This is a genomic window from Sphingobium sp. B2D3C (genome assembly GCF_025961835.1).
Lineage (GTDB): Bacteria > Pseudomonadota > Alphaproteobacteria > Sphingomonadales > Sphingomonadaceae > Sphingobium.
This window is the reverse complement of sequence record NZ_JAOQOK010000001.1, coordinates 453,991-913,788: the sequence shown is the minus strand read 5'-3', so window position 1 is coordinate 913,788 and position 459,798 is coordinate 453,991. Positions and strand designations below refer to the sequence as shown.

Annotated in this window: 414 protein-coding genes, 7 tRNA genes, 2 other RNA genes, 2 pseudogenes and 1 riboswitch (2 of these 426 cut by a window edge); of the genes and pseudogenes, 208 read left to right on the top strand and 217 right to left on the bottom strand. The window is 64.4% G+C overall.

Going from position 1 to position 459,798, the window contains the following annotated elements; all coding sequences use genetic code 11:
- Both M2339_RS04190 and M2339_RS04185 read left to right on the top strand, forming a co-directional pair.
- On the top strand, nt 1-3,080 hold the 3' portion of the coding sequence (locus M2339_RS04190) for an efflux RND transporter permease subunit (protein WP_264587395.1). Its footprint begins 70 nt before the window's first position; 3,080 of the gene's 3,150 nt are visible here — the last part of the coding sequence; its start codon lies off the left edge, out of view; it ends in the stop codon at nt 3,078-3,080.
- 1 nt (nt 3,081) lies between these two features.
- Nucleotides 3,082-4,509, top strand: a complete 1,428-nt coding sequence (locus M2339_RS04185; protein WP_264606162.1) for an efflux transporter outer membrane subunit — start codon at nt 3,082-3,084, stop codon at nt 4,507-4,509.
- On the opposite strand, the gene M2339_RS04180 is transcribed toward M2339_RS04185, so the two are convergent.
- Nucleotides 4,482-6,962 carry a putative bifunctional diguanylate cyclase/phosphodiesterase gene (locus M2339_RS04180; RefSeq protein ID WP_264606475.1) on the bottom strand — a complete coding sequence of 827 codons (2,481 nt, stop codon included), beginning with the start codon at nt 6,960-6,962 and terminating at the stop codon, nt 4,482-4,484. The two genes, M2339_RS04185 and M2339_RS04180, sit on opposite strands and share 28 nt — an antisense overlap.
- A gap of 188 nt (nt 6,963-7,150) precedes the next feature.
- Nucleotides 7,151-7,924 carry an enoyl-CoA hydratase-related protein gene (locus M2339_RS04175; RefSeq protein ID WP_264587398.1) on the bottom strand — a complete coding sequence of 258 codons (774 nt, stop codon included), beginning with the start codon at nt 7,922-7,924 and terminating at the stop codon, nt 7,151-7,153.
- Between the two features lie 327 nt (nt 7,925-8,251).
- Here M2339_RS04175 and M2339_RS04170 point away from each other — a divergent pair, with 327 nt between their 5' ends.
- On the top strand, nt 8,252-9,625 hold the full coding sequence (locus M2339_RS04170) for a helix-turn-helix domain-containing protein (RefSeq protein WP_264606161.1): 1,374 nt from the start codon (nt 8,252-8,254) through the stop codon (nt 9,623-9,625).
- Nucleotides 9,626-9,646: 21 nt separating this feature from the next.
- Here the strand turns inward: M2339_RS04170 and gor are convergent, their stop codons facing one another.
- Nucleotides 9,647-10,990 (bottom strand): glutathione-disulfide reductase, encoded by a 1,344-nt coding sequence (gor, locus tag M2339_RS04165; RefSeq protein WP_264587400.1) that lies wholly within the window; start codon nt 10,988-10,990, stop codon nt 9,647-9,649.
- A 249-nt stretch (nt 10,991-11,239) separates the two neighbouring features.
- On the opposite strand from gor, the gene M2339_RS04160 reads away from it, so the two are divergent.
- The 3 genes from M2339_RS04160 to mltG all read left to right on the top strand — a co-directional run bounded on the left by M2339_RS04160 (nt 11,240) and on the right by mltG (nt 13,883).
- Complete coding sequence (locus M2339_RS04160) at nt 11,240-11,473, top strand: acyl carrier protein (protein ID WP_181559973.1); 234 nt, start codon at nt 11,240-11,242, stop codon at nt 11,471-11,473.
- A gap of 170 nt (nt 11,474-11,643) precedes the next feature.
- Nucleotides 11,644-12,903 carry a beta-ketoacyl-ACP synthase II gene (gene fabF / locus M2339_RS04155; protein ID WP_264573090.1) on the top strand — a complete coding sequence of 420 codons (1,260 nt, stop codon included), beginning with the start codon at nt 11,644-11,646 and terminating at the stop codon, nt 12,901-12,903.
- A gap of 8 nt (nt 12,904-12,911) precedes the next feature.
- Nucleotides 12,912-13,883 (top strand): endolytic transglycosylase MltG, encoded by a 972-nt coding sequence (gene mltG, locus M2339_RS04150; protein WP_264587401.1) that lies wholly within the window; start codon nt 12,912-12,914, stop codon nt 13,881-13,883.
- A 7-nt stretch (nt 13,884-13,890) separates the two neighbouring features.
- Here mltG and M2339_RS04145 read toward each other — a convergent pair whose 3' ends face one another.
- On the bottom strand, nt 13,891-14,328 hold the full coding sequence (locus M2339_RS04145; RefSeq protein ID WP_264587402.1) for a sugar transporter: 438 nt from the start codon (nt 14,326-14,328) through the stop codon (nt 13,891-13,893).
- Between the two features lie 53 nt (nt 14,329-14,381).
- Between M2339_RS04145 and M2339_RS04140 the strand changes: the two genes are divergently transcribed.
- The gene (locus M2339_RS04140) at nt 14,382-14,909 is read left to right on the top strand and encodes a 2'-5' RNA ligase family protein (protein WP_264587403.1); all 528 of its coding nucleotides are present in this window, start codon (nt 14,382-14,384) and stop codon (nt 14,907-14,909) included.
- An 82-nt stretch (nt 14,910-14,991) separates the two neighbouring features.
- Here M2339_RS04140 and M2339_RS04135 read toward each other — a convergent pair whose 3' ends face one another.
- Nucleotides 14,992-17,373, bottom strand: coding sequence for a TonB-dependent receptor (locus M2339_RS04135; RefSeq protein WP_264575581.1), 2,382 nt, complete (start codon nt 17,371-17,373; stop codon nt 14,992-14,994).
- 205 nt (nt 17,374-17,578) lie between these two features.
- Between M2339_RS04135 and M2339_RS04130 the strand changes: the two genes are divergently transcribed.
- The gene (locus M2339_RS04130) at nt 17,579-18,091 is read left to right on the top strand and encodes a MarR family winged helix-turn-helix transcriptional regulator (RefSeq protein ID WP_264587404.1); all 513 of its coding nucleotides are present in this window, start codon (nt 17,579-17,581) and stop codon (nt 18,089-18,091) included.
- Here the strand turns inward: M2339_RS04130 and M2339_RS04125 are convergent.
- Entirely contained in the window at nt 18,088-19,320 is a 1,233-nt protein-coding gene (locus M2339_RS04125; RefSeq protein WP_264587405.1) for an NAD(P)/FAD-dependent oxidoreductase, read from the bottom strand. The genes M2339_RS04130 and M2339_RS04125 overlap by 4 nt on opposite strands.
- A gap of 141 nt (nt 19,321-19,461) precedes the next feature.
- Here M2339_RS04125 and M2339_RS04120 point away from each other — a divergent pair.
- Nucleotides 19,462-19,538 (top strand) — tRNA-Met (locus M2339_RS04120).
- A 72-nt stretch (nt 19,539-19,610) separates the two neighbouring features.
- Here M2339_RS04120 and M2339_RS04115 read toward each other — a convergent pair.
- Nucleotides 19,611-20,726, bottom strand: a complete 1,116-nt coding sequence (locus tag M2339_RS04115) for an NADH:flavin oxidoreductase (RefSeq protein WP_264587412.1) — start codon at nt 20,724-20,726, stop codon at nt 19,611-19,613.
- Nucleotides 20,727-21,018: 292 nt separating this feature from the next.
- Between M2339_RS04115 and M2339_RS04110 the strand changes: the two genes are divergently transcribed.
- The 7 genes from M2339_RS04110 to M2339_RS04080 all read left to right on the top strand — a co-directional run bounded on the left by M2339_RS04110 (nt 21,019) and on the right by M2339_RS04080 (nt 27,775).
- Complete coding sequence (locus M2339_RS04110) at nt 21,019-23,973, top strand: M16 family metallopeptidase (protein ID WP_264587413.1); 2,955 nt, start codon at nt 21,019-21,021, stop codon at nt 23,971-23,973.
- 110 nt (nt 23,974-24,083) lie between these two features.
- The gene (locus tag M2339_RS04105) at nt 24,084-24,671 is read left to right on the top strand and encodes a NifU family protein (protein WP_181559983.1); all 588 of its coding nucleotides are present in this window, start codon (nt 24,084-24,086) and stop codon (nt 24,669-24,671) included.
- 37 nt (nt 24,672-24,708) lie between these two features.
- Nucleotides 24,709-25,383 (top strand): tRNA (adenosine(37)-N6)-threonylcarbamoyltransferase complex dimerization subunit type 1 TsaB, encoded by a 675-nt coding sequence (gene tsaB / locus M2339_RS04100; protein ID WP_264606160.1) that lies wholly within the window; start codon nt 24,709-24,711, stop codon nt 25,381-25,383.
- The gene (locus M2339_RS04095) at nt 25,383-25,877 is read left to right on the top strand and encodes a GNAT family N-acetyltransferase (RefSeq protein ID WP_264587415.1); all 495 of its coding nucleotides are present in this window, start codon (nt 25,383-25,385) and stop codon (nt 25,875-25,877) included. Before tsaB ends, M2339_RS04095 begins: the two co-directional genes overlap by 1 nt.
- Nucleotides 25,878-25,987: 110 nt before the next feature.
- Nucleotides 25,988-26,407, top strand: a complete 420-nt coding sequence (locus tag M2339_RS04090) for a MucR family transcriptional regulator (RefSeq protein ID WP_264570670.1) — start codon at nt 25,988-25,990, stop codon at nt 26,405-26,407.
- A 135-nt stretch (nt 26,408-26,542) separates the two neighbouring features.
- Complete coding sequence (locus M2339_RS04085) at nt 26,543-26,974, top strand: Fur family transcriptional regulator (protein WP_181559986.1); 432 nt, start codon at nt 26,543-26,545, stop codon at nt 26,972-26,974.
- A complete protein-coding gene (locus M2339_RS04080; RefSeq protein WP_264587416.1) occupies nt 26,975-27,775 on the top strand; it encodes a lysophospholipid acyltransferase family protein in 801 nt (266 codons plus the stop codon).
- A gap of 13 nt (nt 27,776-27,788) precedes the next feature.
- Here M2339_RS04080 and M2339_RS04075 read toward each other — a convergent pair whose 3' ends face one another.
- Nucleotides 27,789-28,718, bottom strand: a complete 930-nt coding sequence (locus tag M2339_RS04075) for a transferrin-binding protein-like solute binding protein (RefSeq protein ID WP_264587417.1) — start codon at nt 28,716-28,718, stop codon at nt 27,789-27,791.
- A gap of 267 nt (nt 28,719-28,985) precedes the next feature.
- Here M2339_RS04075 and miaB point away from each other — a divergent pair, with 267 nt between their 5' ends.
- The 6 genes from miaB to M2339_RS04045 all read left to right on the top strand — a co-directional run bounded on the left by miaB (nt 28,986) and on the right by M2339_RS04045 (nt 34,841).
- On the top strand, nt 28,986-30,335 hold the full coding sequence (miaB, locus tag M2339_RS04070) for a tRNA (N6-isopentenyl adenosine(37)-C2)-methylthiotransferase MiaB (protein ID WP_264588368.1): 1,350 nt from the start codon (nt 28,986-28,988) through the stop codon (nt 30,333-30,335).
- Between the two features lie 114 nt (nt 30,336-30,449).
- On the top strand, nt 30,450-31,484 hold the full coding sequence (locus M2339_RS04065) for a rod shape-determining protein (RefSeq protein ID WP_181559988.1): 1,035 nt from the start codon (nt 30,450-30,452) through the stop codon (nt 31,482-31,484).
- 99 nt (nt 31,485-31,583) lie between these two features.
- Nucleotides 31,584-31,979, top strand: coding sequence for a nuclear transport factor 2 family protein (locus tag M2339_RS04060; protein WP_181559989.1), 396 nt, complete (start codon nt 31,584-31,586; stop codon nt 31,977-31,979).
- Between the two features lie 387 nt (nt 31,980-32,366).
- A complete protein-coding gene (locus M2339_RS04055) occupies nt 32,367-33,362 on the top strand; it encodes a PhoH family protein (protein ID WP_264587418.1) in 996 nt (331 codons plus the stop codon).
- The gene (gene ybeY / locus M2339_RS04050; RefSeq protein WP_264587419.1) at nt 33,355-33,897 is read left to right on the top strand and encodes an rRNA maturation RNase YbeY; all 543 of its coding nucleotides are present in this window, start codon (nt 33,355-33,357) and stop codon (nt 33,895-33,897) included. The genes M2339_RS04055 and ybeY overlap by 8 nt, the downstream gene beginning before the upstream one ends.
- Nucleotides 33,898-33,905: 8 nt before the next feature.
- Nucleotides 33,906-34,841, top strand: coding sequence for a hemolysin family protein (locus M2339_RS04045; RefSeq protein WP_264570674.1), 936 nt, complete (start codon nt 33,906-33,908; stop codon nt 34,839-34,841).
- Between the two features lie 46 nt (nt 34,842-34,887).
- Here the strand turns inward: M2339_RS04045 and M2339_RS04040 are convergent, their stop codons facing one another.
- The 5 genes from M2339_RS04040 to yajC all read right to left on the bottom strand — a co-directional run bounded on the left by M2339_RS04040 (nt 34,888) and on the right by yajC (nt 38,924).
- Nucleotides 34,888-35,415, bottom strand: a complete 528-nt coding sequence (locus M2339_RS04040) for a hypothetical protein (RefSeq protein WP_264587420.1) — start codon at nt 35,413-35,415, stop codon at nt 34,888-34,890.
- A 169-nt stretch (nt 35,416-35,584) separates the two neighbouring features.
- A complete protein-coding gene (locus M2339_RS04035; protein WP_264587421.1) occupies nt 35,585-35,965 on the bottom strand; it encodes an Mth938-like domain-containing protein in 381 nt (126 codons plus the stop codon).
- Nucleotides 35,966-35,999: 34 nt separating this feature from the next.
- Nucleotides 36,000-36,974: a protein translocase subunit SecF gene (secF, locus tag M2339_RS04030; RefSeq protein WP_264587422.1), complete on the bottom strand. Its 975-nt coding sequence runs from the start codon at nt 36,972-36,974 to the stop codon at nt 36,000-36,002.
- A gap of 12 nt (nt 36,975-36,986) precedes the next feature.
- On the bottom strand, nt 36,987-38,585 hold the full coding sequence (secD, locus tag M2339_RS04025; protein ID WP_264579153.1) for a protein translocase subunit SecD: 1,599 nt from the start codon (nt 38,583-38,585) through the stop codon (nt 36,987-36,989).
- A gap of 6 nt (nt 38,586-38,591) precedes the next feature.
- The gene (gene yajC, locus M2339_RS04020) at nt 38,592-38,924 is read right to left on the bottom strand and encodes a preprotein translocase subunit YajC (protein ID WP_181559997.1); all 333 of its coding nucleotides are present in this window, start codon (nt 38,922-38,924) and stop codon (nt 38,592-38,594) included.
- 303 nt (nt 38,925-39,227) lie between these two features.
- On the opposite strand from yajC, the gene M2339_RS04015 reads away from it, so the two are divergent.
- Nucleotides 39,228-39,304: transfer RNA gene (locus tag M2339_RS04015), tRNA-Pro, on the top strand.
- A 116-nt stretch (nt 39,305-39,420) separates the two neighbouring features.
- On the opposite strand, the gene M2339_RS04010 is transcribed toward M2339_RS04015, so the two are convergent.
- On the bottom strand, nt 39,421-40,320 hold the full coding sequence (locus M2339_RS04010) for an isopenicillin N synthase family dioxygenase (protein WP_264587423.1): 900 nt from the start codon (nt 40,318-40,320) through the stop codon (nt 39,421-39,423).
- Nucleotides 40,321-40,511: 191 nt separating this feature from the next.
- On the opposite strand from M2339_RS04010, the gene pcaD reads away from it, so the two are divergent.
- Both pcaD and M2339_RS04000 read left to right on the top strand, forming a co-directional pair.
- Nucleotides 40,512-41,279: a 3-oxoadipate enol-lactonase gene (pcaD, locus tag M2339_RS04005; RefSeq protein ID WP_264587424.1), complete on the top strand. Its 768-nt coding sequence runs from the start codon at nt 40,512-40,514 to the stop codon at nt 41,277-41,279.
- Nucleotides 41,280-41,439: 160 nt separating this feature from the next.
- The gene (locus M2339_RS04000) at nt 41,440-42,441 is read left to right on the top strand and encodes an isopenicillin N synthase family dioxygenase (protein WP_264587425.1); all 1,002 of its coding nucleotides are present in this window, start codon (nt 41,440-41,442) and stop codon (nt 42,439-42,441) included.
- 142 nt (nt 42,442-42,583) lie between these two features.
- Here the strand turns inward: M2339_RS04000 and M2339_RS03995 are convergent, their stop codons facing one another.
- The 3 genes from M2339_RS03995 to M2339_RS03985 form a co-directional block, all read right to left on the bottom strand.
- Nucleotides 42,584-44,998 carry a TonB-dependent receptor gene (locus tag M2339_RS03995; protein WP_264587426.1) on the bottom strand — a complete coding sequence of 805 codons (2,415 nt, stop codon included), beginning with the start codon at nt 44,996-44,998 and terminating at the stop codon, nt 42,584-42,586.
- Nucleotides 44,999-45,367: 369 nt separating this feature from the next.
- A complete protein-coding gene (locus M2339_RS03990; protein ID WP_264573113.1) occupies nt 45,368-45,667 on the bottom strand; it encodes a hypothetical protein in 300 nt (99 codons plus the stop codon).
- 34 nt (nt 45,668-45,701) lie between these two features.
- Nucleotides 45,702-46,652, bottom strand: a complete 951-nt coding sequence (locus tag M2339_RS03985) for a mechanosensitive ion channel family protein (RefSeq protein WP_264606159.1) — start codon at nt 46,650-46,652, stop codon at nt 45,702-45,704.
- Nucleotides 46,653-46,820: 168 nt separating this feature from the next.
- On the opposite strand from M2339_RS03985, the gene M2339_RS03980 reads away from it, so the two are divergent.
- Nucleotides 46,821-46,997 (top strand): hypothetical protein, encoded by a 177-nt coding sequence (locus M2339_RS03980; RefSeq protein ID WP_264587428.1) that lies wholly within the window; start codon nt 46,821-46,823, stop codon nt 46,995-46,997.
- An 80-nt stretch (nt 46,998-47,077) separates the two neighbouring features.
- The gene (locus tag M2339_RS03975; protein WP_264587429.1) at nt 47,078-49,885 is read left to right on the top strand and encodes a DUF3857 domain-containing protein; all 2,808 of its coding nucleotides are present in this window, start codon (nt 47,078-47,080) and stop codon (nt 49,883-49,885) included.
- Between the two features lie 190 nt (nt 49,886-50,075).
- Here the strand turns inward: M2339_RS03975 and purQ are convergent, their stop codons facing one another.
- From purQ to M2339_RS03955, 4 genes are all read right to left on the bottom strand, one after another.
- Nucleotides 50,076-50,750, bottom strand: a complete 675-nt coding sequence (purQ, locus tag M2339_RS03970) for a phosphoribosylformylglycinamidine synthase subunit PurQ (protein ID WP_181560005.1) — start codon at nt 50,748-50,750, stop codon at nt 50,076-50,078.
- A gap of 25 nt (nt 50,751-50,775) precedes the next feature.
- Entirely contained in the window at nt 50,776-51,009 is a 234-nt protein-coding gene (gene purS, locus M2339_RS03965) for a phosphoribosylformylglycinamidine synthase subunit PurS (protein ID WP_264570683.1), read from the bottom strand.
- Nucleotides 51,010-51,060: 51 nt separating this feature from the next.
- Entirely contained in the window at nt 51,061-51,834 is a 774-nt protein-coding gene (locus M2339_RS03960; protein ID WP_264587430.1) for a nucleotidyltransferase domain-containing protein, read from the bottom strand.
- A gap of 283 nt (nt 51,835-52,117) precedes the next feature.
- Nucleotides 52,118-52,588: a DUF6456 domain-containing protein gene (locus tag M2339_RS03955; RefSeq protein WP_264587431.1), complete on the bottom strand. Its 471-nt coding sequence runs from the start codon at nt 52,586-52,588 to the stop codon at nt 52,118-52,120.
- Nucleotides 52,589-52,685: 97 nt separating this feature from the next.
- On the opposite strand from M2339_RS03955, the gene M2339_RS03950 reads away from it, so the two are divergent.
- Genes M2339_RS03950 through M2339_RS03940 form a run of 3 tightly spaced genes read left to right on the top strand, consistent with a single transcriptional unit; the run spans nt 52,686 to nt 54,007 of the window.
- Complete coding sequence (locus M2339_RS03950) at nt 52,686-53,249, top strand: helix-turn-helix domain-containing protein (protein WP_181560009.1); 564 nt, start codon at nt 52,686-52,688, stop codon at nt 53,247-53,249.
- A gap of 60 nt (nt 53,250-53,309) precedes the next feature.
- Nucleotides 53,310-53,540 carry a type II toxin-antitoxin system Phd/YefM family antitoxin gene (locus tag M2339_RS03945; RefSeq protein WP_264570686.1) on the top strand — a complete coding sequence of 77 codons (231 nt, stop codon included), beginning with the start codon at nt 53,310-53,312 and terminating at the stop codon, nt 53,538-53,540.
- Complete coding sequence (locus M2339_RS03940; protein ID WP_264587432.1) at nt 53,537-54,007, top strand: PIN domain-containing protein; 471 nt, start codon at nt 53,537-53,539, stop codon at nt 54,005-54,007. The genes M2339_RS03945 and M2339_RS03940 overlap by 4 nt, the downstream gene beginning before the upstream one ends.
- Nucleotides 54,008-54,018: 11 nt before the next feature.
- On the opposite strand, the gene M2339_RS03935 is transcribed toward M2339_RS03940, so the two are convergent.
- Nucleotides 54,019-54,222, bottom strand: a complete 204-nt coding sequence (locus M2339_RS03935; RefSeq protein ID WP_264587433.1) for a hypothetical protein — start codon at nt 54,220-54,222, stop codon at nt 54,019-54,021.
- A 124-nt stretch (nt 54,223-54,346) separates the two neighbouring features.
- Here M2339_RS03935 and rpiB point away from each other — a divergent pair, with 124 nt between their 5' ends.
- The 13 genes from rpiB (at nt 54,347) to M2339_RS03870 (ending at nt 67,819) form a co-directional block, all read left to right on the top strand.
- The gene (gene rpiB, locus M2339_RS03930) at nt 54,347-54,799 is read left to right on the top strand and encodes a ribose 5-phosphate isomerase B (protein ID WP_264587434.1); all 453 of its coding nucleotides are present in this window, start codon (nt 54,347-54,349) and stop codon (nt 54,797-54,799) included.
- A 53-nt stretch (nt 54,800-54,852) separates the two neighbouring features.
- The gene (gene glyA, locus M2339_RS03925) at nt 54,853-56,172 is read left to right on the top strand and encodes a serine hydroxymethyltransferase (RefSeq protein WP_264587435.1); all 1,320 of its coding nucleotides are present in this window, start codon (nt 54,853-54,855) and stop codon (nt 56,170-56,172) included.
- Nucleotides 56,173-56,188: 16 nt separating this feature from the next.
- Complete coding sequence (locus tag M2339_RS03920) at nt 56,189-56,395, top strand: hypothetical protein (protein ID WP_264585297.1); 207 nt, start codon at nt 56,189-56,191, stop codon at nt 56,393-56,395.
- On the top strand, nt 56,396-56,857 hold the full coding sequence (gene nrdR / locus M2339_RS03915) for a transcriptional regulator NrdR (RefSeq protein WP_181560014.1): 462 nt from the start codon (nt 56,396-56,398) through the stop codon (nt 56,855-56,857).
- Nucleotides 56,858-56,934: 77 nt separating this feature from the next.
- Nucleotides 56,935-58,086 carry a TrmJ/YjtD family RNA methyltransferase gene (locus tag M2339_RS03910; protein ID WP_264587436.1) on the top strand — a complete coding sequence of 384 codons (1,152 nt, stop codon included), beginning with the start codon at nt 56,935-56,937 and terminating at the stop codon, nt 58,084-58,086.
- A 149-nt stretch (nt 58,087-58,235) separates the two neighbouring features.
- Nucleotides 58,236-59,414, top strand: coding sequence for an acyltransferase family protein (locus M2339_RS03905; protein ID WP_264606158.1), 1,179 nt, complete (start codon nt 58,236-58,238; stop codon nt 59,412-59,414).
- A 164-nt stretch (nt 59,415-59,578) separates the two neighbouring features.
- The gene (gene rpsD, locus M2339_RS03900) at nt 59,579-60,193 is read left to right on the top strand and encodes a 30S ribosomal protein S4 (RefSeq protein ID WP_181560017.1); all 615 of its coding nucleotides are present in this window, start codon (nt 59,579-59,581) and stop codon (nt 60,191-60,193) included.
- A 143-nt stretch (nt 60,194-60,336) separates the two neighbouring features.
- Nucleotides 60,337-62,070, top strand: coding sequence for a M28 family metallopeptidase (locus tag M2339_RS03895; RefSeq protein ID WP_264587438.1), 1,734 nt, complete (start codon nt 60,337-60,339; stop codon nt 62,068-62,070).
- Between the two features lie 270 nt (nt 62,071-62,340).
- A complete protein-coding gene (locus M2339_RS03890; protein WP_319801013.1) occupies nt 62,341-63,225 on the top strand; it encodes a KpsF/GutQ family sugar-phosphate isomerase in 885 nt (294 codons plus the stop codon).
- A gap of 102 nt (nt 63,226-63,327) precedes the next feature.
- The gene (locus tag M2339_RS03885; RefSeq protein ID WP_264587439.1) at nt 63,328-64,152 is read left to right on the top strand and encodes a 3-deoxy-manno-octulosonate cytidylyltransferase; all 825 of its coding nucleotides are present in this window, start codon (nt 63,328-63,330) and stop codon (nt 64,150-64,152) included.
- Nucleotides 64,153-64,161: 9 nt separating this feature from the next.
- Nucleotides 64,162-65,052, top strand: coding sequence for an alpha/beta hydrolase (locus tag M2339_RS03880; RefSeq protein ID WP_264587440.1), 891 nt, complete (start codon nt 64,162-64,164; stop codon nt 65,050-65,052).
- Nucleotides 65,049-66,572 (top strand): hypothetical protein, encoded by a 1,524-nt coding sequence (locus M2339_RS03875; protein WP_264587441.1) that lies wholly within the window; start codon nt 65,049-65,051, stop codon nt 66,570-66,572. Before M2339_RS03880 ends, M2339_RS03875 begins: the two co-directional genes overlap by 4 nt.
- Nucleotides 66,569-67,819 carry a capsule biosynthesis protein gene (locus tag M2339_RS03870; RefSeq protein WP_264587442.1) on the top strand — a complete coding sequence of 417 codons (1,251 nt, stop codon included), beginning with the start codon at nt 66,569-66,571 and terminating at the stop codon, nt 67,817-67,819. Before M2339_RS03875 ends, M2339_RS03870 begins: the two co-directional genes overlap by 4 nt.
- Here M2339_RS03870 and M2339_RS03865 read toward each other — a convergent pair.
- Nucleotides 67,810-69,036, bottom strand: a complete 1,227-nt coding sequence (locus tag M2339_RS03865) for a glycosyltransferase family 4 protein (protein ID WP_264606157.1) — start codon at nt 69,034-69,036, stop codon at nt 67,810-67,812. The two genes, M2339_RS03870 and M2339_RS03865, sit on opposite strands and share 10 nt — an antisense overlap.
- Before the next feature lie 470 nt (nt 69,037-69,506).
- On the opposite strand from M2339_RS03865, the gene M2339_RS03860 reads away from it, so the two are divergent.
- From M2339_RS03860 to M2339_RS03850, 3 genes are read left to right on the top strand one after another with little or no spacing between them, the layout of a single operon-like run.
- A complete protein-coding gene (locus M2339_RS03860; protein ID WP_264587444.1) occupies nt 69,507-70,490 on the top strand; it encodes an agmatine deiminase family protein in 984 nt (327 codons plus the stop codon).
- 24 nt (nt 70,491-70,514) lie between these two features.
- A complete protein-coding gene (gene aguB, locus M2339_RS03855) occupies nt 70,515-71,381 on the top strand; it encodes an N-carbamoylputrescine amidase (protein WP_264587445.1) in 867 nt (288 codons plus the stop codon).
- 24 nt (nt 71,382-71,405) lie between these two features.
- Entirely contained in the window at nt 71,406-71,696 is a 291-nt protein-coding gene (locus tag M2339_RS03850) for a putative quinol monooxygenase (protein WP_264573133.1), read from the top strand.
- A gap of 244 nt (nt 71,697-71,940) precedes the next feature.
- Here the strand turns inward: M2339_RS03850 and M2339_RS03845 are convergent, their stop codons facing one another.
- Nucleotides 71,941-72,612, bottom strand: a complete 672-nt coding sequence (locus M2339_RS03845) for a uracil-DNA glycosylase (RefSeq protein ID WP_264587446.1) — start codon at nt 72,610-72,612, stop codon at nt 71,941-71,943.
- Nucleotides 72,613-72,635: 23 nt separating this feature from the next.
- Here M2339_RS03845 and folK point away from each other — a divergent pair, with 23 nt between their 5' ends.
- The 3 genes from folK (at nt 72,636) to M2339_RS03830 (ending at nt 80,415) form a co-directional block, all read left to right on the top strand.
- Nucleotides 72,636-73,175: a 2-amino-4-hydroxy-6-hydroxymethyldihydropteridine diphosphokinase gene (gene folK, locus M2339_RS03840; protein ID WP_264587447.1), complete on the top strand. Its 540-nt coding sequence runs from the start codon at nt 72,636-72,638 to the stop codon at nt 73,173-73,175.
- Nucleotides 73,176-73,249: 74 nt separating this feature from the next.
- Nucleotides 73,250-73,325 (top strand) — tRNA-Lys (locus M2339_RS03835).
- 739 nt (nt 73,326-74,064) lie between these two features.
- The gene (locus tag M2339_RS03830; RefSeq protein ID WP_264587448.1) at nt 74,065-80,415 is read left to right on the top strand and encodes an autotransporter domain-containing protein; all 6,351 of its coding nucleotides are present in this window, start codon (nt 74,065-74,067) and stop codon (nt 80,413-80,415) included.
- A 366-nt stretch (nt 80,416-80,781) separates the two neighbouring features.
- Here M2339_RS03830 and fabG read toward each other — a convergent pair whose 3' ends face one another.
- Nucleotides 80,782-81,522, bottom strand: coding sequence for a 3-oxoacyl-[acyl-carrier-protein] reductase (fabG, locus tag M2339_RS03825; RefSeq protein WP_264587449.1), 741 nt, complete (start codon nt 81,520-81,522; stop codon nt 80,782-80,784).
- Nucleotides 81,523-81,542: 20 nt separating this feature from the next.
- On the bottom strand, nt 81,543-82,478 hold the full coding sequence (gene fabD / locus M2339_RS03820; RefSeq protein WP_264587450.1) for an ACP S-malonyltransferase: 936 nt from the start codon (nt 82,476-82,478) through the stop codon (nt 81,543-81,545).
- Between the two features lie 150 nt (nt 82,479-82,628).
- Between fabD and M2339_RS03815 the strand changes: the two genes are divergently transcribed.
- From M2339_RS03815 to rplI, 4 genes are all read left to right on the top strand, one after another.
- A complete protein-coding gene (locus M2339_RS03815; RefSeq protein WP_264587451.1) occupies nt 82,629-83,903 on the top strand; it encodes a chloride channel protein in 1,275 nt (424 codons plus the stop codon).
- A 183-nt stretch (nt 83,904-84,086) separates the two neighbouring features.
- On the top strand, nt 84,087-84,515 hold the full coding sequence (gene rpsF / locus M2339_RS03810; protein WP_181560055.1) for a 30S ribosomal protein S6: 429 nt from the start codon (nt 84,087-84,089) through the stop codon (nt 84,513-84,515).
- Nucleotides 84,516-84,528: 13 nt separating this feature from the next.
- Nucleotides 84,529-84,753, top strand: coding sequence for a 30S ribosomal protein S18 (rpsR, locus tag M2339_RS03805; RefSeq protein WP_181560056.1), 225 nt, complete (start codon nt 84,529-84,531; stop codon nt 84,751-84,753).
- A 13-nt stretch (nt 84,754-84,766) separates the two neighbouring features.
- Nucleotides 84,767-85,375: a 50S ribosomal protein L9 gene (gene rplI / locus M2339_RS03800; protein WP_264587452.1), complete on the top strand. Its 609-nt coding sequence runs from the start codon at nt 84,767-84,769 to the stop codon at nt 85,373-85,375.
- Nucleotides 85,376-85,480: 105 nt separating this feature from the next.
- Here rplI and M2339_RS03795 read toward each other — a convergent pair whose 3' ends face one another.
- Together M2339_RS03795 and folE are read right to left on the bottom strand one after the other, a co-directional pair.
- The gene (locus tag M2339_RS03795; protein ID WP_264587453.1) at nt 85,481-86,251 is read right to left on the bottom strand and encodes an SDR family oxidoreductase; all 771 of its coding nucleotides are present in this window, start codon (nt 86,249-86,251) and stop codon (nt 85,481-85,483) included.
- Complete coding sequence (gene folE, locus M2339_RS03790) at nt 86,248-86,853, bottom strand: GTP cyclohydrolase I FolE (RefSeq protein ID WP_264573139.1); 606 nt, start codon at nt 86,851-86,853, stop codon at nt 86,248-86,250. Before folE ends, M2339_RS03795 begins: the two co-directional genes overlap by 4 nt.
- Nucleotides 86,854-87,212: 359 nt before the next feature.
- Here folE and M2339_RS03785 point away from each other — a divergent pair, with 359 nt between their 5' ends.
- The 3 genes from M2339_RS03785 to M2339_RS03775 all read left to right on the top strand — a co-directional run bounded on the left by M2339_RS03785 (nt 87,213) and on the right by M2339_RS03775 (nt 91,609).
- On the top strand, nt 87,213-88,421 hold the full coding sequence (locus tag M2339_RS03785) for an acetyl-CoA C-acetyltransferase (RefSeq protein WP_264587454.1): 1,209 nt from the start codon (nt 87,213-87,215) through the stop codon (nt 88,419-88,421).
- Nucleotides 88,422-88,580: 159 nt separating this feature from the next.
- The gene (locus M2339_RS03780) at nt 88,581-90,749 is read left to right on the top strand and encodes a 3-hydroxyacyl-CoA dehydrogenase NAD-binding domain-containing protein (protein ID WP_264587455.1); all 2,169 of its coding nucleotides are present in this window, start codon (nt 88,581-88,583) and stop codon (nt 90,747-90,749) included.
- A gap of 266 nt (nt 90,750-91,015) precedes the next feature.
- A complete protein-coding gene (locus M2339_RS03775; protein WP_264587456.1) occupies nt 91,016-91,609 on the top strand; it encodes a glutathione S-transferase family protein in 594 nt (197 codons plus the stop codon).
- A 15-nt stretch (nt 91,610-91,624) separates the two neighbouring features.
- Here M2339_RS03775 and M2339_RS03770 read toward each other — a convergent pair whose 3' ends face one another.
- From M2339_RS03770 to M2339_RS03755, 4 genes are all read right to left on the bottom strand, one after another.
- A complete protein-coding gene (locus M2339_RS03770) occupies nt 91,625-93,049 on the bottom strand; it encodes an ATP-binding protein (protein ID WP_264587457.1) in 1,425 nt (474 codons plus the stop codon).
- Nucleotides 93,046-94,128 (bottom strand): hypothetical protein, encoded by a 1,083-nt coding sequence (locus M2339_RS03765; RefSeq protein WP_264587458.1) that lies wholly within the window; start codon nt 94,126-94,128, stop codon nt 93,046-93,048. The genes M2339_RS03770 and M2339_RS03765 overlap by 4 nt, the downstream gene beginning before the upstream one ends.
- 33 nt (nt 94,129-94,161) lie before the next feature.
- On the bottom strand, nt 94,162-95,391 hold the full coding sequence (locus tag M2339_RS03760) for a hypothetical protein (protein WP_264587459.1): 1,230 nt from the start codon (nt 95,389-95,391) through the stop codon (nt 94,162-94,164).
- A 130-nt stretch (nt 95,392-95,521) separates the two neighbouring features.
- Complete coding sequence (locus M2339_RS03755; RefSeq protein WP_264570741.1) at nt 95,522-95,833, bottom strand: Hpt domain-containing protein; 312 nt, start codon at nt 95,831-95,833, stop codon at nt 95,522-95,524.
- Between the two features lie 268 nt (nt 95,834-96,101).
- Between M2339_RS03755 and M2339_RS03750 the strand changes: the two genes are divergently transcribed.
- On the top strand, nt 96,102-98,288 hold the full coding sequence (locus M2339_RS03750; protein WP_264587460.1) for a hypothetical protein: 2,187 nt from the start codon (nt 96,102-96,104) through the stop codon (nt 98,286-98,288).
- 71 nt (nt 98,289-98,359) lie between these two features.
- Here M2339_RS03750 and M2339_RS03745 read toward each other — a convergent pair whose 3' ends face one another.
- From M2339_RS03745 to M2339_RS03650, 20 genes are all read right to left on the bottom strand, one after another.
- Nucleotides 98,360-98,644 (bottom strand): DUF1467 family protein, encoded by a 285-nt coding sequence (locus M2339_RS03745; RefSeq protein ID WP_264587461.1) that lies wholly within the window; start codon nt 98,642-98,644, stop codon nt 98,360-98,362.
- Nucleotides 98,645-98,655: 11 nt separating this feature from the next.
- A complete protein-coding gene (locus tag M2339_RS03740; RefSeq protein WP_264587462.1) occupies nt 98,656-100,302 on the bottom strand; it encodes a ribonuclease J in 1,647 nt (548 codons plus the stop codon).
- Nucleotides 100,299-101,087: a type III pantothenate kinase gene (locus tag M2339_RS03735; protein ID WP_264587463.1), complete on the bottom strand. Its 789-nt coding sequence runs from the start codon at nt 101,085-101,087 to the stop codon at nt 100,299-100,301. Before M2339_RS03735 ends, M2339_RS03740 begins: the two co-directional genes overlap by 4 nt.
- 44 nt (nt 101,088-101,131) lie before the next feature.
- The gene (locus M2339_RS03730) at nt 101,132-101,851 is read right to left on the bottom strand and encodes a biotin--[acetyl-CoA-carboxylase] ligase (protein ID WP_264587464.1); all 720 of its coding nucleotides are present in this window, start codon (nt 101,849-101,851) and stop codon (nt 101,132-101,134) included.
- Nucleotides 101,852-101,951: 100 nt separating this feature from the next.
- A complete protein-coding gene (nuoN, locus tag M2339_RS03725) occupies nt 101,952-103,391 on the bottom strand; it encodes an NADH-quinone oxidoreductase subunit NuoN (RefSeq protein ID WP_264587465.1) in 1,440 nt (479 codons plus the stop codon).
- Nucleotides 103,391-104,938, bottom strand: coding sequence for an NADH-quinone oxidoreductase subunit M (locus M2339_RS03720; protein ID WP_264587466.1), 1,548 nt, complete (start codon nt 104,936-104,938; stop codon nt 103,391-103,393). The genes nuoN and M2339_RS03720 overlap by 1 nt, the downstream gene beginning before the upstream one ends.
- Nucleotides 104,935-107,061 carry an NADH-quinone oxidoreductase subunit L gene (nuoL, locus tag M2339_RS03715; RefSeq protein ID WP_264570749.1) on the bottom strand — a complete coding sequence of 709 codons (2,127 nt, stop codon included), beginning with the start codon at nt 107,059-107,061 and terminating at the stop codon, nt 104,935-104,937. Before nuoL ends, M2339_RS03720 begins: the two co-directional genes overlap by 4 nt.
- A gap of 4 nt (nt 107,062-107,065) precedes the next feature.
- Complete coding sequence (nuoK, locus tag M2339_RS03710; RefSeq protein ID WP_181560075.1) at nt 107,066-107,371, bottom strand: NADH-quinone oxidoreductase subunit NuoK; 306 nt, start codon at nt 107,369-107,371, stop codon at nt 107,066-107,068.
- A gap of 145 nt (nt 107,372-107,516) precedes the next feature.
- Nucleotides 107,517-108,131, bottom strand: a complete 615-nt coding sequence (locus M2339_RS03705) for an NADH-quinone oxidoreductase subunit J (RefSeq protein WP_181560076.1) — start codon at nt 108,129-108,131, stop codon at nt 107,517-107,519.
- Between the two features lie 30 nt (nt 108,132-108,161).
- Nucleotides 108,162-108,644, bottom strand: coding sequence for an NADH-quinone oxidoreductase subunit NuoI (nuoI, locus tag M2339_RS03700; protein WP_264570750.1), 483 nt, complete (start codon nt 108,642-108,644; stop codon nt 108,162-108,164).
- Nucleotides 108,641-109,687 carry an NADH-quinone oxidoreductase subunit NuoH gene (gene nuoH, locus M2339_RS03695; protein WP_264573153.1) on the bottom strand — a complete coding sequence of 349 codons (1,047 nt, stop codon included), beginning with the start codon at nt 109,685-109,687 and terminating at the stop codon, nt 108,641-108,643. The genes nuoI and nuoH overlap by 4 nt, the downstream gene beginning before the upstream one ends.
- Nucleotides 109,684-111,696 (bottom strand): NADH-quinone oxidoreductase subunit NuoG, encoded by a 2,013-nt coding sequence (gene nuoG / locus M2339_RS03690; protein WP_264587467.1) that lies wholly within the window; start codon nt 111,694-111,696, stop codon nt 109,684-109,686. The genes nuoH and nuoG overlap by 4 nt, the downstream gene beginning before the upstream one ends.
- Before the next feature lie 709 nt (nt 111,697-112,405).
- Nucleotides 112,406-113,746, bottom strand: a complete 1,341-nt coding sequence (nuoF, locus tag M2339_RS03685; protein ID WP_264587468.1) for an NADH-quinone oxidoreductase subunit NuoF — start codon at nt 113,744-113,746, stop codon at nt 112,406-112,408.
- Nucleotides 113,746-114,411 carry a complex I 24 kDa subunit family protein gene (locus M2339_RS03680; RefSeq protein WP_264587469.1) on the bottom strand — a complete coding sequence of 222 codons (666 nt, stop codon included), beginning with the start codon at nt 114,409-114,411 and terminating at the stop codon, nt 113,746-113,748. The genes nuoF and M2339_RS03680 overlap by 1 nt, the downstream gene beginning before the upstream one ends.
- Nucleotides 114,404-114,595: a hypothetical protein gene (locus tag M2339_RS03675; protein ID WP_181560082.1), complete on the bottom strand. Its 192-nt coding sequence runs from the start codon at nt 114,593-114,595 to the stop codon at nt 114,404-114,406. Before M2339_RS03675 ends, M2339_RS03680 begins: the two co-directional genes overlap by 8 nt.
- On the bottom strand, nt 114,592-114,954 hold the full coding sequence (locus tag M2339_RS03670; RefSeq protein ID WP_264574893.1) for a nuclear transport factor 2 family protein: 363 nt from the start codon (nt 114,952-114,954) through the stop codon (nt 114,592-114,594). The genes M2339_RS03675 and M2339_RS03670 overlap by 4 nt, the downstream gene beginning before the upstream one ends.
- Before the next feature lie 11 nt (nt 114,955-114,965).
- Nucleotides 114,966-116,201, bottom strand: coding sequence for an NADH-quinone oxidoreductase subunit D (locus M2339_RS03665; RefSeq protein ID WP_264585343.1), 1,236 nt, complete (start codon nt 116,199-116,201; stop codon nt 114,966-114,968).
- On the bottom strand, nt 116,201-117,088 hold the full coding sequence (locus M2339_RS03660; RefSeq protein ID WP_264587470.1) for an NADH-quinone oxidoreductase subunit C: 888 nt from the start codon (nt 117,086-117,088) through the stop codon (nt 116,201-116,203). The genes M2339_RS03665 and M2339_RS03660 overlap by 1 nt, the downstream gene beginning before the upstream one ends.
- Nucleotides 117,089-117,098: 10 nt before the next feature.
- Nucleotides 117,099-117,665, bottom strand: a complete 567-nt coding sequence (locus M2339_RS03655; RefSeq protein ID WP_181560084.1) for a NuoB/complex I 20 kDa subunit family protein — start codon at nt 117,663-117,665, stop codon at nt 117,099-117,101.
- Nucleotides 117,656-118,030: an NADH-quinone oxidoreductase subunit A gene (locus M2339_RS03650; RefSeq protein WP_181560085.1), complete on the bottom strand. Its 375-nt coding sequence runs from the start codon at nt 118,028-118,030 to the stop codon at nt 117,656-117,658. Before M2339_RS03650 ends, M2339_RS03655 begins: the two co-directional genes overlap by 10 nt.
- A gap of 214 nt (nt 118,031-118,244) precedes the next feature.
- Here M2339_RS03650 and M2339_RS03645 point away from each other — a divergent pair, with 214 nt between their 5' ends.
- Both M2339_RS03645 and bfr read left to right on the top strand, forming a co-directional pair.
- On the top strand, nt 118,245-118,475 hold the full coding sequence (locus tag M2339_RS03645; protein ID WP_264587471.1) for a bacterioferritin-associated ferredoxin: 231 nt from the start codon (nt 118,245-118,247) through the stop codon (nt 118,473-118,475).
- 163 nt (nt 118,476-118,638) lie between these two features.
- Nucleotides 118,639-119,118 carry a bacterioferritin gene (gene bfr / locus M2339_RS03640; protein WP_181560086.1) on the top strand — a complete coding sequence of 160 codons (480 nt, stop codon included), beginning with the start codon at nt 118,639-118,641 and terminating at the stop codon, nt 119,116-119,118.
- Between the two features lie 117 nt (nt 119,119-119,235).
- On the opposite strand, the gene M2339_RS03635 is transcribed toward bfr, so the two are convergent.
- Genes M2339_RS03635 through efp form a run of 3 tightly spaced genes read right to left on the bottom strand, consistent with a single transcriptional unit; the run spans nt 119,236 to nt 121,035 of the window.
- The gene (locus M2339_RS03635) at nt 119,236-120,060 is read right to left on the bottom strand and encodes an inositol monophosphatase family protein (RefSeq protein WP_181560087.1); all 825 of its coding nucleotides are present in this window, start codon (nt 120,058-120,060) and stop codon (nt 119,236-119,238) included.
- A 49-nt stretch (nt 120,061-120,109) separates the two neighbouring features.
- On the bottom strand, nt 120,110-120,472 hold the full coding sequence (locus tag M2339_RS03630; protein WP_264587472.1) for a hypothetical protein: 363 nt from the start codon (nt 120,470-120,472) through the stop codon (nt 120,110-120,112).
- Complete coding sequence (efp, locus tag M2339_RS03625) at nt 120,472-121,035, bottom strand: elongation factor P (protein ID WP_181560089.1); 564 nt, start codon at nt 121,033-121,035, stop codon at nt 120,472-120,474. Before efp ends, M2339_RS03630 begins: the two co-directional genes overlap by 1 nt.
- Nucleotides 121,036-121,234: 199 nt before the next feature.
- Between efp and M2339_RS03620 the strand changes: the two genes are divergently transcribed.
- A complete protein-coding gene (locus M2339_RS03620) occupies nt 121,235-121,483 on the top strand; it encodes a YdcH family protein (RefSeq protein WP_264578577.1) in 249 nt (82 codons plus the stop codon).
- Between the two features lie 18 nt (nt 121,484-121,501).
- Here M2339_RS03620 and xrtV read toward each other — a convergent pair whose 3' ends face one another.
- From xrtV to M2339_RS03605, 3 genes are all read right to left on the bottom strand, one after another.
- Nucleotides 121,502-122,434 (bottom strand): exosortase V, encoded by a 933-nt coding sequence (xrtV, locus tag M2339_RS03615; RefSeq protein WP_264587473.1) that lies wholly within the window; start codon nt 122,432-122,434, stop codon nt 121,502-121,504.
- 87 nt (nt 122,435-122,521) lie between these two features.
- On the bottom strand, nt 122,522-123,361 hold the full coding sequence (locus M2339_RS03610; protein ID WP_264587474.1) for a CmcJ/NvfI family oxidoreductase: 840 nt from the start codon (nt 123,359-123,361) through the stop codon (nt 122,522-122,524).
- Between the two features lie 150 nt (nt 123,362-123,511).
- Nucleotides 123,512-124,519: an acyl-CoA thioesterase gene (locus tag M2339_RS03605; RefSeq protein ID WP_264587475.1), complete on the bottom strand. Its 1,008-nt coding sequence runs from the start codon at nt 124,517-124,519 to the stop codon at nt 123,512-123,514.
- Here M2339_RS03605 and M2339_RS03600 point away from each other — a divergent pair.
- The 4 genes from M2339_RS03600 to M2339_RS03585 all read left to right on the top strand — a co-directional run bounded on the left by M2339_RS03600 (nt 124,518) and on the right by M2339_RS03585 (nt 128,919).
- Nucleotides 124,518-124,874 carry a DUF952 domain-containing protein gene (locus M2339_RS03600; RefSeq protein WP_264587476.1) on the top strand — a complete coding sequence of 119 codons (357 nt, stop codon included), beginning with the start codon at nt 124,518-124,520 and terminating at the stop codon, nt 124,872-124,874. The two genes, M2339_RS03605 and M2339_RS03600, sit on opposite strands and share 2 nt — an antisense overlap.
- Nucleotides 124,871-126,229 (top strand): methylenetetrahydrofolate--tRNA-(uracil(54)-C(5))-methyltransferase (FADH(2)-oxidizing) TrmFO, encoded by a 1,359-nt coding sequence (trmFO, locus tag M2339_RS03595; protein WP_264587477.1) that lies wholly within the window; start codon nt 124,871-124,873, stop codon nt 126,227-126,229. Before M2339_RS03600 ends, trmFO begins: the two co-directional genes overlap by 4 nt.
- A gap of 95 nt (nt 126,230-126,324) precedes the next feature.
- Entirely contained in the window at nt 126,325-128,301 is a 1,977-nt protein-coding gene (locus M2339_RS03590) for an alpha/beta hydrolase family protein (protein ID WP_264587478.1), read from the top strand.
- A 27-nt stretch (nt 128,302-128,328) separates the two neighbouring features.
- Nucleotides 128,329-128,919 (top strand): MarR family winged helix-turn-helix transcriptional regulator, encoded by a 591-nt coding sequence (locus M2339_RS03585; RefSeq protein WP_264587479.1) that lies wholly within the window; start codon nt 128,329-128,331, stop codon nt 128,917-128,919.
- Between the two features lie 21 nt (nt 128,920-128,940).
- On the opposite strand, the gene M2339_RS03580 is transcribed toward M2339_RS03585, so the two are convergent.
- On the bottom strand, nt 128,941-130,527 hold the full coding sequence (locus tag M2339_RS03580) for an FAD-binding protein (protein WP_264606156.1): 1,587 nt from the start codon (nt 130,525-130,527) through the stop codon (nt 128,941-128,943).
- Nucleotides 130,528-130,692: 165 nt separating this feature from the next.
- On the opposite strand from M2339_RS03580, the gene M2339_RS03575 reads away from it, so the two are divergent.
- The 6 genes from M2339_RS03575 (at nt 130,693) to M2339_RS03550 (ending at nt 137,228) form a co-directional block, all read left to right on the top strand.
- Entirely contained in the window at nt 130,693-130,986 is a 294-nt protein-coding gene (locus tag M2339_RS03575) for a 2Fe-2S iron-sulfur cluster binding domain-containing protein (protein WP_264570766.1), read from the top strand.
- Between the two features lie 157 nt (nt 130,987-131,143).
- Nucleotides 131,144-132,247 (top strand): aromatic ring-hydroxylating dioxygenase subunit alpha, encoded by a 1,104-nt coding sequence (locus M2339_RS03570; RefSeq protein WP_264587481.1) that lies wholly within the window; start codon nt 131,144-131,146, stop codon nt 132,245-132,247.
- A gap of 209 nt (nt 132,248-132,456) precedes the next feature.
- Nucleotides 132,457-133,536: a TAXI family TRAP transporter solute-binding subunit gene (locus M2339_RS03565; protein WP_181560099.1), complete on the top strand. Its 1,080-nt coding sequence runs from the start codon at nt 132,457-132,459 to the stop codon at nt 133,534-133,536.
- Between the two features lie 97 nt (nt 133,537-133,633).
- Nucleotides 133,634-134,263, top strand: coding sequence for a dipeptidyl peptidase 3 (locus M2339_RS03560; protein ID WP_264587482.1), 630 nt, complete (start codon nt 133,634-133,636; stop codon nt 134,261-134,263).
- 76 nt (nt 134,264-134,339) lie between these two features.
- Entirely contained in the window at nt 134,340-135,728 is a 1,389-nt protein-coding gene (locus M2339_RS03555; protein ID WP_264570770.1) for an MFS transporter, read from the top strand.
- Between the two features lie 12 nt (nt 135,729-135,740).
- Nucleotides 135,741-137,228, top strand: coding sequence for a carboxylesterase/lipase family protein (locus M2339_RS03550; protein WP_264587483.1), 1,488 nt, complete (start codon nt 135,741-135,743; stop codon nt 137,226-137,228).
- 33 nt (nt 137,229-137,261) lie between these two features.
- Here the strand turns inward: M2339_RS03550 and M2339_RS03545 are convergent, their stop codons facing one another.
- The 6 genes from M2339_RS03545 to M2339_RS03520 form a co-directional block, all read right to left on the bottom strand.
- Complete coding sequence (locus tag M2339_RS03545) at nt 137,262-140,051, bottom strand: M10 family metallopeptidase C-terminal domain-containing protein (protein ID WP_264587484.1); 2,790 nt, start codon at nt 140,049-140,051, stop codon at nt 137,262-137,264.
- A gap of 341 nt (nt 140,052-140,392) precedes the next feature.
- Nucleotides 140,393-141,556, bottom strand: coding sequence for a hypothetical protein (locus tag M2339_RS03540; RefSeq protein WP_181560104.1), 1,164 nt, complete (start codon nt 141,554-141,556; stop codon nt 140,393-140,395).
- A gap of 6 nt (nt 141,557-141,562) precedes the next feature.
- Entirely contained in the window at nt 141,563-142,111 is a 549-nt protein-coding gene (locus tag M2339_RS03535) for a hypothetical protein (protein WP_264587485.1), read from the bottom strand.
- A gap of 73 nt (nt 142,112-142,184) precedes the next feature.
- Nucleotides 142,185-145,058, bottom strand: a complete 2,874-nt coding sequence (locus M2339_RS03530) for a TonB-dependent receptor domain-containing protein (protein ID WP_264587486.1) — start codon at nt 145,056-145,058, stop codon at nt 142,185-142,187.
- 84 nt (nt 145,059-145,142) lie between these two features.
- On the bottom strand, nt 145,143-145,772 hold the full coding sequence (locus M2339_RS03525) for a hypothetical protein (RefSeq protein WP_264587487.1): 630 nt from the start codon (nt 145,770-145,772) through the stop codon (nt 145,143-145,145).
- 131 nt (nt 145,773-145,903) lie between these two features.
- Nucleotides 145,904-147,337, bottom strand: a complete 1,434-nt coding sequence (locus M2339_RS03520) for a sialidase family protein (protein ID WP_264606155.1) — start codon at nt 147,335-147,337, stop codon at nt 145,904-145,906.
- A gap of 134 nt (nt 147,338-147,471) precedes the next feature.
- Between M2339_RS03520 and M2339_RS03515 the strand changes: the two genes are divergently transcribed.
- Nucleotides 147,472-148,614 carry an alpha/beta hydrolase gene (locus tag M2339_RS03515; RefSeq protein WP_264587489.1) on the top strand — a complete coding sequence of 381 codons (1,143 nt, stop codon included), beginning with the start codon at nt 147,472-147,474 and terminating at the stop codon, nt 148,612-148,614.
- 42 nt (nt 148,615-148,656) lie between these two features.
- On the opposite strand, the gene M2339_RS03510 is transcribed toward M2339_RS03515, so the two are convergent.
- From M2339_RS03510 to M2339_RS03500, 3 genes are read right to left on the bottom strand one after another with little or no spacing between them, the layout of a single operon-like run.
- Nucleotides 148,657-150,330, bottom strand: coding sequence for a tannase/feruloyl esterase family alpha/beta hydrolase (locus M2339_RS03510; protein WP_264587490.1), 1,674 nt, complete (start codon nt 150,328-150,330; stop codon nt 148,657-148,659).
- Nucleotides 150,331-150,358: 28 nt separating this feature from the next.
- Nucleotides 150,359-151,882 carry a carboxylesterase/lipase family protein gene (locus M2339_RS03505; protein ID WP_264606154.1) on the bottom strand — a complete coding sequence of 508 codons (1,524 nt, stop codon included), beginning with the start codon at nt 151,880-151,882 and terminating at the stop codon, nt 150,359-150,361.
- 49 nt (nt 151,883-151,931) lie between these two features.
- Nucleotides 151,932-152,837 carry a dienelactone hydrolase family protein gene (locus M2339_RS03500; RefSeq protein WP_264587492.1) on the bottom strand — a complete coding sequence of 302 codons (906 nt, stop codon included), beginning with the start codon at nt 152,835-152,837 and terminating at the stop codon, nt 151,932-151,934.
- A gap of 133 nt (nt 152,838-152,970) precedes the next feature.
- Here M2339_RS03500 and M2339_RS03495 point away from each other — a divergent pair, with 133 nt between their 5' ends.
- Entirely contained in the window at nt 152,971-154,296 is a 1,326-nt protein-coding gene (locus M2339_RS03495; RefSeq protein ID WP_264587493.1) for a sugar porter family MFS transporter, read from the top strand.
- Between the two features lie 8 nt (nt 154,297-154,304).
- Here M2339_RS03495 and M2339_RS03490 read toward each other — a convergent pair whose 3' ends face one another.
- Together M2339_RS03490 and M2339_RS03485 are read right to left on the bottom strand one after the other, a co-directional pair.
- Nucleotides 154,305-154,448, bottom strand: a complete 144-nt coding sequence (locus M2339_RS03490; RefSeq protein WP_264575467.1) for a hypothetical protein — start codon at nt 154,446-154,448, stop codon at nt 154,305-154,307.
- Nucleotides 154,445-154,924, bottom strand: coding sequence for a hypothetical protein (locus M2339_RS03485; RefSeq protein ID WP_264575466.1), 480 nt, complete (start codon nt 154,922-154,924; stop codon nt 154,445-154,447). Before M2339_RS03485 ends, M2339_RS03490 begins: the two co-directional genes overlap by 4 nt.
- A gap of 106 nt (nt 154,925-155,030) precedes the next feature.
- Here M2339_RS03485 and M2339_RS03480 point away from each other — a divergent pair, with 106 nt between their 5' ends.
- Nucleotides 155,031-155,918, top strand: a complete 888-nt coding sequence (locus tag M2339_RS03480; RefSeq protein ID WP_264587494.1) for an MBL fold metallo-hydrolase — start codon at nt 155,031-155,033, stop codon at nt 155,916-155,918.
- 14 nt (nt 155,919-155,932) lie between these two features.
- On the opposite strand, the gene M2339_RS03475 is transcribed toward M2339_RS03480, so the two are convergent.
- Nucleotides 155,933-156,223, bottom strand: coding sequence for a YciI family protein (locus tag M2339_RS03475; RefSeq protein WP_264587495.1), 291 nt, complete (start codon nt 156,221-156,223; stop codon nt 155,933-155,935).
- Nucleotides 156,223-157,485 (bottom strand): aromatic ring-hydroxylating dioxygenase subunit alpha, encoded by a 1,263-nt coding sequence (locus M2339_RS03470; RefSeq protein ID WP_264587496.1) that lies wholly within the window; start codon nt 157,483-157,485, stop codon nt 156,223-156,225. Before M2339_RS03470 ends, M2339_RS03475 begins: the two co-directional genes overlap by 1 nt.
- A gap of 135 nt (nt 157,486-157,620) precedes the next feature.
- On the opposite strand from M2339_RS03470, the gene M2339_RS03465 reads away from it, so the two are divergent.
- Nucleotides 157,621-157,914: a hypothetical protein gene (locus M2339_RS03465; protein ID WP_181560119.1), complete on the top strand. Its 294-nt coding sequence runs from the start codon at nt 157,621-157,623 to the stop codon at nt 157,912-157,914.
- 54 nt (nt 157,915-157,968) lie between these two features.
- Nucleotides 157,969-158,562 (top strand): hypothetical protein, encoded by a 594-nt coding sequence (locus M2339_RS03460; protein WP_264587497.1) that lies wholly within the window; start codon nt 157,969-157,971, stop codon nt 158,560-158,562.
- A gap of 36 nt (nt 158,563-158,598) precedes the next feature.
- Here M2339_RS03460 and M2339_RS03455 read toward each other — a convergent pair whose 3' ends face one another.
- Complete coding sequence (locus M2339_RS03455) at nt 158,599-159,591, bottom strand: protocatechuate 3,4-dioxygenase (protein ID WP_264587498.1); 993 nt, start codon at nt 159,589-159,591, stop codon at nt 158,599-158,601.
- 198 nt (nt 159,592-159,789) lie between these two features.
- Between M2339_RS03455 and M2339_RS03450 the strand changes: the two genes are divergently transcribed.
- From M2339_RS03450 to M2339_RS03410, 9 genes are all read left to right on the top strand, one after another.
- On the top strand, nt 159,790-161,025 hold the full coding sequence (locus tag M2339_RS03450) for an acyl-CoA dehydrogenase family protein (RefSeq protein WP_264587499.1): 1,236 nt from the start codon (nt 159,790-159,792) through the stop codon (nt 161,023-161,025).
- Between the two features lie 38 nt (nt 161,026-161,063).
- Nucleotides 161,064-161,513 (top strand): hypothetical protein, encoded by a 450-nt coding sequence (locus M2339_RS03445; RefSeq protein WP_264585375.1) that lies wholly within the window; start codon nt 161,064-161,066, stop codon nt 161,511-161,513.
- Nucleotides 161,514-161,531: 18 nt separating this feature from the next.
- The gene (locus M2339_RS03440) at nt 161,532-161,735 is read left to right on the top strand and encodes a hypothetical protein (RefSeq protein WP_181560124.1); all 204 of its coding nucleotides are present in this window, start codon (nt 161,532-161,534) and stop codon (nt 161,733-161,735) included.
- A 30-nt stretch (nt 161,736-161,765) separates the two neighbouring features.
- Nucleotides 161,766-163,172 carry an MFS transporter gene (locus tag M2339_RS03435; RefSeq protein WP_264587500.1) on the top strand — a complete coding sequence of 469 codons (1,407 nt, stop codon included), beginning with the start codon at nt 161,766-161,768 and terminating at the stop codon, nt 163,170-163,172.
- A gap of 80 nt (nt 163,173-163,252) precedes the next feature.
- Nucleotides 163,253-164,059 carry an amidohydrolase family protein gene (locus tag M2339_RS03430; RefSeq protein ID WP_264587501.1) on the top strand — a complete coding sequence of 269 codons (807 nt, stop codon included), beginning with the start codon at nt 163,253-163,255 and terminating at the stop codon, nt 164,057-164,059.
- Nucleotides 164,060-164,114: 55 nt separating this feature from the next.
- Complete coding sequence (locus tag M2339_RS03425) at nt 164,115-165,284, top strand: WD40/YVTN/BNR-like repeat-containing protein (protein WP_264587502.1); 1,170 nt, start codon at nt 164,115-164,117, stop codon at nt 165,282-165,284.
- Nucleotides 165,285-165,469: 185 nt separating this feature from the next.
- A complete protein-coding gene (locus M2339_RS03420) occupies nt 165,470-166,330 on the top strand; it encodes an amidohydrolase family protein (RefSeq protein WP_264587503.1) in 861 nt (286 codons plus the stop codon).
- 38 nt (nt 166,331-166,368) lie between these two features.
- The gene (locus tag M2339_RS03415) at nt 166,369-167,475 is read left to right on the top strand and encodes a zinc-dependent alcohol dehydrogenase (RefSeq protein WP_264587504.1); all 1,107 of its coding nucleotides are present in this window, start codon (nt 166,369-166,371) and stop codon (nt 167,473-167,475) included.
- A gap of 94 nt (nt 167,476-167,569) precedes the next feature.
- Nucleotides 167,570-168,214: a GntR family transcriptional regulator gene (locus tag M2339_RS03410; protein ID WP_220128545.1), complete on the top strand. Its 645-nt coding sequence runs from the start codon at nt 167,570-167,572 to the stop codon at nt 168,212-168,214.
- 13 nt (nt 168,215-168,227) lie between these two features.
- Here the strand turns inward: M2339_RS03410 and M2339_RS03405 are convergent, their stop codons facing one another.
- From M2339_RS03405 to M2339_RS03395, 3 genes are read right to left on the bottom strand one after another with little or no spacing between them, the layout of a single operon-like run.
- Entirely contained in the window at nt 168,228-168,887 is a 660-nt protein-coding gene (locus M2339_RS03405) for an RraA family protein (RefSeq protein ID WP_264578543.1), read from the bottom strand.
- The gene (locus M2339_RS03400; RefSeq protein WP_264587505.1) at nt 168,884-169,558 is read right to left on the bottom strand and encodes an RraA family protein; all 675 of its coding nucleotides are present in this window, start codon (nt 169,556-169,558) and stop codon (nt 168,884-168,886) included. The genes M2339_RS03405 and M2339_RS03400 overlap by 4 nt, the downstream gene beginning before the upstream one ends.
- A complete protein-coding gene (locus M2339_RS03395; RefSeq protein WP_264587506.1) occupies nt 169,555-170,565 on the bottom strand; it encodes an amidohydrolase family protein in 1,011 nt (336 codons plus the stop codon). Before M2339_RS03395 ends, M2339_RS03400 begins: the two co-directional genes overlap by 4 nt.
- A gap of 234 nt (nt 170,566-170,799) precedes the next feature.
- Between M2339_RS03395 and M2339_RS03390 the strand changes: the two genes are divergently transcribed.
- Entirely contained in the window at nt 170,800-171,468 is a 669-nt protein-coding gene (locus tag M2339_RS03390) for a GntR family transcriptional regulator (protein ID WP_264587507.1), read from the top strand.
- A gap of 39 nt (nt 171,469-171,507) precedes the next feature.
- Here the strand turns inward: M2339_RS03390 and M2339_RS03385 are convergent, their stop codons facing one another.
- Genes M2339_RS03385 through M2339_RS03375 form a run of 3 tightly spaced genes read right to left on the bottom strand, consistent with a single transcriptional unit; the run spans nt 171,508 to nt 175,321 of the window.
- Entirely contained in the window at nt 171,508-172,407 is a 900-nt protein-coding gene (locus M2339_RS03385; protein ID WP_264588369.1) for a formylglycine-generating enzyme family protein, read from the bottom strand.
- A 50-nt stretch (nt 172,408-172,457) separates the two neighbouring features.
- Nucleotides 172,458-174,566, bottom strand: coding sequence for a PQQ-dependent dehydrogenase, methanol/ethanol family (locus M2339_RS03380; RefSeq protein ID WP_264588370.1), 2,109 nt, complete (start codon nt 174,564-174,566; stop codon nt 172,458-172,460).
- A 53-nt stretch (nt 174,567-174,619) separates the two neighbouring features.
- Nucleotides 174,620-175,321 carry a nuclear transport factor 2 family protein gene (locus tag M2339_RS03375; RefSeq protein WP_181560132.1) on the bottom strand — a complete coding sequence of 234 codons (702 nt, stop codon included), beginning with the start codon at nt 175,319-175,321 and terminating at the stop codon, nt 174,620-174,622.
- 141 nt (nt 175,322-175,462) lie between these two features.
- On the opposite strand from M2339_RS03375, the gene M2339_RS03370 reads away from it, so the two are divergent.
- Nucleotides 175,463-176,365 carry a LysR family transcriptional regulator gene (locus M2339_RS03370; protein ID WP_264587508.1) on the top strand — a complete coding sequence of 301 codons (903 nt, stop codon included), beginning with the start codon at nt 175,463-175,465 and terminating at the stop codon, nt 176,363-176,365.
- A 105-nt stretch (nt 176,366-176,470) separates the two neighbouring features.
- A complete protein-coding gene (locus M2339_RS03365; RefSeq protein WP_181560134.1) occupies nt 176,471-176,656 on the top strand; it encodes a hypothetical protein in 186 nt (61 codons plus the stop codon).
- Between the two features lie 108 nt (nt 176,657-176,764).
- Here M2339_RS03365 and M2339_RS03360 read toward each other — a convergent pair whose 3' ends face one another.
- The 5 genes from M2339_RS03360 to M2339_RS03340 all read right to left on the bottom strand — a co-directional run bounded on the left by M2339_RS03360 (nt 176,765) and on the right by M2339_RS03340 (nt 194,670).
- On the bottom strand, nt 176,765-182,173 hold the full coding sequence (locus M2339_RS03360; protein ID WP_264587509.1) for an autotransporter domain-containing protein: 5,409 nt from the start codon (nt 182,171-182,173) through the stop codon (nt 176,765-176,767).
- A gap of 267 nt (nt 182,174-182,440) precedes the next feature.
- The gene (locus tag M2339_RS03355; protein ID WP_264587510.1) at nt 182,441-188,497 is read right to left on the bottom strand and encodes an autotransporter domain-containing protein; all 6,057 of its coding nucleotides are present in this window, start codon (nt 188,495-188,497) and stop codon (nt 182,441-182,443) included.
- 190 nt (nt 188,498-188,687) lie between these two features.
- Nucleotides 188,688-188,762: riboswitch (cyclic di-GMP riboswitch) on the bottom strand.
- Nucleotides 188,763-189,061: 299 nt separating this feature from the next.
- Entirely contained in the window at nt 189,062-190,204 is a 1,143-nt protein-coding gene (locus M2339_RS03350) for a pyridoxal phosphate-dependent aminotransferase (protein ID WP_264588371.1), read from the bottom strand.
- Between the two features lie 261 nt (nt 190,205-190,465).
- On the bottom strand, nt 190,466-191,854 hold the full coding sequence (locus M2339_RS03345; RefSeq protein WP_264587511.1) for an MFS transporter: 1,389 nt from the start codon (nt 191,852-191,854) through the stop codon (nt 190,466-190,468).
- The gene (locus M2339_RS03340; RefSeq protein WP_264606153.1) at nt 191,851-194,670 is read right to left on the bottom strand and encodes a TonB-dependent receptor plug domain-containing protein; all 2,820 of its coding nucleotides are present in this window, start codon (nt 194,668-194,670) and stop codon (nt 191,851-191,853) included. Before M2339_RS03340 ends, M2339_RS03345 begins: the two co-directional genes overlap by 4 nt.
- Nucleotides 194,671-195,025: 355 nt before the next feature.
- On the opposite strand from M2339_RS03340, the gene M2339_RS03335 reads away from it, so the two are divergent.
- Together M2339_RS03335 and M2339_RS03330 are read left to right on the top strand one after the other, a co-directional pair.
- Complete coding sequence (locus tag M2339_RS03335; protein WP_264606152.1) at nt 195,026-195,448, top strand: MarR family winged helix-turn-helix transcriptional regulator; 423 nt, start codon at nt 195,026-195,028, stop codon at nt 195,446-195,448.
- A gap of 263 nt (nt 195,449-195,711) precedes the next feature.
- A complete protein-coding gene (locus M2339_RS03330) occupies nt 195,712-195,993 on the top strand; it encodes a hypothetical protein (protein WP_264606151.1) in 282 nt (93 codons plus the stop codon).
- On the opposite strand, the gene M2339_RS03325 is transcribed toward M2339_RS03330, so the two are convergent.
- The 11 genes from M2339_RS03325 to M2339_RS03275 are packed head-to-tail and all read right to left on the bottom strand — an operon-like array spanning nt 195,968 to nt 210,689.
- Nucleotides 195,968-197,131 carry a CaiB/BaiF CoA transferase family protein gene (locus M2339_RS03325; protein WP_264587514.1) on the bottom strand — a complete coding sequence of 388 codons (1,164 nt, stop codon included), beginning with the start codon at nt 197,129-197,131 and terminating at the stop codon, nt 195,968-195,970. The genes M2339_RS03330 and M2339_RS03325 overlap by 26 nt on opposite strands.
- Complete coding sequence (locus tag M2339_RS03320; RefSeq protein ID WP_264587515.1) at nt 197,128-198,051, bottom strand: alpha/beta hydrolase family protein; 924 nt, start codon at nt 198,049-198,051, stop codon at nt 197,128-197,130. Before M2339_RS03320 ends, M2339_RS03325 begins: the two co-directional genes overlap by 4 nt.
- Nucleotides 198,048-199,085, bottom strand: a complete 1,038-nt coding sequence (gene dctP, locus M2339_RS03315) for a TRAP transporter substrate-binding protein DctP (RefSeq protein ID WP_264587516.1) — start codon at nt 199,083-199,085, stop codon at nt 198,048-198,050. The genes M2339_RS03320 and dctP overlap by 4 nt, the downstream gene beginning before the upstream one ends.
- Nucleotides 199,082-200,383 (bottom strand): 2-hydroxyacyl-CoA dehydratase subunit D, encoded by a 1,302-nt coding sequence (locus M2339_RS03310; protein WP_264587517.1) that lies wholly within the window; start codon nt 200,381-200,383, stop codon nt 199,082-199,084. Before M2339_RS03310 ends, dctP begins: the two co-directional genes overlap by 4 nt.
- On the bottom strand, nt 200,380-202,464 hold the full coding sequence (locus M2339_RS03305; RefSeq protein WP_264587518.1) for a CaiB/BaiF CoA-transferase family protein: 2,085 nt from the start codon (nt 202,462-202,464) through the stop codon (nt 200,380-200,382). Before M2339_RS03305 ends, M2339_RS03310 begins: the two co-directional genes overlap by 4 nt.
- Entirely contained in the window at nt 202,461-203,351 is an 891-nt protein-coding gene (locus tag M2339_RS03300) for a 2-hydroxyacyl-CoA dehydratase family protein (RefSeq protein WP_264606150.1), read from the bottom strand. The genes M2339_RS03305 and M2339_RS03300 overlap by 4 nt, the downstream gene beginning before the upstream one ends.
- The gene (locus M2339_RS03295; protein WP_264587520.1) at nt 203,348-204,658 is read right to left on the bottom strand and encodes a TRAP transporter large permease; all 1,311 of its coding nucleotides are present in this window, start codon (nt 204,656-204,658) and stop codon (nt 203,348-203,350) included. Before M2339_RS03295 ends, M2339_RS03300 begins: the two co-directional genes overlap by 4 nt.
- Nucleotides 204,655-205,107 carry a TRAP transporter small permease subunit gene (locus M2339_RS03290; protein WP_264587521.1) on the bottom strand — a complete coding sequence of 151 codons (453 nt, stop codon included), beginning with the start codon at nt 205,105-205,107 and terminating at the stop codon, nt 204,655-204,657. The genes M2339_RS03295 and M2339_RS03290 overlap by 4 nt, the downstream gene beginning before the upstream one ends.
- Nucleotides 205,104-206,219: a CapA family protein gene (locus M2339_RS03285; protein WP_264587522.1), complete on the bottom strand. Its 1,116-nt coding sequence runs from the start codon at nt 206,217-206,219 to the stop codon at nt 205,104-205,106. The genes M2339_RS03290 and M2339_RS03285 overlap by 4 nt, the downstream gene beginning before the upstream one ends.
- 13 nt (nt 206,220-206,232) lie before the next feature.
- Nucleotides 206,233-208,917 (bottom strand): TonB-dependent receptor domain-containing protein, encoded by a 2,685-nt coding sequence (locus M2339_RS03280; protein WP_264587523.1) that lies wholly within the window; start codon nt 208,915-208,917, stop codon nt 206,233-206,235.
- Nucleotides 208,918-208,964: 47 nt separating this feature from the next.
- Nucleotides 208,965-210,689: a CocE/NonD family hydrolase gene (locus tag M2339_RS03275; protein WP_264587524.1), complete on the bottom strand. Its 1,725-nt coding sequence runs from the start codon at nt 210,687-210,689 to the stop codon at nt 208,965-208,967.
- A 111-nt stretch (nt 210,690-210,800) separates the two neighbouring features.
- Between M2339_RS03275 and M2339_RS03270 the strand changes: the two genes are divergently transcribed.
- Entirely contained in the window at nt 210,801-211,466 is a 666-nt protein-coding gene (locus M2339_RS03270) for a GntR family transcriptional regulator (protein WP_264587525.1), read from the top strand.
- Between the two features lie 87 nt (nt 211,467-211,553).
- Here M2339_RS03270 and M2339_RS03265 read toward each other — a convergent pair whose 3' ends face one another.
- The 7 genes from M2339_RS03265 to glmU all read right to left on the bottom strand — a co-directional run bounded on the left by M2339_RS03265 (nt 211,554) and on the right by glmU (nt 218,442).
- Nucleotides 211,554-212,591 carry a tetratricopeptide repeat protein gene (locus M2339_RS03265; RefSeq protein ID WP_264606149.1) on the bottom strand — a complete coding sequence of 346 codons (1,038 nt, stop codon included), beginning with the start codon at nt 212,589-212,591 and terminating at the stop codon, nt 211,554-211,556.
- The gene (locus M2339_RS03260; protein WP_264587527.1) at nt 212,588-213,481 is read right to left on the bottom strand and encodes a hypothetical protein; all 894 of its coding nucleotides are present in this window, start codon (nt 213,479-213,481) and stop codon (nt 212,588-212,590) included. The genes M2339_RS03265 and M2339_RS03260 overlap by 4 nt, the downstream gene beginning before the upstream one ends.
- A gap of 20 nt (nt 213,482-213,501) precedes the next feature.
- Complete coding sequence (locus tag M2339_RS03255) at nt 213,502-213,843, bottom strand: hypothetical protein (protein ID WP_264587528.1); 342 nt, start codon at nt 213,841-213,843, stop codon at nt 213,502-213,504.
- A gap of 470 nt (nt 213,844-214,313) precedes the next feature.
- A complete protein-coding gene (gene glmS / locus M2339_RS03250; protein WP_264587529.1) occupies nt 214,314-216,137 on the bottom strand; it encodes a glutamine--fructose-6-phosphate transaminase (isomerizing) in 1,824 nt (607 codons plus the stop codon).
- Nucleotides 216,138-216,156: 19 nt separating this feature from the next.
- Nucleotides 216,157-216,525, bottom strand: coding sequence for a type II toxin-antitoxin system VapC family toxin (locus M2339_RS03245; RefSeq protein WP_264570817.1), 369 nt, complete (start codon nt 216,523-216,525; stop codon nt 216,157-216,159).
- Complete coding sequence (locus tag M2339_RS03240; RefSeq protein WP_264573219.1) at nt 216,522-216,782, bottom strand: ribbon-helix-helix protein, CopG family; 261 nt, start codon at nt 216,780-216,782, stop codon at nt 216,522-216,524. The genes M2339_RS03245 and M2339_RS03240 overlap by 4 nt, the downstream gene beginning before the upstream one ends.
- A gap of 343 nt (nt 216,783-217,125) precedes the next feature.
- Nucleotides 217,126-218,442, bottom strand: a complete 1,317-nt coding sequence (glmU, locus tag M2339_RS03235; RefSeq protein ID WP_264588372.1) for a bifunctional UDP-N-acetylglucosamine diphosphorylase/glucosamine-1-phosphate N-acetyltransferase GlmU — start codon at nt 218,440-218,442, stop codon at nt 217,126-217,128.
- A gap of 167 nt (nt 218,443-218,609) precedes the next feature.
- Between glmU and M2339_RS03230 the strand changes: the two genes are divergently transcribed.
- From M2339_RS03230 to phoB, 8 genes are all read left to right on the top strand, one after another.
- The gene (locus tag M2339_RS03230; protein WP_264587530.1) at nt 218,610-219,284 is read left to right on the top strand and encodes an HAD hydrolase-like protein; all 675 of its coding nucleotides are present in this window, start codon (nt 218,610-218,612) and stop codon (nt 219,282-219,284) included.
- Nucleotides 219,285-219,355: 71 nt separating this feature from the next.
- Nucleotides 219,356-220,645, top strand: coding sequence for a sensor histidine kinase (locus tag M2339_RS03225; protein ID WP_264606148.1), 1,290 nt, complete (start codon nt 219,356-219,358; stop codon nt 220,643-220,645).
- 80 nt (nt 220,646-220,725) lie between these two features.
- Entirely contained in the window at nt 220,726-221,760 is a 1,035-nt protein-coding gene (locus M2339_RS03220) for a substrate-binding domain-containing protein (RefSeq protein WP_264587532.1), read from the top strand.
- Nucleotides 221,761-221,837: 77 nt separating this feature from the next.
- Nucleotides 221,838-223,220: a phosphate ABC transporter permease subunit PstC gene (gene pstC / locus M2339_RS03215; RefSeq protein WP_264578501.1), complete on the top strand. Its 1,383-nt coding sequence runs from the start codon at nt 221,838-221,840 to the stop codon at nt 223,218-223,220.
- Nucleotides 223,217-224,509: a phosphate ABC transporter permease PstA gene (gene pstA / locus M2339_RS03210; RefSeq protein ID WP_264578500.1), complete on the top strand. Its 1,293-nt coding sequence runs from the start codon at nt 223,217-223,219 to the stop codon at nt 224,507-224,509. Before pstC ends, pstA begins: the two co-directional genes overlap by 4 nt.
- A complete protein-coding gene (gene pstB / locus M2339_RS03205; RefSeq protein WP_264587533.1) occupies nt 224,503-225,285 on the top strand; it encodes a phosphate ABC transporter ATP-binding protein PstB in 783 nt (260 codons plus the stop codon). The genes pstA and pstB overlap by 7 nt, the downstream gene beginning before the upstream one ends.
- Nucleotides 225,286-225,316: 31 nt before the next feature.
- A complete protein-coding gene (gene phoU / locus M2339_RS03200; RefSeq protein WP_181560146.1) occupies nt 225,317-226,015 on the top strand; it encodes a phosphate signaling complex protein PhoU in 699 nt (232 codons plus the stop codon).
- A 3-nt stretch (nt 226,016-226,018) separates the two neighbouring features.
- Entirely contained in the window at nt 226,019-226,714 is a 696-nt protein-coding gene (gene phoB, locus M2339_RS03195; RefSeq protein ID WP_181560147.1) for a phosphate regulon transcriptional regulator PhoB, read from the top strand.
- A gap of 36 nt (nt 226,715-226,750) precedes the next feature.
- Here phoB and M2339_RS03190 read toward each other — a convergent pair whose 3' ends face one another.
- The 3 genes from M2339_RS03190 to epsC all read right to left on the bottom strand — a co-directional run bounded on the left by M2339_RS03190 (nt 226,751) and on the right by epsC (nt 229,314).
- Entirely contained in the window at nt 226,751-228,145 is a 1,395-nt protein-coding gene (locus M2339_RS03190; RefSeq protein WP_264587534.1) for an OprO/OprP family phosphate-selective porin, read from the bottom strand.
- 111 nt (nt 228,146-228,256) lie between these two features.
- Nucleotides 228,257-228,613, bottom strand: a complete 357-nt coding sequence (locus M2339_RS03185; protein WP_181560149.1) for a DUF2794 domain-containing protein — start codon at nt 228,611-228,613, stop codon at nt 228,257-228,259.
- Entirely contained in the window at nt 228,613-229,314 is a 702-nt protein-coding gene (gene epsC, locus M2339_RS03180; protein WP_181560150.1) for a serine O-acetyltransferase EpsC, read from the bottom strand. The genes M2339_RS03185 and epsC overlap by 1 nt, the downstream gene beginning before the upstream one ends.
- Before the next feature lie 172 nt (nt 229,315-229,486).
- Between epsC and M2339_RS03175 the strand changes: the two genes are divergently transcribed.
- Both M2339_RS03175 and M2339_RS03170 read left to right on the top strand, forming a co-directional pair.
- Entirely contained in the window at nt 229,487-230,248 is a 762-nt protein-coding gene (locus M2339_RS03175; RefSeq protein ID WP_181561460.1) for a sulfite exporter TauE/SafE family protein, read from the top strand.
- Between the two features lie 39 nt (nt 230,249-230,287).
- Entirely contained in the window at nt 230,288-231,217 is a 930-nt protein-coding gene (locus tag M2339_RS03170; RefSeq protein WP_264573228.1) for a hydrogen peroxide-inducible genes activator, read from the top strand.
- Nucleotides 231,218-231,229: 12 nt separating this feature from the next.
- Here the strand turns inward: M2339_RS03170 and M2339_RS03165 are convergent, their stop codons facing one another.
- Genes M2339_RS03165 through pgsA form a run of 3 tightly spaced genes read right to left on the bottom strand, consistent with a single transcriptional unit; the run spans nt 231,230 to nt 232,567 of the window.
- Complete coding sequence (locus M2339_RS03165; RefSeq protein WP_264570828.1) at nt 231,230-231,709, bottom strand: molybdenum cofactor biosynthesis protein MoaE; 480 nt, start codon at nt 231,707-231,709, stop codon at nt 231,230-231,232.
- A complete protein-coding gene (gene moaD / locus M2339_RS03160) occupies nt 231,702-231,962 on the bottom strand; it encodes a molybdopterin converting factor subunit 1 (protein ID WP_181560152.1) in 261 nt (86 codons plus the stop codon). Before moaD ends, M2339_RS03165 begins: the two co-directional genes overlap by 8 nt.
- Nucleotides 231,963-231,964: 2 nt before the next feature.
- On the bottom strand, nt 231,965-232,567 hold the full coding sequence (pgsA, locus tag M2339_RS03155) for a CDP-diacylglycerol--glycerol-3-phosphate 3-phosphatidyltransferase (RefSeq protein ID WP_413714712.1): 603 nt from the start codon (nt 232,565-232,567) through the stop codon (nt 231,965-231,967).
- 104 nt (nt 232,568-232,671) lie between these two features.
- Between pgsA and M2339_RS03150 the strand changes: the two genes are divergently transcribed.
- Nucleotides 232,672-233,994, top strand: a complete 1,323-nt coding sequence (locus M2339_RS03150) for an MFS transporter (RefSeq protein ID WP_181560154.1) — start codon at nt 232,672-232,674, stop codon at nt 233,992-233,994.
- Nucleotides 233,995-233,998: 4 nt separating this feature from the next.
- Here the strand turns inward: M2339_RS03150 and M2339_RS03145 are convergent, their stop codons facing one another.
- Nucleotides 233,999-234,193 carry a hypothetical protein gene (locus M2339_RS03145; protein ID WP_181560155.1) on the bottom strand — a complete coding sequence of 65 codons (195 nt, stop codon included), beginning with the start codon at nt 234,191-234,193 and terminating at the stop codon, nt 233,999-234,001.
- Nucleotides 234,194-234,680: 487 nt separating this feature from the next.
- Between M2339_RS03145 and M2339_RS03140 the strand changes: the two genes are divergently transcribed.
- From M2339_RS03140 to M2339_RS03115, 6 genes are all read left to right on the top strand, one after another.
- On the top strand, nt 234,681-236,300 hold the full coding sequence (locus tag M2339_RS03140) for a transferrin-binding protein-like solute binding protein (RefSeq protein ID WP_264587535.1): 1,620 nt from the start codon (nt 234,681-234,683) through the stop codon (nt 236,298-236,300).
- Nucleotides 236,301-236,331: 31 nt separating this feature from the next.
- A complete protein-coding gene (locus M2339_RS03135) occupies nt 236,332-237,693 on the top strand; it encodes a surface lipoprotein assembly modifier (protein ID WP_264587536.1) in 1,362 nt (453 codons plus the stop codon).
- A 57-nt stretch (nt 237,694-237,750) separates the two neighbouring features.
- On the top strand, nt 237,751-238,473 hold the full coding sequence (locus M2339_RS03130; protein ID WP_264575400.1) for a DUF2334 domain-containing protein: 723 nt from the start codon (nt 237,751-237,753) through the stop codon (nt 238,471-238,473).
- On the top strand, nt 238,473-239,597 hold the full coding sequence (locus M2339_RS03125; RefSeq protein ID WP_264587537.1) for a glycosyltransferase: 1,125 nt from the start codon (nt 238,473-238,475) through the stop codon (nt 239,595-239,597). Before M2339_RS03130 ends, M2339_RS03125 begins: the two co-directional genes overlap by 1 nt.
- Before the next feature lie 73 nt (nt 239,598-239,670).
- Complete coding sequence (locus tag M2339_RS03120) at nt 239,671-240,609, top strand: hypothetical protein (RefSeq protein ID WP_264570835.1); 939 nt, start codon at nt 239,671-239,673, stop codon at nt 240,607-240,609.
- Nucleotides 240,610-240,664: 55 nt separating this feature from the next.
- The gene (locus tag M2339_RS03115; RefSeq protein ID WP_264587538.1) at nt 240,665-241,858 is read left to right on the top strand and encodes a glycosyltransferase; all 1,194 of its coding nucleotides are present in this window, start codon (nt 240,665-240,667) and stop codon (nt 241,856-241,858) included.
- Between the two features lie 36 nt (nt 241,859-241,894).
- Here M2339_RS03115 and M2339_RS03110 read toward each other — a convergent pair whose 3' ends face one another.
- Entirely contained in the window at nt 241,895-242,419 is a 525-nt protein-coding gene (locus M2339_RS03110) for a DUF2141 domain-containing protein (RefSeq protein ID WP_181560162.1), read from the bottom strand.
- Nucleotides 242,420-242,458: 39 nt separating this feature from the next.
- Here M2339_RS03110 and M2339_RS03105 point away from each other — a divergent pair, with 39 nt between their 5' ends.
- A complete protein-coding gene (locus M2339_RS03105; protein WP_264573236.1) occupies nt 242,459-242,590 on the top strand; it encodes a hypothetical protein in 132 nt (43 codons plus the stop codon).
- 128 nt (nt 242,591-242,718) lie between these two features.
- Here M2339_RS03105 and M2339_RS03100 read toward each other — a convergent pair whose 3' ends face one another.
- The 10 genes from M2339_RS03100 to M2339_RS03055 form a co-directional block, all read right to left on the bottom strand.
- Complete coding sequence (locus M2339_RS03100; protein WP_264606147.1) at nt 242,719-244,623, bottom strand: TonB-dependent receptor; 1,905 nt, start codon at nt 244,621-244,623, stop codon at nt 242,719-242,721.
- Between the two features lie 335 nt (nt 244,624-244,958).
- On the bottom strand, nt 244,959-245,750 hold the full coding sequence (locus tag M2339_RS03095; protein ID WP_264587540.1) for a glutathione S-transferase family protein: 792 nt from the start codon (nt 245,748-245,750) through the stop codon (nt 244,959-244,961).
- A 45-nt stretch (nt 245,751-245,795) separates the two neighbouring features.
- Nucleotides 245,796-246,569 carry a glutathione S-transferase family protein gene (locus tag M2339_RS03090; RefSeq protein ID WP_264573239.1) on the bottom strand — a complete coding sequence of 258 codons (774 nt, stop codon included), beginning with the start codon at nt 246,567-246,569 and terminating at the stop codon, nt 245,796-245,798.
- Nucleotides 246,570-246,645: 76 nt separating this feature from the next.
- Nucleotides 246,646-247,560, bottom strand: coding sequence for an SDR family NAD(P)-dependent oxidoreductase (locus M2339_RS03085; protein ID WP_181560166.1), 915 nt, complete (start codon nt 247,558-247,560; stop codon nt 246,646-246,648).
- A gap of 136 nt (nt 247,561-247,696) precedes the next feature.
- A complete protein-coding gene (gene glgX, locus M2339_RS03080) occupies nt 247,697-249,496 on the bottom strand; it encodes a glycogen debranching protein GlgX (RefSeq protein WP_264587541.1) in 1,800 nt (599 codons plus the stop codon).
- Nucleotides 249,497-249,534: 38 nt separating this feature from the next.
- Complete coding sequence (locus tag M2339_RS03075) at nt 249,535-251,166, bottom strand: alpha-D-glucose phosphate-specific phosphoglucomutase (RefSeq protein ID WP_264587542.1); 1,632 nt, start codon at nt 251,164-251,166, stop codon at nt 249,535-249,537.
- Nucleotides 251,163-252,617 carry a glycogen synthase GlgA gene (gene glgA / locus M2339_RS03070; RefSeq protein ID WP_264587543.1) on the bottom strand — a complete coding sequence of 485 codons (1,455 nt, stop codon included), beginning with the start codon at nt 252,615-252,617 and terminating at the stop codon, nt 251,163-251,165. The genes M2339_RS03075 and glgA overlap by 4 nt, the downstream gene beginning before the upstream one ends.
- Before the next feature lie 93 nt (nt 252,618-252,710).
- Nucleotides 252,711-253,976 carry a glucose-1-phosphate adenylyltransferase gene (gene glgC / locus M2339_RS03065; protein ID WP_264570843.1) on the bottom strand — a complete coding sequence of 422 codons (1,266 nt, stop codon included), beginning with the start codon at nt 253,974-253,976 and terminating at the stop codon, nt 252,711-252,713.
- Between the two features lie 46 nt (nt 253,977-254,022).
- Nucleotides 254,023-256,176 carry a 1,4-alpha-glucan branching protein GlgB gene (glgB, locus tag M2339_RS03060; RefSeq protein WP_264587545.1) on the bottom strand — a complete coding sequence of 718 codons (2,154 nt, stop codon included), beginning with the start codon at nt 256,174-256,176 and terminating at the stop codon, nt 254,023-254,025.
- On the bottom strand, nt 256,173-258,593 hold the full coding sequence (locus M2339_RS03055) for a glycogen/starch/alpha-glucan phosphorylase (RefSeq protein ID WP_264587546.1): 2,421 nt from the start codon (nt 258,591-258,593) through the stop codon (nt 256,173-256,175). The genes glgB and M2339_RS03055 overlap by 4 nt, the downstream gene beginning before the upstream one ends.
- A gap of 368 nt (nt 258,594-258,961) precedes the next feature.
- Here M2339_RS03055 and M2339_RS03050 point away from each other — a divergent pair, with 368 nt between their 5' ends.
- Nucleotides 258,962-262,183 (top strand): TonB-dependent receptor plug domain-containing protein, encoded by a 3,222-nt coding sequence (locus M2339_RS03050; protein WP_264587547.1) that lies wholly within the window; start codon nt 258,962-258,964, stop codon nt 262,181-262,183.
- A 183-nt stretch (nt 262,184-262,366) separates the two neighbouring features.
- On the top strand, nt 262,367-262,942 hold the full coding sequence (locus M2339_RS03045; RefSeq protein ID WP_264578482.1) for a MarR family winged helix-turn-helix transcriptional regulator: 576 nt from the start codon (nt 262,367-262,369) through the stop codon (nt 262,940-262,942).
- 121 nt (nt 262,943-263,063) lie between these two features.
- On the opposite strand, the gene M2339_RS03040 is transcribed toward M2339_RS03045, so the two are convergent.
- Nucleotides 263,064-263,149: transfer RNA gene (locus M2339_RS03040), tRNA-Tyr, on the bottom strand.
- A 103-nt stretch (nt 263,150-263,252) separates the two neighbouring features.
- Between M2339_RS03040 and rlmB the strand changes: the two genes are divergently transcribed.
- The 3 genes from rlmB to M2339_RS03025 are packed head-to-tail and all read left to right on the top strand — an operon-like array spanning nt 263,253 to nt 265,215.
- The gene (gene rlmB / locus M2339_RS03035) at nt 263,253-264,005 is read left to right on the top strand and encodes a 23S rRNA (guanosine(2251)-2'-O)-methyltransferase RlmB (RefSeq protein ID WP_264587548.1); all 753 of its coding nucleotides are present in this window, start codon (nt 263,253-263,255) and stop codon (nt 264,003-264,005) included.
- Nucleotides 264,006-264,058: 53 nt separating this feature from the next.
- Complete coding sequence (locus M2339_RS03030; RefSeq protein ID WP_264588373.1) at nt 264,059-264,805, top strand: hypothetical protein; 747 nt, start codon at nt 264,059-264,061, stop codon at nt 264,803-264,805.
- A complete protein-coding gene (locus tag M2339_RS03025; protein ID WP_264587549.1) occupies nt 264,802-265,215 on the top strand; it encodes a DUF2147 domain-containing protein in 414 nt (137 codons plus the stop codon). The genes M2339_RS03030 and M2339_RS03025 overlap by 4 nt, the downstream gene beginning before the upstream one ends.
- A 40-nt stretch (nt 265,216-265,255) precedes the next feature.
- On the opposite strand, the gene M2339_RS03020 is transcribed toward M2339_RS03025, so the two are convergent.
- Entirely contained in the window at nt 265,256-265,573 is a 318-nt protein-coding gene (locus M2339_RS03020; protein ID WP_264570850.1) for a 2Fe-2S iron-sulfur cluster-binding protein, read from the bottom strand.
- Nucleotides 265,574-265,667: 94 nt separating this feature from the next.
- On the opposite strand from M2339_RS03020, the gene M2339_RS03015 reads away from it, so the two are divergent.
- On the top strand, nt 265,668-266,282 hold the full coding sequence (locus M2339_RS03015; RefSeq protein WP_181560178.1) for a DNA-3-methyladenine glycosylase family protein: 615 nt from the start codon (nt 265,668-265,670) through the stop codon (nt 266,280-266,282).
- Nucleotides 266,283-266,309: 27 nt separating this feature from the next.
- Here the strand turns inward: M2339_RS03015 and M2339_RS03010 are convergent, their stop codons facing one another.
- Nucleotides 266,310-266,603: a 4a-hydroxytetrahydrobiopterin dehydratase gene (locus M2339_RS03010; protein WP_264570852.1), complete on the bottom strand. Its 294-nt coding sequence runs from the start codon at nt 266,601-266,603 to the stop codon at nt 266,310-266,312.
- A gap of 57 nt (nt 266,604-266,660) precedes the next feature.
- On the opposite strand from M2339_RS03010, the gene ccmA reads away from it, so the two are divergent.
- Together ccmA and M2339_RS03000 are read left to right on the top strand one after the other, a co-directional pair.
- Nucleotides 266,661-267,275 (top strand): heme ABC exporter ATP-binding protein CcmA, encoded by a 615-nt coding sequence (gene ccmA / locus M2339_RS03005; protein ID WP_264588374.1) that lies wholly within the window; start codon nt 266,661-266,663, stop codon nt 267,273-267,275.
- Nucleotides 267,272-267,913, top strand: coding sequence for a heme exporter protein CcmB (locus M2339_RS03000; RefSeq protein WP_264575383.1), 642 nt, complete (start codon nt 267,272-267,274; stop codon nt 267,911-267,913). The genes ccmA and M2339_RS03000 overlap by 4 nt, the downstream gene beginning before the upstream one ends.
- A 200-nt stretch (nt 267,914-268,113) precedes the next feature.
- Here the strand turns inward: M2339_RS03000 and M2339_RS02995 are convergent, their stop codons facing one another.
- The 10 genes from M2339_RS02995 to coxB form a co-directional block, all read right to left on the bottom strand.
- Nucleotides 268,114-269,010, bottom strand: a complete 897-nt coding sequence (locus M2339_RS02995) for a class I SAM-dependent methyltransferase (RefSeq protein WP_264587550.1) — start codon at nt 269,008-269,010, stop codon at nt 268,114-268,116.
- Between the two features lie 136 nt (nt 269,011-269,146).
- On the bottom strand, nt 269,147-270,550 hold the full coding sequence (gene thrC, locus M2339_RS02990) for a threonine synthase (RefSeq protein ID WP_264606146.1): 1,404 nt from the start codon (nt 270,548-270,550) through the stop codon (nt 269,147-269,149).
- Between the two features lie 44 nt (nt 270,551-270,594).
- On the bottom strand, nt 270,595-271,233 hold the full coding sequence (locus tag M2339_RS02985; protein ID WP_264587552.1) for an SURF1 family protein: 639 nt from the start codon (nt 271,231-271,233) through the stop codon (nt 270,595-270,597).
- Nucleotides 271,230-271,658 carry a DUF983 domain-containing protein gene (locus tag M2339_RS02980; RefSeq protein ID WP_264587553.1) on the bottom strand — a complete coding sequence of 143 codons (429 nt, stop codon included), beginning with the start codon at nt 271,656-271,658 and terminating at the stop codon, nt 271,230-271,232. The genes M2339_RS02985 and M2339_RS02980 overlap by 4 nt, the downstream gene beginning before the upstream one ends.
- A gap of 137 nt (nt 271,659-271,795) precedes the next feature.
- Nucleotides 271,796-272,626 carry a cytochrome c oxidase subunit 3 gene (locus tag M2339_RS02975; protein ID WP_181560186.1) on the bottom strand — a complete coding sequence of 277 codons (831 nt, stop codon included), beginning with the start codon at nt 272,624-272,626 and terminating at the stop codon, nt 271,796-271,798.
- A 53-nt stretch (nt 272,627-272,679) separates the two neighbouring features.
- Entirely contained in the window at nt 272,680-273,255 is a 576-nt protein-coding gene (locus M2339_RS02970; protein WP_264587554.1) for a cytochrome c oxidase assembly protein, read from the bottom strand.
- Between the two features lie 11 nt (nt 273,256-273,266).
- Nucleotides 273,267-273,389 carry a hypothetical protein gene (locus tag M2339_RS02965; RefSeq protein ID WP_264570860.1) on the bottom strand — a complete coding sequence of 41 codons (123 nt, stop codon included), beginning with the start codon at nt 273,387-273,389 and terminating at the stop codon, nt 273,267-273,269.
- Nucleotides 273,386-274,315 (bottom strand): heme o synthase, encoded by a 930-nt coding sequence (locus tag M2339_RS02960; protein WP_264588375.1) that lies wholly within the window; start codon nt 274,313-274,315, stop codon nt 273,386-273,388. The genes M2339_RS02965 and M2339_RS02960 overlap by 4 nt, the downstream gene beginning before the upstream one ends.
- A gap of 157 nt (nt 274,316-274,472) precedes the next feature.
- Complete coding sequence (gene ctaD / locus M2339_RS02955; protein ID WP_181560188.1) at nt 274,473-276,143, bottom strand: cytochrome c oxidase subunit I; 1,671 nt, start codon at nt 276,141-276,143, stop codon at nt 274,473-274,475.
- 11 nt (nt 276,144-276,154) lie between these two features.
- On the bottom strand, nt 276,155-277,174 hold the full coding sequence (coxB, locus tag M2339_RS02950; RefSeq protein ID WP_181560189.1) for a cytochrome c oxidase subunit II: 1,020 nt from the start codon (nt 277,172-277,174) through the stop codon (nt 276,155-276,157).
- 189 nt (nt 277,175-277,363) lie between these two features.
- On the opposite strand from coxB, the gene pyrE reads away from it, so the two are divergent.
- Genes pyrE through lepB form a run of 4 tightly spaced genes read left to right on the top strand, consistent with a single transcriptional unit; the run spans nt 277,364 to nt 280,027 of the window.
- The gene (pyrE, locus tag M2339_RS02945) at nt 277,364-277,942 is read left to right on the top strand and encodes an orotate phosphoribosyltransferase (RefSeq protein WP_264573260.1); all 579 of its coding nucleotides are present in this window, start codon (nt 277,364-277,366) and stop codon (nt 277,940-277,942) included.
- Between the two features lie 5 nt (nt 277,943-277,947).
- Complete coding sequence (locus tag M2339_RS02940) at nt 277,948-278,697, top strand: pyridoxine 5'-phosphate synthase (RefSeq protein WP_264588376.1); 750 nt, start codon at nt 277,948-277,950, stop codon at nt 278,695-278,697.
- The gene (acpS, locus tag M2339_RS02935) at nt 278,694-279,095 is read left to right on the top strand and encodes a holo-ACP synthase (RefSeq protein WP_264587555.1); all 402 of its coding nucleotides are present in this window, start codon (nt 278,694-278,696) and stop codon (nt 279,093-279,095) included. Before M2339_RS02940 ends, acpS begins: the two co-directional genes overlap by 4 nt.
- A gap of 14 nt (nt 279,096-279,109) precedes the next feature.
- Nucleotides 279,110-280,027 carry a signal peptidase I gene (gene lepB, locus M2339_RS02930; RefSeq protein WP_264588377.1) on the top strand — a complete coding sequence of 306 codons (918 nt, stop codon included), beginning with the start codon at nt 279,110-279,112 and terminating at the stop codon, nt 280,025-280,027.
- 25 nt (nt 280,028-280,052) lie between these two features.
- Here the strand turns inward: lepB and M2339_RS02925 are convergent, their stop codons facing one another.
- A complete protein-coding gene (locus M2339_RS02925) occupies nt 280,053-280,664 on the bottom strand; it encodes a TetR/AcrR family transcriptional regulator (protein ID WP_264587556.1) in 612 nt (203 codons plus the stop codon).
- Between the two features lie 77 nt (nt 280,665-280,741).
- Here M2339_RS02925 and M2339_RS02920 point away from each other — a divergent pair, with 77 nt between their 5' ends.
- Nucleotides 280,742-281,104 (top strand): darcynin family protein, encoded by a 363-nt coding sequence (locus M2339_RS02920; RefSeq protein WP_264573264.1) that lies wholly within the window; start codon nt 280,742-280,744, stop codon nt 281,102-281,104.
- 82 nt (nt 281,105-281,186) lie between these two features.
- On the opposite strand, the gene M2339_RS02915 is transcribed toward M2339_RS02920, so the two are convergent.
- The 3 genes from M2339_RS02915 to M2339_RS02905 all read right to left on the bottom strand — a co-directional run bounded on the left by M2339_RS02915 (nt 281,187) and on the right by M2339_RS02905 (nt 283,937).
- Nucleotides 281,187-281,753, bottom strand: coding sequence for an FKBP-type peptidyl-prolyl cis-trans isomerase (locus M2339_RS02915; RefSeq protein ID WP_264585446.1), 567 nt, complete (start codon nt 281,751-281,753; stop codon nt 281,187-281,189).
- A 67-nt stretch (nt 281,754-281,820) separates the two neighbouring features.
- On the bottom strand, nt 281,821-282,027 hold the full coding sequence (gene rpsU, locus M2339_RS02910) for a 30S ribosomal protein S21 (RefSeq protein ID WP_181560196.1): 207 nt from the start codon (nt 282,025-282,027) through the stop codon (nt 281,821-281,823).
- A 176-nt stretch (nt 282,028-282,203) separates the two neighbouring features.
- The gene (locus tag M2339_RS02905) at nt 282,204-283,937 is read right to left on the bottom strand and encodes a bifunctional metallophosphatase/5'-nucleotidase (protein WP_264587557.1); all 1,734 of its coding nucleotides are present in this window, start codon (nt 283,935-283,937) and stop codon (nt 282,204-282,206) included.
- Nucleotides 283,938-284,111: 174 nt separating this feature from the next.
- On the opposite strand from M2339_RS02905, the gene M2339_RS02900 reads away from it, so the two are divergent.
- The 8 genes from M2339_RS02900 to M2339_RS02865 all read left to right on the top strand — a co-directional run bounded on the left by M2339_RS02900 (nt 284,112) and on the right by M2339_RS02865 (nt 292,699).
- A complete protein-coding gene (locus M2339_RS02900; RefSeq protein WP_264573267.1) occupies nt 284,112-284,870 on the top strand; it encodes a class II aldolase/adducin family protein in 759 nt (252 codons plus the stop codon).
- A 58-nt stretch (nt 284,871-284,928) separates the two neighbouring features.
- Nucleotides 284,929-287,031: a prolyl oligopeptidase family serine peptidase gene (locus M2339_RS02895; protein WP_264587558.1), complete on the top strand. Its 2,103-nt coding sequence runs from the start codon at nt 284,929-284,931 to the stop codon at nt 287,029-287,031.
- A gap of 10 nt (nt 287,032-287,041) precedes the next feature.
- The gene (locus tag M2339_RS02890) at nt 287,042-287,602 is read left to right on the top strand and encodes a (2Fe-2S)-binding protein (protein ID WP_181560199.1); all 561 of its coding nucleotides are present in this window, start codon (nt 287,042-287,044) and stop codon (nt 287,600-287,602) included.
- 121 nt (nt 287,603-287,723) lie between these two features.
- Nucleotides 287,724-288,665 carry an RcnB family protein gene (locus M2339_RS02885; protein ID WP_264585451.1) on the top strand — a complete coding sequence of 314 codons (942 nt, stop codon included), beginning with the start codon at nt 287,724-287,726 and terminating at the stop codon, nt 288,663-288,665.
- A 148-nt stretch (nt 288,666-288,813) separates the two neighbouring features.
- Complete coding sequence (locus M2339_RS02880; RefSeq protein WP_264587559.1) at nt 288,814-289,503, top strand: 2OG-Fe(II) oxygenase; 690 nt, start codon at nt 288,814-288,816, stop codon at nt 289,501-289,503.
- Between the two features lie 161 nt (nt 289,504-289,664).
- Nucleotides 289,665-290,105, top strand: a complete 441-nt coding sequence (locus M2339_RS02875) for an RcnB family protein (protein WP_181560201.1) — start codon at nt 289,665-289,667, stop codon at nt 290,103-290,105.
- Nucleotides 290,106-290,290: 185 nt separating this feature from the next.
- On the top strand, nt 290,291-292,123 hold the full coding sequence (locus tag M2339_RS02870) for a DUF885 domain-containing protein (RefSeq protein WP_264587560.1): 1,833 nt from the start codon (nt 290,291-290,293) through the stop codon (nt 292,121-292,123).
- A 141-nt stretch (nt 292,124-292,264) separates the two neighbouring features.
- Nucleotides 292,265-292,699, top strand: a complete 435-nt coding sequence (locus M2339_RS02865; protein WP_264587561.1) for a hypothetical protein — start codon at nt 292,265-292,267, stop codon at nt 292,697-292,699.
- A 54-nt stretch (nt 292,700-292,753) separates the two neighbouring features.
- On the opposite strand, the gene M2339_RS02860 is transcribed toward M2339_RS02865, so the two are convergent.
- Nucleotides 292,754-294,355 (bottom strand): lysine--tRNA ligase, encoded by a 1,602-nt coding sequence (locus M2339_RS02860; protein WP_264587562.1) that lies wholly within the window; start codon nt 294,353-294,355, stop codon nt 292,754-292,756.
- A 179-nt stretch (nt 294,356-294,534) separates the two neighbouring features.
- Here M2339_RS02860 and M2339_RS02855 point away from each other — a divergent pair, with 179 nt between their 5' ends.
- Nucleotides 294,535-294,894, top strand: a complete 360-nt coding sequence (locus tag M2339_RS02855; protein WP_264570877.1) for a PilZ domain-containing protein — start codon at nt 294,535-294,537, stop codon at nt 294,892-294,894.
- Nucleotides 294,895-294,906: 12 nt separating this feature from the next.
- On the opposite strand, the gene M2339_RS02850 is transcribed toward M2339_RS02855, so the two are convergent.
- Both M2339_RS02850 and M2339_RS02845 read right to left on the bottom strand, forming a co-directional pair.
- Nucleotides 294,907-295,119, bottom strand: a complete 213-nt coding sequence (locus M2339_RS02850) for a hypothetical protein (RefSeq protein WP_264587564.1) — start codon at nt 295,117-295,119, stop codon at nt 294,907-294,909.
- Entirely contained in the window at nt 295,116-295,565 is a 450-nt protein-coding gene (locus M2339_RS02845) for a DUF983 domain-containing protein (protein WP_264585458.1), read from the bottom strand. Before M2339_RS02845 ends, M2339_RS02850 begins: the two co-directional genes overlap by 4 nt.
- 80 nt (nt 295,566-295,645) lie before the next feature.
- Between M2339_RS02845 and M2339_RS02840 the strand changes: the two genes are divergently transcribed.
- From M2339_RS02840 to M2339_RS02830, 3 genes are all read left to right on the top strand, one after another.
- A complete protein-coding gene (locus tag M2339_RS02840; RefSeq protein WP_264587565.1) occupies nt 295,646-297,019 on the top strand; it encodes a PLP-dependent aminotransferase family protein in 1,374 nt (457 codons plus the stop codon).
- Between the two features lie 83 nt (nt 297,020-297,102).
- Complete coding sequence (locus M2339_RS02835; RefSeq protein WP_264587566.1) at nt 297,103-299,874, top strand: ATP-dependent DNA helicase; 2,772 nt, start codon at nt 297,103-297,105, stop codon at nt 299,872-299,874.
- Nucleotides 299,871-300,422 (top strand): SixA phosphatase family protein, encoded by a 552-nt coding sequence (locus M2339_RS02830; protein WP_264587567.1) that lies wholly within the window; start codon nt 299,871-299,873, stop codon nt 300,420-300,422. Before M2339_RS02835 ends, M2339_RS02830 begins: the two co-directional genes overlap by 4 nt.
- 241 nt (nt 300,423-300,663) lie before the next feature.
- On the opposite strand, the pseudogene M2339_RS02825 reads toward M2339_RS02830, so the two are convergent.
- The 7 genes and pseudogenes from M2339_RS02825 to M2339_RS02795 form a co-directional block, all read right to left on the bottom strand.
- Nucleotides 300,664-300,939: pseudogene (locus M2339_RS02825) on the bottom strand (MerR family transcriptional regulator); the annotation flags it as partial.
- A gap of 85 nt (nt 300,940-301,024) precedes the next feature.
- A complete protein-coding gene (locus tag M2339_RS02820; RefSeq protein ID WP_264570883.1) occupies nt 301,025-301,321 on the bottom strand; it encodes an integration host factor subunit alpha in 297 nt (98 codons plus the stop codon).
- 156 nt (nt 301,322-301,477) lie between these two features.
- Nucleotides 301,478-302,449 carry a beta-ketoacyl-ACP synthase III gene (locus M2339_RS02815; RefSeq protein ID WP_319801016.1) on the bottom strand — a complete coding sequence of 324 codons (972 nt, stop codon included), beginning with the start codon at nt 302,447-302,449 and terminating at the stop codon, nt 301,478-301,480.
- Entirely contained in the window at nt 302,446-303,492 is a 1,047-nt protein-coding gene (gene plsX, locus M2339_RS02810) for a phosphate acyltransferase PlsX (protein ID WP_264587568.1), read from the bottom strand. The genes M2339_RS02815 and plsX overlap by 4 nt, the downstream gene beginning before the upstream one ends.
- 22 nt (nt 303,493-303,514) lie before the next feature.
- The gene (rpmF, locus tag M2339_RS02805) at nt 303,515-303,694 is read right to left on the bottom strand and encodes a 50S ribosomal protein L32 (protein WP_264570885.1); all 180 of its coding nucleotides are present in this window, start codon (nt 303,692-303,694) and stop codon (nt 303,515-303,517) included.
- Between the two features lie 229 nt (nt 303,695-303,923).
- Nucleotides 303,924-304,601 carry an MBL fold metallo-hydrolase gene (locus tag M2339_RS02800; protein ID WP_319799380.1) on the bottom strand — a complete coding sequence of 226 codons (678 nt, stop codon included), beginning with the start codon at nt 304,599-304,601 and terminating at the stop codon, nt 303,924-303,926.
- 58 nt (nt 304,602-304,659) lie between these two features.
- Nucleotides 304,660-305,361 (bottom strand): NAD-dependent deacylase, encoded by a 702-nt coding sequence (locus M2339_RS02795; RefSeq protein WP_264587569.1) that lies wholly within the window; start codon nt 305,359-305,361, stop codon nt 304,660-304,662.
- Nucleotides 305,362-305,402: 41 nt separating this feature from the next.
- Between M2339_RS02795 and dapB the strand changes: the two genes are divergently transcribed.
- The 8 genes from dapB (at nt 305,403) to M2339_RS02755 (ending at nt 311,057) form a co-directional block, all read left to right on the top strand.
- Complete coding sequence (gene dapB, locus M2339_RS02790; protein ID WP_264587570.1) at nt 305,403-306,170, top strand: 4-hydroxy-tetrahydrodipicolinate reductase; 768 nt, start codon at nt 305,403-305,405, stop codon at nt 306,168-306,170.
- A gap of 3 nt (nt 306,171-306,173) precedes the next feature.
- Complete coding sequence (gene nth / locus M2339_RS02785; RefSeq protein WP_264587571.1) at nt 306,174-306,830, top strand: endonuclease III; 657 nt, start codon at nt 306,174-306,176, stop codon at nt 306,828-306,830.
- A gap of 104 nt (nt 306,831-306,934) precedes the next feature.
- The gene (locus tag M2339_RS02780; protein ID WP_264575351.1) at nt 306,935-307,201 is read left to right on the top strand and encodes a spike base protein, RCAP_Rcc01079 family; all 267 of its coding nucleotides are present in this window, start codon (nt 306,935-306,937) and stop codon (nt 307,199-307,201) included.
- A gap of 122 nt (nt 307,202-307,323) precedes the next feature.
- A complete protein-coding gene (locus M2339_RS02775; protein ID WP_264606145.1) occupies nt 307,324-309,717 on the top strand; it encodes a sialate O-acetylesterase in 2,394 nt (797 codons plus the stop codon).
- Complete coding sequence (locus M2339_RS02770; RefSeq protein ID WP_181560218.1) at nt 309,714-309,977, top strand: hypothetical protein; 264 nt, start codon at nt 309,714-309,716, stop codon at nt 309,975-309,977. The genes M2339_RS02775 and M2339_RS02770 overlap by 4 nt, the downstream gene beginning before the upstream one ends.
- Entirely contained in the window at nt 309,974-310,456 is a 483-nt protein-coding gene (locus M2339_RS02765) for a lysozyme (RefSeq protein WP_264570891.1), read from the top strand. Before M2339_RS02770 ends, M2339_RS02765 begins: the two co-directional genes overlap by 4 nt.
- A gap of 68 nt (nt 310,457-310,524) precedes the next feature.
- Entirely contained in the window at nt 310,525-310,917 is a 393-nt protein-coding gene (locus tag M2339_RS02760) for a hypothetical protein (RefSeq protein ID WP_264606144.1), read from the top strand.
- Nucleotides 310,918-310,982: 65 nt separating this feature from the next.
- Nucleotides 310,983-311,057 (top strand) — tRNA-Thr (locus tag M2339_RS02755).
- A gap of 46 nt (nt 311,058-311,103) precedes the next feature.
- Here the strand turns inward: M2339_RS02755 and M2339_RS02750 are convergent.
- Entirely contained in the window at nt 311,104-311,436 is a 333-nt protein-coding gene (locus M2339_RS02750) for a hypothetical protein (RefSeq protein WP_264606143.1), read from the bottom strand.
- Nucleotides 311,437-311,904: 468 nt separating this feature from the next.
- On the opposite strand from M2339_RS02750, the gene M2339_RS02745 reads away from it, so the two are divergent.
- On the top strand, nt 311,905-314,520 hold the full coding sequence (locus M2339_RS02745) for a glycosyl hydrolase 115 family protein (protein WP_264606142.1): 2,616 nt from the start codon (nt 311,905-311,907) through the stop codon (nt 314,518-314,520).
- Nucleotides 314,521-314,578: 58 nt separating this feature from the next.
- Here the strand turns inward: M2339_RS02745 and M2339_RS16215 are convergent.
- Nucleotides 314,579-314,674: pseudogene (locus tag M2339_RS16215) on the bottom strand (PEPxxWA-CTERM sorting domain-containing protein); the annotation flags it as partial.
- A gap of 692 nt (nt 314,675-315,366) precedes the next feature.
- Here M2339_RS16215 and M2339_RS02735 point away from each other — a divergent pair.
- Genes M2339_RS02735 through M2339_RS02720 form a run of 4 tightly spaced genes read left to right on the top strand, consistent with a single transcriptional unit; the run spans nt 315,367 to nt 320,081 of the window.
- A complete protein-coding gene (locus tag M2339_RS02735) occupies nt 315,367-316,809 on the top strand; it encodes an efflux transporter outer membrane subunit (protein ID WP_264587578.1) in 1,443 nt (480 codons plus the stop codon).
- A gap of 14 nt (nt 316,810-316,823) precedes the next feature.
- The gene (locus M2339_RS02730; RefSeq protein ID WP_264587579.1) at nt 316,824-318,170 is read left to right on the top strand and encodes an efflux RND transporter periplasmic adaptor subunit; all 1,347 of its coding nucleotides are present in this window, start codon (nt 316,824-316,826) and stop codon (nt 318,168-318,170) included.
- Entirely contained in the window at nt 318,160-318,873 is a 714-nt protein-coding gene (locus M2339_RS02725; protein ID WP_264570898.1) for an ABC transporter ATP-binding protein, read from the top strand. The genes M2339_RS02730 and M2339_RS02725 overlap by 11 nt, the downstream gene beginning before the upstream one ends.
- Nucleotides 318,873-320,081, top strand: coding sequence for an ABC transporter permease (locus M2339_RS02720; protein ID WP_264573295.1), 1,209 nt, complete (start codon nt 318,873-318,875; stop codon nt 320,079-320,081). The genes M2339_RS02725 and M2339_RS02720 overlap by 1 nt, the downstream gene beginning before the upstream one ends.
- A 102-nt stretch (nt 320,082-320,183) precedes the next feature.
- On the opposite strand, the gene ligD is transcribed toward M2339_RS02720, so the two are convergent.
- From ligD to M2339_RS02640, 16 genes are all read right to left on the bottom strand, one after another.
- Complete coding sequence (gene ligD / locus M2339_RS02715; RefSeq protein WP_264587580.1) at nt 320,184-322,709, bottom strand: DNA ligase D; 2,526 nt, start codon at nt 322,707-322,709, stop codon at nt 320,184-320,186.
- On the bottom strand, nt 322,709-323,212 hold the full coding sequence (locus M2339_RS02710) for an MgtC/SapB family protein (protein WP_181560228.1): 504 nt from the start codon (nt 323,210-323,212) through the stop codon (nt 322,709-322,711). Before M2339_RS02710 ends, ligD begins: the two co-directional genes overlap by 1 nt.
- A 1-nt stretch (nt 323,213) precedes the next feature.
- Nucleotides 323,214-324,149 (bottom strand): Ku protein, encoded by a 936-nt coding sequence (locus tag M2339_RS02705; RefSeq protein WP_264587581.1) that lies wholly within the window; start codon nt 324,147-324,149, stop codon nt 323,214-323,216.
- Nucleotides 324,150-324,465: 316 nt separating this feature from the next.
- Complete coding sequence (locus M2339_RS02700; RefSeq protein ID WP_264587582.1) at nt 324,466-325,224, bottom strand: prepilin peptidase; 759 nt, start codon at nt 325,222-325,224, stop codon at nt 324,466-324,468.
- Between the two features lie 7 nt (nt 325,225-325,231).
- Nucleotides 325,232-325,954 (bottom strand): type II secretion system protein N, encoded by a 723-nt coding sequence (gene gspN, locus M2339_RS02695; protein WP_181560233.1) that lies wholly within the window; start codon nt 325,952-325,954, stop codon nt 325,232-325,234.
- On the bottom strand, nt 325,951-326,430 hold the full coding sequence (locus M2339_RS02690; RefSeq protein ID WP_264587583.1) for a type II secretion system protein M: 480 nt from the start codon (nt 326,428-326,430) through the stop codon (nt 325,951-325,953). The genes gspN and M2339_RS02690 overlap by 4 nt, the downstream gene beginning before the upstream one ends.
- Entirely contained in the window at nt 326,430-327,545 is a 1,116-nt protein-coding gene (gspL, locus tag M2339_RS02685) for a type II secretion system protein GspL (protein ID WP_264587584.1), read from the bottom strand. Before gspL ends, M2339_RS02690 begins: the two co-directional genes overlap by 1 nt.
- A complete protein-coding gene (gspK, locus tag M2339_RS02680) occupies nt 327,542-328,582 on the bottom strand; it encodes a type II secretion system minor pseudopilin GspK (protein ID WP_264587585.1) in 1,041 nt (346 codons plus the stop codon). Before gspK ends, gspL begins: the two co-directional genes overlap by 4 nt.
- On the bottom strand, nt 328,572-329,237 hold the full coding sequence (gene gspJ, locus M2339_RS02675; protein WP_264587586.1) for a type II secretion system minor pseudopilin GspJ: 666 nt from the start codon (nt 329,235-329,237) through the stop codon (nt 328,572-328,574). The genes gspK and gspJ overlap by 11 nt, the downstream gene beginning before the upstream one ends.
- Nucleotides 329,230-329,691, bottom strand: a complete 462-nt coding sequence (locus tag M2339_RS02670) for a GspH/FimT family pseudopilin (protein ID WP_264587587.1) — start codon at nt 329,689-329,691, stop codon at nt 329,230-329,232. The genes gspJ and M2339_RS02670 overlap by 8 nt, the downstream gene beginning before the upstream one ends.
- Nucleotides 329,692-329,699: 8 nt before the next feature.
- Nucleotides 329,700-330,110: a type II secretion system minor pseudopilin GspI gene (gene gspI, locus M2339_RS02665; protein WP_264587588.1), complete on the bottom strand. Its 411-nt coding sequence runs from the start codon at nt 330,108-330,110 to the stop codon at nt 329,700-329,702.
- Between the two features lie 40 nt (nt 330,111-330,150).
- Complete coding sequence (gspG, locus tag M2339_RS02660) at nt 330,151-330,660, bottom strand: type II secretion system major pseudopilin GspG (RefSeq protein ID WP_264587589.1); 510 nt, start codon at nt 330,658-330,660, stop codon at nt 330,151-330,153.
- A gap of 3 nt (nt 330,661-330,663) precedes the next feature.
- A complete protein-coding gene (gene gspF, locus M2339_RS02655) occupies nt 330,664-331,911 on the bottom strand; it encodes a type II secretion system inner membrane protein GspF (protein ID WP_264587590.1) in 1,248 nt (415 codons plus the stop codon).
- Nucleotides 331,912-331,934: 23 nt separating this feature from the next.
- Nucleotides 331,935-333,548 carry a type II secretion system ATPase GspE gene (gene gspE, locus M2339_RS02650; RefSeq protein ID WP_264587591.1) on the bottom strand — a complete coding sequence of 538 codons (1,614 nt, stop codon included), beginning with the start codon at nt 333,546-333,548 and terminating at the stop codon, nt 331,935-331,937.
- On the bottom strand, nt 333,545-335,722 hold the full coding sequence (gene gspD, locus M2339_RS02645; RefSeq protein WP_264587592.1) for a type II secretion system secretin GspD: 2,178 nt from the start codon (nt 335,720-335,722) through the stop codon (nt 333,545-333,547). The genes gspE and gspD overlap by 4 nt, the downstream gene beginning before the upstream one ends.
- The gene (locus tag M2339_RS02640; protein WP_264587593.1) at nt 335,719-336,585 is read right to left on the bottom strand and encodes a type II secretion system protein N; all 867 of its coding nucleotides are present in this window, start codon (nt 336,583-336,585) and stop codon (nt 335,719-335,721) included. The genes gspD and M2339_RS02640 overlap by 4 nt, the downstream gene beginning before the upstream one ends.
- A gap of 200 nt (nt 336,586-336,785) precedes the next feature.
- Here M2339_RS02640 and M2339_RS02635 point away from each other — a divergent pair, with 200 nt between their 5' ends.
- Nucleotides 336,786-337,412, top strand: coding sequence for a prolyl hydroxylase family protein (locus tag M2339_RS02635; protein ID WP_181560242.1), 627 nt, complete (start codon nt 336,786-336,788; stop codon nt 337,410-337,412).
- A gap of 96 nt (nt 337,413-337,508) precedes the next feature.
- Here M2339_RS02635 and M2339_RS02630 read toward each other — a convergent pair whose 3' ends face one another.
- The 6 genes from M2339_RS02630 to mscL all read right to left on the bottom strand — a co-directional run bounded on the left by M2339_RS02630 (nt 337,509) and on the right by mscL (nt 344,122).
- Complete coding sequence (locus tag M2339_RS02630; protein WP_264587594.1) at nt 337,509-340,154, bottom strand: TonB-dependent receptor domain-containing protein; 2,646 nt, start codon at nt 340,152-340,154, stop codon at nt 337,509-337,511.
- A gap of 80 nt (nt 340,155-340,234) precedes the next feature.
- Nucleotides 340,235-341,842 carry a hypothetical protein gene (locus M2339_RS02625; RefSeq protein WP_264587595.1) on the bottom strand — a complete coding sequence of 536 codons (1,608 nt, stop codon included), beginning with the start codon at nt 341,840-341,842 and terminating at the stop codon, nt 340,235-340,237.
- A gap of 359 nt (nt 341,843-342,201) precedes the next feature.
- Nucleotides 342,202-342,558: a tetratricopeptide repeat protein gene (locus M2339_RS02620; protein WP_264587596.1), complete on the bottom strand. Its 357-nt coding sequence runs from the start codon at nt 342,556-342,558 to the stop codon at nt 342,202-342,204.
- Between the two features lie 271 nt (nt 342,559-342,829).
- Nucleotides 342,830-343,220: a transfer-messenger RNA gene (gene ssrA / locus M2339_RS02615) on the bottom strand.
- 89 nt (nt 343,221-343,309) lie between these two features.
- A complete protein-coding gene (locus tag M2339_RS02610; RefSeq protein ID WP_264572283.1) occupies nt 343,310-343,570 on the bottom strand; it encodes a hypothetical protein in 261 nt (86 codons plus the stop codon).
- A gap of 123 nt (nt 343,571-343,693) precedes the next feature.
- Complete coding sequence (gene mscL / locus M2339_RS02605) at nt 343,694-344,122, bottom strand: large conductance mechanosensitive channel protein MscL (RefSeq protein ID WP_264587597.1); 429 nt, start codon at nt 344,120-344,122, stop codon at nt 343,694-343,696.
- Between the two features lie 143 nt (nt 344,123-344,265).
- Here mscL and M2339_RS02600 point away from each other — a divergent pair, with 143 nt between their 5' ends.
- From M2339_RS02600 to M2339_RS02555, 10 genes are all read left to right on the top strand, one after another.
- The gene (locus M2339_RS02600; protein WP_181560247.1) at nt 344,266-344,883 is read left to right on the top strand and encodes a LemA family protein; all 618 of its coding nucleotides are present in this window, start codon (nt 344,266-344,268) and stop codon (nt 344,881-344,883) included.
- A 44-nt stretch (nt 344,884-344,927) separates the two neighbouring features.
- Nucleotides 344,928-345,731 (top strand): TPM domain-containing protein, encoded by an 804-nt coding sequence (locus M2339_RS02595; RefSeq protein ID WP_264574903.1) that lies wholly within the window; start codon nt 344,928-344,930, stop codon nt 345,729-345,731.
- 17 nt (nt 345,732-345,748) lie between these two features.
- Nucleotides 345,749-346,414 (top strand): TPM domain-containing protein, encoded by a 666-nt coding sequence (locus M2339_RS02590; protein WP_264587598.1) that lies wholly within the window; start codon nt 345,749-345,751, stop codon nt 346,412-346,414.
- A 44-nt stretch (nt 346,415-346,458) separates the two neighbouring features.
- On the top strand, nt 346,459-346,965 hold the full coding sequence (locus tag M2339_RS02585; protein ID WP_264588379.1) for an NUDIX hydrolase: 507 nt from the start codon (nt 346,459-346,461) through the stop codon (nt 346,963-346,965).
- A 96-nt stretch (nt 346,966-347,061) separates the two neighbouring features.
- Complete coding sequence (locus tag M2339_RS02580) at nt 347,062-347,706, top strand: phosphoribosylanthranilate isomerase (RefSeq protein ID WP_264587599.1); 645 nt, start codon at nt 347,062-347,064, stop codon at nt 347,704-347,706.
- Nucleotides 347,707-347,778: 72 nt separating this feature from the next.
- Complete coding sequence (locus tag M2339_RS02575) at nt 347,779-348,384, top strand: TIGR02281 family clan AA aspartic protease (RefSeq protein ID WP_264606141.1); 606 nt, start codon at nt 347,779-347,781, stop codon at nt 348,382-348,384.
- A 216-nt stretch (nt 348,385-348,600) separates the two neighbouring features.
- Nucleotides 348,601-349,857, top strand: coding sequence for a tryptophan synthase subunit beta (gene trpB, locus M2339_RS02570; RefSeq protein WP_264587601.1), 1,257 nt, complete (start codon nt 348,601-348,603; stop codon nt 349,855-349,857).
- On the top strand, nt 349,854-350,663 hold the full coding sequence (trpA, locus tag M2339_RS02565; RefSeq protein ID WP_264587602.1) for a tryptophan synthase subunit alpha: 810 nt from the start codon (nt 349,854-349,856) through the stop codon (nt 350,661-350,663). The genes trpB and trpA overlap by 4 nt, the downstream gene beginning before the upstream one ends.
- Nucleotides 350,660-351,514, top strand: coding sequence for an acetyl-CoA carboxylase, carboxyltransferase subunit beta (accD, locus tag M2339_RS02560; protein ID WP_264587603.1), 855 nt, complete (start codon nt 350,660-350,662; stop codon nt 351,512-351,514). The genes trpA and accD overlap by 4 nt, the downstream gene beginning before the upstream one ends.
- A gap of 110 nt (nt 351,515-351,624) precedes the next feature.
- Nucleotides 351,625-352,962 carry a bifunctional folylpolyglutamate synthase/dihydrofolate synthase gene (locus M2339_RS02555; protein WP_264587604.1) on the top strand — a complete coding sequence of 446 codons (1,338 nt, stop codon included), beginning with the start codon at nt 351,625-351,627 and terminating at the stop codon, nt 352,960-352,962.
- Nucleotides 352,963-352,971: 9 nt separating this feature from the next.
- Here the strand turns inward: M2339_RS02555 and M2339_RS02550 are convergent, their stop codons facing one another.
- The gene (locus M2339_RS02550) at nt 352,972-354,330 is read right to left on the bottom strand and encodes an AmpG family muropeptide MFS transporter (RefSeq protein WP_264570926.1); all 1,359 of its coding nucleotides are present in this window, start codon (nt 354,328-354,330) and stop codon (nt 352,972-352,974) included.
- Between the two features lie 92 nt (nt 354,331-354,422).
- Nucleotides 354,423-354,860: a response regulator gene (locus M2339_RS02545; protein WP_181560256.1), complete on the bottom strand. Its 438-nt coding sequence runs from the start codon at nt 354,858-354,860 to the stop codon at nt 354,423-354,425.
- Nucleotides 354,861-354,960: 100 nt separating this feature from the next.
- Between M2339_RS02545 and M2339_RS02540 the strand changes: the two genes are divergently transcribed.
- Together M2339_RS02540 and rsmD are read left to right on the top strand one after the other, a co-directional pair.
- Entirely contained in the window at nt 354,961-355,863 is a 903-nt protein-coding gene (locus tag M2339_RS02540) for a pseudouridine synthase (RefSeq protein ID WP_264587605.1), read from the top strand.
- Nucleotides 355,860-356,402, top strand: coding sequence for a 16S rRNA (guanine(966)-N(2))-methyltransferase RsmD (gene rsmD / locus M2339_RS02535; protein WP_264587606.1), 543 nt, complete (start codon nt 355,860-355,862; stop codon nt 356,400-356,402). The genes M2339_RS02540 and rsmD overlap by 4 nt, the downstream gene beginning before the upstream one ends.
- Nucleotides 356,403-356,434: 32 nt before the next feature.
- Here the strand turns inward: rsmD and M2339_RS02530 are convergent, their stop codons facing one another.
- The gene (locus M2339_RS02530; protein ID WP_264587607.1) at nt 356,435-356,845 is read right to left on the bottom strand and encodes a hypothetical protein; all 411 of its coding nucleotides are present in this window, start codon (nt 356,843-356,845) and stop codon (nt 356,435-356,437) included.
- A gap of 106 nt (nt 356,846-356,951) precedes the next feature.
- Between M2339_RS02530 and M2339_RS02525 the strand changes: the two genes are divergently transcribed.
- The 4 genes from M2339_RS02525 to M2339_RS02510 all read left to right on the top strand — a co-directional run bounded on the left by M2339_RS02525 (nt 356,952) and on the right by M2339_RS02510 (nt 363,513).
- Nucleotides 356,952-359,294 carry an ATP-dependent helicase gene (locus M2339_RS02525; RefSeq protein ID WP_264587608.1) on the top strand — a complete coding sequence of 781 codons (2,343 nt, stop codon included), beginning with the start codon at nt 356,952-356,954 and terminating at the stop codon, nt 359,292-359,294.
- Between the two features lie 289 nt (nt 359,295-359,583).
- Nucleotides 359,584-360,933, top strand: coding sequence for an MFS transporter (locus tag M2339_RS02520; protein ID WP_264578414.1), 1,350 nt, complete (start codon nt 359,584-359,586; stop codon nt 360,931-360,933).
- A 67-nt stretch (nt 360,934-361,000) separates the two neighbouring features.
- Nucleotides 361,001-361,924 (top strand): cysteine synthase A, encoded by a 924-nt coding sequence (gene cysK / locus M2339_RS02515; protein ID WP_264587609.1) that lies wholly within the window; start codon nt 361,001-361,003, stop codon nt 361,922-361,924.
- A gap of 176 nt (nt 361,925-362,100) precedes the next feature.
- A complete protein-coding gene (locus tag M2339_RS02510; RefSeq protein WP_264587610.1) occupies nt 362,101-363,513 on the top strand; it encodes a cell wall hydrolase in 1,413 nt (470 codons plus the stop codon).
- Between the two features lie 77 nt (nt 363,514-363,590).
- Here the strand turns inward: M2339_RS02510 and M2339_RS02505 are convergent, their stop codons facing one another.
- The 13 genes from M2339_RS02505 to M2339_RS02445 all read right to left on the bottom strand — a co-directional run bounded on the left by M2339_RS02505 (nt 363,591) and on the right by M2339_RS02445 (nt 375,843).
- Complete coding sequence (locus M2339_RS02505; RefSeq protein WP_264573325.1) at nt 363,591-365,396, bottom strand: acyl-CoA dehydrogenase C-terminal domain-containing protein; 1,806 nt, start codon at nt 365,394-365,396, stop codon at nt 363,591-363,593.
- A gap of 23 nt (nt 365,397-365,419) precedes the next feature.
- Nucleotides 365,420-365,854, bottom strand: coding sequence for a MerR family transcriptional regulator (locus tag M2339_RS02500; protein ID WP_181560264.1), 435 nt, complete (start codon nt 365,852-365,854; stop codon nt 365,420-365,422).
- 111 nt (nt 365,855-365,965) lie between these two features.
- Entirely contained in the window at nt 365,966-366,355 is a 390-nt protein-coding gene (gene hisI, locus M2339_RS02495; protein WP_264578410.1) for a phosphoribosyl-AMP cyclohydrolase, read from the bottom strand.
- A gap of 85 nt (nt 366,356-366,440) precedes the next feature.
- Nucleotides 366,441-366,517, bottom strand: a tRNA-His gene (locus M2339_RS02490).
- 256 nt (nt 366,518-366,773) lie between these two features.
- Nucleotides 366,774-367,046: an HU family DNA-binding protein gene (locus M2339_RS02485; protein WP_181560266.1), complete on the bottom strand. Its 273-nt coding sequence runs from the start codon at nt 367,044-367,046 to the stop codon at nt 366,774-366,776.
- Between the two features lie 253 nt (nt 367,047-367,299).
- Nucleotides 367,300-369,696: an endopeptidase La gene (gene lon, locus M2339_RS02480; RefSeq protein ID WP_264587611.1), complete on the bottom strand. Its 2,397-nt coding sequence runs from the start codon at nt 369,694-369,696 to the stop codon at nt 367,300-367,302.
- Between the two features lie 216 nt (nt 369,697-369,912).
- Nucleotides 369,913-370,236 (bottom strand): YbaB/EbfC family nucleoid-associated protein, encoded by a 324-nt coding sequence (locus tag M2339_RS02475; RefSeq protein ID WP_264570937.1) that lies wholly within the window; start codon nt 370,234-370,236, stop codon nt 369,913-369,915.
- Nucleotides 370,236-371,990, bottom strand: a complete 1,755-nt coding sequence (locus M2339_RS02470; protein WP_264587612.1) for a DNA polymerase III subunit gamma/tau — start codon at nt 371,988-371,990, stop codon at nt 370,236-370,238. Before M2339_RS02470 ends, M2339_RS02475 begins: the two co-directional genes overlap by 1 nt.
- 32 nt (nt 371,991-372,022) lie before the next feature.
- On the bottom strand, nt 372,023-372,931 hold the full coding sequence (locus M2339_RS02465) for a DMT family transporter (RefSeq protein ID WP_264575311.1): 909 nt from the start codon (nt 372,929-372,931) through the stop codon (nt 372,023-372,025).
- 150 nt (nt 372,932-373,081) lie between these two features.
- An RNA gene (gene ffs, locus M2339_RS02460) (signal recognition particle sRNA small type) lies at nt 373,082-373,179 on the bottom strand.
- A 176-nt stretch (nt 373,180-373,355) separates the two neighbouring features.
- Nucleotides 373,356-373,691, bottom strand: a complete 336-nt coding sequence (locus M2339_RS02455; protein ID WP_264587613.1) for a 2Fe-2S iron-sulfur cluster-binding protein — start codon at nt 373,689-373,691, stop codon at nt 373,356-373,358.
- Entirely contained in the window at nt 373,688-374,794 is a 1,107-nt protein-coding gene (locus tag M2339_RS02450) for a cysteine desulfurase family protein (protein ID WP_264587614.1), read from the bottom strand. The genes M2339_RS02455 and M2339_RS02450 overlap by 4 nt, the downstream gene beginning before the upstream one ends.
- A complete protein-coding gene (locus M2339_RS02445; protein ID WP_264587615.1) occupies nt 374,791-375,843 on the bottom strand; it encodes a cysteine desulfurase family protein in 1,053 nt (350 codons plus the stop codon). The genes M2339_RS02450 and M2339_RS02445 overlap by 4 nt, the downstream gene beginning before the upstream one ends.
- Before the next feature lie 99 nt (nt 375,844-375,942).
- Between M2339_RS02445 and M2339_RS02440 the strand changes: the two genes are divergently transcribed.
- The 3 genes from M2339_RS02440 to M2339_RS02430 all read left to right on the top strand — a co-directional run bounded on the left by M2339_RS02440 (nt 375,943) and on the right by M2339_RS02430 (nt 377,805).
- Nucleotides 375,943-376,734 carry a TSUP family transporter gene (locus M2339_RS02440; protein WP_264587616.1) on the top strand — a complete coding sequence of 264 codons (792 nt, stop codon included), beginning with the start codon at nt 375,943-375,945 and terminating at the stop codon, nt 376,732-376,734.
- 115 nt (nt 376,735-376,849) lie between these two features.
- Nucleotides 376,850-377,506: an alpha/beta hydrolase gene (locus M2339_RS02435; RefSeq protein WP_181560275.1), complete on the top strand. Its 657-nt coding sequence runs from the start codon at nt 376,850-376,852 to the stop codon at nt 377,504-377,506.
- A complete protein-coding gene (locus M2339_RS02430; protein ID WP_264570944.1) occupies nt 377,506-377,805 on the top strand; it encodes a putative quinol monooxygenase in 300 nt (99 codons plus the stop codon). Before M2339_RS02435 ends, M2339_RS02430 begins: the two co-directional genes overlap by 1 nt.
- A gap of 14 nt (nt 377,806-377,819) precedes the next feature.
- Here M2339_RS02430 and M2339_RS02425 read toward each other — a convergent pair whose 3' ends face one another.
- Together M2339_RS02425 and M2339_RS02420 are read right to left on the bottom strand one after the other, a co-directional pair.
- Nucleotides 377,820-378,701: a DMT family transporter gene (locus tag M2339_RS02425; protein ID WP_264570945.1), complete on the bottom strand. Its 882-nt coding sequence runs from the start codon at nt 378,699-378,701 to the stop codon at nt 377,820-377,822.
- A 112-nt stretch (nt 378,702-378,813) separates the two neighbouring features.
- Entirely contained in the window at nt 378,814-380,601 is a 1,788-nt protein-coding gene (locus M2339_RS02420) for an ABC-F family ATP-binding cassette domain-containing protein (protein WP_264606140.1), read from the bottom strand.
- A 139-nt stretch (nt 380,602-380,740) separates the two neighbouring features.
- Between M2339_RS02420 and M2339_RS02415 the strand changes: the two genes are divergently transcribed.
- From M2339_RS02415 to M2339_RS02400, 4 genes are all read left to right on the top strand, one after another.
- A complete protein-coding gene (locus M2339_RS02415) occupies nt 380,741-381,475 on the top strand; it encodes an SIMPL domain-containing protein (protein WP_264606139.1) in 735 nt (244 codons plus the stop codon).
- 58 nt (nt 381,476-381,533) lie between these two features.
- Nucleotides 381,534-381,851, top strand: a complete 318-nt coding sequence (locus M2339_RS02410) for a hypothetical protein (RefSeq protein WP_181560280.1) — start codon at nt 381,534-381,536, stop codon at nt 381,849-381,851.
- 48 nt (nt 381,852-381,899) lie between these two features.
- A complete protein-coding gene (locus M2339_RS02405; RefSeq protein ID WP_181560281.1) occupies nt 381,900-382,565 on the top strand; it encodes a response regulator transcription factor in 666 nt (221 codons plus the stop codon).
- A gap of 73 nt (nt 382,566-382,638) precedes the next feature.
- Nucleotides 382,639-383,943, top strand: a complete 1,305-nt coding sequence (locus M2339_RS02400) for a sensor histidine kinase (RefSeq protein WP_264588380.1) — start codon at nt 382,639-382,641, stop codon at nt 383,941-383,943.
- 4 nt (nt 383,944-383,947) lie between these two features.
- On the opposite strand, the gene M2339_RS02395 is transcribed toward M2339_RS02400, so the two are convergent.
- Nucleotides 383,948-384,352 (bottom strand): MerR family transcriptional regulator, encoded by a 405-nt coding sequence (locus tag M2339_RS02395; protein WP_264587617.1) that lies wholly within the window; start codon nt 384,350-384,352, stop codon nt 383,948-383,950.
- A gap of 68 nt (nt 384,353-384,420) precedes the next feature.
- Here M2339_RS02395 and M2339_RS02390 point away from each other — a divergent pair, with 68 nt between their 5' ends.
- Nucleotides 384,421-385,200 (top strand): glutaredoxin family protein, encoded by a 780-nt coding sequence (locus tag M2339_RS02390; RefSeq protein ID WP_264587618.1) that lies wholly within the window; start codon nt 384,421-384,423, stop codon nt 385,198-385,200.
- A 49-nt stretch (nt 385,201-385,249) separates the two neighbouring features.
- Here M2339_RS02390 and purC read toward each other — a convergent pair whose 3' ends face one another.
- A complete protein-coding gene (gene purC / locus M2339_RS02385; protein WP_181560284.1) occupies nt 385,250-386,029 on the bottom strand; it encodes a phosphoribosylaminoimidazolesuccinocarboxamide synthase in 780 nt (259 codons plus the stop codon).
- Nucleotides 386,030-386,218: 189 nt separating this feature from the next.
- Here purC and M2339_RS02380 point away from each other — a divergent pair, with 189 nt between their 5' ends.
- The 3 genes from M2339_RS02380 to M2339_RS02370 all read left to right on the top strand — a co-directional run bounded on the left by M2339_RS02380 (nt 386,219) and on the right by M2339_RS02370 (nt 391,040).
- Entirely contained in the window at nt 386,219-387,460 is a 1,242-nt protein-coding gene (locus M2339_RS02380) for a putative DNA modification/repair radical SAM protein (RefSeq protein WP_264587619.1), read from the top strand.
- Complete coding sequence (locus M2339_RS02375; protein WP_264587620.1) at nt 387,457-388,881, top strand: UdgX family uracil-DNA binding protein; 1,425 nt, start codon at nt 387,457-387,459, stop codon at nt 388,879-388,881. The genes M2339_RS02380 and M2339_RS02375 overlap by 4 nt, the downstream gene beginning before the upstream one ends.
- A 1,067-nt stretch (nt 388,882-389,948) precedes the next feature.
- A complete protein-coding gene (locus tag M2339_RS02370) occupies nt 389,949-391,040 on the top strand; it encodes an ATP-dependent DNA ligase (RefSeq protein WP_264587621.1) in 1,092 nt (363 codons plus the stop codon).
- Between the two features lie 60 nt (nt 391,041-391,100).
- Here the strand turns inward: M2339_RS02370 and M2339_RS02365 are convergent, their stop codons facing one another.
- Complete coding sequence (locus M2339_RS02365; protein WP_264606138.1) at nt 391,101-391,592, bottom strand: cupin; 492 nt, start codon at nt 391,590-391,592, stop codon at nt 391,101-391,103.
- Nucleotides 391,592-392,401 (bottom strand): exodeoxyribonuclease III, encoded by an 810-nt coding sequence (gene xth, locus M2339_RS02360; protein ID WP_181560299.1) that lies wholly within the window; start codon nt 392,399-392,401, stop codon nt 391,592-391,594. The genes M2339_RS02365 and xth overlap by 1 nt, the downstream gene beginning before the upstream one ends.
- A gap of 571 nt (nt 392,402-392,972) precedes the next feature.
- On the opposite strand from xth, the gene M2339_RS02355 reads away from it, so the two are divergent.
- Nucleotides 392,973-396,086 carry a TRCF domain-containing protein gene (locus tag M2339_RS02355; RefSeq protein ID WP_264587623.1) on the top strand — a complete coding sequence of 1,038 codons (3,114 nt, stop codon included), beginning with the start codon at nt 392,973-392,975 and terminating at the stop codon, nt 396,084-396,086.
- Between the two features lie 430 nt (nt 396,087-396,516).
- Complete coding sequence (locus M2339_RS02350) at nt 396,517-398,898, top strand: arylsulfatase (RefSeq protein WP_264606137.1); 2,382 nt, start codon at nt 396,517-396,519, stop codon at nt 398,896-398,898.
- Between the two features lie 540 nt (nt 398,899-399,438).
- On the opposite strand, the gene M2339_RS02345 is transcribed toward M2339_RS02350, so the two are convergent.
- A tRNA-Ser gene (locus tag M2339_RS02345) sits at nt 399,439-399,528 on the bottom strand.
- 143 nt (nt 399,529-399,671) lie between these two features.
- Here M2339_RS02345 and hspQ point away from each other — a divergent pair.
- Nucleotides 399,672-400,067 (top strand): heat shock protein HspQ, encoded by a 396-nt coding sequence (gene hspQ / locus M2339_RS02340; RefSeq protein WP_264571004.1) that lies wholly within the window; start codon nt 399,672-399,674, stop codon nt 400,065-400,067.
- A 47-nt stretch (nt 400,068-400,114) separates the two neighbouring features.
- Here hspQ and M2339_RS02335 read toward each other — a convergent pair whose 3' ends face one another.
- Nucleotides 400,115-400,954, bottom strand: a complete 840-nt coding sequence (locus M2339_RS02335; RefSeq protein ID WP_181560303.1) for an ABC transporter permease — start codon at nt 400,952-400,954, stop codon at nt 400,115-400,117.
- Between the two features lie 134 nt (nt 400,955-401,088).
- Between M2339_RS02335 and M2339_RS02330 the strand changes: the two genes are divergently transcribed.
- Nucleotides 401,089-401,790, top strand: a complete 702-nt coding sequence (locus M2339_RS02330) for a GcrA family cell cycle regulator (protein WP_264587626.1) — start codon at nt 401,089-401,091, stop codon at nt 401,788-401,790.
- A 112-nt stretch (nt 401,791-401,902) separates the two neighbouring features.
- Here M2339_RS02330 and M2339_RS02325 read toward each other — a convergent pair whose 3' ends face one another.
- Nucleotides 401,903-402,754 carry an outer membrane protein gene (locus M2339_RS02325; RefSeq protein ID WP_264571006.1) on the bottom strand — a complete coding sequence of 284 codons (852 nt, stop codon included), beginning with the start codon at nt 402,752-402,754 and terminating at the stop codon, nt 401,903-401,905.
- Nucleotides 402,755-403,106: 352 nt separating this feature from the next.
- Here M2339_RS02325 and parE point away from each other — a divergent pair, with 352 nt between their 5' ends.
- Both parE and M2339_RS02315 read left to right on the top strand, forming a co-directional pair.
- Nucleotides 403,107-405,086: a DNA topoisomerase IV subunit B gene (gene parE, locus M2339_RS02320; RefSeq protein WP_264587627.1), complete on the top strand. Its 1,980-nt coding sequence runs from the start codon at nt 403,107-403,109 to the stop codon at nt 405,084-405,086.
- Between the two features lie 96 nt (nt 405,087-405,182).
- Complete coding sequence (locus tag M2339_RS02315) at nt 405,183-406,622, top strand: L,D-transpeptidase family protein (protein WP_264587628.1); 1,440 nt, start codon at nt 405,183-405,185, stop codon at nt 406,620-406,622.
- A gap of 25 nt (nt 406,623-406,647) precedes the next feature.
- On the opposite strand, the gene M2339_RS02310 is transcribed toward M2339_RS02315, so the two are convergent.
- The 10 genes from M2339_RS02310 to uvrB form a co-directional block, all read right to left on the bottom strand.
- Nucleotides 406,648-406,917 (bottom strand): hypothetical protein, encoded by a 270-nt coding sequence (locus tag M2339_RS02310; protein WP_264579518.1) that lies wholly within the window; start codon nt 406,915-406,917, stop codon nt 406,648-406,650.
- Nucleotides 406,918-406,922: 5 nt separating this feature from the next.
- Nucleotides 406,923-407,483: a type 1 glutamine amidotransferase domain-containing protein gene (locus M2339_RS02305; RefSeq protein WP_264571009.1), complete on the bottom strand. Its 561-nt coding sequence runs from the start codon at nt 407,481-407,483 to the stop codon at nt 406,923-406,925.
- 151 nt (nt 407,484-407,634) lie between these two features.
- A complete protein-coding gene (locus M2339_RS02300; protein WP_264587629.1) occupies nt 407,635-409,638 on the bottom strand; it encodes a TonB-dependent receptor family protein in 2,004 nt (667 codons plus the stop codon).
- A 40-nt stretch (nt 409,639-409,678) separates the two neighbouring features.
- Nucleotides 409,679-410,302 (bottom strand): SCO family protein, encoded by a 624-nt coding sequence (locus M2339_RS02295; protein ID WP_264587630.1) that lies wholly within the window; start codon nt 410,300-410,302, stop codon nt 409,679-409,681.
- Complete coding sequence (locus M2339_RS02290; RefSeq protein WP_264587631.1) at nt 410,289-410,759, bottom strand: copper chaperone PCu(A)C; 471 nt, start codon at nt 410,757-410,759, stop codon at nt 410,289-410,291. The genes M2339_RS02295 and M2339_RS02290 overlap by 14 nt, the downstream gene beginning before the upstream one ends.
- A 67-nt stretch (nt 410,760-410,826) precedes the next feature.
- The gene (locus M2339_RS02285; protein WP_413714887.1) at nt 410,827-411,213 is read right to left on the bottom strand and encodes a DUF2946 family protein; all 387 of its coding nucleotides are present in this window, start codon (nt 411,211-411,213) and stop codon (nt 410,827-410,829) included.
- 91 nt (nt 411,214-411,304) lie between these two features.
- Nucleotides 411,305-412,546 (bottom strand): DUF445 domain-containing protein, encoded by a 1,242-nt coding sequence (locus tag M2339_RS02280; protein ID WP_264571014.1) that lies wholly within the window; start codon nt 412,544-412,546, stop codon nt 411,305-411,307.
- Nucleotides 412,547-412,677: 131 nt separating this feature from the next.
- Nucleotides 412,678-415,818 carry an efflux RND transporter permease subunit gene (locus tag M2339_RS02275; protein WP_264573348.1) on the bottom strand — a complete coding sequence of 1,047 codons (3,141 nt, stop codon included), beginning with the start codon at nt 415,816-415,818 and terminating at the stop codon, nt 412,678-412,680.
- Between the two features lie 98 nt (nt 415,819-415,916).
- A complete protein-coding gene (locus tag M2339_RS02270; RefSeq protein WP_264587633.1) occupies nt 415,917-417,110 on the bottom strand; it encodes an efflux RND transporter periplasmic adaptor subunit in 1,194 nt (397 codons plus the stop codon).
- 288 nt (nt 417,111-417,398) lie between these two features.
- Nucleotides 417,399-419,594: an excinuclease ABC subunit UvrB gene (gene uvrB, locus M2339_RS02265; protein ID WP_264588381.1), complete on the bottom strand. Its 2,196-nt coding sequence runs from the start codon at nt 419,592-419,594 to the stop codon at nt 417,399-417,401.
- A gap of 229 nt (nt 419,595-419,823) precedes the next feature.
- Here uvrB and M2339_RS02260 point away from each other — a divergent pair, with 229 nt between their 5' ends.
- The 4 genes from M2339_RS02260 to M2339_RS02245 all read left to right on the top strand — a co-directional run bounded on the left by M2339_RS02260 (nt 419,824) and on the right by M2339_RS02245 (nt 423,820).
- Nucleotides 419,824-420,378, top strand: a complete 555-nt coding sequence (locus M2339_RS02260) for a DUF3617 domain-containing protein (RefSeq protein ID WP_264587634.1) — start codon at nt 419,824-419,826, stop codon at nt 420,376-420,378.
- 177 nt (nt 420,379-420,555) lie between these two features.
- Entirely contained in the window at nt 420,556-420,975 is a 420-nt protein-coding gene (locus M2339_RS02255; protein ID WP_264587635.1) for a VOC family protein, read from the top strand.
- 69 nt (nt 420,976-421,044) lie between these two features.
- Entirely contained in the window at nt 421,045-422,922 is a 1,878-nt protein-coding gene (locus tag M2339_RS02250) for an ABC-F family ATP-binding cassette domain-containing protein (protein ID WP_264587636.1), read from the top strand.
- Nucleotides 422,923-422,938: 16 nt separating this feature from the next.
- Nucleotides 422,939-423,820, top strand: a complete 882-nt coding sequence (locus M2339_RS02245) for an arylamine N-acetyltransferase family protein (RefSeq protein ID WP_264587637.1) — start codon at nt 422,939-422,941, stop codon at nt 423,818-423,820.
- Between the two features lie 131 nt (nt 423,821-423,951).
- Here the strand turns inward: M2339_RS02245 and M2339_RS02240 are convergent, their stop codons facing one another.
- Nucleotides 423,952-424,197, bottom strand: a complete 246-nt coding sequence (locus M2339_RS02240) for a GlsB/YeaQ/YmgE family stress response membrane protein (protein WP_264587638.1) — start codon at nt 424,195-424,197, stop codon at nt 423,952-423,954.
- Between the two features lie 170 nt (nt 424,198-424,367).
- Here M2339_RS02240 and M2339_RS02235 point away from each other — a divergent pair, with 170 nt between their 5' ends.
- The 3 genes from M2339_RS02235 to M2339_RS02225 all read left to right on the top strand — a co-directional run bounded on the left by M2339_RS02235 (nt 424,368) and on the right by M2339_RS02225 (nt 428,344).
- A complete protein-coding gene (locus tag M2339_RS02235; protein WP_264587639.1) occupies nt 424,368-425,891 on the top strand; it encodes a fumarate hydratase in 1,524 nt (507 codons plus the stop codon).
- A gap of 25 nt (nt 425,892-425,916) precedes the next feature.
- Nucleotides 425,917-426,840, top strand: coding sequence for an EamA family transporter (locus tag M2339_RS02230; protein ID WP_264587640.1), 924 nt, complete (start codon nt 425,917-425,919; stop codon nt 426,838-426,840).
- A 91-nt stretch (nt 426,841-426,931) separates the two neighbouring features.
- A complete protein-coding gene (locus M2339_RS02225; protein WP_319801030.1) occupies nt 426,932-428,344 on the top strand; it encodes a methyl-accepting chemotaxis protein in 1,413 nt (470 codons plus the stop codon).
- A gap of 4 nt (nt 428,345-428,348) precedes the next feature.
- Here the strand turns inward: M2339_RS02225 and M2339_RS02220 are convergent, their stop codons facing one another.
- Nucleotides 428,349-429,500 (bottom strand): Bcr/CflA family efflux MFS transporter, encoded by a 1,152-nt coding sequence (locus M2339_RS02220; RefSeq protein WP_264606474.1) that lies wholly within the window; start codon nt 429,498-429,500, stop codon nt 428,349-428,351.
- Between the two features lie 103 nt (nt 429,501-429,603).
- Entirely contained in the window at nt 429,604-430,155 is a 552-nt protein-coding gene (locus tag M2339_RS02215; RefSeq protein ID WP_264587641.1) for a hypothetical protein, read from the bottom strand.
- Nucleotides 430,156-430,689: 534 nt separating this feature from the next.
- On the opposite strand from M2339_RS02215, the gene M2339_RS02210 reads away from it, so the two are divergent.
- The 4 genes from M2339_RS02210 (at nt 430,690) to M2339_RS02195 (ending at nt 434,053) form a co-directional block, all read left to right on the top strand.
- Nucleotides 430,690-432,558 carry a ribonucleoside-diphosphate reductase subunit alpha gene (locus tag M2339_RS02210; RefSeq protein WP_181561483.1) on the top strand — a complete coding sequence of 623 codons (1,869 nt, stop codon included), beginning with the start codon at nt 430,690-430,692 and terminating at the stop codon, nt 432,556-432,558.
- A gap of 261 nt (nt 432,559-432,819) precedes the next feature.
- Nucleotides 432,820-433,245 carry an OsmC family protein gene (locus tag M2339_RS02205; RefSeq protein ID WP_264571026.1) on the top strand — a complete coding sequence of 142 codons (426 nt, stop codon included), beginning with the start codon at nt 432,820-432,822 and terminating at the stop codon, nt 433,243-433,245.
- 109 nt (nt 433,246-433,354) lie between these two features.
- The gene (locus M2339_RS02200) at nt 433,355-433,699 is read left to right on the top strand and encodes a glycine zipper 2TM domain-containing protein (RefSeq protein WP_181560327.1); all 345 of its coding nucleotides are present in this window, start codon (nt 433,355-433,357) and stop codon (nt 433,697-433,699) included.
- Between the two features lie 57 nt (nt 433,700-433,756).
- The gene (locus M2339_RS02195; protein WP_264587642.1) at nt 433,757-434,053 is read left to right on the top strand and encodes a hypothetical protein; all 297 of its coding nucleotides are present in this window, start codon (nt 433,757-433,759) and stop codon (nt 434,051-434,053) included.
- 53 nt (nt 434,054-434,106) lie between these two features.
- On the opposite strand, the gene M2339_RS02190 is transcribed toward M2339_RS02195, so the two are convergent.
- Nucleotides 434,107-434,517, bottom strand: a complete 411-nt coding sequence (locus tag M2339_RS02190) for a low affinity iron permease family protein (protein ID WP_181561484.1) — start codon at nt 434,515-434,517, stop codon at nt 434,107-434,109.
- A gap of 172 nt (nt 434,518-434,689) precedes the next feature.
- Between M2339_RS02190 and M2339_RS02185 the strand changes: the two genes are divergently transcribed.
- The 6 genes from M2339_RS02185 to M2339_RS02160 all read left to right on the top strand — a co-directional run bounded on the left by M2339_RS02185 (nt 434,690) and on the right by M2339_RS02160 (nt 439,574).
- Nucleotides 434,690-435,013, top strand: coding sequence for a hypothetical protein (locus M2339_RS02185; protein ID WP_264571028.1), 324 nt, complete (start codon nt 434,690-434,692; stop codon nt 435,011-435,013).
- A gap of 177 nt (nt 435,014-435,190) precedes the next feature.
- On the top strand, nt 435,191-436,387 hold the full coding sequence (sucC, locus tag M2339_RS02180; protein ID WP_181560330.1) for an ADP-forming succinate--CoA ligase subunit beta: 1,197 nt from the start codon (nt 435,191-435,193) through the stop codon (nt 436,385-436,387).
- A complete protein-coding gene (locus M2339_RS02175; RefSeq protein ID WP_264587643.1) occupies nt 436,387-436,836 on the top strand; it encodes a GFA family protein in 450 nt (149 codons plus the stop codon). Before sucC ends, M2339_RS02175 begins: the two co-directional genes overlap by 1 nt.
- A gap of 49 nt (nt 436,837-436,885) precedes the next feature.
- Nucleotides 436,886-437,632, top strand: a complete 747-nt coding sequence (locus tag M2339_RS02170; RefSeq protein ID WP_264587644.1) for an electron transfer flavoprotein subunit beta/FixA family protein — start codon at nt 436,886-436,888, stop codon at nt 437,630-437,632.
- 107 nt (nt 437,633-437,739) lie between these two features.
- Nucleotides 437,740-438,669 (top strand): electron transfer flavoprotein subunit alpha/FixB family protein, encoded by a 930-nt coding sequence (locus tag M2339_RS02165; protein ID WP_264587645.1) that lies wholly within the window; start codon nt 437,740-437,742, stop codon nt 438,667-438,669.
- A gap of 239 nt (nt 438,670-438,908) precedes the next feature.
- Nucleotides 438,909-439,574 carry a DUF1345 domain-containing protein gene (locus tag M2339_RS02160; protein ID WP_264587646.1) on the top strand — a complete coding sequence of 222 codons (666 nt, stop codon included), beginning with the start codon at nt 438,909-438,911 and terminating at the stop codon, nt 439,572-439,574.
- A gap of 249 nt (nt 439,575-439,823) precedes the next feature.
- Here the strand turns inward: M2339_RS02160 and M2339_RS02155 are convergent, their stop codons facing one another.
- The gene (locus M2339_RS02155) at nt 439,824-440,609 is read right to left on the bottom strand and encodes a 3-hydroxybutyrate dehydrogenase (RefSeq protein ID WP_264587647.1); all 786 of its coding nucleotides are present in this window, start codon (nt 440,607-440,609) and stop codon (nt 439,824-439,826) included.
- The gene (locus M2339_RS02150) at nt 440,606-441,784 is read right to left on the bottom strand and encodes a patatin-like phospholipase family protein (RefSeq protein ID WP_264587648.1); all 1,179 of its coding nucleotides are present in this window, start codon (nt 441,782-441,784) and stop codon (nt 440,606-440,608) included. The genes M2339_RS02155 and M2339_RS02150 overlap by 4 nt, the downstream gene beginning before the upstream one ends.
- A gap of 194 nt (nt 441,785-441,978) precedes the next feature.
- Between M2339_RS02150 and M2339_RS02145 the strand changes: the two genes are divergently transcribed.
- The gene (locus M2339_RS02145; RefSeq protein ID WP_264587649.1) at nt 441,979-442,863 is read left to right on the top strand and encodes a neutral zinc metallopeptidase; all 885 of its coding nucleotides are present in this window, start codon (nt 441,979-441,981) and stop codon (nt 442,861-442,863) included.
- 840 nt (nt 442,864-443,703) lie between these two features.
- On the opposite strand, the gene dksA is transcribed toward M2339_RS02145, so the two are convergent.
- Nucleotides 443,704-444,165 (bottom strand): RNA polymerase-binding protein DksA, encoded by a 462-nt coding sequence (dksA, locus tag M2339_RS02140; RefSeq protein WP_181560338.1) that lies wholly within the window; start codon nt 444,163-444,165, stop codon nt 443,704-443,706.
- Nucleotides 444,166-444,427: 262 nt separating this feature from the next.
- On the opposite strand from dksA, the gene serS reads away from it, so the two are divergent.
- The 4 genes from serS (at nt 444,428) to rimO (ending at nt 449,087) form a co-directional block, all read left to right on the top strand.
- Nucleotides 444,428-445,705: a serine--tRNA ligase gene (serS, locus tag M2339_RS02135; protein WP_264587650.1), complete on the top strand. Its 1,278-nt coding sequence runs from the start codon at nt 444,428-444,430 to the stop codon at nt 445,703-445,705.
- Nucleotides 445,705-446,478, top strand: coding sequence for a 5'/3'-nucleotidase SurE (surE, locus tag M2339_RS02130; protein ID WP_264587651.1), 774 nt, complete (start codon nt 445,705-445,707; stop codon nt 446,476-446,478). The genes serS and surE overlap by 1 nt, the downstream gene beginning before the upstream one ends.
- Before the next feature lie 112 nt (nt 446,479-446,590).
- The gene (locus tag M2339_RS02125; RefSeq protein WP_264587652.1) at nt 446,591-447,649 is read left to right on the top strand and encodes a potassium channel family protein; all 1,059 of its coding nucleotides are present in this window, start codon (nt 446,591-446,593) and stop codon (nt 447,647-447,649) included.
- A 67-nt stretch (nt 447,650-447,716) separates the two neighbouring features.
- A complete protein-coding gene (gene rimO, locus M2339_RS02120; RefSeq protein WP_264587653.1) occupies nt 447,717-449,087 on the top strand; it encodes a 30S ribosomal protein S12 methylthiotransferase RimO in 1,371 nt (456 codons plus the stop codon).
- 106 nt (nt 449,088-449,193) lie between these two features.
- Here the strand turns inward: rimO and M2339_RS02115 are convergent, their stop codons facing one another.
- Nucleotides 449,194-450,021, bottom strand: coding sequence for a DUF3298 and DUF4163 domain-containing protein (locus M2339_RS02115; protein ID WP_264587654.1), 828 nt, complete (start codon nt 450,019-450,021; stop codon nt 449,194-449,196).
- An 83-nt stretch (nt 450,022-450,104) separates the two neighbouring features.
- Between M2339_RS02115 and M2339_RS02110 the strand changes: the two genes are divergently transcribed.
- The 5 genes from M2339_RS02110 to M2339_RS02090 all read left to right on the top strand — a co-directional run bounded on the left by M2339_RS02110 (nt 450,105) and on the right by M2339_RS02090 (nt 454,510).
- Nucleotides 450,105-451,505, top strand: coding sequence for a leucyl aminopeptidase family protein (locus tag M2339_RS02110; protein ID WP_264587655.1), 1,401 nt, complete (start codon nt 450,105-450,107; stop codon nt 451,503-451,505).
- Nucleotides 451,506-451,596: 91 nt separating this feature from the next.
- Nucleotides 451,597-452,502 (top strand): C40 family peptidase, encoded by a 906-nt coding sequence (locus tag M2339_RS02105; RefSeq protein ID WP_264587656.1) that lies wholly within the window; start codon nt 451,597-451,599, stop codon nt 452,500-452,502.
- Nucleotides 452,499-453,425 (top strand): N-acetyl-gamma-glutamyl-phosphate reductase, encoded by a 927-nt coding sequence (gene argC, locus M2339_RS02100; protein ID WP_264587657.1) that lies wholly within the window; start codon nt 452,499-452,501, stop codon nt 453,423-453,425. The genes M2339_RS02105 and argC overlap by 4 nt, the downstream gene beginning before the upstream one ends.
- A gap of 235 nt (nt 453,426-453,660) precedes the next feature.
- A complete protein-coding gene (msrA, locus tag M2339_RS02095; RefSeq protein WP_264587658.1) occupies nt 453,661-454,191 on the top strand; it encodes a peptide-methionine (S)-S-oxide reductase MsrA in 531 nt (176 codons plus the stop codon).
- A 97-nt stretch (nt 454,192-454,288) separates the two neighbouring features.
- The gene (locus M2339_RS02090; protein ID WP_264571045.1) at nt 454,289-454,510 is read left to right on the top strand and encodes a hypothetical protein; all 222 of its coding nucleotides are present in this window, start codon (nt 454,289-454,291) and stop codon (nt 454,508-454,510) included.
- 54 nt (nt 454,511-454,564) lie between these two features.
- Here the strand turns inward: M2339_RS02090 and M2339_RS02085 are convergent, their stop codons facing one another.
- Nucleotides 454,565-456,355 carry a glycosyltransferase gene (locus M2339_RS02085; protein WP_264587659.1) on the bottom strand — a complete coding sequence of 597 codons (1,791 nt, stop codon included), beginning with the start codon at nt 456,353-456,355 and terminating at the stop codon, nt 454,565-454,567.
- A gap of 369 nt (nt 456,356-456,724) precedes the next feature.
- The gene (locus M2339_RS02080; protein ID WP_181560350.1) at nt 456,725-457,681 is read right to left on the bottom strand and encodes an L-threonylcarbamoyladenylate synthase; all 957 of its coding nucleotides are present in this window, start codon (nt 457,679-457,681) and stop codon (nt 456,725-456,727) included.
- A gap of 164 nt (nt 457,682-457,845) precedes the next feature.
- On the opposite strand from M2339_RS02080, the gene M2339_RS02075 reads away from it, so the two are divergent.
- The gene (locus M2339_RS02075; protein WP_181561485.1) at nt 457,846-458,667 is read left to right on the top strand and encodes an ATP-binding protein; all 822 of its coding nucleotides are present in this window, start codon (nt 457,846-457,848) and stop codon (nt 458,665-458,667) included.
- Nucleotides 458,668-458,799: 132 nt separating this feature from the next.
- Here M2339_RS02075 and M2339_RS02070 read toward each other — a convergent pair whose 3' ends face one another.
- On the bottom strand, nt 458,800-459,798 hold the 3' portion of the coding sequence (locus M2339_RS02070) for a PQQ-dependent sugar dehydrogenase (protein WP_264606136.1). It continues 369 nt past the right edge of the window; the window shows 999 of its 1,368 coding nt (coding positions 370-1,368); its start codon lies off the right edge, out of view — the gene reads right to left on this strand; its stop codon occupies nt 458,800-458,802.

Here is a 459,798-nt window from a genome sequence, read left to right as displayed (position 1 = left end):
TCATCGCCATCCCGCGCCTGTCGCTGGAGCGCTACCCGAGCATCGCGCCGCCAAGCGTCGAGATCACCGCGACCTACCCCGGTGCCACGCCGCAGACGCTGAATGACAGCGTCGTCAGCCTGATCGAGCGCGAACTCTCAAGCGTGCGCAATCTGCTGTACTTCGAGAGCTCGACGGATACGTCCGGTCAGGCCACGATCACCGCGACCTTCCAGCCGGGGACCAACCCGGAGCTGGCGCAGGTCGACGTGCAGAACCGGCTCAAGGCCGCAGAGCCGCGCCTGCCGCAGATCGTCCGCCAACTCGGCATCCAGGTCGATTCCGCCAATCGCAACTTCCTCAATCTGGTGAGCCTGGAATCGTCTAACGGCCAGCAGAACCTCGAGGAACTGTCGGACTATGCGGCGCGCTATGTTGTCGAGGAGCTCAAGCGTCTCCCCGGCGTCGGCCGTGTCCAGCTGTTCGGCGCCGAGCGCGCGATGCGCATCTGGGTCGATCCGGCAAAACTGGCATCCTACGACATTTCGATGAGCGATATCACGGCCGCGATTGCTGCGCAGAACACGCCGGTTTCGCCCGGCGTGCTGGGCGGCGAGCCGATTGCCGAAGGCCAGCGCGTCAAGGTTCCGATCACCGTCGAGGGCCAGCTGAAGACCCCCGAGCAGTTCCGCGAGATCGTGCTGCGCGCCGGAACGGATGGCTCCGCCCTGAAGCTGGGCGATGTCGCCCGCGTCGATCTTGGTTCCGCGTCCTACTGGTTCCAGACGCGCCTCAACGGCAAGCCCGTGGCGTTGATGGCCGTGCAGCTCGCGCCCGGCGCCAATGCGGTCTCCACCTCCGCCCGCGTGCATGAGCGCATGGTCGAGCTGGCCAGGGCCATGCCCAACGGCATGTCATACCGCATTCCGTTCGACACCGCGCCTTATGTGAAGATCTCGATCGAGAAGGTCATCGAGACACTGGTCGAGGCCATGGTGCTCGTCTTCCTGGTGATGTTCGTCTTCCTCCAGAAGTTCCGCTACACCATCATTCCCGCCGTCGTCGCGCCGATCGCCCTGCTCGGTACCTGCGCGGTGATGATGCTGGCCGGCTATTCCGTGAACGTGCTGACCATGTTCGGCATGGTCCTCGCCATCGGCATCATCGTCGACGATGCCATCGTCGTGGTCGAGAATGTCGAGCGCATCATGGCCGAGGAAGGGCTGCCGCCCAAGGAAGCGACGCGCAAGGCCATGGGCGAGATTACGGGTGCCATCATCGGCATCAGCCTCGTCCTCACCGCCGTGTTCGTGCCAATGGCATTCTACAGCGGCTCGGTGGGCGCGATCTACCGGCAGTTCACCATCTCCATGGCGGTCTCCATCCTGTTCTCGGCCTTCCTTGCCCTGAGCCTGACGCCGGCACTCTGTGCGACATTGCTCAAGCCGGTCACTGGCCATGAGACCAAGAAGGGCTTCTTCGGCTGGTTCGACCGCAAGTTCGACACGATGACGCACAGCTACCACAATTGGGTGACGCGCGCCTTGAAGCGCAGCGCGCGGATGATGGCGAGCTTCGCGGTCATCGTGGTGCTGATGATCGTCGGCTATACAAACCTGCCTTCCTCGTTCCTGCCCGATGAAGATCAGGGCTATTTCATGACCGTCTTCCAACTCCCCTCGGACGCGACGTCCGGCCGGACGCTGGAGGCACTGGAAGTCTTCGAAAAGCACACCGCGCAGCGCGCGGGCATCGCCGATACCATCTCGGTGCTGGGCTGGGGCTTCTCCGGCGCGGGCGCCAATGTCGGCCTCGGCTTCACAATGCTCAAGGACTGGAGCGAGCGTGACGGAGCGACCGCATTTGGCGAGGCCGGTGCAGCCAATCAGGCCACTGGCGCCGGCGTGCGGGAAGGGCTCGTGATGAGCCTCATCCCGCCTTCCATCGATGGCCTTGGCACCACCGGCGGCTTCTCCGCGCGCCTTGAGGACCGCTCGGGCCGTGGGTTCGATGCCCTGATGGCCGCGCAGTTCCAACTGCTCGGCATGGCCGCGAAAAACCCGGCCCTTGCCGGCGTCTATCCGGAAGGCTTGATGCCCGGCACCAGCGTCGAGATGGTGATCGACCGCCAGAAGGCGCAGGCCATGGGCGTGCCCTTCGAGTCCATCACCTCCACGCTGAGCGGGGCCATGGGCTCGGCCTATGTCAACGACTTCCCCAATAATGGTCGTATGCAGCAGGTCATCGTGCAGGCGGATGCCCCCTTCCGCATGAACCTTGAGGATGTGCTCAAGCTGTATGTCCGCAACGCGGCCGGAAACACGGTCCCGCTCTCGGAGCTGGTCACGCCGCGCTGGGAGACCATGCCGCTGCAGCTGGTGCGCTATAATGGCTATCCCGCCATGCGCATTGCCGGCCAGCCCGCGCCCGGCCACTCCAGCGGCGAGGCCATGGCGGAGATGGAGCGCCTTGCGAGCCAGCTGCCGCCCGGCTTCGCCATCGAATGGACCGGTCAGTCGCTTCAGGAAAGGCTCGCGGGCAATCAGGCGATCCTTCTGCTGGGCCTCTCGATGCTGGTCGTCTTCCTGGTGCTGGCCGCGCTGTACGAAAGCTGGGCAATCCCGGCGGCAGTGATGCTGGTCGTGCCGCTCGGCGTGCTCGGCGCCGTGCTGGCGGTCACGCTGCGCAGCATGCCCAACGACGTGTTCTTCAACGTGGGCCTGATCACGATCATCGGCCTCAGCGCCAAGAACGCGATCCTGATCGTGGAGTTTGCCAAGCATGCTTATGATAACGGCATGTCTGCGGTCGACGCCGCGTTGCACGCCGCGCGCCTGCGCTTGCGGCCGATCCTGATGACCAGCTTCGCCTTCACGCTTGGCGTCGTTCCGCTGATGCTGGCGGGCGGTGCGAGCAAGGAGACCCAGCGGGCGATCGGCACGGGCGTCTTCGGCGGCATGATCAGTGCCACCATTCTCGCGATCTTCTTCGTCCCGGTCTTCTTCGTGGTGGTGATGAAGCTGGTCGAGCGGCAAAAGCGCAAAAAGCATGTCGATGGTTCATCGCAGACGCCCGCCGCCTACCCCGCATCGGAGAATTGAGATGCGTAAATTTGCCCTCGCGGCGCTGCTGCTGACCAGCGCCTGCTCGATGAACCCACGGCTGGAGACACCGCCTGCCCCGGTTGCGCCGGTCTACCCGCTCGCCTCTCCCGAAGAGGCAGCCAGTGCCGCGGCGCTGGACTGGCACGAGATGTTTGGCGACCCGCGCCTGCAGCGGCTCATCGAGCTGGCGCTGGAGAATAATCGCGACCTGCGCGTCGCCACGCTCAACGTCGAGGCTGCCCGCGCTCAGTTCCGTGTCGCCAGGGGCGCACAATTGCCGACGCTGGATGCCAACGCGGCTTATTCCCGGCAGCGCGTCTCGGCGGCCGCCTCACAAACCGGCGCTGGGGCGGAGTTCAGCCAGTTCTCCGCCAATGCCGCGCTGACCAGCTTTGAGATCGATCTGTTCGGTCGCCTCCGCTCGCAGAGCGAGGCCGCCTTCGAGCGCTATCTCGCCACCGACGAAGGCCGCCGTGCCGCGCGCATCGCGCTGATCGGATCGATCGTCGATGCCTATCTGGCCGAACGGCTCGCCGAGGAGCAGTTGGCCCTCACCGACCGCACGCTGGGCGATTGGCAGGCTTCGCTCGCGATCACTCGCCGTCTCCAGCAGGCGCGGCAGGTCAGCGGGCTGGATGTTGCGCAGGCAGAGGGACAGGTCAGCCAGGCCCAGGCCGATCAGGCGATGCGCACGCGGATGCTGGCCGAGGCGCGCAACGCGCTGCAATTGCTGGTCGGGGCGCCACTTCCCGCCGACCTGCCCGCACCCATCGCGCTCATGGACCAGCCGATCCGCACCCAGCTGCCGGTCGGCCTGCCCTCCGCCCTGCTCGCCAGTCGGCCGGACATCCGTCAGGGCGAGCATGAACTGGTCGCCTCCAATGCCGATGTCGGCGCCGCGCGTGCTGCCTTCTTCCCGCGCATTTCGCTCACAGGTCTGTTCGGCTTCACCAGCATGGCGCTGGACAGCCTGTTCGATAGCGCAAACCGCAACTGGTCGTTCACGCCGCAGATCACCCAATCGATCTTCAACGGCGGCAGTTTGCAGGGCCAGCTCGATCTGGCGAAGGTTCGCAAGTCGATTGCCATCGCAAACTACGAAAAGGCCATTCAGTCTGCATTCCGCGAGGTCGCAGACGGGTTGGCCGGGCGGGAGACCTATACCCGCGAGATCGAAGCCCAGCGGGGCGTGGCCCAGTCGGCGACGCGGCGTGCCGAGCTTTCCCGCCTGCGCTATCAGGCCGGGGTCGATGCCCGGCTGGAACTGCTCGATGCGCAGCGCAGCGACTATGCTGCGCGGCTCGCGCTGCTGGAATTGCGGCGTCAGGAGCTCTCCAGTGCCGCCGGACTCTACCGTGCACTGGGCGGGGGCGATGAGCCGACCGCGCCGACTGCTGGTCAGCCGACGCCGCCGAACTCCCAGTGACCATAGGCTTTCCCTCGCAGCAGTGAGGGCACCTGTGACGCCGGAACCGGCTTACTGAACAAGAAGCCCTGCCCCAGCGTGCAGCCCCGCGCGCGGAGATAGCGGGCCTGCGCGATGGTTTCGACGCCTTCCGCGACCGTCTGCATCCCCAGGCGCCGGGCCATCTGCAACACGGCGTCGATGACGGCCGTCGCGCCGGGGGTGCTGTCCTCGATCCGGTCGATGAACGACTTGTCGATCTTGATCACATCGACCGGAAATTGCTGGAGATGGCTGAGCGAAGCATAGCCCGTGCCAAAATCATCCAGCGCGACCATCACGCCAAGGCCGCGCAATTCCTCGAGCATCCGCGCGACTTCTGGCCCCAATTGCCCGATGAGCACAGTCTCCGTCACTTCGATGTCGATCTGGGCAAGACCCTGCCGATGTGTCCGGGCGGCATCCTCAAGACGGGCCGGCAAACTCGGCGCGCGAAAGTCGCCCGCAGACACGTTGACTGCGATCCGCCCCGGCTCCAGTCCATCGGCCCGCCAGCGCGCAATGTCCGCAAAGATGCCGCATATCATCCGGTCGGTCAGCCGCACCGACATTTCGGCATCCGAGAACGCCGCCTCGATGGCCGCAGGCGGCAGAACCTGGCCGTTCTCGGCCACCCGCAGCAGCGCTTCCCAGCCGTCGATCTGCCCGGTCTGGAGGTTCACCTTGGGTTGGTAGAACGGCACGATGCGGTCCTCGTCCAACCCTGCGCGCGCCATGACCAGCATGCGGGTTCGCCTCTCGGATGCGACCTTGAGTGACGGCGAGAACTCACGAACGGAGCCGGGCATGTCGGCCTTGGCTGCGTAGAGAGCGAGGTCAGCCGCGATCAGCAGGTCCCCGGGCTCAAAGCCATCGCGCGGCCAGACAGCGACACCTACGCAAAAGCTCACCGGAATGCGCAGTTCTTCGATCTGCACCGGCACTTCAAAGCAGCGCTTTAAGGCGTCCGCCACCGGGCGATATTTGTCCGCCGCAGACAGGCCAGGCAAGATGATCGCAAATTCATCGCCGCCCAGCCGAGCCGCTGTCGCCCCTTCCGGGATACAGGAGGAAAGGCGCCGAGCGACCTCTACCAACACCCGGTCGCCTGCGGCATGGCCAAGCGAATCGTTCATTTCCTTGAACCCATTGAGATCCAGGATCATGAGCGCCACCGGATCACCGGAATCACATGCCGCGTCGATCGCGGCCTGGATGCGAACGCCGAAAAGAGCCCGGTTCGGGAGCCTCGTAAGGTGGTCGTGATACGCAGCCCAGTTCAGCTCGGCCTGCGCCTGCTTCTGCTTGGTGATATCCAGTATCGATCCGACAAGCCGGACTGCTACGCCTTTGTCGCCACGCACGATGACACTTCGCGCCTTGGTATCGATGAACGTCCCTTTTGCCGTGCGAAACCGGAACTCCTCGAGCCAGAATTTCTGGCCACTCTCCAGGGCCCGCCTCTGGTTCGCGAGGACCCGCTCCCGGTCATCGGGGTGAATACGCTCGATCCACCAATCGAAATGCGTGGCCTTATCCAGTTCTGGATAACCCAAGACTTTTTTGTACGCCCCGCTCCAGGTCGTAATGCCGGTTGGCAGGGAGCAGTCCCATATGACGTCGTTCCCAGCTTCCGCCGCCAGGCGGTAGCGCTCCTCGCTCTGCCTGAGCGCGGTTTCGGCGATCACATGGTCGTGAATGTCTTCCAGCGTGCCATACCAAGCGAGGACTTTGCCATCTTCACCCCGGTGAGGCCGTGCGCGCGCCCGGTACCAGCGGTACATCCCGTTCGCCATGCGGATGCGATAGCGGACATCGGCGGCATCCGACTGATTTTTGACAACGTCCGCCCACAAGGCCTGAACGGTCGGAAGGTCATCAGGATGAACGGCCTGCGTCCATCCATATCCCAGCCCAGCCTCCAGATCGAGACCTACCTGTTCAGCCCAAAGCGGGCCAATTTCGGTGATGCGTCCCTCCGCATCGGCCATCCAGGCGATCTGGGGATTGAGCTCGACATAGGCGCGATGATGCGCTTGCACATGGGCAAGCTCGTCGAGTGCCTCGGCAAGCAGGCCGTCATCAGCCGATGCCGCACTGCCACCCATCAATCCACGCCAGGCCAGAACAAGGGCAGTCATAAAGAGCAGGCTGGCCACGCCTTCGACGATGATACGGTCCATGTCAGGCCCGGTAGTCGTTCCGGCACGCGCACCCAAGGCCGCAACCCCTGTCAGCAGGATCGCCGAAAACGAAACGCCTGTCACCAGCCCGGCCATCACAAGCCAGGTCCGACGTACGCTCTGCGATTTCATGTTGAACGTATGACTGAGAATGGCCGTGGCCGTTAAAATGCCAGACCCGCAAATCGCCACAATGATCAGCATGCCCCGAATCTGCTGATCAACCACGACCAGATGGTAAAAGCTCTCCACGCCGTCCAATCGTCTCTGAGTTTAGGAGAGTGCTAAGCGTTCAAAGGTTAGTAAAACGTTGCCACAGGACGAAACGAACGGGCTATCGTCAGATCGATCAAATGGTGCCCTCAAAGCTGGAAAGATGACACAAAGAAAAATCGCAGCCTTCGGTCTTCTAACGAGCCGAATTCCGTAGCGTTTCTCGCTCACCCCCCCTGAAAGCGCGGCACCCGCTTCTCCAGAAAGGCCGCGACGCCCTCCTGAAAATCCGCGCTGTGGCCGGCCGCTGCCTGATTGGCGGCTTCGATGCCCATCGTCTCCGACAGGCTGTGATTGAGCGCGGCAGCGACCTGCTTGCGGATCATGCCGATGGCACGGGTCGGCCCCTGCGCCAGCTTGAGGGCAAGACCGCGCGCGGTTTCGTCAAGCCTGTCATCGTCGGTCACGCGGGCGACCAGCCCGGCATCCTGCGCCTCCTGAGCGCTCATGGCCTCGCCCAGTAACGCCAGTTCGAGCGCCTTGGCGCGCCCGGCGCTCTTCGCGACCAGCCATGTCGCGCCAGCATCGGGCACCAGCCCGATATTGACGAAGCCAAGCTGCAAATAGGCAGAGCGCGCCATCACCACGATGTCGGCGGCCAGCGCCAAGGCGACGCCAGCGCCAACAGCCGGTCCGTTGATCGCGCTCACCACCGGGATATCGAGCCCGGCCAGCCGCAGGAACAGAGGATGATAATAGGTCGCCAGGGTCTTCCCGAGATCGGCGCCGATGCCTTCGCTATCGGCCAGATCCGCGCCGGAGCAGAACGCCCGGCCCGTCCCGGTGATCAACACGGATCGCGCGCCTGCACGCACGCCTTCATCGAGCTTGCGGGTCAGGTCTGCCAGCAGGCCGGCGGACAAGGCATTAAGCCGCTCGGGGCGGTTAAGGGCAAGGGTCAGCACCCCATCGTCCAGCGTGGACAGCACGATCTCGCTCAACCCATCCTCCCTCGCAGCACGGTTGCCAGCCGCTGTTCTGACGGAGCGTAGGCTAGCATCGTACCGGCGCGCCGCAAGCGTCGCGCCAGAGCGAGTTTGGATCGGCAAGCACCGGCAGCAATTTGCGGAATTGCGAAATGAACCGGTTCCGCTACGGTGTGGGCGCCTTGAAGGATCGTCCTTGTTGATCGGCACAGCAGCTAACCCGCCTATGAAAAATTTGCGGATCGTGCCCGCCGTTCCGGCCAGTGCGGCGATCCCTCACCCCGACTCGCAACCCGGAGACAGTCCTTGCCACGCGGAAACAGATTGTTCGTTGGCCAGAAAGTGCGCGACCTGCGTCTGCAGAGCCGGCTCGATCAGGCGGGCATGGCGCGGCTGCTGGGCATCTCCGTCTCCTATCTCTCGCAACTGGAGAATAACGACCGTCCCCTGACCGCACGGGTAAAGGCCGCGCTGGCGGCGGCCTTTCCTCTCGACTGGTCCGATTTCGATGCCCGGCCTGAGGAGCAGTTGCTCGGCGCCTTCAACTGGGCGCTCGCCAAGCCCGGCCATCGCTCACCGCCTCCCGATCCCGAGCGGACCGAGCGGCTGCATGTTCAATACCCCGAATTTGCAGCGCGCTATGTCGAGTTGCATCACGCGCTCCGACAGACCGAAGGTCGGCTGGCCATGGCCGAACAGGCGCTTGGTAACGGCCTGCTGCCGGGCGCACGCGCGACTTTCGATCAGGTGAGCGATCGGCTGCGGCTGTTCGACAATTATTTCCATGATCTGGACACCGCCGCCGAGGATCTCGCCACGCAGCTCAGCATCGGCGCGCGCTCCGATGCGGAAGGCACCTTAGCGGCGCTCAGCGCGGCACTGCGCGACGAGCATGATTGCACCGTCAGTCGCGAACCACTCAAGACCACGCTGTTGCGCGCGCCCTCCCCCGATGGCCGGACCTTGCACGTCAATGATCGCCTGCCCGCCACGAGCATCGCCTTCCAGCTCGCCAGCCATATCGTGCATTTGCGCGGGCTGGCCGATTCCACGATGCGCGCCATCATTGCCCAGCACCCGGTGGGGGCGCCTGCCGATGCCCTGCTGCATCACGCGCTCATCAATTATGGCGCTGCCGCCTTGCTCATGCCTTATGGTCTCTTCCGCGAGATGGCCCGGACGCTCCGCCATGATGTCGATGCGCTGGCGGCGCGGTTTGGCGTAAGCATCGAGCAGGTCGCGCATCGGCTCGCCACGCTACAGCGACCGGGACAGCGCGGCATTCCCTTCTTCTTCTGTCGCATTGATCCGGCCGGCAACATAACCAAGCGGCATAGCGCCACGCGGCTGGACTTTAGCAGCTATGGCCCGCTCTGCCCCCGCCTGAGGCTGCACGAGGCCCCGACCCGTGCTGATTATAGCGGTGCGGAGCGCGCGGAAATGCCCGATGGCGTGCACTATATCCTGCTCGCCCGCGCCATCGCACGGCCGGACCGCCGCCACGCCATCGTGCTCGCCTGCGAACCCGATTATGCTGCCCATCTCGCCTGGGCGGACGGGCTGGACCTCGCCGATGATGCCGCAGTCACGCCCATCGGCCCGGGCTGTCGCCTGTGCCCGCGCGAGGGCTGCTCACAGCGCGCCTTCCCGCCCATCGACCGCCCAATCCATGTCGAGCGGGATGGCCGGCACGTCATTCCCTACAGCATCGGCTGACGGGCGTGCCGGCCTGATCCTTCAGCGCATCAGCACCAGCTCTTCGGCCATGCTGGGGTGCAGCGCGACGGTGGCGTCGAAATCGTCCTTGGTCAGCCCTGCCTTCACCGCGATAGCCGCCGCCTGCAGGATTTCGGGCGCGTCCGGGCCGATCATGTGGATGCCGACCACCCGCCCCGTCGTTTCCTCGCACACCAGCTTGTAGAGGCTGCGCTCGTTGCGATTGGCGAGCGTGTTCTTCATCGGCCGGAAATCGGAGGTGTAGACCTTGACCGCTCCCAACGTGTTGCGCGCCTCGCCCTCGGTCATGCCGACCGCGCCGATTGGCGGGTGGCTGAACACCGCCGAAGGAATGCAGCCATAATCCACCGTCCGCGGATTGCCGCCGAACACGGTGTCGGCAAAGGCATGGCCCTCGCGGATAGCCACCGGCGTCAGTTGCACCCGGTCGGTCACGTCGCCCACCGCATAGATGCTCTCGACATTGGTGCGGCTATACTCGTCGACCTTGATCGCGCCCTTCACCGTCTCCACGCCAACCTTGTCCAGGCCGAGCCCGTCGATCTTGGGATTGCGGCCGGTGGCGAACAGCACCAGATCGGTCTCGATCGGATCGCCCCCCTCGATAAAGACCTTGAGGGAGCCGTCCTCCTGCTTCTCGATCTTTTCGAGCGGCGCGTTGAAGCGGAAGTTGATGCCCTTGGCCATGCTGATCTGCAGCAGCCGGTCGCGAATCTGCTCGTCATAGCCGCGCAGGATCTGGTCGCCGCGCAGCAACACCGTCACCTGACAGGCGAACTCGTGGAAAATGCCGGCGAACTCATTGGCGATATAGCCGCCGCCAAAGATCGCGACGCGCTTGGGCATCTTTTCCAGATGGAAGACCTCGTTGGAGGTGATCCCCAGTTCCGCGCCGGGCACGTCAGGCACATTCGGCCAGGCGCCGACCGCGATGAGGATGACCTCGGCGGTCACCAGCTTGCCGCTGGCCAGACGCACCTCATGAGGCCCCTCCACCGTCGCGCGCTCGTGGAAGGTCGTCACTTTGTTATTGTCGAGCGTCTGCTGATAGAGCCCTTCGAGCCGGGAGACCTCGCCGATTACATTGTCGCGCAGGGTCGGCCAGTCGAAGCTGCAGTCGGAAATATCCCAGCCGAACCGGCGGGCATCCTTGATGTCCTCGGCGAAATGCGCGCCGTAGACGAGCAGCTTCTTGGGAACGCAGCCCCGGATCACGCATGTCCCGCCGACCTTGTGCTCCTCCGCCACGGCGACCTTGGCACCGTGCGCCGCTGCAATGCGCGAAGCCCGCACGCCGCCCGACCCGGCACCGATTACGAACAGGTCGAAGTCATAGTCGCTCATCAGGGGAGATCCTCGGATTGTCTTGATCGTGTCCGCGCATATGGGCGCGAGTGCATCGCGCGCAAAGCAATTTTGCGAGGGGCGCCACCAGATTCGCTACGTCTTCCGGCGCCGCGCAACGCTGTGAGTGGACGGAAAGGCGCCGCGCACCGGGCAATTGCGCCCGCTATCGCTAGCCTCTTGTCACGCCCGGCCCTAGGCTCTAGGGCATCTCCAGATTGAAGACCAAAGTAAAGCAAAGGACCTCTCATGAGTGAGACCGCGGATCGCGTGAAGAAGATCGTCGTCGAGCACCTCGGCGTCGAGGCGGACAAGGTGACCGAAGACGCGAGCTTCATCGACGATCTGGGCGCTGACAGCCTCGACATCGTCGAGCTCGTCATGGCTTTTGAGGAAGAGTTCGGCGTCGAAATCCCCGACGATGCTGCCGAGAAGATCGCCACCGTCAAGGACGCGATCGATTTCATCGACGGCAAGCAGTAAGATAGCGGGAGCCCGGTTCGCGGCCTCGTCGCGGACATGCACCGGCCAGTGAATACACATGGATACGGCTCTCCGGTTGCGGGTTTGACTCGCCATGGGAGGGCCGTTCGTGTTTGATCAGCGCCCGGCGTTCCGGGCAACTGGCCGGGTGACTGGATCAGGAGAGTGAAATGCGTCGTGTCGTCGTAACAGGTCTCGGCATGGTTTCGCCCCTTGGCGGCGACGTGGAGACAAGCTGGAAAAACATCATCGCCGGCCGGTCGGGCGCGGAAACGATCACCCGTTTCGACGCGACCGATTTCCACACCAATTACGCCTGCGAAGTGAAGGCCCCGGATCATGAATTTGGCTTCGACCCGAACAAGCGCGTGGATCACAAGGTCCAGCGTCAGGTCGATCCGTTCATCGTCTACGGCATCGACGCGGCCGGCCAGGCCATAGAAGATGCGGGCCTGACCGAGATGAGCGAAGCCGAGCGTCTGCGCACCGGCTGTTCGATCGGCTCGGGCATTGGCGGTCTGCCGGGCATCGAGAGCGAATCGCTGGTGCTGGAGCATAAGGGGCCCAAGCGGGTCTCGCCCCACTTCGTTCACGGTCGCCTGATCAACCTGATCTCCGGTCAGGTCTCCATCAAATACGGCCTGATGGGCCCTAATCACGCCGTCGTTACGGCCTGCGCGACGGGCGTTCACTCGATCGGCGACGCGGCGCGGATGATCGCGCTCGACGATGCCGATGTGATGCTCGCCGGCGGCGCGGAAAGCGCCATCTGCCCGATCGGCATTGCCGGTTTCGGTCAGGCGCGCGCGCTTTCGACCGAATTTCGCGACGAACCCTGGCGCGCCAGCCGTCCGTGGGATCAGGCTCGCGATGGCTTCGTCATGGGCGAAGGGGCCGGCGTGGTTGTGCTGGAAGAATATGAGCACGCCAAGGCGCGCGGTGCGAAGATCTACGCAGAGATCCTCGGCTACGGTCTCTCGGGCGATGCCTATCATGTCACGGCACCCCATCCGGAAGGCTCGGGCGCCTATCGGGCGATGGAAATGGCCATGCGCAGGTCCGGGCTTTCGCTTGCCGATATCGACTATGTGAACGCCCACGGCACCTCCACCCCGCTCGGCGACGAGCTGGAGCTGGGTGCAGTGCGGCGGCTGTTCGGCCCGGCCCTGGAGACCATGTCGATGTCGTCCACCAAGTCGGCCATCGGGCATCTGCTCGGCGGTGCCGGTGCAGTCGAGACGATCTTCTGCATCCTTGCGATGCGTGACCAGATCGTGCCGCCCACGCTCAACCTGGATGATCCCAGCGACAGCTGCCAGGGTGTCGACCTCGTTCCGCACACGGCAAAGCAGCGGAAGGTCAAGGCCGTGCTCAACAACAGCTTCGGCTTTGGCGGCACCAACGCCAGCCTTGTGCTCAAGGCTCTCTGACGGCCGCAATGCGCCGCATCGTCCTCACGGTCGCTGCTCTGCTGCTGGCCGGACTGGCCGTTGCGGCGCTTCTCTTCGTCCATGGCTGGTCGAGGCCCGGCCCGCTTGAGTCCGATGCGACGATCATCGTTCCCGAGGGCGCGACACTGCGCAAGGCGGCCGATGAGCTGGAGGCACAAGGCGCCATCGGCTCCGCCACCGCCTTCCTTGCCCGCGCGCGGGTGCTGGGCCCCGATGGGTCGATCAAAGCGGGCGAATATCGCATTCCCCGGCGGGCGAGCAGCGCTGACATTCTGGGCATTCTCCAGAGTGGCAAAACCCTCGTCCACCTCGTCACCATCCCAGAGGGCATGCCCTCCATCCTCGTGCATGAGCGGCTGATGGCCAATGACGAGCTGACCGGAAACATTCCCGTGCCCGAGGAGGGCTCGGTGATGCCCGACAGCTATGGCTACCAGAAGGGCGAGACCCGCGCGGCAGTGCTTGGACGGATGCAGGCCGCGATGACGAGCTTCATTGCCGCGCAGTGGCCCAAGCGCTCAGCTGCAACGCCAGTCAAGACGCCTGAGCAGGCCGTCACCCTGGCCAGCATCGTGGAGAAGGAAACATCCATCCCCGCCGAGCGGCCGACGGTGGCCGGCGTCTACGCCAATCGACTGCACGAGGGCATGATGCTGCAGGCCGACCCCACGATCATCTACCCGATCACCAAGGGCAAGCCGCTCGGACGCCGCATCCTCCAGTCGGAGATCCGCGCGGTGAACGACTATAATACCTATGCGATGACCGGCCTGCCCAAGGGGCCGATCGCCAACCCCGGACGCAGTTCCATCGAGGCCGTGCTGCGGCCGGCGGCAACGAAAGCGCGCTACTTCGTCGCGGATGGCAAGGGGGGGCATATCTTCGCGGAAACGCTGGCAGAGCATAATGCGAACGTGCGCAAATGGTATGACATCCGCCGGCAACGCGGCGAAATGTGAGCTTTGCTCAGCGGAGCAAACCCCTGCTCCGCAATCGCAGCGCATAGCCCAGTTGCAGCAGCGCAATCAGCACGATGAAGGCCGGGAACAGCGCCGCACTCGCCCCCTTGACCGCCAGCAGATCGGTGCCGAGGAAGGAATAGCCGAACTGGACCAATATGGCGATCAGCGCGATGAGCGAGAACCAGACGGCGGCGGCGCGCCGTGCCAGAAGGGCAGCGGCGCCGGCAAACGCGGCGGCAACGGCCACGCCGTAGCTCACCAAGGCCCAGCGCGGCATGTTGGCCCAGATTTCCGCCTGATAGGGATCGGCCATCGCCAGCTCTTCGAGATTGGCGGTCGATTGGACAAGGAAGGCGGCGATGCCGATCAGGGTCCATATCAGAAACAGAATAGCCGGAATCCGCGACCTGCTCCGACTGCGATGGTCCCCCACACCTGTCATCACACACCCCCTCCCCATGGCTTGTTGCACGGCCATTTTAGCCCTGTTCTGACATGACGCAAACTGTCCTCGAACCGCCCCGCGGCCCCCTCATCGTCACCGCCCAGTTGAGGAGCGCGGACCAAGCCTGGGCCGATCGGCTGCGGCAGACCTATTATCCCGCCGCTCGCAATCAGGTGCCCGCCCACATCACCTTGTTCCACCATCTCCCGCCGTCCCTGCATGCCGAACTGCGGACGATGTTGAAGGGACTGGTCGATCGTCCCGCGCCCCCGGCCAGTCTGGGCGAACCGTTCGAGTCAGGCGGCCTTGTCGCGCTGGCGGTGGAGAGTGGCGAACTTCTCGACATACGCGCCATGATCGCCGAGCGGTTTGAGCGACACCTCATCCCGCAGGACCGCGCGCTTAAGCGCCTTCACATCACGGTCCAGAACAAGGTCGCTCCCTCTGTCGCGAAGGAGACGCTGGCGCTGTTGCGCACACAGATCCGCCCTGCCCCTCTTGGCATCGCCGGCCTTGCGGTATGGGTTTATGAAGGCGGCCCCTGGTCTGCCCTGAGCCAGCACCGCTTTCGTCGCTGATCGTCGTCACAAACGAAACGGCCCGCTTCATCACGAAGCGGGCCGCTGCATCAGCCGGGCCTTGCCCGCCGTTTCGTCACAATCAGAACGAGATCGACGCCTGCACATACCAGCTGCGCGGACGTGCGTAGATCTTCTCGGCATAGCCGAGCGTGCCGAGCGACGCATTGCCCTGCACCAGATACAGCTCGTCGAACAGGTTCTGCACGCCGCCGGTCAGCTTCCACCCGGTCGCCTTGTTGGCGAGCGTGACGGATGCATTGCCGACGAAATAGCCGTCCTGCTCGATCTCCGGCACGCTGCCGGTGATGAACTTGAGGCTGGCGCTGTAATTGCCATCGAAGCGCGGCGTCAGCGTCACGTCATCGTTGAGCGGGATCTCATAGCCGATACCGAAATTGCCCTGGAAGGAGGGCGTGAACGGCAGGTCATCGCCCGGCTGAACCGTCGCCGTCGCGCCCGGAACAGGCGTGATGCTCAGGATCTCATCGTTGAGTGTGCTCGCCGCGATATCGATCCGCAGGCCATAAGCGCGGGGATGATAGCTCAGCTCGCCTTCAAGCCCGCGAATACGCGCCTTGCCGCCGTTGAACAGCAGCGGCACGACGCCCTGACGGAAGATCAGCTGAATATTGCTGTAGTCCGCCTGGAAAGCCGCCGCGTTGAAGCGGAAATCGCCGAAGTCGAACTTCGCGCCGATCTCGTAGCTATCCACCTTCTCCTCGTCGAACGGCGTCGGCACATTGCCCGGAGGCGCCGCATTGTAGCGGGTGTTGAAGCCGCCCGATTTGAAGCTGCGCGAGTAGGAAATGTAGGTGCTGACATTGCGCGTCCACGAATAGCGCACGCTCGCCGAGCCGGTCAGCGCAGAGAAGCTCTGCGAATAGGGGCCCGGATAGATGAACAGCGGGCCACCCTGCGGGATCGCCAGCGTCGGCAGCGGATCCGGGTCCGGCAGCGTGGCTGGGAACAGGTTGAACACGATGCCGTGATATTTCTTCTTGTCCCGCGTGTAGCGCAAACCGCCAGAAATCTCGAGATTCTGGATCGGCTTGACCGAAAGCTCGCCGAATACCGCGATGGAATCCGTTTCCAGATCAGAAACCTGCAGGTCGCGCGAGCCGGGGCCGCCTGCCAGCAGGGACCCGATGACCGGCGGCGACGGCGGGAAGGCCAGCGGCACGGTCGCCCGCTCGTTGGTCTTCTCATTGAAGTAATAGCCACCGATGATGCCGTTGAGCACCGGCGATTCATACTGCAGCTGGAGTTCCTGGCTATACTGGTCGGACTGCGAGCCCACATCCGTGGTGATCAGCAGCAGCGGGGTATTGTCCGCATCGCGCACGCCGCGCGACTGGGTGGAGCGATAGGCGCTGATCGACTTCAGCAGGACATTAGAGGTCACATTCGCGGTGACCGTGCCCGAGACGCCCCAGACTTCCGAAGTACTCAGCACCGGGGCCGTGCCGCCATTGACGAACGGGCCCTTGTCCTGGAAATTGTTGGCGCAGCGAGCATCGTTGATCTGCGGCACGTTCGGCGCACCGAAGCGCGGATCGCCCGGCGTGAGCGGCGCGAACGGGATGGTCGCGCCGGGGCAGCCGGCCGCCACGCTTGCGATCGCCGCGACCGGTGCGTTCCGGTTCACGCCGGCGAAGACGAACGGCGCACCGTTCTCGTCCCGCTTGGTGTAGTCACCGCGGATGTTCACCTTGATGTCCGGGCTGGCTTCCCAATAGAGCGCGCCATTCAGCGTCGCGCTATCGTCATTGCCGAGATCAATGCCATCATATTCGCGGATCACATAGCCATCGCGCTTGCGGAAACCGCCCGAGACGCGCGCCGCCAACGTGTCGCCCAGCGGAATGTTGAGGGCGGCAAAGCCTTCCATCAGACTGTCCGAGCCAAGGCGCAGACGCACATCCGCGCCGAACCGGCCCAGCTCCGGCTGCTTGGTGCGCACGAGAATGGCGCCGCCAATCGTGTTGCGACCAAAGAGCGTGCCCTGCGGGCCGCGCAGCACTTCAACGCCGGCGATATCGCCGAAGTCGATGGCGCCACCGACAGCGCGGCCGACATAGACTTCATCCAGATAGATGCCCACGCCCGGATCGACCGCCGCTGTGGGATCCAGCTGGCCGATGCCGCGGATGAACACCACCGTCGCGGCGGAGTTGCCGGAGAGCTGGCCGGCTGTCTTGAACTGGAGGTTGGGTGTGATCGTCTCGAGATCGGACGTCTGGTTGATCTGGCGATCTTCGAGCACCTGCGCATCGAAGGCGGAGATCGCGACAGGCGTATCTTGCAGGGATTCGGCCCGGCGACGCGCGGTCACGATGATCGTGCCGGCTTCCGATTCCGTATCCATCGCCTGGGGCGTCTGGGTCGCGGCCGTATCCTGGGCCAAGAGCGGCGTGGAGATCAGCGCGCCGAGCGCTGCGCCAATGAGAAATGGGGCTTTCATGATATCCTCCCTGTGGTTTCTTGGCCGGCGCAGCGATGCCGCGCGTGCCCCGCAGGGCATTGACCTGGCCGGGAAAATAAGCCCACCATGCGCAACTAGCAATGCGACATAACAATCAGTGCGGGGCTGTGATATACGCGCAACACACCGTTAGCTGGGAAATGATTTTCGGGCGGCAACCCTCAGCCATGAGGGGACCGCAAGCATGAGGAGGGGAGCCATAGACCAATCTGCCGAACCATCCGATGCTCTCTCGCTCGGTCTTCTGGGCGATCTGGCCGGCTATCATCTTCGCCGCGCCTTCGCGGTAATGTCTGCCGACTTCTCCCGCACCTTTGCCGATAGCGACATGCGGCAAGTGCTCTTTGCTGTGTTGTCGGTCGTCTCCGCCAATCCCGGCATCAGCCAGGGCCGGGTGGGCACAGCGCTCGGCATCAAGCGCACCAATATGGTGACGCTGGTCAATCAGCTCGTCGCGCTCGATTTCGTGACGCGTCGGCCTTCGACCTCGGACCGCAGGGCGTTTTCCCTCACGCTGACGGACAAGGGCGCCGCCGCCTTCACCCAGGCCGCCGCACGCATCCACCGCCACGAAACCCAGCTTCTGGCGCATCTCGATACACAGGAGCAACAGCTGCTGATCGATCTGCTGCGCAAGATCAGGCCGGTGGGCACCGTGGGCTTGTCCCCCTCGGACGCGCCCGACCTCAGCCGCTAGGCGACGCCGACCTCTTTCAACGGAATTTCGCCATCCGCGAGTTGCGCCCGGTCGAGGCGGCTCCCGGCGACAACATGGGCGCGGCCCTGCACATAATCCTTGGTGCGGTTGACGCAGTCGAGCGCGATGACATGCCCCTGCCGCAGATAGACGACCGAGAAGCTGCGCGAAGCCGGATCGCCGCGCACGATGCACTCGTCGAAATCCACCGACAGGCCGATGGTCTGCAAGCGCAGATCATATTGGTTGGACCAGAACCACGGCACCGCCTCATAAGGAGCGGGGTTGCCCATGATATGCTGCACGGCCGTGCGCGCCTGATCATTGGCATTCTGCACCGATTCGAGCCGCATCCGGCGCCCCGCCGCAAAGCGGTTCTCATGCGCGGCGCAATCGCCGATCGCGTAGACGTCGGGCAGCGAGGTCTCGCAATATTGATCGACATCCACGCCATTGCCGCCGCTCGCCCCCGCGAGAATCAGCGGGCCGGTCTCCGGCACGATGCCGATGCCAACGATCACCGCGTCCGCCGGAATCACCTCGCCATCGGCCAGCCGAACGCCGGTGGCCTGGCCCTGATCGCCAGTCTCGATGGCATCCACCGAGGCCGAGAGGCGCACGTCCACGCCATGGGCGCGATGCTCCTGCGCGAAGAAGTCGGACAGTTCCGGCCCGGCAACGCGCGCCAGCAGCCGCTCCTGCGCCTCCAGCAGCGTCACCTGCTTGCCGAGCTTGCTCAGCACCGCCGCCGCTTCAAGGCCGATATAGCCGCCGCCGACGATGGCGAACCGCTCCGCCGTGGGCAGGATGGCCATCAACCCATCGACATCGGCGCGCGATCGCACGGTGAACAGCCCACTCGCCGTCGAGCCCGGACAGGACAGCCGCCGGGCCGAGCCACCACCCGCCCAGATCAGCTTGCCATAGGAAATTTCCGTCCCCTTGGCCGTGACCACCTGATGCGCGACCGGATCGATCGTCTTGACCCGCTCCCCGAGGAACAGCGAAATCGCCTGATCCGTCCAGAAATTGGCCGGGCGCAGCAGGATGCGCTCGAAGGTCTTTTCGCCGGCCAGATAGTCCTTGGACAGCGGCGGACGTTCATAAGGAAATTCCGGCTCATCGCCGATCAGGCCCACGGACCCCTCATATTTGAGCTGGCGAAGCAGGATCGCCGCCTGTGCACCGGCATGGCCTCCCCCCACGATCAAGCAGTCGAAATGCTGCACGTCATCTCCCCAATGCAAATTACCCTGCGGCCTTGCCAGAGAAACGAAGGTGCCGCAATCGAACGGTCAACCATTGACCATCCGATTTCGCCTGCGTATAGCGCGCCGGCCTGACGCCGCAAGGCGGCAGCAAGCCCTTGGGGCGGAGTAGCTCAGCCGGTTAGAGCAGCGGAATCATAATCCGCGTGTCGGGGGTTCGAGTCCCTCCTCCGCTACCATCATTCCGACAACGTAGATCGCAAAGCCGAGGCTGGAAGAGCGCGCCGTAGACGTGGCGCGCCCTCCCCTGCTCAGACGAGTTCCTGCAGGTCCGCCGGACTGAATCCCTTGAGGTCGCTCCACGCCTGCTGCTGCACCTTGCGGGGCCATTGCGGATCGCTGATCAGCGCGCGGCCCACGGCGATGAGGTCGAACTCGTCGCGCTCCATCCGCTCGATCAGACGATTAAGCTCCACGCTGGTCGAGCTTTCGCCGCCGAAGGCCGCCAGAAACTCGCCGGAGAGGCCCACGGACCCGACGCTGATCGTCGGGACGCCGGTCAACTTCTTGGCCCAGCCGGCAAAATTGAGGCCGGCCTCGCCGTCGATCTCCGGGAATTCAGGCTCCCAGAAGCGGCGCTGCGAGCAGTGGAGGATATCGACGCCGGCATCCACCAGCGGCTGCAGCCAATCCTCCATCTCGGCAGGTGTTGCGGCCAGACGGGCGGAATAATCCTGCTGCTTCCACTGGCTGACGCGCAGGATCACCGGGAAATCTGGCCCGACGGCCGCGCGAATGGCGGCGACCACTTCGCCGGCAAAGCGCGCCCGCTCGCGGATGGTAGACCCGTCATAGCGATCCTCGCGAACATTGGTGCCGGACCAGAAGAACTGATCGATCAGATAGCCATGGGCGCCGTGGATCTCGATGGTGTCGAAGCCGAGGCGCTTGGCGTCGGCGGCTGCCTTGGCGAAGGCCGCCACGGTATCGGCGATATCCTCTTCGGTCATCGCGACGCCGCGCGGTTCGCCGGGTGCGAGCAGGCCGGAGGGGCTTTCCACCGGCGCGTCCGGCTCCCAGCCGCTACCGGTGCGAGTCGAGCCGGTGTGCCAGAGCTGCGGCCCCATTCGCCCGCCGGCGGCATGGACTGCCTCGATCACTCCCGCCCAGCCGGCCAGCGCCGCCTCGCCATGGAAGAAAGGAATGCCCGGATCGTTGCGCGAGGCTGGCCGGTCGATCACCGTGCCTTCGGAGAGAATGAGCCCTGCCCCGCCCTCGGCCCGCCGCCGGTAATAGTCCGCATTAGGCTGGCCAGGGATGCCGCCGGGGGCCTTCGCCCGCGTCATCGGCGCCATCACGATACGATTGGGGAGGGAAAGCGATTTGAACTGAAAAGGCCGAAAAAGTGCGTCGCCAATGCCAGGCATAGCCGGTAACTCCAGGGTTCAGAGTGGGTCGTCGGCTTGGTAGATAGGCGCGCGACGCCAAATGCCAAATGTCGGAGAGGATTTGCGGGCAGCGACCTTTCCGGCTGTTCGCCGCAAGCGCGGTCATCTGGCGTTCAGGCTGGGATGCGATACCTGCGGCGTGCCGACCGACCGCCTGTACGCGCAACCAACCCGCGCGCTCATCTTCCGCGAAGGCCGGCATTCCTCCCCCGACCATCATTGCCCTGAGTTTCAGGGTGACCCCGCACGCAATGGGCAATAGACTGGCATCATGACCTTTTCCGATATCTTCCGGCCCATCGTTTCCGCGACCGTTGTCCTCGGCCTGATCGCTTCGGCGCCACTGGCCGCACAGGGCGAGGTGCCCGGCCTTCTCCAGCCGCAATCCAAGGCGGGCGAGCCGACGCTCAAGCCCACCGTTCCGGCCGAGCGCCCGTGGCTCTACGAGAAGAGCGACGTGCCCATCGACCCGGCATGGCAGTTCGGCGTGCTGGACAACGGCCTGCGCTATGCGGTGCGCCGCAACGATGTGCCGGCCGGACAGGTATCTATCCGCGTGCGGGTGGATGTGGGCTCGCTGATGGAAGAGCCTGCCGAAGCCGGCTTTGCGCATTTCATCGAGCATCTCTCCTTCCGTGGATCGCGGGATGTACCCGATGGCGAATCGAAGCGGATCTGGCAGCGGCTGGGCGCCGAGTTCGGCAGCGACAGCAACGCGCAGACCACGCCCACCGGCACCACCTATGCGCTCGATCTGCCGCGCGCGACCTACGAAGGCATTGACGAGAGCCTGCGCATTCTCGCCGGGATGATGCAGCAGCCCAACATCAGCAAGGCGCCGGTGGAGGCCGAGCGCGCCGTGATCCTCGCCGAGCGGCGCGAGAGCCTTGGCCCCGGCGCCCGGCTGGGAGACGAAATCCGCGCCTTCTATTTCGCCGGCCAGCGCCTCGCCAGCCACAGCCCCATCGGCACCGAGCAGACGTTGCTCAAGGCGACGCCACAAGCCCTGCGCGCCTTCCACGACCGCTGGTATCGCCCCGACCGCACCGTCATCGCCATTTCCGGGTCCATGGAGCCGGCCGCGCTCGAAGCGATGGTCCGCGCGCATTTCTCCGGCTGGAAGGCCAAGGGCCGCGCGACGCCGCTGCCGGACTTCGGCAAGCCCGATCCCTCCGCCCCGGCCACCAAGGTGATCGTCGAGCCGAGCGTACCCTATAGCGTGGGCCTCGCTTATCTGCGGCCATGGGTGTTCAACGAGGATACGATCGTCTTCAACCAGATGCGGCTGGCCGACATGGTCGCGCTGGAACTGATCAATCGGCGCCTCGAAGCCGTGGCCAGCGACGGTGCGTCGTTCGTGCAGGCCAATGTGTCGCTGGATAACAGCATGCGCTCGGCCAATGCGACCTATGTGACCATCGTGCCCAATGGGAGTGATTGGGAGAAGGCGCTGCAGGAAGTGCGCGCGATCATCGAGGATGCCCGCCGGGTCGCCCCCAGCCAGGTCGATATCGACCGCGAGTTTCAGGGCATGGAAGCCGGCTTTGCCGCGCTGGTGGCCAGTGCAGCCATTGAGGGTAGTCCCCAGCAGGTCGAGAGCATCGTGCAGGCTGTGGATATTCGCGAGACGGTCGTGTCCCCGCAGGACCAGCTCGCCATCTACCAGTCTTCCAAGAAATATATGACGCCCGAGCAACTGCTCGCGGCGACCAACCGGCTGTTCTCCGCCACGGTGGAACGCGCCCTGCTCAGCCTGCGCGCGCCGCAGGACAATGCCGAACGGCGCCTGCAGACTGCCTTCAGCGCGCAGGTCGAGCCCAATTCCCGCGCGCGCCTGAGCGATTCGCGGGTGACCATGGCCGCGCTGCCCAAGCTGCCCGCGCCGGGCAAGGTCGCCTCGCGCACTGACCTCGGCGTGCTGGGCATCCAGAACGTGACGTTCGAGAATGGTGTTCGCTTGCTGGTCGCCGGCAATCAGGCCGAACCGGGCAAGGTGCACATCAACGTGCGCTGGGGCCATGGCCGCCAGAGCTTCGCGCCGGACGAGCGCGCCGCCTTGTGGGCGGTGCCCTATGCGCTGACTGCCAGCGGCATCGGCGACCTCGGCCAGCGGGAACTGAACGATCTGATGAGCGGCCGCCGCCTGTCTCTGAACTTCGGCATCGATGACGATGCGTTCACGCTCAGCGGCACGAGCAGCCCGCAGGATTATCCCGATCAGCTGCGCCTGTTCGCTTCCAAGCTGGCCTTCCCCCGCTGGGACGAGGCACCGCTGCGCCGCTCCATGGCGATGCTTGAGGCTAGCTATGATCCGGTGCCGGCCTCCGCTGCGGAAGCCATTGGCCGCGATCTCGAGTGGATGCTGCGGGACAAGGATGCCCGCTTCAGCCCGGCCTCACCGGATGATCGCACGGCGTTGACGCTGGATGCCTTCCGCAAGGTCTGGGCACCCCGCCTCGCCAACGGCCCCATTGAAATCCAGGTGTTCGGCGATCTCGATGCGGAGCAGGCGATTGCCGCCGTGGCCGCCAGCTTCGGCGCTCTGCCCACGCGCGCCGATGCGCCGCCGCCGACCCGCAACCTCGCGCTCAATTTCCCCGCTCATGTCGCGACCCCGGTTCGCATCGTTCATGACGGGCCGGACGAACAGGCTGCCGCGATCATCGCATGGCCGACCGGCAGCGGCGTCGCCGACATTCGCGAGAGCCGCCAGTTTGAGATGCTGGCCCGCATCATCACCGACCGGCTGTTCGAGCGGCTGCGCTCCATTGACGGCGCGGCCTACACGCCCAGCGCATCGAGCAACTGGCCCGAACGGATGAACGGCGGCGGCTTCCTGGTCGTGCAGACCCAGCTCAAGCCCGAGCGCATCCCGTATTTCTATCAGCTGGTGGATGAACTGGTGCGCGATCTGACCACCAATCCGGTGACGGAGGATGAACTCAACCGCCAGATCGCGCCGGTGCGTCAATTGTTGACGCGCGCGGCCTACAGCAATGCCTTCTGGATGGACCAGTTGCAGGGCTTCTCCCGGGACGAGAACCAGCTCGGATATGCGCGCGCGCTTGGGCGTGACCTCACCAGCATCACGCCGGCCGACCTGCAGGCGCTCGCTTCCCGCTATCTCGTGCCGGAGAAAAGCTGGTCCGCGGTGGTTCTGCCCGAGAGCGCGCCGGCCCCGGCGCTCGGCACATCGGCCAGATTGGGATCCGCTCCGACGCGCTAGGCGCCAACTCGCCCCTTGCACGAGCGCCGGTGACGGCCCAAATGGGAGCCAGTCGCATCCTTGGCCGGCGCGCGTTCAAGCCGGCCTCCGTCCTTCGCGCGAGAGCCAGCATGTTCATCGAAACCGAGCAGACCCCCAATCCCGCAACCCTGAAGTTCCTGCCGGGGCGCCCGGTCATGACCTCCGGCACGCGCGATTTCGCTAGCGCGGACGAGGCGACGGCTTCGCCGCTCGCCGAGGCGCTGTTCAACCTCGGGGATGTGACCGGGGTGTTCTTCGGCCGGGATTTCATCTCGGTCACGGCAGCGCCGGGCGTTGCGTGGAGTTCGCTGCGCACCGACGTGATCGCAATCCTGCTCGACCATTTCTCGGCGGACATGCCGCTGTTCGCGCCGGGCACGGCGCACGATATCCGCGTTCCGGCGGAGAATGAGGACGATGGCGCCATGCCCGGCGACGACCCGGCCGATGCCGACATCGTCGCGCAGATCCGCGAACTGATCGACACCCGCGTGCGCCCCGCCGTCGCCAATGATGGCGGCGATATCGTCTATCGCGGCTTTGAGCGCGGCACGGTCTTCCTGCGGATGCAGGGCGCCTGCGCCGGCTGCCCCTCCTCAACCGCGACACTCAAGAACGGCATCGAGCAGCTGCTCAAGCATTATGTGCCGGAAGTGACCGAAGTCCGGGCCGTCTGAGCCGATCGATGCGCCGGATCGTTCCCCCACGCGCACGATGAGCCAGCCCTTGGCGCAGCGCACGCTCATCATCGATTGCGCCACGCCGGCGCTCTCCATCGCCCTGTTCGATGGCGACCAGCTGATTGACGCAACGCATCGCGAGTTGGGGCGCGGTCATGCCGAAGCGCTGCTGCCCGCCATCGCTGCGCTGCCCGAGGGCGGGCGCGCTGACGCCATTCTCGTGGACATTGGCCCCGGCAGCTTCACCGGCGTGCGCGTGGGGCTGGCTGCCGCGCGCGCGCTGGGCTTCGCATGGCAGGTGCCTGTTTCCGGCTATGGCTGCCTCGATCTGGTTGCCGCCATCGCCCGCGCCGAGCTGGCACCGACAGAGCCGTTCGCAGTGACAATGGTCGGCGGACATGGCGAAATCTTCTGGGCGGAAGCGGCATCGTCTGTCACACCCGACAGCCCGCCCCTCACCGTCCGATCCACGCCAATCGACGAACTGGCGGCGTCTCTCCGCGTCGGCCTGCTCGTCGGCTCGGGCGCCCAGACGCTGGTCGATGCCGGCGCGCGGGGCCAGGCCGTTCCGTTGCTTCCCGATGCCCGCGCGGTATTCCGCCTGCCGGTCACGCAGCGCACCCGCCCGCCCGTGCCGGATTACGGACGCGGGGCAGACGCCAAGCCTATGGCTGCCGCAAGCAAGCCCAGACCAGCGCCGGTTCGCTGATGCAGGACAAGGAGGCGCTCCGCATCGTGGCCAGTCTCGATCCTTGTGTGGACGAGATCGGCGCCGCCATGCAGGTGATGTCGGCCGCCTTCCCACCGGAATTTGGCGAAGCATGGTCCTCTGCGCAATTGATGGGCATGATGCAGTTGCCCGGCTCCATTCTGGTGACTGGCTACACCCAAGCCGGACCGGTCGGCTTCGGCCTGATCCGCAGTATTGCCGGCGAAGCGGAGCTTCTTTTGCTTGCCGTCCACCCCGATCATCGTGGGCGGACACATGGCCGCCGATTACTTGATCGCTGCATGACAGAGGCCGAGGGCACCGGCGCAGAAACAGTTTTTCTGGAAGTGCGCGCGGGGAATCCAGCTCTTCATCTTTATATCAAAGCCGGCTTTCATCAGTATAATGTTCGACTTAACTACTATTGTGGATCGAACGGTTCCCGCTTTGATGCTTTGAGTTTGAAACTCGTTTTGGGACAGGGAGCGTCCTGAGTCCGAAACTTCTCTTGCGCTCATCGTTCAATCCCCATAATGTTTAATGGTAGAATATAGCCTAAGAATAGTGATTCTACGGGTCGCAAGTTGATAATGGGAAACTTCATATGTCCGATACTAACGCTCAAGACGAAGTGCTGATCACGCTCACCTCGGATATCGTGGCTGCCCACGTATCCAATAACAGTGTGGCTGTGTCGGACGTGCCGACGCTCATCCAGAACGTCTACAGTGCGCTGGCCGGTCTTCAGCAGGACGTCGCGCCGCCGCAGCCCAAGCAGGAGCCGGCCGTATCTGTCCGTTCTTCGATCAAGCCCGATTACATCGTGTGCCTGGAAGACGGGAAGAAGCTGAAGATGCTCAAGCGGCATCTCATGACCCATTATCAGATGACACCGGAAGACTATCGCGCGAAGTGGGGACTCCCCGCTGACTATCCGATGGTCGCGCCCAACTATGCCGAGCAGCGCCGCACGCTGGCCAAGAAGATCGGTCTCGGCACCACGCGCAAGCGCGGCCGCAAATAATCCCGCGCCCCGCGCGCGAACGCAAAAATCGAACGATGCCGCCTTTGCACAAGGGCGGCATTTTTCTTGTCTGCCAATCGTCGAAAAGCCGAAATTGCGGGTTCCAGAACGGGCAAATTCAGCTACACAGTCTCCATGTCCCGGACGATTGACATAGAAGCGCTGTGCGCAGAGCGCGGCCTGCGCATCACCGAGCAGCGGCGCGTGATCGCCCGCGTGCTTTCCGAAAGCGAAGACCATCCCGATGTGGAAAAGCTGCACGAGCGCGCCTCCGCAATCGACAGCAACATCTCCATCGCCACGGTGTATCGCACTGTGCGCCTGTTCGAAGAGGCAGGCATATTGGAGCGTCATGATTTCGGCGATGGGCGCGCGCGCTATGAACCCGCACCCGAAGCACATCACGATCACCTGATCGACGTGGAATCCGGGAAGGTCGTGGAGTTCGTGGACCCGGAGCTTGAGCAGCTCCAGCGCCAGATTGCCGAGAAACTGGGCTATCGGCTCGTGGATCACCGCATGGAGCTTTACGGCGTCTCGCTCGATCGCGATCGCAGCAAGGACTAAGTGAGCCGCCTGCGCCCGCTCGCGAGGCTTGCGCGCCTGATCGGCGTCGTCATTGCCTGCGTCATCCCGCATCTTCTCGCCCGGCGCCGCGGCGTTTCGCCCTGGCCGCAGCGCTTTCTCGCGCGCGCCGCGCACGCCACGGGCTTTGACGTCCGCATCGAGGGCACCCCCTTGCTGCACGATGTGTTCTTCATCGCCAATCATGTGAGTTGGATCGACATATTGGCGTTGGGCGGCGCCACGGGGACCGCGTTCATCTCCAAGGATGATGTCGCGCGTGCGCCCATCGTCGGCTGGCTCGCCGCGCAGAACAATACCGTGTTCATCACCCGCGAGCGGCGCGGTGCGGTGTCAGGTCAAATCGATGCCGTTCGCGCGGCGCTCGCGGCCCATCAGCCCATCGCCCTGTTCCCGGAAGGCACCACGGGCGACGGTAGGTCATTGCTGCCCTTCAAGCCGGCGCTCTTTTCGGTTCTGCTCCCCCCGCCCCGCTCCATCCTCATCCAGCCGGTGGTCATCGATTACGAGGCCGCCACGGCGCTGGTCGCATGGAAAGATGGCGAGAGCGGCATCGCCAATGCGCTGCGCATCCTGGGCGCACCGGGCCGGCGCACCCTGACGCTGCGTTTTCTCGACCCGTTCGACCCAGGCGACCACCCGGATCGCAAGGCGCTCGCTGCCGAGACGCGCGCAAGGATTACTGCTACGATGGGCCAACAGGGCAGACTAGATATACAACGGCCCTCTTTAGCGCCCTCTGCTCCCAAAAGCGATAGAAGCTTAGCGTTTAACGTCAGTTAACACAATCCAGTCCTCACCTTTTTCCGACGAACACGCCTGCGGCAACGCCTCCAAATTGAGTTTCCAATGTAAACAATGCGGCAGCTTCCTCCGCATGTGGTCCCATTAAATAAGTAGCAAAAATGCCATCGAACCCGTTTTCACTTTTGATGTTTGCCGACGTGGCAGGCTTGTTGAATTTTATTGTATCGAAATGCTTTCTTCCGCCGGAACCATCATCCTGATCAATATTAAATGTTCCTGCTACATGATCTCTGGAAAAATCATAAGTCAGATTGCCCTCCCCTCCCAATCTGAACTGCGAAGATCCCCCAACAAACTCGCCATCAATAATACCATGATATGTGGCCGATCCAGACGTGGGCCTGCCGCTATATGGGGTTGATTGCCCTATAACAAACCAGAGACGTTCAGCGCGGCGAGGGTCTCCTCGATTTTGATGCTCCTCCCACATACCGTAGGTCACATAATTGAGTTTAAGAACAGAATCGCCTGCTCTATAGATTTTTAGACTACTGTCATAAGAAGAATTTTGATCAACTCTCTGGGTACCAGCCTTTTCAAAAACATCCATATCGGATTCACTGTAAGAAGATCGATCTGAATAATATATCGTTTCGGCAAATAATGGATATTTGGCCGATACACTGTATCGGTTATTTCCTAAATATTGAACAGATATCTGTTTCGATGAATTACGATCTGAAGGAAAAACCCCAACCGGCCCCGTGGAACTCGATGTTGTCACGGTAATTTGCAATTGACTTATGGCAATGGACTGCAATTGGGATGGTGTCAGGCTAGAAATTGGTGGATTGGATGTCGGTGTCGGCTTCGGTGTCGGATTGGGCTCAGGGGGAGGCATCGAATTGACATCACCTCCGCCACAAGCCGCAAGCTGCAAAAGCGCGACCAATGCAAAGGCTGTGCGAACCATCTTCATAATTTTCCTAGTATCCTAAAAGTCTCAGAGTGACCGTCGTCGCTATCAACCACGGCAAGTACTTTCAATATTCATCACCGTCGAAAACGTATGATCAGACTGCCAAAACGAGCTACCTTTCATGACAATGCGTAATGCACATATTGTTCGAGAGACGATCTAGCTTCTTTCCAAGACGAGATTCCGAGGTGGTACGAATAGAATTTTGCTCCTACAGCATCACGACAAGGCTCACCCCCGCCCTTCCCCCACCGTCCCATCGGCTGTATAGGCGCGGGCATGACCCAGCGCCCGCCCAAAACCTACCACGTCAAATCCTTCGGCTGCCAGATGAACGTCTATGATGGCGAGCGCATGGGCGAGTTGCTGGCGGCGCGCGGCATGACAGCGGCAGGCGATGGCGCGGAGGCGGATCTGGTGGTCCTGAACACCTGTCACATCCGCGAGCGGGCGGCCGAGAAGGTCTATTCGGACATTGGCAGGCTGCGGCGGGAGGACGGCACGCGCCCGATGATCGCGGTCGCCGGCTGCGTGGCGCAGGCGGAAGGGTCAGAAATCACCCGGCGCACCAAGGCGGTCGATATCGTCGTCGGCCCGCAGGCCTATCACCGCCTGCCCGGCCTCATCGACGATGTGGTGGCGGGTCGCGAGGCCGTCGATACGAACATGCCGGCCGATTCCAAGTTCGACGTGCTGCCGGGTCGCGCGCGCCGGTCGGCGCCGTCCGCCTTCCTGACGGTCCAAGAGGGCTGCGACAAGTTCTGCACCTATTGCGTCGTGCCCTATACGCGCGGCGCGGAAGTCAGCCGCCCTTGGAACGCCATCATGGATGAGGCGCGCGCGCTGGTCGATGCTGGCGCCTGCGAGATCACCCTGCTCGGCCAGAATGTGAATGCCTGGTCCGGCGAAGACGACGCCGGTCGCCCGCAGGGGCTGGACGGCCTCATCCGCGCGCTGGACAGGTTGCCCGGCCTTGCACGCATCCGCTACACCACCAGCCACCCCAACGACATGACGCAGGCGCTGATCGACGCCCATGCCGAGGTGCCGGCGCTGATGCCGTTCCTCCACCTGCCGGTGCAGGCCGGCTCGGACCGCATCCTCAAGGCCATGAACCGCAGCTACAGCCGCGACTCCTATCTGCGCATCATCGAGCGTGTTCGCGCCGCGCGGCCGGACATCGCCCTGTCGGGCGATTTCATCGTCGGCTTTCCAGGCGAGACCGATGCCGAGTTCGAGGAGACGCTGAGCATCGTCAACGAGGCGCGCTATGCGCAGTGCTTCAGCTTCAAATACAGTCCGCGCCCGGGCACACCCGCTGCCGATATGGAAGGCCAGATCGCGCCAGAGGTAATGGACGAACGCCTCAAGCGCCTGCAGGCCACGCTGAACGTTCATCAACTGGCGTTCAATCAGGCCAGCGTCGGCCAGCGCACGACCATTTTGCTGGAGCGCAAGGGGCGGCACCCCGGCCAGCTCATCGGCAAGACGCCCTGGCTCCAGTCGGTCCACGTCGATGGCACGAGCGCGGCCATCGGCGATCTGATCGCGGTGGATATTCTCTCGGCCGGCCCCAACAGCCTCGCCGGCGCGCTCGCCAGTCCGCTTGCCGCCTGAGGTGGGCGGGCGCGGGCAACGGTCCCCTGAAAACACCGCTTCACCTCTTTGCAGAATACGCCACCGTGCCCGCGCGGCATGTGAACGGCTTCACTCAGTGACGATCTCGAGGGTATGAAGTTTTCCCGCTTTTTCAGCTTTTCCGGCCATGATCTCGCCATCGATCTGGGCACCGTCAACACATTGGTTCACGTCGCCGGCAAGGGCGTCGTCCTGAACGAGCCGTCCGTCATCGCGATCGAGACGATCGCGGGCGTCGGCCATATCAAGGCCGTCGGCAATGAGGCCAAACTGATGCTGGGCAAGACGCCGGAAGGCGTGCGCGCCCTGCGTCCGCTGCGTGATGGCGTCATTGCCGACATCGAAATCGCCGAGCAGATGATCAAGCATTTCATCGACAAGGCGCTGGGCAGTGCCCGCATGGGCCGCAACCGCGTGGTAGTCGCGGTGCCCTCGGGCGCGACGATGGTGGAGCGCCGCGCAATCCGCGACGCCACCTCGCGCGCAGGCGCTGCCGACGTGCAGCTCATCGAGGAGCCCATGGCAGCGGCGATCGGCGCGGGCTTGCCAGTCGTGGACCCGATTGGCGCCATGGTCGTCGACATTGGCGGCGGCACCACCGAGGTGGCCGTACTGTCGCTGAGCGGCATCGCCTATAGCGGCTCGGTGCGTGTCGGCGGCGACAAGATGGACGAAGCCATCTCCTCCTACGTCCGGCGCCATCATAATCTGATGATCGGCGAAATAACGGCCGAGCGCGTCAAGCAGCAGATCGGCAATGCCATGACGCCCGACGGCGCTGGCATAACCCTGGGCGTGCGCGGACGCGACCTGGTCAATGGCCGCCCGGTCGAAATCGAGATCAGCGAAGCCCAGATCGCCGAGGCCCTGCGCGAATCGATCAACCAGATCGTCGGCTCTGTGATGACCGCGCTGGAGGAAACCCCGCCGGAGCTGTCCGCCGACATTATCGACGAGGGCATCACCCTCACCGGCGGCGGTGCGCTGCTGCGGGGCATGGACGAGGCCATTGCGGTCGCGACGGGCTTGCCCGTCAAGATCGCCGAAAACCCGCTGATGTGCGTGGCGATGGGCGCCGGCCGGGCACTGGAAGATTCGATCTACGACGGCGTGCTGGCCCCAGCCTGAGGCTCTGCGTCCGAGCAGGTGGCCGGGCGCGCCTTCCAATCGCCATTTTACCTGTCGGTGGAACCCGCTAGTCATGCGCGACACTGCTGGGGAGAGGATATGGCGCAGTCGCCGGAAGCCGCCGCGCTCGCGGCCAACAAGCAACTTGTGCTGGCGATGTGGCACGACGTCATCGACGGCCGCAACATCGAGGCTGCGGGCAAATATATCGCGCCCGATTACATCCAGCATTCGCCCGGCATCGGCCAGGGCCTGGCAGCGCTCATCGCCTTCCTGCGCACCGAATTTCCAGACATGCAACCGCTGGAGCCGGGCACCTATCCGCTGACCCGGTTCGAATTCGTCCTCGCCGAGGGCGACCTCGTCCAGCTCATGTTCCAGCGGCATTTGCCGGACCCGCACGATCCCAAGCGGCTCACGCCGGTCTGGTGGTACGACACCTATCGCATTCGCGATGGCCTGATCGTGGAGCATTGGGATTCGGCGCAAAGTTAGCGGATCGGACGACGAATTGCGCTCCGCCATGCGCCCTTCTCCCCTTGCGGGAGAAGGATACGCAGCCTTGCCGCCGTCAGGCGGGTAGGCGCAGTTGGATGAGGGGTGGCGGATTTCCGATCAGCGCGATCCGGCGGATCGCATACCCCTCTCCCAGCTTCGGCTAGGTAGCCCGCTGCCAAGCCTGCGCGTCCCTCTCCCTCAAGGGGAGAGGGACGCGCCAACGACATCGCCACCATTTGTGCGGCGCAAATCCGCCGCCCCTCTTTTCACCTCAAGGGCGAGACTTCCCGCTTGTCGCTCCCCCCGCCCTTCTGGCATGAAGCTTGGCAATGACAGACACTCTCATCGCGCCCCGCGCCCTGAGTCGACCGCTTGGTCGCCCGCTTGCCTAAGCGCCCCGTGCCCGCCCAGGCCGGAGAACGGGCCCGCCTCGAACTGGTCTTCGACAAGCCGTTTCTGCTCGGCGCCTTGTTCGGGGAATATGACCAGAACCTTGTAGCCATCGAGAACCGCCTCGGCGTGTACATCTCCGCACGGGGGAACAAGCTGCAAATCGAAGGGAATGCGGAAGGCGCCGCTCGCGCCCGCGATGTCCTCCAGGGACTCTACAATCGCCTCGCCGCCGGCCAGACGGTCGACAGCGGGGCGGTGGAGGGGGTGATCGCCATGTCCGCCGAGCCCACGCTCGATGGCATCATCCGGCATGATGTGTCGGAGCCGCCCAAGGTGATGATCCGCACCCGCAAGAAGACCATCGTGCCGCGTTCGGCCAATCAGGGCGTCTATATGGACGCGCTGGCCCGCCACGAGCTGATCTTCGCCCTCGGGCCGGCCGGCACCGGCAAGACCTATCTCGCCGTGGCGCAGGCCGTGAGCCAGCTCATCACCGGCTCTGTGGACCGCCTTATTCTCTCGCGCCCTGCCGTCGAGGCCGGCGAGCGCCTGGGTTTCCTGCCCGGCGACATGAAGGAGAAGGTCGACCCCTATCTCCGCCCGCTTTACGACGCCCTCTACGACACGCTGCCGGCCGAGCAGGTCGAGCGGCGCATCGCCTCGGGCGAGATCGAGGTCGCGCCGCTCGCCTTCATGCGCGGCCGCACGCTCGCCAATGCCTTCATCATCCTCGATGAAGCGCAGAACACCACCATCGCGCAGATGAAGATGTTCCTCACCCGCTTTGGCGAAGGCAGCCGCATGGTGATCTGCGGCGACCCCAAGCAGGTCGATCTGCCGCAGCCCGGCGCATCGGGCCTCGCCGATGCGGTCGAGCGGCTGGAGGGCATTGAAGGCATCGCCGTTACCCGCTTCACCACGGCCGATGTGGTGCGCCACCCCATCGTCGGACGGATCGTCGCGGCTTATGAGGGCCCGAATGCTTGAAGTGCTGACCGAGGCCAGCCCGGAATGGGCCGAGAAAACCGACTGGAACGCGCTCGCTGATCGGGCGGTGCGCGCCGCGCTCGCGCAAACCTCGCAATCGGTGATCATCGACAGCGATGCTTGCGTCGAACTCTCCATCCGGCTGGCCGACGATGCAGAAGTCCAGCAGCTCAACGCCTCCTTCCGGGGCAAGGACAAGCCGACCAACGTCCTCTCCTTTCCGATGATCCAGAGCGATCTCATCGAATCGATCGAAAATAGTGACGATGGTGAAGTGCTGCTCGGCGACATCATCCTCGCCTACCAAACCTGCGCCCGCGAGGCGCTGGAACGCGCCGTTTCGCTGGACAATCACGCGACGCATCTCATCGTTCACGGCACGCTCCACCTGCTCGGCCACGATCATGAAAATGATGCCGAGGCCGAGGCGATGGAGCGCCTTGAGATACGAGCCCTTGAAACGCTGGGCATTGATGATCCATATGGGGATCGCGAGCCCGGCATGACCGGCCCGATTGACGAAACAGGGAATTGATCCAGAAGATGTCGGAGACATCCGCACCGTCCCCCTCCAAAGAGGGCGACAGTAGTAGTAGCAGCGAAGGCGGACGAATATGGCAGGGCCTCAAAGCCCTGCTTTTCGGCGATAATGGATCGACTAGCCTCAGGCACGAGCTTGAGAGCGTCATCGAGCAATATGACGATCAGGAAGATGAGACGTCCCGCAAGGGCGACCTCACCCCGATCGAGCGTCAGATGCTCCGCAACATGCTCCATTTCAGCGAGCATACTGTAGACGATGTCGCCGTGCCGCGCGCGGACATCATCGCCATTTCGCAGGATGCCAGCTTTACGGAGCTGATGGCGCTTTTCGCTCAGGCCGGCCACAGCCGCATCCCCGTCTACAAGGACACGCTCGATCATGTCACCGGCATGATCCACATTCGCGATGCCTTTGCCATTCTGGCGCGCGGAGAAGCGCACCCGGAGTCGCTGGAGACGCTGATCCGTCAGCCGCTCTATGTGCCGCAGAGCATGGGCGTGCTGGACCTGCTCGCCGAAATGCGCGCCAAGCGCACGCACCTCGCCATCGTGCTCGATGAATATTCCGGTACGGACGGTCTGCTGACCATCGAGGATCTCGTCGAGGAAATCGTCGGCGATATCGAGGACGAGCATGACGAGGAACCGGAGGCACTGCTGGTGCCGCTGGAAGATGGCATGTGGGATGCCGACGCCCGCGCCGAGCTGGAAGATATCGCCCGGACCATCGATCCGCGCCTTGCCGAGGTCGACTCCGACGTCGACACCATTGGCGGTCTGGCTTTTGTGATCGCAGGGCGCGTGCCGGAGACCGGCGAAATCATCGAGCATGAGCCGAGTGGCTGGCGCATCGAAATCGTCGAGGCCAATCCGCGCCATGTCGCGCGGGTGCGCCTGCATCCGCCCGAGGCACTGGCCGACGATCTGGAGCAGTAGGCCGCGGCCGCCGGACGATCCCCGGCGGCCAGTTCGGCGCAGTCTTTTAAGCGGCGCGCGCCGCTGGCCTGGCCATGTCACTCTCTGCGATCAGCCCTGCCATGACCTGTGCCAGCCAGCGCGCATCATCCTCGGCGCGGTGGCGCCGCGCCCGCTGACGATCCGCCGCGTCGAGCAGCCGCGTCAGAACGGTGCGATCCGTATCATGAAACAGGCGAAGCTCGGCGAGGCAGCGGATCGGCAGATGCGTCGCTTCGCCCGCCGCTACAAAGAGCGTGCGCGACCACGCATCATCGAAATAGCTGTCGGCAATCACCTCATGCCCAGCCACGGCCGCGCGCAATTGCCGTGCGACGCAGCGGGCGTCCAGCCCATCGCGCTCAAGCTGCGCGCGCGAAATGCCGTGCAGGCTCTCGGCTTCCTCGCTCCACTGCCAGTCGGCCCAGTCCGCATGAGGACGGATCAGCCAGGAGCGGCTCCAGCCTTCGGTGCTGGCAATGCCGACTTCAATGGGGAAAGACCGGCCATATTGCGGCAGGCAGGACGCTTCAAAATCAACGGCGATGACGGCCATGCGACATACTCACATAAGGAGCTGCCCCATCGCGCTCCATCCTCACCCATACAGGACGCCCCTTGCCGGATTTTGTTCCTGCCTTTTCTGATCCTGGAAACAGGTCTAGCGGACTGAGGTTAAGATTTCGCGTCATGCCCGGCGCTTCGGGCGCAGGCTGGTCGCTTGCTCATCGATGCGGGAGCAGCGCTCCGACGATCTGCCGGTCTTCCTGTCGCAGCACACCCCACGCGCGAGCCGCCGCGCGGCTGTCCATGGCTTCGACGCCGATCCCCATGGCTTCGATGGCGCGGACGAACGCTGCCGAGGGCCTGACCAGCCTGGGTCCAGTGCCGAGCAGGAGAAATTCCGCCGGCGGGTCGAGATCCAGGATCGGGCGCAGCATCTCGACCGTCAGTTGGTCGATGATCGCCGGCGCGTCCCACGGGACCACGCCAGACGGATCAATCAGGATGCCGCTGTCGAACACATGATCGCGCACGCGAAAGCCGCGCCCGGCAAAGCCGGTGATGACCGGGCCCGCGGGCTTCTCGTCGCGGAGCAGTTCCATGCTCTTTCCTCCCCGCCCGACGGATGCCGCGAGATCAGCGCGGCATCGTCTCGTTCTTAAGGGTCCGCTCGGCGCCGGCCACCTGACCGCCCGCCTTAGCAACGAAGCTGTCCGAGCCGACCTTGGTCCACACCAGCAGCGGCGCGGACATGTACATCGACGAATAGGTGCCAACGAAAATGCCGAACAACATGGCGGCGGTGAAGCCGAAGATCACTTCCGGCCCCAGAAGCAGCAGCACGACCAGGGTGATGATGATCGTCAGCGAAGTCATCACCGTGCGTGCAAGCGTCTCGTTGATCGAAAGATCGAGGAGCGGGATCAGCTCCATCTTGCGATATTTGCGCAGATTTTCGCGGATACGGTCATAGATGACGATGGTGTCGTTCAGCGAATAACCGATGATCGTCAGCAGGGCCGCGACGATGTTCAGGTTGAACTCCATCTGGGTGAGCGCGAACAGCCCGAAGGTGAGCGTCACGTCATGGAACAGCGCAAACAGGGCGCCGAGACCGAACTGCCACTCGAAGCGGAACCAGATGTAGATGGAGATCGCCAGCATCGCGAAGAACATCGACCAAGCGCCCGTCTCGAACAGTTCGCCCGAGACCTTGCCGGACACGGTATCCACGCTGCCGAACACCGCATCGGGATGGGCCTTGAGGATCGCCGCCTTGAGCCGCTCGGCGGCCTGGTTCGCGGCATCCTCGCCGCCCTCGGGCAGCGACGTGCGGATGGAGACATCCTGGGCCGAACCGAACTGCTGGATATTCACCTCGCCGGCCACCGCTGCGTCGACCGTGCCGCGCAGCGCATCGAGATTGACGGGTTGCGAGAAGGTGACCCGCATCATCTGACCGCCGACGAAATCGACGCCCAGATTGAGGCCGCGCGTGGCCACCAGGGCAATCGACGCGATGATCGAGATCATGCTGATCGCCATGGCGACATGGCGCCACTTGAGGAAGCCGATGTTGGTGTTGTCCGGGACAAGCTTGAGCAAGCGCATTGGTCTTGTGCCTCAGATCGTCAGTGTCGTCGGCCGCTTGCGCAGCCAGAAGGAAGCGAACAGGCGCGTCACCGTCACGGCCGTGAAGACCGAGGTGAAGATGCCGATGGTGAGCACGACCGCGAAGCCCTTGATCGGCCCGGAGCCGAAGTAGAACATCAGCGCGGCGGCGATCACGTTCGTCGTATTGGCGTCAAAGATCGCGCGCTGCGCTTCCTTATAGCCTGTCTCGACGGTCTGCATGATGCTACGCCCCCGTCGCTGCTCCTCGCGGATGCGCTCGTTGATCAGCACGTTGGCGTCCACCGCCGCGCCGACCGTGAGCACGAACCCGGCTATGCCCGGCAGGGTTAGCGTCGCATTGAACAGCGCCATGATGCCGACGATCATCAGCACGTTGAAGATCAGTGCCAGGTTCGCGTAGATGCCGAAGCGGCCATAAGCCATGACCATGATCAGCAGCACCGCAGCCGTTGCCACGCCGCCGGCGATGATACCCTTGCGGATGGAATCAGCGCCAAGATCCGGCCCGACCGTACGTTCTTCCACCACCGTCAGTTTCACCGGAAGCTGGCCGGAGCGCAGCGCGATCGCCAGCTGGTTGGCGCTTTCCACGGTGAAGTTGCCGCTGATCTGCGCCGATCCGCCGAGGATGGGCTCGTTGATGTTGGGCGCCGAAAGCACCGTGCCATCGAGGATCATTGCGAACGGCTTGTTCACGTTCTGCTGCGTGGTGCGCGCGAACTTGTTGGCACCCGAGCTATTGAAGCGGATGCTCACCACCGGCGCATTGGTCTTGGGATCATAGGATTGCTGGGCGTCGATCAGCTCATCGCCCGCCACCATGGTCTGCCGCTTCACCGCGATGACCGGCTGGCCGAGTGGATTGTCTGGATACGGCACCAGCACGCTGCCCACCGGCGCGATGCCACGCGCCAAGTCGGCCGGATTGGCCGTCGTGTCGACCAGCTTGAACTCAAGCTGCGCGGTCTGGCCGAGCAGATCCTTGAGCTGAGCGGGGTCCTGAAGGCCCGGCACCTGCACGACGATGCGATTGCTGCCCTGGCGGATGATGGTCGGCTCGCGCGTGCCCATCTCGTCGATGCGCTTGCGGATGACTTCCGTCGCCACTTCCATGGCGCTCTCGACGGCTGCGTTGATGCCGGCCTCGGTCGGCGTCACGACGATGGTGCTGCCATCGCGCACCTGCACATCGAAGTCGCGCTGGCCCGTGAGGCCGGCGCCGCGCGTCAGCGGACGGATGCGCTCGACGGCGGCATCCACCTGCGAGGCATCGCGCACCATGAAGCGCAGCGCATTGCCCTGCGTCGACATCTCGCCAATGGCGATGCGGCTATCAGCCCGCCGTAGATCGACGCGGATCGCTTCCTCGATATTCTGGATGCGCTGGCGCGCCACGTCCTTTGTGTCCGCCTCGAGCAGAATGTGACTTCCACCGGAGAGGTCGAGACCGAGATTGACGCGCGCCTGCATGAAGCGCGGCAATTGCGAATAGGTCTGGTCGGGCAGGAAGCTCGGCACGGCATAGAGACTGCCGACGACCAGCGCCACAAGGACGAGCCAGATCTTCCAGCGGGGAAAGTCGAGCATGGCCCGTCAGTCGTTCGCGGGCTTGGCGGTCATCGGATCGACGACATCGCTCAGGGTCGCCTTGACCGCCTTCACCTTGATGCCCTGGCCGAGTTCGACATCCACATAGGTGTCGTCCACCCGGGTCACCTTACCGACGAGGCCGCCGCCGGTGACGACCTGATCGCCTTTCTTGACCGCGCCGATCTTGGCGCGATGCTTCTTCATCTGCTGCTGCTGCGGACGAATGAGCAGGAAGTAGAACACCGCAAAGATCAGGATCAGCGGAACGAAGCTCATGAAGCTGGCCATTCCAGAAGAGCCCGGTGCAGCGGCGGCGAGTGCAAAAGTTGTGAACATTGCGATCCTTGAGCAGGGCAATCAGCAGATGGATGAACAGCGCGCCCCGCAGATGCGGCCTCACGCACACTGTTTCAAGGGCGCGCGGCTAGCATATCGCCCCGGTGCAGGCAACCGAGATCGCCGGGCGCCCTTCCCCCGCGCTGCCGCCGCGTCGCGCGCCGGCCGAGCAAAGCGCGCCGAACAATCGCCCCGTCACCCCGCCCCGCCTGCCGGCCACCAGCAAAATGAAAAATCATGCGCAGGGAGGCGCCAACGGACCTTGCAACTTCCGCGCGATACGCCTAGGAGCGCACCTCCGGTCGGGACGTAGCGCAGCCTGGTAGCGCATCACACTGGGGGTGTGGGGGTCGGAGGTTCGAATCCTCTCGTCCCGACCAAATCAATCACAAACATGGCTGGACTGACCGCGTGACACCTCGCGCGGCAGCGTTTGGGCGAGCCTTGAACGCCGCCTTCAAGAGGGCGTTACAGGTCGTTCGCTGACCGCCAGACTTCAAAACCCCTGAGCTTCAAAGCCGTTTTTCAGGTGCTGAGCGACCGTTATGGGCGGATAGAGCGGCACTTCCCCATCAGCGAGGCAGGAAGGCAGGCACGCGATTTCCTGCTGCGGCGCACCGGTCAGGAAGAATGGCGCAGAATATCGATCCACACCTGCCGTGTTCACCACTCTGTGAACCGAAGATCTGTACCGGCCATTGGTCCAGCGCTCGAACAGATCGCCAACGTTGACGACGAGGCTCCCCGGCAAGGGGGTAGCGTCGATCCAGCCTGCGGCATCGCGATCAAACACCTGCAGGCCGCCGACATCATCCTGAACGAGCAAAGTCAGGCTTCCAAAGTCGGAATGCGCGCCTGCCCCGCGGGCGGCAGCGGAATAATGGACGAGCCGCAAAGCAGCGATTGGGTCCTTACAGAAAGCCGAAAAATAATCGCGCGGCAGATCGAGCGAGGCAGCGAAGCCCGCCATGAGCCGCCGGGCGATATCGTGCATGGCAGTAACATGCGCGAGCATGAAAGCTTTGAAAGCAGGAAGCCCGGCCGGCCACAGATTGGCAGGCTCGTGCACGTCCTCACGCCCAAGATAATATTCTTCCTTCAGCGGTTGCTGGAGCGCGCCTTCGCTGGTGCGACCGCCCATCAGCGCATACCCGCGCCCACCCGGCGTTCCCTGGTTTGCAATGGCGCGTTTTTCGGTCTCCGACAGGGCGAACAGGGATTCGGCGTGTTTCAGCACCAAGCCCAGACGCTCCTGGCTGAGGCCGTGACCGACCAAATAGAAGAAGCCGTGCTGCAGGCTCGCTTGTTTCAGGCGCTCAACCGCGGTCCTTCTTATGCTGGTATCGTCGCTTTCCAGTGCCGACAGATCGATGATCGGAAGCGCAAAGTCACTCATCTAAGGATGCCCATCTTCATAGATACCAGCGCAGCCAAGTTAGCCTCATCTCGAAGAGGCCGGTTGTGCAATTTGGGCATGGTGACCGTACCGCTTTTGAAACAGCGGGTTGATCAGCAATATGCGAACTGGGACGGAAGGAGTCCCTTATGCCGTTTATCCGTTCGTTCGATCAGGCCCGGCTGAATGTCATGGTCGAGGGTCCGCAAGATGCACCAGCGATCCTCTTTGCGCACTCCGTCGGTTGCGATCTGACCTTATGGGACCGGCAAGCAGCAGACCTCAACGACCGATACCGCATCATTCGCTACGACACACGCGGACATGGCGCGAGCGATGCTCCCGAAGGGCCTTACAGCGTCCAGCAGCTTGCGGGTGACGCGAGCGCCATATTGGACACGCTTGGGGTCGAACGGGCGCATCTGTGTGGACTGTCACTTGGCGGAACGATGGGCCAGTTCATGGCCCTTAATATGCCGAAACGACTGGCCAGCTTGACGCTATGCGACACAGCGGCCCGGCTGGGAACGGTGGAAGGCTGGCAGCAACGGATCGACACTGCGCTTTCGGGCGGGATGGAAGCTCTGGTCGACATGTCGCTTCTGCGATTCTTCTCCGACGAGTTCCGCAGCAGCGATCCGGCGACAATCGCTGAGTTTCGCGATACATTCCTCGCCACCCCGGCGCATGGTTTCGCCGGATGCTGCGCGGTCTTGCGCGATTGCGACTTCACACGGGATCTCGCATCGATCGCCGTCCCGACCTTGGTGATGACCGGCCGGAACGATGTGCCCACGCCGCCTTCCGACAGTGAAGCCCTGGCATCCAGCATTCCCGGCGCGCAGCTTGTTCTGCTCGATGCAGGACATATCTCTGCTAGGGAGGACCCTGAAGCCTTCACCGAGGCGCTCCTCACCCATATCGAGCGCAATCAAGCCGTCGATCCAGTTGCGCGATGAGGTCGCCGGCCCAGCGAAGCCTAGCCGTGGCGCAACCTGACGCGTTGCAATTCGCGCAAGCAAACCGGACGGGAATAGCATTACCTGCTTCCGACTTGGCCTGTCACCTTATGCACCGGAATTCCAGGTGCAAAAAAATGGGTGAGCGAGAATGGACGCTATGATTCAGGATGAAGACCGCCTGATCGCACAGGCTGTAGAACTTTCCGAAGTTCCGCTGATCGACTTTTCGCCTTTCCTCAACGGCGACGCCAACGCGCGGCGTGAGGTGGCCCGGCAGATCGCCGAGGCCTGCGCCACCATGGGGTTCTTCTACCTCACGGGCCACGGCGTGCCGACCGAGATGCGACAGGCCGTCTTCGACCGAGCGACGGATTTCTTCCATTTGCCGATGGAGGATAAGGAGGAAGTGCGCGTCAACGACGAACTCAACCGGGGCTGGATCTATGCGGGGGATCAAGAGAAGCTGAACGCGAACAGCCGGGTCTTTGAGCAGTATCGCATCCAGCGAGAGTTCGACCCTGACGACCCGCTGCTCAAAACCGGGAATCCCTTCTACCAGCAGAACAGATGGTCATCCAAGGTCGAAAACTTCGACAAGGATTGCATGACCTATTATGATATAATGTCGCATCTCGCGAAGGAATTGATCCACGCCTTCGCCTTGGGGCTGGACCTGCCGGAAGACCGTTTCGACCGCTACTTCCAGAACTCAACCTCGCAGATCAGCCTGATGTACTATCCTTCCCTCCCCGAAGGCGCAGGCAACGAGATCAAGAATCTGAGCGCCCATGTCGACGAAGGTCCGCTAGTGATCCTCGCCCAGGGTGAGATTGGCGGCCTTGAACTCAAGACGCTGGACGGGCGCTGGATTTCCGCCCCGCCGGTGCCTGGGGCCTTCACGGTCAACATCGGTAACATGATGATGTGGTGGTCGAACGGGCGCTATCGTTCGACGCTTCACCGCGTGCGCAATACCTCGCGCGTAGAGCGCTTGTCGGTGCCCTTCTTCTGGAACGCCGATCACGACGTGGTTGTCGAGCCGCTGGAGGAACTGGTGGCGCGTGACGGTGAAGCGAAGTTTACGCCGGTCCATGTCGGCGCCTTGCTTGGGCGGTTCTACAAATCTTCGGTCTACATACCGTTCGACGACAAGAAATAGGCGCCGCGAGTCACGCCACGCGCGGACGGTCGCGGTGTGGCTGATGCCAGAACGCAATCGCGCCCGGCAAGCCTGAGCCTGCCGGGCGCGATGTTGATCGGTTTAACCGGTCACGCGGCGGGGTTAGCCGCCGCGTGACCCCTTAGAACTTGTAGCCGACCGTCAGACCATAGGTGCGCGGCGGGAGCCAGGTCACGCCGAGAAGGCGGCCTGTCGCCAGAGCGAAGGTGCTGCTCGGGCGGAATACGTCGAACAGGTTCTTGGCCCAGAGCTGCGCGCGGATGCGGCCGTCGTTAGTCTCGTAGGCCAGCGAGGCATCGACCATGGTGTAGGCCGCGCTGCTCTCGATCTCGCGCATATACTCGCTGAAGTAGGTGCGGCTCTTATAGGAGACGTCCACGCTCGGCGTGAAGGTGCCGATGGGCGCGATCACATCATATTCGCCGTGCAGGTTCCACGACCAGCGCGGGCTGTTGCGCGTGTCGTTGCCGGCGAGCTGGATGTTGCCGCCGCTCGGGGCGCCGAAGGCCGTCGGATCGGGGTTGGTCACGGCATTGTAGGGCGTGCCGCCAGCGATATTGGCCGGGTTGAGCGGATCGAGCGTGAGATAGTCGACGAAATGCGCATCCGTGTAGGAGAGCGCACCGCTCAGGCGCAGGCCGGGCATCGGGCGCAGCATCGCGTCAAGCTCGATGCCCTTCGCACGGGTCTTCGCGGCATTCTGGAAGATCGTGGTGTAGCCCGTCGGGCCGCCCGCGATCGTCTTGTTCAGCTGCAGGCCGTTCAGCGTGTAAGCATAGCCAGCGAGGTTCACGGTCAACATGCGGCCGAAGCTCGCCTTGATGCCCGCCTCATGGTTGAACATCTTCTCGGGGTTCACGATGGTGGTGCTGCCTGCGGCATTCTCACCCGAGCCGGCCTTGAAGCCTTCCGAATAGGTGTAATAGAGCAGGATATCCTGATTGGCCTTCCAGACCAGCCCGGCTTCCGGCGTGAAGTCGCGGAAGGTCTTCTCCACATGCGTGCCCGCGGCGGTGTAGCGCAGCACCGGCCCCACCCCGTTGCGGGTGATGATGATGGAGGGGTTCTCCGACTCCACATGCTCACTGCTCCAGCGGCCGCCGAGCTTCACGCTGAGGCCCGAGAGCGCCTCGCTGAACATGCCAAGCCCGATCTCATACTGGCCGAAGATCGAGAAAGCCTCGGTCAGCAGGTTCGAGCGCGTGCAGACGCGCTTGGGCGCGATGATGTTGCTGCCGCCGGTCACCCCGTTGGGCGAGTAACCGCACAGGCCATAGGCCTCGTTCAGATCGATACCGGCAGCCTGCAGCACGCCGATATTCTGCGCCATGCCGGTCCGGTTCGCGAGACCGACATTGTCGATCGGCCGCTGGCGTTCATGGAAGAAGAACACGCCGATGGTGCCGTTCACCCATTCGGACTGCAAGCCAAGCCGCAGCTCGTTGCTCCACTGCTTGCTGTCGATCCGGCGCTCCTGCACCGTGGTCGCCTGACCGTTGGTGGGCAGGCTGTCGATCACCGCCGAAAGATCGAGATCCTGGAACAGCGAGCTCTTGAAGGAGCGATAGTTGGCAATGTTGGTGACCGTCAGCGCATCGTTGAGCGGTACGTTGAGCGTGCCGGTGAAGGCATAGGTCTCGGTCTCGGTGCCCGGGCTGGATTCCGTCGCGAGATCACGCGGGTTGGTCGCATAGCCGCCCACGCCGAGCGGCGCCAGACGCGCCACGCCGGGGAAGGATGCGCGCAGATAGTGGATCGCGCCGGAGGCATCGCTCTGGCGGAAATATTCGCCAGAGACTAGCAGCGTCGCCTCACGGCCAAGGTCGAACTCGAGCGAGGCGCGGCCCATGCGGCGGTTGAGATCGTCAACATCCTTGCCGGACACCGGGTTGACGCCATAGCCGTCGCGGTTCTCGGTCTTGATCGCCAGACGGGCGCGAATACCCTCGGTGATCGGGCCGCTGATGGCGGCTTCGGTCGTCAAAGCATTGTAATTGCCGTAGCCGATGCGGCCATAGCCGGAGAAGATGTCCGTCGGCCGTGCGGTGATCACGTTGATCGACCCACCCACCGCGTTGCGGCCATAGAGCGTGCCTTGCGGGCCGCGCAGCACCTCAATGCGCTCCAGATCGAAGAGCGAGGTGAGCTGGGCCTCGGCGCGGGCCACGTAAGCACCGTCGACGTGGAAGGCCACGCCGGTGGAACTGCCCGTGGTCGAGGTGTTGGCACCCACGCCACGAATGAAGATCTTCGCCTGATTGAAATCGCTGCCGAAGTTCACCGACGGCACGATCGTCTGCAGGTCAGAGATGCTGTTGACGCCAGCGCTGGCGATCCGCTCGGCACCGAGCGCGCTGACAGCCGCGCCAACATCCTGCAGCGATTGCTCGCGCTTCTGGGCCGTGACGATGATCTCCATGCCGTCATCGGCGGCGGTCGCGGTCTGGGCGGCCTGCGGGGTTTGGGCGAGGGCGCTCGTCGAGGCGAGGAGCAGCGCGGGGATGGACGCTTGGATGGACAGGGAAATCCGTTTCATTCTCTCTCTTCCGTTTCTGTTATGCTGGCCCTGCGGGATGGGCATGCATGTTCAATGCGCCCGCACTCACTGAATGCAAGACCCGACTGCCCCAAAGGGCAGCGATATCGTTCATTCGAGACACAGGTGTAGCCTTTGCGCCACGGCTCGCTTTGACCCACGTCAAACCGCCCCGCCTTGTCGACACGCGTTGCAAATGCGCATCTGTGCTCGCGAAGGAGGGGCGCCATGCTGGCATGAAGAGCAGCCATGCGCAGTCCGGACGCTACGGAAACGGGAAGCGCCCGAGCCGGCGGTGGCCGGCTCGGGCGCTTGATGATCGGGCGGATCGTCCGGGACGATCCTAAAGAGAGGGAAACGGTGTCGGTGCTATTCGGGGATGGAGCCGTCCTCGTCGTCCATATTCTCCTCGCCTTCATAGGCGCCCATGTCGATGAGGCCGCTGCGATCCATCTGGTTCATCGTGTCCACCAGGTCCGGCGCATCGATGGGCATCACCTGAGCGGGATTCGGCTTGCCGCCATGCTCGGTTTCGGAATCGCCGCGATAGGGATTGGCCTGCGCATCGGCGGCGACATCCTGCGCCTGCGTGCCGCTCTCATCCTGCTCGGCATTGTCCTTGTCGGGATCGTTGAAGTCCAACGGTGGGGTTTTCTGACTCTGCGTCATGGATAGGCCTCCTATAATGCCGGGGACCAAGCCCTCAGCCTTCGGAGGAAGAACGCGCCCCTGCCCCATCGGTTGCCGCGCCCTGCCCCGGCCGCAAGGCGTCCAGTCCAGCCTCGCCCTCCTGGCCGAACAGGCCGCGCACCCGGATTTCCTGCTGCGGCAGCGGGATTTCGATGGCACTCTGGCGCAGGGCATCGTCGATCGCCCAGCAATAGGTCGCCAGCGTGCGCCCCGGTCGTTTGACGGCGGACAGGGTGGGCCAGACGACCAGCTCGAACTTGAGCGCGTTCTCGCCATAGCCGACGAGCCAGACCTGCGTGCGCTTGCGCCCGGCATCCGGCAAGGTCAGCGGCACGGCCTTGGCCGCCTCGATCACGGCGTCGCGCACCTTCTCCTTGTCGGCATTAAGAGCCGTGCGGAAGGGAATGTGGACGCGGCGGGTCATGCGGTTGCGCGTCCAGTTGGTCACCTTGCCGTCGATGAGGTTGGCATTGGGCACGAGCATGTCGACATCGTCATTGGTCAGCACCGCCGTGGCGCGCGGGCCAATGGAGCGTACCTCGCCCATGGTGCCGTCTTCCAGTTCGACGAAATCGCCCACTTCGATGCTCCTGTCGAACAGCAGCACCAGACCGCCCACGAAGTTGCGCACGATATCGCGCAGCCCCAGGCCGATGCCGACACCCAGCGCACCGGCGAACAGGGAGAGCGCGGACAGGTCGACTCCCAGCGCCGACACCGCCGCTGCAAGCCCGAAGGCGACGATGACATAGCGTGCGATCTGCCCGCCGATATGAATGGCGTGGGAGCGTTCCTCCCCCATGGTCTGCTGCGCGCGGCGCACGAACTTCTTGAGCAGCCACACCGCCAGCAGCGCCGTCGAGAAGACGACGATGGCCGAGATGATCGCGCCGATGGTGAGCCCGGACGCCCCGATATAGGCGATGGGTTGGGTCAGCAGTGCATCGGCGCCGTTCAAAGCCACATGGCCTCCTGTGGAGTGACCGCACCGTGAGGGCCGGCTATCGGGATGTCAAATCGGTGGCTTAGTCGAAAAGTTCCGGGCCTCCTCAAGTGCCTCACTTGTCCCGTTGCAAGACAAGCTGTCGCAAAACGGCTTCGCGCGGGGCCATGTCGTGCTATTCCGCAGGACATGGAAAGCCGGCGTGATGCCATTTACTATCAGCAACTCGCCCGGGTGGCGCGCTTGAAGGCCGACAACTGTGGCGATGCAGACGTCGCCCGCCGCCTGCGCGAGGCCGCCATATTGCATGAGCGCACTGCCCGCCGCCTGCAGCGGGAAGGATCGCCGAGCCAGCCCGAAGAATAATGCGCGGCATCGACAGCGTCGATTGAGCCATTCGTCGCGATCAGCTAACGCCTCATGGCCTGCCCGATGAGGAGAGACGATTGAAACGGCGTATTTTTGCTTCAGCCCTGCTCTGTGGCCTCGCCCTCTCTGCGGTGGCGCGCGCGGGAGAGACGCCGTTATATCAGCCCTCGCCGGACTGGGTCATCCCCGCACAGCTTCCCGCGCCGTCCGCGCTCGCCGCGAGCGGCCCCGCCATCCTCATCTTCGACCGCCAGCAACGCATCGCAGACGGCAGCCTGTGGACCTACTCGGACACCGCGCAGCGCATCACCTCGGCCGAACAGCTTAACCAGCTCGCCAACCTCACCCTGCCCTGGCTGCCGGACAAGGGCGATCTCATCATCCACGAGCTGGCAATCGTGCGCGATGGTCAGAGCATCGATCTGCTGGCCGGCGGGCGCACGTTCACAGTCATCCGGCGCGAGCAGGCGCTGGAGCGGCGCGAACTCACCGGGCTCCTGACCGCGACCATGGCCGTCGAGGGCCTGCGCGTGGGCGACATCTTGCGCCTGCGCGCCTCCACCACCGGCAAGGACGCCGCGCTTGCCGGCCATGTCCAGGCGCTGACGCCGTTGATCACCGCGCCGGTCACGCTCGGTCAGGGTCGCCTCCGGACCCTGTGGGACAATGACAGCCCGGTCAAATGGAAGGTCGGCATCACCGGCATCGAGGCCAAGCCAGTCCGCGGCCCACGCTTCACTGAGCTGAGCTTTGCCCTGCCCGGCCCGCGCCAGCCGGAGATTCCCTCCGATGCGCCCATCCGTTTTCAGCCGCTGCCACTGCTCGAGGTCTCTACGTTCAAGGATTGGGCCGACGTCTCCAGGACAATGTCCCCGCTGTTCGCGACGCAGGGCCTGCTCAAGCCAGGCAGCGCCCTGCTGCAGGAGGTCCAGGCGATCATGGCTGCCGAGCGTACGCCGCTCGGCCGCGCCCAGCGCGCCCTGCGGCTCGTTCAGGACCAGATCCGCTATCTGGCGGTCTCCATGGATGGCGGCAATTATGTCCCGCAAACGCCGGAACAGAGCTGGGCGCTACGCTATGGCGACTGCAAGGCCAAGACACTGATGCTCCTCGCGATGCTGCGCGAAATGGGCATTACGGCAGAGCCCGTGCTCGCCCATGCCCAGCTCGGCGACGCCGTCGTAAATCGCCTCGCCAGCCCGGCTGCCTTCAACCACATTCTCGTGCGCGCGCAGATCGATGGCGAATCCCTGTGGCTGGATGGCACGGGCATTGGCTCGCGGATCGAGGATATCCACGACACGCCGCCCTTCCGCTATGTGCTGCCGCTGCGCCCGGAAGGCGCCGATCTTCTGCTGATCGAACCGCGCAATGCTGGCCGCCCCGCCTTCGACCTGACGATGACGATGGATGAAACCGCCAGCATCGATCTGCCGAGCGTGTTCGACCTTTCTCTGGTGTTGCGCGGCCTCGCCGCCATGCAGCTCAACGTCGTGCGCACGCAGCTGGACAGCGAGAAACAGCAGGAGGTGCTTGGCGAGTTCCTCTCCAGCGTGGTCGGCGAGTCCCAGTTCGCGGACATCAGCCTCACCGGAGACGATCAGGCGGGGACCGTGACGATCAAGGCACGCGGCGTCACCGATTCTGAATGGGCGTGGACGGACAAGACCATGCGCCGCGCGGTCGACAAAAGCATCTCGTCGATCAGCTTCGCGCCGGATCGTGCACGTGCGGCCTGGTCCGCCATCCCGGTCGCGACGCCGGCGCCCGAGGGCCGCCATGTTCGCACGACCATCCGCCTGCCCCAGCAGGGCGCGGGCTTCCGCGTTGACGGCGAGCCTGCGCTGGCCGCCCGCATTGCTGGCTATGATTTCAAGCGCGCGCTCAGCCTTGAGAAAGACGTGCTGACCATCGATGAAAATGTCGATTCCACCGGCATCGAGATCCCGGCCAGCGAGATCGGCGCCGAGAAGGACCGTCTTGCCACCGCGCAATCGCAGGCCCCGCGCCTGATCGCCCCGGCCAATGCCCTACGCTCGTGGGACATCACCGGCAAGGACCCCGCCGGCGCGACGCAGATCGCCGCCGCGCAAGCCGTCTACGCCAAGGCCATTGCAGCCAATGCCGACAAGGCCGCCCCCTATCGCGACAGGGCGACATTCCTCCACGCGATCAACGATCGCAAGGGCGCCCTGGCCGATGTGGGCAAGGCCATCACGATCGAGCCGGACATCGACCTCTATCTGATGCGCAGTCAGATCCACAAGGAAATGGGCGACCTCAAGGCCGCGCTGGCCGATGCCGAAGCGGGCCGCGCGCTCGACCCCGCATCCGTGAATGCGGTGTTCAGGGTCGCCAACCTGCGCGCCGAAAGCGGCGATCTGGACGGCGCGGTTGCCCTGCTGGATCAACGCATCGCGCTGGGTGGCGAATCCCGCCGGACCTTCCAGGAGGGCAAGGCTGACATCATCGGCACTTATGGCGATCCGGCGACGGCGCTCGCGCTTGTCGACACGCTGCTGGAAGACCGGCCGGGCACGCCATCGCTGCTCAACATGCGCTGCTGGATCAAGGGGACGCGGCAGGTCGAGATCGAAACCGCCGCGAAAGATTGCACATCGGCGCTGGAGCTGAGCAACAGCCCCTATGGCATTCTGGATAGCCGTGCCGTCGTCTCCTACCGTCTCGGCCGGTATGAGGACGCACTCCGCGATCTCAATGCCGTGCTGAATGCCGTCCCCAATCTCGCCGAAAGCCGCTTCATGCGCGGCGTCGTCCTCGCCCGCATGGACCGCGGCGCGGAGGGCCAGACCGATCTCGCCATCGCCCGCCGCATCAAGCCGCGCATCGACACGGACTATGCGCGCTTCGGCATTGCCCCGTAAGGCAAGGTGGCGAGCATCGAGCACCAGCCTATCCCACCTTCGTCACCCCGGACTTGATCCGGGGTCCAGCTTTCTTGGTGGGATGCTTGAACCTTCGGCTGCATTGAAGCAGCGGGACCCCGGATCAGGTCCGGGGTGACGAGGGAGGAGGTCGCGACCGACGGATGTCCCAACCGGCGCCCGCAAACTCTCAAGCGCGCGCGAGCAGGCCTTCGGTCAGTCCTTCGAACATCCGGCGCCCATCGGTGCTGCCATGGGTCTTCTCGATCGCGCGTTCGGGGTGCGGCATCATGCCGAGCACATTGCCGCCCTCGTTGAGGATGCCGGCGATGTTCCGGGCCGATCCATTAACGGCCTCGGCGTAGCGGAACGCAACGCGGCCCTCTCCTTCCAGCCGATCCAGCGTCTGCGCATCGGCAAAATAATTGCCGTCATGATGCGCAACTGGGATGTTGATCGTCTGGCCGGCCTCATAGCCGCTGGTGAATGCGCTCTGGCTGTTCTCCACGGTCAGCGCCACGCTGCGACAAACGAAGTGGATGCCGGCATTGCGCATCAGCGCGCCCGGCAGCAGCCCCGCTTCGGTCAGCACCTGAAAACCGTTGCAGATGCCGAGCACATAGGTGCCACGCGATGCCGCCTGGGCAACGGCCTGCATGATCGGCGAGCGCGCCGCCATGGCGCCCGAGCGAAGATAGTCGCCATAGGAAAAGCCCCCGGGCACGCCGATGAGGTCCAGCCCCTCCGGCAATTCCGTCTCGCGATGCCAGACCATCTCGGGCTTGGCGCCGCTCACGGCTTCGAAGGCCACGGCCAGATCGCGGTCGCAATTGGAGCCCGGGAAGACGATGACAGCGCTTTTCATCGGAAACGTCCTTCCTGTCGCCGGCTCAGCCGATCGCCTCGATGCGGTAATTCTCGATCACCGTATTGGCGAGCAGCTTGCGGCACATGGCGTCGATCTCGTCCTCGCTGGTGCCGTCGGCCAGATCGAGCTCGATGAGCTTGCCGGCGCGGACATCATTGACGCCGCCAAAGCCCAGCCCTTCCAGCGCGTGCTGGATCGCCTTGCCCTGCGGATCGAGCACGCCGGATTTCAAGGTGACGAACACGCGGGCTTTCATCGGGACTGTCCTTGTCATGTTGATCGGTGATGGTGATCGGATGCGCCGGCCCTAGACCCGGTCTTTCGTCGCCGCAAGGGGTGAGCGCGCGTCGATGCGCTGCGCAGCCAGCGCGTCGCGCCGAAACCCGTCGAAGCAGCGCCCGCCGACGCGCGCCAGCTCCGCCTCGCCCAGATGCAGCACGGCGTCAGTCCGCCCGGCGCCGAACAGATCGGCAAAGGCGGTCTCGTAGCGGCTGGAAAGGCCCGGTTGCGCGGCCTCCAACTGGCGGGGCAGCCATTTGCCGGCGCCATTCCAGCAGTCGCGGGTGCGCAGGCTCAGATCCGCCAGCAGCGGGTGGAGTCGCGCGCCGATGGCCACCTTCTCGGCGCGGCTGCGCTCGCCGCGCAGATCGTCCAGCGCGTCGGTGATCTGGTAGCGCAAATCTTCGAGCGCCTCGGCACTCAGCGGCCTTGGCCCCGCCGCCAGCCGCGCCGCGACCTTTGCCTGCAGCACCTTGCCCAGCGCGATCCGCCGCCCGATCACTTCGCCCTCGGCCACCATGGAGAGCAAAGATGGGCGCCCCTTGGCAATATCCTGCTCCATGAACCAGGCGAGCGTGGAGGGATCGTGCACGAACATTTCAACCGGCACGCCCTCGACCGTCTCCGATTCCCGATGCGCCAGGGGCAGCGCGCGATAGACCACCACCAGATCGATATCCGACCAGGCGCGCCCTTCACCGCGCATGATGGAACCGGCCACAAAGGCGTAATCGGCTCCGGGAAAGCGTTCGAGAAAAATGGACTTGGCAATGGCCAGCGCGCGCGCGGGATCGGTCATCATGATGGCGGCGCCTTATCAGCCCCGCGCGCGGAAGAAAATGCGCCTGAGCCAGAGCGGATCGGGTTTGAGGTGGCGGCGGACTGGGGCGGATCGGAAGCCCAGGCGCGGACAACTTAGCCCCCACGAACGAACGCGCCCTTCTCCCTCCCTCCGTCATTCCCGCGAACGCGGGAATCCAGGTCAGTGCCGGCGCATTAAGGCGACGTCGAAGCTGGATTCCCGCGTTCGCGGGAATGACGAGGGTGAGGGGCGCTATGAAAGCAACCGTGAAGCGGTGGCTGGCCTACCGAATCCGGTAAAAATCCCCCACCCGATCCAGCGCGAAGCCCAGCACCAGCTTGCCCGCCCGCGCCGGCCAGCCGAGCGCGCGTTCGGCGGCGACGAGGCTTTCGCACGCGCAGACGACCCGCCACAGGATATCCACCAGACCGGGGCCAGCCGCCGCCAGCGCGCCATTCAGCCGATCGCGCGCGCTCATTCCGGCGAGCGTCGGCGCTTGGCCGGGCGCCCCGCCCCGCCCAGCGCGAACGGGTACAGCCGCCAGATCCCAGTTCATCGTCACGCGCGCACCCATGCCGGCCCGTTCCCAATCGCGGCGCAGCGCCTCGGCGGCATCGAACTGCCGCTGGCTCAGCATCCCACGGGCATGGAGCCAGCTCGTCGGCGATTCTGCCATGTTGACCATCACGCGCTCGCGCCGCCCATCGGGTCCTTCGATCACTCGTTCCACTGTCTTACCGCGCCGTTCAGCCATGCCCTGCGTCTCCCGTTTCGAGTCGCAAAGACCATTGCCATGTGGCGACAAATGTAGGACATAGCGAACCGATGAGGTTAACAAATCAGGTGAGCCGATGATTACGAGGATCAGGGAAGTCCGCAAGGCGCGAGGCCTCACGCTGGAGGGAGTGGCGGCCCGCTGCGAACCCCCAACCACGGCCCAGACCATCGGTCGCCTCGAAACAGGCACGCGAACCGTATCGGTGAAATGGCTCAACCGTATCGCCGCCGCGCTGGATGTGCAGGCCAGCGATCTGGTCGATCTGCCCGCCAGCGAGAAAGTTCCCGTCGCCGCGCTGGTCGGCCCAGACGGCGCCGGCGCGCCCAGCCGCCCGCTCACGCTGGTGCCGCCCGCCGTGCCCAAAGGCGCGCTTGGCATCCGCATGACCGCCGCGCTTGGCGATTACCGCGCCGGAGACGAATTGTGGTGCGAACCCCTGCCGCCGGAGCGGTTCGCCGACGCGCTCAACCGCGACGTGCTGGTGCCCCGCCCCGCCGGCCGCTTCCTCTTCGGCCGCCTCATCGGCCGCGACGGCGCCATGCTCCACCTCCTCCCGCTCGGCATCGGCATGCGTCAGCAAGTGGTGAACGACCCCGCCTGGATCGGCTTGCCGGTGCGGCTGATCCGGGATTTGTGAGGTGTACCGTTTCCGCTGAGCCAACTTGCCAAAGTTAGTGTTATCCACTAATTTGATCGGATGGACAAAGCGATCACCGCCAGCGAGGCCAACCAACATTTCTCAGAACTTCTTCGCGAAGTTTCGGAGGGCGAGAGCTTTACCGTGATGTCACGCGGACGACCCGTTGCCCGTGTCCTCCCCATCGATCGGCATCAGGAAGCACAGTCGGTCCGCAATTTGCTCGCATTTGTGGCCGATCTACCGGTCCGCCACGCCGGGGCATGGTCGCGTGACGATCTCTACGAATGAGCCGCATTGCGCTCGACAGTAACATCCTCGCCTATCTCGCAGGGGTGAGCCGCGCCCCGGAGGATGACCCCAAGATCGCAAAGATCCGCGCATTGGTGGCGCAGCTTGCCGAGGTGGCAAGCCTCATCGCACCGGCACAGACCCTCGGCGAACTGTTCGTCGTCCTGCGCCGCAGCGGCGCCAGTGCCGACGAGGCCCGGGCCATCCTACTTGAATTCGCGAGCGCATTCGGCAGCTCGGCTTCCGAGGCGCGCACTGCTCTGGCGGCGGCCGATCTCGTGGTCGATCACAAACTGCAGTTCTGGGATGCCCTGATTGTCACGGCAGCGGCGGAAGGGGGCTGCAGCCTGCTCCTGTCCGAGGACATGCAACACGGCTTCGTCGCGCGCGGCCTGACTGTCATCAACCCGCTGGCACCCACAGGGCACCCGAAGCTCAAAGCCCTGCTGAAAACCGCGCCCCGTTAACGCGCCAGCGCTTACTCCGCGGCGTTCGCCACGCCCGCCGCACCCGGCTCCGCCACCGGGATGGTCCAGATCGTCACATTCATGAACATCACCACTGCCGCGGCGATCATCAGCCAGCCGCGCTTGGCATCGTGCCGCCAGCCGATCATGTAGATGCCGCCCACGCCCAGCGCGATGCCGGCGAGCATGAGGATGGAGAGAATGGTCCCGCTCATGGCCGCCCGATAGCGCCAGCCGCGCAGCCACGCAATCCACGGTGGCATTCTGGGCCCGTGGATACTAGATAGCGGCGCGAAGCCGACTCGTTCAGATTCAGAGTTGGGCCGGGGACCTTCTGCCATGCGTATCGCCATCGCTTCCGACCATGCCGCCACCGAGCTCAAGGCCGCACTGGCCGATTGGTTGCGCGAGCAGGGTCATGATGTGAACGATCTTGGCCCCGCCGCGGGCGAGAGCGTCGACTATCCCGATTATGGCTACAAGCTGGCCGCCGAGATCGCCGCCGGGCGCGCCGAGCGCGGCGTGGCGCTGTGCGGCTCGGGCATCGGCATTTCCATTGCCGTCAATCGCGATCCGGCCTGCCGCTGCGCGCTGGTGAGCGAGCCGCTCTCCGCCCAACTCTCGCGCGAGCATAATGATGCGAACGTGATCGCGATGGGCGCCCGCCTGATCGGCCCGGAAATGGCCAAGGCGTGCCTTACCGCTTTCCTCACCACCGAATTCGGCGGCGATCGCCACGCCCGTCGCGTCGGTAAGCTCGGCAATCCGCCGGCGCTCGCCACGACGGCGTGATGCCGCGCCCGATCCGTTGAACACAGACGTCTGATAACAAGGAACATCCGCTCATGACTGCCTCGCCAGCCGCTGCCGATCTCGACAACCAGCCCGCCGTCCGCGCTCAGGGCTTTTTCTCGACCGGCCTTGCGGACGCCGATCCGGAGGTTTTCGCCGCCATTCAGGGCGAGCTCAAGCGCCAGCAGGACAAGATCGAGCTGATCGCCTCCGAGAACATCGTCAGCAAGGCGGTGCTGGAAGCGACCGGCAGCGTGTTCACCAACAAATATGCCGAGGGCTATCCCGGCAAGCGTTATTATGGCGGCTGCGAGTGGGCCGACGTGGTGGAGAACCTCGCCATCGAGCGCGCCAAGAAGCTCTTCGGTTGCGACTTCGCCAACGTGCAGCCCAATAGCGGCAGCCAGATGAACCAGGCAGTGTTCCTCGCGCTGCTCCAGCCGGGCGACACCTTCATGGGCCTCGATCTCTCGGCGGGTGGCCACCTCACCCACGGCTCGCCGGTCAATATGTCCGGCAAGTGGTTCAACTGCGTGTCCTACGGCGTGCGCAAGGAAGATCAGCTGCTCGACATGGACGAGGTGATCGCCAAGGCCCGCGAGCACAAGCCCAAGCTGATCATCGCGGGCGCCACGGCCTATCCGCGCGTGTGGGACTTCGCGGCCTTCCGGGCGATTGCCGATGAAGTGGGCGCCTATCTGCTGGTCGACATGTCGCACTTCTCCGGCCTCGTCGCTGGTGGCGCGCATCCCTCGCCCTTCCCGCACGCCCATGTCGTGACGACGACGACGCACAAGTCGCTGCGCGGCCCGCGCTCGGGCATCATCCTCACCAATGACGAGGCGCTCGCCAAGAAGTTCAACTCGGCTGTGTTCCCCGGTCTGCAGGGCGGTCCGCTGGTGCATGTCATCGCCGCCAAGGCCGTCGCCTTCGCCGAGGCGCTGCAGCCGGAATTCAAGGCCTACGCCCACCAGATCGTCGCCAATGCCAAGGCGCTGGCCGCCAGTCTCGCTGATGCCGGCGTGGCCGTCGTCTCGGGCGGCACGGACAATCACCTGATGCTGATCGACCTGCGCTCGCGCAACACGACCGGCAAGGCCGCCGAGAAGGCGCTGGATCGCGCCTATATCACCTGCAACAAGAACAGCGTGCCGTTCGACACGGCGAGCCCCTTCGTCACCTCCGGCCTGCGCCTCGGCACGCCGGCGGGCACGACGCGCGGCTTCCGCGAGGCGGAGTTCCGCCAGATCGGCGGCTGGATCGCCGAAGTGGTCGAGGGCCTGCGTCGCAATGGCGATGAAGGCGATGGCCAGATCGAGGCGCATGTGCGCGAGAAGGTGAAGGCCCTCACCGCCGCCTTCCCGATCTACTGAGCAAGGACCGCGACCGATGAGCAAGCCCGACGATATCGCCCAGCGCGCCAAGGCGGAAGCCACCGGCATGGCCAAGCAGGGGCTTGCCCATCCCTCCACCAAGCCAGTGCTGACAGGTGCCGCGATTGGCGCGGTGGCCGGGCTGGTCCTGCCGGTGGTCTCGCTGCCGCTCGGCCTCGTGGCCGGCGCCGGTATCGCCTTCTGGCAGAGGATTCGCCGCTAAATGCGCTGTCCTTATTGCGCCCATGAAGACAGCCAGGTGAAGGACAGCCGTCCCACCGAGGACGGCGCCGCGATCCGCCGCCGCCGCCAGTGCGAAGGCTGCGGCGCGCGCTTCACCACCTTCGAGCGCATCCAGCTGCGCGACATCGCCGTCGCGAAATCGAACGGCACCAGCGAGCCCTTCGACCGGGACAAGCTCGCGCGCTCCATCGAAATCGCCTGCCGCAAACGGGCAATCGACACGGTGCGCATCGAGCGGCTGGTCTCCGGCATCCAGCGCCAGCTCGAAACCAGCGGCGAGACGGAAGTCCCGGCCGCCCGCATCGGCGAACTGGCCATGGAAGGCCTCAAGGGCCTCGACAGCGTCGCCTATATCCGTTTCGCCAGCGTCTATCGCGACTTTACCGAGGCGAAGGATTTTGAGTCCTTCGCTGGGTCGATCCGTGAGGTTGGCCGGGAGTGAGGCACCACGTCGCCCTCACCCCGTTCGCCCTGAGTAGTCACTGAGCCTGTCGAAGTGGCGTATCGAAGGGCCTTGCCATGAGCTTCTACACCTATCTGCTGAAGTGCGCGGATGGCAGCTATTATGCCGGCCATACGGACAATCTGGACCTGCGCATTGCCCAGCATGAGTCTGGATCAATTGTCGGCTACACAGCAACGCGCTTGCCAGTCGCTCTTTCGTGGTCGGAATCGTTCGGAACGCGCGAGGAAGCATTGAGTGCGGAGCAACAGATCAAGGGCTGGTCACGCAAGAAGAAGGAAGCGCTGATCGCGGGAGATTTTGCGGCCCTCAAGGAAGCGGCGCGCAAGTCCTTCGATACGCCGCTTCGACAGGCTCAGCAGCAACTCAGGACGAACGGGGAAGAAACAGCCGCATTTCCTTCCGTCAGCGCTCCTGCCTCGCCTGCGCTCAGCTCGGCCCTTCGACTTCGCTCAGGGCGAACGGAGGAAAGTGAGCAAGTACAAGGGCATGACACCCCACGCCCCGTCATCGTCCTCGTCCGCCCTCAACTCGGTGAGAACATCGGCAAGGCGGCACGGGCGATGCTCAATTTTGGGCTGACCGAGATGCGGCTGGTTACCCCGCGCGATGGTTGGCCCAATCCGGCGGCAGGCCCCGCAGCCGCGGGCGCGGACGAGGTTCTGGCCAACGCGCAGGTGTTCGAGACGCTGGCCGATGCCGTCGCGGACTGTCCGCATGTCTATGCCACCACCGTGCGAAAGCGCGGCGTGACCAAGCCGGTCGTAACGCCGGAAGAAGCCGCGCGGGATATCCACCTTGCGCAGGGGCGCAGTGCCATCGTCTTTGGCCCGGAGCGTTCCGGGCTGGAAACCGACGATGTCGCGCTTGCCCGGGCCATCCTCACGGTGCCGATCAACCCGGAGTTCGGCTCGCTCAACCTCGCGCAGGCCGTCATCCTGTGCGCCTATGAATGGTCCAAGCAGGCGGCGCTCAGCCAGCCGACCCACACCGACCTGCTGCCCCCCGCTCCGCAGGAAGAGCTGGAGGGCATGATCGCCCAGCTCGATGGCATGCTGGAGCAAGCCGGCTATTTCTACCCGCCCGATCGCGCCCCGGCGACACGGCGCACCCTGCGCGGCGTGCTCACCAAGCCCGGCTGGAACAGCCTCGAAGTGCGCACCCTGCGCGGCGTTCTCTCCGCACTGGCCAATCCGCGCCCGCGCTGACAACAGAAACCTGACACCGGGCGACCGGCCCATTGCCGCCATCTTGCGCGACAAAACCGACGAACCTCCCTGCCATCGCGGCCAGCCGTGCCACCACTCTGGTGCCCGAGCGCTTTCTTGTTCAAGGCTGGTGCGCGTCAGGAAGATGAATGAGAACAGACGTTTCGGGTCGTGAACATCATTGGGACTCCATGCGCGCCCTGCTCATGCTGCTCGGCATTCCCTACCATGTCGCCATGGCCTACCGCGCCAATGATGTGTGGATCGTCAATGCGGGCGAAGGTGATCTCATCTTCACGTGGATCGCCGGCATCATCCACCTGTTCAGAATGCCCGCTTTCTTCGTGATCGCTGGCTATTTCGCCGCGCTGCTGCTGATGCGCCGCGCGCCCGGCGCGTGGATGAAGAACCGCCTGATCCGCCTCGGCCTGCCCTTCGTTGCCGCGTTGCTCACCCTCAATCCGCTGCTCAACCTGTTCTGCGAACTCTCCAATTTCAGCCTCTGGGGAGCCTTGGGCTCGCTGGAGAAGAACAGCCTGCAATCCGGCGGATATTGGGTGCGGCATTTGTGGTTCATCATCGTGCTGCTTTATCTTTGCGGTGCGGCCGCCCTGCTCTGCCATCTCGCACCGCGCGCGGCGCAGGCTATGCTTCCCGCCCGTATCGATGACTGGCTTGGCCGGCATATGGCAGCGGCCGTGATCGGCCTCGGCGTCGTGATCGGCGCCTGGCAGGCCGGGGCCATCGAGCTCTTCTATGCCTGGGATTTCGCCACCAACCTGCCCCAGCAAATCCTGCGGATCGACCAGTTGATCCAGTTCGCGCCTTGGTTCGCGCTCGGCTGGCTGGTCTGCCGCGCCCCCCAATTTCGCGCAACACTGCACAAGCCTTCCGCGTCGCTTGCGCTGATCGCCCTTGCCGCCACCCTGCTCTACCTCCAGATCGGACGAGACGTGCATCCAATGACCGAGCGGTTCATCGGCACGATTGCGGCGATCACCATGACGCAGGCCCTCATTGCTGCCATGAAGCGGCTGGCCGACAGGCCAAGCCCGGCGGTGCAGGCGCTGGTGAGCGGGGCCTTCGTGGTTTATCTCGTCCATCTGCCCATTACGGCCGGTCTCGTCGTCCTCGGCCAGCACATCGCCATGCCGGTGGTGGTGAAGGCGGGCATGATCACGGCGCTCACCATGGTACTCAGTTGGGGCTGCTGGCGCATCGTTCAGGCCTCCCCTACCCTGCGTCTGCTGTATGACGGCGTAGGTCCGGAGCTTCCGCGCCTGACCCCACCCCCCGCACGAATGACCGCCACCGCGACGGCGCCTTGACTTTCCGCCCCTCGCCCGCCATAGGCGCGCCTTCGCAATCGGCCCCGCACCCCGGTGCAGCGGCGGCCCTGCCTCTGAAAATGAGTGTCAGGCGAAAGACCGGGATCGACGCCAAACCCTTTCTGGGCGCGGCAGACGTTGTTCGCAATTGAAGGAAAGTCATCATGACGAAGCGCACAAGCGCCAAGTACAAGCTCGACCGTCGCATGGGCGAGAACATCTGGGGTCGCCCGAAGAGCCCGGTCAACAAGCGTGAATATGGCCCCGGTCAGCACGGCCAGCGCCGCAAGGGCAAGATGTCCGACTACGGCATCCAGCTGCGCGCCAAGCAGAAGCTCAAGGGCTATTATGGCGACGTGACCGAGAAGCAGTTCAAGAAGAGCTACATCGAAGCCAGCCGCATGAAGGGCGACACCAGCCAGAACCTCATCGGTCTGCTCGAGCGTCGTCTGGACGCGGTTGTCTACCGCGCCAAGTTCGCGCCGACGATCTTCTCGGCCCGCCAGATCGTCTCGCACGGCCACATTTATGTGAACGGCGTGAAGTGCAACATCGCCTCGCGTCTGGTGAAGCCGGGCGACGAGATCACGCTTGGCAAGAAGGCGCAGGAAATGGCGCTCGTTCTCGAGGCTCAGAGCCTGCCCGAGCGCGACATCCCCGACTATCTCGCCCCCGATGGCGCCACCAAGATCACCTACACCCGCGTCCCCACGCTGGACGAGGTGCCCTATCCGGTGAAGATGGAGCCGAACCTGGTCGTCGAGTTCTACTCGCGCTGATCGATCGGCCTCTCAGGCAGATTTCAAAAAAAGGCGGTCCGGCAACGGGCCGCCTTTTTTCATTATTCTGAACCGGCGCCCTGCCGCTTGAACGCACCCGGAGGCGATGCCATGAGGAGGGCTAACAATTTGAAAGCTCTGTCATGCGCCCCGTTCTTGCCCTGCTCGCCTTACCGCTCATTGCCTTGGCAGGATGTCATTCCCGAGACGTTGTGCAGAGCAGTGCGACGACAGCGCCCGCGCCGATCGCCCAGACGCCGACATCCGACTTCATCCTTCCGGCTCCGCAACCCGGCCGCCTCATCGACATAAACTTGCTCAAAAGCATCACGCGCACCCTGTCCTCGGACGCTTTCGAAGGGCGCGCGCCCGGGACTGCCGGCGAGGAAAAGACCGTCTCCTATCTCATCGCCCAGATGCGCAAGGTTGGCCTGAAACCCGGCAACAAGGGAAGCTGGACGCAGGACGTGCCGCTAATCGAACTGACACCCTCGCCGGACATGACCTTGCGGGTCGCCGGGGCCAACACCGCCATCAACCTCGCCTACAAAACGGATATGGTCGCGGGCACCTATCGGGTGGTGCCGACCAGCACGGTGGCGGCCAGCGACATGGTGTTCGTCGGCTACGGCATCAACGCGCCCGAGCGGGGCTGGAACGATTATGCCGGCGTGGATGTGCGCGGCAAGACGGTGGTTATCCTCGTCAACGACCCTGATTACGAGATGGAAGGCCTCGACGGCCCCTTCGAGGGGCGCGCCATGACCTATTATGGCCGCTGGACCTACAAATATGAGGAAGCCGCCCGGCAAGGCGCCGCTGCCGCACTGATCGTTCACGAGACATTCCCGGCCGCTTATCCATGGGACGTGGTCGTCTCCTCCTGGACCGGGCCGCAGCTCAACATCGATGTGCCGGGCGATCATATGGACCAGTCCGCCGCAGCCGGCTGGTTGACACTCGATGCTGCCAAGCGCGTCTTCGCTGCGGCCGGCAAGGATTTCGCGGCGCTCAGCGCGGCGGCCAAGCGCCCGGGCTTCCGTGCAGTGCCCCTGGGCGACCTCAAGGCCAGCATCACCATCAACAACACGATCCGCCGCCAACGCTCCCGCAACGTGATCGGCATTCTCCCCGGCACCAGCCGGCCTGACGATTATGTGCTCTACACCGCGCACTGGGATCATCTGGGCCGGTGCGAACCGATCGATGGCGACGACATCTGCAATGGAGCGGTCGATAACGCGACGGGCACGGCCGCGCTGATTGCGCTGGCCAAGGCTCACCGTGACGCTGGAGCAACTGCGCGCACGCTGGTCTTTCTGGCCGTGACGGCGGAGGAAGCCGGCCTGCTCGGTTCGGCTTATTATGCCGAGAACCCCGCCTTCCCGCTCGCGCGGACGGTGGGAGGCATCAACATGGATGCGCTGAACATGGCGGGCCCCACCCGCGACGTGGTGGTCATCGGCGGCGGCAAATCCGAGCTGGAGCTGTTCCTCGAACGCGCCGTCAAGGATGCCGGCCGCGTCATCAAGCCCGAGCCAGCGCCGGAGAAAGGCAGCTTCTACCGCTCCGACCATTTCAGCTTCGCAAAGCAGGGCGTGCCCATGCTGTATGCCGAGAGCGGCGAGGACCTGATGGATGGCGGCGTGACGGCCGGCCAGGCCGCCGCCGAAGATTACACGGTCCACCGCTATCACAAGCCGCAGGACGAATATGATCCCCGCTGGAATTGGGCCGGCGCGGCAAGCGATCTCCAGCTTCATTATCGCATCGGCCGCGAACTGGCGCAGAGCGACGTGTGGCCCAACTGGTTCCCAACCGCAGAATTCCGGACGATTCGCGACGAGAGCCGGAGTGGAGCGAATGCGCCAAAGTAGACGGAGCGGGTTATTAAGAACCTTTGCGTTAAAACCTTAAATCATCGATTTGTTAAGGCCAGTTGTTCTGAGCAAGCGATGAGTTGTTGCGGTGCAAAAATGAGTTGCGCGAAAGCGCAGCCAAAGCTAGCCCGAAGCGCAAATCAGGGAAATTCCGTCGACATGGCTACTGTTCACCCGCGTTCCTTTCACCCTTCCCGGGTAGACCATGAAAGAACGCTCGAGGCGGGCCTGTCCGTTATCACGCAAGAGGCCGCTGGTCTCGCAGCCTTGGCTGCGTCGCTCGATCAGTCCTTTTCGGATGCCGTCAACGTCATCCTGAATACGCCCGGCCGTGTTGTCGTCGCAGGCGTCGGTAAGTCCGGGCATATTGCCCGCAAGATCGCAGCAACCTTTGCTGCGACCGGTACATCCTCCTTCTTTCTTCACGCCGGGGAAGCAGCCCATGGTGACCTGGGGATGCTGAGTCAGGGCGATGTGCTGATCATTCTCTCCAACAGCGGCTTTTCACCGGAATTGCGCCCGCTGCTCACTTATGCCGGGCGGCGGGGCGTGCAGGTGATCGGTATCGTCTCGCGGCGTCATTCGCCGCTGGGCGTCGCGGCCGATATCGTCCTGCAACTGCCCAACGCGCCAGAGGCCTGTCCCGTACGGATTGCACCGACGACCTCCACCACGATGATGTTGGCGCTTGGCGACGCGCTGGCCATGGCGGCCATGGAACGTCGCGGCCTCACGCGGACCGATATTGCCCAATGGCATCCCGGCGGGGACATCGGCTCACGCCTCGCGCCGATCGAAGAAGTGATCAACGTCAACGACCCGCTTCCCCTGGTCCGCTGGGACGCGCCGATGCGCGACGTGGTTTTCGAGATGACAAGCGGCGGTAAGGGCGTGGCGGGCGTCGTGTCCGATGATGGCTCGTTGGTCGGCATCATCACCGATGGCGATTTGCGCCGCGCCTTCGACCATGTGCTTACCGCCCGTGCGGCCGATATCATGACCAGCGCCCCCATCACTGTGCCCGTGGGCACGCTGGTGGAAGAAGTTCTCACCCTCATGAACGATGCCAAGATCACGGTGCTGTTCGTCACGGCGCAGGATGACCGCGCAAAGCCCGTGGGCATCGCGCATATTCACGATCTCGCGCCCTGAGCGGGTGCGCCATGATCGCCGGTCAACGTCACGCCCAGATTGACCGCGAGGCTGATGGAACCCGGCTTGCATTCGGCCAGAGATTAGGCGACGGGAAGCCGCATGAGTGAGCGCCCTGCCCTGGCTAACGCCCGGACCGTCATCATTATCCCGACACGCTATGGATCGAGCCGTTATCCCGGCAAACCGCTGGCGCCCATCATGGGCCCTGATGGCATCACGAAGACGCTCATCGGGTGGAGCCATGACGGCGCGCTTGCCGTCTCGCGAGACGCAGCTGTCGTCGTCGCGACGGACGACAAGCGGATCACCGATGAAGTCGACGGATTTGGCGGCCAGTGGCTGATGACGCCGGAAAGCTGCGGCAATGGCACCGAGCGCGTGGCAGCCTGCCTCGACGCGCTGCCCAATGCGCAACTCCTCGTCAACTTCCAGGGCGATGCGCTGCTCACCCCGCCGGCTTTCGTCACTGCCCTGATCGACCATATGAACGCCAATTCGGAGGCGCAGGTCGCGACCGTCGCGGTGCGTTGCTCAGCCGAAACCTATCGCCACCTTGCCGAGGATGCCGCGCAAGGACGGGTCGGCGGCACCACCGTCGTGGTCAACGACCGTTCCGAAGCGCTGTACTTTTCCAAGCGCATCCTCCCCTATCTGCCGGACGGCCGCATGCCGGACGAAGACATGCCCGTCCTGCTCCATCTTGGCCTCTACGCCTATCGCCGCGCCGCGCTGGAGCGCTATGTCGCGCTGGGGCCGACGATGCTGGAGGCAGTCGAGGGCCTCGAACAGTTGCGCTTCCTGGTCGCGGGCATACCGGTCTCGGTCGTCACGCTTGAGGAACAAGGCTATCCCATCGTAGAGGTGAACAACCCCAGCGACGTTCCGCTGGTCGAAGGGATTCTCAGCGCGCGCGCCTTGCCCTAGGTGAGGATCGTGCGCGAGACAGAGGATCGCCCCTGCACGCTGCGCCAAAGCTTGGGCTGGCGCGCACGGCAGACCGTCGTGCTGCTAGCTTTGCTGGGGATGACGCCGGGCTGTGCGTCTTTGTCTCGCGACGTCCTCTATTCTCCCCATAACAAAGCCGGCGTGACCCAATGGGACGGCGCGCCACCCCAGACCATCAGCGTCACCACGACGGATCATCTCGCACTCACCGGCTATTACTGGCCGGGCGCGCCGGGCGACCCCGACATCTTCGTCATGTTCCACGGCCGCAACTGGAATGCGGAAATGAATGCGAATGCTGCCCAGCATCTGGCCGGGGCAGGCAATGCGGTTCTGGCTGCGTCTTACCGCGGCTTTGGAACCAATCCGGGTCGACCGAGTGAGGACGGCCTGCTGACCGATGCGAGCGCGTTCATCGCAAAAGCGAGGGATCTGGCCGGGCCCGGCGCGCGTCTCTGGTTGATCGGCCATTCGCTCGGCTCTTCCGTGGCGCTTCATGCCGCAGCGAGAGAACCGGATATCGCTGGCGTGATCGCCATGAGCGCTTTCGTTCGCATCGCCGCCGCCGCGCCAAAGATCAGCCGCGCCTTCATCCCGGATCGATGGGACAATTGGGAGGCGTTGAAGGCGATCAAGGTCCCGGTGTTGTTCGTCCAAGGCGATCTCGACCGCCTCGTTCCGAAGGCCAGCGCCGATACGCTGTTTGCGGCTTATTCCGGCCCCTCCAGTCTGGTCACAGGGGTGGCCTCCCGTCATAATCCCAATATGGCCCTCCTGTCGCCCTGGCTGAACCGCGTGATCGAAGCGATGCGTGCCGATCCCCACGCCGCCGTGCCCAAGCCGCCGACGGGCTGGCTGGAGAAAGTGCATCGCCCATGACGCTCGCCGCACAGACGATCCTCGCCGTTCCTCCTTTTCCCGGCGGAAAACCCTATCCGGTCGTCCTCAGCGCTGCGGGGGGCGAGAGCCATGTCCGCTCCGCAACCGCGGAGCAAATCCTCGCGGCCCTGCGACAATATCGCGTCGGTGGTCCGTTCTGGGCGCCGGACGATCCTTGGACAATCGCACAAGAAAGCGTGTCCGGGTCCGCCGACGATCCGCTGATGCTGCTCAGCGCCATCGCAGGCAAGCGCGTTTGCCTTAACGGTGAAGGCGCGTTCGCTGCGCTTGCCGACCGTGCGCCCGACGCCCCCGAGACTGAGGCCATCATCGCCGCTTTGGTTGAGCGGCATCTGGTGCAGGACGTCGCCTACGCAGACCCGTTCACCGGCCAGCTCGCCAGCGCATTCGATTTGATCGAAACGCTGGCGAGCTGGCGGCGCTTGATCGACGCCAACCGCCCGATCGCGGCGGCATTCGGTTTCGCGCACTGGAAGCGCGATACGGTGGACCCCTTGCTCTGGGCCGGCGGCGCCGTCCCGTTCCGTCCTGCCAATCCCGCTGCTTTGCGCGACCTCAAGCCCAGCGACGCCATTGCCGTGTGGAAGGCGCGCGTTCCCCCTGCCCTGCTGGCGGAGATCGAGGCGGGTCCCTGGCCGGTGATGGAAGTGGAGGATGGCTTCATCCGCTCGGCCGGGCTCGGCGCGGACTGTGTGCCCCCCCTTTCCATCATTGTCGATGATCTGGGCGTCCACTACGACCCCACCCGTCCCAACCGGCTGGAGGAGATGCTGGCGCAAGGCACACCCTCCCCCGACATGCTGGCCCGCGCGCGCCGTCTGCGCGAATGGCTGGTGCGGGAGGGCGTTAGCAAATATGGCATCGGCCGCGCAGCCACTTTGCCGCGCCGGGGCGGCCAGAAGCGCCATCTACTCGTGGTCGGCCAGGTCGAGGATGATCGGTCCGTCCAGTTCGGCGGCGGGGCGGTCCAGTCCAACCTCGAACTGCTCCGCCGCGTTCGCGCAGGCGCGCCGGATGCGTGGATCGTCTATCGACCGCATCCGGATATTGAAGCGGGCCATCGGCGCGGCGCCATCCCGACGAATATCGCGCTGGATCTGGCGAACGAAATCGACCCCGGCAGCCCGATCAGCGCATTGATCGCCATGGCGGACGAGGTGCACGTCATCACTTCTCTCGCCGGGTTCGAAGCGCTGTTGCACGGGACACCGGTGACGACGCACGGCATGCCCTTCTTTGCGGGCTGGGGACTCACCAATGATCTCGGCCCATCCCTGCCGCGTCGAAACAGGGCCTTAACGCTAGATGCGTTAACAGCCCATGTGCTTATTCAATATCCGCGCTATCTGGACCCCGTAACCAATTTGCCATGCACGGCAGAAATACTTGTCATGCGTCTCATTTCTGGTGTTCAGCGTCAAAATGTTGCGCTAGTCCCGCTCAGAAAGTTGGTTGGTTTGGCTAGACGGGCCATCGCGCACATGTTGGGAAACAGATGAAATTCCAGCCCATAGCGCATCGGAACTTCCTGTTCCTGCAGGGGCCGCCGGGGCCCTTCTTCTGGCAATTGGCCGAACGACTTCGCACTCTCGAATGCGGTATTTTTCGCATCAATCTGAATGGCGGCGATCTCGCCGATTGGCCCGGCGAGGCCACCAATTATCGCGGAAGCCGGAAGCGGTGGACCCTGTTCATTGATCGCTTCCTGAGCGACAATGCCATCACCGACATCATTCTGTTCGGCGATTGCCGCCCTCTGCACATGGCTGCCCATCGCATGGCGCAGCTTCGCAAGATCGACGTGCATGTCTTTGAAGAAGGCTATATTCGTCCGGACTGGCTGACCCTTGAGCCGAGCGGCGTGAACGGCAACAGCTCGCTGCCGCGAGACCCGGAATGGTATCTGCAAGCGGCGCACAACCTGCCCCCGTTGCCGCAGCGCCCGGTCATCACCGCCAGCTTCAACCGCCGCGCGCGCGATGCCTGGCGCTATTACTCACGCACCTGGTTTGGGCGGCCGCTCTATCCTTTCTATCAGTCGCACCGAACCGGGTCCCTGATGATGGAGGGCTTTGGCTGGCTCTATAAATTCGCGCGGGAAAAGGCAGATGCTCGCCGCGCCGAGGAGACCCTCGCGCGGCTGCCTGAGGCGCCCTATTTCCTCTTCCCGTTGCAACTCTCCACCGATTTCCAAATTCGCGAGCATTCGCCGTTCGCGGACATGAAGGAAGCGCTGGATTACGTGCTTTACAGCTTCGCTCGCCGCGCGCCCAAGCATGTCCGCCTGCTCATCAAGGAGCATCCGCTCGATTGCAGCTTCATGAGCTGGCGCAATCATATCATGAGCCAGGCCCGCAAGGCCGGCATCGAAGATCGCATCTTGCACATTGCGGGGGGCGTCCTTGAGGAACTGACGGCGGATACCCTGGGCATGGTGACGATCAACAGCACCTCAGCCACGCTGGCCCTCGCCGCCGGCGTTCCTACCATGGCGCTGGGCAAGGCGATCTACAACATACCGCAAATCACCCACCAGGGTCGGCTCGACGACTTCTGGATGCGCCCGCAAGCGCCCGATCCGGACGTCTACGAGTCATTCCGACGCGTGTTGCACGATCGCTGCCTTGTCTATGGCGGGCTGGCGAGCGAGACGGCGACGAATACATTGGTGACGTCCGTCGTGGAGCGGCTGGTTAGCAGTCGAACCGGCCAGTGGCAGCTTGCGAGCGTTGCCACTTACGGCTGAGCAGCTAACTCCTCCAACCAGGGATCGAGCTTGGCGAAATGATCCGCCCAGGTTGGCGGCTGCCATCCAGCAAGACGCTTTAGCTGTTCTGCACGTCGAATGCTGTCGGGCTGCGCAAAATCCTCAATCAACTGAGACCAGCCCAGACCATCGATTGGACTGAGGTAATCAGGAATGTCGCCCGCAAGCTCACGAAAGACCCCAAGATTACTGGCTATGACCGGCGTCCCGCTGGCCAGCGCTTCCACGAGCGGAAGACCATATCCTTCGACGAAAGATGGAAAGAGCAGCGCTCGCGCCCCGCACATATGGGCTTGGAGCTCCGCATCGTCACAGCGTGACAGCTCGATAACGTGCCCACGCAGCGCCGCGCTGCGCTCCAACATATCGACCGCCTGCTCACTTTCCCAGCCGCGCTGGCCAATGATAACGAGTTGCGGGCATGCTGCCCCCAAACGCCGAGCCATCTCTGCCCATATCGTAAGAATAAAGAGGTGATTCTTCCGTCCTTCAATCGTGCCGAGCATGACAAAATAGGGCCGCACCGGCAAAGTCGTATCGGGTCTCGGAGCTTGCTGTCTATCAGAGAAATCCGCCCCTAAAGGGGCCAGAAGCGTCGGCGGCATTTCCAACGACCCCTGGTAACTGGCAAAAATTTTCAACTCATCAAGCGTATCGCGGCTGTTTCCGATGATGCCAGTTCCATTGCGCAATAACGCAGTGATGCGGTGACGATGCTTCTCTAATTCTCTCGGACGACAATATTCGGGGTGAGTTATCGGAATGAGATCATGCACAAAATAGATTGGTCTCACGCCCGATTTCTGAACCCAAGCCTCATGGCTCACCTTATCGAGGCCCGTGTGACCGACATTCAGATAAATGGCTCCCGTGAGGTCACGCCGCCGCACCCGACCTCTCAAAAGCTCCCGCACGCCCCGCCAAACGAGGGAGGGCAATCGGTGGCCACCACCACCTTTATGGGATGAAAGTAAGACCTCGAACAATTCTCGGGAACATTCAAGGGGATAAACCGCTGTCACCTTCCCGAACTGAATGACTGCATGGGCGCGACCGCGATAATGAGAAATATACGCAAGACATGTTCGATCAATACCTGTCGGCAACAACCCTCTTTTCATGCGCCAAATCAAACGAGATACATCTATAAGCATAGATTTTAACTTCATAGAATTAATATAAATATTCAATGCCACTATATTTAAGGATAATATATTAGGATCATCGTCTATTTTATTTTCCCTGCATCTTTCAAATAAAGAAGGTTGGGGGCGACCCAATCGCCGTTAGTCCATTATCGCTTCTGATGCCATTGCCGAGCGCAACCAATTTGAACAGAAACTGAGTTTCACTTTGACGGGAAACCATGCGGGACACCCTCTTCGTGTGCTGGTGCAGCAGAGTTGGCAGCGCCGCGCGACGGCCTGACACCGCCGATGTTCCTAGCGAGAATGACCGTCGAAAGCATTGCTATTCGGTTATTGCTGGATTGCCTTCCGCCAGACCCATCAGTTTGCACCACGTCAGCCCGGCGAAAAAGCACAGACTCGACACATCATAGGCGCAGCCCCCTCCGAAAAAAACAAGCACCGACCGCGACGAAAGCGCACCTTGTCATTGCAAGCTATGTCGGCCAAGACGCTCGCGAAACGAGAGAGAACGCCGAATGTCTTACATCCTACCGGCAGAGTGGACCGCGCAGGAACTGCTTTGGATTGGCTGTCCCGGCGACCCGTCGGAATGGCCCTCAGCGCGTTCGGATGCCCAGTTCCAGGCAGCAGAATTTGCAAATGCGGTCTCCAGCCAGGGCCAGCGCGTTGCACTTCTCGCGCGTACTGAGCCAGATGCCCTCTACGCCCGCACCCTGGCCTCCCCCGCCGTAGAGGTCCACCACGAACCCTTCGGCGACATCTGGCTGCGCGACACCGGCCCGATCGGCCTCGTCGGCGCGAATGGCTCACGCGCCCTTGTCGATTTCGATTTCAACGGCTGGGGCGGCAAGTTCCAGATGCCGGGCGATGAGGACATTGGGGCGCGTCTTGCCGCTACGACCGGCCTGCCCTGCCGTCACGTCCCCATCATCCTGGAAGGCGGCGCGCTCGATACGGATGGCACCGGGCTCTTCGTGACGACCGAGCAATGTCTGCTCAACCCCAATCGCAATCCCACGCTGGATCGCAAGCAGATCGAGACGATCCTGGCCGGCACCCTTGGCCTGTCGTCCATGCTCTGGCTGGGCGATGGCTTGCTGAACGATCACACGGATGGACATGTCGACAATCTCGCCCGTTTCGTGGCGCCGGGGGTTCTCGTGGTGCCGCAGGCCAGCACCGAGGATGATCCCAACACCGCGATCTATGCCGATGCCACGGCTCGCGCCCGCGCCTATGGGCTGGAGGTCGCCACGATGCCGTCGGTCGGCCGATACGAGATTGACGGGCACATCGTGCCAGCGAGCTACATGAACTTCTGCATCACCAACGGCGCCGTCATCGTGCCGCAATATGGCGCGGCCAATGATCAGGCCGCGCTGGATGCGCTCGCGCCATTCTTTCCGGGCCGGGCTATTGTCGGCCTGCCGTCCGATGCCATATTGCGCGGCGGCGGCAGCTTCCATTGCATGAGCATGCATCTGCCGGCCGCCGTCTGACCCCTTCCGCCGCAGGATCACGCCATGTCTCATCTCACGGTCGCCGCGCTTCAGCTCGCCTTTTCGGACGATGAGGCCGCCAATATCGCGCTGGTGGAGGATCATGTCGCCAAGGCCGCAGCGCGCGGTGCCAAGATCATTCTACCGCCCGAACTGTTCGAGGGCCTGTATTTTTGCACGGTCGAGGATGAGGCTTTGTTTGCCCGCGCCCGCCCGCTCACCGAGCATCCTGCCGTGCTGGCGATGCAGAAGCTGGCCAAGACGCAGGGCGTCTACATCCCCACCAGCTTCTTCGAGCGGGATGGCCAGCACCATTATAACAGCCTCGCGATGATCGACGATCAGGGCGAGATCATGGGCGTCTACCGCAAGAGCCATATCCCGGACGGGCCGGGCTATGAGGAGAAATATTATTTCCGTCCCGGCAACACCGGCTTCAAGGTGTGGGAAACGAAATATGGCACCATCGGCGTCGGCATCTGCTGGGACCAATGGTATCCGGAAACGGCCCGCGCCATGGCGCTAATGGGTGCGGAACTGCTTTTTTACCCCACCGCGATCGGCTCTGAGCCTTATGATGGCGATCTGAATACAAGCCGCATGTGGCGGCGGGCGATGCAGGGCCATGCCGTCTCCAACTGCATGCCGGTCATCGCGGCCAATCGCATCGGCAGCGAGCAGATGGCTGGCGCCACCGGCGAACAAAGCTTCTACGGCCACAGCTTCATCGCGGACGAATGGGGCGATCTGGTGGCCGAGGCGGAAGACTGGCAGACCGGCGCGCTTATCGCCACGCTCGATCTCGACCGTGCCCGCAAGCACCGCGCCGGCATGGGCTTTTTTCGTGATCGCAGGCCCGAGCTTTATGGACGGCTGGCGCAGGATGTGTAACCATCGCTGCATAAGGAGATGTGTATGACCGTGGCTCGCCTCTACATCATTCCCGCCGCAGACGGCAAAAGCGCCGAGATGGAAGCGGCCCTCATCGCCCTCTCAGGCACGGTGAAGGCTGCCGATGGCTGTGAAGGCGTCGAACTGATGCGGGACCTGGGCAACGAGCACCGCTTCATCTTCATCGAGAAATGGGCCAGCGAAGAGCATCATGCCAAGTCGCTCGCCTCGCTACCGGAAGGCGCCCTGGATGGCGTGCAGGCTGCCGCCGGCGGCCCGCCGGATGGCGCTTATTACGACTATCTGCTGCGATAAACCCGGCGAGCGCGGCGGTGGCTTTCAGTCCCTCGCGTTCACCAGCCTCTTGAGCCGGGCCTTCAGCTTGGCGAGATAAGGCCGGTCAGCAATGTCTGCTGCATGCAATCGGCTTTGCTTGCGCGCGATCATTACACAACAGCCGCCACGTTGCGAAAGGCCAGCCGCGCACACGGTTAGCCGCCCCAGCGTTCGTCCAACCAGCGCAATGGCAGAGAGATAAACGTGCCGATCATCGCGTTGCCTAAAGGCCATCCCTTAACACCAGCGCACGCTCGAACACCGCCTCGAACATCTCCGCCGTCAGCCGCCCGGTGTTTGTATTGTAGCGCGAGCAGTGGTAGCTATCGATTAGCATGCGCCCATCGGGCATCCGGTGCTCGGCGAGATGCGCGAAGCGGGCCTTGGGCAGCCGTCCACCCAGCACTTTCACCGCGGATTGATGCGCGATCTGCCCGAGCGCGATGAAGATGCGCGCCTTGGGCAGCAACGCGACCTCCGCATCCAGAAACGGACGGCACGTGCGGATTTCCTCGGGGGTCGGCTTGTTCTGTGGCGGCAGGCATTTCACGCTGGCGAGGATCGCGCAATCCACCAACTCAAGGCCATCATCCACGCGCGCCTCATATGTGCCACGCGAAAGGCCGAATTTGTCCAGCGTGGCGAACAGGAGGTCGCCCGCATAATCGCCGGTGAACGGCCTCCCCGTGCGGTTGGAGCCATGTTTGCCGGGCGCCAGACCCACCAGAACAATGCGCGCATCCGGATCGCCAAAGGCGGGGATTGGACTGTTCCACCAGTCCGGATGCTCGATGCGACAGGCTTGCCGAAAGGCGACCAGACGCGGACACAAGGCACAATCGCGCGCCGGTTCGGCGCCGGGCACGGGGCTTATAACAGGTCTGGTCATGGACATGCCCTGCGGATAGGCCCTGGCGGATGAACAAGGCAAGCATCCACCCTCTGGCGCGCGACCATCGGTCGCCGGGAACCGGCGAGCAGATCTACGCTGTCGGCATCGGCGCCAATCGTCCGATGGCGGGGATGCGCCCGCGCGACATCGTGCGCGCCGCCTTCGATGCCCTCGACCTCGCGCCCCTCCGCCTTGTGCGAGCCTCCCCCATCATCGACTCGCGCCCCCTGGGCCCATCCGCGCGCACTTACGCTAATGCGGCAGTCATTGTGAGCACGACGCTGCCACCGCTGGCGATGCTCGACCAGCTTCAGGCCATCGAGCGCACCTTCCATCGCCGCCGCTACCGCCGCTGGGGCCCGCGCACGCTGGACCTCGACCTGTTGCTATGGTCGGGCGGCAACGTGCGCAGCAAACGTCTAACCGTACCGCATCCAGCCATCGCAGACCGTGCCTTCGTCCTCGAACCGCTGTGCGCGATCGCTCCGAATGCAGAAGATCCTGTGTCCGGCCTCACCATCCACCATCTGGCCTCCCGCCTGCGCAAGCCCAAGCCAGCCAGATGATCGCGGCTGTAAAAGCCGCCAAGCCGGTTGACCGCCAGAGCCCGCACCTTTAGGGGATCGCAACACCCGCGTGGGGGCCCTTAGCTCAGTCGGTAGAGCAACTGACTTTTAATCAGTAGGTCGCTGGTTCGAACCCAGCAGGGCTCACCATATTCCGCCGGTATCACCACGCCACTCATGCATTTTCCTACCCTTGGAATTGAATTGGCGGATTTCTGCGGGGTGGTTTCTGCAAATTTCGAGCGACCTTGGCTTCCAGGCGAGCGCTAGAAGCCGTCCCAGCGGAGCGAAACACGTCGCTAGTGCGTCAGATCTAAACACCTGACGCTCGATCTTAACGTGTCTGCGACAACTGACCAAAGCCGGTTGTCCAGGTTGACGGAAGCCAACGCCTGCTCCAGACAATAGTCATTTGAGTATCTGCAGCGCGTCCAGCGGGACTCGCTCTCAGCTCGGACGTTCGAGAGCGAATTCACGCTTCAGAATAGTAACTATTCATCCAGTGTCCCCTGCGAAGGGCGACGAGCTGCCAACGCGCCTAGAATGTCGAGCGGTAGCGCGACCGCAGCAGTCGAAGCGCCGCTGTCACGCGGGTGCTGTCAGGAGGCGCCGGAGCGCCCCGGCTCGGCACCATTGCATCGACGGCGGCACGAACTGCGGATTGATCGCGTTCAGTGACGTATGCAACGGATGAACTGGCGCTGGTTTAGGTCTGAATCCACGGCAGCCTCACGGACCGCCAATCCGCCTTCGCCCGGCCCCTACATTGGCGAAAGCGCCTGTTCAATAAGACACCGCGACGAACTCTAACCTAGACAGCTGCTCAAAATTTATTGAAAGGGAACGAATATTTCCGTCGGGCCCGGGCTCGACCTCGGGGGGGGCTTTAATGAAAAATCTGGCTGGGCGCTCGCGCCGCTTGCTGCGCGCACCGCTGTGCTTCGGTGTCAGTTGCATAGCGATAGTAGCGTCTTCTGAGGTGGCGGCACAGTGCCTGCCAGATCCCACGACGGCAAATGAGGTCACCGCCTGCACTGGCCCCGACAATAACGGCCTAACGGTGACGACGAGCGATACGACCGTGGTGGTTGGCCAGGGCGCCACAGTAAGCAATAGCGCCGGCCCTGCTATTGCCATCGACATACCTAATGGCGACTTGCCTCGACTAACATCAATCATTTCCATCGCCGGGGCTGCGATGGGCAATGCAAATCCTGGCATCTTGCTAATGAGCGGTACACGCGGTCGCTGGAGCGCCCCATCCACCAATCTGGCGTTGACAGTGGCAGTCGATGGACAATTGTCCGGCGCGACAGCACTTTCCCTTGCGCACAGCGCCGGAAATACCGATGCGCGCCTCTACGTTTCAATAGATAATGCGGGCACAATCCAAGGAACGAGTGGCGTCTCACTACAAGGCAATCTCGCCTCCACGGTTAACGGGTACACGACTCCTTATAGCGGTTTTAATGTTGTCATAAACCGCGAGACAGGCATGATAATCGGTACGATCGCCGGGCCGGTCGCATCGCTCGACAATGCCGGAGTGATCAATGGCGGTAACGCCAGCGCTTTTTCGGCAGGAGAAGCCACCACGTTGTCATTCCCCCTGACCTACGGGACCTGGCGGAACACTGGGACGATCAAATCCAACTCGACCGAAGCAACGATCCGGAGCTTCACTATCGAGAAATTGACCAATAGCGGCAGTATTGTGAACGATGGGAACGGCAGCGCCCTCACGCCTTCCTATGCTTTTATCGACAATCAGGCCGGCGGTCTTATCAAGTCGGCGGGTGCAATCGCGATTCAAAGCTCGAGTGGCATACAGTTATCGAATGCCGGTACGATCATCGGCAATGTCATAACCGGCCCTGCAAATTCCATGGTAGATTCAACCCTGGGTACTATCCAAGGGAGCATTTATTTCGGAGCCGGTTATAATACTCTGTATGTTCGTTACAGCGGTCAATCGACGCCGATAACAGGCGTCACCGGCCCCATTTCTACAGGTACCGGCAACAACACCCAACTGCTGCGGGTAGACGCTGATACCTCAATCACCACCGGGCTCGCTCTTCTGCCCGGCTTTCAGCGCTATGGGGCCTTGATCGACAAGGACCGCACTCTAACGCTTGAACAAGGATATAGCGCGCCGGCGAGTATTTTCGTCACGGGAGCTGGCACGCTGCTCAATCGATCCTTTATGGTCTTGTCGGACAAAGCATTCGAACTCGATAGTGTTTCCGCACCCAATGCTCCGCGCCTCATCAATGAAGGCGAAATCCGCACCACCGGTTCAGGTTTCTGGGCGATCGATGCACAATATGGTTCTTCCGTTACGAATTCGGGCATAATCGATGCTGCCGGAAATGGCGTACAGATATTTCAGGGCGGATTGCAGAACAGCGGAACGATAGTGGCGGTGAGAAACGCTGTCGCGATCAGCGGCTCCGGAATGATTAACAGCGGAACGATCCGATCGATTGGAGACACCGCGGTCCAACTGCGCGGCAGTGCCGGCATCAACTCTACAAATACGGGTCTCATTGAAGGCGCGACGGCCGGCGTTGTGTTGGGGACTTATCTAACAAATCAGGGAACGATCCGCGCAACCGACAGTGCCGGTGTCGCGATACAACTCACCGCTTATGGAGCCCTCATTAACGAAGTGGGCGGCGTGGTCGGCACGGTCGGCGGCAAGGCCATCACAGCGTCGGTTTTTAACGAAACCGTCATCAACGCAGGCACGATTAATGGCTCGGTCGAATTCAGTGAAAGCGGTGGAGGACGTTATATCTCGCGCTCGGGCGGCATTCTCAACGGGGACCTCGTCCTTGGTTCCGCGGCCACCTTCATGACGGATCTGTCGAACAACGGCGCTGGCCTGTTCTCTGGTGTTAATGGCACAGTATCAGCATCGGAAGGAGCACGACTGCGGTATCGCGTGAGCGGCACAGCATCGACCGACGCCGGTGCGATCGGCCCATTTGCCAGCAGCGAGTTCGAACTCGTCGACGGCTCCGCGCTGACGTTGACATCAGCGAACCCGTTGACGAAAACCTTGGTTCTGGCGGGTAAAGGCAGTGTGGAGCTTCTAGCCGACTTGACGATTTCTACTCCTTCGTCCGGGTTTGCGGCGTTACGCACGGATCAGGCCATAGATGGGTTCATGGCAGGCGGTTATGTAGGTCCAGCCAGTGAACTCGACATCATTAGTCGCGGCTTGATCGATGTTACGCGCAGTTTGAACGATACCTCCCTAGGCGCAGTTGTCGCAGTCGGCATGTACGACCGCTTCGTAAATGCAGGAACAATCAACGTCACCAATCTACAAAGTTATCCTTTATTGACTGCCATTGTTGGTGGCGACGTGACCAACGACGGGACGATCAATCTGAATGGCGCTGCGGGGATGTCGGGCGGCTCATTGACAAACAATGGTGTCATTCAGCAAGTTTTCGGCGGCGCAAACGCGCGCGGTGTTCTTGTCGCTCAGCAGTTCGTGAATAATGGGTCCATCCAAGTCGGTGGAGACGCGGTATCGCTGGGCTCCGGGTCGCTCATCAATGCCGGTCTGATTGACAGCAGCGGCGGTATCGCGGTGGTGAATGAATATGCCCAAGGCTCGATCATTAATCGGGCAGGCGGCATCATTTCCAGCGGCATCGGCAATGCAATCCAAGGGAATTTGACCTCCTTCATCAACGAAGGGTCCGTGCTTGGCAATGTGGATATGGGTCGGCAAAACGCAAATCTGCGCGCCTACGACAGCGCTGCTTACATTGCTGCCGGTGGAACGATTTCGGGTGACCTTCGATTCGGCGATGGCGCAGATTTGTTCATGCAGATCGATGCCGCGAACGGTGTGTCCGGCGTTATAGATGGTGGCGGGGGACGAGACATCTATGGTGTTGTTCGCGCCATCAGCGGTGCCTTTGCTTTGACTGCGCCTCCTGCGCTGAACTTTGAAGACTGGCTGGTCAAAGTTGACGGTGAATCGACGACCATTACCCTGACTAGCCCGAATTCCTTCGATGACAATGTGTACATGATCGGCGATGGCGCCGCAGTGAATGAAGCGGCAGTGAATGGATCGCTCTCTACCATGCTTCGTTACCCAGATACCATTTCTGCAAGTGAGACCAGATTGGGGTCTCTGCTCAACAAAGGTCTCATCGCCGGAGGGGTCGTCGGCGATATCGCAACGTTCAGCAATGAAGGCACGATCGGTAAGGCGGCGCTAACTTCGCCAGCGCTATCGCTCACGCGCTCCGATGCGCTTACAGTCGCCAACAGCGGAACGATCGTCTCAAACAGCGCGAATAGTCCCCTTGGCCAGCGGAATCTTGCTGCAACTATCAGCGGCACAGACACAATCGACATTACCAACAGCGGCCTGATCGACGGAGGCATGAGTGCCAAGTTGTGGACGGCCGACAATATCGCTTCAGGCTCAATTCAACTCATCAACAGTGGACAGATTACTGCCAATGGCGGTGGGTTTTTAGCCAATGCGCTGGATGTGGGCACCTTCACCCTTGGAAGTCAGGATGACATCAGTATCTCAAACAGCGGTATAATTGCCGCGCAAACTGCTGCGGGAACTGCCATAGCCATTCGGCTTACCGGCGCCTCGGCGACCGCCCGAGTGACCAATAGCAGCACCGGGCTCATTCAGGCGAGCGGGCAAGCTGCTGCCGGGATCGGCGGTGACGCGGCATTGGATTTGACCAACGACGGTGTGATCAATGCCGAGGCGCTAGTCGGATTGGGTCGCGCCATTACCATGTCGGGTGCCAACGACGATTATGTTCGAAACAATGGCATAATCACGGGAGCCATTTTGCTCGGCGACGGGAATGACGTGATCGAGAATCATGGTACCATTCATGGAAATATTCTTCTCGGCGCGGGCGATGATACGTTCCTACTTACAGATGGCGGAACGGTGAATGGAACAATCGATGGCGGTGAAGGTACCGACAGGCTATTGTTCGGAAATCAGGCTCAAACAGTTCTGACCGGAACAGTTATCGGTTTCGAGCGGCTCGCAGAGATCGGCACCCAGCCATTTGTAATTAGTGGAACGTTGGGCGCAACTGGCGACAACATGATGATCGAGGATAGCGGGGCGCACCAAGTCGTGGTTCAGGCTGGCGGCAAAATCGGCGGCACCGTCAATCTTAGCGAAGGGGATGACCATGTACTTCTGATGTCGGATGCGCAACTAACCGGAGAGGTGGTCGGCGGCGCTGGCTATGACATCGCGACGTTAGATCTGACAACAGATGTCGCGCTCAACGGCAATGCACTGCAGCAATTTGAGTTGCTTAACACGACTGGAGTTGGGGCTTTACGCTTCACACTCGGAGCGGCGCGCTTCGAGCAACTTAGCATGTCCGGTAAAGCTCTGCAGATTGACGCTGGTGCGTCCCTGTCCGTCGACAAGCTCATGATGGAGAACGCCCTCGCAAGGCTCACTATCGCAGGCGCTTTTGATGGGCGGATCGATCTTGGCGCGGGGGACAATGTGGTCCGCCTAACTGGGACTCAAAGCCTTTCCGGCACGCTTGATGCCGGGGCCGGTAACGACCGCCTTGAAATCGCGAGCAGCGGTACGGAAACTGCGCCCCTGTCACTTGGCAACACAGCCTTCGTCAATTTCGATATCCTTGAAATTCAATCAGGTGTTACGAGCTATGGCGGCGCGTCTAACTTTGGCACGATGACCATAAATGGCGGCCGTTTCATTGGCTTGGCTGGATCGCGACTGACGGTGCCGAATATCAGCGTCGCGCCAGGCGCCACGTTCGGATCGGCTGGAACCGTTGTCGGCAACCTCGATGTTGCAGGCACACTCAGCCCCGGTGCCTCCCCAGGTACGATGACCGTGAACGGCAACGTCAACTTGGTGGGTGGGTCAACCAGTCTCTTCGAAATTGATACCGGCGTCAGCGACTTATTGCTCATTTCCGGTAGCTTGACCATAGCGCCCAATGCTACGCTTCGATTGGACGGGGATCGTCCACTAACGCCCGGCGTCACGCTCGATTTGATCATAGCAGATGGTGGGATCAACGGTAGCTTCACTACGATAGATAAGGCCGGAACAGTACAGGGTTTCTTGCGCCAGTCGACCACGAAACTGTCGCTTCTTGGCACCTTCCTTAGCGACATCAGCTTCTCGCCACAGGTCAACACGTCAATCGATTACTTTAACAACGTTCTGGTATCGGGCGAGGCTAGTTCGGGTCTGATCGCTGCCGTGCCCCGCCTTTTGACATCGTCAGGATCCACTAATGACGGTGCGTTCAAGCAGATTTCAGCGGAGGCTTACGCGTCAGCTGAACAACTCGGCGTCGAGCACGCTCTAACGATTATCGAAGCCTCCCGCTCCCAGGGGATCTCTCCCTCAAGATCCGGCATTTTCACCTTCGGGCAAATTCTGAGCAATAACCGCCGATTCAGTCACGATCTCAGGCGCGGCATTGATGGGGCACGCCTTCAGACATGGGGTGGCCTTGCCGGCATCGGTATTAATTTGCGGCAGGGTTGGGCAGGCGTTTTTGCGGGTTATCTGACCGGGCATCAGAGAATAGCGGGATTAGCGGCCAACACAGAATCCAACGGTTTCATTGCTGGCCTTCAAGGAAGGTGGCAGGCTGGCGCCCTGAAGATTGGCGCGATTGCAGCTTACAGCGGAGGTCATGCGCGAACGGAGCGCACCCCGCTCGGAACTGCTCTGTCCGCTCGCTACACGCTGCGCAATTGGGTTGGGGATGTGCGAACTTCTTATGCTGTTCCGCTTGGCAATGCTTGGTCCCTGAGCCCATCCATCGGATTTTCTGGGGTGAGAACCCTTCGCGGCAGTCTAAGTGAGACTGGTAGCAGTCCATTTGCTCTTTCAGTCTTAAAGGCAGAGCGAACCCTCTTGCTCCTGAATGCTGATGTCATGCTCGAAGGAGGAAGAGCGGAAAGTGACAAAATCCATCCTTTCGCAGCCATTGGCATCCAACGCCGCCTAAAAGGCCGAAATAGTGCCGCAACGGCTCGCTACGAGGGCGTTGAGGCAAGCTATAGCATCCCTGGACTGGAGCGGCAGGAGATGATGGCGACGACCCGCGTTGGCTTAAGCTACGATGTAAGCCGACGGCTAAGCGCGTTTGCTACCTATGCTGGAGAAATGGGGGACGAAACCCGACACAATGGATCCGTTGGAATACGCCTCACAATGTAAAATTGAGGCGTCAAATATCGTACGCAAGCGGCGTCCGTTCATTCACAAAATGAACCAAGGGTTCAATTTAAAGTAAACGGGACATAGGCCTCTCGATCACGTTCAAGATCGATATCAATCGCCTGTACCGGGAAAGTGACACATTCGAGGTGGCGGTGCAGGGCCCGACCGCCCCCACCCAACCCTCGCCACAAAAAAAACGGCGACCTCTGAAAGGTCGCCGTTAAGGGGGTCCGCTGACCGGCGGGAGCCAGTCAGTGAAGGAATGATCGGCGCGGCATCGGGTTCCGCCTGCCGATAAAAAATCTCGCTCTGCCGTGATGACGAGCCCGGGATCAGCCGATCTCGCCAGAGACCGGCCAAGACTCAGATCATCGCCATGCCGCCATTCACATGCAGGGTCTGGCCCGTGACGTAGCCCGCCTCGCGGCTGGCGAGATAGACCACCGCCGCGCCGATATCCTCGCCTGTGCCGAGCGCGCCGGCTGGAATGCGCGAGAGGATGGCGTCCTTCTGGGCGTCGTTGAGCGCGTCGGTCATCGCCGAGCGGATGAAGCCGGGCGCGACGCAGTTCACGGTGATGCCCCGGCTGGCCAGTTCCTGCGCCAGGCTCTTGCTCATGCCGATCAGACCGGCCTTGGAGGCGGCGTAATTGGCCTGGCCCGGATTACCGGTCACGCCCACGACGCTGGTGATCGAGATGATCCGCCCCGTGCGCGCCTTCATCATCGGCTTGGCCGCCGCGCGGATCAGGCGGAAGGCCGCCTCCAGATTGATCTTCTGGACGGTGTCCCACTCCTCATCCTTCATGCGCAGGATGAGGTTGTCGCGCGTGACGCCGGCATTGTTGATGAGGATATCCAGCTTGCCGCTCAGCGCCTCAACCGCCGCCGGCACCAGCGCGTCCACCGATGCCGCATCGCTCAGATCGCACGGCACGCAAACATGATCGCCGCCCAGCTCGGCGGCAAAGGCCTCCAGCTTGCCGACATTGCTGCCGGAGAGCGCAAGCCGCGCGCCCTGCGCGGCCAGCGCCCGGGCCACGGCAGAGCCGATACCACCACTCGCGCCGGTGACCAGCGCCGTCATTCCATTGAGATCGAACATGATACAGTCCCTCCTGTCTCTCACACGCGGCCGAGCAGCGCCTCGATGTCATCCATCGAGATCACGCTGGTCACGGTCGCATCCGGCGCGATGCGCTTGACCATCGGGCCGAGCACCTTGCCGCCGAGTTCCACGAAATCGGTGACGCCGGCTTCCCACATCGCGCCAATGCTCTCGCGCCAGCGCACCCGGCCGGTCACCTGCTGGACCAGCAGATCGCGGATCGTTGCCGCGTCGCTCACCGGCGCGGCCGTGACATTGGCATAGACGGGAATGAAGGCGCCAGGCGATTGCGTCTCCGCCAGCGCCGCCGCCATCCCATCGGCAGCCGGCTGCATCAGCGGGCAGTGGAACGGCGCGGAGACCGGCAGCAGCACGCCACGCTTGATGCCATGATCCTTTACCAGCCCGATCGCGCGCTCGATGGCGCCGACATGGCCGGAAATGACGACCTGGCTCGGATCATTGTCGTTGGCGACGGCGCAAACTTCGCCCTCGGCCGCAGCAGCCGCGAGCGCCTCGGCCTTCTCGATGTCGGCGCCGAGCAGAGCAGCCATGGCGCCCTCACCCACCGGCACGGCGGCCTGCATCGCCCGGCCGCGCGTCTTGAGCAGACGGGCGGTGGTCGCGAGATCGAAGGCACCGGCCGCGCACAGGGCGCTATATTCGCCGAGGCTGTGGCCGGCCAGCGCATCCGCCTTGTCGCGGAGCACGATGCCGCCCTCCTTCTCCAGCACGCGCAAGGTGGCGAGCGCGTTGGCCATGATCGCCGGCTGGGCATTTTCAGTCAGCGTCAGGTCCGCTTCCGGTCCTTCGGTCATGATGCGGAAGAGATGCTGGCCCAGCGCCTCGTCGACTTCCTGGAAAATCTCGCGCGCCACGGGCGATGCTGCGGCCAGCGCCGATCCCATGCCCAAGGCCTGACTGCCCTGCCCCGGAAAGATGAATGCACGCACGGCCCTGATCCCTGCTTGGTCTGTGAAGGCCTGCGCCCTAGTCCGGGGGGGCGCCCCGGGCAAGTCCTGTTGGCTTGACCGGCACGACGGCGCGCCAGGATGGACATTCACCATTGTGCGCCCTGCTCATGGGGCATAGGGGAAGCCAGGATGTTAAAGCCCCGGTTCTCCAACGCGATTGGTCGCGTGGACGCCCGCGTGATGCGGGGCCGCATCGGCGCGATCGGCGGCGCCTTGCTGCTCAGCCTGGTCGCGGTGTTGTTCGCCAAGCTGGGTGAGGCCGCGCAAGGCGTGTTTACCGGCGTGGCCGATGCCTTTCCTTATGCGCCGCTGGTCATCACGCCCGGCCTGTTCATCGCGGTGACCTATGTCACGCGGCACTGGTGCCCGGAGGCGCGCGGATCGGGCATTCCGCAGACCATGGCGGCGGCGCGTATGCCGGATCATCCACAATCCCGCCGCCTGCTCTCGCTCCGGACCGCGCTGTTCAAGCTGTTCGGCACGCTGGGGATGCTGCTCGCGGGTGGCTCAGTCGGTCGCGAAGGACCGACCGTGCAGATCAGCGCCGCCATCATGGCCGCGGTGCAGCGCTGGCTGCGCGTGCCGGTTTCGGCCGGGATTATCATTGCCGGCGGTGCGGCAGGCGTTGCCGCTGCGTTCAATACCCCGCTCGCCGGGGTCGCCTTCGCCATCGAGGAACTGGCCGCTGCCTTCGAGCAAAAGATTGCGATCGTGGTGATGGCCGCCGTGATGATGGCGGGCATCACGAGCCTGTGGCTCTCGGGCGATTACATCTACTTTGGCGCCATGCATCAATCGATGCCGATCTCCTCCATGCTGCTGCTGACGCCGGTCGCCGGGCTGGTCGGCGGCGTGGCGGGCGGCCTGTTCTCCCGCGCGCTGATCGCTCTTGCCTGGTCCCGCAGCCCGCTCACCCGCGCGATGCGGGCCAAGCCGCTGCTCGTCGCGGGCATTTGCGGGCTCGTCGTCGCCATCACGGGCATTCTCACCGCCGGAATCAGCTGGGGCACCGGCTATGAGACGACCCGCGCGCTGCTCGCCGGTGAAGAGGTGTCCTGGAGCTTCGGCCCCGCCAAGCTCGTCGCCACACTGGCCACGGCGCTGAGCGGAGCCCCCGGCGGCATCTTTGCGCCATCGCTCTCCGTCGGCGCCGGCCTTGGTCAGCTGCTGGGGCTGCTGATGCCGGACCAGCCGCACGGCGCCATCGTGCTGCTCGGCATGATCGGCTATTTCGCGGGTGTGGTGCGGGCGCCGCTCACCGCCGCCATCATCATGATGGAAATGACCGCAGACCGCACGATGATCCTGCCGCTGTTCGCTACGGCGATCTTCGCCAACTGGGTGAGCGGGCAGATTTGCAAGCCCAAGCTCTATCACGCGCTGGCCCGGCAGTTCCGGCCCTGATCGCTTATCGGCGAGAGCTGGCATTGCGCACTTGCCTTGCGGGCACTTTTCAGCCATAGGCCGCCCCTTCGCCGGGCAGGCTCTCGCTGCGCCCGCCGCGAAGCTTTGTTTGAGACGACAGCCGGAGGGGCATGCGCATGGGGCGTATGTCAGCAATCGGCCAAAAGACAGGACGCATGAACCATGCCCTATTATGAGCATGTCTTCCTTGCGCGTCAGGATCTGGCACAGGCCCAGGTCGATGCGCTCGCGGAAAATGCCACCAAGATCATCGAGGCCAATGAAGGCAAGGTGACGAAGGTGGAAAGCTGGGGTCTCCGCAACCTCGCCTACAAGATCGCCAAGAACCGCAAGGCTCACTACGTGATGCTCAACATCGACGCGCCGGCTGGCGTGGTCGCCGAGCTGGAGCGTCAGACGCAGATCAACGAAGACGTGATCCGCTTCATGACCGTCCGCGTTGAAGAGCTGGAGGGTGGCCCTTCGGTGATGATGCGCAAGAACGAGCGCGACCGTGAGCGTCGTGGTGAGCGCGGCGACCGTGGTGACCGCCCGGATCGCGGCGATCGCGCGCCCCGCCGGGACCGCGAAGAAGCCTCGGACGGCGAATAAGGAGACCTGACACATGGCACGCCCATTTTTCCGCCGTCGCAAGACTTGCCCGTTCTCCGCTAAGGACGCACCGCGCATCGATTACAAAGATGTGCGCCTGCTGCAGGGCTTCGTCTCTGAGCGCGGCAAGATCGTTCCCTCGCGCATCACGGCCGTCTCGGCCAAGAAACAGCGCGAGCTTTCCCAGGCAATCAAGCGCGCCCGCCATCTGGGCCTGCTGCCCTACATCGTGAAGTAAGGAGGGCGGACCCATGGAAATCATTCTGCTCGAGCGTATCGAGAAGCTGGGTGCAATCGGCGACGTCGTAACCGTCAAGGACGGCTATGCGCGCAACTATCTGCTGCCCAACAAGAAGGCGCTTCGCTCCAACAACGCCAACAAGAAGGTGTTCGAGGCCAACCGCGCCAAGATCGAGGCCGACAACGCAGCCCGTCGTGACGACGCTGCCAAGGCCGCCGAGAAGGTCGATGGCGTTCAGGTCGTCCTGATCCGTCAGTCGTCGAACAGCGGCCAGCTCTACGGATCGGTCTCGGTCCGTGACATCGTGGAAGCACTCCACGAAGCCGGCCACACCAATGTGAGCAAGTCGATGGTCGTGCTGGAACGCCCGATCAAGACGCTCGGCCTGTTCGACGTGCGCGTCTCGCTGCACCCGGAAGTCTCCGTCACCGTTCAGGCCAACGTCGCACGTTCGCCTGAGGAAGCCGACCTGCAGAAGGACGGCGTGGACGTCATGGCCTCCATGTTCGAGAAGGACGAAGCCGGCTTCACCGAGGATTACGATCCCACTGCCGAGCCGGGCGAAATCGCGACCGAGGCTGCCGAGCCGGCTACCAACGAGGATACGGAAGAGGCCTGAGCTCCTTCCCTCCGCAAGCTTTAGAAACCCCGCCGGACAGATCGTCCGGCGGGGTTTTGCTTTGTAGGAGATCGGATAGGCCGTCACCGGGCGCTGCCGGGCGGTTCAGGTCTCCAGATGCAGAAAATCGCGCGCGTAACTGCGCATATGGGCACCGCCATCGACGATGATCGTCTGGCCGGTCACCGACTCCGCCCGCGCCAGATACAGCACCGCCTCGCCCACCGCTTCCGGCGTCGGCAACACGCCGAGGGGCGCGTGACTGGCAAGCCGCTCCAGTTGCTCGGGCGTATAATCATAGGTTGCGAGCGTCAGCCCCGGCGAGACCGCGTTGACTCGAATGGCAGGCGCCAGCGTGCGCGCCGCGATCCGCGTGAACGCCTCCAGCCCCGCCTTGCCCAGCGTATAGGCGAGCTGGTCGCCATGCGGCTGGGCCAGGCGCTGGTCGAGAATATTGACGATCGAGGCGCCAGCCCCATCGGGCCGGGCCGCCGCAGCAAAGGCCTGGGTCAGCAACACCGGCGCAACCGTATTGACCTGATGATAGTCAGCCAGCTGACCGGCGCTGACATTGGCCAGCTCGCTCTCGCCGAACAGCGAGGCGCTGTTGACCAGCAGATCCGGCGCGCGGCCGAAATGATCGGTTACTGCCGGCATCAGCCCTTCGGCGGCCCCCGGCGTCAGGAAATCCGCGACGAAACCATGCCAGCGCACGCCTGTTGCGGCGAGGCATTCGGACAGGAAGCGATGCGGCTCCGCATCATGCCGGCCATGGATCGCCAACGCATAGCCGGCGCGCGCCAGATGCATGGCGATGCGCGCGCCGAGGCGGCGGTGCCCCCCGGTGACGAGCGCGAGCGGGGCCTGCGCCGTCATTTTACGCCCATGAGGCGCAGCACTTCCTCTCGGCTCTTTTCGTCGCGCTTGAATACGCCCATCATCCGGCTGGTGCGCATGATCGTGCCATGGGTGCGGACGCCCCGCCCGGTCATGCAGCCATGGGTCGCCTCGATCACCACGGCCACGCCGAGCGGCTTGAGATTCTCCCAGATGCAGTCGGCGACCTGCGCCGTCAGCCGCTCCTGCACCTGCAGGCGGCGGGCAAACGCCTCCAGCACGCGAGCGAGCTTGGAGATGCCGACGACATAATCCTGCGGCAGATAGGCGATGTGCGCCTTGCCGACGATCGGCGCCATGTGATGCTCGCAATGCGACTGGAACGGGATGTCAGTCAGCAGCACGATCTCGTCATAGCCGCCGACCTCATGGAAGATGCGCGAGAGGTGATAGGCCGGGTCTTCGGCATAGCCCTCGCAATATTCCCGCCAGGCGCGCGCGACGCGCTTGGGCGTTTCAATGAGGCCTTCCCGCTCTGGATCGTCGCCGGCCCAGCGGATGAGGGTGCGGATCGCCTCCTCGACATCCTTGGGAACGTCCGGCTTTGCCGGCTTGGGACTGTGTTCGTTCTGGCTGGCCATGCCTACCCCCGGGAAAAGGACAAGAGGACACGCGGGTGTGCATGTCGATATGCTGATGCGGCGCAGATAGGCCGTTGGAACTTTCTATTCAACCGCAGACGCCCGAGTCGGGCCGCTTGCGCCCAAAAGGGCAGCGCGGACTTGGCATGTACGGCTCGCCGTGGCGCCAAAGATTGGGAAATTATGCCCCGCCTGCACGCCTTCCGTTGACGTTAGGGTAAGGCCGAGGATTGGCGGATTTCTCGGGCTTGCATGGACCGCACAACTGGTGAAGCCCGCAGCGAGCCCTTGCGCGAAGGCGATGGCATGGCCCATATTGGCCGCAGCAAAGGCCCCGCCAGACCTACAGGAGAGCGACCATGGAAGCCTTCATCTATGATGCCGTGCGCACACCGCGAGGACGCGGCAAGCCGGACGGATCGCTCCATGAGGTGACGCCGGTACAGCTGGCGGTGCAGGTTCTCCAGGCGGTCCGTGATCGCAACGCCATCGACACGGCCGATGTCGACGACGTGATCCTCGGCTGCGTCGCGCCGGTCGGCGAGCAAGGCACGGACATTGCCCGCATGGCGGTGCTGACCGCCGGATATGCCGAGACCGTGCCGGGCGTGCAGATCAACCGCTTCTGCGCCTCGGGCCTGGAAGCGGTGAACATGGCCCTCGCCAAGGTGATCAGTGGCGAGGCGGATCTGGCCATTGGCGGTGGCGTGGAGAGCATGAGCCGCGTGCCGATGGGCGCGGACGGCGGCGCCTGGGCCTCCGATCCCAATGTCGCCTATGCCAGCTATTTTGCGCCCCAGGGCATTGGCGCGGACGTGATCGCGACCAAGTTCGGCTTCTCTCGCGACGATGTGGATGCCTATGCGGTGGAGAGCCAGAAGCGGGCCAAGGCCGCCTGGGACGACAAGCGCTTCGGCAAGTCGATCATTCCTGTGAAGGATGTGATCGGCCAGGTGCTGCTCGACCATGACGAGCATATGCGCCCGGAAACGACGATGCAGAGTCTTGCCAGCCTCAAGCCCAGCTTTCTCGCCATGGGCGAAGAGATGCCGGGCTTCGACACCATCGCCCTGCTCCGCTACCCGGAGCTGGAACGCGTCAACCACGTCCACCATGCCGGCAACAGCTCGGGCATCGTCGATGGCGCTGCGGCCGTGCTGGTCGGCAGCAAGGCGATGGGCGAGAAATATGGGCTCAAGCCGCGCGCCCGCATGAAGGCCATGGCCTCGGTCGGCTCAGAGCCGATGATTATGCTCACAGGACCGGAAAGTATCGCCAGCAAGCTCCTGAAAAAGGCTGGAATGTCGGTCGGCGATATCGACCTGTGGGAGCTGAACGAAGCCTTCGCCAGCGTCGTGCTGCGCTACATGCAGGCGATGGGGCTCGATCACGGCCAGATCAACGTGAACGGCGGCGCCATCGCCATGGGCCATCCGCTCGGCGCGACCGGGGCCATGGTGCTGGGCACCGCGCTCGATGAGCTGGAACGCTCCGGCAAGGGCACGGCGCTGGTCAATCTGTGCGTCGGCGCGGGCATGGGCACGGGCATCATTATCGAGCGGGTTTGAATCAAGAAGTCCGTTCGCCCTGAGTAGGGGCTGAGCCTGTCGAAGACCCGTATCGAAGGGTCTTTCCGTGGCTCAATCCTTCTATACGCCACTTCGACAAGCTCAGTGGCTACTCAGGATGAACGGAGGGAACAAAATTGAACGAGTCAGGAGGCACACATGGCTACGACCATCACGACCGAGATCGACGGCGACGGCATCGCCCTTCTCACCATCGACGTGCCGGGGCAGTCGATGAATGTCATCACGCCCGACTTCCTGACCGACTTCGCCGCCGCCATCGCACGGATCGGCAGCGAGGAGGCGATCAAGGGCGCCGTCATCTGCTCCGGCAAGGACAGTGGCTTCATGGCGGGCATGGACCTTAAATATCTCTCGGCCATGCTGCGCGAGGCGACAACCGGCGATGTCGACATGGCCGCCCTGTTCGACAATGTCTTCACCCTCAACGACTTGCTGCGCAAACTTGAGACTTGCGGAAAGCCGGTCGCGGTTGCCATCGAAGGCACGGCCATGGGCGGTGGTCTGGAGCTGGCGCTCGCCTGCCATCACCGCGTGCTCAGCAACAATCCCAAGGTGCAGATCGGCCTGCCGGAAATCCTTGTCGGCCTGTTCCCCGGCGGTGGCGGCTCGCAGCGCCTGCCCCGCCTGATCGGCATCCAGGGCGCGCTCATGTACATGCTGCAAGGCAAGAGCTGGCGCCCGGCCGAGGCGGCGGCGATGAAGGTCGTCGATGAACTGGCCGACCCCGGCCGCACCGTCGATGTCGCCAAGGCTTGGGTGAAGGCCAATCCCGATGCCCACACCCAGCCGTGGGACATCAAGGGCTTCAAGGTCCCCGGCGGATCGGGGCAGTTCAACCCGGGCTTTATCCAGACGATGATGGCCGCGACGGTGATGACCACCAAGCAGACCCAGCGGAACATCCATGCGCCGCACGCCCTGCTCAGCGCGGTCTATGAAGGCCTCCAGTTGCCGATGGACCGGGCGATCCGCGTCGAGAGCAAATATTTCGCCAAGGTGGTGGCCGATCCGCAGGCGGGCAACATGGTCCGCACGCTGTTCGTCTCCAAGCAGGCCGCCGAACGCGGCGCGCGGCGTCCCGCCGGCGTCGAGAAGGCCCCGACGAGAAAGCTGGCCGTGCTGGGTGCCGGGATGATGGGCGCGGGCATCGCCAATGTCGCGGCGCAGGCCGGCATCGATGTGGTGCTGCTCGACCGCGATCTGGCCTCGGCGGACAAGGGCAAGGCCCATGCGCAGGCGCAGATGCAAAAGCGCATCGGCCGGGGCATGACGCCGGAGAAAATGGAACAAGCGCTCGCCCGTATTACCCCGGCAGACAGCGTGGATGCGCTGCAAGACTGCGATTTCGTGATCGAGGCCGTGTTCGAAGACCCGGCGATCAAGGCGGAGATCACCCAGCGGGTCGAATCCGTGCTGGGGCCGGACGTGATCTTCGGCTCCAACACATCCACCCTGCCGATCTCGGGCCTCGCCAAGGCCTGGTCGAAGCCGGAAAATTTCATTGGCGTGCATTTCTTCTCGCCGGTGGAAAAGATGCCGCTGGTCGAGATCATCCTTGGCAAGCAGACCGGCGATGCCGCCGTCGCCAAGGCGCTCGATTTCGTCGCGCAGATCCGCAAGACACCCATCGTCGTCAATGACTCGCGCGGTTTCTACACTTCGCGCTGCTTCGGCACTTATGTGCAGGAAGGCGCGCAGATGCTGGCCGAGGGCATCAATCCAGCGCTCATCGAGAATGTCGGGCGCCAGCTCGGCATGCCGGTCGGCCCGCTCGCCGTCTCGGACGAGGTCTCCATTGAGCTGGCCCATAAGGTGACGCTCGCCGCGAAGGCCGCGCTGGGCGATGCCTATGTGCCCGCCAAGGCCGACGATGTTGTCGCGCATATGGTCGAGATCGGCCGCCTCGGCCGCAAGAACGGCAAGGGCTATTATGATTATCCGGCGGACGGCGGGAAAAAGGCGCTCTGGCCCGGTCTTGCGGCGGAGTTCCCTCGCGCTATCAACCAGCCGACGCCGGCCGAGTTGCGTGAGCGGCTGCTCTACCGCCAATTGGTCGAATGCGCCCGCTGCTTCGCCGAGGGCGTGCTGGTGACGCCGCAGGATGGCGACATCGGCGCGATCTTCGGCTGGGGCTTCGCGCCCTATACCGGCGGCCCGTTCAGTGCGATCGACACGATCGGCCCGGCCAAGGTCGTCGAGGTGCTGGATCGGCTGACGGCCGCGCATGGCGAAGGCTTCGCGCCACCCGAGCAGCTTCGGGAAATGGCCGCGCGCGGGCATGGCTATTATGACGGCGCGCAGTGAAGGCGGCCTGAGACGATCGTCGGCATCAGGATGTGCGCCAAGCCCTCTCCCCTTGAGGGAGAGGGATGCGCAGACTTGGCAGCGCGCTGCCTAGTCGAAGCTGGGAGAGGGGTCAGCGATCCACGAGATCGAGCGGATCATAGGCCCGCTCCCCCTCATCCAACTTCGCCTAGCCGCTCATAGCGGCAAGGCTCCGTATCCTTCTCCCTCGAGGGGAGAAGGATCAAGGTTGTCACAGCCTTTGCCGGCATCAGGGAGGATCACCCATGCTCACGCTCTACATCGCGCCGGGCGCCAGCTCGATGGCCCCGCACATCGCCCTCGTGCACATCGGCGCGCCGTTCGCGCTGCGTTCGCTCTCCTTCGCCAAGCGCGAACAGACCGAGCCGGCCTATCTGGCGATCAACCCAGAGGGCAAGGTGCCGACCTTGGTGACCGAGGACGGCACGTTGACCGAAGTCGCAGCCATCCTCTTCTATCTCGCGCGGCGTTTTCCCAAAACCCGACTGCTGCCCGACGATGCCATGGGCGAGGCGCAGGCCCTCTCCTGGATGTCATTTACGGCCTCCACGCTACATCCCTCCTTCATTGCCGGCCAAGAGCGCGCGGAAGCCGCGCTCGGACAGGCGGAGCATAGGCTGGCGGGTCAGGAATGGGCGGTCGGCGGCAGGCTTTCGGTGGCCGACATCCACCTCTTCCGCCTGTTCTGGCGGATGCGGCACACGCTCAACCTGCCGGTGGAGAACTGGCCGGGCCTCGCCGCCCATTACGATCGGATGATGGCGCTGCCGGCTGTCCGTGCGACCTGCCAGATCGAGCAGTCGATTGGCTATGAATTGCGCGGTCTGCGGGTGCCTTGAGCGCGGCGCCTCAGGTCAGGCATCCGTCCAGACCGGCAGATCGAGCATGAACCGGGCACCCTGCCCCAGCGCGCTCTCGACCGTGAGATCGCCGTGCATGACCCGCGCGAGGCGGCGGGAGATATAGAGGCCCAGCCCACTGCCATCTCCGCCGGAGAGACCCAGCCGCTCGAACCGCTCGAAAATGCGGTGGTGATCAGCGGGGTCGATGCCGCCGCCTTGATCCGCAACGATGACGCGGGCACGTCCGCCCTCGCTATCCACCCGAACCCAGATGGTGCTGTCGCGTGGCGTGTGCCGCACCGCATTGCCGATGAGATTGACCAGAATCTGCAGCACGCGGCGATATTCACCGCAGGCCATGGCACTGTCACCCAGCGGCGGTGTCTGGATGCGGATGCCGCGATCGCCCGCACGGACATGCAGCAGACCGGCCGCGCGGCGCGCCAGATCGGCCAGATCGACGCGCTCCTTCGCCACCCGGAAATCGGGGCGTTCGATGGCGTGAAGATCGGACAGGTCATCGACCAGATCGAGCAGATGGCGGCTGGCCTGGGCGATGTCCGCGCCATAGCCGGCATATTCCTCGCGCAGTTCACCATGGGCCTGCGCGGCAATGCTGCCGGCATTGGCGATGATCCGCCCGATCGGCTGGCGCAGGGCGCGGTCCAGCCGGGGGGCGAAGCCGGCATCGAACATGCCATCGCCAAAGAGATCGTGGATCTCCGCCGACGGCGCCTCTGCCTCGACGCGGGGTCCCTGTGCGGGCTGGCTCTCCTGCGGCACCGCGCGGCCGCGATAGCCCATCAGCGCGCCATGCTCATCGAACAGCGGCTCGCCGGAAATGCGATAGGAGACCGCATCGTCGGCCCGCAGGCGCGCATGCTGGTCCGTAAACGGCATGCGCAGCGCCAACGCCTCGACCAGCGGCATAGGCGACACATCGTCCGCAATGATCGCATCGAGGCGGAAATAGGCCGTCAGCGGCTCGCCATCGCGGGGCGGCTCATGCCCGATGGCGGCAGCCTCGGCAGCGACCTGCCGGAAGCGCAGTTGCGTATCCACTTGCCACGGCCAGCCCGGCTCGGCGGGCGCCAGACGGCGCGCCATCAGCACGCCCAGTTCACCGGGCCATTGACGCGGAGCGCGCACCTGCCAGTCGACGATGGACATGGCATAGCCGTCCGCCTCGGGACGGATTTGCACCCACATGCTGAGATCGGCCTCGCCCTGAGCCGCCTGCACCGCGCGGGAAATCGGGATACGCAGGCGCGCGGCGAGGCGGACGAGCGCGGCCAGCGCGGGAATGGCGAGCGGCCCGTGCGGATCGCCGCCTGCATCGGCCTGCAACCGCGCAAGCGGCGCGTCGGCCGAGATGATGCGGCCGTCGCCGTCCAGCCGCGCCAGGATTGGCTCCGTGCCGGGGGGCGCGACTGTCATCGGCCGTCCAGCAGAGCCAGCTTGTCCGCCAGCGCGCGCGGGTTCATCCGGTCGAGCAGCCATTGCATGGCCTGTTCCGCGTCAAAGGCGCGGTAGCCCTCGACAAACGCGACGAGCGCGGCATCGCCCCCTTCGGCGAGACCGGTGACCGGGCCGAGCATCTCTGCGACCTGAAAAGCGCCGGGATCGTCCACGCCCATGACCCGCAACAGGGCGAAGCGATCGCGATCCTGCGGGCCGATCAGCGCCTCCAGCACCTCGTCCAGCGCAATGCCGCCCTCGCACTCCACGATGGCGGCGAAGAGCAGCAGCCGTGCTTCCGCCAGCGCGTGGGGGGCGATGGCGAAGCGTTGATCCGAATGAAGCGCACGCGCGCAGCGGCGGGCCTGCGCGATGGCACCCTGCCCTTCATCATGCCGGGCAATCAGCCCCTCGGCAGCGCGCGCGATGGCCGTCGTCAGCATGGGATCGGCGCCGGCGGCTTGTGCGCTAGTCCCGTTTACCAGCAGGGCCGCGACGGTCCAGACGAGATCGTGATAGAGTTCGGCCGGCAGATCCGGCAGCATCGTCGCGTCGAGCAGCATCGGCCCGCACCAGTTGCGCTCCGCCAGCGCGAGGCCTGCCAGTGCATCGAGATAGCGGCCATTGTCGCTGGCCTCGCTCTCCAGCCGCGAGCGATCGCCATGGCGACCCTCGAGCCGATATTGCCGCATCAGCAGCGACACGCAGGCACGATGACGCAGATGGCGCAGCAAGTCCGGCGAAAGCACCGCGATGTCCCGCTCGATCGCCTGCCGCGCATAACCGGCATCGGGCATAGCGGAGATCGAAGCCACGGGCTCGCGGGCCAGTCCGGCGACCAGCGCCTGCTCGACCGCGTTCATCAGCCCGGCAAGATGGATGCGCGTTTCGGCCAGCAAGGCATCGGTCCAGCGGCCCGGCGCATCGTCGGCCAGCCGCGCGAGATCGGCGCCATGGCGAACCTCCAGCGCCAGCCCGCGAGCAAAGCGCGCGGCAAACACCGCGCCTTCCCGCTCGCCGCCATGGCGTTGCTGAACCGGTTCACCCACGCCCGTCATGCCCCATCCCTAGCCAAACAGGCTTAACAGGCCCTAAAATTCGGACCTTCCCACATGGAACAGTCGCGCGGCCAGCAGACCGGCCAGAACCCAGCCGAGCAGCGCAAAGGCTATTCCCACATAGCCGACGATAACGCCGGCCAGCACCATCAGCAATGCCGCCGGGACGCCGGGACGAAGCTGCACTTCCCAAAGCGCGGTGGGCGGCGTTCGTTCCGACCCGAAGGTGAAAAGAGTGAGGAACAGCAGCACGAAGAGCACCGTGGTGAGCGCCAGCGGGTCCGCTCCTGCCGCCCGCAAACCGGTCATGCCGAGCAGCAGCAGCGCGCCGCCCTGCACCAGCGCCAACGGCCAACGCCGACCAGTCGCCCGCAGGGTCAGCTGGGCATAACGATTTGCCAGAGCCGCAATGCCGAGCGCGGGCAGCATGAGGAGCAGCGCCGGGAAAGCCCATCCGCTGAGCCCCACTGCCACGCTGCCCGCGCACAGCAGCACGGCAAGCAGCGCGATATGTCCCGGTTCCGCGTGCCGGTGCATCAACTCGCGTAGTAACGTGCGCGAGAGCGGCGCCAGCAAGGCCGCAACGCCACCGCCATCGCGCCAGCTGGCGTCGGGGGCGTAATCGCTGAGGGCATTCAGCGCCAAATCGGCGCTGGACTGATCGGTCAGGAAGGCCAACCGGCCCTGCAGCACCGGCTCGGGCGGCAGCATGATCCGCTCCACGCCATCCTGAACGGCGCGGCGCAGCAAGGTGAGCACCAGATCCCACTCGCCCAGCATGTCCAGCGTTGCGAGCAGCCGTGCCCCGGAAACACAGAACGCCCCGCCCCACATGCTGCTGGCATCCAGCCGCTCGAAGCTGGCCGTGCTCGCGCCCGAGGGCAGCACCAGCACCGCCTCGCCGCCGCTGATCGTCAGGGCGTCGAGCGCTTCTGAGGGGATCACCGCCCCTTCCGCCATCAGCAGAACAAGGTCTTCCGGCGCAATCGTGCGGGCCAGTTGCGGCATGTCGCGCACAACGCTCACCGGGCAATCGGTCTCCCGCGCGATATGATCGGCCATGCGGGTGAGGCCGGGCAAGTCCGCCTCGGCCGCTGCCGCATCGGCATGGATGATGAGCTTTTCCGCGCCCGCGCCCAGCGCCAGCCGCGCCTGATATTCGATGAGGCTCTGGCCGCCAAAGTCCAGCAGCGCCGATGACACGGGCGACTGCAGACCGTCCCGTGCGGCATTGCGCGCACTGAGCAGAGCGACCAGCACCATGGATGCTACCTAGAGACCGACATTCGACACAGACCATCTGTCTGGCAATGCGGTGGCCCGATTGCAAGGCCCCCGTTTCGACACATGGGGCTGCCTGGAGAGTAATCAGCCGACACATACGGTCGGGCTGTCAGTCTTCGTTTTCCGCCCCGACCGTCGCGAGCGCCTGGGTGATGCGCCGCAGGATGACCGGATCGCCCGGCGCGCCCACCAGTGCCTCGTCGGCAAGGTTCATCAGGCGATTGACGCCAAAGCTGGCGCACAGCCCCTTGAGTCGCAGCGCCGCCATCGTCCAGTTCGCATCGCAGCGGGAACGGGCGAGAAGATCAACCTGCCGGCCTGCGCTTTCGAGGAATGCACGACGCAAATCCGCGATGAGCGCACGGTCGGAACCGACTGCCGCAGCAAGGGCTGCTTCGAGCGTGCCAGGATCATATGCCATGGCAATCTGATACCCTCTGAAAGGTGAACAGAGTGTAAAACCGGGTTCCCCCTCGGAGGGAACATGTTAAGGAAATGCCATGTCCGACGCCCGAAAAGTCGAAAATCCGTCCCAAAACGGTACGGATGGGCGGGATATCGACCAGACTAGCGGCATCAATAAGGGGCCAGAACACGTGAAACAGGACGGCGTCTCACGCCGCAACGAGTCGGATGGAGGCTGGGACGCGCCCGCCTTTCCCGATCGTTCTTCTGGGGGAGATCAAGGCATGGCCACATCCTTCGCAAGCGGCGCCGAAGAGCGCGAACCGCTCAGCCCGGCGCGGAAAGCCGCTTTGGGGGGCTTGGGCGTCATTGCCGTCGGCTGGGTCGCGCTTGTGGTCGCCAGTGGGACCGATCCGGACATCGGCGCGCGCTCCGCATGGCTGATCAACCTGATAGCAGTCGCGACGGCACCCTTGTTGATCCTTGGCGGCCTCGCCGTGATCCTGATGCGACGCCCGGCCGCGGCTGTAGCCTCGCTCAGCGCCGACGACGCCGCGCAAATCACCAGCGAAGCGCGCCAGGCCCTGACCATGCTTACCGACGTGAACGGCCAGCTTGCCGGCCAGACCCGCGAAACCGCCCGGGCAGCCGAGGCGGCGAGCGAGTCCCTGCGCCGATCCATGACGGAAATCGCCGCGCAAACCGACCTGCTCGGCCAGAACAGCACGACCTCGCTGTCGCGCGTGAGTGCCGTCGGCGACCGTCTCGCCGCGATGGTCGATACGCTGCCCAAGCTGGAGGACCGGCTGGCGACACTGGGCGAAACGCTCGCACGGGTCGGTGGCGATCTGGGCCAGCGCCACGACGCGCTCGATCATCAGTTGCAAGCGACAGCTTTGGTGGCGGAGGAAGTCCGCCTGCAGCTCACCGATGCGGGCAAGGCGCTCTCGGCGCAGATCTCCGGGCTGCGCGACGGCGCGCATGACGCGGGAGAAGAGCTGACCAATCTCTCCGAACTCTCCTCCGCCCGTCTCGACCTCACCATCGACCGCGTGAAATCCGTGCTCGATGCGACCGAGCAGCGCCTCGATGCGCAGAACGCCGCGCTGGCCGCGCTCGTCGAACAGAGCGCCGCGGCGATCGACCGCGCATCCAGCGGCGGCCTGGATCGCTTCGCTTCCACCTGCCGCGAGATGGAAGCCCTGCTCGACGGTCTCGATGCCCGATTGGAAGGGCAGACCGGCAGGAGCACGCAGTGGCTGACCCAGACGAGCGAGCAAGCAGTCGCGCTTGCCCATTCGTTCGATGCGCTGGAGCAGGCCTCGCTCGCCCGCACCCAGCAGCTTTCCGGCACGCTCAGCCGGCTGTCAGGGGAAACCCAGGCCCTGATCGAGACTCTGGGGCGCGGCGATGGCCATGCCGGTCAGCTTATCCAGCGCACTGAAGCGTTGCTGCTCGCCCTCGACAGCAGCGTGCGCGAGCTGGACGAGAGCCTGCCTGCCGCGATCGGCCGGGTTGAAAGCCAGCTTGGCACGATGCACGAACGCATCCGCACGGCAGGGCCTGCGCTTGAAGCCGTGGAAGCGGTGGCAACCGGCGTCGTCAGCCAGTTGCGCGAGTCCGACAAGGCGACCAACACCCAGCTCAGCGTGCTCACTGAGGCTTTGTGCAAGTCTCAGGATGCCCTTACCGCGCAGCGCCAGCAGATCGCCGCGCTGGCCGATGCGGTCGAGCAGGCAGGCCGGGGCATGGAGGTGCTTGGCGAGACGGTCGGCCCGCGCCTGGCGGAAGCGCTGGGCGAAGTCCGCAATGCCGCCGACGCTGCTGCCTCACGCGCGCGAGAAGCGATGGACAACGTGATCCCGGCAGCCGCGCAGGGGCTCGCAGTGGCCAGCGACAAGGCCATCCGGCAGGTGGTTGAGGCGACCGTCTCGAGCGAACTGGCCCGGCTGGCTCAGGCGGCCGACGAGGCTGCGCAGACCGCCCAGAAGGCCACCCACAAGCTGAGCGGCGACATGCTGACCCTCGCCGAAGCCGGCAAGACGCTCGACCTCGCCATCAGCGCACATCGCGAGAAGCTGGAGACGCAGGACCGCGATCTGATCTCCGAACGATCGGCCATGCTCATCGGCGCATTGGGCGAGCACGCCATCGATGTCGGCAAGTGGTTCGACAAGGATGTCTCGGACAGCGACTGGAACGCCTATCTCAAGGGCGACCAGGGCCTATTCGCACGGCGCGCGACCAAGCTGGTCAACAATGCAGAGGCGAAGCAGATCCACGCCCTCTATCAGGACGATGCCACCTTCCGCGAGCATGTGAACCGCTACATCCGCGACTTCGAAATGCTGCTGCGCACGGTGATGGCCGCCAAGGACGGCAGCACCTTGGCACTGACGATGATCTCATCGGATATCGGCAAGCTTTATGTCGCGCTGGCGCAGGGCATCGACCGGCTTCGGCCAAATTGAGACCGAACTGAGCGGGGCGCGCGGCTGAAACCGCGCGCCCGCCTTCCCGCTTATTGCCGGAGGCTCTGCGCTTACTGCCGGAGGCTCTCAGGGGCGTTCAAAAACCCGTCGAAGCTGCGGATGGTGATCCAGCCATATTCCCAGTTCGCGTAGAACAGCGCAAAGAACAGGGCGGAAAGCACCGTCGTGCGCAGGATCATGCGGAAGAAACGGAACTCATGGGGTGCGCTGTCCGCCTGCCCCGGCACCTTCTCCTTCCCAAGCTCGTCGCTGGTGCGCACGCCGAACGGCAACACCAGAAACAGGCTGAGAAACCAGATCAGAAAATAGATCGCCAGCGCGGAGCCGATTTGCATCCTCGCCTCCCTCAGCCGGCCTGCACGATCGTCACATCGACGATCGGCTTCTTGCCGGTCCACTCGAACGCCACGCGGCGCGCACCAATGCGCACCGCTTCCCGCAGGGATTCGACGTCCCCGCTCGCCTTGCCCTTGGCAACCACTGCGCCCACGGCCTTGGCGGCATCGGCGAGAAACTGCTCACGATCATCCTCCACCGGCACACCCTTTGTGCGGATATCCGGCACGCCCAGCATCTTGCCCTTGGCGGAAATGGCGAGGCCCACGCTCATATGGCCGTGGATCATGATCTTGCGACGCTCGTTCATGGTGTTGCCATCGGCCGGCAGGATCACGTCGCCATCCAGCACCAGGCGCCCGGCGGGCGTCTCGCCGATCTTGTGCGGCCCATCGGGCGCGAGGCGGATGATGTCGCCATTGGTCTGCACGATGCCGCGCTCGATGCCCTGCTCCGCGGCAAAGCGCGCCTGCTCCGCCATATGGCGCAATTCGCCGTGCACCGGCACAATCATCTCGGGCCGGATCCAGCCATACATCGCCGCCAGCTCCGGCCGCCCGGGGTGGCCGGAGACGTGGATATGCGCGTCATTCTCGGTGATCATCACCACATTCTTGGCCGCCAGCGCATTCTGGATGCGGCCGATGGCCAGCTCGTTGCCGGGAATCTTGCGCGACGAGAAGATCACCGTGTCGCCGGTATCCAGCTTGATCGGGTGTTGATCGGTCGCGATGCGGGCGAGCGCGGCGCGGGATTCGCCCTGGCCGCCAGTCGCGATGATCATCGCTTCGCGCGGCGGCACCGCCATGATCGCGTCGAAGTCCAGCATCGGCGGCAGATTCTGCAGATAGCCGCAGCTCTTGGCGATGGTGATGATGCGATCGAGCGAGCGCCCGGCGACACAGAGTTTGCGCCCGGTGAGCCGCGCCACATTGGCCAGCGTCTGCAGGCGCGCGGCATTGCTGGCGAAGGTGGTCACCACCACCCGGCCCTTAGCGCCGGCGATGGTGCTCAGCAGATCGGCCTGCACAGAGCCTTCCGAGCCGCTGGCCTCGGGATTGAACACATTGGTGCTGTCGCACACGAGCGCCAATACGCCCTCGTCGCCCACCGCCTTCAGCTCTTCTGCTGTGGACGGCACGCCGATCTGGGGCTCATCGTCGAGCTTCCAGTCGCCGGTGTGGAAGATGCGGCCAAAGGGCGTCTCGATCAGCAGCGCATTGCCTTCCGGGATGGAGTGCGCCAGCGGCAGATAGCGCATCCGGAAGTCGCCGAGTTGGAAGCTCTCGTCCTCCTGGATGACATGCAGCGTCACGCTGTCCGTCAGACCTTCCTCGGCGAGCTTGCCCCGCACCAGACCGGCGGTGAACGGCGTTGCATAGATCGGCACGTCGAGATCGGCCGCAAGATAGGGCACCGCGCCGATATGATCCTCATGCCCATGGGTGAGCACGATGCCGAGCAGATCCTTCTGCCGCTCCTCGATGAACGCGGTGTCCGGCATGATGAGATCGATGCCGGGGAAGGACGGATCGGAGAAGGTCACCCCCAGATCCACCATCAACCATTTGCCACGACAGCCATAGAGATTGAGATTCATGCCAATTTCGCCTGACCCACCAAGGGCCAGGAAGAGAAGTTCATCGCCTGGCGTCATGCACTTTTTCCGCTGCGTTCATAAAGGAGTGCCAGGCCGGTCAATGTGAGATCCGGCACAATGGCATCGAAGAGATCGGTCTTCTGGTCGAACAAAATGGCGAGGCCGCCGGTGGCAAGGACAGTCGCCGGGCGGCCGATCTCCTTGCGCATCCGCATGACCAGCCCCTCCATCATTGCCACATATCCCCAGAAAACACCAATCAGCATCTGGTCCTCCGTGGTGCGGCCGATCACGGAATCATTGTTGCGGGGGGATTCGATGGCGATGCGGGGCAGTTTCGCGGCATTGTTCACCAGCGCATCGAGCGACAGGTTGATGCCCGGCGCAATGATCCCGCCCTTATAGGCGCCGGTATAATCGATATAATCGAAGGTCGTCGCGGTGCCGAAATCGATGACGATGAGATCGCCCTCATAAGCGTCATGGGCGGCGATGGCATTGAGCGCGCGATCCGCGCCGAGCGTTTGCGGCATCGGCACGTCCACATTGATGTGCCACTCCACCGGCGGCTTGCCGGCAATCAGCGGCTCGACGCCGAAATATTTGCGGGCCAGCACGTCGAGATTATGCAGCGCGCGCGGCACGACCGTGGAGACGATCACCGCCGTCACATCCTTCATGCCCAGCCCTTCGAGCTGGAGCAGCTGGTTGATCCACACGGCATATTCATCGCCGGTGCGGCGCGGATCGGTGGCGATCCGCCAGCGCGCGCGGATCGTGCGATCGGGCGCGATCAGCGCGAAGACGACATTGGTATTTCCGGCATCGATGGCTAGCAACATGGGCTGATCCTCTCAGGCGGCGTTGCGCGTTTCCAGCGCCGAATTCAAGGCAATATGCCGACATCGCCGCTGTGCACGACCGCCTGTGTCCCATCCTCGCAGGCGAGCATCAGCGCGCCATCGCCGCGCAGGCCGGCAAAGCGCCCGTGCAGGGACGTGTCACCCGTGCCCGTCACCACCAGCGGCGTGCCGATGGGATGCGCACGGGCAAGCCAGGCGGGAATGAACGCGGCCATCCCCTCGGCGCGCCAGCGTGGCAGCCAGCGGTCGACCGCGAGAACCAGCGCGTCGAGAACCGCCTCGGCGGTAACGTCAGCCCCGCCCGGCAAGGCGTTCAGCGCCACGGTCGGGCGGTCGGCGAGCGACGGCGCGGTGGCGATATTGACCCCGATCCCGGCGATGATCGCCTGCCCCTCCCGCTCCAGCAACATGCCCGCGAGCTTGGCGCCATCCGCAAGAACATCATTGGGCCATTTCAGCAGGATCGGCGCCTTCTCTGCGAGGCTTGAAAGCGCGTCATGGACCGCGATCCCCATCATCAAACTGATGCCGGTGACTGGCGGATCACCCGGCTGCAGCGCGATCAGGGTGGACGCGTAGAGATTGCCCGTCGGACTCTGCCATGCACGCCCGAGCCGCCCTCGCCCGGCCATCTGGCGCTCGGCGCGAAGCCAGTGCCCATCCGGCCAGCGATCGGCCTGCGCGCGCAGATCGGCATTGGTGGAGCCGGTTTCCGGTACGACATGGATGCGCGCGTGAACCATCTAGCCGCGCCCCTGTGACGCCATGCGGTGATCGAGGGTCATCGACGCGCCCATTGGGCACCGCCGCGTCGCCCCCCTCGGGAGGCGACGCGCGGCGGTCTCAGAAAAGCGAAGCTGCAGCAGCCGCGCTCGCCCGGTCGAGCCAGGGGTTGAGCAGATAGCCCACCACGATGATCGCCGCGCAGGCGGTCATAAGCCCATATTCCAGCGGGCTGCGGGCGGTGCCATAAGGCTCGGCCGGCTGGTCGAAGTACATCGTCTTGACCACCTTGAGATAATAGAAGGCGCCGATCACCGAAGCCGCGATACCGATGGCGGCCAGCGGCGTAAGGCCCGCGCCGACGGCGGCATCGAACACCAGGAACTTGGCCCAGAAGCCGAACAGCGGCGGAATACCCGCAAGGCTGAACATGAAGATCGCCAGCGCAGCCGCCAGACCCGGCCGCGAGCGCGACAGGCCCGCGAGGCTCGCGATCGTCTCGACCGGATTGCCGTCCTCATCCCGCATCTGCAGCACGCAGACGAAGCTGCCGACCGTCATGATGATGTAGATGAACAGATAGCTCATCACCGCTGCAACGCCTTCGGCCGTGCCGGCCGCCAGGCCGATCAGCGCGAAACCGATGTTGTTGATCGAGGAATAAGCCAACAGCCGCTTGATGTTGGGCTGGTTGATCGCCGCAACGGCGCCCAGCACGATGGACGCCAAGGCCATGAAGATGATGATCTGCTGCCAGGCGACGCCGCTCGGCCCCATCGCGCTGATCGCGACGCGCACCGTCAGCGCGAGCGCGGCGACCTTGGGTGCGCTGGCGAAGAAGGCGGTAACCGGCGTCGGCGCACCTTCATACACGTCCGGCGTCCACATGTGGAACGGCACGGCACTGATCTTGAAAGCAAGGCCAGCCAGCACGAACACCATGCCGAACATCTCGCCGGTGCTCAGGCCATCGGCCATCGCTGCAGCGACACCAGTGAAGCTGGTCGTGCCGGAGAAGCCATAAAGCAACGACATGCCATAAAGAAGGATGCCGCTCGCGAGGCCGCCGAGCACGAAATATTTGAGGCCCGCTTCTGCCGAGCGCGAATCCTTGCGGGCAAAGCTCGCGAGAACATAGGCCGCCAGGCTCTGCAGCTCGAGGCCGATATAGAGTGTCAGCAGATCGGCCGCCGACACCATCATCGACATGCCGATGGACGAGAAGAGGATCAGCACCGGATATTCGGCGCGCAGCCCGCCATCGCCATCGAAGAAGCGCGGTGCCACGACGATGCAGGCCGCAGCCGCGAAGAAGATCAGCGCCTTGGCGAAGCTCGCAAAGGCATCGGCGCGGTAGAGACCCTCGAATATCAGCCCGCCGGCATTCACCGCCGGCGTAGCGAGAAGCAGCCCGGCCACGGCGAGCGCCAGCACGGAGAGCCAGCTCACCGTGCGACCGGCGCTATCGCCTGCAAAGGCACTGACCATCAGCAGGACCAGGCCCGAGATCGTCAGCGTGATTTCCGGCAGGACCGAAGCGAATACGCCCAGGCTATCCATCAGTGCGCCCCCTCGGCGTGTTCTTCGTGATGTGTTGTAGCGGCCTTGCCCGTGCCCTTGGTGAGATGGGCGTCACCGGCGGGCTTCACCGCTTCCGTGCGGGCAACGATGCTGGCGACATTGCCACGCATCGGCGCCAGGAAGCTCTCGGGATAGACGCCCATCCACAGCACCGCAGCGGCAATCGGCACCAGCAGCGCCAGTTCACGCGCCGAGAGGTCCGGCATGGCGCGCACGTCATCCTTCACCAGATCGCCGAACACGACGCGGCGGTAGAGCCACAGCATGTAGGCGGCGCCCAGGATGATGCCGGTGGTGCAAACCAGCGCCACCCAGCTCGACGCCTGATAGATGCCCATCAGCGCGAGCAGTTCGCCCACGAAGTTGCTCGTGCCCGGCAGGCCAACGGAGGCCATGGTGAAGAGCATGAACAGCAGCGCATATTTGGGCATGTTGACCGCAAGGCCGCCATAGCGACTGATCTCGCGGGTGTGCAGGCGATCATAGATGATGCCCACGCACAGGAAGAGCGCGCCGGAAACCAGGCCGTGGCCCAGCATCACCATCATGGCGCCCTCGACACCCTGCTGGTTGAAGGCGAACAGACCGACCGTCACGATCGCCATGTGCGCGACCGAGGAATAAGCGATCAGCTTCTTCATGTCGCTCTGCACCAGCGCGACGAGACTGGTGTAGACCACCGCGACCATCGAGAGACCCCAGACCAGCCAGGCCAGTTCGGCCGAGGCGACCGGAAACATCGGCAGCGAGAAGCGGATGAAGCCATAGCCGCCCATCTTCAGCAGCACGCCGGCGAGGATCACCGACCCTGCGGTCGGCGCCTGCACATGCGCATCCGGCAGCCAGGTGTGGACCGGCCACATCGGCATCTTCACCGCAAAGCTTGCGAAAAAGGCGAGGAACAACCAGGTCTGCGCATGCGGCGGGAAGTCATAGGCCATCAGCACTGGAATGCTGGTGGAACCGGCCGTGCGGACCATCCACAGCATTGCGATGAGCATCAGCACCGAGCCGAGCAGCGTATAGAGGAAGAATTTGTAGCTGGCGTAGATCCGGTCCGCGCCGCCCCAGATGCCGATGATGAGATACATCGGGATGAGGCCGGCCTCGAAGAAGATGTAGAAGAGGAAGATGTCCTGCGCCGCGAAGACGCCGATCATCAGCGTCTCCATGAACAGGAACGCCGCCATATATTCGCCGACGCGGTCCTTCACGGATTCCCAGCTCGCGCCGATGCAGATCGGCATCAGGAACACCGTGAGTGCGATCAGCATCAGGGCGATGCCGTCGATGCCCAGCGCCCAGGCGAACCGCCCGAAGATCGGCGCATATTCGGTGAACTGCCATTCCGCCGCGCCGGGCGTCATGTCAAAGCTCAGCCAGAGGATTGCGCCCAGCACCAGGTCGATCAGGGTCGCGGCGAGCGCGATCCAGCGCGCCGACTGCGCCGAGACGAACAGGCAGGCGATGGCGCCGATCATCGGAACGGCGAGCATCAGCGAAAGGATGGGGAAGCTCTGGCTCATTTCGGCATGATCGCCCAGGTGACTGCCGCGGCGAGGCCAATCAGCATCACCAGCGCATAGGAATAGAGATAGCCCGACTGCATGGCCCGCGTGACCCGGCTGCCGGCGACGACGACCGCCGCCGCGCCATTGGGACCGAACCGATCGATGACCCCCTGGTCGCCGCCCTTCCAGAAGACGCGGCCGAGCCACATGGCCGGGCGAACGAAGATGAGATCGTACAGCTCATCGAAATACCACTTATGCAGCAGGAAATCGTAGAGCATGTAGAACTGCGCCGTAAACTTGGCCGGCCAGTCGGTGTGGCGGATATAGGCCAGCCAGGCGATGACGAGGCCGGTGAGCATGACGACGGCCGGCGTCGCCTTCACCCAGAACGGCACTTCATGCGCGGCGTGAACCAGATGCTCGTTGAAATAGAGGGTGCTGGCCGCCCAGAAGCGGGCGCCCTCTTCGACACCGAAGAAGCTGTAGTAGAACACATAACCACCCAGCACCGCGCCAAGGCTCAGCACAATCAGCGGGATGAGCATGACCAGCGGGCTCTCATGGGGATGATAGCCTGCCGTGCCGGTCGCCTGCGCATCGACGCCATGGCCGTGCGGATCATGGCCCGCATCTTCCTGCGCCGGCGGATTCTCCGCGCCATGCTCGGCATGGCCGTGCGCTTCGGCGTGGGCATGGTCGTCATGACCGTGGCCGTGGGCATCATGCCCATGGGCATCATGCACAGCGTGCTGAATGTGCTCGCTGCCTGCCCAGCGGGGCTTGCCCCAGAAGGTCAGGAACATCAGGCGCCAGCTGTAGAAGCTGGTGAGCAGCGCCGCGAAGGCGCCGACGAAGAACGCGCCCGTGCCGTGGCCGCCCGCCGCGAAGGCGCTCTCCAAGATGGCATCCTTGGAGAAGAAGCCGGCAAAGCCGAAATAGGTGCCGGGAATGCCGACGCCGGTAATAGCCAGCGTGCCGAGCAGCATCGTCCAGAAGGTGATCGGGATCGATTTCCGCAGGCCGCCATAATAGCGCATGTCCTGCTCGTGATGCATGGCATGGATTACCGAGCCGGCACCAAGGAAGAGCAGCGCCTTGAAGAAGGCGTGCGTCAGCAGGTGGAACATCGCGGCACCATAAGCACCCACGCCAGCGGCGAAGAACATGTAGCCGAGCTGCGAGCAGGTCGAATAGGCGATCACGCGCTTGATGTCGGTCTGCACCGTGCCGATGGTGGCGGCGAAGATGCAGGTTGCCGCGCCAACGATGGTAACCACCGCCATAGCCGTCGCGCTCGTCTCGAACAGCGGCGAAAGGCGGCAGACCATGAACACACCTGCCGTGACCATGGTCGCGGCGTGGATGAGCGCGGAGACCGGCGTCGGGCCTTCCATCGCGTCCGGCAACCAGGTGTGGAGGCCGAGCTGCGCGGACTTGCCCATCGCGCCGATGAACAGCAGCAGGCACAGCACCGTCATGGTGTCGAGGCGCATGCCGAGGAAGCCGATGGTCGAACCGGCCATGGTCGGCGCGGCGGCGAGGATCGCCGGAATGTCGATCGTGCCGAACACCAGATAAATGCCGAAGATGCCGAGCATGAAGCCCAAGTCGCCGACGCGGTTGACGACGAACGCCTTGATGGCCGCCGCGCCCGCCGAGGGCTTCTTGTACCAGAAACCGATCAGCAAATAGGAGGCCAGGCCCACGCCTTCCCAGCCGAAGAACATCTGCAGCAGGTTGTTGGCGGTCACCAGCATCAGCATCGCGAAGGTGAACAGCGAGAGATAGGCGAAGAAGCGCGGCTGATCCGGGTCCTCGTCCATATAGCCCCAGCTATACAGGTGGACGAGAGCGGAGACGCTGGTGATGACGACGAGCATCGTCGCCGTGAGCGAATCCACCCGCAGCGCCCAGCTGACGTCCAGCGTGCCGGAGCGCATCCAGGTGAACAGCTCGACAATCTGCGGCTGCGCATTGCCGGTGAGGTAGGAGATGAAGATCGGCCAGGACAGCGCGCAGGAGAGGAACAGCGCGCCCGTCGTGATGATCTTGGACGGCACATTGCCGATTGCGCGCTGGCCGAGCCCCGCGATGATCGCGGCCAGCAGCGGACCGAAGACGATGATTGAGATCACGCGATCAGCCCTTCATCTGGTTGACATCGTCGACGGCGATGGTGCCGCGCTGACGGAAATAGATGACGAGGATCGCCAGACCGATCGCCGCTTCACCGGCGGCCACCGTCAGAACGAACATGGCGAAGACCTGCCCGACCAGATCGCCCAGATAGGCGCTGAACGCGACGAGATTGATGTTCACCGCCAGCAGGATCAGCTCGATCGCCATCAGGATGACGATGATGTTCTTGCGGTTGATGAAGATGCCGAGCACGCCGAGCACGAACAGGATCGCGCTGACGACGACATAATGACCCAGGCCGATCATTCGGAAAGACCTCCCTTTCCATTCGCTTCGAGCCCTTCGACTGCCTGCATAGGCAGGCGCTCAGGACAGGCCAAGGTCGAGAAGCGGGGTGCGCGACGTGTCTCGACGACGCTCGACACGAACGGAGTGTTGATGCGGAAGAGGCTCACAGCTCTACCCCCTTGCCCACCGGCTGATCGATGTTGCGCACGGCATCCTCGGGCCGGCGGCGGACCTGCTTGCCGATGTCCTGCGAGCGCACGCCGCCCCGGGCGCGATGCGTCAGCACGATGGCGCCGATCATCGCAACGAGCAGGATGAGCCCGGCCGCCTCGAACAGGAAGATGTAGCGCGAGTAAAGCAGCGCGCCGATCGCCTGGATGTTCGGCATGTCCGTCGGTGTCGGCGCAGCCCGCTGCGCGAGCGTGACTTCACCGGCCTGCCAGATGGCGATGCCCAGCACCAGCTCGACCAGCAGGATCAGCGCGATGGCGCCGCCCAGCGGGAAATAACTGACGAATCCCGCTCGCAACTCCGCGAAATCGATGTCGAGCATCATCACCACGAAGAGGAAGAGCACGGCGACCGCACCCACATAGACGATGACGAGCAGCATCGCGACGAACTCGGCGCCGAGCAGCACCATGAGTCCCGCCGCGTTGAAAAACGCCAGGATGAGCCAGAGCACGCTGTGCACCGGATTGCGCGCGAGAATGACCATCGTGGCGGATGCCACGACGATGCTCGCGAACAGGTAGAAGGCGAAAACTTGAACGGTCAAAACGTCCCCCTCTGGTCCCTTCGCGGCGCCTTAACGGTAGGGGGCATCGGCGGCAAGGTTCGCCGCGATTGCCCGCTCCCATTTGTCACCATTGGCGAGCAGTTTCGCCTTGTCGTAATAGAGTTCTTCACGGGTTTCCGTGGCAAACTCGAAGTTCGGGCCTTCCACGATCGCGTCGACCGGGCAGGCTTCCTGGCAGAAGCCGCAATAAATGCACTTCACCATGTCGATATCGTAGCGCGTCGTGCGGCGCGAGCCATCGTCGCGCGGCTGCGCCTCGATGGTGATCGCCTGCGCCGGGCAGATTGCCTCGCACAGCTTGCATGCGATGCAGCGCTCTTCGCCATTGGGATAACGGCGCAGCGCATGCTCGCCGCGGAAGCGGGGCGAGATCGGGTTCTTCTCATAGGGGTAGTTGATGGTCGCCTTGGGCTTGAAGAAATACTTCAAGGTCAAAGCGTGCGCCTTCAAAAACTCCCAGAGGGTGAAGGATTTGACGAGATGCGCAATCATGCGCCGCCTCCATAGCGGGTCAACATCAGGAACCCGGACACGAGGAATACGAAGAAGAGCGAGAGCGGCAGGAAGACCTTCCAGCCCAGCCGCATCAGCTGGTCATAGCGGAAGCGGGGCACCGTCGCCTTCACCCATGAGAAGATGAAGAAGAAGATGAAGGTCTTGGCCAGCAGCCAGATGATGCCCGGCACAATATAAAGCGGCGCCCAGTCCACCGGCGGCAGATAGCCACCCCAGAAGAGCAGCGCGTTGAGCAGGCACATCAGGATGACGTTGGCATATTCGCCGAGCCAGAAGAGCGCGAAGCTCATCGACGAATATTCGGTCTGATAGCCGGCGACGAGCTCGGATTCCGCCTCGGTCAGGTCGAAGGGCGCCCGCGCCGTCTCCGCCATGGACGAGATGAGGAACACCACCGCCATCGGGAAGAGCAGCGGGTTGAAGCCGTGGCCGTTGAGGAAGCCATAATAGCTGCGCTGCGTCTCGACGATGGTCGAGAGATTGAAGCTGCCCGACCAGAGCACGACGCTGATCAGCACGAAGCCGATCGAGACCTCATAGGAGATCATCTGCGCACTGGCGCGCATCGCAGAGAAGAAGGGATATTTGGAATTGGACGCCCAGCCCGAGATCACCACGCCGTAAACGCCGAGCGAGCTGATCGCGAGAATGTAGAGCAGGCCGACATTGATGTCCGCCAGCACCATCCCGGCATCGAACGGAATGACCGCCCAGGCCAGCAGTGCCACCGTGAAGGTGATGATCGGCGCAAGGATGAACAGGCCCTTGTTGGCCGCACTCGGAATGATCGTTTCCTGCAGGAAGACCTTGAGGCCGTCCGCGAAGGACTGGAGCAGGCCGAAGGGGCCCACGACGTTGGGACCGCGGCGCAGCGCCATCGCAGCCCAGATCTTGCGGTCGGCATAGATGATCATCGCGACGGCCAGCATGAGTGGCAGCGCGATGAGCAGGATGAGGATCAGGTTGGCGACGAACCAGCCGAAGCCCGTGCCCAGATAGGTCTGGAAAAACTCGGTCATTCCGCGGCCTCCGCGAATTCTTCACCCATGACCAGTTCTGCCGAGCAGCGCTTCATCGTCGGGCTGGCCCGACAGATGGCGTTGGTCAGATAGAAATCCTTGATCGGCAGGCTGATCGGGCCGCTCGCATTGCTCGCGAGCGACGGGGCCGACCAGCCGAAATCCACCAAGCCTTCCTGCGCCAGCGCCGGGACAGCGGCGTACATGGCCGCGCGCAGTGCCTCGAAGCTGTCGAACGGCAGCGTCTTGCCCAGCACATCGGAAAGCGCGCGCAGGATCGTCCAGTCCTCGCGGGCATCGCCCGGCGCGAACACGGCCTTGTCGCCGCGCTGCACGCGGCCTTCCGTGTTCACATAGGTTCCAGCCTTCTCGGTATAGGCCGCGCCGGGCAGGATCACGTCCGCCGCGTGGGCGCCCTTGTCGCCATGATGGCCGATATAGGCCTTGAAGCTCTTGCCGAAGAGGTCGAACGGCACATCGTCCGCGCCCATCAGAAACAGCAGCTTGGGCTCGCTCTGGGCTATCGCCTTCACCCCGCCCTGCGCCGCATAGCCAAGCATCAGCCCGCCCATCCGTGCGGCAGCCATGTGGACGACGTTGAAGCCGTTCCAGTCAGGCTTGATGAGACCCAGCGTGTTCACCGCCGCCAGTGCGGCGCCATGCACGCCCGCGGCCGCCAGCGCACCGCCGCCCATGATCAGCGCCGGGCGGTTGGCCGCAGCGAAGGCATCAAGCACATCCTTGGGCAGGTTCGCGAGCAGCGCGGCATCATTGCCGAGCGAGGTCACCTTGTAGGTCAGGTCCACGTCCGGCCCGATGGTCCAGACCTTGGCGCCCTTCTTGATGGCCTTGCGGATGCGCGTGTTGATCAGCGGCGCTTCCCAACGCAGGTTGGTGCCGACCAGCAGGATCGCGTCCGCCGTCTCGATGCCGGCGAGCGTCGAATTGAAGTTCACCGCCGAAAGGCTGGAAACGTCATAGTCGAGGCCGCCCTGGCGGCCTTCGAGCAGCGAACCGCCAAGACCATGGACAAGCTCACGCGCGGCGAACATCGTCTCGCAATCGAGCTGATCGCCGGCAATCGCCGCGACCGAACCGTTCGCGCTCTTCGCCACGGCAGCGATGGCAGCAAAGGCCTCGTCCCATGTCGCGGGGACAAGCTGCCCATCCTTGCGAACATAGGGCTTGTCCAGCCGCTTGCGCATCAGCCCGTCAACGGCGTGGCGGGTCTTGTCGCTCGCCCACTCCTCGTTCACGTCATCGTTGATGCGCGGCAGCACGCGCAGCACGGCGCGGCCCCGGCTGTCGATGCGGATGTTGGTGCCCACAGCATCCATCACGTCGATGGCGAGCGTTTTCTTGAGCTCCCAGGGCCGTGCCTCGAAGGCATAGGGCTTGGACGTCAGCGCGCCGACCGGGCAAAGATCGACCACATTGCCGGAGAGCTCGCTCTTGGCGGCATGCTCCAGATAGGTGGTGATCTGCATGTTCTCGCCGCGATAGATCGCGCCGATCTCCGGCACGCCGGCGACTTCCTCGGCAAAGCGCACGCAGCGGGTGCACTGGATGCAGCGGGTCATCACCGTCTTGACGATGGGGCCCATATATTTCTCGGTGACAGCCCGCTTATTCTCGTCATAGCGGCTCTGGCCCCGGCCATAAGCGACGGACTGGTCCTGCAGATCGCACTCGCCGCCCTGATCGCAGATCGGGCAATCGAGCGGGTGATTGATGAGCAGGAACTCCATCACGCCCTCGCGGGCCTTCTTCACCATCTCGCTGTCGGTACGGATTTCCTGACCGTCCGCCGCCGGCAGCGCGCAGCTCGCCTGCGGCTTGGGCGGCCCGGGCTTCACCTCGACAAGGCACATGCGGCAGTTGCCCGCAATGGAGAGGCGCTCATGATAGCAGAAGCGCGGGATTTCCTTGCCGGCCAGCTCGCACGCCTGAAGCACGGTCGCTCCGGCGGGAACTTCGATGTCGATGCCGTCTACTTTGACTGTGGGCATGATTAGTTTGGAACCTCCGCCCTATTGGACTGTCCGGCCTCAGTTTCGCGATAGAGCGCTTCAGCGAGGACGGCGGACAAAGACGCTTTGTTAAATGCCACTTGGGCACCAGCCGGAAAACACGGTCCGAGATGAGGCTGCACAGCGCCTAAAGCGCTATCCTCAGCCGAACTGCCGGGCTGTGACATAACAAAAGATTTCACACTCGCTGCGTCCGCTCGAACTACACATGAGCCAAAATCCATCAGACCCCGATAACTGCCGGTCCAAATATTTTTGTCATCACTTTGGTACAAGGAATAATCGACTGGCTGCTCCGCGAACGTAACGGAAGCGCCATCGAAGTCCCGCATATATGCCGAGCGGAATACCGCCCCTCTCGCAAGATTGAACGGCATACGGAGGTCCGCACTCCATAGGCAATCATCGGTCGACATACGAACCAGCAATTTATTCGATGCCGCAGAAAATGCCTTGAGCTTCAAGAACTCATCCGTCCCTCTCCGATTTCTGCGAACAATGCATTGCGCGAAATCGTAGGTTGCCGTTCGAGCTATCTCGGTTTTGGAAAGCGAACTATTCTGCGAGGGACGCGCCGGCGCGGGTTGGGCGATCCTGGACCCCGTCGGAGCATAGACTCCGCCTTGGGCGAACACAGGCGTCCCTGCCACGCAGGTCACAGCAGTTGTGGCTATGGCGCCGGCGAATCTCACTCCGCTGCCTCCAGCACAGGGGCGCCGCCGCGCTTGGCCGCGATGCGCCGTTCGATCTCGGGGCGGAAATGGCGAATGAGGCCCTGGATCGGCCAGGCGGCTGCGTCGCCGAGCGCGCAGATGGTGTGGCCTTCGACCTGCTTGGTGACCTGGAAGAGCATGTCGATCTCTTCCACCTCGGCATCGCCGCGCACAAGCCGCTCCATCACGCGCCACATCCAGCCGGTGCCTTCGCGGCACGGCGTGCACTGGCCGCAGCTCTCATGCTTGTAGAAGTAGCTGAGCCGCGCGATCGCCCGCACGATGTCGGTCGACTTGTCCATGACGATGACCGCCGCCGTGCCAAGGCCGGAGCCGAGCGCGCGCAGGCCGTCGAAGTCCATCGGAGCGTCCATGATCTCGGCAGCCGGCACTAGCGGCACTGAGGAGCCGCCGGGGATGACCGCGAGGAGATTGTCCCAGCCGCCGCGAATGCCGCCGCAATGGCGATCGATCAGTTCGCGGAACGGGATGCTCATGCTCTCCTCGATCACGCACGGCTTGTTCACATGGCCGCTGATCTGGAAGAGCTTTGTGCCGCGGTTGTTCTCGCGCCCGAAGCTGGAGAACCAGCCGGCGCCGCGTCGCAGGATCGTCGGCGCAACCGCGATGCTCTCGACATTGTTGACCGTGGTCGGGCAGCCATAGAGGCCGGCGCCCGCCGGGAACGGCGGCTTGAGGCGCGGCTGGCCCTTCTTGCCCTCGAGGCTCTCGATCTGCGCGGTTTCCTCGCCGCAGATATAGGCCCCTGCCCCGCGATGGACGAACACGTCGAAATCATAGCCCGAGCCGCAAGCATTCTTGCCGATGAAGCCCTTGGCATAGGCCTCTTCCACCGCCGCGAAGAGCACCTTCGCCTCGTAGATGAACTCGCCGCGGATATAGATATAGGCGGCGCGCGCGCGCATCGCGAAGCCGGCGATCAGTGCGCCCTCGATCAGCTTGTGCGGATCGTGGCGGATGATCTCGCGGTCCTTGCAGGAACCCGGCTCGGATTCGTCTGCGTTGATGACCAGGAAGCTGGGGCGCCCGTCCTTGCTCTCCTTGGGCATGAAGCTCCACTTCATACCGGTCGGGAAGCCGGCGCCACCGCGACCACGCAGGCCCGAGGCCTTCATGATGTCGATGATGCCGTCCTGCCCGATTTCGAGCAGTTTTTTGGTGTTATCCCAATCGCCCCGCTTCATGGCGGCGTCGATGCGCCAGTCCTGATAGCCATGGACGTTGGTGAAGATGCGGTCCTTGTCTTCCAGCGGGCCGACAAAGGGCGGCGGCGCGGCGGGCGTTTCGTCAGCCATTACCATTCCCCCCGATAATCATGATTCTCGGTGACCATCGCCTTCGTCGCCGTCGGCCCGCCCTCAGGGGCGCTGGTCTGGCGGTCGATCTGCGGACCGATCTTGGGCTGCTTGCCGGCTGCGAGATCGTCGAGGATCGCCGTCATGCTCGCGAAGGTCAGATCTTCGTAATTGTCGTCGTTGATCTGGACCATCGGCGCATTGGCGCAGGCGCCGAGGCACTCGACCTCGGTCAGCGTGAACAGGCCATCCGCGGTGGTCGTGCCCTTCTTGAGGCCGCGCTTGTAGCAGGCGTCCAGTACATCGTCGCTGCCGCGCAGCATGCACGGCGTCGTGCCGCAGACCTGCACATGGAACCGGCCGACCGGCGCCAGATTGTACATGGTGTAGAAGGTCGCGACCTCATAGGCGCGCATGAACGGCATATCGAGCTGGGCGGCGACATATTCGATCACCGGGATCGGCAGCCAGCCTTGCGTGTTCGTCTCCGCACCGACCTGCCGCTGGGCGAGATCGAGCAGCGGCATCACTGCCGACTGCTGGCGGCCATCCGGATAACGCGCGATGACCTTCTTGGCCTGCTCGGCATTTTCCGGCGTCCAAGCAAAGCCGCCCCAGCGGGCGCGGACTTCGGCTTCATCGGGGATCTGGGGTGCGTCAGCCATTCTCGCGGATCCGCTTGCTGTAGGCCGGCGCGCCGAAGGTCAGCCAGAAATAGACCGTGGCGCATGCCAGCCCGGCGACCACGCCATCGGGAACATCGGCCATGCGGTCCAGCACGATCAACACCATGCCGGCAAGGCTCAGCACCAGGATATGCAACCAGACGGGTGTTGCGTCGCCCCTCATCGAATGAACTCCACGCGCGACACCTTGTCGCCCTCGAATGAATAGACTGCGATCACGTCGAACGGTTCGACCAGCTCCGAGCCATCGCTGGCCGGGCCGCGCGTGACATGCTCGCGCATCAGCACATAATTGCCGATGGCCTGCGCCTCGACGATCTCCGCATGGTTCTGCGGCCATTTGGCGAAAGCGGCGGCGAGGCCCGAGCGGGTCCCTTCCTTGCCTTCGCGCACGACGGCGCCGCGATAATTGGCCTCGCAGGCTTCGTCCGTCATCAGCTCGACATAGGCGTCGGCATCCTGACGATTGTAGCGGGCGATCATCTCTCGCGTGATGGCGATGCGCTCGTCAGCGGACAGCATGGTTGCAAGGCTCACCGGTCGCACTCCCCGAACACGATGTCCATCGCGCCGAGCACGGCCGTGGTGTCGGCCAGCATGTGGCCCTTCATCAGGAAGTCCATCGCCTGCAGATGGCTGAACGCGGTCGGACGGATCTTGCAGCGATAGGGCTTGTTGGTCCCGTCGCTCACCAGATAGACGCCGAACTCACCCTTGGGGCTTTCGGTCGCCACATAGACTTCGCCCTCGGGCACGTGGAAGCCCTCGGTGTAGAGCTTGAAGTGGTGGATCAGTGCTTCCATCGACTGCTTCATCTCGCCGCGCTTGGGCGGCACGACCTTGCGATCGAGCGAAGCGACCGGGCCGTCCGGCATCTCGTTCAAGCACTGCTTCATGATCCGCGCCGACTGGCGGACCTCCTCCACGCGCACCATGAACCGGTCGTAGCAGTCGAAGTTGGTGCCGACGGGCACGTCGAACTCCATGCGATCATAGACATCGTAGGGCTGGGCCTTGCGGATATCCCACGGAATGCCCGAGCCGCGCAGCATCGGGCCGGAAAAGCCCCAGCGCAGCGCGTCTTCCTTGGAGCAGACCGCGATGTCGACATTGCGCTGCTTGAAGATGCGGTTGTCCGCCACCAGGCTGATCGCATCCTCGAAAAGACGCGGCAGGCGCGTATCGAGCCAGTCGCCAATATCGGCGAGCAGCTTGAGCGGCACGTCCTGATGGACGCCACCCGGACGGAAATAGGCCGAGTGCATGCGGGCGCCGGATGCGCGCTCGAAGAAGTTGAGGCAGTCCTCGCGGATCTCGAACATCCACAGATTCGGCGTCATCGCGCCGACGTCCATGACGTGAGAGCCAAGGTTCAACATGTGGTTGCTGATCCGCGTCAGCTCCGCAAAGAACACGCGCAGATATTGAGCGCGCAGCGGCACTTCGAGGTTCAGCAGCTTCTCGATGGCCAGCACATAGCTGTGCTCCATGCCGAGCGGCGAGCAATAGTCCAGCCGGTCGAAATAGGGCAGAGCCTGCAGATAGGTCTTATACTCGATCAGCTTCTCGGTGCCGCGGTGCAGCAGGCCGACATGCGGATCGCAGCGCTCCACGATCTCGCCCTCGAGCTCCATGACCAGACGCAGCACGCCGTGGGCAGCGGGGTGCTGCGGGCCGAAGTTGATCGTATAGTTCTGGATCGCGGTGTCGCCGAGCGCCGGATCGGCGTCGTCAACGAGATGCTCCAGCTTGTCGAGATATTCGGACATCAGGCGTCACCCTCGGGCGTCTTGGGCTTGCGCGTACGCTTCGGCTTGTTTTCCACCGGGGGCGTGTCTTCCACCGGCGCAGACGCAACCTCCGCCTTCTTGGCACGCGGTGCACGGGCCTGCTTGGTCGCGGCCTTGTCGGCCGGCGCGCCGGCACCGGTATCCGCAGGCTTGTCCGTCGTCTTGGTCGTCTTTGCGTCCGGGGAAGCGGATGCAGGCGGGGGCGGCGGAGGAGGTGGCGGCGGCGTGGGCGCACCCGGCGCCTCGCCCTTGGCCTTCTCGTCGCCCGGCAGCACATATTGCGCGCCTTCCCACGGGCTCATGAAGTCGAAGCTGCGGAAGTCCTGCGCGAGCTTCACCGGCTCATAGACCACCCGCTTCTGCTCTTCCGAATAGCGCAGCTCGACATAGCCGGTAAGCGGGAAGTCTTTGCGGAACGGATAGCCCTTGAAACCATAATCGGTGAGGATGCGGCGCAGGTCCGTGTTGCCCTCGAACAGCACGCCATACATGTCGAACACTTCGCGCTCGAGCCAGCCGGCAACCGGCCAAAGATGCGTGACGGTCGGCACCGCATGATCCTCATCGGTGCGCACCTTGACGCGCAGGCGATGGTTCTTGGTCACCGAAAGCAGGTGATAGCAGACCTCAAAGCGCTCGGCCCGCTCGGGATAGTCGACCCCGGCGATCTCCATGAGCTGCTGATAGTCGAAGCGATCGCGCAGAAGCTGCAACGCGTCGGCCAGCGCCTCGCGCTGCACGCCCACGCTCAGCTCGAAATGCGCATCCTTGATCGCCAGCACGGCATCGCCCAGCGCGGCGCGAATGGCATCGGCCAGACCCTCGATCGGCTCGACCCGCGGTGCGGAATGAACGGCTGTCACCATATCCGCCCCCTCAACGCTCTATCGTGCCGACCCGGCGGATTTTCCGCTGGAGCTGCATGATGCCATAAAGCAGTGCTTCGGCGGTCGGCGGGCAGCCGGGGACGTAGATGTCCACGGGCACGATCCGGTCGCAGCCGCGCACGACGCTGTAGCTGTAATGATAATAGCCACCGCCATTGGCGCACGAGCCCATCGAGATGACGTATTTCGGCTCGCTCATCTGGTCGTAGACCTTGCGCAGCGCCGGAGCCATCTTGTTGCACAGCGTGCCGGCAACGATCATCACGTCGCTCTGGCGCGGAGACGCGCGCGGGGCAGCGCCGAAGCGCTCCATGTCGTAGCGCGGCATGTTCACATGGATCATCTCGACCGCGCAGCAGGCGAGGCCGAAGGTCATCCACCAGAGCGAGCCGGTGCGCGCCCAGTTGAACAGGTCTTCCGTAGACGTGACAAGAAAGCCCTTGTCGCTCACCTCGGTGGAGAGCGCCTTGAAGAATTCGGGATCTGGCTGCGTGGCCGGCGGAACCCCGATCAGCGGAGCGCCCAGCGTGCCCGGCCGTTCAAGTTCTACTCCCAATCGAGTGCTCCCTTCTTCCAGGCATAGACGAGGCCGAGCACCAGCTCGAAAATGAAGATCATCATCGCGCCCCAGCCGGCCCAGCCGATTTCAGCCAGACTCACCGACCAGGGGAAGAGAAACGCCGCTTCCAGATCGAAGATGATGAACAGGATGGCGACGAGATAGAAGCGCACGTCGAACTGACTGCGCGGATCCTCGAATGCGGGAAAGCCGCACTCATATTCGCTCAGCTTTTCCGGGTCCGGCTTGTGCGATCCCGTCAGCCGGCCGACGGCCATGGGCAGGAACACGAACGCGCACGACAAGCCCAATGCGACAACCAGAAACAGCAGGATCGGCAGATATTGCGACAGATCGACCACTTGAATCCCCTAGGCTTAATAGCCTTTGATGGGGGCGCTTTAGGACTGCTGCACCTGCGAGGCAACCCTTGGACGGGCTGAGAATGATTCGCAACAAATCAGCCGAGCCTGAGCCCCTTCCACCGGGCCCCGGAGCGGACGGACGCCCAACCATTCGTCGCATTGGATCACGTCGAAGATTGCAAATGCCTCGCAACAACACTATCAACGAATCATGCTTGTCTGTATCTGTAATGCGATCACGGAACAGGAACTGCGCAGCGTTGCTCGCCAGGGTGTGACGTGTCCCGAAAGCGCCTACCGGGCGCTCGGCAAAACGCCGCAATGTCGCATCTGCCTCGATCATGCGGAAGATGTGATGGTGGAAGAGCAATCCTCCTGCCGGGCGCGCTGCAGCCGCAGCCTCAGTGCACCAAGCCAGACCGGCACCTGGGCAACGGCCTGACCCAATCAGCCAAGCCTCCATTTCCTGACTATCATTGGCATTAGCGAAGAAGTGCACCGCTATTAAGAACCTATCGCACCCATGGTTGCGAGACGTTCTCGCGTGAATTATTGACGCTTTGCTGCTAGTTCCGCTCCATCGACTGACGACATGGAGACAGAACATGAAGGGTGACGAAAAGGTCATCGAATTTCTCAATGGCGCGCTCAAGAACGAGCTGACCGCCATCAACCAATATTTCCTCCACTACCGTCTTCTCGATCACTGGGGCATCTCGAAACTCGCCAAGTTTGAGTATGAGGAATCGATCGACGAGATGAAGCACGCCGACAAGCTGGCTGAGCGCATCCTGTTTCTCGATGGCCTGCCCAACTTCCAGCTGCTCGGGCGCCTGCGCATCGGCAGCACGGTCGAGGAAGTGCTCAAGGCCGACCTCGATACCGAATTGGAGGCGATCCCGCTGCTGCGCGATGCCATCCAGCATTGTGAGAGCGTGCGCGACTATGTCAGCCGCGACCTGTTCCAGCACATCCTCGACAGCGAGGAAGACCATGTCGACAAGCTGGAGACGCAGTTCGAGATGATCGAGCGGATGGGCCTGGCCAATTATATCCAGCTCAACAGCGAGGCTGTTGAAGGCTGACGCGCCGTCCAGAAGCAAAAAGGGCGCCCCTGCTGGCCGAACGGCGAGTAGCGGGCGCCCTTTTTGTTGGCCGGTAAACGGCGGCAGCGATAGTCGCCGGCGCCGGACCGTTCCGCCTCACATATTGCGCAGCGCGCCTGCGAGCAGCTTGTGGAGCTTGCTGTGGAGCACGTCATTGGCGGCCAGCACCTGGCGACGCTCCACCGGCTCGGCGCCACCCCGGAAGTCGGTGACGAAACCACCGGCCTCGCGCACCAAAAGAATGCCGGCCTGCACGTCCCATGCCGAGAGGCCGCTCTCCCAGAAGCCATCATAGCGCCCGGAAGCCACCCAGGCGAGGTCGAGCGCAGCGGAGCCATAGCGGCGGATGCCCGCGACCGACGGCGCGATGGCACCGAAGATGCGGCTCCATTCAGTGAAATCGCCATGGCCGATGAACGGAATTCCGGTGGCGATCAAAGCCTCGGTCAGATCGCGGCGTGCCGAGACGCGCAGGCGCTGGTCATGCCGCCAGGCGCCACGGGACTTCTCGGCCCAATAGCTCTCGTCCGTGATCGGCTGGTAGATCATGCCGGTCGTCACCTCGCCCCAACCCTGCCCGGAGCGATGCGGCTCCTGCACGGCGATGGAAATGGCGAAATGGGGGATGCCATGCAGGAAGTTGGTGGTGCCATCGAGCGGATCGATCACCCAGCGCGGCTTCATGGGATCGCCGGCGATCTCGCCGCCTTCCTCCAGCAGGAAGCCCCAGTCCGGCCGCGCCTTGCTCAGCTCGGCGACCAGCGTGTCCTCCGCCTTCTTGTCGGCGACGGTCACGAAGTCGGCCGGCCCCTTGCGGCTGACCTGAAGATGCTGAACCTCGCCGAAGTCGCGCCGCAGTTGCGGAGCCACCTTGCGGGCCGCGCGCTCGATGACCGTCAACAGGCCGGAATGGGATACCATGTCAATCTGTCTCCTCCGGCGCGGAAGAGCGGCCGGTCAGGGAATGAAATCACTTCTTGGGCGGTGCGACCATCTCGGGCCGCAAACCGCAAACGGCCGCCATGGCGCTGAGCACCTGGGTCGGATTTTTGCGGTCCAGCTTCTTCTCGGTCATCAGCTTGTCGGTATTCTCGCTGATCTTGCTGAACGGATTCCCGTAGGCGCAGGTGAAGAGAATGCTTTTCACCGGCTGCGGAATCTTGTCGGACTGCAGACCGCTGACCATGATGCGGAAATTCTCCGCCGCGTGCTGAAGCTGCGCTTCGCTGGGCTGCCCCGCAGGCCTGGCCGGCTTGGCCTGCGCCAGCAGCGGCGCGGACCAGGCGAGGGAAAGGGCCAACACGGACCCGGCGACGAGGCGGAGGGGGCGCATCAGTCGGCCCGCTTCACATATTCGCGCTCATACACGTCGACGATGATCCGGGTGCCGGTGGTGATGTGCGGCGGCACCATCACGCGCACGCCATTGTCGAGAATCGCGGGCTTGTAGCTCGCCGATGCGGTCTGCCCCTTCACCACGGCGTCTGCCTCGACGACGGTCGCTTCGACCGTCTCGGGCAGCTGCACGCTGATCGGGCGCTCTTCATACATTTCGAGCATGACCATCATGCCGTCCTGCAGGAAGGCGGCGGCGTCGCCGACGAGATCGTTGGGCAGGTTAATCTGCTCATAGGTCTCCGTGTCCATGAAGACGAGCATGTCGCCCTCGGCATAGAGATATTGGAAATCCTTGGTGTCGAGGCGGATGCGCTCGACCGTCTCGGCAGAGCGGAAGCGCACATTGTTCTTGCGCCCGTCGATCAAGTTCTTCAGCTCCACCTGCATATAGGCGCCGCCCTTGCCGGGCTGAGTGTGCTGGATCTTCACGGCGCGCCACAGGCCGCCTTCATATTCGATATTGTTGCCGGGACGAATATCCACGCCGCTGATCTTCATGGGTCGCGCCTGTCTATTTCAAGGATGGAAAGAGCCGGTGCGCCCTCTAGCCGTGTTGACGGGCAACGGCAAGGGGCGCGGGCAATCCCGCCGCCCATGCGCTGGCGGTGGGCGACGAATTGATCTTGCGCAAGGCGCGCTATCGTTCCGTCCGGCACGATCGGATCATTGCAAGCCGGACAAGACCCAGGAGAGCAACATGACCCTTGATACCCGCGAAACGCTCGACGACCTGTTCCCGCATGACCATGAGGTGCTTCACGCTCTGAAGCTCCACAACGCGCATTTCCGCACCCTTGCCGAGCGCCACCACCTGCTCACGCGCCAGATCTACCGGATCGAAACCGATATCGAGCCGGCCTGCGACGAGCATCTGGAGGACCTCAAAAAAGAGAGGCTGGCGATCCTGGACGACATGTCGACCCTGATCGCCCAGCAGCGTAGCTGAGGTACGCCGCGCCTGGCCTTAAGGCTGGGCGGGCTCGGCCGCTGGCTTCGCGACGGGATCGCTCTTGCTGCCCTTCAGGCGCGGGAACAGCAGCCCGAAGAGATGATCGATCGCGAAGATGGTGATCAGCGCGGTCATGAACATGGTCAGCCCGGCGAAATCATGCAGGAAGCCCTGCGCCGCTGCCTCACCGCCATGATAGGTCAGCAGCACAAGCAGCACGATCCGCACGAAATTGGCGAACACGGCGACCGGCACGATCGCCACGATCATCAGCAGCGCGTAGCGCACATTGGCGTGGTGGCGCAGATAGACGTAGAATAGCGAGATGGCGGAGAGCGAGATGAGCGAGTTGAGGCCCGCGCAGGCCTCCGCGACAAGCAGCTGATACTGGCCGACCTGAATGGTAACGCCCGACGAAGCGACCGGATAACCGACCAGATACAGGAAGCCGACGGCGGATTCGGACAGCATGATCTTGAGCGGATTGGTGACCATGGCCACCAGCGTCTCAGGCGGCGGAAGCACGAACAGCAGGTAGATGAGCGGGAACCAGAGCCGCTTGAGCGCCTCCCAGCCGATGGCGCTGAACAGCGCCGCGACGACCAGGCCATACATGAGAAAGCCCTCTGTCTCGACGATGTTGCTGACACGCGAAACGAAGTAGAGCGGCAGGAGAATCGCAAAGGCAATGGCAATGGGAAGCCCCGGCGCCGGGCGCGCGACGGCCTCAGCATTCTGCCATTCCCGCCACAGCAGCCACAAGCCGGTCGCCAGGACGATGGGACCATGCGCGCCCTGCTCCGTCGACCAGCTTTCCCGCGCGACGAGCAACAGCGTCGGAACGAGCACCGCGAGGATACCCGCCCCCAGAACAGGGTTGGCCATCAACCAGTTCAGCAGCTCGAAACGGGTTTTCTTTTCGGTAATCACAGGTGCATTCGTCGCCATTGGAACTCTCAGCTCTTTGACCTGCGCCTAACCCGAACAAGGTTAAGAGCTGATGATGATACGGTCAGTCATCGGGATAATTTTGGTTTACGGTAATTTACCTTTACCGCGATCCCCACCCTCTCGCCAATAGGCAATGGCGCGCGCCTCGACGCTGACGCGCGGCGGTGCCTCGTCATCGCACAGCGGATCATCGAACGCGACATGCGGCACGCAGCGGGCGACGCCTGCGCGGCTATCATGCGTCTTGAAGATGATCGCCTCGTCCGTCGTCATATCCGGGAACCACAGCCAGCGATGTGCCGGGTCGTGCGCGACGACATAGCCCTCGAAGCTCCAGTCGCCCGAGGGACTGTCGAAAATCGCATCGGCCAGCAGCAGTTCTTCCCCCGTGACCGACCGCGCATCGCAGATCGCCAGCGGCACATCCTGCGGGGCGGGCGAGAGAACGCGCCAGACATTGTAATGCGCAGCCCGGACAATGCCCTCCCCGGCGGGCTGACGCTGCGCCGAAAAACCCCGCGCCGTCGCGTCGCTGACATCGACATGGGCAAAGCGCGCGGGATGGCTGTTATCGCTGCTGCCGGCCTTGCCGGAGCGTTCCGAAAAGCGCAGGATCGGCGGACCGGTGACGATCACCACATCCGCCCCCGTCTCGCGCAGCAGCAGCGCTTCGATCTCCTCGGCATAAGCCGGGAAATTGGCCTTGTCGGCAAAGTCGGTGACCGCCGTGGGCGCGTCAACCAGCGCCACGCCGGCCGTGTCGAGGCCGAGCACCTCATGCCGTCCGTCGCTGGCGGCCATGCCGTGCTCCTCGATCACCACCGTATCCCGGCTGTGATCGTTCGCATAATAACGCGGCCGTTCGTCGGTGCGCGCGACATAGTTGATCGTCACAGAGGGCCGATCAGCCCGAATTCTGGTCATCCACTCCTCCGTTCCGCCCGGGGTGTGCCTTTGTCAGGCCCGGATCAATGCTGCTTTCGTGCGATGAACTTTGCCGTCAGCGCGGCTCGAACGCAACGGATGTCCTGATGACATGGAATATTGGGGGCCGACGGTCCAAAGGGACGCGCGTCACTCGGCCTCGCGGAAGCGGATCAGCCCTTCCTGCGCCACGCTGGCCACCAGGCGACCGTCCCGCGCATAAAAATGCCCGCGCGCGAAGCCCCGGCCATGCCCCGCCCAGGGACTGTCCGTGACGTAAAGCAGCCAGTCGCCGCACTCTACATTGTCGTGGAACCAGACGCTGTGATCGATGCTGGCACTGGCCACCCCGGGGCTGCCGATGTGCAGGCCGTGCGGCCGGTAGGCCGTCGCAAGCAGCAGCATGTCGCTGATGAACCCCAGCATCGCCCGCTGCATGGGCTGCTCAAGGCCGAGCGGCCCCTCCCCTACGCGCATCCAGCACAGCTGCGGCGCGGCATCGTGCATCTTGATGATGCCCGACTGGATATCGCCCACCGGACGGAAGCGCACCGGGCTGTTACGCCCGGCAATCCAGCGCAGCACCGGACCGGCCGGGAGATCATGCTGCTCGATGAGATCGCCGAGATCCTTGAGATCATCGGGGTCCGGCACCGGCGGCATGTCGCTCTGGTGCGCCGGACCGCGCTCAGGCTTATGGAAGGACGCGATCATGTTGAAGATCGGCTTCTCCTGCTGCCAGGCCACGATCCGCCGGTTTGAGAAGGCGCGGCCATCCATGTCCGCGTCCACCTGATAGTCGATAGGATAGTCCTCACTGCCCGGGCGCATGAAATAGCAATGCAGCGAATGCACGGGCCGGTCCGCCACCACCGTCTTGGCCGCGGCCGCCAGCGCCTGGCCGACCACCTGCCCGCCATAGACGCGCCCTGCCCCGCCGGGCTTGCGATGGCCGAGGAAATGCCCGGGCTCTCCCGCCGGCTCGACATCGAGTAGGCGGATAAGCCCTGCGGTGAGCATGGACATGGGCGTGGCGTCGCTCGACATGAAGAGCATATCCCGTTCTGTTTCAATCGATTCACCGGCTGGAATGCCCGCGTTTCCCGCCTCAAGGCAAGCGCTGGACGGCGCCCCGCCCATGCCGTAGCGTCGTTTCATGACAGAACTCTTCGCCTTCAAGCTGTTGCGCCCCGAGGAATGGTCGGCATGGCGCGACTCAGGTGTTTTTACCGGCGCCCCAGTCGATCTGGCCGATGGCTACATTCACCTGTCCGCCCGCGAGCAGGTGCGGGAAACCGCAGCCAAATGGTTTGCCGATGTCGATCCGGCCATCCTCGTCATGGTCGATCTGCCGCCGCTGGGCGACACCGTGCGCTGGGAAGTCTCGCGCGGCGGCGCCCTGTTCCCGCACGTCTATGGCCCGATCCCGATGAGCGCGGTTGCCGGTCACAGCAAGCTGCGGCTAGGGGCGGACGGGAAACACGCATTCCCGGCAGGATTTGAAGAACCATGACCCATCAGGTGCACATCATCGGCGGCGGCCTTGCCGGCAGCGAGGCAGCCTGGCAGCTTGCCCAGGCCGGCGTGCGCGTGCGCCTCTCCGAGATGCGGGGCAGCGGCGAACAGACGCCCGCGCATGAGACCGATGCGCTGGCCGAGATGGTCTGCTCCAACAGCTTCCGTTCGGACGATGCCAACAGCAATGCCGTCGGCCTGCTCCATCAGGAAATGCGCGCGCTCGGCTCGCTCATCATGGCGCAGGCGGACAAGTGCAAGTTGCCAGCGGGCTCCGCGCTGGCGGTGGACCGAGACATTTTCGCGCAGGGCGTGACCGCTGCCATCGAAGCGCATCCGCTGATCGAGCTGGTACGCGAGCGGGTTGATGGCATTCCGGCCCATGGCCCGACGATCATCGCCACCGGCCCGCTCACCGCCGCGCCGCTGGCCCAGGCAATCGCGCGGACCACGGGCAAGGACCAGCTCGCCTTCTTCGATGCCATCGCGCCCATCGTCCATGGCGACAGCATCGACATGTCGATCGCGTGGAAAGCGAGCCGCTGGGACAAGGGCTCGCCCGACGGCGACGGCAAGGATTACATCAACTGCCCGATGGACAAGGATCAGTATGATGCCTTCGTCCAGGGTCTGCTCGATGGTCCCAAGACCGAGTTCAAGCAATGGGAGAAGGACACGCCTTACTTCGATGGCTGTATGCCCATCGAGGTGATGGCCGAGCGCGGGCGGGAGACGCTGCGCCACGGGCCGATGAAGCCGGTCGGCCTCGACAATCCCCGCACCGGCCGCTGGCCCTATGCCGTCGTGCAGCTGCGCCAGGACAATGCGCTAGGCACGCTGTGGAACATGGTCGGCTTCCAGACGAAACTCAAATATGAAGCACAAGTCGCTCTGTTCAGGACGATTCCCGCGCTTGAGAACGCGCAGTTTGCGCGGCTGGGCGGACTGCATCGCAACACCTTCATCAAGAGCCCGGAGCTGCTGGACGATCACCTGCGCCTGCGCGCCATGCCGCATGTGCGCTTCGCCGGGCAGATCACCGGTTGCGAAGGCTATGTGGAAAGCGCTGCCGTCGGCCTGCTCGCCGGTCTGTTCTGCGCGGCGGACTTGGGCGGACGTGACATGCCCCTCCCCCCGCCCCAGACAGCCCTCGGCGCGCTGCTCGGCCACATCACCGGCGGCGCCGACGCAGAGAGCTACCAGCCGATGAACGTCAACTTCGGCCTCTTCCCGCCCATCGAGGACGAGAGCGTGCGCAAGAAGCAGCGCAAACAGGCCTATACCGACCGGGCGCGAGAAGCGCTGGCGGGGTGGAAGGCGAGCGCGATCCCCGCTCTCGCAATCTCGGCCTGACGTCACGAAGCCGCATTTGACGGTTGCCCGTCGCACCACGATTACGTAGCTGGACCTTGGGGGCCAACGATGGCTCGTGGTTCGTGGGGGACATCATGGGGAGCACATCCGGCTCGGGGTTCCGCGCCGCAGCATATGCGATCGTCGCAGCAGCATTGTTACCGATCCTGTCACCGCAAATAGCGGCGGGGTCCACCGAAAATGCGCCTGCTGCCGCTCGTGCGCCACTACCAACCGAAGCATTCGCCGCCCTGCCGTTCGTGGAGAAGGCGACGCTCTCCCCCGATGGAACGCATATCGCCGGACTGTTCGCGGTGAACGGCGGCCAGATGATCACGATCCTGCCGGTCGCTGGCGATCGCGCCAACATGCTGCGCTTCGCTGTGCCGAATCTGACGGAAGTGGCGTGGATACGCTGGGTCGGCAACGACCACATCCTGGTCGGCGTTTACGCGCTCGCGCCGGTCGAAGGCAGTGATTGGTATGTCTCACGTCTGCTTTCCGTCAACCGGACAACAGGAAAGATCACCCATCTCATGTGGGATTCCGGCGGCCAGGATGCCGCCAGCGTCATCTGGGCTCCGACCGACGGCAGAACCGAGATCCTGGTTGCGGCCCAGGACAGCATCTACACCAATTATCCCGGCTTTTGGCCGTCCGTCTATCGGCTGAACGTGGCGAACGGCCGCAGGGTGGTCGTGGAAAAAGGCCGGACCAATGTGTTCGACTGGGGAGCGGATTCTCAGGGCCGCGTGCGTATGGCCATCAGTTATAATGATCTGACAGTCCATTCGCGCCTCCTCTATCGCGCGGAGAAGAACGACGTGCTTCGCACGATCGACACGGCCAATCTGGGCGCGGACGAAGACCTCACCGTGCCTTTCTATTTTGTGCCCGGCAGCGACAATGGCTATGTGCTGAAAGCCGGCGACGCCGGTCATCGCAGTGTCTTCGAGGTGGACCTGAGCACCGGCAAGACCCTGCGCACCATCTTCGACAGGGAAGCCGTGGACGACGTGATCCTCGCTCCAGACGATTCCAGCCTGCTCGGCGTGCGGACAACCAGCGACGACGCCCCCTTTCATTGGTTCGATCCCCAATTGAAAGCCTATCAGGAGAAGTTGCAGCAGGCCGCGCCGGGCACGGATGTCGAAATCCTCAGCATGAGCGCCGACCGCAAAAAGATGCTTGTGCGCTTCGGCACGCCCGACAATCCCGGGCTGCTATATTATTTCGACCCGGGCAACGGCAATCTGGCGAAGCTCGCAGAGATGAACAGCCGCATCGGGACCAAAAGGCTCGCGCGCTCCCGCTACGTCCAATACAATGCGCGCGACGGGCTGGAAATCGAAGGCGTGCTCACCATGCCGCGGGGAAAAGCGGGCACGAACCTGCCGTTCATCGTGATGCCCCACGGCGGCCCCTGGGCGCACGACACGCTGACCTATGACTATTGGGTCCAGTTTCTGGCCGAGCGGGGCTATGCCGTCCTGCAACCGAATTTTCGCGGATCGACCGGCTATGGCGATGCGTTTGAGAAAGCCGGCGAGGGCCAGATGGGCCTCGCGATGCAGGATGATGTGACCGACGGCGTGCTCTGGGCCGTCAAGGAGGGCCTTGCCGACCCCAAGCGTGTGTGCATCGTAGGCGCCTCTTATGGCGGCTATGCGGCCATGTGGGGCATCGCAAAAGATCCGGACTTTTATCGCTGCGCTATTTCCATAAACGGGGTCTCGAACGTCCGAAAGGAAGTCAACGACTTCGGCGGCAAGTTGCGCACCAGACTTTATCGGGGTCAGTGGCAGAGGATGTCTGCGGACTTCAGGGGCATCTCACCGGTTTACGCCGTCGATAAGATCAAAACGCCCTTGTTGCTGATCCACGGGAAGAAGGACGTGACGGTGGATCACGCCCAGTCAGCGCGGATGCATTCTGCCATGATCAGCGCGGGCAGACAGGTCGAATTCGTCTCCGTCCCGCTTGCAGACCACTATTTCACGCGCGAAGCGGATCGATTGACGCTCCTGCGCGCGATGGAGGATTTCCTCGCCAAGCATAATCCTGCGGACTGAGCCGCTACGAACGCTTATGAAGCGCCGATGACCTCCCGCCCGCGCTCGACAGGACCAGACACGACACGCTCCTCACAGAGCCTCGCACACCTGCGCGCAGAGAGTGAGGCGCATCGGCTGGATGCGGCGGTCGATGCGCTTATCGGGGAGTGGCAGGCCGTCATTCCGGCGCTGGATTCCGATGCGCGGGCGATTGCGGCGCGGGTCGCGCGGATCGATGATCGGTTGCGCGCGGAGACGGCCGCGGTGCTCAAGGCGTCGGGGCTATCCGATAATGAGTTTCGTCTGCTCGCGGGCCTGATGCGCATCGGCGCGCCCTATCGCGCGGCGCCGACCGACCTCGCCGGGCGCTATGTGCCGGTGACCTCGGGCGGGCTGACCGGGCTGGCGCGGCGGCTGGAGCAGCGCGGCCTGATCCGCCGCGTCTCGCATGCCAGCGACCAGCGCTCGCTGCTCGTCGAACTCACGCCCGACGGCATCGCGCTGGCCGGGCGGACCATGGCCGCCTTTACTGCGACGGAACAGCGCCTGATGGGCAGCCTTTCGCAGGCGGACCGGCAGCGTTGCAACGCGATCCTGCGCAAGCTGCTCCACTCGATCGAGGCCGCGCTGCCCTGAACGCGGGAGTGGTGGCGCCGGTCAGGCTTCAGCGAACTCGACCACCGGGATGGTATCGACAGCCACCGCGCCATCGCCTGCGTTCGCGAGGCGGACGTGGCGCACCCAGGCGGGATCTTCCTGCGGGAAATCGGTGCGCCCGTGGCCGCTGCGCGTCTCCTCGCGGGCGAGCTTGGCCGTCGCCACCAGTTCGGCGGTGAGCGCGAGATTGCGCAGTTCCTCGGCGGCGACCAGATCGGACTGATCGACATCGGTCGCAGCGATGCGCTGGATCTCCTGAAATTTGGCGATGGCATCGGTCAACTGGGTGCGGTTGGACACCACGCCGACCTGCGCCCACATGATCTCGCGCACCCTCTCGAACAGGGCGACAGGATCCTGCGCGCCCGTGCTGCGCGCCAGCCGCGCTGCCTCGGCCTCCACCGCAGCGGCATCGAGCGCGGGCAAGTCAGTCGTCTTCGCCCGCTGGGCCGCGCTCTGCCCGGCGATTCGGCCGAAGGTCTGCGTCTCCAGGAAGCCGCAGCCCTGCATCCGGTCGCCGCCATGAATGCCCCCGGACGCCTCGCCCGCTGCATAGAGGCCCGGCACCGCCGTCGCAGCGGTCACATCGATGCGCGCGCCGCCCATCAGGCGCTGGAACATGAGGGTGATCTCCACGATCTGCCCGCCCTCATAATTGCCGACCGGCGCGCGGGAGCGGGCGACCTGCCCGTCTTCGACATGCCAGACGACCGGCCCGCGCCCCTCAAAATTCTCGGTATAGACGGCGCGCGCCATCATGTAGCGCGGGGCGCATTCCATATTCTCGGGATCATATTTCTCCATGATCCGCTCGCCGAGCGCGTTCACATAGGCGGCGCCGTAGATCGGCCCGGCGGGCGGCGAATCGCGGAACTGGACGAACTCCATGTCGATCAGCGGCGCGCCGGCATGGAACGCCAAGCTGTAGGAGTCGCCCGTGGTGCGGCTGCCATGTTCGACCACTTCGTCGCAGAGCTTCGTGTAGAGCCGGTTCACCCCGCCCGAGGCAAGCACGACGGCCTTGGCGCGGATGATGAAATGCTCGCCATCCGGGCCGACCGCATATGCCCCCACGACAGCGCCATCGCTGAGCAGCAGGCGCGTGATCATGGTTCCTTCCTGCAGCGTCACGCCGGCATCGATCAGGCCGGTGCGCATGGGCGCGATGACATTGGCGTGCTTGCCCTTGCCCAGGCCCTGCGCCTGCAAGGTCCGGCGCACGGAATGGCCGGCGCGGCGGGAGATGAACCAGCTCCCATCGGCATTGCGGATGAAGGGCACGCCGCGCTTTTCCATATCCTCGGCCAGAAAGCGCCCATGCTCTGCGCATTGCGCCACCAGATCGCGGTCGCAAATGCCGCCGCTGGCCTTCGCCCAATCCTCGACGAACAGCGCGGAGCTATCCGCCTCATCCAGCAGCGGCACGCTGAAGCCGACCAGCGCGTGCGGGCTCGAGCCGCTATCGCCGACCGTGCCCTTGTCCACCAGCATCACGGCCACGCCCGCCGCCGCGGCCTCCAACGCCGCGCGCGTCGCCGCGGAGCCGCCGCCGATCACCAGAACATCCGTCACCATTTCGCGGGCCACTGCGCATCTCCTAAAACCATCATGGGGGCACCGAGCGCAGCAATGGCGCGCGCGGTGAGTTGCCCTGAGGGTATTTTCACCCCCGCCGCCTGTCAATATATCTTAGCACTAAGATAATTCTGGCCTATGACGAGCGGATGGAAAGCATGATAGAGACTGCCGGTCGTGACTGAAAAACAACCCCTCCCCGATGGCACCATCATCGTTGAACTGGCCCGCTCCGGCCTGGAACTCACAGTGGCGCCGGGCCAGTCGATCCTCGAGGCGGTGCGCGAGGCCGGTGTTCCGGCCAGCTCAAGCTGCGAGCAGGGCACCTGCGGCGCCTGCGCAACGGAAGTGCTCGCGGGGACGCCCGAGCATTTCGACGCGGTGCTGACACCGCAGGAGAAGCGCGAGGGCAAGATGATGATGATCTGCTGCTCCGGCGCGCTGACCGAGCGGCTGGTGCTGGACCTTTGATGAGTGACCAACCGGGCGACTTGCCGGATGACAGCGGATAACTCGTATGGTATACATAATCGTCTACCAATGATTCAGGAGAGGTTTGCTGCGTCCGCCTCCTGGTCCTGTTGCGGGAGCCCCGGTTGCCGCGATCAAAATATTGATGGAGTGGTGAGTGCTCTCGATCCTGAAAAACACCTGGTACGCCGCAGCCTATTCCCATGAACTCGGCGAAGGCACGCTGGCCCGCACGCTGATCGACCAGAAGGCCGTGCTGTTCCGCGACAGCCATGGCGAGGCGGCTATGATCCTCAATCGCTGTCCGCACCGCTTTGCGCCGCTCTCCGCCGGCCGGATCATCGATGACACGCTGGAATGCCCCTATCACGGCCTGCGCTTCAACCGGGATGGCGAATGCGTGCTCAATCCGCACAGCAAGACCAAGGCCGGCCTGCCCGCCGCAAACATTCGCGCCTGGCCGCTGCTGGAGCGCTACGGCATCATCTGGTTCTGGCCCGGCGACCCCGCAAAGGCTAACCCGGCGCTGCTGCCGGTCATCGATTTCCTCGAACAGCCCGATGACTATGCCGTGGTGCGCGGGCTGTTGCACGTGAAGGGTCATTATGAGCTGGTGGTCGATAACCTGCTGGACCTCAGTCACGCCGCCTTCATCCACCCGCAGTTCAGCGGGGGCAATTACACGCCAGAGCAATTGCTCGCCGCCACCACGCAGCGGCTGGAGCGCGGCGATCGCTGGATCACCAATCATCGCATCCGCAGCGGCCTTGGCCCCTCCTCGGCGCATGTCGGCCTGTTCGGCATGGACCCCAAGGTTGTAGTGGAGACCGACACCACCATGACCTGGCATCCACCGGCGATGCTGGATTTCAAGCTGGGCAGCTGGGAGGTCGGTCAGCCGCGCGAGAGCGGCGCGCATATTCCGCAGCTCCATATCATCACGCCGGAGACCGAGTTCACCTCCCATTATTTCTTCGTCAACGGCCGCAATCGGCGTCGCGATGAGCCGGAGGTCGACCAGGCCCTGCTCGATTTCTTCGACATGGCTTTCCGGCAGCAGGACGAGCCGATGATCGAAATGGTGCAGGAAAATATGGGTGCCGTCAGCGACATCAATGAGTTGAACCCGATCCTGCTTGCGACGGATACGGCGCCGGTTTCCGCGCGCCGCATGTTGGCCGATCTCATCGCCCGCGAACGCGCCGAGGAGGCCGCCGCCTCCCTGAATGCTCCGCGCGCACCCGCGGAGATGGCGCACTGAAGCTCTCGCGCGCCCACAGGTCAAATATTAGAAAGGCGCGCGACCACATGGCATTGACGACGCCAGATTAGTATACTATTTTTTATATTGTTTGCTGCCTAACCGAAGCTTCCCACAGAAGAAAGCGGGGTTGGACCAGCCGCTGCCTGTCCTGCGAGTCTCGCGACACACTGGATCGGGCGCCTGAGGGGAGACGGTCTTCAATGCGCATGCTGCTATCTGCAATCGCCCTGGCCCTGGCCGGCCTCACGCTGGGCATGCCGGCGCGCGCGGCAGAGCCGGAAAAGATCGTCGACTCAAGCTGGACCGATGTCGGCAAGACCGGTTACGCCACCAAGCGTCTCGTCCTCGCCTCCGCCTGCCCGGAAGCCTGCCCCTGGGGCGAACTGGGCGAATTCGTGCGCGATGCGATGGCGCCGGAAGGCTATGAGATCATCCTCTGCCGCAATTGCAACCGCACCGAAGGGCCGCGTCTGGTGGGCAAGGCCGCCCTGCCCCCGCCCCTGAAGGAAGGCGATGTACGCCACGGCACGACCCAGCGGATCAACGCCCCCATCGACTTCGGCATCACCGAGGCATCGATGATGACCTGGGCCTATCGTGGCCAATATATCTATGCCAAGGACGGTCCCTATCCCGCGCTGCGCCTCATCGCACGGATCGAGGACCCGACCTATCTGCTGGTCGCGGTCAAGCCGGAACTCGGGATCAAGAGCCTCGCTGAAATCCGCGCCCGCAAGCTGCCGGTGCGCATTCTCACCGATGGCCAGCCGAGCGAGGCGCCCGTGCTCGCTTATTACGGCCTCGATAAGGCCAGCGTGGAGAGCTGGGGTGGCTCGATCCAGAGCCCGCACGACGTGACCGCGGAAACCCCATTCGACGTCGTCATCTCCAGCCTCGCCAGCCCGGCGAACAACCCTGAGTCTTCGTTCTGGACGACGCTGACCGTCGCGCACAAACTCCACTTCCTCGATCTGCCGGACGATCTGCTCGACAAGATGGTCAAGGAGGCTGACATGGTCCGCACCACCGCCCGCTGGGGCGTGCTGCGCGGGGTGGATCGCGCGATCAAGACGGTCGGCCGGTCCGGCGAAGTCGTGTTCGGTCGCGCCGATATGCCGGATGACATTGCCTATGCCGCCGCGCGCGGCATCGACCGGGCACGCGGCGAGCTCAAATGGTTCGTGCGGCCCTATTCCATCGATCCACGCACGGTCGGCGACGGCAAGGGCGTTCCGCTGCATCCCGGCGCCGCGCGCTATTATCGGGAGATGGGCTACATCGACTGATCGGGCGGCTCGCAAGCCCCGGACATGACCCGCGTATGACACCACCAACGACCCAGGGCGAACGACCCCAAGGCGCTCGCCAGCAGAAAGAAGCACCATGCCCTCGTCACCCAAGCCGCTGACCACTGGCTTCATCGTTCCGGCCGCGCTGAGCGGCGCCATCGGCCTCTATCTGGCGTTCGGCAAGTTCGACACGTTCATGTTCTTCGGCTTCCCGATCCTTGCCGGTATCGTGGGCGCGCTGATCCTGCGCCGGCTGGACCCGAAGCGTACGACGGCGGACCATGTGACCGATGCGATGCGCATCTATTTCGGCCTGCATCTCATCTGGTCCTCCTCGCGCTACTGGCTGACGGACATGCAGCCGGTCGTGCCCCACCCCATCGGCGGACCGTTCATCCAGTCGCTGCTCGATATGGGCCTCTTCCCGGGCATCAAGGCCATGGAGGGCCTCGTCGGCATCGTGCTGCTGACCAACCGGTTCGTGCCGCTGATGCTGGTGCTGCAGGTGCCGACCAGCTTTACGATCTTCTACCTCAACGCCATCGTCGTCGGCCTGCCGCGCCAGCTCATCACAGGACCGCTGGAGATCGGCGTGAACTGCGCCCTGCTGCTGGCCTATTTCCGCTATTACCAGCCGTTCCTCACCGCGCGCGCCTATGCCGCGCCGCCGCGTTTCATGGGCGAGAGCGCGCTCGACAGGCAGGAGCCGCCCCGCCCCCTTTGACACCATCCGCCGTGAGCGCGCGACACCAGAATCGCCCCCGGCCACAGACCAACGCCTGACACGGAGAGAGAGCAGCATGGCATCCTTCACCCCAGCAGCCGGCACGGCACTGCCAGCCGAGCCCAGCGGCGCGGCGTCAGCTGTGGTATCGCATGATCTGGGCACGGCCATCGACAATGCGGCCTGGAGCCCGTTCCAGAAGTTGCTGCTCGGCTGCTTCGCGCTGGTCTTCGCGGTCGACGGGCTGGCCAACCAGTCTCTCGGCATCGTGCTGCCGGCGCTGATTGCGGATTGGGGCATTCCCCGTGGGGCGTTCGCGCCGGTGACGGCTGCCAATCTGGCCGGCGTCGCATTGGGCTCGATCATCGGCGGGATCATGGGCGACCGGATCGGCCGCCGCTGGGCCTTGATCGTCGCCATCCTGCTGTTCGGCCTGATGACGGTGGCCGGTGGCTTCACGCATGACGCCACGCAATTGCTGCTCGTGCGCTTCCTCGATGGCCTCGGCATCGGCGCGGCGATCCCCAATGGCGCCGCACTTATTTCCGAATTTACGCCGGAAAAGCGCCGGGGCCGCGCCATTGCCATCGGCATGGTGTTCATTCCCATTGGCGGCATCATCGCCGGCGGGCTCGGCGCCTCGGTGCTGGAGATGTTCGGATGGCGAACCCTGTTCTTCGTCGCAGGCGCCCTGCCAATTCTGCTGGCCCTCGCCTTCATCGTCTTCCTGCCGGAATCGCCAAGCTTCCTGCTGCGCGCGGGCCGGCATGAAGATCTGGCACGACTGCTCAAGCGCTGCCGCATCTCGCATGACCCGGCCCATCGCTTCGATGCACCGCCGCCAGCCAGCACGGTCATCGCGCCGCTGCGCCTGCTGCTCTCGCCGGCGCTGCGCCACCAGACCCTGCTGCTCTGGGGCGGTTTTTTCACCTGTCTGATGGCCTCCTACACCATCTTCAGCTGGGTCCCGACGATGCTGAGCACATTAGGCTTCGATCTCACCATGACCAGCCTCGGCATCACCACCTTCCATATGGGCGGCGTGGTCGGCGCACTGTTCAGCGGCATTCTGCTCGATCGCACCGGATTCAGCCGCGCGCATATGGGTCTGGCGGGTGCCGCTGCTCTGCTCGCGGGCGTTCTCGCCGTGCTGCTCGGCAGTGATGTCGTCTCGGCGCTCATCATCCTGCCGGTGATGGTCGCGCTCGGCTTCTGCATGGCAGGGCTGCACAACACGCTCTACACGCTCGCCGCCACGGCCTACCCCACCGCAGCGCGGGCGACCGGCGTGGGCGTCGCCTCCGCCACCGGGCGACTGGGCGCAGTGCTCAGCTCGTTCACCGGCGTCATTTCGCTCGATCTGGGCGGCTCCTTTGCCTTCTTCGCCGTCGTCGCCGTGCTGCTCGCCCTGTGCGGTCTGGCCGGATTTGCCGCCCGCGCCCGCCCCTCGGCCAGTGCTGCCTGAATGGAGATTCCCATGAAGACGATCCCTCTCCTGCGCCGTAGCGGGCTTGCCGCACTCCTCCTCGCCGGAACTGCCGCCCCGCTGGCCGCCGACACCGGCGCCGCGCCGCAGGTGACCATCCGTCAGGGCGCGCTGAAAGGTGCCGAAGCGGACGGCGTGCGCAAGTTCCTCAACATCCCGTTCGGCGCATCGACCGCCGGCGAGCAACGCTGGAAAGCACCGGTCGCGGCCTCCGGTTGGAGCGGCCTGCGCGATGCAACGCAGTTCGGCCCGATCTGCCCGCAATGGCGCTCGCCGGTCGACCAACGGCCGATGAGCGAGGACTGCCTTTCGGTAAATGTCTGGACGCCAGCCGACCACCAAGGGCCGCTCCCGGTGATGGTGTGGATCTACGGCGGCGGCTTCCTGGGCGGCTCAAACCGCGAGCCGGCTTATGACGGCACGGCGCTCGCGAAAATGGGTGTGGTGCTGGTGACCCTTAATTACCGCGTCGGCCCGCTCGGCTTCATGGCACATCCGGGTCTTACCGCCGAAGCGCCTTACAAGGCATCGGGCAATTACGGCATTCTCGACCAGATCGAGGGGCTGAAATGGGTGCGCGACAATATCGCGGCCTTTGGCGGCGATCCGGGCAACGTCACCGTGTTCGGCGAATCCGCCGGCAGCACCGCGATCAGCATCCTGCAGGCTTCGCCCCTGGCCAAGAGATTGTTCCACCGCGCGATCGGCGAGAGCACGTCCCAGTTCGATCCCGATGGTGGCCTCGTCGGCCGCAAGGACATGCGCGAGGCGGAGGCTTATGGCGCGGACTTTGGCCGCAAGCTCGGCGGCGAAACAGTCGCGCAGCTCCGCGCGCTGCCGATGGACGCGTTCACCAAGGAACTGGCCTTCTTCTGGCCCACCGAGCGCGACGGCTATGTGCTGCCGGACATCGTCTACAACATCTTTGCTGCGGGCAAGCAGAACGACGTGCCCACACTGGTCGGCTCCAACTCCATGGAGGGATCGAACATCCGCAAGGATTGGGTGCAGCGGTCTGATGCTAACGGCGCGGCTTACGACCGGATTTACGGGGCATCCAAGGATCAACTGGGCCAATCTTCGACCGATGCCGTCCAATGGCAGATGCGCAGCTGGGCCAAGCTTCAAGCCAAGACCGGTAAGTCCGGTGCGTGGCTCTACTGGTTCGATCAGCCCTGGCCCGGCAAGCCGGAAATGGGTGCCTTCCATTCAGCGGAGATCGTCTATGTCTTCCGCAACCTGCAGGTCGAGGATCAGCCGTGGACGCCTGAGGATCACAAGCTCTCAGACCTTGTCTCGCATTATTGGGTGAACTTCGCGCGCACCGGCAATCCCAACGGCCCCGGCCTGCCGGAATGGCCGCGCTATGACGATGCCCAGCCCAAGCTGATGCGCCTCTCCCCGCAGCCGGCCGTCATCGGCACCCCGCGCGCAGAGGCGCAAGCCTTTCTCGACAGCTATTTCAATGCGCGACGCTAGCGATCCTACTTCGGGCGCCGGCGCCGGATCGCGTCAGAGGACCGCAAAGGATGTGGTTGTGATCGACTGCGGCTTGTTGAGCAGGATCGCGAAATCGATCAGGTCGTTCGCTTCGTCGCGGTAACTGAGCGTTCCGCTGCCGGTATCGTAAATGACGAACAGGTTGGGATCCGCAGACTGGGTCGAATAACCGAAGTGACCGCTCAGATCGCTGAGGTTGCTGAGCCGGTCAAAAATGCTCTTGTCGAGCGCGATGACGTCACCCGCGCTGACAGAAAAGTCGCTAATTCGGTCGACATTGCTCGGCCCCAGCGCGGTGTTGAAGACGAACTGATCGGCTGCGCCGCCCCCGGTCAGCAGGTTAGAGACATGGTTGCCGATGATCGTGTCGCGGCCTCCCCCGCCGATCGCGTTTTCGATCACGGCCCCCGCCGCGATTGTATATCCTCCGGATATGGCAAGATTCCGCGATACATAAAGTGTGGGGTCGACGCCGGCCGTGAGCGGATAGGCATTGAGGTTGATGACGCAGTTGAGCGAACTGCCCGCATTGCTGATCGTGTCCACGCCCCCCGCATCCCAGATGCATGCCCAGCCCGTACCCGACTTGCTGGCGGTGGGCAGCGTGTAGACGTCGTTACCGGTTCGGTATGAGAGATTGGCGCCATAGATCGCCTGTATCGCAGCAACATCGAAGACCATCGGCGTCTTCGACAAGCCCCATGCGTAACTGTTTGGCGGCGCCTTCACATCCCAGCCGAAATTGTAGGCCATGATAGTCCAGATGCCCTGATTCAGGTCCAGCGTCCCGAGCGCATAGGCATCATTGGCCGCTACGCCCGGAAATTGGGTCTGCGTGACGCCGTTGATGGTATCCGTGAAGGGGTGGCCTAGGCCAAGGGCATGGCCGAGCTCATGCACCAGCGTGTCGAACGCGAGGCCCCCTTCGCTCAGATTCTGCCAATAGGATATCTCATAGTTGAAGCGGCCGACCTGCGTGGCATTGTATCCGCCGAAGGGAATGGTGAAGTCGGCCAGAATTCCAGGCTCGGTCCAGGTCGAAGCGGGCGATTTTTCGAGAGCGATATTCGCGCCGCCCGCCGCTTCGCCATAGTCATCCGTCTCCTGAAAGTCCAAATTCGCGATATTCTCGTAGAGAGCCAATGCCGATCGCACGGCGCTCTTCTCACTTTCCGACCAGGCAGACGCGCCCGAGCCGGCGGAGAAAGAATAAGTGATGATGCCACCGGACCAGCCGGTCTCACCGATAATCAGGGCGTCGACATACTCACTGCCATAGCCGGAGGCCGCGACATCGTTGGTCGTGTAGGCTTGTGCATTGATCTGCAACGGAACGGTGGTGCTCGCAGAATTACCCGCGTCATCGCTGACGGTGGCCGTAAATGCCTCCGCCCCGATGCCGAATGACACGATGTCCGCGTGCGTGAGATTGACGGCCCATGCCCCGGCGGCATCCACCGTCACAACCCGCTGTTCAGAGGCCCCGAAGGTGATGGCGACCTTGCTGCCGGCTGTGCCTGTTCCGTGCAGACTGGTCGCGCCCTGCTGAAGGACAGAAGCGCCAGCCACCGGACTCGTCACGAGGTTGATGATCGCCCCCGTCGACGGGTTGATCGAACTCGCGATCGGATCGAGAAAGCCCGATATCACAGGCGCCACCGGCGGCGTGGAATCGATGGTCAGGACAGTCTCACTGTGCCCGGCTTCGGACAGGTTCCCTGCCGCATCGCGCTGCCGGACCTGAATCTGATCGGCCGCATAGGTTCCCGTAGCAAGGCTGAAGGTCTCCCCCTCGCCCTTGAGCCAGGTCTGTCCGCCGTCGATGCTGTATGTCCAGGATGCTCCCGCCTCCAGAAGCGTGACCAGAATATGGCCGTCATTGGTCAGGCCGTCGGTCTGGGATGTCCCGTTATCGTTGGCCAGCGATAGCCGGGGCGCCACGGGTGCGACCAGATCGACGAACACGCTCGGATCAAAGCCGGCGAGATCCGCTAGAGCGACGTTGGCATCCGCCTTCACCCCCTGGCCGGCCACCTGCGAGCGCACAGCCCCATCGGCGAACACCAACAGATCGTTGAGCGTGCCGCCGCTGGATGCCACGACGATCGTCTCGACGTGCCCGCTCACAGTGCGGGTGAGCGTCAGGCGCGCGCCGGTGAGGGTCTTGGTGTAGTCGGCCCATTGTCCCCGGAAGTAAACCACATCCACGCCGCCGCCGAGCGAGGCAGCGTCGATCGTGGTTCCCTCGGCGACGTACACCCTATCGACACCGGCACTGCCGAGGATCTGGAACGCGACGCCCGGCTTCGAAGCGGCGACCGTCTCGCCAGCAGGGTTGAAGCATCCGATCTTCACTATGGCGTCCAGAACGGCGCCGCGCGCGGCCGCGCCTTGAGGGGCCAGTGAGGTTTCGCCCGTCGGCACTGGAGCCGCCGTTCCGTCTGCAACATGCGTGTAAAGGGCGTTCACGCTCACGCTGCCATCTGAAAACACCAGCACATCGGGTGCGGTCGTCGCGTTGGCGCCTGCCACATGGACGGTCTCCACTTTACCGTCCACCGTGCGCGTCAGGATCAGCGTCGCGTTATTGCGACTCAGCGTGTAATCGGAGAGCTGACCTTCGACATAAATGCGGTCCGCTCCGCCTCCTGTATTCAAAACATAGCTCGCCCCGGGGCGGACAAAAACAGCATCGATCAATGAGGAGCCGAGAAACTGGATGTCCTGACCATCCAACGCCAATCCACCATATGTCACAATGAAATCGATAAACGCGAGGCCATCACCTCCGATCTTCATCATGATGTATTTAGAGGTCTTCATTGAATCCCAGGTTGGTTAAGATCGTTATATTTAATTAACAATCGTTAAATAAAATATTTAATTTACTTCGACTTTATCTCTCTCGGACGCACCGGATTCCGCAAAATTGTAGAGACAGTCATTTACATACATTGACTTTACATGTCAGGAAATAGACCATTATTTCCGTCGCACTTATAAATAAGCGCAATCCACCACCACGCTAAGGGTGAGTTGCGGCGCTTTCGGAAAGCGGCAGGAAGCTGATTAGCCGGGTGTCATCGTCAGATCGGCGAACCAAGCTGCCGCGATGGGCTCCAGCACCCGCGACCCAGCTTGTTCTACAGGTCGCGCTCCGCCAGCCAGCGGGCGATGAAATCGGCGATCAGATGATTGTTGGTCTCAGTCGGGAAGCCATGGGTGTTGCCCACGAAGCCATGCGCGTCGAGCGGGACGAGATCGACCGAGACGCCCGCCTTCTCCAGAAACTGCGCGGTGCAGTGGTCATAGCCGGCATGATAGGACGCCCCGCCGACCAGCACGATCACCGGCACCTGCGCCAGATTGACCAGCCGGGGCATTTTTCCCGCCACGGTCCAGCAGCCCACCTTGTGGCCATCCTCCGGCGGCAGTTGGGTGAGTGGCCCGAAGTCGCGCAGTTCCGTGACCGGCGGATCGAAGCGCAGACCGGCATAAGTGATGCCGAAGGGCCGCGCGACCGGATCGCCCGGCGCGCCCATGGGCGGGGCGTTGTAAAAAGGCGGGCCATTCGGTTCGGCGGCGACGATGGCTTTGACTAGGCCGGGCCGGGCATCGGCGATCTGCCAGCCTGTCGTCCCCGCCCGCGAATGGGTGACGAGAATGGCGGGGCCGATCCGGTCGAGCAGCGCGGCGCCCGCCTCCCGGTCCAGCCGGTCGACATAGAGGCTGACCGCCAGGGCATCGCCGGGCGCGCCGAAGGGCACCTCGATGGTCGATTGGCGCGCGCGACGCATGTAGGCGGTGGCCGGATCGTCAGGGGCGTTCGTGCCGGGCAGATGCGCTGGCTTGCTGGTCGGCGGAGGCGGTGCCGCCTGCCCCTCCCGCGCGGGAAGTCCGGCGGGAGGCATCAGCTTGCGCCCGTCGACCGCCTCATAATGCGGGGAGCGGCCGAGCGTCGGGCGATCCACCACATAGACGGCATAGCCCTTGCGCAGGAACAGCGTCGCCCAACCCTCGCGGCCATCCGGCGTACTCCAGAAGCTCGCCCCGCTGGAAGCGCCGCCATGAAAGAATATCAAGGGATAGGGATGCGTCTGCTGCGCCGGAATCTGATATTCGACATACATGGCGCCGGCGATCACCGGCCCGTCCGGCGTCTGTGCCTCATGCCCACCGACGAAGAAATTGCCCTGCCGCGCAATAACGAGCGGCTGCGTTGCAGCGGCGCTCTCCTGCCCGGACGCAGCAGAAAGCGGCAGGGTCGCCAGCAGACAGGCGAGCAGTGGCAGGCGGATGGACGTCATACCCGCTCAGCGCCGAAGATAGACAGTAAGGTAGGTGATGCCGATGGCCGCGGCTATGCCCATAAGCGCGGCGAGGCCGTGCCGCGCGGGCACCATGCGCAAGCCGTGTGCGGCGGTTGAACCGCCGGGCGGGCCTGCGCTCCACGCCAGCATCGGACGATAGCGATGGAGATAGCCGAATGACATGACCGCGTTCAGCCCGATAATGACCGCCGCCACACCCATGCCGAACGGACGGCCATGCGATGCCGTGACAAAGGCAATCATCAACGTAATCGGCCAGGCGGCGACAACTGCCAGCGCCGCGAACAGATCGAGCAGCAGGGCCAGGCCAATGGTGACTTCCAGCGCCTTGACCAGCGCCATCACCCCGGACTCTGCCAGCGCGGGCACGAGACCCGGCCCCGGCTGGATCGACCGGTCCAGATAGAATTCCAGCCAGTAGTTCAAACCGTGGAACAGGAACCAGCCGCCATAGAGAAACTGGCAGGCATAGACGACACTGCCGAAGGTCGTGCGCCCACCGGTGCGCGAAGCGACTGTGCTGGGTGCCATGGCGGATCGCCTCCCGTGCAACTGACGGACCGGACGAAGCCCTTGGGCTTCGTCCGGGCGCCCCCCTCAGCCGTTAGAACTTCTTCGAGAGCTGGAACGAGATGTACCGGCCCATCGAGCTGGAGTAGCTGGAGTCGAACCGGATCGGCGTGGCGCCGCCCGCATTCACCACCAGCGGCGGATCGGCATCGAACACGTTGAGGACGTTCAGCGATGCCGCCAGACCATTGGTGATCATCGATCCGGTTTCGCCGAAATTGTAGCGCAGGCTGAGGTCCACCGTCGTGATCGGATCGATGTTCTGATACTGATCGGGCACGGCTGCCGGCAGGAAGTCGCGCGTGATCGTGCGCGAATTCACATAGTTGAGGAACACGGTGCCGGAGAAGCCGCCGATGTCCACGCCCGCTTCCACCTTGCCGGTGAAGCGCGCCGGATAGCCAAAGTGGTTCACCTCATCCTTGAGCGCAACGCCGGGAACCGGCGAGGTCTTGTAGTGGAGGACATAGTTGGCCCGGGCGCCGAAGCGGAAATCGATGCCATTGCCATAGAGTGTATAGTCGAGCGAGACGTCGAAGCCGTCCGTCTCCACCACGCCGCTGTTATTGCGGCGCGCGTCGACAATGGCGATGACGGTCGTCGGATCGACCAGACCCAGCACCGGCAATTGCGGATCGGCTGTGATCTGGTTCCAGTAAGCGACATACTGGGCCAGCGTCTGGTTGGTCTTGTTCGGGAAGTAGACCGGGTTGAAGACGATGAAATCGTCATAGGCGCCCGAGTTCAGCACCGCGCCGATCGGCGCGTTGTAGGCGGCGGTATCCACCTTATCCTTGTAGACGATATTGTAGTAGGTCAGGCTGAAGTTGAAGCCCTTGGCCAGTTCTGGCGTCAGGTCCATGCCCAGCGACCAGGTGGTGGCTGTCTCCGGCTTCAGGTCCGGATTGCCGCCAATCGGATAGACATATTGGAACGAGCCCGCAGCGGGCGACAGACCCACGGCCGAGCCGCTGCCGGTGCGCGGCAGGAAGCCGGCGGTGGCATATTTGTTGACGTCGACCAGCGAGGGTGCGCGGAACGACGTGCCATAGCTGCCGCGGAACTGAATGCCCGACGCCGGGGCGTAGGTCACACCGAAGCGCGGATTGGTCGTCGAGCCGACGTCGCTATAGCGATCGTAGCGGACGGCGGCGTTGAACTCGAGCTTCTCCAGGCCCGGCCGGGCGTTGTCCGGACCGAACAGCGGCACATAGGCTTCTGCATAGACCGAACGCACGTCGCGCTCGTTAGAGGTCGGCACACCCGCGAAGGTATCGACATTCGCAGTGCGCGTGTTGGAGAGCTGGCCGTTGCCGAACAGATAGTCAAAGCGGATCTCACCACCGACCGACACGCGCACGTCACCGCCCGGCAGGCGGAAGAGCGAGCCGCCGATATTGGCCGAGCCGCCATAGCTGCGATTGAACACTTCAAGTTCCGTCTGCGCGCGGAAGAGCGCGAGAGTCGCCTCGGAATTACAATCGAACTGCTGCCCGTCGCAGAACGGGTTGAAGAACGGCACGCTCGCCGGCTTGGTGGTGCCGGCGACGGTAGCGCCGAGCGCCCGGTTAAGGCCGTTGGTATTGAGCTGGTTGGTCGCCAGGCTGTAGCCTTTGTTCTCGCTGTAATAAGCGGTGACGTTGGCGTTCCAGCTGTTGCTCAGCTTCATTTCCAGCCCGCCCGAAAGCGACCATATCTGCTCATAGCCTGTGATCGTTTGCGGCCCCAGGTCCTCAAGGAAGCTGTAGGGCACGCTCAGCGTCCCGTTGGCCGGGCAATTGAGCGTGGCACTATCGTCCACCTTGCCGGCCGCGCACGGGCTGAACGGGTTGGTGCTCGGCACCGAGAGCGTCGCTGTCGAGGCGATGCCGCGGTTGGTCAGTTCACGCCGCGAGAACAGGCCATCGGCCACGAACGTCACGTTATCATCGAAGTCCTGACGGAAGGTGCCCACCACCGTGTGGCGCTCCCCGGAGGGAATGGCATCGGCGCCGATCCAGGCGTTTTCGCGATTGGCGGCAGTGGTCAGGTCGCCCAGCGTCACGTCCGTGCCATTTTGCCCCGCGGGGATGCCGTAGATCGAGCCGGGCGCGAACTGCACGTTGCCCGGATTGGTGAGCACCGGGTTCGGCGCGCCGCCATAAGGCGAGAGGTCGCTGTTATACAGGTTCGGCCGGTCCGCAGCTTCCAGCGCGGTGCGGTTCTGATACTCGTAGGCGAGGAAGAAGCCGCCGTTGGACCAGCGCCGCCCGAAGGCGACCGAGCCGATATACTCCTCTACGGAGTCGGCAAAACCGGCGCGAGCCTGCACCTCGAACACATTGTCCGGCCGGCGCATGATGAAGTTGACGACACCGCCGACCGCATCCGACCCGTAAATGGCCGAACCGCCGTCCGCGACAACTTCGATGCGCTCCAGCGCGATGGCGGGGATGTTATCGGCGTCGAAGAGCTGGCCATTGGCGCCCTGCGGGGCGACACGGTGGCCGTTCACCAGGCTGAGCGTCGAGGCCGTGCCCAGACCGCGCAGGTTGATCGACTTGGCGGCGAAGGAGTTGAGCGAGGTGTTCTGGATGATCGATCCACCCTGCTGCTCGTTATTGCCGCCAAAGTTGACGATCTGGGGGAGCTTGCGGAGCGCGTCGTTGGTGGTGCTGACGCCGAGCTTCTCGATCTCCTCGCGACCGACGGGGATGACCGGCGAACCGACCGGCGCGACGCCCTTGATGCGCGTGCCGGTCACGATAATCGCGGCATCCGCGGCATCCGTAGAGCTGCCCTGCTGGGGCGATGCATCCTGCTGCGCCATGGCGGGCGCTGCGCCGAGCGCCGCCAACACCAGAACCGAAGCGGAGACCGCCAGTTTCAGACCCGTCCGTTCGCGGACAGAAAAATTCCGTGCCTTCATCTCATCTCCCTCCCCTTGCTCCCGATCATGGCCGGGATGCCTGAGCGACTGGCACCTCGCCAGACCGCCGAATTCATCGGTATATTAAATGTTATTTGATTTTGTATAACTATATTGGGCCTTGTCGTCAAGGCGATCCTCGCGTTCCCAAGGCGGCGCGGCGCGCGGCTTTACGCGCAGCATCGGGCGGTAATGCTGGAAATAGGCGAGCATCAGCAGCACGTTTACGCCCAGTTCGGTCGGCCCGGTGAGCAGGCCGCTGAGCCGCGCGGTGATGAAGGTGTTGAGATAGAACACCGTCATGCTCGTCGGCACTTCCAGCACGAGGGCCAGCGGAACGAAACGGTTGCTCAGCAGCATTACGCCGACAATGCCCTCCAACACCTTGACCGCCGGGAAAATGCCGGTCGCGAAGAGCGACGCAAGAAATGGCCCGGCAATCGGATGCATGGGCGCACCGGAGGGTTGCATGTCTGTGAACCAGAAGCGCAGGCACGACCAGAGCAGATGCCCGCCAAAGTAGATGCGCATCACGTCGGTCGCCTGGTCAATCGTCCGCCAGTCGGCATGGCGGCGCGTGTTCGCCCAGGCCACCGCAACACCGGCCACCATCGGCAGGCCGAAGAAGATGAAGGAATCAAAGCTCAGCAGATTGAACGAAAAGCCCGCGATGCAGATCAGTATCGCCGCGACGATCTTTGCCTGGTGCCCCATCGATGCATCCCCTCCAGCGCAGGATCAGGCAGGAGGCACTTCGTCCCCCTCACGCCTTGAGCGCTGATGGTCATGCTAGGGCCTTCCCCCGCATCGTGTCAACATTTTGAATTTAGTTTTGACTAACGATCTCATTTGTTGGGTGGCAGTTGGTCGTCCAGCAGCGGTGCCAGCGGAACCCGCGCATATATCACCTGCCCTGCCGCGCCCGCCGGCCAGCCTGTCCAGGCGGCGTGAAACGCGTCTCTCCCGGCGCCCAGATTGCTGATGAAGTCCCCGCCCGCCGAATAATCCTTTGCCAGCGCGTCCGGCACGCGCGAGGAGGCGGGCGAGACGCGCCGCACCGGCCCGAAGCGCTCACCATCGGTAGACGCCGCGATATAGAGGTCATAGCTGCCGTCGGCATGATAGCCCCGCCAGAGCAGCCCCAGCACGCCTCCGGGCGTATAGGCCAGCGCCGGCCGCGACGACCGCACCACACCTTCAGGCGCGGCCGGGCCATCCAATGTCTGCCAGTGGGCGCCGCCATCCCGCGTGATGCGCACCGCTGGCGTCCACGCCTTGTCGGACGCCAGCGCGAGCGCATATTGCCCAGCATGGGCCGGATGCGCGGCGATCGGCGGATAATGGACCAGCCGGTCGAAATACTCGACCTGTGTGACGAGGTGCCGCTGCACCGTCGCTCCGCCATCCGCGCTGGTGGCGAAGACCACGCACAAGCACTTGACGCCATCGACCGGCACGGCTTCCGCCAGATAGCTGTAGGCAAGCGTACCGTGGGCGACGACATAATGCCCGTCCCAGCGCTGCGGCCAGCCGGGCGCACCAAAGGCGCGGATCGGCCCCCAGCTTTTGCCGCGATCCTTCGAGACGGTGTAGAAGCGCTGCGAGCGCAGCGCCTCGCCCGGCGGGGCCGGATAGCCGCCGGAGAGGATGATTTCCCCGCTCACCGCGTCGATCACGCCGCGCCCCCCGTCCCATGGCACATGCGTCGCTTCGGCCGGGACCGTGGCATTGGCCTCGAACCGCGCCTCTTCCCCCGTCGCGATGCCGCTGGAGATCGGGGACCAATTATGGCCCCAGTCGGTCGAAAGGCGCATGACTACCCGCCCTGACGCATGCTCGCCCTCCGGCGCGTTCTGCGGCAGCACGCCCGCCAGCGTCGCGCCGATCAGCAGCTCGCCCTGCGGACCAATGTCCACATAAGGCGAGTTGCACACGGGCGTGTCGGCCATCGTCCAGACCAGCGGCTGGGTATCGAAGCTGCGCCCACCGTCCTTGGACAGCGAAAGGTGGCACTGCATGCCCCGCTCGCCGGCGGGTTCGCCAGGCCTTGTCATGGCCAGATCCCGCCATATGACCGCGACGCGCTGCGGGTCAGCGGGGTCGACCGCGATCTCCGGCACCGAGGCGGAAAAGGCCGCGCCGCCGGTGCTGAGTTGCTGGACCGTCGGCATCTCCGCCTCCGGTCGTGCCCCCGCAGGATGACAGCCCGCCACCAGTGCCACTGCTCCTAAGCCAGCAAGCGCCCGCACCCCGCCCTTACCCTGCGCCAGACCGACCATATCCACTCTCCCTCGACCAGCAAAAAGACCGATTTGGACGGCCCCTTTACAATCGATTGTATTCATGTGAGTCTAACAATTCCAGATGCCAATTTGCGATGCGGCACAAAAATCAGACTAAATGAGAGGTTTATATGGGAGAATCATTCGCCAAACGCCCGGCGTACAGCCTGTGGTCGCGACTAGTGGCGCTTACGGGCGCATCGGTGGTCGCGCTGGCCTTCCCCGCCGCCGCACCGGCCCAAACGGCTGACAAGGCGGACAGCAATCCAGTGAAGATCGATGCCGACGGCACAGTGCATGTGCCCGCGATGAGCGTACCGGTTTCCAGTTTCCTGACCGATGAAGCCAAGGCCTATCTGGCCGAGCATCTGCACGACATGCAGGACCGTGAATCGAAGACGCTGCCGGAAAATGGCGTCCCCTTCTTCATGAAGCCCTATATGGCCTCGGCCAAGGCGATGTTCCCGCTGGTCCGGCAGGAAACGACCATCGCAGGCGTGCCCGCCATCACCTACACGCCTACGCAAGGGGTCAAGCCGCAGAACCAGAAGCGCGTCTTGCTCAACCTGCATGGCGGCGGCTTCGGCGGCTGCTACCCCGGTTGCGCCGAGTTGGAATCGATGCCGATCGCGTCGCTCGGTGGCTATAAGGTCATCACGATCGATTATCGCCAGGCGCCGCAATATCGCTTCCCGGCTGCCAGCGAGGATGTCGCCAGCGTCTATCGCGAACTGCTCAAGAGCTACAAGCCGGCCGATATCGGCATCTATGGCTGCTCGGCGGGTGGCATGCTGGTCGGCATGGCGATGGCTTGGTTCGATAAGGAGAAACTCCCCATGCCCGGCGCCATCGGCATTTTCTGTGCCGGCATGACGCTGGAGAAAGGCCCCGGCTTCGGCGGTGATGCGCATTATACCACCGCCGCCATCGGGGAGGCGAACCCGCCGGCGGAACCGCCGCCGCCGCTCGGCAAGGGTCTGCCGCCGCTCCAATATCTTGAGAAGGTGGACATCAAGGACCCGCTGGCTGCGCCGGCCAACTCGCTCGAACTGCTGGCCAAGTTCCCGCCGACGCTGTTCATCACTGGCACGCGCGCCTTTGAGCTAAGCTCCGCAGTCTACTCACATGGCCAGATGGTGAAGGCCGGTGCCGATGCCGACCTGCATGTGTGGGACGGCCTGTTCCACGGCTTCTTCTACAATCCGGTCATCCCGGAATCGCAGGATGCCTACAAGGTCATCGTCAACTTCTTTGACAAGAAGCTCGGCAAGTAGCGGGTGGAATGCGGCGCAGCGGTCTCCCCTCTGCGCCGCATATCAGTAGGGGGCCGGCGGGGAGCCAGCCTCCATGCCGGCGCCCACCCAATCGAACCGGTCGTCATGATCCTTGGCGATGGGCACCGGCGCAAAGCTGCTGGCGGCGTTGATGTCCCCCCGGCCCGTATAGCGTGCCTGCACCGGGAACGGATAGGTCGGACGGCGGCGGATCGTGCCATCCGCCAGAATGGCAGCGCCTTCCACCGCACCGGGCGCCGCGCCCCGCTCTACCCAATTGACCATCGGCCCGAGCAGGTCGTGCTGATAGCCGATATAGCCGCCAGCGCAGTGATAGACTCCGGGAAACATGTAGACCCGCATGAACGGATCGGTCCCGGCAAAGCCGCCCATCGCGTTCCGGACGCGCTGATAGTAGTCCGGCAGCAGCCATGATCCCCCGGCATTGTCCGCCTCGCCCTGCCACATGATCAGCTTGCCACCGCGCGCCTTGAATGCGGCGAGATCGGGATTGCTGGCATTATAATAGCCGCCCTTGTCGATCAGGTCGGCCAGGGCCGCCGCATCGGGCTTCCATGTGCGCCAGTCGAAATCCTGATGGGTTTCGCCATTGTAGATCATGAACTTGATCTGGTTCGCCGCCAGTTGATAGCCATCGGCCACGAAGCTGCCCGACCCGGTCCACAGCAATTCGGAGCCGTAAGGCTCGCCGCCAAAGAACAAGGGCCGGCCCTGTGCATCCCTCGGCCCTTCGTAAAGCCGGTTCATCGTCTCGGCCTGTTGCGCCGTCACGCAATCGGTCCGCTGCCCCGGCTTGCAGACGAGGGTGCGCGGATCGAACCGGCAGCGACGGGGATTGTCGATCTGGCCATCCTTGAGGCCATCAAGGCCGTCGCATGCCGCCATCACTGCCCGATGAAGCAATTGGGTGGATTGCGGCGTCAGAATGGGCTGGCCATCCGCGCTCCTGGCCACCTGAGACTCATGAATGATGCGGACGACGCCCGGCGTGATCCACAAAGCGGGCGCGCCCGCGATGATGCCATCGAAATCATCAGGATAGCGCTGCGCTTCCATCATGGCTTCGCGCCCGCCATTGGAGCAGCCCATGAAGTAGGAGTAAGCCGGCTTGCGTCCATAGAAGCGGGCGATGATCTCCTTGGCGACACGCGCCGTCACATGCGCCGCCCGATAAGCGAAATCCGCCCGCAATTGCGGAGCATGAGCCGCCCACAACGTATCGCGCGCGTCCGGCCCGACATGGCCGCTATTATTGAAGCTCACGGCAAATGCGCCGCTGAAGGCCGTCTGATTATCGCAGGAGGGCGACACCGTCTGGTAGATCACGCCGCAGGCCCCGCCACAGCCACCCTGCAGGTAGCGACCGGTGTAGGTTTTTGTCGGCAGATGCAGCTCGAACTGAATCTGCGGTGCGATCATGCCCTTGATCCGGCAGAAGGCCACGCCATTGTCGCGCGTCTCCAGCGTTGCGCTGCTGATCCGCGCCGGCGCGCCCTCGATGGTCAGCAGATCCTCGGCGGGCAAGGCGTCGCAGGCCATGACCGGCATCACCACCGGCCGCTCGGGCAGCGGCGTGAAATGGACCGGCGGCATCGGGGATTTCGCGGGTTGGGACTGAAGCGAGGCGCTGCTGACACAAGCGAGCACCACACCCGCCGCGAGTCGTGCCAGCCCCTTGATCCAACCTGTCCGCATAAGCCCTTCCCTCTCCGATACTTCGCGTTCAGCGCGGTTTTATGGTCTGATCCGCTTCCCCGCTCTCGCCGTGATAATGCCGGTCGATGAGGTCGAGCAGTACCGGCTCGCGCTCGCCGATTGGCGCCGCGCCCTCCGCGCCGAAGCGCAGCGCGACATGGGCCGGCACGCCATGAGCCGGCCATTGCGGCAGACCGGCTCCATTGGGATTGCCGGTGCGCGCGAAGTTCAGCCAGTATCCGCTCAGCAGCCGATGGATCATCTGCTCCTCGGCATCGAGCGCCCGCCCGGCGGGCTGATAATTGCCGAAGATATAGGCCAGCTCCGCGCCATGATGGGCCGTGCGGGGGCGCCCGGCCGGCTGGGGCGGCGCATAATCGAAGACATAGCGATAGACAGGCGCCCGGCCGGTCTTGGTCTGCAGGCCAGACCACATCGCGGCAGTGAAATTCCCCCATTCGACATTGGTCAGACGCCAGCGGGCATCGGTGGGATCGGCCTCCCCATCGGCACCGATCGCGGTGGCGATGGCCGGTGCCAGCGGACCATATTCGGCCTGCAGGCCGGCATTCAACGCCTCCCGGCTGATCTCCGGCGGGCGCCCGAATTCCTGCGTGGTGCCACCAATAATCATCGGCACATCATTCTGCGCCCCGGCCAGATAAATCTCGCGCACGCTGCGGGGCAGCAGCCAGCCATCGACATTGGGCTCATATTTCTGGTCGTCGCGGATCAGCAGCTTGTCCGTGGGCAGCTTGCGCAAGGCGGCGAGGCTGGTCACGCTGCGTTCTGCCATGAACGCTTTGCCCAGGGCCTCGGCCTCCCGCAGCGGCAAGGCCGCGCGCACGCCGAAGGACGAGCCGGATTCGCCGATGGCCTTGGCGAACAGCCCCCTGGCGAGCGGCGAGGCGGTGAGGATGTTCACTGTTTCGGAGCCGGAAGACTGGCCGAACACCGTCACATTCTGCGGATCGCCCCCGAAGGCGGCGATATTCTCCTGCACCCAGCGCAGCGCGGCAACGGCATCGAGAACCCCGTAATTGCCCGAAGCGCCCTGCGGTGATTCCGCGCTCAGCTCCGGCGTGGCGAGGAAGCCGAGCGCGCCCACCCGGTAGCCGAAGCTCACCAGCACCACGCCCTGCTGCGCCAGCGCGCGCCCGTCGAAGATCGGTAGCGCAGTCGATCCACCGCGAAAGCCGCCGCCATAGATCCACACCATCACGGGGCGCTTGGCCTGCGCGCCCATCTGCGGCGTCCAGACATTGAGATAAAGGCAATCCTCGGACGTATCCTTGCGCGCCGGCAGCCCACCGGGGCAGGCTGGCGCAAAGGTCGTCGCCTGCCGGGGTCGGGTCCAGCCCGCCGGCGCTGCAGGCGGCCGCCAGCGCAGCTCGCCGGTCGGCGCGGCTGCATAGGGCACGCCCTTGAACACTAGCACGTCATCATCGCGCGTACCGACAACGGGACCATAGGTCGTCGCGGCGCGCGGTGCCTCTGCCGGGGCCCCCTGCGCCTGAGCTGAAGCGGGCGCTGCCACGAGCGTAGCTGCCATCGTCAGGGCTGCCAGCAAGCGGCCTCTCCCGGCGATCTTCCTCATGCAATCAACCATTGGCGCGGCCCCCGCTCGCGCAATCATGGGTGGCGAAGAAGTCGAGCGTCTGCGGCAGATAGCGCACCCAGGCATCGCCATGCGTGCCCTCGGGGATCAGTTCCATACGCGCGTCGATGCCGGCAGCTTTCAGGCGCTCCGTCAGCGTCTGCGTGTCGGATGCGTTCGCGCGATCATCCTTGCCCCCATGCACCAGCAGCACGCTGGAAATGGGCTTCAACTGCTCGACCGGATAATCCGGCCAGGGCGGCCCGCCGCTCGCCGAGATGGCGCACCAAAGCTGCGGATCGGTCTGCGCGAAATGCAGCACGCCGGTCATGCCCATGGAATTGCCCATCAGATACACGCGGCGCGGATCAATATTATAATCCGCCATGGTCTTGGCCAGCACGTTGCGCACATCCGCCTCAGCCAGCGCGGATTGCTGCTCTGGCGTCATCGTCGCTTTCTTCCCCATGTCGGGCAGCGCCGAGGGGAGCGGGAGATTGGCGCCATAATCGGCCATGCCATTATAGCCATTGGGCGAGACCACCACGAAGCCATGCTTTTCCGCCTCCCGCTGAAGCGCACCCCCGGCATCGTCAAAGGGGCCATCAGCCGTGCTGCCATAGCCATGCAGGATGAGCACCATCGGCCAGTGCCGGTCTGCGCGCCAGTTTGATGGCAGAAAGACCCGGTACGCGATCTCCTCACCCTTGGCCTGCGGCATGGCGTAAGTGAGCTTGAGGTCGCCCGTCTGTACCGGGCTCGCACTCGCCGCGGCCGAATTGTTCTGCGTGTCTGGCGCAGCCCCGTTGCACCCGGCCAGCAGCAGGCCCAGAGCCCCGAGCGCGAAAAGCGCCTTGCCCCCGGAAAACCGCGCAGCTAGCTTGGCGTCAGGCCTGTGAAATCGGGGCATCATCGCTCTCCTCAATCCTCATCTTGCAATCCATTGCGAATCATCTTTATTCATGATCGTATAACAAAGCGAGATCGGCACCAGCGTTCTTCTGGATAAATTGACCGACCGCTGACCGGACAGGAGACGCCCTATGCCCAATCGCTCGATTTCGCTCTGGGCCTTCACGGCGGCGCTGGCCGGCCTGCTGTTCGGTTTCGACACCGCAGTGATTTCAGGCGCGGAAATGGCCATTCAGCGCACATGGTCGATGGGCAGCGCGATGCACGGGCTCGCCATATCCTCTGCCTTGTGGGGGACGGTGGTCGGCGCCCTGTTCGGCGCGATCCCCAGCGATCGCTATGGCCGCAAACCGACACTGATCTGGATCGGCATCCTCTATCTGGTCTCCGCCATCGGATCGGCGCTGGCGTGGGACCCGTGGTCGTTCATGGCCTTCCGCATCATCGGCGGCCTCGCCATCGGCGCTTCCTCGATCGCCGCGCCCGCTTATATCTCGGAGATTGCCCCGCCGGCCTGGCGCGGCCGGCTCGGTATCCTGTTCCAGACCATGATCGTGCTGGGCATTCTCATCGCCTATGTCTCCAATGCCCTCATCAGCGGCATGGATGCGGCCGATTGGCGGATCATGCTCGCCATCCCGGCCATCCCCGCTGCGCTCTTCCTCCTCGCCACCGTCGTGCTGCCGGAGAGCCCGCGCTGGCTGCTGCTGCACAAGGGCAATGAAGCCGAGGCGCGGCGCGTGCTGACCATGGCCGGCGGCGATATCGAGGCGATCCGCGCCACAGCCGACCCCGCTGGCGAAAGCCGGATGACGCTGCGCCGCTTCTTCGACGGGCATCTGCGCCGCCCGATCATGCTCGCCTTCCTGGTCGCCTTCTTCAACCAGCTCTCCGGCATCAACGCGATCATCTATTATGCACCCCGCATCTTCGGCCTGACCGGCGCGGAGGCGAGCGCCACGCTATACGCCACGGTAGGCGTCGGCGTAGTAAATCTGGTCTTCACGCTCGTCGGCATGGCGTTGATCGACAGTGCCGGGCGCCGGAAGCTGATGCTGATCGGCTCGGTCGGCTACATCGTCTCGCTGGCCATGGTCGCTTATGGCTTTGCGAGCGCGCATTATACGCTGGTGCCGGTCTTCATCTTCCTGTTCATCGCCGCCCATGCCATCGGCCAGGGCGCGATCATCTGGGTCTACATCTCGGAAATCTTCCCGAACAATGCCCGCGCCACGGGTCAGGCGCTCGGCACCGGCACGCATTGGGTGCTCGCCGCCGCCCTCACCCTCATCATGCCCGCCGTGCTCGCCAGCGTCGCGCCGGTATGGATCTTCGGCTTCTTCGCCTTCATGATGGTGCTGCAGTTGCTCTTCACCCTGTTCATGATGGTCGAGACGCGCGGCCGCTCGCTGGAGGAGCTATCGGCGGATCTGGCGAGCGAGCCCGCCCGGCCCTGACCGCCGGGCTACTTCCCGATCAGGCCGACAAACAGGTAGAAATTATAGGCCTGCAGCGCGATGGCGAACCAGCCGAACGCATAGAAGGCGATCCGCAGCCAGCGCCGGCTCTTGGACCGGACCTCGCGGGGCGATGTGGTCTGCACGGTCATAGCCCGGCCTCCTTCGGTGTCGCTTTCCAGGCAAGCATGGGACGATAATAATCGAGGTAGCACCAGATCAGCCACAGATGGATCAGCAGCACGCACAGGCCGCCGATGATCATGTCGCCGATGGCGGCGAGCACCTGCGCATTGGTCACCGTGCCCTTTATCCAGCCCCAGATATCATCGAGGATCAGGGCATCGAGCATGAAGGTGCCGAAAATCACCGGGAAGGCGACCACCAGCATCAGCGGGACGCCCCGGTTGAAAACCAGCGACAGGCCCAGCAGGATTTCGACCACCTTGGCCATCTGGAACATCCAGCCGGTCCGGATCATCTCGGTGATGACCACATGTTTCATCGGTGCATCGAGCGGCATGTATATGCTCGGTAGCGGCATGAACCCAAAGAACCAGTTGAGACCGCTCAGCAGGCTGAAGATGCCGAGCAGCATCCGGGCAGAAACCACCATTGGCTTGAACATACTGTCTTCTCCCGCTCCGCGACCCCACCCGAATTGCGCCGATTCGAGTTGACAGCGCCCTTGTAACGCGCATGAATTGCTAGGCAATCATGTATTAGGATTTCTCATGACGCCGCAGACTCTGGGCCGGATGACGATCAGTCGTGTCATGGAAATGGAGTCGGCCATGCCGCTCGCGATGATCTTTCCGCAGGTGACGGCGGATGATCTCGCCGGCCTTGCCCAATGGTATCGCGATGACAGCCTGACCGGCGACCCGGCGACCTCCCTCGTCACGCTCAGCATGCACAGCTTCGTCGTCCAGCTCGATGGCCAGAACATCCTGATCGATAGCTGCAATGGCAATTGCAAGGCGCGTAGCGTGCCCGACATCCACATGCTCGACACGCCCTATCTCGAGAATCTGGCGAAGCTCGGCCTGCGCCCGCAGGATATTCACATGGTGCTCTGCACCCATCTCCACATGGATCATGTCGGCTGGAACACCCGGCTGGAGAATGGCCGCTGGGTGCCGACCTTCCCCAATGCGCGCTACATCTTCGGCAAGCGCGATTATGATCATTGGTCCACCCAGCAGGATATATCGCCGCATCGCGAAGCCTATGAGGATTCGGTCCTGCCGGTGGTGGAAGCCGGGCTGGCCGATATCGTCGATACCGACGATCCGCGCGCGGCGTTCAAGGAGATTGGCGATGGCGTGTGGCTGGAGCCCGCCTATGGCCACTCGCCGGGCAGTTGCCTTGTCCACGCGCAGGGCGGCGGCGCGGCGGCGACATTCTGGGGCGATGTGATCCACCACCCTGTCCAGCTCCTGCGGCCCGACCTGCCGCTGATGTTCGATGACGATGGCGATGCCGCCGCGCAGGTGCGCCAGTCGCTGCTCGCAGGGTTGGCGGATACCGATACATTATGCTGCCCCGCGCATTTCAGGGGCAACTCCGTCGGTCATGTTCGCAGTGATGGCGACGCCTATCGCTACGATTTCGTCGGCTGATCCGCCTGCCCCGCCTAGGCAGCCGGCGGTTTCATCGCGGCAATCCGGAACCGCCGGACCGAGACCAGGTCCAGCACGCCCGCCGCGACATAGGGATCAGCCTGCGCCGCCGCCTGCGCCGCGTCGAGATCGGCAGCCTCAATGATGACGACGCTGCCGATGGGGCGGTCATCCTCGTCCAGCAAGGGGCCGGTCAGCGGCATGGCTGGCCCGAACCCCTTGCGATAGGCGATATGCTCGGGCCGCTTGGCCTCGCGAAGCTTGGCAGCGCCAACCTCGCGATACTCGACCAGAAAATGCGCCATCAAGCTGCTGCGCCCACCGGCTGGAGATCATCGCCGAGCGGCTGGATATCCTGCCACTTCTGCGTCGGCTCGAAGTTGAACGTCTCGGCCGTGATCTGGCCCCAATCGAACTGCCCCTGATCAGCCTCGGGCATCTCGCCGGTCTCTGCCAGCCGCCGCGCCGCCTTCAGCATCATGCGCCGGAATGCCACGACAGCCATGTCCGAGCGCCCGAGATGCTCTTTCGAGCGGTCGGCGATCTTGCCCATCGTCTCACTGACCGCGTGATCCTGCAACGCCACGCCTATGATGCCGGACATGTTCTGGTTGCGCATCATCTCGCGATCCTGATTGTACCAGACCGACATGCCGTTGGTCTTGAAGAACTGTTCGTCATGCGGCGTGTTCGCCTCACCCATGCGGTGTTCGCGGTCGATGGTCTGGCCGGGATCGTAGAAGAACTGGATGTGCCAGGTCGTGTAGTCGTCACGCGGCACGAAGGCATTGACCAGCCGGCGATTGCGACGGAATTCCGGCGCCTTGGGGCCATCGGGCGGAATGAAGGTGTAGAAGGGCAGCGGCACCTGCGTCATGCGGCCCTGCTTCTGCTCGCCATCGTTGCGGACGGCGCAATAGCGCATGCCGTAGCGGGTATATTCGATCTCGAGCTTGGGCCGCAGATCCTTCTCGTGCGGCCATTTCGCCGGCTGATCCCAGGCGCTGTCGCGGTGCAGGATGCCCGCATGCGAGCTGTCGACCGCGCCTTCCAGCGCTTGCGCGTAGTTGCACTCATAGATGACCTTGAAGGCCTCGCAGCTGCCCGGCGGCATATCGAACCAGGGGAAGTGCGGGAAGACCGGCTCCTTCTCCTTCGGCCCCATATAGGTCCACACCATGCCGCCCGCGACGCGCGTGGGATAGGCCTTGACCCGCATTGCCTTGGCCAGCTTGGAATTTTCCGGCTCGGCCGGCGTATCGACGCACTGGCCGGTCACATCGAACTTCCAGCCATGGAACAGGCAGCGCAGGCCGCACTCACCGTTCACGCCCAGCGCCAGCGAGCTGCCGCGATGCGGGCAATGCTCATCCAGCAGGCCGATCCGCCCCTCGCTATCCATGAAGGCGACCAGCTCTTCGCCGAGCAGCTTGATGCGCACCGGCTTGCCGTCTGCCTGCAACTCCTGAGTCAGCAGGGCCGGCATCCAGAAGCGGCGCATCAACTCGCCCATCGGCGTGCCGGGACCGATCCTGCAAAGCAGCTCGTTATCTTCGTGAGAGAGCATTTGACGCACCTGACATTGTTAGACAATAAGATATAAATATCGTGGCTCGCCCGAAAAGTCACTACCCAAAAGTTGCCGGCATGCGCGCCGGCCCGATAAGGCGGAGCAGCCGCCGCACTGAGCTGGAGATACTGCGTGGACCTGGACGATATTCTGCCGGTGGAGAACTTCTCGGACCTGACGATCCAGACGCTGGCCGACCGGCTACAGCGCAGCAGTGGCGCCGAACAATGCATCTACCGCGAGAGCGAGCTGGACGAACTCTGGCGGCTGATCGACATCGCCCTCAAGGCCGGCGGCGACACGCATTATGATTCCGAGCAGCTTCATCATCTGCGCGATCTGGTCCACCGCGCCCATGATCTGGTCGGCATGGAAGACCGCCCGCGCGAAGCCGCGGAAGTGTTGCGCGAGGCGTTGCTGCGGTAGAACGCCGCACCGCCAGGCCGGGAACGGCCAGCTGGCCTTGCGGGTTCTTTGGCCATGAACAGCGCTAAACTCATTCTGCTGATTCCCACCTTCTCGCTCGCTGCCTGCGGCGGTGCGCCGACGGGAGAAAATCAGACCATCGATCCGTCCAACGCGGCCAGTCCGGCAGCGATCAACGCGGAAGGTCCAACCGAGCCTCCGGCCGCCGACGAAGCAGGTGCGGCCAGCAACCGCGCCGCCGCGCCCGACTTCACCCCGCCGATGCTGACACCGGAAGCGGAACGCACCGTGAAAGGTGCGCGCAACGTGCTGATCTCCTTCGCGCGCGCGATCGAGCAGCGCGCGTTCGATCAGGCCTGGGCGTTGCTCGCGCCGGCAGACAAGGAAAAGTGGAGTAAGAGCGCGTTCGCGGCACTCTTTGCCGACCTCTCCAATATCATGGTCGCAATGCCGGACGGCACGATGGAGGGGGCGGCAGGCTCCAGCTACTACACGGCCCCCGTCACGATCACCGGCAAGGATCGCGATGGGCGACCAGTGCGCATGGAAGGCGAAGCCGTGCTGCGGCGGGTCAATGATGTGGATGGCGCGACGCCCGCGCAATTGCGCTGGCATTTCCAGAGCCTGACGCTCGACTGGACGCACTGAGGCTAGGCGGGCGGCGCCTGCCACCCTCGCCCGGGATTACTTCCAGTAAACGAACCCCATCGCATTGCCCGTCCCGGCCTCGCTGCGATAGCAGGGCACATAATCGAGCACATGGCCCTCCAGCCCAAGCTGCGCCATCGCGCCGGCCACCGGCACCCAGTTCTTCATCTCGGACGTGCCGTCACGGAACGTCTCTTCGCCCATGTTGAAGACCGGATCAAAATTCTTGCTTTCCAGTGCGTTGAGAAACGTCTTGTCCACCGTTTCGTCAATGACGAAATGGGTCAGCCCGCCACTGGCGATCAGCGCAACGCGCTTGTCGCTGTCCCAACCGCGGATCGCTTCCAGCAGGGACTGGCCGAACTTGTAGCAGCGCCGCACGCTCGGCTGGTTGGGTGGGAAGAAGGTGTTCACCGTCACCATCACGCTCGGGCAGGGCCGGTCGCGCATGATGCGGCGATAGACGAAGCCCCAGGCGTGGGGCGCCTCCGGTCGCGGCATGGCAGACATCGCCGCGACATCGAACTCGTCCGCCATTGCGTGCTCGATGATCTTGAGCGCCAGGTCCGGGCAGCCCGGATAATCCGCGCCGCCAGCGGGAATATAACCCTTGAGCGATGGCGCAATGCCCGGCGGCAGTTCGCTCAGCCGCTCCGGCGTGAACTCGTAATTGGTGATCGTGTCGCCATAATGCACCGCGAAGGCGGGGTTGAGCGTCTTGCGAAAGATCTCGTCCTGATCGTTGCCGACGATCACGGCCACGTCCACCCGCGCCTCCTCGAACAGGTCGGCCAGCGCCTCGATATTCTGCTGGCAGCGCGCCTGCCGCTCGTCCCACACGGATTTGACGGTCTGCTCGCCGAGCCGCTCCCCGGCCCGTGCTTCCACTAGCTCATCGAAGGTCCAGGTGCCGCCCTTCCACGCATGCTTGTTGGCCTTGTCGGCAGGAACGCGCAGGCCCCAGCTCTCGGTTTCGGTGACCAGCATCGGGCCATGGCTCGTGCCGATACCAAGAACGATCTCTGCCATGCTCTGCTCTCCTGCCGATGCTCTTTTGTGGTCGTTGCACGGACGGGCAACGTGGGGTGTTGATGTCCGCTTCATTATCGGATACCTGTTTGTATAACAATCCTGCATCGCGGGTCAATCGCGGGCAGAAGGGGCTGCGGCGCTCAATGAGCCGACGGAAGCCCCGAAGATGAACGCAATGGAGGAAGGATGACGAACATGGCGAGCCAGGCAAACGCGGACGTTGCGACGTTGGATATTGCGGGCCGTTACCCGGTCGTCGAATCCAGTGCGGATGCGATTGCGCGCATTCGGGCGCTGCTCCCGCAGATCGCGGCGGCGGATGCCGAGTCGGAGAGCGCTCGGCGCCTCTCCCCGCATGTGGTCGATGCCATTCGCCAGACGGGCCTGTTCGGCATCGTCATGCCGCGCAACCTTGGCGGATCGGAGCTGGGCTTTGCCGATCTCGTGCGCGTCACGGCGGAGATCGGCACTATGTCAGGCTCGGCGGCGTGGATTTTCGGCGTACTGGCCGGGCATAGCTGGCTCATCAACCTCTTCCCCGAGCAGGCGCAGCGCGAGGTGATGGACGATCCCACCACGCTTATCGGCACCGTCTTCCGCCTCGGTGGCGAGGTCGTGGAAGAAAATGGCGGCTACCGGCTGACCGGCGGCGCCGGGCGCTTTTGCTCCGGCATCGATTATGCAAGCTGGGTGATCATCGGCAATGCCGTGAAGAAGACCGATGGCCGCATGGAGCCGCGCTTCTTCGTGCTGCCCAAGTCCGAGATCGAAATCGTCGACGACTGGTTCACCATGGGCATGCGCGCGACCGGCAGCCGCTCGATCAAGATCGACAGCGCCTTCATCCCTGCCCATCGCAGTTGCAGCCTGGCCGACATGCTGGCCGGTTCCACCCCAGGTGCGCGGGTGCATGAGGGTGCGGTCTACCGCATGCCCTTCTCCAATATCGCGCCCTTCTCCATCGTCGGCGCGCCACTCGGCATGGCGCGGGGCATGGTGCAGCGCTTTGCTGCGGATATCGGCAAGCGTCTGGACGGCGCCGATCCGTTGGAAGTCGCCGAGCAATCCGCCACCTTCGCGCGTATCGCGGAGATTGGCGCCGAGGTCGACGCTGCCCTCGCGCTGATCTTGGAGGACGCCCGCATGGTCGATGAGGCCCGCGATCCCGCCGAGATCACACCGCTTCTGGGCGCGCAAATCTCGCGCAACTGGGCGTGGGGCGTGCAGCGCGCACGCCATGCCGCGAACCGGATCTTCGAGGCATCGGGCGGCAGCGCCATCTATGATGGCAGCGCCATGCAGCGCCTGTTCCGCGACATGAACTCCGGCGCGCAGCACTTCGCCTTCACCTGGGACCGGGCGATGACCGGCTATGGCCGCGCCGCCGCCGGACTCAAGGCCGGGGCTTTCGCCATTCCCAAGGGGAAGTGAGTCACGAGGGGCGGACGGAAGTCAGGGGAGGACGCGGCATGAGGGGCGTGATCGAAAAATACGGCGTGGTGTTCTGCCGCTATTATCTCGGCGGCTTCAACCTCGTTTCCGGCCTCAACTACTTCATCCTCTTCTGGCCCCAGCCCAAAATGGGCGCGGCGGCCGGCAATGAGTTCGTGCTCGCCGCCACCGATCTCAACCTGTTCACCTATGCCAAGATCATCGAGCTGACCGCCGGCGCCTGCCTGCTGCTCAATCGCTTCGTGCCGCTTGCGCTGACGCTTCTGATGCCGGTGACGCTGATGATCTTCCTCACCAATGTACCGTGGGTGCCCCTGCCCCACATCCAGCTCTCGGTGACGCGCAATCTGGTCATGCACCTCATTCTGCTCGCGGCTTATGCCAATTACTTCCTGCCGCTGCTCAAGGCGAAGACCGCGCCGCAGCCGATCTGGAAGCGGCCGTCCCGGCTGATGCGGGCACTTTAGGCAAGGATCGACAGGCCAATGGCGAACTTCAGCTTCAAACTCGACGGCCAGGTCGACATGATGAGTCTCAATCCGCTCGAAATGACGAATTTTGAGATGGTCGGCGCGCTCTTCGGCATTATGGGCATATTGATCACCCTGTTCCTCAGCCGAAAGGCCGCCGCACGGCAACGCCCCCATGAGTTCATTCCTCAAGAAACAGACGAAGACGCCATCGGCTAGCCGGCCACTGCGCGAGCGGACAGACCGGGCTTGAAGCGGTTTCTGTCCCTGAAGAGTCGCGGCGCGATCCTCATTGCGTCGACCGCCATGTTCATGGTCCAGCTCGATGCGTCCGTGCTGGCAGTCGCGATCCCGCAGATTTCCACCGACTTTGGCCTGCCCGCGATCGAGCTCAGCCTCGCCATCACCATCTACCTCACCATGCAGATCGCGCTGCTGCCGATCAGCGGATGGGCGGCCGAGCGCTTTGGCCCGAAGACCGTGTTCATGATCGCGACGGCGGGCTTTGCCTTCTTCTCGATCTGCTGTGCCGCCGCGCCCTCCTTCTGGCCGTTCATTGCTGCGCGCGCCCTGCAGGGCGCGACGGCCTCGCTGATGACCCCCGTGGCCCGGCTGCTGCTGTTACGGCAGACCAGCAAGGAGGAGCTGGTGGATGCCATGGCGATCGTGGCGATGCCCATGCTCATCGCGCCGACGCTTGGCCCATCGATTGGCGGGTTCATCGTGCAATATGCGCGCTGGGAGTTCATCTTCCTGCTGAACATCCCCGTCACCATTGCTCTTCTACTCGCGGCATGGCGCACCATCCCGCCCAGCGCGCCCGATGCCTCCAGACGATTGGACATGGTCGGCGCCGCACTGTTGGGCGGGTCGCTCGTCTGCCTGCTCACCGGGTTCGACCGGCTGGCCAGCGGCGTGGGTCGCCCATTGCCGTGGATATTGCTCGCGGTCGGCACGGTCCTGTGCCTCGCCGGGCTGAAGCATATTCGCACCCATCCGGACCCGGTGCTGAAGCTCGATGCCCTCAAGGACCCAAGCTTCCGCACGACGGTGATCGGCGCGGGCGCCATCGTCCGCATCCCGGCGCGCGCGATGCTCTTCGGCCTGCCGCTCATGTTCCAGATGGCCTATGGCTTCACGCCCATTCTGGCCGGCGTCATGCTCATGGCGCTCAATGGCGGCGACCTGCTGGCCAAGCTCTTCATTCGCCCCTTGTTCGACCGTTTCGGCTTCTCGGGACCGGTGATGCTTTCGAGCTTTGCAGGGCTGGCCGCGATCGCCGTGGTCGCCCTGGCCGATCAGGGGCCGTGGCTTGCTGCCCTGATCTTCGTGGCGCTGCTCGTCGCCGGACTGGCCCGCTCGGTGCTGTTCACCGGCATGACCTCGCTCACCTATGTCAGTCTGGACAAGGACACGATGACGCAGGGCAATGTGCTCGCCAGCATTTCCATGCAATTGTTTGCGGCGCTGGCGGTCTCGCTCACGGCGCTGCTGCTCGGGCTCCTGACGCAATTTGCCGGCCATGCCGAGCCGGGGCTGATGGAGTATCGGGGCGCCATGCTGGCCGTGGCGCTGATCGGGCTCGTCGCGACCCTGCTCATGCGCCGGCGCATCCCGCGCCATTTGAGCCAGCTCGCCGTGCGGGATGAGGACTAAGCCGACGGCTAGAATCGCCTAACATTTTACGCTAACGATATCGGCCAACCCGCGGCGATGACAGCTTGTGAGGATATGCCGTGCTCCTGATTGACGCCCATTGCCACGTCTCGCCCCTGTGGTTCGAGCCGCTCGAAACCCTGCTCTTCCAGATGGACCGCCACAATGTCGCGCAGGCGGTGCTGACGCAGATCCTGGGACAATTCGACAATCGCTATCAGCGCGATTGCGTTGCGCGCTATCCGGATCGCTTCGTCAGCGTCGGCGCCATCGATCCGGCTGCGCCTGACGCGGCGAACCAGCTCGGTGCGCTAGCTGATGACGGCATGGCTGGCCTGCGCTTACGCCCTGATGCCCGCAGCCCGGGTGACGACCCGCTCGCCATCTGGCGGACTTCTGAGCGGCACGGCCTTGTCATCAGTTGCGGCGGGCCGAGCACCCAGTTTGCATCCGCCGCGTTCGCCGATCTCGTCGGCAGCGTCCCGACCTTGCCCATCGTGCTGGAGCATCTGGCGGGATGGGTCAGACCCGACTGCGACCGTAAGCCCGAGACCTGGACGGCACTGCTCGCGCTCGCGCGCTTCCCCAATATCACGGTCAAGATCCCCGCGCTGGGGCAGTTGATTGCCCGACCCGTCGGTCAGCCTCTGCCTGCATCCGGGCCTGTGCTCGACCCGGCAGGCAGCGCACCGCTGATCGAGCTGCTCGATGCCTTCGGGCCAGACCGGCTGATGTGGGGCAGCGACTTCCCCGTCGTCTCCTCGCGCGAGGGCTATGCCAATGCGCTCGGCTGGACGCGCGATGTGTTCGAGCAGCACCGCCCCGCCAGCGTCGCGGCAATCTTCGGTGGCAATGCCGGCAGAATATTCTTCCAGCGCAAGGCTTGAAGACTGGAATAGATTGTTATACAAAACGATATATTCTATTGCTGGAGCACATCCCATGGCAGAGGCTGCCAAATCCACGATCATCTGCATTTCCGCGAACGGAAAGACGAGCTCCGCCAGTCAAAGCGCCGCAAACCGGATGCTGATCGCCACTGCGGACGGCGTGGTGGATTTTCGCCGAGACAATCTCAATGCGCCATGGACCCGGCAGCCCGATATGCTGCTCCCCGGCCATCATGTCAGCGCGCTCGTCTATGACGAGGTGACGGACATGCTGTTCGCCGGCCTGCATTATGAGGGCGGCCTGATGGTCAGTTCTGACCATGGCAAGAGCTGGGAAGCGCGCAACAACGGCCTGCAATCCGGCCATGTCTACAGCCTGCTCGTGCAGCACGACGGCGACCGGACGATCCTCAATGTCGGGACCGAACCCGTGATGTTCTACCGCAGCTTCGATCTGGGGCAGAGCTGGACCGCTTATCCCGGCTGCACGCAGGTCGAGGGCACCGAGCACTGGTTCTTCCCTCGCTCCCAGCCCCATGTGAAGCATATCGCAGCCCATCCGTCCGAGCCGGACACGATCTACATCTGCGTGGAGCAGGGCGACCTGCTGCGCACCGAAGATGGCGGGGAAAGCTGGACGTCGCTCAACTCCATGGAGCGCCCGGACGACAAGTTCCGCCGCGACCAGCACCGGGTGACTTTCTACCGCGACAACGCCGCCGAGATTTTCCTCACCACCGGCATCGGCCTGTATCATACGGCGGACCGTGGCGAGACCTGGGAGCGCCTCACCGACACCAGCCACCCCTGCGCCTATCCGGACCCGCTGTTCGTGCATCCGCGCAAGGAACTGATGTTCATGGTCGGCGCCGGCATGAACCCCAATCCCAATTGGGGCGCGGAAGGCACGGCCTATCCCAAGTTCATGATCAGCACGGACCATGGCAAGACCTGGCGGACCAGCATGATCGGCATGGCCGATCCGATCGCAGGCAATCTGGAAGTCGCGGCGATGCACGATTCTGCCGAGGGCGGCGTGGAGCTCTTCGCCGGCTCCGCCTGCGGGGAGCTGTACGCAAGCCGGGACGAGGCGCAGAGCTGGCAGCGCATTGCCGACGGGCTTCCGGCGATGTCCAAGGGGCCGCACTTCCGCCACTTCCTGCCGCCTGATGAACGCGCGGCTTATGAAGAAAAGCTGCGGGCGCTCAACGCGTTCGCCTGAGCAAGAACGGTCGATCGTCAGCGGGCGACAGACCCGCTGGCGGCTTTCAAGGGGGGAATGGTCTTGGACAGGCTTCAATCGTCGGCTTTGCGCATTGTCGAACGCGCTCGGATGCCGCGGCCTGATCAGGATGCGGCGGCGCGCGGCGCCGGTCCCTCGTCTCACTGACGGGTGCAATTTCGCTCATGATCGACTGCCACGCCCATCTTGTCTCCGATGACAAGACCACCTACCCGCCGGCACCGCCGGGCGGTCTGCTCCCGCCGATGGCGTTCGACAACCTCATGACGGCCGAGACGCTGCTGGAGGAGATGGACAAGGCCGGCGTCGAGCGGGCCGTGCTCGTGCAGCGTGGGTCCATCTACGGGTTCGACAGTCGCTATGTCTGCGACAGCGCCGCGCGCTATCCGCAACGCTTCGCCGCCGTCTGCTCCATTGATGCCACGCAGGCCGATTGTGGGGAGGCCGTGCGATATTGGGTCGGCGAGCATGGCGCCGTCGGCATTCGGCTGATGGAACTCATCAAGGGCTCGGACATCGCCTGGCTGGATTCCCCGGTGGCGCGCGACGCCTGGCAAGCCGCCGCCACGCTCGACGTGCCGGTCTGCGTCCATTTCTTCCCGTGGAATCGCGACATCGGGCTGGCGCATCTGGAGCGGATATTGCGCGAGGTGCCTGGCCTGACGGTCGTCATCGACCATCTCAGCTCCATTCAGAGCGATGCCGGCGGCCCGGACCATGGCATCGATGATCGGCTCCGGTCGATCGCGCAATTCGACAATGTCGTCGTCAAGTTCACGACCATTCCGCTGGGACGGCTGGACAAGGCGGAGATCGACCCCTGCCCCGTCATCGAGCGCGTATGCGATCTGTTCGGCGCGGAGCGGATGATCTGGGGATCGGACATCACCCAATCGCCCGGCAGCTATGATTATATGGCCGCACTTGGTCGCGCAGCGGTACGCAATCTCACAGCCGCGCAACAGGAGATGATCCTGGGCGGGACGGCGATGCGCGTTTACGGCAAGAGCTGGGGCCGGGCCTGAGCGCAACGGGCCTTCGCGACGAGAATTGGAGGGGAATGATGGAGTCCGTGTCTCGTGCTGCCGTGAAGATCGATATCGAGCGATCTGAAATCAGGGAATTTCCGTTCCCACCTCTCGGCGAGAATGATGGCCTGCTGAAAGTCGAGGCCTCGGGCGTCGGTGGCAGTGACCCCGAAATGTACCGGCGGGAGAACACGGCGCCGTGCATCATGGGGCATGAGAATGTCGGCACCGTCGCCCGCATCGGCGACGCTGCGGCGCAGCGCTGGGGCCTGCGCGCCGGCGACCGCATTGCCCTGCACGAATATCTCCCCTGCTGGCATTGCCACTGGTGTCGCCAGGGCGATTTCCGCCTGTGCATGGAGGCCGACTTCTTCAACGTGAAGGATCGGTTCAACACCCTGCGCTACGGCACCTGCAATGCGGACATTCCGCCGCATCTATGGGGTGGTTTCTCGGAATATATGTACCTCGCGCCCAATGCCGTCATCCACAAGATCCCGGCGGACATGGATGCCCGGCTGGCGACACTGGCAGTGCCGCTCGGCAATGGTGTGCAATGGGCGGTGCTGGATGGCGGTGCGGGACTGGGCAAGACCGTGCTGGTCTTCGGCCCCGGCCAGCAGGGCCTCAGTTGCGCACTGGCCGCCAAGCAGGCGGGCGCGCTCACCGTCATCATCGCCGGCATGACACGCGACCGGGCCCGGCTGGACCTTTCGCTCAGCCTCGGCGCCGACATCGCCGTGGACGTGCAGCAGGAGGATCTTGCCGCGGTGGTCATGCGGGCGACCGGCGGCATGGGCGTGGATGTGGTGGTCGATACCACCGGCGATCCCGATGGCAAGATCGCCGAGCAGGCTGTGGCGCTGTCGGCCAAGGGTGCCTGGCTCAGCCTCAATGGCCTTAGCGCTTCGGTGCCGCTGGGCGAGATCAAGAAGCGCTACCTCACCGTGCGCGCACCACGGGGCCACAGCTATCGCGCGGTGCAGATGGCGCTCGACATTCTCGCCAGCGGCAAGTGGCCGGCCGAAAAGCTGTGCAGCCACGATTTCCCGCTGGAGCAGGTGCATGAGGCGATCCTCGCCACCGCCGGGCGCGGGATCGAGGGCGCAATTCACGTCACCGTCTCCCCGCACAAGAGTTGATCGCAGCCCCCGCTGCCTCCCGCCCCTGCCTATTGCCTCGCTCGCCAAAATCCTCTTCCATGGCGCACTGCCACCAGCCGCAAGGAGCACATATTTGGCCACGCAGATCGACATGGGGGACTCCCTGCCCAATGTGGTGGCGGATGAACTGCGGGCGCTGATCGTGCGGGGCACGTTGCTGCCGGGCGAACATCTCGGGCAGACCCAGCTTGCCGACCGGTTCGGGCGCAGCAAGGTGCCCATTCGCGAGGCGCTCAAGCTGCTGGCGGCAGAAGGCTTCCTGCGCCACGACCACAACAGGGGCTATTTCGTGGCGCCGCTGGAGCTGGAGGAAGCCCGCCAGCTCTACAAGCTGCGCCGGTGGCTGGAGGCGGAACTGCTCGCCACGGCGGTCTGGCCGACGGACGCACAGATCGCCGAATTCCGCCGCCAGTTCGATGCGCTGGATGCCATGGATCAGGTGAGCGATTTCACCAATTGGGCGCTGGCGCTGGAAAATCTGCGCCTCGCCCTCTTCGCTTTATCGCCTGAGCGCATTCTGCTGCGCGAAGCGACCCGGCTCTGGCGGCTGACCGACCGCTATCGCTCGCTCATGCCGCGCACGATGGGCGAGAGCCCAGAGCGCAAGCTGATCGACGCCTTGGCCGCGCGGGACCGCGACGCGCTGCTCGCCGATTATATGCAGGCCCGCGCCAAGATCGAGGGTGCGCTGGAGCAGGTCTTCCAGCACGGCCGCTAGGGCCAATCGACACTCAGCCCTGCACGCGTGTCTGAAGGCTGTGATATTTGAACTGGGCGCGGGCCTCATCGAGGCGCATGCCGGTGCGGCAGGCGGCGCGGATGCTCTCCTCGGCGGCGTGGATCTCCTCGGCGGCGGCGAGGACGGCCTCCTCATGCGCTTGCGGGATGACGATCACGCCATCGGGATCGCCGCGCAGGATATCGCCGGGCGCGACGCGGGCGCCGCCGATGTTGACCGGGCAGTTGGTCACCTCGACCTGCACCCGATCCTTGCCGGTGCGCATCCAGTGACCCTTGCTGAACACCGGGTAGCCGAGCGCGCGGCAGAGCGAGACATCGCGGCTGATGCCATCGATGACGGTGCCGGCAAGACCACGGCGATGAGCGATCTCGGTGAGGATGTCGCCCCAGATGGTGGCATCCTCGCGGCCGCCATTGTCGATGACCACGACATGGCCGGGCGGGACGTCATCGATATAATCGCCGACCGTGCCAGGCGGCGTCGAGGCGGGGCCGCAGAGCATGGTGTAGGCGCGGCCGGCCATGCGGAAATCTGGGTCGCGGCCGGCGATCTTATAGCACTGACCGACGATGCCGAGCCGGTCGAGCGCGTCGCTCAAGGTGGCGGTGTCGAGCGCGGCGGCGCGGGTGACGTTGCTGTCGTCGGTCATTGTTGGTCGCCCTTGAGCATATATTCGTAGTTCGCGCCGAGCACAAAGCTGGCGCTCTCACCGGTGGCGAGGCGGCGGGTCATCTCGCCCTCGCGGCGGACGATATCCTCCGCGGCATCGAGCACGCGGGCGATGTCGGCTGGCGCGATGAACACCGCCGCGCTGGAATCGCAGATCACGTAGAAACCGGGCTCGACGGTGAAGTCGCCTACGGTGACGGGCACGTCGGTGGCATCCTCATAGACGCGGTTGCGCGCGGTGCGGGCGGTGTAGCCGCGGCAGAAGACCGGAAAGCCGATCTCGCGCGCCTCATCGACATCGCGGGCCAGCCCTTCGCAGATCACCCCGGCGACGCCCTTGTGCTGCGCCCCGCGCGACAGGATGCCACCCCAGCAGCCGGCATCAATGCCGGTGCGCTGCTCGACCACGATCACATCGTCCGGGCCGCTGGCATCGATGGCGGCGGCACCCAGATGCACCGGCGGGCGATCGGCAGGCGCGTTGCCGGCCTTGAGCTTCACGGTGTGGACGCGGCCGGCGATCCGCTTGCCCGGCGAGGCCGAGCGCAGGCCGGTCACGCAGCCGGCCAGGCCCAGCTTGTCCAGCGTGTCCGACACCGCGCAGGCATCCAGCTGGCGCAGCCGCGCGACATGGGGATCGCCCGCGCTCATGCTGGCGGCAGGTCCAGCTTGAAGAGGCGCGCGGCGTTGCCGAACATGATCTTGTCCTTCTCCGCCTGGCTCAACCAGTCGAAGCCGGTGATGAACGGGGCAATGTCGTCCAGCGTCTTGCCGGTCGCGGGGTCGACGGCAGAGCCGACGCCGGGGCATTCCGCGCCGAACAGGCAATTGTCGGCGCCGACGGTCTTGATCAGCAACCGGAGCGCTTCCTCGGAATAGAGCACGGTATCATAATAGATGTGCCGCATCTTATCGAGGAACTCCTCGCCCTTACGCAGGCCGGACGCCCGGAAGCGGCCGACATGATAGGGGATCGCGCCGCCGCCATGGCTGCAGACGATCTTGAGGCTGGGGAAGTCCTTGAACACATCGCTCTCGAGCAGGCCATAGACGGCCATCGTCTCTTCCAGCAGGAAGTTGAGCGTGTACGGCGCGCGGCGGCTGCGAGATCCGGCGGAGTGGATGTGCGCCGGCACGTCCAGCTCGCACAGCTTCTCGTACAGCGGATACCAATAGCGGTCGCCCATCGCCGGCGGCTCGGTGCCGCTGTTCTCATAGGGATCGGGGTTGAGCAGGCAGCCCTTGAAGCCCAGCGTTTTCACACAGCGCTCAAGCTCGGGCAGAACGTTCTCGATCGGCTCGCCGGCGACTTGCGGCAGACCGCAGATGGGCGCGAAGCGGTCCGGCAGAAGCTGGCACTGCCGCGCGATGATGTTGTTGGTGGCTTCGGTAAACCAGTGGACCAGAAAACCCGGCTTTTCCGAATGCATCATCTGGAACGGGCGGGGGCTGAGCAGCTGAAAATTGGTGCCGACCCGGTCGAGCATGTCGAGATGGCCGCAGGGCGCCATCTCCTTTTTATTGGTGTAGGCGAGAATTTCCTCATCCGTGAGGTCCGGGAACTTCTTGCCGTGCTCGCCGCGATGCGAGAGCAGCATCGACTTATAGATCCACAGTTCCGCTGGCGCACTCACATGGCCATGACAATCGACAATCATCGCAAAATCCCCACCCGCAGCTGGTTATCAGATCATAGGTATACATTTTTGTATACCTATCCTGAGTTTCCGGTCAAGCCGGTGGAGGGTGTTTGTCGGCCAAAAGCCTCGCGCGACCGGCCCGGGATTCCTAGCGCGTGAAAATGTCTACATTTTTGTGAGACACCACGCTAGGGATGCCCGGAACGACCATAATTTCAAGGCCGCTGGCTCTTCGGCCAACCAGGAATGCCCATGATGCAGGAAACAGTGAAATCCGAACGCGGAGTTCCCGCCAAGATCGCCAATGAGCTGCGTCTGCTCATCGCCCGTGGCACGTTGGCGCCCGGGATGCGGCTGGGGCAGACCGAACTGGCCGAGCAATTCAATGCCAGCCGCGTGCCCGTGCGCGAGGCGCTCAAGCTGCTGAGCTCGGAAGGCATCATCGAGCACGACCCCAACCGGGGCTTCTTCGTCACCCGGCTTTCCCGCGATGAGGCCGAGCAACTGTTCGCCCTGCGCCATCTGGTCGAGGACGAATTGCTCAAATCCGTCGACTGGCCGGACGCCGAAGAGCTTGCCGAGCTCGAACGCCGCGAACAGCGCCTCGAAGACCTGCTCGACGAAGGCGACCGCACGAGCTGGTGGAACGAGCATCGTGAATTCCACACGATGATCTTCAACCTCTCGCCCAAGAAGACCATCGTGCGCGAGGCTATCCGCCTATGGGCATTGACCGATCGTTACCGCGCCCTCCTGCCGCTACCGCGCCGGAACAGTGAGGAGCGCAAGGTGGTGGACAAGCGCGAGTTGCTGAACGCCATCCGTCAGCAGGACAGCAAGAAGCTGCTCGCCGCCCGCCGCACCCGCCGCGAATCCTTCGAGCGGATGCTGCTGGAAACGCTGGAAGCACGCGGCCTCTAAAGCCAACCACCTGCCACGCTCAGCTCTAGCGGGCGATCCTCACGCGTTGCGGGCGCAGCGAAACCCGATATGCGATGTGGAGGTATCCACCGTCTGCGGATAGCGCGCGGCGGGGCGATAGCGCTGGCAATAATTGGGCGCGCACAGATGCGATCCGCCCTTGAGCACGCGGCGGGGAAAGCCGCTATAGGGGTCACGGCTCGCATCCTCGCTGGCGCCCCGCGGATTATGCGGCGCGCAACAGGGCTTGGTCGGCGCGTCATGCCGATCGACATACCAGTCGCTCGTCCACTCCCACACATTGCCAATCATATCCCACAAGCCAAAACCATTTGCCGCATAGGCCCGCACCGGCGAGGTGCGCAGATAGCCGTCCGAGAGATCATTCTGGTGCGGGAAATCGCCCTGCCAGGTATTCGCCAGCATGGCCCCGCCGGGGTGCAGTTCATCGCCCCAGGCGAAGGCCTTGCGATCCAGCCCGCCCCGCGCGGCGAATTCCCATTCCGCTTCCGTCGGCAGCCGCTTGCCCGCCCAGGCCGCATAGGCCTCCGCATCGGCGCAAGCGATATGGACGACGGGATGATCCGCCAGCCCGTCGATGGAACTCTCCGGCCCCCAGGGGTGGCGCCAGTCGGTCCCGAAGGAGAATGTCCACCACCCCATTGGATCGTGCAGCGGCACGGGGGTCGGCGGCGGCGTGAACAGGGACGAGCCGGCCTTCAGCATCGCCGGATCGGCACCGGGATAGTCGGCAGCGTCGGGCACCGTTTCGGCCACCGACACATGGCCGGTCGCTTGCACGAACCGCGCGAACTGCGCATTGGTGACTGGCGTTTCATCGATCCAGAAAGCATCGACCGAGGCCGGATGCGCGGGGCCCTCATCGGAATAATGGTCGTCCGACCCCATCCAGAACTGCCCGCCCGCCACACGGATCATGCCGTCTTTAATCTCTGGCGCACTCATCATGCCACCCTGCGCCTGATCGGTCATCGCTTCTGCTTGCGTCCTTCCTGAGTCTCGATCCGCCGGTCCTCGAGACTGCGGCGGACGAGATAAGCATCAATGGCGTCGACCTGTGCCGGCGTCAGCTGGCCTGCGAAGCTGGGCATGCCCATCTCCGCCAGCGCGCCGCCCAGAACGACCTGCGAAAAACCCTTCGTGCCGAGCAATCCCGTCCGGCGCAAGTCCGGATAGGCGCCGGCGCTCACCGCCCCGCTGCCATGACAGCGCAGGCAGAAGCGGCCGAACAGTCCGTCGCCCTGCGCGATTTGGGCCGGCGTCCCCTTGTCCACCACATCGGGGAACGGCAGTGGCTCGGCCGGCGTGAATGCAGGCAGCTTCGCCGCCCCATCCAATTTGAACACCAGCAGCCGGTTGGGGCCGATGGTCTTGCCGGCCTTGAGCGCCATCACCCCGCCGGTGAGTGGCCAGCCGCCGCCCCAGCCGGCCATGACTGCGATATATTGCACCCCGTCCAGCCGATAGCTGATCGGCGGCGCGACGATGCCGGTCTGCGCATCGAACGACCAGAGCTGCTTGCCGCTCTCGTCATCATAGGCGACCAGCCGCCCCTGCGCATTGCCGCCGAAGACGAGGCCGCCCGCCGTCGCCAGCACGCCGCCATTGAAGGGCGCCGCTTCCTCGCTTGTCCAACGCGGTTTGCGGGCAATCGGGTCCCAGGCGATCAGCCGCGCCTTCATGCTGTCGTACAGCGCCTTGCGGTCCGCCGCGCTCATCGCGCCACCGCCGCTCATCGCGACGCCGGACGTATAGGCGCCGATCACCTGCGCTTCCTGCGGGTTGGGGCCGAAAGGCATGCCGACGTCCTGCGCCGGAATGTAGACCAGCCCCGTGCGGGGACTGAAGGCCATGGGCGGCCAATTATGCCCGCCGCCTGAGCTCGGGAACTGGAAATGCGGCTTGCCGGTGCGGTAATAGCGTGCTTCCGGCACGATGTCCGGACGGCCGGTCTTGGGATCGATGCTCTTCGCCCAATTCTGCGGCACATAAGCGGTGGCATTCAGGAACTCGCCGGTCGCGCGGTCAAGAATGTAGAAGAAGCCGTTTTTGGGCGCCTGCATCAGCACTTTGCGCGGCTTGCCATCGATCTCCATGTCCGCCAGCACGATATTCTGGGTCGCGGTATAATCCCAGGCATCGCCCGGAACCTGCTGGAAATGCCAGACATATTCGCCGGTCGAGGCCCGCAGCGCCACGATGGAGGACAAGAAGAGATTATCCCCCTTCCCGTCCGAGCGCATCTGATGATTCCATGGCGAGCCGTTACCGGTGCCGATGTAGATGAGGTCCAGCGCGGGATCATATTCGATCGCATCCCACACCGTGCCGCCACCGCCATAGCGCCACCACTGGCCTGCCCAGCTTCCCTGCGCCTTGGCCAGCACCGTGTCGGACGCGGCATTGTCCTTCGTGCCCGGCTTCCCGGGGACGGTGTAGAAGCGCCAGGCCAGCTTGCCGCTCGCGGCATCATAGGCACTGACATAGCCGCGCACGCCAAACTCGGCGCCGCCATTGCCGATAACGACATTGCCCTTGATGACGCGCGGCGCCCCGGTGATCGTGTAATTCACCGCAAAGGGGCCTGACTGGTCGATCGTCTGCGTTTCCCAGACCGGCTTGCCGCTTTTGGCATCCAAGGCAATCAAGCGCCCGTCGAGTGCACCGACATAAACCCGGCCCTGCGCCACCGCGACACCGCGCGAGACGGGCCCGCAGCATGAACGTGCGGACGCCGCCCGGACTTGTGGATCGTAGGTCCATAGGCCCTTGCCGGTGCGGGCATCGATGGCGGAGACGACATCATAGGCGCTGACCACATAAAGCACGCCATCGACCATGATCGGCGTGGCTTCCTGCCCGCGATCCGTCTCCAGATCGAAGGACCAGGCCAAGCCCAGCCGTGACACGGACTCGCGATCGATCTGGTCCAGATCGGCAAAGCGCTGCGCCGTCTCGGTGCGACCATGCAGCGGCCACTCGACATCGCCGCCGGTATGACCAACGTCTGCGGCATCACGGCAGGCTGAAGGGAGGAAAAGCAGCAGCGCGGCCAGCGCCATCATGCGCCTGAACATCAAACCCACGATTAAAATTCCCTCTCCCTCGGCCCACTGCCACCCGTCGCGCGCTATGCGGTCCGTTCCGCGTCCGCCAGCGCCCGGCCGAGCACCGGATGCGCGAAGTGCATCGCCAGTTCCTGCCGATAAGGCCATGTCTGCCGCTGGTTGTCGACCAGTTCATCCGGGCCGAGCGGGTCTTCCGGGAAGGTCTTGGTCAGCGGCTGGAGATGCGCGATGGTCTTGTACCAGCCGGCATCATAGTCCGCCTGCCATTGCACGACATAATCGAGCCGCTTGATCTTCCAGACGCCGTCCTCGCGCACATAATCATTCTCATACATGCCGGCTTCGTAGAACTGGTCGGGCAGGCCCTCCGGGCGATAGTCGCGGCTCTCATGATTGCCGCCGAGCAGCAGCGCGCGAAACCGGCCCTTGGCGGTGCGGCGATCCGGCGCGACGGTGATGATGTCCTGCATCTGGAAATGATCTAGCAAGAAGCCATAGACCGGGCCGGGGCGCCCTTGCGTGAAGAACTGGCGAAACCAGTCGCCATAGAGCCGCCGCGCACCCACCTTGCCGCGATAGATGCCGGAGAGAAAGATGATCTCGGCATCGTCGGAGAACAGCTCGGCCAGTTCGTCCGAACGGTTATAATCGGTATAATAGCCATAGGCATTATGGAGCCGGCGGATTGCATTGAGATCCTCCAGCATCCCGATCCGCTCGGTCAGAGCCTTCACATCGCTGCGCAGCGCTTCGATCTCGCTCATAATCCTGCTCCTGATTGCTCTTTTGCTCTGTGCGGGCGCCCTGATCATCGCTGGACGCCTCATTCGCCAAGGCATCGGTTGCTCCCGATTGCAAAGCAACGGCCCGGTCCGCTATCAGTTATAAGGGAGGGGCTATCGCTTATGGCATTCACGATCCGGCAATTGGAGATTTTCGTCGAAGCGGCGAAGGACGAGAATTTCCGTATCACGGCGGATCGGCTGGGGATCAGCCAGCCCTCGATTAGCAATCATATCAAGGCGCTGGAGCAGAAAGCCGGCGCTCGCCTGTTCGATCGTCAGCGCGGATCGACAGCGCGCCTCTCCGCTCTGGGCCGCGATTTGCTGGATCAGGCGCGGTTGCTGCTGCGTGAGGCGAACAAGGTTCAGTTGGGCGCCACGGCCGGCAATGCGCAGAGCTATGTGCTGCGGGTCGCTGCCGGCCCTTATCTTATCGATCAATGGATCAGGCCGTGCCTGCCGGATTATTATGCGCGCGGCCAGGTGCCGAATGTGGAGCTGATTCTCTCCGCGCCGGGCGAAGAAATGCTCTCCATGCTCCGCAGCGGCAAGGTGGACGTCGCCTTCTTCACCGGGCGCCCGCCGGTCGCCCCGGATCTCACCATCGAGACGCTGCGGCGCGTGACCAGCAGTCTCTTCGGCACGTCCGCGCTGGTCGAGGCGGTGGGGAGCGATCCTGCCAAGATCAGCGCCGCCCCGATGATCATGATGCCGGACAACACACCGCATAATGACTGGCTGATCAACGCGCTGGCCGATGCGTGCATCTACCCTTCCAATGTCGTCGCGCGACCGCAGTTCACCGATGTCGCGATGGGGCTGGCGCTCAATGGCACGGGCCTTGCCATGCTGTTCGACGAAGAAGCCGCGCCTGCCACTGCGCGCGGACAACTCCATCGCATCCCGGTCGATTTCGAGCCGGGCTATCGTCTGATGCTCTCACGCAAGGGGTTCGACGATGCCCGCGGGCGCCTCGCCATCGATCATCTCCGCCGCACGCTGCAGGCCGGACGCGCCGCCAACTGAGGGTACCGGCCGACGCCTGCCCTCTTCACTCCGGCGCATCTCAGTGGCGCGGCACGGAACGCTCCGCGCTCTTGGTCATTGTGCTAGCGATCAAGGAGACCGCACATGATGAAAACTTTGCTCGCCGGCGCGGCGATTGGTTATTTCGGCAAGAAGCTCTACGATGAAGGCAAGCTCGATCCCTATATCGCGCGCGCCAAAAGCACCCTCGCCGAGCTTTCCCCTGAACAGGCGGACACACGCGCCCCGCGCGGCGTCGGTCAGGACGAACAGCCCAATATGGCATTCTGAACCGGGGTTGCAGCCGAGAGTCGGCCAGCACCCGTCCAGTTGAGAGGCACATAAAAAGGGGCGCGGTCATTCCGCGCCCCTTTCCGTTCTCTCTCGCAGCGTCTGAGATCAGAAGCTGTAGCTAAAGCCGATCTTGACGCCGTGGTCCTTCCACTGGTCGCCGATATTGCCCACGTAGGTGGCGCCGATGGAGCCGCCGGGCATGATGTTGGCCTGGACGCCGCCCTCAAGACGCAGGGTATCGCGCGTCGTGGGCAGGCCCGCGACCGTGAACGCTTCATCTGTGGACAGGATGTTGCGGCTGGTCGCATCGACATCGCCAAAGCTGCGCAGCCAGGCTGCCGAGACGCGCGGGCTGAGCACCGTGGTGGCGCTGACCGGCACTGCCCCGCCCAGACGCAGACCCAGAGTGGTGTAGGTCACATCGCGGGTGCTGTCGGTGACGCCCAGCGCGGTCAGGGCGCTGCCCGTCTCGGTGAAGGCATCGCTCTTGAGATGGACATGGGTCACGCCGGCAAAGGGCTCGGCGGTCACCGCGCCCAGCGGGAGAGCATAGCTCACCTCACCGAAGGCAGAGGCGCTCTTGGCATCATAGCTGCCCGCCAGCGCATCGTTGACGCCCAGGAACGCCACCTTGCGCGTCCCGTTCACGTCGAGCCAGCTATAGGAAGCGCCGATCCGGGCGCGCAGGGCGCCCCAGCCGCCGCCGGCATAGACCAGCGCGCTGTTGCCATTGACGGTCGCCTCGCTGCTGCGCCCGTCGACCCGCACCTTGTTCTGCTCATGCGCAAAGGCCACGCCCAGACGCCAGCCACCAAGGCCCGTATCGACACCGGTGATGAAGCCGAAGGTGCTCTGCGTCGCCTTGATCGCATTGCCATTGCTCTTGAGCGTGCTCCACGCACCGATGCCCTGGCCCCAGACCGCCGTGCTGCCATCGCGCAGCGTGCGGGCCGACGAGCCGGCGCCGGCCAGCGTGCGGCTGACGACATCGGCCTGCTCCATGCGGCCGATCACCATGTCGCCGAGACGGCGAGTGCCGTCCACCATCAGCGTGCCCGTGGTCGCCCACAGCTCGCCCGAGAGCGCATCGAACGCGCGGACGGCGCCGGCTTCCTCAAGCTGCCCGGCTACCGCGCGGGACAGGCTGGCATTGTCGTCACTCGCATCCAGCGCAAGCGCCACGGCCAATTGGTTGGGTGTCACCGCCACGCTCTCGAAGCTGCGATTGTTGCGCGTCAGCACCAGCCTGACATTATTGGCGTCATAGCTCAGCTCCGGCGTCAGGAACGGCAGATCGACATCGGTGGCCGCAAACTGCCCGGTCACCCCGCCCGCGGCCGTGATGATCGTGTACTCATTGCTGAAGCGATAATTGCCTGCAGCCGCCAGCACCGAAACCGTGCCACCCTGAATGGTCGCCGTACCGCCGACGATCAGCTTGTCGCTCTCGCCCTCGGCATTGACCTCCACCTCATAGGTCGAGCCTGCCTGGAACACGACATTGCCCGCTGCGGTGAGCGTGCCGATCGAGTTGCCCGGCAGCAGCGTGCCGCCATTGCCGACCACGATATTGTTCACCTGCCCGCGACCGCCCAGGGCCGCATCGCTGCCGACCGTGATCGTGCCGCCCATCGAGCCGTTCACCCGCGTCACGATGCCCTCAAGGTTGAGCGCACCGGTGAACGAGCCAAAGCTCTCCCCGGTCAGGTTGATGCTGACGGGCGCGCTGGACGGACCGTTCAGCGCAATCGTCCCGCTGCCGCTGAAGCTGCCGCCGAACAGCGTGTTGCTGCTCTGGTTGACGGTCAGCGTGCTCGTGCCCAGGCTCACCGTCCCGCCCGCGCCACTCAGGCCTGCAACGGTCTGGTCGGTGCCACTCAGGTCAAACTCGCCATCATCCACGACCAGATCGGTCGCGCTGTCGAGCTGCGCCAACAGCCGCACCCGGCCCGCCTGCACCACCGTCGACCCGGTATAGCCATAGTCGCCCGAGAGCAGCAGCGTGCCCTCACCCTGCTTGATCAGGCCACCATTGCCGGACAGCGCGCCGGTATAGTCATAGTCGCCAATCTGGTTGAAGATCAGCGTGCCATTGTTGGTGGCATCGGCCAGCAGATCGCCATTCTTCAAGCCATTGCCCACCTGCAGCGTACCTGCGGTGTCGATCAGCAAAGTGCCGCCCAGCTTGCCCGTCAGCAGCACCGTGCCGCCATCGATGGTCGCATCGCCCGCAAAACCGCTGCTGTCACCCGAGAAGGTGATCGTGCCCGTGCCCGTTTTCAGCACTGTGCCCGTGCCGCTCAGCCTGCCCTTGTAGCTGGTGGTCGCGGGGTTGGCGAACACCAGCTCGCCCTGTTCGGCGACATTGACATTGTTGCTGATCGTCCCAACAAACAGGGCCGTACCCTGCTGCACGTCAAGCTGGACGCCGCTCATCGAGCCGCCGAAGGTCACTCTATTATCGCCGGTCTTGATCACCGTGCCTTGGCCGGAAATCTGGCCGAGATAGCTCACATCGTCCGCACGATCGAACAGCAGCGTGCCGTAATTGGTGACATTGGCAGTGATCGAGCCGGTCGTGCCGCCGTTGCCGAGGTTGACCGTGGCGCCGTTGCTGATCCCCAGACCGCCTTCGAAATCGCTGGCGTTGGTCAGGGTGAGCGTGCCGGCAGACACGTTCAAACCGCCCGTTCCGGTGATCCGTCCGGAAAAGACCTGCGAGGCATTGGCCAGCATCAACCCCGCATCACCGACGATCACCGTTCCGCTGCCGCCAAGATCCTTGATCTGTGCGCTGGCTGCACTGGTCAGGTCGAAGGTACCATTGACCGTTACGGAACTCGATTGGTTCACCCGGCCCTGATTGGAGAGGGCCAGTGTGGCATCGGCATCAATCGTCGTGGCGCCCGTGAAGGTATTCATCCCGCTCAGGGTGATCACCCCGCCCGCCACGGTCAGATCGCCCGTGCCGGAAATGACCCGGTTGTGATGAAGCGCATCGGAACGATCGAACACCAGCAGACCGTTGTTCACAAGGTCGCCGTCGAAGGAGCCACTGGTGCCGCCATTGCCGATCTGCAGCGTGCCGTCCTGCCCTATGATCGTGCTTGCGGCACTCGTCGTGTTGGCCAGCACCAGCAGGCCGCTGTCCACATTTAACGAGCCAGAATAATTGCTGCTGTCACCAGACAGGATCGTCGTACCGGCAAGCACATCGACCACGCCGCTGCCCGACAGGCCTGCAGCCAGCACATAATCCGTGCCGGTGTGGTTCAGAACCAGCTTGCCCGCCCCGGCACCGAACTGAATGCCGTTGACGGCATCGATCACGCCGGCCGCCTGGGCCGCATTGCCTGCCGCCGCGCCAATGTTCAGCGTGCCCGTCGAACCGGCCTCATAAGCCAGCGTGATGCCGCGATTGCCGTCAGACTTGAGGGTCGCTCCATCGGAGACGGTGACGACGCCGCTGCTCCCGGCATATGTGCCCACCATGACGTAAGACGTGCCTCGCGCGAGCGTGCCTTCACCGCTGATGTTCAAAGTGCCCTGGCTGCCATCCACGAAGCCGACAATCAGCTTGTCACCGCCCAGCAGCGCCTCGTCCGTCACGGTGGCCGTGCCTGATCCATAGCTGCCGATGGTCATGTTCCGGTCGGTCGTTACGCTGGACCCGCTGCCTGAGACTGTCATCTGACCGTTGCCGTTGGCGCTTGCGCCAAGTCTCACATCCGCGTCACTGCCGGAGGCGGCAATCGTCGCGCCATCCGTCACGGTGAGAATGCCTTCGCCGCTGGTGCCGATCCCCAAGCCGCTTGCGCCGATGTCCCAGCGCGTTCCCGCGCCGCTGAGGGTGCCGGTGCCGAGCGATCCGGCATTTACGCCGAAACTCCCGCTGGTGGATTGCAGCGTCGCGCCGCCGGACAGGATGAGCGTGCCCTGGCCGCTCCCGCCGAACTGCAGGGACCCGCTCTGGAGATGGCTATTTTCGCCCGAAACGGTGATGGAGCCGACACTGCCCTCGACCGCACCGACGGACGTGGAGGTGTTGACCACGACGGTACCGCCATTCTCGATCGCCACGCTGCCGTCGCCATAATAGCCGACCGTCAGGAATTCGGTCGTGACCGTCGACCCCGTTCCCGTGACGAGCAGCGAACCGCTCTCATCTTCCATGCCCGGCATTGCCGAATTCGTGCTGTTGCTGACGATGATGTTGGGGGCGTTGAAGGTGCCGCCATTCACCACGGTCAGCGACGCCCCGTCGAGCCCGCCCAGGAAGACGATGTTCCCGCTCGTCGTACTGCCATCGATGACCGTCGCGCCGCCGGTGAGCATCATGTTGCCAGCAAAAGCGCTATTGTCGCCCGTGAGGGTCAACGCTCCGCTGCCGGTCTTGATCACAGAGCCCGAGCCTGAAATCGCACTGGAGAGCGTGTAATTCTCAGACTGGGCGAATTCGAGTTTCGTGGCACTGGTCGCAACGACGATACCACCGTTCAGCGTGGCGCCGCTGGCGAGTGTCAGCCTGTTGGTACCGCCCGTGAAATTCAGGGCCGCGGCCCGCTCGCCATTGCCACCAAGGCCGCCGGATACGGAACCGCCAGTCCCGATGGAAAGAGCAAGGTTCTCGCCTTGAATGCCTGCGCCGCCCGCACCGTTGGTGAACATCCCGGCCCCACCGGCGCCGCCTGTCACCGCTGTGTCGATCGTGAGGGTGGTGAGGCCGCTCATGTTCTCGATCAGGATGCCAAAGCCCCCGGCCCCGCCGAAGTTGCCGCCTTGGGCATCACCGCCCATGATGCTACCGCCGGAGATCGAAACAGTGCTGCTGCCGGTGCCGCCGGTGAGCACAAGGGCAGACCCGCCATTGCCGCCAAAGGACTGGCCTTCGCGGCTCCCGCCGCCCGCGCCGCCGGTCAGTATGCTGTCCGTAATGCTGATGGCCGTATTGCCGGCCGGCTGGTCGATGACCAGACCGCTGCCACCATTGCCGCCGACGCCAGCCCAGCCATAGGCGCCGCCCGCGCCGCCGGTGGCACTGACGGTGATTGCGTCGTAGGAGTCGTTAAGACCGGTGACGACCGCGCCGAAGCCGCCGCCGCCACCGCCGCCGCCATATCCGGCAATTCCAGCAAGGCCACCATTACCGCCATTGCCGCCGGTGAGCGTTCCCGATGTCGGCAAATCTGTGATGAGTCCGACAAAGCCATGCGCGCCGCCGCCACCGCCGCCGCCTGAACTGTTGGCCCCGCCATCGGAGCCATCCGATCCCGCCTCACCGGGCGCAGCCCCTCCCGTCCCGGCGAAGCCGGGGTTGGGACCAGCACCGGCACCGCCATTGCCCCCTGTGATGCCACTGCCGCCGCCAGCGCCGCCGGAGAGATAGCTGGGATCTGTGCCAACGCCATCCGTCCCGTCACCGCCCGTGAAGGTGGTGCTGGCGCTCCCGCCAACGCTCGTGAAGCTGTTATCGCCCCCCGCACCACCGGTGCCATCCGCGGCGTAGGCGGGCATAGCTCCCACCGCGGCAAGGAACGTCGCGGCCACCGAACAGCGCAAAACAGATTTGAAGGACATAAGACGAATGTCAGCAAGCGGCTGAGCTTCAACGCGGTCAAACTTGTTATAAAAACCCTGCATTCTCAATATCCTTACGGCCATTTATTGGCCTCTGTTCGTGTCGTTTGAGGGGGGCTGCCTCGGTCATCGCGAGACTGCTGTGTGGAATTCGGTCAAGAGAGGCGCAGCCGCAGCGGCGCCTCCCGGAGCATCCGTCTGAGATCAGAAGCTGTAGCTAAAGCCGATCTTGACGCCGTGGTCCTTCCACTGGTCGCCGATATTGCCCACGTAGGTGGCGCCGATGGAGCCGCCGGGCATGATGTTGGCCTGGACGCCGCCCTCAAGACGCAGGGTATCGCGCGTCGTGGGCAGGCCCGCGACCGTGAACGCTTCACCTGTGGACAGGATGTTGCGGCTGGTCGCATCGACATCGCCAAAGCTGCGCAGCCAGGCTGCCGAGACGCGCGGGCTGAGCACCGTGGTGGCGCTGACCGGCACTGCCCCGCCCAGACGCAGACCCAGAGTGGTGTAGGTCACATCGCGGGTGCTGTCGGTGACGCCCAGCGCGGTCAGGGCGCTGCCCGTCTCGGTGAAGGCATCGCTCTTGAGATGGACATGGGTCACGCCGGCAAAGGGCTCGGCGGTCACCGCGCCCAGCGGGAGAGCATAGCTCACCTCACCGAAGGCAGAGGCGCTCTTGGCATCATAGCTGCCCGCCAGCGCATCGTTGACGCCCAGGAACGCCACCTTGCGCGTCCCGTTCACGTCGAGCCAGCTATAGGAAGCGCCGATCCGGGCGCGCAGGGCGCCCCAGCCGCCGCCGGCATAGACCAGCGCGCTGTTGCCATTGACGGTCGCCTCGCTGCTGCGCCCGTCGACCCGCACCTTGTTCTGCTCATGCGCAAAGGCCACGCCCAGACGCCAGCCACCAAGGCCCGTATCGACACCGGTGATGAAGCCGAAGGTGCTCTGCGTCGCCTTGATCGCATTGCCATTGCTCTTGAGCGTGCTCCACGCACCGATGCCCTGGCCCCAGACCGCCGTGCTGCCATCGCGCAGCGTGCGGGCCGACGAGCCGGCGCCGGCCAGCGTGCGGCTGACGACATCGGCCTGCTCCATGCGGCCGATCACCATGTCGCCGAGACGGCGAGTGCCGTCCACCATCAGCGTGCCCGTGGTCGCCCACAGCTCGCCCGAGAGCGCATCGAACGCGCGGACGGCGCCGGCTTCCTCAAGCTGCCCGGCTACCGCGCGGGACAGGCTGGCATTGTCGTCACTCGCATCCAGCGCAAGCGCCACGGCCAATTGGTTGGGTGTCACCGCCACGCTCTCGAAGCTGCGATTGTTGCGCGTCAGCACCAGCCTGACATTATTGGCGTCATAGCTCAGCTCCGGCGTCAGGAACGGCAGATCGACATCGGTGGCCGCAAACTGCCCGGTCACCCCGCCCGCGGCCGTGATGATCGTGTACTCATTGCTGAAGCGATAATTGCCTGCAGCCGCCAGCACCGAAACCGTGCCACCCTGAATGGTCGCCGTACCGCCGACGATCAGCTTGTCGCTCTCGCCCTCGGCATTGACCTCCACCTCATAGGTCGAGCCTGCCTGGAACACGACATTGCCCGCTGCGGTGAGCGTGCCGATCGAGTTGCCCGGCAGCAGCGTGCCGCCATTGCCGACCACGATATTGTTCACCTGCCCGCGACCGCCCAGGGCCGCATCGCTGCCGACCGTGATCGTGCCGCCCATCGAGCCGTTCACCCGCGTCACGATGCCCTCAAGGTTGAGCGCACCGGTGAACGAGCCAAAGCTCTCCCCGGTCAGGTTGATGCTGACGGGCGCGCTGGACGGACCGTTCAGCGCAATCGTCCCGCTGCCGCTGAAGCTGCCGCCGAACAGCGTGTTGCTGCTCTGGTTGACGGTCAGCGTGCTCGTGCCCAGGCTCACCGTCCCGCCCGCGCCACTCAGGCCTGCAACGGTCTGGTCGGTGCCACTCAGGTCAAACTCGCCATCATCCACGACCAGATCGGTCGCGCTGTCGAGCTGCGCCAACAGCCGCACCCGGCCCGCCTGCACCACCGTCGACCCGGTATAGCCATAGTCGCCCGAGAGCAGCAGCGTGCCCTCACCCTGCTTGATCAGGCTGCCGTTGCCCGAAAGAGCGCCCGTGTAATCATAGTCTGCGACCTGATTGAAGATCAGCGTGCCGTCGTTGGTCGTGCTGGCGGTCAGCTCGCCATTGTGGATGCCATCGCCAACCTGCAGCGTGCCATTGGCGTTGACGGTCACGGCACCATTCAGCTTGCCCGTGAGCAGCAGCATCCCGGCATCAACCTTCGTCTGGCCTGCGAACGTGCTGCTATCGCCGGCCAGTACCAACCGGCCCGACCCGGCGTTCACGATCGTGCCGTGCCCAGTAATGCTGCCGCCATAACTGGAAACATTGCTGCGGTTGAACACCAGCGTGCCGTTGGTGTGGACGTCGCCAACCAGCGAGCCGGCCGTTCCGCCGTTACCGATCTGCAGCGTGCCGTCCGCCGCGATCGCAGTCGAGCTGGCATTCATCGCGTTGGCCAGCACCAGCTTGCCGCTGTTCACGTTCAATGAGCCCGCATAGCCGCTGCCTTCGCCGGTAAAAATCGTCGTGCCCGCAAGAACATCGACCACGCCATTACCCGACAGACTGGCGGCAAGTGCATAATCGGTCCCGCTGTGGTTCAGGACCAGCTTGCCAGCCCCGGCACCGAACTGAATGCCATTGACGGCATCGATCATACCGGCCGCCTGGGCCGCACTGCCTGCCGCCGCGCCGATGTTCAGCGTGCCGGTGGAGCCGGCGCGATTGCCGATCTTGATCACTTGGGCGCTGAGTTCTGCGCCATCGGCTAGCGTCAGGACACCGGCCCCCTCGGCACCGATATAGAGGCCTTCCTCCGTCCGGATCGCCGAAGATGCGCCGCTTACCGTTACGCTGCCGCTCGAGGCGACATCATTGCCGATGTAGACGCGCACCGCCTCCACCTTGCCGCCGTCCGAGACCTCCAGCGTGCCGCTGCCAAACAGGCCGACATTGATGTAACCCGCCCAGTTCGTCAGGCCATCATTATAGGCGCTCCAAGTCGAGCCAGCGCCGGTCACGATCATGCTCGCCTGCGATCCCGTGAGATTGCCGAGCGTGCCCTGCACCGCGCGCAATGTGCCGCCATTGGAGATCGAGATCGTCGACTGTGCGCCCGCCTCGTTGCCGGCAATGAACAGCCCGCTCATGTCCCAGACCGAGTTGGCACCGCTGATGTTCGCCGCGCCTGTAGAGCCGCTGACGGTGCCCACATAGCCATCCGTGCTGGTGACCCGACCGCCCTGCGCGATGTTGAGCGTTCCTTCGCCGACGTTGCCGACGTAGAGAATGCCGTCATTGGTCCACGTGCTGCCCGCGCCGCTCACGATGGCCGTGCCCTGACCGGTGGACTCCCAGCCAATGATCGCACCTTGCGAACTCGCCGAGGCGCCATTGCTGACCATGAGCGTGCCCTCGCCAGAGATGCCGATACCGATGCGACCGCTGCCGATCTCAAGCGTGGAGCCTGCTCCATCGACGCTGACGCTGCCGACAGCGGACTGAGCCCCACCGATTCGCAGGGATTCGCCGGTGACGCGGCCGCCCGCCTCTATGGTCAGCGTACCGCTGCTGCCCTCCTGGCTCGCCACATCGATCAGGGCGGCTACCGACAGCAGGGCGCCGTTGGAAACCGTGGCGGTGCCCGTGCCGCTGTAGCCGACCCGCATGTTGCCGGCGTAGCCGTTACGGGCGAGAACACTGTAGGTCGTGCCTTCGCCGGTCAGCGTCAGCGTTCCGCTCGAGCCGGTGTCGACGCCAAGCGCGCTGGTGTAGGACGTGACTTCTGCGCCGCCGGACACCGTCACATTGCCCTGGCCAACGGTGTCGTTGCCGGTGCCGCCGATGTACAGGCTGAGGCCGTTGCGCCACACCGTGTCGGCACCGTCGACGATCATCGTCGCCGTGCCGGACCCGTTTCCGCCGATATAGCTGCCGTCAGCCTCCAGCAAACCACCGTCGGTCACCGAGATGCTGCCCTCATCCGCACTGAACCAGCCATCGGCCGAAACCCAGTCGGCCGGCAGTTCGGAATGCAGCGTACCGACACGGAGCGCCGAACCCTGACCACTGATGCTGACCGAGCCGCCCGCGCCCATATAAATGCTGCCATTCACAGTTTCGACCGAGCCGCCATTTGTGATGGTCAGCGACCCGGAGGAATTGGGATTGCGGCTGATCTCGATGAGGCTTGAGTTGATCCAGCTCGCGCCGCCATCAACGGTAACGCTCCCCGCGGTGCCATTCATGCCAATGGCCGCAGAGACAGAGTTGAGCTGCCCCCCCGCCTTGATATTGAGCGAAGCCAGCTCCGCGCCGCCCACGGTCACCGTGCTGGCGCTGAAACCGCCCGTGAGGTCAAAGGCGCCGCCGGTGACATCCAGCGCACCGTTGAAGAGAGCGCCATTGCCGGTGAAAGCGAGCGCACCTTCGCCCGCCTTGACGAACCTGCCCTGGCCGACCAACGTGCCGGCGAAGACGGTGTCGCTGCTCTGGTCGAGCACGAGCACGCCGCCATCGGTGGAGACAAGGCCAGCTTCTCCGACAGTGAGCGAGCCCAGGGTCGCCTGATAGGTGGAGCCCCCCACGCCCAGCACGCCCCCTTCAACGACATAGGCCTGACCCACACCGAATGCGTCGCTGCTGGCAGCGTTCAGCGTCCCTTCGCGGACCGTCCAGCCGGTCGTCCCTGTCCCCGTGAGCGTCCAGGTGCCGGTCCCTACCTTCACGAACTCATCGAAATCATAATATTGCGTGCCGACCAATCCGGCGTCGAATGACGCATTGATGGCGCCGCCCAGCGCCAGGGTATTGGTGCCGCTCGCGATATCCGCATCCGCGACGAGGCCGATGATGTTGGAGCCGGCATGCAACTCCAGCGTCACGTCGCCGGCGCCCATCAGAATGGCGTGGCCGAAGGAAGGCGAGGCCTCGATGGTACCGGCGTTGATGATCGTGGTCGCCGCGCTGTTGGTGACGATACCGGTTTCACCCAGGATCGACCCGGAATTGGTGATCTGGACCATTCCGCTGAGCGTGTCTGCATCGACAGCTGCGATCTCGCTCAGCGATTGCAGCGTGCCGGTGTTGCTGATGACCACATCGCCAAGCGGCGTGCGCGCCTGAACTGCGCTTCTGGTTCTGCCGGTGACAATGCCGCTGTTGGTGATGGTGATTTTACCAGAGCCGGGCGCATCCTCATCGAAGCCGGCGACGGCAAGAATGCCGGTGGTGCCCTCCGCAATGCCTGCGTTGGTGATGGTGATATTGCCGATCTGCGAGGCGCCCTGAATCGCCGCGCCGTTGGCCGAGATAGCCTCACCCTGCTCCTGATTGTCGATCACCACTTCGCCGTTCGGCGTCCAGCCGACCAGCGCCTGATTGTTCACCGAAGAAACGTAGGCGTTGTTCGTGATTTTAGCCAAACCGTTGTAATTGACGACGCGGATACCCGCCGCCTGGGCCTCCACCTGGCCAGTGTTCATCACGGTCACTTCGACCGGCTCGGCATCGTTGAAACCGCCGTCGGCGTAAATTCCCCGTTGGGTGAAGTCTGCAGCCCCGTTGGTTTGCTGGACCGTGATGGCCCCGCTATTGGTGATGTTCACCGATCCTGCGTTGGTGGTGGCAGAGATGCCATTGGTTTCCACGCCTGAGACCGTCAGCGCGGCGCCATTCTCGATCGCGATGTCCCCCGCGATCTGGTTGCGAACCCAAATGCCACCGCTGCCACCCACGCTGTTGACTGTGACGTCCGGGCCCAAGGTGACCGAGATGTCGTTCCGACCCTGGATATTGGAACTGACGTTTACGCCGCCATTATCAGTGGTGCTGATCGTGGAATTGGTGATGAGCAGCGTCGACGTAATGTCGCCAGAGACTGTATTGTCCCACGTATAATAGCTGACGCCATCGCCCGTGATACTCCACTCGTCCTGTGCGCCGTTCACAGTGAGGCTGGTATCGCCTCCTTCAATACGAGCCTTAACCGACGAGGGTTCGCAGAAAAACAGGGTCACATCACCCTCAGCCTGGCAAATGCCAGGCTCGGCGTGGGCGGCCGATGCGCCTGCCAACATCCCCGCAATGCCGACGCTGCTGAACAGACCGGCCTTGAGAGCCTGCCGAACGGCGCCGCGCGTTTTGATTGCCTTGCCCTGCATTACGAAATCCCCTCGTGTGGGCCCACCGCCCAGATGATGTGAAGGGCAAACCGCCATGCAGGTGCGGTTCAACGGGATTTGAGACAGGATCGAAGCGCGACGACAGGGAGCGCAGCCTGAGGTTCAAACGAACCCCATGACCTTCTCACAGCAGGTTACACACGATATCCGAAAATGCTCTATTTCATCCCCCGGTAGCCCCGCTACCCCATTGGGGCCGGAGGCTTTGCGTCCCGCCGTTACCGACAGTTTGCCCTTGTCGAAGGCGACGAACACCCTTGGGAACGCCCGTGGGGCCGAGCCGTCATCTTCAGGAGGAATATTAACGTTAGCTGAGCGGCAGCGCAACAAAAAATCCTGGCCTTGTCAAGATGATGCGCATGCAGATCGGAGCCATGCAGCTGATTTGTCGTGTGAAAATCCGCGCCGCCGGTCTGGAGCGAGGCCATACCGGCCGTGTTAAGCCGATAACCATGGTTAACAGATGCGCAAGCAAGACATCGATTGCACTGCAATCCGCTCATCTAAAATATGGTTGGGGACCACCCGCCCGCGACGTGATCGTTACAGCCGTCGCTGGTCGGGCAACCACGCCGAAAGGCGCCGAACTGCCTCTCGCACTTCGGCTTCCGTGATCGCAAAGCTCAGCCGGATGAACCGATGGCCATTGACCGGATCATGGTCGACCCCCGGTCCCGTGGCGAGGCCTGTCTCAACGAGCAACTTCTTACAGAACGCCGGGCTATCATCCGTAAAGTCGCTGACATCCGCATAGATGTAGAAGGCACCATCCGGCGGCGCGATGCGTCGCAGACCGAGGGCTGGCAAGGCCTCCAGCAGAATGTCCCGGTTACGGGCGTAAGTGGCGCGATGCGCTTCCAGCTCTGGCGTGCAGTCCAGCGCCGCCAAGGCCGCATGCTGACTGACCGACGGCGCGGTCAGGAACAGGCTGCCCATATAGGCGCGTGCTCGCTCGACCATGGGGCGCGGCACATAAAGCCAGCCGAGCCGCCAGCCGGGCATGCAGTAATATTTGGAGAAGCTGCTGACGATCATCGCATCCGGTGCGAATTCTCCCATCGAGCGGCAAGGCGCGCCGTAGCTGAGGCCATGGTAGATTTCGTCCGAGATGATCGCGATACCGCGCTCCCTGCAGAGCCGCGCAATCGCCTCCAGTTCGGCAGGTGCGATGATCGTTCCGGTGGGGTTGGCCGGGCTGGCGACGATCACACCCTGCGGTGCCGGATCCAGCGCCGCGAGCGCGCGCGCCGTCAGTTGAAAGCGCGCCTGTTCGCCGCATTCGATCTCGATCGGCGTCATGGTGAGCGCGCGCACGGTGTTGCGATAGGCGACATAGCCCGGCCGCGCCATGGCGATCCGGTCGCCCGCCTTGAAACGGTTGCTCAACGCAAGGACCAATGCCGGCGAGGCGCCGCAGGTAAGCAGGAATTGATCAGGCTCGGCTGCCATGCCGTACCGCTCCCGATAAAGCTGGACGAGCCGCGCCTGCAGCGCAGGGCTCTCCCAATAGCCCATCGGATCGATGCCGAGCGCGTCGCGCGCAGCGTCCAGCGCGGCCTGCGGTGCCCCCGTCGAGGGCTGGCCAAACTCCATATGGAGAACCGAGCGCCCCTCCGCACCCAGGTGATAGGCCAACTTGCTCAATTCTATGGCCTGAAACGGCTCGACTTCCATCAGATCTTCCATCGCTCGGTACAGCGCCGATAGCGGGCGGGCGCGCAGATGCCAACGATGCAACCCCACCCCGGCCGTCGTTCATCCTCGCGGCGCATCTGCCGTGAAATCAAAAAATTGCGCCAGCGTCGTCGGGCGCTTCGAAGAATGCTTTCGGCAGAAAGAAAACGGCAGGTCGTATTTTCGGCCTGCGCGTGACGCGCATTTTCAGGCAGTCTGTCAAATGGCAGCTCGCAGAAACCTGCATCACGGAAGCAGGGCCTCCGACCCCCTTCAGCGGGACGGCTCCCCGAAACCAGAACTCCTTACAGCCTGAGCATAAGGTTTGATCGCCAGATACATGAGCGCCGCCCCGCCGGGGGCCATTACGGCGGCGAAGAACGCCATCGAGTAGCGCAGCATGCTCTCGTCCTTCAGCAGGAAATCGGTCACCAGCGCAATGAGCAGCGGCCCGAGGCCATTGCCGATGACACTGATGGTGAAGAGATACACAGCGCTGATCTGGGCGCGCATCTCGCTTGGCGTCACCATCTGGATCGCCGCATTCTGCGCAGGGGCGCTGGCGAGGCCGATGATCGACGAGATCATGCCGCAGAGGAAGGCGAGCCAGGGGCTGGGCATGAGCGAGGTGGCGATCGCGAAAGGAGCGGACAGGGCTTGCGAATAGAAGCAGACCCGCGCCATCGCATCGGGATTGCCGCGCTTGCCCATATATTCCGCAAACCAGGTGCCCAGCGTCAACGCAATCGGCGTGGAGATGAGGAGCGACAGCGCCAGCAGTGGCCCGATCTGCGCCGGTCCCCACCCATAGGTGCGCTCATAAAAGGCCGCGCGCCACGTCATGAGGCCCGTCGTCTCGATCGCGCCGATGCCGATGCTGAGGAACAGGGGCAGGAACAATATGCGGTTTGACAGGAGATACGCCCCGACCTCGCGCAGCGGTACGCTGCCCTTGCCGCGACGATTGCGGCGCACCGGCTCCCGCACGGTGAAGAGAAAGAGCAAGGCGGTTGCCAGCCCCGGCAGAGCGCAGACGAGGAAGACGAGTTGCCATTCCCGCATCTCGCCCAGAACCGGGATATGGACCGGCCCCATTCCGGCAAAGAACGCCACCAGCAGGCCACCGGCCAACAACGCCGTGGCCTGACCGGCGCTGATGCCGAGCTGATAGACCGCGAAGGCACGCGGCAGCTTCGACCGCGGCACCATGTCCGCGATCATCGACATGGACGAGGGGCCGGCGACGGACTCCGCGCCCCCGACGACGCCGCGTGCGAAAAACAGCCCGCCGAAGCTCCTGGCCATGCCACAGAGCGCAGTGGCCAGGCTCCACACCGTCAGGCCGGCCGTCAGGATCATCTTGCGGCTGCGCTGATCCGCGACGCGAGCCATCGGCAAGCCGACGACCATATAGGCCGACGAAAAGGCGAAGCCGATGATGAGGCTGATCTGGGTGTCGCTGAGCGCCAGGTCGCGCTTGATCGGCTGGACCAGCAGATTGATGATGTTCCGGTCGACATTGGAGAGCATGGTCACGAACGCGATCAGCCAGATCGTGTACCAGGCGCGGGCCGGCGACGGCCAATCGTCGCCGGCTCCAGACGCGCCGGCCATTGCCGGCTGCGTCTCACCCGTGGCTTGCGTGCCGACCGGCTCGCTCATCGCTTGAGACGCACCCCGACGCGGAACGCGCGCCCGACCTGATCGAATAGCACCTGATTGGTGATACCCACCGCGCTGGGCGCAATCGGCGGGTCCTTGTCGAACAGGTTTCGAATCGCGATGAAATATTCGAAATCGCTGCGGCCGGCCTTCACGTTCCAGCCCAGCGTGAGGTCCGCATAGAAGCGGGCGGCGACGCGATTGGTGCTGATGCTGTTCGCGAGGCCGACACTGTAGCCCGCATCCTCGGGGCCGACGAACTCGACGAGGAACTTGCCCTCGGGAATGTAGCGGCCATGCGCACTCACGCTGAAAGGCCCGGCCTTGAGGGTCGCCATGCCGTCCAGCACATAGTCCGGCACGCCGGGGGTGTTGCTGGCGCGGAAGCCGGTCTGGCCGGCGCGGTCGACCGAACCGGCGCTGTCGATGATCATGAGATCGAACGTCTTGGTCGCCAGCAGCCGCAGGTCGAGCGATGCGGCGGCCCCGATGCGGGTGCGATAGCTCGCCTCGATGTCCAGGCCCCGGGTCTTGAAGCCGTTCACATTCTGCAGACGGTCGTTGATCAGGGTGACTTCGCCTGCCCCGTTCCGCGTGATCAGCGGGCAGAACTCGGTTGCGTTGTTCACCAGACAGCGCGTCGCGATGGTCGATGAGCCGATCTGCGCGATCGCGTCGTTTACGCGGATATTGTAATAATCGACCGAGAGGTTGAAGCCGCGCAGAAACGACAGGTTGCTCAGCACCACCCCGGCCGTGAAGGTATCGGCCTTCTCCGGGCGCAGCGTGTTGTTGGAACCCGAGACGATTTCGATCAGGCCCTGCTTGCTCGTCACCGGATCGGTGAAGGACGAGAAGCTGCGCGTGACCGAGCCGAACAGCTCGTTCACATTAGGCGCCCGGATATCGCGAGAGAGCGTGCCACGCAGGCGCAGGAAATCGACCGGCTCATAGACGCCTCCGAGCTTCCAGGTAGTGACCGCGCCGCTCGTGCTGTAGTCGGTGCGGCGCGCCGCGCCGTTCAGCTCCAGGCTCTTGCCCAGCGCACTATCCTTGAGCAATGGCAGCACCGCCTCAACGAATGCTTCCTTGACCTCGACCTTGCCGTTGGAAGCAGCGAAGTTGGAGACGTAGAAGGCGCCGGTCGGCGAGAGCGGGTCCGTCGAGCCCTTCACCTCGTCGCGGCGATATTCCGCGCCGGCCGCGAGCGACAGCGGGCCGGCCCACAAGTCGACGAGATCGCCCTGCACGTCGAGCGCGGCAACCTGCTGCGTGATCTTCAGGTCGAGCATCGATGTGCCGGTGACATAGGCCAGCGCCTCCTGACTGAAGCGGCCCGCGCCGATCAGGTTGAGCGGCTGGCAGCCATTGGTCGGGTTGGTGAGCGTCGAGCGGCAGATTGGCGTGCCGCCGGGGCCGGAGGTAACATCGGCCGCCAGCAGCAGGCGCGAGCGGATGAGGTTGTTGGTCGCTTCCTGATGATAGGTGCTGCGGCCATATTGATAGTAGGCGTTCCACGTCCAGCTATCGGTGATGGCGCCGGAGAGGCCACCGATGATGCGGAAGGCAGTGCTCTTGGTCGCCCCGCGAGCATTGCCGAGGTCGAGCCCGGCGCGGCCCATGTTGAACTGGGTGATGCCGTTGGCATCCATGACGTCCGTGACCGACCGGGGGAGATATGGATTGTCGCGGCGGACCGGACCGATCAGCGAGCCTGTGCTGTCGCGCAACTGCGCGCTCACCGAGAAAGCGCGGACTTCGCCATAGGATGCTTCCAGCGTGGCCTTGAGCGCGTCGCTGAATTCATATTCGGCATGGCCATAGGTGCTGAAGCGCTCGACCGGCACCTTGAGAAGCAGGCCGGCGAGGAAGGCGTTCTGGCCCTTCCCACTGCCGCCCTGCTGAAACAGCGAACCCGCGAGCCTGCCGACCTCATAGGGCGCTGTCGTCCCATCCGGCAGGAACTGCAGGCCCTTGAGGGGGCCATTGCTGAGGATAAGGCCGCCCGGGGCTATGGTGGCGGTGTGGACGTTGTTGAGAATGCTCAGCGCCGGGGCGCCCGCACCGGCCGCGCCAGCCGGGCGGCCGACAAGCGTCCACTCCTGCGCGCACAGCGAGCGGGCCTGATAGCAGTCCGCCAGGCCATCATTGTCTTCATACTCCCCGCCGAACACGACGTGGCCCCGGCCACCGGCGAAGGATGTGCCGCCGGCCGCCGAGAGGAAGATCGTGCGGTCGTCGCCGCGCTGCGAGATGCCCGACTGGGCCTCGGCCCGAAGGCCATCGAGCTTGTTGTTGAGGATGAAGTTCACGACGCCCGCAACCGCGTCCGAACCATAGGCCGCCGATGCACCGCCGGTCACGACGTCAACGCGATCGATGAGGATGCCGGGGATATAATTGGTGTCGACCGTCCCGCGCGCTGTCGTCGGCACGAACCGACGGCCATTGACTAGCACCAGGGTGCGCTCGCTGCCAAGGCTGCGCAGTTCCAGCACGCGGGAGCCGACGGCATTGCCGGGCGTCGTCTGCGTCGCGGAAGGGCTGGAGGTGGCCCGAAAGCTGGGCAACTGGCTCAGCACGTCGCCAATATTCGTCGCGGCAGTTGTCTCCAGTCGGTCGCGACCGATCGCGGTGACGGGGGTCGGCGCGGTGAAGCCGCCGCGCGTGATGCGCGAGCCGGTCACGACGATCTCCTGCGAACCGGATGCGGCCTGATCCTCGGCCTGCGGTGCTGGACCGCCCTGATCCTGCGCGTGCGCGGCAGAGGCCACGCCGATCGCAGCCATCGCCAGAATGGCCGCAGAATTTCTCAAAACCCGAACTCGTTGACGAAGCGCCAGCATTGCAATCCTCTCCCCAGTCTCTGCCCATATCGTTCGCTCGACCGCGCCCATGTGGCATGGCGTAGAGCACGTATGGAGATGAATTTACCGCCCTAATGGTTAGGGCGACTAGTAATTCATATCCTATCTTTTAAAGTGAAGGCAATGGGTGTTGAAGCATCAAGACCAACAAGGCAGGAGGGCGATGATGGGAAGGTCGAAAGACGCAAAGGATTCGCCGAAAATCACGCCCTTTTCTGCAAGGGATGCGAAGGCGCGGTTCGTGCCAGGACCGCCGCCGGCCCGCGTTCAGGAACCCGGTTCGGATGCTGATTTGCGGGTCCAGATGTCGTGGTGGCTGGTCGGCACCGGCCGCGCGTGGCGCAATCTGCTGGATGAACATCTGCGCTTCGCGGGCCAGACACAGCCCCGCTGGCGGGTGCTCGCCTGGGCGCGACTGCAGCCGGGGATTACCCAGACCGAACTGGCGGAGCATATGTCCGTCACCAGCGCCACTTTGGTGGCCATCGTGGACGAGCTCGTCCGTCAGGGGCTGCTTGAGCGGCGCGAGAGCAGCACGGATCGCCGGGTCAAGAACCTGCACCTTACGCCAGCGGCGCATCCGATCATCGAGGCGATCTCGCAGGAGGTCAGCGACATAAGGGACGCACTGCTCAGCGACGTCTCCCGCTCTGAGCTTGAGACCTGTCTCTCCGTCCTCCAGCGGGTTAGCCAGGCGATCGAGAATTATGGGCGGGGCAAGGAATAGAGCTCACATCGCTCCGTCGAAGACGGACCCGGCATAGCGCCTCTGGCGAACGTCCCAACCTCTCCCCTGAACCGCAACCGCGATGCGATCAACCGCTGCCTGCTACCCATCCGCGAGGTGCGACACGACTTTGCCGTCCGATATCCATCTCGTGCGCCGATCCCCGCAGCGCCAGAACGAGATATGCACGGCTGGAAACCAGCGCAGCGAGCCCGATCAGAAATGATGTGTCTAAAGCAATTTAAGCGACACTTTTCTTGCCTTTGGCCCGGCGCATTGCGAACTTCATCCTCACGTGCCGCACGGTCGCGCATCTGCACACGCAACCGGACATCTTCTCTATCAATCGCTTCGTCTTCGATCTGCAATGGCGCTCTTCTTGCGATCGGACAATCGAGCGCGTCGAGACACCGAGCGATATTGTTCTGCAAGTGCTCCATCCGCCAAGCGACCTTTGCGGCGGTGTCGCTCTTGTCGCGGTTGCTGACAGCCTTCGTGACAAGCGTGTGTCCATGTCGCCTAGTGGCCTGGTTCCGACCGGTTGAGCCAATCAAGAATCTCGGCCCGATTTTCATCGAGGCGAGGCGGGACTTCGCCGACTTGAAGACCGGGTGTAAGGCGGAAGCCGGCACCGGGGTAGCGCACTGGTCCCGTAAGAGGTCCCTCGGGGATATCGAAGGATACAAGCGCATCCGGACGCGCCAGTTCGGCCGCTTCATCGACCCGGCGCACCATCCCGCAAGGGATGCCAGCTTCGCTCAATCCTGCTTCCCAGGCGGCCGCATCCCTTGTGGCGAACACCCTCTCCAGTTCCGCCTTCATGGCGTCGAAATTGGCCCGCCGTGCTTCTGGCGTGGCGAACAGCGGATCAGTCAGCCAGTCCTCTCGTCCGGTGAACCGGGCAAGCGCGGCAAACTGGTTGGGCTGCACGACGCCGAGCGAAATCTGCCGCCCGTCCCTGGCTGTGAACAACGAAGCGGTGGGCAGGCCGCTATAGCCGGTATTGCCCATGCGGGACATCGCTTGCCCGGTCAGCAGATAGGGCGTCACGGCCGACGTCATGAAGGCCAGGCTGGCATCGAACATCGACACATCGATATAACTGCCGCCGCCACCCTGCAGTCGCCGCACCAGTGCGGACAGGATGGCAAGTGCCGCGGTCTGGCCGGTCAGCGTATCGACAATGGGAAAGCCGACGCGCACCGGCGGGTCACCCTCTTCACCGCTCAGCATCATCATGCCGCTCGTCGCCTGCACGATATTGTCGATGGCCGGCCAGTCGCGCTGAGCACTGTCCTGCCCATAGCCGGACACCGAGCAAAAGATGATATCCGGCCGCAGTTCTCGCACCGCTTCGTAGCCGAGGCCAAGACGTGTGATAACGCCGGGCCGGAAGTTCTCGAGCATCACATCACACCGCGCCACGATCGCGTGGGCGATGTCGAGGTCGGCGGGATCCTTGAGATCCAGCATGATCGACTTCTTCCCTGCATTGGCCGCAATGAATGCAGGTGAGAGACCTTCAAAGCGCGGATCCGATCCGTAACTGCGGAAATTGTCCCCCTTGGGCGACTCGATCTTGATGACGTCGGCGCCCATCAGCCGCAACAGGTGCGACGCATAAGGCCCGGCCATCACATGGCTGAAATCGGCGATGCGGATGCCCGCAAGCGGTTGGGTCATGGTTTTTCCGGAAATTGTTTGCGAACGAGCGTCCATGCGGGGTCTTTGCAAAGGCCGCAGGACGCCCCCGTGAAGAGTTGACCCGCCTTCGGGTCACGCTTGAGTTGCCAGTCGAGCCACGCCACCGCGATCCGGCCATAGTCCCCGCCGTTCACCGCGCCGAACGTGCCTCCATGGCCCGTGTTCTTGTTGGCGTAGAAAACGGGCACATGAGCAATGCGGCCCACATCGTCATTCCCGTTGGGATAGGCGATGTCGGTCGGCCCGCCCAAGATGTATGCGACCGGTGTATGCAGCTTGCGCAGATCGTTCTTGGCGATCGAGACGCGGCTAAGGCCATTGCCCGGCCGGTTGTACACACCGCTGTTGAAGATGACGGCCGTGCGAATGCGCTGATCGGCAGCGGCGGCAAGCGCCTGCAGGCCACCGCAACTATGTCCCATCACCGCGATCTGCATGGTATCGATGTCGCGTCCGTAGGGGCTACCCTTCACCCAGTCGATTGCAGCGAGGAGCTGGTCCACTGAGGTTTCGTCCGCGGTTGCGGGTGGCGGCATGGGCGGCTCGGGTCCCCGCTGGTTTCCAGCAGCCGGTTCCGTCGAGGGCCTCTCCCCTTTCGGAGCCCCATTGGCGATGACGATGTAGCCATGGCTGGCGATCTCGCGCAGGAAGCCACTGGCCGACAGCCCGTCATTGCGGCAGCCACCATTACCCCACAGCACCAGCGGCAGGCGTCTTTGTGGCAGCTTCGCCGGGCGATAGATGGTGTAGCCGGGCGCGTCCGCTCGCCCTTCCGCAATCGCGGGCAGATCGCCTGTTCCGCCGGGCGCTCCGATGATGCCAGAAGGTATCTGGGCCGATGCGGACGGGGCCTGCAGGATGGCAGCCAAAGCACAGAGCAGCGGCGCGACGTGCTTCATTGATTTCCCCCACACTGGATTTTGTCGCGACCCTGCACGGAAGCGCGTGCGGTGCGGAACGCCCTGAGACCATCAATGCCGAAGCGGGACAGCTCGCGGGCATTGCCCTCCGAGTCGCGCAGATAGAGCGCATCAAACCGCGCCTGCTCCTGACGCGACACGCCATTGATCGTCACATGCTGGGCGCGCGCTTCTTCCAGTCCCTTTTCAAGCGCAGCATAGATCTCGCGCGCGAGCGCTGCTTCCCAGACCGCTTGCGACTCCTCGAGGATAGCCCGATCCTGCGCACTCAGCCGATTCCAGCGCTCCATCCCCATCGCCCGAGCAGGATAGGCGCCGCGTGGAATAGCGAGGTTGTTATAGTGGCGGGCGACCTCGGCGAAATGTAGCGACTTGAACGTGTCGCCAGGTGCGATGACGCCATCGATCACACCCTTCGCCATGGCCGAATAGACGTCAGCCATCGGCATGTTCACCGGATCGGCGCCGAGGGATTCGAGCACGCTCAGCAGCTCCGTCGGCGCGCGCAGACGCAGGCCGCGCAGATCGGCCAAGGAGTTCACCTGCCTGCTGGTGGTGACGACGCCGGCGAGCGATCCGCCCTGCACCGCCAGCACCTTGAGCCCTTCCAGCTCGTGGCCGATCTCGGGGTTCGCCGCCGCGATGCAACGATAGAGCGCAAGTTGGGATTCAATGCTGTCCGCACCGCTGTAGAAACCCGTCTGGATGCGGATGAGATGGGCGCCGCCGCGCGCGTAGATGGGCGTGATGAGCCCCACATCCGCGACACCGTGGCGCAGTTCCTCCATCGACATGTCGGACGAAAGCAGCGCCCCGGACCAGCTCGGCCGGATGCGGATGCGGCCGTGCGAGCGCTGCTCGACAAACGCCATCCACGCCTGATCCGCTTTGCTGAACGGATGATTGGGGCTGTAGGGCGTTGCATAAGTGAGTTCCGTTACGTCCTGCGGCACAGGCCGGGCGCAGGACGCCAGCAGCAGTAGTAGCGAAGGCAGGAACGCCCGCAGCCTCATGCAAGCCCCCGCTCGGCGAGGAAGCTGGCCACCCTCGCCACCATCCTGTCATGGTCCCAGTTCTTGGCATCCACCATGTCGGCATCAATGGTCAGCACCGGCACGCCTGCTGCCTCCAGCGACAGCGCGGTCAGCTTTGTGCCCGATTGCGAGAGGCGGTTGTCCGGCGGGAGCAACACAACGCAGGCGTCGATGCCGCAGCGCTCCGCCTCGCTGGTCATCCAGCCGTTCATCCAAGGCGGCAGGTGTAGCACTTCATTCATGGAGCAGATACGGCTGGCCAGCGCATCCATTGGCTCGCCCTGCAGTTCACGGATATATTGCGGCCCGGCGAACGGCATATACATCGACCAGACGAAGACTGCGCCGAGCCGTTCCTCCAGGGCCTGATAGAAGCCGGGGTCGTGCCACACACCCGCGCCGATCCACATGAGGCGGACCTTCTCGTTGCTGGCAGAGCCAGTACCATTTGCGATGCGCTCCATCACCTCGTCGCGGAAACGTTTGGCATGGGCGACCGCCCAATCCGATCCGCGATGCCATTGCGGGATCATCGTGTTGGGCATCTGCTCGGCGATCGACACGGGGCAAGGCCGCGCCCGGCCGATGGCCTGCGCCGCCTCCCAGATATAGCCCTCCTGCTCGTTGATCCGCTCCATCAGATAGTGGAGCTTCGCCTCGTCGAACTTTCGCCCGGTGCGGTTCTCCAGCAGGGCGATCAGATCACGCATCTCCGCGACCATCAGCGCGATACGATCGGCATCGTAGACCTGGCGCCAGTCGCCCCGGCTATGCTCGAACCAGCGCGGGTCCTTGTGCTCCCATGCCGGCGCCTCCATCGCAAAAAATTCGCTGCCTAGCGCCTGCGCCCATTGGCCGAAGACATGCTGAATGCAGTCGCAGGTCAGCCGCGCCACCAGCACAGTCGGCGTGGGCAGGCCTCCCCAGGGGGCGGTCTTAGGATCGTTCGCGAGCGTGCAGGCAAGGCCCAGCGAGCAATATTTGCAGCTATTCTCCGGATAGCCATGCCGGGCCATTACCTCAAAATACTGGTTCGAGAGCTGCTTTGCCGAAATATAGGCCGACCACCACTGGTTGGTGATGATCGGAATATCCATCACGTGGAAGATTTCGTGCGGCGTGTCGGCCTGCACGATGGCGAAAGGCTCGCCCTCATCCACGACCCGGCGCCGCAGATCCGCACCGAACTGCTTCTGATAGGCGCTGGCTGCTGCCGTGCAGGCCAGATCTTTGCGGCTGCGCTGCCCTGTTGCCCGCGTCGAGACATCCTGACTCATTCAAAAACTCCTGCAGCGTCGAGCTGTGCGATGCGGGCCTCCGAGAGGCCGCAGAGGTCGCGGGCGATGGTGTGAGCATGCTCGCCCATGCGCGGCGCGCGGAACGGCTCCAAGCGATCATGCGAAAATTTGATGGGGGTTGCGATGTGGCCGAACGGCCCAAGCAGCGGGTGGTCAAGCGTCACCAACGCGCCGCGCCCGGCAAGTTGCGGATCGTGATCGATCATGTCTTCACAATCCTGCACCACACCGCAGGCGATGCCGGCGGCCTGAAGCTCGGCCATAATGGCATGGTCAGCGCGTTGCGCGACCCACGCCGCGACGTCGCCGCCGGCAATGGCGTGGAGTCTGGCAAGCTCTGCTTCGTCCCTCAGGCTGATCGCCACCCATCGATCCTCGCCCTGCGCCTGGAAGACATCCTGAGAGAAGACAGCGGGGTCCGCATTGCCCGAGCGCTGCGGGCGCTCGCCGCGCCGCGCCGCCGCCAGATAGTCCCGCATCTGTTGCACGCAGATCTCGTACATGGAGGCATCGATATGACAACCAAGCCCGGTTTCGCGGCGATGCTGCAGCGCCGCCGCCACTGATCCTGCCATGACGAACGGCACGATGACGTCGCCATAGGGCACCGCGCCGGGGATGACGGGATCGCGGTCCGGATAGCCGGTGAGGAAGGTCCGTCCCGAGAGTGCGCCACCGGTCCCGTCGACACCCCATTCCTGCGCCAGCGGACCGGTCTGGCCGAACACGCTGCCCGACACCATGACGATGCCCGGGTTGCGCGCCGCCAGTGCATCATAATCGAGGCCAAGCTTCTTCATCGTGCCGGGGGAGAAATTCTCGACCACCACATCGGCCCAGTCGATCAGCGGATCGATGAGTTCACGCGCCTCCGGTTTCTTCATGTTCAGCGAGAGGCTGCGTTTGGAGCTGTTGAGATGCGCGAACCAGGGCTTGTCGTCCCAATTGCCTGGGCTGGACGCGGAAACCTGCACGTCGAGACGGGCAAGATCAGGCCGCGTGCGGCTCTCGATCTTCACGATCTCCGCGCCAAGATCACCGAGCGTCTTGGTCGTGATCGATCCGACCAGAGCCCAGGCGAAATCCAGCACCCGAACGCCCGCCAGCGGCCCCGGCCGCTCGCCGGTGTGGATGGCGGGCGCGGCAATGGCAGCGCCCTTGCGGATCGTCGCGAAGCGCTCCGGCAGGCCCGAAGGCGTATCGAAGAAGTGGCGCGCCGCCAGATGCGGATCGGCCAGCACATCGCCCGGCTCGTTCGCCACGCAGGCATTGATGCCGCGCCTCAGCCCTTCGGTCGCGATCTCATGCTTGGTGCGCGAGAGGAAGAAGGCGGCGATCGCTGCCTCCCACTGCGCCCGCGTGTCGGCCGGCAGCGTAGAGCGATTGTAGCTCAGCCAGTCGATGCCGTGCAGCGGATTGGGGACACCGACTTCGTCCATCCAGTCCGAGAGGGCCTGATTGGCGGGCGCGCCGAGCCGCCCGGTCATCAGCGAGTGGAAGCACCAGCCGTCCGCCAGCCGCCAGATGGCCCGCACCGTGGCTTTGCCATAAGCGAGCGCACCGCCCACACGCGTGAGCTTGCGCCGGTCGAACTGCCAGCACAGCACGCCGTTGAAATTGCGACTGAAGGCCACCTGCTGGATCGAGACATCGACATGTTGCCCCTTTCCGTGCGTGCCGCGCGAATAATGAGCGGCCATTGCCCCGGCCGCAGCCACCATATCCGCGTGGAAGGTGCAGGCATCCCCCGCTTCCTTCACCGGTGCCAGATCCGGCTCGCCGGTGACGCGGAGGGCACCTCCCATGGCAGACGCCACCAGCTCGCCGCCTTTCCATTGCGACCGTGGACCACCCGAGCCGAAGCTGGTGACTGACACGTGCACGGCAGTCTCCGGGATGGCAATGCCCCCCAACCCCTCCAGCCCGATATCGTCGATGACGAACGATGCGCCCTCCACCGGACCGCCCAGCTCCGCCCCAATCGAAGCCAGGAAGCGGGCCAGTGGCCGATCCGCCATGCCGCCCAGAATGGCGACGCGATGACCGGATAACGGCATCATGCAGAAAGCTCCTTCAGAAATTGCGTAATCTCGCCGGCCGCGCCGTCAGTTCCGCGCCAGCCGCGCCGCGTCATGATGAGGTGGGGAATGCCGGCCTGTGACAAGGCCTCACGCTGCGCGGGCAGATGCCAGATGCGCGCCTCATCCTCCTCCGCAAACCAGAGCACGACCGCCGAGGCGCCGAATGTCCGCGCCCTGTCGACCAGATCCGATGCGCGATCGAAAAAGGCGCGGCCGCTCTGCGAGCCGGCATGGAGCTGGCGCGCGATGGCGGTTATCGGATCGCCGCTCGCCTCCTCAACGGCCGCGCCCGGATCTTGCCAGGCATCCGCCAGCGTCGGTCCACATGCGGACCAGCGGGCCGCCTCGATGACGGCATGGAGACGGCGATCAGGCGGCGGCGTGCCAGCCACCAGGCAACAAGGCGCAGCCATGCCCGCCATCCCGCTGGCCGATGCACGACGCCGGTTCGTTTCGGCGATGCCACGCTCCAGTGCGGGGGCATCCAGCCCCAGCCGATCGGCAAGCTGGCGGACAGCGGCCACCATATGCGCCGCGCTGCTCGAGCGGGCGATCCGCGCGACGTCGAAGATCAGCGGCTCGGGGCCCTTGACCTCTCCCTGTCTGCGTAGCTCGCAGATATAGTAATAGAGCCGTTGCGCAGCGTCGTCCGCTCGGGAGAAGATGACGGCATCGAAACTGTCCAGGGCCCCATCCGCCCAGTCCTGCACGATAGATCGCGCCCAGAGCGGAAATTTGCTTTCCAGCCAGCGGTCGGCAGTGGGCATGGCGCGATCGACGTTCCAGGCCACCGGGCCGGAACAGGCGCCCGTCGCGGCGAGCAAGTCTTGCGGCAGATCGGGGCCGACATAAGCGATCATGGTCATTGTCCAAATACGGTGGGCAGCCACAGCACCATGGCCGGGAAGAGAATGATGAGCAGCAGGTGGATCAGATCGCTGGCAAGGAAGGGCATCACGCCCCGGAAGATGCGGCCGAGCGGCACATCCTTCGCCACGCCTTGAATCACGTAGAGGTTCATGCCGAGCGGTGGGTGGACGAAGCCGATCTCCATCGCGCGGGTGATGAAGATGCCGAACCAGATGGGCGACATGCCCACGCTCTCGACGATCGGGAGCAGGATCGGCGTGGTGAGCAGCATCAGCGCAAGGCCATCCAGCACCGATCCGAGCAGCAGCAGCAGGACGGCCACGACGAGGAGCGTGGGGATGGTGCCGAGGCCCATTTGCGTCACGCTGCTGCCTACCGCCTCGGTGAGACCGGTGACGCTGATGAAGACCGAGAAGGTGATCGCACCGATGATGACGAGGAAGATAAGCCCCGCCGTGCGCAACGTTTCCGAGAAGGCGCGGAACAGCACGTCACGGTTCAGGCGGCCACGCCAGGCCGTGATGACCAGCGCGCCAGCCGTGCCGATGGATGAGGCCTCCGAGGGACTGAACCAGCCCAGCACGATGCCGCCCAGCACCACGGCGACCAGCAGCAGCATGTCTGCGATCTTGAGCATCGCCCGTCCACGCTCGGGCCAGCTCGCGCGAGCGCTGGCTGGGGCGATCGAGGGCTTCCAGCGGCAAAGCAGCCAGATGACCAGGCAGTAAAAGAGCATCTGCGAGATGCCCGGGATCAGCGTCGCAGTGAACAGCTTGCCGATCGATTGCTCGGCGATGATGCCATAAACGATCAACGCACCGGACGGCGGCAGCATCTGGCCCAGCGTGCCGCCCGCCGCGACCGTGCCGGTCGCTAGGGCGTCGGAATAGCCGCGCTGGCGCATTTCCGGCAGGGCGACGAGGCCGATGGTCGCCGCCGTCGCCAGGCTCGATCCGTTGATCGATCCGAAGCCGGCGCACCCGCCCACCGACGCATAAGCGAGGCCGCCGCGCCGGTGACCGATCATCTTGGCCGCGGCATCGAACAGGTCGCCGCTGGCATTGGCGGAAAAGAAGAGATGCGCCATCAGCATGAAGAGCGGCAGCGTACCCAGCTCGTAGCGGGTCAGCGTCTCGACCACGACGACGCCCGCCTTGATGAGCGCCGCTTCCGGCCCCAGCACGATCATCAGGCCGCCCACGCCGACAAGGCCGAGCGACACGCCGATCGGCAAGCCGGCCATGAGAATGGTCAACAGGATCAGCAGGCCGATAAAGCCTGTCTCGGGTGTGGCGAGCATCATGAGCGGGGGCGCTCCGAGAGCTGGCGGACCAGCAGGACAATGACGACGACAAGCGAGGCATTGAGGAAGGCGCGCATCCAGCGCCATGGCACGCCGACCAGTTCGCTCACTTCCTGGCTATTCCAGAGATCGAACGCGAGCCAGCAGGAGCCGGCGAGCAACCCTGCATAGAAGACGATCGACAGCGCCGTGCAGGTGCGCTCGGCAATGTCGCGCCGAACGCCCGTCAGCCGATCGAGGATCAGATGCACGCGGGCATGGTTCCGGGCGATCGTCGCCGCCACGAGCGCCAGCGCTCCGGCGACCAGAACCGCGACCTGAACCAGCTCGATCGCGCCCTTGAGCGGCAGGCCTGTGTGCCGCCCGATCACGGCGAGCAGGTTCAACAGCGCGGCCGCGATCAGGGCGCCGCCCCCGATCCAGACCATGGCAACCCTGGCAGAATTCATGCGCCAACCTCTTCGACGCGACCGTCGGCCGCTATTGTGATGGCAGGCAGTCCCGCCTTTCGCGTGATACGCTCGATATAGGACCGGATGTCCGCCGCGCGGGCGGGCGAGGCGAGCACGGGCCGCCCCGGCGCCTCGACATCGACGGGGATGATGCCCACGTCCATCGCGCCGCCACCATGGAGACGGATGGTACCGAGAAAGGCGTTCACTGCTTCAGGATGAAAGGGCGCGAGCGTGTAGGCCGGGTCCGGCTCGAAACCGAAAAGCTTGCGCCGCCGATCCGCCCATTCCGCGCGTGCCGGATGATCCTGCGCCGGACTGAGCGCACTGGTGACGACGCAGCCATTGCCAAGTCCATGGAAGATCGGTTTCCCGCGATAAAATTCGATGCCGCGCACGATATGCGCATGGTGACCGATTACGACGTCCGCCCCCGCATCGATCGCAGCATGAGAAACCGCGCGTTCGTAAGGCGCGAGTTGCGCCGGTGTGTGAACGATACCCTTGTGGAGGGCCACGAGCACGATGTCCGCTTGCTGGCGCGCGGCCACGATATCCTCCCGCAAGGTCGCGACGGCCTCTGCGGTCAGCGTGGTGAGCGCAGCCGCCGGCGCAATCGGCGCGCCGTCTGCCGTATCGACCCGCAGAAAGGCGCAGCCGGCAGTATCCTTACCGGCCCAACTGTTTTCCGGGCCAACGCAATTATAGCTCAGCAGCGCGATCCGATGGCCACCGCGCGTCACGATCGCTGGCGCGCGAGCGGCTGCAAGCGTCAGCGCAGCGCCGGTGTGATGCACGCCGTGCGCATCGAGACCGGCCAGTGTGTCGGCAATGCCCTGCGGGCCGCAATCGGCGATGTGATTGCCGGCAAGACTGAGCATCCCGAACCCTGCCTGCGCGATGGCGGCAAGATTTTCGGGCGGCGCACCGGGCGCCGGCACATCTCCCTTCAGTTCGACGACACTCGCCGTGTGTGGCACTTCCAGATGCCCCACTGCGAGGTCGGCAGCGCGCAGGGCGGGGGCGATCCCAGCCAGCCAATAGGCGCCATCCGGCTCATCCAGAACCAGATCGCCTGCCAGCACAATCGAGATCGCCTCCTTCCCCACGCACTCCGCTCCCTTAGAAGGACTTGCGCACGCTGACGGCGAAGAGCCTCCCAATGGGATCGCTCGCCGTCGCGTCGTAGCCACCGCCGCCGTTGCCGTTGGGCGCCAGATTGACATAGGGGGGCGCAATATCGAAGACGTTGCGCACTTCCATCGCGAGCGTGAGCCCCTTCTCGAAGAAGCCGGTAGCCTGCGGATCCCCGATCCGCCACGTCAGCGTCAAATCGACAGGGGTGTAGCTCTTCACGGACTGCACCGGGTTGGAAAGGTTGTTGGTGTATCCACCAACATGCGTGGCCAGAACACGCGCGCTCAGCGGCCCGTGATCCCAGGTGATGCTGGCCCGCGCCTTGAACTTGAGCGGATTGAAGATGACGTTGCGCCGGTCGACCAGCGGCGCGGCGGGCGTCACGGCGATGTTATATTTGGTGAGGTAGGTACCCGACACGTTGAAGAGCAGATGGTCGTCCGCACCGATGTCGGCTTTCCAGGTTCCGCTAAAGTCGATCCCGCGCGTGATCGACACGCCCAGATTCTGGCTGCGTCCGTCCACGAACAGTGTCACATTGGCCGGATCGCCGCCGGGGAAGGAACCTCCGGCCAGCGCGACGCCCTGGCTCAGCAACTGCTGCACCCGCGCCGCCGCCGCCGATCCGCGCAGGATGATGCCCGTGCCGGCATACTGCGCCTCGTTACCCAGGATGGTGAGGTTGGAGAGGTTGGCCAGCACCTGATTCTCATATTTGACATCCCAATAGGTGACGCCGAAACTCAGATTGGATGTCGGCTCGAAGTCCAAGCCGACCGACCAGGTGGTCGCCGTCTCCGGCTTCAGGTCCAGATTGGGACCGGAAAGCGCATAGCCCTGCAGCGGCGCACCGCCCGCCGGGTTCTGGTAGCTCTGGCCGAATATGTTGTTCGAGTTGCCGTAAATCTCCGGGATAGTCGGCGCCCGGAACGACGTGCCGTAGCTGCCGCGCAGCTTGACGCCGCGCACCGGCTGCCAGTTCAAGCCGAACTTGGGGTTGGTGGTGCTGCCCACGTCACTATACTTGTCGTGGCGTACGGCGGCATTGAGTTCCAGCCGCTCGAAACCGGGAACCGCGTTGTTCGCCCCGAAGATCGGGATGTAGAGTTCGCCATAGAAGGAATCCACCTCGCGGCCGAAATGGCGGTAGGTGATCGGCGTCGTCGGCCCGCCGCGAGCGGAGCCGAGCGCGACGTTGAAATCCTGCCGCTCATAACCCGCCGCCAGCTTCACGTCGCCGCCGGGCAGCGCGAAGAGCGAGCCGTTGAGGCGACCTTCATAGGTCTTCAGGTGGCCATTGGTTGGAGCCAGGAAGATTTGGTCGGCAATCCCGGCCAGCACTGCGGCACTGGTGCGACCACGGCTGTATGGGTCAAACGCCGTCGCGGGGTTGCTACTGGCGAGCGCAGCGTTCAGCGCGGCGTTGTTGATGCCGTGATAAGAGCCTGAGAAATCATTGGTCTTGCCATAGCCGAACAGCACTTCGGCTTCCCAGTCATGGGGCAGCTTCGCACGGAGGCCGGGCGTGATTTGCCAGCTTTCCGCAGAACCGAACGAGTCATTGATCGGCACGCTGTTGCCGAAATTATAGTCGAGTGTGTAGCTGGTCCCGCTAAAGCCAGCCGGCCGCACGAAGAAGGCGTTCGTCTGCGGCACCGTCAGGCGCGCGTTGGAATAAGCGGAATTCCGGTAAAAATTACGCTTTGAATAGAAGCCGTCATAGAAGACGCTCAGCCAGTCGGTCAGGTCGAAGCGACCCGTGCTATTGAATGAGTCGTAGCGCTGCTTCGGAATGAGATCCTGATTGTCCAGCTCGTCGCACCTGTTGAGCGTGCCTGCCGCCAGCGATCCTGCCGTCGCTTGGGTCACGCCCCCCGCCGGGATGGCGTAGGTCGTACCGTTTGCATTGATGTTGCCCGGGGCGCACCGCACAATCCGGTAATCCCCGCCGCCGAAGCCAGTCTGGTTGCTGGTAAAGAAGCCGCGATCATCGCCACTCAGGTTCGAGCGCTCGACATGCTCGTAGGCGACCATGATCTGCCCACGCTCGAAGACCTTGCCGAGGGCGGCGCCCAGCGTCGTCTCATGGAAGTCGCCCCGCGACGATATTCCCGAGCGCGCGAACACCTCGCCGCCGTCTAGCGACCGACGGGGGATAAGATTCACCACGCCCGCGACCGCATCCGAACCGTAGATGGCGGATGCGCCGTCGGCGACCACCTCGACCCGCTCGACACCCAGCGACGGCAGGACCGACGGATCAATCGAACGGCTGTTGTTGGTCACGCGGTGCCCGTCGATCATCACCAGCGTCGCATAAGGCCCGATGCCGCGCAGGTTCACCGAGTTGCCATAGGTGATGTTGCCGCTTCCGCCCGACTGGCCACGCGAATTTTCCGAGACGCCGAGGTCGAAGACCTGCGGGATTTCCTTAATCATGCGATCGACGGTGACCGCGCTCGAAGCCTCCATCTCGGCCCGGCCAAGTGTTGTGACCGTCGACCCGACCGGCGCTTCCCCGCGCACGCGGCTGCCGGTGATGACGATGTCCGGCGCTGCCGCCTCTTCGTTCTGCGCCACCGCCATCGCGGGCAGAGCCAGTGCCATCAGGCTGCTGCCCAGCTTCAGTGCCGTTCCTAGAGTGATCCCGCCTTTATAATCCTTGCTCATCCCAACCTCCCTCGCCGCCCCTGCGGCTTTTATGTTTAATCGACGTCTCAGTTCGCGACCGGCAATTTGACCCAGGAGCCGCCCGCGCTGCCCCGCTCGACCGTGAAAACCGGGGCGGGAGTCTGTTGTATTTCCTTGAGATTGCGCTGGCGGGGGTCCGCACCGGCGATGGTGACGCGCAAACGCGCGCCAGCCGGCACGATCCGCGACACCGGCGTCAGATCAATCGCCAGATTGGCCTGCTGGCCGATCGGGAGAGGTGCTACATCCGCCTTGCGCCCTGAGTGCCAGGGCAGACCCATGACGTCATAGGGTGCCTTGCCATTCTTGCGATGCGCTAGTGCCAGCCGGCCGAAGGCCACGACCTCCGCCTGTCCGTCGGCCGCCACTTGATCCAGATAGACGAAAACATCGGCATCGGGCTTGTCCGCCGAGACGCGCAGGTTCACGACCGGATAGCCGATCAGCTTGAGCGGCTTGTCCAGCTGGGCGCTGGTATAGCTCAGCCCCTTGTCGTCCATGGGCTTGGCCCAGAAGGCAAAATAGTCTGCGCCCGGCAAGTCGTAGCGCACCGTGAACTTGTCCGCGCCCGCGCGATCCGGCTTTGCACCGAGCGTTCCGTCATTCACTGATCGCGCGGTGCCACTGCGACCGCCGTTCAGGAACCACTGCATTGGCGTGACCTTGGCACCCGGCAACGCGTCGGAGCGGGCATAGCCACCTTTCCCGTCCAGTCCCTCGACCCAATAAGTCGCACGCGGCTCCTTCTCGATGCCGTTGTCCGCGCCTTTGAGATAATGATCGAAATAGCGCACGACTTCGCCGGTGAAGTCGAATCCAGGCGGCGGCACGCAGTGGCTGCCAGGCCCCGCGAGAAACTTCGATCCCTTGAGGTTCGCCGCGCTTAAGATGGACTGGGCCGTTGGCTCGTCATGCCAGTTGCTCCAGAAATAAGTGGCGATGCCCGCCCGCTGGATCGCGTCGAGATAATTATAGACGCCCACTTCCTCCCAGAAGCGATTTCCAGTGAAGGCGGAAACGCTGTCGCGATAGGGCATTCCATACCAGAGGGCGGCCATCGGCGTGTTCTGGGCATGCTGGGCAACGGCTGATTTAAGCTGCTGCCCGTCCGCGTCGCCATCGACCGGGACGCTCGCGAGATCATCGCTCAACGGCTCGTCCGGCCGGGTGTTGAACTGTGCGGCGATACCCCCGCGCCGCACGAAAGCATATTTATCGAGGTCCGACGCGCCGATGAAAACCGCCTTGAGCGCCGGGGGCGCAGTGGTCGCGGTGTGAAATGTTGTGCCCCCCAGATAGGAGCATCCGATCATGCCGACTTTGCCGGTGGAAAAGGACTGACTTGCCAGCCACTCGACCAGATCATGGCCGTCTTTCGCCTCGGTGCGGTCCTGAAAACCCCGGCGCGCGCCAAAGGACGCGCCCTTGCCGCGAATATCGGCGACCGCGACCACGTAACCGGCCGAAATCAGCGAGCGCAGCGCCAGGCCGTCCTCCAGCGCGACTTCCCTGATCGCGCCGTCTTTATCCTTGAAACGAGCGCGATAGGGCGTGAACACGAAGATGACCGGAAGGCGCTTTTCTTCCACCTTGCCGTCACTGGCCGGTCGATAGATGTTGACGGCCAGCTTCGTGTCGTCCCGCACAGGCACGTAGAGCGAGGTACGCTGCACGTCTGCATAGTCTTTAGCCGGACCCGGCACGGCTGCCGTAACAGCAGCCAGCACGCCGATCCATCCAACCGCCCGCATCCCCGCTCTCCTATTGTTGACAATTTCATCAGCGATCAACCGGCCGGATGCAATCAAAAAACAAATGACAATATTGTTGACAATATTGTCGGGAGATTAGACGTTCCTCACATGAACGAGCAGTTTGACAAGCGGGCACCCTCGGCAGTCGAGGTCGCCGACTGGGTGCGTGACCGCATCCGCACAGGCCGTTTTGTGCCCGGCCAGCGGTTGGTCGAAGTGGACATCATCCGGCAAACCGGCGCTAGTCGGTCGAAGGTGCGCGAAGCGTTGCAGCGGCTGGAAGGCGAAGGCCTGGTGCTGATCGAGGAATTCCGCGGTGCATCCGTCCGAAGCACCAGCCTTGAGGAAGCTGCGCAAATTTATCGGGCGCGTCTTGCCTTAGAAGGTATCTGCGCCGCCGACTTCACACGAAACGCCTCGGAGGAACAGAAGCACCAGTTGTGCATCGTCCAGGAGCAACTCGACAAATGCGTGAACGATCGGGCGCCGGATAAGTTTGGGCGGCTGAATATCGAGTGGCATCGACTCATTGTGGAGGGCTCCGGCAACACGGTCATTGCCGAGTTGCTCAAACGCCTGAATGTTCCCATTCACCGAATGTTGTTCGAGAGTTTCTACGACGAGGAGCGCCTGCGTACCGCGAACGCGGACCACCAGAACATGCTGCGCCTCATTTTGGCCGGAGAGGCCGATGCGGCCGAAACGGCCATGCGCAGCCACATCGGTGACGGGTTCAAAACACTGTCAAAAATCGAGAGTGAATTTTATCGGTGAGGGTCGTGAGAGCGGTGCTCATCGATTGTCAAGAACGGTGGCCACTGAAAGAATCGGCTAACCCGCGATAAATCCGGGGCGCGAACCTCAGCGCTGTTCCACTCCGCCATCTTCGACCGCGCTTGAAGCGCTCGCCGCAGCGCGTGCATCGGCGAGCGCCTTCCTCGCCTTGCCAGCGAAGGAAGCCTTCGGGTCCAGCTTCAGGGATCGTTCCAGCAAGGCAATCGCTCGCGCATGATTGCCATCCCGACCTTGCTTCCCGTCCAACTCGGCCTTCCCAAGCATGAAGCAGCTTTCCGCCTCCCCAAGCCCGCACGCTTTGTCGAACATGTCGAGCGCGCCGCTCCGGTCTTTACGGACTCCCTGGCCCCGATGGATCATCATCGCGAGATTGCCGCAGGCGCTCGCGTCGTCAGCCTGACACGTATTCTCGAACAATGCTGCGGCTCGCGCGTAGTCACGCGGCACGCCGAGGCCGTCCCGGTAGAGGACGCCGAGATTATAGCATGATTTGTCATCACCCGCGTCGCAACCCTGCCCGAACAGGCGCGCGGCTTCTGCATGACTACGGCGCAGTCCCTTGCCCAGCGAATAGGCCGCGCCGAGGTTCATGCATCCGTCGGACGATCCCTTGTCGCAGGCTTCCCGGAAGAGAGCAGCGGCACGGACGTCGTCCTTCACAACGCCATCCCCGCGAATATAAGCGAGACCCAGGTTCGAGCATCCGGTGGCATCGCCGCTCCGGCAGGCATAGGCGTAATAAGCAGCGGCTCGGTCCATCGACAGGGCGACGCCCTGCCCCTGCCCATAAGCGAAGCCGGCCATGGTGCAGCTTGCCATGTCACCAAGATTGCACGCCTTGCCGGCAAAATAGGTCGCCCGCACCAGATCGCGTGCGACACCCCGGCCTTCACGGTAGCGCTCGCCCAGGTCGGCGCAACTGTCCGCATGCTCTTCGTCGCAGCGCGTGACAAGGTCCGGCACGGAGGTCGGCGCGTCCTCTTGTGACGGCTCCATTTGCGGTGGCGTTTGCGTTGCTGTCGCGGCTTCCTGCGCCTGCGCAGGAAGCACCACGAAGAAGATTGCCAGCGCGAGGACGACTATGGGCCGCAAGGCCGATGTCATCCCCCTTGTCCCTCGGCCGCGTCACGGACGAGCTGTGCGCGAAAGTGCAGCGATTGCGGCGTAGCCTCAAGCACGTCGATCATGAAGTCGCCAATATGAACTGTCTTTTGCGCTCGCGGAAAGCGCATGGGCTGGCCGGAACCGGCATGAGCGAGGTCATCGATGCTGTAGCCACGCTTCTCGAACACCAACTCGCCATTCTGCACGCCCAGATAGGCAATGTCGTAAATCTGCCCGACCACATCCGTGTCATAATCGCTGACGATGGGGATCTGCGCACCCTTGGCATAATCCCGTGGTGGAACGACGGCATGTCCCGCCAGCGCAATCTGCGGCGTGCCGAAGGTTTCAACGCCGGGCGCCTTCGAGCGAATGACCGGCACCTTGGGATCAAGGCGCATGCGTTCGTGGATTGCCTTTGGGCTTTCCGACGCCTGGGCATCGGCGATCAGGGCCTCGGCAAAAGCGACTTCGTCGATCTGCAGGGGGAAGCCGTCGCCCTGCGCATGATCCGCGGCGCAGACGAACTGCAATTGCGCATCGCCGATTGTTTCGGGCAGGACGGCTTCGGTCGGAAAGCTCACCGCGGTCTCGTCGAGCCGTTGATCCTCAGCGTCATAGCGCATCGCCATATCCCAGCTTTCGGTGCGCTTCTTGCAGTCGGTCACCATATAGGCGCGGATGAGGGCCGCTGGATCATTGGGATCGCGGATCACCTGGCTGGCCTGATACCGGACGATATCGCCCTCACGCTCGATGGAGCCCACATCAACGAACACAACCCGGTCTGCACCCTGTGCCACGAACCACCATTGCGAGGAGCGCGCCTGCGCCGCCATCGGCGCCAGCGCGAGCAGGCCGCATAGCAGCGTACCGATTTTGCCGTTCAACAGCTGTCCTTTCCTCATGGTCATTTGCCGGGCGATTCCGCCTCTGGCGCGCCTAGCGGCTCAATGGATTTCCCATCCCTGGTACAGGTGAACCGCGACGCACGCAGTGGCGGTCGCACGCTCACCGCATTTGCCCGCCAGATTTGCCCTTGCTCCGGGCTGGACGTCATCGCACTGCGGTCGATACGCATGCCCGCCTCCGGCGCCAGCTCTTCTTCGAAAAACCGAACGCACTTCTGAACGGCGCTATCCGTGATCCCGGCAATCGCGACCTCATCTTCGCCGATACCGGCGGGCAGCATGCCGGCGACAGGATCTGCCCTCACCACATCTTGCGGTGGGGCCGCGGCAGCAACGAGCATTGTTATCATGAGCATAGGATGAGACCTCTACAAGCGGAAACAGGCTCTTGTGGCCACCTATGCGCAGGATATGAAACTGTTTTTCCCAATCGATCGTCCAGCCGTGCGACGCTGCCGTTGGCACGACGGTCGACGGAAACACGCACACCCTACTTCGGCCGCCAGTAAGATGCCGTGGTTGCGTGGGCACGCATGAGCAGCAGCCACCCTGCGCAACTAGCGGATCGGCGTTAAGACCGGAGGTCCGGTGCATGGCCGATCTGTACTATCATTCTTGCTCAGATGCTGACCACCCGGCCACTGGCATGCCCTTTCGCCAAGATGCACTATTGAAGGTACCGATGACTAAATACGTATTTTATTTAGGAATAATCTGACAATTTTAATTGTCGCAAATTCAAAATCGGCGAATTTTAATCGCCATTTGAGAAACTATATGCGCCGCAAGGGGCCACACTCAGAGGTCGAACCTACTCCACCGTCACGCTTTTCGCCAAATTCCGGGGCTGGTCGACATCCGTGCCCTTGAGCACCGCGACGTGGTAGGCGAGCAGTTGCACGGGCACGGCATAGACCATCGGCGCGATGAGGGGGTGGACCTTGGGGAGCGCGAGTGTGGCAAGGCAGCCTTCACCGGCGGCGGCGATGCCCTTCTCGTCCGAGATCAGCACGACCTTGCCGCCGCGGGCCTGCACTTCCTGCATGTTGGAGACGGTCTTCTCGAACAGCGGGCCTGAGGGCGCGATGACGATGACCGGTACTGCCTCGTCGATCAGCGCGATGGGGCCGTGCTTCATTTCACCCGCCGCATAACCTTCGGCATGGATGTAGCTGATTTCCTTGAGCTTTAGTGCACCTTCGAGGGCCAGCGGATAATCGGTGCCGCGCCCCAGATAGAGCACGTCCCGCGCGGGTGCGATGTGCGGGGCAAGGGCCTGGATCGCCTCGTCCTGCATCAGCGCCTGATTGATCGCGGCGGGGGCCTCGGCGAGGTGGCCGACGATCCGCTGCTCTTCCGCGCGCGTCAGCCGCCCTTTCGCGCGGGCGAGATTGGCCGCGAGCGCCGCGAGCACGGCGAGCTGGCAGGTGAAGGCCTTGGTCGAGGCGACGCCGATCTCCGGCCCGGCATGGGTCGGCAGCAGCAAATCCGCCTCGCGCGCCATCGAGCTGGTCGGCACGTTGACGACGACGGCGATCTTCTGCCCTTCCGCCTTGGCATGGCGCAACGCCGCGAGCGTATCGGCCGTCTCGCCGGATTGGGAGATGAAGAGGGCAAGGCCGCCCGCCTCCATCACCGGCTCGCGATAGCGAAATTCCGAGGCGAAATCGAGATCGACTGGCACGCGCGCGAACTGCTCGAACCAGTATTTGGCGACCATGCCGGCATAGAAACTGGTGCCGCACGCGACAATCGTGACCCGGCCGATGGCAGACAGGTCGAAGTCCGGGATCGGCAGGGAGAGCGTGTCGTCGATCCGCCGGAGGTAGCTGCGCAGCGTCTGCGCCACCACCACGGGCTGCTCGTAAATCTCCTTGAGCATGAAGTGGCGATGATTGCCCTTGTCGATCATCGCACCGGACACGCCGGAGATGGTGACCGCGCGCTCGACGGGATTGTTGGCCCGATCGAACACCTGCGCGCCCTCGCGCGTCACCACCACCCAGTCGCCCTCGTCCAGATAGGCGATGCGCTGGGTGAGCGGGGCCAGCGCCAGCGCGTCCGATCCGAGATAGGTCTCGCCATCGCCATGGCCGACCACCAGCGGCGAGCCAAGGCGCGCGCCGATCAACAGATCGGGATGGCGACGGAATAGGATGGCGAGCGCAAAGGCGCCATGCAGGCGGGGCAGCACCTGCTTCACGGCGTCCTGTGGCGAAGCGCCCTGCTCGACCAGCTCGCTCACCAGATGCGCGACCACCTCGGTATCGGTCTCGCTGGCGAACACCCGCCCGCGCCCGATCAGCTCATCACGCAGCGCCTTGAAATTTTCGATGATGCCATTGTGGACCACCGCGACCTCGTCCGTCGCATGGGGGTGCGCGTTGCTCGTGGTCGGCGCGCCATGGGTGGCCCAGCGGGTATGGGCAATGCCGGTCGCGCCCGCCAGCGGCTCGGCGGCCAGCACACGGGCAAGATTGACGAGCTTGCCCTCGGCCCGCCGCCGCTCGATCCGGCCATCCACGATTGTAGCGACGCCGGCGGAATCATAGCCGCGATATTCGAGCCGCCGCAGCCCGTCGAGCAGGCGCTCCGCAACATCCTGCGTGCCGACGATGCCGATGATTCCGCACATGGGTGAGCCTTCCTTGAATTCAGATCGTGTAGGGGATGCGGATGCCCGGCATATTGGCCGGGAAATCCCTGCTGTTGCGCGTCACCAATATGCGCCCGCTCAACTGGGCCGAAGCGAGAATGATGGCATCGGGCAATTTAAGCGAACGGCGCTGCTGCCGAAGCGAAGCGGCCCGCCGCCCCACCTCCTCGCTTACTTCCGCGATCGCGAAAAGATCCAGAAAGCGCTCCGTCTCGGCATGGAGCCCGTCCGGGGCGCCGGCCATGATCTCGATCCAGCTGATCCGGCTGATCCAGGGCCGACGGGCGCGCTGCAGTTCCGCCCAGGCCTGCGGGCGTTCATGAAGCGCATCGATGAGAATATTGGTGTCGAAGTAGAACTCGCTCACGGCTGAGGTGCGCCCTCGGCGCTCTCCCAGTCCCGATCCCACTCGCCACGGGCGCGACGTTCATAGGCCAGCCCATCCACCGATGAGCCATGCTGTGCCCAGAGGCCGAAAAAACGCTCCACCCCCTGCATGGACTGGGCGGCACGATAGCTGCTGACGGCCTCGCGGAGGATCGCCGCACGAGATGTCCCCTGCTGGGCGGCCTGCTCCTCAAGCCACTTCACATCGTCGTCGGAAAGGTCAGCCAGGAAGCGCATGATATATTGATATCATATCGTGATATCATGTCAATGCGCGCCTCGGCCACGCAAGAAAAGAGGGCGAACCACATAGCTGGCCGCCCTCTTTCCTATCCCAACTGCCCAAATGCACCGGGCGGCGCATTTCCCACGGACAGGTTCGGCTCGCACCGATAAGGATCGATGATCAGCGCTGCACTCCCCACAACCGGGCAAAGCCGATTGTGTCCCACGAAGGATCGCTGCTCATCTGCTGGGCTCGACCCTCTCAAAAATGCTGCCAGGGCGATTGGACATTTTCGACAATCCCGCAGAAATTTTCCTCGGTTCGTCGATAAAATGCCACCGGATGGCAGGTGCCTCAGCTGTCTTTCTTGCGCGCCGCACTTTTCTTTTTGCGCATCGCGTCATGAAAGCGATCGGCCCAGCCCGGCTTCACAAACTGTTCCGCGCGGACCAAGCGTAGCTCTCCGTCCCCGACATCGCGCGAGACGGCGCTGCCTGCCGCGACGATCGCATCCCGGCCGATCCGCACCGGCGCGATCAGCGCGCTGTTGGAGCCGATAAACGCGCGGTCGCCGATCACTGTTTCGTGCTTGAAATAGCCGTCATAGTTGCAGGTGATCGTGCCGGCACCGATGTTCACCGCCTCGCCCACCTGCGCGTCGCCGACATAGGAGAGATGGTTTACCTTGCTCCCCGCGCCCAGCACGGCCTTCTTGATCTCGACGAAATTGCCGACCTTGGTCTTTTCGCCCAGCCGCGCGCCGGGCCGCAGCCGCGCAAACGGCCCAACCGAGGCCTCGCGGCCGACATGCGCGCCCTCCAAATGGCTGAAGGCATGGATCGTCGCGCCGTCCTCCACCACCACACCGGGGGCGAAGATCACATTCGGCTCGACGGTCACGTCGCGGCCAAGAACGGTGTCGTAGGCGAAAAACACCGTCTCCGGCGCGACCAGCGTCACACCGTCGCGCATCGCTTCCGCGCGCCGTGCCTGCTGCCAGCTCGCCTCGACCGCCGCCAGTTCGGCCCGGCTGTTCACGCCGGCGACCTCATCAGCGCTGGTTTCGATGACCGCGCTCGCCCGCCCGTCGACGGCGGCGAGCATCACGATATCCGGCAGATAATATTCGCCCGCTGCATTATCATTGCTGACCCGGTCGAGCAGCGCGAACAGATCCTCGGCGCGCACGGCCATCAGGCCGGAATTGCACAGATCCTCGGCGCGCTCCGCCTCGGTCGCGTCCTTATATTCGACCATCTTGCCAATGCGTCCATCGGCAGTGGCGATTATGCGGCCATAAGCGGCGGGGTCGCGCGGGCGGAAGCCGAGCACGACGCAGGCCGGCGCATCCTCCTCATGCAGGCGCGCAATCATCGCCCGCATGGTCTCGGCGCGGACCAGGGGCACATCGCCATAGAGAATGAGCACATCGCCGACAAAGCCCTGCAGCGCCGCTGCGCTCTGCGCCACGGCATGACCCGTGCCGAGCTGTTCCGCCTGCACGGCGATGTCGATCCCGCGACCGGCCACGGCGGTCTCCACCTGCTCGCGCCCGGCGCCGACCACGACGATCTGCCGCGCCGGATCGAGCGCGCCGGCGCTTGCCAGCAGGTGGAGCAGCATCGGCCGGCCAGCGAGCGGATGCAGCACCTTGTGCCTGGCCGACTTCATGCGCGTCCCCTGGCCGGCAGCAAGAATGATAACGGCAAGCGGGCGGTTGATCGGATCGGGCACGGGCACTCTCTTGTTGGCGAGATCGAGGGGCGATCAGGACAGGGCAGGCAAGCCTTGCCATGTTTGACTTGATCGCGCCACTGCCCAGAAGGCATGGGGCGGCGATGACCAAATTTGCTTTCGACCTTGTCGGCTTCGATCTTGACGGCACGCTGCTGGATACCGGCGCGGACCTGACCGCCGCCGTCAATCACGCGCTCGCCACGCGCGGTTACGGCCCCTTTCCGGTCGAGACCATCCGCCCGTTCATCGGCAAGGGCGCGCGGCGCATGCTGGCGCGGGCACTGCAGGAATCGGGCGAGCAAGACGAGGCGATGGTCGATGCGCTGCTGCCGATCCTGCTGGACCATTATGCCGCCAACATCGCGGTACATACCCAGCCATATCCGGGCCTGATCGACGCGATGGATGCGCTTTCCGCGCGCGGCGTGCGACTGGCCGTCTGCACCAACAAGCGCGAGGCGCTGGCGCGCAGCCTGCTCGATCAGCTCGGCCTTACGCCCCGTCTCGCGGCTATCGTCGGCGGCGACACGCTCGGCCCCAACCGGATGAAGCCGCTGCCCGATCTGCTGCTCGACATGGTCGAGAAGGCGGGCGGCGGGCGCACCATCTTCCTGGGCGATACCGACAATGACACGCTGGCCGCCCGTGCTGCTGCCATCCCCTCGATTGCGGTCAGCTTCGGCTTCGTGCCCTGCACGGCGGAAGAGATCGGCGCGGATGCCGGTATCGACCATTATGACGAGCTGATACCGCTGCTGGAGCGCTGGACGGTCTAAGCCCCTCACTGCCCCAGCGCGCTGCCATCTTTGGAATCGCGCTGGCAATGCGAATCATCTACGGGGTGGCCATGGCCCGCGTCGACCGCTCGATCTGGATTTTGCTGCTGACGGGGGCGCTGGCGACCGTCATCGTCTACGCCCTGACCGGCAGCGCGGAAGCCACGTTGACCTCGGCGGTGGCCTGCCTGTTCGGCGTCGCGCTGCTCTTCGATGCGCTGGAGCGCCGCGCAACGCCGTCCCTGATCTCGGCACCTGCGCCTGACGCAAATGGCGCGAGCCTCAGCCAGATCGACACGCTGCTCCAGGCCCTGCCGCACCCGAGCCTGATCGTGGAGCGCGGACGGATCGAGCGCTGCAACGACGCCGCGCTGGCGCTGCTCGGCCGTCACATCATCGGGCAGGACGTGCGGCTGGCCCTGCGCCACCCGGCCGCGATCGATCTGCTCACCGGCCCCAATCAGGCGCAGGCTCCCGCCCGCGTGGACATCATTGGGCTGGGCGCCGCCGGCCAAAGCTGGGCGCTCGACATTCAGCCGATTGCCAATGGCCGCCTGCTCGCCTTGCTGTTCGACCAGAGCGACAAGCAGGCCGCCGAGCGGATGCGCGTGGATTTCGTCGCCAATGCCAGCCACGAGCTGCGCACGCCGCTGGCCGGCATCCTCGGCTTCATCGAAACCCTGCGCGACCCCGTCGCGGGCGCCGATGCGGCCACCCGCGAGCGCTTCCTCACCATCATGGATGGCGAGGCGCGGCGGATGCAGCGGCTGGTGGACGATCTCATGTCCCTCTCCCGCATCGAGGCGGACAAATATCGCTCGCCCGACCAGCCGGTGGCCTTCGCCCCGCTGGTGGAGGAAGTGGTGCAGGTCTTCCGCCAGGGGCAGAACAAGCGCGGGCAGGATATCGTGACGCAGGTCGATCCGGACTTGCCCCCGGTGCGCGGCGACCGTGCGCAGTTGAGCCAGCTGCTTCACAACCTCATCAGCAATGCGCTCAAATATGGCGCGGCCGGTACGGCGGTGACGGTTCGGGCCGAGCCGCATGAGCGCAACATGGTGCTCCTGGCGGTGAGCGATCAGGGCGAGGGCATTCCACCCGAACACCTCCCCCGCCTCACCGAGCGCTTCTACCGAATCGACTCAAGCCGCAGCCGCGCGATGGGCGGAACGGGCCTTGGCCTCGCCATCGTGAAGCACATCGTGCAGCGCCATGGCGGAATTCTTCAGTTCGACAGCAAGGTCGGGGTCGGCACCACCGTGCGGGTGGAACTGCCGGTCTTCCGCGCTCTTGCGGGCGAAGACGCCGCTGCCGGTACCGCCCGGGCCGCACCTGCCGGGGTGACCGAGTCACAAAAGTGAAACAGAAATGTCACAGAGGCGCGAGGAACCCGGTTCTAAGGCGACGCCGGGCAACACAAGCGCCTCCCGGAGACCAGTCCATGCGTCACGCATTTTTCGCCGCGTCCCTGCTCATGCTCGCGGCCTGCCAGAACCAGCCCGGTGGCGGCGCGCGCGATCAGATCCGCGCGGTCGGCTCGTCCACCGTCTATCCGTTCGCACAGGAAGCCGTGCGCCTCTTCCAGAATGACAATCCCGGCATGAAAGCGCCGATCATCGAATCCACCGGCACCGGTGCGGGCATCAGCCTGTTCTGCAAGGGCGTCGGCGCCCAGAACCCGGATATCGCCAACGCTTCCCGCCGCATGAAGAAATCCGAGTTCGAGGCGTGCCAGGCGAACGGCGTCAACGAGATCATCGAAATCCAGATCGGTCTGGATGGCCTGGCGCTGGCGGAGTCCGTGAAAGGTCCCAAGATCGCGCTGACCACCAAGCAGGTCTATGAAGCGCTGGCCGCCAATCCTTATGGCAAGGGCCCGAACAAGGCCAAGACCTGGCAGGATATCGACCCCTCGCTGCCTGCCATTGCCATCTCCGTCTTCGGCCCGCCCTCGACCTCCGGCACGCGCGATTCGCTGGCCGAGCTGATCCTGACCCCGGGCTGCGACACCGACCCGGCCATGAAGGAACTCAAGGGCAAGGATGAAGACAAGCACAAGCAGCTCTGCACGCAGATCCGCGAGGACGGCGCCTATGTCGATGCCGGCGAGAATGACAATCTGATCGTGCAGAAGCTCAATGCCAATCCCGATGCGGTCGGCATCTTCGGCTTCTCCTTCCTCGAGGCCAATCGCGACACGGTGCGCGACATCGCCATCAACGGTCAGGAAGCCACTTATGAAACCGTTGCCGGCGGCTCCTATCCCGGCGCCCGTCCGCTCTACATCTATGTGAAGAAGGCCCATCTCGCGGCCATTCCGGGCCTCAAGGCCTATATGGAAGCCTTTGCCAAGAACTGGGCACCCGATGGCGCGCTGGCCCGCCGTGGCATGGTCGCCGCGCCCGAGGATGTGCGCACGGCCAATGCCGAGCGCATCGCAAACCTCACCGTGCTGAACGGCGACGAACTGCACTGATCGGACAATCCAACCGGTGACGGCGCGCTGCCGCCACCGGTTCCTGCCAGGTTTAATGGCCAAAGGGGTATGAGCGAATGACCGGCGTAATGATCGTCCTGATCATAGGCGCGCTTGGGGTGATCGGCTGGATCATCGCCCGAGCACGCGCCACCCGGCTGCAGGCGGAAGTCGGTCGTCTCGCGACCAACAGCCGCCCCACCCAGCATGGCTGGTATGTCGCGCTATGGACCATGCTGCCGGCCTTCGCCTTCCTCGCGGTCTGGGCGAATGTGATGCCCGCGCTGATCGCGGACTCGGTGCTGGCTACGCCCGCAGCCCAGAGCCTGCCCACCGACGATTTCTCCCGCAACGCGATCCTCGCCGAAGCACAGTCCATTGCCACCGGGTCGCAGGCCGCCGCCTTCAATCCGCAAGCCACGGAGCTGGTCGAACCCTATCGCGTCGCGACGACGCGCTATTCGACCATGGGCGCGATCCTCGCCGCGATCCTGGCCTTCGCCTGCGGCGCCTATGCCCTCTCGCGCGTGCGCCCCGCCTTCACCGCCCGCCACCGCGTCGAGAAGGTGGTGATGTGGTCGCTGCTCGGCGCCTCGCTGATCGCCATCGTCACCACCGCCGGCATCGTCGCCTCGCTGGTGTTTGAATCGATGCGCTTCTTCTCGATGGTCAACCCATTCAACTTCCTGTTCGGCCTCAACTGGAGCCCGCAATCGGCCGCGATGGGCTATGGCAATGAGGACGCCTTTGGCGCAGTGCCGCTGTTCTGGGGCACGATATTCATTGGCGCCATCATCGCCATGATCGTCGCCATTCCGCTCGGGCTGATGAGCGCCATCTACCTCACCCAATATGCCCGCCCGACGACCCGCAAGTGGATGAAGCCCATTCTTGAGGTGCTCGCCGGCGTTCCGACGGTGGTCTATGGTTATTTCGCGGCGCTGACCGTCGCGCCGGCGCTGCGCAGCCTCGCGGTCTCGCTCGGCATTTCCAATGCATCCTCCGAGAGCGCGTTGGCCGCGGGCCTCGTGATGGGCATCATGATCATCCCCTTCGTCTCCTCCATGGCGGACGACAGCATCGCCGCCGTGCCGCAATCGATGCGCGACGGCAGCCTCGCCATGGGCGCGACGACCAGCGAGACGATCCGCAAGGTGCTGATCCCCGCCGCGCTACCCGGCGTCGTTGGCGGCGTGCTGCTCGCCGTGAGCCGCGCGATTGGCGAGACCATGATCGTGGTGATGGCGGCCGGCCTTGCCGCCAACCTCACCCTCAATCCTTTCTCCAGCGTGACGACCGTGACCACCCAGATGGTCCAGCTCCTGACCGGTGACCAGGAATTCGACAGTGCCAAGACGCTCGCCGCCTTCGCGCTCGGGCTGGTGCTTTTCGTGGTCACATTGCTGCTCAACATCGTCGCCCTGCGGGTCGTGAAGAAATATCGGGAGGCTTACGAATGAGCGGCGAGACTGTTCTCGACCGGGCTGCGGCCAGCGACCGCGCCGAACGGGTGCCGACCGACTGGCGCGGCGATGCGATGAAGCGCCGCATTGCGCGCCGTTACGCCGCCGAGCGCCGGTTCCGCCTGTGGGGCATGGCCGCCGTGCTGGTTTCGGCAGGCTTCCTTGCCTTCCTGCTCATCTCGATGATGGGCAATGGCCTGCGCGGCTTCACGCAGACGGAAGTCGCCGTGCCCATCGATTTCCCGCGCTCGCCCGCGCTGATCGATCCGGCGGTGCTTGCGACCAACCCCGAGCAGGCGCTGGCCAGTGCCAATCTGCCGGCGGTGCTGGAGCAGGCCACGAGGGAGGCGTTCGGCCTCCCCGAGACCCAGATCCTCTCGCCCAACGCCGTGCTCACCCTGCGCAAGGCGATCATCAGCGATCCAACCATTCTCCAGCGCAAGGCCACGGTGAACCTCCCCGCCTCGACCGGCCTGGACGTGGCGATGAAGAGCGACGGCACGCCCGCCGATGAGGCATTGGTCGCCAAGCTCGGCGATGCCGGCGCGCTCTCCACCGCCTTCAATATCGGCTTCCTCACCGGCAGCGATGGCACCGACCCGACGATGGTCGGCATCTGGGGCGCGCTCAAGGGCTCGCTGATCACGATGGTGATCACGCTCGCGCTGAGCTTCCCCATCGGTGTGTTCGCCGCACTCTATCTGGAGGAATATGCGCCGCGCAATCGCTGGACCGACCTCATCGAAGTGTCGATCAACAATCTGGCAGCGGTGCCCTCGATCATCTTCGGCCTGCTCGGCCTCGCTATCTTCCTCAACGTCATGCACCTGCCCCGCTCGGCGCCGCTGGTCGGTGGCATGACACTGGCACTGATGACCATGCCGGTCATCGTCATCGCCGGGCGCAATGCGATCAAGGCTGTGCCACCCTCCATCCGCGATGCGGCGCTCGGCATCGGCGCCTCGCCGGTGCAAGTGGTGTTCCACCATGTGCTGCCGCTGGCCCTGCCCGGCATTCTCACCGGCACCATCATCGGCATGGCCCGCGCGCTCGGCGAAACCGCGCCGCTGCTGATGATCGGCATGCGTGCCTTCGTCTCGCAGCCGCCGGGCGGCTTCACCGATCCCGCCACTGTGCTGCCGGTCCAGATCTTCCTGTGGTCGGATGAAGTGGGCCGGGGCTTCATTGAAAAGACCTCCGCCGCGATCATCGTGCTGCTGGCGTTCCTGCTCACGATGAACAGCATCGCGATCTTCCTGCGCAACAAATTCGAGAAGAAATGGTAATGGCCGATATTCAGACCAGCTCACCCAAGATGTCCGCTCGCGGCGTCAAGGTCTTCTATGGCGAGAAGCAGGCGATCGACAATGTCTCGATCGATGTGGACCTGGATCATGTGACTGCCTTCATCGGCCCCTCGGGCTGCGGCAAGTCCACCTTTCTGCGCACGCTCAACCGCATGAACGATACGGTGGCGAGCGCGCGGGTTGAAGGCGAGATCACGCTCGATGGCGAGGATATCTACGCCTCCGGCATGGACGTGGTGCAACTGCGCGCGCGGGTGGGCATGGTCTTCCAGAAGCCCAATCCCTTCCCCAAGTCGATTTATGAGAACATCGCCTATGGCCCGCGCATCCACGGCCTTGCCGCCAGCAAGAGCGACCTCGATCAGGTCGTGGAGAAGTCGCTGCGCCGTGCCGGCCTGTGGGAGGAAGTGAAGGACCGCCTCAATGAGAGCGGCACCGCCCTTTCCGGCGGCCAGCAGCAGCGCCTGTGCATTGCGCGCGCGATTGCTGTGGACCCGGAAGTGATCCTGATGGACGAGCCCTGCTCGGCGCTCGACCCGATCGCGACCGCCAAGATCGAGGAGCTGATCCTGGAGCTGCGCGGCAACTATGCCATCGTGATCGTGACCCACAATATGCAGCAGGCGGCGCGCGTCTCGCAGCGGACGGCCTTCTTCCACTTGGGCAAGCTTGTGGAACAGGGGCCGACGACCGAAATCTTCACCAACCCGCGAGAAGAGCGCACCAAGGATTACATCACCGGACGCTACGGCTGACATCGGCCGATTGGATGGACAGGAACGAGCTATGACGGAACACACGCTCAAGGCCTTCGACGACGACATCAACGCCCTGCGGGCGCTGATCGCGGAGATGGGCGGCCTCACCGAGGATGCCATCGACAATGCCATCAAGGCGCTGACGACGCGCGATGTGGCACTCGCCAAGAGCGTTGTCGCCGGCGATGCGCGGATCGACGAGCTGGACGCGCATATCGAGCGGCTGGTGGTGCAGACCATCGCCCTGCGCGCCCCGATGGCGGACGACCTGCGCGAGATCATCGCAGTGCTCAAGATCGCCGGCATCGTCGAGCGGATGGCCGATTATGCCAAGAACATCGCCAAGCGCGTGGAGACGGTGACGGCCTCCAGCCGCATGGAGCCGCTCTCGCTGCTCCCCTCCATGGCGCAGATCGCCCGCGAGATGGTCAAGTCCGCGCTCGACGCCTTTGCCGCGCGCGATGCGCAGCAGGCGCTGGCCGTGATCGAGCGGGACCGGGCGGTGGACGATTTCTACAACTCCATCTTCCGCACCATGGTGACGTTCATGATGGAGAACCAGAAGATGATCTCCGAGAGCGCGCATGTGCTCTTCATCGCCAAGAATCTCGAGCGCATCGGCGACCACGCCACCAACATCGCCGAGATGGTCCATTACGTCGCGACCGGCGCCAAGCCGCCGGAGCGGGAGAAGGGAACGTCAGTCGATCTGCTGGCGGAGGACTGAGTGGTGGTCCGCGCAAAGATGTTGCTCGTCGAGGACGATGCAGCGCTGGCGGAATTGCTCATCTGGCACTTCCAGCGAGAAGACTTCGACGTCACGCAGACGCCCGACGGCGAGGAAGCGCTTATTCTGGCGCAGGAGAGCACGCCGGATATCGTGCTGCTCGACTGGATGGTGGAGAATCTCTCCGGCATCGAGGTCTGCCGGCGACTGCGGCGGATGCCAGAGACGGCCAATGTGCCGATCATCATGCTCACCGCCCGCGGTGAAGAGGAAGATCGCGTGCGCGGCCTGGAAACGGGCGCTGACGATTATGTGACCAAGCCGTTCAGCCCCCGCGAGTTGATCGCCCGCGTGAATGCGGTGCTGCGCCGCGTCCGCCCTGCCCTCGCCGGCGAGGTTCTGACCTTTGCCGATCTGGAAATGGATACGGTGGCCCACAAGGTGCGGCGCGCGGGGCAACTCGTGGCCCTCGGCCCCACCGAATTCCGCCTGCTGCGCCATCTGCTCGAACATCCCGGCTGGGTGTTCTCCCGCGAGCGCCTGCTCGACAGCGTTTGGGGGCAGGACAGCGAGATCGAACTGCGCACGGTCGATGTGCATATTCGCCGGCTGCGCAAGGCGGTGAATGCCGGCGGCCTGCCGGACATCATCCGCACCGTCCGCTCGGCCGGCTACTCGCTGGATGCCGACGCCGCCTGACCGCGCGTCTTTAGAAACGCGCGGTCGCGCCGCTCCTCAGAATTCGTATTGCGCGCGCAGACCGAACACGTCGCTGCCATAATCGTCCCGCGTGCCGGCGACGACGGGCGTATCGCGCACCTCGACGCGCAGATAATTGGCCAAGAACTTCACCCGCTCGATCGGCACCCAGATGAGCGACACGCCATAGGTCTGCTCGCGGCCGCCATTGATCAGGCCATCGTCGAGATCCAGCCAGTCATAGCGCAGGTTGAGCTGCCAGGCGCCCGAGCCGCCCTTGTCCAGCCCGCGTGTGGGCTTGATCGAGCCGAATGCGCCATTGCGATAGCCCCGGCCGGAAGCCCCGGCGAGGATGTAGCCGACTTCCCCATAACCACCGAAGAAGGTCGGATCGGCAAGGCCGGGCCGCGCCACTTTCTGCCAGAAGCCTTCCGCTGCCACATGCCACCGTCCCCGCAAGGCCGCGAATTCCAGGCCATAGCCCGTCTCCGCGCTGGCGCTGAACAGGCCGGTGTCGACAAAGCGCACATCGGTCGTCCGCGCGCCGGGCCGGGCGCGATATTGGAGGACGTCGGTCAGATCGTTCAGCTCCCGGTGGTGCAGCGAGCCGCCGAGATGAAGCTGCGTGTCGCCAAGCTTGGGCATGAACACCAGCCGGCCATCCAGCGCATAGCTGTTGCTGGTGACGCCGGACGTGCCCAGCGCCGCGAGATCGTCCGCAAAGGCGCCGGCGGAGAGCAGCACGTCGCCGATGCGATAGGTAGCCGAAAGCCCCAGCCGCCGCTCCAGACCGAAGGCCTGCGTATAGGCCGCACGCTCGAGGAAGCTGGTTTCCAGATCGCTGGTCAGGTCTTCCAGCGTGGTGATGCGGTGATGCCCGACCGTCAGCGTAAGCGGCCCGCGCTCATAGGTCAGCCAGGCGTCGGTGAACTGCGCGCTGCCGGACGCGAAATCCAGCTCCAGCCGATAGCCAAAGCCGCCACCCAGCGTGCCGTCCGCACCCAGATAGGCGCGGCGCACGTCGGCCGACCAGCCCAAAGTGGGCGCATTGATGCCATCCGGGCGGGAAACGACGTTGGTATCGAGTTGCAGCCGACCGCGGGGCTTGAAAGAAAGCCCGCCCTCGCCGCTAAATTGGGGCGCACCACGCCAGTTGAGCTGCGCATCCGGCTTGGCGCGCGCTGCGGGCGCGGGAGTGGCAGTCTGGGCAGAGGCGACCGCCGCCTCGGGGGTCGCGGACGGCGTGGAGGACGCGCCCTGTGTGCCCTCGACCTTGTCGAGGCGGGCCTCCATGCTCTCAAGCTGCGCTCTTAGCCGCGTAATTTCTGCCCGCAGCGCGGCGACGTCATCCGGGGCGGAGGCTTGCGAGGACGCCTGGGCCAGCACGGGCGCGGGTATCGTCAGCGCGCTCGCAGCGAGAAGCGCCGCCATCAGGGGAAATCGCAAGGTCCATGCTCCGTTCAAATGTCGGACGCCGGTATGACAGTTTGATGACAGTTTTGCGACAGTCGGGTGAGAGACCTGGCGGCGACGCGCCTGCCCCTAATCCTCGATCAGCTTCATCAGCCGGCGTTCGACAGGCGCCAGAATTCCGGCCAGTTCCTGCCCCCGGCGCAGGATCACGCCATTCTCGCCGATCAGCGCCCACATGCCCTGACGGTTGCGCAGAGACGGGCGCTTCTCGATGCGCACCTCCGGGCGTTCCGCCGTGCGGCGGAAGGCGGAAAAGATCGCGACGTCCCGATTGAGATCAATGGCGTAATCGCGCCACTGCCCGGCCGCGACCATGCGTCCGTACAGATCCATGATGCGCGAGAGTTCCAGTCGGTCGAAACTCGTCTGCGTGGGCGGGCTATTGGCCGGTGTGGGCCGGGGAGGAAATGGTGTGACGTTGCTCATCAAGCCGAGGTGCGGGACTGGCCGTCAGCGCCGTCCGCGCGCCGGGCTTCCTGCTCGGCGACCAGATCCGCCAACCGCTTGCGCAACACTTCGACTTCGCATTGGAGAATTTCCAGCTTCTGTGTCGCCGGATCGTAGGTCTCGCTGCAGGGCGTACCATAAGGCGTGAACGGCTTTTGATATTCCTTGGCATCGACCAGCGTCGCGCGGGCTGGAATGCCGATCATCACCGCACCGGCCGGCACGTCCTTCGTTACCACGGCATTGGCACCCACCCGCGCGCGCTCACCCACGGTGATCGGGCCGAGCACCTGCGAGCCCGATCCGATGATCGCGCCGTCGCAGATCGTCGGGTGGCGCTTGCCGGCGATTCCATTCGCCGGATCGGTGCCGCCCAGCGTCACGCACTGGTAGATGGTCACATTATCGCCAATCAGCGCTGTCTCGCCGATGACCGTGAAGCCGTGATCGATAAAGAAATTCTTTCCGATCGTCGCACCCGGGTGAATGTCGATGGCGGTCAGGAAGCGTGAAAAATGATTGACCAGACGCGCAAGGAAGAAGAGCCGCCAGCGAAACAACTGATGCGCGACCCGATGCAGGCCGAGCGCCCAGACTCCTGGATAAATAAGGATTTCCAGCCGCGAACGCGGCGCGGGATCGCGCTCTTTCACGGAATCGAGGTAGGACAAAAGCCCCATGGCAAAGCGTCCCTTGCTGGCCGACAAGAGCAGCTATCTAGTCGCGATGCGTTGAAATTTCTAGAGCGTTGCCAGGATTAGGCCCAAGGACAATTTCCTTGCCAAGCCTCAAACGGCGGGCCTATTGTCCAGTGAGTTAATTGAGAAAGGCTTGCCCTTGCCCGACGCCTGGATGGATTTTGCGCTGATGCTGTTGCCCTTCGTGGCCGTCGGCTTCGGTGCGCAGATAATCGATGGCGCGCTCGGCATGGCCTATGGCGTCATTTCCAGCAGCCTCCTGCTCGCGCTCGGTGTTCCGCCCAAGGCAGCCTCCGCCAGCGTTCATGCCGCGGAGACCTGCACCACCGCCGTCTCCGCGATCAGCCATGTGCTGCATGGCAATGTCGACTGGAAGCTGTTTTGGAAATTGGTGGTTCCCGGGATGATCGGCGGCGTTGCGGGCGCCTATTTCCTCTCGAATATCGACGGCGAACTGATCCGGCCCTATATCCTCTCCTACCTTGCCTTTATTGGCCTCTGGCTGCTTTGGCGCGGCCTGCGCCATACCGAGGCGCATGTGCGCGACCCCCGGTTCGTGTCGCCGCTCGGCCTCCTCGGTGGCTTCCTCGATGCATCCGGCGGCGGCGGATGGGGGCCCGTCGTGACCTCGAACTTGCTGATCCAGGGCACCAGCCCGCGTCACACGATCGGCACGGTCAACACGGTCGAGTTTTTCCTCACGCTGTCGATCAGCATCACCTTCCTCGTCCATCTCGGCTGGGAGACGTTCACCACCGCCACGACCGGGCTGTTGATCGGCGGCGTGCTGGCCGCGCCGCTCGGCGCCTGGATCGCCAAGCATGTTCCGGCCCGGCCTTTGCTCATCATGGTCGGTTGCGTGCTGACCTTGACCACCGGCTACGGCATCCTGCGCTCGCTTGAACTGATCGGCTAGATCGATTAAATTACCCCTTTCCAGCGGAAAGGGCGATCAATGTCGATCTACATGCCGACCCTCAAGCAGCTCCAATATCTGGTTGCGCTGAAGGAACATGGCCATTTCGGGCGTGCGGCGGATGCGTGCTTCGTCACCCAATCGACGCTCTCGGCCGGCATCCGCGAGCTGGAATCGCTGATCGGCGTCACTTTGGTCGAGCGGACCCGCCGTATCGTGCGCTTCACGGCGCTGGGCGACCGCATCGTCACCAAAGCCCACCGGGTGTTGCGCGAGGCCGAAGAACTGGCCGCTATCGCGCAGGCCTCCGGCACGCCACTGGTCGGCGAATTGCGGATGAGCGTCATCCCCACCATCGCGCCGTTTCTTCTCCCCCGCCTACTACCCAAACTGCGCGAGGAGCGCCCGGCGCTGCAGCTTTATCTGCGCGAGGAAACCAGCCACGCGGCGCTCGACTCGCTGCGCCACGGCCATGCCGATTGCGTGCTGCTCGCCCTGCCCTTCCCCTGCGGCGATGCGGAAATCGAGGTGCTGTTCGATGATGCGCTGTTCGTGGCCTTTCCCAAGGACGATCCGCGCGATCCGCCGGCCCTGATCACGCCCGAGATGATCGACGGCAACCGCCTGCTGCTGCTGGAGGATGGCCACTGCCTGAAGGAACATGCGCTGGCCGCCTGTAACCGCGCGGAATTGCGTACCGAGGCGACCATCACCGGCACGTCGCTGCATACGCTGGTGCAGATGGTCGATAATGGTCTGGGTCTGACCTTGCTGCCGGACATGGCAATAAGGGGCGGCATTCTTGCCAACACCAAGATCACCGCGCGGCCGATCCAGTCGCCGAGCGCCCATCGCGAGATCGCCTTGGTCTGGCGGCGCAACTCGCCGCGAGAAGCGGACTTCCGATTGATGGCGGACATTTTGCGCAACGCCGCGACCAGCCAGCAGGAGACAGCCGAGGCTGCCTGAGCGCGGCGGCCGTCAGATCGGGTCCAGCCGCCCCTGCCGCCAGATTGCGGCGCGCGCGTCGTCGGCGCCTTTCGCTTCGACCCAGCCGGCCGAGCCGTCGTGCCGGATCTCCTGCTTCCAGAAGGGCGCTGAGACTTTCAGCCAGTCGATGAGAAACGCACAGGATTCGAGCGCGGCGACGCGGTGGGCCGAGGCGGTGCCGACGAAGACGATCCGCGCGCAGACCGGCAGTTCACCGAACCGGTGGATGACCGTCACGCCGAGCAACGGCCAGCGGGCGCAGGCTTCTTCGACCACCGCAGCGATCTGCGCCTGTGTCATCGCGGGATAATGCTCCAGCCGGAGCGCGCGCAGCCCGCCATCATCGCGCACCAGCCCCGTAAAGCTCGCGATCCCGCCCCCATCCAGCCCTTCCAGCCGGGCCAGCTCGCGGCCCGGATCGAAATCCTCCGCCGTGACGCGCAGCGAGATCGAGGGCGTGGCGTCAGCCACCGGTCACGGGCGGAAAGATCGCCAGCTCGCGCGCCTGGCCGATGGCAGTGTCCAAGGGCACGAACTTCTGGTCCAGCGCCGCGCGCAGACGCCCCCGGTCGGCAAAGGCCGCCGCATGACCGGCGCTGCCGGCCGACAGGGCATCGAGAAGCTGCGCAACGGTCGCCTCCGGCGAGGGCACGGGCTGCTGCTCTTCGTCCAGACCGATCCGCTCGCGCACCCAGGCGAAATAGAGAATCGTGATGTCGGCCATGATCAGACCGTCATGTGCTTGAGGCCGGCGCGCAGATAATCCCAGCCGGTAAGCAGGGTGAGCAGAGCGGCCGCCCACAAGGTGACGAGGCCGGCAAGCTGGATGAACGCGATATGCGGCAATCCGCCCGCCAGAATGAGCGCACCCAGCGAGACAAGCTGAAATGCCGTCTTCCACTTGGCGAGGCGCGACACCGGCACGGAAATCCGCAGGCCCGCGAGAAACTCCCGCAGGCCGGAGACCGCAATCTCCCGCAGCAGAATCACCAGCGCCGCGATGATATGGACGCCGTTGATGTTCTGGTTGGCACACAGGATAAGAATCACCGCGCCGATCATGATCTTGTCCGCGATCGGATCGAGAAACACGCCCAGCTTCGAGACCGTGCCCTGCGCGCGGGCGAGATAGCCATCGAAATAATCGGTGATGCCCATCAGGCAGTAGAGCCCGAAAGCCGCGAGATAGCCGAGGCGCCAGGCGTGCACAGACTCGGCCGGCCACAAAAGGGCGACAAGCAGGGGCACCGCGAGAATCCGCGAGAGGGTGAGAATGTTTGGCAAGAACTTCACGACAATGCGGGTGCCACAGCCGTCCAGCGCAGACAAGGGGCTGCACGACTCGGCATCCAATGTCTTTTCACCTGCCCATTTCGCCGCTAGAAGCCCGGCGACGGCGCGAGTCCGGCCGGATCACAAGAGTTCACGCACTTATGCAGGCATCCCTGCGGCTGCTCGGCCACCGGAAGTTTCTGCCCCTGTTCGTCACTCAGTTCCTCGGGGCCTTCAACGATAATCTCTTCAAGACTGCGATGATCCTGTTCGCGACCTATGGCGTGTTTCAGGACCCGCAGCAGGAATCGGCGTTCAACGCGGTCGCGACCGGGCTGTTCGTGCTGCCCTTCTTCCTACTCTCGGCGCTCTCCGGCCAGCTTGCGGACAATATCGACAAGTCCAGGATCATCCGCACGGTCAAGCTCGCGGAAATCCTCATCATGACGGTTGGCGCGGCCGGTCTGCTGGTCAGCGCGCGGCACCCGATGACAGGCGTTGGCCTCATGCTGACCGCACTGCTGGCGATGGGCGTTCACTCGACCTTTTTCGGGCCGATCAAATATGCGATTCTCCCTCAGCATCTGGAGCAGGATCAGGTGCTCGGCGGGACGGGGCTCGTCGAAGCCGGCACCTATATCGCCATTCTGACCGGGACGATCGTCGCGGGCTGGATCAGCCCGACCGCTGCGGCGTGCGGCGTCCTCATCATCGCGATGATCGGCTATCTATCCGGTCGCATGGTGCCGCCCGCCCCGCGCGTCGGCCCGCCCATCGACATGGATTACAATATCTTCCGGGCCTCCTGGCGCCTGATCTCGGCGACCATGCACATTCGCCGCCTGTTCCTGGCGATCATGTCGATCAGTTTCTTCTGGATGATCGCCACGGTGCTGGTCATCATCTTCCCGCCGCTGGTGAAGAACGAGTTCACCGCGACCAAGGAAGTGGCAAGCATGTTCCTCGCGATCTTCTCGATCGGCGTGGCGGTGGGATCGGTGGCGGTCAACCGCCTGCTCGGTGGCGTCGTCTCCGCCCGTTACTCGCCCATCTCGGTGCTGATGATGGCCGGCTTCATCTGGTTCTTTTCCTACGCATCCGGCGACTGGGTGCGCGCGCCTGCCGATACGCTCTATACGGTCCGCGATTTTCTCGCCGCGCCACATAGCTGGCGCATCGTGATCGCACTGTTCGGCATCGCGACATTCGGCGGCATGTTCGTTGTGCCGCTCTACGCCTTCCTCACCACCACGGTGAGCAAGGACCAGACCGCGCGGACAGTCGCCGCCAACAATGTCGTCAACTCAGGCGCGATGGTCTTCGGTGCGCTCGTCATCATGGCCGCGACCAGCGCGGGCCTGAGCAACCGGGAAGCACTGCTTATTATGTGCGGCATGTGCGGCATCTGCGCCCTGCTGGCGCTGAAGCTTCACCGGGCGTGTGAAGCGGACCTGGCAGCCGCGCGGGAAGCCGGCAGCCGCTAAGTCCTCACACGATGAACGTGTAGGCGACCGTAAAGAACGCCGCGAAGCTCAGCACAAACAACTTCCAGTCCTTGTCTTCGTCCGGCGCGGGGCGGGCTTGCGACGTCGCGTCCGGCGCAGGCCGGAACACATGGCGGGGAAGCGACTGGCGAAACGGATGTCTCGCCTCTTCGTGAGTCAGAACGGGGGCGCGTCTCATAGTTAAGAACTGTTAACCATTCTGACCCGACAGGGAAGCCCGGAAGATGGTTAACGCGCCATGCGGCACCCGCAAGTACAGTTTTGCGGTGAAATTTTACCGACTTCACCTCCAACCGTCTCAAAAACGGACCCAGTTCCAAGATGATAAACTTTTCGTCAATTATATTTGGCCAACGTCCGGACACGAACCCTCGAACCCTCTCGCGCTCATTAATCCGGAGTTTCGCCCCGTCATGGTCAAGCAGAGCAAGTGGGCTATGCCCCTCCTCATCACTCTTCTGACCACCGCCTGCGGAGGCGGTGGAGCGGGCGGCGTCAATTCCACGCCGACCCCGACACCGACGCCGACTCCCACAGCTACCCCGACACCGACGCCGGCCCCGACGCCTACCCCTACGCCGACCCCCACACCTACGCCGACCCCCACCCCGACTCCGGCGCCCGCCCCCAGCCCGAACCCGATTGCCGGGCCGAATACGAGCCTGATGGGGCCGCTGCAGAGCCAGACGTTCACCAGCAATGGCGGCAATCTCTCCGGGCGCTTTTATGCCGATGAGCGGCCGGTCGAGAATGGCCAGTCAGCCCGGGGCACGCTCTCGATCTCCTATAACGCCGCCACGCAGAGCTATTCCATCGCCACGGCCAACCGCAGCGCCACCTTCGCCCCAGCCGATCTGGTCGCATCCGGATCGCCGGCCTTCATCAGCTTCCAGAAGCTCGGCACGACCAGCGAGGCGCTGACGCTGACACGGCCCGGCACATCGGGAGAACTCACCTATCGTTATGTCGGCGGCGGCGCATGGGAGCGCGCCACCGTGTCCGGCAACACGCTCGACTTCACCTATGATCCGTTCACTTATGGCATCCAGACGCCTGCCGGCCAGCTCCAGCCATCCGGCACCGGGCGTTATGCCGTGAGCCTCGTCGGTGCGCGGGCGATCGATTCTCCCTTTGCGGTCGCGGGGAGCGGCGCCCTACAGATCGACTTCCAGAGCGGCGCCCTGACCAGCAGCGGCGTGCTGACCACGATTGACGTGGACACCGGCCTCATCAAGGGTATCGGCGCCTATTTCGGTGAGGCAGCGCTGACCAGCGGTACCACCGCCTTTTCCGGCAACTTCTTCATGGATGATGGCAAGCGCTTCAACGGCGGTTGGGACGGCCGCTTCTACGGCCCCAATGGCGAGGAAGTTGGCGCGACCTGGTATCTCTACAGCGCCGATGGCGAGGTGACCGCCGGCTATATGCTGGGCCGGCAGGACAGCACGGTGGCCGGGCTGAACATGTCGCTCACCGCCCTGCAGTTCGATGACAGCTTCGAGCACCGGTTCAGCCAGCTCAGCCTGACCGATACGGGCAGCGGAAACAGCGCAAACAATGCAGCACTGCTGCGCTCCAACGGGCTGTTCACCTACAACGCCGCGCAAGGCAGCTACCGCTATCAGGATAGCGACCGGGGCATCGACACGACATTCGGTTCCGCCAGCCTGGACTCGGCTGCCTCCTCGAATGCTCTTGCAGTCTACAGGATCACCGGGGGCGACGGCTTGTCCTATACGCTCTCGCTCAACAAGGCCGGCGCAGGCAACACCGCCATTGCGCTCAGCTATGCGAGCTTCGGCCGGTGGGAGCGCGCGCAAGCACCGGGCAGCGACAGGTTCGACCGCTGGTTCGCCTGGGGCATCCGCACCAACGGCTTCCAGATCCCGACCGGCTCGGGCAGCTTCACGGGCATCATTCGCGGCACGGCGGCGCAGTTCGGCGGCGGCGCGACCTATGCGCTGAGCGGAACGAGCAACTTCGCCGTCAATTTCGGTGCGGGCACATTTACCGGCTCGCTCAACCCGATCGGCAAGAGCAATTTCGACGGCAGCACCCGCAATTTTGGCACGTTCACCTTCGACCGCGGGGTCATGGACATCGACGCCGGACTGGCGGCGGACGTCGTGAACGGCAGCAATGCCTATCTCGGCTTTTTCGAGGGCGCCCTTTACGGCCCAACCGCGACGGAAATCGGCGGCACCTTCGGGTTCCAGACGGCGCCGGGCGACACCAGCAGCACTTACTATCTGAGTGGCGCGACAGTCGGCAAACGCACCAATTGATTTGTCCATAGCGCACCGGCAAGGGCCTGCCATGACATTGCGACGACTGAGTTGGCTGGGGCTGATCCCAGGTCTGTGCCTGCATGCTCCCCTGGGGGCGCAAGCCCAAGCGCCGACGGGCGGCACCCCGACCGTCTCCGAAGACGCCCGGTCCATCTCCGGCCTCAATGCCGCGCAGCTGTTCGACCTCGCCGATCAGGCGCGCGTCGCAGGGCGGCTGGAGGATGCCGAGACGATCTACCGTGCGCTTGCCCGCGATCCCGAGCTCAAGGTCCGCTCCGAAGCGCGCTTTCGCCTGGGCATGATGCTCGATGAGCAGGGCCGGCAGACCGATGCCGCCCTCGCCTTCCGCGCCATATTGGACGAGGAGCCGGGCGCCACCCGCGTGCGTCTGGAACTTGCTCGCGTGCTGGCGGCGATGGGCGATGAAGGCCGCGCACGCCAGCAATTGCGGCAGGCGCAGGCCAATGGCTTGCCGCCGGACGTTCAGCAGGTGGTGGATCGGTTCGCCGCCGCATTGCGCTCCAACCGGCGCTTCGGCGGCAATTTCGAGCTGGCCATGGCGCCCGACAGCAACATCAACCGCGCCACCGATGCCAAGGAGCTGGATACGGTCATCGCCCCGCTCACGCTGGATGAGGATGCGCGGGAGCAATCCGGCATTGGCCTGCGCCTCTCAGGGCAGGTCTATGCCCGTGTCGGGCTGGGCCAGGGACTGACGCTGGTACCGCGTCTCTCGGCTGACGGCACCTTCTATCGCGCCAGCCGGTTCAACGACCTCTCCGGCAGCGCCCTGCTGGGGCTGGAGTGGCAGCGGGGGCGCAGCCGCCTCATGCCTTCTGCCGGCGTCACTTGGCGCACTTATGGTGGCAAGGCTTATGCCCGCACGGAGACGGCCGATCTGCGGTGGACGCAGCGGATCGGGCGGCGCGCGCAAAGCGATGTCGGCTTTTCCTACGGCCAGTCGCATTACAACCGCAACGCCCTGCAGGATGGCGCGCTCTACAATCTGAGCGCCGGCATCGAGCGCGCGCTGTCTGCCCGCAGCGGCGTCGGCATTCAGCTGAGCGGCACGCGACAGACCGCGCGCGACCCCGGCTATGCAACTGCTTCGGGCGGCCTCACCTTGCTCGGCTGGCGGGACATGGGCCGCACGACGCTATTCGCCAACGCCACCGTGCGGCGGCTCGAAGCCGATGCCCGGCTGGCGCTGTTCCCGGAGCGCCGCAAGGAATGGTTTTTGCGCGGATCGGTCGGCGCGACCTTCCGCCAGATCGAGGTGGCCGGATTCTCGCCGGTCGTGCGGCTGGCTTATGAGCGCAATATCTCGACGGTCGGCATCTACGATTACCGGCGCACAACCGTGGATCTGGGCATCACCCGCGCCTTCTGACCCTGCCCCCTGCGGTGGGGCGTGACGGCGCGCGGGAAAGGGTGTAACGGCTCGCCCATGCCTCGTTTGCTCGCCTCGATCCATGATGTGACGCCGCATTTTGAAAGCGAAGTCGATGCGCTGTTCGACCGTCTGAGCGGCCTGCTCGGTGGTCCGCGCCTCGCCATGCTGGTGGTGCCCGATTTCGAAGACAAGGCGCCACTCGCCGGCAATGCCGCCTTTGCCGGCAAACTGCGTCGCTGGGCCGATGCCGGGGTGGAAATGTTCCTGCACGGCTGGTGTCACCGCGACGATGCCCGCGAAAAGGGCTTCATGCAGAAGCACATGACGGCCGGCGCCGGTGAGTTCGCGCAGCTCTCGCGGGAGGAAGCGCGTCGCCGGCTGGAGCGTGGTCGCCCGATCGTGGAGGACGCCATCGGCCGGCCCGTCACCGGGTTCATCGCCCCGGCCTGGCTCTACTCGCGGGACAGCCTGCAGGCGCTCGCCGATTGCGGCTTCCCGCTCGCCGAGGATCATCTCAAGGTCTGGCAGCCGGAAACGGGCCGAGTTGTGGCCAAGGGGCCGGTCATCACCTGGGCCAGCCGCACGAAGGGACGGATCGCCAGTTCGCTGATGGTCGCCGCCGCCGCCCGCGCCGCGCCCTGGGCACTGCCCAATGCTCGCATCGCGGTGCATCCGCCGGACACGACCGTACCCGCTTTGCTCGACAGCATCGACGCGACGTACAGCAAGTTCATGCGCACCCACACGCCCGCGCGCTATGCGGATCTTGCCGCCTGATGGCTGACGAGGGGCCGTTGTTCGTCCTGAGCGTGCTCCACAGCCTCGAACCGGGCGGGGTCGAGCGCGATCTGCTGCGCTTTACCAAGGCCTGGCGAGAGGCTGGGCTCGATGCCCGCATCGCGCTTGGCCGGTGGGAAGGCCGGCTGCAGGAAGAGGCGCCGGACGTCCCCTATATCATCCCGCCTCCGGGCCGGCTCGCGCGGATCGAGACCGAGAGCCTGTGGATGATGCTCAAGCTGCCGGGCATCGTGAGGCGGTTAAAGCCAGATGTGCTGTTCTTCCCCAGCAACGGGCTGATGGCGGTGGCTGCGGTCACCCGGCTTGTCCTCGGCAAGAGCTGCCCGCCCATTGTGCTGCGCCCGAGCAACAGCCTCGACGAGCGCCACAGCAGCCCGCTGCGGCGGCGGCTGAGCCGGTTCATCATGCACGGCCACAGCCATATCTATGCGGCTGTTGTAGCGATGGCGCCGCCGGTCCGCGACGAAATCGAAACCGAAATGGGCGTCCCACCCGAGCGGATCGCCATCATTCACAATGCCTCGATGACGGCGGCGGTGGCGCAGCGTCTGGCCAGTCTGCGCGACAGCACGCCGCGCAATAACCCGGGCCGGCATTTCCTGGGCGTGGGGCGGCTGTTTCCGCAAAAGAACTTCGAGCTGCTGCTGGATGCGTTCGCGCGGATCGCGCAGCCGGACGACCGGCTGACGATCGTGGGCGAAGGCCCGCTCCGCGCCGCGCTGGAAGCCAAGGCGCAAGCGCTCGGCGTCGCCACGCAGCTTAGCCTTCCCGGCCATCACAACCCTGTCGACCCCTGGTTTGCGCAAGCCGATGCCTTCATCCTGTCTTCGGACTTCGAAGGCGTGCCCGCAGTGGTCGCGGAAGCGCTGGCCGCCGCGATCCCCATCGTCGCGACGGATTGCACCATCGCCATGCCGATGATGATGGAGGATGTGGGCACGCTGGTTCCGATCAAGGATGTCTCGGCTCTCGCCGCCGCCATGGACCGCGTGTGCGACCAGAAGCCGCAGATATCCGCCATGCGCGCGCGTGCATCGCTGTTCACGATGGAGGCGACGCTAGAGAAGTGGATCGCCCTCTTCCGCCGTGTTGTGGGGAAATAGACTTTGACCCCGGCCAGATTGTTGCTATCCGCAGCGCGGACGCGATCGGGCCTTATCAAGTAAGCAAACACACATGCAGACACCAGCCCCTGCTCCGTCGAGCGACGATCCTTCCAAAGACCCGATCCCGCTTCCTGTCCGCCAGACCTCGTGGTGGGTGTGGATCACCCCGGCGCTGTCCATTGCCATTCTTGCGGTTGTCATCTGGCAGTTTCGGTCGTTCCGCCTTGACGATCTGTTGCAGACCATCCCGGCCAATCCGTTGTTCTGGGTCGCCTTTTTCGGCTATTATTTCACTGGTCTTGCCTTTGATTTCATCATCTTCCGCTGGCTCTGGCATATTCCGGGCGAAGGCCTCATCGCCCTGGCGCGCAAGAACGTCACCAACGAGCTGATCGTCGATTATCTCGGCGAGGCCTATTTCTACAGTTGGGCACGCAAGAAGATCAAAATGGAGGGTTCGCCCTTCGGCGCCGTCAAGGACGTCGCGATCCTCTCCGCCGTGGTGTCCAACATCTTCACGCTCGCGATGATGGCCTTGGTCTATCCTTATGCGAAGAGCCTGAACCTCGGCATTACCAGTTCCGCCCTAGCCGCATCGGTCGGCGTCATCATGGTCGTCTCCCTGTTGGTCTTCGTGTTCAGCAAGCGCATCTTCAGCCTCACGCGCACGCAGCTCTGGGCCATTTCCGGCCTGCATTTCGCGCGGTTGCTGGTCGGCAACGTCCTGCTCGCGGTGGTGTGGAGCCTCGCCCTGCCCGACGTGGCGCTGGGCTGGTGGCTGGTGCTGGCCACGGTGCGAATGCTGCTCTCGCGCCTGCCGCTGATCAGCAACAAGGATATTATCTTCGCGGCGGTCGCCGTGTTCGCGGTGGGTCAGGACAGCGAAATCCACATTCTCATCGCGCTCATCACCACCCTTATCCTTCTGACCCATCTCGTCATCGGTGCGGTGCTGGCCATCGGTGATCTCGCCACGATCAGGGTTGGCAGAAAAGAAAAGCGGGCCTGATGGCAGGATCGCGCGACAAGGTGGACGCCATGTGCGCCCGCGCCGGGTGACATCCATGCGCATTGTGGATGTCGCCGCCTTCTACACGCCCTATGGCGGCGGCGTAAAAACCTACATCGATCGCAAGCTTCTCGCCGGACCTGCGGCGGGGCATGAAGTGGTGGTGATCGCCCCAGGGCCGGGTTTCCGCGTTGAGGATCATGGCCCCAATGCCCGGATCATCTACCTGGAAAACCCTCAATTTCCGCTGGACCGGCGTTACCATTATTTCCGCGACGTCGACACGTTGCACGATACGTTAAGCCAACTCGAGCCCGACGTCGTCGAATGCTCCTCGCCCTGGCGCAGCGCCCGCTTTGTTGGCGAGTGGCCAGGCAAAGCACCGCGGGCGCTGGTGATGCATGCCGATCCCATGTCGGCTTATGCCTATCGCTGGTTCGATCCTTTCCTACCCCGTCCGGCCATTGACCGCGCTTTCGGCATGTTCTGGCGCCACCTCAAGCGGATGGACCAGCTGTTCGACGGCTCGATCACGACTGGCGAAGACCAGACCAATCGCCTGCTGGCGGGTGGGATGAAACGGGTCGTGACCAATCCCATGGGCGTCCAGCCCGGCATTTTCTCTCCGGACTTTCGTGATGAAGAGCTGCGCGCTCGCCTCCTTGCGCGGTGCGACCTGCCGCCCGAAGCAACGCTGCTGCTGGGGGCTGGGCGGCACGGCCCGGAGAAGCGCTGGCCTATGGTGATCCAGGCCGTGACCATGGCGGGGAACAAGGCGCCGGTCGGCCTCGTGATTGCCGGCGATGGGCGCGATCGCGCGCGTGTGGCCCGCGCCGCCGCGCAAATCCCGCACGTCCATCTGCTCTCACCGATCTCGGACAGGCAGGCAGTCGCGCGTCTCTTCGCCAGCTGCGATGCCCTGATCCATGGCTGCGAGGCAGAGGTGTTCTGTACCGTCGGCGGTGAGGCGCGCGCGGCCGGCCTGCCCCTCATCATGCCGGATCGTGGCGGTGCGGCGGATCACGCCCGCTTGTGCGAAGGGTGGCTGTACAAGTCAGCCGATCCAACAGCCGCGGCCAAGGCGATCCTGGACTTCATTGCCACGCCCAAGGAAGAGGTGCGCGCCAAAGCCCTCCATTATGCGCGACATGTGCGCACCATCGACGAGCATTTCGCCGATCTATTCGCTTATTATCAGCAACTCGTCGACAATCCCGTCGTGCGACGGACGGGCACACTGGCAGCCTGAATCGCGAGGGCGGCTAGGCCAGCCCTCCCCTTTCCGCTACTTCTTCAGCGGGCCAAAGCAGACCAGACTGCGACGATATTGCATGGTGACGTTGATCGTGGTCGGGCCATTGCCGACGGTCGCCCGCGCATCGCGGCCCTTGGGCTGGCCCCAGCACAGCTTGGGATCACCCGGAAAAGCGACGCCATCCACCGACAGGCCGAGCTTTCGGTTGGAATCGCGGTCATGCAGCAGGCTCAGCGTGTAGGTGCCTGCGCTGGGTGCCCGGATGCAGAGCACGACCGGGCCGCTGGCCGGCACCTTCATCTCGGCGCGACGGAAGGGCTTGCCCGCCATGAGCAGGACATTATCGTCGGCGAGGAAATCCTCGTCACTATTGGGATAAAGCTCAACGCGAACGAGACCCTGACGGTCCTTCAACCCGTTGATGTTGATCATATAGGCCGGGCCGCTTTCATTCGCGCGGCAGCGCCCTTCGGCCATCCCCAGCGTGGGGCTGGACGGGATATATTGCGGCGATCCTGCGGCCGCCGCCGCGGCAAGCAACACACTCAGTGTCATCAGCACTCATTCTCCTGCACCGGGCAGACCCCGCACCGCATGGCACGCGATCCGCACTGGCTCAAACTACCAAAGGCCCGGCTCAAAGCCGGTACCGACAAGGGCGCAGAGGCCCGTTGCGACAAGCTGAAAGCCTATCTGCATGACATCATCCGGCTCGGCAATGCCTGACTGGCACGGACAGTTACAGCGTCAGCGCGTCCGTGAACCGTTACAATGCCGCGCCGACCTGAAAGATCCATGGCATGACGCGCCTGAACACAGGATGGATCGGCCCTTGTTCGCCCCTTGGGGAGCGGCTACCGGATGCTGCGCTTAATCGTCAGATATGCGACCAGGTGACTCTCGCGATGACGCAGTTCGCGCTCATAGGGCATCAGCGAGCGCCGATCCGGATCGTAGAAGTCGCGCACGCGCCGCTTGCCGCTATCCAGCAGGTTTTCGCTGCCGAGGGTCACCGTCCAGCGAGGATTCGGGCGATATTCGACAAAGGCGGCGACGTTCGGCGCGATCCCCCGGTTGAAGTCCACCTCGTCGATCCGATAGCTGTCCGACCCGCTATTGCCGGTCATGCTCGTGCCCCAGGCGAAACTGCCCAGATCCTGCCGGAAGCGCGCCTCGTAGTAGAAGGGCGCATAGCCGGAAAAGGGGCGATAGCGCAGCGTGTACGGATCCCGCACGGAGGTATCGATGTAGGAGCCATAAAGGGTGAGCCGCCCGCCTTTGACGCCCAGCCGGGAGAGCGGCAGATCGATATTGGCCGCCGCGCTGAACTGGGTGCCGTCGCCCAGATTGCCCGGTGCATCAAAGCCCTCCGGCGTCGGCACGCGGTCCTGAACCTTCGCGATGAAATCATAGCCCAGATCGAGTGTGATGCGCCCGTCTCCGGGCAAAGCGCGATCGACGCTCAGCTTGAACTCCCAGGCCCGCTGCGGGAGGAGATCGGGATTGCCACTGTTCACCCGGTCCGCCGATAGCTCCGCGGCGCTGACGAAATCCTCGAAATCGAGCTGGGCTACCGTCCGTTCCGCGCTGATCTGGCTGTGCCAGGCGCCGTGGCGCCAGTCCAGCGCGACCTTGGGCTTGACGAAGTCGAGGGTCCGACGGGCACTGACATCGCCCCTTACGCTGAGGCGCGAGCGTTCATAGGCAAGGCCCAAATCGATCCGCAGTCGGGATGACAGTGGCCGGCCCGCATTGGCGAAGGCCTCGCCGCGATCTTCCGTCACCACGGCATGGCTGACGGGCAGATCATAAACCGTGACCGCCCCATCGGGATCGACGGAAAACAGATCCACTTGCCCATCCAGCCGGGTGCGGACGCCCTCCGCGCCTGTCTCGACGGTCCAGCCCGAGAATGCCGTGCCATTCCAGCTCAGGCGCGCCAGCGTCTCGTCCCGCCAGTCATGCTGGTTCTGAAAGAGGCCGCCCAGATCGTCTCCTGCCAGACTGGCCTCGGTCGCTTGATCGCGCAGGCTGCGATATCGCCGGGAGGCCAGACCGAGCAGCTTGATGCCGCCCGAACCGAGCGGGCGCGTGATATCCCCGCTGACTTCCATGGTGCGGGTAAACCAACGCTGCACAAGGGCGTCGTTGCGCTCGGATCCATTAGCGGATTGTACAAAGCTGCTTTGCGTCAGGTCATCATAATTGAGGTTGAGACTGGCGCTAAGATTGACCGTGCGATGCTCCCCCTCGTTCAACGTCCACCGCACGGAGCCGGAGGGCTGGGGATTGCGGAAGCGGCTGAACTTCTCGCGATACTCCTGCTCGGCCCCGCCGGGCAGCGCGACCAGCTGGTCGAACCCCTCCTCCGATGTCCCAGCATTTTTAACGGCGAGTGCGACGTTGAAAGTCGAAGCGCCCCGATTCCACAGCGCGGAGATGCTGCCTTCCGGAAGGATCGCGCCGCGATATTCCCGGCGCAAGGTCGTCTCGACAGTCGCCGCAAGCCCGCCCTCCTGCGACAGCACAACATTGGCGACCAGCGCGCGGCCGGCATAGTCCGTCCCGAACCGATCGCCCGAGGCAAGTTCGATGCGGACGACGCGGGCAGCGGGAATGCGCGAGAGCAGCGTGCCGAGCGTCTCGCTCTTGGCATTGGGCCGTCGGCCATTGATCACGACATTGCCTGCCGCCTGCCGAAAACCGCGAATCTCGGCATCGCCCTCGTCCAGCGTGAAGCCGGGCACCAGGGAGATCATCTCCAGCGCATTGCTGGGTGCGGAGGGGCTAAAAAAAGCGGCCTCGTAAACGGAGCCGCGCGATTGGTCTGCAGGCTGCCCCTGTGCCGGCGCTGGCAAGGCTGCACCGGCCAGACACGCATATCCAAAGATCAGCCACTTGCGGCGTGACAAACCAGATCCCCCAAGGCGATACCCACACCGGCTCTCGGGAAGCCGACCGGCCTGCTCGCTCCCACAGGCCAAGTCCCTCATTATGGTTAACAATTCCTCATGTCATGGCCCGAAGATGCATCTTGCCAAGAAAGCATGAAGGATGTGGCAATCAGATCATAGCATGCTAAGCAATTTGCGGGTTAAGTGGCAAGGCCCAGTTCTTTATCGGTCGCGGGGCGGCCCCATTTGTCTCGGGGAGGCATGGGGCGGTTGCGCCAGTCGAAATCCGGGGAGAAGCTAGAAATGGCGCGCCCTTCGGGTATGCGACCGTTGCCGCCGCCCTGGCTATAATCATAATAGAGCTTGATCAGCTCTTCATGGCTGCGGTGCTGGGCGGCCGGATGCGCGACGCAGGCCGCGCGCCAGCGCAACACCCGGTCGAACTGGGCGGGCACCTCATAATCTTCGTAATATTCGAGGAACCACAGCCGTTTGAACATCGGCGTGAAGGCGACCTCCGCCCAGCCGAAGCGATCCTCGAACAGAAAGTCGACGCCCGTGGCGTAGCGGCGCAGGAACGCATCCACCTTGCCAAACTCCGCGTCCACAGCCGCGCGCATTTCCTCGCGCTTGTCCGCATCGCGGTTGAGGATCATCCGGTAACCCGCGCCCGAGAATGGACCGGACAGCTCCGCCAGCATCCCCTCGACCGCGTGGCAGAACGGGTCGGGATGCGCGACGGCAGGCTGCGGGTATCGCTGCTCAAGATAGCGCAGGATGACCATGCTCTCCTTGAGGCTCTCGCCATTTTCCACATCGAGCAGCGGCAGCGCCGTGGTGCCGCCGCTCTTGGCCAGCAGCCAGTCCGGGCGCGGCTTGGAGATGTCGATCTCGACATCCTTCAGCGCCACGCCCTTGAGCGCCATCATGATCTCGATGCGCTCCGAGAAGGGGCAACCGGGAATGTGGTAGATGGTGAGATCCTGCGTCATTGCCCGGTCCGCCTTCTTATCCTTGATGTATGACCGCCGCCCGGTTCAGGCGGCGGGCTGCGGCTTGGCCTTGAGCAGATCCTCGCTCTTGGCCTTCTCGAACATCGCCTTGATCGCTGGACGCTCGTTGATGCGCGCCAGCCAGGCGCACAGGCCGGGCGTCTTCTGCTCGTTCACATAGTCGCCGAAGAAACCGCCGGGGCGCTGCAGGCCATTGGCAATGGCGAAGTTGCAGATGTCTGCAAGGCTGAAGCCGCTGTCGACCAGATAGTCCTGTTTGGAGAGCGTCTCCTCCAGCCGCTGGACCGATACGCCGACCTTGCGGAATTCCTCGTCCAGCATCTCCTGAGGGAAACCGTTGCGGGCGCGGCGCCACTTCACCTGCTGCTCGGGGATCGTCACTTTGTTGGTGACATGATCCTCGAACTCCTCGTCGGTCATCTTCTGCGCGATCGCCTTGATGCCGAATGCCCAGCCGATGGTGGAGACGCACCAGCAGAAATACTCGTCCACCCATTTGGTCCACACGCGCATTTCCGCGCGCTTGAACGGATCAGCGGGGCGCAGCGATGTGCCGGCATCCGGAAACACGTCTTCGAGATATTCGCAGATCACGGTGGATTCGGTGACGACCTGGCCATCATGCCAGAGCGCCGGCACCTGGCCGCGCGGATTGATCTTCTTGAACCAGTCCGAATGCTGCTCGAACTTGGCCGGGTCAACGAACACCGGCTCGAATTCGAGGCCCTTCTCATAGAGCGTTGCGAGCGGCTTGAGCGAATTGGCGCCGGGACCAAAGCTGTACAATTTGAGGGTCATGTCTCTCTCCGATAGTTCTTAGCGCGACCATGGCTCCGCATGGCGCCCGAGCGCAATTCGATCGCGCAATGCGATATTATTCGCCCTTCTTGCCGTCAGCGAAGACGCGGGTGCGGTCGCGGCCCCAATTGATCAGCGCCTCGGTGCGCAGACGCGCGCCCTCGGGGTCGCTCTCGATCGGCGCGACGGACTCGATGATCGCCTGGAAATGCTTCTCCAGCCCCTCGCGCACTTCCGGATAGGGAATGATGTAGAGCGCGTTTTCCTGAATGCCCTTCATGATCGCCTCGCCCAGCTTCTCGGGATCAAGCCCGTGCTGGTGGATCGAGTGCAGGGAGGCGATGGAATCGTCATTCTCGACATAGCCGCTCGACCCGAACTTCTCAGGACGCAGGCGGCTCGCCTCGGCAATGTTGGAGCGGATGTTGGCCGGCGTGCAGACAGAGACACCGATGTCATACTGCGCCAGACCCTGCCGGTAGCCTTCCATCAGGTTGATGCTGGCCGCCTTCGCCGCCGAATAGGGACCGGCCAGCGCGCTGCCCATGAACCCGCCGAGCGAGGACACCGTCACGATATGCCCCGGCACACCCGCCGCGATCATGCGCGGGACGAAAGTGACCATGCCATTGATGACACCGCCCAGGTTGACGCCTACAATCCAGTCAAAGTCATCATAGGTCGTCTTCTCGATCGGCCCGAAGCTGTTGACGCCAGCGGTGTTGGACAGGATCGTCGGCGCGCGACCGAAAACGGATTCGACCTCGTCCGCGGCCTTCGCGTAGGCGTCACGGTCCATGATATCGAGCTTGATGCCGTGGGCGCGGATGCCCTCGGCCCGCAGCTTCTCAAGGGCGGCGTCGATGGCTTCGGCGCGCACATCCGCAATGACAATCTCAGCGCCCGCCCGTCCGAACACGGTTGCCTGGCCGAAGCCGGCACCCGAGGCACCACCGGTGATGAAAGCCAGTTGGCCCTTTAAATCCTTCATGCAATCCACTCCTCGCTCCGGTCATCCGACGGGAGACTGACCTGTTATGCCCATCAGGGTGTTCCGTGCTGCTGCGCCAGGCCGCTGGCCCTTCGCTTTGCGCGGAATGATTCCCCATTCCCCGCCCGGTTTTCACTCAATGCCGGACAATGTCAACAATGAGTCGGCGTTGCGCGCGGTCGACGAGGAGCGGGAAGCGGCGACCGTTCGGCAAGTCCGCTTCATAACGGACGAAGCCGGTCTCGGCCGATTCCCAGTCGGAAACGCTCATATCCGCCCCGTCCGCTCGGAACCAGCGGCCGGGCTCAGGAAAAGTCGCGAACGCATCGAGATCCACCGCACGCGCAGCGGAGAGCGCGCAGACAAAGGCCTCGAGTGCGGTATCGCGATCATGCCAAGCGATCCAGGAGAGCGGATTATCCTGCGCATAAGCATTGTTGTTGCCCTGCTGGGTGCGGCCAAATTCATCGCCGGCCGTCAGCATGATCGTGCCGGACGAGGCAAAGAGCGTCGCAAGCAAGGCCCGCAGATCATCCCCGCGCGCCGCGATCACGGCGGGATCGTCACTCGGCCCCTCGACACCGTGGTTCCAGCTGAAATTCTCGCCATGCCCATCGCGATTATGCTCACCATTGGCGAGATTGTGGCGATGGACATACGCCACGGTATCGGCGAGCGTGAAGCCGTCATGAGACGCCAGAAAATTGACGCTCCGGCTCGGCTTGCCAAAGATGTCCGATGATCCGGCGAGACGCGTGACGAAGGCGCCGATCCCGCCATCGCCACGCCAGAAGCGGCGCACATCGTCGCGATACCGGTCGTTCCACTCCAGCCAGTTCTCAGGAAAGCGGCCGAGCTGATAGCCGTCCGCGCCGATATCCCATGGCTCTGCGATCAGAACCCGATCCGCCAGCCAAGGGTCGCGCGCGATCTCATCGAAGATTGGCGCCTGCGGGTCGAAGGCCGGGCCGCGCGCCAGCACCGGCGCGAGATCGAAGCGGAAGCCATCCACGCCCGCCTCGCGCACGAAGCGCCGCAACGTCTCCAGCGTGAGCGCCCGCACGGCAGGCTGAGTAAAGTCAAGCGTGTTGCCGGTGCCGGCGACGTTGACGAGGTTGCCATCGGCCTCCAGCGCATAATAGCTCCGCTCGCCCAAGCCGCGCATCGACAGGGTCGGCCCGATCCGGTCGCTCTCACCGGTGTGGTTGAACACAAGGTCGAGAATGACGCCGATGCCGGCCTGGTGCAGGCACGCCACCGTTTCGCGCAATTCCGCCATCCCACCGGGACAAAGCCGGGGATCGAGGGCCATGGGCGCGATCGGGTTGTAGCCCCAGGCATTGGCCAAGCCACGCGCGACCAGATGCCGCTCATCGATCCAGGCGACGATCGGCATCAGTTCGATCGCGCCGACATGCAGCTTCTGGAGATGCGCGATGACCGCCGGGTGTGCAAGCGCCGCCACCGTGCCACGCAGCGCGGGCGGCACGTCCGGGTGCAGCATGGTGAAACCGCGCACATTCAACTCGTAGATCAGGGCGCCCTGGCGAAAGTGCGGCGGCGCTGGCGGGAGATCGGCCAGCGGCGCGGTGACGACGCTGCGCGGCACCAGCGGCGCCGTCTCTACGCCGCGCTCGACGAGCTGGGGATCGTAAACAAAAGGCCGATCGATCGCGCTCGCCCAGGGATCGACCAGCAGCTTGGCAGGGTCGAAGCACAGCCCCTGCTCCGGCGCCCATGGGCCGTCGGCGCGAAAGCCATAAAGCTGGCCGGCCGCGACCCCGGCAATCTGCGCCTGCCAGACATCGGCTTGTTGGGCCATGGCATGGCAATGCTCGTGCCCATCCTCGTCGAACAGGCACAGGGTGACGGTAGTGGCGTCGGGCGCCCAGACGGAGAATGTCACGCCCTCGCGGGTGAGGTGAACGCCGTACATTCAGGCCCTGAACGCCTGCGAGGCAAAGGCGCACCGCCTCATGTCACGACATCCGGGGCAGTGCGGCCCGTGTGGCGCGCGATACCAGCAATCGCCTCTGCCGCTGCGATCAGCCCCGCCAGCATCGCAGGCGTCTCTTCATCCAGCGCGCCGCCAACCGGCTCGTAACGCTCCAGATAGACCCGCAGCGTCGCGCCTTCCGTGCCTGTGCCGGAGAGACGGAACACCACACGAGAACCGCCCTCGAACAGCACGCGCAGGCCCTGATTGGCACTGACCGAGCCATCGACCGGATCGGCGTAGGAGAAGCTGTCCGCCGCAGCGACGGTGAGCGCGCCGAAGCGCGCACCGGGCAGCGCGGGGAGCGCCGCCGTCAGCGCTTCGATGAGCGCATTGGCCTTCTCCGTCTCGATGCCTTCATAATCGTGCCGCGCATAATAATTGCGGCCAAAGCGCGCCCAGTGATCGCGGGCCAGGGCATCGACGCTGATCTTCCGCTCGGCGAGGATGTTGAGCCAGAGCAGCACGGCCCACACCCCGTCCTTCTCGCGGACATGATCGCTGCCCGTGCCGGCGCTTTCCTCGCCGCAGATGGTCGCCATGCCGGCATCCAGCAGATTGCCGAAGAATTTCCAGCCGGTTGGCGTCTCGAAGCTCGGGATGCCGAGCGCTTCCGCCACGCGGTCCGCTGCCGCGCTGGTTGGCATGGAGCGGGCAATGCCCTCGAGGCCGCCGCGATAGCCCTTGGCGAGATGTGCGTTGGCCGCCAGCATCGCCAGCGAATCCGACGGCGTGACGAAGCGCCCCTTGCCGATGATCAGGTTGCGGTCGCCATCGCCATCCGACGCGGCGCCGAAATCGGGGGCGTCCCCGCTCATCATCAGATCGTACAGCACCTTGGCGTGGACGAGATTGGGGTCCGGGTGATGATGGCCAAAGTCCTCCAGCGGTGTGCCATTGCGGACGGTGCCGGGCGCAAAGCCCAGGCGTCGCTCGAAAATCTCGGTCGCATATGGGCCGGTGACCGCGCTCATCGCATCGAAGGCGAGCGTAAAGCCGCCGACGGCAATGTTGCGGATGGCGGCAAAGTCGAACAGCTCCTCCATCAGATCGGCATAATCGGCCACAGGATCGACCACCTCGACCGCCATGCCGCCAACCGGGACGATGCCCAGCGCATCGAGATCGATGTCGCCTGCTTCCACCATCTGCCACTGGCTAATGGTCTGCGTGCGCGCGTAGATCGCCTCGGTCACTTTCTCTGGCGCCGGCCCGCCATTGGAGACGTTATACTTGATCCCGAAATCTTCGTCCGGCCCGCCAGGATTGTGGCTGGCGGAGAGGATTAGCCCGCCCAGCGCGCCATATTTGCGGATCAGGTGGCTGGCGGCGGGCGTCGAGAGGATGCCGCCCTGCCCCACCATCACCTTCGCAAAGCCATTGGCGGCGGCCATGCGGATCGTCTGCTGGATGACCGTGCGGTTATGATAGCGACCGTCGCCGCCAATCACGAGCAGGGCGCCATCCTTGCCATCAATCGCATCGAAGACCGACTGGACGAAATTCTCGGCATAATTGGCCTGCTGGAACACCCGCACCTTCTTGCGCAGGCCGGATGTGCCGGGCTTCTGGCCTTCGAACGGCGTAGTGGGAACGCGCGTGATCGTCATCTCTGCTCCTTGAGTTGCCGGTAGAGCGCAGCATAGGCAGCGCCGCTCCGTCCCCAGCTATTGTCCGTTTTCATCCCCGCCTGCTGGATCTGCTGCCAGCGCGAGCGCGCCCCATAAAGGCGGATCGTGCGGCTGATCGCCGCTGCAAGGCCCTGATAATCGACCGGCGAGAACAGCACGCCGGTGGCTGCCCCCGCGTTCATCGCGGCCTCATTGGCGTCGATCACCGTATCGCCCAGCCCGCCGGTGCGCGCGACGACCGGCACGCAGCCATAAGCCAGACCGTAAAGCTGCGTGAGACCGCAGGGCTCGAACCGGGAGGGAATGAGAATGGCATCGCCCCCGCCCTGCATCAGATGAGCGAGCGGCTCGTCATAGCCGATGCGAATGCCAACGCGACCGGGATGGCGGCCGGCGGCGGCATGAAGTCCGGCCTCGATCGCCGCATCACCGCTGCCGAGCACCGCGAGCCTGCCCCCCAGGCCGACGAGGTGATCGATCACCTCCAGCAGCACGTCCATGCCCTTCTGCCAGGTGAGCCGTGTGATGACGACGAACAGCGGCCCATCACCGCTCTCCAGCCCGAAGGCGGCCTCGATCGCCCGCTTGTTGGCCACGCGACCGGAGAGGTCGTCCGCCGTGAATGGCGCGGCCAGCGCTGCATCCTTGGCCGGATTCCACTCGGCAGCATCGATACCGTTGACGATGCCATGCATGCGGTCCTGCCGGCCGACGACCAGCCCCTCCAACCCCATGCCGAATTCCGGCCGGCGGATTTCCTCGGCATAGCCGGGACTCACGGTGGTGATCGCATCCGCGAGGACCAGCCCCGCCTTCAGCATCCCCACGCCTCCATGATATTCCACGCCCTCGATCGACCATGCGACCGGCGGCAGGTCCAGCCGGGCAAAGAAAGCCGCGTCGAACCAGCCCTGGAATGCCATGTTGTGGATGGTCATCACGCTGGCGGGCCTTGTCGTCTGATCCCCGGAATAGACCAGATAGGCCGGCGCCAGCCCGGCCTGCCAATCATGCGCGTGGAGCACATCGAACGGCTTGAGCCCCGCGCGCCCGGCGGCGAGATCGGCTGCCGCCTTAGCGAAGGCGGCGAAACGCAGGCCATTGTCCAGCCAGTCCCGCCCCATGGCATCGGCATAAGGTCCGCCATCGCGCTCGAAAAAGCCTGGTGCATCCAGGACCAGCAGCGGGCGCCCCTCATGCTTGGCAGCGAGAATGCGCGCCGGCGTGCCGAGCAGCGAGTCATAGCGGAAGACGGTGCGCTTGCGCGGCAGGGCCTTCAAGACGGAGGGGTAGCCCGGCAGAAAGCGCGTCATCGCCACGCCATGCCGCGCCACCGCCGCCGGCAAGGCCCCGGCCACATCGGCAAGGCCGCCGGTCTTGATGAGAGGCCAGCATTCGGACGCGGCGGAGAGGACGGAAAGCTCTGTCATGTTCGTAACAACCCGATGGACGGCGACGTGCCTTAAGGCAAAGGATGAAAAATCCGGTTCGACACGCGCAAGTGCTGCGCGCGGCCCTAGACGCTAGTCCAGCCGGTCGATCATCGCCTTGGTGATCAGACAGATGCCGCTTTCCGTGCGGCGAAACCGCTGCCCGTCCAGGCCCGGATCTTCGCCGACGACCAGACCTTCCGGAATGCGGACGCCGCTATCGATGATGCACCGCTTGAGCCGCGCACCGCGACCGATGTTGCAATAAGGCAGGATCACCGCCTCCTTCACGCTGGCGAAGCTGCCCATCTTCACCCCGGTGAACAGCAGGCTGCGATGCGCCTCGGCGCCCGAGACGATGCAATCCTGCGAGATGAGCGAACTAACCGCCATGCCCCGGCGGCCTTCCTCATCATGCACGAACTTGGCGGGCGCAGCGATGATCTGGTCGGTCCAGATCGGCCAGTCCCGATCGTACATGTTGAGCTTGGGGACCACGTCGGTCAGGTCGATATTGGCTTCCCAATACGCATCGAGCGTGCCGACATCGCGCCAATATTCTTCGATTTGCTCGGCGGCGCGTATCGCGCTCGATGAAAACAGATGAGCGACAGCTTTGCCGTGCTTGACGATATAGGGGATGATGTCCCCGCCGAAATCGCGCTTGCTTTCCGGATCATCGGCATCCCGCCGCAGCTGCTCGAAGAGAAATTCGGTCGTGAAGACATAGATGCCCATCGAGGCGAGCGCGACATCGGGCTTGCCGGGCATGGCTGGCGGGTCGGCGGGCTTCTCGAGGAAGCTGGTGATCTGGCCCTTATCATCGACATGCATGACGCCAAAGGCCGTCGCCTGCATGCGCGGGACTTCCAGGCAGCCCACGGTCACATCGGCATTTTCCTGCACATGCTGCTGGAGCATGAGCTCATAATCCATCTTGTAGATGTGATCGCCCGCCAGGATGACGATATATTTTGGCGCGTGGCTGGCGATGATGTCGATGTTCTGGAACACCGCGTCCGCTGTACCCTCATACCAGTGAAACTCGTCGATGCGCTGCGAGGCGGGCAGAATGTCGAAGCTCTCGTTGCGCTCGGGGCGCAGGAAGTTCCAGGCGCGCTGCATGTGGCGGATGAGCGAGTGGGCCTTGTACTGCGTCGCCACGCCGATGCGCCGGATGCCGCTGTTGATCGCATTGGAGAGCGCAAAATCGATGATGCGGGACATGCCGCCGAAATACACCGCAGGCTTCGCGCGATTGTCGGTCAGTTCCATCAGGCGGCTGCCGCGCCCGCCGGCCAAGACATAAGCCATCGCGTCGCGTGCCAGAGGTTGTTTGCGGCCTTCTCTTTGTGTCACCTGTTCCCACTCCTTCCTCTGGCGCGCCATTATGACGGCGGACGCCTCAATCCTCTCCGTGCAGCATGATTGTGGCGAGCGGCGGCAAGGTCATCCTCGCCACGCCTTTCTCGGCCTTCACCGCACCCAAATTCCCGACACCGCTGCCCCCATAGATCGCGGCATCGGTGTTCATCACCTCCTGCCAGATGCCATCATGCGGCAGCGGCACGCGATAATCATAATGCACCACCGGCGTCATGTTCGCGATCACCGCGACAGGCGCCGCGCCGGGTGCCTTGCGGACCCAGGCGAACACCGAATTCTCGCGATCGTCCACGATCAGCCATTCAAAGCCCTCGCCTTCGCAATCGCGCTGATACAGGGCGGCAAGAGACCGGTACAAACCATTGAGATCACGAATGAGCGTCCGGATGCCGGAATGGGCAGGCGCGTCCAGTAGCTCCCAGTCGAGCGCGCGCGCTTCGCTCCACTCCCGGCGCTGCGCGAACTCCTGCCCCATGAACAGCAGCTTCTTGCCGGGGTAGCCCCACATGAAGGCATAATAAGCGCGCAGATTGGCGAATTTCTGCCAATCATCGCCGGCCATCTTGTTGAGCAGCGAGCCCTTGCCGTGGACCACCTCGTCATGGCTGAGCGGCAGCACGAAATTCTCGGTATAGGCGTAGGTCAGCCCGAAGGTGATCTCTTCGTGATGGTACCGCCGGTGGATCGGATCACGCGCCATGTAACTGAGCGTATCGTTCATGAAGCCCATGTTCCACTTGAACCCGAAACCCAGCCCATTGTCATGCACGGGATGCGTGACGCCCGGCCATGTGGTGGATTCCTCGGCAATCGTCATGATGCCGGGATGGGCGCCGTAGATCGCCTTGTTCATGGTCTGGAGGAAGGCTGCGGCCTCCCAGTTCTCGCGCCCGCCCTCCGCGTTGGGCACCCATGCGCCCGGCTCGCGGCTATAGTCGCGGTGGAGCATCGAGGCGACGGCGTCGACTCTTAATCCGTCGACATGATAGCGCTCGGCCCAGAACAGCGCATTGTTGACGAGGAAGCTCGCCACCTCGCGCCGGCCGAAATTGTAGATCGCGGTGTTCCAGTCCGGATGGAAGCCCTGGCGCGGGTCTTCATGCTCATAAAGTGCCGTGCCATCGAAGCGGGCCAGCCCGTGCGCATCGGTCGGGAAATGCGCGGGCACCCAGTCGAGCAGCACGCCAAGGCCGGCGCGGTGGGCGCCATCGACAAAGCGGGCAAAGCCGGCCGGATCACCAAAGCGGGCCGACGGCGCATAAAGACCGGTGGTCTGATAGCCCCAACTCGGGTCATAGGGATGCTCGGAGACCGGCAGGAATTCGATATGCGTGAAGCCCATGTCCGCGACATAAGGGATCAGTTCCTCGGCCATCCGGTCCCATGACAGGAACCAGCCCTGCTCATCCCGCCGCCAAGAGCCGGGGTGAACCTCGTAAATGCTCAACGGTACGCGGCGTGGATCGACCGAGGCCCAATGCGCGCGGTGGGCGGCATCGCCCCAGTCCGGCTTGGCTGGAGAGAAGGTCATCGACGCGGTTTTCGGCCGAAGCTCGGACGCGAAGGCAAACGGATCGGCCTTGAGCGGCTGGACCGTACCGTCCGGCCCGACGATCAAATATTTATACGCCTCCCACGCCCCGAGGCCCGGCATGAAGATTTCCCACACGCCATTGTCGCTGCGCCGGCGCATCACATGGCGTTGGCCGTTCCAATCATTGAAGTCGCCGACCAGAGCCACGCGCTGTGCATTGGGCGCCCAGACGGCAAAGTGGACGCCGCTAGCCCCTTCATGTTCAATGAGATGCGCGCCGAGCTTGTCGAACAATCGGAAGTGCGTGCCTTCCCCGATCAGCAGATCATCGAGCGGCCCCAGGACCGGCCCGAAGCTGTACGGGTCCGTGATTGTCCACTCGGCCCCCTGCCCCTTCGCACGATAGCGCAAGGGCTGACGCGGTCCCGACACTGCGCCTTCGAACAGACCGCGCGCATCGACGCGCTCCAGCGTGCCCAGCCGCGCTCCGGCCAGGTCATGCACCTCCACCTGCTCAGCCCCCGGCACCACAGCGCGCACGAATATGCCGGTCGGCCCTTCGTGCGGCCCGAGCAGCGAAAAGGGGTCGGCATGGGTGCCAGCCAGCAAGGCTTCAAGGGCCGCTTTGGGCGGCTTCACATAACTCCCCAGATGTCTTTGGCATATTCCGCGATGGTGCGGTCTGAGGAGAACCATCCAACGTTCGCAATGTTCCGCAGCGCTGCACTTTGCCAACCGGCCGGGTTCGACCAGCGGGCATCGACAGCGCGCTGGGCCTGGCTGTAGCTCTCGAAATCGGCGGCGACCATGAACCAGTCATGGTCATACAGCCCACCGATCAGTTCGACATAGCGATTGGGGTCGTCCGGCGAGAAGACGCCCGAGGCAATCGCTGAAACCGCCTGCTGCAACTCGCGCGACTCCTCGATGATCTGGCGCGGATTATACCCATTGGCCCGCTGGTGCGCGACTTCATCCGCCGTCAGACCGAAAATGACGATATTGTCATCGCCGACCCGATCCTTGATCTCGATATTGGCGCCATCGAGCGTGCCGATGGTCAGCGCGCCGTTGAGCGCGAACTTCATGTTGCCGGTGCCGGATGCCTCCATGCCGGCGGTGGAAATCTGCTCGGAGAGGTCGGCGGCGGGGATGATCTTCTCAGCCAGGCTGACATTATAGTTTGGCACGAAGACGACCTTGAGCAATCCGCCCACCGAGGGATCGCTGTTGATCCGCCGGGCGATGTCATTGGACAGTTTGATGATGAGCTTGGCATTATGGTAGCTCGGCGCTGCCTTGCCGCCGAAAATCTTGACGCGCGGCACCCAGTCGATCTCCGGATGGCTGCGGATCTGGTCGTAGAGCGCCACCGTCTCAATGAGATTGAGGAGCTGGCGCTTATATTCGTGGATGCGCTTGATCTGCACGTCGAACAGCGCGGAGGGATCGAGGCGGATGCCCATATGCTCGCGCAGATGCTGCGTCAGCGCCTCCTTGTTGGCGCGCTTGATGGCGCCCAGCCGCTCGCCAAGCGCCGCATCATCAGCGAACCGGTTCAGCTCGTGGAGCTTCTCGGCATCGTCCATGAACCCGTCGCCGATCGTCTCGCGAATGAGCGCAGTGAGGCCGGGATTGCACTCCAGCAGCCAGCGCCGCGGGGTCACGCCATTGGTCTTGTTATTGATCCGGTCCGGGTAGAGCCGGTGCAGATCGGCGAAGACGGTCTGCTTCATCAGCTCGGTATGCAGTGCCGCGACGCCATTGACGCTGTGCGCGCCAGCAAAGGCGAGATTGGCCATACGCACGCGGCGTTCGCCATTTTCGTCGATCACGGAAATGGCGGAGATGGCTGCATTATCGAGCTGCTTGCTGGCCCGCGCCTCACGCAGCACCAGCGCGTTGATGGCGTAGACGATCTGCATATGCCGGGGCAGCATCCGCTCGAACAGCGGCAGCGGCCAGCTCTCCAGCGCCTCGGGCAGCAGAGTGTGGTTAGTATAGCCAAAGGTGGCGCGCGTGATGGTCCACGCCTCAGCCAGTTCCAGCCCGTGATCGTCCATCAACAGGCGCATCAGTTCCGCGACGGACACCGCCGGATGCGTATCGTTGAGCTGAATGGCGACCTTGTCCGGCAGCGTACGGATGTCGCCATGATATTGTATGTGCCGCCGCACGATGTCCTGAATGGAGGCGGACGAGAAGAAATACTCCTGGCGCAGCCGCAGTTCCTGCCCGGCCTGCGTCGAATCCGCCGGATAGAGCACGCGCACCAGACTTTCGGCGCGCACCTGCTCGGCGAGCGCCCCGGCATGATCGCCGGCATTGAAGGCATCGAGCCGCAGCGGATCGACCGGGAAGGCATTCCACAGCCGCAGCGTGTTGACGCGACGTCCGCGCCAGCCGACCACGGGTGTGTCGACCGCCATGGCGATGACCTTCTCGGCCGGATGCCATTCGACGCGACCGTCGACATCACCGACGACCTCGCCGCCGAAGCCGACGCGATAGGCGCTCTCCCGCCGCTCGAACTCCCATGGATTACCGTGCGCCAGCCAGTTTTCGGGCAGTTCGACCTGCCAGCCATCATCGATGCGCTGGCGGAACATGCCGTTCACATAGCGGATGCCATAGCCATAAGCGGGGATGTCGAGCGTCGCGAGGCTCTCCATGAAGCAGGCCGCCAGACGTCCGAGGCCGCCATTGCCCAGCGCAGCATCCGGTTCGATCTCCACGATCTCGTCCAGGTCCACGCCATGTTCGGCCAGCGCAGCACGCACCTCCCCGACCACGCCGAGATTGCTCAGCGCGTCGCGCAGCAGTCGCCCGATCAAGAACTCGAGGCTGAGATAATAGACTCTCTTCGCACCTGCAGCATGAGCCGCCTTGGACGATTCCATCCACCGCTCGATGATCTCGTCGCGCAGGGTATAGATCGTCGCGGCGAGCCAGTCGTGCGGCAGTGCAGCTTGACTATCCTTGCCAATCCGGTGGACCAGCGCGTCAACAATCCGCATCTGAAGCGCCTTGTCCGACCTGCTGTCTCTACTCGCCATTAGCCCTGCCCCTTTTCGATTCATGCCGCGTCGCGGAATCACCCATCGATAACACAGACGCACGCATGCGCCAGCCTTGCTTTCAATGCTTTTCCTCGAACCCCCGGGTCAGTGCAGAGCCCAAATTTCGATTGAATCTTAGTAGTTGCCGTCTGCATTTATTTGAATAGCATTCATTTGAAGCTGACCTTTCGAGTCGGCGACGCAGACGGGGAGGATATGGCTGCGCGGCACAGGTCCGCGCAGGCAGATGGCGTTCGCTCATTCGATGTTCCTGCGCACGATGACGCGTATCCACGCCGCTCACTCTTCCTCGAGAGACGACCACGCTGCGCGAATGGCTCGCGCGACGCAGGGGAGGAAGACTGATGAACCCACGAACTGACAGATGGACGGCGCGTGCCCTGGTGAGTTGTACGGCGCTCGCCTTTGCCTTCGACGCGCCAAGCCCGGCAAAGGCCCAGTCCACCGAGGCGGACGCGCAGGAGACGCAGGCGATCGTCATCACCGGATCGCGGATCGTGCGCCGCGATTATACCTCAGCGACGCCGCTGACCACCGTGACAAGCGACACGTTGCAGTCTTCCTCGGATCTCAGCATCGATCAGGGCCTGAAGGAAATGCCGCAGTTCACCGGCGGCGTCGGCGCGACCGGTCGCGGCGGCGCCGGCCTGACCGGCCTGGCCGGATCTGACGTGCAGGCCACACCGACCAACAGCCCCGGTATCGCGACGCTCGACCTGCGCGGCATCGGCGCCAATCGAACGCTGGTCCTCCTGGATGGACGGCGCACTCAGCCGGCCAATGCGACACTGGTGGTCGATATCAACACCATTCCCAAAGCAGCGCTCGACAGCGTGGAGGTCATCACCGGCGGCGCGGGCGCAACCTATGGCGCGGATGCCGTTGCCGGCGTCGTCAATTTCAAGCTCAAGCGCGACTATTCCGGCGTCACGATCGATACCAGCATGGGAATCAGCGAACGTGGCGATGGCCGGCAGTTCGAGATATCCGCGCTTGTTGGTGGCAACTTCGCCGATGGACGCGGCAACGCCATGCTGGGCGTGACCTATCAGGACCGCGACATCATCTATCAGGCGGATCGCCCCTTCTATCAGGCTGGTTATACCGATCCCGCCAGCAGCGGCGGAGCGGTCTTCTTCGGCAGCAGCTTCGGCGTTACGCCGCGCACCAATACGACCGGCGTGCCGGGCGTGGTGGCCGGCTTCGACTTCGGTGCACCAGCCGGCAACCCGTCCCAGGCGGCCGTCAATCAGGTGTTTGCGCGCTACGGCTTCGCGCCGGGGGAAGTCGCGATTGCCGGGCCGGGGCTGTCGACCAGCTTCTTCTTCAATAAGGCGGCAAATCCGCTCGATGCCACGATTTTCTCGGGCGTCGTCGGCCGCGTGACAGGTGCGCCCGCACCCAATTACAACGGCACCGACCCCAATGTGAAAATTCTGGAGAACGGCAATGCCTCCTTCGTCAGCAAGGAAGGCTATCTCCAGTTGCCGCTGCGGCGAATCTCCTTCTTTGGCAGCGCGCATTACGACATCACGGATGGCATTACGGCCTATGTTCAGGCCAAGTTCGACCAGAACAACGTCCAGACCCAGTCCACCTATGCGACGGCGTTCAGTCAACTGAATGCCGGTATCACGTTCGACGCCGCGACATGTGGCGCGGCGGTGGGCCACCCCGTTCCGCAGGACCTCTGCGACATCCTGCGCAGCCGCGCTCGCCCGAATGCGCCATGGTCGCTCAATCAATCGATGACGTTCATGGGCCCCTCGCGCACCGAAACGAACACCTATAATTATGAGGTGATCGGCGGCTTCCGCGGCAATGTGGGCATTGGTGACTGGACGTTCGACGTCTTCGGCGGTCACGGCAGGAGTTCGCAAGTTACGCGCTATGAGAACTTCATCGATCTGGACGCTTATCAAACCTTGATCGGCCTTCCGAACTACGGCGCCGGAACAACCTTCCTGCACCCCAGTCTCGGCATGTCCGCAAGCTGCACGAGCGGTCTCAACCCGTTCACCACCGCCCCGGTCTCGCAGGACTGCCAAGATCTGATCCAAGCAAACATCAAGGCTGAGACGGTCGTTGGGCAGACCCAGGCGGAAGTGAATTTCCAGGGTGGACTGTTCGACCTGCCAGCCGGTGAAGTGCGCTTTGCGGCCGGCGCCTCCTATCGCGAAAACAACTTCTTCTATGAGCCCAGCGGTCCGCTCAACGCGCAGACGATCAACAGCGGCGTCATCAGCCTGCCCGGCGTCTCGCGAACGGAAGGCAAGATCTTCGTCAAGGATTTCTACGGCGAGGTCCTCATTCCGCTTCTGTCCGATCTGCCCTTCGTTCAGGCACTGAACCTCAATGCGGGCTATCGTCACTCGAGCTACAACACGGCAGGCTCGGTCGGCACATGGAAAGTCATTGGCGACTGGGACGTGAATGACTGGCTGAAGTTCCGCGGCGGTTATCAGGTGGCCAATCGCGCACCGAACATCGCGGAAATCTTCCAGCCGGGCATCTACACCGTGGTCAACTGGCCCGGTGGCGATCCGTGCGCGACCCACGCCAACAATTCCGCCTATCCCGGCTATGGCAATCGCGCCGACAATCCGGATCGCGCGCAGGTTCTGGCACTCTGCTCCGCGATCTCAGGCGGCTTTCCGATCGGTCCGGATTTCGTGGGCAATCAGCCGCAGCTGTTCCCGCTCGGGCGAGATGTCACATTGGGCAACCCAAATCTCAAGTCCGAGGAAGCCCGCACCTTCACGGCCGGCATGGTCATCCGCTCGCCATGGCGGGATTCCCCATGGCTCAGTCGCCTGACCCTCTCGGTCGACTATTATAATATCAAGATCGCAGGCGCCGTCTCGACCCTGTCGACCGATTATGTCTACCGCCAGTGCTTCAACTTCGATGGGACGAGCAATCCCACTTACGATCCCGGCAACGAGTTCTGCACCCGGATCATCCGTGAGCCGCAAAGTGGCTTCTGGTCGGCGACACGCGCCTTCTTCGAAAATCTGGGTAAAATCCACACCGCAGGCATCGACGCCAATCTCAACTGGACCGTCCCGGCGCCCGGGCTGTTCGGGGATGAGGGATCGTTCACCACCAATATCGCGTTCAACTATCTCGACAAGTTCGACGTCCAGAGCTTGCCGGGCGGGCCGACGGCCGACTATCGCGATACCATCGGCAGCAACCAGTATAGTGCGCAGTTCAAATGGAAGCTGTCGACCAACGTCGCCTATAATTTCGGCCCGGGTGCGATCAGCCTGACATGGCGTCATCTGCCCAAGGTTCGCTACTTCACCTACGCGACCAGCACGACCGCGACCGAACTCCCAATCCCCGCCTATGACATCTTCGATCTCTCGGGGCGGATCGCAGCGACATCCACTGTGGAGTTACGCTTCGGCGTGGACAATCTGTTCGACAAGCAGCCCCCGCGCCTCGGCGTGCGGGCGGGCACGCTCGCGCAGGGAGGCTCTTCACAATCCGGTGTCACGGACCCGAGTACCTACGATGTGCTTGGCCGGCGCTTCTTCCTCGGCGCGCGGTTGCGCTTTTGACAAGGGCGTGGCGGGCGCATTGGGCGTCCGCCACCTGCGCCGCCCCTGAACGGTTGCAGACAAGACAGGTCGCGGGCGGTTGCACATTGCTCACGCGCAAACTAATTTTGCCGATCGCAGCGGTTTTTGCGATCTTTTGGGCGATCGCGCCCTGCTGACAAGGTAACGAAGGAACAGCATCGCATGAAAAGCGCTCCCAAGACGGCAGGCAGCGAAGCTGAAATCTTCGGCAAGGTCCTGCCACCGAAATCCGGCTATCCCTCCCCGGACATGGCGCTGACCATCACCATCGTGATGCTGGCCCGCCGCTGGCGCGCGCTGGTCGATGAGAAGCTGCGGGATATCGGCCAAAGCGCATCGCGCATGGAGGCGATGTCCTCCATCGCCTATGCACCGCCCGGCACGACCCAGATCCAGATCGCCAAGCGCGTCGGGATCGAAGGCCCCACGCTGACCCGCACGCTGGACCTGCTGGAAGCCGAAGGGCTTGTGGAACGCCTGCCCGACCCCAGCGACCGGCGCAACAAGCTGATGCGCCTGACGGCCGAGGGCTATCAGACGCTGGCCCATATGCTCGAAATAGCCGCCAGCCTGCGCGCGCATTTGCTTGAGGACGTCTCCGAGGACAAGGTGCGGGAAGGCTATGACTTCTTCTCGATGCTGCTCCAACGCATCGAATCCGGGCTCGATCTGCCCGCCGACCAGATCGGCAAGCTGCCGGGATTCGCAAATGACGGACTGCCACCCGCCACCCGCTGACGATTTATGGGCTCGGATGGTCCGCGCCGGATAAGCGGGCCAACGGACAATGCAATCGACCGATTGCGCTGATTCAGGCTTCCGTCCCGGGGACGCGGTTTCAACTGATCATCATGGGAGATGGTGGAAGGGGCTGGATTCGAACCAGCGTACGCTCACGCGGGCAGATTTACAGTCTGCTGCCTTTAACCACTCGGCCACCCTTCCAGAGGCGCCTGACCCGGACGGCGGGGCCGTCAAACGGATTGGAGGCGGCTCAATGGCGAATGGGGCCTTGCCTGTCAATGCCATGGTGTGGAAAAGCGCACGCATGAAACGGGGACACAGAACAGGAAAGCCGAAAGGCGGGTATCCGAGGCTCTATGGGCGCCACGCCATCACGGCCGCGCTCGCCAATCCGGAGCGGGTGATTCGCAAAATCTGGGGCACGCGCGAGGCATTGGCCGCGCTCGATCTGCCGCCGGTGGTGCCGATCGTCTATTCGGACGTGGCGGATCTGGGCCGCATGGTGCCGGGCGACGCGCCGCATCAAGGCCTTGTGGCCGAGGTGGAAGCGCTGGAGGACATCTGGCTCGGCGATCTGCTGGAACAGGGCGTGCCGGATGAACAGGCACGCCGACCGATCCTGGTGCTCGATCAGGTGACCGATCCGCACAATGTCGGCGCAATCCTGCGCTCGGCCGCCGCCTTCAATGCGCTCGGCATTGTGACGCAGGACCGCCATGCACCGCCCGAATCGGGTGTGATCGCGCGCGCGGCAGCCGGCGCGCTGGAAATTGTGCCCTGGGTGCGGGTGGTGAACCTCGCCCGCGCGCTCGATGAAATCGCCGAGGCCGGCTATTGGCGCATCGCGCTCGATGGCGACGCACGCGATACGATCGCCGGTGCGCTGGACAATACCACTCGCGTCGCGCTCGTGCTGGGTGCGGAGGGTGAAGGCCTGCGCCTGAACAGCGTCAATCATTGCGACATGGTCGCTCGCCTGCCGATCAGCCCGCGCATGGAGAGCCTCAACGTTTCCAACGCCGCGGCAATCGCGCTATACGCCTGCATGACGCGCTAGGCGCAAGCCTGGCGCCGCGCCTCGCGGGGGATGAGCGATTGACGAACCGGGCGATGATGACGCGCTGGCTGCTGGTGCTGGTCGCCCCCCTGCTGCTTTCGAGCTGCCTGCTCGTGCCGACGCGATTCGCGGCGACGCTCGATATCAGGGCCGACCGCAACTTCACCTTCGCTTATGTGGGTGAGGTGCAGCTTCTCAAGAGCAGCCCGTCCGACATGACCGACGGACTGCTGGATGAAGACAGCGCAGCGGAGGACGACGCCACGGACGATGCGCAGATGTTCAAGATCGCCAGCCAGCCGCAAAGCAAGAGCGGCACTGCGGACGACGCCGATGCCGACGATGAGGCGCAGCTCCGGCGTCTCGCCGAGGCGCTGAGCAAGGAATATGGCTACCGCTCCGTGCGCTACATCGGCGACCGCAAGCTCGCCATCGATTACCGGATCAGCGGCCGGCTCGACCATGGCTTCGTTTTCCCGTTCAACCCGGACGGCGAAGTCGTCCTTCCCTTCATCGCCATCGAACTGCGCGGCAAGGATCGCGTGCGCGTGAAGGCTCCCGGCTTTGCCAATGATAGCGATGCCGCCGCCCTGCCGATGGGCACGGCGAGCGGTCGTGAGAGCCCTGGCGGGCTGCTGGACGGCACGTTCACGCTGATCACATCGGCAGAGATCGTGAGCCAGAATCAGGAAGAAGGCGCCGAAACCATGACGGATGGACAAAGACGGATCGTCTGGAAGGTCACCCCAGCCACCAGGGATGCACCGATGGCCGTGCTGCGCGTGGCGCCGCTGCCATGAGGGGACGCGCAGGCCTTGGGCTGCTGATCGCTAGCGCCGCTCTAAGCGGTAGCGCAGGCCGCGCGGCGGAAAGCGAATCGCTTGGCATCTGGACCAATCCGCAACGCAGCGTGCAGGTGCGCGCACATCGCTGTGGCACGGCGATGTGCGGGACGGTGATTCAAGCCAGCGAAAAAGCCCGCGCAGACGCGCGCAAGGGCGGGATGGACAATCTGATCGGCGCGCGCCTGTTCAGCGGCTTCGTGCCCGAGAAGGAGAATGTCTGGCGGGGCAAGGTGTTCGTACCGGATATCGGCAAGACCTTTTCCGGCACCATCACCTTGGTCAACGAGCGGACGCTGAGCGCGCAAGGCTGCCTGATCGGCCGCATCGGCTGCCGATCACAGGTCTGGACCCGAGTGGACAACTAGACCCGGCGGGCGCCCGCTGGCGCGCACCGGGCCAAAGCGCTCAGTCTTCCGGCGCGATCGTGACGACCATGCCCTCAAGCTCCGGGCTGACCGGGATCTGGCAGGAGAGACGGCTGGAGGCATTGCGATGCTCGGAGCTATCGAGCAGATCGTCCTCGTCGCCTTTGAGCGGCGGGAGCTTGTCCGCATAAGCCTCGTCAACATAGACATGGCAGGTTGCGCAGGAACAGCAGCCGCCACAGATGGCCAGCAGTTCGTCGATTCCGTTGTCGCGGATCACTTCCATGACCGTGTGGCCATTCTGGGCCTCGATCTCGTGGCGCGCGCCGTCCCGTGTCACAACCGTCAATTGCGGCATTTTTATCTCCAAACCATGGTTTGGCTCGCTATGAGGGGCTGCTGGACAGAAATCAACCCGGCGACGCGCGCCGCTCTTTATCCTGGGACGAACCATGCTCGATGATGCCGCATTGCGGACTTCGCTGGATGCGCTGGCGGCAGATCAGCCAGCGATCGCTGCGTTGATCGAGCGGCTCGGTTACCCCCCATCCCGCCAGCGCGAGCCGGGTTACGAAACGCTGCTGCGCACCATCGTCGGCCAGCAGGTGAGCGTCGCCGCGGCAGCCTCCGTATGGAGCAAGCTGGAAGCGGCGCTTGGTGCCGGCTGCGCGCCCGATGCCCTGCTGGCGCAGGATTTCGAGACGCTCCGCGCCTGCGGCCTCTCCCGCCAGAAACAGGGCTATGCCCGCAGCCTCGCGGAAATGGTGGTGAGCGGCGGGCTGGACCTGCACGCCCTGCCGCAGGATGATGAGGAGGCCATCGCCGCGCTCGTGCGGATCAAGGGCATCGGCCGCTGGTCTGCGGAAATCTATCTGCTGTTCGCGGAAGGCCGCAGGGACATCTGGCCGGCGGGCGATCTCGCCGTGCAGATCGCGGTGGGGCAGATCATGGGCCTCGATGCGCGCCCAGCCGAACGCGAAACCCGCGCGCTGGCCGAAGCCTGGCGCCCGCACCGCAGCGCCATGGCGCTGATGGCCTGGCACCATTATAACACCCCGGTCTTCTGATGCGCCGCGCCCCCCGCCCCCTTCCCGTCAGAGCAGCGCGTCGATCGCCTTGGCGAGGGCAATATCGCGCGCGCTCAGGCCCCCGGCATCATGGGTGGTCAGGCGAATATCCACGCGATTGTAGACGTTCGACCATTCCGGGTGATGATCGGCGCGTTCGGCCAGCAGGGCGACCTTGCTCATGAAACCGAAAGCGGCGACGAAATCATCGAACCGCAGGCTGCGCGAAATGCCGCTGGCATCATCCGACAGGCGCCAGGCCGGAACGGTGCTGAGCGCTTGCGCACGCTCCTCGTCGGAGAGACGGGCGATCCTTGGCATGGCGGTCTCCTTTTCGCGCGCCCCCTTCTCGGCCACGCGCGCATGGACCGTCAAGCCATGAGCGGCGCGGCGCTCCGGCTGGAGGATGTCGCCTGCCTGCGCGGGGGACGGCTGCTGTTCGCCGGCGTCAATCTCAGCCTGACGGCGGGCGGCAGCGCCCAGATCGCCGGCCCGAACGGCATCGGCAAATCGAGCCTGCTACGCATCATTGCCGGGCTGCTGCGGCCCTTTGCGGGCACCGTGACCTGCGAAGGCGCGGTGGCGCTGACCGACGAGCTCGATGCGCTGGACCGGGACCGCACGGTGCACGATGCCCTCGCCTTCTGGGCCAAAGTGGATGAGGCGCCGTCCGCGCGCATCGACGCCGCGCTCGATGACCTGGCCATTGCACATCTGCGCGATATTCCGGTGCGGATGCTCTCCACCGGCCAGCGCAAGCGCGCCGCGCTGGCTCGCACGCTGATTACCGCGGCGCCGATCTGGCTGCTGGATGAGCCCGCCAATGGCCTCGACGTCGCCTCGGCCGCGCAGCTTGGCCAGCTGGTGGATCGGCACCGTGCGCAGGGCGGCATTGTGCTCGCGGCCTCGCATATGCCCCTCGCCTGGACGCAGGATGCGGTGATCAACCTTCATGCGCCGGCCCCGGATGCGGGCGAGGAGCGCGACGCATGATCGGCCCGATCATCCTGCGCGACCTTGGCCGGGCGTGGCGGAGCGGTGGCATCTGGCTGCCGCTGGCCTTTCTGCTGCTGATTGCGGCGCTGTTTCCTTTCGCGGTCGGCCCCAATGCCACGCTGCTCAGCCAGACCGGCGGAGGACTGCTGTGGGTCGCCGCGCTGCTGGCCAGCCTGCTGCCGATCGACCGGCTGATCGAGCCGGACCGCGACAGCGGCGTGATCGACCAGCTCGTGCTGCGCGGCGTGGGGGAAGGCACGATCCTGTTTGCCAAGGGTGTCGCGCATTGGCTGAGCTTCGGCCCGCCGCTTCTGATCGCGGCGCTGCCGGCCGGGGCCCTGCTCAAGCTGGAGCCGGAGATGCTGCGGCTGGTGATGGTCGGTCTGGCGCTCGGCACGCCCGGCCTTGCCGCGCTGGCTCTGCTGGTGGCGGCACTCACCGCGGGCCTGCGGGGCAGCGGCGCGCTCACCGGCCTGCTGGTGCTGCCGCTGGCGGTGCCGATCCTGATCTTCGGGGCCGGCGCCCTGCAATTTGGCGGAGACAGCGCGCTCAAGCTGGTGGCGGCCTGCTCGCTGTTACTGTGTGTGGTGGCGCCGGTGGCCGGCGGCGCGGCGCTAAGGGCGGGACGGGATTAGGTAGGGCGGGATTGAGGGGCGTCGCATACCAGGCCTTCCCTCTTCCCCGTTCGTGTCGAGCGAAGTCGAGACACCAAGCTCAGCGCTAGACGTGTCTCGACTTCGCTCGACACGAACGGAAAGGTAGGCGGGTATACATGTAGTATACGTAGGCGCTTGCGGTGCGCTCACGCGGCGGACGCCCTCCCCCCGAAAGCCCCTCAGTCCCGCGTCCAGCGCGCCCAGATCGCCGTTGGAAGCAACAACCCCCGCGCCTCCTCCCGCACAGCCAGTTCGCCGCATTCGATCCGCCCTGGCAGATCGCCCAGATGCGCGCGGAGCAGTTCGCCGATCGCCAGGGCGGACATGCGCACTGCATAGACCGTGAGGAACAGGAAGCGGCTCTCGCCATCCAGCAAGCGGCGGCACCCGGCGATCAGGCCGGGCAGGTCTTCCTCGAGGCGCCAGATTTCGCCATCCGGTCCCCGGCCATATTTGGGCGGATCGAGCAGGATGCCATGATAGCGCCGCTCGCGCCGCACCTCGCGTGCCACGAATTTGGCGGCATCGTCGATGATCCAGCGGACGGGATTGCTCTCCATGCCGGAGAGTGCCGCATTGGCGCGTGCCTGCGCGACCGATTTTTTCGAGGCATCGACATGCACGCACTGCGCCCCGGTCGCGGAGAGGGCCAGCGTGCCCACGCCTGTGTAACCGAACAGATTGAGGAAATGGGGCGCTTCAACGCCGTGCAGTCGCTCGCGCGCCCATTGCCAGACCGGCGCCATGTCCGGGAAGAAGCCGAGATGGCGGAAGGGCGTGCAGTTCGCCTGAAAGCGCGCCTCCTCCCAGCGCAGCGGCCAGCCATCGCGCGGCACGGGTTTATCAAAATGCCAGCGCCCGCCGCCATCCTCGTCCGATGCCGGAATGAAGCTGCCATGCGCATCCCAGTCGGCCTGCGCCGGCTGCCACATCGCCTGCGGCTCCGGGCGGATGAAGCGATAGGGGCCGTAGCGCTCCAGCTTGCGGCCGGCGCCGCTATCGATGAGACCATAATCGCCCCAGGGCTCGCCGACCATTGTGGCGAGTGGGAGGGTGGGTGGCGGGGTTATAGACATCTAGCCCCTCCCCTTCAGAGGAGGGGTTTGGGGGTGGAGGCGATGCAGAGCATCGCTCGCGCAGCGATCTGGAGCCAGCGTAGCCGGCACCACCCCAACCCCTCCTCTGAAGAGGAGGGGCTTCAGAAAGGACGCTCTACCCACGGCGCGGCGTGGCGCGTTCCGCGATATATTCGGTCACCGCCTCGAACGTGCCGGGCAGCGTCACGTAGCGCTCCTCGCGCCCGAACAGATCGCCCACCCGTGAGGGGAGCGAGGGACGCACGCCAGTAGCACGCTCCACGGCATCGCGGAACTTGGCGGGATGCGCCGTGGCCAGCGTCACCACCGGCACGGTCGGATCGAGTGGCACGGCATGGGCCGCCGCGAGGCCGACCGCGCTGTGCGGATCGATGACCTGAGAGGCCGCATCATAAGCCCAGCGCATAGCCCGCGACATGTCGTCGCCATCGACGCGCGCGGACGAGAAGAGCTGGGACGCCCCATCGCGCTGCGCGTTCGTCAGGCGCATGGCCTTGGTCGCCTCGAAGCCCTTCATCTGCTCCGCCAGCGCCAGACCGTCGCGCCCGCCGAGATCGAACAGCAGCCGCTCGAAATTGGAGGAGACCTGAATGTCCATGCTGGGCGTGGCCGTCGGCACGACGCCTTCCTGGCTATAGTCGCCCTGCGAGAGCGCCCGGTGCAGAATGTCGTTCACATTGGTGGCGACGATCAGCCGCTCGATGGGCAGTCCCATGCGCGCTGCGACATAGCCGGCAAACACGTCCCCGAAATTGCCGGTCGGCACCGAGAAGGCGACCTGCCGATGCGGCGCGCCGAGGCGCACGCCGACATAGATATAATAGACCACCTGCGCCACGAGTCGCGCCCAGTTGATGCTGTTCACCGCCGACAGATCGAAGCGGCCGGCGAACTTGGCATCGTTGAACATGCGCTTCACCAGTGCCTGAGCATCGTCGAAACTGCCCTCGATAGCGATGTTGTGGACGTTCGGCGCCAGCACCGTCGTCATCTGCCGGCGCTGCACATCCGACACGCGATCGGCCGGATGGAGCATGAAGATGTCGATCTTCGCGCGGCCCGCAACAGCATCGATCGCCGCCGAACCTGTGTCTCCCGATGTGGCGCCGACGATGGTCAGATGCGTGTCGCGCCGACTGAGGAACTTCTCGAACAGCAGGCCCAGCATCTGCAGCGCGACGTCCTTGAACGCCAGCGTCGGCCCGTGGAACAGCTCAAGCAGCCAGTGCTGATGATCGAGCTGCACCAGCGGTGTCACCGCGGCGTGAGAGAAGCGGCCATAAGCCTGCGTGCACAGTTCGCGAAGTTCGTCTTCGCTCAGACAATCGCCCACGAAGGGGCGAATGACGCGAACGGCGGTCTCGACATAAGAGAGGCCGCGCATGGCGTCCAGCTCGTCGGCGGAAAAGGTCGGCCAATGCTCAGGCAGATACAGTCCGCCATCGCTCGCCAGCCCTGCCAGCGTTGCGCCTTCGAAATCCAGCGCAGCCGCGCGTCCCCTGGTGCTCACATATTGCATGACCGGCCCTTAGCCTTGTGGCTGCCGTAGCGCAACGGAGTGGATCAACCCTCGCGCGCTTCGCCCCGCCAGCGCTTGCGCAGGGCGAGCGCATAGATCACCAGCGCGATGGTGGCGAACAGGAACCACTGCACCGCGTAGGAGCGGTGATTATTGGGCACCGAAGAGGGATCGGGCGGCGCGGAGGCGAGCAGGCCGGGCGCCGGCTCCTCCGCGACGATCATCAGCCGCAAGGGCGATGCCTTGCCCTGCACACGGGCCAGCAGTGAGGAATTGTCCGGCTCATGGGTGGCTGTGCCAGTCACCGGGCCGCCCTGCCAGTCAGTCTTGCCATCCGGTCGCACGCTCACGCCCATGTCCACCACAAGTCCCGGCCCTTCGGCACCGGTCGCGCAATATGCGATGTGCCGCCATCCGGTCTCGCCGCTGCGCGCCCGACCACCGATCACCTGCCAGTCGACCACGCGCAGGCACTGGGCCGCGAGACGGCGGAACATGTAGCTTTGATCGGTTGGGTTCTGCCGGGGATAGGCCGTGAGCGGCAGATGCAGATTCGCGCGCCAGGCATCCAGCGCGGCTTCCTTCTGATGCGCCCGGCCGATCTGCCAGATGCCCAGCGCGATCATCACGGCGACGGCGAGGCCGACCAGCACGGTTGGCACCAGCGGCACGCGGCGGCTCATGGCGCGCCCTCGCCCGGCTGACGCGGATCGGCAATGCGTCCCTCGCGCGCCTTGTTGCGATATTCGATGATCAGCAGCGCTGCCTTGGACAGGCGCAGACAGCCGATGACCAGCGCGGTGGTGAGCGGCACCCAGAGCAGGATATGCACCCAGAATGGCGGATCGGCGGCCAGCTGGACCATCAACGCCAACGCCGTGACCAGCCCGCCGACAATCAGGATGAGGAAGGCCGCCGGGCCATCGCCAACATTGAACGCGGCCAGATCCAGCCCGCAGGCGCGGCAGCGGGGCGCGAATCGCACCCAGCCATCGAACAGCGGCCCGACGCCGCAGCGCGGGCAGCGGGCCTTGACGCTCGCCTGGACCAGATAAGCCGGTGTGACAGCGGCAACCTTTGGCGCCACTGCGGGCTTAGTCTCGCTCATCCATCCTGTCCTTCGCAAATGCCGCGTGCCGGAAACCAAGCGACGCGCGGAAGGGCTTTCCGCGCGTCGCCTTTGCTATCGATAGATGAGGAGCAAACATGGGCCTTGGCGCCGCACATGCCGTGCTCCCCGGCCGATCAGCCCGCGTGCATCGGAGCTCCCCAGCCGCCCCACACATAGATGGAGACGAACAGGAACAGCCACACCACGTCGACGAAATGCCAGTACCAGGCCGCCGCCTCGAAGCCGAAGTGCTGGCGCGGCGTGAAGTGACCCTTATAGGCCCGCACCTGGCAGACGATCAGGAAGATCGTGCCGACCAGAACGTGGAACCCGTGGAAGCCGGTCGCCATGTAGAATGCCGAGCCATAAGGCGTCGTGCCGAAGGCAAACGGCGCGTGGGCATATTCATAGGCCTGCACGCAGGTGAAGACGATGCCGAGGATGATCGTGAGCCACAGGCCCTTCTTCAGGCCGTCCCGGTCGCCATGGATGATCGCATGGTGCGCCCAGGTAATGGTGGTGCCGGAGCAGAGCAGGATCAGCGTGTTGAGCAGCGGCAGTTCGAAGGGATTGAGAACCTCGATGCCCTCGGACGGGAACAGGCCGTCAATCGGCGGCAGGGCCGTCGGGAAGAGGCTGAAATCGAAGAACGCCCAGAACCAGCCCACGAAGAACATGACTTCCGAGGCGATGAACAGGATCATGCCGTAGCGCAGGTGAAGCTGCACGACAGGGGTGTGATCGCCGGCATGCGCCTCGCGAATAACGTCCGCCCACCAGAAGAACATGGTGGCGAGCACGCCGGCCAGACCCAGGAAGAAGCCCGCGCCGCCCCAGCTGCCCATTTCAGAGGGGTGCATCCAGGCAACGGCGCCCAGCGCCATCACCAGGGCCGACATCGAGCCCATCAACGGCCAGAAACTGGCGGGGAGAATGTGATAATCGTGATTCTTGGCGCCGGCCATATCGTATTCCCTGTATCTAAGCGCTTTATCCGAGCGCTCGTTTGCGCGCTTCTTTAGCTCTGGTCGTCCGGCTTCTCAACCGGATAGAATGTGTAACTCAGCGTGATTTCCTGGACGTCCTTGCCGTCAGAATCATCAAGGAACGCCTTGTCGACATAGAACAGCACGGGCATCCGCACCTGCTGCCCCGGCTGCAAGGTCTGCTCCGTAAAGCAGAAGCACTGCACCTTGCTGAAATATTTGCCGACATATTCGGGCGTGACGTTGAACACGGCGCGCCCGGTCACCGGCTTATTCGAGGTGTTCTTCGCGATGAAGATCGCCATCGACTTGCCGCCGACGCCCACGGTCAGGCGGCGCTTCTCGGGATAGAATTCCCACGGGATGCCGCCGCCGATATTCGAGTCGAACCGAATCGACAGTTGCCGGCCCTGCGTCTGCAGCGAGACCGCCTTGGCGGCCTCTGCGGCGTCGACGCGCTGGGTGGTGCCGCCGAAGCCGGTAACCTGACAGAATAGGCGGTAGAGCGGGACCGCCGCGAAGCCGAGGCCGAGCATCGCCACCGCCACCAGCGCAGCCAGCAGGGCTGTCTTGCGGTTACTCACGCGCTTTCCAGCAATCGTCGTCATCGCACCGCTCCTCAGGCCATTTTCGCGATGGTGATCGCAAAGAAAAGCACGACCAGCGCGGCGAGAATCCACGCCATGATCCGCGCCCGCGCCCGCTGGCGCTCCTGAATGAGTTTCTGGTCTTCAGGGGTCATGCGGCAAACACCCAATGGTCGACGACAACCGCGCCGAAGAGCAGGAAAAGATAGAGAACCGAATATTTGAACAGCCGCCGCTCCGGCTTCATTTGCGCAGGATCGCTCTCCCGGCGCAGCGAGACCTGCAGGGCCATGGCCGCGAAAACCGCTGTCGCCAGCAACGCAGTCACGCCATAGATCGGGCCGGTCAGCCGCAGGACCACCGGCGCCAGCGCAGCAACGCCCATGATGCTGGTATAGCCCAGGATCTGGCGGCGGGTGGTCACCTCACCGGCCACCACCGGCAGCATCGGGATGCCGGCATTGGCGTAATCCATCCGCACGAACAGCGCGAGCGACCAGAAGTGCGGCGGGGTCCAGAAGAAGATCAGCATGAACAAAGCGATGGGCAGCAGCGCCACATCGCCCGTCACCGCCGCCCAGCCGATCAATGGCGGAAAGGCGCCGGCCGCACCACCGATCACGATATTCTGCGCCGTGCGTGGCTTGAGCCAGATAGTGTAGATGAACACATAGAAGAGGATCGACGTCGCCAGAATGCCGGCGGCGAGCCAGTTGGTCGCAAAGCCCATCAGCAGCACAGAAAAGGCAGCGAGGCCGACGCCGAAATGCAGCGCCGTTTCCCGGCTCATCCGGCCGGCCGGCAGCGGACGACCCGCGGTACGCTTCATCCTCGCGTCGCGGTCGACTTCATACCATTGGTTGAGCGCGCCCGCCGCACCAGCGCCGAGCGCGATGCAGAGAATGGCGGTAAAGGCGAGCACCGGAGACAGGCTGCCGGGTGCGACCAGCAATCCGCACAGGCCGGTGAATACGACGAGCGTCAGCACGCGCGGCTTGGTCAGCGCGAGCAGATCGCGCCAGTCCGCCGGGAGCGGAACCGTCGACCCGCCAAGCGGAGACTGTTGTGGCGCGGTGCCCATGATCGATGCCTTGCTCGCCAAAACCTCTGACCTTGCGTTCAGTTCAACTCGTCAGTTCATATCGCAAGCGGGAGCGCTTGCGCGCCCCCGATCACTATCTTGTCTGTTCAAGCCGCCACCCTGAGGACGGCGGCTCGCGGGTGAAACCCGTTGCCGATCAATCGATGACCGGCAAGGTCTCGAACTGGTGGTACGGCGGCGGGCTGGACAGCGTCCATTCCAGCGTCGTGGCACCCTCACCCCACGGATTGGCAGCGGCCTTCTTGCCGGCCAGCAGGGAGATGAAGACGTTTACGAAGAAGATCAGAACGCCCACGCCCATGATCGCATAACCAAACGAGGCGATGCCGTTCCAGTAGGCCAGCGCATCGGTGTAATCCGGCACGCGGCGCTGCATACCGCTCATACCCAGGAAGTGCATCGGGAAGAACATGATGTTCACGCCGATGAAAAACACCCAGAAGTGGAGCTGACCCAGGAACTCGTTGTACATCTTCCCGAACATCTTCGGGAACCAGTAGTAGAAGCCTGCGAACAGCGAGAACACGGCACCGAGCGAGAGCACATAGTGGAAGTGCGCGACCACATAATAGGTGTCGTGCAGGTTATCGTCGATGCCGCCATTGGCGAGCACCACGCCGGTCACGCCACCCACGGTGAACATGAAGATGAAGCCGAGCGACCAGACCATGGGGGTCTTGAAGCTCATCGAGCCGCCCCACATCGTGGCGATCCACGAAAAGATCTTCACGCCGGTCGGCACCGCGATGACCATGGTGGCGGCCGTGAAGTACATCTTCATGTTCACGGTCATGCCGGTGGTGAACATGTGGTGCGCCCACACGATGAAGCCAACGACGCCGATGGCGACCATGGCATAGGCCATGCCGAGATAACCGAAGACGGGCTTGCGGCTGAAGGTGGAGACGATCTGGCTGACGATGCCGAAGCCCGGCAGAATCATGATGTACACTTCGGGGTGGCCGAAGAACCAGAACAGGTGCTGATAGAGAACCGGGTCGCCACCGCCGGCGGCGTCATAGAAGACGGTGCCGAAGTTACGATCGGTCAGCAGCATGGTGATGGCCGCGGCCAGCACGGGCAGTGCGAGCAGCAGCAGGAAGGCGGTGACCAGCACCGACCACACGAACAGCGGCATCTTGTGGATGGTCATCCCCGGTGCGCGCATGTTGAAGATGGTGGTGATGAAGTTGATCGCGCCCAGGATCGAGCTGGCGCCTGCGATGTGCAGCGAGAGAATCGCCATGTCGACCGCCGGACCAGGGCTGCCGCTGGTGGACAGCGGTGCATAGACGGTCCAGCCGGTGCCCGCGCCATTGCCCGTGCCGCCGGGCACGAAGGCCGAGCCAAGCAGGAGCAGGAAGGCCGGGATGAGCAGCCAGAAGCTGATATTGTTCATCCGCGGGAAGGCCATGTCCGGCGCGCCGATCATGATCGGGACGAACCAGTTGCCGAAGCCGCCGATGATCGCCGGCATCACCATGAAGAACACCATGATGAGGCCGTGGGCCGTGATCAGCACGTTCCAGAGGTGATAGGCCTGATCGATCGTCGCATCGGGACCGTCCGCGAAGGTGGCCCAGTGCTGAAGATACTGAATACCCGGCTCAGCCAGCTCGAGACGCATGAGGCCCGAGATGGCGCCGCCAATGACGCCGGCCATGATCGCGAAGATCAGGTAAAGCGTGCCGATGTCCTTGTGGTTCGTCGACATGAACCAGCGGACGAAGAAGCCCGGCTTGTGATCGGCATCATGATCGCCATGGGCGTGCGCCCCGTGGAAATCGTCTGCGGTTGTGGTGCTCATCTTGGAAGTCCTCAGGATGCAGTCGCGGGCGCCGCAGCGGGCGTCTCGGCGTTGGCGGGAGCAGGAGCGGCGGCGGGTGCTTCGGCGGCAGCGGCAGGCGCGGCTGCGTCACCCGGCATCTGGCCACCCTGTGAGCGGACCCACTGTGCGAACCGCTCGGGGCTCACCGCTTCGATCGAGATCGGCATGAAGCCATGGCGTGCACCGCACAGCTCCGAGCAGACGCCGTAGTAGACGCCTTCCTTCTCGATGGTGAAGGTCTTCTCGTTGAGACGACCCGGCACAGCATCTTCCTTCACCCAGAAGGCGGGAATCGAGAAGGAGTGGATCACGTCAGCCGCGGTGATGATCGCCTTGATGGGCACGCCGACCGGCAGCACGACGCGATTGTCGACGCCGAGCAGGCGGGGCTCGCCACGCTTGAGCGCTTCTTCAGGCGGCAGCATGTTGGAGACGTATTCGCCGATGCCGAGATCGGGATACTCATAGCCCCAGTACCACTGATAGCCGGTCACCTTGAGGGTGATGGCATTGGCGGGGGCCGGCTTGAACTGCTTGGCCAGCAGGTCGATCGACGGAATGGCGATACCGATGAGGATCAGCACCGGCGCCAGCGTCCAGACGATCTCGATCGCCGTGTTGTGCGAGGTACGCGAGGGCACCGGGTTGGCGGCGCGACGATAGCGCACCACGACCCAGAGCAGCAGCCCGAGCACGAACAGCGAGATAACCGTGATGACCGGCAGCAGAATCACATTGTGCATCCACAGTGCATAATTGCCGGTGGAGGTCACCTGCTTCTGGAAGGTCGTCTCGCCCACGGCGGGCTGGCCGATGCCTTCAACCGGCGCGGCATGATCGAACGCCGGCGCGGCGGGAGCTGCGGGCGCAGCGGCGGCGGCCGGTGCGGCTTCCGCAGTCGACGCCGCGGGCGCAGCAGCCTGTTCTGCCTGCCCGAAAGCGGAAGATGGCGCGAGCGTGCTCAGTCCGAGCGCGATCGCCACCATGAAGCCATTGATTCTTCTAGTCATGCGGTCGACCTGCCTTCAATTTCAGGCCGCTAGCGAAAGACATCGACTGCGGCCCCCCTCATTGATCTTGCGGCCCCTATACGCAGCCAGCCTCCCAGCCTCAAGCGCAGAAATTGCCCGAATGCCAGCCGTTGATTGTCAGCCCGTCCGCCGCTATCTGCGCCGCTCTATATAAGAGGTCGGGGAAACATGACAGAATCGGAAGTGCTCGCTGAATTTCGCGCCTGTGACGCGCTGCTCCAGGGGCATTTCCTGCTGTCCTCGGGCAAGCACAGCGCCAACTATCTGCAGTGCGCGCGCGTGCTGATGAATCCCGAGCGCGCCGGCCGCATCGCCGTTGCGATCGCCCAGTCTATCCCGCGCGATATTCGCGCTGCCATTGACGTCGTTGTCTCGCCGGCGATGGGCGGCATCATCATCGGCCACGAAATGGGCCGGGCGCTGGGCTGCGATGCACTGTTTCTCGAGCGGCCGCAGGGCACCTTCTTGTTCCGTCGCGGTTTCTCGCTAACACCCGGCCAGAAGGTGCTGATGGTCGAGGACGTCGTGACGACCGGCCTCTCCTCCCGCCAGGCGATGGAAGCGGTGCGCGCGGAAGGCGGCGAGGTCATCGCCGAAGCCGCCGTGGTCGATCGTTCGGCCGGCGAGGCCAATCTCGGCGTGCCCTTCTTCCCGCTCGTGAGCCTCAACTTCCCTGTGTACGACGCTGACGATCTGCCGCCCGAGCTGGCCGCGATCCCGGCCACCAAACCGGGCAGCCGGGCATGACAGCAATGGCGGACCAGAGCGGCCGCCACCTGCGCCTGGGCGTCAACATCGATCATGTGGCGACCATCCGCAACGCGCGGGGCGCCTCCTACCCCGATCCGGTCCGCGCCGCCCTGCTCGCGCAGGAAGCCGGCGCTGACGGCATCACCGCACATTTGCGTGAAGATCGCCGGCACATCACGGATAAGGACATTGCGCGCCTGTCCGCCGAGCTGGAGATCCCGTTCAATTTCGAGATGGCGGCGACACAGGAAATGCTGGAGATCGCGCTGCGCCACAAGCCGCACGCCGTCTGCCTCGTGCCGGAGCGCCGCGAGGAGCGCACCACCGAGGGCGGGCTGGACGCGGCCGGGTTGCACAATCACCTCGCGCCCATGGTCGATCGGCTCGGCGAAGCGGGCTGCCGCGTCTCGCTGTTCATCGAGGCCGATCCGCGCCAGATCGATGCGGCGCTGCGCCTCAAGGTGCCGGTGGTGGAATTGCACACGGGCAAATATTGCGAGGTCGAAGGCCCCGAACAAGCTGCGGAGCTCCGCCGCATCACCGACATGGCAGCACTGGCCGCCAAGAACGGCATCGAGCCCCATGCCGGCCATGGCCTGACTTACGAGAATGTCGCGCCGATCGCAGCGATTCCGCAGGTCGCTGAACTCAATATCGGCCACTTCCTTATCGGCGAGGCGATCTTCTTGGGCCTGCGCGACAGCGTGGCGCAGATGCGCAAGCTGATGGACGAGGCGCGCGGCCAGGCATGATCGTCGGCCTGGGCTCTGATCTTTGCAATATCGAGCGAATCCAGGCCTCTCTGGACCGGTTCGGAGCGCGATTCGAGCAGCGGGTGTTCACCGATCATGAGATCGCCCGAGCCAATCGACGCCCGTTTACGAAGGCCGGCACATTGGCCAAGCGCTTCGCGGCCAAGGAGGCCTTCAGCAAGGCAGTCGGCACCGGATTCAAGGCCGGCGTCTTCATGAAGGACATTGGCGTCATCAATCTGCCATCCGGCGCACCGACGCTTGCCCTCACGGGCGGCGCCAAAGCGCGACTGGATGCCTTGACCCCGCCCGGCGCCAGCCTATTTGTTCACCTGACATTGACCGACGATCATCCCTGGGCGCAGGCGTTCGTCATTCTGGAGGCGCGCTTTCCGTGACGGATGAGGCATCGATCAAGGCGCAGGAAACGCGCCGGAAACGCGCTGACAAGAAGACCGATTGGGTCGGCGAGATCAAGAGCATCGTGCTGCTGCTCGCGGCGGTGCTGGCGTTCCACAGCTTCGTGGCCAAGCCTTTCTACATCCCGTCCGAATCGATGATGCCGACCATGTTGGTGGGCGACCGGCTCATTGTTTCCAAATATGCCTATGGCTGGTCCTACGTCTCCCCGACGATTCCCAATCCGGCCGCGATCCTGCGCACCACATTGCTGGGCGGACCGCCCGAGCCCTGGGGTGTCACGCTGCCGTTCATGAACGGGCGCGTTTGGGGCAAAATGCCCGAGCGCGGCGACATCGCGATCGTGACGCCGCAGAACAGCAACGAGGATTATATCAAGCGCGTCATCGGCTTGCCCGGCGATCTGCTGGAAGTGCGGGACGGCGTGGTGATCCTCAACGGCAAGCCGGTGAAGCAGGAGGCCCTGCCCGCCATGCGGATGCCGGTGGACGCCAACAGCCGCTGCGATCCACGCCAATTCCCCGGCGCGCTCGAAACCCAGCCCGATGGCACACAGGTGTGCGTGCTCCCGGTGCTGCGTGAGACGCTGCCCAATGGACGCAGCTACACGATCATCGACATGGGCGCACGCGAGACCGACTGGTACGGCCCGGTGCGCATCCCCGCCGGCCATGTGTTCCTGATGGGCGATAATCGCGACAATAGCGCGGACAGCCGCGTCTCCGCCGCGATGCAGGGCCTTGGTGGCCCCGTGCCTTGGGAATCGCTGGGCGGCCGCGCCGAATTCATCACCTTCTCGCTCGACGGTTCGACGCGGCTCAATCCTGCGACGTGGATCAGCAGCTTCCGCAGCGGCCGCGCGGGGATGTCGTTGCATCCTGAAGAGACAGCAGGTTCCGCGCAGCGCTAAGCGCTTTTGCGGTAAGAGCGGCTCTTCACCGACAGCCGAGATAGCCGCGCACGGCACGGCCGACGCGTTCTTCCAGACCGGGCCGGTCCTGCTCTCCATGCGCACCAGCCGCGTCGACCATGCCCTTGATGATCGCGAGCATGTCCTGCGCGGCAAGCGCTGTATCGGCTTGGGGCGGAAGATCCGGGCGCTGTAACACGCTGGTGACGATCTCGCGGAGCCGCACGCTCACCGCGTGAATCGCCGGATCGAGCGGTAGCCGCGCCTCCTCGATATCAAGAAGGCGCGCCAAAACCGGGCGCCGGAGTTGATGCGCGACCGCTGCCGCGATGAGCAGGGCCAGCGCCGCCTCCCCCGTCTCGGCCGTTGTCGCCGTCTCCCAATCGGTGATCAGCAGCGCGGTTTCCCGCAAAATCAGCGCGCCAATCAGCGCATCCTTGCCCGGGAAATATTGATACAGCGACCCGATGCTGACGCCGGCACGTTCGGCAACGGCATTCGTGGTTAGTCCGCCGAGTCCCTTTTCCTCCAGAATGCGAGCCGTCGCTTCGACGATGGCCTTTACCGTCTCCAAAGAGCGGCTCTGCCGCGGCGATTTTCTGGGGATGGAGCGCTGCTGGGAAGGGATGTTGGTCATGACGTCAATGCGAGTAGCCAATCTTGAGCATTTGCTCGCATTTAGTCCGCGCAGACACAGACTGACAAGGACCTATCATGACCAATGCAAGCCTTTCGTTCGAACCCGCCCTCACCGTCTTCATGCTGGTCAAGACGTCGCCAGAGTGGCTCGGCTTTCCCGTCGATCAGCGTTTCGCGCTGCTGAACGAGCAATTCGCGCCCATTCTGCGCAAGCACGCCGGCAAGGTTGCGCTGCGCTTCTTCGACGTGGAGTTCTACGCGACGCGCGTAACCGACATCTGGATGTGGGATGCGATCGACCACCACGCCTATCAGTTGCTGGTCGAGGACCTGCGGGAAACAGCCTTCTGGGACCGTTATTTCGATATCGTCGAAATTCTGACCGGTGTCGAAAATGCCTATGCCAAGAATTATGGCCGGCCGGTCATTAGCGGATGAGGCGTCTAACAGGATGACGGCCCAGATGCCGGGCCGGGAATGAGATGTGTGAAGCGGGCGCCGGATCGGCGCCCCTTCCCCATCAGGGCTGCGGCATCTCCGGCGCGCCCGGCGGCATCGCGCCCGGGCCACCCGGACCTCCGCCCTGCTGCTGCATCATCTGCTGCATCTGCATCATCTGCTGGGCCTGCATGACCTCGGCACGGGATTTGAACTCAAGCAGCTTGATCTCGAACTGCAAGGGCGTGTTCGGCGGGATGACGCCGCCCGGAGGGGGGCTGTCGCCATAAGCCAGCTCGGCGGGGATCCATGCGCGAATGCTGCCGCCGCGCTTGAGCAGGGTCACGGCTTCCGCAAAGCCGGGGACCAGCGACTGCAGGTCCATGGGCGCGCTCTCATTCTCGTCGAACACCGTGCCGTCGGGCAGCGTGCCCTTATAGGCCACGAGCGCAAAATCATCGCGGGTGGGGCTTTCACCCGACCCTTGCGTGATCATCTGGTAGCGCAGGCCGCTGGCGGTATGGCCGAACTGGCGGCTGCCAGCCCAGGCCAGCACCGCCGCAACGGCCAGCACCAGCACGACCGCAAGCCAGAAACGACGAACCGAACCGCGCCGGATGGGCTGCAAGGGAACCGCCGTGACGGACATAGGCCGTGCCTCTTCTTATTGAAACCGGGAGAATCAACAGGGCCGCAAGCGCGGCCCTGAAATTAACTTAACGGGCGCCGTCGCGCTCGGCGCGCTTGCGCTCCAGCTTGCGGGCACGACGGATGGCCGCAGCCTTCTCGCGCGCACGCTTCTCGGAGGGCTTCTCATAGTGACGACGGAGCTTCATCTCGCGATAAACGCCCTCACGCTGCAGCTTCTTCTTGAGCGCCCGCAGCGCCTGGTCGACGTTGTTGTCGCGCACGATGATTTGCATAAGCTCGTCAGTCTCCAGTTCTATCGCTTGTCCGCAGGGACCGGAGCACACTCCGGACGCGGTATCAATCTGCCTAAAATAACATACGCCGCGACAATCTGCCACGGCGGAACGGGCTGCCCTTATCAGGGTGACCTTACCGGATCAAGACCGGAAAGGCTTGGAAAAGGCCACAATCATTGCGGTGTGACATTGCGGATGCGGTCCAGGGCAGGTGGGCCGCGATGCGAGTCGCTGGCGATATACACCTCCAGCGCGTCCACATCCACCGGCCCTTCCGCCAGCACCGGCGCCGGCGCGAACAGGCGCAGGCCATCACCGCCCTGCGCGATGAAATTGTTCATGGCGACCCGGTAAGTGCCCTCGTCGCGCAATGCCGCGCCATTCAGGCGGATGTTGAAGACGCGTGCGCCGGCGGGACGGCTGGCATCGAACTCATAGCTGAATCCCCTGGAAACGCTGAGGATCGACGGGCGATCACCACGGGTGAACTGCTGCTCCAGCGCGGCACGGATGTCTGCCCCCGAGAGCTGCTTGACGAGCACCACATTGCCGAAGGGCTGCGCGGAGTAGAGATCGCCAAAGCGCACGCTGCCATCGGCCAAGGGCGCGACGGGCGCGCGCAATCCGCCGGGATTCATGAGGGCCAGCTGCGCCCCGCCCCGCTCCGGCGCTTGCACGGAGGCCAACTGCGCATCGGCGATGAAGTTGCCGAGCGTGCTCTGGCCGCTCACATCGGCGATCTGGGTCAGGCTGCCGGCCAGCTTGCCGACGACTCGGTCGCTCACGCTGGAGGCCGCCGTGCGATAGCGCGCCACGAGATCGGTCAATTCGGGCTGGGCGACAGGCGCATCCTCGCGCTGCTCCACGAGAAGGTTCTCGGCCCGCTTGTCGACCAGCCGATGTGCGGCGACATCATAATCGAGCGTGATGCGGGTGAGCAGCGTGCCATATTGACCCGCGCTGGTGGCGAGCAAGGGCCGGCTGGGATCAACCGTGCCATAGCGGCAGACATAGGCCTGATGGGTATGCCCGGAAATCACGAGATCGAAAGCAGGATCGAGCCGCGCCATGATCTGCGGCAGCGGTCCGGAGAGCGAGCCGCAATCGCCGGGATCGCCCTCCCCACCCGGATAGCCGCCTTCGTGGATCAGCAGCACCAATATCTCTGCCCCGGCCTGCTTGAGCGCGGCGACATAGCTGTTCGCCGCCTCCGCCTCATCAAGAAAGCGCAGATTGGCAACACCGCTCGGCGCCACGATCTCCGGCGTGCCCTTGAGCGTGACGCCGACAAAGCCGACGGTCACCGTCTTGCCGCCCGCGAGGGCAAAGCGCTTGAGGCCATAAGCCGGGAACAAGGTCTGCCCATCGGCCTGCTGCACGTTCGCCGCAAGAAAGCCAAAGCGCGCGCCGGGGAAATCGCTCATCACCTGGCAGGGCTGCAATCGTGTAAACTGCGTGCAGCCGCCGGTCTGCATCCGGCGCAGCTCGTCCGGCCCGCGATCGAACTCATGATTGCCCACCGAGTTGAAATCAACGCCGACCGTGTTCATCACGCGGATCGTCGGCTCATCGAGGAAATGGCCGGAGATGAGTGGCGAGGCGCTGATCATGTCGCCGGCGGAGACCACGGCGCTGTTGGGATTCTCGGCCCGCAGGCGGGAGACGGCCTGCGCAAAGTGGATCGCGCCGCCCGCTGCCGTGCGCGGCGCATCGGCAGCGGCGCCCGGTGGGAGCACGGTCTGTCCGACCGTATCGATATGGCCGTGAAAATCATTGAAGGCGATGATCTGCAGCCGCGCAATACTGTCGCCCGCCGGGGATGCGGGCCGCTGCGCCGTCTGTGCGCAGGCGCCGAGCAGAAGAAGGCCAAGCGGCAGGCTGGCGCGGATCATCGAGGAAAATTGCATCGTCACTCGTCCATAGCTGGCGAAAAGCGGGTCTCTGTTAGCAGATGCTCCGGGTCATCGCAGTGACAGCGGCACAGGCCGCCGCCTTTCACTCGACAACCCGCCCTCTCCCGCGCATCATCCAAGCCATCGCCCCACGAGACCCAGGAGGGTCCGGCGCAAGGAGAGAGGATCATGGCCACCGCCGCCCAAACACACCCGATGAGCGATGCCGAATGGCAGGCCCGCCAGCAACTGGCCGCCTGCTACCGCATCTTTGCGCATATGGGCTGGGACGAACTGATCTATAATCACATCTCGCTGCGCGTGCCGGGCGAAGAGCAGGCGTTTCTCATCAACCCTTTCGGCCTCCATTATTCGGAGGTCAAGGCATCCAATCTCGTCAAGATCGACATTGACGGCAACACGCTGGATGGCAGCCCGCACCCGGTCAACCGCGCGGGCTTCGTGCAGCACAGCGTCTTCCACCGCCATGTGCCGGACGCGCATTGTATCATCCACACCCACACCACGGCGGGCATGGCCGTCTCGTCTACCCAGGAAGGGCTGCTGGCGACGAACTTCTATGCCGGCTTCCTGGTCGGCAACATCGCCTATCATGATTTCGAGGGCGTAACCGTGCGCACGGAGGAAGGCGCGCGCCTCGTCGCCAATCTGGGCGACAAGCGCTTCATGATCCTGCGCAACCATGGCTTGCTGGTGATGGGCCAGACGTTGCCGGAGGCATTCCTACGCTATTTCGTATTTGAGCGGGCCTGCGAAATCCAGCTGGCGACCCGGCAGGCGGGCACGCCGCTGATCATCCCAGACGAGGTGCTGGCCGTGCATAAGCGCGACATGTTTTCGGCCATTCCGGCCGAGCGGTTCGGGATGCTCGACTTTGCCGCGATGGTGCGCGTGATCGACCGGATCGACCCAAGCTGGCGCGACTGAGCATTGCTCCGGCACGCCGCTGGTGGCAATCAGGGGCGTGTTTCCGGGAAGATTCTCCATGAAGGTATTGGCAATGGCGGCTGCGATCACCCTCGCAAGCGGAACGAGGGCGGCTACGGCAGACACTGTGGCGCAGGACGACCCCTTCCTCTGGCTCGAGGACTGGCATGGCGAGAAGTCCATGGCCTGGGTGGAAGCGGAGAATGCGCGCACCGTGAACGTGCTTCAGAACGACCCCAATTACCCCGGCATGGTGAAGGACGCGATCGCCATCGCCACCGCGACCGACCGCATTCCGATGCCGAGCCTGATCGGCGGGCGCATCTATAATTTCTGGCGCGATGCCGCGCATCCGCAGGGCATCTGGCGGCACACCAGCGCCAGCGAGTATGCGCAGGCCAGCCCGCGCTGGACGACCGCGCTCGATCTCGACGCGCTGAGCAAGGCCGAGGCGAAGAAATGGGTGTGGAAAGGCGCCACCTGCCTAGAGCCGGATGAGCGGCGCTGCCTGATTTCGCTGTCTGACGGTGGCGAGGATGCCACCGACATTCGCGAGTTCGATCTCACCACCGGCGCCTTCGTCAAGGGCGGCTTTGTGCTCTCCACCTCTAAGCAGGGTGTGGACTGGGTCGATGCCGACACGCTCATCGCCTCGCGCGACTGGGGCGAAGGCACGCTGACGGCATCGGGCTATCCGTTCGTCGTCAAGACGCTCAAGCGCGGCGCGCCGCTGAGCGATGCCACAGAGGTGTTTCGCGGCGCGAAGGAGGATGTCGGCGTTTGGCCGGCGGTGCTCAACGATGGCGCGGGCAATCGAGCAGTGATTCTGGTGCGCTCGCGGACCTTCTTCGAGAATGATTACATCCTCGTCACGCCGCAGGGCGTGCGCAAGCTGCCGCTGCCGGCAAAGTCCACACTCTCGGGCATGATCGCCGGCCGGGTGATCCTCAAGACCAGCGAGCCATGGCGCAGCGGCGGCGTGGACGTGCCGACCGGCAGCGCGGTGGCGATCTCGCTCGATGATCTGCGCGCCGAGCCGACGCTGGTGCCCCAAATATTGTTCGCACCGGGCGCCCGGCAATCGGTCGAGCAGGTCGCCACGACCCGCGACCATGTCATCCTCGCCACCACCGACAATGTGCGTGGCAGCGCCGCCGTATTGACGCCGACCGCGACGGGCTGGACATCGACTGCGCTGACGCTGCCCGACAATGCCTCCATCGGCATCGCGGCGGCCAGCGACCGGGACAATGCGGCCTATCTGTCTGTCACCGGTTTTCTTCAGCCGACAACGCTCTGGCAGATCGATGCCGCCAAGCCGGCGCCGGTGCAGGTGAAGGCCCTGCCCGCGCGCTTCGATGCCAGCGGGCTGGTGGTCGAGCAGTTCGAGGCCAGTTCTACCGACGGAACGAAAATTCCCTATTTCATCGTCCACCGTGAAGGGATGGCTCGCGATGGCAGCACGCCGACGATCATGACGGCTTATGGCGGTTTCGAGGTTTCCTATACGCCGTCCTACTCCGCGCTGATCGGCAAGCTCTGGCTGGAGCGCGGCGGCAGCTTCGTCGTCGCCAACATCCGTGGCGGCGGGGAATTCGGGCCGGCCTGGCATCAGGCCGGGCTCAAGACCAAGCGCCAGATCATCTATGATGACTTTGCTGCCGTGGGCCGGGATATCTTCGCGCGCAAGCTCTCCAGCCCCAAGAAGTTCGGCATCTTCGGCGGCTCCAATGGCGGGCTGCTGATGGGCGTGGAGTTCAACCAGCATCCAGAACTGTGGAACGCGGTGGTCATTCAGGTGCCGCTGCTGGACATGCTGCGCTTCGAGCAGATCGCCGCCGGGCCGAGCTGGGTCGATGAGTATGGCAGCGTCTCGGTGCCGGAGGAAAAGGCGTTCCTCGAGACGATCTCGCCTTACCATAATGTGGTGAAGGGGAAGGCCTATCCCGAGCCCTATATCTGGACGACGACCAAGGATGACCGCGTCGGCCCCCAGCACGCCCGCAAGTTCGCGGCGCGGCTCAAGGATTATGGCATCCCCTATCTCTTCTACGAGGATACAGCAGGCGGCCATTCGGGCGATGCGGACATCGAGCAGAGCGCCCGGCTGAAGGCGATGGAAATGGTCTACTTCACCCGCAAGCTCGTCGACGGCAAGTGACGCAGGGCCAATGACCAAGTTCACCGTCAACGACCGCCCGGTCGAGTACAAGATGGACCCGCAGACGCCCTTGCTGTGGGCTTTGCGGGATGCTTCCAACCTCACCGGCACCAAATATGGCTGTGGCACGGGCGACTGTGGCGCCTGCACAGTCGACATTGACGGTCTCGCGATCCGCTCCTGCCAGGTCACGATCGCCGCGATGGAAGGCCGGTTCGTCACGACCATCGAGGCGCTTTCGCCGGACCGGAGCCATCCTGTGCAGCAGGCCTGGGCAGCGCAGATGGTGCCACAATGCGGCTACTGCCAATCCGGCATGATCATGGCGGCCTCCGTGCTGCTGCGCCGGAACAGCAACCCGACCGACGCGCAGATCGACGCGGCGATGACCAATATCTGCCGGTGCGGCACCTATCCGCGCATTCGCGAGGCGATCAAGCAGGCGGGGCGCATCATGCGCGGCGAGGAGCGGGTCGCGGCCGCGCCGGCGCCGGGCATTGCGCCGGCAGATGCCGCGCGCCATGTGCCCGCCATGACGCCGCCCAACGACGGGCGCTCCACCGCCGATTGAGCGTCCCGCTGCGAGACAAGCTTTCGCATCGCTGTCAGCAATGTTCAGCATGACGACAGCGGCCTTGTCGTAAACACATCCTTAATGGCGAAGAACCGCCTGCTTTGAGGATGTAACCACGATGAGCCGTCTTTTGACCTTCGGCCTGCTGGCTTCCACCATGCTGGCCACAGCGCCGGTTGCTGCGCAGGAGCGCAGCGCCAACCGGGGCGACTGGATCCGCAACCAGAACCAGCAGCAGCAATCCGCGCCCCGGCAGGACGGTGGCGATCGCCGGCGTGACTGGTCGGGACAGCGCGGTGGACCTTCGCGTGGGGAAGGCATGCGTCCGCAGCCGGCTCCGCAGCAGCGCGCGCCCGCTACGGTGACCACGACCCGCGTCGCGCCGTCCGATGCGCCCCGCCCCAATTGGCAGGACCGTCGCGCACCCGATCAGGCCGGCCGGCCCGACAGGCCCGAGCAGCGCGAGCGTCCCCGCGATCAGCCGCGCAGCTGGAATGACACCAGCCGGAACAATGCCAACTGGCGTGACGATAGCCGCCAGCAAGCCGAGAACCGCGCCGAATGGGAGCGTCGCCGCGAGCAGGCCAATCGGGATGGCAACCGCACCGACTGGCGGGACCGCGACGACGCGCGCCGCTGGGATGGTCGCCGCGACAATGACTGGCGACGCAATGACAGCGCAGGCCGGGACCGCGCCGATTGGGAGCGGCAGCGCCTGAACGAGCGCCAACGCTGGGCCGACCAGCGCCGCTGGGACAATCGCTGGCGCAACGACCGGCGCTATGACTGGCAACGCTACCGTACGCAGTATCGCTCGGTCTACCGCATGCCGACCTATTACGCGCCCTATGGTTGGAACTACGGCTATCGCCGCTTTTCGATCGGCATCTACCTGAACGACATGCTGTTCGGGCGGAATTACTGGATCAGCGATCCCTATGAGTACCGCCTGCCGCCCGTATACGGCTCGCTGCGTTGGGTGCGCTATTATGACGATGCGCTGCTGGTCGACACCCGCGACGGCTATGTCGTCGATGTGATCCACGACTTCTTCTGGTGAGCGGGTCGGCGCCCGCATCAAGCCCTTCCTGAGCGGCCTTCAGGAAACACTGGGCCGGTTCCCGCTTCGGCAGGGGCCGGTCCTTTTTTGGGTGCTGGCGCACCGCCTCCCCTTGCTAAGCCCGGGATCGGGATGGCAGGAGGCAAGCATGAAGCAAGATTGGCCAGATGACGCGGAACTTCCCTCGCAAGCCCGCGCGGAGATCGGGGTCCGCGTGCGCCAGCGCCTCTCCCGCAATCCGATGATCAGCCGGGTGCAGACAGAGCGGGCCGAGATGTTCCTGCGCCACGGACTGGTGACGCCTAAGGAATGCAGCGAGCTGATCGGCAAGATCGATGCCGGGTGCAAACCCTCCAAGCTGTTTTCCGGCACCGAGTCGGGGTACCGCACCAGCAGCAGCTGCAATCTCGATATCTACGATCCGCTCGTGGTCGCAGTAACGAAGCGCATCGACGCGCTGATGGGCATCGAAGGCGAATATGGCGAGCTGCTGCAGGGCCAGCGTTATTACGAGTCCCAGCAATATCAGCTCCATTGCGATTATTTTCCCGCGAAGGTGCACTATTGGCCGGCGATGCGGGCGACTGGCGGACAGCGCTGCTGGACGGCGATGGCCTATCTGTGCGATGTCGAAGCGGGCGGCGAGACGCAGTTTCCCCGCTTGGGCGTAACGATCCCACCCCGCACCGGCACGCTGCTGATCTGGAACAATATGATCGCGGATGGCAGCCCCAATTACGATACGCTGCATGCGGCCCTGCCCGTTGCCAAAGGCGCCAAATATGTGGTGACCCGCTGGTATCGCGAGCGCCCGTGGGAACCGCGTAACAAGCCCTGACTCCGCGCTCCGCCACGCGTGGGAACCTCAGACAAATTGCGACACTTATGAGCGAAAGCTGACACAGGCGTTCGCGCGCCATTCAGCCCGTCGAGCCGATAAGGATCAGGCGACCAAGGCCGCAGAACGAGGCGCCTGGCCGGCACTGAAAGGAGTGTCACATGATGAAAAAGTTTCTGCTCGGCGGGCTTGCAGCCCTCACCCTCATCCCCACCACCGCGATGGCCCAGCCCTATCACGCCCAGGACCGGCAGGATGTCCGGGAAGCTCGTCGCGACGTGAACGACGCCCGCCGCGATGTTCGCGATGCCAAGCGTGACCTGCGCGACGCTCGCTGGGACTATCAGCGCGAGGTGCGCGACTATAATCGCGAGCGCCCGTGGCGCGCGGCCCCGTTCAAATATCAGAACTTCAAGGCAGGCGTCACCATTCGGCCCGTCTATTACGGCCGCAGCTATGTCGTGAATGACTGGCGCCGCTTCCACTGGGATGCCCCCCGTGCGAACCAGGTCTGGGTGCGCCATTATGACGACGCGCTGCTCGTGAATACGCGCACCGGCAGGGTCGTGAAGGTGATCCACAACGCCTTCCGTTACCGCTGACCACGCGTCCCTTTTCGGGATGGGAATGAAGAGGGCCGCGCCGACATTCGGCGCGGCCCTTTTTATGCGCCTGAGCATGCTTCCGCACGACGAAACGAGCCGGTCGAGCGTTGTGATGAACAGCGCGCGGCGCTACGCATCCAAGCATGCGATCCCCCGATCGACCTTCCCGGAAAGGATTTCCCATGTTCCGCGCCCAGCGCCTTACCCGCAGCCTCTCGTTGCTACTTGCCGCCGCCGCTTCCGCCACGCCCCTGCTGGCCCAGACGCCTGCGGCGCAACCCGCCGGCCAGACTGCCTCCAGCGAGGATCAACGCCTGACCGCGCTCTTCGCTCGCGCCAATGAGGCCACGCTCGCCAACAACCCGCTCGATGCGCTGTTTCGGGGTGATATGCGCCATGCCGACCGCATGGGCGATTATATCAGCGATGCCTATTTCGCGACCGAGCGCAAAATCGCGCAGGACAATCTCGCCGCTCTCCACGCCATCAACCGCGACCGGCTGAACGCCCAGAACAAGATCGCCTATGACGTGTTCGAGTGGGAAGTGCAGGACAAGCTGACGAAACTCAGCCCGCCGCTGGTCAACATCAGCGCGGTCATCCCGATCAATCATTTCACGGGGCTGCACACCTTCTACCCGACCCTGTCATCCGGCAAGGGCGCGGCGCCGTTCAAGACGCTCGCCGACTATGAGAACAACCTCAAGCGTCACAAGGACTATGTGCGCTATCTCGACCGCGCGATCGGCCGCTTCCGCGAGGGCATGGCGAGCGGCGTTGTCGAGACCAAGCTGACCATCGGCAATACGATCTCGCAGCTCGACGCCCTGCTGGCCCAGCCGGTGGACGAATCGCCTTTCTACCAGCCGGTGAAGGATTTTCCCGAGGACATCGCATCGGCTGACCGGCAGCGGTTGACCAAGGCTTATCGGGATGCGCTGATCAACGAGATCAACCCCGCCCAGAAGCGGCTGCGCGACTTCCTGAAAGCGGACTATCTGCCGGTCGCGCGCGAGGGCGTTGGCCTCAGCGCCATGAAGGGTGGCGCGGAGCTTTATGCCGCGCTGGTCAAGAGCATGACAACGCTGCCGCTCACGCCGGATTATATCCATAATCTCGGCCTCTCGGAGGTGGCGCGCATCCGCGGCGAAATGGAGCAGGTGCGGGACGAAGTGGGATTCAAGGGCACGCTCGGCGCCTTCTTCACCCATTTGCGCGAGGCCCCGGAATTTCACCCCAAGTCCCGCGAGTGGATGACGGAGGAATTCTACCGCATCGGCAAGATCGTCGATGAGAAGGTGCCGAGCCAGTTCTCAACTCTGCCCAAGGCCAAGCTGGAAATCCGGCCCTATCCCGAATTCCGCGAGAAGTTCGAGGCTGGCGGTTCCTACGAGAATGGCACGCCCGATGGCACGCGCCCCGGCGTGTTCTACTTCAACGCCTATGACCTGCCCTCCCGCAGCATTCCCGGCATGACGACGCTCTATCTGCACGAAGGCGCGCCGGGTCATCACTTCCAGATCAGCCTCGCGCAGGAAAATGCCAGCCTGCCCGACTTCATTCGCTTCGGCGGCAACACCGCCTATGTCGAAGGCTGGGCGCTGTATGCCGAGACGCTGGGCTACGATTTCGGGCTGTTCAAAGACCCCTATCAGCGCATGGGCCATCTTGACGACGAGATGCTTCGCGCGATGCGGCTGGTGGTGGATACCGGCATCCATTCCAAAGGCTGGACCCGCGATCAGGCCATTGCATACATGCTGGATAACAGCTCAATGGGGAAGACGGACGCCACCGCCGAGGTCGAGCGGTACATCGCCATGCCGGCGCAGGCCCTCTCCTACAAGATCGGCGCGCTGACCATCCAGCGGCTGAAGAAGAAGGCGCAGGCGGCGCTTGGCGACCGGTTCGACGTCAAGGCCTTCCACGATCAGGTGCTGATGACCGGCGCGCTGCCGATGAGCGTGCTGGAGCGCAAGATCGACGATTGGATTGCCCACGCCAAGGCTCGGTAATCGGCTGCGCCCTGTGTGCACCCGGTGGCGCCGCCCAAGCGAGAGCCACCGGGATTGACGGCGATGTCGGCCCCAATCACTATTGCAATTCGTTCGCAATATCATATCCTGCCAGCCTTCATTCTGCTGGAAGGGGTCGCTATGACCAGGGATTTATCCGCTCTTTTCGCCTTTCGGGACCTGCGGTCCTTTCCGTTGACGGCCATGCACCTCATCATGGCCGCGCGGCTGTGCATTATCTACGGCCAGTCAGGTCGTGATCCTGTGCCGGACCTCGCCGTCCGCTTGCGGTCCATGGATGCCGCCCGGCGCGTCATTCTGCTCCTGCGGGGATTGCAGGAGGGCTGGCCCGAGCATTTCCTTGTGCATCGCCCCTGCGCGATGTCGCTCAGCCCTGACGAGGCGCTGCTTGGCGATCTGGCGGTGACGGCGATCCAAGGCGACGAGGCGGAGGCCACGCGCCTGCTGCGCGAGACGCTGCCCTGCGATGTCACGCATTTCCTCTTTCACCAGACCGTCGCAGCCGTGGCGGCGATCCGGTCCGCACAGTTGCAGCCGCATCGTCCCGCGAATTGATGCGGCTGCTGAACGCGGGGAACGTTGGAGGGTAGCTCACCCCCGTTCTACTGATTATGCGGCTGCCAAATCCAGCGCCTGGGCAATCAGCTTGCGGCTGTTTGCAATGCCATAAAGTGCGATGAAGCTGCCCATGCGCGGCCCCTGCTGGGCGCCGAGCAAGGTCTCATAAAGCGCCTTGAACCAGTCGCGCAGCTGCTCGAAGCCGTAATGCGGGTCCTTGCCGATTTCGTAGACGATATTCTGGATGTCTTCGGCCGAGGCGTCGTCCGGCAAAGCGGCTAGCTGGGCATCCAGTTCGCGCAGGGCCAGCGCTTCGTTGGGCTCCGGCGCGCGGCGCTTGAGCGTGGGCGCGACGAAATCGCGATTATAGGCCAGCGCATTGCGCACGAGGCCGGCGACGCGCGGATAGCGCTCCACCGAGGCATCGGGCGCGTAGTTGCGCAGATAGGCCCACACCTGATGCTCGGTCGCATCGGCGCCCATGACGCCGACCAGATTGAGCAGCAGGCCATAGGTGACCGGCAGCGGATCGTCCGCCACCTGCCCGCCATGGACATGGTGAACGGGATTGCCGAGGCGCTTGTCCACGGCCTGCGTCGCATAGGCGGAGCGGAACTGCTCATAATCATCGACCGCGCGCGGAATGACACCGATGTGCAGCGACTTGGCCGCCTTGGGCTCGCGATAGATATAGAAGGCCAGACTCTCTTCCGAGCCATAGGTCAGCCACTGCTCGATGCTGAGGCCATTGCCCTTGGACTTGGAGATCTTCTCCCCCTTCTCGTCCAGGAACATCTCGTAATTGAAGCCCTCGGGCGGGCGTCCGCCGAGCGCCCGGGCGATCTTTGAGCTTTGCGTGACGCTGTCGATCAGATCCTTGCCGGCCATCTCATAATCGACGCCGAGCGCGACCCAGCGCATCGCCCAGTCGACCTTCCACTGCAGCTTGGCGCCGCCGGAGAGGATGCTCTGTTCGATCGTCTCGCCATCATCCTCGAAGCGGACGATCCCGGCATCGGCGTCGACGACCTCGACGGGGACCTGCAGCACGATGCCGCTTTTGGCGCTGATCGGCAGCACCGGCGAATAGGTTGCCTGCCGCTCCTTGCGCAGCGTGGGCAGCATGATGTCCATGATCGCCTGATAGTTGCGCAGCACATTGCGCAGAGCGTCATCGAACTGGCCCCCGCGATACATGTCCGTCGAGGAGACGAACTCGTAATCGAAGCCGTAGCGATCGAGGAATGCGCGCAGCATCGCATTATTGTGGTGTGCGAAGCTCTCGAACTCCTCGAACGGATCGGGCACTTGCGTCAGCGGGCGGCCGAGATGTTCGGTCAGCATGGCCTGATTGGGGACGTTGTCCGGCACCTTGCGTAGCCCGTCCATGTCATCGCTGAAGGCAATGAGGCGCGTGGGCGCGCCGGTCATTTCCTCATAGGCGTGGCGGACCATGGTGGTGCGCTGCACCTCGTTGAACGTGCCGATATGCGGCAGGCCCGAGGGGCCATAGCCGGTCTCGAACAGCATCGGCGCACCGCCCGCTTTGCCCTGCGGATAGCGCTTGAGCAGCTTGCGCGCTTCTTCATAGGGCCAGGCCTTGGAGACCTTCGCGGCCTCCCGCAGTTGAGCGGCATAATCAGCATCAGTCATGCGGCGAGCCTCTAGCGCCAAGAGCGCGCACGCAACAACCAAAAAGGCCGGAGAGCAAAAAACAGAAATGCGACGAAACGAAAATTTTACCAATTGGTGTAAGACATCGTGAACGTCCGCCGGAGACGCAAAACCCCTGGGGAGGGGAGAATCGGGTGGGCTTGTGTGGGAGTCTCACCGTGGACCATAAGATCGACCGGCCGCAGCGCGTCTGCGTCCAAGTTCCTGTTATCATAACAACCGTGCTCGATGTGCAGGAGGGCACTTTGGTGGACCTGACCGAGGACGGCGGCCTGATTTCAGGATGCAGCCTGAGCGAAGGCACACGCTTCCAGATCGATTATATGAGCGAGACGATCTATGCCCAGTCGATCTGGCATGAGGTTGACCGCACCGGCTGCCGATTCATTTTCCCGCTAAGGGATGGCGCGCTCTATCAGCATCTCGAACTGGCCCGATCAGCCCTTTTCGCGGAAAGTGCGGCCTTCGCGGATGCGAGCGCTGGCCCAATTCGCGGTTTTGGGCGCCGCCTCGCCTGAATTCCGCCCACCTCAACATTCCTCGCCGACCAGCCGCCGGCCGTTGCGCCGGACCGGGGGGCCGGATTCTGGCCGGAGAATCTTGAGTAGGGCAAGCGCGAGCCGGACTTCCACGAAATCATCACCCTCGCCCGTTGCTACGCGCTGAGCCTCTTCGGCGAAGCCGCTCTCGCGCAGATGCTGTGCTGCGGCCTTGCGGGCCAGATCGATGGGCGCAGCAGTCACGGCCGGTCGCCCGAAGGCGCGACCAGCGGGCCATCCGCGCCATAAGGGCGCCAGGGTTGCGACACCCGCCCTTCCCGCGCCTTGAAGAAATATTGGCTGCAGATCAGCCAGCCCTTGAGCGGCCGCAATGGCAGGATGCAGGTGGCCAGCACCAGCGGCAGGGTCGTGACCAGATGCAGCCACAGCGGCGGATCGGCCTTTACCTGCAGCACGAGCGCGAAAACGACCGCCGGCACGCAGGCGAAGCAGATCACGAAGAAAGCGGGGCCATCGGCCGGCTCGGCATAATCATATGAGAGACCGCAGACCTCACAGGAGTCGCGGATGGTCAGGAATCCCTTAAATAGCCGGCCCTGCGCGCAGCGTGGGCAGCGGCCGCGCAATCCGGTGCGCACGGGGTCATGCCGAGGGCCGTTTTCATGCTCATGCGTGGTCAGGTTCGACATGGCGATTGCTCCATTTCCTTCGGCAATCAGATAGGCAATATGTAGGCATCATCCCACCATACATAAAACGGGCGCTTGCCATGCAGAACTGGGTTACCCTGATCCGCGCCGAGAAATTCCGCCCCGCCCATGGGCCAAAATATGCCGCCATTGCCGATGCCCTGCGCGGCGCGATCCACTCCGGCGAGTTGCGACCCGGAGAACGCCTCCCCGCGCAGCGCGATCTGGCCGCGCAGCTCGGCGTGGACCTGACGACGGTGACGCGCGCCTACACGCTGGTGCGCGAGGCCGGGCTGATCGAAGGCGCCGGGAAGCTCGGCAGCTTCGTGCGCAACGACATCGCCCTGCCCCGCTTTGGCGAAACCGCGAGCGACCGAGGCATGAATGTACCTCCGCAGCCGGGCTTCAACCTGCTTCCGCAGGCGATCCACAATGGCATGGCCAGCCTGCTGCGCGCCGGCCGCCATTCCCCGATCCTCCAATATCAGCCAAGCCTCGGCAACATCGCGGACCGCGCGCAAGGGGCCGAGCGGCTGGCGGCGCTCGGCTTGCCGACCGAGGCGGACCAGATCGCTATCACGGCGGGCGCCCAACATGCCCTGCACGGGCTGGTCCATAGCATTTTGGAGCCGGGCGACCGCCTGTGCTGCGCGCCGTTCATCTATCCCGGCATGATCGCGCTGGCGCGGCGACGGGGTCTGGTGCTGACGCCCGTCAATGTCGATGATGAGGGATTGACACCGGATGCGCTGGACGCAGCCCTGCGCGGGGGCGCGCGCGCCGTCTATCTCACGCCGACCAATGACAATCCCACCTGCATCACCATGGGATTGCGGCGCCGGGAGGACATTGCCGCCGTCATTGCCGCGCATGGCGCAACGCTGATCGAGGACGATGCCTATGGGCAGCTCTGCCGCGCCGCCCATCCGCCCTGCGCAGCGCTGATCCCCGCGCAAAGCTGGTATATTGCCGGCACGTCCAAGCTCATCTCGCCGGTCTTGCGCGTCGCGCATGTTCGCGCGCCCTCCGCAGAGCAGAATCTGCAATTTGGCGCGGCGCTGGGCGACAGTGCCGTGATGGCGCCGCCGCTGAACGTCGCTCTGGTCAGCCACTGGCTGCGCGAGGGGCTGTTCGGTGCGCTGATCGATGGCGTGCGGGCCGAAGCGATAGTGCGGCACCGGCTCGTGACGCGCCATCTGGCCGGCCTGCCCTACCGGATGCAGCCCGAGGGCTACCATCTCTGGCTGGACCTGCGCGATACCAGCGGACGGGCGCCGGATATCGACGCGCTGATCGATGTGCTGGGTGGCATGGGCCTTTCTGCCGTGGCCGGCAGTGCGTTCGCCACTGAAGATGGCACGTCCACGCATATCCGCCTGTCCGTCGGCGGCGCGCTCGACCATGGGGCGATCGAACGTGCGCTGCGACACCTGCGGGATCGACTGGGGCGCTGAGTTCGGCCCCCGGCCGCCGGATATGCGGTAAAATAACCGAACGGCGCGTTCCCCTTATGGACTGAGCACGCTATGGCTGCTGGGTGTCCCCATCCGATCCGATCCTGCCGGGCCTGCCACCGGCGCTCCATGCCAGCCATGCAGGCATCTGGCTAACCGATGGCAGCGGCGAACAGACCATCGGGCTTGGTCGCGGACAAGCCCTCGCGCGCGCCGCGGATACGCCGCTCCTGCTGGTCAATGCACCGTTGCTGGGATCGCGATTGGGCTATGCGGATCTCTCTGGCCTCGACCTGCTGGAGCTATTTGCCTTCCTCTTCCCCGCCCAATTCGTGATTCCCACCGTCGCAGGACTGGCCCGGGCCATGGGTCTGGCGCCGCCGGCCAGCGATGCCGAGGCGGCCCGGCTCATCCCGCAGATTGCCAGCTCCATGCTCGGCTGGACCGAGCGGGCCGACTGGTCGGAACGTGAAGGCGCCTGGACCAGCCTCAATCAGCTCGAGCGGCTGCGGTGGAGCTGGGCGCCGCTGCTGCGCCCGCGCATTCGTCAACCGGCTGAGGCCGAGCGATGGTTGTTCACGCGCCTGCCGCAATGGGAGGAGCAGGCGCCCCGCCCTGCCCCGCGCCCGGTGACCCTCGGCGAGGCGGATGTGTTGGCGCGCCTGCGCAGCCTCACCGGCAGCGGCGCCGAAACGCGGCAGGGCCAGCGCGATTTCGCCGCCGCCGCCTCTGGCAGCTTCGCGCCCCGGCCGCGTGAGGACACGCCCAATGTCGTGCTGGCCCAGGCCGGCACCGGCATTGGCAAGACACTCGGCTATCTCGCCCCCGCAACGCTCTGGGCAGAGCAATCCGGCGGCACGGTGTGGATCGCGACCTACACCAAGGCCCTGCAACGCCAGCTCGACCGCGAGACCCGGCGCCATTATCCCGACGATGCCGCCTTCCGCCGCCATGTCGTCATTCGCAAGGGCCGGGAGAATTATCTCTGCCTGCTTAACCTGGAAGATGCCCTGCAGGGCGGCTTCGCCGGGCGCGCGGCGGTGCTGGCGCAGTTCGTGGCGCGCTGGGCGGGCTATACGCGCGACGGGGATATGGTCGGGGGCGATCTGCCGGGCTGGCTGATGGCCCTGTTTCGCCGTGCGGGCGCGACCGCGCTCACTGACCGGCGCGGCGAGTGCATCTATGCAGGCTGCCCGCATTTCCGCACCTGCTTCATCGAGCGGGCGACCCGCGCCAGCCAGAATGCGGACATTGTGATCGCCAATCACGCGCTGGTGATGATCAACGCTGCGCGCGGGCGGGAAGCCCAAGGCACGCCAACCCGGATCGTTTTCGACGAGGGGCACCATCTGTTCGATGCGGCGGACTCGACCTTCGGCGCGGCACTCACCGGGCGCGAGGCGATCGAACTGCGGCGCTGGATCATGGGGCCGGAAAGCGAGCGCAAGGGGCGCCGGCGCGGCCTCGCCGCCCGTCTCTCCGATGTCGCGAGCTATGACGAGGAAGGCGCCGAGGCCATCGACGCCGCACGCGAAGCCGCTCGCGCCCTGCCGGGCGAGGACTGGCTGCGCCGCGTCGTCGAGCATGGCGCCGAGGGCGCGATCGAGGCGGTGCTCGCCGCCGTGCGCGACACCGTCTACGCCCGCGCCGAACGGGACGGACGCGACACCGACCCGGGTTATGGGCTGGAAGTGGACCTAAGCGAAGCGGACGGCGCACTGATCGATGCTGCGACCGATGCCGCGCGCGCGCTGGAGGCACTGCTGGGCCCGCTCCAGCGGCTGGGCAAGCGCCTCGTCGCCGTCATTGAGCTGGCGCCGGACTGGCTGGATGGCCCGGCGCGCGCGCGTATCGATGGCGCGATCTCCGCCCTTGGCTGGCGGTGCGATCTGCTGCGCGCCTGGATTGCGCTCCTGCTGCGCGTCGGTGGGCCGCCCGAGCCCGCCTTTGTCGACTGGCTGGCAGTGGATCGCGTCGAGGGCAAGGAATATGACATCGGCCTGCACCGCCACTGGCTGGACCCGACCAAGCCCCTGGCCGAGACGGTGATGCGGCCGGCCCATGGCGTGCTCGTCACGTCGGCGACGCTACGGGCCGGCGGGGATACCCAGACGGCCGTCGAGCGATCTGGCGCGGTGCATCTGGGCCGCGCACCGCAATGGTTCGAGGCGGCCAGCCCCTTCGACTATGCGCGGCAGAGCGAAGTGCTGATCGTCACCGACATCAAACGCGGCGATCTGCCCGCGCTGGCCGGTGCTTATGCCCGGCTGATCGAGGCGGCCGGCGGGGGGACGCTGGGGCTGTTCACCGCCATTCGCCGGCTGCGCTCCGTGCAGAAGCGCATTGCCGATCGGCTCGCCCGTGCCGGCCTGCCGCTCTATGCGCAGCATGTCGACCCGTTCGACCCCGCAACCCTGATCGACATGTTCCGGGACGATCCGCGCGCTTCCCTGCTCGGCACGGACGCGCTGCGTGACGGCATCGACGTGCCGGGCGATTCGCTGCGGTTGGTGGTGATGGAAGGCGTGCCCTGGGCCAAACCCTCGGTCCTCCACGCAACGCGGCGGCAGGCCAGTGGTGAGCCGACCGCCTATGATGATCGGCTGGTCCGCGCCCGCCTCGCCCAGGCCTTCGGGCGACTGATCCGCCGGGGTGACGACAGCGGCCAGTTCGTGATGCTCTCCTCGGCCATGCCCAGCCGATTGTTGAGTGCTTTCCCAGCCGATGTCCCCATCCTGCGCATTCCGCTCGATGAAGCCATCGCGCGCGTGCGCTCACGCCTTGGTTCCTCGGCCGATATCGGGCAGAGACCGCTGGACGGATCTTATAAGACTAGGGTGTCCACCAAGGAATGAAGACGGTTATCGTTCTGCGCCATGCCAAGTCTGACTGGAGCGATGCCGCGCTGCGCGACTTCGACCGCGGGCTGAACGGCCGCGGCGACCGCGCGGCGGCCGTCATGGGCCAATGGGCCGCCGGTCACGGCGTGACCTTCGAGACGATCATCGCATCGCCCGCCGTCCGCGTGACGCAGACATTGGCGCGTTTTCGCGACGCTTATGGCCCCTGCCCCGAACCCATGCGGGACATGCGGCTCTATCTGGCTTCTGCCGGAACCATAGCAGAGGTGCTGAGCGAAATCGCGCCGGACCGGGCCTCGGTTCTGTTGGCCGCCCACAGTCCCGGCCTTGAGGATTTCATCCTGATGGCCAGCGGCCAAGAGCGGCTGGCCGGACTGCGCGCATCCGTCGAAACGAAATTCCCGACCGCCGCCATGGCCGTGCTGACCTTCGATGTGGCGGGCTGGGCGGACCTCGCCAGCGGATTCGCTGATGCGGCGACGCTTGAAGCCTTTGTACGGCCACGCGATCTGGATCCGAGTCTGGGGCCGGATCAGCGCTGAGTCGGAAGCGCAGACAGGCCGCTCAACCGGGGTTGAGCGCCTCTTCGAGATTGTTGCGGATCACCCTCAGCCTTGCAATCACCGTGGAGATGTCCGGCGAGGCCGGCGCGCGCGGGCGGACCGGCTGATCGACGGCCGTCCCTGAAAACAGGTCGTCCATTGCCGTCCGTGCCGGACTGGAACGCCCGTCGCTCGCTGCGGGCGCAGGCCCTTGCACGAGCCGCTCAGCGGGTTGCGCTGCGTCTGCCTCAGGGGAGGAAGGCGCCGACGCCGCCTTGCGCGCGCCGGCCAAGGCCCGCTGCGCACCCGGCACAGTAAAGCCTTCCTCATTCAACAGTCGATGAATCCGACGCGCAAGTTCCACGTCAGCCGGCCGATAATAGCGGCGATTACCAGAACGCTGGAGCGGACGAAGCTGCGGGAACCGGGTCTCCCAGTAGCGCAAGATATGCTGCGCCACGCCCAGTTCACGAGCAAGCTCTCCAATCGTCAGAAACGCGCCGTCATCTTTGGCCATGCCTTATTCTGCAACGAGATACGCGCGCGGGTCAATCCGCGACCGACCGCACGAGCCCATCACGCGACAGTCAGCCGTGAGATATTCAGGCGCCGGCGACGCGTTCGCGCAGCGTCTGGCTCGGCCGGAAGGTGAGAACCCGCCGCGGCGTGATCGGCACCTCGACGCCGGTTTTCGGATTGCGCCCGACGCGCTCGTTCTTGTCGCGCAGCACGAACGTCCCAAAACCGGAAATTTTGACATTCTCGCCTTGCTCAAGTGCCTCACTCACAAGGTCGAGCACCTGCTCGACAATCTGCGCGGATTCAGACCGCGAGAGGCCGATCTGGCGGTTGAGCCGATCAGCGATCTCAGCGCGGGTCAACGTGTCTTCTGAACTCATTTCGCCCCCAAATAACGAAACCAAGCGCGCCCTGTCCCCCAACAGGCCACATCGCCGTCTCTGCGGCAGAAACTCTTACAATGCAATCGGCAAGAATCGAAACAAGCCACAGTTATTTCGCGATATTATTGAAAAATAAGATTATCAGAACACGGGCTAAAACCGAAGAGCGCTGGCACCCCAGGTAAAGCCGCCGCCCATTGCTTCAAGCACGAGGAGATCGCCCCGCTTGATGCGCCCGTCCCGCACGGCGGCATCGAGGGCCAACGGGACCGAAGCGGCCGAGGTGTTGGCATGCTGATCGACGGTGACGATCACCCGCTCCGCTTCTAGCCCCAGCTTGCGCGCCGTGGCATCGAGAATGCGGGCATTGGCCTGATGCGGGACCACCCAGTCGATATCCTCGACTGCGATATCGGCCGCCTCGAGCACTTCGCGGAGCACCTGCGCAAGGTTGACGACCGCGTGGCGGAAGACGTCCTGCCCCTTCATCCGCAGCTTGCCGACCGTTCCGGTGGTCGAAACGCCGCCGTCGGTATGGAGCAGGCAGTTATGCCGGCCATCGGCGTGGAGGCGACTGGCGAGAATGCCCCGCCCGGTCTCCTCATCGGTATCCTGCCCGCGCAGCAGCACCGCGCCTGCACCATCGCCGAACAGCACGCAGGTGCCGCGATCTTCCCAGTCGAGCAGCCGGCTCATTGTCTCCGAACCGATCACCAGCGCGGTCTTTGCCGCGCCGCCACGGATCATGTTGTCCGCGACAGTCAGCGCGTACAGAAAGCCCGAGCATACCGCTGCCACATCGAACGCGACGCAATCATTGATGCCCAAACCGGTCTGAACGCGCGTGGCAGTCGCCGGAAACGTCTGGTCGGGCGTCGTCGTCGCCAGAATGATGAGATCGACTTCGGTGGCCGGGACATTTGCCGCCTGCAAAGCCTTGCGCGCCGCCTCGACCGCGAGCGTGGAGGTCGTTTCGCCCTCCCCGGCCAGATGGCGAGCATGAATGCCGGTCCGCTCGACGATCCACTCGTCGCTCGTGTCCACTGTCTGCGCCAACTCATGATTGTCGACACGGCGCCGGGGCAGGGCGGACCCGGTCCCTTCGATCACGGACCGCAAGGTCATTTGGCGACCAGTTCCTCTTTTCCAATAGGCCCAACGCGGGCGATGTCCTGCGCGATGCGGGCACTCAAATCTTCCTCCACCAGCCGCGCGGCGACGTGGACGGCGTTGGCGATGCCCTTTTCGTCGGCACCGCCGTGGCTCTTCACCACCATGCCGTTGAGGCCGAGGAAGACGGCGCCATTATGATTGTTGGGATCAAGATGCACCTTGAGCAGGTGCAGCGCTGGCTTCGAGAGCAGGAAACCGGCCTTGGAGCGCAACGAGCTCGTAAAAGCCCGGCGCAGCACGTCGGTTACGAACCGTGCGGTGCCTTCGGCCGTCTTGAGCGCGATATTGCCGGCAAAGCCCTCGGCGACGATCACATCCGCATCGCCCGAGCCGATCTTATCTCCCTCGATGAAGCCATCGAAGCGGAGCGGCAGGCCGATGCCCTTGCGAAGGACCGCAGCGGCATCGCGAATTTCGTCAGTGCCCTTCAAATCCTCGGTGCCGATGTTGAGCAGGCGCACGCGCGGCATCTCGAGATCGAGCACGACACGGGCATAAGCGGCGCCCATGATCGCGAATTCAACGAGATTGCGCGCGTCGCACTCGGTGTTCGCACCGAGATCGAGCATGACGACATCATTGTCGCCCAACGTGGGCAGGAATGCAGCCAAGGCGGGCCGGTCGATCCCCGGCAGCGTGCGCAGGGCAAGCTTGGCAATCGCCATCAGCGCGCCGGTATTGCCGGCGGAGACGGCAGCCTGCGCCTCGCCGTTCTTCACAGCCTGAATCGCCAAGCCCATTGAGCTCTGGCGGGACTGGCGGATCGCCTGACTGGGCTTGTCGCCCGCGTTCACCACCTTGTCGGTGTGAACGATTTCAGCGGCTTGCGAGAGATTGGGGTGGTTGGCGAGCGCGGCACGAATCCGCGTCTCATCACCAAAGAGCAGGAATTGCAGCCCTTCATGCCGACGACGCGCCAAGGCAACACCCGCGATCATCACGCGGACGCCCTCGTCACCGCCCATCGCATCAATCGCGATCCGCGGCGTCTTCACAGCATGATTCCCCGGTCGGGCCTCAGGCGCCGATCGCGATGATTTCGCGGCCGTTATAGTGCCCGCAAGCGGTGCACAGATTGTGGGGGCGCTTCAGCTCACCACAATTGGGGCATTCCTGATAGGATTCCACGCGCAGCGAGTCATGGCTGCGACGCATGCCGCGCTTGGACGGCGAAGTTTTTCTCTTTGGGACAGCCATGAGGGCACCTGTCTAAAAAACGCAAAACATCAATAACGGGTTCGCTTGCCTGGCCGCCTGCAAAGGCGTCTTGGCGGCCACAGAGGACCGCGGCCAACCGAGAGCCGGGCGTTCGCGAGAGTGAGCGCCTATAGCGCTTTTTCCTGATGGTGCAACCGATTCATTGGACAAACTGGGCGCTTGCGGGACCAGACCGGACATTGGGTGATAGGAAGGCCGCATCGCGCCATCAGTCGCGCACGCCCGTGACGCTGTCGCCCACAAAGGGGTTACTGGCCCGCTCATGCGCAAAGCTGCTGGGCTGGCCATGGCCCGGCACGAAGATCGTCTCACCACCCAGCGGCCAGAGCTTGCGCGTGATCGACGCGATCAGATCCTCATGATTGCCGAGCGGAAAATCAGTACGGCCGATAGAGCCTTGAAACAGGACATCGCCGACAATAGCGAGCTTGGACGGGCCGTGATGAAAGACGACGTGACCCGGCGTGTGGCCGGGGCAATGGATGACATCCAACACCAGCTCGCCGACGGTGACCGTATCCCCATCGACCAGCCAGCGTGTCGGCTCGAACGGCTCGCCGGGTACGCCCCAGCGCTTGCCATCATCATCCAGTCGCGCGATCCAGAAGCGATCATCCTCATGGGGCCCTTCGATAGGCAGGCCCAATTCCTTGGCGAGCACGCCGGCCTGCCCGCAATGATCGATATGACCGTGCGTCACGAGCAGCTTCTCCAGCGTCACGCCGGCATCCGCCACCGCCTTTTTGAGCCGCGCCAGATCCCCGCCGGGATCGACCAGCGCGCCACGCATGGTTTTGGTGCACCAGATGAGCGAGCAATTCTGCTGGAGCGGCGTCACCGGGATCATCGCGGCGCGCATCGGGGGATTTTTTGGATCGGCAGTCATGCGGTCTGATCTGGCAGTCGAATCCGCCCGGCGCAAGGGTAGCGCGGGGCAGCGGCGTTCAGGACGCCAGCATCTCCTCGACCCATGCCGGCACGAGCTGGCTCGCCGGGCCGAGGCGGGATTCATCGAACCAGGCGCTGCCTTCTGAAGGTTCGAGATTCAGCTCCAGCGTCCGCGCGCCATAGGCCTGCGCCATGCGGACGAACCCGGCGGCCGGATAGACAGCGCCCGACGTGCCGATCGACACGAACAGATCGGCACGGGCCAGCGCCGCTTCGATCCGCGCCATCTGATAAGGCATCTCTCCGAAAAACACGATGTCGGGCCGCAGGTCGCGCGCGCCGCAGATAGGGCACGCCGCTGCAGGCGGGAGAAGACCGGTCCACGGCAGACGATGATCGCAGGCGGCACACAGCGCGCTGTTCAACGCGCCATGCATATGGAGGAGGTTGCGCGAGCCGCCCCTCTCGTGGAGATCATCGACATTTTGCGTGACCAGCAGGAGCTCGCCGGGCCAATGCGCTTCCAGCCGGGCGAGCGCCTCATGCGCGGGATTGGGCTCAACGCGGTCCAACGCGGCGCGACGCATATCATAGAAGCGATGGACCAGCGCAGGATCGCGCGCCAGCGCTTCGGGCGTGCAGACATCCTCGATCCGATGCTGCGCCCAAAGGCCATCCTCCGAGCGGAAGGTCTCCAAGCCGCTTTCTGCCGAAATCCCGGCGCCGGTGAGGATGACAAGTGCGTTCGAGTCTGGCATCGCCGCGATGAGACAGATTTGGGGCGAAGGACGCAAGCATCATGACGGCGATCGGCATCTTTGGCGCGCGGGGGCGCATGGGTCAGGCGATCGCGGGGGTTGCAGCGGATGCCGGGATTGCGGTGGCCGGCGGAACGGACAGCCAGCCGGGCGGGACCATCGGCGCAGAGGACGCGGCGATCACAAGCGACGCGATGGATCTTGCAGACAGCGCGGACGTACTGATCGACTTCTCGGTGCCCGGCGCGTTGCAGGCGCATCTTGATGCCTGCGTCGCGGCGGGCAAGCCGCTGCTGATCGGCACGACCGGCCTCGAAGCAGCGCATCACGCCGCCATCGACCGCGCGTCGGCGCAGATCGCGGTGCTGCAGACGGGCAATACCTCGCTCGGGGTCAATCTGCTGGCCGCGCTCGTTCGGGAAGCGGCCGCGCGACTGGGCGACGATTGGGACATCGAAATTCTGGAGATGCATCACCGCCACAAGGTGGACGCCCCTTCCGGCACGGCGCTGCTGCTCGGCGAAGCGGCGGCGGCCGGGCGCGGGATCAGCCTTGCCGACCATAGGGCGCGCGGGCGCGACGGGATCACCGGCGCCCGCAACGCCGGCGACATCGGTTTTGCGGCGCTGCGCGGTGGATCGGTCGCAGGCGATCATCTTGTGGTGCTGGCAGCCGATCAGGAGCGGATCGAGCTTGGTCACCGGGCCGAAAGTCGCATCATCTTCGCCCGTGGCGCGGTGAAGGCCGCGCAATGGCTGATCGGCAAGGCGCCGGGACGCTATGCCATGGCGGATATGCTGGGGCTGTAGGTCTTGAGCCGGCAGCGCATTCTCAACCGCGACCAGATTTTTACGCTGTTCTCGCGGCTGGCGGAGCATAATCCCGAGCCTCGCACCGAGCTGGAATATGGCAATGATTTCCAATTGCTGGTGGCCGTGGTCCTCTCCGCGCAGGCGACCGATGCGGGCGTCAACAAGGCGACGCGGCGGCTGTTCGAAACGGTTAAGACGCCGGCGGACATGGTGGCGCTCGGCGAGGAGGCGCTCAAGGAACACATCAAGACCATCGGCCTGTTCAACACCAAGGCCAAGAACGTCATCGCGCTCTCGCAGGCGTTGGTGGAGGCCTATGGTGGCCAAGTGCCGCGCGACCGGGACGTGCTGACCACGCTGCCGGGCGTGGGTCGCAAGACCGCCAATGTGGTGATGAACACGGCGTTCGGTGAGGAGACCTTTGCGGTCGACACGCACATCTTCCGGGTCGGCAACCGGACGGGGCTGGCCCCTGGCAAGACGGTTCTTACCGTCGAGAACGGCTTGGAAAAGCGCGTCCCTCAGCCCTTCCGACGTGATGCCCACCATTGGCTGATCCTGCACGGCCGCTATGTCTGCAAAGCCCGTAAGCCCGAATGCTGGCGCTGCATCATCAGCGATGTATGCCTATTCAAAGAAAAGACGCCCGCACCCTGATTTCACCATATAGGTAAATTTTCCCTGTCCTACAGCACCGATTCGGTGGCTTATGGGCGCTGCGGCGATTCGGCCGCGGCACCTGCCACAGGAAAGACACGGACATGGCCGACCGCTTCGAAACCCAGACCGACACCCTCACCCAGCCGGCGCGCGAGGCCTTTGCCATTACGCCCCACGCCACCAACGAAATCGACCCGCTGCCCAAGGCCATTTATGTTGGAACAGGCGGCGCCATCACCCTGCGCGCGGCGGGATCCAGCACGGACGTGGTGCTCAAGAATGTCGCGTCAGGGCAGATCCTCGACATCCGCGCTCGCTACATCCGCGCCAGCGGCACGACCGCCGCCGACATTGTGGGCCTTGCCTGATGGTCGGTCCCGGATTTGGTTTCGGCGCTGCAGGGTCTGCGCGCCGCCATCGGCCCCTTGGCGTCTCCCCGACGCCGACACCAACCCCGACTCCCGCCCCCAGTTGGACGAGCAGACCCGCCATGACCGGCGCCGCCAGCCCTCCGCGCGTCGGCGATATGCTCACCGCTCTGGGCGGCATCATCGTGAACGGCGCGGCGACGGGCTGGCAATGGCTGCGCGATGGCGTACCGATCGCAGGCGCCACCGCCAACAGCTATGTGCTGTCCGCAGCCGATACGGGATCGATGATCGGCCCGCGCGAGCTGGCGAGCGGGGCCGGCGGCAGTGGGTCGGCCGATGCGGACCCCGTCGGGCCGGTCGCTGCGGCGCTCGTTGCCGCGAGTTACAGCGCTGGCTTCACGTTGGCGCAGTTTCCGAGCTACGAAGAGAAGCGGATTTACCAGCGCACGACCAACAGCGGTGGTGGCCAAGGCAAGGGCACCGGCACGATCCGCGTACCGCTGTCTGGCGTCGTCACCGCCGGCACGGTCGGGGTGCGTATCCGCTCGGCCGATGATGGCACGACGATCCTGCAGGGGCCGTGGACCGCCGGTACGATCGCAAACGGCGCCACCTATGTCGACGTTACCGGCGTGGACGCCCGGCTTGGCTGGTTCTTCATCGATCTGAAGGGCGCGGATGGCGCCTGGCAGCTCGGCACCGTCAAGGTCGGCATGGGCATGCTGACCGGCTTTGCGGGTCAGTCGCTCACCGTGCGGATGCTGGGGCGCCAGGCCACCGATTCGACGGCGACCTTCGCTTCGCTCGGGATCGCGCCGGATGCCAACAGCGCGGTGCTGGCGCGATATGTGGACGGAAACACCTACAATCCCGCCGCCGCCACCATGCCTTGGCAGACGCCGGCTGATATGAGCAATAGCACCGGTCCCAACTCAGCTGGCGTCGGTGAATATCTCAACCGCATGATTGCGCTGACGGGCGTCAACTGCGGCGTTATCGGCCATGCAGTCGGCGGTACCACCATCGCCAGCTTCTATAGCGGGCAGAGCAACTGGGCGGCGCTCACCGAGGTGATGAACCGGGCCGGCAATGGCTTCGAGGCCTTTGTCTGGGGCCAGGGCCATACCGAGGCCCTCTATGGTATCCCGCCCAAGGCTTATGGTCAGGCCCTGAGCACCGTCTTCAGCCAGCTGACCGCGCTGAACAGCCTGCCGTCCTTCGCCCGCCTCGTCTGGACCATCCCCTCCATGGGGCTGGTGCGCAGCTGGGGCACGCCGTGGCAAGTGAGCCGCATCCGCAAGGGCGCACAGGACTGGTGCGCGGCCAATGGCGGCACCTATGTCCACATGGACGATGCGCTGATGAGCAGCGACGGCATCCACCAGACGCAGGCCGGGTCGCTGACCATGGCCCGGCATCTCTATCGCGCCCTGCGCAGTTCTTATGGCGCCGGTGCCGGCCTCGGCCCCGCGCCCCTCTCCGCCACCCGCTCCGGCACCACGATCACGCTTACGCTGAGCAATGTCGGCCAGGGCGCGCTGGTGCTGAGCGGCACCCCGGGCAACCGCTTGTGGGTCTTCCCGCGCGGCCGGGTAAACCCGATGGCCAACAACGCGACCGACAACCGCTTCCCGGTCGCCTCGGTCACCGCGGTGAACGCCACGACGCTCGCGATCACGCTCGCCAACGATCCCGGCCCGGGACATGAGCTCGATCTCTGGGTCTACTTCCCGAGCGGCCCGGCCAATGCGGCGGCAGACACGATCCGCGATGACCGGACCGATGGAGACGGCATCACCACCGGACGCATCGTGCAGGGCAGCACCCTCCCCATCGTCATCGCGGCGCAGACGCCGGGCGGCGCGATCGATGCCCCGCCGAGCGGCTTCATCGCGCCGATCAGCCCGCTCAGCATGGCCGAGACGAGCACGACCTACGCCGCCAGCACCGGTGGCGCCGCGTTCGGCCAGCAGATGACCGGCGGCACCGCGCGAGGCAGTTACAGCCCGGTCTTCGCGCCGATTACCGTGGAGGGCTTCTTCACCTGCCCGGACCCGCTCCCGGGCGCGATCCAGGTCCTGTTCGGCGGGTTCGGAAGCAACGGCTCCCGCTTCGTCGCCATCGATAGCGCCGGCAAGCTGCGGGTCTGGAGCGGTCTCACCGGCACCACCGTGCTGGCGCCGGGCAAGCGCTACCATGTCGCCTGCCAGGCCGGGCCGGGGGGGCTGGCGCTCTATGTGACCAACGTCACCGATGGCCTTCCCGGCACCCGCGAGAATTATGCCGCGTTCGGCGAGACGATCGTGCCGGCCACCTCGGGCTATTCGCTCCGCAACCACAACGGCGAATACGGGCTCACCGGCGGGGCGCTGGATGAATGGGCGGTGTTCAACAGCGAGCGCTACAGCGGCACGACCTACACCTGCCCGACCGCGCCGCTCACCGGCGATGAAGCGGATATCGTCGCGCTCTATCGCTGCGATGGCGACGCAAAGGATGCGGTGACACGATGACCAGCCCACAACTCGCGCGGAAGCTGGATCAACTGATCGGCAAGGTGGAGAGCCTTGCCGAAACGGTCGACCGGCAGGCGCAGGAAATCGGCCGCGCATCCGAGCGGCTTGCGCTGGTCGAACAGGACACCAAGCGGACCATGGAAGTGATCGAAGCCTGGCGCGCGGCGAAGCTTTGGCTGCGCTGGAGCCGATGGGTGGCGGGTTTCATCGCCTCGATGATCGCCGCGTTCGCGGCCTTCAAGGGCTTGAGCAAATGAACGCGCGGGATACGCTGCTGGGCGGCGCGGTCGGCAGCGCTTTCATCGGCCTCGCCATCATGATCGCGGCGCCGTTCATCGCGCGATGGGAAGGGACACGGACCGACCCTTATCGCGACATCGCGGGCATTTGGACGGTCTGCACCGGCGAGACCCGCGTGCCGATGCGGCGTTACACGCCCGCCGAATGCGCAGCGATGCTGGATCGAACGCTGGCCGCCGACTGGGCGCCCGCGGTGCTGCGCGCCGTGCCAGCGCTCAAGGATCGTCCCTATCAGTTCGCGGCTGCCATCTCGCTCACCTACAATATTGGCGAGGCGGCCTTTGCGCGCTCGACGGTCGCGCGGCGGTTCAATGCGGGCGATTGGCCGGGCGGCTGCGACGCGTTCCGGCTCTGGGTGATGGTCGATGGGCGGCGCGTGCAGGGGCTGGTCAACCGGCGGGAGGCAGAGCGCCGGCTCTGCCTGACCAACCTGTGACGCTGCAAGGATGGCCCACCGCCGCCGGCGCGCTCGCTCTAACTCTTATTCTCGCGCTGGCATGGGGGATGCGGGTTGACCATCTGCGCGCACGCCATGCCGCCGCACTCGCACAGGCTCGTCAGGATTATCGCGCCGCCCAGGCCAAGGCGCAGGCGGATTTCGACGCGCAGGTCGCCGCGCTGCGCGTCCACAACAGGAGGCTCAACGATGCTGCCGATCAAAAGAGCGAGGCTCTCACCCTTGTCTATCGCGATCGCGTTGTGCGCCTGCCAGCCGCGCCCGCTACCTGTGCTGCCACTATCCCCGGCCTGCCCGCGCCCGGCGATGCCCAGCCTGTTGACCGATCCGGTCGCGATCCCATCCTTCTTGACCGCGCCGACGCCCTGATCTGCGCGACGAATACTGCCCGGCTGGAGGCGGCGCGCGCCTGGGCGCTGGAGATGCAGACCGGGCCATGACCTTGCTACCGAGCCGCATTGCGGATTGACCCCCGCGCGGTGAAATCATAGGGAGTTGCGACCTTGCCGGATTAGCACAGTGGTAGTGCAGCGGTTTTGTAAACCGAAGGTCGCGGGTTCAAATCCTGCATCCGGCACCATTTCCTCACGGATGTGAGGGTGGTTGTGACCTCGCCCTATTTCGCCTCAAAGCGCGCCGATGGATGTCCGGCGATCGTCGAGAGAATTCAGGTCGGCGCTCAGGTGCATTGCATCCGAGCGCTCGTCGGGATGAAAACTGCGCGACAGTCCGGCAAAAACGCGCCGCTGCTGCACTTGATTGAGATGCGCGTCAGCAGCGGTGTTGGAGACCTCGGGCGTGGTCTCGCCGGCCCACTTGTAGCCGGCAATTCCGTCCATCAATCGAACGACGGAATCCCTCAGCGAACCGGACGCCTGGAGCGCATCGCCCACAGGGTTGGCATAGGAGACGGGGCTCATGGAACGGCGACGCCAACCAACAATCACATCTTTGATCACGTAGAGTCCCCCGTCGACGCCCCGAAGCATTTACAGGCCGGTGCAACCTTCTGCTGCCTTGAGCGTTTACACCCTTTTTTGGGCGGAGCAATTGCCATCCGCGTGGGAAAAATCGCGCGCCGAGCGGCGCTGCGGGCACTCGATTTGAGGCAAAAAATGGATCGTTTGGCGCCGCGATGGAGAGTTCCCTGCGCCAACGGCGTTGAGCGCGGAAGTCCAAACCCCGCCGGAATGGCAGAAATTCTGGGATATGGCACGCTCCGACCGCGCTAGCGTTAGCGCGTCATGCCCAATTGATGACCGCAGAAGCACTGCCACCGGCATGCCTCTGCTCGACCGAAAACCGTATTAAAACGGAACGATGCATTTGACAGCGGGCTCAACTATTTTGCACTTTATTTGTCGGAGTAAAACGCGTGATGATGCGCTGAGGCGCCGCAGACAGGCGAAGAGTGAAGGGAGCGGATCATGCGCGAGCACGCGGCCAGCGGAGTCACGCGACGACGACTGATGGGGGGCGCGGCTGCGGGAACGCTCGCGTTGCTCGGTTCACCGCTCGCCGCGCGCGCCGGGACGCTGGGATTGGGAGCGCAAGCCCCCTTCCCGCTGATCCGCAGCGGCGTGCCGGCCGCGGTGATAATCGATAGCGAGGCCGACAGTGCGGTGGGGCATGTCGCCACGCGATTCGCGGAAGATCTTGGGCGGGTGTGCGGCACGGCTGCGCGCATATCGAAGGGCCATGGGAGCACGCCTTCCCCCGTGGCTGTCATCATCGGCGTGCTGGGCCAAAGCCGGCTGATCGACGGTCTAATCGCTTCAGGAAAGATCGACGTGGGAGATCTCGCGGGGGCCTGGGAAGCCTTTCGACGGATCGTCGTGGATCATCCGGCCGAGGGGATCGAGCGCGCGCTGGTGATCGTGGGGTCGGATCGGCGCGGCGCCGTGTTCGGCACCTATGATGTCTCCGAACAGATCGGCGTCTCGCCATGGCACTGGCTTGCCGATGTGCCGGTCACGCGGCGGCGAGATGTGTCGATCTCCGCCACGCCGGTGCGGGATCAGCCCAAGGTGCGCTACCGTGGGTTCTTCATCAACGACGAAGCACCCTGTCTGAGCAGTTGGGCGGAGAAGACGTTCGGCGGCTTCAATGCAGCGATGTATGCCCATGTCTTCGAGCTGCTGCTGCGCCTGAAGGGCAATTATCTCTGGCCGGCGATGTGGGCGCCGCGCGCTTTCGCCGCCGACGACCCGCAGAACATGATCCTTGCCGATGAAATGGGCGTGGTGATGGGCAATTCCCACCACGAGCCGATGCTCCGGGCGCAGGACGAGTGGCACCGCAATCATCAGGGCGGCGTGACCGGCGGACGCTGGGATTACACGACCAACGCCGACAATCTGCGCGAATTCTGGCGCGGCGGGATCGCCCGCATGATGTCGAAAGGGAAAGGCGGGCGGTATGAGTCCGTCGTCACGATCGGGATGCGCGGCGATGGCGATGAGGCGATGGCGGAAGGCACCGCGATCCCGCTGCTCGAACAGATCGTGACGGACCAGCGCGCCATCATTGCGCAGGCCACCGGGCAGAGCGCGGACAAGACCCCGCAAGTCTGGGCGCTCTACAAGGAAGTGCAGGATTATTACGACCACGGCATGCACGTGCCCGACGATGTCATCCTGCTGTTCGCCGACGACAATTGGGGCCAGATCCGCCGCCTGCCCGATCCGGCCGCGAAACCCCGCAGCGGCGGCTATGGGGTCTATTATCACTTCGATTATGTGGGCGTGCCGCGCAACTATAAGTGGCTGAACACCAACCAGATCGAGAAGGTCTGGCAACAGATGGACCTCGCCTATCAGCGCGATGCCCGGGCGATGTGGATCGTCAATGTCGGTGACATCAAGCCCATGGAATATCCGCTGAGCTTCTTCCTGGCGATGGCCTGGAACCCTGAGACGATGACGCCGCAGGCGCTTGCGGCTTATCCGGCGCGTTGGGCGGCGGCGACGTTCGGCCCCGAACAGGCCGAGGCGATCGGTGCGATGATGACGGCCTACAGCCAATATGCCGCGCGGCGAAAACCCGAACTGATCGATCAGGACAGCTTCCCGCTGGGCGACGTCACCCCGCAGGCGCTGGACGGAGGCGTGTTCGGGGCTCTGGTCGGTGAGTGGGATGCGCTCGAACGCCGGATGCTCGCCACGCGGGCGCGGCTGCGCCCCGAGCAGCACGATGCTTATGATCAGCTCCTCGCCTATCCGATCAGCGCGATGGCCAATCTGTACCGGCTCTATTATGGCGCGGCGTGGAACAAGCGGCTGGCGCAGGACAATGACCCGCGCGCCAACTATTTCGCGGACATGGTGGAAACGAGCTACCAGCGCGATGCCGATCTGACCGCACACTATCATAGGCTCAATGGCGGCAAGTGGGATGGCATGATGGCGCAGGTGCACATCGGCTATGTCATCTGGCAGCAGCCGACCCAGCAGAGCATGCCCAGCATCTCACGGGTCGGCGATGGCACAACGAAGGGCACGCCCGTCTTCGTCACGCCCCGCCCTGCAGACCCCCGCGTCATCACGATCGCCGCGAGCGACTTCGCCCGCGCGCGCCATGCCAAGGGCCTGCGCTGGACGCCCATCGCCCATCTCGGCCAGGGCGGCAGTGCGATGGTGGCCCTTCCGCAAGGTCGTCCCGCGACCACGCCGGCCGACGGGGTCGCGCTCGATTATGAGGTGGACGTCCCCCAGGCCGGGACCGGCCAGATCACGGCCTATCTCGTCCCCACGCTGGACACGATGGGACAGGCCGGAGTCGCGCTCGGCGTGTCTCTGGACGATGGCCCGGTCACGGTCTTGCGGGCCGTGCCGGAGCCGACGGGCGGCGCACAGGACACGCCCGCCAAGCAGCGCTGGGCCGAGGCGGTCATCGACAACAGCGTACGCCTAACCGCCGATCTCGGCCCGGTTGAGGCCGGGCGGCACCGGATTAGCATCTGGCGGATGGACGACAATGTCGTGCTGGAAAAGCTGGTGCTGACCATCGCTGGCGGAGAGGGCCGCGCGCCTGCTCCGGCATGACCCATGAAAAAGGGCCGGAAGTCCGGCCCTCTAGTCACCTCGCCGCGGACAAAACCGGTCAGCCGAAGCTGACCGACACCTTGCGGCGGCGCATCATAAGACCCACCAGTGCCAGGCCGCCGAGCATCAGCGCCCAGGTCGCAGGCTCAGGAATGGGATTGGAGGCCGGCGGCGTCACAGGCGGATTATAGGCCGCCTCGCTCACCTGCACATAGCCGCCGAACCAGTCGCCCCAGCAATCGGGGCAGGTGTAGTTCGCCTTGAACTGCAGGGTTACCGACCCGGCATCGGCAAAGCCGGAGCCGATCAGCGCGTTGCTCCAGCCCGGCGTCAGGTTGTTGGCGATGCTCGTGCCGTTGAGCAAAATGTCCGTGAACTGGAATTTCGGCGAACCGCTCAGAAACAGATCCACCTTGCTATAGGTCGGCAGATTGAACGTGAATGTCTGGTCCACCGTCGAGAATTGGGAGACCTGGACGCCCCAATAATCGATGCCGGCCCACTGGCCTGCTGGGTTGTTGATCCCGTCGGTAATGGTCGAGGTCGCCAAAGCGGGGACCGATACCAAAGACAATGCGAGCGCCGCAGCGCCAAGCCTCACGTTCATCATGCTGTTCTCTCGAAGAAGATCGGGCTCCGTCCTGGTGCGTCGCTATCGACGATCCGGCCCTGTTGCAGCCATGATAATCGACGCGCATTCACCGAACAACTTCCTTAACCATCAATATCTTAAGGAATGGATAAGGCCTCTCCGCACAGCGTTCCGTAGCGGCAATCCACCCGTTCGGTATAATTTGTGACAATTTGCGGCTGGACGAAAATTGCGCGCTCACCCATTCATCGGGCATGAACCGCGCATTCCTGCTGCTATCGGGCATCGTCCTGTTGCCATCCTGCACCATGGCTCCCGCTTATGAGCCGAAAAGCGCCTCGGCTCTGGGGGTGCCCGATCAATGGTCCGTGCCGGCAACGCCGGACCGGGCGGACCTGACTCGCTGGTGGCAGAGCTTCGATGATCCGGTGCTGGGCCAGTTGGTGGAGCAGGCCGCGCAATCCAACCTCGACCTCGCCCAAGCGACGGCGCGGCTGCGGCAGGCGCGCGAGGCGCTGGTGGTCAGCCGCTCGAGCCTTCTCCCCTCGGCCAGTGGCTCGGCCGGTTACCGCCGGACCGAGCCGCTGCGGGGCGGCGACAGGACGACGACGCTGCCGGATGGCTCGGTCGTAACCGTTGGCGACGGCGGCACCGACAGCTTCTCGCTGGGGCTGGACGCCAGCTACCAGCTCGATCTCTTCGGCGGCGTGCGCAACTCCGTGGCCGCCAGCCGGGCGCAATATGAAGGCGCGGGCTTCGATTATGCGACCGTGCTGCTCTCGGTGCAGAGCGAGGTCGCGCGCAATTATGTGCTGGCGCGGGCCTATCAGGCGCAGATCGAGAATGCGCGGTCGAGCCTGGCGATTCAGGACGATAATCTGGAGATCGCCGGCTTCCGCGTGCAGGCCGGGCTGGTCTCATCGTTGGATGCCGAGCAGGCGCGGGCAAGCCGGGCACAGACTGCCGCCAGCGTGCCACAGATTGAGCAGCAGTATAATGCCGCTGTCTCCCGCATCGGCGTGTTGACCGGGCAGGCACCCGGCGCGCTCAAGGAGATGCTGGCAGCGCCCAAGCCCATCCCCCACGGACCGGAGGAGATCGCTGCCGGTATCCCTGCCGACGTGCTGCGCCAGCGCCCCGACGTGCGCGCCGCCGAGCGAAACCTCGCAGCCACCACCGCACAGATCGGCGTCTCGCGCGCGCAGCTTTTCCCGGCGCTCAGCATCGGCGGTAGCCTCAGCGCGGGCGCCACCAGCATCGGCAGCGTGCTCGATACAATCACCGGCAGCCTGTTCGCGAGCCTCAGCCAGCTCATTTTCGATGGCGGCCGCACCAGCGCCCAGATCCGCTCCGCCCAGGCTGGCGCGGAAGGCGCCTTTGCCAGCTATCGGTCGACCGTGCTGACCGCGCTGGAAGATGTCGAGAACGCGCTCGTGGCGCTGCGCACCGCCGGTGAGCGGGAACGACAGTTCGCCATCGCCTTCGATGCGGCCAACACCTCCGCTTTGCTCGCGCGGGACCAGTATCGCACCGGCCTCACTGACTTCACCACGCTCAACACGCAGGAAGCATCGCTCATCTCGGCCCGCAACGGCCTGGTGCAGGCCCGCGCCGACAAGGCAACCGCCCTGATCGCTCTTTACACCGCACTGGGTGGCGGGTGGGATTCCACCGTCACGCCGACCGCGCCTCAATGACCGGAAGCACCAGCATGGCAGATCAGCAACTCGATGATTTTCTCGGCGTGAAGCCGCAGCCGGCCTGGCGTCGCCATTTCAAATGGGTCGCCATCGTCGCCGGCGCGCTGCTGCTCATCCTGCTCGCCTGGCGCTTCTTCGGCAGCGCGGAGGCGCCCGGCTATGTGACCGCGCCGGTGCAGCGCAGCCACCTCGTCACCACTGTCTCGGCGACCGGCAAGCTGGCGCCGACCAATCAGGTGACGGTCGGCTCGCAGCTCTCCGGACTGGTGGTGCGCGTGCTGGTGGACGTGAACGACCGCGTGACGCAGGGCCAGCCGCTGGCCGAGATCGACCCCGAGCAGATCGAAGACCAGATTCGCCAGGGCCGCGCCCAGCTTGCCGCCAATCAGGCGCAGGTGGCGCAGGCCAAGGCAACCCTCTCCGAATCGCAGGCGCAGCTTGCCCGGCTGGAAGAGGTCGCCCGGCTTTCCGGCGGACGTGTCCCCTCCAAGACCGAGTTGCAGACCGGACGCGCCAATGTGCAGCGCGCGCAGGCTGCGCTGCGGGTGGCCGAGGCCAATGTCGTCGCCAGCCAGGCCGCGCTTTCCCAGAACCAGACGCAGCGCGCCCGCGCGATCATCCGCTCGCCCGTGGCGGGCGTCGTGCTCGCTCGTCAGGTCGACCCCGGCCAGACGGTCGCGGCCTCGTTCAACACGCCGACCCTGTTCGTGATCGCCGAGGATCTCTCCAAGATGAAGCTGGAGGTGGCCATTGACGAAGCCGATGTCGGCACGGTCAAGGAAGGCCAGAAGGCGACGTTCATCGTGGATGCCTTCCCTGAGCGGACCTTCCCGGCCGTCATCACCCGCGTCGACATCGGCTCCAATCTCTCGGCCAGCGCGGCCAGCGCATCCTCGACGTCGAGCACGTCCGCGAGCGGCACCACGGGTCAGGTTGTTTCATATGCCGCCGACCTCAGCGTCGATAACGAAAAGCTTGACCTGCGCCCCGGCATGACCGCGACGGCGGATATCGTCACGTCCGACAAGAAGGATGTGCTGCTGGTGCCCAACGCGGCGCTGCGCTTCTCCCCGCAGGCGCAGGGCGGCAGCCAGGCTGGCGGCGGCCAATCCGGCATCACCGGCGCGCTCTCGATGGGGCCGCGCCGCAGAGGCGGCGGCAATGACCGCAGCGTCACCGTGGGCCGCGGCGCGCAGCAGCAGGTCTATGTGGTGGGCGACGACGGCAAGCCGAAAGCGGTGCAGATCACTACCGGCGACACCGACGGCTTCCATACCGAAGTGCTCTCCGGCGACCTCAAGCCCGGCATGAACGTCATCACCAGCCAGCTCAGCGGGGCCGCCAGCAGTGGCCGATAACGCCTTCATTTCCCTGCGCGGCATCACCAAGGTCTATGGCGAGGGCGCGACGGCGTTCCAGGCGCTCAAGGGGGTCGACCTCGACGTGGCGCAGGGCGATTTCGTGGCGGTCATGGGCCCGTCCGGCTCCGGCAAGTCGACGGCGATGAACATCCTCGGCTGCCTCGATGTGCCGACCTCCGGCGCCTTCATGTTCAAGGGCGTGCATGTCGAGACGCTGGACCGGGATCAGCGGGCACTGCTGCGCCGCAAATATCTCGGCTTCGTCTTTCAGGGCTTCAACCTGCTTGCCCGCACGACAGCGCTCGAAAATGTCGAGCTCCCCCTGCTCTACCGCGGCGATGCCAAGGATGCGCGGCGAGAGGCGGCAATGAGCGCGCTCGAGAAGGTCGGGCTGGATAAATGGTGGGACCATACGCCCGCTGAACTCTCCGGCGGCCAGCAACAGCGCGTCGCCATCGCGCGCGCGATCGTCACCAATCCCGATGTACTGCTGGCCGACGAGCCCACCGGAAATCTCGATAGCGAGCGCTCGGTGGAGATCATGGAACTGCTGAGCGGCCTCAATCGCGATGCGGGCATCACCGTGCTCATGGTGACGCACGAGCCAGACATGGCCGAGTTCGCCCGCACCATCGTGCATTTCAAGGACGGGCTGGTCGATCGCATCGAACAGGGCGCCGGCAAAAGGGCGATGCACTGATGCTGGGCACCACCTTCCTCCTCGCGCTGCGCTCGATCCTGCGACACAAGCTGCGCTCATTCCTCACGACGCTGGGCATCATCATCGGCGTGGCGGCGGTCGTGACCATGGTGACGCTGGGCAAGGCAACGACAGCCGCCGTGCAGCAGCAGATCGCGGCGCTTGGCACCAACATCCTGCAGGTGCGCCCCGGCCAAGGCTTCGGCCGGGGGGGCGGCGGGCCGCGTCCGCCCGAGTTCGAACCCTCGGACGTGACGGCCATCCAGCAGCAGGTCGCCGGGGTCACGGCCGTCGCCCCGCAGGCGCAGGCCAGCGCGACGGCGATCTATGAGGGCGCCAATTGGTCGACGACGATCAACGGCACGACGATGGATTATTTCAAGGTGCAGCCCTGGCCACTAAGTGCCGGGCGCATGTTCACCCCTGCGGAGGAAACCGCCGGTAAGGCCGTGTGCATCATCGGCTCGACCGTGCAACGCAACCTCTTCCGGGGCGACGATGCCATCGGCAAGCGCTTCCGCATTGGCGATGTCAGCTGCGACATCGTCGGCACGCTGAGCACGCGCGGACAGGCCGGCTTCGGCGGCGATCAGGACGATGTCGTCATCATGCCGATCAAGGCCGTGCAGCGGCGCTTTACCGGGACGACGGATATCCGCCTGCTGATGGTGGGCGTCGATCAAGCCTATTCGACCCAGCAGGTGCAGGCCTCCCTCACCGACCTGCTGCGGGACCGGCGGAAGATCACCGGCGGCAAGGAAGATGACTTCAACATTTTCGACACCCGCCAGATTTCCGACACGCTGACCGGCACAACCACGCTGCTGACGCGAATCGTCGCAGCAGTGGCGGGCATCAGCCTTGTAGTCGGCGGCATCGGCATCATGAACATCATGCTCGTCTCCGTGACGGAACGGACCCGCGAAATCGGCATCCGCCTCGCCATCGGCGCGGTGCAGCGCGAGGTGCTGCTGCAGTTTCTTGTGGAGGCGGTGGTGCTCTCCTGCCTCGGCGGCGCGATCGGCCTGCTATTGGCGCAGATCGCCATCGCCGTGGCGACGCCCTTGATGCAGGTGCCGTGGACGTTCGACGCGCAGATCAACGTCTTTGCCTTCTGCATTTCAGCGCTGATCGGGGTGGTGTTCGGCTTCTTCCCCGCCCGGCGGGCGGCGGCCCTGAACCCCATCGACGCGCTCCGGCACGAATAGGGGGTCTAATTCTCCCCCCGTTCGTGTCGAGCGTAGTCGAGACACGCCAGCGCTGTCCTAACGTGTCTCGACTTCGCTCGACACGAGCGGGCAGGCAAAGGCTCACAATTCCGGCAAGCCCTGCGCCATCAATCCCCAGCCCCGCAGCGCCTTGTCCCGTGACCGTTCGATCAAGGCCTCCGCATCCGCGATGCTGAACGGATGCGCGTCCTTCGCATCCTCCAGCTCCTCCCAGCTGATCGGCACCGCAACCGGCGCGCCAGCGCGGGCGCGGGCCGAATAGGGCACCACCGCCGTGCCGCCCCGCTGGTTGCGCAGATAATCGATGAAGATGCGCCCCTTGCGCTTGGCCTTGCTCATCGTGGCGACGAAGCGCTCCGGCTCGGCCATGCTCATCGCCTCTGCGAAGCGATGCGAGAAATCCTTGTGCGTATCCCAATCATGCCCCGGCGTGAGCGGAACGACCACATGCACGCCCTTGCCGCCGGACAGCATGGCAAAGCTGACCAGCCCGATATCCTCCAACCGCCGGCGGATATCCCGGGCCGCGCGGATGATCTCGGAGAAATCCAGCGCCTCATCGGGATCGAGATCGAAGATCATCTTGTCGGGATGCTCGACATCGCTGGCCCGCGCGGCCCAGCCGTGGAATTCGATGGTCCCCATCTGCACGCAGGCGAGCAGGCCCTCAGCGTCCTGCACGTAGAGATAATCCTCCGTGCCGCCATCCTTCTCGCGGATGGGCACATGATGCACATGGGCACCGAACGAGCCGCTATCATGCTTCTGGAAAAAACATTGTTTGGCCCGGCCCTGCGGGCAGCGCACGAGGCTGATCGGCCGATCCGACACGAAAGGCAGCATGATCGGCGCCATCGCCGCATAATAATCGGCCAGATCGCCCTTGGTCTGCCCGCTCTCGGGGAAGATCACACGCTCCCGGTTGGAGATCGGCACTTCGCTCTTCGCCTTGGGTGCGGGGGCTTTCTTTTCGGGCGTCACTGCGGTCGCGTCCTTGTCGCTGCGCAGCCCCAGGAAGCTGCCATGCCGAACTCGGCCGTCGCCGGTGAATTCCGCAAAGGCCACCTCGGCAACCAGATCCGGCTTGATCCACTGCGCGCCGCGTGCCTCGGCCCGAGGCACCTCGGCCGCCGGGGTCTTGCGCGCGCGGGTGGCGAAGCGGGCCGCGAGATCGTCCATCGTCGCCGCATCGAAGCCGGTGCCGACCTTGCCTTTGTAGACCAGCTCCTCCCCCTCTCGCTGGCCTAGCAGAAGTGAGGCAAACGGACGCCCCTTGGCGCTGCTGCGGGTCCAGCCGATCAGCACGAACTCCTGCCGCAGCGTACATTTGACCTTGAGCCAGTTGCGGGTCCGCGCGCCGCGATAGGGCGCGTCGATGCGCTTGGAGATAATCCCCTCGCCACCCGCCTTGCACATGGCGGAAAATAGCTTTTCGCCCGCGCCAATGACATGATCGGCAACGTGCAGCGGGGGCTGTGCCGCGTGGAGCAGCGATTCCAGCCGCTCCTTGCGCTCGATGTTCGAGCTGGCGCGCAGGTCCGTGCCATCGAGGCTCAGCAGATCGAAGGCGAAGAAGCTCAGCGCAGCCTTGCCCTCACCCTTCAACGCGGCCTGCAACGTCGAGAAATCGGGATTGCCGCCCTTACCCAGCGCCACGGTCTCGCCGTCAATCAGCGCGGGCGGCAGGTCCAGCGCGGCAAGGGCATCGGCAATGGGCTGAAACTTATCCGTCCAGTCGAGGCCGCTGCGCGTGAAGAGCCGAACATCCGTCCCGTTCACGGCCGCGAGCGCACGATAGCCGTCGAACTTGACCTCGTGCATCCACTCATTGCCCGTTGGCACCGCGTCGACCAGGGTCGCCAGCTGCACGGACTGGAAATCCGGCCGCTTGGCTTTCGACTGAGCTTTCGACGCCCGGCGCTCAGGCGCCGCCGCCTTCTTGGCAGCCTTGTCATTATGCGCAGCGGCGGCCTCCATCGCCTGGGTAAAGGCCTTGCCCTTCTTGCCGGCCAGCGACTGCGCGCCCGCCGTATCCGCCGCGATCTCCGCCATGGTGCGGTCGGTGAGCACGGACGTCAGCGATTGCTCCACCAGAACGTCGCCGGTGCTGGCGAAGGCGTCGTCGATCTTGCGCAGCAGCCAGTTCTCGCGCTTTTCGCCGGGGCGCGGCTTCATGCGCACCAGCAGCCATTCGCCCTTCATCCGCTCGCCTTCCAGCCGGAAATGGAGATGGCCCTTTTCGATGTCCTTGGCGCTCTTGCCTTCCACCGGCGCCCAGCTTCCCTTGTCCCACAGCATCACCGTGCCGCCGCCATATTCGCCCTTGGGGATGATCCCCTCGAACGTCGCGTAGGAGAGCGGATGATCCTCCGTGCGCACGGCGAGGCGCTTGTCGTCCGGGTCCACGCTCGGCCCCTTGGTCACCGCCCAGCTCTTGAGCACGCCGTCCACCTCCAGCCGGAAGTCCCAGTGCAGCCGCGTCGCATCATGCTTTTGCACGATGAACAAATTGCCATCGGGGCTGCGCTCCTGCTTGCCAGCCGGCTCGGGCGTCCGCGTGAAATCGCGCTTGGCGTCATAATCGGCAAGGGGGCTCTTGCGGGGCATCAGCTCTTCTCCTTTTCCTTGTCGGACGCCCTTTCTGCGAGGCGAGGCTCGATCCAGCGCCGCTCCACCAGCCGCAGAAAGGTCAGCATCACCACCGACACGATGCTCGCCACCAAAACCAGCGGCCACTGCGCTGCGCCGCACGCGATGCCCACCACGGTCGCCAGCCAGATGTGGGCGGCGGTGGTAAGATTATGGACCTCACCCTTGCTGAAGACGATGAGGCCTGCCGCAATGATGCCGACGAACGTCCCCGTCGCCTCAAAGATACGCAGCGGGTCCATGCCCGACTGGCCGGTCGCAAGCTGGCGATAGAGCGAGATCGAGCTCACCGTCATCACCGCCGCGCTGAAGCAGATGAGCCCATGAGTGCGGAGCCCGGCAGCGTGTCCGCGCAATTCCCGGTCCAGCCCCAACGCCAATCCCAGCAGGGCCGCGATACCCAGCCGCAGCATCACCTCCCCATCGACCCAATGCAGCGGCGTTCCGGGGTTGAGATCCATGTCAGGCGCTCTTGCGGCTGCTCGACCGTGATGCGGTTGCCCGGCTTCCCGCCGCCTTCGAGGCCGGAGCCTTGGCGCTCTTGCTGGTGGTTGCCCGGCTCTTGGCGGGCGCGCTCTTGGTTGTGCCGCCCTTCTTGGCAGCCCCGCCATCGCCAACCGACTTCTTGAGCGCAGCCATCAGATCGATAACATTGCTGCCGCCGGGCCGGCTCGCCTCCTCGGCATCCTCGAGGATGCGCTTGCCGCCCTTCGCCTTGCGCTTTTTCTCGATCAACCCCTCGAGCGCCTCGATGTAGCGATCCTGAAATTCGGCCGGGTGGAACGGCGCGCTTTTCTTGTCGATCAGCGCGGTGGCGAGGTCGAGCAGATCGGCCTCCGGCTTGGTGTCGCCGATATCGCGGAAAAAGCCCTGTGCCTTCACCACCTCGTCGGCGTAGCGCAACACTTCCATCACCAGCCCGCGCCCGCACGGCTTGATGGAAACCAGCTGCTCGCGGCCGCGCACGGAGAGCTGGCCAAGGCCGACCTTCTTCGCCTGCCGCAGGGCATCGCGCAGCACCACATAGGCTTCCTCGGCCAGATCGTCAGCCGGCACGACATAATAAGGCTTGTCGTAATAGAGCACGTCGATCTCGCTGGCGTCCACGAACTGGACGAGGTCCAGCGTCTTGCGACTCTCGATCTTCACGGCCTCGATTTCCTCATCATCGAGCAGCACATACTGCCCCTTGGAAACCTCGAAGCCCTTCATGATCTCGTCGCGATCCACCGGCCCGACGCCGGGCGCGACCTTCTCATAGCGGATGCGCTTGCCGCTCGGTTCATGGACCTGATGAAAGGCGATCTTGGCGCCCGAGCGCGTGGCGGAAAAGACCTCCACGGGGATCGAAACGAGCGCCAGCTTGATCTGCCCACGCCAATATGCACGCGCTGCCATGAGATACCTCCGGGAATGAACCCCGCGGCGCGGTGGTTGGTTCCCTGCGGGATCTCAAGAGGCTTGGACAAATTCCGGGATTCGGCGGAAGGCGGATGGTGCGCTCTATTTTTCAAAAAGCTGCCTTTCCGGACACGACGCCATTGCGGACCTCCCCTCCGTTCGTCCTGAGTAGCTGCTGAGCCTGTCGAAGCGGCGTATCGAAGGACAAGCCCGTGCGCTGCGATGCTTCGATACGGCTCTTCGATACGCGCCTGCGGCGTACCTCAGACCCTACTCAGCATGAACGGTGAAGTTTGACCCTAACGCATCACCGTCATGGGGCGATGGTCCACGCAAGTCGAGCCGCTAGCGGTGCGGCGAGGCAGAGGAAAGTGCCAAACGGCAAGCGCATGTTCCCGGAGAGCGCGTGCCCCTTCAGACGCAGGATGACAGCCCAGATCAGCCCTCCCACGCTGGCCAGCAGCAGCACGACCGGCAGCAGCTGCCAGCCGAGCCACGCCCCGATGGCGCCAAGCAGTTTGGCATCGCCAAGGCCAAGGCCCTCGCGTCCGCGCAGGCGCCGGTAGCTCATGGCCAGCAGGAACAGGCCGATATAGCCGATGGCCGCGCCGATCATGCGATCCGCAAAAGGCGCGGGCACCAGCCAGTCGCCCAGCGTGAGGCCCAGCACGGCGAGCGGCAACGTCAAGGCATCGGGCAACCAGAAATGGCGTGCATCCAGCACCGCCAGCGCCAGCAAGATCCACAACGCCACCGCGACCAGCGCGGCAGCGGGCAGCGGTAGCAGCCAGGCGCAGACCCCGCCGATCATGGCTGCGCCCAGTTCCATGATAACATGCGCCGGATCGATCCGGGCCCCGCAGGTCCGGCATCGCCCGCGCGTCCGCAAGGCGCTGAGCAGTGGAATGAGGTCGATCGCGCCCAATGTCCGCCCGCATGCATCACAGGCCGAGCGACCGCGCATCACCGATTCGCCCCGCGGCCAGCGGGTGACGATGGCACCGAGAAAACTGCCGGCGATCAGGCCAAGGCCGCAGCCCAGCGCCATGCGCAACAGATCGGCCCCCAGCATCGCGCGATCAGAACCGGCCGACGGTCCGCAGCACCTGCTCGCCATTCACCGCCTGAAAGCCGTTGGCGCCCAGCGCCGCACCGATCAGCGGATCGGTTGTGCGCATGCGCATCGTTGCCTCATAGCTGCCGTCCTGCTTGATCCGCACGAACAGTTGCTCCTGACCGGACTGGCTGACCAGCGGCAGTTCCACCGCATCGCCTGCGCAGCGCACCGCGCCGGCAAGGCCATTGGCGAGGCCAAGCCCGCTCATGATCGCCGGCACGCGCGCGCGCACGCGCCCTTCCGCCTTGGTGCACATGCCGCCGGAGAAGTGGACGGTCATATCCTCGAACTCGACCCGGCTCACCGGCAGCGGTGCCAGCGGTGCGCCGAGCGCGACCGATCCGGTCACATCGTCGACACCGCGCCGGTTGAGCCCCAGCGTGAATGCCCCGCTGATATCATCGCGGTCGCCCAGCCGCCGCACGATGTCGATGCGCACGCGGCCCACGAACAACTGGATGGGACTGAGGAACACATCCACCGTGCCCAGCTGAACCCCACGGATTTGCAGCTCCTCGGCGCCACCCCACCAGATGGGCCCGCGCAGGGATCGGGCGGCGACGCCCATGTCCTTGAGGCCGAACAGCGCGAAGGCGGCATAAAGCGGCCATGTTACCAGCAGCGCGATCAGGAAGATCACGCCAAGCATGATGCGCGCCCGCGTCGTCTGGACCATCGCCATCATGGCCGCGTCTCCTGGAACACGGCCTGTACGGAGACGGTGCCTTCTGCCGCGCCGGGGACGATGCTGATCGTCTGGACCGCGACCCCGTCCGCCTCCAGACGCGCGATCCATTGCAGCAATGGCCCGACGCGCGCCGAGGCGATGTTCACCGACATGCGGCCTTGCCCCTGCTGGTCGGCGCGATCGAGCGTGAAGCCCGCTTCCGCTGCTGTCTGGCCGATGCGTTGATCGACCGCGAGGCGCTCGCCCTGCGCGCGCTTTTGCGGCTTCTGGCGCAATTCCGCGACCATAGCCCGCACCGACGCATAGCGATCCAGCGCGGCGCCTTGTCGCTCCCAGCCGGCTGCCAGGCCATCATTGACCGGACGCCAGACGCCCAGCCACAGAAAGATCAGCAATGCCACGATGCCCAGCCCCGCCATGAAGCGACGCTCGGCCAGGCTGTGATTGGCCCACCAGGTCCGCAGCCCCTGCATCAGCGCACCACCGTGATGTCGGCGACGATCCGCGCGCCGCGCTGCTGCACGGCATTGGCGCTGATCCGCCAGCCGGCCTCCTGAATGGCGATCAGCACCTCATTGATCTCCTCGGCCTGATTGGCGGACAGTTGCACCCGCAACGCACCATCGCTGCCCTGATTGATGCTGGTGAGCGTGACACTGGCATTGACCTGCATGGCGCTCATCAGCCCGGCGACCGTGCCGGTGAACCCGCCGCGCCCGCCCCGCGCGCCGAGCAAGGCGGTCACGCGCGCCTCTGCACCGGCGGCATCGGCCACCGCAGGATCGACGCTTTGCGCAATCGCCACGGTCTGCGCGTCCAGCCGGGAGGCCTCCGCATTCAGCCGGACGATGGTGATGAGCGAGACGATGAGGCTGGCCAGCAGGATGAAGCCGAGCATGATGGCCATGCGCCGCCAGCGATCCTTGCCGAACACCGCCGGTGCGCGGCGGGCGAACGCGCCTTGACGCAGATCGAGCGGCGGCGTGGCGAGTGCCAGCAGCAGCGCCTCATCGACATTATCCGGCGGCAGGCGGGTCAGTGAAGCCTCGCCGATGATGAGCGGCGCATGCGGCTCGCTGCCATCGAACGCGCTGTCGCGCCCGCGCACCACGTCCGCGCCGCCGATGGGCGCATGGACAAAGCCATCCTCGGGCGCCGGCAGCAGCAAAGCGGAAGGGACGAGACTTGCTTGCGCGATGCCATGCTCTGCCGCCCAGTCCACCCAATGCGCCATGGCGCTGCGGCTGGTGACGGCCACCACATGCGCCGCATCGGGATCGTCATTGGCGGCGACGGCGGCGTGAAGCTGGTCACTATCGCCAATGCTCGCCTCCAGCGCCATAAGCCGCGCGGCGGCAGCCCCCTGCCGAGGCGTCATGCCGGGGCAGGCAATGAAGTGAAGCGTCGTCACTTGCGGCGGCAGCACCAGCATAGCGTGGCCGACGGCGGGCTCGGTCTCGTTCGCCTGCTCGGGCGGGAACCATTCGGTGCCGCGCCCGCGCCGCACGATCTGCTCGTCCGCCACCCGATACCAGACCGGGGGCGTGTCGCTTTCGCGCGGGAGGACAATGACATAATCGTGCTTCAACTCTCGTCACCCCATTGGCGGCGCATCAGCCGGGCCGGCTGCGTCTCCGCATCGATCAGCACAATCTCACTCACCTGGTCTCCCCCGAGATCCGCCCGCAACGTCGCCTCGAACCAGCGCGTCTTGGCCACAGTCTGGTTCTTCACATCCTCGGGCAACGCAAGCCTGACAAGCTGCGGGAGAGACCAGAAGGCGTTCACACTGCCATACCCATCCGCAGGGCGCTGCGCCAGCACCTGCCGCGCCTGTTCGAGCCCAAGGCCGTCCGGCGCGAGCATCGCCAGCAGCACCGCCTGCCCCGGCAGCAGCGTATTGATATTGATCGGCGAGAGCCGCGTCGTCGGCAAGGCGCAAACCCAGGGGCGGATGCGCTGATAGACCTGCGGCGTCATGGCATTGACCATCAGCAGCTCGCTCGGATCGGCCATCAATGTGTTGGCCGCGCGATAGGGCGGATCGAACCCCGCATAATAATTGTCCTCCGCGCCGCCATTGCCCGGCTCTGAATCGCTGTCGATCCAGTCGGCGGCGGAAATCGCGATTTGCGTGGCCGCATTCTGATCGACGCCGAGCAAGCGCATCAGCGCCGCGAACTGGGCGATGCCGACCGGCCGGGCAGCGAGTTGCATGGTGGAGGCATCCCCCTCTACCCCGCCCGCCGGCTCCGGCCCCACGACCAGACTGTTGAGATTGAAGCAATTGCCGCGATCCACCAGCTGCACGGTCACCGCGCCGCCGGGCACGGAGATGGTCTGGTCGCGGCCCAGCCAGCCGCCCTGCAAGGTGGTACGATCCGCGTTCACCGCCACGAGGTCGCTCACCAGATTGGCCACCATCTGCTCGCCGGTCAGCAGATAGGCGCGGCCCTGATCGGCCGAGACGATGTTGCGGGTCATCCGGCTCGCCAATGTGAGCCGATCCAGCGCGACCGCCGTCACGACCGAAAGAATGGCCACGAGCAGCAGCACCGTGAGCAGCGCAGCGCCCCGCTCACGGGTCGGCGTTGCCGCGCTGGCATGAAGGGGGTCAGGGCGCACTGGCAGCCTCCGCCCCTTCAGCCGGCGGCTGATACATGGCCGTGCCGACCGGAAAGCGCAGCGTCACTGGCGCGGCGCTCCGGCGCTCCACGGTGATTTCGACGACGGTCGGCAGTTCGGTCGGCCGGGCGGGCGCCCAGCGGTCCTGCCAGGCGCCATTGCGCGCCCGGTAGCGCAGGCTGAGCGCGGTCACATGCTCGAACAGCACGGATGGGGCCGGCGGCTGCGCGCCATCGAGCACCGGGTAGCCGATGCGTTCCAGCCGCCCGTCCCGCCACCAATATTCGATCTTCTGCAAGGTCGGTCGGCGCAATGTGGCAGGATTGCTCCAACCTCCGCGCACGAACTGGATCAGCGGCTCCTCGCTCTGCGCGGCGCGGCCGAAAAAAGCCGGCGCGAACGTTCCGGCCTCCGTCCGGCTGATGCGCGTCACAGCCTGCGAGAGATCGGCATCGAGCAGGGACACACCACGCTGCACATCGGCCAGCGCATCGAGATTGCGGCCGATCGCGGCCTGCCCGTCCACGCTGGTGCGCAGCAGCACGACACCGGCCGTCGCGAGCATGGCGAAGATCATCACCGCCACCAGCAGCTCGATGAGGGTAAAACCCTCCTCGCCCGCATGGGCACGGCCCAGAGCGTACACGTCAGTCACCGCTGGTCACCTTGCCATCCAGCGTCATGCGCACCGGCAGCTTCTGCCCGTCACGCTCCAGCGCAAAATCGAGCCGCTGATCGGCCTGCCCCACGCTGTCGAACATCACCCGCAGGCGCGTCTGCTGGCCGAGCGCGGCGCGGGTCTCGCCGGACCAGTCATGCGCCGCGAGCGGCCCTTCCGTGATCGGCTCCCACTGCCCCTGCGCTCGCCGCTCGAAGCCATAAGCGGTGGTGGAGACCCACAAGGCAACCGGCCGGCCTGCGACGATGGCGCTGTCCCGCGCGGCACGCACGCGCCCGGCAAAACGGTCCACATCGCCCGAAACCCGCCCGCGCGGATCGGCCATGGTGACGACAACCGCGCCCGAGATCAGCCCGATGATCGCGATGACGACCATCAGCTCGACCAGCGTAAAACCGGCAGAACCGCGGGGTGCGGACAGGACGGGCAAGCGCGCTCTCATTGCGCCGGCCGCCCGAAGGTGAGGACGGCAGGCGACTGGCCCGGCCCGGCATCCACACGCACCGTCACGATGAGCAGGCGCCCGTCTTCCCCCTTGTCGACCCGCTGAATCCACGGCCATTTGCGGCCGCCATTCTCGGCCACGCCGTTGCTCGCGCCCAGCGCCGGGGGCTGCGGATCGGTCATGCGCTCGATCATGAGGTTGCGCGCGACGATCTGCGCCATGGTGCGGCTGTTGAGATCGACCGAGGTCCGAGCCGAGACGCCTTGCAGGCGCACCAGCGCCAGCGCGGCGAGGCTGAAGATGGCAAGGGCGACCAGCATTTCCAGCAAGGTGAAACCGGCGGATGCGCACGCGCGGCGCGGCACGGGCAAGCCCTGCCGATGACCGGGCGTGCCCCGCCTCATGCCTCAATATCCCTGACGGACCGGCGCCGGTGCGCTGCCCTTAAAGATCGCTCGAATAGATGTCGGCATTCTCGCCCTCGCCTCCTGTCTGGCCGTCGGCGCCCAGCGAATAGACGTCGAAGGCGCCGCGACGGCCGGGAGCGGCATATTGATAGGGCTTGCCCCAGGGATCGTTCGGCAGCTTCTTGACGTACCCGCCGACGCGATAGCGCTCCGGCTGCGCCAGTCCCGGCGGGGGCGCGGTGAGCGCGTTCAGGCCATCGCTGGTGCTGGGATAGGTCAGGTTATCCAGCCGATACTGCTCCAGCGCCGATTCGATGACGGAGATATCGGCCTTCGCCTTGGCGACATTGCTGGTGCCGAGAGCGCCGAACACGTTGATCGCCACGATGGTGCCGAGCAGGCCGATGATGACGATCACCACCAGCAGTTCGATCAGCGTGAAGCCCTGCTCGCTCGGCCGCTGCGACCCCCGCAGGGCAGGCCCGAAGGATCGCGACCGCCGTGCCTTGCGGCGGAGGGAGGAAGCGAGAAAACGCGCGAACTTCATGAGTCAGACTCCGGCACCGGTGAGATTCTGCAACTGCATGATCGGCAGCAGAATCGAGAGGATGATGATCGCCACGATACCACCCATGATGATGATGATCAGCGGCTCCAGCATGGAGAGCGCCGCAGCGGTAAAGCTGTCGAACTCGCGCTCCAGATATTCGGCGGCACGCTCCAGCATCAGGTCGAGCTGGCCGGCGCTTTCGCCGCTGGCCGCGAGATAGACGAGCAGCGGCGGGAATACATCGGCACGGCGCATCGCGGCGGACAGGCTGCCGCCGCCGCGCACCGACTCCACGATCTCGCTCGTCGCGGCCCGCAGCACGCGGTTGTGAATGGTCGGCACGGTGAGCGAGAGGCCTTCCATCACCGGCAGGCGGCTCTGCACCATCGTCGCCAGCGTGCGGGCCATGCGCGCGGCGTGGAGATCGCGCAGCAGCCGGCCGACGAACGGCACGCCAAGCAGCATCGCATCGGCACGCAGGCGCACATCCTCATTCTTGAGCGCCCGCCAGCCGATCAGGCCGAGCGCGACCAACAGGATGAGGATCGCCCACCACCAGCTTGCCAGCATGTTCGAGATGCCCATCACGACGCGGGTGAGCAGTGGCAATTGCTGGCCCAGCGTATCGAACTGTTCCACCACCAGCGGCACCACGAAGATCATCAGCGAGATGATGACGATGACCGCAAAGGCCGCGAGAACGGTCGGATAAGCCAGCGCCGTCAGCAGCTTGGAGCGCATCACGGCCTGCCGCTCCAGCAAGACCGCCAGCCGCTCGGTGAGCATCGGAAGACTGCCGGAGCGCTCCCCCGCTGCGATCATCGCGCGATAGAGGCCGGGGAAGCTGCGCGGGTCCATGCCCATCGCCTCTCCCAGCGTGCGTCCCTCGACCACGCCCTGATGGACTCGCGAGACGATCTCCCGGACATGCGGCTTCTCGCTCTGCCGGGTGATCGTACGCAGCGCTTCTTCCAGCGGCGAGACCTGCGCCAGCGTGGAGAGCTGGCGCGTGAACAAGGTGAGATCCTTGTTTGAGAGCCGATTGCGCTCGAAGCTCAGCAGGCTGCGCGTCGGCCGGGTCTTGCCTTCGGCCTTGGTGCCTGAGGAGCCCCGCCCCTCGCCGATGCGCACCACGAACAGCTTCTTCGCCGCCAGCGCGCTGCGTGCATCGGTGGCGGTTTCCGCGCGGATCAGCCCACGCTTCTCGCGCCCGGCGCCGTCGATGACGACATAGTCGAACTCAGGCATGGCCGCTCTCGGGCATCACGACTTCAGGCATCGACCGCTTCGTGCCGCGAGATGCGGATCGCTTCTTCCGCGCTCGTCTCGCCGCTCAGCACCAGCGCCCGCGCGGCGGAAATCAGATTGGGGGCATTGAGATAGGCGTGGCGGGCAATGCGCGATTCATCGCCGCCCTCGTTGATCATCCGGCGGATCGTCTCATCCACGCGAATGGCCTCGAACACGCCGATCCGGCCCTTGTAGCCGCTATTGCCGCACTGGTCGCAGCCGCGCGGACGATAGATCAGCGTGCCCTCGTCAATGCCGAGCAGCGCGCTGACTGACTTGTCCGCCGGCACCTGCTCGCGGCAGCGCGGGCACAGCCGCCGCACGAGCCGCTGGGCGATGACCGCGCGCAGCGTGGAGGCGAGCAAGAATGGCTCCACCTTCATGTCGCGCATCCGGGTGATGGCGCCCACGGCATCATTGGTGTGGACGGTCGAGAGCACGAGGTGGCCGGTGAGCGAGGCTTGCACGGCGATTTCCGCCGTCTCCCGGTCGCGAATTTCGCCGACCATCACCACATCGGGGTCCTGGCGCAAAATGGCGCGCAGACCGGCGGCAAAGGTGAGGCCGACCTTGGCATTGACCTGCGTCTGGCCGACACCCTCTATGGCATATTCCACCGGGTCTTCGACCGTGAGGATGTTGCGGCTGCCGTCATTCAGCTGGCGCAGGCCGGCATAGAGCGTGGTCGTCTTGCCGCTGCCGGTCGGGCCGGTGACGAGAATGATGCCGTTCGGCTCCTCCAGCGCGCGACGGAAGACGCCATCGGCGGTGCCGGTCAGCCCGAGCACATCGAGCGAAATGCCGGCATTCTCCTTGTCGAGAATACGCATGACGACCCGCTCGCCCGCCCGGCTGGGCAAGGTCGAGACGCGCACGTCCAGCAGCTTGCCGCCCAGCGTGAGGCCGATGCGGCCATCTTGCGGCACTCGGCGCTCGGCAATGTCCAGCCGCGCCATCACCTTGATGCGGCTGACGACGACCGGCGCGACATGCGGCGGCATCCGCAGGGTCTCGGTCAGCACCCCATCCATGCGCATCCGCACGACGAGGCCTGTCTCATAAGGCTCGATATGGATATCGCTGACGCCCTGCCGGGCCGCTTCGGCGAGAATGCCGTTGATCAGGCGGATCGCCGGGGCGTCGTCGCCGCTGTCGAGCAGATCCTCGGCGGTCGGCAGGTCGCCGGCGATGAAATCGAGATCGTCGCCGCCCATGGCGAGAGAGCCAGCCATCGCCGCTGCCGAGCCTTCCATGGCGTAATGGTTGGAGAGATGCTTGTCGAAATCCTGCTGGCTGACGATCGAAACATCGAAGCTGCGGGCAAGATGCCGGCGCACCTCCACCAGCACGCGCGGATCGGCGCCCTCCCGCATCGCGACGGCAAGGCGGGGCTGCGCGGCGTCCGCCTCGGCCTTGTCCGCCACCAGCACCACGCCATGCTTGCGGGCGAAGGCATAGGGAATATCGACCGGCAAGGTCTCGTGAACCAGCGGTGCGGGTTCGTCCGGCGCGGGCACCAGCGGCGCAGGTTCATCCAGTGCCGGCACCGGCAGGGGCGCGCCTTCGGCCTGAGCGGGGCGCTCGGGCTCGCTCATGGCACGTCCGTCGTCTTGACTGCGCCGGGCCGCACGACCTGCTGGGAGCGCACCTCCTGCCCGGTTGTGATCCGCCCGTCGACCACCTGATCGCCGGGCTTGGGCTCGGCGACCGGCGGCGTCGTGCCCAGATATTCGCGCACGAGCTGATCGATGGACGGCTCGACATCCGGGTTGGCGAGCATCTGCTGGCCGCGAATATAGCCATAGCGCTGGGCGGTCATCTTGCGCGCATCGGCGCGACTGCCGAGGATCGTCGGGCGGATGAAGACCATGAGGTTGGTCTTAGCCTTCGCCCGGCTGCGCGACTTGAACAGCTCACCGATCAGGGGAATGTCCCCCAGCAGCGGGATCTTCTCGATCGTCCGGCGCTCATTCTCGTCGAGCAGGCCGCCAATGGCGAGGATATCGCCATTATCGACCAGAACCGTCGTCTCGAACTCGCGCTTGTTGATGATGAGATCGCTGCTGTTGTTGGAGACCGGTCCGGCGACGCTGCTGACCTCCTGCTTGATGAACAGCTTGATCGTCCCTTCCGAGCTGATCTGCGGCGTCACGTCGAGCATGATGCCGACATTCTGCCGCTGCACGGTGCGGAACTTGTTATCGAAATTGGGGCTGAGCGCCTCGCCCGTCGCAACCGGCACTTCCTGCCCGACGAGCATCTTGGCCTGCTGGTTATCGAGCGTGGTGATGTGCGGCGTCGAGAGGATGTTGCTCTCGGTATCCGACTGGACGGCGTTGATGATCGCGCCGAACACGCCGTTGCTGCCCAGTTCCGTCGCGATGCCGCCAAAGCCGCCGCGCGCCGCTGCCAGCGAATCGACGGCCGCGCTCTGGAGCTGATTGGCAAGGCCGCTATTCTCGGTCGTCGTGGTCGTGGTGCGCGTGCCGTCGGGCGCTACGACCACCGTTTCCGTCTGGCTCAGATTTCGGGCGGCAAGCGCGCCGGCCAGCGTCAGGATGTTCGGGCTGGCATTGGAATAGTTCGTCGCGGCAAAGCCGGTCGACGTGCTGCCCACGAGGAACTGCACGCCGAGCTGCCGCGCGGCATTGTCGCCGATTTCGACGATGATCGCTTCGACCAGAACCTGATCGCGGCGGGTATCGAGCTGGCGGATCACTTCTCCGAGCATCCGCTGCGTGTCGCCATTGGCCGCGACGATCACCGCATTGGCGCCCTCATAGCGGGTCACGACCGCGGGGCCGCGCCCGATGCCGCCCCCGCTCGAACTGCTCGCCGGTGTGGCGGCGGGGGCTGCGGGTGCGCTGCCTGCCCCGGCGGGCGCGCTGGGCGCATTCGAAGCGGCCGGCGTCTCCGACACCACCCCGGCCTGACCCAGCAACTGCTGCAGCACCGGCAACATCTTGTCGGCATCGGCATGTTGCAGCCAGTAGACGCGAATTTCCGTGCCGGAAGCCGCACGCGCGTCGATATCCCGCACCATCGCGGCGAGGCGCTGCACGGTCGTCGCGTCGCCGCGCAAGCCGATGCTGTTGGAACTGTCGATCGCGACGATGCTGGCGCGGGAGGGCGCGCCCTCCTCTCCGGCAAGCAGACCTTGCAGCGAGGTGGCGATCTCTCGTGCGCCGGCATTTTTCAGCGTGATGAGCTGCGTGGTCGATCCATCCGTATCCACCTGCGCGAGCACCTGGCGGATGCGCCGGATATTGTCGGCATAATCCGCGACAACGATAGAGCGGCCGGAGCGGTTGGCGGTGATCGATCCATCGCGGCTCACCAGCGGGCGGAGCGTTTCCAACGCCGATTGCGCGTCGATGGAGCGCAGGCGGATGACTTCCGTCACGAACTGGTTGCTGTTGGCCGCCCGGCCCACCTGCCCCGGCTGGCCCGCCGCGCCCTCGACCGGCTGGATGCGGAAGGCGCCGCCCGCCGCTGGCACCGCGACAAGCCCGTTGGCGCGCAGCGTCGAAAGGAAAATCTCGAAATATTCCGAGCGCGACAGCGGCCGGTCCGTCACGACCGAAACCTTGCCCTGCACCCGATTGTCGATGATGAAGGTGCGCCCGGTCACCCGCGCCGCATCCTGAATGAAGGCGCGCACATCGGCATCCCGCACATTCAGCGTCAACTGGCCGACCGCCGGCACGGCGAGCAGCAGCGCGATCATGGCGCTGCCGGCGAAACGGCGGAATTTGGGAAGCAGGGTCATTGGCGTTCCGGGAGATTGAGTGAGATGGGCACGGTGGAGGCACCGCGCTCGACCATGAGGGACAGGCGCGCGCCGGGCCGGAGCGCCGCCTGCAACTGGGCGATGTCGCCCATGGACGTCACGGGCCGCCCGTTGATCTGCACGATTATGTCGCCGGGCCGGAAGCCGACCTGTGACAGGGCGCCGCTATCGCTGCCGGCGTTGAGGACGATGCCGGTGACTTTCCCGTCCTGATTGCGCGGCGCCATGTTGACCGCCTTCATCACCGAGTCGGGCGTCAACGCCGCGGCAGGCGCCTGCGGGCCGGCGCCGGTCGTCATCTCCGGCGGCATGGCAGGGCCGCCCTCGGCCGGCGGCGCGGGCACCACGGGCGCGTCGCCACCGGACTGATCGATGTAGAGCGTCTCCCCTACACCGCCGCGCTCGATGACGACATGATCGAACTGCACGGCCTTGAGGATGATGCCCGGGGCGATCTGATCGCCCACGGCATAGCTGGCCTGCTCGCCGGCCTCATTGGCGATGATCGCCGAGCCCTGGCCCGACGCCTCGTTGAGACGGATGCCAAACAGGCGGAACGGCAGGGACGTGACTTGCTGCACGCCACCCCCCGCGCTCGCGCCGTTGCGGAAGAACGGATCGAAGCCGGCGAACAGGGCGCTCCGCGCATCGGCGGAGACGAGCACGGGCTCGCGCGCGCGCCAGTCGCCGAACAGGCCAACCGGCGTGCCGAGCGCCCAGAGCAGCCGGGCGATCTGAATGATGAGGACGACGAGCAGCACCGCCTCGATCCATTGACCGAGGCTGGAAGAACCGGCGGGCCGGCCCTGTCGCGCGCGCCGAATGAGATCGGTCCACCGCATCCTAGATTTGATGCCTCCAGCAAAGCAAGCGCTGCCTATGCGCGGTGTATGACTGATCCGTTTCACCATGGTTACCAAAAAATGACAACCGGCGCTGAGATGCGCCGAATGGCCGGTCGAACGCCGTCTACCCCGCAAAAATAATCGCCGTGGAGCGGTTGATCCGGCTCCGCTCCCGTTGCTAGACGCACCGTTCAGCCATGTCGATGCTCGACGCACCTCTTCTTGCCGGTCAGCCGGGCATTCAGCGCCTCCCCCGGCGCGACCTCACGCTGTTCGTGAAGAAGGGTTTTCTCGATTCGGACGAATGCGCCGGGCTGATCGATCGCATAGAAGCCAACCGCCGGCCCTCCACCATCGCCGATGATCTCGGCTATGAAGCCTTCCGCACCAGCGAGACCTGCGATCTGGAGGATAGCGACCCCTTCGTCGCCGCGATCAACGCCAAGCTCGCGGCCTATAGCGGCATCGATCCCGCGCAGGGCGAACAGTTGCAGGGGCAGCGCTACGCCGTGGGTCAGGAATTCAAGGCGCATACCGATTATTTCGAGCCGGGCGGCATGGATTTTGAGCGCTATTGCGGTCGCTCGGGCAACCGCACCTGGACGTTGATGGTCTATCTCAACCAGCCCGCCGCCGGCGGCGCCACGCGCTTCACCCAGGTCGACAAGATGATCCAGCCGGAAACCGGCAAGCTGGTCGCCTGGAACAATCGCCTGCCGGACGGGACAATGAACCCGGCCACCATCCATCACGGCATGAAGGTGCGCTCGGGCGTGAAGTACATCATCACGAAATGGTATCGCGAGCGCATCTGGGCGGGGTAAGCCCGGCGCGGTCCCCATCCCGATCAAGCCCGCGCGCGAAAAAGGGCGACCATGGGGCCGCCCTCCTTCGTTCACGCTATGGGTGCGTCAATCGGATCAGAAATTGACGCTGAACGATGCCTCGACGCTCGTGCCGGGCTTGTAGAGATTGTAGTAGACCCGGTTCACGCCGTTATCCTGAAATTCCTTGTACTTGGTGCCTGTGATGTTGCGCACCTCCAGCTTCAGCTCGCTTTCAACCCGGCCGAGCTGGATGCCCTGCCGCGCCACGAAATCGACCGTGAAGCCCGGCTGCTCGACAATGTCCGGCTGGCCGGAGAAGCCGCGCCGCGTCACGCGCTGGCTGGCATAGTTGATGAGGAAGGTCTGCTGCGAAAGGCGCGACGTGTCCTCGAGCCCGATCTGCATGTTGAGCAGGTGATCGGACTGGCCGGTCAGCGACGCGCCATCGCGGAACACGTTGGTCGCGACCTGCGGTGGCACGCCGTAGATCAACACCTGATCGTCCGCCTTCACCTTCAGCTTTGAGCGCGAATAGGTGTAGTTGAGGATCGTCACCACGCGCCGGTCCGGCGCCATGTCCCCCAGCGACCAGTATTTCTGCGTCTCGAACTCGACGCCGTAGAGATTGGCCTTGGGCGCGTTGGCAAAGCTGGTGGTGAAGCTGTTGTCGCCGACGGGCGAGATATAGGTCTCGATCGGGCGGTCGATCTTCTTGTAGAAGCCCGCCAGCGAGATGCGCTGATCCCGCGCGAAATACCATTCGTAGCGCAACTCGGCGTTGAACAATTCGCTATCGACCAGCAGCGGATTGCCCTGGAAGGACGTGTTGGTCTCCGGATCGTAATAGGATTGGAAGATCAACTCGCGGAACTGCGGGCGGGCGATGGTCTTGGAGGCATTGGCGCGGACTTGCATGTCGCCGAACGCGTAAGTGAGCGTGGCGGTCGGGAGCCAATAATCCTTCTTGAGACCCGTCGACGCGTTGGAACTGCTCGGAACGCTGAACACCTGGATCGGCCGTACCGCCTCAAAACCACGCTCGTAGCGAACGCCGGCGTTAAGATCGAGGCCGTCCATGAGCGTCGCCTGGATCTGGCCATAGGCGCCATGCACCTTCATGCGGGCGCGGAAGGCCGGATCGGTCTCGGTCGTCTCGAAGAGCTGGTAGCCGAAATATTTTGCTAGGTCGCCGTCCAGCAGCAGATCGGGGCGGAGCGCACCCACGCCAGCCGGGAAGCTGCCCGGCGCTTGGATGCGGAAGTCGCGCCGCTCGGAGGTGCGGATCGTCTTCATATAGGCATAGCCCACAGTCGCCCGCACAGTCGGCAGCAGCGGGTAGGACAGGTCGATCCCGCCCGAGAGCAGGTTCTCGTTCAGGTCCGAGAAGGAGAAGTTGGCCGTACCCACCTGCCCGCTCAGGCGGTTGATGTACTGATCGCCGAACGGATCGATGCTGGTCGGCGCGTTGGTGCGGACATAGGTAAAGCCGAGCTCATAGGGCGCCTCGCGCTGCGAATTGGCGTAGCTGCCGCGCAGATCGACCTTCAGCTCGCCAAAGCGCAGCTCGCCAACCAACTGGGTGTTGATGAGCTGCCGCTCATACCAGGCGGTATCCTGATTGAGGAAATCGAACCCGGCGGACGCCGCGATCTGGCCGTTGGAGAGCCGCGCCTGCTTGATTGTGTCGCGAATGTAGAGATTGGTCCAGCGCAGCTTCTGCTCGCCAAATTCCAGACCGAAGCCGAGCAGGCCGTTGACGACCACGCGATTGTCGGTCGCAACCGTGTGGAAATCGCTTCCGAGCTGCGACAGGTCCAGGCTGGCGGCTGACTGCTGGAGAATGTCGCGCGTGCGCCACTTGCTGCTCCAGCCGGCGCTGGCAATGACACCGAGCGTCGACCCGCCAAGATCCAAGCTGGTACCGGCGCTCAATGCCACGCTGCCGCTCGGCGGCATGTTGAAGTTGCGCTGGACGATGGCGTTCCGACCATTTGCGATTTGGCCGATAATGGCCGCCTGATCGACGCCCACGTCGCTGATCTTCGCGCCGCTGGCGAAGAACTGGGCCAGCGCCGGCGGCGTATCGCGCGCGCCATTGTCAAAGCCCGACCAGTCGGTGCGCGAGCCATAATAGGTATAGCCCAGGCGACCCGTGGTCTCGCTGTTGAAGCTGAGCCCGCCCGAGATGCTGAGGAAGGAGTCATCCGGGATCGCGCGGGTCGTGAGGTTGATCACGCCGCCACCGAACTCGCCGGGGAAATTGGCCGAATAGCTCTTCTGCACCAGCGACGAGGCGACGAGGCTGGTCGGGAAGAGATCGAGCGGGACGACACGCTTGAGCGGCTCGGGGCTCGGCAGTGGCGAGCCGTTGAGCAGCGCCAGCGAATAGCGATCGCCCAGACCGCGCACATAGACATAGCCGTTGCCGACCACGCTGAGGCCGGTCACGCGCCCAAGAGCGCCAGCAATGTCGCCCTCGCCGGTGCGGGCAATCGCTTCGGCCGAGAGCAGGGAGACGACGGCAGGCGCCGCACGCTCGATGTTCGCGCCACGACGTCCGGTGACGATGATGTCGCCGCCGCCGGGAATGGAAACCTCGGCAGCATCGGCGGGTCCAGCCGCCGCTTCGCTCGCGCCGTCGGCGGTCTGCGCGGCATCCATGTCCTGAGCCCAGGCGGCGGATGCGGTCAATGCGGTTGTCACGAGCAGCAGACCCGCGAAACGGAGCGGCGTCACCATCGATAGTCCCCTTAAATCACTGTGGAGAGAGGCGGGCGGGTGCGCTGCGCATCCACCCGCCTCCATTGTCATCTATTGTGTCAGGCGGTCGGCAGCGACGTGCAGGCGCGGGTGGTGTCCGAGCCATTGTCGAAGGTCGCCGTGCCGGAATTGCAGGTCCACCCCTGGTACCAGCTGTCATTGGCGTCCTTCACTGCGCCGATGTAGTTCACCGCCGTGAAGAAGGAGCCGAGGGTCGTCACGTCGAAGGCGCTGACGCCATTCTCGGTGGTGCCGTTGACGAACACGCTCACCAGCGACGGGGTATAGGCCGCGCTATTGTTCGTGCCGGCCTGGAAGATGGCCTGCACGTCAGCCGCCGTCACGCTGTTCTTCCCGAAGAAGGCACCGCTGGACGGGCACTGCATCTGCACCGAGCGGAAGACGGGCGCGCCGGCTTCGTCGGTTGCGGCATCGACCGTGGCAGAGGCCGTCGCGGCCTGGCTGATGCCGAGGCAGGGGAAGTTCGGGCTGATGACGATGCTGTTGACCAGCGTGTAGTCGGCCGCACCACGGATGTAGACCAGCGCACCGTTGCTGTTGGCCGTCGAACGACCGATGAACGTGGCGTTGGACACCTTGGTGTTCTGGCGCGGCGTGTTGGTGGTGAAGGCATTGTCACTGTCCGCCTCGACGAACGAGTCGCCGGCGCCACCGCCCGCGCGGTGGATGCCGAGGACGAACTGGATGTTCGCCTTCACGCCCGTGTCAGTGTCGAGGATGTCGTCCTCAGCGCCCGTCGACACGAAGTGCTTCATATTCACCACGCCACCGAAAGCTTCGACCGCATCGTCCGAGCTGTTGTGGCTCTGGATGTGATCGAGGGTCGTGGCCGAGCCGACACCGCCCAGCGTGAGCGACTGGAGCTCCGAGTTCGCGCCCAGCACATAACCAGAGTAGCGGATCTGGACGTAACGCATCGTACCGCTGTTATCCGCCACGATCTGACCGCCGAAATAGGCCGGGTCGGCCGCGCCCTCGGTCTGACGATAGCAATCATTGGAGCCCGGGGTCGCGCCGCCGATGGCGCAATCGGTGGTCGGCGCACGACCGAGCAGCACAACGCCGCCCCACTGACCCGACTTGGAGTCGTCATTCAGACCAAGCACATTGTCGCGGCTGGTGAAAATGATCGGCTTGGCGACGGTGCCGACAGCGTTGATCTTGTTGCCGCGATTGACCGCCAGCCAGGACACGCCGGTGCCGCCATAGACGATCACGCCGGGCTCGATCGTCAGCGTAACAGCGGGGATGGTGCAGCCGGAGGGAACCAGCGCATCCGAAGGACCGCGATCGCAACCCACATCGACTCGACCGGGGAGTTGATACAGCAGGCCGGCGACCTTGGGCAAAGTCACGTTCGCACGAATTTGTGCCGGAAGGCTGCAGACGCGCCAGGTGCCCGTGGAGCCCGTGATCGTGCCTGCGTCGGTCAGTCCCTGCGGGTCCGCAATCGTGGGGCATCCGGCAGCCGGCGTTACGCTCGTGGTCGGCGTGGGTGTGGGCGTCGGCGACGGCGTGGGTGTCGGGTTGACGATGACATTGCCGCCCGTGCCCGGCGACGCGATATCCTGCGCACCGCAACCGGCGAGCAGCGGCAGGGCCACGCCTGCCAGCATGAAGTTGATAGTCCGATTGATCAGTTTCATCGTCGTCTCCGCTGCCGGATGTTCCGGATTTCGATTGCAGGACGGCCAACGGGAGTAGCGACTCTGTGAAGTCCCCCTTGCGCCCTCGGCGCGGCAGCTAGGCGATGAGTGTGACAGCGGGATGCAATCCCCGCGTCATCCGCGTGACGAATTCATGTCAGTTTTGTTGCAGGGCTTGGAGATCGGCGGACCGCAAGGGTTTTGGACGCGAACATCCGCCCAGCTTTCGGAAGCGGGAGGATGTATGGCATTGCAACTGCCGCTGGCTGGCTCGCCGCTCCCCTCTATAGAAAAAGGTGCGCAAGACCTGCGTCCGCGCACCTTCTCGTGATGATGTCCGGCCAGGAGCCGGATCGGCCTCAGTGCTGATCGAGGCGCGCCAGCAGGGTGCGGGCGACGGCGTGGCTCGAATAGCTGGCGCCATCGGCCAGATCGAGCTGCTCGGCGGGCAGCGACTGAACGCGCATCAGCGCCTCGCGCGCCTCGGCCTTGCGCTGCGTACGCGCATAGACCGTCGCGATATTGATGAGCCGCGCGGGATCGGCAGCATCGGTCATGCTGGCCGGTTGCAACAGACGCTCGGCTTCATCGAGATTTCCGGCAGAAATGGCGGTGGCGGCGTAGCTGCCCGTGGCGCCGCCGGTCTGGGCGATCGCGCATGTGCAGCCCAGTGCCGCGAGCGCGGCGCCTCCTGCAACCAAAATCTTGAAATTCATGACAATTCCTCTCGTATCTTTGAAATCTGACCGAGAGTATTTCAGTTTTATGACTCGCTATCAATATTCGAACAAAAATTTTTAAGCGCGTAATATCAGACTGATGAGAGCGATTTTTCGCGCGTACGTACATTACGCACATCTTGTCATAATTCTGTAATATTAATGATTCTGTGCTTCGCAGCATCGCTCGGGGGCCACAATCTCCAGAGCCGCGCGAAGCAGCGCCCCACAGAAGTCGGGTCTTCAAAAGCTATGCGAGAAGGGCTGAGGTGGGGAGCTTCTGTTGCCCGGCGCTCCCCGTGCCGCTGGAATCCGATTCTGTTGCCCGGTTCGGTCCAACCGCGTTCTGTTAGGGTAATGTCAGGCCGTGAGGCCCTCAATTACGCTGCAAGAGCAAGTGCTTCGTTATCGTTGGCACTTATGGGTTTTGAGCCTTGAACGGGTTACTCAGCCCGGGCAAAAACAGCGTTTTTCAACACACGTCGATCCTAGTTCGGCCCCGTCAGGAACAGTTCTTCCTGAAAGGAAGAGCCACTTCTGGTGGAGCCGCCGGGTACCGCCCCCGGGTCCGCTGCGCCTATTACACGCCGCAGTTTATCGCCATAGCCGGACAAGCCGGCAGATCCTCATATAGGGATCAATTCGCGGTTGAGAAGCCCGCAGACGCAAACAGCCCGGCATAATCCCTGGGGACTATGCCGGGCCGGTCGAACCAAACGCTCAGCGAGCGTTTAGATCAATTGGTAATTCACTTGGCCGCGTCGATCGCGTCAGCCTTCTCGTCGCCCATGTTTCGCACGGCATCCGCACGATTTTCAAGACGATCCACGGCGTTTTCCGCGCGGTCTTCAGCAGCGCCGTTCATGTGGTCGCTCGCCTGCTCAAGCTGGTCAGCCTGGTTGTCAATCGCGTCCGCCCGGTTGTCATAGGCATCTTCGACGTTCTGCGCTTCCTTGGAATCGCATGCGGCCAGCGTCAGGGCTACGCCTGCAGCGGCAAGGATCATCATGGGTTTCACGCGTCTGTCTCCTGTTAGGTCCCGCCATCTGTCACGAGACTGCAAACAAAACCCCCGCAGCGACAAAGGTTCCCGGCTCGGCAACCTTTCGTTCACCCCGATGCGACGGACCAATCAGGGCTTCGCCTTCAGAACGTCGCGGATTTCCTTGAGAAGATCGACCTCGGAGGGGCCAGCGGGCGCTGCGACTTCCTCTGCTTTTTTCTTAACGAAGAAGCGGTTGGCCTGCCGCACGATCAGGAAAATGACGAACGCCAGAATGAAGAATTTGATCACCGCCGTGATGAACGAACCATAAGCGAACACCGGCACCGCCGCAGCCTTCATGGCCTCCAGCGTCGGTTCGGTCCCGGCAGGGACGGCGGCCAGCGGAACGAAGTAGTTGGAGAAATCCAGGCCGCCGAGCAACGCGCCGATGATCGGCATGATGAGATCGTCCGTCACCGAACTGACGATGGCGCCGAAGGCCGCGCCGATGATGACGCCCACGGCGAGATCGAGGACATTGCCCCGTGCGATGAAGGCTTTGAATTCGGTCAGCATCGTGTTTCTCCCCTGCCGTCTGCGGGCTGCTGATGATGGATTTGGATGATGCGGGGCAGCTAAGCCCGTTGCGGGCGGGCAATCAACACCCTATTTAGCGTATCACTCAAGCGATACACCGCCTTATGAGGGGACAGACCGCCATGGCCACGCTTTCATCGCCATTCAAAGCACTGCGCATGTTTCTGCTGCTTGCCTTGCCGCTGGCGCTGGCGGCCTGCGGCATCAATTCGGTGCCCACCGCCGAGGAAAATGCCAAGGCCAAATGGGCTGACGTGCAGGCGGCTTATCAGCGCCGGGCCGATCTTATTCCCAATCTCGTCGCCGTCGCGCGCAATTCCGCGCAGATCGAGCGAGAGACGCTGGAAGGCGTGATCAGTGCCCGCGCGTCCGCGACGCAGGTGCAGGTCACTGCAGATCAACTGAGCGACCCGGCCAAGGTCCAGGCGTTTCAGGCCGCGCAGAACAATGTGAGCGGCGCCCTCTCCCGCCTGCTTGTCACCGTCGAGCGCTATCCCGACCTCAAGAGTCAGGAGCGCTTCGCGGACCTGATGACCCAGCTTGAGGGCACGGAAAACCGCATCAACATCTCGATCCGCGACTATAATCTCGCGGTGCAGGATTATAACACGCGCATCCGCACCTTCCCGGAGATGATCGGCGCCAAGCTGATCCATGGCGCCAAGCCGCTGACGCCCTTCGAGGCCAAGGCCGGCGCTGACACCACGCCGGATGTCGGCGCGATGTTCAACGGCAATTGACCCGTTCCCACCGCCCTGTCGCGCCGGCCATCGTGCCGGCGCTGATGCGCTTTATGCTGGTGCTGGTCGCGCTGCTCATGCTGCGGCCGGATGCGGCGCTTGCCCAGAGCTTTCCCGCGCTGACGGGGCGGGTGGTGGACGGCGCCGACATTCTCGACCCCGCCACAGAGGCAGCCCTTACCCAGCAATCCGAAACGTTGGAAAAAACCACCGGGCGCCAGCTGGTCGTGGCGACCGTGCCGGACCTCAATGGCTATGAGATCAGCGATTATGGCTATCGGCTTGGTCGCGCCTGGGGCATCGGCGAGAAGGACACCAACAGCGGCGTGTTGTTGCTGGTCGCGCCGAACGAGCGCCGGCTGACCATTCAGGTCGGCTATGGTCTGGAGCCGATCCTGACCGATGCGCTATCCGGCCGCATCATCCGCGATGTCATCACGCCGCGCTTCCGCGATGGGGATTTTCCGGGTGGCATCAGCGCGGGCGTCGCCGAGATCGTGCGCATTCTCGAACTGCCGCCCGAAGAACAGCGCAAGCTCGCCTCGGCCGCGGCCGAGCAGGACAAGCGCCAGGCGGGCAAGGGCTTCGGGCCGGCGATCTTCCTCGCAATCTTCATATTGTTCTTCGTCGTGCTGCCCATTTTCGGGCGGTTGCGCGGCGGCCGGCGCTATCGCGGCGGCATCCACCCCATCATCATCTGGGGGGCGGAAGCGGCCATTCGCAGCGCGCTCAACAGTCGCGACAATGATGGCGGCGGCTGGGGTGGCGGCGGTGGCTGGGGCGGCGGTGGCGGATTTTCCGGCGGTGGTGGCAGCTTCGGCGGCGGCGGCGCGAGCGGAGGCTGGTGATGGGCAGGCGGATTTCCATGAGCGAGGCCGATCATCGCATCGTCACCGATGCTGTGGCGAAGGCTGAACTGAAGACAGACGCGGAGATCGTGACCATCGTCGCGCGCCGCTCGGATGCCTATCATGATGTCGGGCTGCACTGGTCCTTGCTGTTCGTGCTGCTGGTGCCGCTGATTGCTGCCGCCTTCCCCGCAGCCTATGAGCGTGCCTTGATCGGCCTGACCGGCGGCTGGCATCATGAGTTGCCGCGACACCTGCTCTACCTGCTGATGTTCGGGCAGATGTGCCTGCACTTCCTCGTGATGCGCTATCTGCTGGCGATACCGGCGCTGCGGATGCTGGTGACGCCTGGCGCGACCAAATCGCGCCGCGTGCGGCGGCGCGCTCTGCTGCTGTTCCGCACCTCGGCCGAGGCGCGGACCCGCCGCCTTACGGGCATGTTGCTCTACCTCTCGCTCGATGAGCATCGCGCGGAAATCGTCGCCGACGAAGCCATCGCCTCGCGCGTGTCGCCGGAAGTCTGGGGCGAAGCAATGGCCACGATGATCGACGAAGTGCGCGCCGGGCGCATCGCGCAAGGCATGGCGCTCGCCATCGAGAAAGCCGGCCTCATCCTTGCCGAGCACTGCCCCAAGAGCGCCGACAATCCCAATGAGTTGCCGGATCGGCTGATCGAGCTGTGAGCGACACCACCCCTGAAGAGGAGTTCCGCTTCCCCGAGGAAACCATGTGGGAGGGCCGGTTCATCACCGCCAAGCGACGTGGTCGCTGGGAATATGTCTCGCGCGCCCGCGGCATCCGGGCCGCCGTCATCATCGCCATCGATGAAGGCGCGGACGGGCGCCATATTCTGCTGGTCGACCAGTTTCGCGTCCCCCTCGGGCGGCGCTGCATCGAACTGCCCGCCGGGCTGGTGGGCGACGAGTCGGCTGGCGAAGAGCCCGGCCTCGCGGCCGCGCGCGAGCTGGAGGAAGAAACCGGCTATCGCGCAGGCCGCATGGAGGATCTGGGCGAATATTGGAGCTCGCCGGGCATGGTCTCGGAAAGCTTCACGCTCTTCCGCGCCTTCGACCTTGAGAAAGTGGGCGATGGCGGCGGCGTTCCCGGCGAGGACATCCGCGTCCACCGCGTCCCGCTCGCCGGCTTCGCCGACTGGATCACAGCTCGCCGCGAGGAAGGCTATGCAGTGGACGTAAAGCTGCTCACGCTGCTCGGCGGGGCGATGATCCGCTGAGGCCGTTCCGCCTCGTTGCGCTGACAGCAATCCTCCCCTACCTAGCGCGCGGACCGGCTGCGAACGCCGGCGACACCCAATCGGATGCCATTGTTCATGCCCAAGGTCGCCATCAAGATTTGCGGGGTGAAGACCGCCGAGGCTATCGATGCGGCCGTGCGTGGCGGCGCGAGCCATGTCGGCCTCAATTATTTCCCGCCCAGCCCGCGTTATCTCGCGCCCGATCGGGTGAGCCTCATCGCCGCGCGGGTGCCGGCCCATGTGAAGCGGGTGGGCGTTCTCGTCGATCCGAGCGATGATCTGATCGATACGCTCGTCGCTGCCGGCGGCATGGAGATTGCCCAGCTGCATGGCCGCGAGACCCCTGAGCGGGCTGCGGCCATCCGCCAGCGCACCGGGCTGGAGGTCTGGAAAGTCATCTCCGTAAAGACCGCCGCCGATCTCGCCACTGGTGTGGCTTATGCGGGCGCGGCAGACTTCCTGCTCTACGATGCCAAGACACCGGATGGCGCGGCTCTGCCCGGCGGCATGGGCCTGCGCTTTGACTGGCGGCTGCTCGCCGGCCATCGCCCGCCGCTGCCCTGGGGCCTCTCTGGCGGGCTGGATGCGGAGAATGTCGCCGATGCCATTCGCCTGACTGGTGCGCCGCTGGTGGATGTCTCTTCCGGCATCGAGAGCGCGCCGGGCGTCAAGGATGTGGCCAAGATCGCTGACTTTTGCCGTGCGGCGCAGGCTGGCTGATTGGGGCGCCTGGCGGTTCGCGGACGCTGTCCGGGATCGAATGCACGTGATTGCGGTTGAACTTTCATGCCGATGACGACCAACCCCGAATGGCTTCACCTTGCGCTCTACGCGGGCGGTGCGGCGCTGATCCTCATTCTGATCTTCAAAATCCCCTATGTGGGACGGGCTCTGCGCGCCCTGTTTTCGTTCGCCTTGCTGGCATTTGCCCTGTTCGTCCTGTTTCAGCAGGCACCATTCGACCCGTCCCTGTCCCGCTTCAGCAGCCGCCTCGGGATCGACTCTCAGCAGGTCGTTGGCGACGAGGTGCGCATCCGGATGTCGCCCGATGGCCATTTCTGGGCGACGGCGCAAATCAACGGCATCGACCGGCGGATGCTCATCGATAGCGGCGCCACCGTCACAGCGCTGTCCACGGGGACGGCAGACCTGGCAGGCGTGCCCCGCGGGGCCAGCCTGCTGCCGGTCGTGCTCCAGACAGCGAACGGAACAGTGCAGGCGGAAACGGGCACCGTCGAGCGCCTCGGGATCGGCCCGCTAACCGCCCAAAATCTCAAGGTCGTGATATCCCCCGCGCTGGGTGACATGGACGTGCTCGGCATGAACTTTCTCTCACAACTGGCCTCCTGGCGCGTGGAGGAGCGAACCCTGATCCTCGTGCCCGCCCCGCCGGCCTGATGGATCAGGACCGAGGGCAAAGCGGGCGCCGCTCGCCGGACTGCCCCAAAGGCCAGCCGCCGAATGCGTCAATGCGGTGGACAAGGCCGCGACCTTCTGCAAAGCGGTTGGGAATGATGACACTGCCTGCCATAGCCAGATGCATCGGGACACGATGGCGCTGATCGCTCGACCCTTTCGACGCGACCCGACCCCAGTGACCAAGAGAGACGCACAGTGACTGCTGCAACCACCCTCCCCAATTCCCGCCCCAATTCCTTGCGCGCCCTGCCCGACGAGCGCGGCCATTTCGGCCAGTTCGGCGGCCGTTATGTGGCCGAGACGCTGATGCCGCTCATCCTCGACCTGGAGCGCGAGTATCGCGCCGCCAAGGAAGACCCGGCTTTCGAAGCCGAGTTCAATGGCCTGATGACGCATTATGTCGGCCGCCCCTCACCGCTCTACTTCGCGGAACGGCTGACCGCTTATTATCGCGAGCGCGCCAAGCCCGGTTTCGGCGCCAAGATCTATTTCAAGCGCGAGGAGCTTAATCACACCGGCGCGCACAAGATCAACAATTGCATCGGCCAGATTCTGCTCGCGATCCGGATGGGCAAGACGCGGATCATCGCCGAGACCGGCGCCGGCCAGCATGGCGTGGCGACGGCCACCGTCTGCGCCCGCTTCGGCCTGCCCTGTACCATCTTCATGGGCGCCAAGGACATCGAGCGGCAGCAGCCCAACGTCTTCCGCATGAAGCTGCTCGGCGCGGAAGTGCGCCCGGTCACCAGCGGCTCGCAAAGCCTCAAGGATGCGATGAACGAGGCCCTGCGCGATTGGGTGGCGACGGTAGAGAACACCTTCTACATCATCGGCACCGCCGCTGGGCCGCACCCCTATCCGGAGCTGGTGCGCGACTTCCAGAGCGTGATCGGCAAGGAAACGCGCGAGCAGATGCTCGCCGCCGAAGGGCGCCTGCCCGATCTGCTGATCGCGGCCGTCGGCGGTGGCTCCAATGCCATCGGGATGTTCCACCCGTTCCTGGACGATCCCGATGTGGCGATGGTCGGCACCGAGGCAGCGGGCCACGGCATCGATACGGACAAGCACGCCGCCAGCCTCACCGGCGGCAAGCCCGGCATCCTCCATGGCAACAAGACCTATTTGCTGCAGGACGAGAACGGCCAGATCACCGAAGCCCATTCGATCTCGGCGGGCCTCGATTATCCCGGCATCGGCCCCGAGCATAGCTGGTTGCACGAGAGCGGCCGCGTACGCTACGTGCCGGTGACCGATGTGCAGGCTCTGGACGCGTTCCAGCTCTGCTCGCAGCAGGAAGGCATCATCCCCGCCCTCGAAAGCGCCCACGCTCTCGCGGCGCTGGAGGCGGAGGCTACGGCGATGCCGCAGGACAAGCTGATCGTCGTCAACGTCTCCGGCCGCGGCGACAAGGACATCTTCACCGTCGCCCAGGCACTGGGAGCGAAGATATGAACCGCCTCACCTCCACCTTCGCCCGCACCCGCTCAGAAGGGCGCGCCGCACTCGTCACCTTCGTCACCGGCGGCGATCCGACGCCTGCTGACACGGCCTCTGTGCTCGATGCGCTGGTCGCGGGCGGCGCGGATGTGATCGAGCTGGGGATGCCGTTCACTGATCCCATGGCGGACGGGCAGGCCATTCAGTCCGCCAATCTGCGCGCGCTGGCGGCGGGGATCAGCACGGCGAAGATATTCGAGATCGCCGCCGCCTTCCGCGCCCGCCATCCGGAGACGCCTCTGGTGTTGATGGGCTATGCCAACCCGATGACCGTGCGCGGCGCCGACTGGTTCGCCGCCGAATGCGCCAAGGCGGCCGTCGATGGCGTGATTTGCGTCGACATTCCGCCCGAGGAAGATGCCGAGCTTGGCCCGGCGCTGCGCGGCGCTGGCGTCTCGCTGATCCGCCTTGCGACGCCGACCACGGACGCCGCGCGTCTGCCGGCTGTGCTGGAGGGGGCCTCGGGCTTCCTCTATTATGTGTCCGTCGCCGGGATCACGGGTCTTCAACAGGCCGCGCAGACCAGCATCGAGTCCGCTGTCGCCAAACTCAAGGCCGCAACCGATCTGCCCGTCGCCGTCGGCTTCGGCGTACGCACGCCCGAGCAGGCCGCCGCCATCGGCGCGGTGGCTGAAGGGGTCGTCGTCGGCTCGGCCATCGTCGAGCTGGTCGGCAAGCACGGCGCCCAGGCTGCTGGCCCGGTTCGAGACTTCGTGGCGACCCTGCGCGCCGCGCTCAATCAGAAGGAGAAAGCCGCATGAGCTGGCTGAACCGCGTTCGCAATGCCCTGCCCTTCATCGCCAAGAAGGCCGAGACACCGGACAATCTCTGGCACAAATGCACGAGCTGCGGCCAGATGATCTTCCAGAAGGAATGGGACGAGAATCTCTCGGTGTGCCCGCGCTGCGACCATCATGGCCGGATCGGCCCGCACACCCGCTTCGCGCACATCTTCGACGACGGCACGATGCACATCCTGCCCGCACCGGTGGTCAAGGAAGACCCGCTCAAGTTCCGCGATTCCAAGCGTTACACCGATCGCTTGAAGGCCGCTCGCGCGCAGACCGGCGACCAGGATGCGCTGATCAATGCCTCCGGCCGGATCGATGGCCAGCCTGTCGTTGTCGGCGTGCAAAACTTTGCCTTCATGGGCGGCTCGATGGGCACGGCGGTTGGCGCGGCCTTCGTCGCGGGCGTGCAGGAAGCCGTGCGCCAGTCCTGCCCTTATGTGATCTTTACCGCCGCTGGTGGCGCGCGGATGCAGGAGGGCATCCTTTCGCTGATGCAGATGCCCCGCGCCACCGTCGCCGTGCAGCAACTGCGCGCGGCGGGCCTGCCCTACATCGTGGTGCTGACCGATCCGACCACCGGGGGCGTGACCGCCAGCTATGCAATGCTGGGTGACGTGCAGATTGCCGAGCCCAATGCGCTGATCGCCTTCGCAGGTGCCCGCGTGATCGAGAACACCATCCGCGAGAAGCTGCCCGAGGGCTTCCAGCGGGCCGAATATCTGCTCGCGCACGGCATGATTGACATGGTGACGCATCGCAAGGAAATGAAGGCGACGCTGGCCAAGACGATCGGCTATCTGACGACGAAGCAAGCGGCATAAAACCACCGATTACCGTCCCGTCCGCGCCTGCTTGAGGACTCGCCGACCTGCGCAGCAGGCCGAGTCTCCCGGCAAGCAGGCCGGGCGGCACCTGACCCAGAGGCCTTGCGATGGCTGACCACGCCGTTTCCGATCACCCTGCCGTGCAGGCGCAACTCGATCGCCTGATGGCGCTTTCTCCCGGCCGCGACGTGCTGGGGCTGGAACGCATCAGCGAACTCGTCCGCCGGCTGGGCAACCCGCATCTGGAGATGCCGCCGGTCTTCCATGTCGCCGGCACCAACGGCAAGGGATCGACCTGCGCCTATCTGCGCGCAGCGCTGGAAGCCGACGGCAAGAGCGTCCATGTCTTCACTTCTCCCCATCTCGTGCGGTTCAACGAGCGCATCCGCCTTGCCGGCACGTTGATCGACGATGACACGCTGGCCCGCGCGCTGGAGCAGGTTCTCGATATTGGTGGCGATCTGAACGCCAGCTTCTTCGAGATCACCACCGCCGCAGCTTTCATGCTGTTCGCGACGGTGCCGGCGGATGCCTGCGTAATCGAGGTGGGTCTGGGCGGACGGCTGGACGCAACGAACGTCATCCAGTCCCCGGTCGCCTGCGGCATCGCCTCGCTGGCGATCGACCATGAGAGCTTCCTCCTCGCGCCGGACCATGACGTGCCGGAAGACCCGCTGAGCCGCATCGCCTTTGAGAAGGCCGGCATCGCCAAGGCCGGGGCGCCATTGGTCACCCAGCATTATCGCCCAGCGATGAACGCCACGATCGCGCGCGTGGCTGACAAGGCCGGTGCCGCGCATCTGCCGCGCGGGCGGAGCTGGGACATCGCCGAATATCAGGGCCAGTTGCATTATCGCGACGAAGCCGGGCGGATCGAATTGCCGATGCCCCGCCTCCACGGCGCTCATCAGATATCCAACATGGGCCTCGCCATTGCGATGCTCCGCCACCAGCAGGCGGTGCCGCTGCCCGAGGCTGCGCTGCGCGCCGCGCCGCTCTGGGCGCACTGGCCCGCGCGCATGCAGCGTCTGGAAGGCGGTCCGCTCAACGCGATGCTGCCCGGGCGGATGCTGATGCTCGATGGCGGGCATAATCCCGATGCCGGCAAGGCGCTGGCCGACGCGCTGACGGAAAGCCATCTGGCCGATGAGGGCATCGACCTGATCATCGGCATGCTCTCGAACAAGGACGTCGCCGGCTTCCTCAAGCCGCTCCGCCCCTTGATCCGCTCGATCCGCTCGCTGCCGGTGCCCGGCCATGAGCATCACGGGCCGGAGGTCTTCGCGCAGGTTGCCCGCGCGTGGGAGGTGCCGCACCGCAGCTTCAGCACGATCCAGGAGGCGCTGACGGATGTCGCCGCCGGACCGCGACGCACGGTCATGATGGCGGGCACGCTCTATCTGGCCGGGCAGGTGCTGGTCGCCAACAACCAGCCGCCGGTCTGAGGCGCGTCGCTAATCGTCCTGCGTGCTGGGCTGTCGCACGGACTCCACCACGAAGCCTTTCGTCCACATGATCCAGAGCAGGATCATGCCCGGAATGGCGGCCACGACGGTGAATGCCCAGAAACCGACCCAGCCCAGCCCCTCGGCGAGATAGCCCGAGGGCGTCGAGAGCCATGTCCGGCCGACTGCGGCGAAGGATGAGAGCAAGGCAAACTGCGTCGCGGTATAGGCGAGGCTCGACAGGCCGGACAGGTAGGTGACGAACACCGTCAGGCCGATGCCGCTGGTGAAATTCTCCGTCCCCACCGCCAGCGCGAGCATCGGCGTCGAATGTCCGGCCACGGCGAGCGCGCAGAACAGCAGGTTGGAGAGCATCATCATCGCACCGGAGACGAACAAAGCACGCCCCATGCCCAGCCGGGCGATGAACGGCGCGCCCAGCGCCGACCCGGCAATCAGCGCGGCAAAGCCGACGAACTTGTTGACGGTGACATATTCGGTATCGGTAAAGCCCAGCTCGACGATCATCGGCGCCAGCATCACCTGCCCCATGGCATCGCCGATCTTGTAGATCAGCACGAAGCCCAGGACGAGGAAGGCGCCGTGGCGGGAGAGGAACTCACGAAACGGATTGACGATGGTCTCCTTGAGCCAGTCGCCCATCGCCAGCCCTTCGCGCACCGCGCGGTGCTCCACATAGCGCCCCGGCCCCGCTAGCAGCGCGCCAATGGCAGCCGGGAGCACGCAGAAGGCAGTGATGCCATAGGCGACGGCCCAACCCAGCCCGGCGCCTTCCGTGGAAGCGAGGAAGATCGTCCCGGCGCCGGCCAGCAGGTTACCGGTGCGATAGCCGAACTGGTTCATCGCCGTACCGTGCGGCAATTCCTGCTCGCTCAGGATTTCGATGCGATAGGCATCGATCACGATATCCTGCGTGGCGGAGAGGAAGGCGACGGCAATGGCCCAGAGGGCAAAGCGCGCGAGATCGGTCGCCGGATCGCTGGCGCCCAGTTGCCAGATCGCGCCAAACAGCAGCGCCTGAATGAAGAACAGCCACGCGCGCCGCTGCCCGAACAGGCGGGTGAGCACAGGCAGTGGGACCTTGTCGACAAGAGGCGCCCACAGGAATTTGAGCGTGTAGGGGGTCGTCAGGCCGATAGCGAAGCCGATCGTGGACTTGTCGATGCCGACCTTGGAGAGCCAGAAGGTCATTGTAGCCAGCAGCAGCGTCAGCGGAAAACCGCTCGATATGCCGAGCAGAAACGCAACGAACGGCATGGGCCGCAAATAGGGGCGGAAGCTCGGAACGAAGAAGCCGCTCGCCACGACTGCACCGACAATCACGGCGAATATGAGGGTCTGCGACATGCACACTCCGACTGCTTGGGCCTGAACCCGCAGTCTTAGAGCGCTACGCCGGAATTCAAAGCATCGTTTTTGCCGGCGCGCCAGCGCAGCCCTCAGTTGCGCTTGAAGAGCTTCAGCCCCGCCGGCAGCCGGCCGGGCGAGCGCCCACCGATCACCCGCTCGCACACGCCAATGGCACGGATAAGATCGCGCGGCAGAAACGGCTTGGAGAGGCACCCGAGCGCAATGTCCTGATCGCGCGCTTCCTCCGGGCAGGTGGCCGTCGCGAACAGCACGGCGATGCCGAGTTCGCGGGCATGGCGGGCCAACTCGACGCCCGAGCGGACACCGGCAAGCCGAACATCGGTCACCACCAGATCGACCGCGCCCTGTTCGAGGATGATCGCCGTCGCTTCCCGGAAGCGATCGACCGTCGCGACCACCTCATAGCCGGCCGTCTGGAGGGTATGTTCTTCATCGAACGCGAGCAGCGGCTCATCCTCGACAATCAGGATGCGGCGTATTCGCTGCGTCTCCTTCGAGAAAAACATTGCCGCCTCATTCCCGTTGCGCCAAACCGCAGACCGAAAACGGATCGATCCCGGCGCACAAAAACGCTAGGTCGCGCGGCTGCGATTCGCCAGTGCAGCGATGACACAGCCGCCCCAAAAACGGACACAGATTTTGTCGAACACTCGTGGACCTTCCGGACCTCGCCGTCCCCAGCGCCCTGCAGCCGGCGCAACCGATCGTCGAGCCCAGCCGCCCAGAGCGCGCCGGGGCGCAGGCCGCGTCACGCCGCAAGTGCGCCAGGCCGCCGATGATGGCACGGCGCGCGAGGGCGAGCGCATCGCCAAGCTGATGGCCCGCGCGGGCGTCGCCTCCCGCCGGGATGTCGAGCGGATGATCGCAGAAGGGCGCGTGGCGCTGAACGGCACGCTGGTGGAAACGCCCGCAACCTTGCTCAAGTCGCTGCGCGGCGTGACGGTGGATGGTGTGGCGGTGAAGGAACCCGCACCGGCCCGCATGTTCCTTTTCCACAAGCCGGCCGGCCTGCTCACCACCGCCAAGGACCCGGCCGGGCGACCGACCATTTATGATCGCCTGCCCGCCGACCTACCGCGCGTGATGCCCGTGGGCCGGCTCGATCTGAACACTGAAGGCCTGCTGCTGCTCACCACCGATGGCGAGCTGAAGCGGCAGCTGGAATTGCCCTCCACCGGTGTCGAGCGCACCTATCGCGCGCGCGCGTTCGGGGAGATCAGCCAGGCCCAGCTTGAAGAACTGATCGAGGGCGTCGAGATTGAGGGGATGCGCTATGGTCGCATCGACGCCAATCTGGAGCGACGGACCGGGCGCAATCAGTGGATCGAAATGACCCTGACCGAAGGCAAGAACCGCGAAGTGCGGCGCGTGCTCGAACATCTCGGCCTCAAGGTCAGCCGGCTGATCCGGACCCGCTACGGTCCCTTCGTGCTGGGCGATTCCGCGCCTGCTGAAGTGGCCGAGGTGCGCCAGGTCGATCTCATCAAGTTCCGCAAGACGCTCAAATGAGGATCATCTCAGGACAATGGCGGGGCCGCCCGCTGGTGGCGCCAATCGGCGAGGAAACGCGCCCGACGGCAGACCGCACGCGCGAGACGCTGTTTTCGATGCTCACCAGCCGGCTGGGCTCATTCGAAGGGCTTGCGGTGGGCGATTTCTTTGCCGGCTCCGGCGCACTGGGCCTTGAGGCGCTGTCGCGCGGGGCGGCGACATGCCTGTTTGTCGAGCGCGATCGGGCTGCGATCACAGCCTTGCGCAAAAATGCCGAAAAGCTCGGACTTGCGCGCCCCGACATCCGCCAGAACGATGTTCTCGCGCTTGGCGCCACGTCGGCGCCGCTGGATGTGATTTTCATGGACCCGCCTTATGGTACCGGCGCGGGTGCCGTCGCTCTGGACAAGCTCGCCCGGCTCGGCTGGGTCGGCCCCAGCACCTGGGTGAGCATCGAGACCGAAAAGCGGGAAGAGATCGCGGTCAAAGGCTTCGATTGCGATGCCGAGCGCGTGGTCGGCAAGGCCAAATTGGTCCTGCTGAGGCCGGCGACCTAGACGGAGGCCGACCTCAGCAGAAGCTCAGTTAGTTATTGCCCGCCAGGGTTCTTGCACCCGTCCTTCACGGTGCGCGAGCAGACCGGATATTCTGCCGGGGGCTGCGGAGCGGTCTGCTCCACGGGCCGCTGCGGCATCATCTCAACCTGACCACCACCGGGGGGCGGAGGCGGCGGCGGCGTCGTGCCGCCGGGTGCAGGGGGCGGCGGGGGAGCAGGCGGCGGCGGCGGCGGGTTCATGCCATCGCCGGGCATGGGGTTACCAGTCGGCGGGGGCATGGTGTCCGTCCCGCCCGGCATCGGCCCGGGTGTGTCGCCCGGCATCGGCGCGGTCGCGGACGGCGGGCCGGCTGGCGCTCCACCCGGAGGCGGCATGTCTTGTGCGTGGGCAGCGAAGGCCAGTGCCGAAGCGGCACCGCAGGCGAGAATGGTTGAGAAGCGCATGATCGCATCCTCCTATGAGTGATCGTTCTTGTGGGATGGAAATCCCGCAGCGGGACAGCCGTTCCGGTCGAACCATCCGCCGCAGACCGCCGGGGGCGTAATCGGGATGAAGCGGTCGGAACGCACGCCAAGGCCCTTGCCCCAGCCCCACCCGTTCCCTAGTTGTTCGCCTGTGACCGATCCTTTGCCAGCCCCCTCTCCTGCCGACCCGCCTTATATCCAGGGCCTCAATGCGCCGCAGCGCGAGGCTGTGCTGACCACGGAAGGGCCGGTTCTGGTTCTGGCCGGCGCCGGCACGGGCAAGACGGCAGCGCTGACCGCGCGCCTCGCCCATCTGGTAGCGACCCGCCGCGCCTGGCCCTCCGAGATCCTGTGCGTCACCTTCACCAACAAGGCCGCCCGCGAGATGCGCGAGCGCGTCGGGCGAATGATCGGCGAAGCGGTCGAGGGCATGCCTTGGCTCGGCACCTTCCACTCGGTCTGTGCCAAGATGCTGCGCCGCCATGCCGAACTGGTCGGGCTGCAGAGCAATTTCACCATTCTCGATACAGACGACCAGTTGCGCCTGATGAAGCAGATCATCATCGCTGAGGGGATCGACGAGAAGCGCTTCACCGCCCGCGCGCTGGCCGGGCTGATCGACAAGTGGAAGAACAAGGGCCTCACTCCCGGCGAAATCGACGCGGGCGAGAGCGAGGCCTTCGCCAATGGCAAGGGCGCGGCGATCTATGCGCTGTATCAGGCCCGCCTGCGCGCACTCAACGCCTGCGATTTCGGCGATCTGCTGCTGCACATGCTGACGATCTTCAAGACCGATCGCGAGGTGCTGGAGCAATATCAGCAGCGCTTCCGCTACATCATGGTGGACGAGTATCAGGACACCAACACCAGCCAGTATCTCTGGCTGCGGCTGCTCGCCCAGCAGCGCAAGAACATATGCTGCGTGGGCGACGACGACCAGAGCATCTATAGCTGGCGCGGCGCGGAAGTGGCCAACATCCTGCGCTTCGAGCGCGACTTCCCCGGCGCTGCGATCATCCGGTTGGAGCAGAATTATCGCTCGACGCCGCATATCCTCGCGGCAGCCTCCGGCGTCATCGCGCAGAATGGCGGACGGCTCGGCAAGACCTTGTGGACGCAGGAGGCCGATGGCGAGAAGTTGCGTGTCATCGGCGTGTGGGACGGGCCGGAAGAGGCCCGCCGCGTTGGCGAGGAGATCGAGTCGCTGGGGCGGCAGGGCGTCGGCGCCGAGAAGATCGCCATCCTCGTGCGCGCTTCCTTCCAGACGCGCGAGTTCGAGGACCGCTTCATCCAGATCGGCCTGCCCTACCGCATCGTCGGCGGCTTCCGCTTCTACGAGCGTGCCGAAATCCGCGATGCGCTGGCTTATCTGCGCCTCGTCAACCAGCCGGCGGACGATCTCGCGTTCGAGCGGATCGTCAACGTGCCCAAGCGGGGCCTTGGCGACAAGGCGGTCGAGAAGGTCCACCGCCTCGCGCGCGCCATGGGTGAGCCACTCACCAGCGCGGCCGCGCGCATCCTCGATACGGACGAGCTGACGCCGCAGGCGCGGCGCTCGCTGGGGCGGTTCATCGGCGATCTCGCCCGCTGGCGCGACCTCGCCAATGCGATGAACCACGCCGATCTCGCGCGGCAGATTCTGGACGAGAGCGGCTATACCGCTGCCCTCCAGGCCGAGCGCACCACCGAGGCAAGCGGACGGCTGGAGAACCTGCAAGAGCTGACGCGCGCCATGGAGGAATATGAGACGCTCGGGGCCTTCCTCGAGCATGTCAGCCTCGTCATGGACAATGAGGCGCAGGCCGATGAAGCCAAGGTGACGCTGATGACCATCCACGCCGCCAAGGGGCTGGAGTTCGACACCGTATTCCTCGCGGGCTGGGAAGATGGCCTGTTCCCCTCGCAACGCGCGCTCGATGAAGGCGGCCTTGCCAGCCTGGAGGAAGAGCGCCGGCTGGCTTATGTGGCGATCACCCGCGCGCGCCAGCGCTGCCTGATCCTGCACGCCGCCAACCGGCGGGTCTATGGCCAGTGGACCAGTTCCATCCCCTCCCGCTTCATTGGCGAATTGCCCAAGGAGACGGTGGACGAGGAAAACACCATGACCGGCGGCGCAAGCCTGTGGCGCGCCAACTGGTCGGAGCGGGACGATCCGTTCGCCAATGTCGCGCGCAGCTCAGGCCGCGGACCGGGCTGGCAAAGGGCGCAAAGCCAGTTCTCGCGCGAGCCGACGCGTCTCGTCGAGGCGCGGCAGAGCGCGGTGAGCCTTGGCAACAAGGGCCGCAGCGACGTCAGCCTCGGCACCCGCGTCTTCCACCAGAAGTTCGGCTATGGGACAGTGACCGGCATCGAAGGCAACAAGCTGGAGATCGATTTCGAGCAGGCCGGCGCCAAAAGGGTCTTGGACAGCTTCATCAGCCTCGCCTGAGATGCGGCACCTCAGGCGGCGCAATTGTGTTCATGACGCCGCAGGTGCGCCAGGAAAAATGACAAGCCGCTTTATTTCCTGATGACTCATTAACCCTGTTTTCTTAGGGCGGAGCTGCGACCCGAAGGGCGCTGGCAGCCCCAGTGCTCAAACTCGGCCCGGCGGAGCGTGGGTTCCTGCCGGGCCTTTTTCGTTCAGCCCCAGCGAAGGCGCGCGGCAATCGAAAATCTTTGCCCTGCGCGCGTTTTGGTCCGTTGCGCCGTCGCCAGCCTTGCGCCAAGGAACATGCATGGTCAGCCCATCTTCTCGCGAGCCTGACGGCACCGCCGGGCGCAAGCCACCGACCCATCCCTTTCAGATCGGCGCCTTCCGCGCCTATCTGATGGTCCGCCTGTCGACGATCCTCGCATCGAACGGCATGGCGCTGATCATCGCATGGGAAGCCTACAACATCGCGCGCCAGACCATGTCTCCCGGGCAGTCGGCGGCGCAATTGGGGCTGATCGGCCTCATCCAGTTCGTCATGGTCTTTGTGCTGACGCCGTTTGCGGGGCTTGTCGCGGACAATTATTCGCGCACCCGCATCGCCATGGGCACGCTCTCGCTGCTGCTCTTCTCGGCAGGGATTTTGGCACTTTCCAGCTACGAAGGATGGATCAGCCTGCCGCTGATCTTCGCACTCGCCGCGCTGATCGGCTTTGCCCGCGCCTTCCAGGGGCCAGCGCTCGGCTCCCTGGGCCCGAACATCGTCCCCAAGGACCTGCTGCCCCGCGCCATCGCATTCAGCAGCATGTTCTGGCAGGCCGGCAGCATCGTCGGGCCGGCCGTCGCCGGCTATGCCTACGCGTTCAAGCCCTATTTTGCCTACATGTTCAGCAGCGCCCTGTTTGGCGTGGCGGTCATTGGCATGATCTTCGTCGGCAAGGTGCCGCAAGCGGCCCGCCAGCGCGACCGTCATCCGATCGGCCAGATCATCGATGGCCTCACCTATGTGCGGACCAACCGGCTGGTCTTCGGTGCCATCACGCTCGATCTCTTTGCCGTGCTTCTCGCCGGCACCACGGCGTTGCTGCCGGTCTATGCGCGCGATGTGCTCCATATCGGCTCGCAGGGCCTGGGACATCTTGCCGCAGCGCCCGGCATCGGCGCGGGTCTGACGGCGCTGTTCTTCTCGTTCCGGCCGCTGCGCCACAATGTCGGGCTGAAAATGATGCTGTCCGTCGGCATCTTCGGGTTGGCGACCATCGTCTTCGGCCTCACCGCCTTCATGCCGCAGCAGACCGCGATCATCGTCGCCCTGTTCGCCATGGCGACGTGGGGCAGTGCGGACATGTTCTCTGTGTTCGTCCGCCAATCACTCATCCAGCTTCACACCCCCGACGACATGCGCGGCCGGGTGACCAGCGTATCGATGATGACAATTTCCGCCTCGAATGAGCTGGGCGATGCCGAGTCGGGCTTTCTCGCCGCGCTCATCGGGCCGATCGCTGCTGTGATTGCCGGCGGCGTGGGTGCGATTGCCATCACCTTGTGGTGGTCGCGCCTTTTCCCTGAATTGCGGAATGCCCGGACGTTCGATCCGCCCGAGGTTCATTTCCGACCTTCCCACGCGGGCGCTGCTCCCGCAAAAGAAGGATAGAGTCCGCCCCTTGCAAATCTCTATCGATTAAGTTTTAATTGATCGATCGCCTTATGGAGGATTGCCCATGAAAGTCTCGTCCATTCTCGAAACGATCGGCGGCACGCCGCACATCCGCTTCAACCGCCTGTTTGGCGACGCGAATGTCTGGATCAAGTCCGAGCGCTCTAACCCCGGCGGATCGATCAAGGACCGCATCGCGCTGGCCATGATCGAAGCTGCGGAAAAGGACGGCAGCTTGAAGCCCGGCGGCGTCATCGTGGAGCCGACCTCCGGCAACACCGGCATTGGCCTTGCCATGGTCGCCGCCGTGAAGGGCTATAAGCTCGTCCTCGTCATGCCCGAGAGCATGAGCCTGGAGCGCCGCCGCCTGATGCTGGCCTACGGTGCCAGCTTCGACCTGACCCCGCGTGAAAAGGGCATGAAGGGCGCCATCGAGCGCGCGCTGGAGATCGTGGCCGCCACACCCGGTGCGTGGATGCCGCAGCAATTCGAGAATCCGGCCAATATCGATGTCCATGTCCGCACGACGGCGCAGGAAATCTTCAACGACTTCGCCGATGAGCCGCTGGATGCACTGATCACCGGCGTCGGCACGGGCGGGCACATCACCGGCTGCGCGCAGGTGCTCAAGGCAATGTGGCCGGGCCTCCAGGTCTTTGCCGTGGAGCCGACGCTCTCCCCGGTCATCAGCGGCGGCGCGCCCGGCCCGCACCCCATCCAGGGCATCGGCGCCGGTTTCATCCCGGCCAATCTGCATACCGATCTGCTGGACGGCGTGATCCAGGTCGATCCCGCCGATGCCAAGGGCTATGCCCGCCGCGCTGCCAGCGAGGAAGGCGTGCTGGTCGGCATCTCCTCCGGTGCCACGCTGGCCGCCATTGCCCAGAAGCTGCCGGAACTGCCCGCCGGCGCCAAGGTTTTGGGTTTCAATTACGACACTGGCGAGCGCTATCTCTCGGTGCCGGACTTCCTGCCCGAAGCCGGCTGATCCGGGTCGACCATCCCGTGCCGGCGAGCCGTTAAGACTTGCCGGCCGGAATTTCCCGTTATGGCACGGCCGTCCCTGTGGCCGGGCGGCTGGCCGTGCCGCTCTTGCCTAACGCGGCCTAAAGGCACACATACCGCCCTCTCCGGCCGCGCATGGCGGCTTTGGCGGAAGGACGTATGGCAACCAACGGTCTGATTGCGCGAAAATCGGCATTCCCGGCGCTCTCTTCGCGCCAAGGCCGACTCGTGCTGGCTGGCCTGCTGGGGCTGATCCTGACCGGCGCTCTGGCGCTGCTCGCCATCGGCAATCGCTCCAGCGTTACCGCCCTGTCCGGCAGCGAGGCCGTGAGCACAGCCCTGCCCAAGGCACCGGATAACAGCCCCGTGCCCGTCGTCGAGCCGCTGGTGCTCGACGCCTCCCATCCCGATCAGGCGCGGCAGCTGAACGCGCAGATCCCATTCTCGACCGCACCCAATCCTGCCGCCCGCCCCTTCACGTTCAAGGGCGATGCGGTGGCACTGGGCCGCGCAACCGACTGCCTTGCCGCCGCAATGATCTATGAGGCCGGCGACGACGCCAAGGGCCAGCGCGCCGTGGGACAGGTCGTGCTCAACCGCCTGCGCCACCCCGCCTTCCCCAAGACGGTGTGCGGCGTGGTGTTTCAGGGGCAGGAGCGGGCGACCGGCTGCCAGTTCACCTTTACCTGCGATGGCGCCATGGCGCGCCGCCCGTCCACGGCAGCCTGGGATCGCGCCCGGGGCAATGCCGCGCGGATGCTCGCAGGCGATGTCTATGCGCCCGTGGGCTACAGCACCCATTATCACACCGACTGGGTGATGCCCTATTGGAGCAAGTCGCTCGACAAGGTCGCGGCGGTCGATACGCACCTGTTCTTCCGCTGGGAGGGCTGGTGGGGCACGCCGCCGGCCTTTGCGCGGAGCCTGAGCATCGCTGCCGAGCCTGCCATCGCCAAGCTCGCCGCCTTGTCGCCCGTTCACGCCGATGATGGCGCGCTGGCCGGCACTCTGCCCGGCTCGCTGATCGACGACGCCACCGCCCCCACTGTGCTTGGCGCTGCGGATATCGGCAAGCGCATCGGTCCCGGTCGGCTGGCTGCCATCGAGCCCGGCGGCACCGGCTTTGTGATGACGCTCGATCCGGGCGGCGATCCGGCCCGTTATGCCGACGCCGCCGCGCGCCTGTGCGCCGGTCGCGCCCAATGTCGCCTGCTGGCCTGGACGAGCGACAAGGCGACGCCACGCAGCTTCCCGGTCGCGGAAACCAGCCTCGCCTCCATGTCCTTCTCCTATATCCGCATGAAGGACAGCGGTATCGAGCGCACGCTCTACAATTGCGACGAGTTCCGCGACGTGCCGCGCGTCAACTGCATGGTCCGCCGCACGCCGAGCGCACCGGCGCCCAAGCTGCTGGCCGACGAACGCGGGGAAGCCTCGCAGATCAAGCTGCCTGCCGGCGCGCGTCCGGTCGCCGACATGCAGCGTGGCGAGCTGGTGCCGCTCAAGCCCGGCGATGCCGCGCTGTTCAAGGCGCCGCTGCGGGCTGATGCGCCGGCCTCTGCAAAGCCTTGAACCTCAGCCATCGACGTGAAAACGGCTCCCTCTCCGGAGAGAGGAAGCCGCTTCTTGGTCCCGCAGGATAAGCCCGATCAGGCTGCCGTCAGGAACGCCTCAGGCGGCAGCTCCATCAGCACCTCAGCGCCGCCCTCGATCTTGCGACGCAGTGCGCCGGCTTCCGGCATGATGCGCTCGGCGAAGTAGCGGGCCGTCACCAGCTTGGCCTTCATGTAATCGGGGTTGCCCGTACCCGCATTGAGCTGCGCCTGCGCGGCCATCGCCATGCGCAGCCACATCATGCCCGTCGCGACGATGCCCGTGATGTGCATATAGGCGTAAGCCGCCGCGCCGGCATTGTTCGGGTTCTGCATGGCATTCTGCATCAGCCACATCGTCGCGGCCTGCAGTTGCTGATTGGCCTTCTCCAGCGCCTCGGCAATAGCAGCCGTCTCCGGCACGGCCTTGCCGGCGGCGACATCCTCGGCGACCATCTTGAACAGCGCCTGCACCGCGCGACCGCCATTGGCGGGCAGCTTGCGGCCGACCAGATCCATGGCCTGAACGCCATTGGTGCCTTCGTAGATCATGGTGATGCGCGCATCCCGCACCGCCTGCTCCACGCCCCATTCGCGGATGTAGCCATGGCCGCCGAACACCTGTTGCGCGAGCACGGCGACATCGAAGCCCTTGTCCGTGCCATAGCCCTTGATGACCGGGGTGAGCAGCGAGATGATGTCATCCGCCGCCTGACGCTCTTCCTCGGTCGGCGCATATTTGATGAGATCGACCTGCAGCGCGCCCCATAGAACCAGCGCGCGCAGGCCTTCGGTGAGCGCCTTGCACTCCATCAGCATCCTGCGGACATCGGGGTGCACGAACAGCGTATCGGCAGGCTTGTCCGGCTCGGCAGCGCCGGTCAGCGCGCGGCCCTGCCGCCGGTCCATCGCGTAATGGACCGCCTGCTGATAAGCCAGCTCACCTTGCGCGAGGCCCTGAAGGCCCACGCCGAGCCGCGCCTGGTTCATCATGATGAACATCGCAGCGAGGCCCTTATTCTCCTCGCCGATCATCCAGCCCGTCGCATCGTCATAGTTCATGACGCAAGTGGCGTTGCCGTGAATGCCCATCTTGTGCTCGATGGAGCCGCAGGTGACGGCATTGTGCGCCCCCAGCGAGCCATCGTCATTGACCATCATCTTGGGCACGAGGAACAGCGAGATGCCCTTGCTGCCTGCGGGCGCGCCCGGCGTCTTGGCCAGCACGAGGTGGATGATGTTCTCGGCCATGCTGTGCTCACCGGCCGAGATGAAGATCTTGGTGCCGGTGATCTTGTAGCTGCCATCATCCTGCGGCAACGCGCGCGTCTTGATGAGGCCGAGGTCGGTGCCGCAGTGCGGCTCGGTCAGGTTCATGGTGCCGCACCACTGGCCGGAGACCATGTTGGGCACATATTTCTGCTTGAGCGTATCGTCGCCCTTGGCGAGGATCGCGCTGACCGCGGCGCCGGTCAGGCCGTGATACATGTTGAAGCCGTGGTTCGACGCCGTGAAATATTCCTCGGCGGCGATCGCCAGCACGATAGGCAGACCCTGCCCGCCATATTCCTCCGGCGCATGCAGCGTGGTCCAGCCACCCGCGACGAACTGGTCGAAGGCCTCCTGAAAGCCCGGCGGCGTCGTCACCGTGCCATCGTCATTGCGCTTGCAGCCAATCTGGTCGCCTACGGCATTGAGCGGGCTAAGCACCTCGCTGGCAAACTTGCCGCCCTCTTCGAGAATGGCCTGAACGATATCGCTGGTCGCCGAAGCAAAGCCGGGATTGTTCGTCAGACGCTCCAGCCCGACGATCTCGTTGAGGATGAACATGGTGTCGGCGACGGGCGCCTTGTAGCTGGGCATGGGCCTCTCCGTGGTAGAAAGTCTTAGTTGAGTTCGCCTGACAGGCGCTGATTTTCCTCGACGAGCGCGACGAAATTCTTCAGCTCTTCAATCGCTTCGTCGATATCCTGCCGCTGCCGCTGGAGCAATCCGATCCGCTCCTCGCATTTGGCGACGGTAAATTCGCGCTGGGTGCGCCGACCGTCGCCGGCATCGTACAGGTCGATCATGTCGCGGATTTCGGCCAGGCTGAATCCCACCCGCTTGCCGCGCAAGATCCAGGCGAGCCGCGCGCGATCGCGATGGCTGTAGACCCGCGTCAGGCCCTGCCGGCGCGGCGAGATGAGTTCCTCATCCTCGTAGAAGCGCAGAGCGCGCGGCGTCACTTCGAATTCATCGCACAGGTCGGAGATCGAAAACTCTTCCCGCCCGTCCCGTTCCGGCTGGGGAATGCCGGCAATCATCTGGAGCTTCGTCATTGCATTCATCCCTCCGTGAAGGTCAGACGCGCAGTTTACGTTTACGTCAACGGAAAATCAACCCCTGCACGCGGGCGTCCCGGCGAGACTGAGCGACATATCCGTCACCGATCAATGGGCGTGCGGCTCGCGGTCGATCCATTCAAGACCGTCATCCGTCACGCGGCGATAGAAGCAACTGACGCGGCCCGTGTGGCAGGCCGGCCCTACGGGCTTGACCAGCAGCCAGATCGCGTCCTGATCGCAATCCATCCGCATGTCGACGATGTGGAGTTCGTTGCCGGACTCCTCGCCCTTGCGCCAGAGCTTGCCCCGGCTGCGGGACCAGAAATGGGCAACGCGCGTTTCGATCGTCGCGGCCAGGGCCTGCGCGTTCATGTGCGCCAGCATCAGCAGTTCGCCGGTATCGACATTGCTCGCCACGGCTGTGATCAGCCCATCGCGGTCATAGCGAGGATTGAGCCGCAGCCCTTCCTCCCGATCATCGTCTGCTTTTGCCATGCCGTGCCTATAGGCGGCGCGCGACGGGCTGTCAGCCCCGCGCACGCAGCGCGGCGGCCAGTCATCCAAATCTCGGAGAAGAAAATGGGGCGATCGACGGGATCCGAACCCGCGACCTCTGGTACCACAAACCAGCGCTCTAACCAACTGAGCTACGATCGCCACAGCGTCCATCGACGCTATCGAGAGGCGGCCCATAATGCCCCGGGAGGACCGCCGTCAAGCACAGAGCGCGCCCCTTTCGGGATTAGCACGCTTTTCCCGGCAGACCGGGTATCCTCAGCCTTCCCCCGGCTGAAAATCAAAAAGGCCAGGCAGAGCCCGGCCTTTGCCGACATGGGACGTCGCGTTCCCTGTCGGCGATCCAATCAAGCGGTGCCCCGGCCGGAAAGCGCGGGGCAACGATCGATCGAGTTGATTAGTTGACGGCGTCCTTGAGACCCTTGCCGGCCTTGAACTTCGGCTGGCTGGAAGCCTTGATCGCCATGGTTTCGCCGGTGCGCGGGTTGCGACCGGTCGAGGCCTTGCGCTGCGAAACGGAGAACGTGCCGAAGCCAACGAGGCGAACTTCATCGCCCTTCTTGAGAGCGGCGGTGATCGCGTCGAACACTGCCTCAACAGCCTTGTTCGCATCGGCCTTGGTGAGGCCGCTCTGATCCGCGACCGAACTGATGAGATCCTGCTTGTTCATGCCTTGGGAACCCCCTTCTTGAGAAAACTTGTGGTGGGAATCATGCGACGAAGGCGCGCATAAAGGCTTGCTTCGTCGCAAGTGTCAAAGAGATTTGCGCCTCAAACCCGTTAAAAACCCTGATTTACGCTGTTTTTCACGATGATCGGTCCGGTCCGGGCGACGGACAGGGCCATTTACGACGATCCTTAACCGCCCTTAACTTCAAATCGGGCTGTTTTGGGCATCGGTGTCATGACGATCATCGCGAGACTCAGTGCCGCATCCGCTGCTCATGCTCGGCTGCCGAGCCGATCGGAGGCTGGGCGGCGAGATCATCTTCCTCGGACCAGTCGATCGGTGTCAGCGCCCCGGTGAGCGCCCGGGCAAGCACCTCGTCCACATGGCTCACCGGCACGATTTCAAGGCCTTCCTTGATGTTCGCCGGAATCTCCACCAGGTCCTTCTCATTCTCCTGCGGAATGAGCACGGTCTTGATTCCCCCGCGCAGCGCAGCGAGCAGCTTTTCTTTCAGCCCGCCAATGGGCAGCACCCGGCCGCGCAGCGTCACTTCGCCGGTCATCGCGACATCCTTGTGGACGGGGATGCCGGTCAACGTGGAGACGATAGACGTCACCATGCCGATGCCAGCGCTCGGCCCATCCTTGGGTACCGCGCCTTCGGGAAGGTGGATGTGAATATCCTTGCGGTTGAAGATGCTCGGCTTGATCCCATAAGCTGGGGCGCGCGCCTTCACATAGGAGAAGGCCGCCTGCACCGACTCGGTCATCACGTCGCCGAGCTTGCCGGTCGTCTTGATCTGACCCTTGCCGGGCACCGTCACCGATTCGATGGTGAGCAGCTCGCCGCCAACTTCCGTCCAGGCAAGGCCGGTGACGGCACCGATCTGGTGCTCTTCCTCGGAAATGCCATGACGGAATTTCCGCACGCCCGCATAATCGCCGAGATTCTCCGGCGTGATGGTCACGCTGGTTTCCTTGCCCTCAAGGATACGGCGGAGCGCCTTGCGCGCCAGCCGCGCGATCTCGCGCTCCAGCGTCCGCACGCCCGCTTCCCGTGTATAATAGCGGATAAGGTCGCGCAGCGCGGCTTCTTCGATAGCGAACTCGCCTTCCTTCAGCCCATGGGCCTCGATCTGCTTCTCGATCAAATGCCGCTGCGCGATCTCCAGCTTTTCGTCCTCGGTGTAGCCCTCCAGCCGGATGATCTCCATGCGGTCGAGCAGCGCCTGCGGAAGATTGAGGCTGTTGGCGGTCGTGACGAACATCACGTCCGACAGATCGAGGTCGATCTCCAGATAATGGTCCTGGAACTTGCTGTTCTGCTCCGGGTCCAGCACCTCGAGCAGCGCCGATGCCGGATCGCCCCGGAAATCCTGGCCGAGCTTGTCGATCTCGTCGAGCAGCACCAGCGGGTTCATCGCGCCGGCCTTTTTGAGGTTGGACGCGATCTTGCCCGGCATGGAGCCGATATAGGTGCGGCGATGGCCCCGAATCTCGGCCTCGTCCCGCACGCCGCCGAGCGACTGGCGCACGAACTCGCGGCCCGTCGCCTTGGCGATGCTGCGGCCCAGCGAGGTCTTGCCGACACCCGGCGGGCCAACAAGGCAAAGGATCGGGCCTTTCAGCTTGTCGGAGCGCGCCTGCACTGCGAGATATTCGATGATCCGGTCCTTGACCTTGTCGAGCGCGAAGTGATCGGCATCCAGCACGTCCTGCGCCTTCACCAGATCCTTTTTGAGCTTGCTCTTCTTGCCCCACGGCACGCCGAGCAGCGCATCGAGATAATTGCGGACCACCGTCGCTTCGGCCGACATGGGCTGCATGGAGCGCAGCTTCTTCAGCTCGGCTTCCGCCTTGCTGCGCGCTTCCTTGCTCAGGCGCGTCTTCTTGATCTTCTCGGTCAGCTCGGAAAGCTCATCGCCCTCCTCGCCTTCGCCGCCGCCCAGCTCGCGCTGGATCGCCTTGAGCTGCTCGTTGAGATAATATTCGCGCTGGGTCTTCTCCATCTGGCGCTTCACGCGGCCACGGATTTTCTTCTCGACCTGCAGCACGCCGAGTTCGCCTTCCATGAAGGCAAAGACCATTTCCAGGCGCTTGAGCGGATCACCCTCGACCAGCAGCGACTGCTTGTCGGCGACCTTCACGGCCAGGTTGGCCGCAATGAAATCGGACAGGCGACCAGCCTCGGTGATCTCGCGCAGTTGCGCGGCAGCTTCCGCCGGCAGCTTCTTGTTGAGCTTGGCGTAATTCTCGAACTGGTCGGTGACCGAGCGCATCATCGCCTCGACCTCAGCACCGCCCACGACGATGTCGTCCAGCGGTGCAACGGCGGCGACGATATGATCCTCGGCATCCGTCAACGCGGTCAGGGAGGCGCGCTGCTTGCCTTCCACCAGCACGCGGACATTGCCATCGGGCAGCTTGAGCATCTGCACGATGCTGGCAATGACGCCCATGTCGTAAAGCGCTTCCCGATCCGGATCGTCCTCGCTCGGGTCGAGCTGCGCGACGAGGAAGATGTCCTTGTCGCCCGCCATCGCCTTTTCAAGCGCCGTCACGCTCTTGTCGCGTCCCACGAACAGGGGCACGATCATCTGCGGGAAAACGACGATATCCCGCAGCGGCAAGAGAGGCAGATCAAGATCCATTGTCACTCCAATCCAGCCAGGGGGCCTTACCCCTGAGCCTGCGAACCGCCTTCGTGCAGAAGGGGCCGCTTCACAACCCGGTCGCTTTTCCCGCGCATCGCGAAAAACGATCAATGCATCATATCGTTCAGCCGCGCGCGCATTTCAACGGCGCGAAAAGCTACTGACGGCTGAACTGGTTAAGCGCGGGTAAAAACTATCGCCTTTTTACGCCGATCAGAACGGCATCTTGAAGCCCGGCGGCAGCGGCAGACCAGCCGTCATCTTGCTCATCTGCTCGTTGGCGGCTTCATCCGCCTTGGCGCGCGCATCGTTGAAGGCAGCGACAATCAGGTCTTCCAGCATCGTCTTGTCGGCTGGCACGATCAGGCTCTCATCGACCGAAAGGCCAAGGATGCGGCCCTTGGCGCTCGCTCGCACCTTGACCAGTCCGCCGCCGGACGCACCCTCGACCTCGATGTTATCGAGTTCAGCCTGCGCCTTCTGCATTTCCTCCTGCACCCGGCTGGCCATGCCGAGAATGTCGTTGAGGTCCTTCATCAGCCTTCACTCCTATATTGCTCATCATCCGGGTCCACGAGCCGTGCTCCGGGGAATGCTTCCAGCGCGGCAGCCACGATGGGCGCAGCGCTGATCTGGGCAAGCCGCGCTTCCTTGGCGGCCTGCTCCTGCTCGCGCAGGCTTGGCTGGCCGTGGGCATCCGTCGAGCGGACATCCCAGACCTCGCCCGTCACCTCACGCAACGCCGCCGCTACTTGCCGGGGGAAATCGGCATCGAGCGGCTGGAGGATGCGGAAGGCCAGTTCCGGCGGAGCATAATGCACAAGGCTCACATAATCATGCAGCTCCGCGCTGAGCCGGGCATGGCGCGCCTTGAGCGCCTCGACCATCGCGGCAAAATCCGTCGGCAGCGCTGGCGTTGCCGCTTCCGACTCCGGCTCAGGCGCGGCTGGCGGCGCGGGCGGCGGAGCGCTCGGGGCCGCCTGGGCCGCTTCGCTCAACGTCCCACTGGGCGCAGGGGCCGGCATCGTCGGGCTCACCTGCCCGCCACCGGCACCGTCGCGGATGAGCCGCGCCAGTTCGGCCGGGTCCGGCATGGCTGAGGCGTGGATCAGCCGCAGCAGCGCCATTTCGCAGGCCGCGTGGGGCCGCGCTGCAGCGGCAACCTCGGCATGGCCCTTGAGCAGCAATTGCCACAGCCGATGCAGCACCGGGAAAGACAATTGCTCTGCCCAGCCGGCAATCGCGCCGCGCTCGGCCTCCGGCATGCGGTCGAGGCCAGCGCCACGCCCGGCCTTGGCAGTCGTCGCCGCATGGATGAGATCGAGTAAGGCATTCACCGTGGCGAGCGGCTCGACGCCGAGCGCTTCCTGCTCGCCCAATGTCGCCAGCACCGCCGGCGCATCGCCATCGAGAATCTGGTCGAACAGCCGCCGCGTCGCGCCGCGATCAGACAGGCCGAGCATTTCGCGAACCTGATCGGCCTGCACGAAGGGCCGGCCATCCTCGCCGACCCCGGCATGCGCAATCGCCTGATCTAGGATCGACTGACCATCGCGCGCCGAGCCTTCCGCCGCGGTGGCGATGAGGCGCAGGGCATCGTCCTCGGCGACGACGCCTTCCTTGCCGCAAATCATGCGGAAATTATCGACCAGCAACTCCACCGGGATGCGCCTCAGGTCGAAGCGCTGGCAGCGGGAGAGCACCGTGATCGGCACCTTGTTCACCTCGGTGGTGGCGAACAGGAACTTCACATGCTCCGGCGGCTCCTCAAGAGTCTTGAGCAAGGCATTGAAGGCATTGCGCGAGAGCATGTGCACTTCGTCGATGATGTAGATCTTGAACCGCGCGGAGACGGCTGCGTAACGCACCGCCTCGATGATCTCGCGCACATCATCGACGCCGGTGTGGCTGGCCGCGTCCATCTCGATCACGTCGATATGGCGCCCCTCGGCAATCGCCTTGCACGGTTCGCAGACGCCGCAGGGATCGATCGTTGGCCCGCCCTGCCCGTCCGGACCGACGCAATTGAGTGCCTTGGCGATCAGCCGCGCGGTAGAGGTTTTCCCTACCCCGCGCACGCCGGTCATCAGGAAGGCGTGGGGCAAACGCTCGCGCTTGATCGCATTGGCGAGCGTGCGCACCATCGCTTCCTGGCCGATCAGCTCGGCAAAGGTCTGCGGGCGATAGGCGCGGGCGAGCACGCGATAGGCGGGCGCGTCAGGCGCCACAGCCGCTTGCGGCCGGGGCGGTTCGCCAAGGTCGAAGCCCGGATCGTCTGAGGAATCGGTCATTGCGTTCGTTCTAGCCGCACTCGCGCCGGAAGTTAATGCGCGATCGGGGCGCGGACGGATCGCCGCAGGAAGGGCAGCGCGATGCCAATGAAGATCAGGCCCATACCGGCAAGATGATAGCCATGCAGCGGCTCGTCCAGCAGCAGCGCGGCGAGCAGCGCGCCGAACACCGGCTGCAGGTTGATCACCTGCCCCGCATCGCCCGCGCCGATTTGCTCCACCGCCAGGTTGAACAGGAAGTAGGCGACCAGCGAGGGCAGCAGGATGACATAGGCGACGCCCGCCGCGACGCCGGGCGTCATGATCACCCGCGCATGTGCCAGTTCATAAGCGGACAGCGGCGCCATGCACAGCACGCCGATGAACGCGGTGATCGCCAGAAAGCTCAGCCCGTGGATCTTGGGCCGCAGGCGAAGAAACACCGTGTAGAGCGACCAGAGGCTGACCGCGCACAGCACCAGCAGATCGCCCCGGTTGAACACCATCGAGAACAGGGCCGACGGATTGCCCTGCAGGATGATCGTAAGCACCCCGGCGGCTGCCATGATCACGCCGACCACCTGCATGGCGCGCGGGCGATTGCGGAAGAACAGGAAGTCGAACAGCAGTACCAACGCAGGAATGGCTGCCTGGATGAGCAGGCTGTTCGCCGCCGTCGTATATTGCAGGCCGGAATACATGAAGGCGTTGAAGCAGCCGACGCCGATCACGCCGAGGAACAGAATGATCTTCCAATTGGCTTTCGCGACGGGCCAGTCCTGCCGCAAATAGCGCCAGGCCACCGGCAATGCGATCAGCGTCGCGCCGCTCCAGCGCCAGAAGGCTAGCGTGAAAGGCGGCATTTCCGTGTGGATCGCCCGCGCCACCACGGAGTTGCCGGACCAAAGCAGCATCACCAGCACCAGCATGAGATAGACGATGGTTCGGGATCTGCCGGCCATGAACTCAGTCCTTTCGCGCGCGCCGCTCAGCCACGAAAGCGCGGCCTGCCTATGACGCCATGCCCATGACGCCCTATCCTGCCCCCGGCAAGTCCGCGCGCAGGCCCGCAAGCAGAAGAGCGCTGCAGAACAAGGCGATGACAATGAAGAGGAGGTGGAAGCCGGAACGACCCGCAGCGAATTCGTTGTGGCTGCTTCCGTCAGGACCTGACCAGGTTGGCGAAGACTACGTCCGCCCGACTTCCGCGGCGCATATGGCGGTATGAGGCGGGAAATGCAAGCGGCGCGAGGCCAGCCGTGAGGTCACTTTCCCGTCAATCCCGCCAACGCGGGAATCCAGGAGCGGAAGAGCGGTTCAGCTGGTTCTGGATTCCTTGTTCACGAAGATGACGGAGAACGACGGGAGTGGCCAGCCTGCCCTGCCTCACGCCCCCTGCATGTTCCGACTCTCGGCGGGAATGTGCACGGTCAGCGTCTCCAGCGCGTCACTCAGCACGATTTGGCAGGAGAGCCGGCTTGTCCGAGTGGTGGAGGCGGCCAGATCGAGCATGTCCTCCTCATCCTCGCTGGCGCGGGGGAGCTTGCTGAAGTGCTCCGCGTCCACGATCACATGGCAGGTGGAGCAGGCCATCTGCCCCTCGCAGGTGCCTTCCAGCGGCTGGCCGGCGGCCTGTGCCACATCGAGCAGAATGTCGCCCGCGCTGGCCTCCACTTCCTGCACATGTTCGCCATTGGCGCTGATGAAGCGGACTAAGGTCATGCGGGCACTCCCTGTGCGTCAGCGGCCTGATTGAGCAGGCTCGCGGCTTCTTCCAGATCGGCCATGCTGGTGTAGCGTCCCATGCCGATCCGCACCGAACTGCGCGCCTCTGCATCGCTCAGACCCATGGCCTTGAGCACATGGCTCGGCCGGCCGGACCCGCTCGCGCAAGCAGACCCGAGCGAGACGGCGACAGTCCGTACGTCCGAGATCAGCCGCGCCGCGTCCAGCCCCGCCCGGCGGAGATTGAGATTGCCATGATAGCGCGCCTCCCCGGTGCCATTGAGGTGCCAATCCGCAAACAGCTCCAGCGCGCGCGTCCAGAGCGCTTCGACATGGGCGAGGTCGGCATAGCGGCGCTGCGCCGCCAGTTGCGCGGCCACACCGAAGCCCGTGCACAGCATGGGCGAGAGCGTCCCCGGCCTTACCCCCTGCTCCTGCCCGCCACCATGCATGAGCGGCGGCAGGTCGAGGCCTTCGCGCAGCCACAGCGCGCCCACGCCCTTCGGGCCGTGGATCTTGTGAGCGCTGATCGCGATCAGGTCCGCCTGAGGGGTCGCAAGTCGGCCAAAACCCTGCACGGCGTCGCACAATGTCGGCACGCCAGCCGCGCGCGCGATCACGAACAGCCGGTCGAGTGGCTGCACCACGCCGATCTCGTTGTTCACCTGCATTACCGCAAGCAAGGCGGCTCGCTCATCGATCGCCGCCTCGGCAATCTCCAGATCGACAAGCCCGTCGGCATTCACCGGCACGATCACCGGCTCGAAACCCTCGCGGCGCAAGGCCATCACCGTATCGAGCACGGCGGCATGTTCGGTCGCCACCGTCACCACCCGTCGCCGGCTCTGCGGAGCAGCCCGCGCGGCGCCGATAATGGCCGTGTTCAGCGCCTCGGTCGCACCGCTGGTGAAGATCAGGCGGCCATCCGCGCGGCCCAGCGCATCGAGGATGCGACCCCGCGCCAGTTCGACATCCGCCGCCGCGATGCGACCGATGCGATGCGCGCTGTTCGGATTGCCATAATGATCCATCGCGGCCACCATGGCATCCGCAACCTCCGGCGCCAGCGGCGTGGTGGCCTGGTAATCGAGGTAGATCATCGTCTTGCGTTCCCGTGCGCGATGGCCTGCCACTCAGTGAGAAAATCGTCAATGTCGGCCGCGCACGTGTCATGCCCCATAGTGACACGGATCACCTCGGCGGCCTCAGCCTGCGGCCAACCCATGGCCGCCAACACATGGCTGGTGCGCAAGCTGCCCGACGAGCAGGCACTGCCCGCCGACACCGCAATCCCGGCCATGTCGAAGCGGATGAGCTGCGCTTGCGCGGACACGCCGGGCATTCGGTAGCTGGCGATAGTCGGCAAGCGCGGGGAGGCGTCCGCCACGATCTCACCGCCGGCTGCGAGAATAGCCGCGTTCATCCGCTCGCGCCAACCGGCGACGTCAGCCAACCAGTCGCGCGGAGCTTCCAGCGCCGCCGCAAAGCCTAGCGCCAGCGGCATGGCCTCGGTGCCGGCGCGGTAGCCCTGCTCCTGTCCGCCGCTCGGCGCCAGCAGCGTGAGATCTCGGACCAGAAGCGCACCAATGCCGATCGGCCCGCCCAGCTTGTGCGCGCTCAGGACGATCAGGTCCGCGCCTTGCGGCAGCGCCATCTTCCCGGCCGATTGGCTGCAATCGGCCAGCAGCAGGCCGTTTTGCGCGTGGATGCGCTCGGCGAACGCCTCCAGCGGCTGGATCACGCCGGTCTCGCTATTGACCTGCTGGATCGCGATCAGCGTGCCCTGCGCCATGGCATCGGGCAGGCACACGATCCCGTCATGATCGACCGGCAGCCGGCGATCCTCCGGGATGTGGCGCAGCACAGCATCATGTTCGCTCGCCCCTGCCAGCAAGGGAGACGCCCTTGCGCGCGTCAACGCGATGCCCAGCGCCTCGCTCGCGCCAGCGGTGAACAGCACATGCCCATCCCAATCCAGCGCCTGCGCCACGCGGCGGCGAGCATCCTCCAGCATGGCGCGCGCCTGACGACCGGTGGCATGCGGTGATGAGGGATTGGCCCAAGCATCGAACCCGGCCAGCATCGCCGCGCGAGCCTGCGGCAGCAGCGGTGTGGTCGCGGCATGATCGAGATAGATGCGTCGGCTCATCGCCCCTTCCCTACAGGCCCGTCGCGCCGCGGCAAATGGATTTGCCCTCTGGTGCAATCAGCCATGTTGCGGCGCAGCACAGACCTGATATGCGAAGACATGGATCCCGCTTTCGACATCATCCTGATCCTCATGGGCGTGGCGTTTCTCGCCGCGAGCATCGACGCCATGGCGGGCGGCGGCGGCCTCGTCACCATTCCCGCGCTGCTGGCGGCGGGCATCCCGCCCGTAGCCGCGCTGGCGACCAACAAGCTCCAGAGCAGCTTTGGCACCTGCGGCGCCGTCATCGCCTTCGCCCGGCGCGGACATATCGATTTCCGCCGGTTCGCCTTGCCGGCGCTGGCGTCATTTATCGGCTCTGCGGGCGGCGCGTTTCTGGTGACGCGGATTGTTTCCGGCTTCCTCTCCGCGCTGCTGCCGATGCTGCTGATCGCGATGGTGCTCTATTTCCTGCTCTCGCCCCGGATGAGCGATGAGGACAGGCACAGCCGCTTCGGCCCGCTCGCGCTTATCGTCACAGCGGCGATCATCGGCGGCTATGACGGCTTTTTCGGGCCCGGCACCGGCTCCTTCTTCACCACCGCGCTGGTCGGCCTGTTCGGCTTGGGCCTCATCCGCGCCGTGGCCCATACCAAACTGCTCAATTTCGCCAGCAATTTCTCCAGCGTGATCGTCTTCATCATCGGCGGGCATGTCCTCTGGATCACCGGCCTTGCCATGGCCGTCGGCAGCATCGCAGGCGGGCAATTCGGCGCCTATCTCGCGATCCGCTTCGGCGCCGGAATCGCGCGGCCTCTGCTGATCGTCATGTCCCTCGCGCTCACCACCAAGCTGCTGCTGGACCCAGCGAACCCCCTCACCGCCGCTGCTCTGGGCTGGTTCGGGGGCTGAAGCGGGCGCCCTCCACCAGAAACATTGCGAAAATCGCGCTTCCGCCTATATAAGCGCCCGTCCCGCGTCGTCGGCCAGTCTCGGTCGCCCGCTCCCATTTCAAGTCTCAGGTGCCATGCCCGACGTCATTTTTCCCGGTCCCGAAGGCCGTCTCGAAGGCCGTTTCAGCCCTCCGCCCCGCCCGCGTGCGCCTGTTGCGCTGATCCTGCACCCGCACCCGCAGGGCGGCGGCACGATGAACGATCGCATCACGCAGGCGCTCTACAAGACCTTCGTGAAGCGCGGTTTTGCGACGCTGCGGTTCAATTTCCGGGGTGTCGGTCGCTCGCAGGGCGTGTTCGACAATGGCATCGGCGAGCTCTCCGATGCCGCCGCCGCGCTCGACTGGATCCAGAGCTTCCACCAGGAAGCGCAGACGACGTGGATCGCCGGTTTCTCGTTTGGTGCATGGATCTCCATGCAGTTGCTGATGCGCCGCCCGGAAGTGCGCGGATTCATCTCGGTGGCGCCGCCGGCCAACATGTACGACTTCTCGTTTCTCGCGCCCTGCCCCGCGTCCGGCATCATCGTGCAGGGTGTTAACGATGAGGTCGTCTCGGCCGCCTCCGTGCAGAAGCTGGTCGACAAGCTGCGCACGCAGAAGGGCATCACCATCCATCATGACGAGATCCGCAACGCCAATCACTTCTTCGAGCATGAGCTCGACCAGCTGATGATGAGCGTCGACAATTATCTCGACATGCGGCTGGCCCCGGATTCGCCGATCCGCTGATGCTGATCCTCGCCGGGACCGTTCGCTTGCCGCCGGAGAACCTGCCGGCGGCGCGTCCGGTTATTGCGCGGATGGTCGCAGCCAGCCGCGCGGAGCCGGGTTGCATCGCCTACAGCTTCGCCGAGGATCTCGCGGAACCCGGTCTTCTGCGCATCTTCGAGGTGTTTCGCGACCGCGAGGCCCAGCAGGCCCATGCCGCGAGCCAGCACATGAAGGACTGGCGCGCCACATGGGATAACCTCGGCATCGGCGACAAGCAGATCACCCATTATGAGGTTTCGGCCACCGCGGAGGGCTGACCCCTCCGGTGCGCTCACACTGTTGCGGGCGGAGTCCGGCGGCGGCGCTTCAGCACGATCAACATGCCGGCGCTCCCGATCGTCAGCATCCCGACAATCGCCACCGGATCGGGCACATGCCGGAACACGATCCAGCCCAGCACTGTCGCCCACAGCACCTGCAGATACGTGATCGGCGCCAGCGTCGAAGCCGGGGCATGGCGAAAGGCCGCCGTGAACAGATAATGCCCCACCCCGCCCCACAGGCCCAGCGACGCCAGTAGCGCGCCTTCCAGCAGCGTCGGCATCCGCCCCGCCCAGTAGAAGGGCGCCACCGCGCCGAAGACGAGGCTGCCCACGGCAGCACTGTAGAAGAGCAAAGCGAAGGTCTTCTCGGTCGCCGCCAGCGTGCGGGACATGAGCTGATAGGTGCCATTGAGAATGGCGGCGCCCAGAGCGAGCATGACGCCCACCACATCCAGCCCGCCACCCGGCCGCGCGATCAGCACGACGCCGGTGAGCCCGAGCAGCACGGCGCCCCAGCCCCGCAGCCCGACCTCCTCGCCGAGCAGCAGCCCTCCACCCAGCGCGACCAGCGTCGGCGCGAGGAACATGATCGCCGTCGCTTCGCCGACCGGCATGCGGGTGAGCGCCAGCGCCATCAGCACGGAGGCGCAGGCGAGGCAGCAGCCACGCAACCAGACGAGCGCGGTGCGCGTCGTGCGCACCATCTCCCGCCCGCCGCGCGGCGCCATGACGACGAGCATCAACAAGAGGTTGCCGATGAAACGCGCCGCCACGATCACCGGCGCCTCGAAATGCGCGGTGAGCACTTTCGTGGTCGTATCCAGCGCCGCGAACAGCAGCAGAGCGGCGGCGCAGAGCAGAATTCCACGAATCGGTTGAGTGCTGGTCATCTGAATGCTCGTCGGCGACAACGTCCCCGCCGACCATGGCTGGGCACGTCGAAAATCTTGATCGGGGCGATCTGGTCAAAGACAGCCGAACGCCACGCAACCCTTGCCGGGCTCAACCCTGCAGGGCCTCGACCTGCTCGGCCAACTCCAGCCAGCGCTCCTCGGCCGCATCCTTTTGCGCGCGCGCCTTTTCGATCGTCGCGCTCAACTCGGCGAAGCGCTTGGGATTCTTGGCATAGAGATCGGGGTCGGCGAGCGCGGCTTCATCGCGGGCAATCGCCGCGTCGAGCGCCTCGATCTGACCCGGCAACAGATCATAATCCCGCTGGTCCTTGTAGCTGAGCTTCGCCGCCTTGGGGGGCGGAGGCGCAGCCGGCGTATCCGCCTTCGCAACTGATCGCTTGCCGGCCGCATTGGGCTTTTGGCGCTTGGCTTCCCAGTCCGCATAGCCGCCGGCGATCACATCGATCCGGCCTGAACCATCCAGTCCCAGCGTCACCGTCACCGTGCGGTCGAGGAAGTCGCGATCATGACTGACGATCAGCACCGTGCCGTCATAATCGGCGATCACTTCCTGCAGCAGGTCGAGCGTTTCCAGGTCGAGGTCGTTGGTCGGCTCGTCCAGCACCAGCAGGTTGGATTCGCGCGCGAACTCCCGTGCCAGCAGCAGGCGCGAGCGCTCGCCGCCCGAAAGCGTGCCGATCTTCGCCTCGGCCAGCGAGGGATCGAACAGAAAATCCTTGAGATAGCCGTGGACATGCTTGCGCACGCCGCGCACGTCGATCCAGTCGCCGCCCTCGGCCAGCACATCGCGCACCCTTTTGTCCGGCTGCATCAGCGAGCGTTGCTGGTCGATGACGATGCCGTCCAGCGTCTTGGCCAGCGTGATCGTGCCGCTGTCCGGTTGCAGATCGCCGGTCAGCAGGCGCAGCAAGGTGGTCTTGCCCGCGCCATTACCGCCGACAATGCCAATGCGGTCGCCGCGCTGGATGCGGATCGAGAAATCCTTGATGACCGCGCGGTCGCCAAACTGCTTGGTGACGTGCTCGGCGGTGATCACGCTCTTGGTTTTGGTGTCATTGGCGGTAACCTCCAGCTTGGCGCCGCCCTGCGGGCCGATCATCGCCGCGCGCTGGGCACGCATCTCCCAGAGCTTAGCCAGCCGCCCCTGATTGCGCTTGCGCCGCGCCGTGACGCCGCGCTCAAGCCAGTGCGCCTCAATCTTCAGCTTGGCGTCGAGCTTCTCGGCCGCCCGCGCCTCGTCGGCATAGGCCTTTTCCATCCAGGCCTCGAACCCGCCGAAGCCGATCTCCTGCCGCCGCAGACTGCCCCGGTCGAGCCAGAGCGTCGACCGGGTGAGGCGCGTGAGGAATGTCCGGTCATGGCTGATGACGATGAATGCGCCATTGAAGCGCGACAGCCAATCCTCCAGCCAAGTGATCGCGGCGATATCGAGATGGTTGGTAGGCTCGTCCAGCAACAGGATATCGGGCTCGCTCGCCAGTGCCCGGCAAATCGCTGCCCGCCGCCGCTCGCCGCCCGATGCGGTCGATGCCGCGCGGGAGAGGTCGATGCCGAGTTGGTCGGCAATCGCTTCCACCTCATGCGCCGCCGGCGCCTTGGCGCCAGACGTGGCGAAATCATGCAGCGTTGCGAAGGCGGAGACATCCGGATCTTGCTCCAGCATCACCACATGGCGCCCGGGCACGACCGAGCGCTTGCCTTCGTCCGGCTCCACCGTGCCGGCGATCAGCTTGAGCAGCGTGGTCTTCCCGGCCCCGTTGCGACCGATCAGCGCAAGGCGATCACGCTCGCCGACATGAATGTCCAGACCACGGAACAGCCAGCCGGCGCCCTGGATGAGACCGAGATTCTCGAAGGAAAGAAGTGGCGGGGCCATGGCAAGGCGCTAAAACAGATGCAAGCGGCGGGAGCAAGGGCTGAGGCGCCAGATGAACGGGAAGAAACTCGATGGGTCAGGATGCGTTCAGAAGCTTCAGCCCATTTCTATGGCCATCACACAAAAGGGAAAATGTTCCATGCGTCGTTTGCCAATTCTGCTCGCTGCAACTGCCGCTCTCATGACGCCGGCGATCGTCTCGGCCCAGCCGCAACCGCCGGCACCCCAGGCTGCCAAGGGCCCGCTACTGAGCCTCAGCGTCAGTGAATCGGTGAACAGCGCGCCGGATATGGCGACCATCAACACCGGCGTGCAGACCCGCGCGATGTCAGCGAAGGATGCGATGGCGCAGAATGCCACCCAGATGGACAAGCTGATCGCTGCGCTTGTGAAGGCTGGCATCGCCCGCAAGGACATCCAGACCAGCGGCATCAACCTCAACCCGCAATATGATTATAGCGACCGCACAGATGGCAAAGGTCCGCGCTTCATCGGCTATGAAGCCAGCAACCAGCTCACTGTCGCGGTCCGCAAGCTGGATAGCGCAGGCGATCTGATCGACTCGCTGGTCGCCGCCGGGGCGACCAACATCAACGGCCCGAGCTTTGGCATTGCCGAGCCGGACAAGCTGCTCGATCAGGCCCGCACCAAGGCGCTGAAAACCGCGCACGCTCGCGCAAACCTGTATGCGCAGGCGACCGGCTTCCGCACCGCGCGCCTGGTGAGCATCTCCGAAGGTGGCGGTTTCGCGCCGCCGCCGATGCCGATGATGGCTATGCGCGACTCTGCTGCAGCGGCACCGCAGACCAAGATCGAGCCCGGTGAGATCGCCACCTCGATTTCCCTCAACGTCCAGTATATGCTGGAACCCTGAACGGGGGACAGATGGGACATTCAGCGCTTGTTCAATGCTTGATGGCTAACACGGCATCATGAAACATCTTTCATCCTCTCTTCTGCTCGGCGGGCTGATGGCACTGGCGGCCACCAGCCTCCCGGTTTCGGCGCAGAGCTTTGCGCGGGGCGATGACCAGCGGGCGGCGCGGCGCGCCATGCTCGATGGTGAGGTGATGCCGTTTTCGATCATCAAGCGTCGTGTCGAGCGCGAGATCAGCGACGCCCAATATGTCGGCGTCGCTCCATCCGTTCGCGAAGGCGTGTACCGGATGCAGTTCCTCCAGCAGGATGGCAAGGTCATCTGGGTTGATGTGGACGGCAAGACCGGCAATATCATCGGACGGACGCGCTGATCCGGCCGGATCGCCTGCGCACGCTCCCTCAATCGGAAAGGAAAAGCCATGCGTCTGCTGATCGTCGAAGATGAGCCGACCTTGGGCAAACAGCTCAAGTCCACGCTCGAAGGCGTCGGCTATGCCGTCGACCTGGCGACCGATGGCGAGGACGGTCATTTCCTGGGGTCGACGGAGAGCTACGACGCGATCATCCTCGACCTGGGCCTGCCGGAAATCGACGGCCTGACTGTGCTCGACCGCTGGCGCAAGGAAGGCTCGGCGGTGCCGGTGCTCGTGCTGACAGCGCGGGACAGCTGGTCCGACAAGGTTGCGGGGCTCGATGCCGGTGCGGACGACTATCTCGCCAAGCCGTTCCAGAGCGAGGAACTGATCGCCCGCCTGCGCGCGCTCATTCGCCGCTCGTCCGGCAATGCCTCGTCCGAGCTCATCGCCGGCAGCGTGCGGCTGGATACCCGCTCGGGCAAGGTCACGCTGAACGGCGAGCCGGTGAAGCTGACCGCGCAGGAATATAAGCTGCTCTCCTATCTGATGCACCACAAGGGCAAGGTGGTGAGCCGCACCGAACTGATCGAGCATATCTACGATCAGGATTTCGACCGGGATTCCAACACCATCGAAGTGTTCGTCACGCGCATCCGCAAGAAGCTGGGTGCCGATGTGATCTCCACCATTCGCGGCCTGGGCTACAGCCTGGAGGACCCCGCTGGCTGAACCGCTGCCGCACGGAGCGGAGACGGCGCCCCCGCCAGCCTCCAGCCGCAGCACCGGATCGCTCAGCCGCCGCATTCTCGGCATCTCGGCCATCTGGATCGGCCTGCTGTTGCTCGGCGGCGCGCTGGCGCTCGACCGGGTGCTGGTAAGCACCGTCACGCGCACCTTTGATGACGGGCTATCCTATGTGCTGACCGCCATGATCTCCTCGGCGGAGATCGGCCCGGAAGGCGAAGTGCTGTTTAACCGCCCGCTTGCCGACCAGCGGTTTCTGGAGCCGGCGAGCGGGCTCTATTACCAGATCAGCGGTCAGGGCCATGAAGACTGGCGCTCGCGTTCGCTGTGGGATCGCGCGATCCGCGTCACGCCGGGCATGACCACCAATCCCGGCGAGGGGATGGACAGCAACCAGTTCCCCGACGAGCCACTGCGCCTGATGGCTCGCACCGTAATCCTGCCGGGCAGCAATACGCGGTGGATTTTCATCGTCGCGCAGGCCCGCGAGGGCCTGGACGCGCAGATCCACGCGCTGCGGGCTACGCTGTTCAACAGCTTCGTCATTCTGGGCGTCGGGCTGATCGTATTGGCCGGCTTGCAGGTGTTCTTCGGCCTGCGTCCGCTGCGCCATATCCGCCGCGAAATCGCGCGCATGCGGGATGGCGAGAAAAGCCGCGTAACCGTGCCCCTGCCCCGGGAGGTCCAGCCGCTGGTCGAGGAATTGAACGCGCTGCTCGCCCATAACGAGCAGCAGGCGGAGGAAGCCCGCCGCCACGCCGGCAATCTCGCCCACGCGCTCAAGACGCCGCTGACGGTCGTGATGAACGCCGCGACGGCCCAGTCGCCCGACCTCGCCACCACGGTGGTGCGGGAAACCGGGACGATGCGCCGCCAGATCGACCACCACCTTGCCCGCGCCCGTGCCCTCGGCCGGCGCGGCGCGGCGCAGAGCCGCACATTGGTGTGGCCGAGCCTCGAAGCGGTGGAGCGCGCGGTGGAGCGCCTCTACCCGGACGTCCGCATTGACCGCGACGGCGCGCAAACGGCCGTCGTCCGCGTCGAGCGGCAGGATTTGGACGAGCTGCTTGGCAATCTGGTCGAGAATGCCGCCAAATATGGCGGTGGCAGCGTGTTCGTCACCGTGGTGCACAGTACGCCCTGGGTCGACATTCTCGTGGAGGACGACGGCATGGGCATTCCCGAGGCCGCGCGCGAACGCATCTTCGATCGCGGCGTGCGGCTGGATAGCGGCAAGCCCGGCACCGGCCTTGGCCTCGCCATCGTGCGCGATGTCGCGGAAATCTACGGTGGCTCGGTCACGCTGGACGAGAGCGAGGATCTGGGCGGCCTGATGGTGCGCCTGCGCCTGCCGGCCGGATAAGGCCTCACACGCCGAAGGATTGCAAGATCGGGCACGGCCCTTCTTCGGAACGGGCACAGGTCCGCGCCAACTGGCGCAGCGAGGCGCGGGCCGCTTCGAGTTGCGCGATCTTCTCATCGAGCTGGACCAGCCGCTCTTCCGCCAAGGCGCGCGCGCGGGCACGATCCTGCCCCGCATCGAGCGACAAAAGCGTGCGGATTTCTTCCAGCGTAAAGCCTGCCTGCTGCGCCGCCCGAATGAAGCGCAGCCGCCGGACATCCTCCTCTCCATAGCGCCTTATGCCCCCGGACAGGTCGTTGCTGGCCTGCTTCTCGGGCGTGGGGAGCAAGTCCTTGCGCTGATAGAAGCGGATCGTCTCGACCCCCACACCGCCGGCTTTCGCCAGACCCGAAATGCTCATCGCCGCCATGCTTGACTCCGTACCATGGTACAGACCCTATATGGGGTGCATGGACTTCTCAGCAAGGATGAGCGTCAATGCCTGAACCCCGTGCCACGAGCAGCCGTAAGGCCGTTCTCTATCGGATGGTCATGCCGAGCCACATCTGCCCTTATGGCCTCAAGGCGCTCCATTTGCTGCGCAGCAAAGGTTTCGACGTCGACGACCGCTGGATCGAAACGCGCGAACAGCAGGAGGCCTTCAAGGCCGAGCATTATGTGACCACCACGCCGCAGGTGTTCATCGACGCTCAGCGGATCGGTGGCCATGATGACTTGCGCCGCTTCCTGGGCCTGAGCGTCAAAGATCCGAACGCGACGAGCTATACCCCTGTTCTGGTCGTCTTCGCTGTAGCGGCGCTGATCGCGCTGACGATCGATCTGTTGACGGCCGCGCCGCTGCTCAGCCTGCTCACCCTCGAGCGCTTCATCTCTGTGACGATGATCCTGCTGGCGATGCTCAAGCTGCAGGATGTGGATCGGTTCGCGACCATGTTCCTGGGCTATGATCTGCTGGCCCGCAAATGGGTGCCCTATGCCTCAATCTATCCGTTCGCCCAATTGGGCGCCGGCGTGCTGATGCTCGCGGGGGCCCTGCCCTGGCTCTCGGTACCAGTCGCCGCGTTCATCGGCGGCATCGGCGCGGTGTCTATCTACAAGGCCGTCTATGTGGAGAAACGCAGCCTCAAATGTGCCTGCGTCGGCGGCGGGACCAATGTGCCGCTCGGCTTCGTGTCGTTGACCGAAGACCTGTTCATGGTCGCCATGGCCCTGTGGATGGGCCTCAATGCCTGGGTGCTACCCGGCGCGCCGATGTAAAGGCGCGGTTGCCGGGCGCCGCTGTTCAGCGCCCGGCCCGAACCGTCTCTTACTTGCCGCGCTTCTTGCGGTGGCTCTCCAGATCGAGAACGTCGTTCTCAAGGCCCTCGGGCAGCAGGCCAAGGCGGCGCGCGACTTCCTGATAGGCCTCGACCTCACCGCCCAGATCGCGGCGGAAGCGGTCCTTGTCCAGCTTCTCGTTAGTGGCCATATCCCACAACCGGCAGCCATCGGGGCTGATCTCGTCGGCCAGAATGATGCGCGAGAAATCGCCATCCCAGATGCGGCCGAACTCCAGCTTGAAGTCGACCAGACGGATGCCGATGCCGGCGAACAAGCCGCTCATGAAGTCGTTTACGCGGATCGCCATGTCGGCGATGTCGTGCATCTCTTCCTGGCTCGCCCAGCCGAAGCAGGCGATATGCTCTTCGGTGATCAGCGGATCGCCGAGCGCATCATCCTTGTAATAATATTCGATGAGCGTGCGGGGGAGCTGCGTGCCCTCCTCAATGCCCAGCCGGGTGGAGAGCGAGCCAGCGGCGACATTGCGCACCACGACCTCGATCGGCACGATCTCCACCTGACGAATGAGCTGCTCGCGCATGTTCAGCCGCTTGATGAAGTGGGTGGGCACGCCGATGTTCGCGAGCAGCGTGAAGACATGCTCGGAAATCCGGTTGTTCAGCACGCCCTTGCCGGAGATCGTCCCCTTCTTCTGCGCATTGAAGGCAGTCGCGTCATCCTTGAAATACTGGATCAGCGTGCCGGGCTCGGGACCTTCATAAAGGATCTTCGCCTTGCCCTCATAAATCTGGCGACGACGGGACATGTGCGGGTGCCTACTCATCAGTTGTAAAAATCAAGGCCCCGGCGGCGCGAATCAGCGAGGATCAGCGGACACCGGGGCTCTTCCCAGCGCATAGCGCAAGGCACATGGCAGTGCAATTTTCAGACGAACCGAGCCACGTTGGCCTGCTCGGTACTTGCCGCCCCAGCCGCAAGAACATATAAAGAACAAATGAAACAGGAGACGATCACGGACCGCTTGGCGATCCTTGCGGACGCCGCGAAATATGATGCCTCCTGCGCATCGTCCGGCACGGCCAAGCGTACCAGTCGCGATGGCAAGGGGATCGGCTCAACTGAAGGCATGGGCATCTGCCATGCCTATGCGCCGGATGGGCGCTGCATCTCGCTGCTCAAGATCCTGCTCACCAATCATTGCATTTTCGACTGCCATTATTGCGTCAACCGCAAGAGCTCGAATGTACGCCGGGCGCGCTTCACGGCTCAGGAAGTCGTCGAGCTGACGCTCAACTTCTACCGGCGCAATTATATTGAGGGCCTGTTCCTCTCCTCCGGCATCATCAAGTCCGCCGACCATACGATGGAGCAACTGATCGAGGTCGCCCGTGCCTTGCGGGAGGATCATGGCTTCAAGGGCTATATCCACCTCAAGACCATTCCCGAGGCCGATCGCGCGCTGGTCGAGCAAGCGGGCCTGTGGGCGGACCGCGTCTCGATCAATGTCGAACTGCCGACCGATCGCGGCCTGACCGATCTGGCGCCGGACAAGAATGGCGGGCAGATCGAAGGGGCCATGGCGCGGCTAGGTTCGGCGATGATCGAAGCGAAGGATGCGCGCAAACGCTTCAAGCATGCGCCGATGTTCGCGCCCGCAGGACAATCCACCCAGATGATCGTCGGCGCGGATGGCGCCAGCGACACGCAGATCATCGGCCGGGCCAGCGAATTGTACGACCGCCATCGCCTGCGCCGCGTCTATTATTCCGCCTTCAGCCCGATCCCCGATGCCAGCGCGGTCCTGCCGCTCAAGCGACCGCCGCTGATGCGCGAGCATCGGCTCTATCAGTCCGACTGGCTGATCCGCTTCTACGGATTTTCGACCAGCGAGGTGCAGACCGCGACCGACGATGACGGGATGCTGGCGCTCGACATTGACCCCAAGCTGGCCTGGGCCTTGCGGCACCGGCAGGATTTTCCGGTCGACATCAATCTGGCCTCGCGCGAGAAGCTGTTGCGCGTGCCAGGACTGGGCACGCGGGCGGTGGCTGCCATCCTGCAAGCCCGCCGCCATCATCGTCTCCGGCTGGATGATCTCGCCCGGCTGACCCGCACGGTCACCAAATTGCGGCCATTCATCGTCACGGCCGATTGGCGCCCGACAGGCTTGATCGACACGGCAAACCTGCGCGCCCGGCTCGCGCCGCCGCCACGACAGATGGAATTGTTCGGATGAGGTCGGCCCCGCTCTCGGACCAGCCGGCGCTGGTCAACGCCGAACTGGAAGATGCCCATGATTTCGACACATGGCGCGATCTGGCCCGCGCCTGGGTCTCGCAGGGCGTCACTCCGGAGCATATTCGCTGGGCAGCGGCATCGGACAGCGCGCCGGATTTGTTCGCGTCCAAAGACACGCCTCAACCGGCTGCATCACTCCGCCCGGTCACGGCCAACAAGCGCTTCATCGAGCTGGCCCGCAAGGTGATCCTGCACAGCTCGGATACACGTTTGGCGCTGCTGTATCGCCTGCTGTGGCGCCTGCAATGCGATCCGCACCTGCTTGAAAAGACGAGCGATGCCGATGTCCATGCCCTGACGCAACTGGAGCGGCAGGTGCGCCGCGACATCCACAAGATGCGCGCGTTCGTGCGGTTCCGGCTGGCCCACGATCCCGATGGAACGGACCGCTACGTGGCCTGGTTCGAGCCGGATCATGCCATCGTGCGCGCCAATGCCCCGTTTTTCCTCAATCGGTTCGCGAGCCAGCGCTGGTCCATCCTGACACCCGATCTCAGCCTGCACTGGGATGGCGCTCAGCTTGCGGAGGGGCCGGGCGCCGACCCTCGCGATGCACCGGGCGAAGACGAGATTGAAGGGCTTTGGCAGCGTTATTATGCCTCCATCTTCAACCCCGCGCGGCTCAAGGTGGCGATGATGGTGAAGGAAATGCCTCGACGCTACTGGAAGAACCTGCCAGAGGCCGCATTGATCCCGTCTCTGATCGCCGGCGCGCAGGCCCGCGAGACTCAGATGGTCGATCAGGGCGCCGATCCCTTCCAGCGCCCGCCCCCGACGTCCCTCAACGAGATTGCCGAGGGCATCTCGACCTGTACCGCCTGCCCGATCGGCTGCAACGGCACACGCGCTGTCGCCGGCGAAGGGCCGGGCCGCGCGCGGCTGATGATCGTGGGCGAGCAGCCCGGCGATTTTGAAGAGCAGCAGGGCCGGCCTTTTGTCGGGCCGGCAGGGCAGTTGCTCGACGGGCATCTGGAGACGGCGGGGTTCGATCGTGCCGAAATCCGGCTGACCAACGCCGTCAAGCATTTCAAATTCGAGCAACGCGGCAAGCGCCGCCTCCACCAGAACCCGACTGCCGGGGAAATCGACCATTGCCGCTGGTGGCTCGATGCCGAAAGACGGATCGTTCAGCCAACGATCGTGCTAGCCTTAGGCGCGAGCGCAGGACGCGCCCTGCTGGGCCGAACACCCAGCATCGCCAAGGAGCGCGGCCAACCCTATCAGCTCGCGGACGGCAGCCAGCTCTGGCTGAGCGCCCATCCCAGCTATCTGCTGCGCCTGAGCGGCGAGGCGCAAGCGCGGGAACAGAATTTGTTCGCCCGCGATCTGGCGGCGGTCCGCGTGGCGCTGCAAGGTTGATGAGTGCAAGAGACGCGGTGCGACGGCCGCTGATGTTGCGCACAGGCCTGCGGAGATCACTTGGAATAAAAGGGGAGCAGAGAGCCATCGAACTGACCATCTCCCGATCGCAGCGAACGCAAGTACAGGCCGAAATCGGGAACGACGGAGCCGAGACGCGCGACATCGGTACTGCGCTCATTTTTAAAGGCGGAGGGTGTACGCCGAAATTTTTGTGTCCATAAGGCTTTGACCAAGGACAAGATCCTTCACGGCCGCCACGCGCGACGCCTCTTTAAGACGCCGATTAAAGGATGCGACCAACCGCGATCATGCGCTTCGTGTCGCCGAGCAAGGGAAGCACGCGCGAGCATTGCTTCCCGCCCCCATAAAGGCCGCCCCGCAACAATTTCGCGGCGAGGACAACGAAGCCTTGCCCGACGAGATTGTCCGCTGGAGGGACCCTGAAAGTCCTCCAACCCGATCCCGTCGTGCGCCAGCAAACCGGCTGGCCGGGAATCGAACCTGGCAGCGAGCGATGGGAAAGTGTTCGCGCAACTGCCGCCTTCAGAGATGACATTACAAGCTGCGAGATTGACCTGACGGCGCCAACGAATAGCGAGCTGTCCGTTTTTTCACTAGCTGGTCCGCCTAAGCGTCGCCTTCCGCAGGCAGCAGCACGACCAGCCGGAAGTCGGGATGCCCCATTGGCGCCAACGGCATCTGCTTAGCCTGCACTGCGCCCCGCACCGGATTACCCTGTCCGCTCCTGAGCAACTTACGCCATTCAGAGTTGGATGCCCGTATGGCCGCTTAGGTCTGAATCGATGACAGCTTTCAGCAACCGCCTATCGACCTTTGAACAACGCTATCACGACCAATGCCCCCTGCCCCACCGTCAGCTAAGGCCGTGGACATAGCCAAGAGAGCGCTCGGTAGGCGGGCTCCCGTGCGATGGAATCATGGAACGGCCATCTTAATAGGCGCATGGCTCGTAACACCGCATATGCTGAAAGGTACGCCAGTCTGCCCGATTGAATGGACTGCCAGCCCGGGCAACCGCTCTGTCCGCCAGGGGTTATCCCGGCATGGCTCGCTCGAAATCAACCCATACCACTGGCGACAGCAAGGCTCCGCTTGCGCCCATGGAAGCGGTTTTGGTCGAGGAACTGCCCGCCCCACCCGGCTGGCAGTATGAACCCAAATGGGATGGCTTTCGCGCGATCGCTGCGCGCGATGGTGACGATATCGAGATATGGTCCAAATCGGGCAAGCCGCTCGGCCGCTACTTTCCGGAAATGATTGCCCATATTCGCAACCTTCCTGAGAAGCACCTGCTCCTTGACGGTGAACTGGTGATCCCGATCGGCGATCATCTCTCCTTCAATGTGCTTCAGGCTCGCCTCCATCCCGCTGCCTCGCGCATCGCCAAGCTCTCGAGGGAGACACCCGCGCAGCTTATCCTGTTCGACGCGCTGGCAATCGGCAGCAGCAACCTTCGCGATAAGCCGCTGGCGGAACGACGAGGCGCGCTTGAGGCGCTACACAGCTCGATAGCCAATTCATCCCTGATCCTGTCGCCGGCCTCAACATCGCTGGAGCAAGCCAAAACCTGGCTAGCCGAAACGGGCGGCGCCCTTGATGGCGTGATCGCCAAGGCGCTCGACGAGCCCTATCGACCAGGGGAACGCGCGATGCGGAAGGTGAAGCAATTGCGCACGGCCGATTGCGTGGTTGGCGGATATCGCAAGACTGCCAAGGGCGATGTCGCCTCACTGCTCCTTGGGCTCTATACTCAGACTGGTCATCTCGATCTTGTCGGATTCAGCTCGGGTTTCCCCGCCACCGAGCGCAAGGCCCTGATCAAAACACTCAAGCCACATGAAGGCGGGCCGGGGTTTACCGGAAAGGCGCCCGGCGGACCCAGCCGCTGGAATCCCGACAAGAGCGGTGATTATATTGCGCTCGATCATGGGCTGATCGCCGAGGTCATCTATGACCAGATCACCGCAGGCCGGTTCCGCCACGGTACCCGCTTTCACCGCTGGCGCCCTGACAAAGCGCCCGCGCAATGCACGTTCGATCAGTTGGTGCGAGAGTTGAAGCCTGCCGAACTCATTCAACTCGTCGAAAAGAGCGAGGAAATCGGGAAGAAACTTCCGCCCGAAGACCTGACCTAAGCGAAGGGGACGACGCGGATCGACGCACTGAAAGCAGAGCTGTCTCGCGACTGATCCTTCTTATGCTCCGGTCTGCGCGCCCGTTTCGCCAGTCACGGGATCGCGACGGGGATCAGGCACAGCGGCCATTCGCGCCTCGGCGGCCTCGTCGGGCCCTTCCCGGCAGATGTCCCAGCTCAGCCCTTTCGGGTACGCGCCAACAACCTGAAAATCTTCGCTGGACGCGACGCAGCGGTGGCCGGTGCCGACGGGCAACATCACCGCATCGCCCACCACGACTTCGACCTGCCGGCCATCAGGTCCACCGAGTTCGAGCATCGCCCTTCCGGCAAACACGCCGAGCGCTTCATGCGCGGTCGAATGATAATGATGATAGTCGAACACACCGTTACGCCAGTCGGGCGGCCAGCCATTCTCCGCGAACAGCGCTTCGAACCGTTCGGCCAAATCCGAGTTACCGCCCTGCAATACGCCGCGATAGACGATTACGGGCAACCGATCGTTGTTCGGCACCCAGCCGTTTTTGCCCAGGAGGAAGCTTTCAGTCTCCATCATGACATAGCTTTCGGGGTTCTTTTGCGTTTGGGCTTATCGGCAAGCTCGATCCAAACTGGCGCATGGTCGCTCGTTTTTTCCCAGCTACGCACATGCGCGTCAACCTGAGCATCGACCAGTCGGCTGGCGAGGGCCGGACTGAGCAGCAGATGGTCTATTCTAAGGCCTGCATTTCGGCCGTAGGCGTTCCGGAAATAATCCCAGAAGGTGTAGATGACTTCGCCGGGATGAAGCGTGCGAAGCGCATCTGTCCAACCTTGGTCCAGCAACCGGAAATAGGCCGCCTTCACCTCAGGCGCGAACAGGGCGTCGTCGAGCCAGCGCTCGGGCTTATAGACGTCCAGATCGGTGGGCATGACATTGAAGTCACCAGCAAGCATTACTGGCAGCCCGGTTTCGAGCAACCCGGCAGCGTGATCGATCAGCCGCTCGAACCAGCGCAGCTTATAGTCGAATTTGGGGCCAGGTCGGGGATTGCCATTCGGGAGATAAAGCCCGCCAATCAGGATACCGTTGACCGCCGCCTCGAGGTACCGGCTTTGGCTCGGGTCCGGGTCGTCGGGAAGCCCTCGCCGGGTCTCGTGAATTTCTCCGACGCGGCTCAGCATCGCGACGCCGTTCCAGGATTTCTGGCCGTGCCAGATGACATTATAACCAAGATCGCGGATGGCGCCTTCGGGAAAGCGCTCCTGCGGTGCTTTCAACTCCTGGAGCACGACGACATCGGGTTCAGCTTCTTCCAACCAACGGAGGAGGACAGGCAGCCGGCCGTTGACGCCGTTCACATTGTAGGTCGCGATCTTCACCGCCGAGCACCCGCATGTCCGGCAGCATCCCGTCGGCGCCCGCCCAAGCCCATGAAGAACCTTGGAGCGACGCGCTTCATTTGCGCCACATCATGAAGCCCGCCAATGGCATATCCACGAAATCCTTCGGCATGAGAGTCGTTCCAGCTTGGTCTAAGGAAGGTTCCAGCGGCCCAACGCACGTCGCTCACCCGCGGAAATGCTCGTTGAGCCGAGTGCAACCGCCGCTAAGGACGCGTTTACTTGCGGGGACACAAATCTGCCGGTCGATGGATCAGGGGGCAGTCTCAACATTGATAGCTAGGGACCGATGCAGCGAAGGCGACGCATCGTTGACCAACGTCGGAAATTCCGACCAGGATAACCAACATAAATCAGACTAAAATTGCTCGCGACCCTGCGACCAGGGGCGAACGTGCGCGTTTCAGGCTTCCTATCGTCCAGTGCAGGAGCAGACCCTGGAAGACTTTGCAGGCCGGATTGCGGCCGCGGCCACTATGATCGCCGCTATGATGACCGCTGCCAATATCGGGTCGCGAACTGCGGTCGATCTTGCCGCAGAGAACGCGAGATGAGCGTCGGGCATGGAGTGGGTGTACGGGCCCTGACACTATGGAAAGCGCTGCAAGCCGAGGACGTTCTCTATCTCGCCGATGATGAACAGGAAGCGGAGGCGCTGGCCGCCGCCCTCGGCAAGCTAGCGCCCGAAAACGTTGTCATCTTCTTACCATCAAGTGACACACTGCCCGGCGACAGTGCTCCTGCTTCACCTGCGAACATTGGGCAGCGTGTTGCCGCGTTGCGCACGCTCAGGCGCTACATGCAGGCGGGCGGCGTCAAGCCCTTCGCTGTGATAATGAGCGGCGAAGCGGCGGCAAGGCCTTATCCGGATCCATCCGCCTTTGACGCTGCGCCGCCTACGCTGAGGGAGGGCGACAAGATCGATCCTGCGGCGTTTGCGCAGGACATGAACGCGATTGGCTATGTCAGTGACGACCGCGTAGACGAACCGGGCGAGATCGCGCTGCGGGGTGAAGTCATTGATATCTACCCGGCGGATGCCGGTGCGCCCGCTCGCATCGAGATTTCTGATGGGCAGATCGCCAGCATCCGGCATTACGACCCGGCGACCCAGCTTAGCACTGGAGATTGCGAAGCGCTGGAGATCGGCCGCGCGCTGGAGCCAACGGATGGTCGGCGTTGCAGCATTCTCGCTCATCTTCGGCCGGGGCGCCTGTTTCAAAGTGGAAAAGCCGACCAGCGCCGTCGTCGATTTGCTCGACTGGCAGCTGAGACAGGGGGCGAACAGCCGGCCGACGCCGTGGCGGAAGGTGAGTGGAGGGCGGGCGAAAAAGGTTGGAAGACAAGTGAGATTACCGATGCTCAAATCGAAGCACTCCCCCGTTTCGCTGAGCAACGCGCACCACTCAACGCGATGGTCCGGTTTGTGAAGCCGCGGCTTGATTCCGGCGACCGATTACTGCTCGTTGGAAGCGAGCGGGATGTCCGATTCCTGCGGTCTCGCATCGCGCGCAAATTGGGTCTCGAATTACATGAAGTGGCCGATCTCGGTTCCGTTCTCGCGTCTCCGAAGTCGAGTGGTGGCTCTCTAATTGCGCCGATCGACGCGGGCGCGGTCGGAGACGGATTGATCATGCTGGCGGCCGCCGATCTCTTGGGCAGCCGGGCGTTGCTGAACGAGGCCCCGGAGACGGCATCGTCAGAAATTGCGCGCGCAGGCGGCGATATTCGCGTGGGCGATGTGGTCGTCCATGAAGACCATGGCGTCGCGCGAGTGCTCGGGCTCAATGCCGCGCCAGCCGAAGGCGGATCGGAAGCGATCATTTTGGAATATGCCGGCGGTACCCGCCGACTGGTGCCTGCCGGAGAGGCGGGGCGTATCTGGCGCTATGGCGCCGATGCGGACGCAGTAAAGCTCGACAAGCTTGACGGCACGAGCTGGACGAAGCGGCGTAGCGAGATAGACGAGGCGACGGCGGCCAACGCAAAGGCACTTTTGAAGCTGGCGCAACAGCGCATGAATACAAAAGCCCCTTTACTGGAGCCGGAGGCGGCCGCCTATGAGCGCTTCGTTGCGACCTTCGCGTTCAATGAGACGGCTGATCAGGCACGGGCCATCGCAGCCGTGCGCGATGATCTTGCCAGCGGTCGTCCAATGGACCGACTGATCATTGGCGATGTAGGCTATGGAAAGACCGAAGTTGCCCTCCGGGCTGCGGCATTGGCTGCCCTTGCCGGGCATCAAGTCGTGGTCGCAGCGCCGACTACCGTGCTTGTGCGCCAGCACCTCGAAACGTTCGAACGCCGCTTCGCAGGGCTGGGAGTCAAAGTCGCTAGCCTATCCCGCCTTTCGAGTGCGGCAGAGAAAAAGGTCGTCAAGGCGGGCTTGGCGGACGGATCGATCGACATCGTCATCGGAACCAGCGCGGTAATGGCGAAGGACGTGCGCTATGCGAATCTGGGTCTCGTTGTCATAGATGAGGAGCAGCGTTTTGGTGCAGCTGACAAGGCGAAGCTGCGCGGCCGGGCCGACATTCATTTGCTCGCGATGAGCGCAACCCCGATCCCGCGAACACTCCACCGGGCGATGATCGGACTTCAGCAGATTTCCGTCATCGCAACGCCGCCAGCGCGCCGCCAGCCGATCCGTACCAGCCTTGCCGAGCCGAACGACGCGCAGATCAGAACGGCCTTGCTACGCGAGCGCTCGCGGGGCGGGCAAAGCTTCGTCGTCGTGCCACGGATCGAGGATCTCGCGCCCCTCTCGGAGCGATTGCGGCGCATCACGCCCGATCTTGTGCTGATCGAGGCGCATGGCAAGCTACCGGCGGCGGAGATTGACGCGGCTATGGTCCGTTTCGCCATTGGCGAGGGCGATGTGCTCCTCGCAACGAATATTATCGAGGCGGGTCTGGACGTGCCGCGCGCCAATACCATGCTCGTTTGGCACGCCGACCGTTTCGGCCTCGCCCAGCTTCATCAACTGCGCGGACGGGTCGGCCGGGGCAATAGGCGAGGACAGGTCATGCTGTTCACCGAGGGTGGGACGATTGCCGAGCATACGATGAAGCGCCTGCGAACGCTTACGACTTACGACCGACTTGGCGCGGGATTCGAGATAAGTGCAGCAGACCTTGATCAGCGCGGCGCCGGCGATCTGTTAAGCGATGCTCAGGCGGGGCATATGAAGCTCATGGGCGTCGACCTTTACCAGCATTTATTCGAGGCGGCGTTGAGGGCCGCGCGCGGCGAGGATGACGGGCTTTGGCTCGCGGAGGTGAATGTTGGAACGGCCGGCGCGTTGCCCGAGGACTGGATTCCCGACGTCGACATTCGTCTGGGTCTCTATGTGCGGATCGCCAGGGCGAGCGACGAAGGAGAACTCGAAGCCTTAGAAGAAGAGCTGATCGATCGGTTCGGCTCGCTCCCGGATGCTGCTGAGCGACTTCTTGCGGTCGCGCGGATCAAGCTGCTCGCTCGATTGGCCCAGATAGAGAGGGTCGACGCAGGACCTGCAGCAATCGCGCTGACTCCGCGCGGACGGCGCAGGAAGGTCCCGACCGGGCTGGTCCATAAAGACGGGCGCTGGCTGCTCAAGGAGCGGATCGCTGAGGAAGAGCAACTGGAACGGCTGGAAGGCGTGCTGCACGCCATCGCGCCATAATCGCATTGGTCTATCGCTGTGTTTCTTACACCCTCTGCGACGCGCTTTATAAAACCAGAGGGACGCTTGCCAACTTTTCATCCTTTGGGCGCCCTTGACTAATCGGGCCCGACGAGTGCGCTCCCCCCGGGGCCACTACCGCCCCGCCAACTGAGCCAGCCAGACCGGCCCGGAACTGATGCCAATCGACCTGAGCGAATGGCGGCTTTCGGAACGCGGGCAACGCAGACCGCACGACCGCAACCAAGGCGAAGCCACATGCTGCTTTCTAACGACAGGCTTGCTGGTAACGAGTAGTGAACGGTCACCTACGTCCTACAGTGTGGAAACAACCTGCTGGACGTCGCTGCCATAGCCGTGCTGATGACGGGCCTGTGATTATATGTGAGGCGGAACGGCGCCAGCGAACTGAGGGATGCACGACATGATCATGAGCCGACTGATTTCGACGTCCTGCCTCACCTTCATCTGCGCAAGCAGCGCGGCGCTGGTGCATGCGCAACCTGCAGGGGCTGGACAAGCAGAGGTGCGATCCGCACCGGCCCAGACGGCAGGCGCGATCCTGCCAACGCCGGAACAGCGCTTTGAAGGCAAAATCGGCCGCACGCTGGCGCATTCCGATCCGCCGAAATATGCGCCGCTGCCCAAGCCGCCTGCCGGCGCGCCGAACGTTCTGGTCATCATCACCGACGATGTCGGCTTCGGCGCCACCACCCCGTTCGGCGGCCCGGTGCCGACACCGACCTTCGAGGCACTCGCTCGAGATGGACTGCGCTACAACCGCTTCCATACGACGGCACTCTGCGCACCGACCCGGGCATCGCTGCTGACCGGCCGCAATCCGCATCGCGTCGGCTTTGGCGCCATTACCGAAATGGGTACGGGCTATCCCGGTTACACGACGATCCTGCCCAAGAGCGCAGCGACGGTCGGCGAGGTGCTGCGCCAGCATGGCTATGGCACGGCGTGGTTCGGCAAGAACCACAACACGCCGGAATGGGAACAGAGCGCCGCCGGTCCGTTCGACCGCTGGCCCAACGGGCTGGGCTTCGACTATTTCTATGGCTTCATGGGCGGCGCGACCAGCCTGTGGAACCCCTCCCTGTTCGAGAACCAGCTTCCGCTCGCCCGCGGAAATTTTCCGCCGGGCTATCATCTTGAGCGCGACATGGCCGATCACGCGATCGAATGGATCCGCATGCAGGGGATTTCGGCACCGGGTCGGCCCTTCTTCATGCTCTATGCACCGGGCACCTCGCACAGCCCCCATCATGCCCCGGCCGACTGGATCGCGCGGTTCAAGGGCCAGTTCGATCAGGGCTGGGACAAGATGCGCGAGCAGATTCTGGCGCGGCAGATCGCGGCCGGCGTCGTCCCGGCCGGCACCAAGCTGACGCCGCGCCCCGCCTCCATTCCCGCCTGGGACACGCTCGGCCCGGACGAGCGGCGGCTCTACGCCCGGATGATGGAGACCTACGCGGGCGCCCTCTCCTATGCGGATCACCAGATCGGCCGGGTCATCGAGACGCTGCGGTCTTCCGGCCAGCTTGAGAACACGCTCGTCATCTACATCCAGGGTGACAATGGCGGGAGCGGCGAAGGCGGCCTGAACGGATCAACAAACGACATCGCGGCGATCAACGGGATGCGCCCCGATCTCCCGACAATGCTCGGCCAGATCGACAAGCTGGGCGGCCCGGAACTCTATAATAATTACCCCGTCGGCTGGGCCTGGGCGATGAACGCGCCGTTCCAGTGGACCAAGCAGGTTGCCTCCCATCTCGGTGGCACGCGCAATGGTCTGGTGGTCTCCTGGCCTGCGCGGATCAAGGCGCATGGCGAAGTGCGCACGCAGTTCCACCATGTCGCGGACATCGTCCCGACCATCTATGAGGCGGTGGGCATCACGCCGCCCGAGCAGGTGGACGGGGTGACGCAGATGCCGCTCGATGGCATCAGCATGGCCTATAGTTTCGGGCAGGCCGATGCGCCAGACCGCCGCCACGAGCAGATTTTCGAACTGCAGGGCAATGCCGGCCTGTACCGCGACGGCTGGTTCCTCAGCAGTACCCCGACCCGCGCACCGTGGGATTTCGCCGGGCCCGGCGGCCTGCCCACCGACAATGGCTGGGAGCTCTATAATCTCTCCGAGGACTTCTCCCAGTCGCGCAATCTGGCGGCGGAGGAGCCGGAGCGGCTGAAATCGATGATCGACCAGTTCTGGGCGGACGCCAAGAGCGGGGACATTCTGCCGCTCGACAACCGCTCCTTCGCGCGCTGGTCGAGCCGCAATCGCCCCACGCTGCTGGCCGGGGAGACACGCTTCACCTACCAGCCCACGTCACGGCCGATCACCGGCCCCGGCTTCCCTGATCTGGCCGGCCGCTCGTGGCGGGCAGAGGCGGATATCGCCCTTGCGAAAGGCATACGCGACGAGGGCACGCTGGTCATGAACGGCAGCCGTTATGGCGGCTGGAGCCTCTACATGACAGGCGGGCGACCGACCTTCCTCTACAAGGCCTCGGATTCACCCGGCGACATTCTGCGCCTGCAGGGCCCTGCCCTGCCCGCCGGCAAGCACCGCATCTCGGTTGCGGTGACCGACAATGGGCAGGGCAAGCCCGGCGATGCCGTGTTACACGTGGATGGCGTCACTGTAGGCCAGGGTCCGATCAAGCGGACCATTCCCGCCATCGTTCGCGGCGGCGGCGCCATCGGGCGCAGCTTCGACACGCTGGACGGCAGCTTCACGGCCCCCTTCGCCTTTAACGGGCAATTGGACAACGTGACAATCGAGGTAGCGCCGGAATAGTTCGGATATTTGCAGAACGCTTCGGGTGTCGCGCGTCGCTCGTAGGACAAGGGCCAACAGCGCATGCAACACGTCAGCCGATACGTTCCATTAAAATGGTGTCGCAACATCGGTCCCGAGTTTTAGCAAACGTCTAATGAACAAAGGGCAGGTTTCAGCGACCATTCGAGCAGTGAATGTCGGCTATGCCGGCGCTTCCACGCGCCTGTTTCAAGCACGTGCCAATGACAGGCTTAGGGGAGAACTGACATTCACGGAAGGTCTGCTTGAAGGGCGACCAAGTCCCGGAGTTACGGACTCGCAAATAGAGGCCGCCGTCGGAATAGATGCTTGACGTTGAGTTTGTGCCGCGTGCGCATAAGCCATGGCGGCATGCCGGGTATTACAATGGATTAAGCCGTAAAATCGGTCAAAAAACCGGCCGAGTTTGCACGCGATCTACCGCGGACGGAGACGGATGGCCCCTCTCCCGAAACCTTAGGATTTTCGAGAAAATTTGCGTACGCGCTGGATCGGGAGCGATCACTGAGGTGCGGGAACTGGCGGAGAGGGTGGGATTCGAACCCACGGTACGGTTGCCCGTACACCGCATTTCGAGTGCGGCGCATTCGACCACTCTGCCACCTCTCCGCAGAGGTTTTCGCGTCGCAGTGCCCTGAATGAGAGCGCCGCTGCGGTAGTCGAGCGCGCGCTGTTAGCGGATGATCGGGGCTTTGCCAAGCAGTCGGTGCGGGAAAACTTGCACTCGGTGCCGGCGACACTAAATCTGTCTCATGAATCAAGCCCAAGCCCGCAAGTCATTCTCTTCCGTGACGCACATTCCGACGATCAGTGCCGCCCATCGCGTGTCGCACGCGCATTTCGGCATTGGGGAGAAGGTCCGGCACCGCCTGCTGGGGTTTCGCGGGGTTGTGTTCGATATCGATCCGGTCTTTTCCAACAGCGAGGAATGGTATGAGGCCATTCCCGAGGCGATGCGGCCGGAGCGGGACCAGCCTTTCTACCATCTGTTCGCGGACAATGGCGAAGCGACCTATGTTGCTTATGTGAGCCAGCAGAATCTGGTGGCCGACGGAACCGACGAGCCGATCGATCATCCGGCTGTCACCGCCTTGTTCGGCGAGCATCGCGGCGGGCATTATGCGCTCGACCCGAGCTACTGGCACTGAACTGACGGGCGGCGCCTCGCCTGTTGCAGTCGGGGCTATGCCTGTCTTCAGGATTTGATCCGCCACCCCTGCCGCAGCCCGATATAGCAGACGGCGGCCAGCACGAGGTTGAGCGCGAGCAGGAGCGCCGCGCCCACCGCGATGGGCGAATCGGCCGCGGCGAGGAAGCCATAACGGAAGCCCGAAATCGCGTAGAAGAACGGATTGACGTGGCTGATCGCCCGCATGATCGGCGAAACGTGGTCCATCGAGTAAAAGGTGCCGGAGAGCAGCGAGAGCGGCGCGACGAGGAAGTTAGTAACGGCCGCGGCATGATCGAACTTCTCCGCCCAGATGCCGGTGAGAATGCCGAGGAAGCCCAGCATCGCCGAGCCAGCAATGCCGAAATAGACGACGGCCCAGAGATGATGCGGGGCCACATGGACGCCCGGCCAGGCCAGCATCGCCAGCCAGATCGCGCCACCGACAAAGGCCGCACGGGTCACCGAGGCCGCGACGAGGGCGAACAGCAGTTCCCCGGCGGAGAAAGGCGGCATGAGATAATCGACGATGGTCCCCTGCAGCTTGCCGGCGAGCACCACGGTGGCGGTATTCTGGAAGCTGTTCTGCACCATCGCCATGATGATGAGGCCGGGCGCCACGAAATCAGCGAAGGGCACGCCCATCACCATCAGGCCGCCACGCCCCAGCGCGACGGTGAAGATGATCAGGAACAACAGGCTGGTAAGCGCCGGCCCCCAGATCGTCTGCAGATGCACCTTGAGGAAGCGGCGGACTTCCTTGAGGTAGAGCGCCTTCATCCCGGACCAGTTGACGCCGTGGATGACGGGAACGCCCGGTTCATGACGAATGAGCGGTTGGGTGTGCGAGGAAGCAGGTTCGGCCATGAAACTGCCCTATCGCGTCCCACCCGCAGCAGCAATGGCACAGCGATACTGTGCCGCCCGGCTTTGTCGATGACAGGTCGTTTGACCTTTGGGCCATGGATGCCCATATGACCCGATCATTTGAAGGAATAGGCATGTCCTGGACAGACGAACGCATCGATCAGCTCCGGCAGATGTGGGAGCGCGGCATGACTGCGAGCCAGATCGCTGAAGAGCTGGGCGGCGTGAGCCGCAACGCCGTGATCGGCAAGGCGCACCGCCTTGGCCTGCAGTCGCGCCCCTCCCCCGTGAAGGCGGCGGACTCCAGCCGCGCTGCTGCGCCGCAAAGCCGCAAGGCCGCGCCTCCGCCGGCACCCGCCGCACCCAAGGCGGAAGCCGCGCCGGCGCCCGAGCCGCGCATCGCAAAGCCGCAGCCCAAGGCGCCGCCGGTGGTGGAAGCACGGCCGCAGCCGCCCGTCGCGGCCCAGCCTGCAACCGACGCCCCGCCGCCGCCGCCCCAGCCCCGGATCGTCTCGGTTGGCCCCGGCGGCTTCCTGCGGCAGGGCCCGGGCGAGATGCAGCAGCCGATTCCGCCGGCACCGCCGCGCCGGCTGGTTCCGGCCAAGCCCAGCCCGGAAATCGCGGACAAGACGAGCCTGCTCGATCTCAACGAGAAGATCTGCAAATGGCCGATGGGCCATCCGGGCGAGCCGGACTTCCACTTCTGCGGTGAAAAGGTGAACCCTGGCTTCCCTTATTGCGTGGAACATTGCGGGCGGGCCTATCAGGCGCAGCTGCCGCGTGGCACGCGCCGTCCCCCGCCGCCCATGCCTTATGGCGGCCCACGGGTGCGCTGAGGCATCAAGCGATGACATAAAAAAGGGGCCGGTTTCGGCCCCTTTTCTGTATCTGGCATTCAAGTGCGATGTACGCCCTCCCGCCTTGTGAAGCGGGAGGGCGCAATCGATCTTAGAAGCGGAAGCTTGCCGTCGCGCGAACGGTGTGATGATCGAACACATCGTTGGTGCGCTGAATGTCGGTGAAGCCAGCCGGCGTGATCACGAACGGGTTCGTCAGCGAGGGCGGCGTGCCCTGGCCGGCGCGAACCGTGTAGCCATCCGTGTTGAAGCGGGTGTAGCGATACTGCACGCCGATCGAGAAGTTCTGGCTCACGCGCTGCTCGATGCCGCCGCCAGCAGTCCAGCCCCACTCGTCCGCGCTTTCGTTGGACTCGGTGAAGGTGTTGAAGGTGTTGCTGGTGGCGAAGTTGTTCTTGATCTTGGCGTAAGCCACACCGCCGGTGCCGTAGATCAGCGTACCGGTGCCGAGTGCCAGACCGGCGCGCAGACGGGCGTTGGCATCCCAGTCGATCCGACGCGACAGGACATAGCTGGCCGGAGTGGTGCTGAAGCCGCTGACCGAGTTACCGATCATCGTGCGACCGCCTTCGATGACAGCGCCGACGACGAAGTTGCCCATCTGCATGTCATAACCGGCATGGACACCCCAGGCGACGCGACGATCCTTGTCACCGGCACAGGAGCCGGGCGTGGCACCAAGCGCGCGGCCGCGGCAGAAGCCGGGCGCGAAGGCATTGCCGGGGACAGCCGTGGAAACGGTATCGCCATAATTGCCGTCATTGTTGGTGTCGAAGGTCAGCGTCTCGAGCGTGTCGCGGTCATAATTGGGCTGCCAGGCCATGCCGAGCGAGCCACCGACATACGGACCGGTCCAATCACCCGCGCCATCCTGCGCCAGAGCCGGAGCGGCCAGCAGGCCTGCCATGGCGGTGGTGAGCGAAATGAGAGCGATCTTTTTCATACAATAAATCTCCTGCCTCTGAACTGGCTGGCCGCAATACGTTCACCCCCTCGAATTGGTTTCGCGAACTCGCTCACAAAATTCTGTTAACCACGACACCTGTCTCTTTTTTGTAACGCTTTGCCCGCGAATATTGCTGCCAGATGAACAAAACGGTCGCGATTATTGATTTTGCGTACTTCGTTGCTCGCTGAGCTGTCTGCATCTGCAAGCTATTCTATTGCATTTGGCCGCGGTGCGGCGCTGCGATGATCGATCCGCTAGAGCGCTCGGGCGCCGACATGGTTCCACCACCCGCCGGATAAGATCACGCCGCTTGCGCCCGTGACTCCGCTGGCCCTATAGTTCCCGCATGTCCGACAACCTGTTCGACCAGAACATCGCCCGCACAACCGAAAGCTACGACGCCTCCGCGATCGAGGTGCTGGAGGGGCTGGAGCCGGTGCGTCGCCGCCCCGGCATGTATATCGGCGGCACGGATGAGCGCGCCCTGCACCATCTCGCCTCCGAAGTGCTCGACAACGCGATGGACGAAGCGGTCGCCGGCCACGCCACCCGCATCGAGGCGACGCTGGAGGCGGGCAATCGGCTGACGATCACCGACAATGGCCGCGGCATCCCAGTGGACCCGCACCCCAAATTCCCCGGCAAGTCGGCGCTGGAGGTCATCCTCACCACGCTGCACTCGGGCGGCAAATTCTCGGACAAGGCCTATGCGACGTCGGGCGGCCTGCATGGCGTCGGCATCAGCGTGGTCAACGCGCTGTCCGTCGACACCGAGATCGAGGTGGCGCGTAATCGCGAACTGTTCCGCCAGCGCTTCTCCAAGGGGCACCCTGTGGGTCCGCTGGAGAAGGTGGGTGCGGCGCCCAACCGGCGGGGCACCAGCGTCAGCTTCACCCCGGATGGCGATATTTTCGGCGAGCTGAAATTCAAGCCCTCCCGGCTGCACCGCCTCGCCCGCTCCAAGGCCTATCTCTTTGCCGGTGTGGAAATCCGCTGGAAATGCGATCCGGCTATCATCACGGATGACACCCCCGCCGAGGCGGTGTTCCAGTTCCCCGGCGGCCTTTCCGACCATCTGCGCGAGCAGCTGGGCAATCGCGAATGCGCGACAGCGGAGTTCTTCCGCGGCACGCAGGATTTCCCGGACGGTGTCGGGCGCGTGGAATGGGCCATCGCCTGGCCGCTCTGGTCTGACGGTTCCACCAGCTGGTACTGCAACACCATCCCCACCCCGGACGGCGGCACGCACGAGACCGGGCTGCGCGGCGCGGTCACCAAGGGCATCCGCGCCTTTGGCGAGCTGGTCGGGCAGAAGAAAGCCAAGGACATCCAGACGGACGACATCATGTCCGGCTGCGAGCTGATGCTGAGCGTGTTCATCCGCGATCCGCAATTCCAGAGCCAGACCAAGGACCGGCTGACCAGTCCCGAAGCCGCGCGGCTGGTGGAAGCGGCCATGCGCGACCATTTCGACCATTTCCTCACCGACAATATGGACCGGGGCAAGGCGCTGCTCGGCCATGTGCTGGAGCGGATGGACGAGCGCCTGCGCCGCAAGCAGGAAAAGGAAATCAAGCGCAAGACGGCGACCTCCGGCCGCAAGGTCCGTCTGCCGGGCAAGCTGACCGATTGCTCGTCCGATGACCCCGAGGGCACCGAACTGTTCATCGTGGAAGGCGACAGCGCCGGCGGCAGCGCCAAGCAGGCGCGTGATCGCAAGACGCAGGCGATCCTGCCGATCCGCGGCAAAATCCTGAACGTCGCTTCGGCCACCTCTGCCAAGATCCTCGCCAATCAGGAAATCGCGGACCTGATCCTCGCCATCGGCTGCGGTACGCGGAAGGACTGTAACCCGGACAATCTGCGCTATGAGCGCATCGTCATCATGACCGATGCCGATGTCGATGGCGCGCATATCGCCACCTTGCTGATGACCTTCTTCTTCCAGGAGATGCCCGAGCTTGTGCGCCGCGGCCATCTCTACCTCGCCCAGCCGCCGCTCTATCGCCTCGTGGCGGGCGGCAAGAGCTGGTATGCGGCGGACGATGCCGCGCTCGCCAAATTGCGCAGTGGCGAACTCAAGGGCAAGAAGCTGGAGGTCAGCCGCTTCAAGGGCCTGGGCGAGATGAATCCCATGCAGCTGCGCGAGACCACCATGGACCCCAAGAAGCGCAAGATGATCCGCATCACGCTGCCGCAGGAATATGAGGAGCGCGCGGGCGTGAAGGATCTGGTGGACCGGCTGATGGGCACCAATCCCGCGCATCGCTTCGCGTTCATTCAGGAGAATGCCGCGCAGGTCGATGAGGATGTCATCGACGCCTGAGCCGGGCGAGCCCACCGAATTCGCGCCTGAAACCGCCCGTAACGGGAGCGTTATCCCGCGCCTCGCGTTTCCCACCCAAGCAGTCGGGAGACATATGTGCGCACTGGAATTTTTGGATCATCGTTGCTGGCGGTCGCGCTGCTTCTTTCAGGTTGCGATAAAACGAAGGACAATCAGGATCAGGCCGGCGTCGCGCTGGAAGACATGCAGTGGAGCGACGAAGCAACCGATCAACTGAATGAAGCGCTGGCCCAGCGCGCCGCCCATGGGCTGGACCAGAAGGATTTCGGCCTCGCCGGCTCGGGTGAAAAGGCCGGCAATGCGGAGCTAACCAAGGCCGCGCTCGCTTATGCGCAGGCGCTGGCGCGGGGCGCGACCGACCCGACCAAGCTGTATGAAATCTACACCGTCCCCCGCCCCTCGCCCGATCTTCGCGCGGGGCTTGCGCAGGCCTTGCGGGAAGGCAAGGTCGGCGCTTGGCTGGCCAGCCTCGCGCCGCAGGATGCAAGCTATCGCAAGCTGTCCGAAACCTATCTGGCGCTGCGCAAACAAGGCAATGGCGCCAGCAACGAAATTCCGGCAACCAGCGTGCCGCTGAAACCCGGTGAGAGCGATCCCCGCATCCCGGCCATATCCCGGCAACTGGTCGCCACGGGTTATCTCGACAAGGCGAATGCCAGCACGGACACGCGCTACACCCCGGCAATCGCGGCCGCCGTGCGGGCCATGCAGGCGGACTATGGCATTGCGACCGACGGGGTGATCGGCGACGATGCGCTGAAGATCATCAACCTGTCAGACGCTGACCGCGCCCGCGCCATCGCGGTGACCATGGAGCGGATGCGCTGGCTGGAACGGACGCCGCCGGCAACCCGCATCGATGTGAACATTGCGGCGGCCCGGCAGAGCTACTGGCGCGACGGCAAGCTGGCCGATGTGCGCCGCGTGATCGTGGGCGAACCGGACAGGGAAACGCCCATGCTCGGATCGCCCATTTATCGCCTCGTGGCAAACCCGACCTGGACCGTGCCCCGCTCGATCGAGGAGAAGGAACTGGCCGGCAAGGGCGCGGACTATCTGCGGCGCAATAACATGGAGCGGAAGGACGGCTGGATTGTCCAGCAGCCCGGGCCGAAGAATTCGCTCGGACTGGTCAAGTTCGACATGAAGAATGATCACGCCATCTATCTGCACGACACGCCGGCCAAGCAGCTGTTCGATGACGTCCAGCGCCAGCGCAGCCATGGGTGCGTGCGCGTGCAGGATGCGCTAGGCTTTGCCGATATGATCGCGCGGGACGAAGGCGTGACAGCCGAATGGCAAAAGGCACGCGAAACCGGCAAGGAGAGCTTTGTCCCCCTGCCCCGCGAAATCCCGGTGCGGCTGCTCTACCAGACCGTGATCTTCGACGATGCCGGCGAGCCGGTGGTCCGCGACGATCCTTATGGGTGGAACAACCCCGTCGCCGCCGCACTTGGCTTCGGCTCGGGGTCGGAACGGCGGGTGCGGGGCGATCGCGGCGATATTGGGCCGTGATCCACTTGGTGCCGGGCGGTTTAGGCTAATCCTCCACCCGGCGCCGGCCGGGCCGCAGCAGATAGCGCCACACCCCGACAAGGTTGATGACGAGCAGCACGATGTTCTGCACGCCGATGCCTTCGCTCTCCGGCTGGAGGAAACCCCAGCCGATAAGCGCCATGGAGCTGGTGACGAAAATCACCATCGCCCAGCCCGTCCATAGCCTGCCGAGATTGAGCGACACGATGAGCGCGGCCAGCGTCGCCGCGGCCGCGCCATAATATTGTAAGGCTGTCAGCAAGCCGTCAGACATGCAGGTCAGGCCGCATCGACATGACGACCTTCAGCAAATTCCTCGATGATCTTGGCGCAGAAGGCGTCCAGATCATCCGGCGTGCGGCTGGTGACGAGGCCGTTGTCGACGACCACTTCCTCATCCACCCAATCACCACCGGCATTTTCGATATCGGTCCTGACGGTGGGGTAAGAGGTGAGCGTGCGCCCCTCGACCACATCGGCCTCGACGAGCAGCCACGGACCATGGCAGATCACGCCGATGGGTTTGCCAGCCTCGGCGAAGGCGCGAACCAGATCGACGACATCGTCATCGCCGCGCAGCTTGTCCGCGCCGACGCTGCCGCCGGGGATGATCAGGCCGTCGAAGTCATCGACGGACACATCGGCAACCGCGCGATCCACGGTGTAGGTGCCGCCGGGGTCGAGATCATTATTGTTGGTCTTGGCTTCACCCGTCTCGATGCCGATCACGGTGACGGTGGCGCCCGCCTTGGTCACGGCATCGCGGGGTTGGACGAACTCGGGCTCTTCCGTGCCGCGCGGCGCGATGAGGATCGCGATGGATTTTCCTTCCAGACTCATGGGGTCTCTGCCTTTCCTTGCGTTTGGGGATATTCCGGACAACGCACCGGCAGGCGTTCCGAGCCCGAAGGACATGCAAGACAGGCTGAACCGAACCAATCATGCGCCGGCGGCGGAGCAGTTCCTCCGCCGCCGGCGCCCTCATTGAGGGTTAGAAGCGGGCGCGAACGCCGCCGTAAACCGCGCGGCGCTCGACCGGGTAATAGATCGCGGAAGTTCCCGTGGCAGCGATCACTGCGGAAATGTCGCCAATCGCCTTCTTGTCGGTAATGTTCCGCACGTCGAGGAACAGGTCGACCCCGCTCGTCAGCGTCGCGCCTGCCGTCAGGCCAAGCAGCGCGTAGCCGGGCGTGCGCGTGCTGTTGGCGTAATCGGCAAACGCCCCCTGCGGCACCCACTCGAGATTGGGCGCGACATTGAGCGCCGGCGTCCCGATCCGTACTTCGCTGCGCAGCACATTCAGCGGCACGACCGGCAGGCGGTTGTTCCGGAAAACCGCGTCGTTGACGAAGTGGAAGTCCGAATATTGCCAGATCTGGCGCAGGCGCAGCCAGGGGGTCGGCGTGAGGCTGACGGCGGCCTCAATGCCACTGTGCCGCGTGCGATCCGCATTGAAGGTGGCGGCCGGAACGGTGGTGCCATTGGGGAAATATTGCAGCAGCTCATCGCGCAGGGTGGCACGGTAGGCCGTGATATCCCAGCTCACCATGCCCGCCTGCCCGCGGGTGCCGATTTCCGCCGTCCAGGCCGTCTGTGGAGCGATGGCCGCAATGAGCGTGTTGACCGGCGGCGTGCCGACGCTCTGGAAGACCTCGCCAAAGCCCGGGAATTCCGCCGAACGGCTGTAGTTGGCGAAGAGCTGGATGTCCGGCGTCGGCTCGATGAGCACGCCGAACTTGGGCGAGAACTCATTGAACGCCAACCGCCCGCTCTGCCCCGTGGAGAGCAGCACCGTGCGCTTGCGGAAGCCATCGGCATAAATTCCGCCGGCAATCAGCGTGACGCCCGGCACCGGCTGCAGGCGCGCCTCGCCATAGACATTGGCGGTGCGCGCGGTCTGATCGGCATCGAAGGTCAGCGCCCCGCGTTGGCCATTCACATTCCGATACTGACGCGCCCGCGTTTCGCCATGGCGGAACTCGCCGCCCAGCGTGAAGGACAGAATGCCGGCATCATGGTCCAGCCGGGCAAAGACGCCCCGGTCGGTCGATTTCTGATCGATCACCTCGAAAATCGGGTGGAACAGATCCTTCATGTTGAGAAAGGCCCCCACATCGAGCCGGGTCTGGCCCCAATCGAAGCGGGTGCGGTTCTGCAGGCGGATCGAGTCGATATCCCGCCCCTGATCGCCGCTGAAATTGCCTTTTTCCGGATTATTCAGAACATCCGTAGCGGTAAGCGCGCCGGGCAGGTCCTGCCGAATGCGGTTGAGGCTCGCATAGAAGCGCGTGGTCACAACATCGGACAGGGCAAGGCCGACATTGCCATGGACGCGCATGCTCTCGCGATGGGCGTGCTGGCGGTCGCCATCCGAGGTATCGGCGCTGACGCCGACCCAATAATCTGCCGGGCCGCTGGTGCCGCCATAAGCCACCAGTCCCCGGACTGTCTCGAAGCTGCCGGCATCGGCGCGCAGATACAGGCCGGGCGCATCCTTGCCGGTGGGCGTCACGCCATTGATCGCGCCGCCCAGCGTGCCCGAGCCGAAGCGCAGGGCGTTGGCGCCGCGATAGACCTCCAGCCGCTCAAAGAAGATCGGGTCCAGTTCCTGAAAATCGCCATTGTCATCGGCGAGATTGATCGGCGCGCCATCCTGAAGCAGCGTGATGCCCCGCATGTGGAAACCGCGCGAGAGGCCCGACCCACGAATGGAGAGGCGGACCTCCTGCCCGTAGCGAGGCTGGGTGTAGACGCCCGGCGAAAAGGCGAGCGTATCGCGCAGTGAGACGATGGTCTTGTCGGCATAATCCTCGTGCCGGACGACATCGGTGCCGCCCGGCGTGGCGCGGGCGAGCCGCTCGGCTTCCTGCGTCTGGGACTGGCCCACGACGATGATGGTGCGCTCGCCATCGGCGGCGGCATCTGCAGCCTCCTCGGCAAAAGCGGGCGTGGCCATGGCGAGCATGGTTGCGAGAGCGATAAAGGACGTTTTCATGATGATGTCTCCCCCCGTTCGGGGTCTGAAATATTGTGGGTCAGGCGATCAGGCGGCGAAGTTCGGCAAGGGCCGCATCTTCACTGTCCTGATCGCTCAGCAGGGATTGCAGGCGCCCGTCGCGATCCATGAGGATGACGAAGGCGCTGTGATCGATGGTGTAATCGCCGCCCTCGAGCGGGATCTTCTGGTAAAAGACCCGGAATGACTTCGCGGCGTCGGCAATCTGCGTTGGCGAACCGGTGAGGCCGAGAATGGGCGTGCCGAACAGATCGACATAAGCGCCCACATCGGCCGGCTTGTCATGGCCGCTATCCACCGAGACGAAGACGATACGGAACTTGTCCCCATCGGCACCCATCGCCTTGCGCAGATGCGCCATGCGGCTGAGCGTCGTCGGGCAGATATCCGGGCAGCGGGTGAAGCCAAAGAAGATCGCATAGGGCGTGCCCTTGAGCGTCTGCGCGGTGACCGGCTTTCCATCCCTGTCGACCAGCGAGAAATGCTGGCCGACATCGGCCGGCGCCCCCGCAATCACTTGCGGCGGACCTTGGGTAACGAACCGCAGGGCCAGCAGAATACCAAGGCCAAGGGCAGCGAGCGCCACCAACAACCAGAGCCACAGACGAATCCGGGCCAGCCGGCGCGGATCAGTGTCCGCCATGGTTGCCTCCATAAGTGACGGCCTCGACGGCGAACGAGACCTGCACCTTCCCGGCGCGGGCGAAGTCGAGCGTGACGGGAATGGTCTCGCCCCGGACCAGCGGGCGCTTGAGGCCCATGAACATGATATGGAAGCCGCCCGGCTTGAGCGCGACAGAGCCGCCCGCCGCGACCGGCAGGCCATTCTTGAGCGGCCGCATCCGCATGACACCGCCCTCCATGCTCATGCTGTGGATTTCGACGCGGGTGGCGACCGGCGTGCTGCCGCCAGTGAGGCGCTCATCCGTACGAGCGCTGTTGGTGATAGCGAGGAAACCGCCGCCGGCGGACTGGCCCCGTGCGGTTTCCCGCGCCCAGGGTCGGTCGATGGTGAGGCCGTCTTTCTTGACGCCCTGCGCGGTGGCAGGTGCCACCAAAGCTGCGGCGAAACCCGCCGCGATCAGGATAGGAATTTGCATTGTGAAACACTCCGACATGCCCACGCGTGACGACGCGCCGGCAGGACCGACAAATCAGCTGAGATTGTCAGGCGTTGGCCGGAGGGCCGCGTAATGGGGGACGGAGATAGGTCTCGTGCCGGGGCAGCCGCAGATCGGTCTGCAGCAGGGCCGTCGTAAAGATGAACGCCAGCGCGGCTTCGAGCACGACCGGATCGGTTGCGGCAAGCGCCTGAGCCGTCAGTCCACCGAAAGCGCAGGTCTGATCCGATTGGGTCTGCGGCGTCTTGTCCTTGCCCTCGACGGGAATGTGCAGCGTGATCGGCCCCGCCCCGCCGGACGAGCATAGCTCGACGGTGAGCGTCTTACCGCTGACGACCGGCATGAAGCCCGCCGGCATCAGCGCCTTGAACAGCAACGCGAGGCCGAGCAGCGTGGCAGCCCAGCAGCGGTGCGAATGAACAAGGCGGCGCATATGCAACACGGCCGCGCTCCTAATCCCCTCCGCCGCATTTGTCACTCGCGAACGGATAAAACCTCACGGCGCGCGGGCAGGAGCGGATTTTCTAGAACAGATAGCTCAGGCTGTGCAGCGTGAGACCGACCAACCCGCCGACAAGGGTGCCGTTGATACGGATATATTGCAGATCGCGCCCGACCGCATTTTCCAGCCGCCCGGTGATCGTTCGCGCGTCCCAACTGCGCACGGTTTCGGAGACCAGCAGGACGATGCTGTCGCCGTAGCGCGCCGCCGTGCCGACCGCGACGCGCCGGGCGAAACGATTGACCACATGCTTGAGCGCGGGATCGTCGCGGAGCGTTTCGCCAAGCTGGCGCACCACCTCGCCCATCCGCCCGGCGAGCGCTGCCTGCGGATCACGTGCGGCGCGCAGCATGGCCTCGCGCGCGGCTTGCCAGATGCCATCCAGCCAGCGCTGCATGGCCGGGTTAGCGATCATCTCGTCGCGGATGCGGTCGACACGCGCCTGCATCTTGGGATCGGTCTGGAGATCGTCCGCAAGGGTCGCCAGCCCCTCCTCCACCTTGGAGCGCAGACGGTGCTCGGGATCGTCAGCAGCTTCCTGCAGCAGCCTGTCCAGCCCGTCGATGATCTTGTTAGCCAGCGTCTCGTCGAGCCCGGTGAAGCGCATGATCTTGCCCGAGCGCTCATGCACGATCTGGCGGATGAGTTCGCGATTGGCTTCCAGCGTCCGCGCCCCCCAGCGGATCAGGGCGTCGAGCACCGGCTGGTGACGCCCGTCCTTCATGGCGGCGGCGAGCAACTGGCCCAGCAGCGGCGCGGCATTGAGCTGCCCGATGCGCTGGACCAGCACGCCCTTGAGCATCCCGCCCAGCCTCTCATCATCCAGCGCTTCCAGAGAATCCGCCAGCAAGCGCGAGGCACCGCGCCGCAAGCGTCCATCGCCTGCAGCCGGCGCCGCCAGCACGCGCCCGGCCGCGCCGGCGACATCCAGCCGGCCCATGCGGCGAGCGACGACGGCGGGGGTAAGGAAATTATCGCGCAGGAAGACGGCCAGCGTATCGCCGATGCGATCCTTGTTGCGGGGGATGATCGCGGTGTGCGGGATCGGCAGGCCCAGAGGATGACGGAACAGCGCGGTGACCGCGAACCAGTCGGCCAATCCGCCGACCATGGCCGCCTCGGCGAACGCCCGGACGAAGCCCAAAGCCGGATGCAGGTCCTCGAACCGACGCGCCGACACATAGGTAATCGCCATCACGACCAGCAACCCGGTTGCAATGATGCGCATCTGCCGCACGCCGCTATGGACGGGAACCTTGATCATGCGACGTCTCTAGCCGAGTGCTGCCCCTGGGTCATCCGGCAAGGCATCGCGCAACAGGTCCATCCCCGCACGCGAACCAAGCCGCTGCCGGAAGAAGTCCCGCCAGCGACAAGAGTTCCTGAAAGCCCTGCTTATTCGGCTGGCTGAGCAGCCTCGCCCTTGCCATCATAGGTCAGCACCCGGCGGCGCAGCCACGGGCCGATCCGCTTTTCCACGCCATCGGCAAGGCTGAACGCAGCCGGTACGATCGCGAGGGTGAGCAGCGTCGAGAGGATCAGGCCGCCAATCACGGTGATGCCCATAGGCGAGCGCCAGGCGCCATCACCGGTGAGCGAGAGCGCGGTCGGCACCATGCCGGCGGTCATGGCGACCGTCGTCATCACGATCGGCTGGGCGCGCTTGTGGCCGGCTTCCATGATCGCCTCGAACTTGGGCACGCCCTTGTCCATCTCCTCCAGCGCGAAGTCGATCAGCAGGATCGAGTTCTTGCCGACGATGCCCAGCAGCATCAGCAGGCCGATATAGACCGGCAGCGAAAGCGGCTCGTTCATCACCAGCATCAGCAGCAGGCCACCCAGGGGCGCCAGCGCCAGCGAGCACATGTTCACCAATGGAGAAATGAACCGCTTGTAGAGCAGCACCAGCACCGCGAAGACCAGCAGCACGCCAGAGGTCACGGCAATGACGAAGTTCTGGATCAACTCCTCCTGCCAGCGATCGCTGCCGACAGCCTGATTGCTCACGCCCTGCGGCAGGTTGCGCATGGTCGGCAGCTTGTTGATCGCCTCCATGACCGGGCCCTTGACTGCGCCCTGCGCCAGATCCGCACCGACGAAGATGCGGCGCTGCTGGGCATAACGCTGGATAGAGGTCGGCCCGGAGCCGAAGCTGATCTCGGCGACGCGGCTGAGCGGCACGGTGCCGCCGCCCGCCGTGGGGACAGGCAGGTTCTCGATGTTCGAGAGATCGCGCCGCGCCGATTCCGGCAGCATGACCCGGATGGGCACCTGGCGATCGGACAGCGAGAATTTTGCGCTGTTCTGGTCGATATCGCCCAGTGTTGCGATGCGGATCGTCTGGCTGAGCGCGGACGTCGTGACGCCAAGCTGGGCGGCCAGATCGAGCCGCGGACGGATGATGAGCTCCGGCCGCTGCATGTCGGCATTGACGCGCGGCGCCACCACACCGGGCAGGCTCTTCATCTCTTCGGCAACCTTCGTCGCCGTCTCTTCCAGAAGCGCCGGGTCAGAGCCGGAGAGCATCACAGAAATGTCGCGTCCCGTGCCGAACCCGCCCTGCTGGGACGCGAACGAGACGCGCGCGTCCGCTATTTCCGCGAGGCGAGGCGCCAGTTCGCGCTCGAACTCGATGCTGGTCCGCTTGCGGTCCTTCTTGAGCGTGATGAAGATGCGGGCATTGCCTTCGCCGACGTTCGCCATGGCGGTATCGACTTCCGGCTGCTTGTTCAGCAGCTCGGTCACCTGATCGGCAATGGCCTCGCTCTGCCGGAGCGTGGTGCCCGGCACTGCCTCGATGTTGATCCGGCTGAAATCCTGATCGGCATTGGGCTCGAACTGCTTGGGCATCGAGATGAGCAGGATGACGGTCAAGGCGAAGGCTGCCAGACCAAAGCCCATCATCCAGACGCGATGATCGAGGAAGCGCGCGCGAATCCGCCGCCCCAGCCCGCCGCCCCGGGCATAAGCCTTGGCCTTGCGATCATCGAGCGCCCAGCCAAGCAGGCTCATATAGCGATCCATGAGCCAGCCCTCGCCATGCTTCTCCTCGCCATGATGTTCGAGGAAGTAAGCGGCGACCAGCGGCGTGATCATGCGCGCGACGGCAAGGCTGATCAGCACGGCGATGACGACCGTGAAGCCGAAATTCTTGAAGAACTGACCGGTGATGCCGGGCATCAAGGCGACCGGGAAGAACACCGCGACGATGGACATCGTCGTTGCAACCACCGCGAGGCCGATCTCGTCCGCCGCGTCGATGGAGGCCTGATAAGCCGTCTTGCCCATGCGCATGTGCCGCACGATGTTCTCGATCTCCACGATCGCATCGTCGACCAGCACGCCGGCCACCAGACCGAGCGCGAGCAGGGACAGGGAGTTCAGGTTGAACCCCATCAAATCCATGAAATAGAAGGTCGGAATTGCCGAGAGCGGAATGGCGATGGCGCTGATCACCGTCGCACGCCAGTCGCGCAGGAAGATGAACACAACGATGACGGCGAGCACCGCACCCTCGATGAGAGCGTGCATCGAGCTGCTATACTGGCTCTTGGTATAGTTCACGCTGTTGAAGCGCTGGTAGAAGCGAATGCCGGGATTTTCCGTCTCAAGCTGCTTCAACACCTTGAGCGTTTCATCGAAGACGCTGACGTCCGATGCGCCCTTGGCGCGCTCGATGGAGAAGTTGACGACCTGCTTGCCGCCGACCTTGGCCAAGCGCTTCTGCTCGCCATATCCATCGGTCACGCTGGCGATGTCCGCCAGCAGGATCGTGCGGCCGTTGCCCAGCGATATCTGGGTCTGGCCGAGGCTGTAGGCATCCTGCGCATTGCCCAGCACGCGCACCGACTGGCGCGAGCCGGCGATCTCCGCCTGGCCGCCCGCCGCGTTGACGTTCACCTGACGCAGCGCCTGATTGACTTGGGACGCCGTGACACCGAGCGACTGCATCTTGGCCGGATCCAGCGTCACGCGGATCTCGCGATCGACGCCGCCGCCGCGCCCGACGCGCGCCATGCCTTCGATGCCGAGCAGGCGCTTGGCCACCGTATCGTCGACGAACCAGCTCAGCTGCTCGATCGTCATGTCCGAAGCCTGGACCGAGAAAAACGCGATCTCGGCGCCGCCGACTTCGACCTTCTGGACGAACGGTTCGAGAATGCCATCGGGCAGATCGCTGCGGATCTGGTCGACCGCGTTCTTCACTTCCTGGGTCGCGACGTTGGAATCGACGCCGATCTGGAACTGGACGAAGGTCTGGCTCGATCCTTCGCTGGCCGTCGACTGGATTTCATCGACGCCATTGATCGACCGCACCGCCGCCTCGACGCGCTGGGTGATCTGGGTCTCGATTTCCGTCGGCGCGGCGCCCGGCTGGCTGATCGTGACGTTGACGGCGGGAAAATCGATGTCCGGATTATCCACGACGGCCATGCGGCTGAACGCAATGATGCCCGCCAGCAGCAGGCCGATGAAGAGCACGATCGGCGGCACCGGATTGCGGATGCTCCAGGCCGATATGTTGCGAAGACTCATCTCGTCTGTCCTGCCAATCTAGCGTATGACGGCCGCCACAAGCAGCGGCGCCCTGTTAGACGTCGCCCATTAGACGTCGCCCTGTCAGGCGTCGCCGGTCAGCCGCCAGCCCTTCCGTCCGTTGCACTCTTCGCGAGCCGGGGCTTGACCGTCTCGCCCGGGCTGAGGAAGCCGCCGGCATAGAGCACGACGCGCTCCGAACCATTGAGCCCCTGCACCACGGCAATGCCCCGCGTCGTCACCGCACCTGTCTTCACCGACCGGCGCTCGACCTTGTTATCCTTGCCGACGACGTAGACATAGCTGCCCTTCGGGTCGCTCTGAATCGCGGACTCCGGCAGGACTGCTGCCGACACGCGCTCCATGGCAATTTCCGCATTGGCGAAACCACCCGGACGCAGCGCGGCATTATAAGGCACGGCGATGCGGACGATGCCCTGGCGCGACGTCTGGTCGATCACCGGCGCGATCTGCCACACACGGCCCTCGAAGCTCTGCGTCATGCCGACAGGCGTCACGCGTGCCAGGGCGCCTTCGGACAGCAAGGCCAGCTCGTCTTCGGAGAGCAGCGCCTTCATTTCCATTTCGCCCGCGCGCGCGATGCGGAACAGCACGCCACTGCCGCCGGAGACGACTTGGCCCGGCTCGACCGAGCGCGTGAGCACCAGCCCTGCGGCCGGCGCGCGAATATCCAGCCGCCCGACCTGCGCGCGCATCTGGTTGAGCTGCGCCACGGCCACATTGACCCGGGCCACGGCAGCATCGCGCGTCGCGGTCTTCTGGTCGATGTCGGCGCGGGACACGAACCCGTCGCTCACCAGCGCCTTGGCGCGATCAAGATTGTTCTGGGCCAGCTTGGCGTCGGCCCGAGCGACCTGCACGGACGCTTCGAGCTGGGAAATCTGCTGGGCCTGCACCGACCGCTCGATGGTCGCGAGAATCTGATTCGCGCCGACCCAGTCGCCCGGCTGAACATGAACGGCGACCACGCGGCCACCCTCGCCAACCACGCCGACGGGCATATCCACCCGCGCTGCCAGCGAGCCGGTGGCATTGGCGGTGCGCGTCACGGCTTCCTGCGCGGGCACGGCGACGGTGACGATTGCCACCTGGCTGACCTGCTCGCCCTGATCGCCCGAACCGCCGAAGAATCGATAGGCCAGCATGGCGATGACCGCCAACGCGACCAGCGCGCCAACGACCAGCAGCAGGCGCCGCCGCTTCTGCCGACTCTCGGCCTCTTCCGGGTCCACACTGGACACGCCGTATTTCATGTTCGCTTCATAGTTCATGAGTTTCGCCGCCTAGGCGCCCCTTAGCTCGAACTGTATTACATGAATAAGTCACTATCGACAAGCGGGATTATACCCACCTTCTCGCAGCCGCAACACCCTGGGTTCACTTCGCTTTCTAAGCTGAAGACCTTACAGGACAGCAGCATGAATGAACGCTGAGCAAAAGCGATGCTCGGCGGATGCGCCTGCATGAAATCCGAGTGTCGCGGCGGTGCCGGCTTGTAGACTTCGTCTACTTGCTGTCAAACGAAATTGACCCGCGAAAAGTCTCCACCGTTTGTGAGGCTAGCGCCCCATTTTTCGCTGCGTCTTGCCGTAGCGCATCTTGCGCGTGCCGGGCTTGCCCTCGGTGGCACGGCCGAGATAGCGGCCCGCATTGGCGGTCACCTGCTGATCGACAGGGAGCCCCAGCTCTTCGGCTTCCAGCTTGCGGATCTGGTCGCGCAGGCGGCCGGCTTCCTCGAACTCGAGATCGGCGGCAGCGGTGCGCATCTTCTTTTCGAGATCCTCGATATAGGCGCGCAGATTATGGCCCACCATGTGCGGCGCATCGTCGAGGCCGGTGTCGACGGTCACCTGATCCTTGCTGGCGACATGGGCGATGATGTCGCCGATCTGCTTCTTCACGCTTTCCGGCGTGATGCCATGTTCCAGATTATAGGCGACCTGCTTTTCGCGGCGACGATTGGTTTCGTTGAGCGCGCGCTCCATCGAGCCTGTCATGCGGTCGGCATAGAGGATCACGCGGCCATCGATGTTGCGCGCGGCGCGGCCGATCGTCTGGATGAGGCTGGTTTCCGACCGCAGAAAGCCTTCCTTGTCGGCATCGAGAATGGCGACGAGGCCGCATTCGGGAATATCCAGGCCCTCGCGCAGCAGGTTGATGCCCACGAGCACGTCATAGACGCCCAGGCGCAAGTCGCGGATCAGCTCGATGCGCTCCAGCGTCTCGACATCGCTGTGCATGTAGCGGACCTTGAGGCCTGCCTCATGCATGAACTCGGTCAAATCCTCGGCCATGCGCTTGGTGAGCGTGGTCACGAGGGTGCGGTAGCCCTTTTGCGCGGTCAGCTTGGCTTCATGGATGAGGTCGTCGACCTGATCCTCGACCGGCTTGATCTCCACCGGCGGATCGATGAGGCCGGTGGGGCGGATGACCTGCTCGGAGAAGGTGCCGCCGGTCTGCTCCATCTCCCAGTTGCCGGGCGTGGCCGAGACGCTGACCGTCTGCGGGCGCATCGCGTCCCATTCGTTGAAGCGCAACGGGCGGTTGTCGATGCAGCTTGGCAGGCGGAAGCCATATTCGGCGAGCGTCACCTTGCGGCGATGATCGCCCCGCGCCATCGCGCCGATCTGCGGCACGGTCTGGTGGCTCTCATCCACGAAGAGGATCGCGTTTTCCGGCAGATACTCAAACAGAGTCGGCGGCGGCTCACCCGGCAGGCGGCCGGTGAGGAAGCGGGAGTAATTCTCGATGCCCGCGCAGGAGCCCGTGGCCGCGATCATCTCCAGATCGAAATTGGTGCGCTGCTCCAGCCGCTGCGCCTCCAGCAACTTACCCTCCTCGACCAGCTCCTTCAGCCGCTCGGTCAGCTCATGGCGGATCGCCTCCATCGCCTGTTTGAGCGTTGGGCCGGGGGTGACGTGGTGCGAATTGGGGAAGACCTTGACGTAATCGAGGCTCGCCGCCTTCTTGCCGGTCAGTGGATCGAACTCGACAATCTCCTCGATCTCGTCGCCGAAGAAGCTGATCCGCCAGGCATTATCCTCATAGTGGCTCGGGAAAATCTCCAGATTGTCGCCCCGAACGCGGAAGTTGCCGCGCGCGAAGGCGGCATCGTTGCGCTTATATTGCAGCGCCACGAGCTTGCGGATGATCTCGCGCTGATCGGCGCTCTCGCCCTTTTTGAGGCTGAAGGTCATCGCCGAATAGGTTTCGACCGAACCGATACCGTAAATGCACGAGACGGACGCGACGATGATCACGTCATCGCGCTCCAGCAGCGACCGGGTCGCCGAGTGGCGCATCCGGTCGATCCCCTCGTTCACGCTCGACTCTTTCTCGATGTACGTATCCGAGCGGGGCACATAGGCCTCGGGCTGGTAATAATCATAATAGCTGACGAAATATTCGACCGCATTGTCAGGGAAGAAGCTCTTGAACTCCCCATAGAGCTGCGCGGCGAGAATCTTGTTGGGCGCCAGCACCAGCGCGGGGCGCTGTACCGCTTCGATCACCTTCGCCATGGTGAAGGTCTTGCCCGAGCCGGTGACGCCGAGCAGCACCTGATCCTTCTCACCCGCTTCGGCCGCCTCGACCAGCTCGGCAATGGCGGTCGGCTGGTCGCCGGCCGGCTGATAATCGCTCACCAGCTTGAAACGCCTGCCGCCCTCCGCCTTTTCCGGGCGTGCCGGACGATGGGGAACGAAGGACTGGTCGGTTTGGGGCTCGGCTAGAGTCGTGCGGATCTGGATCGCCATAGGGGGAATATGGCGATTGTGGCCGCCGGCGGCAATGGGGCGGAAGAACAAAGCGGGATCGACGATGACTGGGCCCGCCATCATGATATGGGGTGAGCGTCAATCAGGCTTTTGCCGCCGATCCGTCCGTCGTGCCGTTCTCGAGCTTGCCCTGCGGAGGCTAAAGCGCCATCACCGGCCGGACGAGCTTGGACACACAGGTGCCGGGCCTTGCGACGAGGATATGCCCATGCGCGCCGTTTTTCTGATCACCCCTACCCTTCTTGTCCTCTCCGGCTGCGATAGCGGCCCGGATGTTTCGGCGACCAACGCGACGCCCGAGGAAGTGCAGCAGCAAGTGGCGGCTGCCGGCGGCGATGGCGTCATGGTCAGCCCCGGCCGGTGGGAAGGCCAGATGACGGTGCAGGAGATCGAGATGCCCGGTCTGCCGGCCGAAGCGCGTGATCACATGAAGGCGCAGATGGGCGCCGGGCGAAGCTTCACCAGTTGCGTGACCGAAGAGGATGTGAAGGAGCAGAAGGCCTTTTTCACTGGCGAGCACGACAAGAGCTGCAAATATGATCACTTCACGATGAAAAATGGTAAGATTTCCGCGCTACTCAAATGCGATGGCGGCGCGCAGGGCCGCATGGAAATGAAGATGGACGGCGAATATGCCCCCGACCGCTACCGGATGGAAATGGCCTCAAAGGCCCAAGGCGGGGACGCCGCAGGCGAGATGACGATGAAGATGACAGTAGATGCCAAGCGGGTCGGCGCCTGCAAGGGAGACGAGCAGGGCTGACAGCCTCGGTCGCCCTGCGGTGCGAGAGGGACCCGCCCATGCGAAGCGTTTCAATTCGGGGCGGCAGAACTAGCGTGGAGCGGGACCGGTTAGCACCAGCCGAATTCTACTGTATGGAGCCGCTGGTTCGCGCGGCGTTGAGTCGGGCAAGCGGTCCATCCCGGCAGAGAGGCACCCATGATCGGCTACACGACGGTGGGCACCAATGACCTGCAGCGCGCCATGGCCTTCTATGATGCGCTGTTCGGCAGTGTCGGCATCCGGCGGTTGCTGGAGCTGCCGCATATCGCGGCCTGGGGCGCCAGCTGGAGCAAACCGATGTTCGGCGTCGCCAAGCCCTTCAATGGCGGGCCGGCGACTCCCGGAAACGGGGCGATGGTCGCCATGGGCCAGCGCACGCGGGAGAAGGTGCGGCGATTGCATGGCAAGGCCATCGAGATGGGCGGGGGGGACGAAGGCCCGCCGGGTCTGCGCAGTGCCGATGGGAGTCAGGCCTTCTACGCCGCCTATGTGCGGGATCTCGATGGCAACAAGCTCTGTTTCTACTGCGTTGGCCCCGGCGAGGGGGATACGGAGACGGCCGCGCGGACCGGCTAGATCGGCAAACACGGCCGGCGGTCAGAATTTTCCGGGCGACCTGCGCTGCGCTTGTGCTAACGGCGCGCCATGCTGACCATCAATGATATCACCGTGCGGCTGGGCGGCCGTGTCATTCTCGATGCCGCGAGCGCCGCCCTGCCGCCGCGGTCGCGGGTCGGCCTGATCGGCCGCAATGGCGCCGGCAAGTCCACCCTGATGAAAACGATCATCGGCGAACTCGACCCAGATGGTGGATCGGTCGACATGCCCCGTGACACGCGGCTGGGCTATATCGCGCAGGAAGCCCCGAGCGGCAGCGCCACGCCGTTCGAGACCGTGCTCGCTGCCGATACCGAGCGCGCGGCGCTGCTGGTGGAGAGCGAGACATGCGAAGACCCGGACCGGCTGGGCGACCTGCACGATCGCCTGATCGCCATCGATGCCTACACCGCGCCCGCGCGCGCGGGTCGCATCCTCACGGGCCTCGGCTTCGATGAAGAGATGCAGAACCGGCCGCTCGACAGCTTCTCGGGCGGGTGGAAGATGCGCGTCGCGCTGGGCGCGCTGCTCTTCTCCGAGCCGGACCTGCTCCTGCTCGACGAGCCATCCAACCACCTCGACCTCGAAGCGACCTTGTGGCTGGAGAGCTTCCTCAAGGAATATCGCGGCACGGTGCTCGTCATCAGCCACGAGCGCGACCTGCTCAACAATGTGGTGGACCACATCCTGCATCTGGAGGGCGGCAAGATCACCCTTTATCCGGGTGGCTATGACGCGTTCGAACGGCAGCGCGCCGAGCGGCTCGCCCAGCTCGAATCGGCCCGCGAGAAGCAGGCGGCGGAGCGTGCCAAGCTGCAGGATTATGTCGCGCGCAACAGCGCCCGGGCCAGCACGGCCAAGCAGGCGCAATCACGGGCCAAGGCCCTGGCCAAGATGCAGCCAATCGCCGCTGCGCTGGAAGACCCCAGCCTCTCCTTCGACTTTCCCGATCCCGAAGCGCTACGCCCGCCGCTCATCACGCTCGACATGGCGTCGGTCGGATACAATGAGACCCCGATCCTCCAGCGCCTCAATCTGCGCATCGACCCCGATGACCGCATCGCGCTGCTCGGCAAGAACGGCAACGGCAAGACGACGCTGGCCCGGCTACTGGCCGCGCAGTTGCCGGCCATGGAAGGCGCGATGAACGCCTCGGGCAAGATGAACGTCGGCTATTTCACCCAATATCAGGTGGAAGAGCTGGATACGGAAGACACACCGCTCGAGCACATGACCCGGCAGATGAAGGGGGCCACCCCCGGCGCGGTGCGCGCGCAACTCGGCCGGTTCGGCTTTTCGGGCATAAGAGCGACCCAGAAGGTCGGGTCGCTCTCCGGCGGCGAACGCGCGCGGCTGGCGTTGGCGCTGATCACCCGCCACGCGCCGCACCTGCTGATCCTCGACGAGCCGACCAACCACCTCGACGTCGATAGCCGCGAGGCTCTGGTGCAGGCGCTCAACAGCTATTCCGGCGCGGTGGTGATCGTCAGCCACGACCGGCACATGATCGAGCTGGTCGCCGACCGGCTGGTGCTGGTCGATAGCGGACTGGCCCAGCCTTTTGACGGCAGCCTTGAGGATTATACCGACTTCGTTCTCGGGCGCGGTGCCAGTGCCCCGGCGAAGGAGAGCGGGTCCAAGAACGACCGCAAGGCCGATCGCCGCGCGAATGCCCAGGCACGGGAGCGCTACAAGGCGCTGCAGGCGGCCGTGAAGAAGACAGAGAAAGCGCTGGCCGATCTCACCGCCGAGCGCTCGCGGATCGATCTCGCCCTGTTCGATCCGGCAAAGGCTGGGCCGCAGGAAAAGGACCGGACGATGAGCGAACTGATGCAGCGGCGCGCCAAGCTCGACGGCGCCATTGAACAGGCCGAACAGAGCTGGATGGAAGCCAGCGAGGCGCTCGATAGCCTCGACGCGGCCTGACCGGGGCGAGCCTGCCATGACCGCCGCCGCCCGCCTCGACGCCTATCTGGCCCGCCTCGGCCTTGAGTCCGCGCCGACACCCGATGCGGAGGGCCTCGCCATTCTTCAGGCGGCGCAGCGCCGGCGCATCGCGTTCGAGAATCTGGATGTCCGCCTGGGCCGCCCGATCCTGATCGACGGGGACAGCGTGTTCGACAAGCTCGTCACCCGGCGACGCGGCGGCTATTGCTTCGAGCACAACCGGCTGTTTGCCGACATGCTGGGCACGCTTGGCCTGCCGGCCAGGCCGCTGCTCGCGCGGGTGTTGCTCGGCGCAGCGCCCGGCGACATCCCGCCGCGCACGCATATTCTGTTGCTGCTTGAGATCGAAGGCCAGCCTTGGGTGGCCGATGCCGGATTTGGCGGCAGTTTCGTGCCGCCCCTGCCCTTGCAGGACGGCGCCGAGGCCACGACGCCCGACGGAGCCAGCCATCGCTTGCGCCGGATCGGCCAGCCCGGCGACGTCCTCGGCGAATGGCTGCTGGAGCGTGCCGGCCCGACGGCCTCCACCGACGGGCGTAGCGTGGAGACCGACGACTGGCAACCGCAATATGCGTTTCACCTCGATCCGGTGGCACCCATCGATCTGGAGCAGTGCAACCACTGGACCTCCACGCGTGCGGCCTCGCGCTTTACGACCCTGCACATTGTCAGCATCGTCCTGCCCGACGGCTTTGCCGCGCTGACCGAGCGTGATCTGTCCATCGCGCGTGGGCCTATTCGCGAGGTGCGCGAAATGACCACGCCGGAAGAGTATCGCGTGGCCCTGGCGGATGTCTTCGGGCTCACCCTTGCGCCGGATGACGTGGCCGCGCTGCCCCTGTTTGCGCCACTTAACAGTTCGAGCGCGGCCGAATAATCGGCGTTACCCCCTTACCGATGACGCGGTGCTCCTGCGGAAGCAGGAGCCCAGGGCGGCGGGGGACAACGGTTGTGCCCTGGGTTCCTGTTTTCACAGGAATACAAGGCGGTTCCTAGGCTTGACCGCGCCTAGCTCAATGATCGCACGATGAAGATCAGCAGCATCCCACCGAGCACGGAGCCGATGAAGCCGACCGGGCGGAAGTTGCCGCTTTTGCCATCCATCAGCCCCGCGACGAAGCCGCCGATGATGCCACCGCCAATGCCGAGCAGGATCGTGGCGATCCAGCCGAGGTTCACGGCGCCGGGATAGAAGAAGCGCGCGAAGACGCCAACGATGAGGCCGACGACGATATAGCCGATGATCCGGAACATAGATGCATCCTTCCTGCCCGCGGCGTCATGAGCGCGCCGCTGAGCGGTTATTGCGCGGATCGGCCCGCACCGCAACGGCGTCGAGCGCTTGCCTGCGCAGGGCAAAGGCGTATAGCGCGCGGCATCCAAACCGCCTGTCCTTGCCATTTGCCGGGAGTCTCACGCGCGCCATGACCGTGACCATCAAGACCGCCGACCTGATCGAAAGCGTCGCCGATGCGCTTCAGTTCATCAGCTACTATCACCCGATGGATTATATCCGCGCGCTGGGCACCGCCTATGAAGCCGAGCAAGGCCCGGCCGCCAAGGACGCCATTGCGCAGATCCTCACCAACAGCCGCATGTGCGCCGAGGGCCATCGCCCGATCTGCCAGGATACCGGCATCGTCAACGTGTTCGTGAAATGGGGCATGGATTGCCGCCTCGACGACACCAGCAAGTCGCTGCAGGAGGTCGTCGACGAGGGGGTGCGCCGCGCTTATCTCAACCCCGAGAACAAGCTGCGCGCATCCGTGCTGGCCGACCCCGCCTTCACGCGGCGGAACACCAAGGACAACACGCCCTGCGTGCTACATGTCGAAATGGTGCCGGGCCATCATGTCCATGTCGATGTCGCGGCCAAGGGCGGCGGCAGCGAGAACAAGTCCAAGTTCAAGATGATGAACCCGGCTGACAATATCGTCGACTGGGTGCTTGAAATGCTGCCGCAAATGGGCGCCGGCTGGTGCCCGCCCGGGATGCTCGGCATCGGCATCGGCGGCACGGCCGAGCATTGCGTCCACCTCGCCAAGAAGGCGCTGATGGAGCAGATCGACATGGCGAGCCTCAAGGCGCGCGGGCCGCAGACGGATATCGAGGCGCTGCGCATCGAGATTTTCGACAAGGTGAATGCGCTCGGCATCGGCGCCCAGGGTCTGGGCGGGCTTGCCACGATCCTTGACGTCAAGATCCTCGACGCGCCCTGCCATGCGGCGGGCAAGCCGGTGGCGATGATCCCCAATTGCGCCGCGACCCGCCACGCGCATTTCTCGCTGGATGGCTCCGGCCCCGCCTATCTGGAAGCGCCCAAGCTCGATGAGTGGCCCAAGGTGGACTGGAAGCCGAGCGCGGAAGCCAAGCGCATCGACCTGAACACGCTCACGCCCGAGGTGGTGCAGAGCTGGAAGCAGGGCGACCGCCTGCTGCTCAACGGCAAGATGCTCACCGGCCGCGACGCCGCCCACAAGCGCATTCAGGACATGCTGGCGCGCGGCGAGCAACTTCCGGTCGAGTTCAAGGGTCGCGTCATCTATTATGTCGGCCCTGTCGATCCGGTCGGCGAGGAAGTGGTCGGCCCGGCTGGCCCGACGACCGCGACCCGCATGGACAAGTTCATGCGGATGATGCTCGATCAGGGCCTGCTCGCCTGCGTCGGCAAGGCCGAGCGCGGCCCTGCGGCGACCGAGGCGATCAAGGACGCCAAGAGCGCTTATCTGATGGCGGTCGGCGGCGCGGCCTATCTCGTCGCGCGGGCGATCAAGGGTAGCAAGGTGGTCGGCTTCGAGGATCTGGGCATGGAAGCGATCTACGAGTTCGAGGTGCAGGACTTCCCGGTCACCGTCGCGGTGGATAGCGAAGGCAACAACGTCCACCAGCTCGCGCCGCTCGTCTGGCAGGAGAAGATCGCCCGGGAAGGCCTGCTGGAGAAGGCATGAACCTGACCCGGCATAGAGCGCAGCGTTGATTTCTTCGCCGATCTGGCTGCCGGCGACGCTGCTGGCCGGCCTGCTGCAGGCGTGGCGGACGGCCGTGCAGCGGCGCGTCGGGCAGATGATGTCCGTCAATGCCGCCGGGCTGGTGCGCTATCTCTACGGCCTGCCCTTCGCAGCAGCGCTGATGCTGGGATATCACGCCCTGCTGAGGGACGGGCTGTTCCCAGCCTTCTCCAGCGCCACCGTCATCTACAGCGCATTGGGTGGACTGGCGCAGATACTGGCGACGAATCTGCTGCTGATGGCCTTCCATCATCGCAATTTCGTCGTCGGCACGGCCTACTCCAAGACGGAAGCTGCACAGGGCGCGCTGCTCTCCATTCTGCTGCTGGGCGAGACACTGAGCCTGCTGGCCTGGATCGGCATCGCCATTGGCGTGGTGGGCGTCATGCTGCTCTCTACCGGGGGCAAGCGAATGAGCGCGGGCGATTTTCTGCGGGCGCTCGGCCAGCCCGCCGCGCGCTACGGCATCGCGTCCGGCTTCTTCTTCGCGCTCACGGCGATTGCCATTCGGCGCGCGACGATGGACGTAACCACGCCCGACCCCATTTCGGCCGCACTGACGGTGCTGGTCATCACCGTTGCGCTGCAGACGGTGATGCAGGGCGGCTACCTGCTGTGGCGAGAACCAGAACAGGTGCGGAGGGTGTTCGAGACATGGCGCGTCTCGGGGCAGGTCGGCTTTCTGTCCGCGCTTGGCTCGGCCTGCTGGTTCACCGGCTTTGCGACCGCGCCGGTGGCGCTGGTGCGGATCGTCGGCCAGAGCGAGGTCGTCTTCACGCTCAGCTTTGCGCATTTCTATCTGCGCGAGCGCCTGCGCCGGAGCGAAGTGATCGGCCTGCTGCTGGTGGTGAGCGCGGTGGTGCTGGCGCTGCTCGGCGCCCGAGGTTAAGGCGGCGCGCCACTAATACCGCACTGCACAACGTCATTTTAACCGCTTGTTCCTAAACCGCCCGTCGAGCGGGAGACAAAAGCGCGTGAACATGACGAACCGGCTGGAAACGACGATCTTGCATGTCGCCGAGCATACCGGCGCGCTCGGCTTGCGCACGCTCGACCTGCAGGTGGACATTGCCGAGCTGGCCGACCGCGTGACCGATCAGGCGTCCATGCTCGAAACGCTCGAAGATGCCGCGATCGCGCTCGGCCAGATGGGCGATGACGTAGGCGCCAATGCCGATCAGGCCCGCGCGCAGGCCAGCACCGCGCGCAAGGTGGTCGATGATTCGAGCACGCAGCTTGCCTCAGCCTCGCAGAATGTGCTGGATCTGATCGATCAGGTCTCCCGCATTCACGAGCGGCTGGATGGGTTCAATCTCGCCCTTGCCAGCGTGAGCGACACCAGCAAGGTGATCAGCGGCATTGCCGGCCAGACTAATTTGCTGGCGCTCAACGCCGCAATCGAGGCCGCCCGCGCCGGCGACGCCGGACGGGGTTTCGCGGTGGTGGCGGCGGAAGTGAAGAAGCTGGCGCAGGAGACGGCCCTCGCCACGCAGCAGATCGAAGGATCGATCCGCGAATTGCGCAGCGAAGCGCAGACCATGCTCGATCGAATCGCTCAAGGCGCGGAAAAGGCCAATGGCGCCCACGCCGCCTCGGGCGAGATCGCCGCGCTGGTCGCGCGGTTGCGGGATCTCATCCTCGGCCTCTCCGGCAATAGCGAGGCGGTGTCGGCCAACATCCACGCTATCCTCGGCTCGGTCGGCGAAATCCGCACCGGCCTCTCCGACCTTGCCGATGCCTCCATCGACAATGCCATCGGCCTCCAGCGGCTATCTACGCGCGTCATCGACGTGAGCGAGGACACCAACCAGCTGCTCCAGTATCTGGCCGAAAGCGGCGTCGACATCCCGGATTCGCCTTATATCCGCTTTGCGTCCGAAGCGGCGGCGGCCATGGCCTCTGCCGTCGAGGAGGCCATCGCAGCCGGCGAGATCACGGCCGATCAGATCTTCACGGAGGATTATGAGCCACTGGCGGGCAGCAATCCGACGCTGTTCAGCCATCCTGCCCAGCCCCTGATCGAGCGGATCGCGGTAGGCTGGCGGGAGGGTGCGCGGCAGTTGCCGGGTCTGGTTGGGTTCAACTGCCTCGATCGCAACGCCTTTTGCACGCTCGCTCTCCCCGTGCAGGGGGCGGAGCAACTCTCCGCAGCCTTGGAGCCAGCGAGCGATCAGGGCCAGCAGGGGCAGATGCTCAATGCGCCCCACATGCGCGCACTGGCACGGACGACCCGGCCGTTCACCGTGCGGACCAGTCGCCGCCCGCTGGCGCAGGGCAGAAGCGGGCTGTTCAAACAGGTGGTGGCGCCGCTCTCCATTACGGGCCAGCATTGGGGCGTCATCGAACTGATCTACCAGCCGCCGCTGGCTGCGCCGCTCACCATCGCAGCCTGACGGCTCAGGCGCGTTGGCGCGGCACCAGATGCCAGGCGCAGGCCGTCGCCATGCCGCCGCAAACCATCAGGGCCAGAGCGAGCGAAGCCGGCTCTCCCGCCGTCACGCGCGAGAAAATCGCCACGATCAGGCCGGCCAGCGCCAGTTGGACGAAGCCCAGCAAGGCCGAGGCCTGACCGATGCTGTGCGGATGGGTGGACAAGGCGCCCGCCTGCGTCTGCGGCTGCACGATGCCCCAACCCATGGTGTAGAGCATCTGCGGGATCACCAGCGCGACCCATATGTGCGGCCAGGCAGAGACGGCGAGCAGCATGAGCAGCGGCCCGGCCGCCTGAAACAGCACGCCGACCCGCAAGGTGCCATCCACGCCCAGGCGACGGACGAGACGATAGGATAGGAAATTGCCGGCGATGAACCCGGCCGTCGCCAGCGAGAGCATTGCCGCATAGCCGGCGGCCGAGACGCCGAGATAGTCGATGATGACTTGCGGCGCGGCGGAAGAAAACAGCAGGATGCCGCTGTAAGCAAAGGCGTTCGCGATGATGTAGGCCATCAACGCGCGCGACCGGGCAAGGCCTGAGAGGGTGCGGAACAAGGCGCGCAGATCAAAGGGGAGCCGCTCTTCGCGCGCCAGCGTTTCCGGCAAGCGCAGGGTCGTCACGATGACTAGCACGCCGCCCATCACGGCCAGTGCCACCAGGGGCGCACGCCAGCCGCCTGTCGCCACCAGAACGCCGCTGATGAGTGGCGCCAGCGCCGGGGTGAACCCCATGATGATGCCGATCAGCGCCAGAGCGCGTGCGGCCTCCTCCCGGCCAAGCTGATCGCGGACCATCGTGCGGGCCAGCAGCACCGCTGCGGCTGCGCCGACGCCCTGCAGCGCACGAGCCGCGAGCAGCATCGGGAAGCTCTCCGCAAATGCACCCAACAGGCCCGCCAGCGTAAATAGCAGCAACCCGCCGATAACAACCGGCCGGCGGCCCAGCGCATCCGCGCACATGCCGCCCAGCAGCTGCGCGATAGCGAAGCTGATCACGAACGCGCTCATCGCCGTCGGCATATGAGTGGGGTCTGCCCCAAGGCCGCTCGCAATGGCCGGCAAGGCGGGCGACACGCCTTCGATGGCGGCCGGCAAGGTCGCCGTCAGCGCGGCCAGCAGCAGGACATGGCCGAGCCGAAGATGCGACGGTGCAGACGCGCCGGGCGCCGCGACGCCGGGCGCCGCCTTGGAAGGATGATCGGTCAGAATGGGGGTCCGTTCAACTGTTGCCGGGGCCGTCCAGCTTGCCGAACCGCGCCTCGAAGCCGGCAGTGTCGCCGCGCGCCAGGAAGCCGGCCTGCTCCACCCAATTGTCGCGCACGATGCGGCCCTTGAAGGTGCCCAGATTGGCATCGACCGTTGCAATGTCCGCCGCGTTCCAGGCGGCGATCTGGTCGAAGCGGGTAATCCCGAGCTCCGTCAGCAGCGTAGCCAGCTTTGGGCCGACGCCCTTGAGCAGGCGCAGATTGTCCGGTGCGCCCACGGCGGCAGGAATGCCGATGGCGTTGGGCGTTGTCGCCGCCGGGGCCGGGGCTGCGAGGGAGTCATCCGGGATCGGTGTCGTCGCGGCTGCGGCCGTCTGCGGCTCCGACTTGCCCTCGAACTTATGCGCGACCTCTTCGGCGATGTTGCGTGCCGCTTCCGTCACCGCGCCCACGGCGGTGGCCGAGGTGTCGATATGGTCCGCCGCTCCGAATCGTGACCGGAAAACCCACACCAGCAGAATGATGAGCGCGACTGCGCCGATGATCATGATGATGCCTTGGGACATGCCGACAATCCTCTATGCCTGACTCTTCGACCGATCCATAAGGCGGCCTCGGTGGATTTGCCAGCATCACGACGGCACGCGTTTCGGTGCGCATCGCCAGGCGCGTCGCGGTGGCCGGCCTTTTCCACATCTTTATTTTTCCGGCCCGCTTTCTGCGCTTGCTTTCCGGCGAGCCCGCGCAGGACCGCGCGTCGCTGCACTGCAACATAAGCCGACGTCGCCCAACCGAGTCATTTCATCGATGAAATGCGCCGCCGCGATCACCATTATACCTTGCATCCGCAATCATCTGTGGCACTATCAATAGTGTTAGGGGTCCGGGGGCTACGCTATAGATTGTGCTTCGTGATGTTCTGGATAGCGCGCCAAGGCGTGTAATCCGGCGGAAGGTCCCGCCGACATCCGAATTTGAGGTCTCTCCGGCCAAGGCTTGACGAAACCGAACGAAGCAAGAACATTGGGGGTTGAATCATGGAGTTTCGGGATTTGCAGGCGGAAGGTTTGGCAGAAGCAACGCTGGCCAGCGAGGGCATCATGGAGACTGTGCGGACAGGCGATGCGCCTGAAAAGGCGCCCAAGAAGGCGGCAGCATCGAACACCATCGACGCCCGCCGCTTCGATGTGGTGACCGATTCCACGCGCGATGCCCTGCTGACGGAGTTCGGCAAGGAGACGCTCAAGGATCGCTATCTGCTGCCCGGCGAATCCTATCAGGATCTGTTCGCGCGCGTCGCGGCGGCTTATGCCGACGATGAGGCGCACGCCCAGCGCATCTACGATTATATCTCCAAGCTGTGGTTCATGCCCGCGACGCCCGTGCTCTCCAATGGCGGCACCGGGCGCGGCCTGCCCATCTCCTGCTATCTCAACAGCGTGGATGACAGCCTGGAAGGCATCGTCAACACCTGGAACGAGAATGTCTGGCTCGCCTCGCGCGGTGGCGGCATCGGCACCTATTGGGGCAGCGTGCGCGGCATCGGCGAGCCGGTCGGCCTGAACGGCAAGACCAGCGGCATCATTCCCTTCGTCCGCGTGATGGATTCGCTCACCCTCGCGATCAGCCAGGGCTCGCTGCGGCGCGGCTCGGCGGCCTGCTATCTGGACGTCTCGCACCCGGAGATCGAGGAGTTCCTCGAAATTCGCAAGCCATCGGGCGACTTCAACCGCAAGGCGCTCAACCTGCATCATGGCGTGCTTATCACCGATGAGTTCATGGAAGCGGTGCGCGAGGGCGCCGAGTTCCAGCTACGGAGCCCCAAGGACGGCAGCGTGCGCGCCACCGTCGACGCCCGCTCGCTCTTCCAGAAGCTGGTCGAGACGCGGCTGGCGACCGGCGAGCCCTATATCGTCTTCTCGGACACGGTGAACCGGATGATGCCCAAGCATCATCGCGACGTGGGCCTGAAGGTCTCCACCTCCAACCTCTGCTCGGAAATCACCCTGCCGACCGGCAAGGACCAGTTCGGCGAGGATCGCACCGCCGTGTGCTGCCTTTCGTCGCTCAACCTGGAAACCTGGGATGAGTGGAACGGCGACAAGATGTTCATCGAGGACGTCATGCGCTTCCTCGACAATGTGCTGCAGGATTATATCGACCGCGCACCGGACGAGATGGCCCGCGCCAAATATTCCGCCGGCCGCGAGCGGTCCGTTGGCCTCGGCGTCATGGGCTTCCACAGCTTCCTGCAGGCGCGCGGCATCTCGTTCGAAGGCGCCATGGCCAAGAGCTGGAACCTGCGCATCTTCAAGCATATCAACGCCAAGGCAAACGAGGCCTCGATGGTGCTGGCGCAAGAGCGCGGCCCCTGCCCCGACGCGGCCGATCAGGGCGTGATGGAGCGCTTCTCCTGCAAGATGGCGATCGCCCCCACCGCGTCGATCAGCATCATCTGCGGCGGCACCTCGGCGTGCATCGAGCCGATCCCGGCGAATATCTACACGCACAAGACGCTCTCGGGCAGCTTCATCGTCAAGAACCCCTATCTCGAGAAGATCCTCGCGGCGAAGTCCAAGGATTCGACCAATGTGTGGAACTCGATCCTCGAGAAGGGCGGCAGCGTGCAGCATCTCGACTTCCTGACCCAGGAAGAGAAGGACACGTTCAAGACCAGCTTCGAGATCGACCAGCGCTGGCTGCTCGAGCTGGCCGCCGACCGCGCGCCGTTCATCGATCAGGCGCAGTCCTTGAACCTGTTCATCCCGGCCGACGTGGAGAAGTGGGATCTGCTGATGCTCCACTTCCGCGCCTGGGAGCTGGGCGTGAAGTCGCTCTATTATCTGCGCTCCAAGTCCATCCAGCGCGCCGGCTTCGCAGGCGGCGTCGAGGCGGACAACACAGCCGAGCTCAAGAAGATCGAGCTGGGCGAGTCCACCGATTATGACGAGTGCCTCGCCTGCCAATGATCCCCCGGATCATCGGCACGTTCCGGCTCGGCACTCTCGCCTGCCAGTAAGGAGCGGGCATCGTCCACTCAATCGATCCCATATGGGCCGGAGCGCATGGCGTCTCCGGCCCATATCTTTGGCGGGCGACGCCCCGCCTCCATGCATTGTCGCCAAATCCTCCAGCAAAGATGGTACGATCTGGCACGCCGCCCTTTAGGCAACCGAGCGCGGGGGGCGTTCGTTCAACGATATTGCGCAACGCGTTCAAGGAGACAGCATATGACCACCCGGACAGCATCGGCTCAATATGAAGGCATGGGCAAGGCCGGCAAAGGCCGCCTCACCACCCAATCCGGCGTACTCAAGGAACAGCCCTATGGCTTTGGCACGCGGTTCGGCGATGAGCCAGGCACCAATCCCGAGGAGCTGATCGCGGCGGCCCATGCCGGTTGCTTCACCATGGCGCTCTCCTTCGCGCTGGAGCGCGCCGGCTATGCGGACGGGTCGCTCGACACCAAGGCTTCGGTCAAGCTCGAACAGGGCGACGGCGGCTTTACGATCACCCGCTCGGACCTGGTGCTGGAAGCCACCGTCCCCGGCATCGACCCGGATGAGTTTGCGCGGATCGCGGAAGAGGCGAAGAAGACCTGCCCGGTCTCGAAGCTGCTCAATGCCGAGGTGACGCTGGAACATCGCCTGAGCTGATCCGGCCCGCGAGCGCACGGCAGGACAGGTTCTGCGAGCCCTCGGAACGACCTCGCCTTCCAGCCGTTATCTCTGCCAACAAGGGCAGGACGATCAGAAAGGCAAGGACATGACTTTCGCAGGATTTCGCACACCGGCCATCGCGCTCGCAGCCGCGACCATGACCCTCGCAGGGTGCAGCGATATGGGACTTGGCGGCGGCCCCGGCTACGCCTCGAACAATGATGGCTATGTGCTGGGCGCCAATGACCCGATCTACCGGGACGACCGAGGCGGCTACTATTGCCGCAAGCCGGACGGTACGCGGGGCGCAATCATCGGCGGCCTTGCCGGTGGCGTTCTCGGCAACATCATTGCGCCCGGCGGCAGCAAGACAATCGGCACGATCATCGGCGCTGCCGGTGGCGCCGTGGCCGGTCGGGCGATCGAACGTGGCGAGGTGCGCTGCCGTTAAGGCCTCACCGGCCAACGCAAACGTGCTTCGCAACATTTTGCAAATCAGGAGAGCATCATGCTGAAAACATTTTTCTATGGAGCGGTCGCCGCCTTCATCGGCTCGAAGCTCAAGAAGATGAACGATGAGGGACGCCTCGAGCCGTACAAGGATCGCGCGCGCAAGCGCGCTCAGGAGCTCAAGGACAAGCTGGCGGAACATCGCCAGACGTCCGAGACGGATACGGCCCGGCAGGGGATCGGCAAATCGCTGTCGTCCGACGAGGCACAAGCCAGTGCTTCGGCGTCGCCGGACGTTTCGAAGCCCGCAAAGGCCCATCCCTGGCCGGTCGATCCACAGGCCATGCCGAGCTAAGCGCTCAGTCCTCCACATAAAACGGGCGCCCGAATGGCGCCCGTTTTGCTTTGTCAGCGCCGCTCGATCAGCCTGTTGAGCTCCACCTGACGCTGGGCGATCAATTCCGGCACCGCGTCGATTTCCTTCTCCAAGGCATCGCGCAGGCTACAAATCTGCGCATCGGTGAGATGCTCGATACCGATATAGCCATTCTGCGCGGATTCAATGGCGCGTATAAGCTCGTCCAGCTTGACCTGCATAGCGCTCGCATCGCGGTTCTGGGCATTCTGGATCAGGAACACCATGAGGAAGGTCACGATCGTCGTGCCGGTGTTGATGACCAGCTGCCAGGTATCGGACCACTGAAAAATCGGCCCGCTGATCCCCCATATGACGATGATGCTCAAGGCGAGAACGAAGGTGAATGGCTGGCCCGTCCAGCTCGCCATGCGGCTGGCGAAACGGGTGAAAAACATCTCGATCATATTGCGCATTCCAGCAGGGAGGATGCGGGGGATGTGTAACCGGTCGGGGCCGGGCTGACCAGCACGCAGGCACGCACACCAAGGTTGCTGCGCCCGCCTGTGCGCCAAGACAGAGCAGCCGAAACGCAGGCTCTAGGCATGAGCCTTCTGGCCGGCTACTCTCCCGCGCATGAAGCTCACCTCCGCCCGCGCGCTTGCCGCCCTCGCCCTGCCCGCAGCCATTTTGTTGAGCAGCTGCGCAACGCCGGAAAGTCGCATTCGCGCAGGGCTCGTGCGCGCTGGCCTCAGCGAGCCGATGGCCGGCTGCATGGCGCGCACCCTCACGGATCGCCTGAGCAATGCGCAGCTTCGCCGGATCGCGACGCTGACCGATGGACGCGGCATCGACCCCAACCGGACGACGGTGAGCGAAATGGTCCGCCACCTGAGTACGCTGGGCGACCCCGAAATCCTGCGGGCGGCAACAGCCTCGGCTATTAGCTGCGCGATCTAACGCACAGACCTGACGTCTTCCAGCCAATCCGACTTGCTACGCCCTGCTTCGAGGGCGCGCTGGTCCACGCGCAATTAGCATATCCGAACCGTCGATTTTGCAACTTTGCAAGTTACGCCGGCGTCGGCTTGGGCTATGGCGCGGCCAACCTCTTCTCAGGCTCAGGATACTGCACCCATGAACATTCATGAATATCAGGCCAAGGAACTGCTCGCGAAATTTGGCGCCCCCGTCCCCGCCGGCCATGCAGCGCTGACCGTGGCGGAAGCCGTCGAGGCCGCCAAGTCGCTCCCCGGCCCGCTCTATGTGGTGAAGGCGCAGATCCATGCCGGCGGGCGCGGCAAGGGCAAGTTCAAGGAGCTCGGTCCGGATGCCAAGGGCGGCGTGCGGCTGGCCAAGACGATCGAGGAAGTCGAGGCGCACGCCAAGGACATGCTCGGCAACACGCTGGTGACGATCCAGACCGGCGAGGCCGGCAAGCAGGTCAACCGCCTCTACATCACCGATGGCGTCGACATCGAAAAGGAATTCTACCTCGCCCTCCTCGTGGACCGCGCCAGCGGCCGCATCGCCATGGTCGCTTCGACCGAGGGCGGCATGGACATCGAGGAAGTGGCGCACTCCACGCCCGAGAAGATCCACACCATCACCATCGACCCGGCGACCGGCTTCATGCCGCATCATGGCCGCCGCGTGGCTGCCGCGCTGGAGCTTTCCGGTGATCTCGCCAAGCAGGCCAGCAAGGTCGCCGGCGCGCTCTACAAGGCGTTCCTCGGCACCGATGCCAGCCAGATCGAGATCAACCCGCTCGCCATCGCCGGCGGCAAGATCCAGGTGCTCGACGCCAAGGTCGGCTTCGACGGCAATGCCCTGTTCCGCCACCCGGACCTGATGGAATTGCGCGACGAGACCGAGGAAGACCCCGCCGAACTGGAAGCGAGCAAGTACGACCTCGCCTACATCAAGCTGGATGGCGACATCGGCTGCATGGTCAACGGCGCGGGCCTTGCCATGGCGACGATGGACATCATCAAATTGAACGGCATGTTCCCGGCCAACTTCCTCGATGTGGGCGGCGGCGCCTCCAAGGAGAAGGTGACGGCGGCGTTCAAGATCATCCTCTCCGACCCGGCAGTGAAGGGCATTCTGGTCAACATCTTCGGCGGAATCATGCGCTGCGATATCATCGCAGAAGGCATCGTCGCGGCAGCCAAGGAAGTGAATCTCTCGGTGCCGCTGGTCGTGCGGCTCGAGGGCACCAATGTGGCGCAGGGCAAGGAAATCCTCGCCAATTCCGGCCTCGCCATCGTGCCGGCCGACGATCTGGGCGATGCCGCCAAGAAGATCGTGGCCGAGGTGAAGGCGCTGGCCTGATGCAAGGCGCGGCAGAAGGCGGTTGCCGCTGTGGCGAGTTGCGCTTCCGGGTGACCGGGGCGCCGCTGTTCACGGCGGCCTGCCACTGCCGCGGCTGCCAGCTTATGACGGCGAGCGCCTTCTCGCTCAGCAGCTGCTATCTCTCGACCAGTTTCGAAGTGATCGCCGGCGAGCCGGTGATCGGTGGATTGCACGGGGCAACCCGGCATTTCTTCTGCGATCATTGCCTGAGCTGGGTGTTCACGCGGCCGGACGGCATGGACGAGATCGTCAACGTGCGCACGACCTTGCTGGACGCGCCGCCGACGGACCCACCCTTCCTCGAAACCTATACCTCGGAAGCGCTACCCTGGGCGGTCACGAAAGCCAGACACAGCTTCGAGACCTTCCCGCCCATGGAGCAATTCCAACCCCTCATGGCGGAATTCGCCAGTCTCGCGCACGGTTGACGTTAACGTGAACGTCAACTAACATTTGAATGTCTTAAGGAGAGCGCAGATGAAAATCCTCGTCCCCGTAAAGCGGGTGCTCGATTACAATCTCAAGCCGCGCGTGAAGGCGGACGGGTCCGGTGTGGACCTTGCCAACGTCAAGCTGAGCATGAACCCCTTTGACGAGATTGCCGTCGAGGAAGCCATTCGCCTGAAGGAAAAAGGCGTGGCGACCGAGATCGTCGCGGTGTCCATCGGCGAGGCGAAGTCGCAGGAAACACTGCGCACGGCGCTGGCCATGGGCGCGGACCGCGCGATCCTGATCACGCATGAGGGCGTGGCCGAGCCGCTGGCGGTGGCCAAGCTCCTGAAGGCGATTGTCGATGAGGAGCAGCCGGGCCTGGTGATCCTCGGCAAGCAGGCGATCGACGATGACAGCAACCAGACGGGCCAGATGCTCGCCGCGCTGCTCGGCTGGGCACAGGGCACCTTCGCCAGCAAGGTAGAGGTTTCGGGCGAGACGGCGAATGTGACGCGCGAAGTGGACGGCGGCCTCGAAACGGTGGCGCTCAAGCTGCCGGCTATCGTGACCACCGACCTGCGCTTGAACGAGCCGCGCTATGCCTCGCTGCCCAACATCATGAAGGCCAAGTCCAAGCCGCTCGCGCAGAAAACGCCGGCCGACTACGGCGTGGACATGACGCCGAGGCTGACGACGCTGACGGTGACCGAGCCGGCCAAGCGGCAGGCGGGCGTGAAGGTGAACAGCGTGGATGAGCTGATCGAGAAGCTGAAGGTGCTTGGGGTCGCCTGAGCAACCGATCACTTTTCCGTTCGTGTCGAGCGAAGTCGAGACACGCCGCGCACAACGCTTCTCGACTTCGCTCGAAGCGAGCGGGATGCGGATGAAGGGACAGGATAATGAAGACACTGGTTCTGGTCGAGCATGACAATGCCACCCTCAAGGATGCGACCCTGCCGGTCGTGACCGCCGCCGCCAAGCTGGGCGAGGTGCATCTGCTGGTCGCGGGCAAGGGCTGCGCTGCGGTGGCGGAGCAGGCGGCGAAGATCGCAGGCGTGGGCAAGGTCCATCTCGCCGATGACGCCGCGTTGGAGCATCAGCTGCCGGAAAATATCGCGCCGCTGATCGTCGATCTCATGGGGCATCATGACGCCTTCCTCGCGCCTGCCACCACCACCGGCAAGAATATCGCGCCGCGCGTCGCCGCGCTGCTCGACGTGATGCAGATTTCGGACATCATTGGGGTCGACGGGCCGGACACGTTCACGCGCCCCATCTATGCCGGCAATGCCATCGCGCAGGTGAAGACGAGCGACGCCAAGCTGGTGATCACCGTGCGCGGCACCGCCTTCGACAAGGCGGCGCCCGAGGGCGGATCAGCCCCGATGGAGGCCGTGTCCGGCACCGGCGATGCTGGCACCGCGCGCTTCGTGTCCGCAGAGGTTGCAGCCTCGGAGCGGCCCGAGCTGACCAGCGCCAAGGTGATCGTTTCGGGCGGTCGTGGCGTAGGCAGCGGCGAGAATTACAAGGCGCTCATCGAGCCGCTGGCCGACAAGCTCGGCGCCGCCGTCGGCGCCTCGCGGGCGGCGGTGGACGCGGGCTTCGTGCCCAATGACTATCAGGTTGGCCAGACCGGCAAGATCGTGGCGCCGGACGTCTACATTGCCGTCGGCATTTCCGGCGCCATCCAGCACCTCGCCGGCATGAAGGACTCCAAGACCATCATCGCCATTAACAAGGACGAGGATGCGCCGATTTTCCACGTGGCTGACGTCGGACTGGTGGGCGACCTGTTCCAGATCGTGCCGGAGCTGACGAGCAAGCTCTGAGGCGCGGGTTGCACTCGGCAGAATGCGGGCGCGTCGCTATTGGACGCGTCCGGGTTCTGCGGGGCCAAGCCGGACTCTGCTAAAGTTCCTAACTTTGGTGCACAGAAGGGCCTGGACGTGACTTGCGTTGTAGAACGGGAAAGTCACGGATTGGTGAGCCCCGACCGGCGATGCGCGCCGGCGCTTACCGATGAAGAAACAAGGTTCGGCAGGCAATTTCGTCCGCTATAGTCGCACCGATGGCTCTTGACCTTGGACGGCGCCTTGCGCCCATACGCTTCCTCGCTTTTGCGGCGATCCTGCTTGTCAGCCTGCCGCTGCTGCATCCGGTTCTGGGCTGGCGTCATGCCATGATGGCGGGATTCGATGTGGCGGCCGGTATCTTTCTGCTGTCCGTCTGGCCTTTGCTGGCCCGCGCCGGGCCGGATCAGATGCGCCAGTCGGCTGCGCGGAACGATGCCAATCGCACCTTGCTGCTGGGGATAACCGGCGCGGTCTCGCTGGTGGTGCTCGTCGCAATCTTCTCCGAACTTGAGAACAGGCACGATCCCGGCGTCGAGGCCATGGCTCTGGTCATCGGGACCCTGGCACTGGCGTGGATCTTCTCCAACATGGTCTACGCCCTCCATTATGCCCATATGTTCTATGTGCGGAGCGAGGGCGACGCGAAGGACGAGGGCGGCGCGGATGCGCGCGGCTTCGACTTTCCCGGCACCAAGGAGCCGACCTATTGGGATTTCGTCTATTTCAGCTTCACGCTGGGCATGACGTTCCAGACCTCGGACGTGGCGGTCACCTCCACCTCGGTCCGGCGCGTGGCGACGATCCACTGCCTCGCCGCCTTTGTCTTCAATCTGGGCGTACTGGCCTTCACGATCAACGTGCTGGGCGGCAGCGGCAACTGAGCCCGTCGCGCCGGCTGCGACACATTGATACAAACTCCGCCGATTGCGACAAAGTCTCGTGACAAGTGGGGGCTATACAGTCTTCATCAGCGTTACTCTCCCACGGCGCTGATACTCTCCCACAGTCCCCGACGGCCCCTCCCTCCCCCAGGGAGGGGCCAAGGACGTTGGGGCTAAGTGCCCCCATCCCAGCTAGATTTGCGAATAGTGCTCCTGCGCGCTTCTATCTAGCTGTCGTAATTCTAGCCCTCAGGCAGCGGTCCAGCCGCCATCCACGCTGATGTTCGCGCCGGTAATGTTGCTCGCGGGATCCGAGCAGAGGAACATCGCGATCGCGGCCACCTGCTCCACCGTCACGAACTCCTTGGTCGGCTGGCCGGCGAGCAGCACATCGTTGATGACCTGCTCGCGCGTCATGTTGCGGGCTTTCATCGTGTCCGGAATCTGGCCCTCGACCAGCGGCGTCCAGACATAGCCGGGCGAGATGCAATTGGCAGTGATGCCAAAGGTCGCCAGTTCCAGCGCGATCGTTTTGGTGAAGCCGGCAAGGCCGTGCTTGGCGGTCACATAAGCCGACTTGAACGGCGAGGCGACGAGGCTGTGCGCGGAGGCGGTCTGGATGATCCGGCCCCATTTGCGCTGCTTCATATAGGGCACGGCAAGCCGGGTGGTGTGAAAGGCGGATTCCAGATTGAGCTTGATGATGAGGCTCCACTTGTCGAGCGGGAATTCCTCCACCGGCGCGACATGCTGGGTGCCGGCATTGTTGATGAGGATATCGACACAGCCAAAGGCCTCCGCCGCCTGCGCCATCATCGCCTCGATCTCCTCCGGCTTGGTGAGATCATGGCCGGAATAGATCGCCTTCGCGCCGCTCGCCTGTTCCAGGGCCAGCCGCTCCTTCTCGATGGCGTCGGCATCGCCAAAGCCGTTGATGACGAGGTTGACGCCCTCGGCCGCCAGCGACTTGGCATAAGCAAGGCCGATGCCTGATGTGGAGCCGGTGATCAGCGCTGTCTTGCCCTTCAAACTCATGCCTGCTTCTCCTTGATCTGACCGGTCAGCGCGAGGTCGAAGGTTGCGCTGCGGCCACTGACGATATTTTCCGCGATAAGCTGGGTCCCGTGCGAGAGCACGGCGGCGACGGCAGCATCGCCCTGCGCCCAATGATCCAGCATCGTGCGGCGCGAAAACTCGAAATCGCGCGCGCCGCTGTGCCAGGCGCGCAGGCGGTGGATGAGATGGATGATGTTGACCGATCCCTCTTCGATCATCCCCGCCAGCCGCCGCGCCTCGGGCGTTTGGGCGACGTCCTGCGGCAAGCGATCCAGCAGCGCGCGGATCGCCTCATGTTCGCGCCGGGCGCGCAGGAAGCGGTCCGTGACCTGCCGGGTGCGGCTGGAATATTGAATGTCCTTCTGTCGCGACCACACATCGCTCATTTCCCGCGGCAGCGGCCCTTCCGCCGGGAAGAGATCGACCTGGAAGATCAGCAGATCACCGGACTGATGCTCGAGCACGTGGCTGAGCGGGGTATTGGAGACCAGGCCGCCATCCCAATAATGGCGTCCATCGATCTCCACCTGCGGCAGGCCCGGCGGCAGGGCACCGGAGGCCATGACATGGCGGGCATCGATCCGGCCCCGCCATTGCGGATCCTGATTGTCGAAATAGACGAAATTGCCGTTCTCGATATCCACTGCGCCTATGGAAAACCGCATGGGACCGTGATTGACCCGGTCCCAATCGACCAGCCGGTCCAGTGTCTCGCGCAAGGGCGCCGTGTCGTAATAGCTGATCGCTTCCGTCGTTCCGGGCGGTGCCCATAGGGGCTGCAAGAAATGCGGGCGGAAGAAACCTGGTACGCCCCCGAGCAGCACGGCGCCGGCGGCGGCGAGATGTGCGCCCTCGCGCAGATGATCGTCCTCGGGCAGGCAGATGTTCGGCAGGCCGCTGCTGACGAGAGTCCAGAACTCGGTCAGACGCGCCACCCATTGATCGGCCGTGTTGCCGGCGATGATGGCGGCATTGACGGCGCCGATGGAGATGCCCGCGACCCAGTCGATCCCGATGCCAAGCGCCGCCAGCCGCTCGATCACGCCGGCCTGATAAGACCCCAGCGCACCTCCGCCCTGGAGGACCAGCGCGACCTGATCGGGCAAAGGGAGCGGCGCATGGCCGCCGCGGCGACGCGGAGTCGGCATATCCATGGTGCGATGCAATATCCCATTCCCCGGCCGTCCACCAGCGCCGAGCGGGGACCGGATGTCGCGATCCCCACAGAATTGCCGGGGCGTTGGGATAGTTCCTAGCCTTGTTGCATTTCACCGTCGCAGCGGGGAGAATTTCCCGACACATCGATCATGGCGTGATCATGCAAGCACGCGCTGGGGAAGGGACGAGAATGCGGCTCGACGACGAACGGGAAAGCAGCAACTACGAGATCCAGCGTGGCGGCGGGGGCGGTTTCGGCGGCGGGGGCGGCAATCTGCTCGGCATGTTGCTGCCGATGATCGGCAGCCGCTTCGGCTGCGGCGGGGTGGTAATCGCGCTCGCCGTGTTCGCCTTCATCAGCTTTAGCGGTGGCGGGCTGCTGACCGGCGGAGATACCTCGCAGCCGGCGACCGAACAGGGCGCTCCTGCGGGTCAGGAGGGAGAGCTGACACAGATGCAGAGCTTCTCGCTCAAGGTGCTCAACACCACCGAACGGGTTTGGGGCGATCTCTTCCGGCAGAGTGGCCAGACCTACAAGCCCACCATCCTCTCCTTCTACGCGCAAAGCGGGCGCTCGGGCTGCGGGGCGGCGCAATCGGCCATGGGACCATTCTACTGCCCGCTCGACGAGAAGATTTATCTCGACACGGATTTCTTCCGGGAACTGCAGCAGCGCTTCGGCGCGCCGGGCGACTTCGCCCAGGCCTATGTGATCGCCCATGAAGTCGCGCATCATGTCCAGCATCTGGAGGGCCGGCTGGATGATGTGAACAAAAGGCAGCAGCAGGTGGGTGAAGCACAAGCCAATGCGCTGCAGGTCCGCATCGAGCTGCAAGCCGATTGCTACGCAGGGGTGTGGGGACGCCGTACCGGTCTGATGGAAACTGGCGATCTTGAGGAAGGCCTGCGCGCTGCCGCCGCGATCGGCGATGACACGCTGCAGAAGGACGCCGGGCGCCGGCCGGTGCCGGACAGCTTCACCCACGGCACCAGCGCCCAGCGCGTGGCTTGGCTGCGTCGGGGCTACGACTCCGGCGACCCTGCCCAGTGCGACACCTTCAGCGGCGACATCTGATCGTCGAAGCGGGCAGGTGATTCGCGAACAAGGGCGACATTGCATTCGATTGCAATGTTCAGCTAGGAGCAAGGCGCCCTCATCCATGATCAGAAAATGGCGGGTTTCTTTGAATTTTTTTCGCTTCTTTGAGGCGATCCCCGGTTGATTCCGTGACCTCTCGCGGGCGCGAGATAAAACCCAGCGGTGAGAGAGATGAAGAAAGTTTCCCCTCCAGCGAAAATTTTTTCTCTTTTAGATCAAAGGCTTATATCTAAATTACATTTTTGCATCAGCGAGTTTCGTTTTTCGCACTTGCAGCAAAAAACGGATGTGCTATTTAGAAACTGCCTTTCAGGCATCCTCTCCTAAGACTCAAGGGGCCGATCTCTCACGAGGTCGGCCCTTTTTTTTTGTATAAAACTGCATTAGGCAGGCCCGTCTCCATCGCTCTTACAAGATTACTTCGGAGAGGGAGCCGCCGGGAAGACCGGCACGGGCGACGGGACAAAGCGGAGGATCGAGCGCTTAGAAGCAGCTCTCCTCCGCTTTTTCGTTTCTGGACATTGGCGCGATTATAGATGCAGCAGAATCCTGCTGTCATTGCGGGCTGACTGCCGTAGGCGGGTGTGAGCGCGCGGGTTAGGGCACAAGGATGCTCCCCGAGCGAAGGCGGCAGCCCGGCACCGTTGACAGCCTCGCGAGAGAATAGAAAGCCCGCGAGCACTGAACCGCGCACGCGCAATCAACGCTAGTTGATCAGTCAGGAAGGCAAGCGGCCGAACGCCGCTCGTCGCCAGCGCACCCTGCTAAGATGCGCGAGCTATCAGGACGAGGGCAGCCAACCGACGGCCGCTATGATCAATCGTCGCGGGAGACTTTTTCCTGCCGTTCGTGGCGCTCCTGCGCCTCGACGGTCATTGTCGCGATGGGGCGGGCTTCGAGGCGACCGAGCGAGATGGGCTCACCGGTCACTTCGCAATAGCCATACTCGCCATCGTCGATGCGGCGCAACGCGGCGTCGATCTTCGAGATGAGCTTGCGCTGGCGATCGCGGGTGCGCAGCTCGATGGACCAGTCCGTTTCGCTGGAGGCGCGATCGTTGAGATCGGGCTCGCGCAGCGGTTCGCTCTGCAGCGTGGCGAGCGTGCCCTCTGCCTCGGCGAGAATTTGCTTTTTCCAATCGAGCAACCTGCGGCGGAAATATTCCAGCTGCAGCGGCCCCATAAACTCTTCGTCTGCGGAAGGCCGATAGCCCTCGGGAAGATCGATCCCCGAGCCTTTCGAGCCGTTTTTATCCGACGAATCTGCAAGCGAGGCCATTCACTTCTCCGCGTCGATCAAGTCGCCGATTTCCGGCGCTCTCGCGGCGCCTATAGAGCGCAGCCGAGAGTGAAACAAGCACTGTTTCCTGCGCATTGAACGATGACTGAACAACGGCCGAATCCGCCGTGAATCGGCGGCCGAACGAGACGAATACCGCTGCCCTCGCCAGGCTTGGGCGGCGGTGCCGGTCGCGTCCCCACCACTGGGAGATCGCTGGCCGCTTGATCGGCCATGGCGCGCGGGGCATAGGCGGTGCGCCATGCATGATATCAAAGCCATTCGGGACAATCCCGCCGCCTTCGACGCCGCCCTCGCCCGCCGTGGCATGGAGCCGGTCGCCGCCTCCATCGGCGAGGAGGACACGCGCTGGCGCGCCGTCGCCACGCAGGTGCAGGAAGGCCTCGCGCGACGGAACGAGGCCAGCAAGGCCATCGGCCAGGCGATGGCGAAGGGCGACAAGGAGACAGCCGAGGCGCTGAAGGCGGAGGTCGCGACACTCAAGACCAGCCTGCCCGAGCTGGAGGCGCAGGAGAAGACGCTGGCGGAGGCCGTGCAGAGCCGTCTTGCCGCCATTCCCAATCTGCCCGCCGCAGACGTGCCCGATGGCGTCGATGAGGCCGGCAATGTGGAAGTGCATCGCTGGGGTACGCCGCGCAGCTTCGACTTCACGCCGCAGGACCATGCCGATTTCGGTCCCGCGCTGGGTCTCGATTTCGAGGGCGCCGCTGCCATGTCCGGCGCGCGCTTTGCGGCGCTGCGGGGGCAGATGGCGCGGCTGCACCGGGCGCTGGCGCAGTTCATGCTCGACCGGCAGACGGAGGCCAATGGCTATACCGAGGTCAATCCGCCGCTGCTGGTGCGCGATGAGGCGGTGTTCGGCACCGGGCAGTTGCCCAAGTTCGCCGAAGACCTCTTCCGCACCACCACCGGCCACTGGCTCATCCCCACGGCGGAAGTCAGCCTCACCAATCTCGTGCGCGAGCAGATTTTGACCGAGGCTGCGCTGCCGATGCGGTTCACGGCGCTCACGCCCTGCTTCCGCTCGGAGGCGGGATCGGCGGGGCGCGATACGCGCGGGTTCATTCGCCAGCACCAGTTCGAGAAGGTCGAGCTGGTGGCGATCTGTACGCCCGATCAGGCGGCGACCGAGCATGAGCATATGCTCAAATCCGCCGAGGGCATTCTTGAGGCGCTGGGCCTGCCCTATCGCCGGATGCTGCTGTGCGCGGGAGACATGGGCTTTTCCGCAACCAAGACCTTCGATCTGGAAGTCTGGCTGCCGAGCCAGCAAACCTATCGCGAGATCAGCTCCGTCTCGACCTGTGGTGACTTTCAGGCGCGGCGCATGAATGCGCGCTACCGGCCCGAGGGCGAGAAGGGCACGCGCTTCCTCCACACGCTTAACGGATCGGGTCTCGCCGTGGGGCGGACGCTGGTGGCGGTGTTGGAGAATTACCAGAATGCCGATGGCAGCGTGACGGTGCCTGAGGCGCTGCTACCCTATACCGGCGGCCTCAAAGTGCTGACGCCGGCCTGATGCGCATCCTGCTCACCAATGATGACGGCGTGAACGCGCCCGGCCTCAAGGTGCTGGAAAAGATTGCCCGCTGCTTTTCCGACGACATCTGGATCGTCGCACCGATGGAGGAGCAATCGGGCGCCGGGCATAGCCTGACACTCTCCCGCCCGCTGCGCCTGCGCGAGCATGGCGAAAAGCATTATAGCGTCTCCGGCACGCCCACCGATGCGGTGATGATGGCGGTGGGGCATCTGATGAAGGACCAGAAGCCCGACCTGCTGCTCTCCGGCGTCAATCGCGGCGCCAATCTGGGCGAGGACGTGACCTATTCCGGCACCGTCTCGGCGGCGATGGAAGGCGCGATCTCCGGCGTGCGCTCGATTGCGCTGAGCCAGGTCTATGCGCGCGAGGGGCTGGGCGACAGCATCCCGTTCGAGGCGGCCGAGGCCTGGGGCGAGCGGGTGGTGCGCGCGCTGCTCAAACAGGATGCGCTGGAACGCACGCTCATCAACGTGAACTTCCCCGCCCTACCCGCCAGCGCGATCAAGGGCATCAAGGTCGCGCGGCAGGGCTTCTACGACATCGACCGCACCCGCATCGTGCCAGGCACCGATCCGCGCGGTTATGATTATTTCTGGTTCGGCCTGCATCACAGCGACTCAGCTCCGGAAGCGAGCGACCTCGCGGCGGTGGCGGAGGGTTATGTGTCCGTGACGCCGCTGCATTACGACCTGACGCATTACGATCTGTTGACGGCGCTGGAAGAGGGGCTGGCGGGGGCCGTGGAATAACGGCAGTGGTCTAAAGCCGCTCCTCTGCAGAGGAGGGGAGAAGGTTCGATCCCATGCCTGCCGCGCCCACCTCGCCTTGCACCCTGCCCTCCCCGCTGGCACAAGACCGGTGATGTTCCAGCGCGACGATCCCCGCGTGCCGCCGCGCGCCTTTTTGCGACGGCGCTCGTCCCTGCCGGTCTGGGCCGACCTCGCCTGGCGGGTGGGCGCGATTCTGATCCTCGCGACGTTCGTTCTGATGGTTCACTGGTTCGAGCGGGATGGGCTGCGCGACAATCTCGACGGGGAGGTCAGCTTTGGCGATGTCGTCTACTTCACCGCCGTGACGGTCACCACCGTGGGCTATGGCGACATCGTGCCGGTCACGGACCGGACGCGATTGTTTGAAAGCATTTTCGTCACCCCGGCGCGCATCTTCGTCTGGCTGATCTTTCTTGGCACGGCCTATCAGTTCGTTTTCCGCAATGTTTGGCACAGGTGGCGCATGTCGCAGATCCAGAAGTCCCTCACCAACCACATCATCGTCGCCGGCTTCGGCACGAGCGGTTCCGAGGCGGTGCGGGAGCTGGTGGCGCGCGGCACAGACCCACGCTGCATCGTCGTCATTGAGCGCAGCGACGAATCACTGGCGCTTGCGGAGGCGGCTGGTTGTAACATCCTGAAAGGGGATGCGACGCGCGACCAGACGCTGATGGACGTGCGCGTTCAGGAAGCGCAGGCCATGATCGTTTCGGCTGGCCGGGACGACACCTCGATCCTTGTGACGCTGACGGCCCGCCACCTCGCGCCTGACATCCCGCTGAGTGTCGTCGTGCGGGCGCCGGACAATGAGTCGCTCGCCCGCCAGGCCGGTGCGACGACGGTCATCAATCCGGTCAGTTTCGCCGGATTGCTGCTCGCCGGTTCGTGCCAAGGCGCTCATATCGCCGATTATATGGCCGATCTTGCCGCATCGGGCGGGCGCGTGCAGCTGCGCGAGCGCCGCGTCACGCAGGCCGAGGTGGGCGAACCGCTGAGCGCGATCCAGACCGGCTTGGGCGTGCGGCTCTACCGGGCCGGGCGCGCCTATGGCTTTTGGGAGCCAGAGGCTGCGATGCTCTACGCGGGCGACATGATCATCGAGATCATTCCCAACGACGGCAAAACACCGCCCAGCCCCAGCCCGGCGTAACGGCGCAGATGGACCGCGCGGGACGACTCGCCTTTTGCTTGCCGGCGCCCTATATGCGCGCGCAATCATGGCATTGAAAATTCCCGACGCGCCCAAGGTGGGCATGGTCTCGCTCGGCTGTCCCAAGGCGCTGGTCGATTCAGAACGTATCCTCACCAAGCTGAGGAGCGATGGTTACGCCTTGTCCCCGGACTATGATGGCGCGGACGTGGTGCTGGTGAACACCTGCGGTTTTCTCGACAGCGCCAAGGAAGAAAGCCTCGAGGCGATCGGCGAAGCCATCGCCGAGAACGGCCGCGTGATCGTCACCGGCTGCATGGGCAATGAAGCGGAACTGATCCGCGCCCGCTTCCCGGAGGTGCTGGCGATCACCGGCGCACATCAATATGAGGACGTGGTCAATGCGGTGCACGATGCCGCGCCGCCCGTCCCCAATGCCTTTGTCGATCTGGTGCCCGAAGGCGGCCTCAAGCTCACCCCGCGCCATTATGGCTATGTGAAGATCAGCGAGGGCTGCAACCACAGCTGCGCCTTCTGCATCATCCCCGACCTGCGCGGAAAGCTCGCCAGCCGGCGGATCGACGCGGTGCTACGCGAGGCGGAGAAGCTGGTCGCGGCGGGCACCAAGGAACTGCTGATCATCAGCCAGGACACTTCTGCTTATGGGGTGGACGTGCGCCATGAGGAGCGGTTGTGGAAGGGCGAGCCCGTCCGCACCCATATGACCGACCTTGCCCGCGCACTCGGCGGCCTGCGCACGCCACAGGGCGAGCAGCCCTGGGTGCGGCTGCATTATGTCTACCCCTATCCGCATGTCGACGCGGTGATCCCGCTGATGGCGGAAGGGTTGCTGACGCCCTATCTCGACATCCCCTTCCAGCACGCCGCGCCCAATGTGCTGCGCGCCATGAAGCGCCCCGCCAACGAGGCCAAGGTGCTGGAGCGCCTGCGCGGCTGGCGGGAAATCTGCCCGGATATCGCGATCCGCTCCAGCTTCGTCGTCGGCTTCCCCGGCGAGACGGAAGCGGACTTCCAGTATCTGCTCGACTGGCTGGAGGAAGCGCAGCTCGACCGCGTCGGCGCCTTCCGCTTCGAGCCGGTGGAGGGGGCCCAGGCCAATGCCCTGCCCGACCATGTGCCGGACGAGATTAAGGAAGAGCGCTTCCAGCGGATCATGGACGCCTGCGCGCGGATTTCAGCAGCGAAGCTCGCCGCCAAGATCGGCCGCACGTTGCCTGTTATTATTGACGAGGTTGGCGAACCGGATGAGGACGGCAGTGTCGGGGCGACCGGCCGCAGCCAGGCTGACGCGCCGGAGATCGACGGGCATGTCTATCTGCGCGATGTCGATCCGGGGCTCGCGGCGGGTGATTTCGTCTCGGTCGAGATCGAGGATGCGGACGAGCACGACCTGTTTGGCGTGCCGATTTCGGTCTGACTAAGCTTTCCAGCCTCCCGTTTGTGTCGAGCGAAGTCGAGACACGCCGGCGCTGGTTTATCGTGTCTCGACTTCGCTCGACACGAACGGAAGGTGGTTCTGAAGGTTACTGCGCCGCCGCGAAGGCTCCCTTCCACGCCGGCTTCACCGCGCCCAGCACTGCCGCATCCACCGGCACTTCGATCTCGTAAATCCCTTCCGCATAGGGCCCGGCTTCATAAGGCATGATCACGAAGTGAAGGCGGTTGAGCGCGCCGCCACCTGAGGTCGCGGCAATGATCGTCTGCTTGGTTGGATCGACACATTGGTCGAATTCGGGGATCGGGCTGCCCTCCCCGCTGCCAACGGGCTCTCCGCGCCGCTTGGTGCGCTCGGCGTTCAAAGCCGCGCAGAAGCGGTCTTTAACGGCGCGGCCTAGCGCAGCAATGTCGAACAGGTCGCCGGCCTCCAGCGCCTTGTTCCCGGCCTTGTCCCAGTAGAGAACCTTGACCAGTGGCATGCCGTGCGCGCCGCCCGTATAGCTATAGCCTTCGCTGCGCAGAACGAGCAGCGTCGGCACGTCGGCTGCCACGGACCAGTCCTCGGTGTAGCTATAGCCACGGAAGGGATAGCCGGCTTCCTTTGCGGAGGCTTCTTCTGCCCGGATGCCGTCCTCCGTTTCCTTGCGCTGCTTCTCCGCGCTCTCCTGCAGCATGGCATCGAGCGGGGCGATGGCAGCGGCCGCGGCAGGCCAGCTGACGCGAAATTCGGATTCGCCCTTGGTGAACGCCACCGACTTGCCCGCCACCGCGTTGGCCTGCATCGCATTGGCGGGCTCTGCGACGTTCACCGCATTCTCGACCGGCACCTGCATATTGTTGGCGACGGTCTCATTGCCGCAGGCGGCCAGCGCGATGCACAGGCTGAGCAGAGCGGTGGACTTGATGGGGGCCATGGGGCAATCCTTTCACGAATGGGGCGAGCCTAACGGATCAGCCGGCGCTTGCCGAGGCCCCTCGCGCACTCTAACCCTGCATTATGACGGACCCAGCCGATCTCGTGCGCCCCGACACGGGCCAGACCGCCCATCTCATCCATCTCATCGATGCCGCCAGCCATGAGCAATGGCTCGCCGGACGGACCGAGCGGGAACGCGCCGCGCTCGTGGCGCAGAATTACCAGCCAAAGGCCTATGCCCACGCCATCCTGCCCGGGGAAAAACCCGATGCATGGAGCGTGGTGACATATGTCGCCAATGTCGACTCGCTCTCCAGCTGGTGCCTTGCCAAATTACCGGGCGTGCTGCCCGCCGGAACCTATCGCCTGGCCGAGCGGGAGCCGGGCCCGGCCATCTTCGGCTGGATGACGGCGCAATATCGCTTCGAGCGCTACAAGGCGAAGCCGGCGGCCAAGGGACCATGCGTTCTGCTCACCGGCCAGCCCGGCGCCATTGACGGTGCCGCCGCGCAAGCCCGCGCGACGGCGCTTGTGCGGGATATGGTCAATACGCCGACGGCCGAAATGGGACCGGACGAGATCGAGGCGCAGACGCGCGCGGTCGCCGAACGCCACGGCGCGACCATGTCGGTGACGCGCGGCGATGCGCTCGAATCGGGCTATCCGATGATCCACGCCGTCGGCCGCGCGGCGGACCGGGCCAATGCGCCCCGGCTGATCGAGCTGGTCTGGGGCCGCGAGGAGCATCCCCGCGTCGCGCTGGTCGGCAAGGGCATCACCTTCGATACCGGTGGCCTCGATATCAAGCCGGCTTCCGGGATGCGCCTGATGAAGAAGGACATGGGCGGCGCGGCCCATGCGCTGGCGCTGGCGGATCTGGTGATGGGCGCAGGTCTGCCGGTGCGGCTGCACCTGCTGCTGCCGGTCGCCGAGAACGCCATCGCCGGCAATGCCTTCCGCCCCGGGGACGTGCTGCGCAGCCGCAAGGGCCTGACCGTGGAGATCGGCAATACCGATGCGGAGGGAAGGCTGGTGCTGGGCGATGCGCTGGCGCGCGCGGGTGAAGACAAGCCCGAACTCATCATCGACTTCGCCACGCTGACCGGTGCGGCCCGGGTCGCGCTCGGCCCGGACCTGCCTGCGCTCTTCACCAATGATGATGCGCTGGCGGCCACGCTGGCCAGCTGTGGCAGCGACGTGGACGATCCCCTCTGGCGCCTGCCCCTATGGGCGCCCTACAACGACCTGTTCAAGAGCGACATCGCGGACCTCTCCAACAGCGGCGAAACGCCTTTTGCCGGCGCCTCTACGGCAGCGCTGTTCCTCCAGCGCTTCGTGCCGGACAAGACCCTGTGGGTGCATTTCGACACCTTTGCATGGCGGCCGACCGCCAAACCGGGCCGACCCAAGGGCGGCGAGGCGTTGGGCCTGCGCGCGACCTTTGCCATGCTGCAAAAGCGCTACGGACAGTCGGGGGATTGAGCGATCCGGGCGTCGGCGCCGGGGCCCGGGATGCACCGTGGCGGTCGGGTATCCCTTGACCTTTCGGCCTGTTTTGCCGCAGGGGGCGCCGATGAAACAGACCATCGCCGGGACTAGCGTGGCGTCGTCGCCCGAACGCAAGAGCGTGAAGCTGGATGGGACATCCCGCAGCTACGATCCACGCGTGCGCGCGATCCGGCCCGATCTGGCCGATGTGGCCCTCGCCGATCTGTATTTCGCGCCGCATTATGCCGCGCCGGTGCCGCGCAGCTGCGTTGTAGCCGCCACGATGCTGCGCGCCGCACCGGACGTCGCCGCAAGCGCCGTGAGCGAGCTGCTCTATGGCGAGAGCTTTCACATGCTCGATGCCCGCGCCGGCTGGGCCTGGGGCTATTGCGGCCATGATCATTATGTCGGCTATGTGCCGCTGGATGCGCTGGGCGAACCTGTCGACTCCAGCCATGTCGCACACGGCATCACGCCGGTGTTCGCGGCGGCCGATATCAAATCCTCGGTGCAGATGCTGCTGCCCGCCGGTGCCAAACTGGCGGGTACGGTGCAGGGCGATTTTCTCGCCATCGCCGAAGGATTTGTCCATCAGCGGCACGTCCGCACTCTCGCGGATGTCGAGAGCGACTGGGTTGCCGTCGCGGAGCGCCACTTGGGCGTGCCCTATATATGGGGTGGCCGGGGTTTCGGGCTCGATTGCTCGGGGCTGGTGCAGATCGCTCTGGCTGCCTGTGGTATCAACGCACCGCGCGATACCGACCAGCAGGCCGAGGCCGTCGGCGAGGCGCTGGGCGACAATGCGGCGCTCCGACGAGGCGACATCATCTTCTTCCCCGGTCATGTGGGGCTGATGGTGGATGGCGAGCGCCTGATCCATGCCAATGCCCACGCAATGGCCGTGACCATAGAGCCGCTGGACGATGTCGTCGCGCGGCTCCGCGACACGCATGAGCAGCCGGTGACAGGCCGGCGCAGGATTACGACATGACAAAGATTTTCATTGACGGCGCCGCCGGGACCACCGGCATCCAGATCCGGGACCGGCTGGAGGGGCGCAGCGAATTCGATCTCATCACGCTGGGCGATGCCGCCCGCAAGGACGATGGCGCGCGCGCCGAAGCGATCAACGCCGCCGATATCGTCATCCTCTGCCTGCCGGATGATGCTGCGCGCCAGTCCGTGCAGATGATCGCCAATGATCGCACGCGGGTGATCGACGCCTCGACGGCGCATCGCGTGGCCGACGGCTGGGTGTATGGCATGCCGGAGGTCTCCGGCCATGATGCGGTCGCGAAAGCCCGCTTCGTGAGCAATCCCGGCTGCTATTCGACCGGCTTCATCGCGCTCGTGGCGCCGCTTGTGCAGGCCGGGATCATCCCCGCCGAGACGCAGCTCACATGCAACGCGGCCTCCGGCTATTCCGGCGGCGGCAAGGCTATGATCGCCGAATATGAGGGCAGTGATGGGGCGCCGAGCGCCTTCCGCACCTATGCGCTCGGCCTTGGCCACAAGCATGTGCCCGAAATGCAGGCCCGCTGCGGCCTGACGCATCGCCCGCTGTTCGCGCCGGCTGTCGTGCCGGTCTATTCCGGCATGATCGTGGACGTCCCGCTGCATCGCGATCTGTTGGCCAATGGCGCGGATGCCGGCACCATGCGCGCAGCACTGGCCGAGCATTATGCCGGCTCGCCGATCATCAGCGTGGCGGATGGCTATGAGGCGGCGACGCTCCCCATCGAGTTGCTGCGGGACAAGGACATCATGCGCCTGTTCGTCTTCGCGGATGAAAGCAGCGCGCAGATCCGGCTGGTCGCGGCGCTCGACAATCTCGGCAAGGGGGCATCCGGCGCTGCCGTGCAGAACCTCAACCTGATGGCGGGCCTGCCGGAGACGACGGGGCTGCGCCTTTAGGCAACGGCCAGCGGATTCCCGTTCCCGTTCGTGTCGAGCGAAGTCGAGACACTTTGCCACTGTGCTTGACGTGTCTCGACTTCAGCTTGCAGCTGAAGTTTATCCTGAGCGCCCGCCTGCGGGCAGTCGAAGGGCTCGACACGAACGGCAGGTGGACTGGGCGCGCCCCTTTGCACCCCGCCACCGACTTCCTATCTTTGAGGCAACACACCCCTCCTCGAAAGGACGCCCCCTCATGAGCGCGACTGCAACGCTGGCCGGCGGCTGCTTCTGGTGCACAGAAGCGGTCTATCAAAATCTCGCAGGCGTCGAGTCCGTCGAGAGCGGCTATATCGGTGGCAGCAAACCCAACCCCACTTATGAGGAGGTCTGCTCGGGCAGCACGGGCCATGCCGAAGCAATCCGCATCACTTATGATCCGACCGTGATCGGCTATGGCGATCTGCTCGATATCTTCTTCGCCACGCATGACCCGACGACGCTGAACCGGCAGGGAAATGACATCGGCACCCAATATCGCTCGGCGATCTTCCCGCACGATGCCGAGCAGGAGGCCGAGGCACGCGCTACCATGGGACGGGCACAGGCGGACTGGCCGAACCCTATCGTCACGACGATCGAGCCGCTGGCCACCTGGTATCCGGCCGAGGATTATCACCAGCAATATTGGGATCGGGTCGGCGACCGGAACCCTTATTGCATGGCGGTGATCCCACCCAAGCTGCAGAAGCTGCGCAAGGGCTTTGCCGACCGCCTGCGAAACTGAGGGGAAACGGCGGCCATTCCGGCGCAGCAGGCTTGCGCGACGGCGGGAAGCCGCTCAGACAGTGCTCCTGTCCCTGATGGACATTGGAGAGGCTGCCATGGTTCGACCTGCCCTGCTGATCGCCGCGAGCGTGCTTGGACCGCTCACCCTGCAGGGCTGCGTCGCCCGCACGGCCTATAAGGTGGCCAAGGCGCCGGTCGATGCCGGTGCGAAGATGGCTGACTGGGCAACGGTCAGCGGCGATGAAGCGGATCGGGAACGGGGTCGCGAACTCCGGCGCAAGTGCAAGGCGCGCTACGACCCTTATTATTGCGAATGAGGCAGGAGGGCAGGAGGGCAGGATTAGCCGCCCTCCCCCGCGATTTCCAAAAACTCAGCTTTCCCAGACGCGGCTGACGGCCACGCGCGCATCCCGCGGAATGTAGCGCGGGCGAGACGGCCGGGGCGCCGGGCGGGAGGCACGAATGGCCGTCGCCGCCATCAATGGCGCACAGAAGAAGCGCAGGGCCAGCGACACGAAGCCGATGAAGCTGAGGAGCGCGACGCCCGTGCCAAGCAGCCCGATGGCAAACAGGCACAGCACTGCCACGGCGAGTGACGCGCACCCTGCGATCGTCTCTGGCCGGGTCGCCGCGAAAGGCGATTCGTCGGCCAGTCCGGCGAACTTGGGCGTGCGCCGCCAGGCGAGCGGGCGATTGGAGAGGCCGGCAATGCCTGCGACCAGCACGACATAGCTGAGCGAGGCGCGGGCGATCTCGCCCCACACCATGGCGCCAGTGTCATAGCAGCCGGACAGGCGATAGCGATGCACGAGCCGCACCCACCATGTCGCCGCACCGATGAGCATCAGCAGACCGGCGATGGACGGCACCTTGACCGGCTCCATAGCGCCGATGGCCAGCCCGACGACCATGGCAATCATGCCCCCCACGCTGACGACGAGCGCGGCCAGCGTCTGCAACGGCGCGAGGCAGCGCACGACTTCCAGCAATTTGGTCCAACCCGGCAGTGGCGCGGCAAAGGGCGCCGGCAGGAACAGGCGCCAGTGACGACGCAGCTGCTGCACCGGACCCGCCGTCCACCGGAAGCGCTGCTTCTTGTAATCGTCGAAGGTCTCGGGGATCAGGCCGCGCCCAAAGGTCTCGCCGAAATACAGGCCCTCATAGCCGACCTTGCGCAAACGGACGGAGACTTCCGAATCCTCGGTCAGGCACCACTCGGCCCAGCCGCCGGCTTTCACCAGCGCATCCTTGCGCATCAGGCACATCGTCCCGATGGTGAAGGCGCCGCCATATTCACTCACGCCGGGGTAATCGACCTTGTTGACGGGCATATATTCCCAATAGCAGGCACTCAGATAGTCATTGCCCTCATAGTCGCGATAGTCGTGGGGCGTCTGAATATAGCCGAGCTTCGGATCGGCGAAGAACGGTAGCAAGCGCGAGAGGAAGTCGTTGCGGGAATAATAATCGGCGTCGATCACGCCGATGATCTGCGCATCGGAGGCGGTCTGCTCGAGCAGGAAATTGAGCGCGCCAGCCTTGGCGCCGGGCAGCGGATCGACATGGAAAAAGCGGAAGCACTCCTTGCCGAGCTTAGCGTTGAGGCGCACGCAATGGGCTTCCAACGGCCTCCAAAGAGCTTCGTCCTTCGTATTATTATCGCAGACCAGAACTTCGAAATTATCATAATCCTGGGCGGCGAGGCGGTTCATCGTCTCGATCACGATCTCGGGCGGCTCGGCATAGCAGGCGAGGTGCAGCGAGACCTTGAGATGCGCGGCTGCGGGATCGGATGAGGGGATCGCCACAGGCAGGCGCCAGCGCTCATGCGTCAGCACTGCTTCGCGCGCCACGCTGGCGATGAGATTGGCGAGGAAGGCGAACAGCGTCAGCCCGAGCGCGGCGAAGGCCAGCACCATCAGCAATGGCGGCAGGCCGGCTTCGAGAATGAACAGCGTGCCCCACAGGCTCGTCATCACGCTGCCAAGCCCGGCGCCAGTCAGCCAGAGGATGCCCGGCATGCTGAAGCGCACGAGATAATAGCGCGCGATTGCGACCAGCGTGATCGCGGCGAGGAAGATGGGGATGACCGAGCCGATCTGCCAGGTCACCAGCGCCGTGGCGAAAAGCGCGCCGAACGAGGCGCCCAAAAACTCGTGCACTTCCTCGGAAACCGGCCGAGAAATACGATGCGGCGCAGAAACGGCACGAAGTGTCAAAAGTGCAGCCGCAAGTGTAAAAAATGCAACGAAGATCAACGAAGAATCGAGATCAACTCTGGATAAGGCGACCAATTATTCAGTCCTCCGTTTACTGCCGACACGCCAACTGGATTTGCCGCGTCCGTGCATAACGCATGGATTTGACAATCGAGCCTTCACGAACTCTTCAAAAACCGCAAACCAGCCAGCGGCAAACCGTGCATGAGCCGCCGCTGCCTGCCACATGTGCGAGATTCGCGAGGATGGCCAGCGGTCGATCGCCCCCGCCCGTCCCGCATATTTTCGACCGACTCACTGCTCAGGCCGACCTCACGCAGCCGCGCGCCGCAGACGATCGTTGATGGCAAGGCCGAGCCCTTCAGACGGGATCGGCGCCACCGAAATGCGCGCCGCCGCGCTCTCATCCGCCTCGTGCAGAGCGGCGAACAGATTGGCGGCGGCTTCGACCACATCACCGCTCGGGCTGAGGTTGCGCTGGGATGGTCCCGGACCGAAACCGATGTGGAAGCTGCCCGGCGCAGGGTCCGTGCAGTTGAGCATCAAGGGTTTGGATGGCGCATAATGGCTTTCGAGTTGGCCGGGCGCGGTAATCCCTGCACTGGCTGCCGGTGCGCGCACCGGTCGTCCGGTGATCGCTTCGAGGCGCTCCGGGGTGACCGGACCTGGTCGCAGCAGGATGATCGCATCGTCGAGCGGCTCGACGATGGTCGATTCCACGCCATCGCTGGCTGGGCCGGCATCGAGGATGAACGGGATACGCCCGCCGAGGCTAGCCAGCACATGGCTGGCGCGGGTCGGGCTGATCGCGCCGGAGCGATTGGCCGAGGGGGCGGCCAACGGCACGGCCGCCGCGCCGATGAGCGCGCGCATTGCCGGATGCGATGGCAGCCGCACCGCCAGCGTGGGAAGACCGGCGCTGGCAAGCCCGGCGACGGGACTATCGGGCAGGCGCGGCAGGACCATGGTCAGCGCGCCTGGCCAGAATGCCTCGGCCAGCGCCTGTGCCGTGGCGTTGAACGACACCAGCTGGTGCGCCATCGCGACATCGCTGACATGGACGATCAGGGGATTGAAGGACGGGCGGCCCTTGGCCTCATAGATGCGCGCCACGGCGAGATCGTTGGTCGCATCGGCGGCGAGACCGTAAACCGTCTCGGTGGGCACGGCGACCGGTTCGCCGGCCATGATCAGCGCGGCGGCTTCCGCCAGCCCGGCGCTGTCATAGGCGCGAATACGCGTTTCGAGGGACCGGGTGGCGCGGGACATGTGCGGCCTATAGCCGCGCCGCGTGACACATTGAAGCGGCATGATAGCGTGGCGGCGACGGGGCGGAGACCGGTGCCGCCTGCCTTCGCGTCTTGACCTCGCGGGAACGGCCCGCCACGGCTCAATCCATGATGACCGAGGGAAATGCCATGTCCACACCGTCCATGGACGATGCGCTCGCGCGGATCGCCGCCGCGCTCGAACGGCTTGCGCCGAATGCCGCCGCCACCCCGGACCTGGAGGCCCATCCGGCCTATCGTTGGGATGGGAAGATACTGGTGCCCATCGAGGGCTTCGAGCCGATCGACTACGCCCTGCTGACCGGCATCGACGCGCAGAAAGAGGCTTGCCTTGAGAATACCCGTCGCCTCGCGCGGGGCCATGCGGCGCACGACATTCTGCTGTGGGGTGCGCGGGGCACGGGCAAGTCGGCCACGGTCGCCGCCTGCGTCGGCCAGGTGCAGAAGGAAGGGCTGCCGCTCGCTATGGTCGAGATCGCCACGGACGATCTGCGAAGTCTCGCAACGCTGTTCTCGCTGCTGCGCGCCGCGCGCCGTCCGATCGTCCTCTATATCGACGACCTTGGTTTCGACGGTGACTTCGGCGCCGATGCACGAGCGCTGCGCTCGCTGCTGCAGGGTGGCGCCAGTGCGCGCGGGAGCCATGTGCGGCTCTATGCGACATCCAACCGGCGCCACATCGTGCCGCGCTCCATGGGCGAGCAGGACGACCCGATCAATCCGCGCGACGTCGTGGACGACCGGATGGCCCTATCCGACCGGTTCGGTCTGTCGCTCGGCTTCCATGCGCTCGATCAGGATGCCTATGTCGCCATCGTGCGCCGCTATGCCGCCCGTTATGAACTGGACGTCGATCCACTGGCCGCGATCCAGTGGGCAACCCAGCGCGGCAGCCGCTCAGGCCGGGTCGCCTGGCAATATGTCGTGGAACTGGCCGGGCGGGCGGGCATTACGCTCGACCGCTAAGCGATGGTGCCGAGACCACGATGAAAACTGTGCTCCTGCGAAAGCAGGAGTCTAGGGCGGGTCTTCTCTTCGGCTGCTCCCTGGGCTCCTGCTTTCGCAGGAGCACGGGGCTTAATCAGTTCTGTAAAAGGCTCAGGAGGCGGGCCCGCGCTCCGGCGTCGGCGCGGCGGCCGGTTTTGCGGAATTGCTCACACGCCAGATGATCCCGCCGACATCGTCACTGACCAGCACCGATCCATCGGCGGCCACGAGCACGTCAACCGGCCGACCCTGCGCCTGCCCGTCCTTGTTGAGGAAGCCGGTGAGAAGATCGACAAGCTTGCCCTGCGGCCGGCCGCGATCGTCAAAGGCGACATAGGAGACCTTGTAGCCGCTGGGCGGCTTGCGGTTCCAGCTGCCATGCAAGGCCACGAAGGCCCCCTGATTGAACGGCGCGCCAAGCGCGGACCCCGGCGTGAAGGCCAGGCCCAGGGGCGCCGTGTGCGTGCCCAGACCAAAGGCCGGGCGGCGGGTATATTCGCGCAGATCATCGCGCTGCGGCTGCACGCGCCGGTCGACATAGCCGCCCCAGTAATTCCACGGCCAGCCGTAGAAGGCCGCGAATTCAACGTCGGTCATGTAATCCGGCACCAGGTCCGAACCCAGCATGTCCCGCTCGTTGACGACCGCCCAGAGTGAGCCGGTCCACGGGTTCCACGCCAGATCGGTGGGGTTGCGCAGGCCGCTGGCGAAGATATTCGCCTCGCCCTTGCGCGGATCGATCTCCAGAATGGCGGCGCGATAATCCTCCGCGTCCAGCCCGTTCTCGGCGATATTGCTGTTCGAGCCGACGCCGACATAGAGCTTGCCGTCCGGGCTCGCTGCAAGGCTGCGCGTCCAGTGATTATTGGGCGCATTGGCGGGAAGATTGGCGACCTTGCGGCCTTCCACCCTAATCCGCGTTTCGCCCAGCTTGTAGGGGAAGGCCATCAGGCTATCGGTGTTCGCGACGTAGAGCGTCTCGTCGATCAGCGCCATGCCATAGGGCGAGTTCAGCCCTTCCAGCAGGACATGCCGCTGCTCGGCAATGCCGTCGCCATTGGTATCGCGCAGCAGCGTGATGCGATTGGCGGACACGCCACCAGCGCCGGC

Bases quoted from the DNA above. Each gene is read 5' to 3' on its own strand.
- M2339_RS04185 (WP_264606162.1), top strand. From the start codon at position 3,082: ATGCGTAAATTTGCCCTCGCGGCGCTGCTGCTGACCAGCGCCTGCTCG.
- gor (WP_264587400.1), bottom strand. From the start codon at position 10,990: ATGAGCGACTATGACTTCGACCTGTTCGTAATCGGTGCCGGGTCGGGC.
- M2339_RS04160 (WP_181559973.1), top strand. From the start codon at position 11,240: ATGAGTGAGACCGCGGATCGCGTGAAGAAGATCGTCGTCGAGCACCTC.
- fabF (WP_264573090.1), top strand. From the start codon at position 11,644: ATGCGTCGTGTCGTCGTAACAGGTCTCGGCATGGTTTCGCCCCTTGGC.
- mltG (WP_264587401.1), top strand. From the start codon at position 12,912: ATGCGCCGCATCGTCCTCACGGTCGCTGCTCTGCTGCTGGCCGGACTG.
- M2339_RS04145 (WP_264587402.1), bottom strand. From the start codon at position 14,328: ATGACAGGTGTGGGGGACCATCGCAGTCGGAGCAGGTCGCGGATTCCG.
- M2339_RS04140 (WP_264587403.1), top strand. From the start codon at position 14,382: ATGACGCAAACTGTCCTCGAACCGCCCCGCGGCCCCCTCATCGTCACC.
- M2339_RS04135 (WP_264575581.1), bottom strand. From the start codon at position 17,373: ATGAAAGCCCCATTTCTCATTGGCGCAGCGCTCGGCGCGCTGATCTCC.
- M2339_RS04130 (WP_264587404.1), top strand. From the start codon at position 17,579: ATGAGGAGGGGAGCCATAGACCAATCTGCCGAACCATCCGATGCTCTC.
- M2339_RS04115 (WP_264587412.1), bottom strand. From the start codon at position 20,726: ATGCCTGGCATTGGCGACGCACTTTTTCGGCCTTTTCAGTTCAAATCG.
- M2339_RS04110 (WP_264587413.1), top strand. From the start codon at position 21,019: ATGACCTTTTCCGATATCTTCCGGCCCATCGTTTCCGCGACCGTTGTC.
- M2339_RS04105 (WP_181559983.1), top strand. From the start codon at position 24,084: ATGTTCATCGAAACCGAGCAGACCCCCAATCCCGCAACCCTGAAGTTC.
- tsaB (WP_264606160.1), top strand. From the start codon at position 24,709: ATGAGCCAGCCCTTGGCGCAGCGCACGCTCATCATCGATTGCGCCACG.
- M2339_RS04095 (WP_264587415.1), top strand. From the start codon at position 25,383: ATGCAGGACAAGGAGGCGCTCCGCATCGTGGCCAGTCTCGATCCTTGT.
- M2339_RS04090 (WP_264570670.1), top strand. From the start codon at position 25,988: ATGTCCGATACTAACGCTCAAGACGAAGTGCTGATCACGCTCACCTCG.
- M2339_RS04085 (WP_181559986.1), top strand. From the start codon at position 26,543: ATGTCCCGGACGATTGACATAGAAGCGCTGTGCGCAGAGCGCGGCCTG.
- M2339_RS04075 (WP_264587417.1), bottom strand. From the start codon at position 28,718: ATGAAGATGGTTCGCACAGCCTTTGCATTGGTCGCGCTTTTGCAGCTT.
- M2339_RS04065 (WP_181559988.1), top strand. From the start codon at position 30,450: ATGAAGTTTTCCCGCTTTTTCAGCTTTTCCGGCCATGATCTCGCCATC.
- M2339_RS04060 (WP_181559989.1), top strand. From the start codon at position 31,584: ATGGCGCAGTCGCCGGAAGCCGCCGCGCTCGCGGCCAACAAGCAACTT.
- ybeY (WP_264587419.1), top strand. From the start codon at position 33,355: ATGCTTGAAGTGCTGACCGAGGCCAGCCCGGAATGGGCCGAGAAAACC.
- M2339_RS04045 (WP_264570674.1), top strand. From the start codon at position 33,906: ATGTCGGAGACATCCGCACCGTCCCCCTCCAAAGAGGGCGACAGTAGT.
- M2339_RS04040 (WP_264587420.1), bottom strand. From the start codon at position 35,415: ATGGCCGTCATCGCCGTTGATTTTGAAGCGTCCTGCCTGCCGCAATAT.
- M2339_RS04035 (WP_264587421.1), bottom strand. From the start codon at position 35,965: ATGGAACTGCTCCGCGACGAGAAGCCCGCGGGCCCGGTCATCACCGGC.
- secF (WP_264587422.1), bottom strand. From the start codon at position 36,974: ATGCGCTTGCTCAAGCTTGTCCCGGACAACACCAACATCGGCTTCCTC.
- secD (WP_264579153.1), bottom strand. From the start codon at position 38,585: ATGCTCGACTTTCCCCGCTGGAAGATCTGGCTCGTCCTTGTGGCGCTG.
- yajC (WP_181559997.1), bottom strand. From the start codon at position 38,924: ATGTTCACAACTTTTGCACTCGCCGCCGCTGCACCGGGCTCTTCTGGA.
- M2339_RS04010 (WP_264587423.1), bottom strand. From the start codon at position 40,320: ATGAGTGACTTTGCGCTTCCGATCATCGATCTGTCGGCACTGGAAAGC.
- pcaD (WP_264587424.1), top strand. From the start codon at position 40,512: ATGGTCGAGGGTCCGCAAGATGCACCAGCGATCCTCTTTGCGCACTCC.
- M2339_RS04000 (WP_264587425.1), top strand. From the start codon at position 41,440: ATGATTCAGGATGAAGACCGCCTGATCGCACAGGCTGTAGAACTTTCC.
- M2339_RS03995 (WP_264587426.1), bottom strand. From the start codon at position 44,998: ATGAAACGGATTTCCCTGTCCATCCAAGCGTCCATCCCCGCGCTGCTC.
- M2339_RS03990 (WP_264573113.1), bottom strand. From the start codon at position 45,667: ATGACGCAGAGTCAGAAAACCCCACCGTTGGACTTCAACGATCCCGAC.
- M2339_RS03980 (WP_264587428.1), top strand. From the start codon at position 46,821: ATGGAAAGCCGGCGTGATGCCATTTACTATCAGCAACTCGCCCGGGTG.
- purQ (WP_181560005.1), bottom strand. From the start codon at position 50,750: ATGAAAAGCGCTGTCATCGTCTTCCCGGGCTCCAATTGCGACCGCGAT.
- purS (WP_264570683.1), bottom strand. From the start codon at position 51,009: ATGAAAGCCCGCGTGTTCGTCACCTTGAAATCCGGCGTGCTCGATCCG.
- M2339_RS03960 (WP_264587430.1), bottom strand. From the start codon at position 51,834: ATGATGACCGATCCCGCGCGCGCGCTGGCCATTGCCAAGTCCATTTTT.
- M2339_RS03955 (WP_264587431.1), bottom strand. From the start codon at position 52,588: ATGGCTGAACGGCGCGGTAAGACAGTGGAACGAGTGATCGAAGGACCC.
- M2339_RS03950 (WP_181560009.1), top strand. From the start codon at position 52,686: ATGATTACGAGGATCAGGGAAGTCCGCAAGGCGCGAGGCCTCACGCTG.
- M2339_RS03945 (WP_264570686.1), top strand. From the start codon at position 53,310: ATGGACAAAGCGATCACCGCCAGCGAGGCCAACCAACATTTCTCAGAA.
- M2339_RS03940 (WP_264587432.1), top strand. From the start codon at position 53,537: ATGAGCCGCATTGCGCTCGACAGTAACATCCTCGCCTATCTCGCAGGG.
- M2339_RS03935 (WP_264587433.1), bottom strand. From the start codon at position 54,222: ATGAGCGGGACCATTCTCTCCATCCTCATGCTCGCCGGCATCGCGCTG.
- rpiB (WP_264587434.1), top strand. From the start codon at position 54,347: ATGCGTATCGCCATCGCTTCCGACCATGCCGCCACCGAGCTCAAGGCC.
- glyA (WP_264587435.1), top strand. From the start codon at position 54,853: ATGACTGCCTCGCCAGCCGCTGCCGATCTCGACAACCAGCCCGCCGTC.
- M2339_RS03920 (WP_264585297.1), top strand. From the start codon at position 56,189: ATGAGCAAGCCCGACGATATCGCCCAGCGCGCCAAGGCGGAAGCCACC.
- nrdR (WP_181560014.1), top strand. From the start codon at position 56,396: ATGCGCTGTCCTTATTGCGCCCATGAAGACAGCCAGGTGAAGGACAGC.
- M2339_RS03910 (WP_264587436.1), top strand. From the start codon at position 56,935: ATGAGCTTCTACACCTATCTGCTGAAGTGCGCGGATGGCAGCTATTAT.
- M2339_RS03905 (WP_264606158.1), top strand. From the start codon at position 58,236: ATGAGAACAGACGTTTCGGGTCGTGAACATCATTGGGACTCCATGCGC.
- rpsD (WP_181560017.1), top strand. From the start codon at position 59,579: ATGACGAAGCGCACAAGCGCCAAGTACAAGCTCGACCGTCGCATGGGC.
- M2339_RS03895 (WP_264587438.1), top strand. From the start codon at position 60,337: ATGCGCCCCGTTCTTGCCCTGCTCGCCTTACCGCTCATTGCCTTGGCA.
- M2339_RS03885 (WP_264587439.1), top strand. From the start codon at position 63,328: ATGAGTGAGCGCCCTGCCCTGGCTAACGCCCGGACCGTCATCATTATC.
- M2339_RS03875 (WP_264587441.1), top strand. From the start codon at position 65,049: ATGACGCTCGCCGCACAGACGATCCTCGCCGTTCCTCCTTTTCCCGGC.
- M2339_RS03870 (WP_264587442.1), top strand. From the start codon at position 66,569: ATGAAATTCCAGCCCATAGCGCATCGGAACTTCCTGTTCCTGCAGGGG.
- M2339_RS03860 (WP_264587444.1), top strand. From the start codon at position 69,507: ATGTCTTACATCCTACCGGCAGAGTGGACCGCGCAGGAACTGCTTTGG.
- aguB (WP_264587445.1), top strand. From the start codon at position 70,515: ATGTCTCATCTCACGGTCGCCGCGCTTCAGCTCGCCTTTTCGGACGAT.
- M2339_RS03850 (WP_264573133.1), top strand. From the start codon at position 71,406: ATGACCGTGGCTCGCCTCTACATCATTCCCGCCGCAGACGGCAAAAGC.
- M2339_RS03845 (WP_264587446.1), bottom strand. From the start codon at position 72,612: ATGTCCATGACCAGACCTGTTATAAGCCCCGTGCCCGGCGCCGAACCG.
- folK (WP_264587447.1), top strand. From the start codon at position 72,636: ATGAACAAGGCAAGCATCCACCCTCTGGCGCGCGACCATCGGTCGCCG.
- M2339_RS03830 (WP_264587448.1), top strand. From the start codon at position 74,065: ATGAAAAATCTGGCTGGGCGCTCGCGCCGCTTGCTGCGCGCACCGCTG.
- fabG (WP_264587449.1), bottom strand. From the start codon at position 81,522: ATGTTCGATCTCAATGGAATGACGGCGCTGGTCACCGGCGCGAGTGGT.
- M2339_RS03815 (WP_264587451.1), top strand. From the start codon at position 82,629: ATGTTAAAGCCCCGGTTCTCCAACGCGATTGGTCGCGTGGACGCCCGC.
- rpsF (WP_181560055.1), top strand. From the start codon at position 84,087: ATGCCCTATTATGAGCATGTCTTCCTTGCGCGTCAGGATCTGGCACAG.
- rpsR (WP_181560056.1), top strand. From the start codon at position 84,529: ATGGCACGCCCATTTTTCCGCCGTCGCAAGACTTGCCCGTTCTCCGCT.
- rplI (WP_264587452.1), top strand. From the start codon at position 84,767: ATGGAAATCATTCTGCTCGAGCGTATCGAGAAGCTGGGTGCAATCGGC.
- M2339_RS03795 (WP_264587453.1), bottom strand. From the start codon at position 86,251: ATGACGGCGCAGGCCCCGCTCGCGCTCGTCACCGGGGGGCACCGCCGC.
- folE (WP_264573139.1), bottom strand. From the start codon at position 86,853: ATGGCCAGCCAGAACGAACACAGTCCCAAGCCGGCAAAGCCGGACGTT.
- M2339_RS03785 (WP_264587454.1), top strand. From the start codon at position 87,213: ATGGAAGCCTTCATCTATGATGCCGTGCGCACACCGCGAGGACGCGGC.
- M2339_RS03780 (WP_264587455.1), top strand. From the start codon at position 88,581: ATGGCTACGACCATCACGACCGAGATCGACGGCGACGGCATCGCCCTT.
- M2339_RS03775 (WP_264587456.1), top strand. From the start codon at position 91,016: ATGCTCACGCTCTACATCGCGCCGGGCGCCAGCTCGATGGCCCCGCAC.
- M2339_RS03770 (WP_264587457.1), bottom strand. From the start codon at position 93,049: ATGACAGTCGCGCCCCCCGGCACGGAGCCAATCCTGGCGCGGCTGGAC.
- M2339_RS03765 (WP_264587458.1), bottom strand. From the start codon at position 94,128: ATGACGGGCGTGGGTGAACCGGTTCAGCAACGCCATGGCGGCGAGCGG.
- M2339_RS03760 (WP_264587459.1), bottom strand. From the start codon at position 95,391: ATGGTGCTGGTCGCTCTGCTCAGTGCGCGCAATGCCGCACGGGACGGT.
- M2339_RS03755 (WP_264570741.1), bottom strand. From the start codon at position 95,833: ATGGCATATGATCCTGGCACGCTCGAAGCAGCCCTTGCTGCGGCAGTC.
- M2339_RS03750 (WP_264587460.1), top strand. From the start codon at position 96,102: ATGGCCACATCCTTCGCAAGCGGCGCCGAAGAGCGCGAACCGCTCAGC.
- M2339_RS03745 (WP_264587461.1), bottom strand. From the start codon at position 98,644: ATGCAAATCGGCTCCGCGCTGGCGATCTATTTTCTGATCTGGTTTCTC.
- M2339_RS03740 (WP_264587462.1), bottom strand. From the start codon at position 100,302: ATGACGCCAGGCGATGAACTTCTCTTCCTGGCCCTTGGTGGGTCAGGC.
- M2339_RS03735 (WP_264587463.1), bottom strand. From the start codon at position 101,087: ATGTTGCTAGCCATCGATGCCGGAAATACCAATGTCGTCTTCGCGCTG.
- M2339_RS03730 (WP_264587464.1), bottom strand. From the start codon at position 101,851: ATGGTTCACGCGCGCATCCATGTCGTACCGGAAACCGGCTCCACCAAT.
- nuoN (WP_264587465.1), bottom strand. From the start codon at position 103,391: ATGGATAGCCTGGGCGTATTCGCTTCGGTCCTGCCGGAAATCACGCTG.
- M2339_RS03720 (WP_264587466.1), bottom strand. From the start codon at position 104,938: ATGAGCCAGAGCTTCCCCATCCTTTCGCTGATGCTCGCCGTTCCGATG.
- nuoK (WP_181560075.1), bottom strand. From the start codon at position 107,371: ATGATCGGCCTGGGTCATTATGTCGTCGTCAGCGCGATCCTGTTCGTG.
- nuoI (WP_264570750.1), bottom strand. From the start codon at position 108,644: ATGATTGCGCATCTCGTCAAATCCTTCACCCTCTGGGAGTTTTTGAAG.
- nuoH (WP_264573153.1), bottom strand. From the start codon at position 109,687: ATGACCGAGTTTTTCCAGACCTATCTGGGCACGGGCTTCGGCTGGTTC.
- nuoG (WP_264587467.1), bottom strand. From the start codon at position 111,696: ATGCCCACAGTCAAAGTAGACGGCATCGACATCGAAGTTCCCGCCGGA.
- nuoF (WP_264587468.1), bottom strand. From the start codon at position 113,746: ATGGCTGACGAAACGCCCGCCGCGCCGCCGCCCTTTGTCGGCCCGCTG.
- M2339_RS03680 (WP_264587469.1), bottom strand. From the start codon at position 114,411: ATGGCTGACGCACCCCAGATCCCCGATGAAGCCGAAGTCCGCGCCCGC.
- M2339_RS03675 (WP_181560082.1), bottom strand. From the start codon at position 114,595: ATGAGGGGCGACGCAACACCCGTCTGGTTGCATATCCTGGTGCTGAGC.
- M2339_RS03670 (WP_264574893.1), bottom strand. From the start codon at position 114,954: ATGCTGTCCGCTGACGAGCGCATCGCCATCACGCGAGAGATGATCGCC.
- M2339_RS03665 (WP_264585343.1), bottom strand. From the start codon at position 116,201: ATGTCCGAATATCTCGACAAGCTGGAGCATCTCGTTGACGACGCCGAT.
- M2339_RS03660 (WP_264587470.1), bottom strand. From the start codon at position 117,088: ATGGTGACAGCCGTTCATTCCGCACCGCGGGTCGAGCCGATCGAGGGT.
- M2339_RS03645 (WP_264587471.1), top strand. From the start codon at position 118,245: ATGCTTGTCTGTATCTGTAATGCGATCACGGAACAGGAACTGCGCAGC.
- bfr (WP_181560086.1), top strand. From the start codon at position 118,639: ATGAAGGGTGACGAAAAGGTCATCGAATTTCTCAATGGCGCGCTCAAG.
- M2339_RS03635 (WP_181560087.1), bottom strand. From the start codon at position 120,060: ATGGTATCCCATTCCGGCCTGTTGACGGTCATCGAGCGCGCGGCCCGC.
- M2339_RS03630 (WP_264587472.1), bottom strand. From the start codon at position 120,472: ATGCGCCCCCTCCGCCTCGTCGCCGGGTCCGTGTTGGCCCTTTCCCTC.
- efp (WP_181560089.1), bottom strand. From the start codon at position 121,035: ATGAAGATCAGCGGCGTGGATATTCGTCCCGGCAACAATATCGAATAT.
- M2339_RS03620 (WP_264578577.1), top strand. From the start codon at position 121,235: ATGACCCTTGATACCCGCGAAACGCTCGACGACCTGTTCCCGCATGAC.
- xrtV (WP_264587473.1), bottom strand. From the start codon at position 122,434: ATGGCGACGAATGCACCTGTGATTACCGAAAAGAAAACCCGTTTCGAG.
- M2339_RS03610 (WP_264587474.1), bottom strand. From the start codon at position 123,361: ATGACCAGAATTCGGGCTGATCGGCCCTCTGTGACGATCAACTATGTC.
- M2339_RS03600 (WP_264587476.1), top strand. From the start codon at position 124,518: ATGACAGAACTCTTCGCCTTCAAGCTGTTGCGCCCCGAGGAATGGTCG.
- M2339_RS03605 (WP_264587475.1), bottom strand. From the start codon at position 124,519: ATGAAACGACGCTACGGCATGGGCGGGGCGCCGTCCAGCGCTTGCCTT.
- trmFO (WP_264587477.1), top strand. From the start codon at position 124,871: ATGACCCATCAGGTGCACATCATCGGCGGCGGCCTTGCCGGCAGCGAG.
- M2339_RS03590 (WP_264587478.1), top strand. From the start codon at position 126,325: ATGGGGAGCACATCCGGCTCGGGGTTCCGCGCCGCAGCATATGCGATC.
- M2339_RS03585 (WP_264587479.1), top strand. From the start codon at position 128,329: ATGACCTCCCGCCCGCGCTCGACAGGACCAGACACGACACGCTCCTCA.
- M2339_RS03565 (WP_181560099.1), top strand. From the start codon at position 132,457: ATGCTGCTATCTGCAATCGCCCTGGCCCTGGCCGGCCTCACGCTGGGC.
- M2339_RS03560 (WP_264587482.1), top strand. From the start codon at position 133,634: ATGCCCTCGTCACCCAAGCCGCTGACCACTGGCTTCATCGTTCCGGCC.
- M2339_RS03555 (WP_264570770.1), top strand. From the start codon at position 134,340: ATGGCATCCTTCACCCCAGCAGCCGGCACGGCACTGCCAGCCGAGCCC.
- M2339_RS03550 (WP_264587483.1), top strand. From the start codon at position 135,741: ATGAAGACGATCCCTCTCCTGCGCCGTAGCGGGCTTGCCGCACTCCTC.
- M2339_RS03545 (WP_264587484.1), bottom strand. From the start codon at position 140,051: ATGATGAAGATCGGAGGTGATGGCCTCGCGTTTATCGATTTCATTGTG.
- M2339_RS03540 (WP_181560104.1), bottom strand. From the start codon at position 141,556: ATGACGTCCATCCGCCTGCCACTGCTCGCCTGTCTGCTGGCGACCCTG.
- M2339_RS03535 (WP_264587485.1), bottom strand. From the start codon at position 142,111: ATGGCACCCAGCACAGTCGCTTCGCGCACCGGTGGGCGCACGACCTTC.
- M2339_RS03530 (WP_264587486.1), bottom strand. From the start codon at position 145,058: ATGAAGGCACGGAATTTTTCTGTCCGCGAACGGACGGGTCTGAAACTG.
- M2339_RS03525 (WP_264587487.1), bottom strand. From the start codon at position 145,772: ATGGGGCACCAGGCAAAGATCGTCGCGGCGATACTGATCTGCATCGCG.
- M2339_RS03520 (WP_264606155.1), bottom strand. From the start codon at position 147,337: ATGGTCGGTCTGGCGCAGGGTAAGGGCGGGGTGCGGGCGCTTGCTGGC.
- M2339_RS03515 (WP_264587489.1), top strand. From the start codon at position 147,472: ATGGGAGAATCATTCGCCAAACGCCCGGCGTACAGCCTGTGGTCGCGA.
- M2339_RS03510 (WP_264587490.1), bottom strand. From the start codon at position 150,330: ATGCGGACAGGTTGGATCAAGGGGCTGGCACGACTCGCGGCGGGTGTG.
- M2339_RS03505 (WP_264606154.1), bottom strand. From the start codon at position 151,882: ATGGCAGCTACGCTCGTGGCAGCGCCCGCTTCAGCTCAGGCGCAGGGG.
- M2339_RS03500 (WP_264587492.1), bottom strand. From the start codon at position 152,837: ATGCCCCGATTTCACAGGCCTGACGCCAAGCTAGCTGCGCGGTTTTCC.
- M2339_RS03495 (WP_264587493.1), top strand. From the start codon at position 152,971: ATGCCCAATCGCTCGATTTCGCTCTGGGCCTTCACGGCGGCGCTGGCC.
- M2339_RS03490 (WP_264575467.1), bottom strand. From the start codon at position 154,448: ATGACCGTGCAGACCACATCGCCCCGCGAGGTCCGGTCCAAGAGCCGG.
- M2339_RS03485 (WP_264575466.1), bottom strand. From the start codon at position 154,924: ATGTTCAAGCCAATGGTGGTTTCTGCCCGGATGCTGCTCGGCATCTTC.
- M2339_RS03480 (WP_264587494.1), top strand. From the start codon at position 155,031: ATGACGCCGCAGACTCTGGGCCGGATGACGATCAGTCGTGTCATGGAA.
- M2339_RS03475 (WP_264587495.1), bottom strand. From the start codon at position 156,223: ATGGCGCATTTTCTGGTCGAGTATCGCGAGGTTGGCGCTGCCAAGCTT.
- M2339_RS03470 (WP_264587496.1), bottom strand. From the start codon at position 157,485: ATGCTCTCTCACGAAGATAACGAGCTGCTTTGCAGGATCGGTCCCGGC.
- M2339_RS03460 (WP_264587497.1), top strand. From the start codon at position 157,969: ATGAACAGCGCTAAACTCATTCTGCTGATTCCCACCTTCTCGCTCGCT.
- M2339_RS03455 (WP_264587498.1), bottom strand. From the start codon at position 159,591: ATGGCAGAGATCGTTCTTGGTATCGGCACGAGCCATGGCCCGATGCTG.
- M2339_RS03450 (WP_264587499.1), top strand. From the start codon at position 159,790: ATGGCGAGCCAGGCAAACGCGGACGTTGCGACGTTGGATATTGCGGGC.
- M2339_RS03445 (WP_264585375.1), top strand. From the start codon at position 161,064: ATGAGGGGCGTGATCGAAAAATACGGCGTGGTGTTCTGCCGCTATTAT.
- M2339_RS03440 (WP_181560124.1), top strand. From the start codon at position 161,532: ATGGCGAACTTCAGCTTCAAACTCGACGGCCAGGTCGACATGATGAGT.
- M2339_RS03425 (WP_264587502.1), top strand. From the start codon at position 164,115: ATGGCAGAGGCTGCCAAATCCACGATCATCTGCATTTCCGCGAACGGA.
- M2339_RS03420 (WP_264587503.1), top strand. From the start codon at position 165,470: ATGATCGACTGCCACGCCCATCTTGTCTCCGATGACAAGACCACCTAC.
- M2339_RS03415 (WP_264587504.1), top strand. From the start codon at position 166,369: ATGGAGTCCGTGTCTCGTGCTGCCGTGAAGATCGATATCGAGCGATCT.
- M2339_RS03405 (WP_264578543.1), bottom strand. From the start codon at position 168,887: ATGACCGACGACAGCAACGTCACCCGCGCCGCCGCGCTCGACACCGCC.
- M2339_RS03400 (WP_264587505.1), bottom strand. From the start codon at position 169,558: ATGAGCGCGGGCGATCCCCATGTCGCGCGGCTGCGCCAGCTGGATGCC.
- M2339_RS03395 (WP_264587506.1), bottom strand. From the start codon at position 170,565: ATGATTGTCGATTGTCATGGCCATGTGAGTGCGCCAGCGGAACTGTGG.
- M2339_RS03390 (WP_264587507.1), top strand. From the start codon at position 170,800: ATGATGCAGGAAACAGTGAAATCCGAACGCGGAGTTCCCGCCAAGATC.
- M2339_RS03385 (WP_264588369.1), bottom strand. From the start codon at position 172,407: ATGATCCGTGTGGCGGGCGGGCAGTTCTGGATGGGGTCGGACGACCAT.
- M2339_RS03380 (WP_264588370.1), bottom strand. From the start codon at position 174,566: ATGTTCAGGCGCATGATGGCGCTGGCCGCGCTGCTGCTTTTCCTCCCT.
- M2339_RS03375 (WP_181560132.1), bottom strand. From the start codon at position 175,321: ATGAGCGAGATCGAAGCGCTGCGCAGCGATGTGAAGGCTCTGACCGAG.
- M2339_RS03370 (WP_264587508.1), top strand. From the start codon at position 175,463: ATGGCATTCACGATCCGGCAATTGGAGATTTTCGTCGAAGCGGCGAAG.
- M2339_RS03365 (WP_181560134.1), top strand. From the start codon at position 176,471: ATGATGAAAACTTTGCTCGCCGGCGCGGCGATTGGTTATTTCGGCAAG.
- M2339_RS03360 (WP_264587509.1), bottom strand. From the start codon at position 182,173: ATGCCCGCCTACGCCGCGGATGGCACCGGTGGTGCGGGGGGCGATAAC.
- M2339_RS03355 (WP_264587510.1), bottom strand. From the start codon at position 188,497: ATGCAGGGCAAGGCAATCAAAACGCGCGGCGCCGTTCGGCAGGCTCTC.
- M2339_RS03350 (WP_264588371.1), bottom strand. From the start codon at position 190,204: ATGGAAGATCTGATGGAAGTCGAGCCGTTTCAGGCCATAGAATTGAGC.
- M2339_RS03345 (WP_264587511.1), bottom strand. From the start codon at position 191,854: ATGAGCGAGCCGGTCGGCACGCAAGCCACGGGTGAGACGCAGCCGGCA.
- M2339_RS03335 (WP_264606152.1), top strand. From the start codon at position 195,026: ATGTCGTGGTGGCTGGTCGGCACCGGCCGCGCGTGGCGCAATCTGCTG.
- M2339_RS03325 (WP_264587514.1), bottom strand. From the start codon at position 197,131: ATGACCCAACCGCTTGCGGGCATCCGCATCGCCGATTTCAGCCATGTG.
- M2339_RS03320 (WP_264587515.1), bottom strand. From the start codon at position 198,051: ATGAAGCACGTCGCGCCGCTGCTCTGTGCTTTGGCTGCCATCCTGCAG.
- dctP (WP_264587516.1), bottom strand. From the start codon at position 199,085: ATGAGGCTGCGGGCGTTCCTGCCTTCGCTACTACTGCTGCTGGCGTCC.
- M2339_RS03310 (WP_264587517.1), bottom strand. From the start codon at position 200,383: ATGAGTCAGGATGTCTCGACGCGGGCAACAGGGCAGCGCAGCCGCAAA.
- M2339_RS03305 (WP_264587518.1), bottom strand. From the start codon at position 202,464: ATGATGCCGTTATCCGGTCATCGCGTCGCCATTCTGGGCGGCATGGCG.
- M2339_RS03300 (WP_264606150.1), bottom strand. From the start codon at position 203,351: ATGACCATGATCGCTTATGTCGGCCCCGATCTGCCGCAAGACTTGCTC.
- M2339_RS03295 (WP_264587520.1), bottom strand. From the start codon at position 204,658: ATGATGCTCGCCACACCCGAGACAGGCTTTATCGGCCTGCTGATCCTG.
- M2339_RS03290 (WP_264587521.1), bottom strand. From the start codon at position 205,107: ATGAATTCTGCCAGGGTTGCCATGGTCTGGATCGGGGGCGGCGCCCTG.
- M2339_RS03280 (WP_264587523.1), bottom strand. From the start codon at position 208,917: ATGAGCAAGGATTATAAAGGCGGGATCACTCTAGGAACGGCACTGAAG.
- M2339_RS03275 (WP_264587524.1), bottom strand. From the start codon at position 210,689: ATGCGGGCGGTTGGATGGATCGGCGTGCTGGCTGCTGTTACGGCAGCC.
- M2339_RS03270 (WP_264587525.1), top strand. From the start codon at position 210,801: ATGAACGAGCAGTTTGACAAGCGGGCACCCTCGGCAGTCGAGGTCGCC.
- M2339_RS03265 (WP_264606149.1), bottom strand. From the start codon at position 212,591: ATGACATCGGCCTTGCGGCCCATAGTCGTCCTCGCGCTGGCAATCTTC.
- M2339_RS03255 (WP_264587528.1), bottom strand. From the start codon at position 213,843: ATGCTCGTTGCTGCCGCGGCCCCACCGCAAGATGTGGTGAGGGCAGAT.
- glmS (WP_264587529.1), bottom strand. From the start codon at position 216,137: ATGTGCGGAATCATCGGCATCGTCGGCACGCAGGATGTTGCGGAGCGC.
- M2339_RS03240 (WP_264573219.1), bottom strand. From the start codon at position 216,782: ATGCGCTTCCTGGCTGACCTTTCCGACGACGATGTGAAGTGGCTTGAG.
- glmU (WP_264588372.1), bottom strand. From the start codon at position 218,442: ATGAAGTCGGCCAGGCACAAGGTGCTGCATCCGCTCGCTGGCCGGCCG.
- M2339_RS03230 (WP_264587530.1), top strand. From the start codon at position 218,610: ATGACCAAATTTGCTTTCGACCTTGTCGGCTTCGATCTTGACGGCACG.
- M2339_RS03225 (WP_264606148.1), top strand. From the start codon at position 219,356: ATGGCCCGCGTCGACCGCTCGATCTGGATTTTGCTGCTGACGGGGGCG.
- M2339_RS03220 (WP_264587532.1), top strand. From the start codon at position 220,726: ATGCGTCACGCATTTTTCGCCGCGTCCCTGCTCATGCTCGCGGCCTGC.
- pstC (WP_264578501.1), top strand. From the start codon at position 221,838: ATGACCGGCGTAATGATCGTCCTGATCATAGGCGCGCTTGGGGTGATC.
- pstA (WP_264578500.1), top strand. From the start codon at position 223,217: ATGAGCGGCGAGACTGTTCTCGACCGGGCTGCGGCCAGCGACCGCGCC.
- pstB (WP_264587533.1), top strand. From the start codon at position 224,503: ATGGTAATGGCCGATATTCAGACCAGCTCACCCAAGATGTCCGCTCGC.
- phoU (WP_181560146.1), top strand. From the start codon at position 225,317: ATGACGGAACACACGCTCAAGGCCTTCGACGACGACATCAACGCCCTG.
- M2339_RS03190 (WP_264587534.1), bottom strand. From the start codon at position 228,145: ATGGCGGCGCTTCTCGCTGCGAGCGCGCTGACGATACCCGCGCCCGTG.
- M2339_RS03185 (WP_181560149.1), bottom strand. From the start codon at position 228,613: ATGAGCAACGTCACACCATTTCCTCCCCGGCCCACACCGGCCAATAGC.
- epsC (WP_181560150.1), bottom strand. From the start codon at position 229,314: ATGGGGCTTTTGTCCTACCTCGATTCCGTGAAAGAGCGCGATCCCGCG.
- M2339_RS03175 (WP_181561460.1), top strand. From the start codon at position 229,487: ATGGATTTTGCGCTGATGCTGTTGCCCTTCGTGGCCGTCGGCTTCGGT.
- M2339_RS03170 (WP_264573228.1), top strand. From the start codon at position 230,288: ATGTCGATCTACATGCCGACCCTCAAGCAGCTCCAATATCTGGTTGCG.
- moaD (WP_181560152.1), bottom strand. From the start codon at position 231,962: ATGGCCGACATCACGATTCTCTATTTCGCCTGGGTGCGCGAGCGGATC.
- M2339_RS03150 (WP_181560154.1), top strand. From the start codon at position 232,672: ATGCAGGCATCCCTGCGGCTGCTCGGCCACCGGAAGTTTCTGCCCCTG.
- M2339_RS03145 (WP_181560155.1), bottom strand. From the start codon at position 234,193: ATGAGACGCGCCCCCGTTCTGACTCACGAAGAGGCGAGACATCCGTTT.
- M2339_RS03140 (WP_264587535.1), top strand. From the start codon at position 234,681: ATGGGGCCGCTGCAGAGCCAGACGTTCACCAGCAATGGCGGCAATCTC.
- M2339_RS03135 (WP_264587536.1), top strand. From the start codon at position 236,332: ATGACATTGCGACGACTGAGTTGGCTGGGGCTGATCCCAGGTCTGTGC.
- M2339_RS03130 (WP_264575400.1), top strand. From the start codon at position 237,751: ATGCCTCGTTTGCTCGCCTCGATCCATGATGTGACGCCGCATTTTGAA.
- M2339_RS03125 (WP_264587537.1), top strand. From the start codon at position 238,473: ATGGCTGACGAGGGGCCGTTGTTCGTCCTGAGCGTGCTCCACAGCCTC.
- M2339_RS03120 (WP_264570835.1), top strand. From the start codon at position 239,671: ATGCAGACACCAGCCCCTGCTCCGTCGAGCGACGATCCTTCCAAAGAC.
- M2339_RS03115 (WP_264587538.1), top strand. From the start codon at position 240,665: ATGCGCATTGTGGATGTCGCCGCCTTCTACACGCCCTATGGCGGCGGC.
- M2339_RS03110 (WP_181560162.1), bottom strand. From the start codon at position 242,419: ATGACACTGAGTGTGTTGCTTGCCGCGGCGGCGGCCGCAGGATCGCCG.
- M2339_RS03105 (WP_264573236.1), top strand. From the start codon at position 242,459: ATGGCACGCGATCCGCACTGGCTCAAACTACCAAAGGCCCGGCTCAAA.
- M2339_RS03100 (WP_264606147.1), bottom strand. From the start codon at position 244,623: ATGATCTCCCTGGTGCCCGGCTTCACGCTGGACGAGGGCGATGCCGAG.
- M2339_RS03095 (WP_264587540.1), bottom strand. From the start codon at position 245,750: ATGACGCAGGATCTCACCATCTACCACATTCCCGGTTGCCCCTTCTCG.
- M2339_RS03090 (WP_264573239.1), bottom strand. From the start codon at position 246,569: ATGACCCTCAAATTGTACAGCTTTGGTCCCGGCGCCAATTCGCTCAAG.
- M2339_RS03085 (WP_181560166.1), bottom strand. From the start codon at position 247,560: ATGAAGGATTTAAAGGGCCAACTGGCTTTCATCACCGGTGGTGCCTCG.
- glgX (WP_264587541.1), bottom strand. From the start codon at position 249,496: ATGTACGGCGTTCACCTCACCCGCGAGGGCGTGACATTCTCCGTCTGG.
- M2339_RS03075 (WP_264587542.1), bottom strand. From the start codon at position 251,166: ATGACGATCACGCGCGTTCCCACTACGCCGTTCGAAGGCCAGAAGCCC.
- glgA (WP_264587543.1), bottom strand. From the start codon at position 252,617: ATGACAGAGCTTTCCGTCCTCTCCGCCGCGTCCGAATGCTGGCCTCTC.
- M2339_RS03055 (WP_264587546.1), bottom strand. From the start codon at position 258,593: ATGGCGAGTAGAGACAGCAGGTCGGACAAGGCGCTTCAGATGCGGATT.
- M2339_RS03050 (WP_264587547.1), top strand. From the start codon at position 258,962: ATGAACCCACGAACTGACAGATGGACGGCGCGTGCCCTGGTGAGTTGT.
- M2339_RS03045 (WP_264578482.1), top strand. From the start codon at position 262,367: ATGAAAAGCGCTCCCAAGACGGCAGGCAGCGAAGCTGAAATCTTCGGC.
- rlmB (WP_264587548.1), top strand. From the start codon at position 263,253: ATGAAACGGGGACACAGAACAGGAAAGCCGAAAGGCGGGTATCCGAGG.
- M2339_RS03030 (WP_264588373.1), top strand. From the start codon at position 264,059: ATGATGACGCGCTGGCTGCTGGTGCTGGTCGCCCCCCTGCTGCTTTCG.
- M2339_RS03025 (WP_264587549.1), top strand. From the start codon at position 264,802: ATGAGGGGACGCGCAGGCCTTGGGCTGCTGATCGCTAGCGCCGCTCTA.
- M2339_RS03020 (WP_264570850.1), bottom strand. From the start codon at position 265,573: ATGCCGCAATTGACGGTTGTGACACGGGACGGCGCGCGCCACGAGATC.
- M2339_RS03015 (WP_181560178.1), top strand. From the start codon at position 265,668: ATGCTCGATGATGCCGCATTGCGGACTTCGCTGGATGCGCTGGCGGCA.
- M2339_RS03010 (WP_264570852.1), bottom strand. From the start codon at position 266,603: ATGCCAAGGATCGCCCGTCTCTCCGACGAGGAGCGTGCGCAAGCGCTC.
- ccmA (WP_264588374.1), top strand. From the start codon at position 266,661: ATGAGCGGCGCGGCGCTCCGGCTGGAGGATGTCGCCTGCCTGCGCGGG.
- M2339_RS03000 (WP_264575383.1), top strand. From the start codon at position 267,272: ATGATCGGCCCGATCATCCTGCGCGACCTTGGCCGGGCGTGGCGGAGC.
- M2339_RS02995 (WP_264587550.1), bottom strand. From the start codon at position 269,010: ATGTCTATAACCCCGCCACCCACCCTCCCACTCGCCACAATGGTCGGC.
- thrC (WP_264606146.1), bottom strand. From the start codon at position 270,550: ATGCAATATGTGAGCACCAGGGGACGCGCGGCTGCGCTGGATTTCGAA.
- M2339_RS02985 (WP_264587552.1), bottom strand. From the start codon at position 271,233: ATGAGCCGCCGCGTGCCGCTGGTGCCAACCGTGCTGGTCGGCCTCGCC.
- M2339_RS02980 (WP_264587553.1), bottom strand. From the start codon at position 271,658: ATGAGCGAGACTAAGCCCGCAGTGGCGCCAAAGGTTGCCGCTGTCACA.
- M2339_RS02975 (WP_181560186.1), bottom strand. From the start codon at position 272,626: ATGGCCGGCGCCAAGAATCACGATTATCACATTCTCCCCGCCAGTTTC.
- M2339_RS02970 (WP_264587554.1), bottom strand. From the start codon at position 273,255: ATGACGACGATTGCTGGAAAGCGCGTGAGTAACCGCAAGACAGCCCTG.
- M2339_RS02965 (WP_264570860.1), bottom strand. From the start codon at position 273,389: ATGACCCCTGAAGACCAGAAACTCATTCAGGAGCGCCAGCGGGCGCGG.
- M2339_RS02960 (WP_264588375.1), bottom strand. From the start codon at position 274,315: ATGGGCACCGCGCCACAACAGTCTCCGCTTGGCGGGTCGACGGTTCCG.
- ctaD (WP_181560188.1), bottom strand. From the start codon at position 276,143: ATGAGCACCACAACCGCAGACGATTTCCACGGGGCGCACGCCCATGGC.
- coxB (WP_181560189.1), bottom strand. From the start codon at position 277,174: ATGACTAGAAGAATCAATGGCTTCATGGTGGCGATCGCGCTCGGACTG.
- pyrE (WP_264573260.1), top strand. From the start codon at position 277,364: ATGACAGAATCGGAAGTGCTCGCTGAATTTCGCGCCTGTGACGCGCTG.
- M2339_RS02940 (WP_264588376.1), top strand. From the start codon at position 277,948: ATGGCGGACCAGAGCGGCCGCCACCTGCGCCTGGGCGTCAACATCGAT.
- acpS (WP_264587555.1), top strand. From the start codon at position 278,694: ATGATCGTCGGCCTGGGCTCTGATCTTTGCAATATCGAGCGAATCCAG.
- M2339_RS02925 (WP_264587556.1), bottom strand. From the start codon at position 280,664: ATGACCAACATCCCTTCCCAGCAGCGCTCCATCCCCAGAAAATCGCCG.
- M2339_RS02920 (WP_264573264.1), top strand. From the start codon at position 280,742: ATGACCAATGCAAGCCTTTCGTTCGAACCCGCCCTCACCGTCTTCATG.
- M2339_RS02915 (WP_264585446.1), bottom strand. From the start codon at position 281,753: ATGTCCGTCACGGCGGTTCCCTTGCAGCCCATCCGGCGCGGTTCGGTT.
- rpsU (WP_181560196.1), bottom strand. From the start codon at position 282,027: ATGCAAATCATCGTGCGCGACAACAACGTCGACCAGGCGCTGCGGGCG.
- M2339_RS02905 (WP_264587557.1), bottom strand. From the start codon at position 283,937: ATGCAATTTTCCTCGATGATCCGCGCCAGCCTGCCGCTTGGCCTTCTT.
- M2339_RS02900 (WP_264573267.1), top strand. From the start codon at position 284,112: ATGGCCACCGCCGCCCAAACACACCCGATGAGCGATGCCGAATGGCAG.
- M2339_RS02895 (WP_264587558.1), top strand. From the start codon at position 284,929: ATGAAGGTATTGGCAATGGCGGCTGCGATCACCCTCGCAAGCGGAACG.
- M2339_RS02890 (WP_181560199.1), top strand. From the start codon at position 287,042: ATGACCAAGTTCACCGTCAACGACCGCCCGGTCGAGTACAAGATGGAC.
- M2339_RS02885 (WP_264585451.1), top strand. From the start codon at position 287,724: ATGAGCCGTCTTTTGACCTTCGGCCTGCTGGCTTCCACCATGCTGGCC.
- M2339_RS02880 (WP_264587559.1), top strand. From the start codon at position 288,814: ATGAAGCAAGATTGGCCAGATGACGCGGAACTTCCCTCGCAAGCCCGC.
- M2339_RS02875 (WP_181560201.1), top strand. From the start codon at position 289,665: ATGATGAAAAAGTTTCTGCTCGGCGGGCTTGCAGCCCTCACCCTCATC.
- M2339_RS02870 (WP_264587560.1), top strand. From the start codon at position 290,291: ATGTTCCGCGCCCAGCGCCTTACCCGCAGCCTCTCGTTGCTACTTGCC.
- M2339_RS02865 (WP_264587561.1), top strand. From the start codon at position 292,265: ATGACCAGGGATTTATCCGCTCTTTTCGCCTTTCGGGACCTGCGGTCC.
- M2339_RS02860 (WP_264587562.1), bottom strand. From the start codon at position 294,355: ATGACTGATGCTGATTATGCCGCTCAACTGCGGGAGGCCGCGAAGGTC.
- M2339_RS02845 (WP_264585458.1), bottom strand. From the start codon at position 295,565: ATGTCGAACCTGACCACGCATGAGCATGAAAACGGCCCTCGGCATGAC.
- M2339_RS02840 (WP_264587565.1), top strand. From the start codon at position 295,646: ATGCAGAACTGGGTTACCCTGATCCGCGCCGAGAAATTCCGCCCCGCC.
- M2339_RS02830 (WP_264587567.1), top strand. From the start codon at position 299,871: ATGAAGACGGTTATCGTTCTGCGCCATGCCAAGTCTGACTGGAGCGAT.
- M2339_RS02820 (WP_264570883.1), bottom strand. From the start codon at position 301,321: ATGAGTTCAGAAGACACGTTGACCCGCGCTGAGATCGCTGATCGGCTC.
- M2339_RS02815 (WP_319801016.1), bottom strand. From the start codon at position 302,449: ATGACCTTGCGGTCCGTGATCGAAGGGACCGGGTCCGCCCTGCCCCGG.
- rpmF (WP_264570885.1), bottom strand. From the start codon at position 303,694: ATGGCTGTCCCAAAGAGAAAAACTTCGCCGTCCAAGCGCGGCATGCGT.
- M2339_RS02800 (WP_319799380.1), bottom strand. From the start codon at position 304,601: ATGACTGCCGATCCAAAAAATCCCCCGATGCGCGCCGCGATGATCCCG.
- M2339_RS02795 (WP_264587569.1), bottom strand. From the start codon at position 305,361: ATGCCAGACTCGAACGCACTTGTCATCCTCACCGGCGCCGGGATTTCG.
- dapB (WP_264587570.1), top strand. From the start codon at position 305,403: ATGACGGCGATCGGCATCTTTGGCGCGCGGGGGCGCATGGGTCAGGCG.
- M2339_RS02780 (WP_264575351.1), top strand. From the start codon at position 306,935: ATGGCCGACCGCTTCGAAACCCAGACCGACACCCTCACCCAGCCGGCG.
- M2339_RS02775 (WP_264606145.1), top strand. From the start codon at position 307,324: ATGACCGGCGCCGCCAGCCCTCCGCGCGTCGGCGATATGCTCACCGCT.
- M2339_RS02770 (WP_181560218.1), top strand. From the start codon at position 309,714: ATGACCAGCCCACAACTCGCGCGGAAGCTGGATCAACTGATCGGCAAG.
- M2339_RS02765 (WP_264570891.1), top strand. From the start codon at position 309,974: ATGAACGCGCGGGATACGCTGCTGGGCGGCGCGGTCGGCAGCGCTTTC.
- M2339_RS02760 (WP_264606144.1), top strand. From the start codon at position 310,525: ATGCGGGTTGACCATCTGCGCGCACGCCATGCCGCCGCACTCGCACAG.
- M2339_RS02745 (WP_264606142.1), top strand. From the start codon at position 311,905: ATGCGCGAGCACGCGGCCAGCGGAGTCACGCGACGACGACTGATGGGG.
- M2339_RS02735 (WP_264587578.1), top strand. From the start codon at position 315,367: ATGAACCGCGCATTCCTGCTGCTATCGGGCATCGTCCTGTTGCCATCC.
- M2339_RS02730 (WP_264587579.1), top strand. From the start codon at position 316,824: ATGGCAGATCAGCAACTCGATGATTTTCTCGGCGTGAAGCCGCAGCCG.
- M2339_RS02720 (WP_264573295.1), top strand. From the start codon at position 318,873: ATGCTGGGCACCACCTTCCTCCTCGCGCTGCGCTCGATCCTGCGACAC.
- ligD (WP_264587580.1), bottom strand. From the start codon at position 322,709: ATGCCCCGCAAGAGCCCCCTTGCCGATTATGACGCCAAGCGCGATTTC.
- M2339_RS02710 (WP_181560228.1), bottom strand. From the start codon at position 323,212: ATGGATCTCAACCCCGGAACGCCGCTGCATTGGGTCGATGGGGAGGTG.
- M2339_RS02705 (WP_264587581.1), bottom strand. From the start codon at position 324,149: ATGGCAGCGCGTGCATATTGGCGTGGGCAGATCAAGCTGGCGCTCGTT.
- M2339_RS02700 (WP_264587582.1), bottom strand. From the start codon at position 325,224: ATGCTGGGGGCCGATCTGTTGCGCATGGCGCTGGGCTGCGGCCTTGGC.
- gspN (WP_181560233.1), bottom strand. From the start codon at position 325,954: ATGATGGCGATGGTCCAGACGACGCGGGCGCGCATCATGCTTGGCGTG.
- M2339_RS02690 (WP_264587583.1), bottom strand. From the start codon at position 326,430: ATGCAGGGGCTGCGGACCTGGTGGGCCAATCACAGCCTGGCCGAGCGT.
- gspI (WP_264587588.1), bottom strand. From the start codon at position 330,110: ATGAGGCGGGGCACGCCCGGTCATCGGCAGGGCTTGCCCGTGCCGCGC.
- gspG (WP_264587589.1), bottom strand. From the start codon at position 330,660: ATGAAGTTCGCGCGTTTTCTCGCTTCCTCCCTCCGCCGCAAGGCACGG.
- gspF (WP_264587590.1), bottom strand. From the start codon at position 331,911: ATGCCTGAGTTCGACTATGTCGTCATCGACGGCGCCGGGCGCGAGAAG.
- gspE (WP_264587591.1), bottom strand. From the start codon at position 333,548: ATGAGCGAGCCCGAGCGCCCCGCTCAGGCCGAAGGCGCGCCCCTGCCG.
- gspD (WP_264587592.1), bottom strand. From the start codon at position 335,722: ATGACCCTGCTTCCCAAATTCCGCCGTTTCGCCGGCAGCGCCATGATC.
- M2339_RS02640 (WP_264587593.1), bottom strand. From the start codon at position 336,585: ATGCGGTGGACCGATCTCATTCGGCGCGCGCGACAGGGCCGGCCCGCC.
- M2339_RS02635 (WP_181560242.1), top strand. From the start codon at position 336,786: ATGTCGATGCTCGACGCACCTCTTCTTGCCGGTCAGCCGGGCATTCAG.
- M2339_RS02630 (WP_264587594.1), bottom strand. From the start codon at position 340,154: ATGGTGACGCCGCTCCGTTTCGCGGGTCTGCTGCTCGTGACAACCGCA.
- M2339_RS02625 (WP_264587595.1), bottom strand. From the start codon at position 341,842: ATGAAACTGATCAATCGGACTATCAACTTCATGCTGGCAGGCGTGGCC.
- M2339_RS02620 (WP_264587596.1), bottom strand. From the start codon at position 342,558: ATGAATTTCAAGATTTTGGTTGCAGGAGGCGCCGCGCTCGCGGCACTG.
- M2339_RS02610 (WP_264572283.1), bottom strand. From the start codon at position 343,570: ATGATGATCCTTGCCGCTGCAGGCGTAGCCCTGACGCTGGCCGCATGC.
- mscL (WP_264587597.1), bottom strand. From the start codon at position 344,122: ATGCTGACCGAATTCAAAGCCTTCATCGCACGGGGCAATGTCCTCGAT.
- M2339_RS02600 (WP_181560247.1), top strand. From the start codon at position 344,266: ATGGCCACGCTTTCATCGCCATTCAAAGCACTGCGCATGTTTCTGCTG.
- M2339_RS02595 (WP_264574903.1), top strand. From the start codon at position 344,928: ATGCGCTTTATGCTGGTGCTGGTCGCGCTGCTCATGCTGCGGCCGGAT.
- M2339_RS02590 (WP_264587598.1), top strand. From the start codon at position 345,749: ATGAGCGAGGCCGATCATCGCATCGTCACCGATGCTGTGGCGAAGGCT.
- M2339_RS02585 (WP_264588379.1), top strand. From the start codon at position 346,459: ATGTGGGAGGGCCGGTTCATCACCGCCAAGCGACGTGGTCGCTGGGAA.
- M2339_RS02580 (WP_264587599.1), top strand. From the start codon at position 347,062: ATGCCCAAGGTCGCCATCAAGATTTGCGGGGTGAAGACCGCCGAGGCT.
- M2339_RS02575 (WP_264606141.1), top strand. From the start codon at position 347,779: ATGACGACCAACCCCGAATGGCTTCACCTTGCGCTCTACGCGGGCGGT.
- trpA (WP_264587602.1), top strand. From the start codon at position 349,854: ATGAACCGCCTCACCTCCACCTTCGCCCGCACCCGCTCAGAAGGGCGC.
- accD (WP_264587603.1), top strand. From the start codon at position 350,660: ATGAGCTGGCTGAACCGCGTTCGCAATGCCCTGCCCTTCATCGCCAAG.
- M2339_RS02555 (WP_264587604.1), top strand. From the start codon at position 351,625: ATGGCTGACCACGCCGTTTCCGATCACCCTGCCGTGCAGGCGCAACTC.
- M2339_RS02550 (WP_264570926.1), bottom strand. From the start codon at position 354,330: ATGTCGCAGACCCTCATATTCGCCGTGATTGTCGGTGCAGTCGTGGCG.
- M2339_RS02545 (WP_181560256.1), bottom strand. From the start codon at position 354,860: ATGTTTTTCTCGAAGGAGACGCAGCGAATACGCCGCATCCTGATTGTC.
- M2339_RS02540 (WP_264587605.1), top strand. From the start codon at position 354,961: ATGACACAGCCGCCCCAAAAACGGACACAGATTTTGTCGAACACTCGT.
- rsmD (WP_264587606.1), top strand. From the start codon at position 355,860: ATGAGGATCATCTCAGGACAATGGCGGGGCCGCCCGCTGGTGGCGCCA.
- M2339_RS02530 (WP_264587607.1), bottom strand. From the start codon at position 356,845: ATGCGCTTCTCAACCATTCTCGCCTGCGGTGCCGCTTCGGCACTGGCC.
- M2339_RS02525 (WP_264587608.1), top strand. From the start codon at position 356,952: ATGAAGCGGTCGGAACGCACGCCAAGGCCCTTGCCCCAGCCCCACCCG.
- M2339_RS02520 (WP_264578414.1), top strand. From the start codon at position 359,584: ATGGTCAGCCCATCTTCTCGCGAGCCTGACGGCACCGCCGGGCGCAAG.
- cysK (WP_264587609.1), top strand. From the start codon at position 361,001: ATGAAAGTCTCGTCCATTCTCGAAACGATCGGCGGCACGCCGCACATC.
- M2339_RS02510 (WP_264587610.1), top strand. From the start codon at position 362,101: ATGGCAACCAACGGTCTGATTGCGCGAAAATCGGCATTCCCGGCGCTC.
- M2339_RS02505 (WP_264573325.1), bottom strand. From the start codon at position 365,396: ATGCCCAGCTACAAGGCGCCCGTCGCCGACACCATGTTCATCCTCAAC.
- M2339_RS02500 (WP_181560264.1), bottom strand. From the start codon at position 365,854: ATGACGAAGCTCCAGATGATTGCCGGCATTCCCCAGCCGGAACGGGAC.
- hisI (WP_264578410.1), bottom strand. From the start codon at position 366,355: ATGGCAAAAGCAGACGATGATCGGGAGGAAGGGCTGCGGCTCAATCCT.
- M2339_RS02485 (WP_181560266.1), bottom strand. From the start codon at position 367,046: ATGAACAAGCAGGATCTCATCAGTTCGGTCGCGGATCAGAGCGGCCTC.
- lon (WP_264587611.1), bottom strand. From the start codon at position 369,696: ATGGATCTTGATCTGCCTCTCTTGCCGCTGCGGGATATCGTCGTTTTC.
- M2339_RS02475 (WP_264570937.1), bottom strand. From the start codon at position 370,236: ATGAAGGACCTCAACGACATTCTCGGCATGGCCAGCCGGGTGCAGGAG.
- M2339_RS02470 (WP_264587612.1), bottom strand. From the start codon at position 371,990: ATGACCGATTCCTCAGACGATCCGGGCTTCGACCTTGGCGAACCGCCC.
- M2339_RS02465 (WP_264575311.1), bottom strand. From the start codon at position 372,931: ATGGCCGGCAGATCCCGAACCATCGTCTATCTCATGCTGGTGCTGGTG.
- M2339_RS02455 (WP_264587613.1), bottom strand. From the start codon at position 373,691: ATGACCTTAGTCCGCTTCATCAGCGCCAATGGCGAACATGTGCAGGAA.
- M2339_RS02450 (WP_264587614.1), bottom strand. From the start codon at position 374,794: ATGATCTACCTCGATTACCAGGCCACCACGCCGCTGGCGCCGGAGGTT.
- M2339_RS02445 (WP_264587615.1), bottom strand. From the start codon at position 375,843: ATGAGCCGACGCATCTATCTCGATCATGCCGCGACCACACCGCTGCTG.
- M2339_RS02440 (WP_264587616.1), top strand. From the start codon at position 375,943: ATGGATCCCGCTTTCGACATCATCCTGATCCTCATGGGCGTGGCGTTT.
- M2339_RS02435 (WP_181560275.1), top strand. From the start codon at position 376,850: ATGCCCGACGTCATTTTTCCCGGTCCCGAAGGCCGTCTCGAAGGCCGT.
- M2339_RS02430 (WP_264570944.1), top strand. From the start codon at position 377,506: ATGCTGATCCTCGCCGGGACCGTTCGCTTGCCGCCGGAGAACCTGCCG.
- M2339_RS02425 (WP_264570945.1), bottom strand. From the start codon at position 378,701: ATGACCAGCACTCAACCGATTCGTGGAATTCTGCTCTGCGCCGCCGCT.
- M2339_RS02420 (WP_264606140.1), bottom strand. From the start codon at position 380,601: ATGGCCCCGCCACTTCTTTCCTTCGAGAATCTCGGTCTCATCCAGGGC.
- M2339_RS02415 (WP_264606139.1), top strand. From the start codon at position 380,741: ATGCGTCGTTTGCCAATTCTGCTCGCTGCAACTGCCGCTCTCATGACG.
- M2339_RS02410 (WP_181560280.1), top strand. From the start codon at position 381,534: ATGAAACATCTTTCATCCTCTCTTCTGCTCGGCGGGCTGATGGCACTG.
- M2339_RS02405 (WP_181560281.1), top strand. From the start codon at position 381,900: ATGCGTCTGCTGATCGTCGAAGATGAGCCGACCTTGGGCAAACAGCTC.
- M2339_RS02395 (WP_264587617.1), bottom strand. From the start codon at position 384,352: ATGGCGGCGATGAGCATTTCGGGTCTGGCGAAAGCCGGCGGTGTGGGG.
- M2339_RS02390 (WP_264587618.1), top strand. From the start codon at position 384,421: ATGCCTGAACCCCGTGCCACGAGCAGCCGTAAGGCCGTTCTCTATCGG.
- purC (WP_181560284.1), bottom strand. From the start codon at position 386,029: ATGTCCCGTCGTCGCCAGATTTATGAGGGCAAGGCGAAGATCCTTTAT.
- M2339_RS02380 (WP_264587619.1), top strand. From the start codon at position 386,219: ATGAAACAGGAGACGATCACGGACCGCTTGGCGATCCTTGCGGACGCC.
- M2339_RS02375 (WP_264587620.1), top strand. From the start codon at position 387,457: ATGAGGTCGGCCCCGCTCTCGGACCAGCCGGCGCTGGTCAACGCCGAA.
- M2339_RS02370 (WP_264587621.1), top strand. From the start codon at position 389,949: ATGGCTCGCTCGAAATCAACCCATACCACTGGCGACAGCAAGGCTCCG.
- M2339_RS02365 (WP_264606138.1), bottom strand. From the start codon at position 391,592: ATGGAGACTGAAAGCTTCCTCCTGGGCAAAAACGGCTGGGTGCCGAAC.
- M2339_RS02355 (WP_264587623.1), top strand. From the start codon at position 392,973: ATGAGCGTCGGGCATGGAGTGGGTGTACGGGCCCTGACACTATGGAAA.
- M2339_RS02350 (WP_264606137.1), top strand. From the start codon at position 396,517: ATGAGCCGACTGATTTCGACGTCCTGCCTCACCTTCATCTGCGCAAGC.
- hspQ (WP_264571004.1), top strand. From the start codon at position 399,672: ATGAATCAAGCCCAAGCCCGCAAGTCATTCTCTTCCGTGACGCACATT.
- M2339_RS02335 (WP_181560303.1), bottom strand. From the start codon at position 400,954: ATGGCCGAACCTGCTTCCTCGCACACCCAACCGCTCATTCGTCATGAA.
- M2339_RS02330 (WP_264587626.1), top strand. From the start codon at position 401,089: ATGTCCTGGACAGACGAACGCATCGATCAGCTCCGGCAGATGTGGGAG.
- M2339_RS02325 (WP_264571006.1), bottom strand. From the start codon at position 402,754: ATGAAAAAGATCGCTCTCATTTCGCTCACCACCGCCATGGCAGGCCTG.
- parE (WP_264587627.1), top strand. From the start codon at position 403,107: ATGTCCGACAACCTGTTCGACCAGAACATCGCCCGCACAACCGAAAGC.
- M2339_RS02310 (WP_264579518.1), bottom strand. From the start codon at position 406,917: ATGTCTGACGGCTTGCTGACAGCCTTACAATATTATGGCGCGGCCGCG.
- M2339_RS02305 (WP_264571009.1), bottom strand. From the start codon at position 407,483: ATGAGTCTGGAAGGAAAATCCATCGCGATCCTCATCGCGCCGCGCGGC.
- M2339_RS02300 (WP_264587629.1), bottom strand. From the start codon at position 409,638: ATGAAAACGTCCTTTATCGCTCTCGCAACCATGCTCGCCATGGCCACG.
- M2339_RS02295 (WP_264587630.1), bottom strand. From the start codon at position 410,302: ATGGCGGACACTGATCCGCGCCGGCTGGCCCGGATTCGTCTGTGGCTC.
- M2339_RS02290 (WP_264587631.1), bottom strand. From the start codon at position 410,759: ATGCAAATTCCTATCCTGATCGCGGCGGGTTTCGCCGCAGCTTTGGTG.
- M2339_RS02285 (WP_413714887.1), bottom strand. From the start codon at position 411,213: ATGCGCCGCCTTGTTCATTCGCACCGCTGCTGGGCTGCCACGCTGCTC.
- M2339_RS02280 (WP_264571014.1), bottom strand. From the start codon at position 412,546: ATGATCAAGGTTCCCGTCCATAGCGGCGTGCGGCAGATGCGCATCATT.
- M2339_RS02275 (WP_264573348.1), bottom strand. From the start codon at position 415,818: ATGAGTCTTCGCAACATATCGGCCTGGAGCATCCGCAATCCGGTGCCG.
- M2339_RS02270 (WP_264587633.1), bottom strand. From the start codon at position 417,110: ATGAACTATGAAGCGAACATGAAATACGGCGTGTCCAGTGTGGACCCG.
- uvrB (WP_264588381.1), bottom strand. From the start codon at position 419,594: ATGGCGATCCAGATCCGCACGACTCTAGCCGAGCCCCAAACCGACCAG.
- M2339_RS02260 (WP_264587634.1), top strand. From the start codon at position 419,824: ATGCGCGCCGTTTTTCTGATCACCCCTACCCTTCTTGTCCTCTCCGGC.
- M2339_RS02255 (WP_264587635.1), top strand. From the start codon at position 420,556: ATGATCGGCTACACGACGGTGGGCACCAATGACCTGCAGCGCGCCATG.
- M2339_RS02250 (WP_264587636.1), top strand. From the start codon at position 421,045: ATGCTGACCATCAATGATATCACCGTGCGGCTGGGCGGCCGTGTCATT.
- M2339_RS02245 (WP_264587637.1), top strand. From the start codon at position 422,939: ATGACCGCCGCCGCCCGCCTCGACGCCTATCTGGCCCGCCTCGGCCTT.
- M2339_RS02240 (WP_264587638.1), bottom strand. From the start codon at position 424,197: ATGTTCCGGATCATCGGCTATATCGTCGTCGGCCTCATCGTTGGCGTC.
- M2339_RS02235 (WP_264587639.1), top strand. From the start codon at position 424,368: ATGACCGTGACCATCAAGACCGCCGACCTGATCGAAAGCGTCGCCGAT.
- M2339_RS02225 (WP_319801030.1), top strand. From the start codon at position 426,932: ATGACGAACCGGCTGGAAACGACGATCTTGCATGTCGCCGAGCATACC.
- M2339_RS02215 (WP_264587641.1), bottom strand. From the start codon at position 430,155: ATGTCCCAAGGCATCATCATGATCATCGGCGCAGTCGCGCTCATCATT.
- M2339_RS02210 (WP_181561483.1), top strand. From the start codon at position 430,690: ATGGAGACTGTGCGGACAGGCGATGCGCCTGAAAAGGCGCCCAAGAAG.
- M2339_RS02205 (WP_264571026.1), top strand. From the start codon at position 432,820: ATGACCACCCGGACAGCATCGGCTCAATATGAAGGCATGGGCAAGGCC.
- M2339_RS02200 (WP_181560327.1), top strand. From the start codon at position 433,355: ATGACTTTCGCAGGATTTCGCACACCGGCCATCGCGCTCGCAGCCGCG.
- M2339_RS02195 (WP_264587642.1), top strand. From the start codon at position 433,757: ATGCTGAAAACATTTTTCTATGGAGCGGTCGCCGCCTTCATCGGCTCG.
- M2339_RS02185 (WP_264571028.1), top strand. From the start codon at position 434,690: ATGAAGCTCACCTCCGCCCGCGCGCTTGCCGCCCTCGCCCTGCCCGCA.
- sucC (WP_181560330.1), top strand. From the start codon at position 435,191: ATGAACATTCATGAATATCAGGCCAAGGAACTGCTCGCGAAATTTGGC.
- M2339_RS02175 (WP_264587643.1), top strand. From the start codon at position 436,387: ATGCAAGGCGCGGCAGAAGGCGGTTGCCGCTGTGGCGAGTTGCGCTTC.
- M2339_RS02170 (WP_264587644.1), top strand. From the start codon at position 436,886: ATGAAAATCCTCGTCCCCGTAAAGCGGGTGCTCGATTACAATCTCAAG.
- M2339_RS02165 (WP_264587645.1), top strand. From the start codon at position 437,740: ATGAAGACACTGGTTCTGGTCGAGCATGACAATGCCACCCTCAAGGAT.
- M2339_RS02160 (WP_264587646.1), top strand. From the start codon at position 438,909: ATGGCTCTTGACCTTGGACGGCGCCTTGCGCCCATACGCTTCCTCGCT.
- M2339_RS02155 (WP_264587647.1), bottom strand. From the start codon at position 440,609: ATGAGTTTGAAGGGCAAGACAGCGCTGATCACCGGCTCCACATCAGGC.
- M2339_RS02150 (WP_264587648.1), bottom strand. From the start codon at position 441,784: ATGGATATGCCGACTCCGCGTCGCCGCGGCGGCCATGCGCCGCTCCCT.
- M2339_RS02145 (WP_264587649.1), top strand. From the start codon at position 441,979: ATGCGGCTCGACGACGAACGGGAAAGCAGCAACTACGAGATCCAGCGT.
- dksA (WP_181560338.1), bottom strand. From the start codon at position 444,165: ATGGCCTCGCTTGCAGATTCGTCGGATAAAAACGGCTCGAAAGGCTCG.
- serS (WP_264587650.1), top strand. From the start codon at position 444,428: ATGCATGATATCAAAGCCATTCGGGACAATCCCGCCGCCTTCGACGCC.
- surE (WP_264587651.1), top strand. From the start codon at position 445,705: ATGCGCATCCTGCTCACCAATGATGACGGCGTGAACGCGCCCGGCCTC.
- M2339_RS02125 (WP_264587652.1), top strand. From the start codon at position 446,591: ATGTTCCAGCGCGACGATCCCCGCGTGCCGCCGCGCGCCTTTTTGCGA.
- rimO (WP_264587653.1), top strand. From the start codon at position 447,717: ATGGCATTGAAAATTCCCGACGCGCCCAAGGTGGGCATGGTCTCGCTC.
- M2339_RS02115 (WP_264587654.1), bottom strand. From the start codon at position 450,021: ATGGCCCCCATCAAGTCCACCGCTCTGCTCAGCCTGTGCATCGCGCTG.
- M2339_RS02110 (WP_264587655.1), top strand. From the start codon at position 450,105: ATGACGGACCCAGCCGATCTCGTGCGCCCCGACACGGGCCAGACCGCC.
- M2339_RS02105 (WP_264587656.1), top strand. From the start codon at position 451,597: ATGAAACAGACCATCGCCGGGACTAGCGTGGCGTCGTCGCCCGAACGC.
- argC (WP_264587657.1), top strand. From the start codon at position 452,499: ATGACAAAGATTTTCATTGACGGCGCCGCCGGGACCACCGGCATCCAG.
- msrA (WP_264587658.1), top strand. From the start codon at position 453,661: ATGAGCGCGACTGCAACGCTGGCCGGCGGCTGCTTCTGGTGCACAGAA.
- M2339_RS02090 (WP_264571045.1), top strand. From the start codon at position 454,289: ATGGTTCGACCTGCCCTGCTGATCGCCGCGAGCGTGCTTGGACCGCTC.
- M2339_RS02080 (WP_181560350.1), bottom strand. From the start codon at position 457,681: ATGTCCCGCGCCACCCGGTCCCTCGAAACGCGTATTCGCGCCTATGAC.
- M2339_RS02075 (WP_181561485.1), top strand. From the start codon at position 457,846: ATGGACGATGCGCTCGCGCGGATCGCCGCCGCGCTCGAACGGCTTGCG.